This is a genomic window from Vreelandella halophytica (assembly GCF_968193635.1).
In genome coordinates this window covers 1,938,652-2,400,024 of the sequence record NZ_OZ309107.1, presented here as the reverse complement: position 1 = coordinate 2,400,024, position 461,373 = coordinate 1,938,652, and the positions used below count along the sequence as shown (strand labels likewise).

Here is a 461,373-nt window from a genome sequence, read left to right as displayed (position 1 = left end):
GCCAGGTCGCGCTGGTGCATGATGGCGCTTAGTCAGCCCCAAAACGCCTTTCGCGACGCCTTTGAGGCCACCCGCTGGTACCAGGCCTACGCGCAGGGTTTTCATGCGCTTTGCGACCAGCATCGAACGGCGCTGGTGGGCGGCGATGTCACCGCCGGTGCGCTGAGCATTAGTGTGACCGTCATGGGGGAGGTGCCCGATAACGAAGCACTCACCCGCGCCGGTGCCAGCCCCGGCGACCTCATCGCCGTGACCGGGGTGCTGGGTGGCGGCGCCGGCGGGCTTTATATGTGGCAGCAGGGTGAGCGCGACATGGCGCATCCGCTTTTGCAGCGCTATCTTCTGCCGACACCGCAGTTGGAAGCGGGTATCGCGCTGCGCGGGCTTGCCAGCAGCGCGCTGGATATTTCGGATGGCCTGCTGGCCGACCTGGGTCATCTTCGCCGGGCCTCCGGCGTCGGAGCCGAGCTTTACCCCGAGGCGCTGCCCAAAGCCTGCGGGCTGGAAGAGGCCCTGGGAGACGGCGCGCTGCAGGCCATGCTAAGTGGCGGCGATGACTACGAACTGTTGGTGACGCTGGCGCCGGGCAATGTAGCGAAAGCCGAGCAGGCGCTGGCGCAGATTGGCGTAGCGCTCACCGTCATTGGGCGCTGTAGCGATACGCCCGGGGTGCGTGGCGTCGATGCACAAAGCGCCCAAGGGTGGCAGCATTTCAACGAGGAAGCGCCATGAACCAGGCACCTTCGAGCGTTTGGCGCCGCCCGACCCACTTTTTTGCCTTTGGCCTGGGCAGCGGCATGGTGCCCTGGGCGCCAGGCACCTTTGGCACCCTCGCCGCCATTCCGTTTTACTGGATCATGGCGGATCTGCCGCTGGGCTGGTACTTGAGCCTGGTGTTCGTGGCCTTTGTGGTCGGTGTCTGGCTTTGCGATAAAACTTCCCACGATCTGGGCGTTCATGACCACTCCGGCATCGTCTGGGACGAGTTCGTCGGCTACTGGATCACCATGGCCGCCGTGCCGTTCTCCTGGGAGGCCGCGCTTTGGGGGTTCATCGTCTTTCGCATCTTCGATGTCTTCAAACCCTGGCCGATTCGCTGGGCCGACCGGCGCGTGGCAGGCGGCTTTGGCATCATGATCGACGACGTCATGGCCGGGATCTACGCCTGGAGCACCATGCACCTGTGGTTCTGGCTGCACTGAAACGCCCGCTACGCTATAGCGGCGGCGGGTGGTCGCGTTCAAGGATGTTATCGCGGCGGTATTTGCTTTAGCGTAGTGGGCAATGCGCCTTGAGCCGGGCGTCAATCTTGGGCTATCCAGGGAGATGGCATGCGTAAGGAACGTCTTATTGTGCCGGTCATCGTGGTGGCGGCGCTTGTTTGGGCCGTCGCTCAGCTGGTTTCGAGTATTCTTTTCGAGCGCAGTTTGAGCCAGGCGCTGGAAGACCTGGAGGCCCGCGGCGAGTGGCGGGTAAGTCGCAGCGAAAGCCGCCAGGGCTGGCTGACCTCCCGGGGGCGGGTGCTGCTCTCACCGCTTCTGGGCAGGCCCTGGCAGCTTGCGCTGACCTACGATGCCCGTCACGGGCTTTTGAGCACCGATGTCGAAGGTACCCTGGTGCCTAGACTGGACAGCGCGCTGCAAAAGGCGGTCGGTGAGGTATCCGCGCTTTCGCTGCCGCGTTGGGAAGGGCGCTACCATACCTTGAGTGGTAAAAGTGAGCTACGCCTGGCGCTAGCGCCTTTCGTCATTCAGCAAAATGGCCGAGAGCTCGACGTACGCGGCGCCCGCCTGCGCCTGGAAGGCGTGTTTGGCGACTGGCGACTGCGCGCGCTGTTCGACCAGCTTACGCTAAGTGACGGTCAGGCTTACCTTTCGTTTGGTCCCACCACCCTCGAAAGCCGCTACACCTATATCGAAGACGCCTACCATTTCGCCCAGCGCGACCACCTGCACATCGACACCACCACGCTCTACTACCCGGGCTACGAGGTCCAGGCTGCGCCCATCGACCTGCAAAGCTACATGGTGCTCGATGAAAGCGAGCTGCGCTTGCAAGGCAGTCTTTCCGTGGGCGATGTACGCGTGCCCAGCGAAGCCCCGGATACCCCGCTACTGAGCGGTGAAATCGAAGCGGAGCTTTCGCGGCTCAATGCCGACGCCGTGCGCCAAATCATTCGCCGCATCCGTCAGGAGGCGGCCTGGGGCGATACGGACCGGCCCATGGCCGAAGGCTTCATGACCCGCCTGGAGCCCGAAGTGCTTCATCTTCTAAGCGACTCGCCCCGGCTCGATGTTACCCGCATTGCCCTCGATAGCCCGCTGTTGGGCATTACCGTCGACGCGGACGGGGCGCTGTTTTTCGATGGACGCCGGCTCGAGCCGCTCAGCCTGGCCGGGCTTGGCGACGCCCAGGCGCGTAGCCGCTGGAAGGAGCGAATCGACGGCGACTTCGTCTGGTACGATGCGCCGACGGTCGCCGCGCTGTGGCTGGGGCTTCCGCTCGGCACCCGGGAGCTTCAGTTCGACGTGATTCGCGGCAATTGGCGGGTGAACGGCCGCCCCATTCCCGAGCTTTGGCCCCAGTAGGCACCTGCCCGCCGGCTTGGCTTGTAAAGCGAACCGAAAGGCAGTAAGGCAAAAGGGTTCTAGGGTCCAAGGGTTGAAGTTTCCTCGCTCTGCCCACATTCCATGGGTAATACCAGGCGGCGCTACCGCCCGTCCCACCTATGGAGGCCGCATGAGCGACCAGGATCATCAACACGATAGCGATTCACCGGTTTGGTTGACCGACGACGAACCCGGCGGCAACGACGGTGTGAAAGACGACGAACAGCGCTCGGATGGCGAAAAGGCCCATTCGCTGGTATCGGCCAGTGAAATGCTGCCGGAGCGGATCTACATTCTGCCTATCCATAACCGGCCTTTCTTTCCCGCTCAAGTCCAGCCGCTGGTGATCAACAAGGAGCGCTGGGAAGAAACCATGCGCCGGGTGGGCAATACCCCGCATCATACGCTCGGTGTCGCCTTCGTCGGTGAGCAGGGCGTGGATGAACTCGACGAGTCGAGCTTCCCGGAAATGGGCACCGCCGTTCGGGTTCACAAGCTCAAAAGCGAAGACCAGCAGATTCAGTTCATCGCCCAGGGCGTGCGTCGCTTCAAGATCCAACGCTGGCTCTCGAAAGAGCCACCGTATCTGGTCGAGGTGAGCTACCCCAAAGAGCCCGTGGATGCCGAGGATGAAGAGACCCGTGCCTACGCCATGGCGATCATCAACGGCATCAAGGAGCTTCTGCCGATCAACCCGCTCTACGGGGAGGAGCTCAAGCACTACCTCAACCGGTTTAGCCCCAACCAGCCGGGTCCGCTCACCGACTTCGCGGCGGCCATTACCTCGGCCAAGGGCCCTGAGCTCCAGGATGTCTTATCGACCCTGCCGGTGGCGGATCGTATGCACAAGGTGCTGCCGCTGCTGCGCAAGGAGATCGACGTTGCCAAGCTGCAAAGCGAGATCAGCGAGCAGGTCAACGCCCAGATGCAGGACCGCCAGCGCGAGTTTTTCCTGCGCGAGCAGCTCAAGGTCATTCAGCGCGAGCTGGGCATCTCCAAGGACGACCGCGAAAACGATGTCGACACTTTCCGCGACCGCCTGAAAGAGCTAAAAGTGCCGGAGCGCGTGCAACCGCGCATCGACGAAGAGCTCAACAAGCTCAGCGTGCTGGAGACGGGCTCGCCAGAGTACGGCACCACCCGCAACTATCTCGACTGGCTCACCTCGCTGCCTTGGGGGATCACCAGTCAGGACAAGCTGGATTTGACCCACGCCCGGCAAGTACTGGACCGGGATCACGACGGCCTGGGCGACGTCAAAGAGCGTATCGTCGAGTTTCTCGCCGAAGGCACCTTCAAGGGCGACGTGGGTGGCTCGATCGTACTGCTCGTTGGCCCGCCCGGGGTGGGTAAAACCTCCGTGGGCCGCTCCATCGCCGAGGCGCTAGGCCGCGAATTTTACCGCTTCTCGGTCGGCGGTATGCGCGACGAGGCCGAAATCAAGGGCCATCGGCGCACCTACGTGGGCGCCATGCCGGGTAAGCTGGTGCAGGCGTTCAAGGAGGTCAAGGTCGAAAACCCGGTCATCATGCTCGATGAGATCGACAAGCTCGGCCAGTCCTTCCAGGGCGACCCGGCCTCGGCGCTTTTGGAAGTGCTCGACCCGGAGCAAAACGTCGACTTCCTTGATCACTACCTCGATGTGCGCATGGACCTTTCCAAGGTGCTGTTCGTGTGCACGGCCAACACCCTGGACTCTATCCCCGGGCCGCTTCTGGACCGCATGGAGCAGATTCGCCTCTCCGGCTATATCGCCGAAGAGAAAATGGAGATCGCCAAGCACCACCTCTGGCCGAAACTGCTCAAGCGCAACAACCTGCCCAAAAAGCGTATCAACCTGACCGATGCCGCCCTCAAGCAGGTCATCGAAGGCTACGCCCGGGAAGCCGGTGTGCGTCAGCTCGAAAAGCAGCTTCACCGCATCGTGCGTAAATCCACGGTCAAGCTACTCGAAGAGCCAGAAGAGGTCGTCAAGATCTCGGTCAAGAACCTCGAGGAGTTTCTCGGCGCACCGCTGTTTAGAAAAGAGAAAGTACTCAAGGGCGAAGGCGTGGTCACCGGTCTTGCCTGGACCTCCATGGGCGGGGCAACGCTACCCATCGAGGCGGGTAAGGTGCATTCGCTGGACCGCGGCTTCAAGCTCACCGGTAAGCTGGGTGACGTCATGCAGGAGTCGGCCAATATCGCCTACAGCTATACGTTGGGGCATTTGAAAGAGTATGGCGCCGACCCGACCTTTTTCGATCAGGCGTTCGTGCATCTTCATGTGCCGGAAGGCGCCACGCCCAAGGATGGCCCTTCCGCCGGCGTCACCATGACCACTGCACTTTTATCGCTGGCCACGAAAAAGGCGATCGACCGGCCGCTGGCCATGACCGGTGAATTAACGCTGACCGGCCAAGTGCTACCGGTAGGCGGTATTCGCGAAAAAGTGATCGCCGCCCGGCGCAGCGATATTTTCGAGGTGATTCTGCCCGAGCCCAACCGCCGCGACTACGACGAGTTACCCGATTACTTGAAAGAGGGAATGACCGTACACTTCGCTAATCGTTATAAAGATGTCGCGAATATCGTATTCAAGTAATCACCAGCAGCCAGGTTGAGCTTCAATGCGCCACTCTATGAAAAGAGTGGCGTTTTTTTTGCCTATTCTTCGAATTAAAACTTGGGGGGTGCTGGATAATGACAATATTCGATTCTTTTTAACAATTGTTGACGGGACCTCAAGGTGCGAAACAACCAACCTGTGACTCAAAAAGAGTACGTGCTCGATGACGAAACCGTACTGATATCCCGTTCCGATTTAGAAGGAAACGTTACCTACGCAAGCGCGGCCTTTGTCAAAGTCAGCGGCTATTCACGGGACGAATTGATGGGCTCGCCCCACAACATGATCCGTCATCCGGATATGCCCGAAGCGGCGTTTCGCGATTTCTGGCACACCATCAAGGCCGGTAACACCTGGCAAGGCCTCGTTAAAAACCGGCGTAAAAACGGCGATCACTATTGGGTGAACGCCACGGTAGCCGCGCTTCGCGATGGAGACCGTATCGTGGGCTACACCTCGGTGCGCCGCAAGGCCGCCCCGACTGATATCGCGTTGGCCCAAAAAGTGTACGCCGAGATGCGCGACAAGGGTAAGTCCCGCGGCTATCAGGTCAAAAGAGGGACGATACAGCGTAAAGGCGCACTGGGGCTGATCAGCCGTTTTCAGTTGGGTAGCTTGAAAGCCAAGCTCACCGGGATGGTGCTGATAGCGCTGGTGCTACTGGGGTTGGCAGGGGGCCTGGGCGCCATGGGCCTGGTCAAGGCAGGCGAGCGGCTGGATTTGCTCAACCATTCAGGGCTTCAATCCATCGCAAGCCTGCAAAATATCGAGCGACGCATCGGCCAGGCGGTCGAGCTCGTAGAGCCCGCCGTGCGTAACCCTCGCCGCGCGGATCTGGAGGCGCTCGCGTCCACTGTTGATGCGTATTTGCAGGAGATCCAGTCCCAGTGGTCGGCATATCTCGACTATGACGACATGCAGCACCCGAGTGTGCAGGCATTCGATGAGGCCCTTGCGCAGTGGACCCTGGGGCTCACCCAAACGATGGACGCCCTGAGCGAGGCTAGCGGGTTTGCCGCCTTTGAAGCGTTCAACGATATCGTGGCGCCCACCACCGAGTCGATTCGCACGCTCAGCACTCAGCTGGTCGATGACAAGCGCATCGAGGCCACCGCCATGGTGGAAGAAGCCCGCCAGGAGCGTGAGCAAAGGCTGCTCGCCCAGCTGCTGCTGATGGTGGTGGGGCTTGTGGTGATGGTGGGGCTGAGCATTCTTATTTTGCGGTCGATATTCAAAGGGCTGGAAGGCGCGCGCTACATGACCTTTCAGGTAGCCGCCGGTAATTTGGCGGCACGTAACCAACTGCGCAGCGGTGATGAGCTGGGCGATCTTGCCTACTCGCTGGATACCATGCGCTTTAGCCTGGCCGCCTTGGTCGGCGAGGTCGAAAACCGGGTGTCCGTGGTAACCCCGGCCGTCGAGCAGATCGCCCAGGATAACGACAATCTCTCTCAGCGAACCGGGCAACAGGCCTCGGCGCTTGCCCAGACGGCGTCCAGCATGGTGGAGATGACCACCACCGTTGCGCAGAATACCGAAAACGCCCGCCAGGCAAGCCAGTTGGCCGGGCAGAACGCCAGCAGCACGCGGGATACCCGCCACCAGATGGAGGAGTTGGTCGAGCGCATGCAGCGCATCGCGCAAAGCGCGGAGAAAATGACCGAGATGATCGGCGTGATCGACGGCATCGCGTTCCAGACCAATATCCTCGCGCTGAACGCCTCGGTCGAGGCGGCGCGGGCCGGCGAGCACGGCCGCGGCTTCGCCGTGGTGGCCAGCGAAGTGCGCAACCTGGCCGGGCGCAGTGCCAACGCCGCTCAGGAAATTCGCCTCATGATCGCCAGCGCCACCCAGGAAGTAGACGGCGGCCGCACTGCGGTTCAGCAAGCGGAAAGCTCGATCGAGAACGTCATGCAGCAGGTCAGCCAGGTCAGCGAGCTAATGGCCTCGATCACCAGCGCCTCGGACGAGCAGAGTAGCGGCATCGGCCAGATCAACGGCGCCATCGCCGAAATGGACAGCACCACCCAGCAAAACGCACACAAGGTCCAAATGATCGCCGAGTCCGCTGATAATCTGGCCATAGAGGTGTTCGAGCTGGCCAACGTCGTGGATGCCTTCCGGCTCAAGGGCGCCCAAGAAGAGAACATCCAGGCCTCCATCGAAAAGCTCGCCCGGGTCAACCAGGCACTACAAAAGTCAGCGCCCGCGCTCACTACCTATTAACCCCTGCGGATGACGGCTGCCACGATCCCTTGTGGGAGCCCGATTCATTGGTGGTCCGACACATCGGCGATGGCGGCGTTAGCCGCCCCAGGGCGATGAAGGCATTACAGGTTGCCATAATCACCAACCCCGGCAGCGCGTTGCGCTGCATCGCTGGCTAAAGCCTGCTCCTACAAATGACGGTTGCCACGCTCCCTTGTTGGAGCCCAATTTTATTGGGCGATGGCGGCGTTAGCCGCCCTAGGGCGATGAAGGCATTGCAGGTTGCCATCACCACCAACCCCGGCAGCGCGTAGCGCTGCATCGCTGGCTGAAGCCTGCTCCTACAAATGACGGTTGCTACTGTCTATTGTAGGAGCCCAATTCATTGGGCGATGGCGGCGTTAGCCGCCCTTGGGTGATGAAGGCATTGCAGTTTGCCATCACCACCAACCCCGGCAGCGCGTTGCGCTGCATCGCTGGCTAAAGCCTGCTCCTACAAAGGGCGGGTGCCACGCTCCCTTGTAGGAGCCCAATTCCATTGGGCGATGGAAGGCGACAGCCTTCCTTGACTGGCGGCGCCCGCTAAAGCAAATCCATGGCATCTTCACGCTTCTCGTCACGAAGCTTGTCGCGGGCGATATAAAGCGCGGCAATCGCACGGGCTTCGTGGAAATCCTCGCGCATCAAAAGTGCCGGTAAGTCCTCGAGGGCGTGAGTCTCGACGACCAGGGGCTCGGGTTCGTCGCCGGGGAGTCGCTGCTCATAAAGGTCGGTGGCCATGACCACCTGTATGCGGTGGTGCATGTAGTTCGGCGCCAGCGACAGCTCAATGAGCGGCTCCAGGCGGTGAGCCCCGACGCCGCACTCTTCCATCAACTCGCGGTTGGCCGCGCCGATCACGTCTTCGCCCGGGTCCACCAACCCCTTGGGCAGGGTCAGCGCGTACTCTTCGAAACCGGCGGCGTACTCGCGTATCAACAATACGTGGTCCGGGTCCGGCATGGCTACGATCATCACCGCCGCGTGGTCGGTGCCGGTCAAGCGCTCGAACCGGCGCTCTTCGCCGTTGGAGAAGCGTAAATCCAGCGCTTCGATATGGAAAAGGCGGCTTTTCGCCACGCTTTCCCGCGCCAGAATATGTGGCTTGACCGGGTAGCCCGAAAGCGTCGTTTCCTGCGCGTTGGTATCCGGTTGAGTCGGGTCGGGGCGAGGGGAGTCGGATCTGGACATAAGGGCCTCCATGGCTCGAAAAAACGCCTTGGGCTACAATAGCACGCTTACCGTTTCAACACCGGAGTGGCCATGATTGATTGGCGCGAGATCGATACCGTCTTACTGGACATGGACGGCACGCTGCTGGATTTGCACTTTGATAGCCACTTCTGGCTCGAGCACCTGCCCAGGCGCTACGGCGAGCTACACAAGCTCGACGAGGCCACCCAGAACGAGCTGCGCGAACGCATCATCGGCGAGCAGGGTACGCTCAACTGGTATAGCCTGGCCTACTGGAGTCGCGAGCTCGATGTAGACGTGGTCGAGTTGAAGCGAGAAGTCCAGCATTTGATCGGCCTGCGCAGCGACGCGCTGGATTTTCTCACCTGGCTCAAAAACGCCCACCCTCGAGTGGTGCTGGCCACCAACGCCGACCGAGCCAGCCTGGCGCTAAAACTGCCGCTCACGGGGTTGGAAAAGTATCTCGACGCCATCATCTCCTCCGAAGATGTGGGGGCTGCGAAAGAGGAGCAGGCGTTCTGGTTTGCGCTGCAAGAGCGCGAGCCCTTCGATCCGGCCCGCACCCTGTTCATCGACGACAACCCGCGCGTGCTCGAAAGCGCCCGGGAGTTCGGTATCAAATACCTGATGGGCATCAAGCAGCCCGATAGTCAGCGTCCCGAAAAAGAGCTGCAGGAATTCATCGCCCTGGACCGATTTGCCCAACTGCTGCCAGGCGATACCCCCACGCAGTAAGGAGAGCCTCAATGAGCGACAGCGTTCGGCTGGATAAATGGCTGTGGGCCGCACGGTTTTTCAAGACCCGGGCACTGGCCAAAAAAGCCATCGAAGGTGGCAAGGTGCACTACAACGGTGACCGCGTTAAGACCAGCAAGAATGTCGAGGTCGGCGCGCTGATCCGTGTACCCCAGGGGTGGGATATCTACGAGGTCGAAGTGCTCACCCTGTCGGGCCAGCGCCGCGGCGCCCCGGAGGCGCGTACGCTCTACAGCGAAACTCAGGAGAGCGCAGAGCGCCGCGCCAAGGAAACCGAGGCCCGCCGCCTCAATAACGAAGTGATGCAGCATCCGTTAAAGCGCCCGGATAAAAAACAGCGCCGCGAGATTCAGCGCTTTCAGCGTAATCAGGGCGAGTAAATCTCCCCCTCAATATCCCCCAATTTTTTTCGATGGTCCCCTATGTCTGATCAAATCCAACGCTTTATGTTCGACCACACCAACGTGCGCGGGGAGATCGTAAGCCTCGAGTCGGCCTATCACGAGGTGCTCAGCCGCCACGCCTACCCGGAGGCGGTCAACACGCTGCTGGGCGAGCTGCTGGCCGCCGTGGCGCTGTTGACCGATACGGTCAAGCTCGACGGCACGCTGAGTATCGAAGTACGCGGCCAGGGCGATCTTTCGCTACTCATGGCCGAATCCAACCCCGGTGGCGAGCTGCGCGCCATTGCCAGGCTCAACGAAGAGGGCGCGCTTCCCAGCGAGGGCGCCGGTTTTCGCGACCTGGTCGGTGAGGGCCAAATTATCATTACCCTCGACCCCAAAGAGGGCAAGCGCTACCAGGGGATCGTCGGTCTCGAGCACGAAACCCTCGGCACCTGCCTGGAGGCGTATTTCAGCCAGTCCGAGCAGCTGCCCACCCGGCTTTGGCTAGCCGCCGATAGCAAAACCGCCGGCGGGCTTTTACTCCAGCGCCTGCCGGACGCCTCGCACAATCAGGACGTGGACGCCTGGGAGCGCAGCGTACACCTGGCCGAAACGATCAAAACCGAGGAAATCCTCGGGCTCGAGCAGCGCGAAGTGCTCTACCGGCTTTACCACGAAGAGACCGTGCGCGTGTTCGAACCCAAGGCGCTGCGCTTTGGCTGCACTTGCTCGCGCGAGCGTATGAGCTCTTCACTTCACTCGCTGGGCGAAGCCGAGCTCAAGGATATTCTGGCCGAGCAGGGCGAAATAGAGACCCAATGCCACTTCTGCCACACGAAATATCACTACACTGCGGCACAAATCGAAGCGCTCATCGACGATCCGGAAGGTCCCGCGCCGGTCATCCACTAATTATGTAGTCGCCAAGGCGTTGCCGGTATTTAAAGGCCATACAGGCTTAACCCATGCAGGCCCTGGGCTATAGCACTAAAGGCAAACAAGTGTTTGAAAAATTACCGCAGCGCAGCACGAAAAAGCCCGTCATTGTAGTAGTTTAACTACAAAATGATTGTCCCAAGCCCCCGTTTCACGGGGGCTTTCTTTTTGCCATAATGCGCCGGTCTTCAGCGCCCGGCCCGCTTGTGTAGCGGCTGGGAGAACCTTTCCAGCGCAAAAAGAGGCCCACGTCTTTTGCGCTTGTAACGAGAAACGGCTTCAAGCCCAGGAACTGACATGACCACGACTCAAGCCGCTCCCCAAGCCCACGTCAACCTCAGCAGCGCCGAACTGGTCGAGCGCGCCGTGGCCCGTGGTGAAGGCCGCCTTTCCGCAGACGGCGCCTTGGTAGTGAATACCGGCGAGCGCACCGGGCGCTCCCCCAAGGACCGCTTCATCGTCGATGAGTCCTCCACGCGAGACAGCATCGATTGGGGCAGCGTCAACCGCCCCTTCGACGCCGAGAAGTTCTCCGCACTGTGGGCGCGGGTGGAAGCGTATTTGGGCCGTGAAGAGCACTTCGTCGCCGAGCTGCACGTGGGCAGCGACGCGACCCATTACCTGCCGGTGCGGGTCACAACCGAAACCGCCTGGCAGAACCTGTTCGGGCGCACCATGTTCGTGCGCCCGGAGACCTACAACCCGGCGAGTAAAGAGGCCTGGACGATTCTCAACGCCGCGGGTTTCGAGTGCGAACCCGGCCGTGACGGTACTAACTCCGAAGCCGCCGTGATCATCGACTTCGCCGAGAAAAAAGTGCTGATCGCCGGTATGCGCTACGCCGGCGAGATGAAAAAAGCGATGTTCTCGGTACAGAACTTCCTGCTGCCCGACGCCGATGTGCTCCCCATGCACTGCTCCGCCAACGTGGGTGAGGACGGCGAAACTTGCTTGTTCTTCGGTCTTTCCGGTACCGGTAAAACCACGCTCTCCGCTGACCAGGGCCGCTACCTGATTGGTGACGACGAGCACGCCTGGGGCGACGATATCGTCTTCAACATGGAAGGCGGCTGCTATGCCAAGTGCATCGATCTTTCCGAGAAGAACGAGCCGGTCATCTGGAACGCCATTCGTTTCGGCACCGTGCTTGAAAACGTGGTGCTCGACGATCGCCGCGTACCCAACTACGCCGACGATAGCCTGACCCAGAACTCGCGCGCCGCCTACCCGCTGGAACACGTCGAAAAGCGCGTGGCCAAAAACCTGGCCGGCGAGCCCAACGCCATCGTCTTTTTGACCTGCGACATGTCCGGGGTGCTGCCGCCGGTATCGATCCTTTCCAAGGAAGCGGCGGCGTACCACTTTCTTTCCGGCTACACCGCCAAGGTGGGCTCCACGGAAATGGGGTCATCTGAGGGCCTGGCCGCGACGTTCTCGACCTGCTTCGGCGCGCCGTTCTTCCCGCGCCCGGCGCGCGAGTACGCCGACCTTCTGATCAAGCGTGTCGATAAAAAGGACGCCCAGGTGTACCTGGTCAACACCGGCTGGACCGGCGGCGCCTATGGGGAAGGCGGCGCGCGTTTCTCGATTCCGACCACCCGCGCGATCATCAGCGCCATCCAGTCCGGCGTACTGCGCGATATCGAAACCCAACACATCGAGGGCCTGAACCTCGACGTACCCACCGCGGTGCCGGGCGTGGACTCGAGCCTTCTAAACCCCCGCGACACCTGGCAGGATCAAGGCGCGTTCGATCATCACCAGCGCGAACTCGCCACCAAATTCGTCGAGAACTTCAAAAAGTTCGAAGGCGTCAGTGATGCCATCATCAAGGCAGGCCCGCAGTTGAGCTGAACGGTTTGATCACTACCTCAAAGGCAGCGCGAAAGCGCTGCTTTTTTTATGGGCGGCCGGGTAAGGTGCCAGGGCCCGCTGGATGGGCGGTATTGGCTGAACCGCGCCGCTCGTGCCACCGACAATTCATGCCAGCCTAAAACGTTTGTGGTACCTTGTCGGCATTTGAAATGGCATGAGTTAGTGGCACGTATGGATGTGAATCAACGTATTATTTCGCGTTTAGCGGACGAGCTGAGTGTCAAGGCGCAGCAGGTCAGCGCCACGGTAGCGCTGCTGGACGAAGGCGCGACCGTGCCCTTTATCGCCCGCTACCGTAAAGAGGTCACCGGGGCGCTGGACGACAGCCAACTGCGCCAACTCGACGAGCGCCTTCGCTACCTGCGCGAGCTCGAAGAGCGCCGCGGTGCGGTGCTTGCCGCCATCGACGAGCAGGGCAAGCTCGATGATGCCTTGAAGGCAAGCATCGACGCCGCCGAAACCAAGCAGCGCCTCGAAGATTTATACCTGCCCTACAAGAAAAAACGCCGCACCAAGGCCCAGATCGCCCGCGAAGCCGGGCTCGAGCCGCTGGCCGACGCGCTGTTGGCCGACCCCACGCTAAACCCTGAAAGCGAAGCGCAAGGGTATCTTCGCGCCGCGGACGGCGACATCGCCGCCATCGAAGACGCCAAGGCCGCGCTTGACGGCGCCAAGCAGATTCTCATGGAGCGCTTCGCCGAAGACCCGGAGCTGATCGGCCGACTGCGTGAGCGGCTTTGGGACGAAGGCCAACTCAGCGCCCGCATGCTCGATGGCAAAGCGCAGGAAGGTGCCAAGTTCTCCGATTACTTCGAGCACGACGAAAAGCTCGCTAAAGTGCCGTCCCACCGGGCGCTTGCCATGTTCCGTGGGCGTAACGAAGGCGTGCTGAGTTTGGCCATCCGCCTGCCCGGCGAAGACGAGGCCCCGATTCACCCGGCCCAGGTCGCCATCGCCAAGCAGGTGGGCGTTCAAGATCAGGGTCGCCCGGCCGATAAATGGCTGGGCGAGGTGGTGCGCTGGACCTGGCGCGTCAAGCTTTACACCGCGCTCGAGACCGAGCTGCTGGGCCGGCTTCGCGAGCAGGCCGAGCAGACCGCCATCGATGTCTTCGCGGCCAATTTGAAGGATCTGCTGCTGGCCGCGCCGGCGGGGCAGAAGGTCACGCTGGCGCTGGACCCGGGCCTGCGTACCGGCTGCAAGGTCGCCGTGGTCGATGCCACCGGGCAGTTCGTGGACCAGGCGACGATTTACCCTCACGCGCCGCAAAATCGCTGGACCGATTCGCTCGCAGAGCTCACCAGGCTCATCAAACGCCATAATGTGGAGCTGATCGCGGTAGGGAACGGCACCGCCAGCCGCGAAACCGACAAGCTGGCCGGCGAGCTGGTCAAGGCGCTGGGCACCGAGCAGCGCCTGAGCAAGGTCATGGTGTCCGAGGCGGGCGCGTCGGTTTATTCGGCTTCCGAGTACGCTTCCAAAGAGCTGCCGGATCTGGACGTTACGGTGCGCGGCGCGGTGTCGATTGCCCGGCGCCTGCAGGACCCGCTCGCCGAGCTGGTCAAGATCGAGCCGAAATCGATCGGCGTGGGCCAGTACCAGCACGATGTCTCCCAGGTGCAGCTCTCCAAAAGCCTGGAAGCAGTGATAGAAGACTGCGTGAACGCCGTGGGCGTGGATCTCAATACCGCCTCGAGCGCGCTTCTCTCGCGGGTGGCCGGGCTTAGCGCGGTGATTGCGGAGAACATCGTCGCCCAGCGTAACCAGCTCGGCGCGTTCAAAAGCCGTAAGGCGCTGCTGGACGTCAGCCGCCTGGGGCCGAAAACGTTTGAGCAGTGCGCCGGCTTTTTGCGTATCAGCAACGCCGAGAACCCGTTGGATGCCAGCGGCGTACACCCGGAGGCCTACACCCTGGTCGAGCGCATCGCCAAACAGAGCGGGCGCGACGTGAAGGGCCTGATTGGCGACAGCCAAACCCTCAAGGCGCTGAAACCGGCGGAATTCGCCGACGAGCGCTTTGGTGTGCCCACGGTCAGCGATATTTTCAAGGAGCTGGACAAGCCCGGCCGCGACCCACGCCCGGAGTTCAAGGCCGCGGAATTTCGCGAAGGGGTCGAGAAATTAAGCGACTTGACCCTTGGGATGGTGCTGGAAGGCACGGTCACCAACGTGACCCACTTTGGCGCGTTCGTGGATATCGGCGTTCACCAGGACGGTCTGGTGCATATCTCGGCGCTGGCCGAAAAGTTCGTCGAGGACCCGCGATCGATCGTCAAGGCGGGGGATATCGTCACGGTGAAGGTGATGAGCGTGGATATTCCCCGCAAGCGGGTCGGGCTCTCCATGCGGCTAAGCGATGAAGTCGAAAGCGAAGGCGCTAGCCAGGAGCAGGGCGAGAAAAAAGCGCCTCGGGCGCAAAAGAGCGCCCGCGGTCAGCGTGAAAAGCCCGCCGCCGAGTCCTCCATGGGGGCGCTGGGCGCGGCACTATTGAAAGCGAAGCAGGGCAAATAGTCGCGCGCCTTGAATGTTTCGTAGTTTGCGCCATATTCTTGGCTTTATTAAAGGCTAGCCTTAGGGCTACCCGCCGATTTTACCAGGGCCCGCACGGCGGGCCTGATTGACAAGGAGTGTTCGTTTTGGCTGAGCCACTCACTGTGCCAACGTCGTTAACCGCTCAAATCGAGCGCTTGCTGCCAAGCGCGCGCCTGGGGCGGCTAGGGCGGCTGCGGCGTGGACTAGAAAAAGAGGGGTTACGGGTGGATGCCAACGGCCATATCGCCCAGACGTCTCACCCCAAAGCGCTGGGCTCGAAACTGACCCACCCGCATATCACCACCGACTACTCGGAATCGCTTTTGGAGTACATCACCCCGGTGTACACCGAGCCGCGCGAGGCGTTGGCGTTTTTGTCCGACCTGCACACCTTTACCTACCAGCACCTGGAGAACGAATGGGTCTGGCCGGGCAGCATGCCGTCGCGGCTTTCCGGTAACGATAGCGTGCCGATCGCCGATTACGGGCATTCGAATGTGGGCACCATGAAGCACGTCTACCGCAAAGGGTTGGACGTACGCTACGGGCGCATCATGCAGGCGATTGCCGGGGTGCATTACAACGTGTCGCTGCCCGAGGACATGTGGCACGCCCTGCGCGAGCTCGAAAAAGCCACCAACATCCCGTTCAACGACTACCGTTCGACGCGCTACTTCGGCATGATCCGCCACTTTCGCCGTCATAGCTGGTTGCTGTTGTATCTTTTCGGCGCCTCGCCTGCGATCGACAAAAGCTTTTTGCCGGACGGCAAAATACCCGAAAAGCTCGAGCCGTTGGGCGACGATACCTATTACGCACCCTACGCCACGACGCTGCGCATGTCGGATCTTGGCTATCAGAACAAGGTGCAGGAGCAGCTCAAGATCTGCTTCAACTCGCTTTCCAACTACGTCAATACGCTGCGCCACGCGATCTCCTCGCCCTGGCCGGACTACGAAAAGCTGGGCGTGAACGTCAACGGCGACTGGCGCCAGCTCAACGCCAATATCCTGCAGATCGAAAACGAGTACTACAGCGATATTCGCCCCAAGCGCGTGGCCAAGCACAACGAAACGCCGAGCCAGGCACTCGAGGCGCGGGGTGTCGAGTACATCGAAGTGCGCTGTCTGGACCTGAATCCCTTCGACCCCCTGGGCATCACCGAAGACCAGATGCGCTTTGTGGATGTCTTCCTGCTGTGGTGCTTGCTAAGCGATAGCCCCTGGATTTCGGATGAAGAGTGCGACCGGCTGGACGACAACCGCCGCCTGGTGGTCGAGCGCGGCCGCGACCCGGCTCTGGAGCTGTTGAGAAACGGCGAAGCGATCTCGTTACCCGCCTGGGGCGAGCAGATCTTTGCCGAAATGGGCGAAGTAGCGCGCCTGCTGGACGCCGTCGAAGATGATACTCCCCATCAGGCAGCGCTGGATGCCCTCGCGCCACGGCTTCAAGACCCGGCGCTTACGCCCTCCGGCCAGATGCTCGAGCGTCTCAAAAAAGGCAGCGGCTCGCTCAGCGATACGCTGCTGGCGCTGGCCCAGGAGCAGCGCGAGGCGCTGGAATCGACCCCCATGCTGCGCTCCCGCGAGGCGCTTTTGGACCAGTTGATCGATACGTCTCATCAGCAGCAGCGCGATATCGAAGCCGCCGACCAGGAATCGTTTAGCGAGTTTATCGAGCACTACTTCATCAAGGCCCGCGAAATGCGCACCTTTTCGTCCATTACCTCCGAGGAATTGGAATGATCCCATCATTCACCCGGTCCACGGCCTGGGCCGGGGTAGCCTTTTGCGCCTTGATGATGAGCGTGGCGCTAATGCTCGAACACGTCGTCGGGCTCGAGCCGTGCCCGCTGTGCATTTTTCAGCGGGTGGCGGTCATTACCGCCGGTATCGTTTTGCTGCTGGCCGCGCTGCATAACCCCAAGAGCACCGCCGGTAAAACGGTTTACGGGGTGTTGGGGTTTGCAAGTGTGGCCACCGGCGCCTTCATTGCCGGGCGCCACGTATGGCTGCAGCATCTGCCGCCCAGCGAAGTGCCTTCCTGCGGGCCTGGGCTCGATTATATGATGGACATCCTGCCCATGCAGGAGGTCGTCGCCATGGTGCTGACCGGCTCCGGTGAATGCGCCGAAATCGACTTCACCTTTTTGGGCCTGTCACTGCCCGCCTGGACGTTGATCGGCTTTTTGATCCTGGCGCTGGTACCCCTGCGTATCCTGTGGCTTGCCTATAAGCGCTAACGGCCGATTTCCGGCATCGGTTTCATACCGGCGCCGGAAAATCGAAATCCTGTGCTCGCATTGACACGCTCAAAAGGAAAAGCGAGTCTAAGCGAGGACAAGTGGCTACCGGTTAGGAGAACGCCATGTTGGAGAACTGCACAAACGCCCAGGAACGATGGGGCGGGGTACACAGCTTGATCGACCGCTGGCTGGAGCAACGCCGCTCTTTTCTGATCAGCTTCATCGAGCTAAAAGAAGCCTGCGACTCGGAACTCGACGCCGTCAACAAGCCGCGCATCGACACTTTCAGCGAGCTTCTGATGGACTATATCAGCGCCGGGCATTTCGAGGTCTACCCAGAGCTCGCACGGGAAGCCAAGGCCTTCGAGGACGAAAGCGCCCTGGAAATCGCCGGTAAGCTGCTGGAGCGTTTGGAGATGTCGACGGCCATGGTACTGGCGTTCGACGAAGATTACGCAAGCGTTGAGCATTGCCAAACGAATATCACGCGCCTTCCTGCCTGGCTCGACCGCCTCGCCAAAGCCCTGACCGAACGCTTCGCGCTGGAAGACCAGCTCATCGCCCGCCTGCACGCCGCCCACAGCCCGCAGACTGCCTCTTAAACAGCGCCCTTTGCATAGGTGCAGGTTTTTGGTGGCCCGCGACGTTGGTGGTGATGGCACCTGTAATGCCTTCATCACCCAAGGGCGGCTAACGCCGCCATCGCCGATGTGTCGGACCACCAATAAAACTGGGCTCCTACAATAAAACCGTGCCCCCATCTCTTGTAGGAGCAGGCTTTAGCCAGCGATGCAGCGAAGGGCGCTGTCGTTATTTATCGCGCCTTAACGTTCCCCCGATTACCAGCATGCACGGCGTGAGCAAAAGCGTGAGGGCGGTGGCGAAGGTGAGGCCTCCCGCAATGGCGCTGGACATTTGGGTCCACCACTGAGCGGAGGGGGCGTTGAAGCCTAGCGCCGGGGCGAAAAGGTTGACGTTGATGCCCAGCACCATTGGCATCAGGCCCAGCACCGTGGTGATCGCGGTGAGCAGTACCGGGCGTAGGCGAAGGGCACCCGCTTCCAGGGCGGCCTCGCCGGGCGCAAGCCCTTGGCCGCGCAGTTCGTTATAGGTGTCGATGAGTACGATATTATTGTTCACCACGATCCCCGCCAGGGCGATCACGCCCATGCCGACCATGACGATGCCGAACGCCTGGCCGGTCATCAAAAGCCCCATCAGTACGCCGGCGGTTGAAAACACGATCGCCGAGAGCACCAGCGCCGCCTGGTAGTAGCTGTTGAACTGAGTGACCAGAATCAACGTCATTAGGCCAACGGCCACCAAAAACGCGGTGATCAGAAACTGCATCGACTCCTGCTGATCCTCCTGCTCGCCGGCCACGTTGACCATGAGGGCGTCGGGCAACTGCCCCTGGCCTGCCTCGAACAGCGCGCGCAGGCGCTCGTCGGCCAGGTACCCGGGCGCCAGATCGGCTTCCAGCGTAATCGCCCGGCGACCGTCGATACGGTTCAGCGTGCCGACCTTGGGCGCGGGCGTGAGGGTGACGAAGTGGGAAATGGGCACCTGGCCGCGCTCGGTATTGAGGGTCAAGCGCTCGAGCTGATCCAGGGTGCGAAAGCGCTCGGGTAGGCGAATCCGAATATCCACCTCGTCGCTCACCGTGGGCGGGCGGTAGCTCGCTACCTGCAGGCCGGTGGTCAGAAGCTGCACGGCACTGCCGATGGTGGTGATATCGGTGCCCATGCGCGAGGCGGCTTCGCGGTCCACATTGATCTGCCACTCCACGCCGGGCAGGCTGCGGTTATCCTGAATATCGGTAAAGCCGCCCAGGGTGCGCATTAATTCGCTCAACTGATCCACCCCCGCATCGGCTAGCGCCGGGTCGTTGGCGCTGATTTCCAGCACGATGGGCTTGCCGCCGCCAGGGCCTTGCTCCTGCTCCTGAAACTCCAGCGTAATACCGGGGATGTCCGCGGTGCGCTCGGCCATGTCGGCAAGAATTGTGCGGGCCGGGCGGCGCTGATACCAGTCGATGAACTGAAACTGCAGCGTGCCGACCACATCGTCGCCGGCCTGTTCGTTGGCCACGAACGAGCGCGCGTAGAGGGCTTCCACCTCGCTCATGGTGCCCAGACGCGTCTCCACGCGCTTTAAAATGGCGTCGGCTTCGTCCACCGAAAAGTCGCCCCGGGCGCGCACCAGCACCTGGGCGCTGTCCGGCTCCACGTTGGGAAAGAAGTCGATGCCGTGATTGAAGCGCGCGTAGCCGGTATATAAAAGCGCGATGACCAGCAGCGAAAACGCCAGCACCCAGCCCGGGCGCTGTAGAAGGCGTGACAGCAGCCGCCGGTAGCCGCGGCCAAGGGCGGTGCTTTGGCCAAGCGTGGCGGTTTGCTCCTCCGGGTTAGGGACTTGACGGGTGATCAGCCGCCCAAGCGTGGGCAGAAACACCAGCGCCATGGCCAGGGAGGCCAGAAGGCAAAGGATCACCGTGGCCGGCAGGTACTTCATGAACTGACCGACCACGCCGGGCCAGAAGAGCAGCGGAACGAAAACGGCCAGGGTCGTCGCGGTCGAGGCAATGACCGGCCAGCTCATACGCGAGGCAGCGTTGAGCCAGGCATCGAATGGGGTTTGGCCCTCTTTGAGGTAGCGATCCGCCAGCTCGCTCACCACGATAGCGCCATCTACCAGCATGCCGGCCACCAGAATCAGCGCGAACAGCACGACGATGTTGAGCGTGAAGCCGAAGGCCCATACCAGCAAAATACCGGTCAAAAAGGCGCCGGGAATCGTCAGGCCCACCAGCAGCGCCATACGCAGCCCCATGACCGCGACCACCACAATCAGCACCAGCACCACCGCGGTCAATACGTTGTTCAAAAGCTCGGACAGCATATTGGCGACGGTGGTCGACTCATCGAGAATCGGGGTCACGCGAAGGGAGTCGGGTAACAGCTCGCCCGCCTGATCGAAGCGCTCCCACACCGCGTCGATGGTTTCGATGATGTTCGCCCCGGCGCGCTTGGAAACCTCGAGTACCACCGCCGGCTCGCCGTTGATGCGCGCAAAGCCTTCCGGGTCCTTGAAGGTGGGGTGAATCCAGGCGACGTCGCCAAACGTTACCACCCGGTCGCCGTCGATCTTCACCGGCATGTTCATGACGTCTTCGAGCGAGGTAATGACGCCGGGCACTTTCAGCGCCAAACGCCCGGCGCCGGTATTCAAGCTGCCCGCCGCGACCAGGCGGTTATTACGCGATACCTGGTTGAACAGCGCATCGAAGTCGATGCCGTAGCTCTCCAGCACCAGGGGGTCGACCACGATCTCGAGAAGATCCTCCTGCTCGCCAGCAATCTCGACCTCGAGCACGTTGGCGATGCCTTCGATCTCCTCTTTTAACCGCCTGGCGATGGCGATGCGCTCCCGGGTATCCAGCTGGCCGGAAAGACCGATACTCAGCACGGGAAACTCCGAGACGTTGACTTCCATCACTCGGGGCTCGTCCGCCTCATCGGGAAGCTCGGCCCTGGCAATGTCCACCCGCTCGCGCACGTCCGAAAGCGCCGTATTGGGGTCGAAGCCTGGGTCGAACTCCAGCGTGACCGAGGCGTGGCCTTCGCTGGACTGGGCGGTGAACTTACGCAGCCCCTCGATGCCGCGAAGCTCCTGCTCCATGGGGCGCACCAAAAGCCGCTCCCCGTCTTCGGGGCTGACGCCTTCAAGGGTCAGCGACACGTAGATCAGCGGGATCGTAACGTCCGGGTTCGCCTCCTTGGGGATGACCTGCCAGGCGGTGACCCCGGCCAGCAAAAGGCCCACCAGCAACAGCAGCGTAGTGCGCGTATGGGAAAGCGCGGCCTGAATGAGTGAACGCATTTAAGGCCTCGCTGCCGCCGCGGCGCTACCGGGCGTGGGCGTCACGTCGTCTACGTACACCGGGGTGACCGTATCGCCCACGCCAACGAGCCCGGCGCCCAGGCTGATCAGCTCCAGCGAATCCGGCAGGCCCGCCACAAAGGCGCTTTCCAGCGTTGCACTTATCAGCGTCACCGGCGTTTGTTTGACCTCATCGTTTTCGCCCAGGTGTTTGACGGCAAGCTCGCCTTCGTCGTTCAGGCTCAAAAGCGCGGGGGAGAGCGCGTGGGCCTGGCGTGGGGGCAGGGTGATGGTGAACTCGGCGCTGCCGCCAGCCAGGCGCTGCCGCGTTGGGTTGTCGAGGGTGACCTCGATATAAAACGAGCGGGTTTGCTCCTCGGCGCGGCTGCTTATGTGAGAGACCTGGCCCTCCAGCGTATTACCGCTTAAAAGCCGCGCGGTGACCGGTAGGCCCACGCTCAGGTCGTTGATTTGCTGCTGCGAGACCCAGGCCGTACCGGTCAACGTTTGGTCATCGATCAAGCGCCCCCACTCCTCGCCGGGCTGGAGCAAGTCGCCAAGCTCGACCTGAACCCGGTCGACCACGCCCGCGAAGGGTGCACTCGGGCGGGTGTCCGCCAACTGGCGCTCCAGCTGTGCCACTTGGGCCGCACTGGCGCTAAGCGCGCTTTGCAGGCGAAGAAGATCCGGCTCGGAGATGAATTCGCGACGACGCAGGTCCTGAGCGCCGGCGTATTCGGCCTGGGCCACCGCCAGCTCGTCCCGGGCCTGCTGTAGGCGCTCGGGCAGGGCGTCGTTATCCAGTACCAAAAGCGTTTGCCCTTGGCGCACCTGCTCGCCCTGGGTCACGGGCTTTTCGGTAACGTAGCCGGCGGCGTTGGCACGCAAGAGCGTTTCCTGGTGGGCCTCGAGCTGGCCTTGAATCACCTGCTCGGGAATATACGGCGTGCTTTGCAGGCGCGTGACCTCGACGCGGGGCGCTTCATCGCTTTGCTCGGTCTCTACATTGGGCGGCGTGCTTTGAAAGCGCTGAAAGTCGCCCAACGCCAGCCATATGATCAACGCCAGCACGAACACGCTCGCCAGGGCGTAGGAAAGGGAAATTCGTCGCATGGGGTGGTCGGTCTCAATATCAAACGGACGTTAGAATCGGGGTCCACCATAGCGCACTCGGGGCGGCGCGGCGAGCCTTTGAATCGCGGCAAAATCGCCTGTGGCCTTTGTCTGATTGAGTTTTTTTTAAAGTGGGCATACCATCTTTGCGTCTTGTGTTTTGTCGACCACCCCAAGGCGAACCAACCAAGGAGCGATGATGAAAGATCCAGTACGTATTGCGATTACCGGCGGTGCCGGCCAAATCAGCTACTCTCTAATTTTCCGCATTGCCGCCGGCGACATGCTGGGGCCGGATCAGCCCGTCATTCTCCAGCTTTTGGAAATTCCTCAGGCGATGGACGCGCTAAACGGCGTGGTGATGGAAGTCAACGACTGTGCCTTCCCGCTGGTCCAGGACATCGTTGCCTCGGACGACCCGAATGTGGCGTTCAAGGATGCGGACTTCGCCCTGCTCGTCGGCGCCCGCCCGCGTGGCCCGGGTATGGAGCGTAAAGACCTGCTCGAAGCCAACGCCGCGATCTTCTCCGTACAGGGCAAGGCACTGAACGACCACGCCAGCCGCGACGTGAAAGTGCTGGTCGTCGGCAACCCGGCCAACACCAACGCGCTGATCGCATCCTGCAACGCGCCGGATCTCGACAAGGGCCAGTTCACCGCGATGACCCGCCTGGATCACAACCGCGCGCTGACCCAGCTGGCACAGAAAACCGGCAAGCACGTCACCGATATCGACAACATGGTCATCTGGGGCAACCACAGCGCGACCCAGTACCCGGATATCGCCCAGTGCAAGGTCGACGGCAAGGCCGCCACCGATCTGGTCGAGCGCGACTGGTACGAAAACGACTTCATCCCCACCGTGCAGCAGCGCGGCGCGGCCATCATCAAGGCGCGCGGTGCTTCTTCCGCCGCGTCTGCTGCGTCTTCCGCCATCGACCACATGCACGACTGGGCGCTGGGTTGTGACGGCATCGTCAGCATGGCCATCCCCTCGGATGGCAGCTACGGCATCGAAGAAGGCATCATTTTCTCCTACCCGGTTCGCTGCCAAGGCGGCAAGTACGAAATCGTACAGGGTTTCGAGCTGGACGCGTTCAGCAAAGAGAAAGTGCAGGCCACCGAGAAAGAGCTACGCGAAGAACGCGCCGCCGTCGAGCACCTGCTCGGCTAAGCCACGCGTGACGCAACGCCAAAACCCCGCAAGCATGCTTGCGGGGTTTTTTGTTATCTCAAAACTGCTCCTGCAAGAGAATTGGGGCACGGTTCCATTGTAGGAGCCCAATTCATTGGTGGTCCGACACATCGGCGATGGCGGCGCTAGCCGCCCTTCGGTGACGAAGGCATTACAGGTTGCCATAACCACCAACCCCGGCAGCGCGTTGCGCTGCATCGCTGGCTGAAGCCTGCTCCTACAATGGATGGGGGCAAGGCTCTATTGTAGGAGCCCAATTTTATTGGTGGTCCGACACATCGGCGATGGCGGCGTTAGCCGCCCTTGGCTGGCAAAGGCATTACAGGTTGCCATCACCACCAACCCCGGCAGCGCGTTGCGCTGCATCGCTGGCTGAAGCCTGCTCCTACCATTCACCATTCACCCTTCACCCTTCACCCTTCACCCTTCACCCATTAATCATCCCGCAAACTCATGATCCGCCATTGGCGCTCTTCGGCGATTTGGCGCAGGGTGTCGTCGGGGTCGACGGCGACCGGGTGTTCGACTTGTTCCAAAAGCGCTAGGTCATTATGCGAGTCGCTGTAGAACCATGTGCCATCCAGGGTGTGATCCTGGGTTTCGAGCCACGCCTGTAAACGGGTGACCTTACCCTCGCGGTAGCTCGGTACGCCGGTGACCTTGCCGGTGTAGCGTCCGTTGACCATTTCCGGCTCGACGGCGATCAGATCATCCACGCCCAGGCGCTCGGCAATCGGCCCGGTAATGAAGCGGTTGGTCGCGGTGATGATCAACAGCGTATCGCCTTGGGTGCGGTGGCGGGCCAAAAGATCTTCGCCCTTGGCGAGAATGTGTGGTTCGATCTTGCTGGCCATGAACTGCTGGTGCCAGGCGGCCAGCTGCTCCGGGGAGTTTTCGGCCAGCGGTTTCAAGGCCACTTCCAAAAACGCCGCCATATCCAGCGTGCCCGCTTCGTATTCGGCCATGAAACGGTCGTTGGCTTCGCGATACGCCACCGGGTCCACGGCGCCTTGTTCCAGCAAAAACTCGCCCCAGGCGTGGTCGCTATCAATCGAGAGTAGCGTGTTGTCCAAATCGAAAATGGCCAGGCTCACCGTGTTCCCCTTGTAGGTTTATAGGTCTTTGATTCAAGCCGCTGAACGTTAAGCGCACAGAATTATCTCAGAGACCCTGGCCGCTGCCCACCGTGAACGCACCGTTTCTCCCCGTTATTGCCCCCGAGCGTTATATTGTATTGATACGCTTGTCTGCCTTGTGGAAAAATGGGGACAACTGAAAATTCAAGAAGGTGAAGTCCGTGATCGACGCTGACGGCTTTCGCCCCAATGTTGGCATTATCATTGTCAATAGCCAGGGGCAGCTGCTTTGGGCGCGTCGCGTAGGACAAAACGCGTGGCAGTTCCCCCAGGGAGGCATTAAAGCAAGCGAAACGCCACAGCAAGCGCTGTATCGTGAACTGTTTGAGGAGATCGGCCTGACCGCCGACGATGTTGATATTGTCGCCTGCACCCGGGGGTGGCTGCGCTACCGTCTGCCACGACGCATGATTCGTACCCACTCACGGCCGGTTTGTATCGGTCAGAAGCAGAAGTGGTTTTTACTCAGGATTCGGTGTCAGGAGAACCGGATCAGCATGACGGCAACCCCCAAGCCCGAATTCGACGGCTGGCGCTGGGTCAGCTACTGGTATCCCTTGGGCCAGGTCGTGCCGTTCAAGCGGGAAGTCTACCGGCGGGCCTTGCGCGAGCTTTCCCCTCGCGTGCAGCGCTTGGCACTGGGAGATGAATAGCGTGAAAAACAAGGCGGGCCGACGTAGGGCCAGTAGCGCAATTAAAAAGCGCTACTGGCCAAGGCGCTGCCCGCCGTGCCGCCTACCCCTCAGCGAGGACAACAAAAGTGAAGTCTAAAACATCCATGCTGGAGGTATTGAGGCGCGTCATACAAGAAGTGAACGGCGCGCGAACGCTAGAAGCCGCGCTGTCTACCATGGTGCGCCGTATCCGCAAGGCAATGCAGACCGATGTCTGCTCGTTCTATCTTTACGATAGCGATCTCGAGTCGCTGGTGCTGATGGAAACCATCGGCCTGCGCACCCAGGCCGTGGGCCGCGTAGTGCTACCGCTGGGCGAAGGCCTGGTGGGGCTGGTGGCCAAGCGCAGCGAGCCGCTGAACCTGGAAGACGCCCGGGCCCATGCCCAGTTTCGCTACTTCGAGGCCACCGGCGAGGAGCGCTACTCGAGCTTTCTGGGCGTGCCCATCATTCACCAGCGCCAAATGCTGGGCGTGCTGGTCGTACAGCAAGCCGAAAAGCGCCGCTACGACGACGAAGACGAAGCGTTCCTGGTGACCATGGCCGCCCAACTTGCCGGGGTGCTGGCCCACGCGCTAGCCACCGGGAATCTTTCGCGCCCGGCGCTGCCCGGCGGCCAGGCGATGTTCAAGGGGGTGGCGGCCTCGCCAGGGGTCTCGATCGGCGAAGCCGTCGTGATCAGCCCGCCGGCGGATTTGAACAGCGTGCCGGATCTGGTTCCAAGCGACCAGGATTTCGAAGTCGCCCGCTTGAAAGAGGCCATTGCACAAACCCGCCGCGAAATTCGCGCCGCTGCCGAGCGCCTGGCCAGCCGTATCTCCGCCCAGGAGCTGGCGCTTTTTGATGTTTACCAGCAGATGCTGGGCGAGGCGGCGCTTTCCGAAGAGGTCGAAAAGCGCATTCGCGAAGGGCAGTGGGCGCCGGGGGCGCTGGCGGATGTGGTACGCCGCCACGTTCAGTATCTCGAACGTGTGGACGACAACTACCTGCGCGAGCGCGCCGCCGACATTCGCGATTTGGGCCGCCGGGTGCTGGCGCATCTTCAGCAAGACACCCCCTCGACCCCGGAAACCTACCCGGATAACGCGATTCTAGTGGGCGACGAGATCAGCGTGGCCATGCTGGGCGAAGTGCCCCGGGGGAAGCTAAAAGGGCTGGTATCCGTGCGCGGCTCGAGCACCTCCCACGTGGCGATCGTGGCCCGGGCGATGGGCATTCCCACGGTGCTGGGCATGGTCGATCTCCCGCTGCCGCGCTTGAACGGCGCCCCGGTCGTGCTGGATGGCCACCGCGGGCGCATGTTCGTGCGGCCCTCGCCAGAGCTCGAGGCGCGCTATGCAAGCTTGATTGCCGAAGAGCAGGCGCTGAGCGACATGCTCGAGCACGAGCAGGACCTGCCCAGCGAAACGCCGGATGGCTACCACCTGCCGCTCATGGTGAACACGGGGCTCGCGGTCGACGCAAGCGCGCTGCTCAAAAGCCGTATCGGCGGGGTGGGGCTTTACCGGACAGAAGTGCCGTTCATGATCGCCGAGCGCTTTCCCGGCGAGAAAGAACAAATGCGCATGTATCGCGAGCAGCTGGAAGGTTTCGCGCCGCTGCCGGTCGTGATGCGTACGCTGGATATCGGCGGCGACAAGGACCTGCCGTACTTTCCCATCGAGGAAGCCAACCCGTTTTTGGGCTGGCGGGGCATGCGGGTGACGTTGGATCACCCGGAAGTGCTGATGGTGCAACTGCGCGCCATGCTCAAGGCCTCCCACGGGATCGACAACCTTTACATCCTCTTCCCCATGATTACCAACGTGGAAGAGGTCGACGAAGCCTTGCGCCTGCTGGACCGCGCCATTCTCGAGCTGGGCGAGGAGGGGATCGTCGTCGGGCGCCCCCAGGTAGGCGTCATGATCGAAGTGCCCGCCACCATTTACCAAATGGATGCGCTGGCCAAGCGGGTCGATTTCTTCTCGGTGGGCAGTAACGACCTGACCCAGTATCTGCTGGCGGTGGATCGCAACAACCCGCGGGTCTCGAGCCTTTACGATGCGCTGCACCCGGCGCTTCTCGGCGCACTCCAGGAACTCTCCCAGGATGCCTTGCGCCTAAAAAAGCCGATTTCGCTTTGCGGCGAACTGGCCGGCGACCCGGCTGGCGCGCTGCTACTCATGGCGATGGGCTTTTCGAGCCTCTCGATGAATGCGCCTAGCCTGCCGAAAGTGCGCGCCGCGATTCGCCGGGTGCCGCTCACCGATGCCCAAACGCTTTTGGATGAGATCATGGCGCTGGATACCCCGGCCCTGGTGCGCCAGCACTTGAACAAGCGTATGGACGAGTGGCAGCTAACCCACTTGCTGCCGCCCCGCGACTAACCGCGTCTTTAAAGCGGCGCGCGGGGTTGGGCCAGGGTGGTTTCTCCCTCGCGCCGCCCCATGGGGCCAAACCGTTGCTCGGTCATGCGGGTGCGGCCCTGGGCATCCAGGCTCAGCCAGGTGGTCGCGCGGGTACCGTACTCCTCCCCGACGATGAACGCCGCCGAAAGGCGACGCTCCAGGCCCGCTTCTACGCCGGTATGGGGAAGTGCTTCGTCCGGGGCGGTGTTGGGATCATGCAGCGCCCGGGCGGTGGCTGCTTGCCAGTCGCTTCCCGCCCCTTCGAGCGCCTGGCGGGCGGCGGTCAGCTTGGGCCAGGGCGTATCGAGGCGCGCATTGGAAAGCCCGTGCACACCCGGCGGCACGCGCTCGATAAAAACGCCCGCGACCCCGCGATGCACGTGCCAAAGCGTCGCGTTGTGGGCCACCAGCAGGTTGAAACCGCCAAAGTGCGTGGCCTCGTCTTTGACCAACTGGTGAAGCCATGTGGTCGGGTCATCGGCACGTAATGCACGAAAGACGAGCTCGCCCCGGCTAGGGGCGTTGGCGGGTAGCGCCGCGCCGGGCTCGCGTACGTTGGTCAGTGCCGCCACCACGCCTCGTTGGTTGGCCGCCAACCAACTGCCGCCGGCCTGTAAATCGCGCCCGCCCAGAATGTCCGGGTGGTCTTGCCAGTGGTGTAGCGGCGCCGTTTGGCGGGCGTGAAACTCGTCGCGGTTACCGGCGAGCTTCAAGGGCGTGGCACTGCCCGGGTTCCAGGCAAAGGTAAGTAGACACATGGCGTCGATCGCCTTTCAAAAGTGGACCATGGCGCCCCATCGAAAGGGGCTAAATGTTATCATCTGCTCATATTGCCCGCCGCCTTCCAGCGGGGGCAAGCGCAAAACACCCTCTCTCAATCAGTAAGAGCGCTGCATCATGAGCATTGCGATCACACTACTGGGCTATCTCCTTTTGGGCGCGGCGGCTGGCACCATGGCCGGGCTGTTTGGTGTTGGCGGCGGGCTGATCATCGTTCCCGCCCTGGTGTTTGCGTTCAATCTGCAAAACGTTGCGCCGGAAATCACCATGCACCTGGCCGTGGGTACCTCGCTTGCCACCATCGTGGTCACCGGTGCGTCGTCGACCCTGGGGCACTACCGTAAAGGCAGCATTCACCGCCCCTGGTTCATGGCGCTTTTACCGGGCCTGATGCTGGGCGCCATTGGCGGCGTCTTCATTGCAGGGAATCTCTCCGGCACGGTGCTGGGCACGCTTTTCGGCGTGTTCGTGCTTTTGCTGGCGGGTAAAATGGTTCTCGGGCTCAAGCCAAAGCCGGGCTCGATAGCGCCGGGAAAAATCGCCATGACGATCGCCGGCGGCGTCGTCGGGGGCATCTCGGCGCTATTCGGTATCGGCGGCGGCGCCATGACTGTGCCCTGGCTTTCGCGCTGTGGCGCCACTATGACCCAAGCGGTGGGTACCTCGGCGGCGTGCGGGCTGCCTATTGCGCTGGTCGGCGCGCTCACCTTTATCGTAGTGGGGTGGAACAACGCATTGCTGCCCGCCTGGTCCACCGGCTTTATCATGTGGCCGGCGTTTTTCGGCATCGTGTTGGCCAGTGTCCCTTTTGCCCGTGTAGGCGTTAAGCTGGCCCACGTGTTGTCGGCTCGCGTATTGCGGTTATCCTTTGCGCTGCTGCTGGCCGTCGTGGGGCTTCGCTTTATACTGGCTTGACGGTACTGAGCTAAAAAACGAAAAGGCAGCGCGGTATAAGCCCGCGATGACCTGAACTGGTTTGTTTGTATTGATTTACCTAGAGGCGGTTGATGATCAATTACCCAGCGATTGACCCGGTAGCGATTTCTCTCGGGCCCCTGCAGGTTCACTGGTATGGCCTGATGTACGTCGTCGGCTTCGTGGCGGCCTGGTGGCTTGGCTGTAAACGCGCGGCGCGCATTGGTCTGACTAACGACGACATCAGCGACTTGCTGTTTTACTGCGCCGTGGGCGTGGTGGCCGGTGGGCGTTTGGGCTACGCCCTTTTCTACGGTTTGGGGCAGTGGGCGGCGGACCCGCTTTGGGTCTTCCGTGTTTGGGACGGCGGCATGAGCTTTCACGGCGGTCTAATCGGCGTTCTGCTCGCCGCCTGGCTCTTCGCCCGGCGCAAGCGCTTGGCCTTTTTTACCCTGACCGATTTTATCGCGCCGCTGGTGCCCATCGGCCTGGGGGCCGGGCGCATTGGTAACTTCATCAATCATGAGCTGCCCGGGCGGGTTACTTCGCTGCCCTGGGGAATGCCGTTTCCCGGTATGGGGCCAGAGCCACGTCATCCTTCCGCGCTTTATGAGGCGTTGCTGGAAGGCCTGGTGCTCTTCGTGATTCTTTGGTGGGTATCGGCCAAGCCGCGCGCCCGCGGGTTCGTTTCGGGCCTTTTCCTGCTGGGGTACGGTGTCTTCCGTTTTATGGTGGAGTTCGTGCGCCTGCCGGATGCCCACATCGGGTTTATCGCCTTTGGCTGGGTCACCATGGGAATGCTGTTGACCTTGCCGATGATCGCGCTGGGCGTGGCGTTCATGATGTGGTCGCGCACCAACCCGGTCGATGCGAAAGCGGTTTAACGTACCCAACACCTTTTAGCGCCCTGTCAGGGCCTTGTTCAACGAACGGATACCTGGGGCGGGCGGCGTTGTATTTCTCATCGCCCCCTGCCTAGAATAAAGCCTTTAATGATCTGCAACTCTGGAAACCCTGTGACTGCCTCAACGCCTGCAACTGCCGCACCTCAAGCGACCTCCGCCGCGCTGGAACAGCCTTATCTGGACCTGATGCATACCGTGCTGGAGCAGGGCACCGACCGGGGTGACCGTACCGGCGTCGGTACGCGGTCTCTTTTTGGCCACCAGATGCGCTTCGACCTGGCCCGCGGGTTCCCGCTTTTAACCACCAAAAAGCTGCACCTGCGCTCCATCATTCATGAGCTTTTATGGTTTTTACAAGGCGACACCAACATTGGCTACCTGAAAGAGCATGGGGTGCGCATTTGGGACGAGTGGGCGGACGAAAACGGCGACCTGGGGCCGGTGTACGGCTACCAGTGGCGCAGTTGGCCCGACCCGAAAGGCGGCGAAGGGGTCGACCAAATAACCAACGTGCTCGAGCAGATCCGCACCGCGCCGCAGTCCCGCCGGCTGGTGGTGTCGGCCTGGAACCCGGCCCAGGTCGATGAAATGAAACTGCCGCCGTGCCACTGCCTGTTCCAGTTCTACGTGGCCAATGGCCGGCTCTCTTGCCAGCTCTACCAGCGCAGTGCGGATATTTTCCTGGGCGTACCGTTCAATATCGCAAGCTATGCGCTGCTTACGTGCATGGTGGCCCAGGTGACCGGTCTAAAGCCCGGGGAGTTCATCCATACCCTGGGCGATGCCCACCTTTACAGTAACCATTTCGAGCAAGCGAAAGAGCAGTTGGCCCGCGCGCCCTACAGCCCGCCCAAGCTCTGGTTGAATCCGGATGTCACGGACCTGTTCGATTTCACCTTCGACGATATCCGCATCGACGACTACACCTTTCATCCCCACATCAAAGCGAAGGTGGCCGTATGAACCCGCAACTCGACCATGAGCCCCTGGTGCCGGTGGCAATGATCGTCGCCATGGCCAAAAACCGCGTGATTGGCGTTGAAGGTAATTTGCCCTGGTACTTGCCAGAAGACCTGAAGTTCTTTAAACGTAAGACTCAGGCAAAGCCACTGGTGATGGGGCGCAAGACGTACGCTTCCATTGGCAAGCCGCTGCCCAACCGCTTGAACATCGTGGTGACCCGAGACCCGCAATTCGACGCCGAAGGGGTGCGTGTCTGTCATGATCTTGAAAGTGCGCTGACCCTTGCCGACCAGCAAGCGACGATAGAAGCAGCGGAAGAGATCATGGTCATGGGGGGCGGCGAAATTTATCGCCAGGCGTTGCCGTATGCCCAGCGCCTCTACGTCACCGAGGTGGATGTCGAGGTAGACGGCGACACCACTTTTCCGGCAATACCGCCGCAAACGTTTCGAGAAATAGAGCGCGTGGCGGGTACGCCCAGCGAAGGGCAGCCGCATTATGACTTTGTCGTTTACGAGCGTATTGACGACTGACCAGTTCCAGGGAGGGCGCCATGGCCGCCAGCGTAAATAGTTTGATCGAATCACTGGAGACGCACCTCCAGCGCACTCAACAAGAACTCGAGCTACTGCGCCGGGAAAATACCGCGCTTCGCGAGCAGCTTGCTCGGGAGGCGGGGGCTTCTGCATCGCCTTCCCCTGTGGCGGGTGAAAGCCAAATCGCACAGCCGCCAACGCCTGAAGCGGTGCAGAAAGTGGCGCAGGCGCAAGTAACGCCTTCGGCCCGGAGCCCGGTTCAGGCCCGTTCTGGGCAAGCGGACAGTGCATTCGAGTCTTTGGCATCGAAGCCGCAGGTAGAAGAGCCGCCAGCGCAGAAAGCTCGACAAGTCGACCCATCGAACGCCCATGAATCTTCCGATACGCAGCAGCCCTCGCCCCACGCGCTTTTGAAACAGTGGTACGAGCGCTATCCCCATGCCTTTTTCAAAGGGCACACCAAACCGCTCAAGGTGGGTATTCATCATGACCTGGCCGAGCGCGAGCCATGGTCTGGCAAGTTGATACGCCGGGCGCTCGCCAACTATGTCAATTTGCCACGCTACGTGAAATCCATGCGCGAAGGCGCAGAGCGGGTCGACCTGGATGGCTTGCCCGCGGGGAAAGTAGATAAAGAGGCTTCGCTTCACGCCAACGAGCGGCGCAAGGACCAGGCGGGGGAGAAACCCGTTCGTCAAGCTTCGAGCCAGGTGCACGACAAAGCGTCTAAAAAACCGAACCCACAAGGCCATAAGGCCGATAATGCTTCTGCTGGCGCCACTGAACCGCGCGCTTCGCAAAACAAGGCGCCGGAAAAAAGCGATGAAGCAAAACCGCTTAGCATGGAAGAGAAAATAAAAGGGTTAATGCAGAAATTCGAAGGGCGCTGAGACTCATCAACAGGCCGTGGGTTCCATAAAAAAGCGCAAATCGTAAAAGAACACTGTTTTTTTCTATTGCGTTCCCTCGAATCCCGGTATAGAGTTTGACTTGCGAGCATTGGACTATAACAAGGCTTTAGTGAGGACATGCCACATATCGCTGGCTAAACCGGCGGATGGCAGAAGAGCATGACCCATAGGCCAACCTGCAGGCTTATAAAAGTCTGGCAGACACGATCGAAACAGTAAGCTAGTTAAGGAACCTACATCATGAAAAAGACACTTTTAGCGACTGCTGTCATCGCCGCTCTGGGCGCTTCTGCTGCCGCTCAAGCAGCCACTGTTTACGACGAAGACGGCACCAAAGTTGACCTGTACGGCCGTATCGGCCTTGGCGTTGCAGGCGGCGGCCCGGAAGAAGAAAACGGTGTAAAAATCGACAACGATCCGGAATTCGTTGACGTATTTTCCCGCCTTGGCTTCCGTCTGAGCCAAGAAGTTACCAGCGACCTGACCGCTTTCGGTCGTGTCGAGTGGCGTTTCCGTGCCGACGAATCCGGCACGCGTAACGGCAACAACTTCGACGCGTTCTCCGAAACTCGTCAGTCCTACCTTGGTATGACCAGCCAGCAATACGGTACGTTCCAAGCGGGTAACTTTGACAGCTTCTACAACCAGTTCGTTTCTCTGCCGTTCGACGTCTACGTCGACCAGGGTTTCCAGTTCGCTGGTCATCCGAAGCAGTCTCGCGGCGACTCGATCGGTTACTACACGCCTGACCTGGAAGGCTTTACTGTATTCGTACAGGCTAAGCACTACAGCGAGCGCGGCCTGATCGACGAAAGTATCCCGCAGGCCGGCATCACGCGTCAGACTTCCGAAGAAGGTAGCGTTACTTCCGCACAAGGTGGTGTTCGCTACGCTGAAGGCCCGGTTACCGTTGGTCTTGGTTTCGTAGACGACGTTGCCCGTGGCGACGGCGGTAACGGCGAAATGATGTACGGTTTGGTCGGTTCTTACGACTTTACCGATCAGTTCTCTGCTCGTCTGGGTTACGAAGGTCGTGAAAACAGCAACGACGCAGTACGCACTGGCCCGCTGGGCGTAGAAGATACTCGCGGCGGCGGCTACGACTCCGTAGGCGTTGGTGGTACCTTCACTACTGGCCCGTGGGCATTCAACGTCGATTACTACAACATCGAGCGTGACGATGCCGAAACCAGCCGCTCCTGGGCGACTGGCGCGTACTACAACGTTTCCAGCAACTTCGACGTGTTCCTGGAAGTGGCTGACGCTGACGCACCGCGCGTTAACCGTAACGACGACTTCTTCGGCAGCGACGGCACGCTTAGCAGCCTGACTGACGACGTATACTGGCTGACAGGCGCGCGTTACTTCTTCTAAGCCCGGCTTAATTGACCCGAGCGCTTAAGAAGTAACCCTGCAGCAAATAGAACCGGCCCCTTCGAGGGCCGGTTTTTTATTGCGCATAAAAATGTTTCGAGTAGTGAAGTTGGAGTCGCCGAAGCCGAGTCACCAGCCATTCGTGCCTCCTCTGACGACGTTTACTGGATCACAGGAGGGCGCTATCTCTTTTAACGCGAGTACTTAAGCCAAGTTCGCTTCAAAGCCGGCCCGATGAAGGGTCGGCTTTTTTTATTTCAATAAAACAACATATAGTGAATAAACGTTTTAAACGTGGAATTTGTAAAAGATTTGTTAAGGTGGAGCGCTAAAGAGGAATCACATACAATGGCCGTCTATTTTACGGCGCTGCGATAGCGCACCCCACGTTTTTACATAGTAAAGTGTAGGGCAAGGGAAAGCGCCCGGTTTAATCCCCGGGCGGTAGCGTGCCTTTTTTCTGGGAATCCAAATGATCTATACCCCACGTATTCAAACGGTATCCGTGCGCTTGCTGCTCACCGCCGTTAGCCTGGCGTTGTTGAGCGGGTGTGCCACCCGTTACCCCTCGGGTAGCGAATCGCAGCTTCAGTACGCGCTGGACAACGACAGCGCCCAAACCATCAACAATGACACCATCAACGGCTTTTTGGAGCAGTCGCCCGCCGGAGGCGTCGTTAGCGCGGCCAGCAGCCCTTGGGGTAACAACGTTGAAATCGTCGCCGACCAGCCGTACCTGGCGGCAAGCGGGCGCGAATGCCGACGCCTGCAAATTATAGCCACGCAAGGTGAAAACAGCCGGGCGCTGGTATGTAAAACGCCCCAAGGGTGGGTCAATCAGCGTGTCGTCACACAAACGGTAGAAGGGCGGTTGCAATGAACGTGTTTACCTTTCATAAACGCCTGAGCGTTACCAAAGCGCTCGCTGCCGTTTCGTTGAGCTGTTTGATGGCCCTCGGACCGGCCGCTCAGGCCCAGGTGTTGAGCCTGCCGGACGATACGCTCTCCAACCAGCGCAGCAGTCAGTCCACAAGCCAAAGTCAGCGCCAAGGTCAGGGGCAAGGCCAGGGTCAAGGGGGGCAAGCGGCCCAGGGCCAGCAGCAAGTAGAAGACGCGCCCCGTGCCGACTGGCGAAGCGGCACTTACGGCCCGTTGCCCAGTAATCAGCCCAGAAACCCGGACCTACTCCCGCCGTTTGGCTTCAACCTGTTTACCGGCGGCTTTCGCGGCGCGATAGGCGACGGCATGAATGCCGATTACCGCATCAAGCCCGGTGACCAGGTCACCGTACGTGCCTGGGGGGCGATCGAGTTGGACCGTTCTCTGCCCGTGGACGCCCAAGGCAATATCTTCATCCCCGGTTCTGGCCCTATCAATGTGGAAGGCCTGAGCAGCCAGCAGGTGGATAACACCGTACGCCAGGCGATTACCTCGGTGTACCCGGACAACGTCGAAGTCTATACCAACCTGCAAGGCGTACAGCCTGTGGCGGTGTACGTCACCGGCTACGTGGAAAACCCCGGCCGCTATGCCGGTACGCCGGATGATTCGCTTTTGTACTTTCTGGACCAGGCCGGCGGTATCGACCAGGACCTGGGCAGCTACCGTCAGCTTCGCGTGATGCGTGATGGTAGCCAGATCGCCACCGTCGACCTTTACGACTTTCTCATCAACGGCACGATTCCCCGCCCGCAGTTCCAGGACGGCGACACGATCGTGGTTGAAGAGCGTGGCCCGGCGATTGCCGTAGTGGGAGACGTACACCGCGAACTGCGCTACGAACTGACCGGCAACACCCTAAGCGGTGCGGAACTTGTCAACCTGGCGCGACTAAGAAGCGGGGTTTCTCATGTGCTGCTTCGTGGCGACCGCCCCAGCGGCCCTATTGCCCAGTACTTTCCGCTGGGGCTGTTCTCGGGCCAAACCGTACGCAGTGGCGATGAAGTCACCTTCAGCGCCGACCAGCGCAGCGAGACGATCGTGGTCGAAGTGGAAGGCAGCTACTACGGGCCTTCACGCTACGCGCTGCCGCGTAACGCGCGCCTGAGCGAGCTGCTCGATGCCATTTCCGTGCCGCAGAATCTTACCGCGGTCGACAGCGTATCGCTTCGCCGCGAAAGCGTGCGTCAGCAGCAGGAGCAGTCGCTAGAAGACAGCTTGCGCCGGTTGGAAACCACCTACCTGGGCGCCACCTCGCGCACCGATGAAGAAGCACAAATCCGCCTGCGCGAAGCCGAGCTCATCGAGCGCTTTATCGAACGCGCCCGCGATCTCGAGCCCAGCGGCCGTTTGGTCGTTGCGCAAAACGGCCAAATTTCGGATATCCGCCTGCAGGATGGTGATGTCGTCACTATTCCCGAAATCAGCGACTCCGTACTCCTGAGCGGCGAGATCGTCGTACCGCAAGCCGTGGTGTATCGCCCGGGCATGAGCGTGATCGACTACGTACAAAACGCCGGCGGCTTTACCGAACGTGCGGATGAAGACCAGATTCTGCTGGTTCGCCAAAACGGCGCCGTGGAGCACGCCAGCAACTCGCCGCTACGCCCGGGTGATGAAATCCTCGTGATGCCTAAAGTGCCGGCACACAACCTGCAGCTGGTTTCCACGCTGACCCAAATGCTCTTCCAGATCGCGGTCACCACCCGTGTGGCGCTGGACCTGTAACCATGGCCGATAACCTAACGGCACGCCGCGGCGCCCGCACGCCGTGGCAGGTAACCCGCAGTGTGTGGTACGCCATGTTCATGCGCGAGGCCATCTCGCGCACCATGTCCGACCGCATGGGCTGGTTCTGGATGGTATTTGAACCAGTGGCTATGGTCGGCATTATGGTTGGGATCCGCAGTTTTATTCGTGGTGATCAACTTATTATGAACGCTGAGTTTATACCTTGGATGATAGCTGGGTTAATGGGATTTTACCTAGTGCGGGAAGGTATGATGCGCGGTATGGGGGCAGTTGATTCAAATAAGGCACTATTTGCTTATCGACAGGTGCAACCGATCGACGCGGTGTTAGTTCGTAACTTTTTAGAAGGGACTTTGCGGTCTTTTGTTTTTTTAATATTTGTCGTTGGTGGGCTTATGCTTGGGCTGGATATATATCCAGACAACGCGCTTAGAACGTTAAGTGCATGGTTTTCACTTTGGTGTTTGGGTTTAGGGGCGGGCTTGATACTTTCTGTTTCGGCAGCCTTAATCCCTGAGATTGCCCGTGTAGTGCGTATGGTATCGATTCCTTTGCTAATTGTATCTGGAGTGATTTTTCCTTTAAACAGTTTACCTCACTGGCTACTGGAATATTTGATGCTGAACCCCATTCCTCACGGTTTAGAAACTCTGCGACTGGGCTTTTTCGAAAATTACAAGGTAGTGCACGGCACCAGCATGCTCTACTTCTGGCTCTTTACGCTTTCGCTCATTACGGTAGGGCTCATCATGCACCTGCGCTTTGTTGACCGGTTAAAGGCAAGCTAATCCATGCAAGGTTCTCTTTCTCGTTTCGTTAAAACATCGCCGCACTGGGCGCTGGCCTTTATCGCCATCATTTTGGTCACGTTCTACTGGTTCGTGTGGGCGCAGGAGCGCTACGTTTCCCGCGCCACGGTGGTACTCGAAAGCCCCCAAGTGGCCACACCGGAAATCAGCTTCGCGTCGCTCATGGGCGGCGGTGCGGGCAATACCCAGGACCTTCTGCTGCTGCGCGAACACCTGTTATCGGTGGATATGCTGCGCCACTTGGACCAGGAACTTGGCTTTCGCGAACACTACAGCACCCACGGCGATATTTTCGCAAAGCTTTGGCATGCCGATGCACCCATCGAAGACCTGCACGCCTACTACCAACGCCGGGTCGAGATCGAGATGGATGAGTACGCCGGTGTACTCAATATCGAGGTCGAAGGCTATACGCCCGAGTTCGCCCAGCAGATGACCGCCATGCTGCTGGAAGCCGGTGAGGATCACATGAACGCCATGGGCCACCGCCTGGCTCAAGAGCAGGTGCGCTTTCTAGAGCAGCAAATGGTGCGTCTTGAAGAGCGTTTTCGTGAAACCCGTGCCGAACTTCTCGAGTTTCAAAACGAGTACGGCTTGGTGTCTCCCACGGCCACGGTGGAGAGTCTGAATCAGGTCGTCTCCACCCTGGAAGGGGACCTGGCACGCCTGCAAGCCCAGCGCGATGCCATGGCCAGCTTCCAGAGCTCGCAATCCTCCGAGCTCCGGCAGGTCGAGCGCAACATTACCGCACTACGCGACCAGATCAGCGAGCAAAGCGAACGCCTGGCCCAAGCCGCCGGCGGCGCGCTCAACCGCGTCTCCGCCGAGTACCAAACCCTGGAACTACAAGCCCAGTTCGCCCAGGAAACCTACTCCAGCGCCTTGGCTGCCCTCGAAAACACCCGCCTGGAAGCCGCCCGCCAGCTCAAGCAGGTCAGCGTGCTGCAAAGCCCGCTATTACCGGAATACCCGGTATCGCCCAACCGGCTCTACAACAGCACGGTATTCGCCATCATCACCATCTTCCTCGCGTTCATCCTCAGCATGATCATCATGATCGTGAAGGACCACCGCGATTAACCTGTGATTACCCTTGTAGTAGCCCGATTCATCGGTGGTCCCACACATCGGCTATGGAAGGCAAAGCCTTCCTGGGCTAGGCACCACATACCCCCAACCGCTTGCTAAAACTCGCTCCTACGGTTAAGCAGTGCTCCAGCCCCCCGTAGGAGCCCGATTCATCGGTCGATGGAAGGCAAAGCCTTCCCAAGCTAGCGGCGCCACATACACCCAATCGCTGGCTAAAATCTGCTCCTACGGCCAAGCAGTGGCCCACCCACCCCCGTAGGAGCTGGATTCATCTGGCGATGGAAGGCGCCTGCCTTCCCTTGCTAACGGCGCCCCGTTCAACAAATCACTGGCTAAAGCCTGCTTGCTTCGAAACCACACGGTCTATAATAGATCTAAGGTTTCATAGTCTTTGCTGAGATGGAAAAATCATGAGTATAAAATCGAACCCCGAAAAGCTAGTGGTTGTGCGCAAGGTGAAGAGGAAAGATCCAATGCAAGACACCCGTTCACTCATGCGGTTTGCGAGCGAATCCTCTAGTGCGGCTATTCGAAAAAACCTGGCAGCAGGCGTCTCTGTTGTATATGAACGTGATGGCTTTTTAGTTGAAGAGACGCCCGACCATCAGATCAAACAGCTTAAAAAATTAAAAGAAACACAGCCTTTCAACCTTAGGGAGTATTTGTGCCAAGGTTGAGGCTAATTGCTGGCCCGAATGGCTCGGGTAAAACTACCTTGACTCAATTTTTGCTTAGTAAAAAATACCATTGGGGCAGTATTTAAATCCTGATGACATTGCTAAGCACATTCAGCTAAATAGCGTGTTAGAAAGAACATCAACCGCAATTTCTCATGGTGATGCCTCCTCAAATCAGTTTGCCAAGGATTTTGAAGCTTATTTTGCTGCGATATCTGCCCAAGCGATTGCCATAGGCCTAAGAGAAGACTGGTTGGAATCTGGCCTCTCTCTTACCTACGAATCCGTTATGAGTCATAGTAGCCACCTAAACTTCGTAGAAAAGGCACTTGATTTAGGATTCGAACCCTATCTTTATTATATTTGCACCTCTAGCCCTGAAATTAATCAAGCGCGTGTTGCACAAAGAGTTTCTAGCGGAGGGCACGATGTCCCTTCAGATAAAATAACAAGTCGTTATCAAGCAAGTTTGTCACTTTTGTATGAAATGGTTGTGAAATGTCGAAGAGCCTACTTTTTTGATAATTCAAGTGAAAGGCATCTTCATTTTGCAGAAGCGACACCTGATGGTTTTCTGGATATCTACGAAAGCGAATTTGAAAAAATTGATTCAAGCTGGTTTGTGGAGTCAGTGCTTAAAAAATGGGACCGGTCTAAAGTGAGGTTTGCGCGTCCCTCATAATAAGGTGTAACAATAGATCGAAGCCATTACCCGGCGGTGCGGCATAAAGAAAGAGCGAGCAACAAGCAAATGAGACACCTGCAAAGGGCGGCGAGAGCCGCTTTGATATCGCTATCATACGCCCACACGTTACAACGCTGAAAGAAAGCACGAAAAGGGCCTCAATGCTCGACATCACACACCACGGCGGCGCCAAAGGCGTCACCGGCAGTTGCCACCAGCTAATAGTGAACAGCGAAAACTCGTTGTTAATAGACTGCGGCCTGTTTCAGGGCGAGGATGCCCGTGAAGATTCGTTCGAGCAGCTACAAATCGAGTTCGATATATCCACGGTACGAGCACTCATCGTTACCCACGTACATATCGACCACGTAGGGCGGCTGCCGTACCTGCTGGCGGCGGGCTTCAAAGGCCCCATTATTTGCTCGAAGCCCACTGCTAAACTGCTACCACTGGTGATCGAAGACGCACTGAAAATAGGCTTCACCCGAGACCCCCAACTGATCGAGCGCTTCCAGGCACAGCTGGAAACCCAAATCGTAAGCGTGGCCTACGGCAAGTGGCACACGGTAGTGGCAGATGAAAACGCCAATACCCGCATAAAGCTAAAGCGGGCAGGGCATATACTGGGCTCGAGCTACGTAGAAGTAAGCCATCAAGATTTCTCCAATCAGCAGAAAGAGCGGGTCGTGTTCTCCGGCGACTTTGGCGCCCCCCACGCACCGCTGCTGCCGGCACCCAAATCGCCTCATGGCTGTAACCAACTGGTGCTGGAAAGCACCTACGGCAACCGCACCCACCCCAATCGCGAAAATCGGCGTGCGGTGCTCAAAAGTGCGATTACTCAAGCGCTACAAAACGATGGCACGGTCATGGTGCCCGCGTTCAGCATTGGCCGTACCCAAGAGCTTCTGTACGAGCTCGAAAGCATCATTTTCGAGGCGAAAAAAGTTCAGTGGAAAGACCTGGAAATCATCGTCGATTCCCCACTTGCCGCCCGTTTCACGAAGGTATATCGCGAGCTCAAGCCCTACTGGGACGATGAAGCCCAAAAGCGCCTAAAAAGCGGGCGCCACCCGCTAAACTTCGCCAACCTCTACACGGTCGATTCACACGAAGAACACCTGCAAACCGTAGAGTACCTGGCAAAAAGCGGCAGGCCTTCTGTGGTCATCGCCGCCAGCGGCATGTGCGCGGGTGGGCGCATCATGAATTACCTAAAAGCGATGCTGGGCGATGCCCGCCACCAGATACTGTTCGTAGGCTATCAAGGCGCCGGCACCCCTGGCCGTGCCATTCAGGAGTACGGCCCCAAAGGCGGCTGGGTGGAAATAGATGGCCAGCGTATCGACATAAACGCAGGCGTTACCACCATTAGCGGCTACTCCGCCCACGCGGACCAAAAGAACCTGCTCGATTTCGTAAAACGCATGCACCACTGGCCCCACACCATTCACCTGGTACACGGCGAGCGTGACGCCAAAGAAGCGTTGAAGAAAGAGCTGCAAGCTATTTATAAGCGTAAAGGTAAAAATGCGAGAATCAACTACTAGAAAGTTAACCGGATATAGCTTTTGAGTTATGCATCAACTACAAGCATGAAATTAAATTAAAGTTAGCATTGGGTTTGGAATATAATGAAAGATTGGGAAGTGAAGTTCAAGGATGATGTTGCTAATGGTAACCATGTTTCAGTAGTAGAATTAGCCGAAAGTACCCCCAGAGAAAACACCTTTTCCCCGCTACATTACACCCAATTTATATCGTCTTTATTCTCCTTGGGTTTGAAGGAAAGAGGGGCAGAGGTAGTCGAAGAAGCATTAAGGGTTTTTCCAAACAACCTTTCGCTAAGAATTTTTTATGCAGAACGTTCGATGTCTTCCTCTGAGTGGGATAACGCTATTCGTGGGTGGAAGTACATTATCGATAACTTTGATAAACACCCGGAAGGCGTACTTTGGCGACTAGCCAAGTCATATATTTATGATTATCAGTTTTATGAAGCCAGATGCACAGTCGAAAAAATAAGAACAGGGTATGGTGATAGCCAAAAGCTTGAGGACCTCGTTTCTTTAATTGACTCTACGGAGGCTCAAAAGTACATAGTTAATATATATAGAAAATCTCAAAATCTCTTGTACTATATTGATGAAGTTCAAGGGAATAAAGAAATTGGAAAGATTCACAATTTTTTAAAATACCATTTATACGGATGGGTGCAGGTCCCTCAAAACGAACATTGCTTTTTAATAATTAGAAATAGTAGCGATCAGGTGAGTTATCATGAACTGAACGTAGAACGGCCTGACGTTAAAAAATATTTCGAAAGCAAGAGCTGCTACGATACAGAATTACAGTGCGGCTTTGATTATTATATAGATGTTACGAGTGGAGTTCACGTTGGGGTCCAAATAGGCGAAAATCAGGAGTGGCTTTTTCAAATAGAGTTGCAAGATCTTTCAAACGTACTGGAAGGTAAAGAAGGTTGGTTTTTTCTCGATAATGATATTAATAAAAGTGTCGATCAATTCTTAGGTAAGTCATTGCTCACTGAAGAAATGTCATCAGCGTGGATGAGCTATGCAGATCGTCTTCTTGAGTATCAGCGTAAATTTAATTTAGTATATCTCATTGCCAGTGCGAAAGAAGCCGTGGTTCCTCAGTATTATCCTTATGAAAAAGCCAGTATTACTCCTTTCGACCAAGCTACTAGTATTCTCAAAGATAAAAAAGTCAATAGCTTTAGCCCTACAGAGGTATTATCCAAGAAAGAAGGAACCTACTATAAAACGGATACCCATTGGAGTGACTATGGGGCATATCTGACTTATTTAAAGGTTATGAAAGAAAGTGGCTTTGAAAAAGGGATAGTGGAAGTAGACTTTGAGGAGCTAGAGGCAATAGGTGATTTAGGCTCGAAGTTTTATCCTGTAAAAAAATCCTTGAAAAAGGTACATACCTATAGCGGGCCTAAAGCAGAGTTGGTTTTTGGCAATGAAGTGCCGGGTTCTGGCGCTATAAAAATTTGGGAAAATCCCGACGCATATTATTCCAAAACCGCTTTGCTTTTTGGTGACAGCTTTATGAGGTCTGGCTGCCTGGTAAACTATTTTACGTATTCATTCGGTCGTGTCGTGTTTATAAATCTGCCTGGCTCTTTGATAGAAAATGTAGTAAGCCATGAGTCACCGGCTCTTTTAGTTGTTGAAACCAACGACCGTTACCTTTTAAAGCCCGGGGCCGTCTATAAAAAAATAAGCGCATACGAATCCCCCGTTTTTACTAAAACGGCGTCTCTGTCAATGGCAAAGAAAAAGGATGTCGAGCAAGAATCATTAAGATATCCCAAGGAAACGTTTTACAGCGATGAAATGTCCAGAATTTTCGACAATATCTATTACAGGTAATTAAACTCCCTTACCCTCTACCGAAAAACCAATGATCGAAATTAAAAACCTCTATAAGCGCTACCACAACCACCACGGAAGCGACTGGGTACTCAAAGATATTAACATTACGATCCCTACTGGGGTGAGTGTAGGGTTGATCGGCGCCAACGGCGCGGGTAAATCCACACTGCTGCGGCTGATTGCCGGTATGGATAAGCCCGAACGAGGCGAGGTGATACGCTATAGCCGAGTTTCCTGGCCGGTCGGGCTTTCCGGTGGTATGCAAAGCAGCATGACCGGGCGCCAAAACGTCAAATTCGTGGCGCGGGTACAGGGCAGCACGGGTACCGAAGTACAGCGCATTATCGACTTCGTCGAAGACTTCGCCGAATTAGGGGGCGCATTTGACGAGCCCATTCGTACCTACTCATCCGGTATGCGCTCGCGTATCTCCTTCGGGCTCTCCTTCGCGTTCGATTTCGATGTGTACATATCCGATGAGGCCACCGCAGTGGGCGACCGCGCCTTCAAGGATAAAGCCAAAAAACTGTTTCAATCCAAAGTGGGTGAAGCTTCGCTCATCATGGTGTCTCACTCGGAAGGCATATTGAAAGACCTGTGCAAGGCCGGGTTGTACCTCAAGGGCGGTAACGCCTACTGGTACGACGACATCGACGAGGCGATTGCCGCCTACCATGCGGATGTTGACGCAAAAAAAGCTGCAGGCGAAAGCGAATTACCCAAAGACGTAATAGGCGCCCGCCACTACCTGGCCGAGCGCCACTTGATATTAAAAGGTGCCCAGGAAACCCTGACCGAGCTGGAAGAGCAGGGCGCGCTACCCGAGCAAATCGCAGCGGCCAAACAGGAAGTCAACACGGCGGGTCAAGCCGCTCGAGAAATACGCCTACACCTTGAAGCGCTGGAAGAGAACGAGCGCCAATCCAGGAAGAAAAAACGAGCTTGATACCCAAAGCCAAAGATTATGGCTGGCTGATTTTATTCAATACCGCAAATAAATGGTAATCGTATTGAACTAATCCCAAGTACAATAGTCATAAATTCTTGCTGAATGTTACTGCCTTTGAAGGATTATACGTAATTATGAGTTAATTGAGAAAGCTTTATAAAGCAGATCAGAAGTTAAAGGTTTATATGTTTTTATGAGTGAACAATACTCAAATTAAAAATTAGGAACAAGTCGGAGGTAAGTGATGTCAGTGTAGAGCGTCAAGCCAAGCTAAAGGAATAGTTAAATAGCAACCCATTTTAAACGCTTTGAGTGAACGAAATGAAAGATACGAAAATCGCAGTTATTGGCTTGGGTTATGTAGGGCTTCCGCTGGCAATCGAGTTCGGAAAGCAGTACTCCACAATCGGTTTTGATATTAAATCGCATCGTATAAAGGAACTGAAAGAAGGAACTGATAGTACGCGCGAAGTAACGACCGACGACCTGAAATTAGCACCGCAACTAACCTTTACAAGCGTAGAAGACGACATACGCGATGCCAATGTCTATATCGTGACGGTACCTACTCCCATTGATGATCACCGCCAGCCGGATTTAACCCCGCTAGTGAAAGCTTCCGAGCTTCTGGGCCGGGTGATCAGTAAAGGCGATGTGGTTATCTATGAATCCACCGTTTACCCCGGCGCAACAGAAGAAGACTGCATTCCCGTGGTAGAGCAGGTATCCGGGCTTGTATTCAACCAGGATTTTTACGCAGGCTATAGCCCCGAACGTATTAATCCGGGCGATAAGGAACGGCCGGTTTCAAAAATAATGAAAGTAACCTCGGGCTCAACACCGGAAATTGCCGAGTTCGTCGATCAGCTCTATAAGAGCATCATTACGGCAGGCACTTTCAAAGCCAGTAGCATCAAGGTTGCTGAAGCATCCAAGATTATCGAGAACACTCAGCGTGATGTAAACATTGCTTTAATCAATGAACTCTCGATGATTTTCAGCCACTTGGGCATCGATACCAATGATGTTATAGAAGCGGCTGCGACCAAGTGGAATTTCATCAAACTCAATCCCGGGTTGGTAGGCGGCCACTGTATTGGTGTAGACCCTTACTACCTGGTGCATAAATCAATGTCGGTAGGTCATATTCCCGACATCATCCGTAAAGCGCGTGAAATCAATGATGGCATGGCACGTTTTGTCGCATCCAAATTAATCAAAGCCATGATCCAAAAAGGCCAGTTGATTAAAGGTGCAAAAGTACTAGTTATGGGCATGACTTTTAAAGAGAATTGCCCGGATATTCGTAACACCAAGGTAATTGACTTAGTTAACGAACTTAAAGCTTACAGCATGGATGTCGATATCTATGATCCTTGGGTGGACTCGTTGGAAGCCGCACACGAATACGGAGTCGATATGGTGCCAGAGCTTAAAAAAGGCGAGTATGATGCTGTGATAGTTGCAGTAGCCCATCGAGAATTTAAAGAACTAGGGGATGATATTTATAAGCTGGGTAAAAAAATTACTACATACCTTGATATGAAAAATGTGCTGGGCAATGAAGGCAAGGGTGAAGTGAGGCTCTAATATGAACAATGGAATGTTCAATAACTTAGAAAGTAAGTATGTTGAAATGGTTAACAATTCAGAACTCTTCGATCCGGATTGGTATGTCGCTAAGTATCCAGATGTCAATATGTCCGGATTAGAGCCCCTTTACCATTTTTTAAAGTATGGTACAGTCCTAAGTCGAGATCCAGGCCCCAACTTTTCTTCATCTTTTTATTATGACGTAAAAGGGTGGGTTCAGCGGCAGGGGATGAATCCTCTTTTACATTTTCTAACGCGTAACAAACCTAATCTGCCTAAACCAGATAATGTACTCTGGGCTGCAAATAAAGTTGCTGAAAAGGGGAACTTTGACTTAGCTGTTAACACTGCGAAGCAGAATTTACCTGAAGATTTATATTATACAATTAATTTAGTTGAAGCGAACAGAAGTATAATTGAAGGCAATGAAGAAGCGTGGTTGAGTGCTTTCAATACTTATCTTAGTCACTTCGATATTGCACCTTTGAGATTTAAAAATAAATCTAACGAAAATATTTTAGCAAAATTCTATTGCGATGAATTTGATAGTATAAATGATGGCCCTACTATAACTATAATTATGCCTGCATGGAACTCAGAAGATACAATTTTATATGCAGCTAATTCTATTTTGAATCAGTCTTGGAAAAATATAGAATTAATTATTGTGGATGATTGTAGTACGGATAACACATGGTCCATTCTGGAATCAATAAGATCTAGTGATAGCCGAGTTAAAATATTAAAAAACAAAGTAAATGTTGGTCCTTATGTATCTAAAAATATAGGTCTAACTCATGCTAAAGGTGCTTATGTTACAGGACATGACGCTGATGATTGGGCTCATCCGCAAAGGTTAGAAAAGCATTATCAGTTAATAAATGAAAATAATTTTCCGAGAGCAAGTCTTACTTATATGGTGAGAATAAAACCTAACGGTTACTTTGGCCATATAGGTAAAATTTCTGGTTTTTCTTTTGATGGTGCAGCACGTAAAGCATCAATTTCTTGCATGTTTGAAATAGACTTTATTAAAAATACTTTAGGATATTGGGACTCAATTAGGTTCGGAGCTGACAGTGAAATGATTGCTCGTGCTGAAAATCTACTTGGTAGTGAGTTTAAAAGCTTTAAACAAATTGGAATGATTTGCCTGGATTTAGAAACAAGTTTAACTAATCATCCTTCACACGGCATTCGATCTAATAACGGTGGCTTGTCTGATTCAAGAAAAGCTTATCGTAATTCATGGTTAGATTGGCATGCAACTCAGTTGTCTATTGATAATGCTTATTTGGATTTTCCCTTAAATGATAGTAGGCGTTATGTAACGCATGATGAAATGCATGTCCCGTACGCTGATGCTATTAAAAATATAAATTGATTATTATTAGAGATTGACATGGAAAGAAATATTTTTTTTATTACACGGTTTTCGGTTATAACTAGCACTAAGAGTGGAAGTAGGTCTGCTTTGTCTTCTGATACAATTCAGGAGTATAGAGATAGGTTGATGGACGTTTCTTTATTAAAAGATAGACTAAAAGTTTTTGAAGAGCTGACGCTTAAATCCTTATTGGCACAAGTAAAGGTCAATGCTAAAGTTTCATTGATTATTTTAACATCCGATCAACTTCCAGAGCTTATAAGAGAGTCATTATCAAAAATCCTTATTGCTTTCTCCACTCGTAGTGGATGGAGTTATGAATTATGTTTTATCAAGTCTGGTTTACTACCTGTAAATAACTCTTTGGTAGTAGAAAAAAATATAGACTCAGCTATAACTAGGGTAGTCAAAGAAAAAGTAAAAAATGAAAGTTCTTTCGTTACTGTTCGTTTAGACGATGATGATGTTTTGTCTTCAAACTATTTGCCTTTGATTTATGAGAAAGTTAAACCAGATTTTGCTGGTTATATAGTGACTTTTCCAAGTGGGTTTCAAGCAATTTATGATAAGAAAGAAAAGGCTTATAAGAGTTTAAAATATCTTAATTATCCAAAAATTGCTCTTGGTCTTGCCCATGTAAATTTTAGAAAAAGCACATCTGACTTCTATGATAAAAGAAATCATGTATATGCTTTAGGAAATCATACATCTTTAGATGTTGAAAACGTACTGATATCTGATTCAAGAGAGAAAGTTTATATTCGTACTATAACTGGTGTGAATGATTCTGGAAATGTTCCATTTCATACATATTTACCAGATGTTTTCCTTGACGATCCCTGCATTAAAAACTTCCCCGACTTTATTAATGATAAAATGCTCAATAACGAAGGGTTTAATGAAATGACTGTTTCTGATAGGCATAAGCATATGATAAAAAGCTCAAAGGATTATGCTGTTGTTCGCCTGAATAAAAGCCAAAAAAGATAAAAAGAGTAACCTTTTATGAAAGTAGATTCTAATCTTTTGGAATTAGTGTTAGATAAAATTTTTTCCTCTGGTGTTCATGGCTTTGGTAGTGATGATGCATTAAAAATTCTTACAGATTATAAAGACTCTGAGTATATATTAATTTCTTTTTCTGGTGCAGTCACAGATAGGGCTAATAAATCTCCACCTTTTTTCTCTTTTGAAAATTTAGCAAAGCAATTAGGAGTTTCTTTAATTGCCTTTTCAGATCCTACAGTCGATCGCGACATTAATTGTTCGCTAGCTTGGTATATAGGTAATGATGAATTCCCTGGGTTACATTTCTTGATTGCAAAAATCTGCGATTCCATTATTGAGAGGACTGGTAAAAAGTTGATTTTAACCGGTGGTAGTGGTGGGGGGTTTGCCGCACTAAGTATTCATCAGCTAATGCATGATAAAGATAATTCGACTGCTTTTGTTTGGAATCCTCAAAGTGATATAATTAATTATAGTCTAGGCCATGTGGGGCGTTTTTTAAATCAAGCATATACAACTGTTAATGAAAAGTGGGGTAGAGATAAAGAACGTTTAGTGAATTTTTTAAAAGAAAAAGAAATTAGATATAAGTTTTTAAGAGAGAATGAAAAAAGAACTGTTATTTATATGGACGGTTATGATAGCCCTCATTTAAGGCTTCATTTAAAAGAGTATTTGCATGGTGAAGGAATTGATAAAAAAATCAATAATGGTTTGCTGTTTAATAATATTTTTATTTTTTTCGGAAGCTGGGGAGTTGGTCATACACCTCCAAGAAAAGAGTTAATTTTGCAAGCGTTAGAAAATATAATAAATAATAAACCTCTTGATGCTTTCGATATACTATATGATGAGGCATCAAATAGAATCCCATTGCTTGATTTGAAAGCCCATAAAGTGACTTTGTCTGAAAGTATGAAGGTATATTTCAAGCTAGTTGAAAATATGCTGTACTGCCACATTAACTTAGCTAGCATGTTTGTTGGTTATAGCTTATCTTTACATTTTTTCTTAAATGAAGACGGTATAGAAAAGAAAATAGGTAATTCGGGTTTTGTTTCTAAAACTGTAAGTGAAGATTTTTTTATTCGGATTGAAAATTTTGATGCTGAGAAAATCAAAAATATGTACATAAGAGTTCATGTTTTTGATTTCTTTGATAGCAAGTTTTCTATTAAGATACCGTTATTAGGTCGTGTTGAAAAAGCCAGTTTGATAAATATAAACTTAAATTGAAATAAAGGTGTTATATGAGCGCCAATGATGCTGAGAACCTATCTGATCTTTTTGATACTAATATCGAAAAAATAATTAAAGCAAACGCTGATAAATTAGATAAGGTCTATAGTCAAATTGAAAGCCTTTTTTGGCTCCAAAAAAAAATGAAAATTCAAGGCTCGCTTCCCCCGCTAAGAGGGTGGGCAGCATCTCCAGACGTTCTGTTAAAGCTGCATACATATATCATTAAAAGTAAGCCTAAACTAATAGTTGAATTTGGTAGTGGAGCATCTACTATAGTTATAGCAGATGCTTTACGTCAAAATGGCTTTGGCCTTTTGGTATCTATTGAGCATTCAGTTGATTTTGGTAAGGATACATTAAGTTTGTTGAATTATGAGTTTCTAGATCCCTGGGTCGATTTTCGTATTGGTGAACTTGAATCTTGGAATAGTTACCATATGAATGTTCGGGAAAAGGAGAAGCCTTCAAAATGGTATCCTGAAAGTGTTCTTAGTAATATTGAAGGTGTGGATCTAATCTTGGTAGATGGCCCCCCGGCATCTACATGTCAGTTCGCTCGTTACCCTGCTTTGCCAACTCTATTTGAAAAACTATCTGATAATGCACAAATCTGGATGGACGATACTGCGCGTCGCGATGAGAAAGCTGTTTGCCAACGTTGGGCTGATGATTATGAGTTTGATCTAAAGTTTTTTTCATTAGAGAAGGGTCTTGGTATTCTAAGTTAATGCTGATTATAAATATTTATAGCTATTTACTAGAGAATGTTGATTTTCTAATGTTTTAGTTGTTATTAATTTAATTTTCACGAAGGAGTGCTTATGTGCGGAATTGTAGGCGCGGTTAGCGCAAGGGAATGTACTAAATTCTTGCTCTCAGGGTTATCGACCCTGGAGTATCGCGGTTATGATTCGGCAGGTTTGGCCTTATTGCCTGTTAGTGGCGCCAATGGCTTGCAGCGTGCCCGTGCTAAAGGGCGCGTGGCAGAGTTATCGGCCAAGGTAGCTGATGAAGGTATACAGGGTAACGTAGGTATCGCCCATACCCGCTGGGCTACCCACGGCGTACCGGCTGAACGCAATGCCCACCCGCATATCTCCGAAGGGCTAGCGGTAGTTCATAACGGCATTATCGAAAACTACGAAGCCTTACGTGAGCAGCTTCAGAGTCTGGGGTACGAATTTACCTCCGATACGGACACGGAAACTATTGCCCACCTGATACAGGCCTGCTTCAAGGGTGAAATTGGCGAGCCAGCGGAAAACCTGCTTTCTGCCGTACAGTGCGCCGTGGCGCACCTAGAAGGCGCGTTTGCCTTGGCTGTCATTAGTGAAGAGGAACCGGATTGCCTGGTAGTGGCCCGTGAAGGCTCGCCCTTGATGCTGGGCATTGCTGAAGATGGCCACTACGCTGCATCGGATGCTTCGGCTTTGCTTTCGGTTACCCAGCGCATGATGTACCTGGAAAATGGCGATGTGGCGCGGTTGAGCCGTGACGCCGTAGTCGTCACGAATGCAGAAGGTCAAGTCGTCGAACGCGAGGTGATTACTTCGCAGCTTAGTGCCAATGCCGTGGAGCTGGGTGAGTTCGAACATTTCATGCAAAAAGAGATCTTCGAGCAGCCCCAAGCACTCGGCAATACTCTGGAAATGATCAGCGGGGCCGGGCAGCTCCAGCCCGGTATCTTCGGGGCCGAGGCCGCGAAGGTGTTCGAGCAGGTTGACGCCGTACTTATTCTGGCCTGCGGTACGTCCAGCTACGCGGGTATGGCGGCCAAGTACTGGATCGAGCAGGTGGCGGGCCTACCCTGCAATGTAGAGATTGCCAGTGAGTACCGCTACCGCGTAAGCGTTGCCAACCCGAACCAACTGGTCGTGGTCATTTCACAATCCGGTGAAACAGCGGATACCCTGGCGGCCTTACAGTACGCGAAGTCATTGGGCCATACGCATACGTTGGCCATTTGCAATGTACCCGAGTCGGCTATCGTGCGCGAGACGGCACTTCGCTTCATCACCCGCGCGGGTCCGGAAATCGGGGTCGCCTCCACGAAGGCGTTTACTACTCAGTTGAGTGCTCTTTTTCTGCTAACGCTTTTGTTGGCCAAAGCTAATCAACGCTTGGATGAAGGCAGCGAAAAGAGCTACCTGGATGAGTTGCGCCACCTCCCCATCGCGGTCGATAAAGTACTTTCGCTCGAACCCGCTATTAAAGATTGGGCTCGGCACTTTGCCGATAAACACCATGCGCTTTTTTTAGGCCGGGGCCGCCATTATCCCATCGCCCTGGAAGGTGCGCTCAAGCTCAAGGAAATTTCCTATATCCATGCCGAAGCGTACCCCGCGGGTGAACTCAAGCACGGGCCGCTGGCACTGGTCGATGCAGATATGCCGGTAGTGGTGGTAGCACCCAATGATGAACTTTTGGAAAAATTAAAGGCCAATATGCAGGAAGTCAGCGCTCGCGGTGGGCAGCTATATGTATTTGCGGATGGCGATAGCGCAGTGACGTCTTCCGAAGGCGTGAACGTACTGCAAATGCCAGAGCATTATGGTCTGCTTTCTCCTGTACTGCATGTGGTAGCACTTCAGTTGCTTTCCTATCACGTGGCCTTGGTGAAGGGGACCGATGTAGACAAACCGCGCAATCTCGCCAAGAGCGTAACGGTGGAGTAGTAAGGCGCGTAAAGCGAGCTGATATTGAAAAGCATACATGTTTTCAGCGCGCTTTATTGGCGCGCTTTTTGTTTGAAAAATGCTGTTTAAAGAACGACTTATTGCGTACATGGGAAAGGTATAAAGGAATGCGAAAGTTTTTTGGCACGGATGGCGTGCGCGGCCGAGTAGGCGAATTCCCGATGACACCGGCCTTTGCAATGAAGCTGGGGTGGGCGGCAGGGCAGGTTTTAGGGGCCGAAGGCACAAGGGAAGTACTCATTGGTAAGGACACCCGAGCCAGCGGTTATATGTTGGAGTCCGCCCTGGAAGCCGGGTTTTCCGCCGCCGGAGTCAATGTAGCGCTGGTCGGGCCGCTGCCCACGCCTGGCGTAGCTTATTTAACTTCTACCTTTCGTATGGATGCAGGTGTAGTAATCAGCGCCTCACATAACCCTTTTTACGATAACGGCATCAAAATATTTGCCCAGGGCGGCCGCAAATTGACCGACGCTCAAGAGCAGGAAATCGAGCGTTGGCTACAGGTCGCTATTGAAGGCGGCATGACGTGCGTGGAATCCGATAAACTGGGCAAGGCGCGCCGTATCGATGATGCAGCGGGCCGCTATACTGAATACTGTAAAGCCAACTTGCCCGGGGCCTTGAGCCTGAATGGTTTGAAAATCGTGGTGGATTGCGCTAATGGGGCTGCCTACAAAGTAGCCCCCGCTGTGTACCGTGAGCTGGGCGCAGAGCTGATCAGCATTCACGATAAGCCCAACGGCGTGAACATCAATGCCAACTGTGGTGCTACTTCGATGCAAAGTCTTCGAGCCGCGGTGTTGGAAAACGAAGCGGACATGGGCATTGCGCTGGACGGTGATGCTGACCGACTGATGATGGTGGACCACACCGGCACGGTGGTAGATGGCGACGAGCTTTTATACCTGTTAGCGAAAGACGCTAAAGCGACAGGTTACACTGGCGGCGTAGTAGGTACCCAGATGAGCAACCTGGGGCTCGAGCACGCACTGAATGCTTTGGGCATACCCTTTAAGCGTGCCAAAGTAGGCGACCGCTACGTGATGGAGCAGCTAAAGGAAACTGGCTGGCGGCTAGGGGGTGAAGGCTCCGGGCATCTTTTAAGCCTGGACCACGCTTCTACCGGCGACGCGGTAATCGCTTCGCTACGTGTGCTTACCTGTCTGTTGCAACAGCAAACGAACCTGTTCGAAGCCAAGCAAGGTATGCACAAGCTGCCACAAACGCTTATTAACGTGCGCTTCAAACCGGGTGGCGAGGTGAGCCCGCTCGAGTCGCAAAAGGTCAAGCAGGTAGTGGCAGAGGTCGAAAGCAAGCTGGGCGTTAATGGCCGCGTATTGCTGCGCAAATCTGGCACCGAGCCGCTTATTCGTGTGATGGTGGAGGCAACGAACGCCCACACCGCTGAAACGGCCGCAATGGATATCGCGAATGTGATTCGCGAGTCGGTAGGCTAGCCTGTTCTGATCCGTTACTATTCAAACGCTTAAATTTAATGGATGTATCGAAAGAGCGCTTATCAGGATGTCCAATTTGAAAATTGCGGTTGCAGGTACTGGCTATGTAGGCCTCTCTAATGCGGTGCTTTTAGCCCAGCATCAAGAAGTGGTGGCGGTCGATTTAGTGGCCGAAAAGGTCGAGTTGATCAACGCTCGGCAATCGCCGATCGAAGATGCTGAAATCGAAGCGTTCTTCCGTGATAAAACGCTGAACCTCAAGGCGACGCTGGACAAGGAGTCGGCCTATGCCAACGCTGATTATGTCATCATTGCCACGCCAACCAACTACGACGCCGTTACCAACTATTTCGATACCTCTAGCGTTGAATCGGTCATTCAGGATGTCATGCGTATCAATCCTAATGCGGTCATGGTCATCAAGTCCACCGTGCCGGTGGGGTATACCACCGAGGCCAAAGAGCGCTTCGGTACTCACAATCTTATTTTCTCCCCAGAGTTTTTGCGCGAAGGTAAGGCGCTTTACGACAACCTGCACCCATCGCGTATCGTGGTAGGCGAGCGCTCTGAACGCGCCGAACGCTTCGCGGGGCTGTTGAAGGCGGGCGCAGTCAAGCAGGCTATTCCCACGCTGTTTGTCGATAGCACCGAAGCCGAGGCAATCAAGCTATTCGCCAATACCTACCTTGCGATGCGCGTAGCCTTCTTCAACGAGCTCGATACCTACGCTGAAACCCACGGGCTGGATACCAGGCAAATTATCGAAGGTGTAGGGCTCGACCCGCGCATCGGCGCACACTACCGCAACCCCAGTTTTGGCTATGGGGGGTACTGCCTACCCAAGGATACCAAGCAGCTCTTGGCCAACTATGAAAATGTGCCCAATAACCTGATCGGTGCTATCGTTGAAGCCAATCGTACGCGCAAGGATTTCATCGCGCAGTCGGTGCTCAAACGTAACCCTCGTGTGGTGGGTGTTTACCGGCTCATCATGAAATCCGGTTCGGACAACTTCCGTACTAGTGCCATGCAGGGGGTGATGAAGCGCATCAAGGCGAAAGGGGTTGAAGTAGTAGTGTATGAGCCTGTGCTGGAAGAAGACCACTTCTTTAATTCTGAAGTCATCAGGGACCTGGGCGTCTTCAAGCAGCGTTGCGATGTCATCATCGCCAACCGGTTGGTCGACGAGATCAGTGATGTTCGCGAGAAGGTATATACTCGAGATCTGTTTGGCTCTGATTGAGTGGCTTACGAATAAGCTAAATAACAAACTTTTAAAATAAAACGATTTGGGAAGTAGCTGAGTCAAAGAGCTTAATGTATGAGCACGGTAAGAGGTATTATGATGAAGTGCCACGTTAAGTTAACTGGGGAAGCTGTTAAACGATAAAGGCCTTGAATGGGTTATAGAGTTTGGATAGACCGTTTGCAGGGTAATAAGCTAAGCGGCTGGGCTATCAATAGCGAAGATTCGAAAGAAGTCGTTGCGTTAAATTTGCTTGTCAATGGAAAACCTGCGGGGGAATTTAAAGCGGCGATCTTTAGGCGCGACCTGCTACGGAAAGGGCTTTCAGATGGCTTTAGCGGCTTTTCTATTACCGTGCCTGCATGTTACCTGAACGGTAAAGAGACTCGTTTCGAGGTCATAGCAGAAGGTGCTACGCAGCCCTTGGAAGGCTGCTCTACTCTTACGGACGTTACACCCCTATTTCCCTTTGACGAACAAAATAAAAAGCCTTGGTTCGTCAGCGATGAATCCTCTGAAAGCCATTTAAAACGCCTGATTCACGAGCTAACCCTCGAAAATTATGCCCAGCATATAAACCGGGTCAAGCAAATCGTTATACAAGAGCCCGACCTGCTTACTCAAAACCTGGGGTTGTTGGATAAGGCCAATGCGCTCTTCGGCGTCAAAACCTTTGAAAAAGCAATGACCGAACGTCACGATATTTGGTTTAGGAGACAGGCCTGCACCCGGAGCGACTGTTGCAAAAAATCCGGCGGCAAGTGTGCGATTTGGCAAAAAAGCCTTGCTCTGAAAAAGAACATGCATCGTTTCGCTGTTGATTTAGGCCTTACTACTCCCAACGTGTTGGCGACCTTCGATGATCTGGAGGAGTTGCTGACCCTGGATTTACCCCCTCGGTTCGTGGCAAAGCCTGATGGTTATGGCGCTTCCATCGGGGTGTTCGTCATTTCTCACGGCTATAATCTTCTGACCGGGATGAAAGCAACGGTCAAAGATATTTATGATGAGTGGCTCAAGCTTAAACTAAAAAACCCGCGGTGCTCATTCATCATCGAAGAGTTTATAGAAGATGAGTTCTCCACGAGTGAGATCGAGTACGATTACATACCACTGGATTACAAAGTATACGTATTTGGTGGTATGCCAGTACTAATACTGGTGGTGGACAGAAATTATCCTTATTACGGGGTGGCCCAGTACTCGGTTAGCTGGAATAAGGTAAACCTGCCTATCGAAAAAAACTACCCGTTTATTAGTGGTATAAAAAAGCCTAAACACCTTGAGGCGATTATCGAGGCGGCTGGAAAGGTCGGCACTAAGCTTGGTGCCTTTTGCCGGGTCGATTTTTTCTCCTCCCATGCTGGGCCGGTATTTGGCGAGATTACCTTGCTGCCTGCCAATGGCAAGAATTTTACCGAGTTCGGTAATGCTTTGCTCATGCAGTCCGCTATTCTTTTTGAGCCAGAGTATTTTTGGAAAAATGATTAGGCCTATTTTTAAACTATTAATGAAGACTTTATAAGTAATTTTATGAATACAATAGCGCTGGTCGAGCAAAGCCCCTGGTTCGATGCCGATTGGTATCAGGCCCAATACCCGGATGTAAATGTCTCGGGGCTTACCCCTGCTGAACATTATGTAACCTTGGGTGAGAAGTGGGGCCGCTGGCCAGGGCCGTTTTTTCATTCAGGTTTTTATCGCAGCCAATATGCGGATATCGCCAAAGCGGGTGTAAGCCCACTATTACATTTTACCAAGCACGGGGAAGGTGAGGGGCGATGGCCTTTTGAGCTTAGCGCCCAGCGGCTGGAAGTAGCGCTGTGGCAAGAAGATGATAAAAGTATACATCTGCGTTTGAACGAGTTGATTCGCACTGGGGGCGAGTGGGAGGCAAGCTACGCCCATTGGGCTTTGGCGAGATGGTACGCTTGGCAGGGGGAATGGCAAACCTGTACACAGCACCTGGGCGAGCGTTACACATTAGGAAAGCAGTTGCCCACCACGCCGGCACCTTACCTGCTGGAGATCGAGGCTTTTACCCAGCAAGGGGATTTGGCCCAGGCGCTTGCTCGTATATCGGCGCTCGCCAAACGCTGCCCCGAATATTCTGATACCCATTTGGCAATGGCCAATCTGCTTTATTTTCAACAGCAGTTGATCAGTAGCGCTATGCCCATCCCCGTTGTTCCGGTAATAACCCAAGCGCAGGCCTTGAATGAGGATCTGCGTCTTTATCATATCAATGCCATCTACCGCTCCGCCGCACTCGCACCACTCGCCCTGCTGGATGCTAACCAGCCGTTGACTCTGGAGAACCTGGCCGCTATAGGTGCCGCTTCAAGCGCTTACGATGACAACGACTCCAAAGCACCGCTGGTGTCCATCATCATGCCGTTGTTCAACGCAGAAGCGTACCTGCTTACTGCCCTGGAAAGCCTGGCCAACCAAACGCATGAAAACCTTGAAGTGTTGATTGTTGATGATGCCTCGACCGATACTTCCCCGGCACTTGCTAAAGCGTTTTGCGATAAGGACAGCCGCTTTCGCTTGATTCACCAGCCCTACAACCAGGGCGCCTACGCTGCGCGTAATCGGGGGCTAGAACTGGCCCGCGGCGAGCTCATCACCGTTCACGATAGTGATGACTGGTCGCACCCGCAAAAGCTCGAGTGCCAGGTAAATGGTATGAATCAGCACCCGGAATGGAAGGCCTGTTTTAGTGATTTTGTACGTGCGACAACCGAATTACGGTTTAGTCGCTGGCGTATCGAAAATATGGACGGGTGGATATATCGCAATACATCGTCGTTTATGTTTCGCCGAGAAGTACTCGAGACCTTGGGGTTTTGGGATGTCGTAAATGTAGGGGCTGACGGCGAGTATGTTCTGAGGTTGGTGGCTGCGTGGGGTGTCAAGGCTTACGGGACAGTGAAAAGGGGAGTGCCGCTTTCTTTTGGGCGGACCCTGCCCCAGTCGTTGAGCCAGGCAGGTCCTACGCATCTTGTAACACAGTTCAAAGGGCTGCGGTATGATTACCAACAAGCGGCCGCTCAGTGGCATTTAATTGCTGGAAAACCAGGTGACCTTTACGTGCCTCAGTACCCCAAAGCCCGACCATTCCCGGCCCCCAAGGGTAATTTACGCCAATAAGATGCTACGCTTGGCGCCTATCACGTCAGTATCAGGAATTTATTGTGAGTTCAGATTCTCAGTCTTTAGCTAACAACGCTACCCAAGAGCTAGCCACCAAGCCCTCCATTAGCACGCTGGCTCAGGGTTCCATGTTTTGGCAGCCCGAGTACCGGGAGCCTTCCCCCTGGCTCGAGCATTTGCCCTTTTTATTTTGGCTGGTCGAGGCGCTTCGCCCTACCCAGGCTGTGGGGCTGGGCGTTGATTTGGTACCGCACTTTGCACTTTGCCAAGCGGTGACTCGCCTACGCTTGGGCGCGCACTGTTATGCGATTGGCGAGGCAAACAGCGAACAGCAAGTTCGCATGGAAGAGTACGGGGCAGAGCACTTTGGTGGCACCAGCCAGTGGGTGTCAGTCAACCCTACGCGTGCCATCCAGCAATTCGACGAAGCCTCGCTCGACCTGCTCCTTCTTAATGTAGCGTCAGACGATGACAGCATCGATTATCTTTTGGATCGTTGGGCTTCGCGTTTGAGTAGCAAAGGCGTGGTGCTGCTACCCGGTATTGCCAAGCGAGAGCCTGGCGCTCAGGCGTTTCGAGTTTTTAACGAACTCAAGTCGCAGTATCCGCATTTTGCTTTTACTCATGCGGGTGGGTTGGGCGTATTGATGGTGGGGGATACACCTCCTGCGTTAGTCAAAAACCTGTTGGGATCGCTTGAATCCAAAGCGTCCAGCCAAGTGGTACAGGATATATTCGGCCGATTAGGGCGCAGCTGTCAGGATAAAGTCATCGCTCAGCAGCAGCAAACGCTTGCCAATCGACTACAGGGGCAAGTAGAAGAGACGCAACAAAAACTAGCAGGTGCTCAAGCCATTGTTGAAGAGCAGCAAGAGCACTCCCATAAGCAGGATAAGCAGACACTCGAGCTACAAAACCGCATTACCCGTCAGGAGGAGCGTTTTGCCCACGAGCGCGGCCGCTTGGCAGAGCGCGTAAGCACGTTGGAAGAAGTGAACGCTGAGCTCAAACAAGAGCTCGCGCGTAGCCGCCACCAAGCGGAAGAGCGCGAACGCTTGGCACAGCAGAATGCGGAAACGATGGCTCAGACCGAAAAAGAACGCGATCAAGCACATCAGAAGAACGAAAAGTTACAAAGTGAGTACGAGCAGCAGCAAGCTGAACTGAGCGAAGCGCTTAAAACGCTTGAAGACAACGACCAGGCCATTGCCCAGAAAGACCGGCAAATAGCCAATCAAATACAGCGTTTGGAAGAGCAGGAAACATCGCTCAGGGAGCGTTTTGAAGAGCTTGGCCAGTTAACGCGCCAGCTAAACGAAGCCGAAACCAGTAAGCAAGAAGAGCTTGCCGAGGCAAAACGCCAGAATGATACGCTAAGCCAGCAGGTGGCTGAGCTGAGCCAAAGCGAGAAGCAGGCTAAAGAACAGGTTAATGAGCGTTTTGAAGAGCTCGCCGTACTTACCAATATGTTGGAAGAGCGCGAAGCCAAGCAGCATCAACAGGTGAGCGAACACCAGGCCGAATTGGAAAGAGCGGCGGCAACACATAAGGCTGCGCAGAAACAGGCGAATGAGCAAAAAGCTCAGTTAGAGCACAAATTGCAGGAAGCGCAGAAACAAGCCGAGGCAAGCAAAGTCGAGCAGAAAGCTCATTTAGAAAATAAGTTGTTAGACGCACAAAAAATCAGGCAGCAAAACGAGGCGAAAATAGACGAGCTGACGAACGCATTGGACGAGGCAAACCAGGAGCATCAGCGTCAAAGCAATGAATTGGTTGCGTTGACCAAGCGCCTGGAATTTTATCGCCAGTCGACGCTGGGCAGTGAATCGCTACAAGAGGAAGGCCCAGCCTCTCACTCTCGGCCCGTGCGTAAGACGTCACCGCTTACCAAGCGTGCCATGAAACGCCAAGTGGCGATGATCGAAAATAGCCGCTGGTTCGACGCTACGTGGTACCTAAACCAGTACCCGGATATTGCGAGCGACCCTAAAATGGCTAAACAGCCTGCGCGGCATTATCTGGTAATGGGCGGTTTTGAAGGGCGCAACCCCGGCCCCGAGTTCGATTCCGCCTATTACCTGGCTACTCACCCGGATGTCGACGAAGGCGGCACCAACCCGCTGATTCATTACCTTAAATTTGGTCAAGCCGAACAGCGTAGTTTTAAGGCATCAGAATGAACGTAACGCTTAAAAAAAAGCTGCTGGAATCTGGCTTATTTGATGAGCAGTGGTACCAAGAGCGCTATCCGGATGCTCGCCAAAGCGAGTTAGCGCCTTTAGAGCACTTTATGCACTATGGCTGGCCGCTAGGGCGCAGCCCCGGGCCCAGGTTCGACCCCGATTTTTATCGTAAGCACTACGCGGATGTAGAGCTTGGCGGGTTCGACCCCCTGGAGCACTACCTTGCTCACGGCTTGAATGAAGGCCGCCAGCCAAAAGCGTTGCCGAGCAGCCCGCGTCCTACACCGCGTATAGCCGTCGTACTGCACGCCTACCATTTGGATCTGATAGCGGCCTTGGGTGAGCGGCTTGCGCGCCTAACGGAGCCCTTCGATCTTTATATCACTACGCCGCACGCGCCGGATACCCCCGAAATAGCTGCTTTGAAAAACCGCTTCCCTTGGGCAGAGGTAGTGCTAAGCCCCAACCTGGGACGCGATATCGCGCCTTTTTTTACTTTGCTTCCAAGGCTTACCCATTACGAACTGTGCTTGAAGCTTCACACCAAGCAGGGCGTAACCAAAGTAGCCAGGCAGTGGCGCGAAGAATTACTGGGAAGCGTGTTACCCAAAGGCCCGGTGCTTCGTCAAGTCGTCAGTACGCTACGCAGCGATGAGCGCCTGAAACTGGCTGGCCCCAAACGGCTATTCATGAGCCAGCAGGCCATGCGGTTTGAGAACGACAGGTGGCTAACCCTGTTGGCAGAGCGGCTCGACATATCGCTTGAAAACGACTGGGGTTTTTTAGCAGGCTCCATGTTTTGGTGTCGCCCTCAGGCATTAATGCCACTTGCAGAAGAAGTGGCCAAACACCAGTTTGAAACCGAAACCGGCCAGCAGGATGGAGAGCTGGCCCATGCCCTTGAAAGGCTGGTGGCGGGGACTATTCACCCCCAGGCTGGGCAGATTTTACTGTTGGGGCCTAGCGTGGATGGCAAGTTCGCACTCACGGTTTGCCAAGAGCCCATGCCGCTCGAGTATGCTATGCCTTCGGAGCTTTTGGCGGACCCGATAGTGGACTCTCCGGACGAGGTGAGCAGTCAGCGTATAGCGGGCGATCTCAATATAGGCAAAGGCATGTCGATTCGTGGCTGGCTAGCCGACCTTGAAAACCCGGCGCCCCGCGAGGCCATTATCCGGATCGATGGTACTCGGGAGATCAATACCTCCGCCAACCTTTTCCGAGGTGATTTACGCGATAACCAACTCCACCAGGGCCATCACGCCTTTGAAATTTACCCCCCGATCGATTTGCTGGACGGCCAGCAGCACGAGCTCGAACTGATCGATACCCAAACACGCAAGTGCGTGGCCACAAGCCAGGCACGCTGGGCTTTTGAGCGCAGCTTTAGTAATTTTGCAGGTTATCTCGCGCACGGGTTAGTGGATCCTTTTATCTCCCAGCCGTTTCGTGAGGATGATAAGCGCTGCTTCGCTGCCATGGAAAACGTGGCACGCGTTTTGGTAGAACGCGCTCAAGCGCTGACTTCACCACCGTTGGTCTCTATCATCATGCCGTGTTTCAACCGTATGGAAACCGTGGGTGAGGCGGTCGACTCGGTAATGGCGCAGTCCTATTCCAATATAGAGCTCATCCTGGTAGATGATGGCAGTAAGGACGGTACGGATAAGTGGTGCGAGCGTGCCGCCAACGAACACGCCCGTATCAACGCGGTACTGCTCGGCCAAAACGGCGGGGTATCCGCCGCGCGTAATAAAGGGTTGGAAGTGGCTCGGGGCGAGTACATCATGTACCTTGATTCGGACAACCGCTGGGATACGCGCTTCGTTGCCGCCATGGTCGGCGCGTTCCAGCAATTACCGGATGCCGAAGCGCTTTACTCCGGTTTATACCGTTACCATGGTGATAGTCAAACGCCTGCAGGGGTAATGTTTGGCCCCCTGAATCGATCGCTTCTGTTTAACCGCAACTACATAGACTTGAACACGTTCGTGCATACCCGCAAGGCATGGCAGCGCTTGGGCGGCTTTGACGAAAGTTTACCGCGCTACGTGGATTGGGATCTGGTACGCCGTTATGCGTTGGATGCAGCACTTTACTCAGTGCCCGTCTTGCTCACCCACTATTATTTGGATAGGGCAACGAACTCATTGACGGGTGAGAAGAGCTATTCGTCCTTTCTTGAAAAAGTACGTGAAAAAACGGGGCTTACCTATATCCCTAAACCGCCTGAAATACAGCTTGAAAGCAGTACTGCTCAAAACAGCAGTAGCCTACAGGCCAAAAGCGCTGACTTGAAAAAGGGCGTATCGGTCATTATTCCCAGCTACGAATCTAGGGTCGATTTACAAGAGTGCCTGCAAAGCCTTTATGAGCTTGGCTTGGGAACCTCGCTCGAGATCGTGGTGGTGGATAATGCCTCTTCGCAACCCGTATGCGATTTTATCCGCCAGGAAAGCAGTGCCGGGCGTATCAAAGCCGTTTTTAACGATGCCAACTTCGGGTTTACTCATGCGGTCAACCGAGGCATTCATGCCGCCAGCGCTGCTAACGATATCGTGCTGCTCAATAACGACTCTTTGGTCACCTCTGGCGCCTTCGAAGCGATGCAGAAAGCTGCTTATACGCTACCGGAATGCGGTCTAGTAGTACCTCAGCAGGTGCTACCGGGGGGGACCAAAACGCTGAACGATCATGTACCCTACGCCAATGCGGCGTTCCCGTGCGACGTCAATATTTCAAAGCATCACGCCAACGTTCAGCATGTGCCGCTTTTTCACGATGGCAGGGCTTTGGAAATCTCCTTTGCGCCGTTTTTCTGCGTATACATTCCGCGCCATGTTTATCAAAAAGCGGGGGAGCTGGACGCTCAGCACGGCCGTCACTATCGGTCAGACCGTATCTATTGTGACGTGGTGCGCCATATTTTGGGCCTCAAAATCTATCACGTCAGCGATGCGCTTATTTATCACAAGTTGCAAAAATCCACCCATGAGCTGGCGGGCAAGAAAGAAACGGATTTCGATATCATGTTCAAGCAAAACCGCTGGGATGCCACCAATAAAGAGCGTTTGGGCTTTATTGATGCGCCATGGGACGTTTAGGTTCTGATTCGAGGCTATAAAAAGCGCACGCTTGTGCGCTTTTTTTGTCTTATCTGGATTGCTCATATTTCAGACCAGTGACGGTAGTAGTGAAAGGTCCCTATGGATTTCGATAATCTTAAGCGTACTCAGGCAGCACCGGGTGGCTGGCTGCACCAGTTGAAAGAGGCCGTGTCCGGCCATAAGCGCAAAGACCCTAACGATGCGGGTTTGCGTTGGCACCTGGATTACCCAATAAGTGACGGGCCTTCGAAAATGGAAGCGGGCGGTACCGTCGTTCAGGGCTGGGTGTTGTTACCTGCTTGTTGCTCGCACGACTTGGAACGTGTACGGGTGATCGCCTACTGGGGGGAGGCGTTTGAATTGATACACCCCTTGGGTATTCAGCGCCCGGATGTCATTACGCGCGTTCTTCAGGCGGATGCCAATATTCATCCGCAGCTTGCCTGCGGTTTTCGTTTTACCGTTCCCAGAACGGTGAAAGAATTTGGTTTGGCGCTTCTTGTCGGCGAGGAGCGTTTTAACCTCGAGTATCTACGCATGGAAGAGGATGGTCCTGCAACGGAGATCGACACTGCGCCTTTGAAGGTGCTTGAAGGAAAAGAGGGTTGGTTGTTTCTCGACAACGATACCAACGGTAGCGTCGATCAATACCGTGGCTATATGCGCTTGACCGAAGAGGGGCTTGCTCATTGGCAAGCTTACCTTAAGAGCTTTAATGAGCTTGCTAAAAAGCATGAAACAAAAAATGCGCTATTGGTTGCGCCCTCCAAAGAGAGCGTGATGGGGCCGCGCTACCACCCTTTTCCCGAAGGCGAGGGAGGGCCGGTACATCAACTACTGGCATTGCCCGAAGCAGCCAAGGCCGTTTACCCCGTTGCTGCTTTAACCGAGCTTGGCGACAAAGCCTTCATTCAGACCGATACGCATTGGGCTCAACGCGGCGCCATGAGCGCGACAGTCGAGCTAGCGAAAGCGTTAGAGCTCGATATGCAAGCGGTGGCGGCACTCTTCGAAGCCGATAGTTATAAGACCCGGCGGTTAGCAGGTGATTTGGGTAGCAAATTTTCCCCTGAAAAAGAGTGTGAAATCGAAGGGCTTACGACGTTTAGCTACCACAAGCACCGTTACTTTGATAATGGTTTGCCCAACTTCGGACGCTTGTTGCTCATAAACTACGCCGAGGCCTTGAACCCGGCTACCTGCTTGGTGTTTGGCTCCTCTTCCAGTTACTCCATGCTGAACTACTTAAGCCGCCTTTTTGAACGCGTCATCTTCGTACATACAGCGGGTAATCTGGACCCGGAGCTCGTTGCGGCAGTGAAACCGGCGTATCTGGTAGCACAAACCAATGCACGGTTTGTCGTGCAGGTGCCCAAGGCCAACCAGGCATTGAAAACGCTTATTGAAGACAAGCGTGCGCGACTGACCACCAGCGAACAGGAGTTGCTCGCTAAGCGCCAAGTCGTTGCGGGGGCGGAAGACGGGTTGGTCAAGTCCCTCGGGCTTTCATCGTGGGTGATGCTTTAATGTGGCGGGCAGGGTGTCGGGGCTTCTCCGGGCTGGTAGTATGCCCTTTTTTCATTAGTGGGGCGGCAGCAGGCACTATGACAAAGCGCTATGAAGAAGAGTCAAATGGCAACAAGTAACATGCGGTATCTGCACCATCGCTCACCTCTGCGCTTTGTACCTCAGCAGCAGCTCGTTCCAACCGAACGCCCCGGCGAGTGGCAGGCTACGGGCGCAGAAGCGCAGTTCAAACTCGAAGGCCAGCTCCCCTGGGCTGGCTGGAACATGCTCGAGATCGCCTGTGACCGGGATATCAGCGGCATCGTCGCCACACTGACTATCGAAACCGTTCGGCGCTCGATCACGGTCGATTTTCCGCTACGGATGGGTAAAACCACCAAGCGGCTGGTATTCGTCCCCTGGGGCGTAAAGAAGATCACGCTTAGGCCATCCCATGTGGCGTGTACCTTCTCCTACAGCCATTTTCGGTTTGTTTGGCTGACCCCCACGTTTGCTTATAACCGGCTTTTGCAGCGTCTGGTCAACACGCACCAGCACTACCGCGACCTTACGGTTGATGAAGTGCTGGTTAGTCTAAAGCAGCAGGGGCGTAAACATAGCCGTAAATGGCAGTCGATCGCGCGAGAGGATTACGACAGCACTTTCATTAGCATGTCGACCCGGCGCCACTATCAGCAGTGGATCCAACAGATCGAACAGCGCCGCGCTCCAGATAAACACGAAGTGGCGTCCCATAAGGGGTTTGCCTGTAGCGTGGTCGTACTCGGCGTTAGTGAGCAAAAGCGCTCGCTCAAGCAGCTCAAGCAGTGGCTATATCCCACGCTTGCAAGCGTTGCCGAACAGTCGCTTTCGCCCCGCCAAGCGCTTTTACTGCTTTCGCCGGGTCAGCATCAACGCCTGGCGGCCTGGTTGAGCGAATGGCAGCAAGAGCTTGCGTTTTTAGAGGTCGTTGAAACGCCGTCGTTCTCGATTGCCGAGCAGCGAAGCGAAGCCCTGGCGCATACAGCAGGCGACTGGGTGTATTTTCTCCGCCCGGGCGACCGCTTGGCGGACAACGCGCTTTACCACGCCGCGCGCATTGCGGCGGATAACCCCGCCGCCCAGGTGCTGGTCGCCGATGAAGACAGCCTGGACGAGCAGGGCGTGCGCAACTCGCCGCAGTTCAAGCCGGAATACAACGCCGATTTTCTATACGCCATGCCCTATATGGGCCGCGGGGTGTGTTATCAGCGCGGGATATTGAACCCCTTGGGTTTAGAGACTGGCATCGAGCACGCCCAAAATCCGGACTGGCTCGATTATGCCCAGCTTTTGAGCATTACCCGGCAACCAGCGTTTACGCCGGCGTGGTTTGCCCACGTGCCTCACATTGCTTACCACGGCGCGCAAAGTGGTGCTGAAACCAGTTTTGTATCCCTGCTGCAGCACCATTTTAAAGCGCTGGGGGCTAATACCCGCATAAGTGAAGGTTTACTACCCGGCACCCAGCGCGTACAGTGGCCCATGCCAGAGCCCCAACCGCTGGTGACGCTGCTGGTGCCCACGCGCGACGGGGTGCATATCCTGCGCCCCTGTGTGGATGCTCTTCTGGAGCGCACCGACTACACCCATTTCGAGCTGCTGATTCTGGATAACCAGAGTAGCTGTAAGGAAACGCTTGCGTATCTAAAGGATGTAGAAGCGCGCGACTCACGGGTGAGGGTGATCCACTACAACCACCCGTTCAACTACTCCTCGATCAACAACTTCGGTGCCGCTCAGGCCAAGGGCAGCATTATCGGTTTGATCAATAACGACGTCGAGCCGACCGAGGGCACATGGCTGACCGAAATGGTCGAGCAGGTTTCGCGCCCGGACATCGGCTGTGTGGGTGCCAAGCTCTATTATCCCAATAACACTGTGCAGCATGGCGGTGTCATTTTGGGTCTGGGCGGTATGGCCGGCCACTCGCACCGGTTTTTCCAGCGCGATGATGACGGTTTCATGGGTCGCTTGAAGGTCACACAAAACCTTTCCGCCGTGACCGCTGCCTGCTTACTGTTACGTAAATCGGTCTTCGAGGAGGTGAACGGCTTGAACGAAGCGGACTTGGCCGTGGCCTATAACGATGTGGATCTCTGCATTAAGGTCCGCGAAGCGGGGTATCGCAACCTCTGGACCCCGTACGCGGCACTTTACCACCACGAATCGATCTCCCGTGGGGCGGATGACACCCCCGAGAAGCGCGCCCGCTGGCTCAGCGAATTCGCCTATATGCGTAAAGCTTGGGGCGAGTTGCTGGACAGCGACCCCGCCTATAACCCCAACCTGACCCTGGTGCACGAGGATTTCTCGCTGCGTTGATGGGGGGGAATGGTGAGTTGTGAAGGGTGAGTGGTGAATTGTACCTGCGAGAGGCAGTGCAGTGCTTTGCGGGGTGGGGCATTGCCACTTGGCGCCGTGCCGCGCAACGTACGTAATGGCAGCGTTGTTCATCCGCAACACCTTCATTTAAAGGAGCCTTTGTGAGCGGCCAGCATTGGACGGTATTGAGCGATGGAGCGCGGCCGACGGAGGATATTTATTTACTCGCCTCGGCGGCGCTACTGCTTGAAGCGCAGGGGCATCGCGTTCAGCGGGTGCTCGCTTCGCGTACCGCGGTATCGGCCTGGTGGCGGCAATGGCGCTTTCGTGAGCATTTGCGTGACCACCACCTGGTGATTTGCCGCTCAATGTCACCAAGCTGGCTTGCGTGGCTGCAGCGCCACCGGGATCGGTTCGGTTCGATCATTTACCTCATCGACGACGACCTGCCAGCTGCTGCACGCGACACGGCGTTGCCCAGCGCATACCGCGAACGCATGGCGCGCATTGCCGCGCTTCAGCCTCGCCTGTTTGCACTGTCCGATACCGTTGTGGCCTGCAGCGAACAGCTGGCCCAGCGGCTACGCGCTTTTCACGCAAACGTTCGGGTACTCACACCGGCTTTGCTGGCGCCGCTGCCTTCTCGCCATCATTTCGAGGCCGGCCCGAGTAGTGAAAGCCCGTGGCAATTGGGCTTTCACGGCACCCGCGCCCACCTGCCGGATCTTGAACATATCGCCCCGGCACTCAGCGCTTTGCAAACCCATCGCGATGACACCCGCCTGGAAATCATGCTGGGCGAATACACGCCCCCCGCACTGGCAACGCTTCCCCGGGTAGACACACCCACACCGCTTGGCTGGCAGGCATTTCAGGCCTACCAGCGCCGCCAGCGCATACACATCGGGCTGGCGCCGCTATGGGATACTCCTTTCAACGCGGGTAAATCCTTCATCAAGTTTCTGGATATCGCCGCCATGGGCGCAGTAGGCGTGTACTCCAACCGCTACCCCTACACCGAGGTCGTACGCCACGGCGAAAACGGCCTGTTGGCAAACGACGACCCCAAGCAATGGCAAGCCGCCATCACCCAATTGCTGGAAAATCCCCAAGCCACCGCCCAAATGGCCACCCAGGCCGCCCAGGACGCCCAACGCATCGGCAACCCTGAACATACCGCCGATTTTTGGATGAATTTATAGCCAACCCGGATTGCCGCCGCCTTTTGTAGGAGCCCGATTCATCGGTGGTCCGACACCTCTGCGATGGAAGGCGCCAGCCTTCCTTGGGCCACGGTGCACCCATAAACAGATCGCCGACGAGGACCTACGCGTAAGCGCTTAGAGTTTTGCGGGAGGTTTGTAGTAGTATCTTCTCCATCGGATCGTCACTATTTTTTGCAAAGGAGGTGCATGTGGAAGCCCTTTTAAACGCGTTTTATGAACAAACCCCCAACGCCGAGACAGCCGCCGAGCGCGTGGCGTTTGGTACCTCGGGCCACCGTGGCCGCGCCACGGATCGCACCTTCAACGCTGCGCATATTTGGGCGATTACCCAGGCCGTCGTGGACTACCGGGTGGACGCGGGCTACCAGGGGCCGCTGTTTTTAGGGCTGGATACCCACGCGCTTTCGCGCCCGGCCTGGGAGTGCGTGCTTCAGGTGTTGGCGGCGAATAACGTGACGGTGAATATCGAAAAGGACCGCGGCTATACCGCCACGCCCCTGGTCAGTCACGCCATTCTGCAACACAACGCCAACAAAAACGCGCTCCGGGCAGATGGGCTGATCATCACGCCGTCCCACAACCCGCCGGAAGATGGCGGCATCAAGTACAACCCCTACCACGGCGGCCCGGCGGATACCGAGGCGACCGGCTGGATCGAAGCGCGCGCCAACGACTACCTCACCCGTATCGATGATGTCCCCAGGGTGGCGCTCGAGCAGGCGCTGGAACATGCCACCGAGTTCGACTTCACTAGCCTTTATGTCGAAAACCTGCCCCAGGTCGTGGATATCGAGGCGATCGAAAAGGCGGGGCTGACCCTGGGCGCCGACCCCATGGGCGGTACCGCCTTGCCGGTATGGCAGGCCATTTTGATGCGCTACGCGGTCAATGTCGAAGTGGTCAACACCACCGTCGACCCTGCTTTTGGCTTCATGCCGCCGGACCACGACGGCAAAACCCGCATGGACTGCTCAAGCCCCGCGGCCATGGCCAACCTGCTGGCAATCAAAGACCGCTTTGATATCGCCTTCGGCAACGACCCGGACGCCGACCGTCACGGCATCGTGGATGCGGGCGGGTTGATGAACCCCAACCACTTTTTAGCGGTGTGCGTGGATTATCTGCTGAGCTACCGCCCCCAGTGGCCAAGCAGCGGGGCGGGTGCACTCAAGATCGGCAAGACCCTGGTCTCGTCCTCGATGATCGACCGCGTCGTGGCCTCCCACGGGCGTGAGCTTTATGAAGTGCCGGTGGGCTTTAAGTGGTTCGTAGAAGGGCTGCACGAAGGGTATTTGGGCTTTGGCGGTGAAGAAAGCGCCGGGGCAAGCCTGCTCACCCGCGATGGCAACGCCTGGTCCACGGACAAGGACGGCATCGCGCTATGCCTGCTGGCGGCCGAAATCATGGCGGTCACCGGCAAAACCCCCAGCGCGTACTACCAGGAACTCACCGAGCGTTTGGGCACGCCCAGCTACAAGCGGGTCGATACCGCCTGTCGCCCGGAGGAAAAAGCCGCGTTTAAGAAGCTGAGCGCCGACAGCGTTACCGTGGATACCCTGGCCGGTGATGCCATTACGGCGGTACTCGTTAACGCGCCGGGCAACGGTGCCAGTATTGGCGGGATCAAGGTCGTGACCGAAAACGGCTGGTTCGCCGCCCGGCCCAGCGGTACCGAGTCGCTTTACAAAGTCTACGCCGAAAGCTTCAAGGGCCCCGAGCACCTAGATGAGCTGATTTGCAGCGCCCAGCAGCTTCTGGCCGGGGTGCTGGCGCAATGAGCCGTTAGCGGTCAGCCCAGGCGGTAAATAGCCTCTCCAACGTTGTAAAATTGCCAATATGGCTTACGCTGTTGGCAACTTACACGCTGTATCATTCACTGTGGCGTTGTGTGCCAGAATGGCGCTTATCAAGCGCGTTTAGGGGTTTATCGACACATAACGCGTTTTAACGTGGGCGGGTACGGAAAAATTTCGAGCTGCCTCGGCCCTCTAGTACGCTTAGGGCTTTGTAATATATAGCGCTGGCAGCTCGATCAAACAAAGTGGCTTGAAAGTTGCTGGTAACAAGATGAATGAATCATCTTCGAAAGACTCAAGGACGACACAATGAATGTATCCACGCTCTCGACGGCTCCGCGTGTCTACACGCCGCTCAATGCCTTGAAAACGCATGCCGAGCAGATTCAGACGAAATCCCTCACCGATTTACTCGCCGGCGACAGCGATGTTGCCCTGCGTCGTAGCAAAGCCCTGCAGTTTTCGCTGGGGTCGCTCCATGTCGATTTCAGCAAGCAGCGTGTTAGCGAACAAACGCTAGCCCTGTTGATGGACTGGGTGCGCAGCTGCCGGCTGGAAGAAAAGCGCCAGGCCCTGTTTGCGGGCAGTCATGTCAACGTTTCCGAGGGGCGCCCGGCGCTGCACATGGCGGCGCGCTGGCCAGGTAATGAGGACGCCCCGGAGGGCATGGAGGAGGCGGTCGCGTTTTGCCAGGCTCAGCGGCAAAAACTCTCGGATATGGTCGAGCGGTTGCACGCGCGCCAATGGTTTGGCGCCACGGGGCAGTCGGTGACCGATGTGGTGCATATCGGTGTGGGGGGCTCCGATTTGGGGCCAAAGCTCATTAGCGAGACCCTGGGGGCCTGCCCCAGCGAACAGCACATCGGTGTACACTACGTTTCCAGCATGGATGGTAGCCAGCTTCTGCCGTTAATGGAGCGCCTCAACCCGGAAACCACGCTGCTGGTGCTGGCTTCCAAATCCTTCACCACCGCCGATACCCGCTTCAATGTGAATACCGCTTTGAGCTGGCTTAGCGAGGCGCTCGAGATCGACGTGGCAACGCTTTGCCGCTTTCAGCTGGTGGGTGTGTCGACCCGCGCGGATAAAATGAGCGAGTTTGGTATTCCCGAGGCGCACCAGCTTCACTTCAAGGAGTGGATCGGCGGGCGTTTTTCGCTTTGGTCGCCTATTGGGGTTAGCGTGGCCATGCAGCTGGGAATGGCGTCTTTCGACCGGTTGCTGGAAGGGGCCCACGCGGTGGATCAGCATTTCCTCGCCACGCCATTGGAGGAGAACGTGCCGGTTGTAATGGCCGCGATAGGCGCCTGGAACTCGCAGTTTCTCGATATTCCGACCCACGCCGTGCTGCCCTACGATGCCCGTATGGCCAGCGTGCCCGCTTACCTGCAGCAGCTGGAGATGGAATCCAACGGCAAAAGCGTCGGGCTTGACCGAAAGCTGGTGGCGCACCCCACGTGCCCCATCATTTGGGGCGATGTAGGGCCCAATGCGCAGCACGCGTTTTACCAGTTGCTGCACCAGGGAAGCCATACGGTGAGCGCCGATTTTATCGCTGTCGCGACCCGCGAATGTAATGCCACGGGGGCACTGGCCGATTCCCTGCGTGCTCAGGAACATCTGACGCTCGCCAACTGTTTGGCGCAGTCTCAACTGTTTGCGCTGGGGGATGACGCCATTCCGGTGGTTTCTCGCGGGCAAATGGCCATGGGATATCGCGGTAATCAGCCCAATAGCGTTATTTTGATGCAGTCTTTGAATGCCTGGAGCATCGGCGCCTTGATCGCGCTTTACGAACATAAGGTATATGTCCAGTCGGTACTGTGGAACGTCAACCCGTTCGACCAGCCCGGTGTGGAGCTTGGCAAAAAGCTGGCCGAAAGCTTTTATCAGGCCCTTGAAGAGCAGCCGGTCGATACGCCCACCGTGTTTGACCCCAGTACGCGGGCATTACTTGAAAAAATACAGGCGTGGCGGCAGTGATCGCGCTTGAACCTACGAAACGCTGTAACGAAAAGGATGATTAGATGACTCAGGTCCGTAAAGCCATTATTCCTGTCGCGGGATTTGGGACGCGCCTTCTGCCGATCAGCAAGGCGATTCCCAAGGAGATGGTGCCGGTGGTCGACCGCCCGTTGATCCAGCACGTGGTCGAAGAGGCGCTGGCCGCGGGCATCAATGAAATTATCCTGGTCACCCGTACGGGGAAATCCGCCATTGAAGACCACTTCGATGCGCACTACGAGCTCGAGGATTCGCTGGCCAAAAAAGGCAAGGATGCGCTGCTGGAAACGCTTTCGGCGATCGCTCCGCCCAAATTGAAAGTCACCAGCGTGCGCCAGGCCAATGCCAAGGGCTTGGGTCACGCCATTCACTGCGCCGCCCACTTGCTGGACGACAACGAGCCCTTCGCCGTCATCCTGCCGGACGTACTGGTCAAGCCCCAGGTCGGTAGTGATACCTGCGACCTGGGCCGCATGGTAGAGCGTTGGGATGCCCACCAGGCCTCGCAAATCATGGTGGAAGCGGTACCTCAGGAAGAAGTGTACCGCTACGGTATCGTCGACTGCGACGAGCCAAACGCCGGGGAAAGCGCCGATATGCGCGGCGTAGTCGAAAAGCCCAAGCCGGAAGAGGCCCCGTCGCGGCTTTCGGTCATTGGCCGGTATGTGCTGCCGTATCGCATCATGGAGCTTCTCGAAGACCAGGCACCGGGCGCCGGCGACGAAATCCAGCTTACCGATGCCATCGACCGTCTCATGAAGGAAGGCCAAACCGTACAGGCGTTCCGCATGCACGGGCGCACCTTCGACTGCGGCCACATCGAAGGCTGGCTACAAGCCAACAACACCCTGGCCCGCGAAGCCGGATTCGATATTTAATCGCCGCTGGCCAGTGTTCGCTCATAAAAAAGGCTCCCCAGGGAGCCTTTTTTGTCTGGTTTAGCGTTGTCAGAAAGATGAAAGGTTTTCCAGACAGTCGTGGCGCCCCAAACAGATCGCTGGCTAAAGCCTGCTCCTACAAGGGCACTGACCTGACTCGATTCGCCTATCTCGATTCGGGCTCGTTCCTACTGTAGGAGCCCAATTCATTGGGCGATGGAAGGCGTCAGCCTTCCTTGGGGTGCCACCTTAAAGAGATCGCTGGCTAAAGCCTGCTCCTACGGTGCATGGGTTTAACTGTAGGAGCCCGATTTGTTGGTGGTCCGGCATACCGGCGATGGCGCCGATAGGCGCCTCGGCAAAGTCTTCTCTTTCGCCTGAGGCGCCTTTCTTTAAACCTACCTTAACCATCGACATTAAACCGGCAATACCGCCCCATCCGCGCGGGGTTCGGTGCCGCCTTGCAGCACGCCAGTTTCCGCGTCACGCACAATCACCTGGCCGCGGCCGAAGGTGATGCCGCTGGTGCTCTTGACGATGTGGTGGCCGCGACGCTCCAGGGCTTGAATGAGGTGGTCCGGAAAGCCGGGTTCGACCTCGACGGTTTTGCCTTCTACCCATTTCCAGCGGGGCAGGTCCAGCGCGGCCTGGGGGTTCAGGTGATCTTCCAGCAGGCTGGTAACGACCTGAACGTGGCCCTGGGGCTGCATGTAGCCGCCCATTACCCCAAAGGGCCCCACGGCCTGGTCATCCTTGGTAATGAACCCCGGGATGATGGTGTGGTAGGTACGTTTGCCTGGGCGCAGAACGTTGGCGTGGTCTTCCTCCAACGAGAACTGCCAGCCGCGGTTTTGCAGGCTAATGCCGGTGCCCGGCACCACGATGCCCGAGCCAAAGCCCTCGAAGTTGCTTTGAATGAACGACACCATGTTGCCTTCGTCATCCGCCGTGGACAGATAAACGGTGCCGCCCAGCAGTGGGTTGCCGTGGGTGGGGTCCAATGCCTCGGTGCCGATCAGCGACCCGCGCTGCTCGAGATACGCCGGCGAGAGCATTTGTTCGACGCTGGGCGTCATGTCGGCGGGCTCGGTGATGTAGCGAAGCCCGTCCACGTAGCCAAGCTTGGTGGCCTCGATGCGCCGGTGAATGGATGCGACCAGATCACGCGGCTCGTCGCCCAGCGCTTCGAGAATACCCAGCGCCTGTAGGGCGATCAGGCCACTGCCGTTGGGCGGAATCTCCCAAATATCGTGGCCGCGATAGCGCACGCTAATGGGGTCGACCCACTCGGGTGTGAACGCGGCCAGGTCTTCTTTGCGCAAGAAGCCGCCGTGCTGGCGCGAGAAAGCATCCATGGCCTCGGCCAACTCGCCTTTGTAGAATGCCTCGGCCCGGGTCTCGCCGATGGCGCGCAGGGTTTTGGCCATCTCCGGTGAGCGCCATACCTCGCCTGGGCGTGGGGCGCGGCCCTTGGGGGCGAAGTGATCGAACCAGGGGGCGAATTCCTGGCCTTCGTACTGGCGATAGCGCTTGAACGCTTGCTCCCAGAGCTGGCTGGCGGTAGGCAGCACCGCGTAGCCGTTCTCGGCAAGCTCGATGGCCGGCGCGATGAGCGCGGCGAAATCGAGCTTACCAAAACGCTCGGAAAGCGCCGCCCAGGCACCGGGCGCGCCGGGTACGGTGACCGGCACCAGCCCATGGGCGGGCATGGTGTCATGGCCCAGCGCCTTGACGGCTTCACACGAAATGCCCTCCGGGGCGCGGCCGCTGGCGTTCAAACCGTGCAGCTCGCCATCGACCCACACCAGCGCAAAGGCGTCGCTCCCGATACCGTTGGAGGTCGGCTCGACCACGGTGAGTGCGGCGGCGGTGGCGATGGCGGCGTCGATCGCGTTACCGCCGTCGCGCAGAATATTAGCGCCCACCTGCGCGGCCAGGGTTTGCGAGGTGGCCACCATGCCGCGTTTGCCAAAGGTGACCGTTCGACGTGAGGCGGCGGGGTAGTAGTGAGGGTCGAGCTTCATGGGAATTCCTTGCGCTTGGGAAAGGTGCGGGCTCAATGATCGTTTGTGAGATAAAAAATCGATTATTTTTAAAGCATTTGACTATAGGCGAAGCGCAAAAGCGGCGTCAATAGCCGTCAGGCCCCGCCGAGGTTTACCCCTGGCCGCGGGGTGTGTCTTAATACCGGCTCTGAAAGCGTGCAGAGGAAGCGGCGATGAAAGCATTAGGGCGATATCTGGTATGGGGTGGTGAGGTCTTCACCGGGGCCAAGTCCTTCAAGGCCAACCCGTTACTGGGTAGCCATCGGCTCAACCGTTGGGGGCTCCACAAGAGCCGTGTTCGGCTAGCCTATTGGATCTCGCGGCTGCGCATGGCCATGTTCGCCCCCGGGGTGCCCAAGGCGGACCGCGAGCAGTTCAACGAGTACGGCTACGTGCTCAAGGAGAACTATCTTTCGGATGCGCACTTCCAGGCGCTGGTAGCGGCCATTGCCCGCTTCGACGGCGAAATTCGCGAATGCTGCCAGGGCGATGCGCGCACCCACCGTATCCTGCTCACGCCGGAAGTACTCGACGCGGTACCGGAAGTGAAAGCGGTGCTGGACGACGCGTCGCTCAAGCGGTTGTTTCGCTACTGCAGCGGCCACGCCCGCCTGCCGATCTGCCACATCGAGAACGTGCTCAACGACCCGGCGGAGGCCGGGGTGAGCCGTGATCCGCAGAAAAACCTGCATATCGATACCTTCCAGCCGACCATGAAGTTCTGGCTTTATCTGGAAGAGGTCAGCGAGGCGAACGGCCCCTTCATCTACGTACCTGGCTCCAACCGCCCGCACCGTGACCGCTTGCAGTGGGAGCACGACATGAGCTTGAAGGCCAGCCGCCACGCGGATCACTACACCGCCAGCGGCTCGTTTCGGGTCAGCGCCGAAGATGCCGCTCGCCTGGGCAAGGAGGGGCCCCGGGCTTTCTGCGTGAAAGCCAATACGCTGCTGATCGCCAACACCTTCGGCATCCACGCCCGGGGTGACGCCGCGCCGGGCAGCTCGCGCCTGGCGCTTTGGGGCATGAGCCGTACCAACCCTTTTGTACCGCTACCCGGCATCGGCATCGGCGCGATCAACCGTTTGCAGTACCGCGTGTTGCAGCGTATGCGAGTGCGCGACGACGAGAAAGCCGCCGCCCGCGGCGTTCCTTCCTCCTGGCACCGCATCGAGCAGACCCGCATCATCGAGGAGCGCCCGAAGGCGCCGTAAAATTCGGCCAGGCGTCGCCGCCATAGCATCCAACCGAAAATGCCCGCTCGAGAGCGGGCATTTTTGATGGGCTTATTCGATGGACTTTTTCGAGGCCCTTTTTCGATAGGCTTTGCAACAAAGCGAGGGGGGCCAGAGGCTACTACCGAGAGGCGCTTTCCTCGCGTTGGCTGCGCTGCTCGGCCAGCCGGCGCTGGCGCAGGTAGCCGTAGATACTGTAGATCACCGACACCACCGCCAACGCCAGCAACAGCGCCGAGATGGGCCGGGTGAAGAACAGGGTCCAGTCGCCGCTGGTTTGAAAAGCCCGGCGCAGGTTGGTTTCCGCAATCGGCCCCAGCACCACGCCCAGCACCAGCGGCGCCAGCGGGTAGTGAAGCTTTTTCAGCAGGTAACCGATCGAGCCGATCGCGGCCAGCAGGTAAAGATCCGACAGCCGGTTGTTTAGCGTGTAAGTACCGATTGCGCAGCAGGCCAGTACCACCGGCACCACGATGTACTTGGGCACGTTGAGAAGGCGCATGAAGGCGCGCATCATCACCACGCCGATCACCAGCATAAAAACGGAGGCCACCGCCATGGCCAAAAACATGCTGTAGACCAAATCCGGGTGATCGAGAATCAGGCGCGGGCCCACGCTGATGCCGTGCACCATGATCGCCGCCATCAGCACCGCATCCGCGGGGGAGCCGGGAATGCCCAGCGAGATCAGCGGAATGAGGCTGCCGCCCACCGTGGAGGAGTTGCCGGATTCCGACGCCACCACGCCTTCGGGTTCGCCCTGGCCGAAGCGCTCCGGGTGTTTGGAGGCGCGCTTGGCCTGGTCGTAGGCGACCAGGTTGGAGATCGAGCTGCCGGCCCCGGGCACCGCGCCGATGAACACGCCCAGAAGCGACGAGCGAATGACGTTGACCGGCTTTTTCAGCGTCGAGGTCATCACCTCCCAGAGGTGGGGGCGCATGTCGCCGCCGATCAGCGAGGCCGAGGCGCCTTCCTGGTGTGAGGGCGAGGGCTCGAGCTCGGAAAGCAGTTGGCTCATGGCGTACATGCCGATCAGGACCACCAAAAACGGAATGCCCGCGGTGAGCAGCTCGTAGCCGAAGGTAAAGCGCTCCCGCGACATGATCGGGTCCGGGCCGGCGGTGGCGATGGCAATACCGATCAGCCCCGCGATGAGCCCGCGCAGAAGCGACTCGCCCACCAGGCTTGCGATGATCGTCAGCGCGAAGACGATCAACGCGAAGTACTCCCAGGGGCCGAGTTTGACGGCCAGCAGCGCCAGGGGCGGGGCGGCCACCATGAGCACTGCGATCGAAATCAACGAGCCGATGAACGAGGCGAACAGCCCCAGCGAAAGCGCTCGGCCTGGCTGGCCGCGCCGGGCCATGGGGAAAGCATCGAAGGTGGTAGCCACCGCCGAAGGCGTGCCGGGAATGCCCAGCAGCGCCGCGCTAAAAAGCCCGCCACTCAGTCCGCCCACGTACACCGAGAGCATCACCGCGATACCCTGCATGGGCGGCATGGCAAAGGTCAGCGGCAATGTGAGGACGATCGCCATGGTGATGGTAAAGCCCGGTATCGCGGCGGCGATGATGCCCGCAAAGGTGGCCACCGCCATCAGCATCAACGTATAGGGCTCGGTGACGCCGCCCAAGGCAATGAGAAACGCATCTGTCATGAAGTCACCTGTTTACCAGCGCGCACGTGGGAGGTAGATGCTGAATACGTCAGCGAAAAGGTAATAAGGCCCCAGCGAAAACAGCAGCGCCACGCCCACTACGATCACCAAAGTGCGCGGACGTTTGGGCGCCAGGTAAAGCTGGGCGGCCAGCAGGTAGCCAAACGTGGCCAGCATAAAGCCCGCGAACGGCATGGCGATCATGTAGGCGATGAATAGCGCCAGATTGACCAGCACGCGCTTGAGCGCTACCAGATGCTGCCAGGCCACGTTGAACGTGGTCCGTGGAACGCCGCGTTTGATGATCTCGACCAGGAAGGCGACGGTGCAAAGCGCGGCGATCGAGGCGAAAATGAGCTGCGGAAAGGTGCCGGCACTCATGGGCTCCCAACGAGAGGCCGGCAGCGAGCCGGCCTTCAGGGCCATGAGAAGTGCGGCCACCGCGAGCACTACGTAGGACACCAACTGCAGCGTGGGCAGCAGCGCGGCGTCCGGGTTCTTACGCTCCATGATGGCTTCCTATCAAATGGGGCGGCGCTTAATCGAGCAGCGACGCATTCTCTTCGATGAACTGGTCGTTGCGCTCGAGGTAGTCGATATAGTCGGCGCGGTTCATGAAACGCACGCTGCCACCGGCGTTGGCAAGCTCCGAGGCGAAGTCTTCGTTTTCGGCAACGGCTTCGAGGGCGTTTTCGAGCGTTTCGATGATCGACTCGGGCGTGCCCTTGGGCACGACCACGCCCCGGGTGACCAAAAATTCCAGATCATGGCCGAGCTCTTTGAGCGTGGGCGTGTCGGGAAGCTCGTCCAGGCGCTCCTCGGTGGCCGCGGCCAGCGCGTTCATATCGCCGTTCTCGATGAAGGCCTCTGCCGACTGATAATCCTCGATCGCCATGGTGATATGGCCACCCGCTAGCGCGCGCAGGCGCTCACCGGTGCCTTCGTAGCCCACATAGCCAAACTGGGTATCCGTGGCGTTTTCGAACTGCACCGCCCACAGATGTGGAATACCCCCCAGCGTCACGCCCATGCGGTACTCGCCGGGGTTGGGCTGTACGTCTTCGAGCATGTCGTCCAGGGTTTCCCAGCCGGTGTCCGCATTGACCAAAATGACCGAGTTATCCGCGGTCATCATGGCCACGGGCTCGAAAGAGTCCCAGTTCTGGTCGGTCACGCCGGAGTGGTGAGCGATCAATAGCCCTTCGTGGATCTGGCTGATGGTGTAGCCGTCCGGGTCGCGGCGCGATGCTTCGCGCAGGCCCACGGTACCGCTGGCGCCGGGCATGTTGATGATGGGCACCGGCGTTTCGAGTTCCTGCTCCAGGTAGCGGCCGACCAGGCGCATCAGCATGTCGCTGGCGCCCCCCGGGCCCCAGGGCACGATGAATTCGACAGGGCGGTCGGGGTAGTCATCCGCGGCCATGGCCGCGCTTGGAAGCACCATCGCGGCGGAAAGAGCCGACATGGTGAGCAGCGTTTTAAACGTCATGTTGATCGTCCTTCAAAAAAGCGGTTGGAGCTTTGAAAGGCGCTACGCACATACCCCTTGCGCTCGGTGGCCGAACGGGGTGTCTAAATGCCTAGCTTCGCCTGTCGAAAACGAATCGTACCGGCCCAAACCCCATCGACGGGGCGCAAAAAAACCCACCGCGAAAGGGGTGTAGCGCCGGTGCGTCAAACAGCCGAGAACGAGCGCTTTACGCCAGATCGTAACGGTGAAAGGTCCGGTTGCGCTGTAAGCCGCTCGATAGTTATTGATCGTTTATCAATGGAAAAATCGATTTTCCATTGGTTTTGACTATAGGCGAATCCATTGACGAGCGTCAATAGTGGCGCTAGTCGAGATGGCTAGGGGGTTAGAGGATTTGGCTATAACGGCTGCCAGGCGCGTGGGGCGCGCTGGCAGGTGGTTAGCGAGACTTCTCGAGGCTGGCGACATCGAGCTCGAGATGCTGGGGGCGGTGAAGCACGTTGAGCAGCACGATGGCGCGTTCTTCGCCCTTGGCGTGTTCGAAGACCGCCTCCAGGTGTTTGAACGGGCCGTCGCAGATAGTGACTTTCTCACCCGCCGTAAAGGTCACGTGGCTGCCTTCTACGCGATGGGGCTGCGCAAAAAGGCTTTGCACCAGGGCGTCCGGCACGGCCACCGGCGTATTGCCGAAGGTCAAGAGTTTGAGCACGCCGCGGGTCGAGCGGATCGGCCGCCAGTTGCTGGCGATCTGATCCAGGCGGATGAACAGGTAGTAGGGGAAGAGCGGCTCGGTCACCGTGACGAGCTTGCCCTGGCGCTTGCGCTTGATTTCCAAAACCGGGTGAAACACCTCGAACGCCTGGTTGGCCAGGTGCTCGGCGGCGCGAAACGACTCGCCGCCCTTGCACTGAATCACGTACCACTGGGCGCTCTCGGCGCTTCTGGATTCGCTTTGCATGGTGTCGTTCAAACGTTTTGCGCAAGCAGCGCAGCTAACGCATCGAGGGTTTGGTCGATCTGCGCTTGGGTGTGCTCGCAGGAGAGGAAAAACCGCAGTCGGGCGCTTTTTTCCGGTACCGCCGGGTAGAGAATCGGCTGAACGTTGATCGCCTGCTCGAACAGCGCGTGGGAAAGCATGGCCGCCTTGGGCGAGCTTCCCACGATGATCGGCACGACTGCCGAGCCGATACTGTGGCCGGTATCCATACCCAGCGCCTGGGCGCGGGTCAGGAAGTAGCGGGCGTTTTCCTGAAGCCTGGCGACGCGCGCCGGCTCCTGGGCCATTAGCTCGAGTACCTTGATCGACGGCGCGGCCACCTGGGCGGGCATGCCCACGCTGTAAAGAAAGCCCGGCGCGAAGTAGCGCAGCATTTCGACCAGTGCTTTGGAGCCTGCGATATAGCCGCCGCACCCGGAAAGGGTCTTGCTCATGGTGCCCATCCAGATGTCGACCTCGGTGGGGTCGATCGCGAAGTGCTCGCGGAGTCCAAGGCCGGTGTCGCCCATCACGCCGAACGAGTGGGCTTCGTCCACCATCAGCCAGACCTGATAACGCTTTTTCAGCTCGATAAAGCGCGGCAGGTCCGGGATGTCGCCATCCATGCTGTAGAGACCTTCGATCACCACGATCACGCGCTCGAACTGCCCGCGTTGGCGTTCGAGCAGCGCTTCCAGAGCCTCCGGGTCGTTGTGGTTGAACCACATCCGCTTGGCGCCGGAGAGCTGGGCGCCCACCAGCGAGCTATTGTGGATGTACTCGTCGTGGAGCACTAAATCCTTGGGCCCCAGCAGGTAGCCCAGGGTGGAGACGTTGGTGGCGTGGCCGCTGACGAAGGCGACCGCGTCTTCCACGGCGTAGGTGCGCGCAATGGCGGCTTCGAGCTCGCCATGAATGGGCCGCTCGCCGGACACCACGCGGCTGGCCGACACCGAGGTGCCGTAATGAGCGGCGGCATCCGCGGCGGCTTGAATCACCCGCGCATCGCCGGAGTAGCCCAGGTAGTTATAGCTTGCGAAGTTGATGCACTCGCGCCCGTCGATCACGCTGGTGGCACCGGCCTGGCCTTCGTGCACCTTGAAGAACGGGTCCACCAGGCCCAGCTGCCTGGCGGCGTCGCGCATCATGGTGAGCTGCTGGGCGCCCGGGTGGTCCTCGAAGCGCGTAAAGCGCTCGGGCACGGGTTGGCCTTTCGTTTGCGCCGCGGGCTCGCTGCTGGCAGCCGGCTCGCGGGTGCTGGGGCGGCTGCGCGCCTTTTCCAGCAGCTGTCGTTTTAAATCGGAACGCTTGGCGGTCATGGTGTCTCGGTAGCAGAGGGTGTCGCGGGTGCCTTGAGATCGTCGGCGCCGTGGCGAGCGGCCAGAGAGGCTATCGCATCCTGTGGCGACTCTTCAACATCCTCATCCCCGTGGTGGAGCTTTTTGATCAGCACCCCCGCGAGCTTGTTGAGCGTCGAGGCTTCACTAAGCACCATCACCGGCACCTGCACGCCCAGGCGGTTCTCGATGGCGGTCATCAGCTCCACGCCCATCAGTGAGTCGAAGCCCATGTCGTACACCGAGCGGTCGACGTCGATCTTCTCCTCCTCGATCAGCAAAATACTGGCAAGTTCCGCGCGTAAAAGCTCGGTGACCGTTTGCTGAAGCTCTTCCGGGGAAAGGTCCGCCAGTAGCGCACTGATATCGTCGTCGCTGTCCGCGCTGGTGTCGTCGTCGCTTTGGCGGGCAAGCTCGTCAAAGCGCGGCGCGGCGGCGGTGGGCAGAAAGCGCGCCAGCGCCCCCCACTCGAGCTCCAGCACGCCCAGGCTTGCGCCGGGGGTGATCAGCATCTGCTCCAGCACGTTGAGCGCATCCGCCGAGCGCAGGGCCGAACCGCCCAGGCGCTCTTGCAGGGCGTCGCGGGTGCGGGTATTGCGGGCAAGGAAGCCGACGTCTTCGATGGCGCCCCAACGTACGCAGGTCGCCGCCAGGCCTTTTTGGCGGCGGTGTTCAGCGAACGCCTCCATCCAGTGGTTGGCCGCCACGTAGTTGGCCTGGCCGGGGTTGCCGAACAGGGTCGTGGCCGACGAATAGAGGATGAAGAAATCCAGCGTGTCGTTTTGAGTGAGCGCGTCCAGGTGACGGGCGCCCTCGATCTTGGGTGCCAGCACGCTCTGGATGCGCGCGGCGTCCAGGTTGCGGATCAGGCCGTCGTCGATCACCGTGGCGGCGTGAACGATACCGCGCAGCGGGTGAAGCTCGCCTCGGGCGCGTTCGAGCACGTTTTCGAGCGCCGCGCGGTCGGTAATATCGCAGGCCGCGGCCAGCACCTTGACGCCTTGCGCCTCGAGTTCCTCGACCGCCTGTCGAGCGGCCTCGGTACGGGTGCCGCTGCGGTTTAATAGAATCAACTGGCGCGCGCCCTTGCTCACCAGCCACTGGGCGGTTTTAAGGCCAAAGCCGCCAAGCCCACCGGTCACCAGGTAGCTGGCATCGGCGGGCAGGCTGAGCGTGTCCTGACCCAGTGTGTTGCGCTCGGGGGCGGCGATCGGCGCGTCATAGGTGACGACCACTTTGCCGATCTGGCGGGCCTGCTGCATGTAGCGGAAGGCGTCGACCACCTGGCTGTGGGTGAAGGCGGTAAACGGCAGCGGGCTCAGGGTGCCATCGTTGAATAGCGCCATCATCTCGGTGAACAAGCGCTGGGTCAGGGCGGGCTGCACCTTCATGAGCTGGTCCGAGTCGATGCCGAAGTAGCTCAGGTTGTTACGAAACGGACGCAGGCCGATCTGGGTGTTTTCGTAGAAGTCGCGCTTGCCCAGTTCCAAAAAGCGGCCGAACGGGCGCAGCGCGCGCAGGTTCTGGTTGATCGCTTCGCCGGCCAGCGAGTTCAGCACGATATCCACGCCTTCCCCCTGGGTGTCGCGCAGAATCTCTTCGGCGAAGGTGAGCGAGCGCGAATCGTAAAGGTGTTCGACGTTCATCAGACGCAGGAAGTCGCGCTTCTCTTCCGAGCCGACGGTGGCGTAGATCTCTGCCCCCATCCACTGGGCGATTTGCAGCGCGGCGATGCCCACACCGCCCGCGGCGCCGTGAATCAGCACTTTTTCACCGGGTTCCAGCCGCGCCAGATGCTTGAGCGCGTAATACACGGTAAAGAAGGTGGTGGGGATCGTCGCCGCCGCGGCGAAGCTTACCCCCTCGGGCAGCGGGGCGATGGCGTGCTGGCCCGCAATCAGCTTGTCGCTGAAGCTTGCCGGGCCAAAGCCGACCACGGCCTGGCCGGGGGCGACGTTTTGCACGTTGTCGCCCACCGCGATGACCTCGCCGGAGAACTCGAGGCCAAGCGTTGGCCCGGCAAAGCCGTTCTCGATCGCTTCATCGGATAAAAGGCCCAGGGTATACATCACATCGCGGAAGTTGAGCCCGGTGGCCTTGACGCGTACTTCGACGTCATCGGCGCCGAGCGCCGGTAGCGCCCGGGGGCGCCACTGAAGCTGGCGCAACTGGCCGGGCAGCGCAAAGCCAAGCGTCATTGCCTGGTGCGGCGCGCCGGTAGCCGGCCCCGGTGCGTGGGGTGCGGGCTGGGTGCGCAGGCGCGTTGCGAAGCGCGCGCCGTCGGCGTGCAGCACCAGCTCGTTTTCGCCGTCCGGCGTGGCAAGCGTCTGGGCAAGCGTGGCCAGGGCTGCGTCGCTTGGCGGGTCGGGTAGTTCGACCAGCGTGACCCCATGGCCCACGGCTTCGTTGGCAAGCGAGCGGCCAAAGCCCCAAAGCGCGGCGTCGAAAGAGCCCGCCGGCCCTTGGGCGTTGAAATCGTGGGTTGCAAGCCACAGCGTGGGTGGGCAGCCCTGGCTTTCCAGGCCGCTGCCTTCCAGCGCCAGCGACCACTGCTGCGCGCGGGTGCAGCGCGCGGTTTGGCCGGGCGTGGTGGTGGCGCCCAAGCCGTGAAGGTCGACGATATTGACCGGGCCCGGGGCACTCGTGGCGTGTTCGAGCAAGCCTTCGCCTGCGCTTTGCAAAATGCGCGCAGGTTCGTCGCCGCTTTCGACCAGCCAGGTTTGGCCCGGCGGTAGCGTTTCCTGCAGGCGCTCGCCCAAGGGGCGAGTGGCGGCGTCCGTCACGATGATATGACGCGTGACCACGCTGCTTGCCGCCGCCGGCGTGCCGGTCGCCCGGCCGTGAAGCATATAGGCGCCGCCGTCGTCCTCTTCCAGCGCAATGGCCGGCGATAGCTCGAAGCCCTGGGCGCTCAGCCACTCGACCAGGTGCGCTTGCTCGACCGGCGCGGCGTTCAAACCAGGCGTTGCCAGCACGTCATCCAGCCAGCGGCTGGGGTTGACGCCAACGACCAACAGCTGGGCGTCGGGGGCGAGCCGCTCGGGCAGCGCTTCGATCAGCGCGCGGGTGCGCTCGGCGCTGGTCACATCCACGCTGATGAAAGCGAACTGGGCTTTCTTGGCCGGCGCAAGGGCGGCGTCGTTGTCGCTGAGCGCCTCGACGTCGATCAGCGGGAAACGTTCCTGAAGCTGCAGCGCCTGGTGTTTGGCGGTGTCCGTGGTGGTCAGCGCGCGGTAGGCGTAGCGGCCGTTGTCCGCCGTGTTCAACAGCAGCGGCTCGAGTAGGCGCTGGCCCAGTGCCGGCGCGCAGGGGCCCGCTTCCAGCAGGTTCAGGCGCTGGCCATTGGGCAGATTCGTCAGCGCTTCGCTCACCAGTGCCTCGAGGCTCTCGGCCAGAACGTTCCAGCCGCTTTCGCCGATCAGCACGCGGTTGAGCTCGCTAAGCTGTTCCTGGGTGATATTGAGCGAGGCCGCATCTTCCCGGCCGCTGGCCAGTGCTTCGCGGTGAAGGCCTCGCCGGCCGACCAGATGAATCGGGGCGAAGTAATCCGGGTAGTCCTGAACCAATAGCTGCCAAATCGCCTCGGGGGGCGGGGTGTCGCTGCTCTCTTCTGGCGTTTGGGCAAACGCCTCGCTCAGGCTGTCCAACAGCGGGGCGATCTCGGCGGCGTAGCGTTGGCCGGTGGCCTCAGCGTAACGCTCGCCAAGCGCGGCCAGGGTGGCCAGCGCCTGCTCGGGAAGCGCCTGCGCCGAGGCGTTCAGCGGGGCGGGAGTGAGCGCGACATCGATATAGCTTAGCTCGTGATGGCGGGCGCGGTTCAGGCGGATCGCCTTGAAGCGGGTTTCGCTGAGTACGGCGACCGCGCGGCCGCGGGCATCGTACAGCTCGAAATCCGCCGTGAACGAGTGGGGCGCACGCTTGCCCATGACCGCCCGGGCGAGCACCGGCGCACCGGCTTCCAGGTCGACCTGAATACGGCCGACCCGCACCGGTACGAAGGCGAGCCCTTCGGCAAAGCCTTGATGGCTTGCCAGCAGCGGGATGAACATCTGGAAGGCGCTGTCCAGAATGCCCGGGTGCAGGTGTAGCGACGCGCGCTGGGCGTCGGTGTCGGCGTCCAGCTCGATCTCGCCGATGACTGTATCGTCATCCAGCCAGCCGCGCTTGATGGCCTGAAACGCCTCGCCGTAGTGCAGCCCGATGGCGTCGGCCAGTGCGAGGTGTTCGTCTAGCGTGTAGTCCGGCGCGCGCTTGGGAAGCGCGGGGGCGGTGCGGTCCAGCAAAAAGCCGCGGCTTTCGCGCATGGTGCGCGCCACGGCGTTGAGCTGCCATTCGCTCTCGGCGGCGGGTTCGCGGGAGTGAATGGCGATCTGGCCGCTGTCCGGGTCCAAATGCAGGCGCGCGGTGCGCCCGTTAGCGCCATCCAGCAGCAGCGGCGCGCGGATCTCGAGCTCTTCGACATCCAGCAGGGCGGTCTCTTTTTGCGAGGCGTTGGCCGCCAGCGCCAGTTCGATAAAGCCCGCGCCCGGGAAAACCGCGCCTTCGCCGACCACGTGGCCGGCAAGCCAGGGCGTGCGCTGGGTATCCAGCTGGCTCTCCCAGGTGTTGGCCTGTTGGGCCAGCCGGTAGCCCAGCAGCGGGTGTTCGTAGTAACGCGCCAGCAACCCCTGGCCGTCGCCGGTGCCGGGCACCCAGTAGCGGGTGCGCTGCCAGGCGTAGCGGGGCAGGTCGACGCGCTGGCCTTCGACCGGGAAAAAGCCCTGGGTATCGAAGGCGAGGCCGCTCAGCAGTAGCTGGCCCAGGCTTTTGGTAAGAACCTCGAAGCCATTTTTGTGGCGCTCGATAGTACCGGCCACCAGCCCCTGGGTGTCGAGATTGCGAAGCGTCTCGCTTAGGTAGCGGCGCAGGATAGGGTGTGCCCCGACCTCGACGAAGACGTTGTAGCCTTGTTCGATAAGCGTCGCTGCGGCGCGCTCGAAAAGCACCGGCTCGCGAATGTTGAGCCACCAGTAGCGGGCGTCGAGGGCGCTTCCTTCGCTGAGGGCGCCAGTCACGGTCGAGTAGTAGGGGATCGACGTTTCGCTCGGGGTGATGTCGCTGAGCGCATCGATCACCCCCGCCTGGATGCTGTCCATGGCGGGGCTGTGGAAGGCGTAGTCGAGCGGCAGGCGCTTGGCGAAGATATCCAGGCCCGCCAACTGCGCTTCGAGCGCTTGCAGCTGGTCGGCATTGCCGGCCAGGGTGATCCCCTTGGGGCTATTTACCCCGGCCAGGCTAACGCGGTCGAACGCCGGCATTTCAAGCCAGGCGGCAATGTCCTCTGCGCTGGTCGCCACGGCGGTCATTTCGCCCAGGCCCCGGGTCATGCCCTGGTAGTGGCTGCGGTAGTAGATCACCTTGACCGCGTCTTCAAGACTCAAGGCGCCCGCCGCCCAGGCCGCGGCGACTTCGCCCACGCTGTGGCCAAACACCGCCGCCGGCGTCACACCCTGGGCCTTGAGCCACTGGGTGAGCGCCACCTGCAGCGCGAACAGCGCAGGCTGAGCGATTTCCGTGCGATCCAGGCGGTTTTCCCCGGCGTTGTCGCTCTCACCGTTAAGACCTGCCAGCTCATCGCGTAGCGAGAAGCCGCCCAGCTTTACGAACAGCGCATCGACCTCGTCAATGGCTGCACTGAATGTGGGTTCGTCCAGCAGGTTCTTGCCCATGGTTTCCCATTGGCAGCCGTTACCGTCATACACGAACACCGGGCCCTGGGGGGCGTCGAGTTTATCGAGTTTGACGACGTGTTTGGTGTCGCCGCCTGCCAGCTCCTTGAGCGCGCTGATGGCTTCAGCCGTGGTTTGGGCAAAGCATAGCGCGCCCACGCGGTGGTGCTCGCGGTGGTGGAAAAGCGTATGGGCAATATCGTAAAAGCCTTGCTCGCTTTGCTCCAAATGGGTGACGAGATTCGCGGCGTTGGCGGCCAGGGCGTCTTCGCTGCGCCCGCTAACGCGAAGGGGCAGGGCCACGTTTGCGGTATGGGCGGGCGGCGCCTGCTTTTCCGGCGCGCTCTCCAAAATCACGTGGGCGTTGGCGCCCCCAAAGCCGAAGGAGTTGATGCCGATCACCAGGCGGCCTTCGGCCTTGAGCGGCTGCGCCTTGGTGACGACGCTGATATTCCACTCGTCGAATTTGATATTGGGGTTGAGTTTGCGAATGCCGATCGTCGCGGGCACTTCCCGGTATTTGAGGCTATAAAGCGCTTTGGCAAGCCCGGCCACACCCGAGGCGGTTTCCAGGTGGCCCAGGTTGCTTTTTACCGAGCCGATGGGCAGCGGCGTTTGGCGGTGCTGGCCCAACGCCTCGCCAATGGCGCGGGTTTCGATGGGGTCGCCCACCGAGGTGCCGGTGCCGTGAGCTTCGAGGTAGTCGATTTCGTCGGGCGTGATGCCTGCCTGTTCGTAGGCGCGGCGCATGAGCGCAACTTGTGCGTCCGGATTGGGGACCGTAATGCCCGATTTATAGCCATCGGTATTGACCGCCGAGCCCGCGACCACGGCCAAAATATTGTCGCCATCGGCGACGGCCAAATCGTAATCTTTTAGGAAGAACAGCCCGGCGCCTTCCGAGCGCACGTAGCCGTTGCCGGCTTCGTCGAACACCTGGCAGCGGCCGGTTGGCGAGAGCATGCTCGCCTTGGAGAAAATGATGAACCCATAGGGGTGCAAGTGCAGGCTAATACCGCCGGCCAGCGCCATGGTGGTCTCGCCGCTTCTAATCGACTGGCAGGCCTGGTGAAAGGCCACCATGGACGATGAGCAGGCGGTGTCCAGAGACATGCTCGGGCCGTGGAAATCGAACACGTAGGAGAGCCGGTTCGAGGCGATGCTCGAGGTGTTACCGGTCGCCGTGGAGGCGTCGATCGCCGCCATGTCGTCGGCCAAGCGGTAGGAGTAGTCGAGACTCGCCACGCCCAGAAACACGCCGCATTCGCTGCCGCGCAGATCAGCCGGCTTCATGCCGGCGTTTTCGATGGTCTCCCAGGCAAGCTCTAACAGCATGCGCTGTTGCGGGTCCATATTGGCGGCTTCCCGCGGGGAAATGCCAAAAAACTCTGCGTCGAAGCCGCTGATGTCGCCAAGGCTACCGGCGGCAAAAGACACGCTGGTGCCGGGGTGGCGTTTGTCCGGATGCCAGAAAGCATCGTGGCTCCACCGGTCCGGTGCCACTTGGGTGACGAGGTCTTTCTCGGCTTGCAGATTTTGCCAGAACGTTTCAGGGGTGGTGCCGGGGAAACGATGGGCGGCGCCGATAATGGCAACGCGTTTAGTCATTCTTGCTCCTGCGGTTCTGGATCTGCCTTGATCTGTTCGCTATGTCTATCGTGCCCAAACGCCCGCTCATACAAGGCGACACCCAATTCGTGCGCCTTCAAGTGGGTGGTGTCGGTGGCCACGTGGTCCTGACGTTTCGTTGACCATATCATGTAAGGCGTCTCTCCCGTAGGGGCGCCGTAGTGTGCGTAGGCCTCGGGCAAAATGGGCACGTGGTCGCCGTAAAAACCCAAAAGCCCTGGGCGCTGGGTCACGCTCAGCGCTGCTTTTATCTGCTCGAGCATTGCGTCTGCCTCACCCAAATGCTTGAGGTAGACGCCCAGGTCTCTCAAGTGCCTGGCAGGGGGCCAGCTGGCACCCGGCAGCACCGTGCTCATCCGTGTTTGCTCCGGCGCTTCCAAATGCAACGGGCCATGATTTTCCATGGTAATGACGAATACAAAGAGCGGCCTATTATCGTCATCTTCAAGCAGACGTCCAACCTTTCGTGCAACGGCGCGGTCGCTCATGTACTGGCCGAATTTATCTTCAGCGGCAAAATCGTTGATATCGATGAACGAGTCGAAGCCAAATTTGGGAAAAACCTGGTCGCGCTTATAGAAAGAGCCAAGATAAGGATGAACACACACCGTGCGGTAGCCCCTGGCCTTGAACGCCGACGCAAGGCTTGGAAGCCCCTGGCGGGCCAGCGTATGGTAGGGGTTGAACTGGCGCGCGCCCCAGGCGCTGGCTGGCAAGCCGGTCAGCACGCCGCACTCGGTGCGCACGGTATTGGCCCCCCAGGCGGGCACGCTTAGCGATCCTTTTTGTAGCGCTTGGGCCCAGGTGGCATCGAAGCGACTTAGCGCCTGGGGGGCGACATCGGCGCACCAGGGCCGAGGGTCGAAAAACGATTCGCTTTGCACCAGCACTACGTGAGGGTGTGGCTCGTCCGGCTTTGCCGTTGGCGCGGCTTTATACGCATTGGCATTGAAAGGGGCGTCGTCAGCGGTCGGCGCTTTCGAGCGAAAAAGCGCCACGCCGTATGCCCAAAGGCTTGCGAAAAGCCCTAAGCGACACATATCCGCGGCGGGCTGAAACGTGACCGGCGGGCACATTCTCAAACCCGTTACGACCAGCGCGGCCCCGGCCAGCAAAAATGCCGCTAACTGAACGAGTACCGGGCCGGCGCTCCAGCGGCTTAAAAGCGTTGGCTCGAAATACAAAAAGGCGCCGATGGCCAGCGCCCCGGCCGTGCTTGCTGCAATGGCCAGCCCAATGCCGAAAAACGGCACGTAGAGGCGCGGGTGTAAAATTGCATCCCAGAAGTACTCGAAATCGTGGCAGATGAACGGCTCTTTCAGGGTGTGCGATTTGGTGTTGCTGGACTGCACCACGACCAGCGTTAGCGAAAGCGCCAGCACCACCGCAAACCAGGGGCGCTGAAGCACCAGGCTGAAAAGCCCAAAAAGCACGCACCAGCTACCGATATGCACGGCGTTAACGCCAAGGCCACGCCGGGTAAACGGCGCGGGGCGCGGGCGCAGGCAGGCCTCCATCACGTAGCTGGCGACCAGGCCCAGTAAGAAGGGCACCCAGAGTGCCTGGCTAAGGCTTTGCATCATGGCGCCTCCAGGTGGTCGAACCCCAGGCGCTTGATGAGCCACTGGGAAACACTGGCGGGCAGCACGGCCAGCCACCAGGTGCCGAAATTGAGCGGAAACGGAAAGCTGACCCGGGCGCGGTTGGCGTCGATGCCGCGCTTGATGACCCGCGCGGCGCGCTCCGGCGGCCACTCGAAGGGCTTGGGCCCCGGCATGGCGTTGCACATGGGCGAGGTAACGTAGCCTGGCATGACCACGGTAACCCCGATATTGAACGGCGCGAGCAGCCCCCGAAGCCCCTCGCCGTAGGCCTTGATACCCGCTTTGCTGGCACTGTAACTGGGCGTTGACGGCAGGCCGTGCCAGCCGGCCAAAGAGCTGATCAGTACCAGCTGGCCCTTGCGGCGCGCCTTCATGGCGGGCACCAGGTGCTGGGTCATGTTGATCGGCGTTTTCAGGTTCACATCCAAAAGCGCCTGAACGTCTTGCCAGGCCTCGAGCTCACCCGGCCCCTGGGGGTGGGTGTTTTTACCCGCGCAGGCGATCATGACATCGGGCACCTGCTCGGCGCACACGCCGTGTAGCCACTCGGCCAGGGCGCTTTCGTCGGTGATATCGGCGCTCGAGCACGTCACCCGAGCCCCAGCCGCCTCACATTCCCGGGCCAGGGAGTCGAGCGCCTGGGTATTGCGGCCGTGAATCACTAGGTGCCAGCCCGCACGGGCGTAAAGCCTGGCCAGTGCGCCGCCAATGGCGCCGGTGGCGCCGGTAATCAGTACGCACTGCGTGGCTGGCGCGGCGCTTTGGTCATCGCCGGGGGTGGTGGGCGGTAGCGTGTCGCTCAAAGCAGCTTCTCCAAAGGCGAGGGGCTGGCCTCTAGTATACGGGCGGTATTGCCGACCGCTAAATCGATCCCGGTGGGACAGTAAAAGCCGCCGTTGACCTGAGTAGTGTGCATCACGGTGGCACGAAAATAGCCGAACAGCGCGCTATTGGGTGCCGCCGGTGCCTGCCAGAACTCATCCAACGGCCCGCCGCTGGTAAGCCCCGTCAGGTTGTAGATCGGGTCGCTCAGTGCGAAGGTGGGGCAGGCGTTTTCAAGCGCCACGATCCCCACGGTGCTGTTGACCGTGACCGTACCCGCGGCGTGCTGGAGTAGCGCCTCCAGGTCGCCGGACTCCAGGTAGACGATGCGCCCCTGCAAACCGTAAAACCGCGCCAGGCGCTCGACGGTTTTGGCGTGGCTAATCAGGCGCATATCCAGTGGGTGATTTTTGATGCATAAACGCGCGTTGGCCGGGGCGTGCTGGGCAAACGAGCCCAGCACGTGATCCATTACCTCGGCCATGTTGGCGTAGGGGGAGTGATCGCGGATCTGGGCGTCGGTGTCGAGCTGTAGCGGCAGCAAAAAGAACGGCTCGCTGCCTTCGATCAGCGCTTTGATGCGTTCGTTGTCTTGTTTTTTCCACTGCTTTAGAAGCGTAAATCGCTTGATATAGCCGGCGTACTCTTTCGGCGCAGTAATGCTCGCGTGGTTACGGTAGTGCGGGGCCACCACAGGGTTGGCAAGGCCGGCCAGGTGGTAGGCGACATCGTGGCGGGCGCGCATATTGAACGAGGACTTGAAACGCACCGGCTTTGGCGGCGTTGGCAGCGCCTTGCCGGTTTCAAAGAACCAGTTCGGGTCCCTGGGCAGCAGCGAGTGGCCGTTGACGCCTTCGCGCTCCAGGGTGATCCAGAAAGGGCGAAAGTAACCCTCTTCCAGCACGTGGGTGCGAATACCCGCGGCCGGGGCGTTATCAATGGCGGCGCGGTGAACGGGGCGGCGGTCGCCGAACAACAGCTGGTCGGTGATCGCGTAGCGCTGCCAAAGCATTTGCAGAAAGCCTGGCAGTTCGTCGAGCTTGCCGCGGAAAAGGTGGGTTTCGCCCAGCGACCGGCTCCAGTAGGCGATATCGCCGGCGTTGAAGTGTACCTTCACCACCCGGTGCCCATCGCGGATTAGCTGGCTTGCCAAGCGCTGATAAAAGGGCGAGCAAACGCCTTGCAGAAATAAGAATGCGCGCTTTTGTATCAACTCAATGGCTTCCAATAAAGAAATGACGGTAGTAGCGGTAAAGGCGCTGCCGGGTACTCAGTGCGGGGGCTTTGGCGCGGGCCTGTTCCAACAGCGTAACGGCGGTTTCCGCGTTACACAGCTGGCGCGTGCGTGGGTCGACGTAGGTGGGGTAGCGTATCAGCGTACCGGCCACGAGCTCATCCAGGCTCAAGTGGCGGGTGCGCCGGGTACACTGCATGGCATCCAACGTTAACCCCCAGCCCGCATAGAAAGGCAGCCCGTAGGTGCTGACCTGACAGCCGCGCAGCAGCGCCTCGAAACCAGTGAGCGAACTCATGGTGTGAACCGCCTCTACCTGCTCCAGCAGCGCCGAGATGTCCAGATGGCTGGCGTCGAGATCATACAGGGTTGCGGCCTGGTTATCGAGTTTCCCCACCCGGGCGCCGCTCAACACATCCGGGTGCGCTTTGTAGATGATGAACGCGTCCGGGTGCGCGCTGCGGACGGCCTTTAAAAGCGCGCTGTTGGTGCTCACCTGGGGCGAACCCGTGGCGATCGAGGCATCGCTTTCCACCTGGCCCGGTACCAAAATCGTGGGCAGGTTACCGGGTAGCGCGAGCGCCGTTTGCCCCTGAACGTTGTATTTCGAGAGCTTGAGCGTGACCAGCCGGGTGCGAAGCGCGGCCGCGCGTTCGAGCTCATCGTCAGAAAATACGCTGTCGTTGAGCAGCGTTTCCAGATCGCTTGGCTGGCTGGGGTCGTAATAGATGCCCTGGCGGTCGATGACCAGCGAAAGCGGCCGGGCCAGATCCACCCCCAGCCCCACCGAGCGTATGAAGCCGTCTTCTATTCGCCATAGCCGCTCAAGCTTTGCCGGGTGGCGCGCCTTGAACGCTGCATCGATACGGCTCGACCATACCAGCAGGTGTGGGGTTTTCTCGCTACCCTCTGGGGCTTGAGTGGCTGGCGCCGGCGCTGTTTGCCCTGGTGTTTGGGCCGGTGGGTCATCGGGCAGCGTTTTTTGAAAATCGACCGTGGCGGCGGGGCCCAAAAAGTCACCGATAAAGCCGCGCTTCCAAACCGAGAAGCCAAAGGCCTGCCAGTGCCCTTGCAGGCGCTCCTTTTGGCGTTTTTGATCCTGGATTAGCGCCATGGTGGCTTCCAGGCTGCTGGGCTCGCCGGTGTAGGGGTTGGCGTACCGGCTATAGCGCAGGTAGGCGGCGGCGAACACTTCGGCAAGCGTGCGCCTGGCTACCCGGCGCGGGCAGGTGAGCTGGTCCTGGGTGAGCCCCCAGCCGGCATAGAAGGGCAGGCCGAAGCAGTGGACGGTTTTGCCGGCGATCAACGCTTCGAAACCAAGCTGGCTGGTGACGACATACACGGTGTCGACCTGGTCAAAAAGCGCCCAGGGGTTGAGGTCCTGGCTGATTACCCGGCAGCGGGGGTGGTCGGCGGCGTCCAGCAGGTGGCCCTGTTTGGTGCCGGCGACGACATCCGGATGAATCTTGACCCAGATAGTGCTTTGCGGATGCGCCTCTAGCGCGTGCTCCAGCATCCGGTTAAAGCTTGCCGACGAGGCCTGGCCGTAATGAATGGAGGCATCGTTGGCGGTTTGGTCCACCACCAGCACGTTGGCTCCAGCCGTGCTGTTAACAGACGTGCTTACCAACGCGCCTTCAAGCGGCGTATCCGGGGCGTGGTTGTACTTCGATAGCCGCCCGCGCTCGAGCAAGGCCATACAGCGTTTGGCGCGTGCCAGCTCAGCGTGTTCGAAGACGGCGTCATTTAGCTGGTTTTCGAGATCGCTTGGGCGCGTGGCGTCGTAATAGATGCCGGTATAGTCGGCTACCAGGCTTTGCGGCTGGTAGCCATGCGCCCCCAGCCCCAGGGACCGGATAAAGCCATCTTCCAGTGACACGTAGGGAAGCGCGTGGCGGGCAGCAAAACGCCTAGCGCGCAGGCTGGTGGGTTTGAGCCCCCAGCCGATGACGGCGCTGGGCGGGCGGGAAAGCGGCCCAAGGCGTCGCAGCGCATCAAATTCAGGCAGCAGTGCGTGAAGATGTGGGATTTTACCAATCCCTTGCGAGGTGTAGCCTGCCGTGTGTTTTGCCATGTAACGCCATAGGTTCTGGGGTGAAAGCCGTCATCGGGTCGGAATGTTACGCAGTTCGACCTTTCAAATGCCATAAAGTGTACGAAAATAATCCTCTTCACTCGCGTGAATAAGGGCGTATTTTGAATGACTTGTTAGCAAGAATTAATTAAGGTGGAAATGGCGGCTAGAGTATGTGAGCCTTTACCTATTAATTAAAACTAGCCTTGCCGCCTGGCTTGGCAATAAAGGCCAACCCATTTGCAAAATCACCTGCATCCGGCTGCTGATCGAAACTCTTCGGTACCCGGCGGCTTCGTGGCGGCTAGCATTCTACTGCCAACTGTCGTTCAAAGAAAAATTGACGAATAGGTATAATCGGTGCTGCCAGCCCACCTACATAAAAGACTGACCCAATTTCGCTCTCTCAAAAGCCGGCTGCTGCTGGGGCTCTCCGTTACGCTACTGATAGTGGCCGCGATCATGCTGGGGCTAACGTGGCAGGTGGGTAAAAACATGTTGCAAAACGCCAACGTAACGCACCTGCGTTACGAGGCCAACATGCTATCCGATGAGCTCACCCAGCAGGTCGAAAACCGCATCGACGCCTTGCAGCGTTTGAGCGAGGCGATCGGCACCGCCAACGACCCGGAATGGGTGCAGTACGAGCTCAGTAAAAACGACTCGCTTCTCGCCTGGTTCGAAGGTGTCGTCGTCAGTAACGCCTCCGGCACCCTGATTGCGGACCGGCCCAGTATCGTGGGGCGAGTGGGGCTGGAAACCGCCGAGCAGGAGCATTTTCGGATGCTGCGCGGCACGCGAAGCCCCTACGTCAGTGAGCCCTTCGTGGGGCGCGCCAGCAACACGCCGCTGGTGCTGATCGGGGTGCCTCGAATAGACCGCGATGGCCAGTTTCAAGGCTTCATTGGCGGCGTGGTGAGTCTGGACGCCGGTGGGCTGTTTGGCCGCCTGGCGAAAATCCGCCTTGGGGATGATGGCTTCTCGGCCATTTTTACGGCGTCCGGCAAGGTTCTTTACCACCCCGACGCGCAGCGGGTGAATACCGCTATCGATACACCCAAGGCCTACCCCTGGCTCGATATGGCGCTGGATGGTTGGTGGGGCGAGGGGACCGGCGCGCTTTTCAGCGGGCGCAACCTTTACCAGGCCTACTCCCAGGTGTGGCCGGCCAATTGGGTCGTGGCGCTTTATCTGCCGGTCGACCAGGCGCAAACCCCCTTGTCGGATTTCATCTACCGGCTATGGTGGATTTGGGTGGCGCTGGCGCTGTTGCTGCTTCCCCTTCTTTGGTGGCTGCTGGCGCGTATACTCTCGCCGCTCAACCAGCTCGAGTCGCAAATCGACGAAGTCGGCCAGGGTGGGCGCTCCCACGTGACGCTTGCCACCAGCATGCAGGAGCTTCAACAGGTCGCGCAGACCTTCAATCGCGTAGAAGACGAGCGCCAGCAGTTGATGACCAATCTTCACGAGCGCGAAGCGTTTTTGGATTCGGTACTGAACTCGAGCCCCCAGGGCATGTTCGTGGCCAACTTCGATGGGCGTATCACCTACATGAACCCCGCGCTTTTGACGATGCTGGGAATACCGCCGGATATGCTCATGGAGACCTGGCTCGAGCAGATTCACCAGGACGACCGCCAGGGCGCGATCGATCTATGGCAGCACAGCTTAAAAACCGGCCAGGATTACATGCGCCAACTGCGCTTTACCAAAAGCGATGATGAAATGCTCTGGCTGGATGTTCACGCCCGGGTGGTCATGCTTTCCCAGGGCGGGCACTCGCTGGGGCTCGTTGGGGTGGTCAAGGACATTACCGAGCGCCGCCAGCAGGAAGCCCTGCAGCGCTGGGAAGCCGAACACGACCCGCTCACGGGCCTGCTCAACCGGCGCGGTTTCCTACGCCGCCTGGAAGAGGCGTTCGCCGATTTCCAAAAAACCAGCACGCCCTCGGCGCTGCTCTTGTTCGATCTCGATCACTTCAAACCGATCAACGACGAAGGCGGCCACGCCCTGGGCGATGAAATGCTGCGCCGGGTCGCCCAGGTGATCGCCTGGGAAGTGCGCCGCAGCGACCACGTGGCGCGCCAGGGCGGCGACGAGTTCGCCGTGCTACTACCCAGCTGTACCTTGACCCAGGCGCGGCGCATTGCCGAGGCGTTGCGTCAGGCGGTCAGCGAGGTCTCGGTAACCCACGGGGGCAAAATATATAACGTCACGCTCAGCATGGGCGTGACCCAATTCGACGAGGACGACGAGTCGGTCGAGGGCTCGCTCGAGCGCTCGGACGCCGCAAGCTACGAGGCAAAGGGCCGGGGGCGTAACGCCGTGGTCGTCAAACTGCCTAACCAGTTCGACCCCATGGCGCTATTCGACTGACACCGGTACGCCGGTGTCCGTTGGCGGGGCGTTGCGGTACTATTCTCACTCTTTCTGTCACTCTTTATTCATGACCCGTTACCCAGACCCATGAGACATCCTTTACTCATTAGAGCAGCCCTGTGGACCTTTTAGAGCTCTTCGCGCGTACGTTAGACATTACCCTGCCGGTCTTCGCCATGGTGTTTATTGGCATCGTTTTGAAGCGGCTCAAGTTGATCGACCGGGCGTTCGTTTCGACCGCCTCGGCGCTGGTTTTTCGTGCGACCCTGCCAACGCTGATTTTTCTTAGCCTGATCCAGGCGGACCTAAGCGTAGCGCTGGATATCCGCCTGCTGGTGTTTTTTGCACTCGCCACGGTGGGCCAGTTCTTCGTGAGCTGGCTGTGGGCGCGCTACCGGGTGGCCCATGCCGAGCGTGGCATTTACGTGCAGGGCGCCTTTCGCGGCAACGGCGGGGTCGTGGGGCTGGCCCTGGCCGCTGGCATGTACGGCAATTACGGCCTTTCGGCGGGGAGTCTGCTGCTGGGGCTGGTCATCGTGCTGTATAACGTGCTCTCGGTGTGGGTGCTTTCGGTGTATCAGCCCGGCGCGACCACCAACTGGCGGGCCATGCTCAAAAACATCGCCACCAACCCGCTGATTCTGAGCGTCGTGCTGGCCATTCCTTTTACCGCGCTTTCAATCGAGCTGCCCAACTGGGTGATGACCTCGGGCAACTACTTTGCTTCGCTGACGCTGCCGCTGGCGCTGATTTGCATTGGCGCCACGCTTTCTGCGGCCAGCCTGCGCGATGGCCGCCAGGTGGCGCTTAGCTCCAGCGTGATGAAAATGGTGGTGCTGCCCGCGGCCTCCACCGTCATCGCCTGGCTTTGCGGGTTCACCGGCGAGCAGTTGGGCCTTTTGTTCCTGTTTTTCGCAAGCCCCACGGCGGCGGCCAGCTTCGTCATGGCCAAAGCCATGAACGGCAACGTGACCCTGGCCGCCAACATCATCGCCCTGACCACGTTAATGGCCAGCCTGACGATTACCCTGGGCATTTTCGCCCTGCGCCTGCTGGGCTGGATTTAATGCCACCGGTTGGCCTATACGGCCGGCCGCGCTATACTACGCGCCCCGCAATACCTTAAAGTCCCTGTAGCTCAGTAGGATAGAGCAGCCGCCTCCTAAGCGGCAGGTCGCAGGTTCGACTCCTGCCAGGGACGCCATTTCGCTTCAACACCTGAGTCATACGCCTGAATAGGCAGCCACCCTGAGGGTAGGGGTCAGGCAAATGCCGGGCCGTGGTCTGCTACCACCTTAATGGGATGCGCCCTTCGAATTCGCTCTTGGCTTTTCTTGCTGTGGTACGCCTTCCAAAGGTCGTTTTTTTGCTGCAAATTGAGCCAGAAGTCAGGCGTATTGCCGAAGACCGTCGCTAGCATAATGGCGGTTTCAGCGGTCAACGCTCGCTTGTTATTGCAAAGTTCGTTGACCAGGCGCGGCGTAGTGCCCATCTGCCGAGCAAGCGCCGATTGAGTAAGCTCCAGCGGCTCAAGAAATTCAAGTGTCAGCATCTCACCAACCGTGGTGGGCTTACGCTCTGTCATCATCATGGCGTCACCTATAGGTGTGCGGGTCTAAATAGATATCACTAGCTTGACCGTTAGACCACTGGAAAATCAGGCGATATTGCTTGCTTACTCGGATCGAGCATAAATGGGACAGTCTCCCGCTCAAGTGTTCGAAACGATTACCGGGCGGCACCCTCAAGTCAGCCTCCGACACCGATGCATCGATCAAATCCAGCTTACGTTTCAAAGCACTAGCGATTGTTGATGGAATCGATCCGGTTATTTCTTCAGTTTTGTAAAACTCTTCCAGCCATTGGTCTCTGAACGATTTGATCATATGCAGCCTCTCGTCATTCCATTATACCGCCTAGTGGCATAGATTCAACTTTTTGCTGAATATGCGGGAGTTGCGATAGCACCATTCTTACCTTTAAAGCTAAGATTGGTTAGAGTGATCGCAGAGGCGTAACCACAATTGTTTTAGGGGATCTGGATGGAATTTTCGAATATTTTTTTAGTCGCTCTCGGCTGCTTGGTGCTCTCTGGATGGATTGCCACCCTGGTAATCGGGATAAAGAAAAAAAACCTAAAGAAACAAGTAACTGATGTAAGTTCAGCACTTGAAGAAAAAAGTCATAAGATAAGCGAGCTAAACGCCGCTCTTGAGCGCTTGTCGAAGTATCAAGTGATTGAGGATGCAGAGCTAGAAGCGGAGCGTATAGTCTTCGATGCAAAGAAAGAAGCCGGTCAGCTATGGCAAAACGCTGAACGTGAAAGCAAAAGCCATTTAACAGCTGCTTTCAGCAGGAAAGAAAACGCTGAATTCGAAGCTGTCAGTATCAAGCGAAATGCGGATGAAAAGCGGTCTCAAATAATCGCAGAAGCGCGGCGTGAGGCATCTGAAATTCGTGACAAAGTCAGGCTTTCGGAATCTAAATCACAAAGCCTCGTCCAAGAGGCTCATGCCAGAGCCGAAAAGATCATCTCCCATGCCCGCATTCAGGCTGAGGAGACTGCTGGAAATGCATTGAAAGCGGTGGAAAACGCCAAACTCTATGAGCAAACAGCGAAGGCCATGAAGAATATCATCGAAGGTTATCACGATGATTACATTATTCCGAACGCCAGCCTGCTGGACGACTTGGCCGACGATTTTTCACATAAGGATGCCGGACAAAAGCTCAAGCAATCACGTAAGCACAGTGCAGATATGGCAAAAAATGGCCGGGCGGGCGACTGCGATTATGTCGAGAAAGTAAGAAGAGAATACGCCATCCACTTTGCAGTTGATGCTTTCAATGGCAAGGTCGATTCCATCCTGTCCAAAGTTAAGCATGATAATTACGGCAAACTGAAACAAGGGGTTCTCGATGCGTTTGCGTTGGTAAACCATAATGGACAACCCTTTAAAAACGCTCGAATCACCGACCTGTATTTGCAAGCACGGCTAGATGAGCTGAAGTGGGCCGTAGCGACAATGGAGCTAAAGCGCATTGAGCAGGAGGAACAGAGAGAAATTCGTGAGCAAATGCGGGAAGAAGAGAAGGCCCGTAGAGATATCGAGAAAGCTTTAAAGCAGGCTGAAAAAGAAGAGAAAATGCTCGCTAAAGCGATGGCTGAGGCTCGAAAGCAACTTGAGAGTGCCAACGACGCTGAGCGCGAGGGCTATGAGGCCCGCTTGGCAGAACTTGAGCTTCAACTGCAAGAATCAGCGTCTCGAGGCCAGCGTGCAATTTCGATGGCCCAACAGACAAGGCGTGGTCACGTTTACGTCATTTCGAACATTGGCTCATTCGGCGAAAATATTTTCAAGATAGGCATGACCCGTCGGCTTGAACCCCTGGATCGCGTCAAGGAGCTTGGTGATGCCAGCGTGCCATTCTCATTTGATGTGCATGCAATGATTTATTCCGACGATGCTCCCTCTTTAGAACGCGAGCTTCACCGGAGATTCGCTAACCGCCAAGTGAACCGGCTTAATGCACGTAAGGAGTTTTTCCAAGTTCCTATCTCTGAAGTTCGAGAGGTGGTGGATAGCCAACAAGCCGAAGTCCACTGGACGATGGCGGCCGAGGCGTGGGAGTACAGAGAGTCCCTTGCTTTAGCTGGAAAGCAGTTGCAAGCTGTATCGTAGTGTTGATGGCTTGAACGCAAGCAGTGCCAGAAAGAGAAGCATAGATGAGGCTATTTATAGTGGCAGTACCGGCGCTATATGTATGAAGCGCAAATGGAGTATGTGCCCAACCTGAACGATCTCGACGCCGCATAGGCAAAGATGCTGGTATGTGACCTACGCCCCGCCCATGTGCGGGGCGTTCGTCTGTTAGGGCTTAGCGAGAGAAGGGCACCTACTGAGCGCGCCCACAGATCGTCTGGCAAGGACGTTGCCAACCTCATACCCGCTTACCGGCCGCGTCCCACGGCGCGCTATCGACACCCCGCCCCGCCCGCGCGCTAAATGTGTGGGTTTTTATGCACTCCTGCACCTGCCGCCAAGCCGCGCCACTGTTGGACTGGCGGGTGAAAAATGGGTGCATGGAAATCATGCGGATTCATGCGGGATTATGCACTTTCAACAGACAAGTGGCAGAGAAATATTCTAAAGCCAGGCCACCGGCTGGCCGATAGCTTAGAAAGACATTCCTGATAAGGCCCTGTAGAGCCGAAGCCTTCCGGCGCAGGATGGCCTAAAGTCGCAGCTGTACGGGTTGCACGGGCGTAAAGGAATAGGCAATATTGCTAACAATAATTAAAGTTAAAATTGGGGTTGTAAGTATCAATTTGTTTGCGGCCGGGAATTGAAAATCACTAACAATAGTGAGTGGTGCCGATGTTATCGTCTGATTTCGGAAGCTAGTAGTTTCTTTTTCAGTGGCCTGTACATCCCAACTAGCAGCTATAGACCCAAAGCGGAAGTTGTTAACAGGTGAGATAAGTATGAAACTACAGACGATTCGGCTTTCAAATTTCCAAAGCTTCGGTGCTGTACCAACAGAACTTACACTGGAAGATATAACTTATCTGATTGGCCCCAACGGTTCAGGTAAGACTGCTGCACTTCAGGCTTTGTGCCGATTGTTTGCATTTGATCCATCATTGCGCCGTATTCAGCGCTCAGACTTCCATGTCCCGCACGATGAACAGGAAGCCCCCGAAGAAAGGCTGCTATGGATCGAAGCGGATTTCCTATTTTCCGAGTCAGAGAGTGAAGCAGATAACTCGACAGTTGCTCCCCATTTCAGTCACATGCGTCTTGATGACCCTGACGGAATTCCTAGGGTGCGATATCGCCTAAGTGCCACGGTAGGCCTAGATGGGGATATTGATGAGACTTTTGTGTATGTGCTTGAAGCTGGCCCGGATGGTTCACCTCTAAATCCTCAAACGGTTCCCAGGTCTGAACGAAATCACATACAAGTCCACTATCTGCCCGCAAGAAGAGATCCCACTGACCACATTGCGTATGGAACGAGTGCGCTTCTTGGCCGCCTGCTAAGGTCAGTGAACTGGGAAAATGAACGAGAGAAGGTCAAAGGGTTCACCGACCAGATTAGTGAGAGTTTGGCTGCTAATCCATCAGTCAATGCTTTTAGTTCCCACCTGAAGAAAACATGGAGTACCCTTCATAAAGGCAGCTACTTTACAGATCCCAAGGTTACCTTTGTGGCATCTGAGATCGAGGCATTGCTTCGACATTTGTCTGTATCATTCTCGCCTGGACATGATGAAAATCTTGTCGATTTTTCCCGACTCAGTGACGGCCAGAAGTCGATGCTTTATCTGTCATTGGTTCTTTCATCTCAAGCAATCGGGCGTGCTGTCCTTGCTGGCGATGACGAGTCCTTTGACCCAGAAAAATTGCGCCCGCCTGTCTTTACTTTGATTGCCCTCGAGGAACCAGAGAACAGCCTCTCGCCTCACTATTTGGGACGGGTTGTGAGTGCTCTGAGCCCTATGACGAGCAACGAGGATGCCCAGGCCCTAATTGCTACGCATGCTCCGTCAATGTTGCGACGTGTCGGCCCGGAACATATTCGATATCTTCGACTTACCGAAACCCGGCAATCTAAAATTACGAAAATCCAGTTACCCGCTAAAGCCGATGAAGCGCACAAGTTTGTACGCGAGGCTGTCCAGGCATTCCCCGAGATCTACTTCTCACGTTTGGTTGTATTGGGTGAAGGGGATAGCGAAGAAATTGTACTACCTCGCCTTTTCCGGGCAAAGGGTGCACCAGTTGATGAATCAGCGGTCACGATTGCACCGCTTGGAGGTAGACATGTCAACCATTTCTGGCGCCTGCTATCAGCATTGAAAATCCCATATTTGACCCTTCTCGATTTAGATGTGGGCAGATACCAAGCGGGTTGGGGAAGACTAAAGTATATAAATAACCAACTTGGCTTATATGAGCCTAAAAAAGCCCTCCCAGATACTTTTTATTTATCAGATTGGAATGATGACAAAGTACCTGTTCGTACTCATTATTTCTTCGAAAACTGCACTAAGAGTGTATTTGCAGAGCTGGAAATGCGAGGTGTATTTTTCTCATTTCCAATGGATTTAGATTTTTCAATGCTCTTGGCTTTCCCAGATGCTTACGGTGTTCAGCAGGAAGCTCCAGATGACTCAACGGTTAAAGCCGTCTTAGGAAAGAGCCATCATATCTCATCCCAATACAGCGGAGACGAGTTAAGTCTCTTCTCCACATATCACAAGCTTTTTAAACTGGGTAGTAAGCCCGCCGCCCATATAGATGCTCTTGCTCAACTTAGCGACGAGGAACTGCTTGCGAACATGCCAGAAGCATTTGGTGGACTTGCAGATGCCGTGCTCGCCAAGCTTGCGGAGCTGCCCGAGTGATTGCTGTAGATGCATGGCTGCCTTCGGATGGGCTAACGCTTGAACCCAATGCACTGCGGGCCGCGAAGGAACATGCGCGCTGTCTTGCTCTGACGGCGGGGCCGGGAGCGGGCAAGACAGAAATGCTTGCACAGAGAGCTGACTTCCTCCTACGAACCGGAACCTGCCGTTATCCGAAGAGAATACTCGCTATCTCTTTTAAAGTTGACGCCAGCAAAAATTTAAAGGAGCGAATCCAGCGACGCTGTGGAAAAGAATTGGCTTCCCGCTTTGATAGCTATACATTTCATGCTTTTGCAAAGCGTATTATTGATCGTTTTCGAATAGTTCTTACAGGTAATGATGCCCTTGATCTGGATTATTCAATTGGCGAAAGAAAAATCATAAGAAGGCAAATTACATTTCATGATCTTGTACCGCTAGCAATCCAAATTCTTAAGGCCTCTACTGTTGCAAGAAATGCCATACGCCAAACTTACAGCGATATTTTCTTAGATGAATTCCAAGACTGTACGGATCAGCAGTATGAACTTGTGAAAGTAGCCTTCCAAGGTACGAGCATTCGTCTCACTGCTGTGGGTGATACCAAGCAGAAAATTATGGGATGGGCAGGTGCTTTAGACGGAATTTTTCAAACGTTCGCTGAGGATTTTTCAGCGGTTCCATTAAATATGTATCGAAACTTTCGTTCAAAACCACGCTTACTTAGGATGCAGAACGAGATAATTCGTGTTCTCGATCCGGCTTCCGTCATGCCAGATAATCAACTTGCTGGTGAGGAGGGAGAGGTCTTTGCGTGGAAATTCGAGAATGCCCAGGAAGAAGCTGAGCACTTAGCCGGTTTGATTGCTAGGTGGATAAGACATGAACAGGTTCCGTTATCCGAAATCGCAGTATTAGTGTCCAAACAACTGGATCTTTACGCCAATCACCTGATGGCGGCATTGGAAGTCAGGGGAGTACCATACCGGAACGAGCAGGAGATGCAGGATATTACTGTCGAACCTGCCGCAAGGCTCGTTGTTGACTATTTGTCCTGCCTATATGGCCAGCGAGAGCCCAAAGCTTGGATTCGGCTCATGAATCAACTGATTCCCTTTGCCGATGATGAAGTGCAGTCTAGCGTCCGACAAAATTTCCAAAGCTTCTTCAAGGATCAGCGAAGAATCCTCGTCATGACCGAGTTGTTGGATGAGCCGTTTTCGGGATGGTGGGATTCTGTTTGTAGATTTTTGGATAAAATAGGAATGGAGACTCTTGTTGCTCTCTCACCTGACTATGAGTCACAAGCCAGGTTAGTTGAAGTTGTGGGAGATACCAAAGCGCGCATTGAAGAGTTGCTTGAACTTACCCACGATTTGCCCCAAGCCTTGACCCGTTTCTCTGATGATCAGGCTGTGCGTATTCTAACTATTCATAAGAGCAAAGGATTGGAGTTTGACTCAACGATAATTATGGCCGTTGAGAACGAAATATTCTTTGGTGATCAAGATGCTAACCGGTGTGCTTTCTTTGTTGGTGTATCACGAGCTAAACGTCGCTTAGTGCTTACACATGCTATAGAAAGAGAAAGGCCACAAAATCATGGTGGCCGGTGGAAAGTACGTCGAACTCGCCAGCAAGAATACTTTAACTTTGCTCTTCCTTATTTAAATGACGTTGACTAGGGATTGAGGGGCTAGAAAATTATTAATTAATAAAGTCCGCTGCTAGCCGAGTGTGGAGGTAGCGATGATGATGCAGATTACGCATAACAAATCAATTCATGGTACGTCGCCGCTTCGCAGCGCCGCCCATGATTGAGGCGTTTAAAGAAAAAAGGACAGAGAAATGATTTCCGAAGAATGGCTTGCGAACCTAAACAATGAGTTCCGCTCAGCAAGAATAGATCAGCGGCGTAGGCCTTGGGAAGCTATTAGCCGTTATTCAGAGGAGTTTAAAACTTCAGTCAATATATCTTCGGATGTAGCAAAAACAATTTTTAATTGGTTTGAATTACATTCAAAGCCAGGTGTCCATCAAGTTGGTAGCCTGTATGAAGCCGTTTATTTCTATGATTCCGAATTCTGGGTTGTTTCTATTCCAATCACCTTTGGCACGGTCCAGCTAAATGCTCTCGACTGCCTCCATGAGATGCCTGGTGGTATTAAACAGGAGATGATGACGGATCATAGACAAGTTTGGGACTACGTCATCTATTGGGCGGACTGTTTAGACTATGGGATGGGCATAGATGACCTTCGCAAAACACAAGGCTTGAATGAATTTGGCTATCAACTACTCATGTCTGCGGATCAAGAGCTAAGGGCTGCCACATCTATACTTTCCCAACATCGCCCAGATACACGTGCAATTCTTAATTGCAGAATGGCGCTTGAAATATTTTTCAAGGCTTATGTCGCTTTAAAACATGGTCTTACACAAAGTGAGGCAAAAACCATCGGTCACAACTTGAATAAAGGACTAGACAAATTCATCGAAGTGTCAGGATTAAATGACTGGGAAAAGACAAGAAAATTTTTATCGCTTTTTCCTGACGTACATGAGCGCTACCAAGAGCAACACATCACCTTTCAAAGGCTATGGGAGAGTTATACACTAGTCCACTCTTTAGGCGCGGAGATTATCAGAGAGTTCACTGATAGAAATATGATTCAACAAGTAATGGCTTCTAACAATTCAGATTAATCCGGATCGAAAAAAACCGCGTCGCGCTTTGCGCGCCAGGTTATTTGCGGGATTATATTAGTCAAAGCTAAATGTCCGCTCCTGGCCGTAAGCAGTCCATCTGTGCCGCAAACTGAATCGCGAGTGGTGTTATCCAACGATAAGCCGTTAGCGGGTTGCAGATGGAGGAAGCTGGTATACGGTGTGGTATATTGGTTTTTTAGATTTCATGTTAAGGCCATATAATTCAATCGCTTAATGTGTTTTTTAGACTCCTGCCAGGAAATAAAAGCGAGCTTTTTACAAAGCCCTGCATCTTCAGCAGTACTCAAATACCCATGCTCCATAAAATTCCCATCCAACTCTCAAACATCAGTTAACCTTCACACCTTAACTTAACCAGCCCCTATAGAGCCCAAATGAACAAAAACCGTTTAACCATCATAGCCGCAGCATTATTTTTTATACCGTTATCTATTGCGATCCAAGCTAACGACGAAAATCCCTACACCAACCAATACAGCACCTGCATGGAAGCCTCCGGCGGCGTCACGCAATCCATGGTCGAGTGCATGAGCGACGAACTCGAGATTCAAGACCAACGGTTAAACGATGCCTACCGCGCTATTCGTAGCGAGTTACCCGAGAAGCGGCAAATAGCCCTGCGGGATGCCCAGCGGCTTTGGATCTCGTACCGGGATGCCAACTGCTACTTCTACGCGACCGGGGAAGGCACGATGGCTCGTTTGATCAGCAACGACTGCTTTTTAAGCGCCACCGCCGAACGGGCCACGGAGCTTGAGAATATGCAGCAGCCCTGAGCCGGGTATTTCGCCACCGGGGCGGGGAGTGGCTATAGTGAGTCAACGGGTTTTATAAAAGGAGACCAATATGATTCGTTATAGCGTAGGTGCGGTGTTGCTTGTGGCCTTGGCAGGGTGCGCGGCATCAGGTTCCAACGGGGCAGAACAAGCGCAAGAAATGGCCGTGAATTACTGCGAGCGGGAAGGCGGCGAGGTGAGAACCCGCGACGGCAGCGATGATGGCCGCCAGTACTGTCATTTGATGGAGGGCCGCGTCATCGAGGTGAACCAGCTGTACCGTTCGGAAGGGTTAAGCTTACACGAGTGAAATTGGCCCACGGCGCCGGGCAAGCCGGCGCCGTGGGGTAGGTCGGTATTATACGATCAGTGGCCGAACTTCTCGTTCTCGCCCATATCCGGGGTTTCGTCTTTTTTGATGTTGGCCTTGGCGATTTCGTAGAGCTGGTAGACTTTGCTCTCGTTGGCTTTCCAGTGCTCACCCATCTCGATCTTGATTTCGAGCAGGGCGATGTCCGGGTCGTCCTTGCCTTCCGGGAACCAGGCGGCGATGAAGGGGTTCCAGTACTTGTGGATCAGGTCGCGGTTGTCGGTCAGGTTGGCCTTGCCGGACATGGAGACGTAGATACCGTGCTCCTGATCCGAGAAGCTCAGGCAAACGTCGTGATCTTTTTCCGCCTCGAACACTTTTTCGGCGCTGCGGCGGGTGTAGAACCAAAGCGTGCCGTCGTACTCTTCCTGCACCAGGTGCATGGGACGGGCGCGGGGCATGTCGTGGTCATTGGTGACCAACATGCCTACTTTGATATCCTTGATCATCGACCAGATTTTTTGCTTATGCTCGGGGCTCGACATCGTTCACTCTCCTTATGAATCGGCTTTCTATGCTAACGCGCACAGCGGCCTGTGCTTCGTTACCCGTTTCAGTGTAGAAGAGAGCGCGCCGGCTTGCCTTTAAATTAGCCGGCGCCTGGGCCGGTTTTAAAACACTCTAGCCATCGGGGGCGACATTGCGCCTGCACTATGTTGGGCCGTTACCGGAGCGTATCGGGTTTCTCCTCCTGCCGCGTTTTTCGATGATGGCGTTTTTCTCCGCCGTGGAGCCGCTGCGTATCGCCAACCGCATCAGCGGCAAGGCGCTTTTCGAGTGGGTGCTGTTGAGCGAAAACGGCGAGCCGGTCACCGCCAGCAACGAAATGACGCTGATGGTGGACCAACCCATCGGCACCCTCGATGTATCGTCGTTGGCGCTTTGTAGCGGCTTCGAGCCCGAGGCCCACCTGAACCGGGCGCTTACGGGGTGGCTGCACCGGCTGGACCAGGCCGGGTGCGCGCTTGGCGGGCTGGATACCGGCGGGTTCCTGCTGGCAAAAGCCGAGCTTTTAAAGGGCGAGCGGGTCACGCTTCACTGGGAGAGCCTGCCGGTGTTTCGCGAGCGCTTTCCCGGCATCGAAACCTCGGATGAGCTGTTCGAACTGGGCGAGCGGCGTTTCTCCTGCGCCGGCGGGGCGGCGGCGATGGATATGGCGCTGGAGGTCATTGCCCGGCGCCACGGGGCGGCGCTGGCGGTGGCGGTCTCGGAGCAGCTGATTCACGAGCGCCTGCGCAGCCACCACGACCAGCAGCGCATGTCCCTGGCGCGGCGCCTGGGCAGCCACAACCGCCGCCTGGTCGAGGCGGTCGCGCTGATGGAGCGCCACTTGGAAGAACCGCTCACACTGGGCGAGATCGCCCGGCAAAGCGGCGTCTCGGCGCGCCAATTACAGCGCCTGTTCGAGGACCAGTTAGGGGCCTCGCCGCGCCAGTGGTACCAGAACCTGCGCCTGGCGCGCGCCGAGCGGCTTTTGATCGAAACCGACATGGGCGTGCTCGCCATCGCCATTGCCTGCGGGTTCGGCTCCAGCTCCAGCTTCGCCCGGGCGTTTCGTGCCCGGTTCGGGCATTCGCCCATTCAGGCGCGCCGCCACGCCCGGCTTTGAAACGCCATGTCGTAAAGTGTGGCTTTAGGGTCGCCTGGTGTCGTTTGCGTTGGGGGGAAGCGGTCAAACTGGTGGCCTACCGTCAACAAAGGAGACGCGAATGAGCACGGCCCTGAAAACACTGCCTGCAAGCGTTCTGCACGATACCCGTTCAAACAATATTCGCTCAAACCAGGCCCGTTCAACCAGCGCCCGCCTGCCCAGGGCGTTGCTGATCGGTGCGCTGAGCCTGAGCGGCCTGGCCTGCGCCACCGCCGCCCAGGCCGCGCTCGATGAAGTGCGCTTTGGCGTGCCGCCCTGGCCGGGCGTGACGGTGAAGTCCGAAGTGGCCGCGCAGTTGATGGAAGCCATGGGTTACGAAACCCGCCAGAGCGACCTGGCCGTCAGCGTGATTCTCGAAGGCCTGACCCGCGGCGATATCGACGTTTACCTGGGCGGCTGGTATCCGGTGCAAACGGATATGGTCGAGCCCCTAGTGGATAACGGCCAGGTCGAGAAGCTCGTCTCCAATATCGAAGGGGCGAATTCGGGGCTGGTGGTGCCGCGCTACGTGTATGACGCGGGGGTGACCACGGTGGCCGACCTGAACGAGCACCGTGAGCGTTTCGAGGGCGAGATTCAGGGCATCGAGGCGGGTACTGGTATCAACACCGCCGTGCTGAACGCCATCGACAACGACCTGGCCGGTTTGGGCGGTTGGCGCCTACGGGAAAGCTCCACCTCGGCCATGCTGGCCCAGGCCGAGCAGCGCATGCGCGACGAAGAGTGGGTAACCTTCGTGGGCTGGGAACCCCACTGGATGAACGTAAGCTTCGACCTGGCGTATCTGGAAGACTCGGATGACGCGGGCGTGGCCGAAATCGAAAGTACCGTGTGGACCGTGGTACCGGCGAGCCTGGCCGAGGACGACCCGGCGCTGCACCGCTTTCTTTCCCAGTTCGTGGTGGATATCGAAGATCAAAACGAGTGGGTCCACGGCTACAGCTTCGACGACCGCCCGGCGGATGAAGTCGCCTCCGAGTGGATCGCCGCCAACCTGGAGACCGTCGAGGTCTGGCTGGACGGCGTCGACGATAAGGACGGCGAACCCGCCATCGAAGCGGTCAGAGCCGCCTACGAATAACCCTTGCCTTGCTTCTTTTCTAACTGACCTGCGTTGCTAAACGGCCTTCGCTGCTAAGCGGCCTTTGAGGCTAAACGACGTTCGAGCGCCTGGCAGAAATCCTGCCAGGCGTTTTGCATATCTGGAAGGTGTGCCTGGGCGTGAAGGGCGCCGTGCACCATGTTGGGCGCGCACCGATAACCTACCTCTGCGCCTTGATGGCGCCACTGCTCGACCACCCGCTCGAGCGGTGCGGTCAGCGGGTCGTTCTCCACCGCGAGAACTTCGACGACGCCCTTGGGAAGCGGCGTCGGCGCGCTCGAAGCAAGCGCCGGGCAAAGCGGTGAGATGAAAAGCACGTCCTGGCGGCTCAATAGTGGGGCGTCCGGCCCCAGCGTTTCATGGCTCAAACCGTTTACCGGTGGGTAGATAAGCCCTAGTACCGCTTTTGAATTAAGCCGTGTCGCGGCGTCCATCGCCAGCCGCGCGCCGGCGCTGTCACCCACCAGGCAAGCAGGTTTAGCGGTGTCGATCACCTCGCAACAGCGTTTGAGCATGCTGGAGTAATTCGCTTCATAAGCGAGGGGGTAGTCGACGCTGATCACCTCACGCTTGAGCTGCTCGGCCAGGCTTGCCGCAACGCCGTGATGGCTCACCACCGACCCGATGGTGAAACCGCCGCCGTGTAGAAAGATCACCGCCCCGGGGCCAGCGTGGGCGGGCTTGAAGCGCCGTATCGGTACGTGGGCCAGCACGTCGTCGGTTACCTCCATGCCCGCCGGGTCCGAAGGCGTGAACGACTGGCACAGCGCATCGTAGTGCTTTCGCGCTTGGGGTAGCGGCAGTGCTTCAAGCGTCTCCAGGCCTTTTTCAAAGCGGCGGATGAAGGTTGTGATATCCATGTCAGGGAATCCCGATGGTACGCCCGGCAAGCGCGGGCCAAGCGTGTTGGTCGCAGGCGGGGAGCAAGGCGATGGCCTCGTTCACCGGCGCGGGAAAGGGCGCCGGGCGCCCGCTTTGCTCGTCGATGCCCATCAGCATCTGCTCGCTGGTGGCAAGCAGCGCGCCTTCTTTATCCTGCATTTCGAAAAACACGTGTAGGCGCTTGGCGTCCCGGTTCAATACCAGGGCGGTCACGGCCAGGGCTTGGCCTTCATGGGCTTCTTGCCGGTAGCAAAGGTGCGTCTCCAGGGTGTAGAGCGTGTAGTGATGCTGTGCTCGGCCTGCGACGTCCAAGCCGATGTGATCCATTAACGCATCGACCGCCATCGAGAAGACCCGGGCGTACTCGGCGTCGTTCATGTGGCCGTTGTAGTCGACCCAGCCGCTTGCCACTTCCGTGGTGAGTATCTGCATCAGAGCCGTCCTTTCAAGCCTTCGGCTTCGGGCCAGTATTTTTGCACCAGGCCGAGGAGTTCGACCAGGAAGTCGTCGCGGCGGCGGTCGAGCTCGGCCACGCTGCGCCCGGCGGCCTGATGCTCGCAGCCTTCGACCACGCGGTCGATCAGCTCGTCGGTGAGCTCCGGGGCTTCGAGTTTGGTCCAGGGCTGTTTCAAGGCCGGGCCGAACTGCTCGAGCATATGGCGCATGCCCTGGTCGCCACCGGCCAGGTGGAAGGTCAGGAAGGTGCCCATCAACGACCAGCGCAGCCCGCAGCCGTAGACCACCGCGGCGTCTACTTCTTCGGTGGTGGCCACGCCGTCGTTGACCAGGTGCAGCGCCTCGCGCCAGAGCGCCTCCATCAGGCGGTCGGCCAGGTGGCCCTCGATCTCCTTGCGCACCACCAGCGGGCGCATGGCCAGGTCTTCATAAAGGCGCTGCGCGCGTTCGATGTGCGCCGGCGTAGTGGCTTCACCCCCCACCAGCTCGACAAGCGGCAGCAAGTACACCGGGTTGAACGGGTGGGCGACGATCACCCGCCCCGGCGCCTTGAAGCAGCCAGCCTGCAGCTCACTGGGCTTGTAGCCCGAGGTCGAGGAGCCGATCAGCACGGTTTCATCGGCGGCCTGGTCGATTCTGGCCAGCACGTCGCGCTTGAGTTCCAGGCGCTCGGGCACGTTCTCCTGAATGAGGTCCGCGCCTTCGACCGCCGCGTCGATGGTCTCGGCAAAACGCAGCCGCTCTTTGCTGGCCCCCGGCGCCAGGCCCAGGCCTTCAAGCGAGGCCCAGGCATTGTCGATGAACGCACGGGTACGCTCGGCGGCGGCCGGGTCCGGGTCGAACGCGACCACGTCGAAGCCCTGGGCCAGCGCTCGGGCGATCCAGCCGTTGCCGATCACGCCGGTGCCGATGACGGACAACTTTTGAGATCGTTGTTGAGACCGTTGCTGAGACGGTTGTTGAGATCGCTGTTGAGACGGCTGTTGGCTCATGCGTTGGCTCCTTTATTAGAGGCTTTCGCGCCGTTGAGCGAGAGATGCGTGCGGGTTTCGGCCGGGGTCATCACTTGGCCGCCCAGGTTCTCGAGCAGGGTGGCGGCTTTTTCGACCAGTTGGGCATTGGTCGCCATTACGCCCTTTTTCAAGTAAAGGTTATCCTCCAGCCCCACCCGGGCGTGGCCACCGAGCAGCGCGGACTGCGCGACCATCGGCATCTGCGCGCGGCCGATACCGAAGGCCGCCCACTGGGCGTTGGCGGGCAACTTGTTGCGCATGGCCACCATGGTTTCGGTGTCGGCTTCGGCGCCCCAAGGAATACCCAGGCAGAGCTGGTAGAGCGGGTCGCCGTCGATCAAGCCTTCTTGCTGGAGCTGGCGGGCGAACCAGACGTGGCCCAGGTCGAAACACTCCAGCTCGGGCTTGACGCCGGCGGCCTGCACCAGGCGGGCGTGCTCGCGCAGCCAGTCCGCCGGGTTGACGTAGACCATGTCGCCGAAGTTGAGGCTGCCGCAGTCCAGCGTGCAGAGCTCGGGCAAGAGTTCCCCCACCGGGGCGTGGCGCTCGGCGGGCGTTTGAATATCGGTACCTGGCCCGCCCCGGGTGGGGTCCTGGGCGTCGGGAATCCAGTCGCCGCCGCCGCCGGCGGTAATGTTCATCACGATGTCCTGGCCGGAATCGCGCACCCGGGCCATCACTTCGCGAAAATGCGCCGGGTCGTGGCTGACGCCGCCGGTGTTCGGGTCGCGTACGTGAATATGGGCCACGCTGGCGCCGGCCTTGGCGGCGGCGATGCAGTCGTTGGCGATCTGTTCCGGGGTGACCGGCACGTTGGGGTTCTTACCGGTGGTGTCACCCGCGCCGGTCACGGCGCAGGTCAGGATGACATGGCGATTCATGGGCTACTTCCTTTCTCGTGGTTTACGTGGCTACGAGTATGAAGTGGCTTGTGTTTGAAAGTTGACCCAAAGCGACGCTCACTATGCCTTATCGGTCACAGCTGGCGCCGAGCCGTAGGGTTACCCCGGGCGCTGCCACCACTGCCAGTGGGCGGGCGCGTTCAGATACTGGCGCCAGGTCTCAAGGGAAAATCCCTGCTCCCAGGCGGCCAGGCGATAAAGCGGCACCTGGGTGGCGTTCAAGTGCGAACGCCACTGAGCAACCAGCGCGGCCCCGGGCGTTTCGGGAATATCCAGGCCCAGAAACTCGCCGGGCAGCGGCGCTTCATTGGCAAGCTCCGCCAGTAGCGCCTCCCAAAGGGCTTCGATCTCGGCCTGAATCAGCGCCTTGACCCGCGCCACCTCACCGGCGGCGCACTGCACGATATAGGCCAGCTGGGCCGGGTCGCCGTCGACGAAACGTACCGCGGCGATGTAGCCCAGCCGGTGGGTCTGGCGCACGGCGCGAAAGAAGGGCGCGCCGTGGCGCCGGGCGGCAAGGCTCAACACGCGCCGGTGGGTGTCGCTGCCGGCAAGCGCGAGAGTGCGCATCAGCGTGACCGAATCCGAAGGCGGCGGGGCGGTCTCCTGTTTGAAAGCCTCGCTGGGTGCATCAGCATCGAGGGTGGCCAGTAGCGGCGAGAGCGTGGCCGCCGACTCGGCGCTGTCGCTCCAGGTCAACGGCGCGGTGGGGCTTTGGGCGAGCTCGGCAAGCAGCCGGTGGGCTTGCAAGCCGGTGGGGGCGGGCGGCGGCGCAAGCCACGCACCCGCCAGGGCCTTGCAAAGCGCCGGGGTGAGCGGGCGATGCGCGTGGGCGCAAAGCCAACTGCCCTGGGGTGAGGCGTGCTGCAAAAGCGTAACCCCCTCGACCGCCAGGTGCTGCCTGGCCAAGGCCGGCAGCCTGATCGCTTTGCCGGGGTAGAAACCGGCGAACCAGTGGGCGGGCAGATCAAAGCTTCCGCTGGCGCCCACGCGGCTGATCACACTGGTTGGTAAGGTATGAGCCGCGCGCTTGCGGGGCTGCGCTGCGGTTTTTTGTGAGCCGGACAACAGCGCGTGGGGAGCGGCGGCGAGCAGCCTGGCCTCATTGTGGGTATCTTGCTTTGCAAAACGCTGCGAAAGCGCCTGGCGCCGCGTTCGGCTGGCGAGCCGAGCGGCCAGTGAAGGCTCGTCGTCGACGCCGGGGGCGTAGGCAGAGGCGGTCGGCAGGGCCGCCTCGATGGCCCGCGTTATGCTTTCGGCTCGGCTCAAGAGCTCGCGCTGGCGGTGGGGCGGCAGGTGAACCCTCAACGCCAGGGTATCGGTGGCGCCGCTCGGGCAAAGCGTCACCCGGTAGTCGTCGGCCAGGCCCGCTAGCGGGGCAAGCAATGCCCCGGCGTTGAGGGAGCGCTCGACCGCCTCGAGCCTTGGCATCTGCCCGGCCAGGGCGGCGCTTTCAAGCGGCCAAAGCAGTTCCAGCCTCGAGCCTGCGCCTTCCACCACCGCCTGGTGCGATGTTCGCGCCCAGCGAGGCGGCGGCGGTGGCGTTGGTTCGCCGGGGCGGCTAGCCGCTAACAGCGCTTCGGCGAGGGCTCGCTGGTGCGCCAGTGAAAGCGGGGCGGTCAGCCCGAGGGACAGGCGCGGCCGGGCGTAGTAGCGGGCGTGAAAGCGCTCCAGCGCCTGCTTGAGTTCGGCAGGCGTACCGCCCAGGCTTTGTTTCGAGCCGTGGTGGCCCACCGCGCCGGGGTGGCCCGGCTCGGCCAGCCGTTGAATACCGTGCAAGCGGTGAAGTTCCGACGTGCCCTGGCGGGCCTGGTATTCGCCGTCGATTGCCGCGCATTCCTGGGCCACGGTGGCCTGAGCGAACACCGGTGTGAAAACCGTTTCGCCAAGGTATTCCAGAAAGCGCGGCAGGGCGGCCACGGGCAGGGTCGCGTGGATGTCGGTGATCAGGTCGTCGGTGCGCGCGTTCAACTTGCCGCCCAGCGCTTCGGTGAAGGCGAGCAGCGATGCACCCTCCGGGCCTGGCTGGGTCAGCAGTACGTGTTCCAGCAGGTGGGCCAGGCCCGGAATGTCTTCGGGTTCGTCCAGGTAGCCCACGCCCACGGCGAGCACCACGTGGGCCAGCGGCGTGTGGTGGCTCGTGTGAAAAAGCCCCCGGCTTGCGCCTGCCAGCGCAATTGAAGTGTAGGGGGCATCCGGTGGCTTGGCGGTGTCCATCGCGTCAGTGGGCCAGGCGCTGGTAGAGCGCGAGCTCTTGGCCAATCATGGCCATCCGGTTGGCCGGGTTCTGCATGCCGTGGCTTTCGTTATCAAAAATCAGCACCTCGGCATGGCCGCCCGCTTTTTCCAGCTGGCGGGCCATCTGGTGGGTTTGTTCCGGCACCACGACCTTATCGAGCGCGCCTTGCACCAGCAGCACGTTGACCTGATGGCCGCAGTGGGCCAGCGTCTCGCGCGGGCTGCGCTGGCGCTTTTGTTCGTCGTCGCCCAGCAGCCAGTCCAGGTAGCCGGACTCGAAGCGGTGGGTTTGCAGGGCAAGACTCGGTGCGTCGGACACGCCATAAAGGCTGGTGCCCGCCCGAAACCGCTGGGAGCTGGCCAGCGCGTTGAGTACCGTGAAGCCCCCGGCGCTTTGCCCGCGAATGAAGCAGCGCTGGGGGCAGACCCGGTTCTGGGCGATCAGCGCATCGGTCATGTGCTCGACGTCCTGGGTATCGAGCACGCCCCACTGCCCGTGAAGCGCCTGGCGGTAAGCGCGGCCGAAGTTGCCGCTGCCCCGGGGGTTGATATCCATCACGTTGAAGCCTTGGGCCACCCAGTAGTGAATCAGCGGGTCGTACACCGGGTAGCAGGCCGAGGTGGGCCCGCCGTGTACGCGCAGAATCATCGGCCCCGGCGTGTCGTCTGAGGAGTCGGCGGCGTAGAAAAAGCCCTGGACGCTGGCGCCGTCACCCAGCGCCACGCTGATGCTTTCCGGGCGAGGCGGCTGCGCGGTGGGCGGCGCGCCTCGCAGCACGCGACCGGGCTGGCCGGGCTTGTCGAGCTCGATGAGCTGGGTGGTGGTGGCCGCGCTCTGGGCCAGCGCGTAGCGGCCGTGGTGGGTCAGCGCCAGGCTGACGACCCGGCCGGGGTCGAGGGCTAAAGGCTCGGCCCCGGTGGGCGTTATCCAGTAAAGGCGCGCCGCGCCGTGTTCGACGCGCAGGCAAAGCCCGCCGTCCAGGCCCCAGGCGTGCTGGCCCTCGCCAAGCTGCCAAGGCGTGGTGATGTGATCGAACGGCGCATCGCTCCAGCAGCGCGCGCCGCTGGCCGTGATATGCCAGGGCTGCCACCAGCCCGCGTGGTCGCTCATCACGATGAGCTCGTCCTTCGGGGTGAAGGTGGGCTGGCTGACCGCTGCGCCGAAATCGAAGGTGCTGACCGCGCCAAGCGTGCCATCCCTTTCCAGCGCGGCGAACTTGAGCTGGCTTTGCTGCCAGGCCATGTAGGGCAGCGACCACTCGACCCAGGCTATCCATTCGCCGCTTGGCGAGATCGCCGGGGCGCCGTAGAAGTCGGCGCCTTCGGCGAGTACCGTCTGCGAACCCAACCCCAGGGCGATCAAGCGTTGGTGGGCCAGCTCGCCAGTGTGCTCTTCCACCGCCACCACGCGCCGGCGGTGCGGGTCGGCGCAGAGCCCGCCCAGGGCGTTGCCGGGCTCGGGGGTGTACCAGGTCGCGCGCTCGTTATCGCTTGCCTTGGCCGGGCCGGGGCTATAACGAAGCGACTGGTCGCGCTGGCAGACCCAGACCACGCCTTCTTCAAACGGCACGTGGCTGCCGCCGCCGTATTGATTGACCCGGCTGCCTACAAGCGCGTCGCCACTCAAGCACCGCGCCTTGTTCATCTCGCCGGCCGGGCAGCCCCACAGATGGACGCTTCCGCGCTCCGGGTGGCGCTCGAGCCAGTAAAGCGCGGTATCACTGCACCGAAGCTCGGCCAGGCGTTCCGGCGGGGTGGCGGCTTCTTCGAGTGAGGGCGTGGGCATGGGCGCTCCTGGAGGGGCTGGTTCAGGTTTGGCGGCAGATGATCTGCGACTGGCGATGCTGGCGCGGGATCAGCGCTTGCTCGTCGGTTCGGGTGCCGGTGAGGCTGGCGATCAGCTCTGCGTGGCGCGCCGAGTACTGGCAGACCGGGTCGGTGGCGGTGGCGTCGCCGGTGAGCAGGTACGCTTGGCAGCGACAGCCGCCGTGGTCGGTATGGCGCTCGTCGCAGGATTGGCACAGCGGCGCCATCCAGTCCTCGCCGCGAAACGCGTTGAACGCGTCGCTGCCGCGCCAGATGTTGGAAAGCGGCGTATCGCGAACGTTGGGGAACTGAAGCGGCAGCTCCCGGGCGCTATGGCAGGGCAGCGCCGTGCCGTCCGGCGCCACCGCCATGAAGATGCTGCCCCAGCCGCCCATGCAGGGCTTGGGCTTGTTCTCGAAGTAATCGGGCACGACGAACAACAGCGACATCTGCCGGCCTCGTTCGGCAAGCTTCTCGCGCCAGCGCTGGGTGACCGCCTCGGCGTGGTGGAGCTGCTCGCGGGTGGGCAGCAGCGCGTGGCGGTTGAGAAAGGCCCAGCCATAGTACTGGCAGTTGGCAAGCTCCACCGCATCGGCGCCGAGTTCATCACACAGCGCAATGAGCTCGTCGATCTGGTCGATGTTGTGGCGGTGCAGCACCACGTTGAGGACCATCGGGTAGCCAGCCGCCTTTACCGCGCGGGCCATGGCGAGCTTGTTGGCGTGGGCCTTTTTCGAGCCCGCCAGAATCGCCGAAAGCTCCGGGTCGGCGGCCTGCAGGCTGATCTGGATATGATCGAGCCCAGCCTCGGCCAGGGTGTTGACGCGCTTTTCGGTCAACCCTACCCCAGAGGTGAGCAGGTTGGTGTAAAAGCCCAATTCCCGGGCGTGGCCCACCAGGGTTTCCAGGTCGCGGCGTACCAGCGGCTCGCCGCCGGAAAAGCCGAGCTGCGCCGCCCCCATTTCCCGGGCCTGGCGCAGCACGCTCAGCCACTCGTCGGTATTCAGCTCGTTCTGGTACTGGCTGAAATCCAGCGGGTTGGAGCAGTAAGCGCACTGCAGCGGGCAGCGGTAGGTGAGCTCCGCGAGGAGCCACAGGGGGCCGTGATCGGGAAATTTAGCCGTGGGCATGGGTCACTCCTTGGCTAGCCAGCCGTTTTGCTGCGCCTCGGTGAGAAATTCGCGCACATCGCCTTCTAGCGCCCCCGCATCCGGGTAGAGCGCTTCGAGGTTGTCGATGATGGCCGCCACCGTGCGCTCGCCATCGATTTGATTCAAGATCGCCCCGGCGGTTTCGTTGAGCTTGACCATGCCTTCCGGGTAAAGCAGCACATGAGCGTTCTGGGCAGGCTCCCATTGAAACCGCCAGCCGCGCCGCCACTTGGGGACGGTATCAGGATTCATCCCACTCTCCTCGCAGTGAGCCGTTGGCCAGACCGCGGTGATACACGCGCTTTCGGGTCACGGTGTGGTAGGGCGGGCGGTCGAGCTGATACGCAAGCGTCATGGCATCCAGCATACTCCATAGCACATCGAGCTTGAACTGCAGGATCTCCAGCGCCCGGGCCTGGCGCTTTGCGCTCGTGCATACGCCGAGCGCTATCTCCAGGCCGTGGTCCACGTCCCGGCGCGCCTCGCTCAGGCGCTTGCGAAAGTAGCGATACCCTTGCTCGTCGATCCAGGGGTAATGGGTCGGCCAGGTGTCCAGGCGGCTTTGGTGCGCCGCCGGGGCGAACAGCTCAGTCAGTGAGGAGATCGCCGCCTCCTGCCAGCTTGCCTGACGCACGAAGTTGAGATACGCATCGACGGCGAAGCGCACGCCGGGCAGCACGTGCTCTTGCGAGAACAGCTCATCGCGGGTCAGGCCCACCGCCTCGCCCAGGGCCACCCAGGCCTCGATACCGCCTTCGTCGTCCTGGTCGCCGTCGTGGTCGAGCAAGCGCTGTACCCATTGGCGGCGCACCGCGGCGTCCGGGCAGTTGGCCAGCAGGGCCGCATCCTTTTGCGGGATGATCAACTGGTAGTAAAAGCGGTTGGCCACCCAGCCCTGCAGCTGCTCTTTGGAGAGCTCGCCGTTTGCCATGGCCTGCTGAAAAGGGTGATGCAGGTGATAGAACTGCCCCTTGGCCATCAACGCCTCGCGAAACGCCTGGGGGTCGAGCGCTTGCGCTGTCGAGGGCTCGGAGTGGGTCGTACTGGGCGCCATGGGTAAGCTCCTGGCTGGTGATGCTGTAAAGCGTAAGAGGGTTAGGTCAGCGGCTCTAAAGCGCTTTTAATAAAGGCCTGGTGAGCGCGGGCATCAAAGCGTCAGGTGCATGCCGTCGAACGCGACTTCGATGTGATCGCGAGTCAGTTGCGCACGCTCGTCGCTGTTCTCATCGAGAATCGGGTTGGTGTTGTTGATGTGAATCAGGATCTTGCGGGTGGCAGCGGGGAGCGTGGCGAGATACTCGCGCATGCCGCCGGGGCCGTTGAGCGCCAAATGGCCCATCTGCTGGCCGGTCGAGGTGCCCACGCCGGTGCGCTGCAGCTCGTCGTCGTCCCACACCGTACCGTCCACCAGGATCACATCGGCTCTTTCCAGATACCCCATCACCTCGTCGGAAGGTTTAACGAGCCCCGGCGCGTAGCAAAGCGACTGCTGGGTCGCGTGGTCGGTAATGAACAGGCCGAGGTTGTCGCCGTTGGAGGGGCTGCCGCGCCGCGGCGAGTAGGGCGGGGCGTTGCTGTCCAGCGCAAAGGCCTCGAAGCTAAGCCCCGGGCAGCTGGGCACCTCGAACTGTGCCGTGGGGTTGGCCTCGTCCAGGCCGATGGCGCGCCAGTTGAGCCCGCCGTTCCAGTGCTCGAGCATCTCGAACAGCGGAAAGCCGCTGCTCAAATCGCTTTTCACGTTGGGCGTACACCAGACATCCAGCGGGCAGCCTTCGCGAAGCGAAAGGAGGCCGGTGGCGTGATCCACCTGGGCGTCCACCAGCAGCACTTCGGCGATGCCGCTGCCGCGAAGCGTGTCGGGCCAGAGCTCGGGGTTGGCGTTGAGCTGACTGCGAATATCCGGCGAGGCGTTACATAAAAGCCAGCGCTTGCCGTCGCTGCTGATCGCGATCGACGACTGCGTACGGGCCGTGTAGCCCGCTTCGTTGCGCCGGACGTTTTTACAGTTGGGGCAGTTGCAGTTCCATTGGGGAAAGCCGCCCCCGGCCGCCGAACCAAGAACCAATACGTGCATAGCGGGAAGCTCCTTGCGATTCAGCCCACGACTATCCGTGACGTGGCCTTACCAATGCAGGAAAAAAAGAAATGCCTGCCAGGGCGGCAGGCACTCGAAACGCTATTAACGGTTCGAAATGTAAAGCGTTACTTCAAAACCCAAGCGGATGTCTTGATAAGCCGGTTTTTTCCACATGATTCGTTCCTCGCTAGAAAGAAAAAGGAAGCCGCTCACTGGGAGCGAACTCCACACTCTACATCCTAGACCCTAACGCAAAGTTTTGTCGCCTTTTACAGCGCTGGGGAGGGCGAAATCGATGAGGTGTCACGCTGGCCTTGCTTGGCAGCGCGAGGGTTTCTGTAGTGTGCTTCGCCCAGGCGCTGACCGCCTGACTAAGCTACGCTTGAGTCGATGCGCGACAGGCCGGGTCCGCTGTGACCCGCGGCTATAGGCGTAATAACGATTCCCAATGGAGACCTCATGGAGCCATCTACCCCCCTGCGCTATACCCCGGATGTCGAGAAACCCCTTGAGGACGAGCAGGACGTCATCGATTCGCTCAACGATACCTTCGATACCATTTTAGAGCGCACTTCTGAGGATTACGGCCACGCCGTGCGCGCCGTGCATGCCAAGGCCCACGGTATTTTGAGCGGTACGTTGAGCGTGGAGCAGGGGCTGCCCGATGAGTTGGCCCAGGGGCTTTTTGCCAGGCCCGGCGAGTTCGATGTGTTCTTGCGCCTTTCGACCAACGCCGGCGACATTCTTCCCGACGCCGTTTCGCTGCCCCGGGGGCTTGCGCTAAAAGTAGTGGATGTCGAAGGCGAGCGGCTGCCGGGCTCGGAAGGGCATAATCAGGATTTCATTTTGCTCAATGCGCCGGTCTTTCAAGCGCCCACGGCGAGCAAGTTTCTGACCAATCTCAAGATGCTGGCCAGTACCACGGACCGTTTGGAGGGCACCAAGGTGGTCGCCTCCAAAACCCTGCAGGGCGTGAACAAGGCGCTCGAGGCCGTGAGTAGTAGCAGCACCACGCTGGACGCGTTGGGCGGAGCGCCCAATATCGACCCGCTGGGGGAAACCTATTACAGCGCGACGGCCTTTCGCTATGGCGATTACATGGCCAAGTTCATGCTCAGACCGGTCAGCGACTCGCTCAAGGCGCTTACCGGGCGCACGGTCGATATCGACGGGCGCGACGATGCGATCCGTGAAGATGTACGCGGTGAGATGCACCACCGCGCGGGCGAGTGGGAGTTTTGCGTTCAGCTTTGCCGCGATCTCGAAAAGCAGCCCATCGAAGATGCAACGGTCGAGTGGGAAGAGGCGCGCACGCCGTTTCAGCGCGTGGCCACCCTGCGCGTTCCTGCCCAGGACAGCTGGCAAGAAGAAAAGGTCAAGCGGGTCGAGGATGAAATGCGCTTTAGCGTCTGGACCGGTATTATCGACCACCAGCCGCTGGGTAATATCAACCGTGTACGCAAGGAGACCTACCGCCACTCCGCGGATTTCCGTGCACGCTTCAACGGCTGCCCGTACCATGAGCCGTCAGCCGGCTCTCATTGAGTCGAAGCGGTATCGATTTTTCTCCCTCGTTCAGGACCTCACACCGATGGCCAAGCCCTTGTTTCGTTTGAATCACGCCGTGGTTGGATCACTGGCCGTGGCGGCGGCCCTGATGCCGGCCGCGCTGCTGGCCCAGGACGCTCATATCGGTAGCGTACGCACCGAGTTCAGGATGCTCGGGCCGAACAACACTATCGAGGTGGAGCGCTTCGACGACCCGAAGGTGCAGGGCATTTCGTGCTATATCTCCTACTCTCAGATTGGCGGTATTTCCGGCGCGATAGGACTGGCCGAGGAGGCGAGCGAAGCGAGCGTGGCGTGTCGCCAAACCGGGCCGATCATCTTTGACCCGGATGAGCTCACCGAGCAGGAGGTCATTTTCACTCAGCGCCGCTCGGTGCTATTCAAAAACATGCGGGTCGTACGCATGCACGACGCCGAAACCCAAACCTTCGTCTACCTGACCTACAGCACCAAGCTGGTCGACGGCTCGCCGAAAAATGCGATTACCGCGGTGCACTACGGTGATTTAACCCCGGCCGCCCAGTAAGGCTTTACCCGGCTCTGAGCGCCTAGCGCGGGTCGGCGAAGGTCTGCGTCCAGTAAGTCGAATAGCGGGTGTCGTCGTTGTCGGCCCTCGCCATCCCCATTTCGCTGAACTGCTCGCTCATCAGGTTGCGACAATGGCCGGGGCTTTCGATCCAGCCTTCAATCGCCGCTTCGACGGACCGGTGGCCCGCGGCGATATTTTCACCGACCGCTCGCCAGGCGTAGTCCTGTTCATTCACCCGTTCTTCGATGCTGGAACCTTCGGAGCCGGTATGGCTAAAGAAGGCGTTCTCGGCCATGTCTTGTGAGTGCCGCCTGGCGGCGGCTTCGAGCTGGCAGCTCCAGCCAAGCGGCTCTACCGCCGGAAAAGACTCCCCACCGCACTCCCGGGCGCTGCTCCGAGCCTCGTTGACCCGCGAAAGCATTTCCTGCTGGCGCTCGGTCATCTCGCACTCGCTGGATGAAGCCGTCTCCTGCGCTTTGGCGCTTAACGAGGCGGCCAGCAGGCAAGCGCCCACCACCGCTATGCCGGAAGTCCGCTTGAGTTGCTGGCGTGAAGATGGATTTTTCATGAATGCCCTACCTAAAAGTATGCCGTGCTCGAATGCTTTACCCATCGCGCAAGCCTGGCCCGGCAGCGAGGGGCAGGCAAGCCGTTACCGCTATGACCCGTGAGCCCGCAACGTGCTTTCCAGCGCCTCGATACTGCGCTGATAGCTCGCGTGTTCCCCCGCGCTGATAAACCCTTGCTCGCGGGCGAGCGCGCTCACGCTATTTTCAAGCGCTTGAAGTTCATCGAGGTAGGCCTGGCGCTCGGCGGCGTTTAGCGTTTCGAGCGCTTCTAACCGGGCGCGTAGGGTTTGGGTGTGTCGCTTGACCCATGTTTGCCAGTGCCGGTTGACCGCCAAGCCTTCATCGGTGCGATACCCCTCCCAGCCCGACCCTTTCAAAATCGCCCAAAGCGCCTCTTCCGGGCGGTAGGTGCCGCTTACGGCCGGTACCTGGGTGTCGCCCATAGCGGCGGGGGGCGTGTGAATAAAGCAGCCCGTGCGGTGGGCTAATTGCTGCAGCGCTTCGTCCATCCGCTGGGCGGGAAAATCAAAACTGACGGGGTCACGCTGGCAGGCCGCCTGGGCGGACGATGCCAGAAAAAACGAGAGCAGAAGGGCGGTATAACAACGGGGCATGGGCATTCTCGCAGTAGAGGGTGGCCTGGAGCACACCCAGTATCTGACGTTGCTGGGCGTTGGGCAAACAAATACTTGGCGCCCGAAGGCGCTTGCACGATGGTTAAGCCGGGCGTCGCAGGCAGTGCGTATCCAGCTCATTCAAGCGGTTATATCCCAAAAGGCCAAGTGTCGACGCCATCTCTTTTTCGAGTAGCCCAAGCGCATGGGTGGCGCCCGCTTGCCCGCCGGCCGCAAGGCCATACAGCGTGGCTCTGCCAAGCCAAACGGCGTCTGCGCCGAGGGCCAGCGCTTTGATGATATCGGTGCCGCGGCGAAAGCCGCTATCGACGAACACCTGGCAGCGCTCGCCCACCCGAGCCTTGACCTCCTCCAGGGTATCCATGGGTGAAAGCGAGTGATTGAGCTGGCGGCCCCCATGATTGGAGAGCACGACGGCGTCCACGCCCAGGTCCGCGGCGTGCTGGGCTTCCTGGGGCGCGAGTATGCCTTTCAGGATGAGTTTGCCGGGCCAGAACGCGCGCAGCCAGGCAATATCGTCCCAGTTTAGGGAAGGGTCCAACTGCGGGCCGATGATCTGCGAGGCGCCTTGGGCGTTGCGCTTACCCGGCGGCAGCAGCTCATCCAGGTTCTTGAACGTGGGCAGCCCGTCGGGCCAAAGAACATCGCTCATCCAGCCGGGCTTGCCAAGCAGGTGAAGCAAATTGGGCAGCGAGGGCTTCATGGGCCGACGAAAATTGCGCACATCCCACTCGCGGTTGCCGTAAATGGCGCTGTCGGTGGTCACCACGATGGCCTCGAACCCCGCCGCCTGGCAGCGTTTGACCATCGATTCGACGAAGTCGCGGTCGCGATAGAAGTAGATCTGCATCCAGGCGGTGAGGCCTTCGATCGCGGCGATCTCTTCCAGACGCGTGGTCGAGACGCTGCTGAGTACGAAGGGGATACCAGCGTTCCGAGCGGCGTGGGCAAGTTTTAGATCCCCGTCGCGGGTGAGCATGCCGTTGAACCCGGTAGGGCCAATCGCTAGAGGCATGCGGTAAGCGCCCCCCAATAGGGTGGTACTCAAATCCCGCGGGCCGACGTTGGTCATCGTTTTGGGTTCGAACAGGTACCGATCGAATACCCAGCGGTTGCGGCGCAAGGTGTGCTCGTCGTCGCTTCCTCCGTAAACGTATTCGAATACGAAGTTGGGCAGTCTTTTCTTCGAAATGCGCTCCAAGTCTTCGATATTCAAGGCTTTTTTATAATCCGAGCCCTTGTAAAACTGGCGTTTCATGATTGTTCACCTTCAACCAAAGTATAGCGTGAAAGGTCTTTTGTTTGTATCGCCATACTACCATACTAGTTCTATCAGTTAAGGGCTTCACGCCTTGCAAAGACAGCTCGCTTTCCCGCGTTCAGCCATCATAGGATAAAGGGCTGTGGCTAATCTTCACCATATAACAAAGCGATTTTCCGAGATGTTCGATACTCGGGAAACGGTATCCCTCTTTGAGGAGGCAACTTCATGAAAATCGAACACGCTTACACCATTGTCACCTCGCCGGGGCGTAACTTCGTTACCCTGAAAATCGTTACCGATGAAGGGACCTACGGTATCGGGGACGCCACGCTCAACGGGCGCGAAATGGCGGTGGTTGCTTACCTTGACGAGCACGTGATACCGGCACTGATTGGCCGTGATCCGCAGCGCATCGAGGATATCTGGCACTACCTGTATCGCGGCGCCTACTGGCGGCGTGGGCCGGTCACCATGAGCGCGATCGGCGCGGTGGATATGGCGCTTTGGGATATCAAATCAAAGCTTGCCGGTATGCCGCTTTATCAGATGCTGGGCGGTAAAAGCCGCGAGCGGGTGATGGTCTACGGCCATGCGACCGGCCGCGATATCGACGCGTGTTTAAAAGAGGTCGCCCGCCACGTGGACCAGGGCTACAAGGCGGTGCGCGTTCAGGCCGGCGTGCCGGGCATTGCGAGCATCTACGGCGTGGCGAAAAAGGATGGCGAGCCCTACGAGCCCGCCGACGCCGACCTGCCGGCGGAGCACGTTTGGAATACCTCCAAATATTTGAACCACGTGCCCAAGCTGTTTGCCGCCGTGCGCGAGCGCTTTGGTGATGACCTGCATATCCTGCACGATGTTCACCACCGCCTGACGCCCATCGAAGCAGCCCGGCTTGGCAAGGAAGTGGAGCCTTATCATTTGTTCTGGCTCGAGGACTGCGTACCGGCGGAAAATCAGGAGAGTTTCGGTCTGGTTCGTCAACACACCACCACACCGCTTGCCGTGGGGGAGGTGTTCAATAGCCTGTTCGATGCCAAGGCGCTGATCGAGAACCAGTGGATCGACTACATTCGCGCCACGCTTACCCACGCCGGCGGTATCACCCACATGCGCCGGCTGGCGGACCTGGCGGGGCTTTACCACGTGCGTACCGGGTTCCACGGGCCGACGGATCTCTCGCCGGTGTGCTTGGGCGCGGCGATCCACTTCGATACCTGGGTGCCCAATTTCGGTATTCAGGAGTACATGCCGCACACCCAGACCACCGACGAGGTCTTCCCCCACGATTATCGCTTCGAGGATGGCCATTTCATCGTGGGTGAAAAACCGGGGCACGGCGTCGATATCGACGAGGAACTTGCCAAACAGTATCCCTACAAGCGGGCGAGCCTTCCGGTCAACCGCCTTGAAGACGGCACCCTTTGGCATTGGTAAGGAGTCTGCACTCATGAAAGCATTTCAGGTAAGCGCCCCTCACGACTTTAAAGTGGCCGAGGTAGACGTGCCCACCGCTGGCCCGGGCGAGGTGCTGGTGCGCGTCGCGTTCGCCGGTATTTGCGGCTCGGACATGCATATCATCCACGGCGATAACGCCTTCGTGCGCTTTCCGCGCATTACCGGTCACGAGTTTGCCGGGGTGGTGGAGAGCACCGGTGAGGGCGTTGCGGATGTCGTCGCCGGCGAACGCGTCTGCGTCGACCCGGTGATTAGCTGCGGCACCTGCTATCCGTGCCGTATCAACCGCCCCAACGTATGCAGCGCGCTGGAAGTGATCGGCGTGCACCGCAATGGCGGCTTCGAGGAATTCGTGGCCGTGCCGGCCGCCAATGTACACAAGGTACCCGAGCATATCGGCCTGGACGCCGCCGCGCTGGTCGAGCCCTATACCATTGCCGCCAACGTGCTGGACCGCATGCAGCCGCACCAGGGCGACCAGCTTCTGATTCTGGGTGCGGGCATGATCGGCATGACCATCTTGCAGATGGCGCGGGCCATGGGCATCGACGAAATCATTGTGACCGATGTGATCGACGAGCGCCTGGCCGCAGCCAAGGAGCTTGGCGCGACCCACGTGCTTAATAGCCATACCCAGGATGTCGAAAAAGAGATTCTGGCGCTGACCCAGGGCGAAGGCGTACCGCTGATTGCCGATGCCGCTTGCGTACCGGCGCTATTGCCTCAAATGCTGCGTTTGGCATCGCCCGCCGGGCGTATCGGCTTGCTCGGCTTTAGTGTTCAGCCAAGCGATTTGGTCCAGCTCGAGGTCATCAAAAAAGAGCTGACTTTAGTGGGCTCGCGGCTCAATAATCGCAAGTTCCCGGAGGTGCTTGCGCTCATGGTAAGCGGCAAGCTCGACCCGCTAGCGCTGGTAAGCCATCGACTGCCGCTGGGCGAGATGCCCGATGCCATCGACATGCTCGATCACCGCCCGGAAGAAGCTCGCAAGGTGCTGATTCGAATCGGGGGCTGAAGGGAATGCAAGCTTTTATCGTTGCCAACGATCTACATTAACGATCTACGCCAACTCGCCACGCCGTTTCATAATAATTAGGCGCTAACAATTTACAACGCAGAAGTGCAGGAGTGATAAAAATGATCAAAAAACTACTAACCAGCGCGGTACTCGGAACGGTTCTGCTCAGCGCGCAGTCGGCGCTGGCGGCGGATTACACGCTACGCTTTGGTCACCTGGCCAACGAACAGAACATCTGGCACCAGGCCGCGGAGAAATTCAAGGAAGAGGTCGAAGCCAACTCCGATGGCCGTATCGAAGTGCGCCTTTATCCCAGCGAGCAGTTGGGTAATGAAATGGATGTCATCAATAGCATCCAGCTAGGCACCGCGGATATGACCATTACCGGTGAGAGCCTGCAGAACTGGGCCCCGAAAGCCGCCATGATGGCCGTGCCCTACGCTTTCCGCGACTCCGAGCACCTGCACGCGGCGGTGAGCGGCGATATCGGCAGCGAGATCGAAGAGCAGATCACCGAACGTACCAACCTGGTGCCGCTTGCCTGGTTCGAGCGTGGCGCGCGGGAGCTGACCTCCAACCGGCCGATCCGCACGCCGGAGGACCTGGACGGCCTACGTTTACGTGTCCCCAACGTGCCGCTTTTCGTCGACACCTGGGAGGCGCTGGGTGCACGTCCCACGCCCATGGCATTCAGCGAGGTATTCACCGCGCTTCAGCAGAACACCCTGGAAGGCCAGGAAAACCCGCTTAGCCTGATCGAGAGCGCTAGCTTCAACGAAGTTCAGGACTACGTGAACATGACCGGCCACGTGCGGAGCTGGATCTACGTGGTAATTGGCCGTAACCAGCTGGAAAACATGCCCGATGACCTGCAGCAGGTCGTTCGCGATGCCGCCAGCACCATGCAGTCCTTCGAGTCCGAGCTCTTCGATGAGGACCAGACGCGTCTGGAGCAGGCGCTTCAAGAGCGGGGCATGGAGTTCATCGAAGTGGACGTGGACGCCTTTGCCGAAAAAGCGCGCCCGGCGGTCATCGATGCCTTGACGGATGAGCAGCGTGAGCTTTTCGACGCTATTCAAGACCTGTAAGGCGGTTTGGTAACGAGAATGGGCTGGCGGCTACGCCAGCCCGTTTTCTATCTGCAAGAGTGGTTTGCCCCTCGAGGATACGATTATGAGCTCGGATCAAAATGCGCTCGAGCAAGAGGCGCTAGAGAGTCTGGATTCGATGTCGACGGTACCCAAGTTCAAGGGGCCTATCGGGCGCCTGATGGGCTGGGTAGATACGTGTTTTCTCACGCTTGCCGTGCTGGCGCTTATCGCCATTGCCGCCACGGTCCTGCTTCAAGTGGCTTCGCGGCTGTTTCTGCCGATCTCTATATCCTGGACCGAAGAGCTTTCGCGTTACTTGTTCATCTACATGGTGGCGCTCTCGGCGGGCGTGGTGCTGCGCCAAAACCGCAATATCAGCGTCGAGCTGTTCCATCATATGCTCGGGCTACGCGCTCGAGCCGCGTGTCAGGCGCTGATCTGTTTGATCATCGGCGTATTTGCTTTCATGGTGCTGCCCTACGCTTGGCAGTATGCCCAAAACGGTACCTGGCAAACATCCCCCACGCTTCGCATCCCCATGCTGTATATCTTCTTCTCGACGGTAGTGACTTTTGCGCTGGTGCTGCTTTATAGCGCGCTGGGCTGCGTCGAGGGAGTGATGGCGGTGTGTCGTCCCTCTGCCGCTCGCGAACGGGAGTCGTAAGCATGGAAGTCATCATTTTATTTAGCGTTTTTCTGATACTGCTGGTGGTGGGCATGCCCATCGCCTTTGCGCTGGGTATCGCCTCGATGTCCTACCTGCTGATGGAAGGTATTTCGCTGACCATCGTGCCCCAGCGTATGTTCGCAGGTATCGATACCTTCGTGCTGCTGTGTATTCCGGGCTTCGTGTTGGCCGGTAACCTGATGAACGTGGGCAACATCACCGAACACATCGTGCGTTTCTCGAACGCGCTGCTTGGCCATATTCGTGGTGGGTTGGGTCTTGCCAACGTGGGCGGCTCGATGATCTTTGGCGGCATCTCCGGCACCGCCGTGGCGGACTCGGCGAGTATCGGCTCGGTGATGATTCCCGGTATGGCGCGCTCGGGCTACGACAAACCTTTCGCCGCCGCCGTCACCGCGGCGTCCTCCACGGTCGGGCCGATCATTCCGCCGAGTGTGCCCATGATCATCGCCGGCTCGTTGAGCGGGATTTCCGTGGGTCGAATGTTTCTAGCCGGCGCCATTCCGGGGCTTTTGATGGGCCTTGCCATGATGGTGACGGTGTACATCCTGGCCGTTCGGCGGGGCTACCCGAAGGAGAAGCGCGTTCCGGTCATGCAGCTTCTGCGCGAAGCCAGAACCGCCTTCTGGGCGCTGCTGATGACCGTGATCATTCTCTACGGCATCATCGGTGGCTTCTTCACCCCGACCGAGGCCTCGATCGTGGCCTGCGTCTACGCCCTGGTGGTCGGCATGTATGTCTACAAGGGGCTGACCTGGCGTAAGCTACCGTCGATTCTGGTCGATACCGTGTTGACCTCCTCGGCGCTTTTGCTAATGGTGGGGCTTGCTAACCTGTTCGGCTGGATCCTGACCAGCGAGCAAATTCCCCAGATGGTCGCCACGCTGATTCTCTCCATCAGCGAGAACCCGCTGATCGTGCTGCTGATTCTCAACCTGATCCTGCTGTTCGTCGGCGCCTTCATGGAAACCATTGCTGCACTGATCATTTTGTTCCCGGCGCTGGTCGGGGTGGCCACCGGTGTCGGCGTCGACCCGGTCCACTTTGCCGTGATCGCGGTGCTCAACCTGATGATTGGCCTGACCACGCCGCCGGTCGGGGTGTGCCTGTTCGTAGTGGCGGGTATCGGCAAGATACCCATGCTGTCCGTGGCCCGCGCCATCGTGCCTTTCTTGCTGTGTAATCTGGCGGTGCTGCTGCTGGTGACCTACGTGCCAGCCATTTCGCTCTGGCTGCCCAATTTGCTGATGGGGAGTAACTAGTCTCAGCTGCAGTCGACTCAGGCCCGGGTGCGATTGGTCGCGCCCGGGCCGATGATTTCAATAAACCGTTAAAGCTATAAATAGCCTATTGATTCAATATCTTGGCGATTATACTGATGACTTCTTTTTAGAAGCGCTACCAAAGTATAGAAGGCAGGAAGGCCGTTTTTTGCCATCCTACCATACTAGTTATATCAGTTAAGCGCTTCACTACTTCCATCAGGCAGCTTTCAATGAGCGATATGAGTACCACGCTACAAACCTTGTGGCGGGACACATCGGAGACCGAATCGGTCCGCCAGCGCCTTTACCATGTTTTGCGCCACTCCATCATTCAAATGGTGCTGGCGCCGGGTAAGGCGCTATCGGAGAAAGAGGTCGCCGACGCTTTTTCGGTTAGTCGCCAGCCGGTGCGCGAGGCGTTTATCCGCCTTTCGGAAGCGGGGCTGGTCGAGGTTCGCCCGCAGCGGGGCACCTTCGTCGTCAGGATTTCCCGGCGCGCGGTGCTGGAGGCGCGCTTCATTCGCGAAGCGGTAGAGGTGGCCGTTGCTGTCGAAGCGGCCCAAAAAGGGCTCTCTTCGGCCAGTTTGATGGAGCTCAATGAGCTGATCGCGCGGCAAAAAAGCTGTATCGAAAGGCAAGATCACGACCGCTTTTTTATTTTGGATGAGGTGTTTCATCGCACGCTGGCGCTTGCCACCGGACAGGCCATGGCCTGGAACGTCATCGAAAACGCGAAAGCGCAGTTGGATCGCGTGCGGTATCTGAGCATTGCGGACACCACGCCGATCGAAAAGCTCGCCGAGCAGCATCAAGCCATCGTGGATGCCATCGCGGACGCCGATGAGTCGAGCGCGGTCGAAGCCATGGGGCGTCATCAGCGTGAAATACTCCAGTCGTTACCCGAACTCGAATACCGCTTTCCTGAAATGTTCGAAGAGGCAATTACTCCGGTGACGCGAAGTTTGGCCTGAACCCTTGCGTGACGGAGCCAGCAGAGCCTTAGAGCTCATCTCTACGGCTAAATAATACAACATCAACAACAAGTAACGTGTTAAGGAGCTAATAATGAAACTGAAAAACGTACTTCCTGTCGCGCTGGTATTAGCCAGTAGCTCGGCCTATGCCGATTACCAACTCAATCTCTCGATTGCGCTAAGCCCGCAAGACCCCATCGCCCAAGCGCTGGATGAAGCGAAAGAAGCCATCGAAGAGCGCTCCGATGGGGAGCTTACGATCCAGATTTTCCCCAACAGCCAGCTTGGCTCGGACGAAGACGTCGTCGAGCAGATTCGCAGCGGTGCCAATATCGCGATTTTGATCGATGCCGGACGCTTGTCTGAATACCAGCCCGAGCTTGGAATCTTGAGCGCTCCCTACCTGGTCGAGAACCCGGAGGATTACGCCCAAATCACGTCGTCGCCACTTTATAACGACTGGGTAGAAGGGCTTGCCGAGCAGAGCGGTCTTCGTCTTCTCAACTACAACTGGTTTCAAGGCTCGCGCCAAATGTTGACGCAAAACGAGGTCAACACGCCGGAAGACTTGAGCGGGGTGCGTGTACGCACGATCAACTCGCCGGTCTGGGTCAAGACGATGGAGGCAATGGGGGCGACGGCGACGCCGCTTCCCTGGTCGGAGGTCTATTCCGCTTTGCAACTAGGGTCGATCGACGGTGCCGAGGCGCAGCTTACTGCGGCGGAAGGGCAAAACCTGCACGAAGTCATCACCCATATCGCGATGACCAACCATATCCATTTGATGACCGGTATCGCTACGTCCGACCAGTGGTATCAATCCCTGCCCGAAGAGCTGCGCACGATCCTCGATGAAGAGCTTTTGAAAGCGGGCGATGAGGCCAGTACCGCCATTGCCGAAGCGCAGGCTGCGGTACAAGAGCGTATGGAGGCCGAAGGCGTCACGTTCACCGAAATCGACCGAGAACTGTTTCGTGAAAGGGTGAGCAGTGTTTACGAGGAGTTGGGCTACGACGAGTATCGCGACCAGCTACTCGGTCAATAACCGCCCCGGGCCCTTGTCGCGTTAAGGCAAGGGCGCCTTGTTTTGTCGAATGCTGGATCGGGTTTTTCTGCATGCCCCGGGTGGGAAGGATACTGTATGTGGCACTGGTACGATAAGAGCGAAGAGTGGCTGGCGATGGCGCTGCTTGGCGGCACGTCGCTTACGATGCTGGTGAGTTCGAGCGCCCGAGCGATCGGCCAGCCCTTCGCCGGTGGGGCCGAGCTCGCCCAGTTTCTGTTCATTTGGACCGCGGTACTCGGTGCGGATATCACGCTGCGCCACGGAGGCCAGGTACGCATAGATGCTCTGATCGTTCGCCTGCCCGCCAAACTCCAGCTTCTCATTACCAGCTTATGTCTGGCCATGATGCTGGGTTTTCTCATGCTGCTTGCCTGGTACGGCTTCTTTTTGGCTGCTTCGAACTGGCAACGGCCCATGGGCGTTGCCGGGCTTAGCTATGGCTATATCACCCTGGCCTTGCCCGTTGGCGCTGTATTGATGGTGATAACGCTGCTTCGACGTATAAAGACGACGGGGGTCATTCAAAGCCTAATGCCCGACGACGAAGACGCGGTGGAGGAGACACTATGACGGCCGGTCTACTGTTGGGCCTTGGGCTACTGCTCATGGCGATTGGCATGCCGGTCGCCTTTGCGATTGGTATCGCCGGCTTTTCGTATTTTTTGTTGCCGGATACGTTCTTGCCGACCAGCATCGCCGTTCAGCGGATCGTCTCATCGACCCAGTCGTTTCCGCTGCTGGCGGTTCCGCTGTTCATCTTTATCGGCCATTTGATGAATGCCAGCGGTATTACGCCTCGGCTGGTTCATCTTTCGACGCTTTTGGCAGGGTGGATGAGCGGCGGTTTGGCACAGGCCAGTATCGTGCTGAGTACCCTGATGGGCGGTGTTTCGGGCTCCGCCGTGGCGGATGCCGCCATGCAGTCGCGGGTTCTGGGTAAAAGCATGATCAAAAACGGGTACTCCCCCGGCTTTTCCGGCGCGGTGCTCTCGATAGGTGGCCTCATTACCGCGACGATCCCGCCCAGCATCGGCCTGATCCTTTATGGCTATCTGGGCGAGGTCTCCATCGGGCGGCTGTTCATCGCCGGTCTGGTGCCGGGTTTCCTATTGATGGTGGCCTTCATGGTGACCACTTACATCATGGCCAAGCACCGCGGCTACCAGCCGGTGAGAGATAGCCTGCCGACAGGCAGAGAAGTGCTGAAAGCGATCCGCGAGAGTATCTGGGCCATTTTGTTTCCAGTTTGGCTATTGGTGGGCATTCGCTATGGGTTGTTCACGCCTTCCGAGGCGGGCGCTTTCGCCGTCGCCTATGCGCTGTTCATCGGCTTCGTGATTCATCGGCAAATGGGCGTCAAGGAACTGATCGCTGCCATGCGCGCAAGCGTTAGAGACATCGGTATGGTCATGCTGATCATCATGTTCGCCGGCATTATTGGCTACGTGGTTTCCTTCGAGCGCGTTCCTCAGACGATCGCGGAACTGACGCTGGGCGTGTTCACAAGCCAAACGGCGTTGCTGTTCGTGCTGGCACTGCTGTTGGTGTTCATGGGGATGCTGCTGGAAGCCACCGTCGTCGTGATGCTGCTGACGCCTATTCTGGTGCCCGTGATCAAGGCGGCGGGGGTAGACCCGGTTCATTTCGGGCTTTTGATGATGACGCTGGTGACCTTTGGGGGTATGACGCCGCCGGTCGGCATCTCGATGTATACCGTTTGCGGTATTTTGCGGTGCTCTTTTTACGACTATAGCCGAGAGCTACTGCCCTATGTGCTGGCCGTGTTCGCGGTCGTGACGGGGATCATATTCTTCCCGGACATCGTGCTGTTCTTGCCCGATATGTTGCTCGACTAGCAGCGCGCCATTCAAGCGGGCCGTGGTCATTAAAAAGGGGAGGAAACGAACCTGACGGGGAAGCACCCGGTCTTCTGGGCGCTACCCCTTGAGCGTCAGCTTGCCGGCAAACAGGTAGTAGTCGAGTTCGTCCTCTTCTTCCAGCGTGCTGGCCTTGAAAAGCATCTCCTTGGTGTTTTCGAGATGCTGCCACATGGCCTGGTGCGCGGCGTCCGCATCCCGGCGAATAAGCGCTTTCAAGATGACATCGTGGTCATCGCACCAGCTATCCAACGACTGCCGGTTATCGATTCTGTCGTGAAGCTTTTGCCACAGCAGGTTTTTATCGCGCTGATACCAAAGCTTTTCGACCAGATAGACCAACACGGCATTCTGGGTCGATTCGGCAATTTGCAGGTGGAAGCGCTTGTCCCATTCGGAATCCTGATAGCGGTCCTCGCCCCGCGCTTGCTTGCTGATCTCCATCAGCTTTTGGGTATCGCTTTTGGTGATGAGCGTGGCCGCAAACGCCGCAATCTGGCTTTCGATGAGTTGGCGGGCCTGGAGCATTTCGAAGGGGCCGGCGCTCAGCGCATCCTCTTCGTCATCGGCGCCATTGGGCACGGGCTCTTTGGGCGGGTCGAGCACGTAGATACCCGAGCCCTTACGCACTTCCACCAGCGCTTGAAGTTCGAGCATGATCAGTGCTTCGCGCACGACCGTGCGGCTAACGCCCAGTTCCTCGGCGAGGTCGCGCTCGGCGGGGAGGCGCTCGCCTGCAACGTAGCGGCCGGAGAAAATGCGCTCTTTTAGCTGTAAGCCCGTTTTCTGATAGAGGCGTTGTGCAGTAGGCAGTTGCATTTTAGCGTTCCAGAGCGAAACAGGCGTTTCGGGTTAGGGGGCCTTGGGCGGTTCGTCGTGCTCGTCTCTACGCGCTCAGGCGCAAACGCGAGAAGAGAAGCGAGGGCAGCTTCCTCGCCTCTCTTTCCAAGCGAGCGTTACGCCTTAAAGCGAAACGGTCACCTTTTGCCCGGCGGGCTGCTCGTCGCCGTTGATATAAAGCGTGCGGCTATCCTCCGTGGCCATTATGAAGGTCGCCGTCTCATAGGGCAGGGTATAGCCGTTTGAGATGACCTTCGTGGTCACGTAAATGGCGTCTTCGCTGGTCGTCATTTGAAGATCGACCAGGGCATGAGCGGTGCGCCATTGGCCCGTTTCACCGTCATCCTCGAATAGGGTGTAGCGCGACGAGGTATCGGCTTGTTGCGCCGGGAAGAGTAAAAACCCGCGCTGATCTTCGTCCTTGTTGGCAAAGGTGCGAGGCGCTTCGTTGGTGGGGATGATTGCCCCCGCTTTAACGAGCAGCGGCGTTTGATGGTAAGGCGCATCGAGGGTGGCGTGGGCGCCGCCAGCAACCGGCTTGCCGGTATAAAAATCGAACCAGCCGCCCGGATGCTGCGGGGCGTAGACATCACGAGTAGAAACGCCGGGCTCGACGACGCTCGCCACGAGCAGCGACTCACCCACTAAGAAGTCGTCGTTCTCCTGCCAGGTGCGCGTGTCCGCTTCGAAATCGAAAAAGGTCGGCTTGAGAATGGGCTCATGATGCACGTGGGCTTTATAAAACGCGCTGTACCAGTAAGGCGTCAGGCGCGAACGCAGCTTGATGAGCTCACGAATCGGGGCGATGGCCTCTTCATACATCCACGGTTCGTTGACGGTAGCGTCTTCGTTCCAGGAGTGAATGGTAAAGCGGGGGTGGAAAATGCCGTTTTGCACCCAGCGGATAAACAGTTCCTGATCCGGTTTGGGGCCGGCGAAGCCGCCGACATCGTGGCCGAAATTATAAACGCCGGAAAGGCTCAAACCGATACCGGTTTTATTATTGAACTTGATGGTCTTCCACTCGGTACGGTTGTCGCCGGTCCAGGTCTGCACGTAACGGTGCATACCCGGCGCACCGGAGCGCGAGATCAAAAAAGGGCGTTTTTGAGGGGCGTAATCCGCCTGCGCCTCGAAGGACGCCTTCATCATCAATAGCGGGAAAAGGGCACGAATACTCGTAAAAGCCAACCCGGCACCGAAACCATCGGCCCGAGCGGTGCTGTTCCAGATCTCGTACTCGTTGTTATCGTTCCAGGTCGTCTCGATACCGTACTCGAGTAACTGCCGGGTCACTTCATCCTTCCACCAGCCAAAGGCGCCCTCATGGGTGAAATCGATGTGCGCGCCGCCGCCGTCCCAAAACTGGGCAAGCTCGGTTTTGTCGTGATCATTTTTTAGAAAATAACCCAGCGATTCGAGTTTTTCGTACTGCGGGTGGTCTGTGAGGAGCGCCGGTTTGATATTGGCGGCCAGACGAATGCCTTTGCGCTTGAAGTCGGCGGAAAGCTTTTTGGCATCCGGGAATTTCTGCGTGTTCCAGTTGAAAACGTAGCGCTTGCTATCGATCGACGTATAGCCCGACGAGAGCTGGAACGAGTCGCAAAGAATATCGTGTCGTTCACACTGCTCGATGAACTCCCACACCCGCTCCTGGGCGTTGGGGGCATCGGTGTAGCTCATGGTCGAGCCCGAATAGCCGATGCTCCATTTGGGCGGCAGGGCCGTATTGCCGGTCATCCAGGTGTAGGCGGTCACGACGTCGCGCACCTGGGGGCCGGCAATCATGTAGTAATCCAGGTCGCCGGCGTCGGCCTCGAAGTAGCGGTACAGGCCGTGATAGTTATCCAGCTCCCGGCCCATGTCGAAATAACCCGGCGCCAGGTTGTCGTAAAAGAGCCCGTAGGCGAAGCCTTGATCCGGCTGGCGCGTGATGTAAAACGGGATGTGTTTGTATAGCGGGTCGGAGTGCTCGGCATCGTAACCCATCGCGTCGATGGTGATATTACGATAGCGACGATGATGGTGGTCGAGCTGGCCGGTGCGCTCGCCCAGGCCGAAATACTGCTCCTGAATGTCGCGTTTCAGGTAGTGCTTGATTTGCGTGCCAAGCTCCCCGGCGAAGTTATACGCCTGGGTTTGCCGGTCCTGGGCAAAGAGTGACCACTGCCCTTGGCCGCCATGGTGCCAGTCGATCCGAAAACCTTCCTTTTGAATGACCGCTTTGAGCTGGCCAGTCTGGACGGTAAAACATTGCGCGTCTTCGGAAAAATCAAAATCGGGCAGGCTAAAGTGCTCGGTGCTGAAGCGGTCTCGCCCCTGGTGAGGAAGGTCATCCTGACCGGGCGCGATGCTCCAGGTCTTATCGACCTGGAGCCCTTCGCGTTTTTCAAAGAGCACGCGAAAGATGCCCTCCTCGAGAACGAAGAGGTGAGCTTTCACGTCTTCGTCCTTGGATGCAAACGTGAGGTGGTTTTGCTCGGTCTTCGCCAGGTGAAAACGATAGCGCTCTTGAATATTCATCCAGGTCAATCCTTGAAAATTACATTAGGCCGGCCAGGCGCGGAAGCCATTCGCTGATGAACGGCAGGAACGTGATCAGCATGAGAACCGCGATGACCGCCGCATAGAAAGGCAGAAGCGGCTTGATGACTTCTTCCATTTTGACTTTGGCTACCGTACTACCCACGTATAGCGCACTTCCGCCGGGCGGGGTGATATTACCGATACACAGGTTGACGATGAGCACGACACCAAAGTGTACGGGGCTCATGCCGAACTCCGACACCACCGGCAAGAAGATGGGTGTGAAGATCAAAACGGCCGGCGTGACGTCCATGAAGGTACCGATCAACAGCAAAATGATGTTGATCAGGATGAGAATCAGAATGGGGTTGTCGGTAAGCGCCAGGATGCCGGCGCTGATGGCTGCGGGTATACCGGTAAACGCCATGACCAGAGCCAGCATGGCAGACGTGCCGATCAAAAACATGATGACGACGGTAAGCTCGGCCGTCTCTTTGAAAATGCCAGGCAGTTGCTTGATCGATAAGCTGCGATAGGCAAACGAGAGCAGCAACGCATACAGTACGGCCACCGCCGAGGCCTCGGTCGCGGTAAATATGCCGCCGATGATACCGCCAATGATGATGACGATTAAAAAGAGGCTCGGAATCGCATCCCACACCACTTTTATCGCCGCGCTAAAAGGCACGTTGGAGGGCGAGGTGTAGCCTTTTTGCCGGGCGATGATAAACGCCACCGCCATGGTCGCCAGTCCCCAGAGGATGCCCGGAATATAGCCCGCCAAAAACAGCGCGGCGACCGAGGTCCCGCCGCTGACCAGCGAGTAAATGATGAAAAGTCCCGTGGGCGGAATGATCAACCCGGTCGGTGCCGAGGCGATATTCACGGCGGCAGAGAACTTACGGTCGTAGCCTTCCTTTTCCTGCAGCGGATGCATGACCTTGCCGATCGCCGCGGCCGACGCCACCGAAGAGCCGGCGAGCGAGCCAAACAGCATGTTACCCACGATGTTGGTGTGCGCAAGCGAACCCGGTAGACGTCCGGTAAAGAGTTTCGCCACGTTGACCAGGCGCAGCGCAATACCGCCCTGGTTCATGATGATGCCCGTCAGCAAAAAGAACGGGACCGCCAGCAGCGTGAAGCTGTCGATACCGGTCACCATCTTCTGCGCCGAGGTGAACACGGCGACATCGAACGGGGCGATCAGTAGCATCGTCACGATAGAGGCACCGGCCATGCTGATGGCAATCGGCACGCCGATGAATAGAAAAACGAAGAAAGATATAAGTAGACTAAAACCTGCGATGATCGTCATGGCGCGAATGCCTTATTGTTTATTAAACGTCCAGGGTTTGATCGAAATCGGCGGGGGTACCGGGGCTTCCATTGATGAGTTCTACAATGCAAAACCACAGGATCAGCACACCCGAAATAGGTAGCGAAAGGTAGATATAGCCCATCGGTATACCCAGCGAGACGGTCTGCTGAGACATGGTCAAGGAAACGAGCCAGATACCGCCATAAATCATGACGAGGGTAGAGAACAGGATCAGCAGTACGAGTACGAGGTAACGAATCATTTTCTGGCGCTGCGCAGAGAAGCGGTTGACCACCATCTCCACCGCGATGTGCTTTTTGGTATGAAAGGCGAGCGCGCCGCCGATCATGGTGATCCAGATGAGCGAGTAGCGCAGAAATTCCTGGGAGAACGTGCTGGGGTCGTTGAGCAAATAGCGGCTCACTACCTGCCATAATGCCACCAGCACCATGACCGCTAGCATGACCGACGTAAGCACCGTGATGAGCTTACAAAGCCCGCGATTGATCGTGTTTATCATGGCCTCAAGACTCCGTTAGTTCTTGTATGCGCTCGTAAAGTGGCGCCAGCACGGGGTTTTCCAGCACTCTTTCGTGCATGGGCGCTACCGACTCGCGAAACGCCTCTACATCCACGTCGTGGTGGAAGTTCACGCCCATCTCCTGCGCCTTTGTGACGGCCTGCTCGATCTCTCTGGCCCAAAGCTCTTTATGAAAAGCGGTGGATTCGATCGCGGCGTCTCTCAGCCACTCTTGTTGCTGCGGTGTAAAGCTCTGCCAGCGGTGCTGGCTGAAAATCAGCAGATCCGGAACGATGGCGTGGGCGGTGTACGAGTACTCCTTGGCCACCTCACCGTGATTGGAAGAGGTCAGCGCCGTTTCGTTGTTCTCGGTGCCATCGATCACGCCTTGCTGGAGGGCGGTATACACTTCCCCGTAGGCCATGGGCGTGGGCGCGCCGCCCATTAGTCGGGTCATTTCCAGCGCGGTTTGGCTGGGTTGAACCCGCAGTTTCAAACCACGCATGTCCGCCGGGGTACGCACTGGCGTGTCGATGGTATAGACGTTGCGCACGCCGGAGTCGTAATAGGTCAGGCCGAAGAAGCCGTTGTCCGAGGTTTGCTGGTAGATATCGGTGGCGATCTCGCTATCCATGGTGCGGTAGTAATGATCCGGATCGGCGAAGAGGTAGGGCACGCTAAACAGCGAATAGACGTCAGAGAAGCTTTCGAGCGCGGTGGCGCTCACTTTCGTAACATCGACGGCGCCGGTTTGTACCAGCTCGATGACCTCGCGCTCGGAGCCCAGCTGACCATTGGGATAGAGCTGGAATACAAGCTCTCCGCCGCTTTTCTCACGCACTCGCTCGGCAAAATAGGCAAGCGACTGGTGAACAGGGTGGGTCTCGCTCATGTTGTGGGCGAGCCTCAGTTGGGTAACGTCCGACGAAACCTCTGAGGGCATCGAGCAGCCCGACAGCGCGATCAGCGCGCTCGACAAGACTGTAAAAACGCCTTTGTGCATGTTGCCCTATCTCCTGAAAAGCCGGCTTGAAAGAGTGCTTGTAGGTGTTGGTCATTGGGCCAATAAAAGCAGGTTGCTAAATTGGACTAACCAATAGTTTTGTTAAATAAGCCTTTGGTCGCAGTTGGTGGGGCAAAGGTTGACATTCCAAGCGCTCGCGCCGACTCTTTGGCCTAACCAATTTTTATGGGTGGCCCGTTTCGTGGTTTTTCTACCCCCGGGCGCAACGATTGCAACGGAGGCCTTCATGGCAGCATTTCTCGGTGAGGATTTTCTTCTCGATAGTGAGATGGCAAAGCGTCTGTATCACGGCTACGCAAGCGCACAACCCATATTCGATTACCACTGCCATCTTTCCCCCCAGGATATCGCTCAGGACCGCCGCTTCGAGAACCTGACCGAGATCTGGCTGAAAGGGGACCACTATAAGTGGCGCGCCATGCGCTGGAACGGCGTGGATGAGCGTTTTTGCACAGGCGATGCCAGCGATTACGAGAAATTCCAGGCCTGGGCCGACACGGTTCCCTATACCCTGGGCAATCCGCTTTTCCACTGGACGCATCTGGAACTCAAGCGCCCCTTTGGCATCACCGATAAGCTCTTGTCCCCGTCGACTGCCGATGCGATCTGGAACGAGAGCAATGCGCTTTTGGCCAAGCCCGAATTTTCCGCCCGCGGTATCCTCGAACAGATGAACGTGCGGATGGTCGGCACCACCGACGACCCGGCCGATGACCTGAGCCATCACGCGCAAATTGCCGCCGATTCGAGCTTTGGCATCAAGGTATTGCCAAGCTTTAGGCCCGACCGGGCGTTCAAGCCCGCCGCCGACGACTACCCGGCGTACCTGGAAAAACTGGGTCGCGCCGCGGACATCGAGATACGCGATATGGCCTCGCTCTACGGCGCGCTCGAAAAGCGTATGGACCATTTCGCCGAGCATGGCTGCAAGATTTCCGACCACGGCCTGGAGCGCGTGGCGTATGCCACCGCCACGGAGGCCGAGCTAAACGCCATCCTCAAGCGCCGCCTGGAAGGCACGCTTCCCGATGAGCAGGAGCAGGCGCAGTTCATGACCGCCGTGCTGATCTTTTTGGGGCGCGAATATCACCGCCGGGGCTGGGCGCAGCAGTATCATATGGGGCCACTGCGCAACAACAGCAGCCGCGGTTGGCGTGAAGTAGGCGCCGATGCCGGCTTCGACTCCATGGACGACCGGCCCATTGCCGCGCCGCTCAATCAGCTCTTGAACGCGCTGGATAGCGACGACCGGCTGCCGCGTACCATCCTTTACTGCGTCAACCCCATCTTCAACGAAGTGCTGGCCACGACCGCCGGTAATTTCCAGGGCAACGGCATTGTCGGCAAGGTGCAGTTCGGCTCCGGCTGGTGGTTCAACGACCAGCTCGATGGTATGGAGCGGCAGATGACCCAGCTCTCCCAGCTCGGGCTGTTGAGCCGTTTCGTGGGGATGCTGACCGATTCGCGCAGCTTTCTTTCCTACACGCGCCACGAATACTTCCGGCGCCTTCTGTGCCGTATGCTGGGGCGCTGGGCCGAAGAGGGGCAGCTACCCAATGACGAAGCCTGGCTTGGCCAGCTCGTGACCAACATCTGCTTCAACAACGCACGTGACTATTTCGGTATCGATGTATAAGCACTCGCCAGAGAGGGGACGGCATTGAGCATGCAAACCATTAAAGCGGTTCAGGCCGCGGGCCAAATCGGCATCGTCCATCTCGGCTTGGGTGCGTTTCATCGCGCCCATCAGGCCGTTTATCTCGAGCGCTATCGACACCGCACCGGTGACACCCAGTGGGGCGTAAGTGCAGCGAACCTGCGCAAAAGCGTCGATCTGGTCGATGCGCTGCGCAAGGCGGATTTTCGCTACCACGTGGCCGAGTACCAGGACAGCGACAGCGTAACGCTGCGTGAAGTGGGGGTTATCGAAGAGGCGCTATTCACAGGCCAGGCCAAAGAGGGCGAGTGGGGGCGCGACCTGGAGGCGCTGCTCGAGCGCTTGAGCCAAGTGGATACGCGCATCGTCACACTCACCGTGACCGAGAAGGGTTACTTTCTCAACCCGGCAAGCGGCGAGCTTTTGACAGACGACCCGATGATCCAGGCGGATATCGCCACGCCCGGAGCGCCACGCACCGCGCCGGGTATTTTGGTCGAGGCGCTAAAGCGCCGTCGGGCGGCGGGGGTTGCACCGTTTACCGTGCTCTCCTGCGACAACATGCCGGACAACGGCCAGCGCACCCGTCAGGCCGTGGCGCAGCTTGCCCGGACAAACGACACTGCCTTGGCCGAGTGGGTTCTGGATAGCGTGGCGTTTCCCTGCAGCATGGTCGACCGTATCGTGCCGGCCATGACCGAGCAGGACTTCACCGCGCTCAAGGCACTGGATGTTGACGATGGCAACGCCGTGGTGTGCGAGGCGTTCTCCCAGTGGGTCGTCGAGGATCACTTCCCCGCTGGCCGCCCGAGCTGGGAAGAGGAGGGCGTGACCATGGTGTCGGACGTCGCGCCGTTCGAAACCATGAAGCTGCGCATGCTCAACGGAAGCCACTCGCTTTTAGCGTATCTGGGCGCTCTGGGCGATATCGAAACCGTGTTCGATGCCGTGCAAATCGAGGCCTTCAAGGCGCTTTTGAGCCGCTATATGCGCGAGGAGGCCGCCCCGACGCTGGATATGCCCGATGAGATCGACCTGAACGCCTACGCGGACTCGCTACTGGCGCGCTTTGCCAACGACAGCCTGCGCCACCGCCTGCAGCAGATCGCCATGGACGGCAGCCAGAAACTGCCCCAGCGCTGGCTGCAGGTGGTCGAGGCCAACCTGGCCGCCGGTCGCAGCACCGCGTGCGTCGCACTGGGCTTGGCCGCCTGGATTCGCTATACCCAGGGCACTACGCTCTCTGGTCAAGCATTCAGTGTCGAAGACCCGATGGCCGAGAAGCTGGCATCGCTTCATGAACGCAATACGGACGCCGCCACGCTGGTCGACGCCTTCTTCGCACTGGAGGCGGTGATGCCCAAGGCCCTCGCGCACCATGAGGCGTTCAAGCGCCAGGTCGTCGAGGCCTACCGTACATTGACCGAACACGGCGTCGAACACGCGCTTGCACATCTTGAGCACTAACTAGCGCTCGCTATAAGGACACAGCATGGAACATACCTGGCGCTGGTTCGGACCAAACGACCCGATCCAACTCAGCGAGATTCGTCAGACCGGCGCGAGTGGCATCGTCACCGCCCTGCACGGCATTCCCAACGACCAGGTCTGGTCGGTCGAGGCGATCAGCGAACGCAAGGCGATGATCGAGGCGGAGGGGCTTTCCTGGTCGGTGGTCGAAAGCGTGCCGGTCCCCGAGGCCGTGAAGAAGGGCCTGCCCGCACGTGATGAACTCATCGAGACCTACTGCCAAACGCTCAAAAACCTGGCCGCCTGCGGGATCGATGTCGTCTGCTATAACTTCATGCCGATTCTCGACTGGACGCGCACCGATTTGACCTACGCGCTGGCCGATGGAGCACGGGCGCTACGTTTCGATCAAACCGCGTTTGCGGCGTTCGACCTTTACCTGCTCGAGCGCCCCGGTGCCGAGAGCGAGTACAGAGAGCAAGAGCAACGTGAGGCCCAGGCGTATCTGGAATCGCTGGACCAGGCGGGCCGCGACAAGCTGATCGATACGCTAATTGCGGGGCTTCCCGGCGCCGAGGAGCACTATACCCTGGCGCAGTTTCGCGAGGCCCTGGCGGGCTACGCGGCTATTGACGCAGAAACACTGCGCGAGAACCTGGGCTACTTTCTGCGCGCGGTGATTCCGGTCGCCGAAGAGGTCGGCATTCGCATGGCGATTCACCCGGACGACCCGCCCCGGCCGCTTTTGGGCCTTCCCCGGGTGGTATCGACCCAGGACGACGCCCAGTGGGTGGTGAACTGCGTACCCAGCCCCGCCAACGGCATTACCTTCTGCACCGGCTCTTACGGGGTGCGCGAGGATAACGCCCTGGTGGCGATGGCGCGCCACTTTGGCCCGCACATTCACTTTGCCCACCTGCGCGCGACGAAACGCGAAGCCCAGGATGCGCGAAGCTTCCATGAGGCGCCGCACCTGGCAGGCGACGTGGATATGGTCGGGGTGATCCAAGCGCTGATAGAGGAGGAGCGCCGGCGCGAACGCGAAGGCGGGGGACGTCTTCCCCTTCGCCCGGACCACGGCCACCATATTCTGGATGACCAGGCGCGCGCCACCGCCCCGGGGTACCCGCTTTACGGGCGCCTACGCGGCCTTTCCGAGCTACGTGGGGTCGAGGTCGCCGTGCGGCAGTTGACTGCCAGGTAGCCGCGCTACCCGCCAAAAAAAACCCCGTCTGAATGTACGTCAGGCGGGGCTTTTTTGTCGCTAGCGAAACGCCAGCGATTTTACGTCAAGCGGGAGACATCCCTTTCAACCCGGCAATGATACCGGGCAGCTCGCTTGCGTGTTGAATCTCGATGGCGCCTTCGGGGGCGCGCTCTTCGTCGGGGAAATGGTTCAGGTGAATCACCTGCATCCCCGCCGCCAGGCCCGCTTCCACGCCTACCGCCGCATCATCGATCACCACGCATTCGCTGGGCGGGTAGCCCATGGCGGCAGCGGCCTTTAAATAAAGCGCTGGATCCGGCTTCCAGACGTTCAAGGTATAGGCGCTAAAGAGCTTGCCTGCAAAGTAATGCTCGAGCCCGGTGCTCTCCAGGGCGCAGCGAATCTTGCGCTCGGGCCCGTTAGAGACCACCGCCTTGGGATGCTCGCTTAACGCCTCAAGCGCCTGCGGCATACCGGCTACCGGTTGAAGTTCGGCGCGCATACGGGCCTCCATACGCGAGCGCATACCCGCTTCGAGCGTGGTGAACGCTTCTGGCGTCAACGGCTGAAAGCGGCCTTCCAGCGCCTCGACGATGCTCTGAAAACGCACACCGCGAAACTCTTCCATGTACTGGCGGGCCGAAAAGGGGAGGCCGCACTCAGGCAGAATCTCGCCCATCACCTCGGCCAGCAGTATTTCGCTATCCACCAGCGTGCCGTCGGAGTCGAAGAGTAAACACAGGGGAGCGTTCATGGCGGCCTCGGTCAGATGAGCAAATATTCTATCCTAGCAGGAAGCGTTACTCGCTGCCCCACCGATGTCCGCCGAGAGGGCCGCGGCGAGCTCCCCGAGCAGTGCCCGGCAGCGCTCGATGTCCGGGACGTCGCGGTGCATGGCCTCGGGAATCAGGGTCAGGTAGGGAATGGTGATGACCGCTTCGATGGACTCGTGCACGCCGAATATCGGGAAGCTAATGTTGGTCAGGCCTTGCACCTGGGGGCTCGGGCCGACGAAGTAGCCCTGGTGGCGAATAGTGGAGAAAAGCGCGCGGGTGCGCTCGGCTTCCTCATCCGTGGCCCCGCTGGCCTCGAGCATGCGTTCGCGTCGCGCTTCGTCGAGAAAGCTGAGCATCACCGCGCCAGAGCCCGATCCCCAAATGTCGATCTGGGCGCCCAGGCGCAGGCTGAACCCCATCTTGTCCGGGTTCTCGTACTGGGCGACGACCAACAGGTGCCCGGGGCGTAGCACGCTCAGGTGGCAGGATTGCGAGATTTCGTAGCAAAGCGCCTCCATGCGCGGTATGGCCGCTTGTACCAGGCGCTTGGTCGGCGGGAAGCGGTGCGCCATCTCGAACATCTTGAGCGATAGCTGGTAGCGGCTGCCGCTTTCATCCATGGCCACGTAGCCGCGATCGCGCAGCACCATCAGCATACGATACATCTCGTTGGTCTTGCGCCCGATCTGCTCGGCAATCACCTGGGTACTCAACGGTTGGGACGACTGGGCGAGCAGCTCCAGAATATCCAGCCCCTTCTCCAGTGCAGGCGCGTGATAATGGGTCTCCGCCTTGTCCTTCATACCGCTTCCTTTCATCGTCGTTTTATCGGCGGGGGCCTTTGGGTGTTCGTCTTAGCGGGCAAGCCAGCCACCGTCCACCGCCAGGGTATGGCCGTGTACGTAGCGCGCCGCGTCGGAGCACAAGAATACCACAGCGCCGGCCAGGTCTTCCGGCGTGCCCCAGCGCCCGGCGGGAATACGACCGAGAATTTCGTCATGGCGTTTCGGGTCGTCGCGCAGCGCCTGGGTGTTGTCCGTTGCCATGTAGCCCGGGGCGATCGCGTTGACGTTGATATCGTGGGCGGCCCACTCGTTGGCCAGCAGACGAGTGAGCCCCATGAGGCCGCTTTTGCTGGCCGTATAGGAAGGCACGCGCACGCCGCCCTGAAACGACAGCAACGAGGCGATATTGACGATCTTACCGCCGCTTTCGCGCTCGCGCAGATGCCGGGCGATGCACTGGCTCAAAAAGAACACTGACTTCAGGTTGACGTCGATTACCTCGTCCCAGTCCTGCTCGGTGAAGTCCAACGCGTTCGCCCGGCGGATCATCCCGGCGTTGTTGACCAGGATATCGACTTGGCTTGCCTGCTCGAGCGCCTGGCCGACGATGTCTTCGGGGCGGGACCGGCCAAGCTCCGCCTCGACGCCATGAAAGCGCCGGCCCAGTGCCGTGACGCGCTGGGCGGTCTCGGTGGCGGGGCTACGGTTGACGCCGACGATGTCGGCCCCCGCCTGGGCCAGGGCAATGGCGATCCCTTGTCCCAGACCCTTGTTGCAGCCGGTCACCATGGCGGTACGGCCTTCGAGAGAAAAAAGCTCCATGTCGTCTCCTTGGTGGATAAGCGGCCTGGCTTAACGCAGGTCGCGAGTGGCAACGAAGTCCATGTCGTCGTAGGTAAGGTTCTCGCCGCACATACCCCAGATGAACGTGTAGCGACGCGTGCCGAAACCGCAGTGAATCGACCAGCTGGGGTGAATCACCGCCTGCTCGTTGGCAACCACGATGTGGCGACTTTCCTCGGGTTTGCCGCATAGGTGAAAAACCACGTCCTCCTCGGCCAGGTTGAAATAGAAATAAACCTCCATGCGGCGCTCGTGGGTGTGGCAGGGCATGGTATTCCACATGCTGCCCGCGTCGAGTTCGGTCAGCCCCATGGAGAGCTGGCAGGTCTCGAGCACGTCGGCGTGCAGGTACTTGTTGATGGTGCGCACGTTGCCCGTGGCCGGGTCGCCCAGGGTCATGGGCGAGGCATCCTCGGGGCGGATGTGGCGAAGGGCCAAGCGCACGTGGGCCGGAGCCGAGTTGATGTAAAAGCGCGCCGGATCGGCTGGGTCATCGCTTTCGAAACGCACGTCCCGGCTCTCCTTGGGAATGTAGAGGCCGTGATGGCGCCCGAGCGCGACGCTTTCGCCATCGACCACGATACGCCCCGGGGCGCCGATGTTGATGACGCCCATTTCACGGCGCTCGAGGAAGTAAGCAACGCCGAGTTCCTTGCCATCGCCAAGGGTGAGCGAGCCTTGTGTGGGGACCGCGCCACCGATGATGATCCGATCGACGTGGCTGTAGGTCAGCTTGAGCTCCCCCGGGCACATGATCTGCGTCACCAGCATTTTGTCGCGCAGGCCCTGGGTATCCAGGGTCTTGAAGTGGTCTTCGTGAACGGCTTGAAGAATGTCCATGTAAGCTCCTTTTGCCTCGATGGGCGGGTATCGATAAAAAACGGCTAAACAAACGCCTCAAGAGAAGAACATGAGGGGCCACAGGGTAAGCGCGGGTATGCTCATGACGAGTAGCATGACCAGCACGTTGGCCAGCAGAAACGGAAGGGCGCCCCGGAAAATACGGCCGATGGAGAGCCCGGTGATCGATGAGCAAACGTTTAGGCACATGCCGACGGGCGGCGTCACGAGTCCTATGGCCAAACCGCTGATCAAGAGCACCCCGAACTGCACCGGCGAGATGCCGGCGGCGACCAGAATCGGCAGCACCACCGGCGTGATGAGCAGGATGGCCGGGGTCACGTCGACGAAGGTACCGATGAACAGCACCGCCAGGGCCACGACCAGCAACAGCATGAAGGGCGAAAGTTCGAGCCCGCCCAGGTAACCCGCGAGCAGTTGCGGAACCTGCTCCATGGTCAGGATCCAGACGTAGAGCTGGCTCATGGCGATGATGATCATGACCGTCGCGCTGGTCATGACCGCCGAGCGCAAAAGCGCCGGTAGCTCGCGAAGCGTCAGACTGCGAAAGACCACCAGCCCCAGAAACAAAGCGTAGCCAACGCCGATGGCCGCGGACTCCGTGGCCGTTGCCACGCCGCCGACCACCGCGCCCACCACGAAGACCGGAATCAGCAGCGCGAGTACCGAACGCTGGATGACCAGGCGCTTCTCGGTGGCGCTCAAGCCTGCGTGGGCGCGCGGATAGCCGTGACGACCCGCCATCAGCGCGATCACGCCCATCATGAAAAGTCCGATCATGAGTCCCGGCAGCAGGCTTGCCAAAAACATCGTGCCGATGGACTGCTGGGCGGTGACCGCATAGATGACCATGGGCACGCTCGGCGGAATGATCATGCCCATGGTGGAGGAGGCCACGGTGATGCCGCTCGCCGTCTCGGTCGAATAGCCCTTGCGCGTCATCTCGGGAATCATGGCCGAGCCCACCGAGGCGGTATCCGACACCGACGAGCCCGAAATACCCCCGAAGATCATCGAGGTCGAGATGTTGACGTGGCCAAGCCCGCCAGGGAAGCGGCCCACGAGCATCAAACAGAAGTCGATCAACCGCGTCGTGATCCCCGAGGCGTTCATGATCAGCCCCATGAGGATGAAAAGCGGCAGGGCGATCATGGTGTAGGTATCCATACCCGACAGCACCCGCTGGGGCAGTACGCCGATCAGGTTGGGCTGTAGCACGATGAAGTAGAGCAGCCCCGATAGCCCCAGGGAGTAGGCGATGGGAACGCCGATTAGCAAGAGCGCGAAGAGCGCGATCAGTAGCAGCGTCATGCCTGGGTCTCCTGAGCGCCGTCGCGACGGGTAGCGGGGCGTTCTCCACCGACCAGTACGGCCAGCGAGAACAAAATGACCAGAACCGCCCCGATGGGGACGCTGATCTGCACGACCCAGTTGGGCACGTCGAGCACTGCGGAGCGAAAACGGCCCACCTGGCCGATCCAGCCAAGGCTAAGCCAGGCAAGGTACCCATTGAAGAGCACGACCAGCAGGTGGCGTAGGCTATCGACCGCTTTCAGATAGACCGGCGGTAGGCGCTCGACGAAGACACTGATGCGAATGTGTTCGCCGCGCAATATGGCGACAGAGGCGCCCAGCGCAGTGGAGTAGACGAACAGAAAACGCATCAACTCCTCGGCACCGGCAAAGCCGATACCGAACAGATAGCGAAGCACCACCAACGTGAAGCAAAGCAGAAAGATCGCCGCCACCAGCGCGGCGATCAGATTCTCGAGCAGGGCAGCGGCGCGTCTAACGATACGCATGCCAGGCGTATCGCTTGCCACGTCTTGAAGCGACGACGGCTGGCTCATTACTCCTGCCCTTCGCCATGACCGGTTTGGGCCAGCACCGCATCGAGCTGTTCACGGCTGAAATCACCCCGTTCGACGAAGAACTCCCAAACCGGTACCACTGCCTCGACGAAGCTCTGGCGCGAGGTATCGCTGAGTTCGTTGATCTCCATGGACTCACCCAGGGTCTCGAGGTAGTTCGCCTCGGAGGCGAGCCAGAGTTCGTTGGAGCGCGTCATGGTTTCCACCGCCACTTCGTCGACCAGCGTCTGCATCTCTTCGGGGAGCTGGTCGTACCACTGAGCGCTGATGAAAAACGGGTCGGGATGGATCTGCCAGTTCAGCAGTGTCAGGTACTCCTGCGCCTCGTTGAACTTCATATCGGCGATGTTCGATGGCGGATTTTCCTGGCCGTCGACCACGCCCGTACGCAGCGCCATATAGGTTTCGGTATAGGGCACCTGCTGGGGCGATGCGCCCAGCGCCTCGAAAGCCCGCAGGGTAGGCGCCAGCGGCGGCGTACGGATCTTCATGCCCCGCAGGTCGGCGACCTCGTTGACGGCGCGCACGTTATTGGTGAGCTGACGCATGCCCCCGGCCACGCCGGTCACCGGAATATGCAGCTGGCTGGCGCGCGCATCGGCATCGATGGCCTGGCCCAGCTCGCTTTGCATCACCTCGATGGCTTCTTCCGGCGTTTCGAAGAGAAACGGCATGGCGTAGATCAGGTAGGCCGGGTTGGCCTGGGCGAAGAGCCCGCCGCGATAGCCCTGGATGAGGCCCATCTGCACCTGCTGGAGAACGTCTTCTTCCTTGCCAAGGGTGCCGTTGAAGTAGAGTTCCACCGCGATGCGTTCGTCACTGCGCTCTTCGAGGGTCTCCTTGAAGAAGCGCATGGACTCCGAGCGCGGCGCATCGTCGGTTTGTGAGTGCGCGTACTTGAAGGTGTAGTCCGCGGCGAGAAGAGGGAAGCTGGCTCCCAGGGCAAGGGTGGCAATGACTGACAGGTAAGGGCGCATAACGAACTCTCCAATAGCGTTATTGTGATGTTGTTGTGAAGCGCTGTTCAAATATAAAAGTTATTTTTATATTTGATTGTTGGTTAGCTTAGCGGGATTGATCGCCAGGTCAATTGAGACATTGGTCGAGGGTTGGCCCTTGGAGTGGGCATAAAAAAAGCGCCCGAAGGCGCTTGTCTGGTGGTGAGTACCAGGGTGAGGGCTGATGATGAGTACAGACCGGCTACGCCGTTTTCCACGCCTCTTCGTTGACCAGGCTAATCGGCCGCTCGCCGGTGAGCGCCAGGCGCACGTTGTCCACCGCGCGCTGGGCCATGGCCGCCCGGGTTTCCAGCGTCGCCGAACCGATGTGGGGGAGGGCGACCAAGTTGGCCATGCCGGGCAGCGGTGAGGTGTCGGAAAGCGGCTCCTGCTCGAACACGTCCAGCCCCGCGGCGTGGATCACGCCGCTTTCCAGCGCCTGGATCAACGCCCCTTCGTCGACCACCTTGCCGCGGGCGATGTTGATCAGAATGCCGGTGCGCTTCATTTGCGAAAGCTCTTTCTCGCCGATGAGCTTTTCGGTTTGTTCGGTCAAGGGTACGGTCAGGCAGACGAAATCCGACTCGGCGAGCAACTGTTCGAGTTCGCGCCGCTCGGCGCCTAATTCACTTTCTACATCGGGCTTGGGGGAGGCGTTGGAGTAGAGCACCTTCATGCCAAAGCCAAGCGCCCCGCGTCGGCCAATCGCCTGGCCGATGCGGCCAAACCCTACCATGCCCAGGGTCTTGCCGTGCACGTCGCTGCCGTAAAGGTCCGGGCCGATGCTCACCTCCCAGGCGCCCGCTTTCACCCAGGTGGCCAGTTCCACCACGCGCCGGGCGGTGGCCATCAGAAGCGTAAAGCCGGTATCCGCGGTGGTTTCCGTCAGCACGTCCGGCGTGTTGCAAAGCAGGATGTTGCGCCTTGTGAGCTCGTCCACCGGGATGTTGTCGTAGCCCACGGAAATGGTCGCGACCACCTCGAGCTTCGGTGCGGCGTCGAGTAGCTCGGTGGTGATGGGCAGGCCCGAGCCGATCAGGGCGTGGGCGCGGGAGAGGACATCAAGGGTTTTGGGCGCCTGGAAATCCAGCGGCTTGGCCAGTTCGATCAACTCGAAGTGCTGTTCGAGTTCGGCCCATTGGCTGTCGCTCAGCGTACCCATCACGATAACGGTTTTACTCATGCGGTTTCCTTGCGTGCGTTGTTGTCGGTTCAGCGCTCCAGCGCCTGAAGTTGTTCACGGGTGGGCAGGCCTTCCATATCGCCGACGACCTGCACCGCCTGGGCCCCAACCAAATTACCACGGGCAAGCGCCTGTTGGGGCGATAAGCCATCGAGCAGTGCGCTGATCGTACCCACCGCGAAACCATCCCCCGCGCCGACGGTGTCCACCACGTTGGCCACCGGTTGCCCCGCCACGTGCAGGCTTTCAAGCTGGCCGCCCAAATGGCCCCGGTAGTAGCTGCCCTCGGGGCCGAGCTTGATGATGACCGCTTTGGCGCCGCGCTCGAGATAGAAATCGGCTATTGCCGCGGGCTCCTGCTCGCCGGTCAGCCGCTGGCCTTCCGAGAGCCCCGGCAGTACCCAGTCTGCATGGCGAGCGAGTTCATTCAAGGTGTCTCGCATGACGTCTTCGCTTTGCCAAAGCGAGGGGCGCAGGTTCGGGTCGAACGAAACGCTCGCCCCGGCGGCGCGGGCCTTTTGCATCAGGTGGCGCGTCAAGTCTTGGGCGCTTTGCGAAAGCGCCGGGGTAATACCGGTGGCGTGCAGGTGAGTGAGTGCGGCGAAGTCGATGCTTTGCGCATCTTCTACTGCCAGGTGGCTGGCGGCGCTGCCCCGGCGAAAATACTCCACCCGCGGGTCGGCGCCGCCTTCGGCGCGCTCCTTGAACATGAGGCCAGTCGGGTGTTGGGTGTCGGTATGAATGTAGCGTGCGTCGATGCCTTCGGCTTTAAGCGTTTGGCGAATGAAGTCACCGAAGCTGTCCTGGCCGACCCGGCTTAGCCAGCCCACCGAGTAGCCCAGCCGTGAAAGACCGATGGCGACGTTGTTGTCCGCGCCGGCCAGGCGGCGGTGAAAGTGCTCGATGGACGAAAGCGGCCCCGGTGTGTCGGCGACCAGCATGCCCATGGCTTCGCCAAAGGTCAGTACGCTCAGCGATGAATCGGTTGAGGCGGTGTTAGCCATGTAGTGCTCCAGCGGTCGGTAAAGGGTGGGTTAAAACGGTGCTGCCGCGGGGGATCAAACGCGGCGGATGACGATAGTCGATGGGGGCATCGGGCGTTAACAGCCGGGCCACCGCGGCGCGGCTGATCGCATCGCACGGTTGGGCAAGGGTGGTGATGCTCGGGGTCATCAGCGCGCACCAGTCGAGCTCGTCGATGCCTATCAGCCCCAGCGGCCCGAGGGTTAAACGCAACCGCTGAACGGTTTCGACCACGGCAAGCGTGGCGGTCCCGTTGGCACAGAGCACCGCGCAAGGCGTGTGAGCGGTCGCGGTCAGCTCGGTCAGCGCTTGGGAGATCGCATCAGGCTCGAGATGGGTAAGGGTGCGCGAATTGATGCCAAGCGCCGCGCACCGGGTTTGAAAGCGGGTCAGGCGCTGTTGGCGAGCGCTGGCGCTCTCCGGGGCGTTGCTTGCGTATAAAAGCGAGCGATACCCTTGGGCGATGAGGTGCTCCAGCGCCATATCGATGGCCAGCGCGTTATCCAGACCGATCGCCTGCTCCCCCAGCTCGGGAATCTCGCGATCGAGCAGCACCACCGGCACGCCGCGACGCTCGAGCGTTAGAAGCTGCGCCTGGGGCTGGCCGGTGGCGTTGATGATGATGCCCTCGGCCTGGTAGCCGGCCAACAGTTCGAGGTGGCGCTGCTCCTGAACCGGGTCGTTATCGGTGTTGCAGACGAGCAGCGAGTAGCCTTGCGCCCGCGCGGCCTGCTCGACGCCGTGGGCAATCGCCACCGAAAACGGGTTGCGGATATCCGCCACCAGCAGGCCCAAAAGCTTCGAGCCGCCGCCCTTTAAGCCCCGCGCCATCTGATTGGGCTGGTAGCCAAGCGAGCCCGCCGCGGCCTCGATACGCGCGCAAAGCTCGGCCGAGAGCTTGCCGCGCTCCGGGCCGAAATAGCGCGACACGCTGGTTTTCGAGGTGTGGGCGCGCTTGGCCACTTCGATCAGGGTGGCGCGCGGTGGCGTTTGGGACATGCGCTGGCTCTATTCATGACTGAATTCATGACTGCGATGGGAACGTTCCCATTGACGTTTCAAACTAGTGGTTTTGAGAGGCGAAGACAAGATCGCCTAAAGTGGTAGAGTGAGCATTAGAGCCTTTCGAAAGCCGGCATTACCGAACAAAAAAGGGAGACCGCATGCGCCTGGATGAGTATCAGCGTTTTGATGCACTGGGGCTGGCCGAGCTGGTTCGCCGTCGCGAAGTAAGCCGTGAAGAGCTGTTGGATAGCGCACTACGCGCCATCGAACAGTTGAACCCGGCGCTGCACGCCGTGGTGCGAACCCGCGCCGACCAGGCTCGGCGCGAAAGTGCCTCGCTAAACGATGACGGTGTGTTTGCCGGGGTGCCCACGTTGAGCAAGGATCTCTTGATGGGCATGGCCGGCGAGCCGCTGGCCAGTGGCAGTGCGGCGCTTATGGATTGGCGCGCGACGCAGGACGCGCCGATCATCACCCGGGCGCGCCAGGCGGGGCTGGTGATTGCTGGCCAAACCGCCACCCCGGAGCTTGGCCTGATGGGCATTACCGAGCCCAGGGCGTTTGCGCACCCGGAAAACCCCTGGCGCGCGGGCTATTCGCCGGGGGGCTCGAGCGGGGGCGCCGCCGCGGCGGTGGCGGGCGGTATGGTGCCGCTGGCGCTGGGGGGCGACGGCGGCGGCTCGTTGCGTATCCCGGCAAGCTACTGCGGGCTGTTCGGCTTCAAACCCTCCCGCGGGCGGGTGCCGCTCGCGCAAGGCCAGGGTGAAGTGTGGCAGGGCGCGGTGATCGAACACGCGCTGACCCGCAGCGTGCGCGACAGCGCCGCGCTTTTAGAACACATCAACGGCATGCTGCCGGGCAGCCCCTACCCGGTAGCCCGTGAAACCGGTTACCTGGCAGCGCTTTCTGCGCCCTGCAAGCCGCTGCGTATTGCGCTCTCGTTGGGCGAACCGTTCTCGAAAGGCCTTGAAACGACGCTCTCGCCAGAGGTCAAAACCGCCATCGAGAAGGCGGGCAAGGCCCTAGCGGATATGGGCCACGAGGTGGAGTGGGCGGACCCGCCGGTCGACGGCGAGGCGCTGGCCAACAGCTACCTGACGCTTTATTTGGGCCATCTGGCGGCGGATCTTGTCTGGCTGGGCCGGGCGACGAACACGCCGCTTGGTCGGCTGGCCATCGAGCCCGCGACCCGCGCTATTGGCCGCCTGGGGGCAAAGCTGGGCGCACGGGAGTACGAACTGGCCAAGCGCGAGTGGTACGCCGCGGCGGCGCAAATGAGCGCGTTTCACGAACGCTTTGATGTGATGGTGATGCCGGTAACGGCGGACACCGCGCCCAGGCGCGGCGAACTTTACCCAAGCCGAGCGCGGGAGCAGCTCATGAAGCTATTGGCGCTTCCTGGCCTTCCAACGATTGCCTTGAAGGCGGGGATGCTGAAGCGTTTGGCCGTCGATGCGTTAAGCCGTACACCCTATACGCAGCTGGCCAATTTGACCGGCCAGCCGGCAATGTCGGTGCCGCTGCACGTGGCGGCCAATGGTCTGCCGGTGGGCGTGCAGGTGGTGGGGCGCATGGGCGAGGATAAAACGCTCATGCGGCTTGCCGGGGCGCTCGAGCAGTTCGCCCCCTGGCCGCAGCGGCCACCATCACAAGCGTTCGCGATTGATGCAAGGTAAACTGCCCGTTTTGAGAGCCATCTGGCGAAAGGCATGCACTCCATCTATGAACTGACCCCGGCGGGGGATCGCTACTTCGACGGTATGGTCGACAAGTTCTCCCGCTCGCTCTACTACGCTCCGCGCGGCGAGCTGCGCCTGGCCATGTTGGACTACCTGCTGCCGCAGATGCTGACCCTCGACGGCCAGGCCACCCTGGACATCGGCGGCGGTCTTGGCCAGCAGGCGGCCTGGTTCGCCGAGCGCGGCCACGGCGTGACGCTGGCCGAGCCATCCGGCGATATGCTCGACTACGCCCGCCAGTGGCATCAGGCGCGGGAAACGGTGCCCGAGCAGGCCATTCGTTACCTGCAGGCGCCGCTTCAAGCGCTACCCGGCGAGGCCCCTGGCCCCTGGCCTTTGATCACCTGCCACGCGGTGCTCGAGTGGCTGGGCCAGCCCCGCGAGGCACTGAGCGTGCTGGCCGCTTTGCTGGCCCCCGGCGGCCAACTGAGTCTGATGGTCTTCAACCGCGATGCGCTGCGCTTCTCCAACGCCGTGAAGGGTAATCTAAAAAAGGCCTTGAGCGACGAGCTGGAAGGCAAGGGCAAGCGCCAGCGGCTGACGCCGATCTCCCCGGTGACCCACGCCGATATCAGCCAGTGGGCCGAGGAGTGCGGGCTCGCGGTGCAGGCGGTGGCCGGCATTCGCATCTTTCAGGACTATCTACGCACGCCCCCGGTGGATGAAACCGAACAAGCCACGCTGCTGGCGCTGGAAAAACAGTACTGCCGCCAGGACCCGCATTGGCGACTGGGGCGCTATTTGCTTTATACATTAACCAAACCCGAGGCCGATTCATGAGTGCCCAACTTCCCGCCTGCCAACTTCTCGAGCGCTACTATGGTGACGCGGCCGCGCTTTGCCCGGTCGCCCCACCCGAGGACGCCTGGCTGATCTACCGTTCGGCGGCCATGGTCAGTGATAACGTCGCGCTGCGCACTGCCTGGCAGGCCCAGCAAAAAAGCGCCAAAAGCCCTTTTGACGCCGAGATCGATCTGGCCGCCGGCCAGGTGGTGCTTTTCTGGCCCAAGGCGCACCAGCTGGGGCTTTGGTGGCTACAGTGGCTTTGCCACACGCTGCCGGAAGGCACGGCGGTGGCTATCGTCGGCGAGCACCAGGGCGGCATCAAGCGCGTGCCCCAATTCCTGGACGAGCAGGGCATGGCCTGCGACAAGCTGGACAACGCCCGGCGCTGTACGCTGTTCACCACGCGCACCCGGGGGGCAAGCGACCCGGAAAATGCCTGGACCACGTTCGAAGCGCAGGATCTGGCGCTTGTCAGCCACCCCGGCGTGTTCGGCCACGGCAAGGTCGACGACGGCACCCGGCTATTGCTGGAACAGCTTGAAATGCACCTGCCGCAAAAACCGCTTCGCGTGCTCGATATGGGCTGCGGCGACGGCATCATCACCGCCTGGCTCGCCAAGCGCGGTTTTGATGTGACCGCCGTGGACGTGAGCGCCTTCGCGGTGAAGGCGTGTCAGCGAACGCTCGCGGCCAACGAATTGAGCGCCCGGGTGCTCGAAAGCGATGTGTTCGAGGCGCTCGAGGACGAGCAGTTCGACGTCATCGTCAGCAACCCGCCGTTTCACCAGGAGCGCGATATTAGCTACGGGCCCAGCGCCCGGCTGATCGAGCAGGCCCGCGAGCATTTGAGCCCCCAGGGGCAGCTCATGTTGGTCGCCAATGCGTTTTTACCCTATCCGCCGCTTTTACAGCGCGCCCTGAGTGATGTCGAAACCCTGGCGGATAACCGGCGCTTCAAGGTATACCGCGCCGGTTTGGCAAGGCGCTAAACCCCGGCGGGGTTTCTCGGCGCGATGGTTTTATGGCACGTAGTGAATCGCCGAGACGAGGTAGAACGTCTCGCCACTGGGCGTTTGCACCGTGATCTCGTCATCGACTTCCTTGCCAAGCAACGCCTTGGCCATGGGCGAGTCCACGCTGATCCAGCGTTTCTGGGTATCGATCTCATCGTGGCCGACGATGCGAATGTCCAGCGGCTCACCGTCATCGTCTTCCAGGCTGACAAACGCGCCGAAAAAGACCTTGTCGGTGTTGGCCGGCAAGCGGTCGACCACCTGCAGCTCGTCCAGGCGCTTGGTGAGATAGCGAATCCGCGCGATCACCCGGTGAAGTTCTTTCTTGTTGTAGGTGTAGTCGGCATTTTCCGAGCGGTCGCCCTGGGCGGCGGCTTCGCCTACCTTGGCGGAGATGGCGGGGCGCTTCACCCTTGAAAGGTGATCGAGAATGCCGCGCAGGCGCTCGGCGCCCTGGGCGGTGATCAGGTTGCTTTTGGGCTCCTGGCGCGGGTCCTTGGCCGGGTCGCGCCAGCGGGTCATGTTGCGGCCTTTCATGACGGTTCTCTCCTTGCGTTTGTGCGCCAAAGCTTAAGCGAAAGCGTGGGTCTGGCTCAAAGCGCTGTTATGAGCTGATAGAAGTTCTGGCGAGTCATTCAAACGTTCGTTACATTATTTGGCAGGGCGGTCGTATCTCAACCGCTCATCGACGATGTCGATTACGCGACAAAAATAACCAAGGAGCTTTTCATGCGCACACACTCTTCTCGCTGGCTGTTGGCTTTGACCCTGGGCGGGGCACTGGCCCTTTCGCCGTTGGCCGTTAGCGCCTACCAGGATGAGCTTTTCTCGTTAACCAAGCGCTGGGAACATACCATTACGGAGCTTCCGGCCAACCAGCGCCAGAGCACGTTACAGGCGCTGAGCGGCGAGGCCGAAGCGTTGGCCGAGCAAAACCCCAATGAAGCCGACGTGCTGATATGGGAGGGCATCATACTCGCTTCCTACGCCCGCGAGCGCAGTGGCCTGGGGGCGCTTGGCACCGCCAAGGACGCACGTAGCGTGCTCGAGCGCGCCATCGAACTCGACCCCCAAGGCGGCAATGGCTCGGCCTACGTCACCCTTGGCGCGCTTTATGACCGGGCGCCGGGCCGGCCGCTCGGCTTTGGCAACAGCGACACCGCTGAGCGCATGTTCCAGCGCGCCCTGGAGATCCGCCCGGATGGCATCGACGTGAACTATTACTACGCCACTTTTCTGAGTGAAGAGGGCAACACCCAGGCGGCGCGAGAGCACGCCCAACGCGCGGTGAACGGCACGGCGCGGGAAAACCGCCAGCTTTCCGACGAAGCGCTTCGCCGCGAAGCGCAGACCTTCCTGCAGTCGCTTTAATAGCGCGCAAATTGGCATTCCCGGCATCTAGCATTGATAATGGATCGATTGTGCTAACCGGGAGTGCCCCATGGCGTCCAGCCTCACTACATCGCTTGCCCCCGCGCTTGCCACACCCGAGCTAACCCGTTCGGATGTGACGCTCGACAAGCGCGAGACGCTTTATCAGGGCTTTTTCCGTCTGGAGGAGCTCACCCTTCGCCATCGTCTCTTCGAAGGCGGCGAAAGCCATAGCATGCGCCGCGAAATTCATAGCCGCTTCGACGCGGTGGGTGTGCTGCTATATGACCCTCATCGCGACGCGCTGGTGCTGGTCGAGCAGTTTCGCGCCGGTGCGATCGACGATCCGCGCTCGCCCTGGAAGCTCGAACTGGTGGCCGGATTGGTCGAGAAAGGCGAATCCCTCGAAGACGTGGCCCGGCGCGAGTCGCAGGAAGAGGCGGGCTGCGAGGTCGGCGCGTTGACCAAACTACACACCTACTACCCAAGCCCCGGGGCGTGCAACGAGCGGGTCACGCTATTTTGTGGGTTGGTCGATACCACCGGCATGGGCGGCATTCACGGCCTTGCCGAAGAGCACGAGGACATTCGTGTTCACGTGGTCAGCTTTAGCGCCGCCTGGGAGCTTTTGGGTCAGGGCCGGCTCGACAACGCCATGTGTTTGATCGCGCTTTACTGGCTGGATGGCCAGCGCGCGTCGCTGCGTGCCGCGCCATCCCAAACCCCTGCCCCTGGCGAATTCGAAAGGAGCGAAGATGGCTAGAGCCGCCTACGTCACCGACTTAAAATCCCTGCAAGGGGAGTGCAGCGCCAACTATGCGCGTCTGCTGCGCCTGGTGGGCACCATGGAGGCCGGCCAGCAGCGCGATATCAACCTGCACACCAGAGACCAGCATCTGGGGGTTCTGCATCTTGCGGTGCTGGAGCAGGCCCCTTACACCACGATGGTCGAAGTGACCCAGAGCGGGCCTTTGGACAGCGTCCTGGAAGGCCCCAAAATGCGCGTGCATCTGTATCACGATGTGCGCATGGCCGAGGTTACCGACTTTCAGCGCGAGCGCCACTTCAACGGGCGTTACCGCTACCCCAACGCCAAAATGCACCAGCCCGATGAGAAGCTGCAGCTCAACCGCTTTCTGGGGGAGTGGCTGGCCCACGGGCTGGCTCACGGTCACGCCTACGATATTCCCGAGCTCCCCTGATGCGCTTGATTCAGATTACCGATGCCCACCTTCATGCCGATAAAAACGCCCGCTCTCGCACGGGTATCCCTTGGCGGCAGTTCGAGCGCGTCGTCGAACAGGTGATCCGCGAGCGCCCGGATATCGTGCTGTTCAGCGGCGATATAAGCCAGGACGAGACGCTGGCCTCCTACACTCATGCTTGTCAGGTGCTCGAGCAGTTGCCGTGTCCCTGGTTCTGGATCCCTGGTAACCATGACCAGCCGGCGCTGATGGCCGAGTGCCACCCGCTGCTCGACGAAGTAGAGCTCGATGATTGGCGTTTGCTGCTGCTCGATACCCACGTCGAAGGCCAGCCTCATGGGGAGCTGGGCGCCGAGCAGCTAAGCGCCTTCGTCGAGCGCCTGGAGCAGAGCGACACGCCGACGATCATTGGCCTACACCACCCGCCAGTGGACGTGGGGGCTGCGTGGATGGACGCGATCGGCCTCAAGGACCGCGACGCTTTCTGGCAGGCGCTGAGTGCCTACCCCCAAGTCAAAATCGTGCTGTTTGGCCACGCTCACCAGGCGTTTGCCCAGCAGCCTACGCTGGGCGAAACCCGAATGGGGGTCTACGGCTGCCCGGCCATGGCGGATCAGTTCATGCCCGGGGCGCTGGAGTTCGCGGTCGATCAAGCCTCGCGCCCGGGCTATCGGGTGTTGGAGCTTCGCCGCGGTGGTGAATGGCAAACCTGGATCGAGCGGGTCAAAATTTAACGGTTTGGTTCGTTAGATAGTTTTTAAAAGCATAAAAAGATAGTTATTAATTCTTTCAGGTTATTACCTTTGGGCGTTACCCTACTCACAGTGACGATAATGAGGCAAACACCGTTTGCAGGCACCGTTAGTCAGCACCCCGGTGCTTTTAGAGGGAGTAGGCAATGACCCAGTTTAAAGCTCCGCCGAGCGGGCAGCGGCGCGAGTCCTCCATCGCGATTGACGGCGCGCGCCAGACGCACCTCAAGCAGCTCGAAGCCGAATCGATTCATATCATTCGTGAAGTCGCCGCCGAATTCAGCAATCCGGTGATGATGTACTCCATCGGTAAAGACTCTTCGGTCATGCTGCACCTGGCGCGCAAGGCGTTTTACCCCGCGCCGCCGCCGTTCCCGCTGCTGCACGTGGACACCACCTGGAAGTTTCGCGAGATGATCGAGTTTCGTAATCGCATGGCGGTCGATGCGGGTATGGAGCTTCTGGTGCATACCAACGAAGAGGGGCGGGCGGCGAACATCAACCCCTTCGATCACGGCAGCGCCAAGTACACCGATATCATGAAAACCCAGGCGCTCAAGCAGGCGCTCAGCAAGTACGGTTTCGATGCGGCGTTTGGCGGCGCGCGTCGCGATGAAGAGGCATCGCGGGCCAAAGAGCGGGTCTACTCGTTTCGCGACAAATACCACCGCTGGGATCCGAAAAGCCAGCGCCCGGAGCTTTGGAACATTTATAACGCCAAGGTCAACAAGGGCGAATCGATCCGGGTTTTTCCGCTCTCCAACTGGACCGAGCTCGATATCTGGCAGTACATCTATCTCGAGTCGATTCCGATCGTGCCGCTTTACTACTCCGCCCCGCGCCCGGTCGTCGAGCGCGACGGCATGCAGGTCATGGTCGACGACGATCGCCTGCCGCTGGAACCGGGTGAGGTACCCGAGCAGAAATCCGTGCGCTTTAGAACGCTTGGCTGCTACCCGCTGACGGGTGCTGTGGAGTCCACGGCGGCCACGCTGCCGGAAATCATTCAGGAGATGCTGCTGACCCGCACCAGCGAGCGTAGCGGGCGAGCCATCGACCGCGACCAGGTCGGGTCGATGGAGAAGAAAAAGCGTGAGGGGTACTTCTAATGTCACACCAGTCGAACCTGATTGCCGATAACATCGAGCAGTACCTGCACGAGCATGAAAACAAGGACCTTTTACGGTTCATCACCTGCGGCAGCGTCGACGACGGTAAGTCCACGCTGATCGGGCGGATGCTCCACGACTCGCAAATGATCTTCGAGGACCAGCTCGCCGCGATCACGCTGGCCTCCAAAACCAGCGGCACGACCGGCGACGCCGTCGACCTGGCGCTGCTGGTCGACGGCCTGCAGTCCGAGCGCGAGCAGGGCATCACCATCGACGTGGCCTACCGGTTTTTCTCTACCGATAAGCGCAAGTTCATCATCGCCGATACGCCGGGCCACGAGCAGTACACCCGTAATATGGCCACCGGTGCCTCCACGGCGAGCCTGGCGGTGATCTTGATCGATGCGCGCTATGGGGTGCAGACCCAAACCAAGCGCCACAGCTTCATCGCGGATCTGCTCGGCATCCAGCATTTGGTGATCGCGGTCAACAAGATGGACCTGGTCGAGTTCTCGGAAGAGCGCTTCAACGAGATCAAGCGCGAGTACCAGCAGTTTGCGACCAACCTGAATGCCCCGGATATTCGCTTCGTGCCGCTGTCGGCGCTGACCGGCGATAACGTGGTCAACAAAAGCGACCATACCCCCTGGTATTTTGGCCCGGGTTACGAGAGCCGCACGCTGATCGAGCTGCTGGAAAGCGTCGAGCTCAGCCATGATCAGAACCTGACGGATTTGCGCCTGCCGGTACAGTACGTCAACCGGCCCAACCTGGACTTTCGCGGCTACTGCGGCACCCTGGCCGCGGGTATTTTGCGCCCGGGGCAGGGCGTCAAGGTGCTGCCGTCGGGTAAAACGTCGAAGGTCGCGCGCATCGTCACCCAGGACGGCGACTTAAGCGCGGCCTACCCGGGCCAGGCGATCACCGTGACCCTCGATGACGAGATCGATATCTCGCGCGGCGATTGGCTGGTCGAGGCGAACGCCGAGGTGCCGCTTTCCAACGCGTTTATAGCCGACATCGTATGGATGCATGAAGACGCGCTGACGCCGGGCAAGCTTTATGATTTCAAACTGGCCACCCGAGATCTTTCCGGCGAGGTTCGGGCCATCGAGTATCAGGTCGATGTGAATACCCTGGAAACCTACCCGGCCGAGCGGCTGGAACTCAATACCATCGCCCGCTGCGAGATAGAGCTCACCGCGGCCATTCCGCTTGACGACTACCGCGCAAGCCCGGGTACCGGTAGCTTTATCGTCATCGACCGGCTAACCAACGTGACCGTTGGCGCGGGGATGATTCGTGGCCTGGCCGCGCAAGGTGAGCAGACGCAAACCACCGATTGGGTCGCTTTCGAGCGCGACTTGAACGCCCTGGTACGCAAGCACTTCCCGCATTGGGATGCGAAAGATATAAGTAAGCTTTTTTAAGCTGTACGTCAGTTTGTGTTTTGAACGTTGGTCGGCCCTGTCACCCCGGGGTCGGCTTTTTTTATGCAAGTCATTTCACGTCGGCGTATCGAGCGGGATGCTACTTTGTAGCGGGGGATGTGGGGCTGTACAAGTTTTAGGTGGCCTGACAAGCGGATTCGTTAACGAATAGCGCTTGACGATTGTACAAGATAAGCCACACTTGTAAGGCGTTGTACGGCATGGCCGAACGCATGTCATCACGAAAAGGAGAGCACGATGAGTCAAGCACTAAATGGTAAACGCGTTGCAATTCTAGCCGCCGACGGCTTTGAAGAGTCCGAACTCAGCGTCCCGCGTGCTTCGCTTCAGAAAAACGGTGTCGAAGTCCATATCGTCACGCCGGATGGCAAAGGCATTCGCGCTTGGGCGGAAACCGACTGGGGCGATACCTACGAAGCTGATAAAGCGCTTAGCGACGTGTCCGAATCCGACTATCACGCGTTGGTCTTGCCGGGTGGCTTGTTCAACCCGGACGAACTGCGCACCAACGAAGACGCGTTGAGCTTCGTTAAAGCCTTCTTCCAGGCCGGCAAGCCGGTTGGCGCTATCTGCCACGCCCCCTGGATTTTGATCAACGCCGGTGTGGTCGACGGTCGTAAAATGACCTCGGTACACAGCATTGCCCAGGATTTGAAAAACGCCGGTGTGAACTGGGTCGACGAAGCCGTGGTCTGCGATGAAGCACTGGTATCCAGCCGCACGCCGAAAGACCTGGACGCCTTTTGCTCCAAACTGCTTGAAGAAATTCAAGAAGGGAAGCACTCGGGCCAGCACGCTTAATGGCGTGGTACCACCAGTGGGCGAGCTTTGCCAAGCGGCTCGTCCACGTTGTCGCCAAGCCCATGAAGCGCGACAGTGGCCGCGGTGGGATGGTGGTTCATCCCTACCGTGGCTACGGGTCCCAAAAGGAAATATTCATCATGGGCCGCGTCTTTCGACAGGCGGCACTAGGCCGCGCCATTCCCCGGCGCGGCTTTTTACGTGATACCGCCGACGTTGCCCGGCGCATTTTTCGGCGTGGTTTGAAAGAGGCGCAGGTCGATGTTTGCGTGGGTGAGAACGAGCTTTCGCTGGTTACCGACCGTGACGGCTACTTCGATGCCCACTTGCCGATCGAGCACGCACTCCCTATCGATGTATCCTGGCATCGGGCAGATATTCTCGTTCGCGCCGAAGGGCAAAACCCTATTCGTACCAGCGCGGAGGTTTACGTACCGCCGCCGGAGGCGGACCTGCTGGTGATCAGCGATATCGACGATACCGTGATGTTTACCGGGGTCGCCGAAAAGCTGAAAATGCTTTACCGTCTTTTCGTGCGCAAACCCCACCGGCGTACCGCCTTTCCCGGCGTGGCCTCCCTTTATCAGTCGCTTTATCGTGGTAAAAGCGAGAAGGCCGAGCGGCCTATTCTGTACGTCTCCCGGGGGCCCTGGGCGATTTATGAAATGCTCGAAGCTTTTTTCCAGCTCAACCGTATCCCCGTCGGGCCCATTCTGTTTCTGCGTGAATGGGGTATTTCCTGGCGCAAACCCTGGCCACGCAAGGCCGAAGACCACAAGCGTGACCTGATCGACCGGATGCTAGGGCTTTATGACGATATGCCCTGCGTGCTGATCGGTGACAGCGGCCAACACGACCCGGAAGTCTATACCGAGGTCGTAAAAGCCTACCCCGGCCGCATCAAGGCGATTTACATTCGCCGGGTGGATAAAGACCCGAAACGCCAGCAAGCGATCGAACGGCTTCGCGAAGAGCTGGCCGGCACCGACTGCGATCTGATACTCGCCGCTGACAGCGTGTTGATGGCCGAACACGCCTATGAGCAGGGCCGTATCTCCGCGCGTGGTTTGGAGGCGGTCAAGCGTGATGTCGAAGAGCATCGTAAAGAGGAGGCCGAAGAGGCCGGCGTTTAGGGGTGTCGGATGCTCAGTGCACGCGGTTCGGCGACGTGGTACAACATGGGGTTTGATCCGCTGGGGAAGAGACCATGATCGTACTTCTCATCGTGCTGGCACTGGCCATCTTTCTACTCCCCAACCTCTGGGCGCAGTGGGTGCTCAAGCGCCATACCCGCGGGCGCGACGACTACCCCGGTACCGGCGCCGAGCTTGCCAGCCACCTTCTGCGCCGCTTCGATCTAAAAGATGTCACCGTCGAGCGAACCGAGCAGGGCGACCACTACGACCCGCTCGAGCGCGCGGTGCGCCTGACCCCGGAGCACTTCGACGGCCGCTCGCTCACCGCCGTTACCGTCGCCGCCCATGAAGTAGGCCACGCCCTGCAACACTTTGATGGCTATGCGCCGCTCATCGCCCGCAGCCGCATGGTCGGCGTTGCCCAAAAAGCCGAGAAGCTCGGCGCGCTGTTGATGATGGCCGCACCGTTTCTATTTATTTTAACGCGCCTGCCCGGCGGTCTCGCCTTGGTCATCGGCGTTGCCGTCATCAGCTTCGGTACCGCCGCCGTGGTGCACCTGGTGACATTACCGGTCGAGTTCGACGCCAGCTTCAACCGAGCGCTTCCGCTTTTGAAAGAGTACGTACCCCCCTACGATATGAACGGCGCCCGCCACGTACTGACCGCCTGCGCGTTCACCTACGTGGCGGCCTCGCTTGCCAGTATTTTGAACCTGGGACGCTGGTTGGTGATTCTGCGCCGTTAGCGTTTGCGGGTTAAATGCCAGGTTTATCGGCAATGACCACCGCGCGCCGCGGCGCGGGGTAGCCTTCAATAGTGCGACTACGATCATCGGGGTCGAGGAAATCCCCAAGCGACTGGTAGGTCATCCACGCCGTGCTACGCTGCTCTTCCAGCGTCGTGACCGCTTCGTCGACCACGCGCACGTTGGTGAAGCCACAGCGTTCCAGCCAGTGGCAGAGCGCTTTGGAGGAGGGCAGGAAGTAGACGTTGGGCATCGCGGCGTAGCGCTCGCCGGGTACGAACACCGTTTGCTCGTCGCCTTCGACCACCAGGGTTTCCAGTACCAGCTCGCCGCCCGGGGCCAGGGCTGCTTTCAACTGATTCAGGTGCTCGAAAGGGGAAACCCGGTGGTAGAGCACGCCCATGGAGAAGACGGTATCGAAGAAGGCCAGGTTCTCCGGCACGTCCTCAATGCCCACTGGTAGAAAGTGGGTGCGCTGATGATCGGCGTCGCCGACGAAATGGCGCACCGCCTGAAACTGCCAATAAAACCGCGGCGAGGGGTCGATCACCAGCACGAATGCCGCGCCAAGACCGGCCATCCGCCAAGCGTGATAGCCGCTGCCGCCGCCTACATCGAGCACCTTGCGATACTTCAAGGGGGCCAGGTGGGGCGCCACGCGCTGCCACTTCCAGTCCGAGCGCCATTCGGTGTCGATCTCGATGCCGCCCAGATTGAACGGCCCCTTGCGCCAGGGCGCGAGCTTTTTGAGCAGGTTGAAGCACTGGCGCCTCTGGCTCTCGTCCAGCGCCATGTCCACGGTTACCGTGTCGCTCGTCAGCGATACCTCGCGCGGCTCGGGCAACTGCGGCAGCTTCTTGACTGCTTTTTCCCAGGCGGAAAGGTCGCCGTGGCGCTTTTTATCGAGCCCCTGGGCGAGCTGTTCGGGCAGGCGGGCAAGCCAGGGAAGCAGCGCGTCGTCCAGCGCCGCCTGATCCAGAAACGCCTGGTAGAGTGCTCGGTGATCCTCGGGTAATGGCACCTCAAGCCTCCTTGAACGCGATCAATGAGGCGAAGTTCAGATACTGAAACCAGGTCATCGACCTGGGGAAGCCGGCGGTTTGCAGGCGCTGATGGAGCACGTCCAGGGAGTCCGGAATCAGCACGTTCTCGAGGGCGGTGCGCTTTTGGCTGATTTCCATATCACTGTAGCCGTTGGCGCGCTTGAAGTCGTGGTAGCGCTCGACCCGCCAGGCGTTGTCACGCTCGTCCGGGTCGACGGTTTTTTCCGAGAGAATCAAAACGCCGCCGGGCTCCAGTGCGGCATAAAGGCGGGCGAGCAGCGCATCGCGGTCCGCCGGGGGTAAAAACTGTAGCGTGAAGTTCAAAATGATCATGCCCGACGGTGCATACTCCAGCGTTCGAATATCGTCTTCGATCACCGTCATGGCGTGGTCGGGGCATTCGTCCAGAAACGTCTGGCGGGCTTTCTCGGCCATGGCCGGGGAGACATCGACCCCGGTATAGCGAAACGCATCCGCGGGGAGTGCGCCGGCCAGCGCCAGACCCGAGGCGCCCAGCGAGCAGCCCAGGTCATAGACGTGGGCGCCGTGACGCAGGTGGCGCTGTGCAATCAGGCTCAGCATGCCCAAAATCTGGCCGTACCCCGGCACTGATCGGCGGATCATGTCGGGGAAGCACGCGACTACCTGCTCGTCGAAAGAGAAGCGCGCTACGCGGTCAAGGGGTGTCGAAAAGATAGCGTCACGGTAAGATGCGTTACTCATGGGCAAGCCAGGCTAAAAAGTGGAGGGGGCGTAGTTTACGCGGCCCCGGCACAACACAACAGTCCCAGGCTTTAGGATACCCGCCAAAAAGAGGGAAACGGCTTTGGCAAAACACGACACTCCCGACACGCTACCCGCGTGGCAAGCGCTGACCCGCCATGCTCGAGCGCTCGAAAACGTGCACTTGAAGGATCTTTTTGGCGAGGCGAGCCGCTCTCGAACGTTCACCCGTGAGGTCAACGGGCTAACGCTGGATCTCTCCAAGCAGCGTTGGGACGACGACACCCTGGAGCACCTTTTGGCGCTGGCGGACGAGGCGGGCGTGCCCGGCGCGATCGACGCGCTTTTAAGCGGCAAACGGGTCAATACCAGCGAAAACCGCCCGGCGCTGCACACCGCGCTGCGTTTGCCCGCGGATGCCACGCTTGAGGTCGAGGGCGACAACGTCGTTACCGCCGTGCACGAAAGCCTTGATGCGATGGAGCGACTGGTGGCAAGGCTACACGCGGGCCAGTGGCGGGGCGCGACCGGCAAACCGATTCGTCACGTGGTCAATTTGGGAGTAGGCGGCTCGGATTTGGGCCCGCTGATGGTCACCCACGCGCTAGCCGACTACAGGCCCGACGACATTCACCCGGTCGAGGTTCACTTTGCCTCGACCATGGATGGCTCGCAGTTGGCGGATTATCTCGCCCGCTTCAACCCGGAAACCACGCTGTTCATTTTGTCGTCGAAGTCGTTCACCACCATCGATACGCTTTCCAATGCCAACACCGCCAGGGACTGGCTGCTGGGCCGTTTGGCCGAACACGACGAAATGATCGGCGCCAAGCCCTTGAGCGCTGAGCTGATCGTTCGCCAACACTTCATCGGCGTCTCGGCAAGCCCGGAGAAGATGTGCGAGTGGGGAATCGCGGCGGATCACCAGTTGATGTTCTGGGAGTGGGTCGGCGGGCGCTATTCGCTCTGGGGCACGATTGGGCTTCCCATCGCGTTGATCGTCGGGATGGAAAACTTTCGCGCGCTGCTGGCCGGCGCCCACGAGATGGACCGTCATTTTCGCGACGCGCCGCTCGAGCAAAACCTGCCGGTCATGCTGGGGCTGGCCGGCATCTGGAACGTCAACTTTCTGGATATTCGCGCCCACTCGATTCTGCCTTATGACGGGCGTCTGGAGTATTTCGCCGCCTATCTCGAGCAGCTCGAGATGGAATCCAACGGCAAGTCCGTCACGCGCCAGGGCGAAAGCGTGAACTACTCCACCTGCCCGGTCCTTTGGGGCCAGCTTGGGCCGAACGCCCAGCACGCGTTTTACCAGCTCTTGCACCAGGGCACCCAGCCGGTGGTATGCGACTTTATCGCCCCGCTCAAGCGCTACGACGAGGTCGAAGACCCGGACACGAAGCGCCTGCTCAAGGCGCAGCACCGCCTTTCTTTGGCCAACTGCTTCGCGCAGTCGCGGGTGTTGATGCTGGGTGACGACGCCGTCGACGAAGACGGCACCCCCCCGGCGCACAAGCGTTACCGGGGTAATCAGCCCTCTACCACGGTGCTGATGGACGAGCTGACGCCCAAAACCCTGGGCGCGCTGATCGCGCTTTACGAGCACAAGGTGTTCGTTCAAGCGGTGATTTGGGACATCAACCCGTTCGACCAGTGGGGGGTAGAGCTTGGCAAGGAGATCGCCAAGGACACCCTGGCGACCATGGAAGGCAAGGGCGATGTTAGCCGCCTGGACGCCTCGAGCCAGGGGCTCATCAAGGCCTTCTGGGCGGCAGAGCAGGGCGGGGAGTAAACGCCCACGGGTGTGCGATTACTCGCCGCCGGCTCTAACGCCGCGCTAGATATGGCTGGATATACAGTAGTTTGCTTTTACGCTATGCTGTGCCTTTTTTCGCCGCGCCCGTTCACCTGGGCGCGGCCTTAGCACTGTTTCTCAGGAATCGACGTTACATGACCCAGTTTGATGCCTCCCAGTACGGCGCGAGTTCTATCGAGGTCCTGTCCGGGCTCGAGCCGGTGCGTAAGCGTCCCGGTATGTACACCGACACCTCCCGGCCCAATCATCTGGTCCAGGAGGTCATCGATAACAGCGTCGACGAGGCGCTGGCCGGCCACGCCACGGCCATCAATGTCGTTTTGTTCGATGACGGCGCGATCGAAGTCATGGATAACGGCCGTGGCATGCCGATCGATATTCACCCGGAACACGGCGTGTCCGGCGTCGAGCTGATTCTGACCAAACTGCACGCCGGCGGTAAGTTCTCGGCGTCGAGCTACCGCTTCTCCGGCGGGTTGCACGGGGTCGGGGTGTCGGTGGTCAACGCGCTCTCACGTCGTTTGGAGGTCGAAGTCACCCGCGACGGCTTGCGTCACGCCATCGCTTTCGAACACGGCGAAAAGGCCGACGAGCTTCACGAGATCGGCAAGGCGGCCAAGCGCGCCACCGGTACGCTGGTGCGCTTCTGGCCGGATGAGAGCTACTTCGATAGCCCGAAACTCGCGGTGGGCCGGCTAAAACACCTTTTGCGCGCCAAAGCGGTGCTCTGCCCGGGGCTCAAGGTTAACCTGGTCGAGCCCGACGGTACCCAAACCGAGTGGGCCTACGCGGACGGCCTGCGCGACTACCTTGCCCAGGCCACCGACGGCTACGAGGTACTACCCGCCGAGCCTTTCATCGGCCACTTCAGTGACGACGAGCACGGTGTCGACTGGGCGATTCAGTGGCTGCCGGAGGGCGGCGAGGCGCTTTTGGAAAGCTACGTCAATTTGATTCCCACGCCCCAGGGCGGCACCCACGTCAACGGCTTTCGCTCCGGGCTTTTGGACGCGCTGCGCGAGTTTTGCGAATACCGAAGCCTTTTGCCCCGGGGCATCAAGCTCACCGCTGATGATCTTTGGGAGCGCGCCTCCTTCGTGCTCTCGGTGAAAATGCTCGACCCGCAGTTCGCTGGGCAAACCAAGGAGCGCCTCTCCTCGCGCACCATCGCGGCGTTCGTCTCCAATGTCGTTAAAGACGCCTTCTCGTTATGGCTGAACCACCATGTGGATCAGGCCGAGCAGCTTGCGGAGCTGGTGATCAGCGCCGCGCAAAGCCGCCAGAAAAAGGCCAAGAAGGTCGCGCGCAAGAAGGTCACTTCTGGGCCGGCGCTACCGGGCAAGCTTGCCGACTGCTCCGGCCAGGACCCCTCGCAAAGCGAGCTTTTCCTGGTCGAGGGGGATTCCGCCGGCGGCAGCGCCAAGCAGGCGCGTAACCGCGAAACCCAGGCAATCTTGCCCTTACGCGGTAAGATTCTGAACACCTGGGAGGTGGAAACCCACGATATTTACGGCTCCCAGGAGGTGCACGATATCGCCGTGGCGATCGGCGCCGACCCGGGAAGCGCCGATCTCGAGAAGCTTCGTTATCACAAGATTTGTATTCTCGCCGACGCCGACTCGGACGGCCTGCACATCGCCACGCTCTTGTGTGCGCTGTTCGTGCGCCATTTCCCGTCACTGGTAGACGCCGGTCACGTGTTCGTGGCCATGCCGCCGCTTTATCGCATCGACCTGGGCAAGGAAGTGCACTACGCCCTGGATGAAAGCGAGAAGGCGGCGATTCTCAAGCAGCTCGCCAAAAAGCGCGGCACACCGAACGTTCAGCGCTTCAAGGGCCTGGGTGAGATGAGCCCGCTGCAGCTTCGAGAGACTACCATGGCGGTCGAAACCCGCCGGCTGGTCCAACTCACTCTCAGTGAAGGCGACGGCACCATGGAAATGATGGACATGCTGTTGGCCAAGAAGCGCGCCGGCGACCGCAAGCAGTGGCTGGAAAATTACGGCAACCTCGCAGACATTGAGGTATAACCCCCGATGACCATGGATATTCAAGTGGCGGAGGGCGACGTCGAGCGCCTGTCCCTTCGCGACTACACCGAAAAAGCGTACCTCGACTACTCGATGTACGTGATTCTGGACCGCGCGCTGCCCAACATCGGCGACGGCATGAAGCCCGTGCAGCGGCGCATCATCTACGCCATGCGCGAACTGGCGTTGAACGCCAACGCCAAGTACAAGAAGTCCGCGCGTACCGTGGGCGATGTACTGGGTAAATTCCACCCGCATGGCGACAGCGCCTGTTACGAAGCCATGGTGCTCATGGCGCAGCCCTTTAGCTACCGCTACCCGCTGGTGGACGGCCAGGGCAACTGGGGAAGCCCGGACGACCCCAAATCCTTTGCGGCCATGCGCTACACCGAGGCCAAGCTTTCCAAATTCGCCGAGATGTTGCTGGGCGAGCTTGGCCAGGGCACCGTCGAGTGGGCGCCCAATTTCGATGGCACCATGCAAGAGCCCGTCGTGCTGCCGGCGCGCCTGCCCCACGTGCTGCTCAACGGCGGTACGGGCATTGCCGTGGGCATGGCCACCGACATTCCGCCGCACAACGTGAGCGAAGTCGTCGAGGCCACCTGCCATCTGCTGCGTAACCCCGGTGCCACCACCACGGACCTGATGGAATTCATCCCGGCGCCGGATTTCCCGACGGATGCCGAGATCATCACCCCGGCGGCGGATCTGCGTAAGCTCTACGAGTCCGGGCGCGGCTCGGTCAAACTTCGCGCCCGGTACGTGCGCGAAGAGGCGAATATCGTCATCACCGCGGTGCCGTATCAAGTGAGCGGTGCCAAGGTGCTCGAGCAGATTGCCGCCCAAATGCAGGCCAAAAAACTGCCCATGGTGGCGGACCTGCGCGACGAGTCGACCCACGAAGAGCCGACGCGCCTGGTGATCGAGCCGCGCTCGAGCCGTGTGGACGTCGAATCCCTGATGGCGCACCTGTTCGCCACCACGGATCTCGAAAAGAACGTGCGCGTGAACATGAACGTGATCGGCCTGGACGGCCGCCCGCGGGTCATGGCGCTACCGGACATGCTGGCCGAGTGGCTTACTTTCCGCCGCGCCACGGTGCGCCGGCGCCTGGAACACCGGCTGGGCAAGGTGGAAGACCGCCTGCACATTCTCGAAGGCCTGCTGACGGCGTATCTCAATCTCGACGAAGTGATTCGCATCATCCGCGAAGAGGACGAGCCAAAGGCCGCCCTGATCGAGGCCTTTGCGCTTTCCGAGCGCCAGGCCGAGGCGATTCTGGAGCTTCGCCTGCGCCACCTGGCCAAGCTCGAAGAGATGAAGATTCGCGGCGAGCAGGAAGAGCTCGAAAAAGAGCGCAAGACGCTGCAAGGCCTTCTGGGCAGCGAAGCCAAGCTGACCACGCTGATCGAGAAAGAGATTCGCGCCGCCGGCAAGGAGCACGGCGACGCCCGCCGCTCGCCGCTGGTCGAGCGAAGCGAGGCCAAAGCGCTTTCGGAAGTCGAGCTGCTCGGCGCCGACCCGATTACCGTGGTGGTCTCCGAGAAGGGCTGGATTCGCGCGGCCAAGGGCCACGACATCGACCCCGCCGGGCTCTCGTTCAAGGCCGGCGACCGCTACCAGCTGGCAAGCCGGGGCAAGACCAACCAGCCGCTGGTACTGATCGACGACACCGGGCGCGCCTATACCCTGAGCGCCCACAATCTGCCAAGCGCTAGAGGCCAAGGCGAACCGATTACCGGGCGGGCGAACGTGGCCGCCGGCGCCCAGATGGCCGGCATGATGCTTGCCCCGCCTACCCAGCGCTACCTGATGGCAAGCGACGGCGGCTACGGTTTCATGGCTAAACTGGGCGATTTGACCGGCAAGAACAAGGCTGGCAAGGCGGTGCTCAGCCTGCCCAAGGGGTGCAACGTCATGGCGCCCATCGCCGTGCCGGAAGGCGAGGCGCTTTGGGTGGCGCTGGTTTCCAACGAAGGGCGGCTTTTGCTCTTCCCGCTCGAACAACTGCCGGAAATGAGTAAGGGCAAGGGCAACAAGATGCTCGATATCCCCGGCGCCCGGGCCGCGCGGCGCGAGGAGTTCGTGCGCGACATCACCGTGGTGGGCGAAAACGCCGAGCTGGTCATCCACGCCGGCAAGCGCAAGCTCACGTTGAAAGCGAGCGATTTGGCGTACTACCGCGGCGAGCGCGGACGGCGAGGCAGCAAGCTTCCCCGTGGGTTTCAAAAGGTAGACCGTTTAGAGGCAGGGGAGTGAGTCGTGGCATCGAGTGAGAAGCTTTTGACCGTATTGGCGCCGCGTTTGACGCCGGCCATCGAATCCGCAGTGGCCGAGCTCAAGGAGCGGTTCGGTCTGCATGAGCAGAGCGCCAGGCGCCTGGCGGATACCGCCAATGGCGATAGCCAGGACGCGCTCGAGTACCTGGTCGAGGGCGACAGCGCCCAGTGGGAGGCGTTTCGCGAGGCGGCGCTGGCGGTGAGTGAAGCCCACCCGGTGGATATCGTCGTTCACACCCAACCCGAGGCGCCGTTCAAGCTCGTCTGCTTCGATATGGACTCTACCCTGATTCAGGCCGAGGTGATCGACGAGCTGGCCAAGCGCCACGGCGTGGGCGAGGCCGTGGCGGAAGTGACCGAGCGCGCCATGCGGGGCGAGCTCGATTTCAAGGCGAGCTTTCGCGCGCGCATGAGCAAGCTCGAAGGTCTTGACGAGTCGGTGCTGCAAGGCATCGCCGATGAGCTTGTGCTGATGCAGGGTGTCGAGCGGCTGATAACCAACCTCAAGCGACTAGGCTACCGCACGGCGATTCTCTCCGGCGGCTTCACCTACTTTGCCGACTACCTGCAGCGCGCCTTGGGCTTTGACGAGGTGCATGCCAATGCGCTGGTGGTCGAAGCGGGCAAGGTGACCGGCGCGACGCAGGAACCGATCGTGGACGCCGAGCGCAAGGCCGCGCTGTTGACCGAGATCGCCAGCCGCCAGGGGTGGCCGCTTGCTCGAACCGTGGCGGTGGGCGACGGGGCCAACGATCTTAAGATGTTGGCCCAGGCCGGCATGGGCGTAGCGTTTCGTGCCAAGCCCGTGGTGCGTGCCCAGGCCCGCCAGGCGCTGACCACCGCCGGGCTCGATGGCCTGCTTTATCTTCTGGGTCACTCGGAAGAAGAGCTGGTGGGTTAAAACGCCTTATAAAAAAAGCGGCGCCGAGCGCCGCTTTTTTTGTACCTGCATCAGGCTTAGCCGTGGCCCTTGTCCGGATGCGGCACCGGCTTTTTGCCGACTTCCTCGTCGCGAAGCTCGAAGGGCACGCCGCCGGTTTTCTGTGCGTGCCTGACGCGCAGGTGCAGGCCCGTTTTGGCGAGCAGGTGGGCGCTGACCGGCGCGGTGATGAACAAAAACAGCGTGATCAGCATTTCCTGAATATCGATGTGGCCATCGGTCCCCCAAAAATAGCCCATCGAGGCGACCAGCATGCAGCCGATCCCCAGGGTAGAGGCCTTGGTAGGCCCGTGCAGGCGCATATAAAAGTCGCGCAGGTGGGCCATGCCTAATGAGCCGATAAACACGAAAATGCCGCCGGTAAGCAGTAGAACAGAGACGAACGCCTCGGCTAAAAACGACATGCAAGCGCTCCTTTGTGAGTCGTTGACAGGCTCATTCGATGATATCCCCGCGCAGAATGTATTTGCATACCGCCACCGTGCTGATAAAACCGAGCATGGCGATCAAAAGCGCCGACTCGAAGTAGGTCTTGGTGCCCAGCCAAAGCCCCAGTAGCACGATCAGCGCGATCGAATTGACGTACATGGTGTCCAGCGCCAGCACCCGATCGGGCAGGTCCGGCCCGATGATCAGCCGGAACAGGTTCAGCAAAAGCGCGATGACCACCAGGGTCGAGGTGAGGTATAAAGCCACGCTCAACATTCGTAAATCTCCTTGAGAGGGCGCTCGTAACGCTCGCGAATCTGGTCGATCAGCGCCTGCTCGTCCTCGACATCCAGCGCATGGATCAAAAGCGATTGGCCGTCCAGGCGCAGGTTGGCGGACACTGTACCCGGGGTCAGGCTGATAGTACTGGCCAGCAAGGTGATGGTGAAGCGCTCCTCCAGCATCAGCGGGTACTCGATGAAGTGCGGATTGAGCCGCTTCCAGGGGTTGACGACCAGGCGCGCCACTTCGAAGTTGGCCACCACGATATCCTTGAGCACGCGAAGGATGAAGCGCACCAGCATCCAGGGTTTTTTGATGCGAAGCTGCGTATCCCAAAAGCGGTAGGTCACCAGCGGAATGATGATCGCCAGTATGCCACCCAGCAGTATCTGCCCGGGGGCGTAGCTACGCGCCATCAAAAGCCACACGAACAGCAGCAAAAGTGATAAGACCGGCGTGGGTAGCCATCTACGCGGCGGTATCATAAGCGGCCTCGTGATTCAGAAATAAGCGTGTCGGTCAAACGTTCGGGGTTGGCGAGCTGCTCGGCGGTGGCTTGAGTGTAAACGCTCACCGGATGGGCGAATACCACTAAAAGCGGCGCCGCACTCAATAGCCACACCACGCCAAACCACTGAAACCCGGAAAGCTTAGCGCCACTCGGGCTTCCCTGGGCGCTGCGCCAGAAAAGCGTCGAGCCCGCGCGGGAAAGCGCGATCAGCGATGCCAGGCTCGCGATCAGCAACGTCGGCCAGAGCCACAGGCGCTGGGCGCCTTCGGCGGCGTTAAGTACCAGCGCCTTGCCAATAGCACCGGAAAGCGGCGGCACGCCGACCACGGCCACCGCGCCGATAAGAAACAAAAGCCCCAGCGCTTTGCCCTGTACCAGTGGGCGTGCCTTCACCAGCCGTGTGCCAGCCTTGCCCCGCTGCATGCCAATCATCTCGGCCAGCAAAAAGAGCCCGCCGGTGATCAGGGTGGTATGAATCAGGTAGTAAAGTAGCGCCGAGACCCCCGCTTCGCTGCGCATTCCTGCGCTGACCAGCAGCGTACCCACCGACAGCAGCACAAGATACGAAACGAGCAGGCGAAGATCCTGGGCGGCCATAATGCCCACCAGCGATGCGACGAGGGTGGCAAGGCCGAGCCACCACACCCAGGCCTGCTCCAGGGCGGCAAGCGCGCCGGCACTTTCACCGAATACCAAGAGATAAACGCGCAGAATGGCGTAGATACCCACCTTGGTCATGATGGCGAACAGCGCCGCCACCGGCGCCGGCGCTACGGAGTAGGCGCGGGGCAGCCAGAAGTAGAGCGGCAAGATCGCGGCTTTCAGGCCAAACACCACCAGCAGCATCAGCGCCCCTGCGGTCACGATACCCTGGCGCTCGGCGGGAAGCTCGGCGACGCGAATCGCCATGTCGGCCATGTTCAGCGTGCCGGTGGCGCCATAAAGGATGCCCGCGGCAATCAAAAAAAGCGACGACCCCGCCAGGTTCAGCACGACGTAATACACCCCGGACTGAATACGCGCCTTGCCGCCGCCGTGCAGTAGCAGCGCGTAGGAGGCCAGCAGCAGCACCTCGAAAAACACGAACAGGTTGAACAGATCGCCGGTCAAAAAGGCGCCGTTGATACCCAAAAGCTGCCACTGAAACAGGCCGTGGAAGTTGCTGCCTTTTTCATCGTCGCCGGCGCAGGCGAACACCACCGCGCCCAGGGCAAGCACGGAGGTCAGCAGCAGCATCAGCGCAGAGAGGCGGTCCAGCACCAGCACGATACCAAACGGCGGCTGCCAATCGCCCAGCGCGTAGTAGAGGATCTCGCCGCTGGAGACACGCCCGACCAGGGCGGCGGCCACTACCACCAAAAGCGCAGTGGCGCCTACGCTGACCACGCGTTTGAAGCGCACCAGCCCCTGGCGCTGATAAAGCATCAAAATGCCCGCGATCAACGGCACCACGATGGGAAAAACTACAAGGTGTTGCATCATTCGCGGTCTTCCTTCTTGCCGTCTACCTGGTCGTTACCCAGCTCGCTGCGCGCGCGCATCGCCAAAATCACCACGAACGCGGTCATCGCAAAGCCGATCACGATAGCGGTGAGAACCAGTGCCTGGGGCAGCGGGTCGGCATAGGTGCCTTCACCGTGAACGATGGTGGCTCCATCGGAGGTCAGCCCGCCCATCGAGAACAAAAACAGGTTCACCGCGTAGGATAAAAGGGTCAGGCCGACCACTACGGGAAAGGTACGCCCTCTAAGCGTTAGATAGAGCCCGCTGGCGCTGAGAACGCCAGTGGTGATTGCGTAGAGCGTTTCCATATCAGGGCGTCTCCTTGTTGATTGCCGCCGCGGTGTTGTCGTCTTTCGTGGCGTTGACCACCGGGCGGTGCGCGGTGGTCACCTTGCCCAGGTTCGCCAGAATCATCAGCGTTGCCCCGACCACGGCCAGGTACACCCCTAGATCGAATAAAAGCGCCGTGGCCAGCTCGAACTTGCCCACTAATGGCAGGCTGAAATAGCTAAAGGCAGAGGTTAAGAACGGGTGACCGAACAGCCAGCTCCCCAGGCCGGTCAGGGTGGCAACGGCCACGCCCACCACCGCGACGGGCTGGAAGGGGAAGTCCAGGCGCTCTTGCGCCCACTCAACGCCACGGGCCATATAAAGCAGAATGAGCGCGACCGCGGTAATCAAACCGGCAATAAAGCCGCCGCCGGGCTCGTTGTGCCCGCGAATGAAGATGAACGCCGACACCAGCAGGGCCAGCGGTAAAAGCGCCAGTGAAATCGAGGTAAGAATCGCCGGGTAGCGGTCCGGCGACCAGAGGCGACCTTCGCTGTCGCTGTGTGGAATGAACAGCCTAAGCCGATTCAACAGTTTGAAAATGGCAAGACCGGCCAGCGCCAGCACGGTGATTTCACCCAGGGTATCGAAGCCGCGGAAATCGACCAGAATGACGTTGACCACGTTATGGCCGCCACCGCCGGGTACGCTGTTCTCCATGAAAAACTGCGAAATCGAGAGCGTTTCGCGGGTCATCACCGCGTAGTTGAGGCTCGCCACCACGCCGCCGACCGCGCCGGCCAGCAGGATATCGCGCAGGTTACGCTTGGGGCTGGATTCCGGCGGCGTTTTTTGCGGCAGGAAAAACAGCGCCAACATCAAAAGGATCATGGTCACGACCTCGACCGAGAGCTGGGTCAGTGCCAGGTCCGGCGCCGAAAAACGCGCGAAGGTCAGTGCCACGAAAAGCCCGACCACCGAGAGCATCAAAAGCGATATCAGCCGGTAGCGGTGGGTCACGGCGGTGGCCAGGCCGCCAAAAATCAGCATCAAGGCGCCGAACAGCACGATGCCGTCCACTGGCTGGTTGCCAAGCTCGCCGGTCAGCTCGGTGATTTGCGAAAGCCCCACCGCGCCCATGACCAGGGTCGCCAGCAGCAGCCAGCCCATATAGCGCTGAAGCGACTGGCCGTCCCAGGCGGTGATCAAAAGCTCGCAGCGGTGCGCAAGGCTGACCACGGTGCGCTCGAAAATACGGCTGGCATCCATGGGCGCGAAGCCGCTGGTAAAGCGGCGTAGATCGTGATGCCGCCAGTAAAGCGCCGCGCCGACTATAAAGGCGATCACACTCATCAATAGCGGCAGGTTAAAGCCGTGCCAGAGCGATAGATGAAAATCGAGCGGCGCTTGCAACACTGCTTGCGTGGCCAGATCCAGCAGCCCGGTGGCCATGAAGGCGGGCAGGATACCCACCAGCAGGCAGATGCCCACGAGGATTTCCACTGGCAGGCGCATCAAGTAGGGCGGCTCGTGCGGCGTCCTGGGCGACGCCTGACGCGGCTCTTTATGGCATACCGCCACCACCAAACGCACCGAGTATCCGACCGATAGAATACCGCCAAGCGTCGCCAGCGCCGGTATTAGCCAGCTAAGCCCACCCAAAAGCGGGCTCTCCAGGGTCTCGGTAAAGAACATTTCCTTGGAGATGAAGCCGTTGAACAGCGGCACGCCGGCCATGGCGGCGGCGGCCAGCGTCAGAAGCAGGGCGGTGACCGGCATACTTTTTCTTAGCCGCCCAAGCTGCTTGAGCTCGCGGGTACCCGCTTCGTGGTCGATGATACCGGCAATCATGAAAAGCGCCGCCTTGAAGGCCGCGTGGTTGATGATATGGAAAAGCGCCGCCAGCACCGCCATGGGGCTGCCGATACCCAAAAGCACCGTGATCAGCCCCAAATGACTGATCGTCGAGTAGGCGAGTATGCCCTTCAAGTCGGTTTTGAAAAACGCGAACCAGGCGCCGTAAATCAGCGTGATCATCCCCACCACCGGGACCACGAGTTGCCACAGGGCGCTATCCGCGAGCGCCGGGTGCAGGCGCGCCATCAAAAATATACCCGCCTTGACCATGGTGGCCGAGTGCAGATACGCCGAGACCGGCGTGGGCGCGGCCATGGCGTTGGGTAGCCAGAAATGAAACGGAAACTGCGCGGACTTGGTAAACGCGCCGAGCAGAATCAGCCCGAGCATGACCGGATAACGCGGGTCCTCGACGATCATCGCGCCACTTGCCAGTACCGTGTCCATGTCGAAACTGCCGGCGATACTGCCCAGCAGCAAAAGCCCGGCGAGCAGGGCAAGCCCGCCGGCGCCGGTCACGGTCAGCGCCATGCGCGCGCCTTTACGGGCATCGTTGCGGTGGGACCAAAAGCCGATCAAAAGAAACGACGATAGGCTCGTAAGCTCCCAAAAGAGCCACAGCAGCAATAAGTTATTGGAGAGCGAAATTCCCACCATCGATGCCATGAACAGCATCAAGAAGCTGTAAAAACGCCCCACCGGCTCCTCTTTCGAAAGATAGAAGTGAGCGTAGAGCAGAATCAGCAGTCCAATGCCCAAAATCAAGAGATTGAAGAGCAGCGACAACCCGTCCAGGCGAAAGGCCAGTGCAAGGCCAAGCTCGGGCAGCCACTCGGCGAAAAACCGCAACGGCTGGCCTTCACCGAGTGCCGGGATCTGCCAAAGCGTCAGGCCCAGCGCAATGGCCGGCGCGATGGCGGTGGCAAGCGAGCACGTCAAACGCGAGCGTTTACCAGCGATGACCGGCATCAGCACGCCCAGTAAGGGGAGTAAAACAATCCAAAGCAGTGTCATTGGGGCATCCAGCACAAGGTATAGAACGTGGCATTGCGCGCTAGGCGCTTTCCAGCTGAAACAGTGTAAACAGACCGCGGGAGAATACCATTTGTCGAGGGGGTTTGCGGCTTTAGTCGTAGTGGGTTAATTAAAAAGGGAAGCCCTCATTCTATCACTTCCATGGCGGCCCGCGTTTAAATGCGCGCCAGGGTTTGCGTTGCCGGCACCTCCAAAGGAATAATGCCCAGGCTTTACCCCCGGATTCACGCTATCGCGTACGAGAGACCCTTTGAGTCATGAGCACTTCGTTTAGCACCTGGCAGGCCCGTTTCGAGCAGCTGCGTAGTAACAAGATTTTCGAGACCGTCGTGATCGCGATCATCGTCATCTCGGCGCTGGTGATCGGCGCGCGCACCTACGATGAGGTGAGCCGGTTCGAGCAGTGGCTGGGGTATCTGGATGTAGCAGTGACGGTCTTCTTTTTGGTCGAAGTGCTCATTCGTATGGCCGCCGAGCCCCGGCTTAGAGACTTCTTCAAGAAGGGCTGGAACATATTCGACTTTTTGATCGTCACCGCCAGTCTCATCCCCATGGATGAGTCCGAGATGGTGCTGCTGGCCAGGCTTCTGCGTATCTTCCGCGTGCTGCGCCTGGTGTCGATGATCCCGGAGCTTCAAATGCTGCTCTCGGCGCTTTTGAAATCGATCCCGCGCATGGGCTATGTGGCGCTTTTGATGTTCATCATCTTTTATATTTACGCGGCGATCGGTAGTTTCTTGTTCCACACCGTCGACGAACAGCTCTGGGGCAACATTGCGCTGGCCATGCTGACGCTCTTTCAGGTCGCCACCTTCGAGAGCTGGGCCACGGCGGTGTTGTACCCGACCATGGAGCAGTTTCCCTACGCCTGGATCTACTTCCTCACGTTCATCTTTTTGAACGCCTTCGTTTTTTTGAACATGATGATCGGCATCGTGCTGGACGTGATGCAAAAGGAGAGCGCCCAGATGGCGCTGGATAACGGCGAAGGCGAAGAGGCGGAGCTGAGCGCGCTGCGCGGCGACGTACGCAACCTGCAAGCGCAGCTCGATCGTATGGAAGCCGCGCTGACCAGGCAGGGCGAGGCGGCCGAGACTTCAAGGCGTCGTTGACCCCGCGCCCGGGCAACAGGCGCGAGGTCCGGCTTTTTACTCCTGGGAGAACGCGTAGGTGAGCTTGCCGCGCTCGCTTGAAAGTTTATCGAGCGCGCTTTGGTCGAAGGCGTCGAGCTGGCCCATCGCCCTGGCGGTTAGCGGCCCCTGAGCCGTCTCGGCGATCACCGTTTCGCTTGAGGTGTCGACCATGAGCCGCGCCGCCTGGGCCACGGCCTCGGCGTAACCTTCTTGAGTGGTCAAATCGAGCGCATCCATCGATAGTCGCTCGGCAAGCCACTGCCCCCAGTAAAACTCCAGAAAGGGCGGTGGCGTGGCGGGCTTGACGTAGCCCACGCCGCGAGTGAAGTAGACCAGTGAACGCCAGGCGTCGTCCATCTGATGCTCCCGGCCCAATGCGGTGGGTAGCTCGTCCGGCGTGATGGTGCCATTCGGGGCGTCGAGCCACACCTGGCGCTCGTCTTGCAGGGTGTCCCAAAAGCGCTGCATATCCGCCAGCTCGCTGTAGTCATCGGTGATCAGCACCGGCATTTCAAACGCCGGCCCTTGCTGGGTAATGAAATTGCTGAAGGTGTGATGACCGTCGGTCAGGTAGCGCTCGCCGTTGGGCGCAATCACCGCCGTTTTCATATCGCCGGTATGCGTGCCGACCTCGTCCTGGCAGCGAAAGCTTTCGATATCCTCGAGCATCGAGGCGTCATCGAAGGTGGCGATTTCGCCTTGCCCGGCGGTTTCGCAGTATTCGTCGAACAGTTTTTCCCGATCGAGGGCAAAACGCCCCTGCTTGTAATCCATCTGACGATACCCCAGTGCCGGCTGGGTCGGGCGCAGTTCGCCCAGCGTCAGGTGTTCAATCACCGGCCGCGAGGCCTCTTCGCCGGCCAGGGCCAGCACCGGCGCGAACAGCAAAACCAGTGTCGTTACTTTTTTCATTTAACTCCCCAAACGTTATCGGCATCGGTAACCGGGGAGTGAGCCTACTCGTCGAAGATGACACTGCGTTGACGCTAAGCGCTACTCTCAAATGCTATTCCCAAGTTCTATTCCCAAGTGCTACTCACTAAAAAGGCGGCCTTTGAGGCCGCCTCGATAGCGCTGCATCTGCAGTTACTCGGGGAGCGCGTACACGACGACCTGGTCGCCCACGTGGTCTTTCAGGATGGTATTCCCCCCGGCGACGAAGGCCACGTACTGGCGGCCCTGGTACTCATACACCGACGGGTTGGAAACCACCGGCGCCTGGGCCTGGTCCGACCAGAGCTGCTCGCCGGTTTCCAGCGAATAGGCGCGTACCTTGGCATCCATGGAGGCGCCGATGAAGATCAGGCCCCCGGCGGTGACCGCCGGGCCGCCGATGGTCGGCGAGCCCCAGCGCTCCGGCATGAAGAAGCCGAACTGCTGCGAGGCGCCCACCGGACGGCGCCATTTGACCTCGCCGCTGGTCATGTCCAGCGCAACGAGCTCGCCAAAGGGCGGCTCCCAACAGGGCATACCCAGCCAGTTCAGCGCCACTTCCAAACGCATCCCGTAGGGCGCGCCTTCCTGGGGCGCAAAGCCGCTCTCGTTGCCCGAGCCGCTATCCGCTTCGATATACGTATCGCGATCGAAAAGCTTGATGTACTGCACGATATGCGAGGTGTTCACCACCGCGGTTTGGCTTTGCGGGTCGAACGCCACGCCGCCCCATTGCACGCCGCCGGCGCTGTCCGGGTAGGCCAGCGTCCCTTCGCCTTCGGTGGTGGGCGGGGTGTACATACCCTCGTACCAAAGATCGTCCCAAAGCGCCGAACACTGGCCGAAGCTGACCGCATCAGCCAGGGCCCATACCTTGGGTTTCTCGGACTGGTCCAGAAGCGGCGCGGGCAGGGTGGGAAAAGGCTGGGTGGGCGCATACACCTCACCCTCTACATTGCCATCGCCACCGGGCACTTCGCGCTCCTCGATCGGCCAGACGTCCTCGCCGGTTTCGCGGTTGACCACGAACAGAAAGCCCATTTTGGTGGCCTGCATCAAGGCGGGAATCTCTTCACCATCGACGGTGATGTCCATCAGCGTCGGCGCGGCGTTGATGTCGTAATCCCAGATGTCGTGATGCACCCACTGACGCGACCAGACCACCTCGCCGGTTTCGATATCCAGTGCGGTGGTTGAAGTCGCCAGCGGCACTTCTTCGGTACGGTTGCCGCCCCAGAAGTTGGGCGAGGGCGAGGCCACGGGCAGGTAAACGAGCCCTAGCTCCTCGTCGGCGCTCATGTGGGTCCAGACGTTGGCGGTGCCGCTTCGTTCGCGCATCTCTTGCGTCAGCGCCTCGAAGGTCCACTCGCGCTCGCCGGTGCGCGCGTTGAGACCGAACACCGTGCCTGCCGGCGCTTCGCTCTCTTCCCAATCCTTGCCCGCCCAGCCCAGAATCAGCCGGTCGCCCACCACGGTGGGCGGCTGCAGAAGCGACAGCGGCCAGTTTTCGGGCATGTTGTTCCACTCGTCGACGTTCAATACGCCGCCGTCAGCAAACTCTTCGCAGAGCTCGCCGCTATCGGCGTCCAGCGCAAAGAGCTGGGCATCCATGGTGCCGAAGTAGACGATCTTCTGGCAGGCTTCCCCCTCGACGGGGTCGTCGGCCTCCCAGTAGGCCACGCCGCGGCTTTTGAGCGCCGGCTGGGTTAGCGCCTCCTGACTCGAGGCGGTATCGAAGCGCCAGCGCTCTTCGCCGGTGGCCGGGTCGAGGGCGAACACCCGATAAAACGGCGTGCCGATATAAACCGTGTCGTTGGCAAACACCGGCGTGGCCGACCAGACCGTGGGCGCGATGTCGCCGGAGCCATCGGAGACGTCCCCGGTATGAAATTCCCAGGCTTTTTCGAGCTCGCCGACATTGTCGACGTTGATCTGGTCAAGCGGGCTATATTTTTGCGCGTTGAGCTGGCCATGAAAGCCGTCCCACACGCCGCCTTCGGGCACCAGGGGGATGGGTGCGGCGCTGTTCTCGGGACGCGCTTGCGCATCCGGCGCCTCGTCAGGCGCTTGCGTTGGTTGAGCCAGTAGCGGCAGCGGCGCCAGGAGCAGCGTCGAGAGCGCAAGCGGCGTCAAACCGGGGAAAAGGCGCAGGGCAGGGCGCGAGGAAAAACCGTGATCGTTTGACATGATGCGCCTCAAGGATGGCCGGGTGTACGAGAAGAAGCGCGGGCGACGTCGATGACCAGCCCCACAAGGCCGATCACCAGTACCGCGGCCAGCAGCCACTGATGAAGTAGCAGGGCGGCAAAAAATGTACCCGCCAACCCCAGTAAAATAAGCACGCGAAGTACGACAAGCCCGGCGCCCTGGTGCAGCTTGAAAAGCCCTGCCGCCGCCGCTGCCAGTATCGCGCACCCCAGTATGGCTACCAGCGCGCCAAGGGTTCCGGTAACGCCGGTCAACGGTGTCAAATAAGCGTAAAGCGCTAACGCTCCCCCGATAAGTGCGGCGATCAGCAGTAACCAAACGCCCGGTCGGCTCCCGTGTAACGTAGCCATGGCAATGATTGCTCCCTAATTGGATTTTATAGATAGCGGTTCGATGGATTAGCCGTGTGCCGTTTAAGCCTAGCAGACGCCGCGCTTGTGCGGTGAAATGTCGCGGTGGGCGCGTTGTGAATCCCTGCGCTGGCTGCGGTAATCGCTGGGCGCTACACCAAATTCGCGTTTGAAGGCCGTGGCGAAGTTGGTGGCGCTGGTGTAGCCCGCCAGCATCGCCGCTTGTTCGATGCTAATCGCCTCCTGCTCCAGCGCCTTTCGCGCCCTATCCAAATGGTGGCGGCGTAAAAACTGGCCCAGCGGCTCACCGCGTTCGCTGGAAAAGCTTCTTTGCAGCGCACTTAGGCTCATGCCTAGCCGCCGGGCCAGCGCTTTTTGGCTGAGCCCGCGCGCTTCTCCCCGGTCGATGAGCGCCATGAGCCTTGCCAGGCGTACCCGGCCTGGGGCCAAAACGGGGGGCTTTTGCGGCGCGTGCTTTAGCGCCTCGCCGGCCAAAAGGGTGGCAAAGCCGTCGATGATCAAACGCGTAGCCGGCGTGGGTTCTTCGCTACCGGTCTCGAAGAGGCTCTTGGCCAGGGCCAAAAGGCCGGACGAGGGGGTAAAGGGGTGAACCGCAGGCGAAGGGGGCTCGGCCAGGGCCTGGTAGCCGTGGCGCGCTAGCCAGCGCGGGGAGAGCGAGAGCGTCAGCGTACGCTCGCAAGTGCCCGGCCGACCGGTGCGCACGAAGGGCGTTTTATCGGGAAGAGTGGCGATCAGCGCAGAGTGCGGCTCTTCCGGGCCCAGCAGCGTTTCATGATGGCCGTAGCGCACCTGGGCGCTGCCCTGGACGACCAGCGCGATTTTGACCCCCGCAGGGAGCAGCGCCTGGCTTTTGAGCCCGAAGCGGTCCTCGATGTCCGCCAGGCGCAGCTGCATGCCCGGTTCCCGCTCGCTCACCCACATTTTTCCCGAAAGCGGCGCCGAGCGTTTGTCCCAGGCTGGCGCCTCCAGGCGCTGCTGTTTTACCAGATGTGCCGACAACCGTTGCAGGTCGGTCGTGCTAATGACGTGCTTGTCGCGTGAACCGTCCACGTGCGGCTCCTGTAAATAAGCCTGCTTATCGTATTTGCAGCGTTTGCATAGCAAAGCGACGCCTTGGCAAAGGTGGCGCGCCCCGCAAGATGCCATAATCCGCTGCCTTGAATTTTATTGTAATGGATTCTCATTCGCAAAGCAGGCGCGAAACAGATATCAAAAGGGGAGGGAGCGATGTTGGTTAAACGGCGTACTTATCAAAACGCGGCCGCGGTGGGGAGTGCGGCGCTGCTGCTCGGCTTTACGCCGAACGTACTGGCGCAGGCCACCGGCGAGGCCATGCGACTCGAGACCGTGACCGTGGAAGGCAACCGCCTGTACGAAATGCTGCCTTCCGAGGTGACCGGTGGCTACGGGGTGGACGCGGCGACCGTGGGAACCAAAACCCCGGCCTCCCTGCGCGATATTCCCCAGTCGGTCAGCGTGGTGACGCGTGAGGCGATCGAGGATCAAAACTTCACCACCCTGGACGAGCTTGGCCGCCGCACGCCGGGTATGCGCGTGCTCTCCAACGACAACGGCCGCTCCTCGATTTACGCCCGCGGTTTCGAGTACGACGAGTACAGTATCGACGGCTTGCCCGCGCCCATGACCAGCATCACGGGCTCGGTGCCGACGCTTTCGGCGTTCGACCGCGTCGAGATCATGCGCGGCCCCTCCGGGCTTTTCGATAGCACCAGCGAAATGGGCGGCATCGTCAACCTGGTGCGTAAGCGGCCTACCTACGACCCCCAGGGGCGCATCAGCGTAGGCGCGGGAACGGATCAGCAGCGCTCGGCCCAGGTCGATGTTTCCGGCCCGCTCGATGGCGATGATGGCCGGGTGCGCGGGCGGTTGGTGCTCGACCGCGCCCATCACGGTGAGTTCGTCGATCGCAACACCAACCAGCAAAACGATATTTACGCCGCCATCGACGTCGACCTCGACGATTCGACCACCTTCGGACTTGGCTACATCCATAACAGCAAGGACATCCGCGTCAACAACGGCCATCCGGTAGGCCCCGACAACGAGCTTCTGTATGGGTCGCGTTCGGATTTCTTCGGCGCCGGTTGGAATGACTTCGACAGCTATTCGAACGACTGGATCGCCGAGCTGACCCACCGCTTCGATACCGGCGGTTTCGGGCGGGTCGCGGCGCGCTATTCGGACCGTAATGCCAACTACAACTACGCCTTCGGCGGCAGCGCTTTGGATGCGGATGACCGCTTGACGGTGGCGGCGATCGGCAGCCGGATCGATCAGCAAGCGCTGGCGCTGGATGCAAGCTACAGTCAACCCTTCGCCGCCTTCGATAGCGTCAGCGAATTCGTGGTGGGCGGCGACTACAAACGCTTCGACACCGAGACCGAGTCCGGGCGTTCGCGCAGCCTGGCCGGGCGCCGGGTCACCCGGGACGAATTGAACGAGCTGGCTTTTGTGGACGTGCTGGGGGCTTCCCGGGCGACCGGTTCGGGCTACGCCCATACCGATACCCGGCTGGAAGAATCCGGGCTTTATGGCAAGTTGACCCTACGCCCGATCGACCCGCTGGCGCTGATCGCCGGTACCCGGGTGAGCCGTTACGATATCGATTTCGAGGACAAGGCCGCCGATACCTATCAGGATCGAAGCGATACCAAAGTGACCCCCTACGCCGGCGTGGTGTTCGACCTGGACGAGAACCACTCGCTCTACGCAAGCTACTCCCAGGTCTTCAAGCCGCAGACCGCCGAGGGCCCGGACGCCAACCTGATCGAGCCGCGCGAGGGCGACCAGTACGAGGTAGGCGTGAAGGGTAGCTACATGAACGGTGACTTGAACGCCCGCCTTAGCGCCTTCCGCCTGTACGACGATAACCGCGCGGGTACCTCGCCGGATACCGGGGCCAGCTACTCGGTGCCGATCGGCAAGATGCGCATTCAGGGTGCCGAGTTCGAGGTGACCGGCAGCGTCACCGATCAGTGGGACGTGATCGCCGGCTATACGTATCTGGACACCGAGGTGCAGCAAAGCGGCGATGCCCGCGAGGACGCCATCTTCCTGCTGATGCCGAAGAACATCGTCAACCTCTGGACCCAGTACGACTTCGCCGGTGAGGCGCTGGGTGGCCTGCGGGTAGGCGCCGGCATGACGGCGATGAGCGACTTTGGCTCCAGCAGCGGCGTCGATGCGCCGGGTTACGCGGTGTTCGACGCGATGGTCGGTTACGACTTCAACGAAAGCGTCAGCGGCCAGCTCAACTTCAACAACGTCTTCGACCGGGAGTACTACAACCGGGTGGGCGGGGCGAACACCTTCAACATGCCAGGCGCTCCCGCCAACGTGATGGCCACCCTAAGCTACGATTTCTAACCGGTACGGTGCCGAGTGCCTGACAACGCCCGCAAACCTTGAGTTTTGCGGGCGTTGCGCTTTAATGAACTCCTTTGTCATCGCTCAAGGAGGCCGTATGCGCGTTGTACCGGTGATTATCGCGTTAGCCGTCGTCACGGCCGGGCTGCTGGCAACGCTTGCCTCCAGCGACGCCTTCGAGCCGCGCCTGGTACGCCTGGAGGCCCAGCGGGCGCTGCCTTCTCTCCAGGCGTCGTTGGATGAAGAGAGCGCTGCGGTCAACGCCGTCTTTCTTCACTACGCCGATGATCCCGCCCTTTGGATGAACGCGCACCTGGCGCTGGCGCGCTACGGGGACATCGCCCGCGAGACACTGTCGACCTACGCTTTTCTTCCCGCCTTTCAGGAAGTGCTCGCACGTTACGGGCCGGATGCCGTGCTGCCCATCGCCTACTACCGCGAACACGATATCGCCACGCTCAAAGCCCGGCACTGGCTGGGGGAGCGCTACCAGGCGGCCAGCCGCTGGTGGAACGACGCCGACGACGAACAGAGCGAGGCGGCCGAGTGGGGGCCGGACACCCGCGGACAGATGGGCATCGCGCTGCTACTCGATGAAGGGCACGCGCTTTTGAATCAGTTCGTGCAAGACGCACAAGGCGACATTCACTGGCTGCAGGGCGAGCGAGTGGTGACGGGTGTGGGCGATTTCTTCACCAGCGGCGTACGCAACCTGGAGAACCAGTGGCGCCGGGACGAGGCGATCGGTGCGGCGGACGTAGGTTGGGCCGGGGTCGATCTTCTGTTGATGGCGAGTACGGTGAAGGTGCTGCGCGCCGGTCGCGCCGCCCGTGGGGCCCGGGTCGCCGGAGTAGAAGCCCGGGGCGCCCAGACCGGTGTACGCTCCGCCGCCCTCGGTGGCACCGCGCGCTTCGCCACGCTCCCCCGGATCGCCAAAATCGCCGCGCTCACCACCACCGCCTACGTAGTGATTCGCCACCCCTCGCTGATCAGCGCGCTGGGGGCGAACGTGGCCCAGTGGCTCGGGTTACCCGCCTGGCTTGGCCAGTTTTTGCTCTGGTTGATCGTGTTGCTGCCGGTGTTGATTTTGACGCGGTTCATCTGGCGCTGGGTGATGACGCCGCTTTTGTGGCTGTTGCTGCCGCTCGCGCGGGCCGGGGTGAACGCCTTGGCTAAAACGCGCCCGTCCAAAGCCGCTCGCGAGCCCGCCACGCGAGATAGGCCCCGTGGCGGGGCTCAAGAGTTTTAATAGCGCAAAATCTCCAGGATGTGGCGCGTGTTGGTAATCTCTTCGGTAGGGTCGTCCTCAAGCACCAGAAACTGTGCCCGGGCGCCTTTTTCGATACGCCCGAGATCCTCGATCTCCAGCATGTCGGCACCGGCGGAGGTGGCGGTGATCAACACGTCGAGCGGCTCCATGCCGGCCTCGACCATCAGCTCGAGTTCGCGGTGCTCGGCGATGCCGGGTACGCGCAGGGCCGTGGCACCCGAATCAGTGCCCATCACGATGCGGATACCGCCGTGCTCATACAGGCGCGCCAGGTTGGCCATGTTGGTGGCCACGGCGTCCCGCGCCTGTTGGGTGTCGCTATCGTCGAGCGTCTGCTCGCGCCACTGCTCGTCCTCGATTCGTTCGCGCAGTTCGTCGCTGATCCCTTGGGCGAAGAAGTCATCTTCCAGCCATTCCGGGTGCTCGGCGTAAATATACGCGGCTTCGTCGATGTTGATGGTGGGGATGTACCAAACGCGCTGCTGGGCCATGCGCTCGACCAGCGCGTCGTCGATTTCTGCGTCGCGAATGCCGTGGGCGAGAATGTCGATGTCGGCCTCGAGCGCGGCTTCGGCGTCCTCGGCGTCGTGGATGTGCGCGGCGATCTTGAGCCCCTGCGCGTGGGCCTCTTCTGCGGCGGCGGTGTAGACCTCCGGGGCCATTTTGGGAGCACTGCCGCCCATGTCATCGATCCACACCTTGATCACATCGACGCCGGCCTCGGCCATTTCCCTCACGGCCTCCCGGGCCTGCTCGGCGGTGCTCGGGCGTAGTACCTGGCCGTCGACCACGCTCATCTCCTCTGCCGGCGGAGCGCCGTCGGGCACGCCGATGCCCGGGCCCGCGCCGTACAGGTCCGCGCCTTCGTGATCCCGCCCGCGCAGCTCACTACGCAGCTCGTAAAAAAGCGGCGGGCTCATGCCCAGGGCGTTGACCGCGGCAATACCGAAATCCGCGAACTGGTTAAGGTCGCGCTCGACCGTCTCGCGGGCGTAGTGCTCCCCTCCGTGCTCCATGCCCTGTACGGTACCTGCGTGGCTATGCCCGGCGATCAGCTCGGGCATGATGAAATGCGCGGCGTGGTCGACCCGGGTGGCGCCTTCGGGGCTTGCGATCTCGGATTGCGGGCCGATGGCCATCACGCGGCCATCTTCCACCAAAATACGAGCGTTCTCGATGATCTGCTGGCCGTCGAACACCTTGCCGGCGTCGATCACGACCTCCTGAGCCAGGGCGGGAAGGGCGGCCAGCGAACAGGCCAGGCTGGCGGTCAGGGGCAAACGGAAATCACTCATGCTCTTCTCCCGAATCGAGGGTGTCATGGAAACGAATCGTTTGTGTCAGTGTAGATAAATCGACACATTCAGCGAGAAGGCTCTGGCAACGGCGGCGGCCCATAAAAAAGCTCCGCCGTGGCGGAGCTTGTAAGGGCCGGATACATCGAGCGGGAAAACCGGGCGTAGGCTAAGCGCTTACCGGCACCAGGCGCGGGCGCAGGGTGAAACACCAAAGCAGCAGCGCCACGGCGCCCGCCACGCTGATACTCCAGACCGACGAGAGCGTCGGTGACAAAATCAACGCCAGGCTGATCGCCAGGAAGATCCCCCGTTCAATCCAGGAGAGCTTGCCGTTCATCCAGCCCATCAGGAACACCGCCCAGCAGAACGTAGCTAGCAGCATGCCTACGGCACCGACGAAAATCTCCAGCCCCGTGCCTTGCCACAGCACGTGCGGGTCATTGATGAAGCCGAAGGGCACCAGGAAGATCACCAACGAATAGGCGAAGGCGAGAAGCCCTGTCTTGTTGGCATCGGAGCGGGCGATACCGGCAGCGGCGTAGGAGCAAAGCGCCACCGGCGGCGTGACCATCGAGAGCACGCAGTAGTAAAGCACGAACAGATTCGCCGCTAGACGATCCACGCCCAGGTCCATCAGCGCGGGCACGAAGACCAGCGAGCCGATGATGTAGGCCGCCACCGTGGGCAAGCCCATGCCCATGATGATACAGCCCAGAATGACCAGCAGCAGCGAAAGATAGAGCTGCCCCGTGCCAGCATCCGACAAAAGGCTCACGAAATTGAGCGCCAGGTTCGACTGGGTGGCCACCACCATGACGATACCCACCGCCGCTAGCGGCGCCGATATCCACGCCATCTGCTTGGCCGCGTCCAGCACGGCGTCGAAGAGCTTGCGCGGGTCATAGTGGGTCGACTTACGTAGAAACGGCACCACCAGCGCCGTGACCGTGCCCACCAGCGCCGCATAAGGCGCGGAGTAGCCGATGATCAGGCAGGTGATCATGGCGACGGGCGAGGCCAGTAGATGCGCGCGGGGCATGACAGGGTCGATATCGAGAAGCTCCGAGGGCACGTTGCCGATGCCGTAGCGCCGGGCGCGCAGGTCGACGATGACGTAGAGCGCGAAATAGAACGCCGCCGAGGGGATCAGCGCCGCCGCCGCGATGGTGCCGTAGGGAATACCGAGAAGATCCGCCATGACGAAGGCGGCCACCCCCATGATGGGCGGCATGAGCTGGCCGCCGGTGGAGGCGATGGCTTCCGTCGCGGCGGCCTGGTCCTTCGAGTAGCCGGCGCGGCCCATTATCGGGATGGTCAGTGCCCCGGTCGAGGTGGTATTGGCGATGGCCGAGCCCGAGACCATGCCGAACAGTGCCGAGCCTACCAGCGACATCTTGGCCGCGCCGCCTTTCAGTCGGGCGGTCATACGCATGGCCAGGTCGATGAACAGCGCACCGCCGCCGGTCAGGGTAAAGACCGTGCCGAACAACACGAAGTAGAACACGAAGTTGATTGCCGCCGTCGCGGTGACGCCGAAGATACCGTCGGTCTTCATGCTGATCAGTTCGGTCATCGTCGACAGCGAGAAGCCGGGGAACGCCATCCACCCCGGAAAGTAGGGGCCCAGGTAGGCGTAGGCGAGAAAGCCCAGCACCACGACGAGAAGCGACCAGCCCACGGCGCGCCGGACTGCTTCGAAGATCAGGATCAAGCCCGCAACATGCAGGAAGATATCGAGGGTGAGGACCGGATCGATCATTTCGAGGTGGCGCTCGAGACGTCTCATTTCACTTTGATAGACCCACACGAAGGCGATCGACATCGCAATGCCGCCAAGATCGATCACGCGGCCCAGCCAGCGCATCAGCCCCGACTGCCAGTTCAGCGGATTGAAGGCAAAGACCAGCGCCACGGCCATGTAGACGTGAAACGACACCGCCGCGAGCGGCGATGCCGGGTCGAAGAAGTGCCGCAATAGATAGGCGACGTAGGTAAAGGAGAGCCCTATCTGGATGACGCGCAGTAGCATCGAAAAGGAGAGCAGGTCGGACGGTTTCAAGACACGTACCCCGAAATTGATGGCCGTATTGATGACCGCGCGCCGCCGCAAGTCTTTGCGGCGGCGCCACGAAGTTTAAAAGTGATGGCTCCCGGGTCGGCGCTTACTCGATCCAGCCGCGCTCGCGGTAGTAGCGGGCGGCACCCGGGTGCAGGTCGAGCACCGCCTGGTCGGCTTGAGCGCCGGCTTCCGGATCCCAGCCGGCCAGCGGCGGGAAAGAATCGGCGAGCCGATCACGTGCTTCCACCATGGCCTTGGTAACCTGGTAGGCGACGTCGTCATCCATTTCGGCGCTGACGATCAGGATGGTCGGCGTGTTGGAGGTGGCGTAGTCGCCCTCCATGCCCTCGTAACTGCCTTCAGGAAGGGTAATACGCGGCACGCCTACCTCGGTCATATGATCGAGCACGTCGTCGGACATGGGCGCGAAGAAGAGGTCGGTGGTCAGCGCCAGCTCCTGCATGGTGGCCTGGCCAAGCGGGGCGTTCTCGATATAAACGTCCGCGGTGCCGTCGCGCATCATTTGCGCAATCTGGGCGGTGCTGATCTGGTTGATAGCGCCCCGGTCGCGCATCTCGTCGAGGCTGGTGCCGAGGGCTTCGAACATGTGGTCGGCAAGGATCGGCACCTGCGACCCTGTGGGCTTGAGCACGAAGCTCGGCGGGTTGTCGGCGTTGACCATTTCTTCGAAGGTCTGCTGGCCGGTGCGCTCTACATAGGCACGGCGGGCGACCACGGTGGTGTAGGCCGCCTGCAGGCCGCCGACCAGCGTGCGCAGGTTTTCCGCGGCGCGACCTTCGAACTCTTCGCCGATGCCATCGCGGGCCCAGAGGGCGGCGTTGGCGGTAGCGAAGCCCAGGTCGGCGGAGCCTTGACCCACGGCCAGTGGGTTCATCATGCCGCCGCCGCGGGGCAAAACGTCGGCATTTAGATCAAGCTCGCCTTCGGACTGATTGATGATCTTGCCCACCTCCGAGCCGTAGGCGTACCAGCCGGTACCCGGGTCCTGGGAGATGATGCGCACCGTGGCGTCCTGGGCCCACGCGGTCATGGGAAGGAGTAGCGAGGAGGCGAAAAGTGCTCCGAGTGATTTACGTACCGTCATAGTGATCTCCGGTTTTTTTATTGTGATGTGCATTAAAGAATGAGAGCGGTATTGAAGGCCAGATAGCGGACACAGCCTGACCTTTAATGACTATAAAATGATCGTAACGATCAATTTATGCATTTACACTTTTGTCTTATATACCAAAGTTTGCTTTTAATTAAATATATTAAAATCAAATTTTTATATGTTTTTAGAACGAAATAGCTAATGATTTTGAGTATAGAAACTTGCAGTTTTTTATCGAATCGATCATTTTTGTGATCGTTTTGATCGAAATGCGTGTTCATATTCGTTAAGGAAGCCAGCCCCATGACGCTATTTAAAGGCATCATCCCCGCGCTCATTACTCCCATGAACGACCAGCAGGCCGTTGATGAACCCGCGCTGCGTAGCCTGGTAGATATTCTGATCGAAAAGGGCGTTCACGGGCTCTTCGCGCTGGGCACGAACGGGGAGTTTTTTGCTTTAACGGATGATGAAAAGCTCAAGGTGGCCCAAATAGTCGTCGACCAGGCGGCAGGCCGCGTGCCGGTCATCGCAGGCACCGGTGGATTTACGACACGGGGTGTCATCGAGCTGAACGCGCGTATGGCGCAGGTAGGTATCGATGCCTGTTCGATTATCACCCCGTATTTCAATGCCGTTTCACAGCGTGAGTTGATCGCCCACTACACGGCGATCGACAAAGAAGCCGCCTTGCCCTTCATGCTCTACAACATTCCGGCCAAGACCGGCGGCACGATCGCCATCGATACCGTGGCGGAGCTTTCGCACCTGCCGATGGTGCAGGGCATTAAGGATAGTGGAGGCGATTTCGACCGGTTAACGCAGTTGATCGGTTTGAAGCGTGATGATTTTGCGGTCTTTACGGGCACGGATTCGCTCATCCTTTGGGGGCTTTTGGCCGGAGCGGACGGCGCGGTAGCCGCTACGACCAATGCCGTGCCGGACGTCGTCATGACGATCTATAACGCTTATCAGGCAGGAGACATGGACACCGCCCGGCAGGCCCAGGAAAAACTGCGCGTGCTGCGCAACGCCTTCGGTATGGCGACCATGCCGGTGGTGCTAAAGGCAGCCGCCGAGCTTTTAGGCATGCCCGCGGGGCCAACACGCGCGCCGGCGCTGCCATTGACTCATCAGGAGCGTCAGCGTCTCGACGAACTGCTACAGGTGTACCGTTAATGGCGGGACAGGTTTCGTCAGCGCAGCCACATGAGATCCGGCTGGCCATTTTAGCGGACGATCTATCCGGTGCGGCGGACTGTGCGGTGAGCTACGCCAGGAGGAATCTACCCACCTCGATCGAGCTTGCCCAAACCGATCGGCCCCAGAGCCAAGTCCTGGTGGTGGATACCGACTCGCGCCATTTGCCGTCCGCTCAGGCAGCTTCTGTATGTCTCGAGGCCTGGCGACGAGTCGCTGCACCGCAGCTCAAGCTTTACAAAAAGATCGACTCCACCCTTCGCGGTAACTGGGTCGAAGAGGTCGCCGCACTCATACCCGATGTCGGCATGGCAATCGTCGCGCCTGCAATGCCCGCCATGCAACGCGTAACACGTGACGGCCGGCAGTACATCGATCAGACGCCGGTCGAAAAGAGCGAGGTATGGCGCAACGAACAGCGTGCTGGCAAGGCTGACATCGTTTGGATGCTCGCCCAGCAAAAGATTAAAACCGCCCACCTGACGCTCGCCGCCCTGCGCGATTGCTCGCTGAACGTACTGATCGATTGGCTCGTTGCGCAGCAGGAAAACGGTGTAGAGGCGCTCGTGTGCGATGCGCAAACCAGTGGCGACCTTGACCGCATCGCCCAGGCAAGCCAGTCCCTTGAAAGGGTGTTTTGGGTCGGCTCGGCGGGCCTTTCCCAAGCCTTGAGCGCATATGTGACCAGCGAAGCGCCCGTCACCGTGCCAGTGCGCGTTAACGGACCAGTACTCACGGTCGTGGGGAGCATGTCGCCCATCTCCCATCGCCAGATCGATCATCTGGCCGAGCAGGCCAACGGCGCGCTTGCCGTATTTAGAGTGGATATCCATGCGTTACTGAATTCCCCAACGCCGCCCGAGGCGATACTCATGGCGCAAATGGCGCTCGGTCGGGGCGAGGACGTGCTGGTAACGCTTGCTCAGCAAACACCGGATCCCTCCATCAACGGCTACGCGCTATCGAGTCGTTTGGCGCACTATCTGGGACCCCAGCTCGATGGTTTGGGCGGGCTGGTCGCCACGGGAGGCGAGACGGCGAAAGCGCTTTTAAGCGCCGCTGGCATCGATCGGTTGCGCCTCGTAGATGAGCTCGAACCCGGCGTGGTGCTATCGCTGGGCCCGAGTGGCTTGCCCGTGGTGACCAAAGCTGGCGGTTTTGGTGAGACTTCCTCGCTCTACCAGGCTTGGCGCTATTTGGTGCAGCAGCGTGATGGCGATTCTTTCGTCGACGAATCACGCACCCTCGATTGACGCACAGAACTACTTACTTCGGAGTCCAACAACGATGAGCTACCTTCCAGTTGTAGGTATCACCATGGGGGATGCCGCAGGCATTGGCCCCGAGGTCATCATGAAAGCGCTTGCCCACGACAGTGTCTACCAAAGCTGCCGTCCGCTGGTGATTGGCGATGCAGGGCGGTTGAAAAAGGCGGGTAATATCGTCGGCAGCCAGCTTGAACTTAACGTTATCGAGCGTGTAGAAGAGGCCAGGTTTAGTACGGGGACGCTCGATTGTATCGATCTGGCGTTGATCCCCGAGGAATTACCTTACGGTGAAGTATCACCGGTGGCCGGTAACGCCGCCTACCAATTCATTGCGCGAACCGTCGAACTCACCCACGGCGGTATGCTCGACGCCATCTGCACCGCGCCGCTCAATAAAGAAGCGCTGCATGCCGGCGGCCATATCTTTCCGGGTCATACCGAAATGCTGGCACACCTGACCGGTATCGACGAAGTCTCGATGATGCTGGTGACGCCCAATCTGCGCGTTATTCACGTAACGACCCATATGGGGCTCATCGATGCGATCAATCGAATCGAGCCGGGGCTTGTGACCCGCACTATCGAACGCGCCCACGAAACACTGGTGCGTGCCGGTATCGATAACCCGCGTATCGGCGTCTGTGGAATCAATCCTCACGCAGGTGAGAATGGCCTGTTCGGTTATGGCGAAGAGGAAGAGAAAATCGTGCCGGCTATCGAAACGCTTGCCGCGCGGGGTTGGGACGTTCAAGGGCCTCTCCCTGCCGATACGCTGTTTTTCCGAGCCGGGCGAGGTGATTTCGACGTGGTCGTTGCGATGTATCACGACCAGGGCCATGGCCCGGTAAAAGTGATGGGGCTCGAAGCCGGGGTCAACGTGACGGTGGGCTTGCCGGTGATCCGCACCTCGGTGGATCACGGTACGGCCTTCGATATTGCCGGCCAAGGCATCGCCGACGAGCGAAGCCTGCTCGAAGCGTTGAAACAAGCAATCGATCTTGCCAATCGCCGTGAGAAGTCGGGCCAGCCGACCATAAAGGAGAATGTCTAATGAAACGTATCGGTTTTATCGGTTTAGGGCTCATGGGGGCCAATATCGCTCGTAATATCCTGCAGGGCGGCTACGCCATGACACTCTTTGACCCAAACCATGACAACATGGCGCCGCTTTTGGAGCAGGGGGGCGAAGCGGCCGATTCTCCCAAGGCAGTCGCCGAGCGCTCGGATATCGTCTTTATCTGCGTACCCGGTGCGCCTCAGGTCGAGGCGACGGTCGAGGGTGAGCAGGGGCTGGCGCAGGGTGCTCACGAAGGCTTGATCATCGTGGACTGCTCTACTTCGGCACCCACGCTGACCCAGCGGTTAAACGAAAGCTTGGCGGCCAAGGGTGTTACGTTTATCGATGCGGCACTGGGCGGCACGCCCACTCAGGCCGAAACCGGTGAGCTGCAGGCGATTGTGGGTGCCGATGATGCCACACTCGAAGCCGTGCGCCCGGTGCTCGCCTGCTGGGCAAGCAAAATCCTTCACGTTGGCCCAGCGGGTGCCGGCCATACCATGAAGCTTTTGAACCAGTTTTTGGCCATGGGCTATGGCGCTATCTATTCGGAGGCACTGACCATTGGCGCGAAGGCCGGTGTGACCCCTGAAGTGTTCGATAGCGTCATTCGTGGTAGCCGGATGGATAGCGGCTTCTACCAGACGTTTTTTCAATACGTGCTGGAGCGCGACCGCAATGCTCATCGGTTCTCGCTTGCCAACGCGGGCAAGGACATCCGCTATGTGGCGAACCTGGCTGACGATTTGAATGTACAGGCGGGGGTCGCCCACGCGATCGAAGCGCTTTATGCAAGCGCCCTTGACGAAGGAGCCGGCGATAGTTTTGTGCCCGAGCTTTCCGATATCGTCGCCAAGCGCCACGGCGTCTCTTTTTCATCGTAATAGCCAACCCCGCGTTTTCCCGGTTCTGGCAGGAGTGGTCATGAAAGTTACTAATCGCCGCAACGCCATGCTGGAGGCCGTGCATAACGGTATGACCGATGTCGAAACGCTTTGTGAGCGTTTCAATATTTCCGAGGCCACGGTGCGGCGAGATCTTTCCGCTTTGGCCGACGACGGACATATCGTACGTACCTACGGCGGGGCTGCGGCGGTGGTAGGCAGACGCGAGCCAGAGCTATCGTTGACTCAGCGCCAGCACGAGCGTGGCGATGTGAAAGCACGTTTGGCGGCGGCCGCGTTGGCGCATATCGAAGACGGCGACTCGGTGCTGCTCGACGGTGGCTCCACTACCGCCGAGCTCGCCACACTACTGAGCAAGCGCCGGGGGTTGCACGTTTTTACCAATAACCTGGCCGCGTTGCCGGCGCTTGCAACTATCAAGGATTGCCGCGTCACGCTGCTCGGCGGAGATTTACGTCCAGCCAGTATGACGACGTATGGCGTTGCTGCTCAGGCCGCTCTTGAAAGGCTTTCAGTCGATAAGCTCTTCATGAGTGCCGATGGCGTGGTGGCGGATCTAGGGCTTTGTGAGGCGAGCGCCGAGCAGGCTTATCTGAAAGAAATGATGATGCGCCGCGCCTTGAAAGTGGTCGTAATCGCCGATTCCAGTAAGCTTGGCAACCCGAGCCAGCAGCACTGGACGCCCATGCTAAGCCACTGGACTCTAATCACCGATAATCAAGCGAGTGACGATCGCTTGGAGGCGTTCAAGCGGCGCCGTGGGGTCACGCTCGAGGCGATTGAAGTCTAAAGAGGCGGCAGGAAAATCGCATCAGGCGCGTTCGAGCGAGCCTGATGCGGCGCTTGCGTTGATTTAAAGCGGAAATCGACCGCTGGCCTGGACAGGTTTCGCTTTAAATATCAATCTCTCAAAGCGGCGTCTTGCTCGCCTCGCCGGGGATTTCGCGCACCAGCCGCGGCATCAAAAAGCCAGGCAGGTGGTGGCGCAGTTCCTCGACCAGCTCTCGCGCTTCGTGATCCGGTACGTCGAAGTGCGCCGCGCCCTGTACCGGGTCCAGTACGTGCAGGTAGTAGGGCAGGATACCGGCCTCGAATAGCCGTTCGGAAAGCGTGGCGAGGGCTTCGACGCTGTCGTTCACACTGCGCAGTAGCACGCTCTGATTCAAAAGCGTCACCCCGGCCTGTTTTAAACGCCCACAGGCATCGATGACGGCCTGGTCGATTTCGTTGGCGTGGTTGATGTGCAGCACCACGACCTTTTGAAGGCGCGTTTGGCCTAGCCAGTCGAGCAGCGCGTCATCCACGCGGTCGGGGATCACTACGGGTAGGCGGGTGTGGATGCGCAGGCGCTTGAGGTGCGGTATGGCGTCGAGCTCGGCCGCAAGCCAGGCCAACTGGCGGTCGCTTGCCGCCAGCGGGTCACCGCCGGATAAAATCGCCTCCTGGATGCTCGTATCGCGGCGTAAATAGTCGAGCGTGTCCTGCCACTGCGCGCGCGACGGCGAGTTGTCGCTGTAGGGGAAGTGGCGGCGAAAGCAGTAGCGGCAGTTCACCGCGCAGGTCGGGCTTGCGATCAAGAGCACGCGCCCGGCGTACTTGTGAATCAGCCCCTTGACGGGACGGTGCTCGGCCTCCTTGAGCGGGTCGAACACGAACCCCTGGGGCGTGAGCGCTTCGTCACCCAGCGGCAATACCTGCTTGAGCAGTGGGTCATCTAGCGTATGCGGGGCGATGCGCGACAGATACGCCTCGGGCACGCGCACTTCGAACAGCGCATGGCCGGCGCGGGCGCCGCCGAGCAACGCAGGCTCCAGGCCAAGGCGTGTCAACAACGTTTGGGGGTCGCGAATAGCCCCGGAAAGCTGACGCTGCCAGCTCGGCGGGGCGCTTGCCGGCGCGTCGCCTTCGTTAACGGCGGCAATCATCATGTTCTCCTGCAAAAAAGCCCTCCTTCGGGTTATCATGCGCGCACTCGATAAAAGCGCTATTCATAAAGGCGCTTCATCACAGCGTTTATCACCTGCTTTATTCAGCAACTGATTAGTGAGAGGCATTATGGCGAACTATTCTACCAACGAATTCAAGGGCGGTTTGAAAGTAATGCTCGACGGCGACCCGTGTTCGATCGTCGATAACGAGCTGGTCAAGCCAGGCAAGGGGCAGGCCTTCAACCGCGTGAAGCTGCGTAACCTGATGACCGGCCGTGTCTGGGAGCGTACGTTCAAGTCCGGCGAGTCGTTGGAAGGCGCCGATGTCATGGAACTCGAGATGGAGTATCTCTATACCGACGGTGACATGTGGCACTTCATGAAAACCGACGGCTCTTTCGAGCAGTACGCGGTCGAGAAGAAAGCCCTGGGTGACACCGCCAAGTGGCTAAAAGAGCAGGTAGCTTATACCGTTACCTTGTGGAACGACAAAGCTATTGCTGTCTCGGCCCCGAATTTCATCGAGCTGGAAGTGGTAGAAACCGACCCGGGCCTTAAGGGCGACACCGCCCAGGGTGGCTCCAAGCCGGCGACGCTTTCATCCGGTGCGGTGGTACGCGTGCCGCTGTTCATCAACCAGGGGGAAGTGTTAAAAGTAGATACCCGCTCTGGTGAGTACGTCTCCCGCGCGTGATTCCTGGGCAGCCGCTTGGCTGTCGCGTCCCGAATGGTTCAAGCCACGCTCACGCGTGGCTTTTTAGATCGAGGAAGGCAATGTCGCCCACCTGGCGCCCCAATGCCGATATGGCAACCCTGATCGAGCGTGCCCGCCTGCTGGCCCGGGTGCGCGCCTTTTTTGCCGCCCGCCAGGTGCTGGAAGTAGAAACGCCGGTGCTGGGCCAGGGCGGCAGTACCGATGTGCACCTGGCATCCCTTGCCACCAAAGCGCGTACCGACAAGGGGCAGCGAACGCTTTGGCTACAAACCTCACCGGAATTTCACATGAAGCGGCTGCTGGCCGCGGGCAGCGGGCCGATTTTTCAGCTTGCGAAGAGCTTTCGCGACAACGAGGTGGGTCGACGCCACAACATCGAGTTCACCATGCTCGAGTGGTACCGCCCCGGCTTTTCCCTCGACGCGCTGATCGACGAAACCGCGGAACTCGTGGACGCGATAATGCCCGGGGCGGGCCAAAAGGTCGTGCGCTACCGCTACCGGGAGCTTTTTCACACCCATCTCACCGTGGACCCGCTCACGACCTCGCTCGAGGTGCTCAAACGCCTGGCCGGGCAGCGTGCCCACATGCCGCTGGAAAGCCTTGCTCGCGAAAGCCGCGAGACCTGTCTCGATCTATTGATGAGTACGGTCATCGAGCCCGCGCTTGGCAAAGGGGAGCTCAGCCTGGTGGTGGACTACCCGGCAAGCCAGGCCGCCCTTGCCAAGCGCCACCAGGACGATGACGGCCAGTGGCTGGCCTCGCGCTTCGAGCTTTATCTTGATGGCATCGAGCTTGCCAACGGCTACGACGAGCTGACCGATGCCAGCGAGCAGCGCGCACGCTTCGAGGCGGATAACACCGAGCGCGCGCGGCTGAACCTGCCCCTGGTGGCGATCGACGAGCGTTTGCTGGCGGCGCTGGAGCACGGCATGCCGGAAGGCGCCGGGGTGGCGCTGGGGGTCGACCGGTTGATTCAGCTGGCGCTTGGCAAGTCGCGCCTTGAAGACGTGCTGACCTTCGCGACGCCCAACTGCTGATGCCTTGTCAGGCCTTGATACGCTTGAGCAAAAACACCAGCGGCACCGTGGCAATGTAGATAAGCCCAAGCCAGGTGAAAATGTCGTTGAAGGCGAGCACCTGGGCCTGCTGGGCCACCCGCTGGGCGATGAGCCCGACGGCGGCCTGGTGGGCGTCGGCCACCGAGCCACTCAGCATCGCCTCGTATTTAGCGATCTCCGCCACCACCACCTCGCGGCCGGTGTCGATCGCCGGAATCAGCTGGTTCCAGTGAAAATCCTCGCGAATATCGCGCACCGTATCGAGCAGCGCCAGGCCCATGGCGCCGCCCAGGTTGCGCATCACGTTGAAAAGCCCGCTGGCATTACCCACCTCTCTGGGCGCAAGCGTGCCCAGGGCGATGCGCGAGGCCGGGATGATGCACATGATCAGCCCCATGCCACGCACGATCTGAGGAACGCAGAACTGCCAGAAGCCGGACTCCACGGTGAGGTTGGCGTTCATCATCGTGCCCACGCCCACCAGCAAGAACCCCACAAACAGCATGACTCTCAGGTCGAGATGGTTGGTCGCCTTGCCCACCAGCGGGGCGCAGAAGAACATGGTCAGCCCCGTGACGAACATCACCTGGCCGATCTGCAGGCTCGAGTAGCCGCGCACATAGCCGAAAAACAGCGGCATGATGTAGACCAGCCCGTAAAGCGCGATGCCGATGATGAACCCCATGCCCGCGCCGATGGCGAAGTTGCGGTTGGCGAAGGCGCGCAGGTCGACGATCGGGTGGGCGCTTTTCAGCGTGCGAACGAAAAACCCCACCCCGGTAGTCAAACACAGCAGGCTGAAAAGGGTGATTTCCTGGCTTGCGAACCAGTCCTCGCCCGGGCCTTCTTCCAGCACGAACTCCAGCGAGCCCAGAAATAGCGCCATGAGCGTCAGGCCGATGATATCCAGCCGGCGTGCTAGCGCGTGATTGGGTTTATCGATATCCAGAAAGCTCCACGCCGCCCAGCACACCAAAATGCCGGGAATCACGTTGGCCAGAAACAGCCAGTGCCAGCTTTGGGTTTCGGTGATATAGCCGCCCACCGTAGGACCGATCGACGGCGCCATGGTGACCACCATGCCAATCACCGCCTGCACGCTGCCCATCACCCGCCGGGGGAAGATCGAGAAGCTGATCGCCTGGGTAACGGGAATCATCGCCCCACCCATAAAGCCCTGAAGGGCGCGCAGCACGATCAACTGCTCGATGGAGTTGGCCATGGCGCAGCCCAGACTCGCCAGGGTAAAGCCCGCGCAGGAGAGGGTGAAAACGACCCGGGTGGAGAGAATGCGCATCAGCATACCCGAGAGTGGAATCATCACGATCTCGGCCACCAGATAGGCGGTCTGCACCCAGGAGATTTGGTCCTGACTTGCCGAAAGCCCGGATTGGATCTCGTTGAGTGAGCTGGCCACGATCTGGATATCCAGAATGGCCATGAACATGCCGAACACCGCCGCGATAAAGCCGATGCGCTGGGGCCAGGGCGGCATGTCGCTCACGCCCGCCGTAGGGCTTGGGGGCTGGCTCATAGCGGCGCGGGATCAGCGTCAGCAGTATTGGCCAGCCCTTCGTACGGCGGGTCGAGTTCGCGAGTGTCGATATCCGGAACCGCGGACAGGCCCGCGCGCAGAAGCCTCATGGACTCATTAGGGCCGGTAACGCGAATTCTGACCGGCACCCGCTGGACGATCTTGTTGAAGTTGCCAGTGGCGTTGTCCTGGGGCAGCAGGCTGAACTCGGTGCCGGTAGCGGGGGAGAGGCTTTCGACCACGCCGCTGAACGTCGTGTTGGGGTAAGCGTCGAGATGGACAGCAACCGGCTGCCCCAGGCGAATGCGCTCGAGCTGGGTTTCCTTGTAGTTGGCGGTGATGTAGGCCGAGTCGAGGGGGACGAGCTGCATTAGCGTCAGCGACGGCTGCGCGAGTGTACCGGCCTCGACGCGTAAATTACCAATGACGCCGTCCCGCGGCGCGGTCACCCGCGTTTTATCCAGCTGGTGCTGGGCGTAGGCTAAATCCGCCGCCGCCGCTTGCTGGTTGGCCTCGGCGCGGGTTACGTCGCTTTCGGCCACCGCCAGCTGGCGCTGGGCGGACACCACGGCGGCGCGCTGAGTGGCCAGGTGGGCCTCGGCTACGCGCAGCGCGCTTTGGTCATCTTCGCTTTGCTGGCGCGAGCCGTAGTTGTTGGCGGCAAGTGATTGCGAGCGCTGCACGTGCTGGCGGGTGCGGTCGACATCGGCCTGGGCCGCGTCGACCTGGCTGGTGGCCTGGTCGATGCCCGCCTGCTGAAGCGCCACTTGGCGCTGGGCCTGAGTGAAGGAGGCCGCCGCGACCGCTTGCTGCGCCCGAGCTTGTTCGAGCTGGTCGCGGTAGCTGGCGTCGTCGAGCTGAATGAGCAGGTCGCCGCGTTTGACGGCCTGGTTCTCATCCACGGCGACATCGATCACCCGCGCCGCAAGCTCAGCGCGGACGGCGACGCTATCGGTGCGCACATAGGCATTGTCCGTGGATTCGATGAACCGGCCCACCTGCCACCAGCCCAACGCCCACCAGGCGAGTAGCGCCAACAGGATAACGGCGATTACCGCCAAAAGTAGCTTACGGCCCGTCTTTTTGGCCGGTGCCGGCTCATCGAGGGCGTTGACTGAAGGTTCAAGAGGCGCGTTTTGCTGTTCACCGCTGGCCATGGGGATTCCTCGCCGGGTCGCATCCGGCATTGAGCTGGTCACAAAATCTGCCTATAGTGTAATGAAGGTTACACTACATAGCTATCCCGGCGTTGACGAAAGGTACGAAACGCCGATGAGCCCTGGAGGGGCAATGGTTAAAAAATCCACAGCGCAGAGCAGCACGGTTGAAACGCCGCTTACTTCCCGGGGCGTGGCGCGCCGGGAGCGGCTTTTGGATGCCGCCCGGGACGTTTTTTTGGAGCAGGGCTATGCCGGGGCCAGCGTCAACGACGTCGTGGCCCGCGCCGGCGGCTCATTGGCCACGCTTTATAAGCAGTTCGGCAATAAAGAGGGGCTCTTTACCGCGGCGATGGAGCGCCATATCGAAACCGCCTGGGCGGTGCTGGAAGAGGGGCGCCGGGACCGTCAGGCGCCGGCGCAGGTACTGTTCGAGCTGGGCCGGCGCATGCTGATGCTGGTGTTCGACCCCGGCGTTATTCGTCTGGTGCGCGGTCTGGCCTTCGAGGCCGAGCGCGCCCCGGAGCTTGGCGAGCTTTTCTTGACCCGCGGCCCGGACCAGACCCGCCAGGCACTCGCCCGTTACTTGAGCGACCAGGTGGCCAGCGAAACCCTCGAGCTTGAAACCCCCCGGGAAGCGGCGGGGATCTTCATGGGCATGTTGATGGGGGAGTGGCACGTGGATGCATTACTGGGCCGAGACCTGGCGCTGGATGAGGCCCAGTGCAGCGCCCGAGCCCGGCGCTGCGTCACGATCTTTTTGGCCGGCGTTACGCGGGCCCCGGCGTCGTGACGGGCGAAGGTTCATAGCGGCCAAGCGGCTGGCCCATCTGCACCTTGGTTTCCGGCGGGTAGTCGCCGAAGGCGACCGGGTTTTCAAAGCACATCACCACCGTCGAGCCCAGCTTGAAAAGCCCCATTTCTTCCCCGCGCGCAAGCGTGACGGGGCGCTCGAAGCGGGTGCGCTGAGGCGTGCCCGCCAGCGGCGTAACCTGGCCGGACCACACGGTTTCGATGGCGGCGACCACCATGGCGCCAACCAGCACCATGGCAAACGCGCCCTCGGGGCTATCGAAAATGCACACCAGCCGCTCGTTGCGGGCGAACAGGTTCGGCACGTAGCGGGCGGTGGCCTGGTTGACCGAAAAGATACGCCCCGGCACGTAGATCATTTCGCGCAGCGTGCCGGTAGCGGGCATGTGCACCCGGTGATAGTCACTCGGTGAGAGATACACCGTGGCGAAGCTGCCGCCGGCGAACTCGGCGGCCAGCGCCGCGTCGCCCCCCAGCAGCGTCTGCGCCGAGTAGCGGTGGCCCTTGGCCTGAATCAGCTGGCCCTCTTCGATCACACCGTGGCGCGAAAGCGCGCCGTCCGCCGGGCTCAAAAGGCCCTCGCCCAGCGGCCGGGCATCCGCCTTCAAGGCGCGGGTGAAGAACGCGTTGAAGTGTTTGTAAGCGGTAGGGTCTGGCTCCAGCGCCTCGCGCATATCCACGCCGAAGCGTTTGATGAACGCCTTGATCAGCATGTTTTTGAGCCACGGCACGTCGCTTTGCGCAAACCAGCCGGTCAAGCGCGAAATGCCGTGATGGGGCAGCGGGTACTGAATCAGTGAAAAAGCTTTTTGAAATAGCGACACGTTGGTTACTTTTGGTCAAGGAAAGCCCGCAGGGGCGTTATTTTTCGATCGGCGTATCGTCGCGATTGCCCCACTCACCCCAGGAGCCCGCGTAGCCGCGAATGTTGAAACCAAGCGCTTTGCCCACAAGCCAGGTAAAGCTACTGCGATGGTGGCTTTGGCAGTGGGTGGCGACTTCCATGTCCGGGGTCAGGCCCATGGCCTGGAGCTCGGTGACAAGCTCCGCGTAGTCGCGAATGCGCAGCGCCCGCTCATGGTCCATGGCATTGACCCAGTCCATGTTCACCGCGCCCGGAATGTGGCCCAGGTGCTTGTTGTTACCTTTTTCGCCGGCATACTCCGCCGGCGAGCGGGCATCCCACACGGCAAACCCGCGGTCGTCGAGCTTCTCCTTGATCTCATCCGCCGTAATCAGCGCCTGGGGGTTGAGCACCTCGGCGTGGTAGTCGCTAGGGGTCGGCAGGGTCTGCTCGGTGTTCTCGGCAAGGCCCGCTTCGCGCCAGGCGTGAATGCCGCCGTTCAAGTAGGAGTAGCGGGTGTGGCCAAGATAATCCAGCGTCCATAAAAGCCTGGCCGCCCAGCCGCCGCCTTCGTCATCATAGGCCACGACGTGGGTGTTGCGGGTAAGCCCCAGGGCGCTTAAAAGCTTCGACAGAAAGTCGATGTCCGGCACGTCGTTGGGCACCGGGCCCTCGCCGCGTAACAGGTAGCGAAAATCCAGATACACCGCGCCGGGCACATGGCCCTGGCGGTAGCTGTCCGGGTTGGTCGGCACGTCGATGATCAAAAGCTCGGGGTGGCCTAGCTGGGCCTCCAGATCGGCGGGCTCGACGATCAGCGGTAACAGGTTGGCTTCGCTGGACGGGTGATCAGCACTCATGAACTGCTCCTTTCAATCAGGCGTTTAGGCGTTTTTTAAACGCTCAAACTATCGAGTATTCGCCGGTAGCTGGCAAAACGCTCGGAATGAATCTTGCCTTCCTCGACCGCGCCAAGTAAAGCGCAGCCCGGCTCCTGGCGATGGCGGCAATCGCGAAAGCGGCAGTAGCCGATGAACGGCCGGAACTCGATAAAGCCATCGGTCACTTCCTGCTCGGTCAGGTGCACCAGGCCAAACTCGCGGATGCCCGGGGAGTCGATCAGCTCGCCGTTTGCGACCTCGTCGCGGTCCATGGCGTAAAGCCTTGCGGTGGTGGTGGTATGGGTACCCTTGCGCGAATCCTCGGAGAGCGCCCCGATGCGAAGCGACTCATCCGGCAGCAGCAGGTCGATCAAGGAGGATTTGCCCACGCCGCTCTGACCCACGAACACCGAGGTGCGTCCTTCGAGCTGCTCACGAAGCGCTTCAAGGCCCGCTTCATTATCCGTGGTGGTGCGCACCACCGGGTAACCCAGGCGTTGGTAACGCTCTAGTAGCGCGCCCAGCTCGCCGCCATCGTCAGGCAGTAGATCGATCTTGTTGAGCACCAGCACCGGGGCGATGCCCGTGGCCTCAGCGGCGACCAGGTAGCGGTCGATCAGGTTGGGGCGCGGCGCGGGCTCGACCGCAAACACGATCAGAATCTGGTCGATGTTGGCGGCCACGGGTTTGAGCTGGCCGCGGGCGTCCGGGCGCTTCAAAACGCTATCGCGCTCCTCCCGCGCCACGACCACGCCGGAGCCCTCCTGGCCTGCCCGCCATATCACCCGGTCGCCGGTCACCAGGCCGTCCATATTGGCGCGCAGGTGGCAGCGCACCGGGGCGTTGTCGCTGTCGCGCACTTCCAGGGTGCGGCCAAAGTGGGCCATCACGCGCCCGGGCTGCTCCGCGCCGTATTCGCCGGCGGCCAGCTTCTGAGTGTCCTGAACTTCGCGCTTTTCGGCGCGCTCGGTACGCTCGGCCTGGATCTTCTCGACGCGCCAGCGCTGCTGGCGGCTTAATTTACGTTTGCTCATGACCACCTGATGCTCGGTACAATAGTCGTAGTGTACCTGTTAACGTTGCCCGGGTAACACAATCTTAAGTCACGCTATCTTAAGCCACCTTGCCCCGGCCCATTTGGAGAAATGCATGAGCGACACCACCGCCCCGAGAAGCGATCTGCTGGTTTGGATCGACCTGGAAATGACCGGTCTGGACCCGGAGAAAGAGCGCATCATCGAAGTCGCGACGCTGGTGACCGATGCGGACTTGAACGTCGTCGCGGAAGGCCCGGTGATCGCGGTCAGCCAGCCCGAAAGCCTGCTGGCGCAGATGGATGCCTGGAATCAGAAAACCCATGGCGAGTCCGGACTTGTGAACCGGGTTAAAAATAGCCCGGTCGATACCGCCAAGGCCGAGCGCGAAACCCTGGATTTTCTGAGCCGCTATGTCGAGCCCGGCACCTCGCCCATGTGCGGCAACAGCATCCACCAGGACCGGCGCTTTTTGGAGCGCGAAATGCCAGAACTGTGGGCGTTCTTCCATTACCGTAACCTGGATGTCTCGACGGTGAAGGAACTCGCCAAGCGCTGGAATCCGAAAGCCCTCGAGGGCTTTGGCAAGCAAAACGTGCACCTGGCGATGGACGATATCAAGGAGTCGATCGCCGAGCTTGCCCACTACCGTAAAACCTTCCTGCGCGGGCAAGACGACCCGGCTTAAACGGCGGTGGCGATACGCGCGCTGCGTTTACGGCGCTGCTCGTCGAGCGCCCAGGCCACGTGTTCGCGCACGAGCGCACTGGGGTAGGCGCGGCGCGCGTTGAGCGCGGCTTCTACCTCAGGGCTGTAGGGGGCATTACCCAGGCCCACGGCCAGGTTTCGCAGCCAGCGCTCGTAACCGATACGCCGGATCGCGCTACCCGCGGTCTTTTGCAGAAACTCCTCTTCGCCCCAGGCGAAAAGGCTCAAAAGCGAGGCGCGGTCCAGATCGTGGCGCGGCGCGAAGTCTTCCTCGGCGCTTGCCCGGGTAAAGCGCGTGAACGGGCATACCAGCTGGCAGTCGTCGCAGCCGTAGATGCGGTTGCCCATCGCCCGGCGGTATTCGACCGGGATCGCGCCGTGCAGTTCGATGGTGAGATACGAGATGCACTTGTTGGAATCGATGATCTTGTCATCGACGATAGCGCCGGTCGGGCAGGCGGTTTGGCAGGCGTTGCAGCGCCCGCAGTGCTCGGACTCGAACGGCGCATCGACGGGTAAAGGTAAATCGGTATAGAGCTCGCCAAGAAAGAATAGCGACCCGGCCTTGGGGTTCAATATCATGGCGTTTTTGCCGAACCAGCCAAGGCCTGCCTTTTGCGCCAGCGCCCGCTCCATCACCGGGGCGGAGTCCACGAACGCGCGGTAGCCGAAGGCGCCCACTTCCTGCTCGATCTTTTTGGCAAGGCTTGCCAGGCGCTTACGAATCAGCTTGTGGTAATCCCGCCCCAGGGCGTAGCGCGAGATATAGCCCAGGTGGCGCTTACTCAGCACTTTGGTGGTTTCGACTTCCGGGGGGAGGTAGTCCATGCGCGCGCTGATCACCCGCCGTGTGCCGGGCTCGAGCTCGGCCGGGCGGGTGCGCTTGGTGCCGTGTTTGGCCATGTAGCTCATCTCGCCCTGGTAGCCCTTGGCAAGCCACGCGTCGAGGTGCGCTTCGTGCTCGCCAAGCTCGGTATCGGTAATGCCGATCTGTTGAAAGCCGAGCTCACGCCCCCAGGTTTTGATCAACGCCGCCAGGCGTTCGAGCTCGTCATCAGAAAGTGAAAAAGCGGTGGAAGTCGCCATGGTTCGTCAACGTTGGTGCATAGGCGCGCTATGCTAACCCATTAGGCGGTATCACTACACGCACCCGGCGCTTACGAAGCGTCCTGGCATTTACTACCCAAGACCAAGGAGTTTTTGTGTCGACGCAACGCCCAACGCATCACCCGGCGCTGACCACTCAGGCGCTACGCCCGCTCTATAAAGCCGCCATGGTACGCGAGCTCGAGCGGCGCACCATGGCCGCGGGTATCGAGAGCTTTGCCTTGATGCAGCGCGCGGCTTCCAGTGCCTGGCACAGCTTCCGTTCGCGCTGGCCCCAGGCCAAAAGCGTGACCGTGATTTGTGGTAGCGGCAATAACGGCGGCGATGGGCACGTGCTGGCCGCCTTGGCCATGCAGTCCGGGCTCAAGGTGCAGCGTATTTCGACCCGCGCGCTCGAGTCCCTCGAACACGATGTTGGCCGGGCCGCCGAGCTTGCCAGCGCCGCGGGGGTCGGCTGCGAGCGCTACCGCGCCGGCATTCGTTTCGAGGGCGAGGTGATCGTCGACGCGTTGCTGGGCACCGGGCTTTCGCGGGAGGTAGAAGGCGAGGCGCTCTCGGTCATCAACGATATCAATCGCGCCGAGCAGCCGGTGCTGGCGCTGGACGTGCCGTCCGGGATCGCCGCCGATACCGGCGCCGCCCAGGGGGCAGCGGTGCAGGCGCACTGCACGGTCACCTTCATTGGCGATAAAATCGGTCTGCACACCGGCGACGCCCCGGCCTATACCGGCGAGATCGACTTTCGCCCACTGGGCGTCAAGGCTCAGGCGTTTTTCGATATCGTCCCCGCCGCCTGGCGGTTGGAAGAGAGCTGGCTGGCGCCGGCGTTCGCCCCGAGGCCCCGCGCCGGGCACAAGGGCCGCTTTGGCCACGTACTGGTAATGGGCGGCGCCCCGGGCTTTGGCGGCGCCGCGCTTTTGAGCTCCCAAACCGCCGCGCGGCTGGGGGCGGGCAAGGTGAGCCTGGCCACCGCCGCCGAACACGTTAGCGCAAGTCTGACGCGCTGCCCGGAAGTAATGGCTCGCGGCGTCTCCGGTGGCGCCGACGCTTGCGAGCTTGCCGAAGCGGCGGATGTCATCGTGATCGGGCCCGGCATGGGCGAGGGCGCCTGGGGTCAGGCCATGCTGCAAAGCGCGCTGCACACAGACAAGCCCCTGGTGGTCGACGCCGATGCGCTCAACCTGCTCGCCAAGCGCTGGCCAACGCTTGTCCGGGATAACTGGGTGCTCACGCCCCACCCGGGCGAGGCGGCCAGGCTTTTGAACTGCTCGGTGGCCGATGTTCAGTCCGATCGTCCGGAAGCCGCCCGGGCGCTGCAGCGTGCCCGGGGCGGCGGCGTCGTGCTCAAGGGCGCGGGGAGTCTGGTGGTCGGGCCCGGCGGCATGGTGGTATGCCCCTTTGGTAACCCGGGCATGGCCAGCGGCGGCATGGGCGATGCGCTCAGCGGCATGCTCGGTACGCTGGCCGCGCAGTTCGATGATCTCGAGCTTGCCACGCGTTTGGGCGTGATGGTGCACGCGCTCGCCGGTGACGCCGCTGCAAAAGAGCACGGTGAGCGTGGCTTGCTGGCCAGTGATCTGGCATCCTATGCACGCATTTTGATCAACCCGTGAAGGCATTCCATGCAAGTGCAGTTGAGTGATGAAGCCGCCCAGGTTGCGTTTGGTGAAGCGCTAGGGCGCGCGCTCGAAGGGCGCGGACGGGTCTATCTCGAAGGCGAGCTGGGCGCGGGCAAAACCACGCTCACCCGCGGTATTTTGCGCGCCTACGGCCATGAAGGGGCGGTTAAAAGCCCCACCTACACGCTGGTCGAGCCCTACGAGCTCGATAACCAGCGTGTCTATCATCTGGACCTTTACCGCCTTGGTGATCCGGAAGAGCTCGAGTTCATGGGCGGGCGCGATATTTTGAGCGACGAGGCGCTTTGCCTCATCGAGTGGCCCAGCCGGGGAGCCGGCTGGCTGCCCGCCGCCGATATCCGAGTCGAACTAAGCGTTGCCCGCCAGGGAAGAGCAGCAACGCTAACGCCGCAAAGCGAGTGGGGCCAGCAGGTGCTGGCGGCTTTGCAGGCTGTAACGTGATAAACCCTAGGGGAGTGGTGTGATTCAATGGATATGAGGGGCACATTTAAACGCCTGCTCGGCGCGGCCACGCTGAGCGTTTTGGCGCTGTCGGCCTCCGCCCAGGCGGCGGTGGTCGAAAGCATGCGCCTGTGGGCGGCGCCGGATCACGCCCGGCTGGTGTTCGATCTTTCCGGTGCAGCGACGGCGGACGTTTTTTCGCTGAGTAACCCGGACCGTCTGGTCATCGACCTGGACGACACCGAACTCGATACCGATGCCTCGACCCTGCCGCTTAGCGACAGCGCCATCGACGCCGTACGCACCGGCAGTCTCGAAGGCGGTGGGCTTAGAGTGGTGCTCGAACTCAATCGTGCGATTACCCCGCGCCACTTCACGCTTGCACCCAACGACCAGTACGGTCACCGCCTGGTAGTAGACTTGGAGTACCCTGGCGAAAGTGCGGTCGAAAACCCCATCGACCCGATCGAGGCGATGATTCGCGAGCAGGAGATCCAGGCCCAGCGCGTGACCGCCCAGGCCCAGGCGGCCGCACCGGAAGAGGCGCCGGTGGCCGAGCGTGCCCCCGCCGCCGTTCAGCCTGCCCAGCCACACCCCCAGCGCGATATCATTATCGCGGTGGACCCCGGTCACGGCGGCGAAGACCCCGGGGCGATCGGCCCTTCCGGGACGCGAGAGAAGGACATCGTGCTGGATATCGCCCGGCGGCTAGCCTCGGATATCAACGGCACGCGGGGCTTCAAGGCGGTGCTGACCCGGGACGGCGACTACTACCTGGGACTTCGCCAGCGCACCCAGCTCGCCCGGGAACAGAAGGCCGACTTCTTCGTCTCCATCCACGCCGACGCCTTCTCCAGCCCGCGGCCTCAGGGCAGCTCGGTATTTGCGCTCTCCCAGCGCGGCGCCACGTCGGAAACCGCCCAGTGGCTCGCCGATAGCGAAAATCGCTCGGACCTGATCGGTGGCGTGGATGGTTCGCTGTCGCTGCGGGACAAGGATCAGGTGCTGCGCGGCGTGCTTCTGGATTTGACCATGACCGCCACGCTCAACGATTCGCTATCCATCGGCGGTGAGGTGCTCGACCGGCTCGGCGGCATCAACCGGCTGCACAAGTCCCAGGTAGAGCAGGCGGGGTTCATGGTGCTCAAGTCACCGGACATTCCCTCGCTGCTCATCGAGACCGGCTTCGTCTCCAACCCGGACGAAGAGCGCCGCCTGCGCGACCCGTCCCATCAGCAGGCGCTGGCCCAGGCGATCTTCAGCGGGCTGCGTTCGCACTTCGAGCGCAACCCGCCTCCGGCAAGCCTTTTGGCCTGGCAGCGCGACAACCGCCGGGCGCCGTCGGGCAACGAGTACCGGATCCAGTCCGGCGACACGCTGTCCACGATCGCCGTTCGCCACGGCGTGCCGGTCAATCAGTTGAAACAGGCCAACGAGCTGAACGGCGACGTTATCCGTGTCGGCCAGGTGCTGCGCATTCCAAGCTCTTAAGCTCGGGCGAGCGGCGTAATTAACGAGAGGTAGTGAGTGTCTGATGTGAGCGAAACGACACGTATCCATGTGCTCGACCCCCGCCTGGCCAACCAGATTGCCGCCGGCGAGGTGGTCGAGCGGCCTTCGTCGGTCACCAAGGAGCTAATGGAGAACGCCATCGATGCGGGCAGCCGGCGTATCGAGGTAGAGGTCGAGCAGGGCGGCACCCGGCTAGTGCGGGTGCGTGATGACGGCGTGGGAATCAGCGAAGAGGATTTACCCTTGGCGCTGGCCCGCCACGCCACCAGCAAGATCGGAAGTCTCGAGGACCTGGAAGGCGTCAGCTCGCTGGGTTTTCGCGGCGAGGCGCTCGCCTCGATCAGCTCGGTGTCGCGGCTGGAGCTCGTTTCCAACGCAAGCGAAGACCCGACCCATGGGTTTCGCGTGGTCGCCGAAGGCCGCGGCATGGAGGCCCGCGTTGCACCGGCGCCGCACCCCAGGGGCACCAGCGTGGCGGTGCGCGACCTGTTCTTCAATACCCCGGCCCGGCGCAAGTTTCTGCGCACCGAGAAGACCGAGTTCGCCCATATCGAAGAGGCGTTTCGCCGCCAGGCGCTGTCGCGCTACGACGTGACCTGGGTGCTGCGCCACAATCAAAAGACCGTTCACCAATTGCCCGCCGGGGACGCCGCCGCGGCTCGGGAGCGGCGTATCGCCTCGCTGCTGGGCAAGAATTTCATCGAGCACGCCCGCTATATCGAACGCGAAGCCGGCGGTTTGCGGCTCAGCGGCTGGGTAGGCTTGCCGACCCACTCGCGCTCCCAGGCGGACCAGCAGTACTTTTTCGTCAACGGGCGCGTGGTGCGCGACCGGCTGGTCGCCCACGCGGTGCGCCAGGCCTACCGCGATGTGCTCTACAACGGCCGCCATCCGGTGTTCGTGCTCTATCTCGAGCTCGACCCGGACGTGGTCGATGTCAACGTTCACCCGACCAAGTACGAAGTGCGCTTTCGCGACGGGCGCATGGTCCACGACTTTCTCTACTCGAGCCTGCACCACTGCCTGGCGACCTCCAGGCCTACCGAAGAAGCCGAAGCGCCGGCGGGTGACGAAGCGGCGCCTTCCGAGGCGCCGGCCGCCAACGCCGAGCGCCAGCACGCGGCGGAGACAAACGACCCGTCGTCGGCACCGCGCTGGCAGCAGCAGGGCATGGCGCTGGGGGAAGGGCCGGCGCGTCATCCGGGCGCCGAGCGGGTGCGCCGCTTCATGCAGGGCTACCAGGCGCTTCACCCGGACCATGAAGAGAGCCTTTTGACCCCGCAAACCGCCTCCGGCGCGGCCGAGTCGAGCCGAGAAGTGCGCGAAGCGCCAGTGGCCATGCCCGAAGCGGACCCGACCAGCGCGCCGCCGCTCGGTTTTGCGCTGGGCCAGCTGCACGGTATCTATATTCTGGCGCAAAACGCCCAGGGGCTGGTGCTGGTCGATATGCACGCCGCCCATGAGCGTATCGTCTACGAGCGAATGAAAAATCAGCTGGCCGTGCAGGGCGTGGATACCCAGCCGCTTTTGGTGCCGGTGTCGCTGGCGGCCAGCCGCCAGGAGGCCGCCACCGCGGAAAGCGAGCAGGAGGCGATTGCCGCGCTGGGCCTGGAGCTCGACGTGGCAGGCCCGGAGACGCTTTTGGTGCGCCGGCTGCCGGCGCTTTTAGCCGGCGCCGATCCGGAAGGCCTGATTCGCGAAGTACTCGAAGAGCTTGCCAATTTTGGCCAGAGCTATCAGGTAGAGGCGCGGCTTCACGCGCTTTTATCGACCATGGCCTGCCATGGCAGCGTGCGCGCCAACCGTAAGCTGACCCTGGACGAAATGAACGCGCTCTTGCGCGACATGGAGCGTACCGAGCGAAGCGATCAGTGCAATCACGGCCGGCCCACCTGGACACAGATGAGCATGAAGGCCCTCGATAAGCTTTTCCTGCGCGGTCAATAGCCGCCCCCTCACGACGGAGCTTTGCGGCCATGGCCGACACACGCCCTTTGGCGATTTTTTTGATGGGCCCGACGGCGGCCGGCAAAACCGATACGGCGATCGCGCTGCACGAGCGCCTGGGCTGCGAGCTAATCAGTGTCGACTCCGCCATGGTGTACCGCGGCATGGACATCGGCAGCGCCAAGCCTTCCCCGCAGGAGCTTGCCCGAGCGCCACACCGCTTGATCGATATTCGGGATCCGGCGGACCCTTATTCGGCGGGCGATTTCCGCGAAGACGCGCTCCTGCAGATGCGGCAAATCAGCGCGGCGGGCAAGGTGCCGCTGCTGGTCGGCGGCACCATGCTCTATTACAAACGCCTGCTCGAAGGCGTGGCGGATCTACCCGCCGCAGATGAAACGGTACGCCAGGCGCTTGCCGAAAAGCGCGAGCAGGTAGGTCTTGCCGGTTTGCACGCCATGCTTGGCGAAGTCGACCCGGTGTCCGCGGCGCGTATTCACCCCAACGACCCCCAAAGGCTTTTACGCGCCTTGGAAGTGTACCGGGTCAGCGGGCGGCCGATGAGCGAGCTTTGGGCTGAGCAGCGCCCGGAAAACTTTCCTTACCGCACGTTGTCGATAGGACTTGCCCCTGCCGAGCGGCACGTATTGCACGAGCGAATCGCCCAGCGTTTCAAAACAATGTTGGCCGAGGGCTTGATAGATGAGGTCGCCGCCCTCAGAAAGCGGGGTGACTTGCACAAGGATCTCCCGTCAATGAAGAGCGTTGGCTATCGGCAAGTGTGGGAGTATCTGGACGGCGAGCTGGATGAAGCAGCACTTTGCGAGCGCGGTATCATTGCGACTCGCCAGCTCGCCAAACGCCAGCTAACGTGGTTACGTAGTTGGCCGGCGCTGAACTGGATCGATTCGACCACGCCAGCCCTCGACGATAAGGTGCTGAAATTCGTGCGCGAAAGCGGGGCTTAGCGTAAGATAGTGTTTTAGTAAGCATGTTTTTCGAGTGGCCCAGACGTTTTATAACACCAGGCCTTTCGGGCAATAAGATTGCGGTAGCGCCAAGCGCGCACCATTAAAAAACCACCCCTCAGACAGTTTAGGGAGAAGCAGCATGTCCAAAGGGCAGTCCCTTCAAGATCCGTACTTGAACATTTTGCGCAAGGAGCGCATTCCGGTTTCTATTTTCCTGGTCAACGGCATCAAGCTCCAGGGACAAATCGAGTCTTTCGACCAGTTTGTCATCCTGCTGCGCAATACCGTAAGCCAAATGGTCTATAAACACGCTATCTCCACCGTGGTGCCCTCGCGCAACGTGCGCCTGCCGGCCCAAGACCCGGCCGCCCCCGAAGCGGACCTCTAACATCGGTGGTTAGCCTGGAAAGCAAGAGGTATTGATTGTTTTTTGAACGCCCAGATGCCGGTGAAACGGCCGTCCTTGTTCACGTAGATTTCTTCGATGAGCAGGCACGTGAAGACCCGGGTGAGTTCCTGGAGCTCGTGCGCTCTGCAGGTGCAGAGCCTGCGACATTGCTCACGGCCAGCCGACAACGCCCTGACCCGCGCACCTTTATCGGTTCAGGCAAGTTGGAAGAGCTAAGAGCAATGCTCGCCGCGCACCAAGCCGAACTCGTGATCTTCAACCATGGTCTTGGCCCTTCCCAGGAGCGTAATCTCGAGAAAGAACTCAAGTGCCGCGTACTCGACCGTACCGGTCTGATTCTCGATATCTTCGCTCAGCGGGCCAGAACCCATGAGGGTAAGCTGCAGGTAGAGCTTGCCCAGCTCGAATACATGTCCACGCGCCTTGTACGCGGGTGGACCCACCTCGAACGTCAAAAAGGCGGTATCGGTCTTCGCGGCCCGGGTGAAACCCAGCTGGAAACCGACCGCCGCTTGCTGCGCGGGCGCATCAAGTCGATTCATAAGCGCCTGGATAAAGTGCGTAGCCAGCGGGACCAGAATCGCCGGGCCCGCTCCCGCGCCGAGATCCACAGTGTCTCGCTGGTCGGCTACACCAACGCCGGTAAGTCAACGCTCTTCAACGTGTTGACCGATGCTAAGGTGTACGCCGCCGATCAGCTTTTCGCAACGCTCGACCCCACGCTTCGCCGCGTCGAGGTAAACGATGTCGGGCCGATCGTGATGGCCGATACCGTGGGCTTCATTCGTCACCTGCCGCACAAACTCGTCGAGGCTTTTAGAGCAACGCTTCAGGAAGCCGCCGAGGCATCGCTTCTGATCCACGTAATCGATGCCGCCGACCCGGACCGCGAGCTCAATGTCGAGCAGGTGGACCGGGTGCTCAAGGAAATCGGCGCCGACGATGTCCCGGTGCTCAAGGTGATGAATAAAATCGACCGGCTCGACAGCGCCCCGCGCATCGAGCGTGACGGCCAGGGCCGCCCAGAGGTGGTCTGGCTCTCCGCTCAGCAGGGCCAAGGGCTTGATTTGCTGCACGAAGCACTCTCCGAGCGTCTTGCCAAAGACGTCATCGGCTTTTCGCTGACCCTTGCGCCAGAGCAGGGCAAGTTGAGAGCCGGGCTTCACGAGTTGAATGCCGTGCAAGAAGAAGCGTTTGATGAAAACGGCCACTCGGTGTTAGATGTTCGTTTGCCCCGGCGGGATTTCAATCAGTTGATGGCGCAGCTTGGTGAGCGCGCCAACACCTATTTACCGGAGTCGCTACAAGAGGGCGACGAGTGGTAGTGTATTGAAACCAACGCCACGCAAACGGCACAAGGACTACACAGCAATAATATTATAAGCACGGCGGCCTCGCTCTTACGCGGGGCCGCGTGCAGGTTAACCCCTTAGTGGAGACGAAGTATGGCCTGGAATGAGCCTGGTGGTGGCAACCAGCATGACCCCTGGAGCAGTGGTGGCCGGCGCGGCAACAATAGCGGCGGCGATCGCGGCAACGGTGATCGTGGTAATAACGGGGGCGGGGGAAACAACGGGGGCAATAACGGTGGCAACAATCAGGGCCCACCGGATCTCGACGAAGCACTCAAGAAGTTTCAAAACAAGCTTAACAACATGTTGGGCGGAAGCGGCAAAAAAAGCGGCGGCAACGGCGGTGGAAGCGGAAGCGGTAAGCCGCGTAACTCCTTTGCGCTGCCCGGCTTGCTGATCGTTTTGGCGCTGGCGATTTGGGCGGCCATGGGGTTTTACCTGGTGGATCAGTCCGAGCGCGGCGTCGTACTGCGCTTTGGCGAGTACCAGGGCATCGTCGACCCGGGCCTTCAATGGAATCCGCCGCTGATCGACGACGTGCGCATGGTCAACGTGACCCGCGTTCGTTCGGTCTCGCAGACCCAGTCGATGCTGACCCGGGATGAAAACATCGTCGAGGTCGAAATTTCCGCACAGTACCAGGTCTCCAACCCGCGGGATTTCGTGCTCAACGTGCGTAACCCGTCACTTTCGATCGAAAACGCGTTGGATTCGTCGCTGCGTCACGTAGTCGGCGGTACCGACATGATCGATATTCTGACCTCGGGCCGTGAGATTCTCGGCAGCTCCGTGGCCAGCCGTTTGCAGAGCTACCTCGACGCCTACGGCGCCGGTATTCGCCTGCAGACCATCAACATCGAATCCACCACTGCGCCGGCGCCCGTCATCGACGCCTTTGACGACGTGATTCGTGCCCGCGAGGATCGTCAGCGTACGATCAACGAAGGTATGGCCTACGCCAACGCGATCATTCCGGCAGCCCAAGGTCAGGCTCAACGTATCGTCGAACAGGGCCAAGGGTATCGCGAGTCCGTCGTGGCCGAAGCCCAGGGTCAGGCCAACCGCTTCAGTGCGCTGGTCGGCGAGTACCAAAACTCTCCCGAGATTATGCGTGAGCGTATGTACCTGGATGCAATCGAAGAGGTCTTCGGCAATACGCCCAAGGTCTTGCTGGATGTTAGCGAAAACGCACCTTTGATGTATCTGCCGCTGGATCAGCTGCGTGGTGGAAGCGGTACCAATCGCTCCGCCGGTAGCTCGAGCAGTAACGACGAGCAGCTCGACCCCTCCGTGGTCGAAACGCTGCGCAATACGCAAGGTGACAGCACGTCATCGTCGTCGAACAATGGCGCTATTCGCAGGGAGGGCCGCTAAATGATTAACAACCGATCCCTGCTGATCGTTGGCGGCCTGGCCGCCATCGCCTGGCTTGCCAGCAACACCCTTTACGTGGTGGACGAAACCGAGCGCGCGGTCAAGCTGCGCTTTGGTGAAGTGGTCGAGGAAAACATCCAGCCAGGCCTGCACGCGAAAATGCCGATCGCCCAGACGATTCGCAAGTTCGATACCCGCCTTTTGACGCTGGATACCGATACCAGCCGCTACCTGACCCTCGAGCAGAAAGCGGTGATCGTCGACTCCTACGTCAAGTGGCAGGTGGTCAACCCGACGCGCTACTACGAGGCGACCGCTGGCGACGAGATGATGGCGATTCGCCTGATCCAGCCGCGGGTAGACGAAAGCCTGCGTAACGAGTTCGGTCGCTTGAACCTGCAGGAAATCATCGCCGAGCGGCGTGACGACCTGATGATCGGCCCGACCGAAGAGCTCGATAGCCTCATGCGCGACGAACTCGGCGTGGCGGTGCGCGATATTCGTATCAAGCGCATCGACCTGCCCGAGGACGTCTCGGCAGCGGTCTTCCAGCGGATGCGCTCCGAGCGTGAACGCGAAGCCCGCGAGTGGCGCGCCCAGGGGCAGGAAGAGGCCGAGCGGATTCGCGCCAACGCCGACCGCCGCCGTCAGGTACTGCTGGCCCAGGCCAACGAGCGCTCGGAAACGCTGCGCGGTGAAGGCGACGCGGAAGCCGCGGCGATCTTCTCTAACGCCTACGGCCAGGATCAGGAGTTCTTCTCCTTCTGGCGCAGCCTGAACGCCTACCGCACAAGCTTTGCCGATGACGGCAACATGCTGGTGCTGGAGCCGGACAGCGATTTCTTCCGCTATATGCGCAGCCCCAACCCGGACTCCGGCAGCGGCGGCGAGGAAGACGACGGCGAATAAGCGCCGGATTTCGAGCTCCGCCGTTTGCTAAAGCGGCGGGGTTTCGCCGGCGGTTAAACGTGGTAGACTTAATTGAACCGGGCGTTCGCCCGGTTTTTTTGTGGCCCCCATTTGGCCCGGGTGCGTTGTGGGCGAAGGTTGTCAACAACGGCGTCATCGCGGCCTGGGCCTTCATCGTCTTGCAGGATTGTTCACATGACCATCGCTGACCGCTGGCTGCTGCCCGACGGCATGGATGAGGTGCTCCCGCCTCAGGCAAGCCGTATGGAAGAGCTGCGCCGTGCGCTGCTGGATCTCTATTACGTTTGGGGGTACGACCAAGTCATGCCGCCCCCCGTCGAGTTTCTGGACTCGCTTTTAACCGGTACCGGTACCGAGCTCGATCTGCAAACCTTCAAGCTGACCGATCAGCTGACGGGCCGCATGATGGGGGCCTCTGCCGACGTTACCCCTCAGGTGGCGCGCATGGACGCCCACTCGCTCAAACGCCAGGGGCCGGTTCGCCTTTGTTACTGCACCAACGTTTTGCGCGCCAAGGCCGACCAGCACCAGGGCGGGCGAAGCCCGGTTCAGGTCGGCGTCGAGCTCTTCGGCCACGCCGGCCTCGAAGCCGACAGCGAAATCATCCGCCTTGCGCTGGCCAGTCTCAGCGCCGCCGGTGCCCAGGAGCTTCACCTGGCGCTGGGTCATATCGGGATCTTTCGTAGCCTGGTCGAAGCGGCCGAGCTCAGCGCCGACCAGGAAGCGGCGGTGTTCGACGCGCTTGCGCTCAAATCGCCCGGCGAGCTCCAGGCCCGGGTGAGCGAGTGCGTCAGCGACCCGGTGCTTGGCGATATGCTATTGGCACTTGGCGAGCTGCACGGCGGCGCGGACATTTTGCGCCAGGCCCGCGAGCGCTTTGCCGGTGCTCCCGCCTCGGTGATCGCCGCGCTCGACCAATTAGAGGCGCTGAACAAAACGGTATTGGCGCAGTTCGATGTCTCGCTCTATTTCGATTTGGCGGAGCTTCGCGGCTATCAGTACCATACCGGTGTCATGTTTGCCGCCTACGTGCCCGGCTACGGCCACGCTCTGGCCAAGGGCGGGCGTTACGACGATACCGGCCGCGCTTTTGGCCGGGCGCGCCCGGCCACCGGCTTCTCCATGGATTTAAAGCAGTTGGCCTCGCTTGCTGCGGCGACCCCCGCCGCGGGTGCTATTTGGGCGCCGGCCCAGGAAAGCGCCACCCTGGATGCGGCCATCGACGCGCTACGCCAAAATGGCGAGCGCGTGATTCAAGCGCTGCCCGGCCAGCGTACTGAACCGGCGGAGCACGATTGTGATCGCCGCCTCGAGTTTATCGACGGCCGTTGGCAGACAACGGCCCTGACACAAGAGACGAGTGCATAATGGGTAAGAATGTCGTAGTCCTGGGTACCCAATGGGGTGACGAAGGCAAGGGTAAGATCGTTGACTTGCTCACCGAGTCGGCGGCGGCGGTCGTGCGCTTTCAAGGCGGCCATAACGCGGGCCACACCCTGGTGATCGACGGCGAAAAAACCGTTCTCCACCTGATTCCCTCCGGCGTTTTGCGCCCGGGCAAGACCTGCATTATCGGTAACGGCGTGGTGCTTTCTCCGGAAGCGCTGATCAAGGAGATCCGCGAGCTCGAAGACAGGGGCGTGCCGGTGCGCGAGCGTCTGCGCCTGTCGCCGGCTTGCCCGCTGATTCTGCCCTACCACGTGCGTCTGGACCAGGCGCGGGAAAAAGCCCGCGGGGTCGCCAAGATCGGCACCACCGGCCGTGGCATCGGTCCAGCTTACGAGGACAAGGTCGCGCGTCGGGGCCTGCGTCTGGGCGATATGCTCCATCGCGAGCGTTTCGCCTCCAAACTGGGTGAAGTGCTCGACTATCATAACTTCGTGCTGGTCAACTACCACGGCGAGCCCGCGGTAGATTTCCAGGAAGTGCTGGATAGCGCCATGCAGATGGCGGAAGAGCTGCGGCCCATGGTCGGCGACACCGTAAGCCAGGTGCACGATCTGCGTAAGGCCAACGAGAACATTCTGTTCGAAGGTGCTCAAGGCTCGCTTCTGGATATCGACCACGGCACCTATCCTTATGTGACCAGCTCCAACACCACCGCCGGCGGCACGGCCACCGGTTCCGGCGTTGGCCCGCTGTACCTGGACTATGTGCTGGGTATCACCAAGGCCTACACCACTCGCGTGGGCTCCGGGCCGTTTCCCACCGAGCTTTTCGATGATCACGGCCGCCACCTGGCGGAGAAAGGTCACGAGTTCGGCGCAACCACGGGCCGGGCGCGCCGCTGTGGCTGGTTCGACGCCGTCGCGCTGCGTCACGCGGTGCAAATCAACTCGGTGACCGGCATCTGTCTGACCAAGCTCGACGTGCTCGACGGGCTCGAGAACATTCGTGTCTGCGTGGGCTATCGTAGCAAGGATGGCGAAATGCTCGATAACCCGGTCGACTCGGAAGGCTACGAAGCCGTCGAGCCGGTCTACTTCGATCTGCCGGGCTGGAAAGAGTCGACCCTGGGCGCCAAGAGGGTCGAGGATCTTCCCACCAACGCCCGCGCTTACATCAGCTATCTGGAAGAGCAGGTCGGCACCAGCATCGATATCATCTCGACCGGCCCGGACCGCAACGAGACCATCGTACTGCGTAACCCCTTCGACGAATAAGCCGTTGGGCAATACCAGGCGCCTGGCGCTTAAAACGCCGCCGGTTTACCGGCGGCGTTTTACGTTCAAAAATCGATGCCGCGGCGGGCTTTCAGGCCGTTATTGAAGGCGTGGCGCGTCTCCTGCATTTCAGTGACGGTATCGGCCATCTCGACCAGCTCGCGGTGGGCATTGCGCCCGGTAATGATCACCGTCTGCTCTTGCGGGCGATTCTCGAGCGCCGTTTTTACCCGCTCGATCTCCAGATAGCCGAATTTCAGCATGTAGGTGATCTCGTCGAGCACGACCAGATACGTCTCGGGGTCGGCGAGCATGCGCTCGGCGTCTTCCCACACGGCCAGACACGCCTGGGTGTCGCTTTCGCGGTTTTGGGTGTCCCAGGTGAAACCGGTGGCCATGATGGCAACCTCGAGGTTCGTGTCATCTTCGAGCCGGTTGCGCTCGCCGCACTCCCAAAGTCCCTTGATGAACTGCACCACGCCCACCTTGTAGCCGTAGCCCAGCGCGCGGGTCACCGTGCCCCAGGCCGCGGTCGTCTTGCCTTTGCCGTTGCCAGTATTGACCAGAATCAGGCCGCGCTCTTCGTCGGCGTTGGCTACTTTCTCATCCACGCGGCTTTTGAGTTTCTCCATCGACGCCTTGTGGCGCTTCTCGCGATCGCTCATGCTTTTTCCTTACGTTGGGGGAGGCGCTGCATCAGGGTAATGGATTGCCTCGGGGTTGTGTATCGGGGTTGTATGTCGCAACCCGGGCCTGGCTGCTCTAGAATGGCAGGCTATGTCTCGTTAAGGAAAGCGTCATGCCCTCATTTGATATCGTCTCCGAATTCGACCGCCACGAAGCGACCAACGCGGTAGATCAAGCCAATCGGGAAATCACCTCGCGCTTTGACTTCAAGGGCGTCGATGCAAGCTTCACTCTCGAAGGCGAGGCCGTTGCCCTCGAAGCGGACGTGGATTTTCAGCTCAATCAGATGCTCGACGTGCTGCGCGCCCGCTTGATCGCCCGCGGCATCGACGCGCGCTGCATGGAGATCAAGGACCCGGTGCTTTCCGGCGTGAAAGCGCGCCAGGAAGTCGCGCTGAAGCAGGGCCTCGACGCGGCCCAAACCAAGGATATCGTCAAGCGCATCAAGGCAAGCAAGCTGAAGGTGCAGGCGCAGATCCAGGGGGAGAAAGTGCGCGTGACCGGTAAAAAACGCGACGATTTGCAGGGCGTCATGGCGCTTTTGCGAAGCGAAGAGGGGCCGGATCTGCCTCTGCAGTTCGATAACTTTCGCGACTGATGGATAGCGTTTCGTGGGGGCGCTTTGCGGTGCCCCGACAAGCGCCCCTCGTCTATACTGAGTGTTGATAAACCCGATATTTGATAAGCAAGTGTTTGATAAAAAGGAGCCTCGCACAATGTCCGACCCGCAGCCGGTTTATTTAAGCGACTACCAGCCGCCCGATTACAACGTTACCCATACCGAGCTGACGTTTGATCTTGACCCCGCTGCCACCCGTGTCAAAGCCCGCCTTTTTATCGAGCGCAACGAAAATGCCTCAAGCGATGCGCCGCTGGTGCTCGACGGCGAACAGCTAAAGCTCATCGCGCTTTCCATCGACGCCAACGCCCTGGCCGAGAGCGACTACGTGCTGACTGATAAGACGCTTTCGATCGCGAACGTGCCGGCGCGTTTTTGTCTGGAAAGCGAGGTCGAAATCGCCCCGCAGAGCAATACCGCCCTGGAAGGGCTTTACCAGTCCAGCGGTATGTACTGCACCCAGTGCGAGGCCGAGGGCTTTCGCCGTATTACCTTCTACCCGGACCGTCCGGACGTCATGGCCACCTTCAAGGTCACCGTCATTGGCGATAAAACCAGCGAGCCGGTGCTGCTCGCCAACGGCAACCCGGTCGACAAGGGCGACATCGATGGGCGCCACTTCGCTACCTGGGAAGACCCGCACCCCAAACCCTGCTACCTGTTCGCGCTGGTAGCGGGGGACCTGCAAAAGGTGACGGATCACTTTACGACCCTAAGCGGGCGTGAGGTAACGCTCGAAATCTGGGTAGAGCAGGCGAATCTGGACAAGACCGACCACGCCATGGCCTCGCTCAAGCGGTCGATGGCCTGGGACGAAGCCACCTACGGGCGCGAGTACGATCTGGATCTTTTCATGATCGTGGCGGTGAGCGATTTCAACATGGGTGCCATGGAGAACAAGGGGCTCAACATCTTCAACGCCGCTGCGGTACTGACCCACCCGGATACCGCGACGGACGCTACCTTCCAAAACGTCGAGGGTATCGTCGCCCACGAGTACTTCCATAACTGGTCGGGTAACCGCGTCACTTGTCGCGACTGGTTTCAGCTCTCGCTGAAAGAGGGCTTCACCGTCTTTCGCGACCAGTGCTTCTCGGCGGACACCAACTCGGCGCCGGTCAAGCGTATCCAGGACGTGTCGTTTTTCCGTACCGCGCAGTTTGCCGAGGACGCCGGACCCACCGCGCACCCGGTTCGCCCGGATCATTACATCGAGATCACCAACTTCTACACCCTGACCATTTACGAGAAGGGCGCGGAAGTCGTGCGGATGCTTTATAACCTGATCGGCGAGGAGGCCTTTCGCCAGGGGGCGGACCTTTACTTCGAGCGCTTCGACGGCCAGGCGGTCACCATCGAAGACTTCGTTGGCTGCATGGCCGAGGTGTCCGGGGCGAATCTCGACCAGTTCATGCGCTGGTACGGCCAAGCGGGTACCCCGGAGATCGATGCGTTTGGCGAGTACGACTACGTTCACGGCGAGTACCGTTTGACCCTTCGCCAACGTACCCCGGCAACGCCGGGCCAAACCGACAAGCAGCCGCTGCACATTCCGGTGTTGATGGGGCTGGTGGGCACCAAGTCCGGCCAGGATTTGACCCTGACCCTCGATGGCGAGTCGCTCGGCAAGGAAGGGGTCGTCCACCTGACCGAGAACGAGCAGACGTTTGTGTTCAGCAACGTGGCCGAGGCCCCGGTGCCGTCGCTTTTGCGCAACTTCTCGGCCCCGGTCACGCTTCACTACCCGTACTCCCGCGAGGATCTCGCTTTCTTGTTGACCCACGACAGCGATGGCTTCAACCGCTGGGATGCAGGCCAGCGCCTGTCGATGCTGGCGCTGGACGATTTGATCGCCGCGCACCGCAACGGAGTCGAAAAGGTCATGGACAGCCGAGTCATCGAGGCCTTTAGAGCGCTGGTGGCCGGTGAAATGGACGACAAGGCGGTGCTCGCCGAGATGCTGACGCTGCCGACCGAGGCCTATATCGCCGAGCAGCAGCGCATCGTCGATGTCGATGCCATTCATTCGGCCCGCGAGTTCATGCGCCAGTCGCTGGCAGTGGCGCTGCGCGATGAGTTCATCGCCACTTATGAAGCGAACGTGCTCGATGAGCCCTACGCGCCAAGCCCCGATCAGATCGCCACGCGCAGCCTCAAAAACGTCGCGCTTGCGTATCTGATGTCGATCGAAGACGAGCAGGGCATCGCGCTTTGCCAGGCGCAGTTCGAGGCGGGCCTCAACATGACCGACGTGCGCCAGGCGCTGACGCTTCTGGTACACAGCGACCGCGACGATTTGGCGGCGCCGGCGCTCAAGGCCTTTGGTGAAAAGTGGGCCCATGACGCGCTGGTCATGGATCAGTGGTTCACGGTGCAGGTCACGCGCCCGCAGCCCGATGTGCTCGAGCGGGTGCGGTATTTGATGGACCACCCGGCGTTTTCGATGAAAAATCCCAACAAGGTGCGCGCGCTGATCGGCGCGTTTACCCAAAACCGGGTCAACTTCCACCGCCTGGATGGCCAGGGCTATAGGCTTCTGGCCGATGCGGTGATCGAGCTCAACCGCTTGAACCCGGAAATTGCCGCACGACTGGTCACGCCGCTGACGCGCTGGCAGCGTTTCGACGAAACCCGCCAAGCGCTGATGCGTGACGAGCTAACAAGAATCAGCAAAGAGCCGCTCTCTTCCAACGTGTTCGAGGTCGTCGACAAAGCGCTGGCTTGAGGGTGCGGAACAACCATGGAAAGGAAAACGCCGGTGACAGATTCGGATAAGCGTTACTTACTGATTATTAACGGTAAATCTGCTGGAGATCCGGTGTTGCGCGAGGCGGTCATGGCCGCCCGTGAAGCAGGGAAGCAGATCGAGGTTCGCGCCACCTGGGAAGGGGGCGATGCCGCCACGTTCGCCTTTGAAGCCGCCGGCAACGGGATTACCCACGTGATTGCCTGCGGCGGCGACGGCACGGTCAACGAAGTGGTCAACGGCCTGATGCGCGCCGCCCACGACCAGCGACCGGCGTTGGGTATCGTGCCCATGGGCAGTGCCAACGACTTCGCGGTCTCCGTGGGGCTTCCGCTGGAGCCCCAGCCCGCCCTGGAGGCGGCGCTTGGCTACAGCGCTTACCCGATCGACGTGGTGCGCATGAGTGCCGAGACTGAAGGCGAGGAGTCGATCAGCTACTACGTCAACATGACCACCGGCGGTTTCGGTGCCGAGATCACCTCGACCACGCCCAAGATGCTCAAACGCATGCTGGGGGGCGGCGCATACTCGCTGATGGGGGCCTTGAAGGCGTGGCGGCATCAAAGCTACAAAGGGACGCTGCATTGGCAGGAGCAAGAGCGCAGCGAAGCGCTCTTGTTGCTGGCGCTGGGTAATGGGCGCCAGTCCGGCGGCGGCCAGGTGCTCGCCCCCCGGGCCAAGCTCGACGATGGCCGTCTCGACGTACTGCTGGTCAAGGATTTCTCCTCGGTGTGGGAGCTACCCACTTTGATCAGCGAGCTGCAGAACTTTCCCGCCGAGGGCCGTTTCGTGCGCTACTTTACCGCGCCCCGATTCATGGTGACCACTCGGGGGGAGGACGAGCCCTGGCCTTTGACTCTGGACGGGGAGGCGCGCCGACACGAGCGCTTTACCGCCGAAGTCGTGCCGCTTGCGCTGAGTGTACTGCTGCCGGAAGGTTGTACGCTGCTGTCCGCCAACGACCCACACTGATTTATACTGCCGTCATCAATGAATAACGCCATGGTCAACGTAGTGCCATGGCGAATGGCCACCAAAGGAGAGTAACCCGATGGGAAATCGTTTATGGATACCGCTACTGGCAAGCCTGGCGCTTTTATTGAGCGCCTGCGGCGAGTCTCAGGAAGAGCCCACTGTCGAGCCGGATGACTCCGCAAGCTCGGTGTCCGACGATGAGGTGGTACAAAACGAAGAGGCGCCCCAGGCGGCGGAAAATGCCGCCAATATGCCGGACCCGGAAGAGATGGAGGATGAAGTCGAGTCGCGCCAGGCCGCTGAAGAGCTCGAGCGCGCCGAGGCGCTGGACGCCCAGGGCGAAGAGTCGACGGCCACGGTAGGCGAAGAGGTTCAGGCCGGCGAAGAGACACTGGCCGCCGACCCGGATGACGCCCTCGATGAAGAGAGCGCCATGCCCGGCGAGACGACGCGCTCCGACGTCGACGACGTCATTGCCGAAACCGAGCGCCGCTTCGAGGAGGCGCAGCGCCAGCTCGAGCAACAGTTCCAGGAAGTGGAGAACCAATCTCCTGAACTCGAGCCCATGGAGAGCGAAAGCTTCTCCGATGAGTGGGAAGTCGAGAGCAGCATTCCGGAGCGAGAGCGTCTCGAGGACGACCTGGAAGCGACGGATGTCGATGCGCTGATCGAGGATACCGAGCGGCGTTTCGAAGAGGCGCAGCAGCGCTTGAACGAGCAGTTCGAAGAGATCGAGCGCGAGCGTAGCGCAACGGCCACTGAAAGTAATTTTACCCGGCGCGACGAGCAGAGCGCTAGCGGTGAAGATACCGGCGCTCGCCAAAACGACGGCGAGCAGCCGACGGATAGCGACAGCGCCAATGCGTCGGAAAACGCCGCCTCCACCAACGGTTCAAACCGCGATGAGGCGAGCGGCGACGATGAACGCGCCCCCGGCGATGATCAGACCGGCAATGAGCAGGAAGACGCCGAGCAGGACGAAGAGGAGCGCGATCTGGATAGCCTCAACGCGGCGCAGTAACGTTTGAACAATAAAAAGGCCCGCAGAAGCGGGCCTTTTGTTTCGCGCGGTGCTCGGTGTTAAGAGCAGTACTTTGTTAGTACTTAGGAGGCGCGAATATTTGAAGCCTGAAGGCCTTTTTTACCTTGGGTGACATCGAAGGTCACTTTCTGTCCATCCTGCAGGGACTTGAAGCCTTCAGCCTGAATTTCGGAGAAATGCGCAAAAAGGTCATCGCCGCCGTCATCCGGTGAGATGAAGCCAAAACCTTTTGTGTCGTTGAACCACTTAACGGTACCAGTTGCCATCTTTCGTTTCCTTAGCGTTCTTAAGTTATACGTGGGTGCCGCCTTGCGGGCCCACAAAATTCACTGTAGAAGTAAAAAAAGTGATCGTCCAGTGGCGGTTTCAGGTTTCTTTTCAATGCGACGAGCGCTGCCCCATGAGCTACCTCACTCTGTTTGACGCCCAGTTCATTCCCTTCGTGGTGGCGATTACGCTACTGACCGTAAGCCCAGGCGTGGACACCCTGCTGGTCATTCGCAACACCGCCCGGGGCGGGGTGCGCGATGGCGTCGTCACCAGTATCGCGATCTGCTGCGGGCTGTTCGTGCATGCGACGGTCTCGGCGCTGGGCATCTCCTTGATTCTTCTGCAGTCCGCCTTCGCCTTCACGCTTTTAAAGTTTGCCGGTGCGGGGTACCTGGTGTGGCTCGGCATCAGCAGTCTGCTGGCCGCCAAACGCGGTGCGGCGCTACCGGTGGGCGGGCTCGACCAGGCCCGCTCGCCGGTCGGTCTTTATCAGCCGGCCAAGGAGGGGCTTTTATCCAACGTGTTGAACCCCAAAACGGTAGTGTTTTATATGGCGTTTTTGCCGCAGTTTATTGCGCCCACGGACCCGGCGCTTTTGAAGTCGCTGTGGCTTGCCGGGGTGCATTTTGCGATCGCCAACGTATGGCAGATAGGCGTGGTTTTGATGGTGGGGGGCGCAAGCCGGTTTTTGGCAAGCGCGCGTTTTGCGCGGGTGTTGAACGCCACCACCGGGGCAGTACTGGTGGTGTTCGGCGTGCGTCTGGCCCTCGAGCAGCGCCCGGTCTGACCGGGCGCTGCCATGTTTAACTAAGCGCCAACGTTTAACGAAGCGCCAGCAGCGCGCGGTCGTAGCGTACCTGCTGTTCGTTGTCGGTCAGCAGCGTCACGCCCTGGCTGTCACCGCCCTGGTCCAGGCTTTCGAAAATGACCCGGTAGCTCAATACCGCTTGCACGTAGTCGCGGGTTTCGCGAAACGGAATACTCTCCACGAATAGATCGAAGGACTCTACGCCGCTGCCGTTACCTAGCCACTGATCGACCCGGCCGGGGCCCGCGTTGTAGGCCGCGGTGGCCGCCAGCCGGTTGCCCTGGTAACGGTTGAGCTTGTCGCGCAGATACGTGCTGCCCAAGCGGATGTTGGTTTCCGGGTCCAGCACGCCATACGGGCCGGGGTCGCTCAGACCGAGCTGGCGACTAACCAGGGCGGCGGTGCCCGGCATTAGCTGCATCAGGCCCCGCGCACCGGCGGGCGAAAGTGCGACCGGGTTATAGGCGCTTTCGCGGCGGGTAATCGCCATCAACAGATACGGGTCGACCCCGGTTTGATTGCCCCAGCGCATGAAGCTTTCCCGGAAGGCGGGCGGAAAGCGCCAGTCCAGCGCGTCCCACATTTCGGCGGCAATGGTGGTTTGTACCAACAGCGCGTGCCACTGATGCTGGGCGGCATAATCGGCCAGGGCGCGGGCCTGCTCGGGTGGGGCGTTACGCGCCGCGTGCAGCCACTCGCTGTTGGCCAGGCCGTCTTCACCAATGCGCATCAGCGCCTCGGTGCGCTGCACCACCGGCAGGCTCGCGGTACGCTCGCGGGAGATATCGTCGAAATGGCTCCGCTCGTTGTTCAACCGGTAGGGCACGCCCAGTTTCTCCGCGGCGGCGAAGCCGTAGAAACTGCGATCCATTGCCGCCTCACGATAGCGCGCCTCGGCGGCGTCGTGATTGCCGAGTTGCTCGTTGGCGCGGGCCAGCCAGTACTGCCAGCGGCTGTTTTCCTGCTGGCTCGGCGGCATCTGGGCGATCCAGTGCATCACGTCCTGCCACTGGCGCTCCTCCAAACCCCGGCGTACGCGTAGCTCCAGCACCCGCTCGCTTTCAAGTCCCGGTAGCACGCTATCCACCCAGGTGAGCGAACCCGGCACGCTGCGCACCAGCGCGTAAAAGGCGAGTTCCTCTTCGATGACGCGGCGCTCATCCAAGGTGAGCGAAAGTCGGGGGGCAAGGCCTTGCCAGGCGTTCAGCGCTGCCGCGGTGTTGTCTCGGGTATAGCGCTGCATCGCCGCTTGATAAAAGGGCGCGCTCGCCGCGCACTCGGGCCCCAGGCAGGCAGGGGCCTGGGTAATCATCTGCGGGTTGCGGTCGACCGAGTCGACGGTGTCCATGGCGGTCTGCCATTGGCCGCTCAAAAGCCCATCCAGGTAGCTATCGAGGCCGGTTTCGCCGGCCTGCCAGGCAAGCATCTTGCGCTGCCATACGGCGCGGTCGTCGATGGTGTTATCGGCGCGCAGCCGGTTAAACAGGTTATCGCAGGCGTTGGGCTGGGAGCTTCCGGTCAGCCATAGATCCAACCCCGCAGCGCGCGCCTCGCCCGGCGCGCGCTCCATCAGGGCGCTATAGTAATAGCACTGGCGGGCGGCGCCGGTAGGTTCGCCGTCGGCGACGCTCAATAGATCCGCGTAGCGCCCGGCGTAGCCGTAGTTGGCAATCGCCTGGCCACGCATCCACTCCGAAAGCGGCGAATCGGCGTTGCGCTGAATGAACGCCTGCACTTCATGGGCGGGTACGTTGGGTAGCCTACCGCGTAGGCGGTGATACTCGACGTAACCGCTCAAGACATGACCGGCAAGGGCGCGTTCGTCGATGCGCTGCCACTGCTGGTCGCGGGCAGCTTCCAGCGCCTCGCGCATTTGGGTGTCCGTGGCCGCCGTGGCGCTCGTGGCTAGGCCGATGAGCGCCGCGGCGCATAGCGCTTTGAGGCGAAAACGAGATCGCGTAACCGGCATGGCTTCCTCTCTTTAACGTATGACGCTGACTGCTAGGGGGTTGACCGTCTATAGTGGACTATAACGGCAAACGGTGCTCATTCAATCCCTTTGCCCGATGCATTGAACGAGAATCTCAACCAGGGTTGGTCCTAATGGCGCGATGGATGAAATGGTGGTGGCTGTCACGTTTGAAAGGCCGCGTGTGGGCGTTCAAACGGATCCTGCGCGCGTTGAAACTCTTTTTTCCAATGACCCGGGATGTGATCAGCGGGCGATTTCGTCCGGTGCCCTGGTCCGCCTTTGGCATGATGGCGCTGGCCCTTGGCTATCTGATCATGCCCTTCGATCTGATCCCCGATTTTATCTTCATTCTCGGCCTCGTCGATGATGCGCTGATCATCGGTTGGTTGCTGGACCGTATCGACCGGCGCCTGGCCGGCTACCGGGTCTGGAAGTACGGTGAGCTCGAAACACCGGATTCGCCGCCTTCAGCTTCTTGAAATTACTCGCACTAGCCCCATATTGACCTTCACACGACGCTTCGCGCGAACTAACGCGCATTGGTAATGCAGTGATAGGCAATTGAGGGCTACGCATGAGTACGGCAACCCACGAAGAAACACTTGGTTTTCAAACGGAAGTCAAACAGCTTCTTAACCTGATGATCAACTCCCTGTATTCGAACCGGGAGATCTTTCTCCGCGAGCTGATTTCCAACGCCGCGGATGCCTGTGACAAGCTGCGCTACGCCGCACTCGACAACGACGCGCTGTATGAAAACGACAGCGACCTGCGTATCGAGATCGAGCACGACGCCGCGGCCAACACCGTGACGCTACGCGACAACGGTATTGGCATGAATCGCGAAGACGTGATTTCGAACCTGGGCACCATCGCCCGCTCCGGCACCTCCGAGTTTTTGCAGCAGCTCTCCGGCGAGCAGCAAAAAGACGCCAAGCTGATCGGTCAGTTCGGTGTCGGTTTTTACTCCGGCTTTATCGTGGCCGACGAAGTCGTCGTGCGCACCCGTAAGGCGGGCGCGGACGCCGGTGAAGGCGTCGAGTGGCGCTCGAAAGGCGAGGGCGAGTTCAGCGTCGCCGATATCGAGCTCGACAAGCACGGCACCGAAATCACCCTGCATCTGAAAGACGATGCCAAGGAGTACGCCGACGATCATCGCTTGCAGGGCCTGGTGCGCAAATACTCGGATCACATCGAAGTGCCGGTGCGCATGCCCAAGACCGAGACCGCCAAGGATGACGAAGGCAACGAGATCGAAGGCAGCGAAGTCACTACCTGGGAAACCATCAACGAAGCCACCGCGCTTTGGGTGCGCCCGAAAAGCGAGGTGAGTGACGACGAGTACAAGGCGTTCTACAAGCACGTCGCCCACGACTTCAGCGACCCCTTGACCTGGAGCCACAACAAGGTCGAAGGCAAGCTCGAGTACACCAGCCTTCTATACGTGCCCGGCCGTGCGCCGTTTGATATGTTCGAGCGCGACGGTGCCCGCGGCGTGAAGCTTTACGTTCAGCGCGTGTTCATCATGGACGACGCCGAGCAGTTCTTGCCGCTTTACCTGCGCTTCATCAAGGGCGTGCTGGATACCCGCGACTTGTCGCTCAACGTGTCGCGGGAAATTCTTCAGCAGGACCCCAAGGTCGAGAAGATCAAAGGGGCGCTGACCAAGCGCGCGCTGGACATGCTCAAAAAGCTCGCCAAGGACGACGAACAGTATCAGACGTTCTGGAACACCTTCGGCAGCGTGTTGAAAGAAGGCCCGGGCGAGGACGCCGCCAACCGCGAAAAGATTGCCGAACTGCTGCGCTTCGCCTCGACCCACACCGATACCGCCGCTCAGGAAAACGCGCTGGCCGGCTACATCGAGCGGATGAAAGAGGGCCAGAAGAAGATCTACTACGTGGTAGCGGATAGCTTCAACGCGGCGAAAAACAGCCCGCACCTGGAGATCTTCCGTAAGAAAGGCATCGAAGTACTGCTGCTTTCTGATCGTATCGACGAGTGGCTGATGAGCCATCTGACCGAGTTCAACGGCTACTCCTTCGCCGACGTGGCCAAGGGGGAGCTTGACCTGGGCGAGGTCGAAGACGAAGAGGAAAAGAAAGCTCAGGAAGAGACGGCCAAGTCCAAGGAAGAGCTGGTCAAGCGCGTGAAAGAGGCGCTGAGCGAAGGCGTGCAGGAGGTGAAGATCACGCACCGCCTGACCGATTCGCCGGCCTGCGTGGTGCTGCCCGAACACGAAATGGGCTACCAGATGCGCCGCATCATGGAAGCCGCGGGCCAGCCGATGCCCGAGGTCAAACCGATTCTCGAGCTCAACCCGGACCACGCCCTGGTGGCGCGCCTTGAAGGCGCCGATGGCGAGCAGTTCAGCCAACTGGCGCACATCCTGCTGGATCAGGCGATCATCGCCGAAGGCGGCCATCTCGATGACCCGGCGGCCTACGTCAAACGTTTGAACAGCGTACTGACCGCGTAAATCAGACGCGTAGACCTTCGGCCCGCCTTTTTGGCGGGCCGATTTGTTTGTGGTTTGAACAGGCATCGAGGGCGCTCAAGCGCCGCGCTATTAGTGATAAAGTAGGCGTATCGTTTAGGGAGTAGGACAACGTCATGGCTTTGGAGCAGATCAAGGTGGCGGTGCTGGGCGGCGGAAGCTTCGGCACGGCCCTTGCCAGTATCGCCGCCGACAACGGCGCCCAGGTGTGCCAATGGATGCGCGACGAGGCGCTGGTTGCGCAAATCAATCAGGAGCACCGCAACGGGCGCTACCTGCCCGATTACGCGATCAACGCAGCGGTCGAGGCCTCCACGGATATTCGCGCGGTGGTCGAAGGTGCGGCGCTGGTGCTGGTCGCCATTCCCTCCAAGGCGTTTCGCCAGGTGGTGCGTCAGGCCAGGCCCTGGCTCAGCCCGGAGCAGATACTCGTCAGCACCACCAAGGGCATCGAGCAAGAGGGCTTTTTGCTAATGAGCCAGGTGCTCGAGCAGGAGACCGGCTTTGAGCATATCGGCGTGATCGCCGGGCCCAATCTGGCCTCGGAAATCGCCGATAAGCAGCTCACCGCCACGGTGATCGCAAGCGCGGACCCGCTGACTCGCACCCGGGTGCAGCAGGCGTTGGGGTGCGGCTATTTTCGCGTCTATGCCAGCAACGACCGCCACGGCGTGGAGCTTGGCGGGGTGCTTAAAAACATCTACGCCATCATCGCCGGGATGGCGGCGGCGCTGGGCATGGGCGAAAACACCCGCAGTATGCTGATGACCCGGGCGCTGGCGGAAATGGGCCGCTTCGCCGTGGCCCAGGGCGCCAACCCGATGACCTTTCTGGGCCTGGCCGGGGTGGGGGATCTGATCGTCACCTGCTCATCGAAGCTTTCGCGCAACTACCGCGTGGGGTTTGCCATGGGTGAGGGGCGCACCCTTGACGAGGCCGTCGATGCGTTGGGCCAGGTGGCGGAAGGCGTCAACACCGTTCCCATCGTGTGTGACCGGGCGCGGGAGATGGGGGTCTACATGCCGCTGGCCGAGGGGCTCTATCGGGTGCTGTTCGAAGGCGTGGCCGCCAAGGAAATGGCGAGCACGCTGATGATGGGCGAACACAGCAGCGACGTAGAGTTCGTGCTCCCCAGGGAGACCGTCCAGCAAGCGCACAATGAGACAGGGGATTTGAATGACCGCGAGTAGCCCACTTTTGATCATGCGCCACGGCGAGGCGGGCCCCGGGCGGGTCGACTGCGAGCGCAGGCTGACCCAAAACGGCGAAGCCGAGGCCGCGCGCATGGCGCGTTTTCTCGAAACCCGTAAGCTCGGGCCGGTCGTGCTTTACGCAAGCCCCTTCGTTCGCGCCCAGCAAACCGCCCGCGCAGTGGGTGAGGCACTCGGTGTGTCGGTGACGACGCTTGAAGGCATTACCCCGGACGACTCGCCGGCGAAGGTCAACGATTGGCTGCTGGCCCGGCCGGAGGGCGAGACGCTCATGTTGGTTAGCCACATGCCGCTGGTCGGCGCGCTGTGCGGGCGGCTCGTCGAAGGCCCGCAAAGTCAGGGGCTTGGCTTTCCTACCGCGGCCATTGCCGAGCTCGAGGCCGATGTCTGGGCGGCGGGCTGCGCAAGGCTCGTTCGCTTTACCGAACCCCGCCAGCTCTAGCTTTTTTGCAAACGCTATAAAAAGAAACGGCGGCCAGGGGCCGCCGTTTTTGAATGCGCGAGCGCCAGGTTTAAAGCAGCGCGTCGAGCTTTTCCTTGAGCAAGCCGTTGACCTGCTGCGGATTGGCAGTGCCGCGGGAGGCTTTCATCACCTGACCCACGAAGTAGCCGATCATCTTGCCGCGCTTTTCCGGTTCGGCGTCACGGTACTGGGCAACCTGAGCCGGGTTTTCTGCGATCACCTGGTCGATCATCGCCTCGATGGCGCCGGTGTCGGTGACCTGCTTCAAACCCTTGGCCTCGATCACCTCGTCGGCATCGCGGCCCTGGCCGTTCCAAAGCGCCTGGAAGACCTCCTTGGCGGCCTTGCCGTTGATCGTGCCATCGACCACGCGGCCGATCAGCTGCCCGAGCTGCTGGGCGGAGACCGGGCTTTGGTGAACGCTCAGGTTCTCGCGGTTCAAGGCGCCGGAGAGCTCGCCCTGCACCCAGTTGGCGGCCTGCTTGGCGTCCCCACAAACGCGATGGACTTCCTCGAAGAACTCCGCCATTTCGCGGCTCGCCGATAGCACGTGGGCATCATAAGCCGAAAGCCCCAGCTCGGTTTGAAAACGCGCGCGCTTGTCGGCGGGAAGCTCCGGCAGCTGGCTTTTCAGGTGGTCCAGGTAGGCCTGGTCGAGCACCACCGGCAACAAATCCGGGCAGGGGAAGTAGCGGTAGTCGTTGGCCTCTTCCTTGGTGCGCATGCTGCGCGTCTCGTCGCGCTCCGGGTCGAACAGGCGGGTTTCCTGCACCACCGTGCCGCCGTCTTCGATCAGCTCGATCTGGCGCTCGACCTCGAAGGCGATCGCACGCTCGACGAAGCGAAAGGAGTTGACGTTCTTGATCTCGGCGCGGGTGCCAAACGCCTCCTGGCCCTTGGGGCGCACGGAGACGTTGACGTCGCAGCGCATCGAGCCTTCCGCCATGTTGCCGTCGGAAATCCCCAGATACGTGACGATCGAGTGGATCGCCTTCAGGTAAGCGGCGGCCTCTTTGGCGCTGCGCATGTCCGGCTCGGAGACGATCTCCAGAAGCGGCGTGCCCGCGCGGTTGAGATCGATGCCGGTCATCCCCTGGAAGTCTTCGTGCAGCGACTTACCGGCGTCCTCTTCCAGGTGCGCGTGGTGGATGCGGATGCGTTTGGTTAGATCCTCGTCCAGGGTGACTTCGACCTCGCCCGGGCCCACGATGGGGTGATACATCTGGCTGGTCTGGTAACCCTTGGGCAGATCCGGGTAGAAGTAGTTCTTGCGATCGAACACCGAGACTTCGGGGATCTCGGCGTGGACCGCCAGGCCAAACTGAACCGCCATGGCCACGGCCTGTTCGTTGAGCACCGGAAGGCTTCCCGGTAGGCCAAGATCCACCGCGCTTGCCTGGGTGTTGGGTTCACTGCCAAACGAGGTCGAAGCACCCGAAAAGATCTTGGAGCGCGTGGCGAGCTGAACGTGAACCTCGAGCCCAATTACCGTTTCCCATTGCATTAGGCGTTCTCCTCGGCGAGTGCGGGAAGGTGAAGATGCCAGTCGGTGGCCTGCTGGAACTTGTGCGCCACGTTGAGAAGCTGCGCCTCGGCAAAGTGGGTGCCCAGAATCTGCAGGCCCACCGGGCGGCCGTTCACGAAGCCCGCGGGCACGCTCATGCCCGGAATGCCAGCAAGATTCACAGCGATGGTGTAGATATCCTGCAGATACATCGACACCGGGTCCTTCTTGGCGCCAATGTCGAAGGCGGTGGTGGGCGCGGCCGGGCCCATCAGCACGTCGACGTCCTCGAAGGCGTCCAGAAAGTCCTGGCGGATCAGGCGGCGTACTTTTTGTGCCTTGATGTAGTAGGCGTCGAAAAAGCCCTCAGACAGGGTGTGTGTGCCGATCAGAATGCGCCGCTTCACCTCTTCGCCGAAACCTTCCTCGCGGGTACGCGTGTAGAGATCGATCAAATCTTTCGGGTCTTTACAGCGGTGGCCGAAGCGCACGCCGTCAAAGCGGGAAAGGTTCGACGAGGCTTCCGCCGGGGCGATGACGTAGTAGGCCGGAATGGCGTAGTGGGTATGCGGCAGGCTCACTTCGCGCACGGTCGCTCCCAGCGACTCGTATACCTTGACCGCCTCGCGTACCGCCTGTTCGACGTCGCTGTCCAGGCCGTCGCCGAAGTACTCCTTCGGCAGGCCGATCTTGAGCCCGGAGAGCGGGGCGTCCAGCTGCTCGAGATAGTCGGGCACGCCGCGGGTGGCGCTGGTGGAGTCGCGTACGTCGTGGCCGGCGATCACGTTCATTAGATGCGCGCAATCAGAAGCCGAGCGGGCCATGGGGCCCGCCTGGTCGAGACTCGAGGCGTAGGCGATCATCCCGTAGCGCGAAACCCGCCCGTAGGTCGGCTTCAAGCCCGTAATGCCGCAAAATGCGGCGGGCTGGCGGATCGAGCCGCCGGTGTCGGTACCTAGCGCGGCGGGCACCAGGCCCGCGGCGACTGCGGCGGCACTTCCACCGGAGCTACCGCCGGGTACCGCGTTCAAATCCCAGGGGTTTTTGACCGGGCCATAGTGGCTGTTTTCATTGGAGGAGCCCATGGCGAACTCGTCCATATTGGTCTTGCCAAGACTTACGCTGCCCGCGGCGTTGAGCTTCTCTACCACGGTGGCATCATAAGGGGCGACGAAGTTGTCCAGCATTTTGGAGCCGCAGCTGGTCTTCACGCCCTTGGTGCAGAAAATATCTTTTAGGGCCAGCGGTACGCCGGTCAGCGCGTGGCCGCCGCCGTCGGCGCGGGTCTTGTCGGCGGCTTCGGCGTTATTGAGTGCCTGCTCACCGGTCACGCTGATAAAGCTATTGAGCTTGCCGTCGATTTTCTCGATCCGCTGTAGATAGTGGGCGGTGAGTTCACGACTCGAGAGCTCGCCACTTTTCAAGGCAGCGGCCAGCTGGGTTACGGTTTGATTATGCATGACCCAAAAGCTCCGTTCGGGGCGAATAGAAGGAAGTCAAAAAGCGGGGCGCCAGGCGCACTCACTCCACCACGCGCGGTACCAGGTACAGGCCGTTTTCCACCGCCGGCGCGCAGCGCTGATACTCGTCGCGCATGTTGGCGTCGGTGACTTCGTCGGCGCGCAGGCGCTGGGTCGCGTCCAGCGGGTGGGCGAGCGGCGCGACGCCTTCGGTATCGACGCGCTGTAGCTGGTCGACCATGTCTAAAATCTGGCTGAGATCGTCCACAAAGCGGCTGGCCTGGTCGTCACTGATGGCGAGTCGGGCCAGGTGTGCGGCCCGGCGCACGTGAGATTCTTCAAGCGCCATGATCGGGGTTTCCTCGCAAACGTAATGGAACATATTCCGCATCGAGCGGTATACATACGGTCGTCTTGAATTCGTCTTGCTTGAAGACACAAATTTAAGACATGGAAAATAGCCGCAAAAGGTACCACATAATCAATGCAACGGGCAGGGGAGCGACTCGTGCTTGCTGCCAAGGGGTTGCGGTGATACCGTTTGCATCCGCACAGGGTTCCCGGTCTGCACTAGGTAACAACATCCATGTTCAAACGCTTGAGGGGGCTGTTTTCCAGCGATCTATCGATCGACCTGGGTACGGCCAACACACTGATTTATGTACGCGGTCGCGGTATCGTCCTTGATGAGCCGTCCGTTGTCGCTATTCGCCAGTCGGGCAATATGCGAAGCGTCGCCTCGGTCGGCGCCGATGCCAAGCGCATGCTTGGTCGCACCCCCGGCAATATTACGGCGATTCGGCCCATGAAAGACGGGGTCATTGCCGACTTTACCGTGACCGAGCAAATGCTCCAGCACTTCATTCGCAAAGTGCATCAAAGCACCTTTTTGACGCCAAGCCCCAGGGTACTGGTTTGTGTACCGTGCATGTCGACCCAGGTCGAGCGCCGCGCGATTCGTGAATCCGCCGAGGGCGCAGGGGCGCGGGAAGTCTTTTTGATCGAAGAACCCATGGCCGCCGCTATCGGCGCCGGGCTTCCGGTCGAAGAAGCCCAGGGCTCGATGGTCGTGGATATCGGCGGCGGTACCACCGAAATCGCGATCATTTCGCTCAACGGCGTGGTGTACTCCGAATCCATCCGCGTAGGCGGTGACCGTTTCGACGAGGCGATCACCGCGTACGTGCGCCGCCACTACGGCAGCCTGATCGGCGAGGCTACCGCCGAGCGTATCAAGGAAGAGATCGGCTGCGCCTACCCCGGCGGCGAGCTGCGCGAGATCGACGTGCGCGGACGCAACCTGGCCGAGGGTATTCCGCGAAGCTTCACGCTCAACTCCCACGAGATCCTCGAGGCGCTCCAGGAAACCCTGGGCTCGATCGTGGCCGCGGTGAAAAGCGCGCTGGAGCAGTCACCCCCGGAGCTTGCCTCGGACATCGCCGAGCGTGGCCTGGTGTTGACCGGCGGCGGAGCGCTTTTGCGTGATCTGGACAAGCTGATTGCCGAAGAGACGGGGCTTCCCGTGATCGTGGCCGAAGATCCGCTGACCTGCGTTGCGCGTGGCGGTGGCAAGGCGCTGGAAATGATCGATCAACACACTTTTGAGCTACTCTCAAGCGACTGATTTTAGCGGTTTACTGCGGAGGGTTGCCTATTAAACCGCTATTTTCGCACGGCCCCATACCGGGCTACCGGTTCTTCTTTTGCGTGCTGGCGGCAAGCGCTTTGATGTTTGTCGACCAGCGCTTTACGCGTATGGAAGACGTGCGTGCCCACATGACCATGGTGGTCGCGCCGATTCAGTGGGTCGTTAGTCTGCCAAGCGATCTCCTTAACTGGGGGTCGCTGGTGCTTTCCGATCAGCAGGCGCTGGTGGATGAAAACCGCCGCTTGCGCGAGCAGATTCTGACCCTCTCGCACCGTGGCCAGCGACTGGCCAATCTCACCGCCGAGAACGCTCAGCTGCGCGAGCTGCTCGACGCCGCCGAGCGTACCGAATTCCCCTATATGTCGGCGGAACTCCTCTCTTTGGATAATGACCCGTTCAGCCATCAGATGGTGGTGGACCGCGGGCATCGTAACGGTGCCTACGTGGGCCAGCCGGTGATCGATGCCTTTGGACTGGTCGGCCAGGTCACGGCGGTCTCCGCCTACTCGAGCCGGGTACTGCTGCTGGCGGATGCAAGCCACGCCTTGCCTGTGCAGGTCAATCGCAACGGCCTGCGCTTTATCGTTCAGGGTACCGGGCGCTACCAAAGTGTTAACGTATTGCACGTACCGGATACCGCCGACATTCGCGAAGGCGACTTGTTGACGACCTCCGGGCTTGCCGGGCGCTTCCCGCCGGGTTATCCGGTCGCCCGGGTGAGCGAGGTGTATCACGACCCGGGTCAGCCGTTCGCCCAGGTGAGCGCGACGCCTTCGGCACAGCTCACCCGCTCGCGCCACTTCCTGCTGCTCTTTCCGCCGCCCCTCGAAGAGGACGACACCACGCTTTGGAATAGCGACATGTCGCTTTCCGCTCAGGCGATTCACGCCTCCGAGCGCCTTGGTGAAGTAGGCCCGGCGCCACTGCCGGAGGTGCCCAATGGCTAGAGTTCCGGTGATCCCTCTCATCGTGGTATGGCTAAGCCTGGTGCTGGCGCTTTGCCTGCAGGTGATGCCGCTGGCCGACGGCTGGCAGGTCTACCGGCCCGACTGGATCGGCCTGATGCTGGTCTACTGGTGTATGCGGGTGCCGGACCGGGTAGGCGTATTCCATGGCTTCGTGATCGGTTTGATGGTGGATCTGATCGAAGGCAGCGTGTTGGGCCAGCATGCGCTGGTGTTTTCGTCGCTGGCGTTTCTGGCGGCGCTGGTCTATCCGCGCTTTCGCGCCTACTCGCTGGTTCAGCAGGCGGTACTGGTGCTGGTGCTTTTGGGCCTTGCCCAATTGGTCGAGCAGTGGGTACGCGTGCTGACCGGCGAGTTCACCATTCACTTGTCGTTTTTGATTTCGTCGCTGATCAGTGGGCTTTTATGGCCCTGGCTTGCCACCATGCTCAAGGCGCTCGAGCGCCGAGCGGCAGGGGGCTAGCGCATGTCGTCGGGTAATGCTCCGTCGCGTGCTTCCAGCGCCCAAAAGCGCGCGGCCGTGCTCTGCCTGGCCTCCGCATCCCCTCGGCGCCGGGCGCTTTTGGAATCCATCGGCGTCGCGGTCGAGGTGTGTCCAGGCGATATCGACGAAACCCCTAACCCCGGCGAGCAAGCGCCAGCCTACGTCGAGCGGCTGGCGATTGCCAAGGCCGAAGCGAGTAAAGCGCGTACCCATCTTCCGGTGCTGGGCTCGGATACCGCCGTGGTGCTCGACGGGCGCATTCTGGGCAAGCCGCGCGACGCGCGAGACGCCCGAGCAATGCTCGCCGCGCTTTCCAACCGGACCCACCAGGTGATGACCGGCGTGGCCGTGATCGGCCCCGCGGGTACCCAGTCGTGCTGTGTCACGACCACGGTGCGGTTGCGCAGAATCGATGACGCTGAAATCGAGCGCTACTGGCAAACCGGTGAACCCCGGGACAAGGCGGGTGGCTACGCCATTCAGGGCCTGGCCGCGGTCTTCGTCGAGGAGATACGCGGCAGCCATTCGGCCGTGGTGGGGCTTCCGCTTTTCGAGACTTCACGACTACTTTCAAACCAGGGTGTGTCCGTTTGGTCGGCCCGCCTGTAAAGTAGCTTCAAACGGATACCTTGAAGCAGCCGAGCCCCATAAGGAAGAGTGCATGAGCGGTGAAGTCCTTATCAATTTAACCCCCATGGAAACCCGCGTGGCGCTGGTCGAAAACGGGGTGTTGCAAGAGGCGTTGATCGAGCGCTCACGCAGGCGCGGCATCGTAGGCAATATCTACAAAGGCAAGGTGGTCAGGGTTTTGCCTGGTATGCAGGCTGCCTTTGTCGATATTGGTCTGGAACGCGCCGCCTTCATTCATGCCCACGAGGTAATGGCCTCGGGGGCGCTCACGGACACGCCGCCGACGATCAATCACCTGCTTCACGAAGGCCAGGCGCTGGTGGTTCAGGTCACCAAGGACCCGATCGGCACCAAGGGCGCCCGGCTGACCACGCATCTCTCGATTCCTTCACGGTATCTCGTCTATATGCCGGATTCGTCCAACCACGGCGTATCTCAGCGCATCGAGGACGAAGCCGAGCGCGAACGCTTGAAAGCGCTGCTCGATAAAAGCGTGAATGCCCAAACACTGGAAATCACCGGCGGCTTTATCGTACGTACCGCCGCCGAAGGCGTGGGCGATGAAGAGCTCGAAAGCGATATGTACTTTCTGCTACGCATCTGGCGCAAGGTGAGCGAGCGCAAGATCAGCGCCGCCCCTCCGAGCGTGATCTACGACGATCTGCCGCTTTTCATGCGCACCCTGCGCGATGTGATGCGCGACGATATCGAGAAGGTGCGTATTGACTCCCGGGAGAACTTCGTCAAGCTCAAGGCGTTCGCCGAAGAGTTCATGCCCTACGCAGTGGATCGCATCGAGTACTACCCCGGCGAGCGGCCGATTTTCGATCTCTATAGCGTCGAAGACGAGATTCAAAAGGCGTTGGCGCGTAAGGTGCAGCTCAAATCCGGCGGGTACCTGGTGATCGACCCCACCGAGGCGATGACCACCATCGACGTCAACACCGGCGGCTACGTCGGCCACCGTAACCTCGAAGAAACCATTTTCAAGACCAATCTGGAAGCGGCCACCGCCATTGCCCGCCAGCTCAGGCTGCGTAACCTGGGTGGTATCATCATCATCGATTTCATCGACATGACCGATGTCGAACATCAGCGCCAGGTGCTGCGCGTGCTGGAAAAGGCGCTGGAGCGCGACCACGCCAAGACCAAGTGCACCGGCGTGACCGAGCTTGGCCTGGTACAGCTGACCCGCAAGCGCACCCGGGAGAGCCTGGAGCAGACGCTTTGTGAAGCCTGCACCACCTGCGGCGGACGCGGTACGCTGAAAACCCCGGAAACCGTGTGCTATGAGATCTTTCGCGAAATACTGCGCGAAGAGCGGGCCTACAGCGCCGACACTTACCGCGTGCTGGCCTCTCAGCCCGTGGTGGATCGTCTCCTCGATGAGGAGTCGGCGGCGGTGGCCGATCTCGAGGCGTTTATCGAAAAAACCATACGGTTCCAGGTCGAGCAGCACTACTCCCAGGAACAGTACGATATCGTGCTGATGTAATGACACTACCTGCTTCACTTCCTGGCAAAGTACTGGCCACCCTCGCCGGGCTTTTGGCGCTGGTCGCGGTCGTGCTTTTGTCGGTCCGGCTGGTGTTCAGCCAGGCCGAGCACCTGATCCCCTCGATCGAGTCGCTGCTCGAATCCAGAATCGGCGCGCCGGTCACCATCGAACACCTGGCGCTGTCCCTCGAGCGCAACGATATCGTGCTGCGCCTGGAGGGGCTCAATGCCGAGACCGATGACGCGCCGCTGGTGTCGCTTAAAAGCGCCTACCTGCGCCTGGACACCTGGGCGTCGATCAAAGCATTCGCGCCGATTTTCAGCGACGCGCGGCTTTCCGAACTCGATTTTCACCTCTATCAAACCGGCGACACCCAGTGGGGCTGGCCCGAGCCCGCCACGCTCCCTTTGCTTTTTGCCGAGGAACCCGAGGTCGATCTCGACAAGATCGACCGCTGGACCGGGATCATTTTGAAGCAGCGCCTCTGGATGCGCGATAGCCTGCTCACTCTGCATGGACGCGACGATTCCCTGACGCTCAGCGCCCCCCGGCTGCTGTTGGGAGGCAACGAGGAGCTGGCGCGCTTCGAAGGCGCGGTCAATATCCTGGAGGCGAGCACGCTCGACGAGGTCGACGCGCTACCAGCGCTGATTGTGCAGGCGGAAATGCAGCCAGGCCCCGACGGGCCCAGCGATTTCTCTGCCGCGATGCAGCTCGAGCTGCAGTTGGACCACCTGGTGGCGCTTGGCGATGTATTTCGCGCCGAGCATATGCCGCATATCGAGCAGGCCGGTGGGTCGGTGCGGCTTTGGGGTGATTGGTTTGGCGGCGAGCTTAAAGAAGTACGCGTCGGAATGGGAATTCCCCAGCTGACGCTGCGCCAGCAAGCACAGTTTGCGGTGTTGCGTGATATTCAGGCAGACGGGCAGTGGGCCCGCGACGACGAGGGCGGCGAGGCGTGGCTTAGCGCCAATGCCGAGAGCGTCGAGTGGGCGCAGCCGGATAACGTCAGCGAAGGGCCGGCGCTGCCGCGCCACTGGTATCTGGCGCACCAGCCCGGTCAATGGGAGCTGCGCACCAGCCCTTTCGAGCTTGCCTCGCTCACGGCCTGGCGCGAGTATGCCTTTTTGCCCGAGTCGGTGACGCGGGTACTGCAAACGCTTTCACCCAGCGGCCAGGTGCAGGGGCTGCGCCTTGGCCAGCAGGACGGGCGCTGGGGCATAGATGCAGCGGTCACTAATCTCAGCGTTCAGCCCTGGCAGCAGGCGCCTGGCGGTGGCCCGCTGGATGCCTGGGTGCAGGCGCGGGATTTGCGCGGGCGTGTCACCTTTAATAGCGCCGGTGAAAGCGAGCTCTACTTCCCCCGGCTGTTCGAGGCGCCGATGCAGCTTCGCCACGCAAGCGGGCGCGTGGAGTGGGTCTACGACGGCCCACGCAGCATGGTCAGTGGCCGCGATCTGGACGTTAACTGGGACGGCGCCGAAATAAGCGGCGGCTTTGGTCTGATGACCGGGGAGGGCCGAGGCCAGTTCGGTCTGAATATCGATTTTGCCAACGTCGACGCCATCAACTACCCGCTTTCCCAGTGGCTGCCGGTCAAAACCTTCGGCGAGGGCATTCGCGATTTTTTGCTGGATGATGTCGGTGGCTTCGTGCCCAGCGGCTCGCTGCGCCTGGGGCTGCCCATTGGCGGTAATCGCGAGGAGAATCCGCTCACCGCTACGCTCGCGCTCGATATCGAACGTGGCTACCTGCCGATTGCCGACGACTGGCCGATGCTCGAAGACGTAACAGGGCGTTTGACCTGGCAAAACCAGGTGCTCGAGGCCCAGGTCGACCGGGCGCAAAGTCTGGGCGTCGAGGCCTTCGATGGCGAAGTGCGCATGGAGGATGAGTACCTCAACATCGGCGGGCGGCTTTCCAGCAGCGGCGCATCGCTGGTCGATTTCATCCAGGCGATCCCCGATATCGATACTGCGCTGCTGGACGATCTGGAAGCCAGCGGCCAGGTGGAGGGCGAGCTACTCGTTGGGTTGGATTTGGACGACCCTGAGGCGCTCGAAGTCGAAGTGAACGCCAGGCCCTGGTTTTCACGAATAAGCTACGCGCCCCTGGACCAGGCACCGCTGACCGATGTCGGCGGAGACATTACCTGGCAACAGCGCGGTTCACAGTTTGCGCTACTGGGCAGTGCCGAGGGGCGGCTACTGAACGGGCCCATCACGGCGGATTTCGACGTACCCGCCGAGGGGATCACGCTAGGCGGCGAGCTCGATACCGGGGCGCTCTTTACCTTGGCTGGTATCGAATCCGAACACGCCCGGTCGCTTTTGAACGGCCGCGCGGATTGGGCCAGCTTCGTGCGCCTCGAACCGAGCCCCTACGTGAGCTTTCAAAGCGATTTTACCGGCGTGGAGAGCACGCTACCGGCACCCTTCGATAAACGCCGCGGCGTGGCGTGGCCTTTCGCCTTCGAGGCCGATATCGAAAGCGGCGCCGTGGAGGCCCGGCTGGCCGACGTGCTTCACGCGCGGCTCATTGTCGATGATGCCATCGAAGGCGCGGTGGCGGTGGGGCGCGCCGCGCCGCTGACCGAGCTTTCACCGGCGCCGGGCCTGCGAATCGAGGCGGATCTCGAGCGCCTCGACATTGGCGACTGGCAGCGCGCGCTAGCCCCGCTGAGCGGCGGCGCCTCCGGCGCCTCCGACGGGTCCCCGGATGAGCTTTTGCGCTTCGACGCGCCGGTGTCGCTGATGTTCGATACGCCGTGTCTGAGCTTTGACGACGCGTGCCTGGGGGAGCTGAGTCTCTCGGCGCGTTTGGTCGACCAGGCGTTGAACGCCCAGGTCGGCGGCGATATCGTGTCCGGACGCGTGGCGTATCAGCCCGGGGGCGAGCGACCGCTGGATATCACGATCGCCACCCTCGACGCCGACAAACTGATGGACCTCTCCTTTGGCGATGACGAGGCACCCGCCCCTGACTCCTGGATGGACGCGATCGAGACCTCGCACGTCGAACCGGTGGGCGCGCCGGACTGGCTCGACAAGATGCCCAACGGGCGTTTGCGTCTTGCCGAGGTCAATATCCAGGAGAACCAGGTCGGCCCGCTGACCGCCTACTGGCAGACCGGGCCGCGGCGCTTTACGCTGTCACCGGTGGGCCTCACGCTTGGCCAACTTTCGCTGACCGGCGAGCTTTTATGGCAGGGCCAGCAGAGTCGCGCCGATATCGCCGTACGCGGTGGCGATATCGGCTCGGCGCTCGAACATCTTGGCCAACCGGTGCCGATTCGCAGCCGCACCACGCGCGCTAACGCAAGTCTTGACTGGCCCGGCGCCCCCTGGCAGCTCGACCTGGCCCGCGCTACCGGGCGACTGGATACGGATATCCGCGATGGGCGCTTCGTCTCGATGAGCTCGACGTCGGCGCGGCTCGTCGGGCTTTTGAACTTCGACAATATTCTTCGGCGCCTGCGCCTGGACTTTAGCGATGTCACCGGCGAAGGCACCGCCTTCGACCGGGTTTACGGCAGCGCCACCGCCGCCGGCGGGCAACTCACCCTTCGCGAGCCCTTGCAAATCGAGGCGCCGGCCGCCACGTTAAGGCTCACAGGACGTGTTAATCTTTTACAGCGTGAACTCGATCAGCGCTTGGGCGTCACACTCCCCGTCAGCCAAACGCTGCCCTTGGCCGCGGTGGCGGTGGGGGCGCCGGCCGTCGGCGCCGCGCTGTTCGTCGCCGATCAATTGTTTGGCGAGCCGCTGAATCGAGCAACAACTTTACATTTTCGCGTGCAAGGCCCCTGGACCTCGCCGCGGGTTACTTTGGAAGGCCCTTAATGACCGCACACACGAGCGATTTGGATTTTGCCGCCTCTATTTTACTGGCACCCAGCGGCCTGGATGTGAAGGCGCTGGATACCGGACTCGACTACGCGCTGGGGGCCGGTATCGACTACGCGGATCTTTACTTTCAGCGCAGCTGGCAAGAGGGCTGGGTGCTGGAAGATGGCCGCGTCAAGGAGGCCAGCTACAACATCGACGGTGGCGTTGGCGTGCGCTCGCTAGCGGGTGAGAAAACCGGCTTTGCCTACTCCAACCAGATCAACGCCAACGCCCTGATGGATACCGGGCGCACCGCCGCGGGCATCGTGCGTAGCGGCAAGCGCCTGCCGGGCCAGGCGGTCAATATCGTTACCGCCGAGCATTATTACGCCGGCATCGATCCGTTGGCCGGGCTTAGCGCCGAAGAGAAAGTCGCCATGCTCATGGAGGCGGATAAAGTGGCGCGCGCCGCCGACCCAAGCGTTAGCCAGGTCAGCGCCTCGCTCTCCGGCACGTATGAAGTGGTGCTGGTGCGGGGCAGCGATGGAACGCTTGCCGCCGATATCCGCCCGCTGGTGCGTTTCAACGTCAGCGTCATCGCCGCGAAAAACGGCCGCCGCGAGCGCGGTGGGGCCGGGGGTGGCGGGCGCTACTCCATGGCCACGCTCAAGGAGCAGGGCGCTGCGAGTATTTACGCTAAAGAAGCGGTGCGCCAGGCGTTGGTCAACCTCGACGCCGTGGACGCCCCGGCCGGGCAAATGCCGGTGGTGCTGGGGGCAGGCTGGCCGGGTATTTTGCTCCACGAAGCGGTGGGCCATGGCCTGGAAGGCGACTTTAACCGTAAGGGCAGCTCGGCGTTTTCCGGACGTATGGGCCAGCGCGTTGCCGCCAAGGGCGTGACCGTCGTGGACGATGCGACGATCATGGATGGCCGGGGCTCGCTAAGTATCGATGACGAAGGCACCCCGGGCCAGAACACGCCGCTGATCGAGGACGGTATCCTGACCGGCTACATGCAGGACAAGCTCAATGCCAGGCTAATGAACATGGCGCCTACCGGCAACGCCCGGCGCGAGTCCTTCGCGCACTTGCCCATGCCGCGCATGACCAACACCGTCATGCTGGCCGGCCAGGACAGCCCCGAGGACATCATCAAAAGCGTCAAGCGCGGTATCTACGCGGTGAGCTTTGGCGGTGGCCAGGTGGATATCACCTCGGGTAAGTTCGTCTTCTCGGCAAGCGAGGCGTACCTGATCGAGGATGGCAAGCTGACCGCACCGGTCAAGGGGGCCACTTTGATTGGCAACGGGCCGGAGGCGATGGGCCGGGTGTCCATGATTGGCCACGACATGGAGATGGATACCGGTGTCGGCGTGTGCGGTAAAGAAGGTCAAGGCGTGCCGGTGGGCGTGGGTCAGCCCACGCTGAAGCTCGATGAGCTGACCGTTGGCGGCACGCAGTCCTGATGGATTCAGGTGCCCCTAAAATAGGGGCCCTAATGAAGGGTTCTAAAGAACGAGGGTCTCGCGCAGATGCTTGAAAAGCTTGCGGGCGCTGACCGGCGGCTTTTCCTGGTCGCGCTCTTTGCGGGCGTTGCGTACCAGTTGGCGAATGGCCTGGCGGTCGGCGTCCGGATGCTCCGCCAGAAAGCGGTCCACGGCGGGGTCGCCTTCGTCGATCAAGCGGTCGCGCCACTTTTCGAGGCGGTGAAACGCATGATCGCGCTGGTTTTTCTCCGCTTCGATGGCGTCGAACACGGCGTGGATCGCCTCGAGGTCCTCCTTGCGCACCAGCTTGCCGACGTACTGCATATGGCGGCGGCGCCCTTCATGGGAGCGAATGCGCGTGGTTTCCTCGATGGCGGCGAGCAGGTCGTCGGATAACGGAAAGCGCGCGCGTTCGGCGGGCTTCATGGCAATGAGCGTCTCGCCCAGCGCCTGGAGTTCGTGCATTTCGCGCTTGAGCTGGGACTTGCTGGGCCGCTCGAGCGGTTCGTCGAACTGATCGTCAGGGCCGCTAGCGGGGCGTTTTTTAGGCATACAGGCACTCACTTAATAGATTTGTCGCCGGCTAGTATACCAGCTGCGACCACGACATTTGATCCGCCAGCCACGATAGGCGATGAGGAGAGAGTTATGGCACAGGCATTCGATGCAGCCGCTCAGGAAAAGGAGCTGGTCGCGCGCGCTCAGGAAGCCCTGGCGCTTGCCAAAGAGCTTGGCGCTGATGAAGCCGAGGTAGGCGCAAGCGTCGACCAGGGGCTTGGCGTGAGCGTACGCCTGGGCGAGGTCGAAACCGTCGAGCTTTCCCGGGACCAGGGAATTGCGGTCACGCTTTACGTAGGCAAACGCAAGGGCAGTGCCTCGTCGAGTGACGCAAGCTCGGCGTCGATCAAAGCGGCGGTCGAGAAGGCGCTGGCGATCGCTCAATACACCGGCGAAGACCCGGCGGCAGGGCTCGCGGACGCCTCGCTAATGGCCACCGAGTTTCCGGATCTCGACGTTCACCACCCTTGGGCGCTGGATACCGAGCGCGCCACCGAACTGGCGCTTGCCTGCGAACAGGCCGGGCGCGACGTGGCGGGTATTCATCAGTCCGAAGGCGCGTCGCTTTCAAGCGGCGAGGGCGTGCGGGTCTATGCCAACAGCCACGGCTTCATGGGAACCCAAAAAGGCAGCAGCCATTCGCTTTCCTGCATGCTGATCGCCCAGGACGAGCAGGGCATGCAGCGCGACTACGACTACACCAGCGCCCGGGACCCACGCGCGCTTCGAGACCCGGAAAGCGTGGGCCGCGAGGCGGCCAGGCGCACCCTGCGCCGGCTCGGCGCCAAACGTCCGCCGACCGGCACCTTTCCGGTCCTTTTCGACCCCTCCCTGGCAAGCGGGCTGGTGGGCCACCTGATGGGGGCACTGGCCGGCGGCGCGCTTTATCGCGAAGCCTCGTTTCTATGCGACCAGCTTGGTGAGCCGCTTTTCCCCGAGTGGTTCAGCCTCGAGGAGCGCCCGCTGGAAGTGGGCGCCATGGCGAGCTCGCCCTTCGACGGCGAGGGCGTGCAGACTCGCCACAACCGGTTCATCGAAAACGGGCGCATCGCAAGCTACATGCTCTCCTCCTACAGCGCGCGGCGCCTTGGCATGAGCACCACGGGTAACGCGGGCGGGGCGCGTAATATTCGTCTCGAAGCGCCGTTGGAAAGCCTGGACGCGCTTCTTGAACGCATGGGCCGGGGCGTGCTGGTCACCGAGTTGATGGGCCAGGGCGTGAATAGCGTTACCGGCGACTACTCCCGCGGCGCGGCCGGGTTCTGGGTAGAAAACGGCGAGATCCAGTACCCGGTCGAGGAGTTCACCATCGCGGGCAACCTCAAGACCATGTTTAGCGGGCTGAGTGGGCTGGGCGACGACCTGGACACCCGGGGCAGTATCCATACGGGCAGCTGGCTGGTGGATGCCATGACCGTGGCCGGTAGCTGATCCCGACACGCGCCACTTGCCAAAACAAAAGCCCGCCGTTCAAAACGGCGGGCTTTTTAGTGGACAGGCTTTTTGAACGCTAAAAAGCAGGCGTTAAACAGAGCGCTCAGCGTATCCGGCGGTAGTTCGCGTCCAGCCCCAACCGCTCGAGCAGACGGGTGAACAAGAAAGCTTCGTCGCCGGTAAGCGAACGGCTCAGGCAGTCCAGGTACTCGCGGCGCGAGTAGCGCCACCAGCGCGGCGCCTTGTAGGAATCGAGGTCGATGGCGACCAGGCGTCCGTCGCGTACCAAAAAGTTGCCGGTGTGTAGGCCGCGGCAATGAATGCCGTTTTGATCGAACGCCACCAGGGCATCCAAGTACTGTGCCTGCAGGTCTGGCGAGTCCAGGATCAGCTCCTTTAGCGCCACACCGTGGATATTTTGGGTGGCCACCCGGTAGGGGCGGGCCTCGGTGATCGTTGGCGTGGCAATGCCCAGCGCGTTCAGGCGCGAGGCAATCAGCGCGAAGTTGAACCCGGGATAGGGGCGGATGCGCAGTAGATAGCGCAGCCGGTCGAAGGTTTTGGGTTGGAAGGTCTTGATGAACTGGTCGTGCTCGGGGTCAAAGTGGACCAGAGAGTATTTGCCGGTTTGGATTAGCTGCATTATTTTGCTCGACAGGTGGATGATTAGGCCGCCTCTCAAGGTCCGCCGTCAGATCTCTTCGTCGAAGCGGGCATCGAATAGTGCTTGAATTGCCTCCAGGGTCTGTTCGGCGTCCTGGCCCACGGCCTCGACGGTCAGCGCCGTACCGCAGGGGGCGGCCAGCATTAAAAGCGACATGATGTTGGCGGCGTCGGCCTTCTGGGTCTGCTTATAGACGTATACCCGAGACTCGAACCGCTGCGCGCAGGTGACAAGCTTGGTGGCGGCGCGGGCGTGAAGGCCGCGCTGGTTGGTCAATGTAAGAATTCTTTCGGGCACCCTGGTTCCTTTTTGCCTAGCGGTGTCTTGGTCGAGTGTGCGTGGTTCATAAGGGATGACACGGCAAGCTCGCGCCGCCCAGGCATTACGATGCGGTGGCGTCGTCAACGCTGTAATGAATGCCCAGCTCGCGGTGGCGAAGCTGTACGCTGGAGCGCTTATCGAGCATCTTTTTGGCCAGCTGTTCGACCATGTACACCGAGCGGTGCTGGCCGCCGGTACAGCCGATAGCGATGGTCATGTAGCTGCGCTGGCTGCTCTGGTAGGCCGGAAGCCACTTCTCCAGCCAGTTGAGAATATCCATGCCCATCTCATCGACGACCGGGTAGGCTTGTAAAAAAGCGGCGATCTCGGGGTCGCGCCCGGTGAAGTGTCTAAGCGTCGGGTCCCAGTAAGGGTTGGGCAGACAGCGGATATCGAACACGATATCCGCGTCCAGCGGCACTCCCCGCTTGTAGCCAAACGACTCCAGCGTCAGGGTGAGCTGGCTCTGGCGCTGATGGCAAAGCTGCTCGGTGATCCGTCCGCGCAAATCGTGCACCGTCAACCGCGAGGTGTCGATCATCAGATCCGCCAGCTCGCGGATGCCAAAAAGCGTCTCTTCCTCCTTGGCGATCGCTTCTTCCAGGGTCATTCCGCTGTCTCGGGTCAACGGGTGGCGCCGGCGTGTGGCCGAATAGCGCTCGAGCAAAATCCGGGCGTCGGTGGTCAGATAAATCACCTGCACCCGGGTACTGCCGGATTTGATGTCCTGAAGCAGCGCCGGAAAGCGCTCCAGGGCTGTGGGCAGGTTGCGCGCATCGATACTCACCGCCAAATGCGTGCGCTCGCCTTGCTGTCCTAGCTCATCGACCAATGAACCCAGCAGCATGGCCGGCAGGTTGTCGATGGCGTAGTAGCCCAGGTCCTCCAGCGCCTGAAGCGCAATGGACTTTCCCGACCCGGAGCGGCCGCTGATAATCACCAGTTGCATAGTGTTTCTCTTCGGTCTGTAGGGCTGGGTGGGTAGGGCCTGGTTCTAGCTGCCCGTTTGCTCGCGAATTTTGGCGGTGACGATCTCCAAAAGCTCGCGCTGGCTCTCGCATTTGCGAAACTGTGCGCGGGTGGCGACGTCATTCATGATGGTGGCGACCTGACCCAACAGCGCAAGGTGGGTGTCGTCGGCCTCTTCCGGCACCAGCAGTACAAACACTAGGTCCACCGGGTCACCGTCGATAGCGTCGAAATCCACCGGTTCGGCAAGCTTTAAAAAGCCAGCGATAGGAGCGCTGCAGTGAGGGCTACGGGCGTGGGGAATCGCGACCCCATTCCCAATGCCGGTACTGCCTAATCGCTCGCGGCCGATCAAACGGCTGAACACTTCCTGGCTATCCAGGCTGGGCGTATTTTGGGCGATGAAGGTGCTGAAGAACTCTAGCACGCGCTTTTTGCTGCCCCCGGGGACGTCGAACAGCACGCGCTCCGGGGGGAGTATGGTTTCCAGGGTCATCGATTTAACGCACGCCAGCGCCCTGGGCGCGAGCTTGTGCTTTTTCCTTGTGTTTTACGAGTTGGCGGTCGACCTTGTCGGCCAGCGCGTCAATGGCGGCGTACATGTCATTGTCCTGGGCTTCGGCGTGCAAATCGGCGCCGGCTGCGTGTAGGGTGCAGGCAGCCTGCTGGCGCTCTTTCTCGATGGAAAGCGTGACATGAACGGTGGTGATGTTGTCGTAGTGACGCTCGATACGTTCGAGTTTTTCGTTAACGTAATCGCGCAGAGCGTCGGTCAGTTCCAGGTGATGGCCCGTAATGTTGACTTGCATCGACGTACTCCTAATCCAGGACTGTCCTTTGATTGTAACTCTTTTTCTACCATTGCAAAGCCCCGGCGGCCAGTTTCACTTTTTAACGCAAACGCCGCCGTTCGCTGGAGGAGGGAATCCCCATGGCTTCGCGGTATTTTGCCACTGTGCGCCGCGCTACGCTAATGCCGCCATCTTCCAATAGTGACACCAGGCGGCTGTCCGAGAGCGGCTTGCCCGGCGTCTCTTCTTGAATCAGTTTTTTCAACCGGGCGCGGATCGCCGTGCTCGAGTGGCTGTCGTTGCCGTCATGACCGCTCACCTGGCTCGAGAAGAAGTACTTGAGCTCGAATACACCGCGGGGGGTGTGAATGTATTTTTGCGTCGTCACCCGTGAAATCGTCGATTCGTGCATCTCCACGGCCTCGGCGATATCGGCGAGTATCAAGGGTTTCATGGCCTCTTCGCCGCGCTCCAAAAAGCCCAGCTGGCGGGCGATGATCTCGCGACCAACGCGCAACAGGGTATCGTTGCGACTCGACAGGCTTTTGATCAGCCAGCGCGCCTCTTGCAGGTGCTCTTTTAAAAACTGGTTGTCCTGGCTCTTGTCCGCTCGCTTGATCAGGCTTGCGTAGTCCGGCTGGACGCGCAGCCGCGGAAGCGCTTCGGGGTTGAGCTCGAGGTGCCAGCCTTCGTTATCGTGGCGCACCACCAGATCCGGGGTGATGTAGCTTTCGTTGGTGACGCCATATGCGCTGCCCGGGCGCGGGTCGAGGCTTCTGATCAGCCCGATGACGTCATCGAGCTGCTCGTCGTCAAGCCCCAGACGGCGCTTCAAAAGGCGCAGGTCGTCCTTGCCGAGCGCTTCGAGAAACTGGCGCACCAGGCGTTTGGCGGGCACCAGAAGCGGCGTGTCGTCGGCCAGGGTGGCGAGCTGGAGCATCAGGCATTCGCGCAGGTCGCGGGCGAAAACGCCGGTGGGTTCGAACTGCTGCATACGCATCAGCGTGTTTTCCACCTCGCGCTGACTCAAACCTTCGAGCCCCTGGGCCTTGAGCCCTTCGCGAATATCGTTGAGAGGCTGGGTGAGGTAGCCGTTGGGGTCCAGCGCGTCGATCAGGCTTTCGGCAATGGCGTATTCGCGCTCACTGGCGTCGGTCATGGCCAGCTGCCAAAGCAGGTGGCCATGCAGGCTTTGACCCGCCGCCTGGCGCTCGAAATCCGGCCCCTCGCTGCCGGCGCTGGCCGCCATGTCCTGATAGGTGTCGGACCACTCGCTATCGATGGAGAGTTCGCTGGGGATGCTCTCTTCCCATTCGGCTTCGGCGGTCTCGGTCACGCTCTCTTCGCCAAACTCGTCCTCTTGTTCCAGCAGCGGGTTGGCGTCGAGCGCCTGCTGAATTTCCTGGCGAAGATCGAGGGTGGAGAGCTGCAGCAGGGCAATGGCCTGCTGCAGTTGAGGCGTCATGGTCAGCTGCGTGCCGACCCGCAGCTGTAAAGAGGCTTTCATGACCATTGAAGAACCACTCGTTACTCGTAAAGCTCCACCCTAGTGCGAGTTGGGGTCTGGCGCAAGTGCAATAAATATGCCACTACACGGAACTTTAGGATTGGCGATGGTTTAGAGGCGGAAATCGGCGCCCAGGTAGACCTCACGAACCTTCTGGTTATTCAAAATGGCGGTTGAGTCGCCGCTTGCGATGATGTGGCCGTCACCTACGATATAGGCGATATCGCAGATATCCAGCGTCTCGCGCACGTTGTGGTCGGTGATGAGTACCCCGATGTGGCGTGCCTTGAGGGCCAGGATGATCGACTTGATCTCGCCGACCGAGATCGGGTCGACCCCGGCGAAGGGCTCGTCGAGCAAAATGAACGCGGGGTCGGTGGCAAGCGAGCGGGCAATCTCCACGCGGCGGCGCTCGCCGCCGGAAAGGCTCATGCCCAGGTTGTCGCGGATATGGGTAATGTGGAAATCGTCGAGCAATTGCTCCAGGCGCGCTTCCCGTGCGCGGCGGTCCAGCTCCTTGCGCGTTTCCAGAATCGCCAAGATGTTATCGGCCACCGACAGCTTGCGAAAAATCGATGCCTCCTGGGGGAGGTAACCGATGCCGGCGGTGGCGCGTTCGTGCATCGGTGCCCGAGTCAGGTCGCGCTCGTCGATCCCCACCGTACCGGCGTCGGCCTTGACCAGGCCCACGATCATGTAAAACGAGGTGGTCTTGCCCGCCCCGTTGGGCCCGAGTAGGCCCACCACGCTGCCTTGGGTGATCTCCAGGTTGATGTCTTTTACCACCCGGCGACGCTTGTAGCTTTTGGCGAGGTGGCGGGCGTGAAGCGTTTTGACCGCCCCAGGTTGCGTGCTCGACACGGTCATTCTCCTATTGCGCGGGCTGTAGCGTCATGCGGATGCGCTGGTTGTCGCTACCGCTAACGTCTGAGCGCGCCTGAACCACTTCGCGGTCGATGAAGTACTCGAGACGCCCGCCCTGAAAGCGGTCGGCCCGCTGGTGGAGTTCGGCCTGGTCGATAAGCTCGATGCGCCGTTCGCTGACGTGGTAGACGATGCGCCGCGCCCATCCCTCCATCGGGCCTTCGTCGTTTTCGAGCTGGTTGCGAAGGTAGGCGCGCTCGCCGGTGGCCACAGCCTGGGAAAGCTCGCCGGCGTCGTTGCGCGAGATTTCGACACGGTCACCGCGAATCTGCATTTCCCCCTGGCGGATATCCACATTACCGGAGTAGACGGCGGTACCCGCGCGCTGATCAAGGTCAAGCCGGTCGGCTTCGACTTCGACGGGGGCCTGGCTTGTCTGGGCGGCGGCGCTCAAAGGCAGGGCCAGTACCAGTAGCGCGGTACGTAAAAACGGGTGCATAACGACTCCTAAGGCGTTGAGCGGGCGGGCGGGTGAGTGCCGCGTACGTTATCGGTGAGCCGGACCTGGCTCGTGTCGAGCCAGACATCCATGCGGTTGGCGCTCATCTGCTGAGGAGGCTGCTGTAAAAGGGCCGGTGCCTCGGTGTAGGCGTGGCGGTCGATGCCATCGTAGTGTAGCCGCTCGGTATCGAGCTGCCAGCCCTCGTCCGGGGCGAGTAGCTTGGCCGAGCCCTCCATGATCAGGGACTGGTGCTCGTTTTGCAGTATGCCGTGGTCGGCGCTGGCGAGCCACTGGCGCTGGTCGGAATCGAATAGCGTCGCCCGCGGCGCGTCGGCCTCGGTCAGCGCTTGCTGAGGCGTATGGACCAGGTGCGGCGTTTGAAGGCGTTGAGTGACGCTGCCTGTTTCGCCAAACAGCGTAAGCTCGGCGTTTTCGAGCACGTGGCCGGGCTCCTCGCGCTGTACGTCCGGGTCGACCTCGACGACCTCTGGCCCGCGCGGGTCGAGCCAGACGAGCCAGGCCCCCAGCGCAATGACCAGCGCCGGTATCCAAAGGCGTTTTCTGATCCGCGTTATCGTCAAACCCGCCATCGCGTTGCCTCTAGAGGTAGGTGTCCATCACCGCGTCCCAGTGGCCCTGGGTCATCAGCAGCGTATCGCAAATTTCGCGCACCGCGCCGTGGCCGCCAAGTGAGTCGGTGATCCAGTCGGCGTGGGTATGCATGTAGTCCGGCGCGTTGGGTACGGTAATGCCGACCCCGGCCCGTTTGATGCAGCCAAGATCGGGCAGGTCGTCGCCGCAGTAGGCCACCTGCTCGAGGGTGATGTCCAAACGCTTACAGAGCGCTTTGAGGGTCTCGAGCTTGTGCTCGACGCCTTGGTAGACGTGGGTGATCCCTAACGACTTGGCGCGTTGGCTGACCATGGGCGAATCCCGGCCGGTGATCAGCGCGACGTGAAAGCCGGCGCGCTTCAAAAGCTTGAGGCCGTGGCCGTCCTGGGTGTGAAAAGCCTTGATCTCGACACCGTCGGCCTGAAAGTAGAGGCGGCCGTCGGTGAGTACGCCGTCCACGTCGATCGCGAGCAGGCGAACGTGGCGGATGCGGTCGTTTAAAGCATCGGGTACGGCCATGGAGTCTCCTTTATAGCGGTATTGGGACTGAGTACGGGTTAAATCACGCCGCTCGAAAGCAGGTCGTGCATGTGTAAGGCACCAATCGGGCGCTCGTGTTCATCAACCACCGCAAGCGCGGTAATGCGGCTATCCTCCATCAGGCGCACGGCCTCGGCGGCGAGCATGTCCGGGCGGATGCGCTTGCCCGGACGGGTCATGACCGTATCGACGCTGATGACACGTAGATCGTGGTGTTCGTCGAGGGTGCGGCGCAGGTCACCGTCGGTGTAAACGCCGGCCAGCCGGCCCTGGGCGTCGACCACGCAGGTAAAGCCAAGCCCCTGGCGGGTGATTTCCAATAGCGCATCGCGAAGCGGGCTGCCTAGCGGCACCGTCGGCAGACGCTCGCCGCTGTGCATCAGGTCCTTCACGCGCAGCAGCAAACGCTTGCCAAGGCTGCCGCCTGGGTGGGAAAGCGCGAAGTCCTCCGCGGTAAAGCCCCGCGCCTCCAAGAGCGCGACCGCCAGCGCGTCCCCCAGCGCCAGGGCCGCGGTGGTCGAGCTGGTCGGCGCCAGGTCGAGCGGGCACGCCTCCCGGGCCACGCCGCTATTCAGATGGGCGTCGGCGTGGGTGCCTAGCGTGGACTCGGGGCGGCCGGTCATGCTGATCAAAGGCACGCCCAAACGCTTCAAAAGCGGCAGCAGGGCGGTGACCTCGGCGGTTTCGCCGGAATTCGAGAGCGCGATGACCACGTCCGAGCGGGTGATCATCCCCAGGTCGCCGTGGCTCGCTTCACCCGGGTGGACGAAAAAGGCCGGCGTGCCGGTGCTGGCAAGCGTGGCCGCCAGCTTGCCGGCGATATGACCGGATTTACCCATGCCGGTCACGACCACCCGCCCTTGGCAGGCCAGAATCAAGGCGCAGGCGTGATCGAAATGTTCGTCCAGTTTTTCCTGAAGCTCGCCTATGGCGGCCTGCTCGATTTGTAGCGTGCGCAGGGCGCTTTCACGTAACGCGCTGGGGGAGGCGAGAGGCGCTGACATTATGGGCTCACTAAGCTTGCGGTATTAAGGCCTTAGAATAGCATTTTGGATCAATGGATAGGTATCGCCGTTTTGACAATTCCTTGTAGAGCAACGTTTTAAAAACATCCTTTTGGGTGGCTTCGCGCTTAACGGGTAGCGTTGAGGTACAATGTTCGCTAATATTTCGGAAACACTGTTTTTAAATTGCCGGTCTTGATGAGCCCGTGCCCAAGCGTTAGCCATGACTTTGGTGGTCGCGATATTTTAGCGTTAATGGTGTCCCGGCCCTGGCGTCGACGATATCGACGTTGAATCTCGATACGCAAAGTCAGTCAGCTATCCGCCCTGTGAGGAGGGTTTATCCACTCATGACGCAAATACCCTTCATTGAAATCGAAGACCTTCACTTTTCCCGAGGCGAGCACGAAATCTTTCGCGGCGTGAACATGCGTATCCCGCGGGGGCAGGTCACCGCCATTATGGGCCCCAGCGGTACGGGTAAAACCACGCTGTTGAAACTGATCGGCGGCCAACTGGAGCCGGACCGCGGCCGTGTGCTGATCGACGGGCAGGACGTTCATAAGCTTTCGCGCAAGGCGCTTTTTGCCCTGCGCAAACGTATGGGCATGCTGTTTCAAAGCGGCGCGCTTTTCTCGGATCTAAACGTTTTCGAAAACGTGGCGTTTCCGCTTAGAGTGCATACCGACCTGCCCGAGGCGATGATTCGCGATCTGGTGCTTTTGAAGCTTCAGGCGGTGGGGCTTCGAGGTGCACGCGAACTCACCCCCGCCGAGCTTTCCGGCGGCATGGCGCGGCGGGTGGCGCTGGCGCGCGCCATCGCCCTGGACCCGGAGCTGGTGCTTTACGATGAGCCCTTCGTCGGTCAGGATCCGATCTCCATGGGCGTGCTGGTGCAACTGATCAAGCGCCTGAACGAGGCGCTCAGGCTAACCTCGGTTGTGGTCTCCCACGATATCAAGGAGACGCTGAGCATTGCCGACTACCTGTATCTGATCGCCGATGGTCAGGTCGTGGCCGAGGGCACGCCGGACACCTTCGATACCAACGACGACCCTCGGGTGAGCCAGTTCGTGCACGGCGAGCCCGACGGGCCGGTGCCGTTTCACTACCCGGCGGCAAGCTTCTATAGCGATATGCTGGGCCAGGCGCTGCCCAAAAGGACAGAGTAATGCAGGCACTATTCAAGCAAGTCGCAAGGCTTGGTCGTAAAGGATGCGACACGGTAGAGGCGCTGGGCCGCGCCGGGGCATTTCTTGCCCAGTCGAGTGTCGGCATTCCCTCCAAAGAGGGGTTTTCGCTTTGGCTGCGTCAAATGCACTTTATCGGCGTACTGTCGATCGCCATCGTGCTGGTATCGGGGCTATTTATCGGCATGGTGCTGGCGCTACAGGGCTATACTATTCTGGTCGACTTCGGCGCCGAGCAGGCGCTTGGTCAGATGGTGGCGTTGTCGCTTTTGCGAGAGCTTGCCCCGGTGGTCGCCGCGCTGCTTTTTGCCGGCCGTGCAGGGTCGGCACTGACCGCCGAGATCGGCTTGATGAAAGCCACCGAGCAGCTGACCAGCATGGAAATGATTGGCGTGGACCCGCTCAAACGCGTGGTGGCCCCCAGGCTCTGGGCCGGGTTCGTGGCGCTGCCCATTCTGACCGTTGGCTTTAGCGTCGTCGGTATCTGGGGAGGCTACCTGGTCGGTGTCGAGTGGCTGGGCGTGTTCGAAGGCTCCTACTGGAGCAACATGCAGGCAAGCGTTGCCTTCGTGAGCGACGTGGGCAACGGCATGATCAAAAGCCTGGTGTTCGCCCTGGTCGTCACGTGGATCGCAGTTTTTCAGGGTTACGATTTGGTACCTACTTCCGAAGGGATTTCCCGGGCGACGACGCGTACCGTCGTCTACTCGTCCCTGGCCGTGTTGGGCCTTGATTTTGTACTTACCGCCGTCATGTTCGGCGGCCTTTGATAGCGGGAGCACGTTCATGAAACGCAGTAAAGCCATGGAGTTCGGCGTCGGTCTGTTTATGCTGGCGGGCATCGTCGGGCTCGTTTTCCTGGGCCTTCGGGTTAGCGGGCTTTCGCTTTCGGCGCCAACGCAAACGTTTCAGCTGGAAGCCAATTTTTCCAACATTGGTGGCCTCAAACCCCGCGCGCGGGTCACGATGGCCGGTGTCACCGTGGGCCGGGTCGAGTCCATCGACCTGGATACCGACTGGTACGATGCCCGCGTCGTGCTGCGCCTGGACAACGACCTGGAGGGGCAGCTCTCCCAGGATACGACGGCGGCGATTCTCACGGCGGGCCTTTTGGGCGAACAGTACGTGGGGCTGACCGTCGGCGGGGCGCCGGACACGCTCGAAGACGGTGGCGTTATCCGCGACACCCAGTCGGCGCTGGTACTGGAAGAACTAATTCAGCAATTTGTATCCAACATGGTTAGCAGCTAAACCTGTACCGGATTCGTTATAAAACACTCAGTCGAGAGGTAGATGTCATGAAAGCCTTCAATAACCCGCTAAGCTACTGGTTGACGGTGCTACTGGCGGCCCTGGTTTTTGCCCTGCCGGCGACCGCCAGCGCCCAGAGCCAGTCGCCTGAGGCGATGATTCGTGAAAACGTGGCCGGCTTCATGGCACGTATCGACGGCCGCGAAAGCTACTATGCCAATAACATCAACGAGCTCAAGTCGATCGTCGATGAAACCCTGGACGAGGTCGCGGACTTTCGTTATATCGGCGCAAGCGTGATGGGAAGCTATTTCCAGAACGCATCGCCGGAACAGCGCAGCCGCTTTGCCAACGTCTTCCGCCAGACCCTGATCGATACCTACGCCCGTGGCCTTGTGACCTACGACTACGAAGACCTGCGCGTGCTCGATAACCAGCGCGGCCAGCGCTACGAAGATCAGGCAACGGTCGATATGCAGGTCGTGGCCAGTGGCGGCCAGGTCTATCCGGTCAGCTATAGCCTGCGCCAGACCAACGGTGAATGGCGCGTCGTCAACGTGATCGTTAACGGCATCAACCTGGGGCTAACTTTCCGCAACCAGTTCGACCAGGCCATGCGTCAGCAAAATCGCGACTACGACGCGGTCATCCAGAGCTGGTCGCCGGAAGTAGGCGTGGAAGAGCTCGAACAGGGGGGCGATGCGTGACCCAACTGGTAACCCAGGACGGCGTAACGCTCGATCAGCAGGGCGCGACGCTGTTTCTCCAGGGCGGTTTGACCATGAACGCAGCGGCCCGGGTGGCCGCTGCGGGCACGTTGTGGCTCGAGCAAAGTGCGTCCTCGCCGGTGACGCTTGATTTCACCGGCGTCGAAACCGCTAGCAGCGTGGCTTTGAGCGTGCTTTTCGAGTGGCTGAGAACCTGTGGTCAGCGCGCCATTGCCGTGGAGCGCATCGCGCTTTCACCCCCCTTGATGCGTCTGGCTTCGCTCGCCGAACTCGACGATATGATCGACGCGCCCCACCTCGCCTTGACCTCTTGAGACCGGCATCGCCAAGCGCGATGCTTTTCTTTATCATGTCGCCTTATTTTTTTAATTAATCGTCCCCAGAGGAGTTTTCTGTCTCATGCAACCCAACGAGGTAAAAGCGCTGCTTGAATCCCGCATCGACGGATGTGACTTTCATATTCAGGGGGAAGGTTGTAATTTTCAGGTCGTCGCGGTGGGTGAGGCCTTCGAAGGGCTCTCGCCGGTCAAACGCCAGCAGTTGGTGTACCAGGCGCTAAGTGACGAGATTGCCTCCGGCGCCCTTCACGCGATCAGCATCAAAACCTATACGCCGGCGCAGTGGCAAAACGCGCCGGAAAACGCCCAATAAGGCGCCTTCATGGATAAACTCCTGATTACCGGCAACGGTCGTGCCGACGGCGAAGTGTGGGCGAGCGGTGCCAAAAATGCGGCCCTGCCGATTCTTTGCGCCAGTCTGCTTTCGAAAGGCCCGGTGGTGATCGGCAATTTGCCGCATTTGCAGGACATCACCACGACCCTAGAGCTTCTAGGGCGTATGGGGGTCGAGCCCGTGATGGGCGAGCGGCTGAGTATCCAGCTCGATGGCTCCCAGGTCACGCACTGCCACGCGCCCTACGAGCTGGTCAAGAAGATGCGCGCCTCGATTCTGGTGCTGGGTCCGCTTCTGGCCCACTTCGGTAAGGCGGATGTTTCGCTACCCGGCGGCTGCGCGATTGGCTCGCGCCCGGTGGATCTGCATATTCGCGGGCTGGAAGCGATGGGCGCCCACATTCGCGTCGAGGCCGGCTACATTCGCGCCAGTGTGGAAGGGCGCTTGAAGGGCGCGACCATCTATTTCGATACCGTCACCGTGACCGGCACCGAGAATCTTTTGATGGCGGCCACGCTGGCCGAAGGTAAGACGGTGCTGGAAAACGCCGCCCGGGAGCCCGAAGTGGTCGACCTGGCCGAGTGTTTGATCAAGATGGGCGCGAACATTCGCGGCCACGGCACCGACACCATCGTCATCGAAGGCGTGGAGTCGCTTCACGGCTGTGAGCACGACGTCATGCCGGACCGCATCGAAACCGGGACGTTTTTGGTCGCCGCGGCGATGACCGGCGGCCGGGTGAAGGTCACGCGTACCCGGGCGGACATTCTCGAGGCGGTACTCGCCAAGCTCGAAGAAGCCGGTGCGGACATCACCTGCGGGGATGACTGGATCGAGCTCGATATGCACGGCAAGCGCCCGAAAGCGGTCAATATTCGCACCGCGCCGTACCCGGCGTTTCCCACCGACATGCAGGCGCAGTTCGTGGCCATGAACGCCGTGGCCGAAGGCCACTCCCGGGTGGTGGAAACCATCTTCGAAAACCGCTTCATGCATGTTCAGGAGCTCAATCGCATGGGCGCTGACATTGCGCTCGAAGGCAACGCCGCGCTGATCACCGGTGTCGATAAGCTTTCCGGGGCACCGGTGATGGCGACCGACTTGCGCGCCTCGGCGTCGCTGGTGATTGCGGCGATGATGGCCGAGGGCGAGACCCTGGTCGATCGTATCTACCATATCGACCGCGGCTACGAATGTATCGAAGAGAAAATGCAGTTGCTGGGGGCGAAGATTCGCCGCATTCCCGGCTAGCCACGCGACCAACTACTGGCCAACACCATGAGTAAGCAACTGATTTTAGCGCTCTCCAAGGGGCGCATATTAGAGGAAACGCTGCCGCTTCTAGCCGACGCCGGTATCACACCGGCGGAGGATTTGAGCAAAAGCCGCAAGCTCTTGTTCGATACCAATCTGCCCGATGTGAAGTTCGTGGTCATTCGCGCAACGGATGTGCCCACCTACGTGCAGCTGGGCGCGGCGGATTTGGGGATTGCGGGTAAGGATGTGTTGCTCGAGCACGGCGCCGAAGGGCTTTACGAGCCCGTCGATTTGGATATCGCGCGCTGCCGGCTGATGACCGCGGGCGTGACCGGTCAGGCGCCTTCCAAGGCACGCCGCCGGGTCGCGACCAAGTTCGTTAACATCGCGCGGCGCTACTACGCCGAGCAGGGCATCCAGGCCGAGGTGATCAAGCTTTACGGGGCGATGGAGCTGGCGCCGCTGATGAATCTGGCCGATGAAATCGTCGATATCGTGGACACTGGCAATACGCTGCGCGCCAACGGCATGGAGCCGCGAGAGCTGATCGCGGATATCAGCACCCGGCTGGTCGTCAATAAAGCGGCCATGACCATGAAGCACGATCGTATCAAGCCGCTGCTTGCGCGGCTTTCCAGCGCGGTCGAAAAACGCCGGGCAGACGCTGTCCAGTCATAAGGGATTTTCGATGAGTAACAAAGCGGCCACCATCAATCGGCTCTCCACCGCCGAGAGCGCCTTCGGGCAACGCCTGGACGCACTGCTCGACTGGGAAGGTGTCTCCAATAGCGATGTGCAGGCGCGGGTTCATGAGCTGTTAGAGGATGTCAAAACCCGCGGCGACCAGGCCGTCATCGAGGCAACCAACCGCTTCGACCGGGTCGATGTTCGTCAAATGAGCGAGCTTTGCCTGACACCGGCGCGGTTGAAGGCCGCTTTCGACGGCCTGCCCGTTGACCAGCGCGAGGCGCTCAACGTTGCCGCCGAGCGTATCAAGCGCTACCACGAGCACCAAAAGCCCGTGTCCTGGCAGTATGAAGAGCCGGACGGCACGGTACTCGGCCAGAAGGTCTCGCCGCTGGATCGCGCGGGTATCTACGTGCCCGGCGGCAAGGCCGCGTACCCCTCGTCGGTATTGATGAACGCCATTCCTGCCCACGTGGCAGGGGTTGGCGAAATCGTCATGGTGGTGCCCGCGCCGGATGGCGTGTTGAACGAGCTGGTGCTGGCCGCCGCGCACCTGGCCGGGGTCGACTACGTCTTTACCATTGGCGGCGCCCAGGCGGTGGCCGCGCTTGCCTATGGCACCGAAAGCGTACCGCGGGTCGACAAGATCGTGGGGCCTGGCAATATCTACGTGGCGACCGCCAAGCGAGCGGTATTTGGCCAGGTAGGTATCGATATGATCGCCGGGCCTTCGGAAATTCTGGTGGTATCCGATGGCCAGACCGACCCGGAGTGGCTGGCGATGGATCTGTTCTCCCAGGCCGAGCACGACGAGGATGCCCAGGCGATTCTGATCAGTTGGGACGCCGAGCACCTCGAGGCGGTCGAGGCGGCCATCGAGCGGCTGCTGCCGACCCTGGAGCGTGAGGCGATCGTGCGCGCCTCATTGAGTAAGCGCGGCGCGCTGATTCACTGCGCAAGCGAACACGAGGCCATTGACCTGATCAATCGGGTTGCGCCGGAGCACCTGGAGCTTTCGGTGGCCAACCCGGAGCAGTTGGCCGAGCAGGTACGCCACGCCGGGGCGATCTTCATGGGGCGCTACACAGCCGAGGCACTGGGCGACTACTGCGCCGGGCCCAACCACGTGCTGCCCACCTCGGGTACCGCGCGCTTTTCATCCCCCCTGGGTGTTTACGATTTTCAAAAGCGTTCGTCGATCATCCACTGCACTGCCGAGGGCGCCTCGGCGCTTGGCAAAACCGCCTCCGTGCTTGCCCGGGGCGAGTCACTCACCGCCCACGCCCGCTCCGCCGAATACCGCATTCGCGACTAGGTGGCTTCGCGCCAGCGTTTGCTGGCGCGCTTTCCGTGCGGCTACGAGCCGCCCTCAGGCCCTAGAGTGGCGCGGACCGGCGTAGGGCGCTCTCCGACTTCCACGGTCGTCTCGATACGCTCGCCGTTACGTACCACGGTGAGTGGCAGCGACGTGCCTGGTGGGATCGACGCGATATCGCTCATGGTCGCCCGAGCGTCCAGAATCGCCTGATTGTCGATGGAGAGCAGCACGTCGCCGGGTTGAAGCCCCGCCTGGGCGGCCGGGCCTTCGCTCACCACGCCCGCCACGATTACCCCCTGGGGCGTACGCAGCCCGAAAGAGGCCGCAAGCTCGCGGGACAGCGCCTGAGCTTCGATCCCCAGCCAGCCGCGAATCACCCGGCCGCGTGTGACCAGTTCGTTGAGGATGCTGTGGGCCAGATTGGCCGGGATGGCGAAGCCGATACCCTGGGAGCCGCCGGAGCGCGAGAAGATCGCCGTATTGATGCCCACCAACGCGCCTTCAGCGTTGACCAGCGCGCCGCCGGAGTTGCCGGGGTTGATCGCCGCGTCGGTCTGAATGAAATCCTCGTAGGCGTTGAGGCCCAAGTGGCTTCGGCCGGTGGCGCTGATGATGCCCATGGTGACGGTCTGGCCGACCCCAAAGGGGTTGCCGATCGCCAGCGCCACGTCCCCCACGGCGACTTCCTGGGAGTCGGTGAGCTCGATCACCGGCAAATCTTCCAGGTCGATGCGCAGCACGGCCAAATCGCTTTCCGGGTCGGTGCCGATCACCTCCGCCAGGGTTTCGCGGCCGTCGCGAAGCGCTACCTGAATCTGATCGGCGTCGTTGATGACGTGATGGTTGGTCAGCACGTAGCCGTCCTGGCTGATGATTACCCCGGAGCCCAGGCTCGACAGCATACGCTGGTGGGCAGTGGGGTCGTCGCCGCTGAAAAACTGCTGAAAAAACGGGTCCGACATCAGCGGATGCTGGTCGCGCTCGACGATCCGCGAGGAATAAATATTCACCACCGCCGGGGCAGCTTGATTGACCGCATCCGAGTAGCTGGCCGGCCCCTGATTGCGATCCAGCGGCGCCGCCTGGCGGATTTCCGGGCGCGGGCGGTTAACGTCCTGAGGGTTCGTTTCGCCGGCGGGAACCAGGGCGCCAGGGGTTTGCGCCGGCGGGGTGGCTCGAAACGGGTTGGGCAACAGGTCGGGAAAAGCAAATAGCAGCAGCGCAGCCAGAAGAACTCCGGTAACGATTGGCCATACATAGGGCAGCACATAGCGGTGCATGCGAGACATCCTCAGCCGTTGACGGTCTTTTGGGCACGAAAGGGGCGCGGTGGTAGGCGTTTCGTACAAGCATTGAGTTCGCGACGTCTTGTTCGCAAGGCCTTGTTCGCGATAACAAGACGCGAGCTTTACAATAGTGAATAGGGTAACACTTTTTGAACGCGATCCTCAGTAGCCAAACCCCATAAGGAGACGACGTGGTTAACCGCGACCAGCTTGTCAAAGCGTGCGATCACCAGCTTCGCGCGTCCCGTTTCAAGGATTACACCGTCAACGGTCTACAGGTAGAAGGGCGCGAAAGCGTCACCCGGGTGATGACCGGCGTGACGGCCAATCAGGCGCTGCTCGAGGAGGCCGTCGCTTGGCAGGCGGACATGGTGCTGGTCCATCATGGCTATTTCTGGAAAAACGAACCGGTGGCGATTACCGGCATGAAGCAAAAGCGTATCAAGACGCTTTTGAATCACGATATCAACCTGCTCGCCTACCACCTGCCGTTGGATGCCCACGCCGAGCTTGGTAACAATGCCGAGCTTGCCAGGCGTTTGGGCTGGAAAGTGGAAGGCTGCATCGACGGCGAGCTCGGTGAGGGGCTTTTATGGTCGGGGCGGCTGGGTCAGGCCCAGTCTCTTCAGGGCCTGGCCGAGCAAGTAAGTGCGGTGCTGGAGCGTGTGCCGACGGTGATCGAGGCGCCCGGCCTTGCCCGTATCGAACGTGTCGCCTGGTGTACCGGTGGCGCCCAGGACATGATTACCGCCGCTTATGAGGCGGGGGCCCAGGTGTTCGTCTCCGGTGAAATCTCTGAGCGCACCACCCACCTGGCCCGGGAAATGGGGATTCACTACATCGCGGCCGGCCACCACGCGACCGAACGTTTCGGCGTTCAGGCGCTGGGCGAGTGGTTGGCCAGCGAGTACGGTGTCACCCACCGCTTTGTCGATATCGACAACCCGGCCTGAACGTAAAAAAGCGAGGGAGAACCCTCGCTTTTTTGATTGGCGTGCCGTGTTTCGGCGATGGCTTTAGTAACGCGGCGGCTGGTCGACGGCAGGTTCTTTCGCCTTCGTGTCTTTCAAGCCGTACTCCTCGGAGAGGGTGCCGCCCTTGCCGTCGGCGTAGTCGCGGGGGGTGGCGGGCGTCTCGGCCTCGGGGGCTGCGGGCGTTGCCGAAGAGCCCGTTGCCGGTGCTTTTCGCGGCTGCGTGAAAGCGGTGTCCGGGCTGGTGGCCAGTTCCCACTGCTCGGCGCCGGCGTCCAGCTTGTCCTCGATGTCGTCGGCCTGGCTGCGGATGGCCTCGAGGCACTGGCGAACGTCGCTTACGTGGCTGCCCATCGCTTTTTTGAGTTCGGCGATCTGGTGTTCGCGCTCCAAAAGCGTTTGCTTAAGCGATGCCCGATGGCGCTCACCCTTGCTCGCCAGCCGATAACACAAAAGGCCGATCAAGAATCCAACGGCCAGGCCGATCAGCGCATAGATGATTGGTGAGTTTGCTTCCACAGTTTTCTCCCTAAAACCAGGTTGGATCAGTTCAGGCGCATCGCCAAGCGCTAATGCACGTTTGGCCTCATTATAGGCGTCAGTTGGCGGGTTGGGTCAATGCGCCGATGCGTTCAGGGTTTATCCAGCGTATAATTTGGCTGCTTTACAGCGCTTTGCCCCTCGCGCAGGCGCTTAAAACCGCTACTTTGCGACCGTATTTTGCGCCGCCTCAGGTGGCCACTGCGCTTCCCGCGCCACCCTTTGGAGAGTGTTTGAATGTCATCGAAAACCGCCTCGGCCAAGGCAAGTTCCACGCACCCGCCAACGCCTCTGGCGCGTTATAAAAGCGATATTCAGCGCGACGATTTTCAATTCGACCAGGCCCAGCAAAAGGCCGTCGAGCACCTGCAGCGTCTCTACGACGAGTTGCTGGCAACCCCTTCTACGACGCCGAAAACCGTAGTAGCCAACAAGGGGTTCAAGGCGCGCATGGCCGGGCTCATGGGCAAGAAAACGTCAAAAGATGAGCCCGCCATGCCGCGGGTGAACGGTCTTTACTTTTGGGGCGGCGTGGGGCGGGGTAAAACCTATCTGGTAGATACCTTTTTCGAGGCGCTGCCGTTTCCCGATAAGATGCGCACCCATTTCCACCGTTTCATGCAGCGGGTGCATAACGAGCTCAACCACTACAAGGGCGAGAAAAACCCGCTCGAGCTGATTGCGGGTAAGTTTGCCTCTGAAGCGCGCGTCATTTGCTTTGATGAGTTCTTCGTCAAGGACATCACCGATGCCATGATTTTGGCCAATCTTTTGGAAGCGCTTTTCGAGCGCGGCGTGGTGCTGGTGGCGACCTCCAATATCGTGCCCGACGATCTCTACAAGGATGGGCTTCAGCGGGCGCGCTTCGAGCCTGCGATCGCGCTTTTGAACCGCCACTGCGAGGTGGTCAATGTGGACTCCGGCGTGGATTACCGGCTGCGCGCGCTGGAGCGTGCCGAAATTTTCCACTCGCCCTGCGATGACGAGGCCGAGCGTGAGCTTGCGCGTAGCTTCAAGGAGATTGCCGGCCAGGCCGGCGAGCAGGATGCGCCGCTGGAGGTCAATCACCGCGTGCTGAAAACGCGCCGCCTGCACGAAAACGTGGCCTGGTTCGAATTTCGCGAGCTTTGCGACGGCCCGCGCAGCCAAAACGACTATATCGAGATCGCCCGCGAGTTTCACACCGTGCTGGTTTCCAACGTCATCCAGATGAGTGCCAAGCAGGAAGACCAGGCACGGCGCTTCATCAATATGGTCGACGAGTTCTATGATCGGGGCGTTAAGCTTTTAATGTCGGCGGAGGTCGAGGTCGAGTCGCTCTATACGGACGGCAAACTCTCCTTCGAGTTCGAGCGCACGCTCTCAAGGCTTCAGGAAATGCAGTCCCGGGAGTATCTTGCGCTGGCCCACAAGCCGTGAGGCCGTGGTAGAAAGCCGGGCCGGCAGGGTAATAAAAATGCCCGTGGCGCTTAACGTGGCGCGTTTTGTCGTGTAGAATGCCGCCTCGCTGTACGTTACGGGCGTTTTCCTTGCCCGTAACCAAAAAAAATAGGGATGGTGCTTATCCGCTTGGCGGCTAGGTCACCCAATACATTTAATCTGGTGAATTTCATCCATGAAGACGTTCAGTGCTAAGCCGCAGTCCGTCCAGCGCGACTGGTATGTTGTCGATGCCACGGACAAAACGCTCGGTCGTCTGGCTACCGAAATCGCTCGCCGCCTGCGTGGCAAGCATAAGCCCGAATTTACACCTCACGTTGACACCGGCGACTACATCGTCGTCATCAACGCCGAGAAAGTCCAGGTCACAGGTAAAAAGGCCACGGACAAGAACTACTACCGTCACACCGGTTACCCGGGCGGTTTGCGCTCCATGACGTTCAACCAGCTGCGTGACCATGCGCCTGAGCGTATCATCGAGTTTGCCGTTAAAGGCATGCTGCCGAAGGGTCCGCTGGGTCGCGCCATGCACGCCAAGCTGAAAGTTTACGCTGGCGCCGAGCATCCTCACGCCGCCCAACAGCCGCTTGAACTGAACATTTAAGGAAATCTTCGCCATGTCACAGCAATATTACGGTACCGGGCGCCGCAAGACTTCCACCGCTCGCGTGTTCCTTAAGCCGGGTTCCGGCAACATCACCGTCAACAACCGTGCGCTGGACGACTTCTTCGGTCGCGTAACCGGTCGTATGGTGGTTCGCCAGCCGCTCGAGCTGACCGAAACGCTCAGCCAGTTCGACGTCTACGTGACCGTTGAAGGCGGCGGTGGCTCGGCACAGGCCGGCGCCATTCGTCACGGCATCACGCGTGCCCTGATGGAATACAACGAAGACTTCCGTCCTGCGCTACGTGCCGCTGGTTACGTTACCCGCGACGCGCGTCAGGTCGAGCGTAAGAAAGTCGGTCTGCGTAAAGCACGCCGTCGTCCGCAGTTCTCCAAGCGTTAATTTTTACGCGCGTTCTGCACAAAACGCCCAGGCCATCGGCCTGGGCGTTTTTTATGCCGGATGGCTGCGTTGAGAGCGCGCATCTCGAGTTAGCGTAAGCGGTGTTAAGGTGCGCGGCAGGGCGCAGGAAGATGGCGCGGGTCTGCCTCCCCCAGGGAGGCCTTGGCATGTTATTATTGTCTATTGTTTTAATGCGAGGATGCTTTCATGGGTGTTGTGGCCAAGCGGTCTTCTATGATCTTCTATTCAGGTAATGACGATCATTTTAGCCATCGAGTACGCATTGTTCTGGCTGAAAAAGGGGTCGCCGTTGATATCGTCGACGTAAACGACGAGCAGCCGCCGCAGGAGTTAGCCGATCTCAACCCCTATAACAGCGTGCCTACGCTGCTGGACCGCGATCTGGTGCTTTACGAGTCCAAGGTGATGATGGAGTATCTGGACGAGCGCTTCCCGCATCCGCCGCTGCTGCCGGTTTACCCGGTTGCGCGTGCTCAAAGCCGGCTCTGGATGCACCGTATCGAGCGCGAGTGGTGCCCCATGCTCGACCAGATTCGTACCGGCGGTAAAAAAGAGGCCGAGAAGGCGCGCAAGGAGCTTCGCGAAAGCCTGATCGGTATTTCGCCGATCTTCGAAGACATGCCGTACTTCATGAGCGACGAGTTTACTCTGGTCGACTGCTGTCTGGCGCCGATCTTGTGGCGTCTGCCGGAGCTCAATATCGAGCTTCCTGAAAAGCAGGTCAAACCGCTTCTAAACTACATGTCGCGGGTGTTCGAGCGTGAGACCTTCAAGGCTGCTTTGAACGAGCGTGAAAAAGAGATGCGCGCGTAAAAAACCCTTAAAGCCCCGCGGCGATAGCCGGCGGGGCCTTGATGAACATCAAGGGAGTCTTATGAAATCGAGCCGTCCCTATATTGCCCGGGCGCTTTATCAGTGGCTTTTGGACAACGAGCTAACGCCGCATCTGGTGGTCGATGCCACCCAGCCCGGCGTCGAAGTGCCGCGCCAGTTCGTCCAAAACGGCCAGATCGTTCTCAACGTCGCGCCGACTGCGGTGCGCGATCTATTCATGGAGAACGAGGCGGTCGGCTTTAGCGCCCGCTTTGGCGGCCAGCCGATGCAGGTCATGATCCCCATTCAGGCATTGATCGCCATCTACGCGCGGGAAAACGGCGTGGGTATGGTGTTTGGTCACGAGCCCGAGCTCGAAGAGGGTGAAGACGAGGCCGGGGAAGTCGATGGCGCCGCCCAAAGTGACGAAAGTGAAAAGAGCGGGCCTATGCTGAGCGTGACCGAGCCCACCGAGGAAGGCTCGGGCGAAACGCCCGACGCGCCCTCGGATGCGCCCGGCAAGCCGAAAAAGAAGCCGACGCTTCGCGTGGTCAAATAGCGCCAAAAGCAAAGCGTAAAGCAGCCCCATAAAAAAGCCTCGCACATTCTGCGAGGCTTTTTTTTACGCCGACTTTGGGGTTAGTCGATGTAGTCGAAGACCTTGACGATACGCTGGATGCCACCGACACTGGACGCCGCGTTGACGATGCGCTCGGCTTCCTCGCGGGTCACCATGCCCATCAGATAAACGCTGGCGTTTTCGGTGGTGATTTTGAGCTTGGAAGAGTCGATATGCTCGTTGGTGGCCAAATGGCTGATCACGTTGGTGGTAAGCCAGGTGTCGCTTAGGCGCTGGGTGGCCGGAAGGTTCGCGGCAATGGCCAGCTCGTTGTGCACCTGGTTGACGCCACGCACGCTGGAGGCGACTTCGCTTGCCGTGTCGCGAAGCTCTTCGCTCGGCACCTGGCCGACCAGCAGCACCGTACCGTTGTAGCTGTGGGCGCGAATACGCGCATCGGCCAGGCGCGCATCCGCGCGGTCGAGGGTGCGCTCGACCTGACGCTCGACCGTGGCGTCTACCGCCTCGACATCATTGCTGCGCTGGGCGTAGTTGGAGGGATTGGAGGCCGAGTTGTTGGCGCAGCCCGCCAACAGCACCGCGCTACAGGCGGTGATGAGGCAAAAAGAACGAAATGCGTTGCGAAGGGCCATGGCCGACTCCTTAAAACACGAAAATAGTCAATCAAACGGCGACGCTTCAAGCGGCGCCGCCAAAGAGCTGCTCGTCGATTAGATCGCACAGGCAGTGGATCGCCAGCAGATGCACTTCCTGAATGCGCGCGGTAGACGTGGCCGGGACGCGAATCTCGCAGTCATCCTGGCCCAAAAGCGAGGCCATGTCACCACCGTCGCGGCCGGTGAGTGCGACCACCACCATATCCCGGTCGTGGGCGGCCTGAATCGCCTGGACGATGTTGGCCGAATTACCGCTGGTCGAGATGGCCAACAGTATATCGCCTGGCTGGCCCAGGGCTCTAATCTGTTTTGAAAATACCTCGTTGTAGCTGTAGTCGTTGGCGATCGACGTCAGTGTGGAAGTGTCGGTGGTGAGCGCCAATGCCGGAAGGCTCGGCCGTTCACGCTCGAAGCGGTTCAAAAGCTCGGCGGAGAAGTGCTGGCTGTCCCCGGCGCTGCCGCCATTGCCGCAGGCAAGGATCTTGCCTTCGTTGACCAGGCACTGAACCATCATTTGACTGGCCACCTCGATAAACGGGGGCAGCACTTCGCTGGCGTAGGTTTGGGTATCAATGCTTGCATTGAAGTGGCTAAGAATGCGGGATTGAAAGTCCATTAGGGCTTCCTGGTGTCGTGTTAGTAAGCGTCGAAAGCCGCCTTCTCCCAATGATACTCGAGAGCAGGGGGTTGGCCGGTCATCGCTAGAATATCAAAGCGGCAGGGTGTTGAGACAGCGTGACGGGCCAGGTAAAGCGAGGCGGCGCGAATTAGGCGGCGCTGCTTGAGGGGGGTTACGGTCTCGAGCGGGTGGCCGTTACGTAGGGAGGTGCGGTACTTGACCTCCACGAAGACCAGGGTGTCCTGGTCCATCATGACAAGGTCGAGCTCGCCTCCTTTGACGTGGTGGTTGGCGGTGACCAGCGTTAAACCCTGACGCTGCAACCATTGAGCAGCAAGCTGCTCAATGGCGGCGCCGCGCTTGCGCGCGGTTTGCGGCTTACTGGTCACCCAGCAGGCCCGGCGAAAGGATCGGTGCCGGGCGGCCGTTTTGGAAGCGCGCCCAGGGCAGCTCGCGGTGAATGCGGCCATCGCCGGAAAGCGACAGCGTCCCGGTGCTACCGTTAAAGCCCTGAATGGAGGAGAGATCCGACAGCCGGGTCGCCAACTCGTACGCATCGACGCCCATGGCCTGCAGGCGGAAGAGCGACGCGTCTCCTTCACCGTGCAGCGCTTGGTAACTTGCATTGAACGGCAGCGCTTCTTCGCCGCCGACGGCTGCATCGGGAATCTGCCAGGGGATATCGACGAACATCACGTCGTCGAGGTCCTGGTTCAAGCGCCGTTCACGGCTGCCCTCGTTGAGGTGCGAGGTGGCGTAGATGGGCAGGTCCTGGGCGTAGTAGAAGTCCAGCATGGGCGGTACCTGGCGGGCGTAGTCCGGCAGGGCGAGCAAAAAGAGCGCGTCGATACTGCCAAGCTGAGCGCGATCGCCGCTCACGTTCAGCGCGGTTTGTACGGCGCTGGAAACCTCGTTGTTCGGGTTGTAGCGAACGGCGTTGGTGACTTCGCCCCCCTGGCCCTGGAACTCGTTCCAGAAGGCTTCGCCCACACGGCGGCCCCAGTCGTTATCCGGCACCATGACCGACACTTGGCGGCGACCGTCCTGGTAGGCGCGCCGCGCGGCCTGACGGGCTTCATCTTCGGCGGAAAGGCCGTACTGGAAAAGCCCGGCGGCCTGATTTTGTGAGCCGCTGCCGTAGTTCAGCGCAAGCGTCGGTAGCGGAACGCTGGACTGCTGTTCGAGGCGGCTGACCTGCTCCTTGTCCAGCGGGCCGACGATCAGCTGGGCGTTCATTTGCTCGGCGCGGCTATAGAGTTCGTCCATGGAATACTGCGCCGCGTCGACGAAGCTCAGCTCGACGCCCTGACCGCGAATCTCGCTGTGTTCGCGCATGGCATTGCTGATCGTATCGGCAATGTTGCTCAGCGGGCCCGACTGGGGGAGGGCGACCATGATGCGGCGAATGTCGGCGCCTTCGAGCGCCGGAAGCGAGGCTTGAACCCGGCCCGGCTCGTCCATTGCTTCCCGGGCCCACTGGGCGCGTTCGCGCAGCGTTTGCTGCTCGTTGTCGCGCATCGAGAGCTCGTCATCCAGTACCTGGGTGGCGCGCAGCACCGCGCGGGGGTCGTCAAGGGCGCGGCCAAGCTCCGAGAAGAGCAGCGCCCAGCGTACGCGGTCCTGCTCGGAAAGCGCGGCTTCGTCTACGGCGGCGGCGGCGTCGAACGCCTCTTCGCGCTGGCCCTGCTGCGCCAGGATGTTAGCGGCTTCCAGGCGGCTTAACGAGGCCTGCTCCGGCCCTTGCTGCTCGGCCTGGTTCAAAAGGCGCCCGGCATCCTCGGCGGGGGCGCGATCCACCACGCCTGGCTGCTGAATGGCGCACCCGGTCAACACCAGGGCAGTAAAGGCGCTGGCGAGCAGGCCACGGAGTGAACGTTTCATGTATGCTTCCTTGGTTTTTTCATTTGCGCTGTTTAAAGCCGAGGATAGATCCCTCAATCCTTGCAAAAGCATAGCGCACCATTAGCTAGCGTCAGCTATTAAAATCGGGAGACATTATGACTCATCAGCCTCCGGGCACATTGTACGTGGTCGCCACGCCAATTGGGAATTTGGAGGACTTAACGCCACGCGCCGCCCGGATTCTTGAAAGCGTCTCGCGCATCGCCGCCGAGGATACCCGGCATAGCGGCAGGCTTTTGAGCCATCTTGGCATCAACAAGCCGCTCATATCGCTTCACGAGCACAACGAAAGCCACCGGGTGGAGGCATTGGACGGCTACCTCGAAGCCGGCGAGAGCATCGCGCTGATCAGCGATGCGGGTACCCCCTTGATCAGCGATCCCGGTTTCATTCTGGTAAGAGAACTTCGTTCGCGCAACCGCCACATCGTGCCCATCCCCGGTGCCTGTGCGCTGGTCGCCGCGCTTAGCGGGGCGGGCCTGCCCACGGATCGATTCAGTTTTCGCGGTTTTTTGCCCGCCAAGGCCGGCGCCCGCCGTCAGGTGCTGGAGGTCTGCAGTGAGCGCGAGGAGACGCTGGTGTTCTACGAATCCCCCCACCGTATCGTGCAGACCCTGGAGGCGCTGAACGAGCAGATGCCCAACCGGGCCATCGTGCTGGCCCGCGAGCTGACCAAAACCTTCGAAACCTTTCTACAGGGCGTGGCAAGCGAGCTGCTCGATAGGCTAACCGCCGACCCCAATCAGGCCCGCGGTGAGTTCGTGGTGATGGTGGCCGGGGCGCCGGCAGCTAAAAAGCAGGACGCGCAGACCATCAACGATGAAAAGCTTTTGAAAACGCTGTTGGACGAGGGGGTCGGCGTGAAGCAAGGCGCGGCGATTGCCGCGAATCTGCTGGGCGGGCGTAAGCAAGAGTGGTACGCCAGATTGCAGGCAATGAAAACAGAGCATTGAGGCGCGGGCGGGGCGCTGGTATGCTTGCCGCCGGAGTTGGCCAGACAGTCGCCGCTGCGCGTGCGCAGGGGAGGAAAGTCCGGGCTCCATAGGGCAGAGTGCCAGGTAACGCCTGGGCGGCGTAAGCCGACGGAAAGTGCAGCAGAGAGTAGACCGCCTAAGCCCCGGAAATAAACCTTCGGGGCCGGTAAGGGTGAAAGGGTGCGGTAAGAGCGCACCGCGCGCCTGGCAACAGTGCGTGGCAAGGTAAACCCCACTCGGAGCAAGACCAAATAGGGATCCATTGGCGTGGCCCGCGCTGGATCCGGGTAGGTTGCTTGAGCGCTTTGGCGACAAAGCGCCTAGAGGAATGACTGTCCACGACAGAACCCGGCTTATCGGCCGACTCCCCATTTCCATGCAAGGCCCCTCTCGGGGCCTTCCAACACAGTGTGCGTATCATGTCCTCTGCCAGCCAGACCGTTTCCGACTTTCGCCATACCAGCGTTTTGCTAGACGGAGCGGTCGACGCCCTCGTGCATTCGGCAAACGGCGTCTACCTTGACGGCACCTTTGGCCGCGGCGGACATTCGCGCCTGATTCTTTCGCGTCTTGACGAAACCGGCCGCCTGTTGGCCATGGACCGGGACCCCCAGGCCATCGAGGCCTCCAGCGCCATCGACGATTCGCGCTTCTCGATTACCCGGCGCGAATTTGCCCGCCTTGGCGAATACGCCAAAGAGCAGGGCCTTTTCGGCAAGCTCTCCGGAATACTGCTCGACGTTGGCGTGTCGTCCCCCCAGCTCGATGATCCGGAGCGCGGCTTTAGCTTCATGCGCAACGGCCCGCTGGATATGCGCATGGACCCCACCCAGGGCGAAAGCGCGGCGGACTTTTTGGCGCACGCCAAGGAAGCGGAGATCGCCGACGTTTTCAAAACCCTGGGCGAGGAGCGTTTCGGTAAACGCCTGGCGCGCGCGGTGGTGACTCGGCGCGCCGAAAAGCCGTTCACCCACACCCTGGACCTGGCCGAGGTGCTCAAACAGGCGCACCCCGCCTGGGAGAAGGGCCGCCACCCGGCCACCAAGGCGTTTCAGGGGCTGCGTATCTACTTAAACGGCGAGCTCGATCAGCTCGACGCTGCCCTCGAGGCCGCCCTCGAAGCCCTGGCGCCGGGCGGGCATCTGGTCGTGATCAGCTTTCATTCGCTGGAAGACCGCCGAGTGAAGCGCTTCATTCGCCACCACGTGCGCGGCGATACCCACCTGCCCAAGGGCGTGCCGGTGCGGGATGATCAGATCAATCGCCGCCTCGAGGCGCTCAACAAGGGCGTACGGCCTACGCCGTTCGAGGTCGATCAAAACCCGCGCGCGCGAAGCGCGGTCATGCGGGCGGCCAAAAAGCGAGGCTGACCATGCTTGAGCGAATCGACTACTGGTGGTCCGTGTTGCGCAGCGAGTGGCCCTTCAAGCTACGTTTACGCCTCTGGCCCCTCATCATTCTGGCGCTTTTTCTCGGCTGTATGCTGACAGCACTCGCCGTGGTGGCCACGACCCACATGACGCGTACCCAGTACGCTCAGCTTCAGCGCCTCGAGCAGGAAAAGAACCAGCTGCAGACCGAGTGGGGCCAGCTTTTGCTCGAAGAGGGCGCCTGGTCGACGCCGGCACGTATCGAGCAGATCGCCACCGAGCGCCTTGAAATGCGCATTCCCGATGTAGACGATGTCGAGGTTATTCGACCATGAACCAACGCCGCCGCGGGGGCACCTCCCGGCAGACGCCCATTGCGCCGCCTTTGGGTGGCGGGCGCTTTCTGTTCATTCTCGTTTTAGTCGCCATGGCCGCCTGCGTGCTGGTCGGGCGTATTACACTCTTGCAGGTGATCGACCGGCCGTTTCTGCAAAGCCAGGGCGACGCGCGAACCCTGCGCCACGAAGTGATTCCCTCCCACCGCGGCATGATTACCGACCGCAACGGTGAGCCACTGGCCATTTCGACGCCGGTGGTGACGCTTTGGGCCAACCCCCAGGAACTCCCTACCGATGCGATCCAGCGCGTCATGCTTGCCCAGGCGCTGGGCATGAGCCTGGGGGATTTCGAGGCGCGCATCGAACGCTACGCAAGCCGCGAATTCATGTATCTTCGCCGTCAGATGACCCCCGAGGCCGCCCAGCGCATTCTCGATTTGCGCACCCCCGGGGTTTATCAGCAGCGCGAGTACAAGCGCTACTACCCGGCGGGCGAAGTCGCCGCCCAGATTCTCGGGGTGACCAACGTCGACGATATCGGCCAGGAAGGCCTCGAGCTTGCCTATCAGCCCTTTTTGGCCGGCCACCCGGGCCAGCGCCGGGTGATCAACGACCGGCGTGGGCGGTTGGTGCGCGAGCTGGGGATCATCAGCGATGCCCAGCCCGGCGGCGAGCTGACCCTGTCCATCGATCAGCGTATTCAATACATGGCGTACCGTGAGCTGCGCGCGGCGGTGGCCGAAAACGAAGCCGATGGCGGCGTGCTGGTCACCATGGATGCGCGCACCGGCGAGGTGTTGGCCATGGCCAACCTGCCGTCCTACAACCCGAATAACCGCGCCGGCCTCGACCCCCGGGGGTTGCGTAACCAGGCGCTGGTCGACGTGTTCGAGCCCGGCTCGGTGATGAAACCGCTGGCCATGGCGGCGATTCTCGAAAGCGGCGTGGTCGACCGCGACGTAATCGTGGACACCTCGCCTGGCTGGATGCGCATCGACCAGTTCACCATTCGCGATATTCGCAACTACGGCGAGCTCGACCTGCCCGGCATTCTGGAAAAATCCTCCAATATCGGTATGTCCAAGCTCACCCTGCGACTCGACGATACGACGGTCTGGGAGAAGTACAACCAGTTGGGCCTTGGGCAAAGCCCCGGTACCGGCTTCCCCGGCGAGTCCACCGGTAGCCTGCCCGCACCGGTTCGCTGGTCGCGTAGTGAGCGCGCCGCGCTCTCCTACGGCTACGGGCTCTCGGTCTCGGCGGTTCAGCTGGCCAGCGCCTATACCGCGCTTGCCAATGACGGCGTGCGCATGTCGCCCTCGCTTTTGCGCCTTTCCGAAACCCCGCAGGGGAGTCAGGCGATCGACCCGAGTGTCGCCAACGATCTGCTCGATATCCTCGAAACCTCGGTCGGGCCTACCTCCGGTGGGCGCCGTGCCCGAGTAGAGGGTTACCGGGTGGGCGGCAAAACCGGAACGGTGCGCAAAACCGGCCAGCAGGGCTACGCCGTCGACGCCTACCGCAGCGTGTTTGCGGGTATCGCACCGATTTCGGATCCGCGTATCGTGACGGTGGTGATGATCGACCACCCGCGGGCCGGCCAGTTTTACGGCGGCGCGGTCGCCGCCCCGGTTTTTTCCAGCGTGACGGGCAATGCGTTACGGCTTTTGGATGTACCGCCCGACTACGAAGTGGAATAGCGTGAAGGAGACAAAATGACGTCCAGCCCCCGCCGTTTGTGGGATGCGTTAAAGAAAGGGTGGCCGGCCAATGAGCTGCCTGAAAAGCTACCCGCCTTACCCGATGCGTTCCGTTTGACCAGCGACTCCCGAGCGGTTGCCCCGGGGGACGTGTTCATTGCCGTGCCTGGTAGCCAACGCGATGGCCGCGATTACATCGAGGCCGCCCTCGAGCAGGGAGCCGCGCTGGTGCTGGCGCACTCGAAGGAGCCGCGGGTTACCCTGGCGGGCTGCGTGCTTCATTTGCCCCACCTGGCGCTTCGCCTGGGCGAGCTGGGGCGTGCGCTGTTCGCCGTGCCCGATGACCTCGACCTGATTGGGGTGACCGGCACCAACGGTAAAAGCTCGGTCACCCACTATATCGCCGAGCTGAGCGAGCTTTTGAATACCCCGGCCGGGGTGATCGGTACTTTGGGCACGGGGCGGCTGGGCCAGCTGGCCGATAGCGGGCTGACCACACCAGGGCCGCTTTTTTTACAGCGCTCTTTGGCCGAACTTGCCCAAAGTGGTGCCCGGCGCGTGGCTATCGAAGCCTCCTCCCACGCGCTGGATCAGCAGCGCCTAACCGCCTGTAATATCCGCGCTGGCGTGTTTACCAACCTGAGTCGGGATCACCTCGATTATCATGGCAGCATGGCCGCCTACGCGGCGGCCAAGGCGAAACTCTTTCGCCGCCGGGAGCTAGAGCTTGCCGTGGTCAACGCCCAGGACCCGCTGGCAAGGCTCATGCTGGCAGGCCTGGAAAAAGGCGTGCGCGTTTTGGCCATCGGCGATGACCAGGCTTGCACGCTGCGCGTGGTGGGCTGGCACCCCCATGCGCTAGGCCAGCACGCGCTTATCGCGACCCCGGAGGGGGAAAAGACCCTCGAGATGAACCTGATGGGGCGCTTCAACCTGGATAACGTGCTGCTCGCCATCGCCACGCTTTACGGGCTTGGCGAGCCGCTCGACGCGCTTTTCGAGGCCGCGTCGAAGCTCAATCCGGTCCCCGGGCGCATGGCGCTTTATAAAGCGGCCCATTCGCCAAGCGTGGTGATCGACTATGCCCATACCCCGAATGCGCTCGACTCGGCCCTGGGCGCGCTGCGCGATCATCTAAGTGAGTCCGGCAAGCTTTGGTGCGTGTTTGGCTGTGGTGGCGAGCGCGACACCGGCAAGCGTGCGGAAATGGCGCAAGTGGCCGAAAAGCAGGCCGATCACAGCGTGATCACCGATGACAACCCCCGGGGCGAACCCGCCGACGCCATTCGCCGCATGATTGCCGAAGGCTTTAGCGAAGCCGGCGCGTTTAGCGAAATCGGCGATCGGCGGGCGGCCATCGGGCAGGTAATTGGCCAGGCCGGCGTCGACGACGTCGTGTTGATCGCGGGCAAAGGTCACGAGGCTTATCAAGAGATCGACGGCGTGCGTCATGACTACCGCGACGCAGCCGAAGTGCTAAAGGCGTTCGAGCAGTGGAGCGGCGGCTAATGCGTTGGCACGTAGCGGACATTGCCGAGTCCCTGAATCTGACCCTGCCCGCCGGCTTCCCGGCGCTTGCGTTCACACACGTGGTGACCGATACCCGGCGTATCACGCCGGGCTGTTTGTTCGTTGCCCTCAAGGGGGTGCGCTTCGACGCCCACGACTTTATCGAGCAGGCACGCACCCTGGGGGCGGCGGCCGCGCTGGTACAAACGCCGGTCGATTCGGCGCTGCCCCAGCTGGTGTGCGCCGATACCCGCTTGGCGCTCGGGCTTTTGGCCAGGGCCTGGCGCACGCGCTTCGACGCCCCGCTGGTGGCGGTTACCGGCAACAGCGGCAAGACCACCGTCAAAGAGATGACCGCGGCGCTGCTCGCGCCCCTGGGGCCGGTGCTGGCCACCGAGGCCAATCTCAATAACGACTTCGGCGCGCCGCTGACGCTTTTGCGCCTGACCCCCGAGCACCGGGCGGCGGTGGTGGAGCTAGGCGCCAATCACCTGGGGGAGATCGCCTGGACCAGCCGCCTGGCGGCCCCCGATGTGGCCATCATCACCAACGTGACCGGGGCCCACGTCGGCGAATTCGGGGGTATGGGCCACATCGCCCAGGCCAAAAGCGAATTGCTGCTGGGACTCAAGCCCGACGGCGTGGCGGTACTCAATCGTGAAGACCGCTATTTCGACACCTGGGCGGCGCTTGCCCCGGGCCAGGTACAGAGCTACGCCGTTGATAGCGAAGCGGATGTCTGCGCAAAGGCACTTTCCTGCGACAGCCAAGGGCGGTATGCTTTCACGCTTGTTCGAAAGGGGTGCGCGCTTGGCGAGGTGCGCCTGGCGCTGCCCGGCAAGCACAACGTGAGCAACGCCCTGGCCGCCGCCGCCGCCGCGCTTGCCGCTGGTGTGTCAGCGGATCGCGTGGTGGCGGGGTTGTCGGCGCTTGCGCCGCTTGCCGGTCGGCTTAGCGTGATCGAAGGGCCCAACGGCAGTACGCTTTTGGACGACACCTATAACGCCAATCCCGGTGCGATGAAGGTGGCGCTCGATACGCTTAAAAGCTTCCCCGGGCCGCACTGGTGTGCGCTGGGGGCCATGGGCGAGCTTGGCGAAAACGCCGAGGCGCTGCACGGCGAAGTAGGGCGCTACGCACGTGAAATCGGTGTCGATACGCTGCTCACCTGCGGCGACGCCGCGCGCGCCGTCAGCGATGCCTTCGGTCGCGGGTACCACTTTGACGACCACGAGACGCTTGCGCGTCATATTATTAATACGTTGCCGCCTAACGCCACGCTATTGGTGAAAGGGTCACGCAGCGCCGGCATGGAAAACGTCCTTGCCGCGCTGCTCGGTTGAAACAGGGTAAACGCCGTTCATGTTACTTCACCTGGCGAATTTGCTAGCTCAATACCAAAGCGCTTTTCAGGTTTTTAACTACCTCACGCTTCGCATCATCCTGGCGGCCATCACCGCACTCATGCTTTGCCTGTGGCTTGGGCCATGGGTCATTCGGCGGTTGGTCGACGGCCAAATCGGTCAGTCGGTACGCGACGACGGGCCCCAGTCTCACCTCTCCAAGGCCGGCACGCCCACCATGGGTGGCGTCATGATCCTCATGTCCATCGCCATCAGTACGTTCGTCTGGGGCGACCTGGCCAACCACTACGTATGGGTGGTGCTGGCCGTTACCCTGGGCTTCGGCGCGATCGGCTGGGTCGACGACTACCGCAAGGTGGTCGAGAAAAACCCCCGCGGCCTGCCGGCCAGGTGGAAATACTTCTGGCAATCCGTGGTCGGTCTCGGCGCGGCGCTGATTCTCTATTTCAGCGCGACCACCCCCGCCGAAACGAGCCTTTTGCTGCCGCTATTCAAGGATTTCGCGCTGCCGCTGGGCGTTTTCTACATCGTGCTGAGCTACTTCGTGATCGTCGGAAGCTCCAACGCGGTCAATCTGACCGATGGCCTGGACGGGCTTGCTATTATGCCCACCGTTTTGGTGGCCATGGGGCTTGCGGTATTCGCCTACGCCAGCGGTAACGCGGTGTTCGCCAACTACCTGCATATTCCGTTCATTCATGGTACCGGCGAAATCGCGGTGTTCTGCGCAACGATCGCCGGCGCTGGCCTGGGCTTTTTGTGGTTCAACACTTACCCGGCGCAGGTCTTCATGGGTGATGTCGGTGCACTAGCCCTCGGTGCGGCGCTGGGCGTCGTAGCGGTGGTCGTTCGCCAGGAGATCGTGCTGTTTATCATGGGCGGTATCTTCGTGGTCGAGACGTTGTCGGTGATCCTGCAGGTGGGGTCGTTCAAACTGACCGGGCGGCGTATCTTTCGCATGGCGCCGCTTCACCACCACTACGAGCTCAAGGGTTGGCCTGAACCCCGGGTAATCGTGCGCTTTTGGATCATTACCGTGGTGCTGGTGCTACTGGGGCTTGCCACCCTAAAAGTGCGCTAGGACGACGCGATTCTCGCAAGGCCAGCGGCTGGCTGCCAGAGCACTGGCCGCCGGATCGCCGGCCGTACGTAAGGAGCCAAGCAATGCAGATACCTGAGGGCGTGACCGCCGTTATCGGCCTGGGGGTTTCCGGCCGGGCGATCTGCCGCCATCTGGCTCGCCTGGGCGCTCCCTTTGCGCTTTTGGACACGCGTACCGCGCCGCCAGGCCTCGAAGCGTTTCAGGCGCTTTACCCCAGGGTCGCTACCTACTGTGGCCCGCTGACCGCGGTCGATTTCAGTCGCGCTCGGGAAGTCGTGATCAGCCCGGGCGTCGACCCTTGTACGCCAGGCCTTGAAGGTCTACTCGAACAGGTCGACGATATCACCGGCGAGCCGAGGCTCGTGGGGGAAATCGCGCTTTTTCGGCGCGCAGTGAAAGCGCCGGTGGCGGCGATTACCGGCTCCAACGCCAAATCCACCGTGACGACGCTGCTAGGCGAGATGGCCCGTGCCTGCGGTGTCGACGCCGCGGTCGGGGGGAATCTGGGCACGGCGGCGCTGGAGCTTCTGGAGACCCACCCCGAGGCAGCGCTTTATATTCTTGAGCTATCGAGTTTTCAGCTGGAGACGACCCCGCGCCTCGACGCGACGGCCGCGGCATTTTTGAATCTAAGCGAAGACCACCTCGACCGACACGAAAACCTTGCGCGCTACCGCGAGGCGAAGGCGCGTATTTTTATCGGCGCCGAACACGCGGTGGTCAACGCCGACGACCCGCTGACCTGGCCTCGCGGCGCCGCGCAGGTTTCGCGCTTTGGCAGCCGCGCCCACGAGGCAGGGGAGTGGGGGCTGAAAACCGTGGAAGGCCAGACGTGGCTCGCCCAGGGGGAAACCCTACAGCTACGCACGGATTCGCTGAGCATGGCCGGCCAGCACAACTACATGAACGCCCTGGCCGCCCTTGCCCTGGGCGACCGCCTGGGGTTCTCGCTATCCGGCATGTGCCGGGCGCTGGTGGATTTCAAGGGCCTGGCCCACCGCAGCGAAGTCATCGCCACGCTTAACGGGGTGCGCTGGGTCAACGACTCCAAGGGCACCAACGTGGGGGCGACCCTGGCCGCTATCGACGGCATCGGTGCCACCCTCGAAGGGCGGCTCGTTTTGCTGGCCGGGGGTGTCGGCAAGGGCGCGGACTTTACGCCGCTGGCGGCGCCGCTCGCCCGTTACGCCCGGGAAGTCGTGGTGTTTGGCGCGGATGCCCCGCGCCTGAAGGCCGCCCTGGGTGAAGCGGTCCCGGTGCGCGAGGTGGCCGACCTCGCCCAGGCCATGGCGCTTGCCTTCGAGACAGCGCGCCCGGGGGACTGCGTGTTGCTTTCCCCGGCCTGCGCCAGTCTCGATCAATTTGCCAACTTCGAAGCGCGCGGCGAGGCGTTTCGTGAGTGGGTCAACCGTCAACGCAGTGAGGTGGGTGCATGAGCCGACGCCAACGCTTTATGAATGCCGTGACCACTAAGCATCTGCCCTGCGATGTCTGGCTGATCGTGGCGGTGGTAACGCTTGCCGGGCTTGGCTGGATCATGGTGAGTTCGGCCTCGGTCGGCCTTTTGGAAAACAGCTACTACTACTCTCGCCAGCACGCGGTCTTTTTGCTGGTGGCCGGCATTGCGTGCCTTTTCATGCTGTGTGTGCCGCTGGAGGCCTGGCGCCAGAACGCCTCGCTGATTCTGCTCGCCAGTATTTTCATGCTGGTCATGGTATTGATGGTCGGTCAGGAAGTAAACGGCAGTAAGCGCTGGATCTCGCTGCCCGGCCCGCTCCCCAGCCTGCAGATTTCCGAGCTTGGCAAGGTGGGGCTGATTTTCTATATGGCGGCGTTCATGTCGCGCTTTACCTATGACCTGCGCAATCAGGCGTTCAGCATGTGGCGGCCAATTGCGGTGCTCGCCGTGCCCGCCGGGCTACTCTTTTTGGCGCCGGATTTCGGCGGCATGGTGGTGTATACCGTGTGCGTCATCGGCATGCTGATGATGAGCGGCGCTTCGCTCGTGCTATTGCTCGGCAGCGGCAGCGTTCTCGCCTTCGGCGCGGTGATGATGGTGGTGATGGAGCCCTACCGGCTGGCCCGCTGGACCAGTTTCCTGGACCCCTGGGCGGATCAGTTCGCGACCGGCTATCAGTTGACCCAGGCGCTGATCGCTTTCGGGCGCGGCCATGTCGCCGGCACCGGGCTTGGCAATAGCGTGCAAAAACTCCACTACCTGCCCGAGGCGCATACCGACTTCATCTTCGCGGTGATCGCCGAAGAGCTCGGTATGATCGGCGCGATCAGCGTGGTGGCGCTCTTTACCCTGTTCGTTACCCGCGCCATGCTGATTGGCCGGCGCGCGGAGCTTGCCGGGCATCTGTTCGGCGCTTATGTAAGCTACGGTATCGGGTTCATCGTCTCCGCCCAGGCGTTTATCAATATGGCGGTAAGCTCCGGGCTTCTGCCCACCAAGGGGCTGACACTTCCCCTGATTAGCTACGGCGGCTCGAGTCTTCTGGTGACCGGTATGATGATTGGCCTGCTGCTGCGCGTAGACGCCGAAACCCGCCACCGGCCCCGGCGCGCCTCCACCCCGTATAAGTCTCGCTTCGAGCCGCGTTTATCTTGAGTAAGGAGTTATTTGTGACGACGAATGCACGTCGACGCATTTTGATCATGGCCGGGGGTACCGGCGGTCACGTGATTCCTGCGCTGTCGCTCGCCCGGGCGCTGCAGGCGCAGAACGTCGCGGTGGAGTGGCTGGGAAGCCCGCGCGGCATCGAAAACCGCCTGGTGCCCGAGGCCGGCATTACCCTTCACACCGTGGCCATTGCCGGGCTGCGCGGCAAGGGCATGGCGGGCTGGCTTAAGGCGCCGTTCAATTTGAGCCGCGCGGTGTGTGATGCCCGTCGCGTCATCAAACGCTTCCAGCCCGACGTCGTCGTCGGCCTTGGCGGCTTTGCCAGCGGCCCTGGCGGGCTCGCTGCCAAACTTTCGGGTATACCGCTGGTGATTCACGAACAAAACGCCGTGGCAGGGCTGACCAACCGGGTGCTTTCACGGCTGGCCAACAAGACCTACGCCGCTTTCGAGAACGCCTTTGGTCCTCGCGCCGAGGTGATCGGCAACCCCGTACGCGGCGAGATCGCCGTGCTGGGTGAGACGCCGCGCACAAACGCCGAGCTCGCCGCGCGCCGGCTCAGGTTGCTGGTGGTCGGCGGCTCGCTGGGTGCCGTGGCGCTCAACGAGCGCCTGCCGGTGGCGCTAGCGGCGCTGGATGAAGCCAGCCGCCCCGAGGTGTGGCACCAGGCAGGTAAGGATCGCGATGAAGCGACACGCCAGGCGTATCACTCCCTCGATATCGAGGTCCAGGTGAGCGCGTTCATCGATGACATGGCCGCCGCCTACGACTGGGCGGATCTAGTGGTCTGCCGCGCGGGCGCTTTGACCGTGGCCGAACTTGCCGCGGCGGCGAAACCGGCCCTGTTGGTGCCGTTTCCTTTCGCGGTGGACGATCATCAGCGCGTCAATGCCGATGTGCTGGTCCAGGCCGGGGCGGCGCGCTGCGTAGTGCAAAAGGAGCTGACCCCGGAGCGGCTGACTGCGCTTTTGGGTGAGCTATTGACCCACGATACCTTGGCCAGCATGGCTTCGAGCGCGCGCCAGGCGGCGCACCTGGACGCCACTGAGCGTTTAGCGGCAGGATGCCTTTCGTTAGTGAAGCAAGGAGATTCGGTGTGACCGATTTAACGACCGACAAGCCAGGCCCATCCGTGACCCCCACCGGGCCTGGCATGCGGCGAATCAAACGCCTGCATTTCGTGGGTATCGGCGGGGCGGGCATGTGCGGCATTGCCGAGGTGCTGGCCAACCAGGGCTACGCGGTTAGCGGTAGCGACATGAAAGTTTCGACGGTGACCGAACGCCTGCGCGGCTGCGGCGTCAAGGTCTTCATGGGCCACGCGCCGGAAAACGTCGAGGGCGCCGACGTGGTGGTGGTATCCAGCGCGATCGATGAAACCAATCCGGAAATTCGCTGGGCGCAGGAGCACCGCGTGCCGGTGGTGCGCCGCGCGGAGATGCTGGCCGAGCTGATGCGCTTTCGCCACGGTATCGCCGTCGCCGGCACCCACGGTAAAACCACCACCACCAGTTTGACTGCCACGCTGCTGGCCGAAGGCGGGCTCGATCCGACCTTCGTGATCGGCGGTAAGCTGACCAGCGCCGGTGCCAATGCGCGGCTAGGCGAGGGCGACTACCTGGTGGCCGAGGCCGACGAGTCCGACGCCTCGTTTCTGCACCTTCAGCCCATGGTGTCGATCGTCACCAACATCGACGCCGACCATATGGCGACCTACGGCGGCGACTTCGAGCGGCTCAAGACCACCTTCATCGAGTTTCTACACAATTTGCCGTTTTACGGTTTGGCGGTACTGTGCACCGACGACCCGCACGTCAATGGGCTCTGTGAGCAGGTCAAGCGCCAGTTCGTTACCTACGGCTTCAACGAAGAGGCCGACTACCGCATCACGAATTTCACCCAGCGCGAAGGCGAGGTGACGTTTACCGCGCTGCGCCCGGACGGCGCCGCGCCGCTCGAGGTGCGTCTGGCGATGCCTGGCCGTCACAACGCGCAAAACGCCATGGCGGCGATCGTAGTGGCGACCGACGCCGGGGTGAGTGACGAGGCGATTCTGGCCGGGCTCGCCGGGTTTGCCGGCGTCGGGCGGCGCTTTCAGGTGCATGGCCACTTCCCGGCGCCGGGCCAAGACGGCGAGATCATGCTGGTCGACGACTACGGCCACCACCCTCGTGAAGTCGATATGGTGATCAAGGCGGTCCGCGCCGGTTGGCCCAAGCGGCGCCTGGTGATGCTCTACCAGCCTCACCGCTACAGCCGCACCCGGGATCTGTTCGAGGATTTCGTGCGCGTACTCTCCCAGGTCGACACCCTGGTGCTGCTGGACGTTTACAGCGCCGGCGAGGCGGTGATTCCCGGCGCGGAAGGGCGAACGCTTGCCGGCTCGATTCGTCAGCGCGGCGAAGTCGACCCTCTGTTCGTCGAGGAAAAGCAGGAGCTTTCGACGATTTTGAAAAAGGTGCTGCGCCCGGACGACATTCTAATCACCCAGGGCGCCGGCGATATCGGCGGTATTTCGCTGGCCCTGGCAAAGGCAAGGCTTGTGCTGGACGAGGTTGAGCTATGAGTACACGAGCAATGAATACGCCGCTGGATAACGTCGTGGTCGTGTTGGGGGGCGTCTCCGGCGAGCGCGAGGTGTCGTTGAAAAGCGGAGCAGCCATACTCGAAGCGCTGAAGCGCCAGGGCGTGAACGCCACGGGCTATGACCCACGCGATGGCGGCCTTGCCGGGCTCGAGGCGCTGGCACCTTCACAGGTGTTCATCGCCCTGCACGGGCGCGGCGGCGAAGACGGTACGCTCCAGGGCGCGCTCGAGCTTTTGAACATTCCCTACACCGGCAGCGGCGTGCTCGCATCGGCTTTGGGTATGGATAAAGAGCGCACCAAGCAGGTGTGGCGCGCTCAGGGGCTGCCGACCCCTGAAAGCATCACGCTGGACGACGATGCGAATTGGAGCGCGGTCATCGACGCACTCGGCCTGCCCATGATCGTCAAGCCCGTTCACGAAGGCTCGACGCTTGGGATCAGTATCGTCAAAAGCGAAGCGCAGCTGAAAGCCGCTTATACCGAGGCCGCTCGGTTCGACGCTCAGGTCATGGCCGAGCGGTTCATCGAAGGCGAAGAGTACACCGTGGCGCTCTTGGGGGATGAAGCACTCCCCGCTATTCGCGTCGAAGTGCCCGGCGGCTTTTACGACTACGAAGCGAAGTACCTCTCCGATACGACGCTTTACCATTTGCCCTGTGGGCTGGACGCGAGTGAGGAGCAGGCGCTGGCCGCGCTTTGCCAAAAGGCGTTTCGCGCCATGGGCGGGCAGGGCTGGGGGCGGATCGATGTGATGCGCGACGCCGACGGCACGTTCTGGCTGATCGAAGTGAATACCGTGCCCGGTATGACCGATCATAGCCTGGTTCCCCAGGCCGCGGCGCACGCTGGCGTCGGCTTCGACGAGCTGGTCATGAAGATATTAGCGACCGCCGGCCCCGCATGAGCTTCTACTGTGAAGATAGTGCTATGAAGACAGCTTTATGAAAAAGCGTAACGCATGGGTGGGCGTGATTTTGCTTGCGCTGCTGCTCGGTGCGGGCGGTCGTGCGCTATGGCTTTGGCTGGACCGGCCCATCGAGCGGGTGTCGATTCGCGGCGAGTGGGACTACGTCAGCGCCGACTACCTGCGCACCCAGCTTGCACCACTGGTGCAAAACGCGACCTGGCTTTCGGCGGATCTGGGCGAGCTGCGCGAACGGGCGCTTGGAATCGGCTGGCTTTTCGAGGTGCGTATCTCTCGGGAGTGGCCCAATGCGCTGGTCTTCGAGCTGGTCGAGCAGGACCCGGTCGCGCGCTGGAACGACGACTTCTTGCTCAACCCGCAAGGGGAGCCGTTTCCGTTCGCACCGCTCGAGGTGCCGCCGGACCTGCCCGACCTGGCCGGGCCCGCGGGCAGTAGCGAAGAGGTGCTCGACTACTATCAGCGCCTGACCCCTCACTTTGCCACGCTGTCGCTAACGCTTTCTCAACTGCGCCTGGAACCCCGCGGCGCCTGGCGCCTACAGCTCGATAACGGCGCCTGGGTCATGCTGGGTCGACGCCAGCACGATATTCGCCTGGCCAGGCTCACGGCCTCCTGGCAGCGCGAGCTTGCAAGCCAGGGCGACCAGATTCGCTATATCGATCTTCGCTACCCCAACGGGGTGTCGGTCGCCTGGCACGGGCAGAGCGATTTCGACGATAGCGAGGAGTAAAAAGCCGCTTTAATGAATAAAGCGGCGCTTGAAAGGTAAAAGTGAGCGTTTGCCAACAAGGAAAACCCGATAATGGGGTTTAAATTATCCGCCAAGCCCATTATCGTGGTGCATGACTGGTCGTATAATGGCCATCGTTTCTATATGATAGGTTTGCTTGCTGATATTTATTTGTGTTGATTTAGTGTTACGTGATCTGATCAGCGCATAACATTCACGGATCGGCAGTGCCTCATGGAGGCCAGCACGGCTTGAGTGCCCGTTGTTTATCTGGATATTTTTAAACGGGCTTTTACTACGCTCGTGTATAAATATACAGGTTTTAAGCGCCATGTACAGACCTGTCACCAGGCATGATTTGGCAAAAGGCGCTGAGTCAATAATGTCACTTTAAAGCGCCGATTCGAAGATGATTCGTTGTGAGAATGAAGTACGCCGAGAAATAAAGTGTGCTGGGAAATAAAGTACGTTGCAGATAGTTCGTCGCAGATAGTTCGTCGCAGATAGTTCGTTGCGGATAGTTCGTGCAAATAGTTCGTCGAGAATAGTCGGCTAACGGCTATCAATGACAGGCAAATGTGTGGATAGGCGGTTGTCGACCATCAACCGCCTATCGTTTACAGGATCACTATAAGGAGATCACCCGACTCATGGCAGGCTCACCCAATGCATCCAATATGGTTGTCGGGCTGGACATCGGAACGTCCAAGGTCGTCGCGATAGTCGGTCAACCCACCGATGACGGTGGAATCGAGATTGCGGGTATAGGCTCTCATCCTTCAAGAGGGATGAAGCGTGGCGTTGTGATCAATATCGAATCGACGGTCCAGTCGATTCAACGCGCGGTCGAAGAGGCGGAGCTCATGGCCGGCTGCGACATCCATTCGGTGTACGTAGGCGTTGCCGGCAGTCACATTAGCTCGATGAATTCAGACGGTGTGGTGGCGATTAAAGAGCGTGAAGTCACCCCGTCTGATATTGATCGTGTTATCGACTCCGCCCGCGCCCGGGCCGTTTCCGAAGGCCAGCGCGTGCTGCACGTGCTGCCTCAGGAATTCTCCATCGACGCCCAGGGCGGCATTCGCGAACCCCTGGGAATGTCGGGCGTGCGTCTGGAGGCTCAGGTGCACCTGGTCACCGCGGCCTTGAACGCGGTACAAAATATCGAAAAGTGTGTCCGCCGCTGCGGGCTTGACGTGGATGCCATCATCCTGGAGCAGCTGGCATCCAGTATGGCGGTGCTCACCGAAGACGAGCGCGAACTTGGGGTGTGCATGGTCGATATCGGTGGGGGCACGACCGATATGGCCATATTCAGCGAAGGCGCGATACGCCACACGGCGGTCATTCCCATCGCCGGTGACCAGGTGACCAACGATATTGCGATGGCGCTGCGTACACCGACCCAGCATGCTGAAGAGATCAAGGTGAAGTACGCTTGCGCGCTGACCCAGCTGGCCGCAAGCGATGAAATGATCAAGGTACCAAGCGTTGGGGACCGCGCATCGCGCGACCTATCCCGCCAGGCGTTGGCGGAAGTGGTCGAGCCGCGCTACGAAGAGCTCTTTACGCTGGTACGCGATGAATTACGCCGCAGTGGCTATGAAGACATGGTGGCCGCCGGAGTGGTACTCACCGGCGGCACTTCGCGTATGGAAGGGGTGAGCGAGCTGGCGGAAGAAATCTTCCACATGCCGGTACGCATCGCCTGTCCGCAAAACGTGCGCGGGCTGGCGGATGTGGTGCGCAACCCCATCTATGCGACAGGCGTTGGCCTTTTGCATTACGCACTACAAGAGGCACGTCACGGACAAGGTCTGGAGAGCCATGGGCGAGTCAGCACGGCGCACAAAGCGCGCGGTGAGCTCGTTCAGCGTGATAGCAGGGATGGTCATTCGGCGCTAGCGAAAATCAAAGGCTGGTTCAAAGGAAATTTCTGACAGGGCCGCAAGCGCGGTTCAGGAGACGGGGCTTATGTTCGAATTGGTAGATAACGCACCCTCGAGCAGTGCGGTCATTAAAGTAGTCGGTGTTGGCGGCGGCGGCGGTAACGCGGTCAACCACATGGTGGAAAGCAACATCGAAGGTGTTGAATTCATCTGTGCCAATACCGACGCTCAGGCGCTCAAGCGCGTATCGGCTAAAACGGTGTTACAGCTGGGTGGCGAGATCACCAAAGGCCTGGGCGCCGGTGCGAACCCCGAGGTGGGGCGCCAGGCGGCCATGGAAGATCGCGAGCGTATCGCTGAGCTTCTGGACGGCGCCGATATGGTGTTCATTACCGCTGGTATGGGCGGTGGCACCGGTACTGGCGGTGCGCCGGTAGTGGCTCAGGTCGCCAAGGAGTTGGGTATTCTAACGGTGGCCGTGGTCACGCGCCCGTTCCCGTTCGAAGGGCCCAAGCGCATGCGCGCGGCGGAAGAGGGCATGAAAGAGCTCTCCGAGCACGTCGACTCACTGATCACCATTCCCAACGAGAAGCTTTTATCCGTACTGGGTAAAAACGCTACGCTGCTGACCGCTTTCAGCGCCGCCAACGACGTGCTGCTCGGCGCGGTTCAGGGTATTGCGGAGCTGATCACAAGCCCTGGTATCATCAACGTCGACTTTGCCGACGTGCGCACCGTGATGTCCGAAATGGGCATGGCGATGATGGGCACCGGTGGCGCCACCGGCGAAAACCGTGCTCGCGAAGCCGCGGAAAAAGCGATACGCAGCCCGCTGCTGGAAGATATCGACCTGCACGGCGCTCGCGGCATTCTGGTCAACATCACCGCCGGCCCGGATCTCTCCATCGGCGAGTTCAACGACGTGGGTGCCACGGTTCAAGAGTTTGCTTCTCAGGAAGCGACGATCGTGGTCGGCACCTCGATCGACATGGAGATGTCCGACGAGCTGCGCGTGACCGTGGTGGCTGCGGGCCTCGATGGCAACAAGCCCAAGCAGGCCGTTCGCGAGCCGGCCACGCGCCGCGCCGCAGCGGAGCCGGCGGACTATCGTAAAATGCAGCAGCCCACCGTGACGCGTCAGCAGTCGGCGGCGCGCGCTGAAGCTCAGGAATCGTCGCCCAAGCCGCGCCCGGAAAAGCGCCGTTCGGCCGAATCCGACGACTACCTGGATATTCCCGCGTTTCTACGTCGCCAGGCGGATTGATTCACGACAGTGCCCTGAGAGCGAGCGTTTTAACCACGACCTATTGGTTAAAGCGCTCGTTTACTGTTAAAGTAAACACTGTTCGATAACCTTTCTTTCCCTCGGCGCGCCGGTCATTTGCCGCGCGGCGCCGTTTTTAGAGTTCTACCACGCCCATGATCAGACAACGCACATTACAAAATGTCATTCGCGCTACCGGAGTGGGTCTGCACTCGGGTAAAAAAGTCCATTTGGCTTTGCGACCGGCACCCGCAAACACAGGGATAGTGTTTGTCAGAACCGATCTGGACCCCGTGGTACACGTTCCTGCTCGCGCCGAGCTCGTGGAAGACACGCGGCTTTGCACCGCGCTCTCCTTCGAGGGTGTCAAAGTGGCGACGGTCGAGCATCTGATGTCTGCGTTTGCAGGCCTTGGAATCGACAACGCCTACGTGGATATCAGCGCCGCGGAAGTACCCATCATGGATGGCAGCGCCAGCCCCTTTGTCTTTCTGATTCAGTCGGCGGGGATTCTGGAGCAGGATGCGCCCAAGAAATTCATTCGTATCAAGCAGCGCATCGCGGTGAGTGACGGCGACAAGGAAGCGGTTTTTCTGCCCTATCAGGGCTTTAAAGTGTCGTTTTCGATCGATTTCGATCACCCGGTGTTCGAGCAGCAAAACCAGCACGCTTTAATCGACTTCTCGACGACCTCCTTCGTAAAGGAAGTCTCCCGGGCGCGCACCTTCGGTTTCATGCGCGATCTGGAGTTTTTGCGCTCCAATAATCTGGCGCTGGGCGGAAGCCTCGACAACGCTATCGTGGTCGATGATTACCGCATCGTGAACGAGGGCGGGCTGCGCTACGAAGATGAGTTCGTCAAGCACAAGGTGCTCGACGCCATCGGTGATCTTTACCAGCTTGGCTTTAGTTTGATTGGCGAGTTCCGTGGCATCAAGTCGGGTCACGCGCTCAACAATCAGCTTTGTCGCGAGCTGCTGGCGCAGCCCGAATCGTTCGAGATCGTGACGTTCGAAGACGAGAAAGATGTCGCACCGATCTCCTACGCCGCACCGGCCATGGCCTGAGGTGTCGGGCAGAAGCACGGGCCCAAAGTAATCCGGGGTGGGCGGTTGAAAAAAACCTACCTTACCCCATTTATAAAGCACCGCTTGCGGTGCTTTATGCGTTTATTCGGGGTTATTTTTACCCTGGGCGTGGGAGGCCAGGCGCTCCAGCGCGCCTTTGAGGCGTGCATCGCGAGTGTCCTCGGCGCACTGGGCAAGCGTTTCACCGGCGCTTTGGGAAAGCGCGCGGGTGTTACGGGTCGGTGCGGTAATCGGGCGTACCGGGCGCACCTTGAAATGAAAGCCGGTGACGGCCTCGAAGCCCGGCAGCTGATGGAGCAGTTCGAGTAGCCGACTTTGCTCGAATCGAAGCCAGGCAAGCCAGCTGGCCTGGCCGCTGATCAGCGTGAGCCGCGCATTGCTGAAGCCGCCGACAAAGATATGCTCGCGCATCTCCTCGGGTAGATGGGCGCGAAGATGACGCTGGGCCTGGTCGATCATGCGCGATTGTCGCAGCAGGTTGCTCACCTCGGACGAGCTTGCAAGTACCTGGTTGATGGGCTGTGCGCGAGAACGCTTAACCTTTATACTCATACGCTTAATTCCATAGAACCGATTCGATACGCCCGCGGCTTCAGCCCGGCGTAAGACAAAGAGCCTACCACGCTCAGGAGCCGACACCCAGCATGCCGCTTAACGCCGCGCCAGCCACTTTGACCGCCCCAGGGCGCGCTCGCCGCTGTGGGCTGGCGCGCTGGTGGCTGGCCGGGCTTTTGGTAAGCTGCCTGCTCCCGGTGGGTCTTTCGCCCGCAAGCGCCGCCAGCCGTGGCGAGCGCGCGGTTTTGGTATGCCTCTGGGTACCCGCCATCTTGCGTGCTCAGTCCCGGCGTATCGCGATCAAGCGCCGCGTCCGACACCTGGTTTGTCGCGTCAAAACCCCCGCCGTACGGTTTTGTAAACGGCTTTGGGATACCTCGTTTATCACGCTTTATAAGGTCGCCGCTCAAGACGTCCTGACCCAGCGCGGACCGCCCCACCAGTAGCTGTCACTCTTTTTTTCGCCGTTTTATTTAACAGGGTGCCCCGCGGGTGCGCTTGAAATGATTTTGGAAGGTTCATGATTAATACACTACTGCGCAAGGCCATTGGTTCGAAAAACGACCGCGACGTAAAGCGCATGAAAAAAAGCGTCCTGGACGTCAACAAGCTGGAAGCCGAAATCGAGGCGCTTGACGACGCCGGGCTTCAGGCAAAGACCGGCGAGCTACGCACCCGTCTCGAGTCCGGCGAGTCGCTGGACAAGCTTCTACCCCAGGCGTTTTCCGTCGTGCGTGAGGCGAGCAAGCGCGTCATGGGTATGCGCCACTTCGATGTGCAGATGGTCGGTGGTATGACGCTGCACAGCGGGCGCATCGCCGAAATGAAAACCGGCGAGGGTAAAACCCTGGTCGCGACGCTGGCGGTTTACCTGAACGCGCTACCCGCCAAGGGCGTGCACGTGGTCACGGTCAACGACTACCTGGCCCGCCGCGACGCCGAGTGGATGCGGCCGCTTTATGAATTCCTGGGGCTCACCGTGGGCGTCATTTTCTCCGGGCAAACCGGCGACGAGAAGCGCCACGCCTACGGCTGCGATATCACCTACGGTACCAACAACGAGTTCGGCTTCGATTACCTGCGCGACAACATGGCGTTCTCCCTCGACGAGAAGGTGCAGCGCGATCTGCACTTCGCCATCGTCGACGAGGTCGACTCGATTTTGATCGACGAGGCGCGCACGCCGCTGATCATCTCCGGCGCGGTGGACGAAAACACCGAGCTTTATAATGTGGTCAATGGTCTGGCCCAGCAGCTCGAGCGTGGCGAAGTGAGCGAAGACGACGAGACGCCGGTGAGCGGCGATTTCGTGCTCGACGAGAAGCAAAAGCAGGTCGAGCTCACCGAGCAGGGTCACAACAAGGTCGAAGAGATGATGCGCGCCCAGGAGCTTTTGGGCGAAAACGACTCGCTCTACGCCGCGCAGAACCTGAACCTTTTGCAGCACGTGCACTCGGCGCTTCGCGCGCGCTACCTGTATCAGCGCGATGTGGACTATATCGTCGTCGAAGGGCAAGTGGTGATCGTCGACGAACACACCGGGCGCAGCATGCCCGGGCGGCGCTGGTCAGAAGGCTTGCACCAGGCGGTGGAAGCCAAAGAAGGGGTGACGGTCCAGCGCGAAAGCCAGACGCTTGCCTCCACGACCTTCCAGAACTACTTCCGCTTGTACGATAAGCTGGCGGGGATGACCGGCACCGCCGATACCGAAGCCTTCGAATTCCGTCAGATCTATGGCCTCGATGTGGTGGTGATTCCCACCAACCGGCCGCTGGCGCGTAAGGATCTCAACGACCTTGTCTACCTAAGCGGTGAAGAGAAGTTCGAAGCGATCATCAAGGACGTTCAGGCCGTGACCGAAGCCGGACGCCCGGTGCTGGTGGGTACCGCCTCGATCGAAACCTCGGAGTATCTTGCCAAGCTGATGCTCGAGGCGGGCGTCGAGTTTAGCGTGCTCAACGCCAAACAGCACCAGAGCGAAGCCGAAATCATCGCCCAGGCGGGTCGTCCAGGGGCGGTCACGATCGCCACCAACATGGCGGGCCGCGGTACCGATATCGTGCTCGGCGGTAACTGGGAAGCCGACGCCGCCAAGCTCGACAACCCAAGCGATGCGCAGCTTGCCGAGCTCAAGGCCGAGTGGCAAAAGCGCCACGACGCGGTGCTCGAGGCCGGCGGCCTTCACGTGATCGGTTCCGAGCGCCACGAGTCCCGGCGTATCGATAACCAGCTGCGCGGCCGGGCCGGTCGTCAGGGCGACCCGGGCTCCACGCGCTTCTTCCTGTCTTTGGAAGACAGCCTGATGCGCCTGTTCGGCTCGGACCGGGTCAAACGTTTGATGCAGGCGTTGGGACTCGAGCGCGGCGAGGCGATCGAGCACAAGATGGTCTCGAACGCCGTCGAGCGCGCCCAGAAGAAGGTCGAAGGGCGTAACTTCGATATTCGTAAGCAGCTTCTCGAGTATGACGACGTGGCCAACGACCAGCGCCGCGTGATCTACGAGCAGCGTAACGACGTATTGGGTTCCAACGACGTTTCCGAAGCCGTGATCGGTATTCGCGAAGAGGTCATGGAAAGCACCATCAGCGACTTCGTGCCGCCCCAGAGCCTGGCGGAGCAGTGGGACCTGGCCGGACTCGAAGCGCACTTGAAAACCGAGTTCAACCTCGATGCGCCGGTCACCCAGTGGGCAGAAGAGGACGAGCGCTTCAGCGAAGAGAAGCTCAGAGAGCGCCTGCAAACCATGCACCGCGAAGCGTATGACGCCAAAATCGCCGCCGCCGGCCAGACCCTCATTCAGCGCTTTGAGAAGCAGGTCATGCTGCAGGTACTCGATACCCGCTGGAAAGAGCACCTTCAGTCGATGGATCACCTGCGCCGGGGTATTCACCTGCGCGGCTACGCCCAGAAAAACCCCAAGCAGGAGTACAAGCGCGAAGCATTCGAGCTTTTCCAGCATCTGCTGACCAACATCAAGGCGGACGTCACGCGGATTTTGAGCCACGTTCAGGTGCGCCAGCCCGAAGAGGTGGATGCCCTCGAGCAGAAGCGCCGCGAAGACGCCGCCCGGGAAAAGGCCGCCGCTTCCGAGGCCCAGCAAGTACCGGAGCAAGCCAGCGAAGCGGTCGCACCTGCTACCGCCGGCGCCGAAGCCCAGCCCCAGCGCCGCGAAGGGCCGAAGGTCGGTCGCAACGATCCGTGTATCTGCGGGTCGGGTAAAAAATACAAGCAGTGCTGCGGCAAGCTTCAATAGCCCGCTCTCGGTTTAAGGCGAGAATCGGTTTACGTTAAAGGAGAAGAGCATGGCGGTGGGTCACTATCCGTTTCCACAAATGCCGCCCCTCAAGGGGGTGCGGCTTGGGTCTGCCATGGCGGGGATAAAAAAGCCTCAGCGCCGTGATCTCGTCGTCATCGAGCTGCCCGGCACCGCCACCACGGCGGGGGTGTTTACCCAAAATGCATTTTGCGCCGCGCCGGTGATGGCGGCAAAGGCGCATTTGCAGGATGAAAGCGCGACGCCACGCTACTGGGTCATCAATACCGGCAACGCCAATGCGGGCACCGGTGAAGCGGGTATCAAAGACGCGTACCAGACCTGCCAGGCGCTGGCGGATCAGGCCGGCGTTTTTAAACACCAGGTACTGCCGTTTTCGACCGGCGTGATTGGCGAGCCGCTGCCCATGGAGCGCCTGTTGGCCGGTCTTCCCGCCGCCTTCCAGGCGCTGGACGATGGCCCTGAGGCCTGGGCATTGGCCGGGGAGGGGATTTTAACCACCGACACCCGCGCCAAGGGTGCCACGGTGACCGCAGAGATCGACGGCCAAGCCTTTAACATCAATGGGATCACCAAGGGCTCGGGCATGATCAAGCCCAACATGGCGACCATGCTGGGCTTCGTGGTCACCGATGCGAGCATCGAGCAGCCCCTGCTGGCCCGGCTTCTGCGCGAAACCGTGGAGGAATCCTTCAACGCGATTACCGTGGATAGCGACACCTCGACCAACGATGCCTGTATGCTGGCCGCCACCAACACCGGCGTACGGGTGGAAACCGATGAGCAGATCGCGGTATTCAAGCAAGCGCTTGGCCAGGTAATGACCCGGCTTGCCCAGTCGATCATCCGCGACGGTGAAGGCGCCACCAAGTTCGTCACCCTCGAGGTGGACGGCGCTGAGAGCGTCAAGGAGGCGCGAGACGTCGCCTTTACCGTGGCCCATTCGCCGCTGGTGAAAACCGCGCTGTATGCCTGCGACGCCAACTGGGGGCGTATTCTGGCCGCCGTTGGCCGCGCGCCGGTCGAGGCCTTCGATGTCAGCCGGGTGGTGATCGACCTGGGCGATGTCCGGCTGGTCGAACACGGCGGCCGAGCGGCGAGCTACTCGGAAGCCGCGGGTAGCCGCGTGATGGCCGAAGAAGAGATCACGATCCGTATCCAGCTCGGGCGGGGCGATGCCCGCGCCACGGTGTGGACCTCGGATCTTTCCCACGATTACGTATCGATCAACGCCGACTATCGAAGCTAGCCGGCGCCTGGTCGAGTAGCGTTTATAGTAAAGTTTAGTCCTGTGCAGTTAAGCGCTACGCGATGTCATAGCGCTCCAATGTGGAAAACACGTAATGAATGTAATGGTAAAACGACGGGTTCACGTCGCCGCGGCCGCCATCGTTAGCGCGGACAAGAAGCATGTGTTGATCGCCCGCCGGCCTTCCAACGTGGATCACGGCGGTCTATGGGAGTTTCCCGGGGGCAAGCTGGCACCTTACGAAACCGGTCTTGAAGGGCTCAAGCGCGAGCTTCACGAGGAGCTTGGCGTCGAGATCCGCCGTGCCCAGCCGCTCATTCGCGTTCATCACGAGTACAGCGACAAACATATCCTGCTCGATGTTTGGCTGGTGCATGAGTTTGCCGGCGAGCCTTTCGGGCGTGAAGGCCAGGCGGTGCGCTGGGTCGCGATGGAAGACCTGGCCGGCTACCCCTTCCCGGCGGCTAACCTGCCGATCTTGCGCGCGGTCATGCTGCCCAAGGAGTATCTGATCACCGGGGAGGAGCCCGACGATGAGCGCTTCGAGGCGCTGTTGCGCCGCGCCCTCGACGAAGACGGCGTGCGCCTGGTCCAACTGCGGGCCAAGGGGCTCGAACGCGATGCTTATCTCAAGCGCGCCGAGAAGGCACTGGCGCTTTGCCGCGAATTCGGCGCCAGGCTGTTGCTCAACGGCGAGCCGGATTTTTTGGAGCAGGTGGAGGCCGATGGTATTCATCTGACCAGCCAGCGCCTGATGGAGCTGGAGCGCCGTCCCATTGCCGAGGGCAAGTGGCTGTCGGCATCGACCCACGACGAGGAGCAGCTCGACAAGGCGCGAGGCCTGGGATGCGACTTCGTTACCCTTTCGCCGCTTCGCACGACGCCTTCGCATCCGGATGTCGCGCCCATGGGTTGGCACGACTTTCAGCAGTTGGTCGAGCATGCCGGCATGCCGGTTTTCGCCCTCGGTGGCATGACCCGCTTTGACGCCAACCACGCGCGCGCGGTTGGCGCCCAGGGCATCGCGTCGATTCGCGATTTCTGGAAGTAACCTGGCCTTTCGAGCGCCCCGGTTAGGGGCTGCTCGAAAGCGCTAGCATAAGGCATCGAAAAGCACCGGCGTCCTTGAGGGCGTCGGTGCTTTTGTTTAATCGCGGTAGCGGCGGGTCAAGTCAGCGTAGGCATCGACCCGGCGGTCGCGAAGAAACGGCCAGATACGCCGGGTATCCTCGCTTTTAATCATATCGAGGGTGGCCACGAGCTGCTCGGTGCGCGTCGAGGCGTGGGCCAGAAACTCGCCCTGGGGGCCGCAGATGAAACTGCCGCCCCAGAAGTCGACCCCGGCGCCGACCCCGGAGTGGTCTGGCTCGAAACCGACCCGGTTGGCGGCCAGTACCGGCAGGCCGTTGGCGACGCCGTGGGCGCGCTGCACCAGCGTCCAGGCGTCCTTCTGGCGCGCCTTCTCTGCATCATCGTCATTCGGGTCCCAGCCGATGGCGGTGGGGTAGAGCAGTAGCTCTGCGCCGGCCAGCGCCATCAGGCGTGCCGCTTCCGGGTACCACTGATCCCAGCACACCAAAACGCCAAGCCTTCCCACCGAGGTGTCGATGGGGGTAAAGCCTTCACCCCGGGCGGCGTCGACATCGCCCGGGGTGAAGTAGAATTTCTCATAAAAGCCCGGGTCGTCGGGGATATGCATCTTGCGGTACTGGCCCACTCGCCCCTTGGCGCCGTCATACACCACCGCGGTATTGTGGTAGAGCCCGGCGGCGCGCTTTTCGAAAATCGAGCCGACCAGCACGATATCGAGCTCCCGGGCCAGGGCCGCCAGGCGCTGGCCCGTGGGGCCATCCAAAGGCTCGGCCAGGTCGAAAAGCGCCGGGTCTTCGTACTGGCAGAAGTAGTGCGTAGCGTGAAGCTCCTGCAAAAGCACCAGTTTCGCCCCTTGGGCTGCGGCGTCGCGCACGCCTTTTTCACTCTCGGCCAGGCTCTGGGCCTTATCCGGCCAGGCCGCTTGCTGGATCACTGCCACGCTCAAAGTGTTGCTCATGGTGCCTCCTCGAAAAGGGCCTGGTTAAGCGTGCCCTTGGGTAGCTGCATGGTTAGACAATGCAGGCTACCGTGTTGGCGAATCACGCTTTGACACTCGATGGGAATGATGGCGTGTTCGGGGAACGCGCTGGCCAAAGCGTTCAATGCCGCCAGGTCGTTGGCGTCGGCGTAGGTAGGCACCAGTACGGCGCCGTTGATGATGGTGAAGTTGGCGTAGGTGGCCGGCAGGCGGTGGCCATCCTCGGGGTCGAACGCCGCCGCGGGCCAGGGCAGGGCGATCAAACGGTAGGGCTCACCGTTTGGCTGACGAAACCCCTCTAGTTCGGCTTCCATCGCTTTGAGCGCCGGATAGTGTGGGTCTGTCTCGTCGTCGCAGCGCACGTAAGCAATGGTCGTGGGGCTGCAAAACCGGGCCAGGGTGTCGATGTGGCTGTCGGTATCGTCGCCGGCCAGGTAGCCGTTTTCGAGCCACAGTACCCGGTCGACGCCCAGATCCGCTTTTAGCGCGCGCTCGAGCGCCTCGAGGGAGTAGTCCGGGTTGCGGTTCGGGTTTAAAAGGCATGCTTTAGTGGTTAAAAGCGTCCCCTGACCATCGGTTTCGATACCGCCACCTTCCAGCACCAGCGACTTGCTCACCACCTTGCAGGCCCAAACTCCTTTGCTATCGAGGGCTTTCGTCAAGGCATCGTCGCGGCGAGCGGGGAACTTGCCGCCCCAGCCGGTAAAGGTGTAGTCGAGAAGTGCCATTTCACCGTCCGCGCGGATCACCCCAAGCGGGCCGTGATCCCGCGCCCAGGTATCGTCGGTGGCGGCTTCGATGAGCAGCAGCCGCGCGCGGGAAACGCCCAGGGTGGCAAAACGTTCGCCAAGACGCGTCTTTGTGGCGGTATCCGGTACGCTGACGACAACGCGCTGATAGCGCACAGCGGCCAGCACGATGCGCTCGAGCGTCGCCTCGATACGCTCTAAAAGGGGCTGCCAGTCGCCGTCCGGGCGCGGCCAGGTGAGCTGCAGGCCATCCTGGGGGTGCCATTCCGGCAGTAAACGGTCAGTAGGGTGTGCCAAGATTGCATGCTCTCGTTGCCAAAGAAGAGACCGGGCTTGGGTACCGGCCAAAGGGCGCAATGTAGGGGCTCGCCCGCCAAGTTGCAAGTCATCCCCCGCGCCACCGCGCCGGGTAAAAGATTACTTCTGTCATGCGTGTTTACCCATGCAGGGCGTATAAAAAAACCGTACCATGGGCGCCATATAACCAAGGAATGATGCCATGCTTGATCGTTTGCCTTTTTTGGTGGGGCTGCGCTACGTGCGCGCTAAACGCCGAAACCACTTTATTTCGTTTATCTCGTTGATTTCGATGCTGGGTTTGACGCTGGGCGTCACGGTGTTGATTCTCGTGCTGTCGGTGATGAACGGCTTCGACTACGAGCTGCGCACGCGCATTCTGGGCATGGTGCCGCACACCAAGATCGAGTATCAGCCCGGGCTCGTCGAGTGGGAGGCGCTCGCCGACCGGCTGATCGAGCGCGACCGCGTCATCGGCGTGGCCCCCTACGTGGAGCAGCAGGGCATGTTCTCGGCCAGCGGGCGCAACGAAGGCGCCATGGTGACCGGTATCGACCCGGCCTGGGAGGATCAGGTATCGATCATCGGCGATCACATGCGCCGGGGCGAGCTTGAAGATCTAGCGCCGAACGAGTGGAACGTGGTGCTGGGCTCGATACTGGCCAGCCGCCTGGGCGTCGGCGTCGGCGACCGGGTGACGCTGCTGGTCCCCGAGGCCTCGATTACTCCGGCGGGCGTCTTTCCGCGCCTCAAGCGCTTTACGGTCAGCGGTATCTTCAGCGTCGGGGCCGATCTCGACGGCAGCCTGGCCTACGCCAACATCGAAGACATGCAGACCCTGGCGCGCCTTGGCGACGCCATCGGCGGCCTGCGCCTCGAGCTCAACGACCTGTTCGTGGCCGGTAGCGAAACCCAGGCGATCGTCAACGACCTGGGCCCGGGCTATGTGGGCCGCGACTGGACCTTTACCCAGGGCAGTCTGTTCCAGGCGATTCAGATGGAAAAACGCATGATCGGGCTGTTGCTGACGGTGATCGTGGCGGTCGCTGCGTTCAACATCGTCTCGACGTTGGTCATGGTGGTCACCGATAAGCGCGCGGATATCGCTATTTTGCGCACCCTCGGCGCGACGCCGCGCTCTATCATGGGGATCTTTATCGTTCAGGGGTTGACCATTGGCATCATCGGCATCGCCCTGGGGGTGTTGGCCGGGGTGGTGCTGGCGCTGACGATCTCGGATGTCATCGGCTGGTTCGAAGGCATCACGGGTATTCAGTTCCTCGACTCCGGCGTCTATTTCGTCAGCCACCTGCCGTCGCGGCTGCTGTTCGACGATATTCGTAACATCGTGCTGGCCGCTTTCGGTCTTACTTTCCTGTCGACGCTTTATCCCGCCTGGCGGGCCGCGCGCGTACAGCCGGCGGACGTACTGCGCTATGAATAAGGACGCGCCCATGAACTCAACGATTTCCCAGGCTCCGGTCATGCTTTCCTGCCAGAACCTGACCCGCGTATATAGCGTCGGCCCCCAGGAGTTGACGGTGCTGGATCAGCTCAATCTCGAGGTGCGCGCCGGCGAGCGCGTCGCCGTGGTGGGTAGCTCCGGTTCCGGTAAAACCACGTTGCTGAATATGCTGGGCGGGCTGGACCGGCCAAGCGAGGGCAGCGTAATGATCGCCGACGAATCCCTGGCCGGGCTCAATGAAACGCAGCTGGGCCGCTTTCGTAATCGCTATATCGGCTTTGTATACCAGTTTCACCATTTGCTGGCCGAGTTCAGCGCCGTCGAGAACGCGGCGCTTCCCTTGATCATTCGGGGCCAGCGTAAAAAAGCCGCCGAAGAGCGGGCGATGACGATTCTGGAGCGGGTCGGGATGAAGTCACGGGCAGAGCACAAGCCCGGCGAGCTTTCCGGCGGCGAGCGCCAGCGCGTGGCGATCGCTCGGGCGCTCGTGACCGACCCAAGCCTGGTGCTGATGGACGAACCCACCGGCAATTTGGATCAAACCACCGCCAGCACCATTTTGAGTTTGATGGACGAGCTTGCCCGAGAGAGCGCCTGCGCGTTCGTGATCGTGACCCACGACGTGGCCCTGGCGGCTCACCAGGACCGGGTCCTGCGTCTTAATGCGGGAAGGCTGCAAGAGGAAGTGACAGCGCCCGTTTAGGGCGCTTCGTCTTGCTCGTCCAGTTCCGCTTCCATGGTCGCCCGGCGCTGCTGGCGTTTGAGCCGGCGGCGCTTCCAGCTTTGCGAGACGTGCCAGCGCCAGATCAGCCGAATGATCACGTTGGCCGTGACGGCGAGAATCAACGCCGTCACGATAGAGCCTAGAAAAAGAGGCGGAAGCAGGTCGTGCATCTGCTCGGCCAGCCAGCGGGTCGAAATACGTGACGGTGCCTCGCGCACCGGCGCGCCCATCAAAAACGTTCCCACCCGATAGTTGAAATAAAAGATCACCGGCATGGTCAGCGGATTGGTAATCCAGACCAGACTCACCGAAAGCGCCAGGTTGCAGCGCCCGATGCGCGCACCCAGTGCCGCGACCATCATCTGTAGCGGGATGGGCAGCATGGCGCAGAAAAGCCCGACGCTAAAGGCGTTGGCGACACTTCTGCGGGTCAAGAGCCACAATCCGGGGTCGGCAATCAAGGGCGCCATGAAGCGAAGCGAACGCTGGCGCCTTAACGTATCGGGCTTGGGCATGTAGCGCTGCAGGAAACGGCGCGGCATGTCGGTTACTCTTTGAAATAGTGCGCTCTATTATCCACATCGCACGGCGTTTAGGCTACGCCGAGCGTTGAACGCCGGCCACGGAGGGGACGATGCGGGCAGGGGGAGTCATACCGGCGGCGCTGGCAGCGCTTGGCGGGGCGCTTTTGGCATGGCTAAGCGGCCCCGGCGGGCATTTGGGCGTGGCCATCGGCGCGATCCTGCTGGCCGCGCTTTTGATGATCAACCGGGCGCCGCGCACGTTTGCCCTGCTTTTGATCGGTGCCTGGGTGTTCGTCGGGATTCAAGTTGAGTGGCAGCGCGCGCTCCCCGCAGGGCTTGGTGGCGAGGATCTCCTGGTCGAGGCGCGCGTCGATAGCGTTAAGCCCCTGGCGGGCGCGACGCGGCTGACGCTGCGCGTTGACCGGTGCGCAAGCCCGCCCCATCGCTTGAGCTGCGAGTCGCTCAAACGCGTGCGCGTCACGGCCTACAGCGATACATCGTATCGAGCCGGCGAGCAGTGGCGGCTGACGCTTAGATTGCGCCCACCGCGCGGTTTTACCAACCCCCATACCTTCGACTACGCCCAATGGCTTTGGCGCGAGGGCATCCACGCGACGGGCTACGTACGTGAAAGCCCCGCACCGCTTCGCTTGAAAGACGCACGCTCTACGCTTAAAAAGCGCGCACTTGCGAAAATCGCGGACACCGACCTTGCCGATCGAACCAGGCGCTGGCTGGCCGCACTTACGCTGGGTGAGAGCTCTCAACTGACCCAGGACGACTGGGCGCTATTGAACGCCACCGGCACGACGCACCTGGTGGTGATCTCCGGGCTGCACGTCGGGCTGATCGCTTCGTTGGTTTTACTGATCGCCCGGTTTGCGGCACGCATGTTCACCCCGCTCGACTGGCGGCTGCGTGCCTGGCCCTGGTGGGCGGCGGGCGCCGCCTGCGTGGGCTACGCCTTACTGGCCGGTATGGGGCCGCCTGCCATGCGCGCCATGGTGATGACGCTGCTCGGGCTCTGGGTGCTGAGCGGGCGCCACGCGCCCGGGCCCTGGCAGGCCTGGTGGCTGGCGCTTTTATTGATCGTGCTGCTCGACCCGCTAGCCCTTTGGCGCCCCGGGCTTTGGCTCTCCTTTGTCGCGGTCGGGTGGCTGATCGTTATTTGGCAGGGCCGCGCCCGGCCTTCGGGGGTGAAAGGCTGGTGCTGGGCGCTGGTGCGCACCCAGCTATTGCTGGCGCCGCTCATGGCGGCGGCGGTCCTGGTCGCCTTTGGGCGGGTAGCCCCGGGCGCGCCGCTGGTGAATCTGCTGGCCGTGCCCTGGGTCAGCTCGCTCATGGTGCCGCTGGCGCTACTTGGTTGGCTGTTGGCGCCGCTTCCCTACGTTGGCGTGTTCGTGTGGTGGGGTTTTGAGCAGGCGCTCGGCGTTTTTCATGGACTGTTGAGCCTGACCCTCGGCGCGGCGCCGCTTTGGGAGCCCTCGGCGTCGCTCAAGCTGCCGCTGGCGGCGGCCCTGTTGCTCGTGGCGCTTTGCTTTGGGCTTGCCTTCGTGCCGCGTTGGCTGCGCGCGGCGGCGCTGCTGGTGAGCGCCGCGCTTGTCCTGGCGCATCAGCCGAGCGCTTTGGCGCCGGGCGTTTTACGCGTCACCGTATTCGATGTGGGCCAGGGGCAACTGGTCGAGCTCGAGAGCGCGTCCTGGCGCATGCTTTACGATACCGGTCCGCGCTTTCAAAGCGGCTTCATGCCGCTGGAGACGCTTTGGGCGCCGGGTCAGCGCTTCGATCGGGTGATGGTCAGCCACAGCGATATCGACCACGCCGGCGGGGTGGCGGCCCTGTTGCGCGAACATCGCGCCGCACAGTGGCGGGCGCCCCAGGGCGAGGCCTTGCCCGTTTCGTTCGAGCACTGCGTAAGGGGCCAGCACGAAGAGCACGACGGCGTCAGCTATCGCGTGCTTTGGCCGCCGGCGGGGGAGAATCAGCTAACCCCCAACGAGCGCTCCTGTGTGCTGGAGGTCAGCATTGGCGAGCACCGGCTTTGGATCACCGGTGACGTGGGCCGTGACACCGAGCGCCGCCTGGTGGGTGACATCGAATCCCCCATAAGCGTGCTGATCGCCGGGCATCACGGTAGCCGCACAAGCTCCGGCGTTCAGTTCGTCCGCGCCAGCCGCCCGCAGCACGTGGTGTTCAGCGCCGGGCGGGATAACGCTTTCGGCCATCCGGCGGATGACGTCGTGCGCCGTTTTCGACGAAACGGCAGCTGTCTTTGGAGCACCGCCCAGCACGGGGCGCTGACGTTTTACCTAAAAGCGGGCCGTGAGGTCGAAGTGTCGCCGCAGCGCGGCATCGATGGAGGGCGTAAGCGGTGTTGATACGCGGCGCCTTAAGGTAGAATCCTGCGCACTGCACATCACGCCAGGAGCCCGTGTGACCGATTCGAGTTGGGTGTTGTATAAACGCTTACTGAGCTACGTAAAGCCGCACTGGAAAATGTTCGCGCTGGCGATCATCGGCTTTTTGATTTACGCCGCCTCCAGTACGGCGCTGGCCGAGATGATGAAGCGCCTGATCGACGGAATTCAAAATCCGGACGCGGCGTTTCGCTTCTTTTTGCCGCTGTTCGTCGTGCTGATGTTCGCCTCCCGCGGGATCGGCACGTTTTTGAGCACCTATTACATGGCCTACGTGGGGCGCTATGTGATCCATACCCTGCGCTGCGATGTGTTCGATCATATGCTGCATCTGCCCGGGCGTTTTTTCGACCAGCACTCGAGCGGGCATCTGGTGTCGCGAGTGACCTACCACGTCGAGCAGGTGGCGGGGGCGGCGACCAATGCGGTCACCGTGATTCTGCGCGAAGGGCTGTTCGTCATTGGGCTGGTGCTTTATCTGCTCTGGACCAACTGGATGCTCACGCTGCTGTTTCTGGGCGTGACGCCGGTGATCGCGGTCGTGGTGAGCTTCGTGAGCAAGCGCTTTCGCAAGATTTCCAAACGCATCCAGAACTCCGTGGGCGACGTGACCCACGTGGCGTCCGAAGCGCTGTCCGGCTACCGCGTGGTGCGTACCCATGGCGCCGAAGCCTTCGAAAAGCAGCGCTTCGAGAAGGCCAGTGAAGAGAATCGCCGCCAAAGCATGAAGCAGGCGATGACCCGGGCGGTCAGCTCGCCGGTGATTTTGATGCTGGTGGCGGTCTCCATGGCGCTATTGGTGTGGCTGGCCATGGCGCCCGCCTTCATGGCGAATATGACGCCGGGCGAGTTCGTCGCCTTCATCACCGCCGCCGCGCTGATGATCAAGCCGGTGCGCCAGCTCACCGAAATCAACGGCGACATTCAAAAGGGCTTGGCCGCTGCCGCCGAGCTTTTCGGGGTGATGGACCTTAACGTCGAGCCGGATAACGGCACGCGGGAAGCGAAGGGCTTGAAAGGCGACGTGCGCATCGAAGGGGTGAACTTTCGCTACGACACCGACCAGCCCGACGTGCTCCACGATATCAACCTGCATATACCGCCGGGGGAAATGGTCGCGATCGTTGGCCGCTCCGGTGGCGGTAAATCGACGCTGGTGGGGCTTCTGCCGCGCTTTTACCGGCCCACCGAAGGACGCATTTTAATCGATGGCGTGAGCGCCGATGAGTACGCACTAAGCGGGCTGCGTCAGCAGATCGCCATCGTTTCGCAACAGGTGACGCTGTTCAACGCAAGTATCGCGGCCAACATTGCCTACGGCGTGGACGATCCGGATCTTGAAAAAGTGAAACAGGCCGCCGAGGCCGCCTACGCCAGCGAGTTCATAGAAAAACTGCCCCAGGGCTATGACACCGTGGTGGGCGAGAACGGCCTGATGCTCTCCGGCGGACAGCGCCAGCGCCTGGCCATTGCGCGGGCGATCTTCAAGGATTCACCGATTCTGGTCTTCGACGAGGCGACCTCGGCGCTCGACTCCGAGTCCGAACGCTACATTCAAAAGGCGCTGGAGCACGTTTGCCAGGGCCGCACGACGCTGGTGATCGCCCACCGCTTGTCGACCATCGAGCGCGCGGACCGAATACTCGTCATGGACCAGGGGCGCGTGATCGAAGAGGGCACCCATCAGGCGCTGCTGGAAAAGCGCGGGGCCTACGCCGGCCTTCATCAAATGCAATTTCAGGAGCACGTGTGAGCTTTGCAAGCCGCTGGCTGGAGGGCGTTTATAAAAAAACCGCCCGACAGGCGCCGTGGCTTGTACCGCTGTACCCGCTGGGCGCGCTCTACGCCGCGGTGATGGCGCGGCGCTTCCACGCTTATGCGTCGGGTAAAAAGCCCGTTTGGCGGGCACCGGTGCCGGTCATCGTGGTGGGCAATATCACCCTGGGCGGGACCGGCAAATCGCCGCTGGTGGCCTGGCTTGCCAATCTGCTCCAGCATCACGGATGGCGACCCGGTGTAGTGACCCGTGGCTACGGTGGCCGCGCACCGCGCTACCCGCTGGTGGTGAGTGATACCACCAGCCCCGCCCATAGTGGTGACGAGCCCCTGATGCTTTTCAAACAAACCGGTGTGCCGGTGGTGGCGGACCCCAGACGAACCCGCGGGGCTAAAAAGCTGATCGAGCTGGGTTGCGATATCGTGATCAGCGACGACGGCCTGCAGCACCTGGCGCTGGCTCGGGATATCGAGCTATTAGTCGTCGACGGCGCCCGGGGGCTTGGCAACCAGCGCTGCCTGCCCGCCGGGCCGCTTCGCGAGCCGGCCCAGCGCCTTTCAAGCGTGGATGCGGTAATCGTCAACGGCGATTTGGCCGAGGCGCTGCCGGTCGAGGCGGTCGCGATGACGCTTGCCCCGGCGCGGTGGCGGCGGGTAAGCACCGGTGAGCACGCAGCACTGACACCGCTGCCGTTCAAGTTGCCGGTTCACGCCGTGGCGGGTATCGGCAACCCTGCGCGCTTTTTTAAAACCCTCGAAACACTTAACGTAACGGGTGAGATGCACCCGCTTGCAGACCACCAGACGTTTACGGCGCGTACCTTTGACTTTACGTCCAGGCGTGCGCTCGTGATGACGGCCAAGGACGCGGTAAAGTGTCAGTCGCTCGTTCCTTTTGACAGCTGGGCACTGGAAGTCGACGCCGAGCTGCCCGGGGAATTCGAAGCCTGGCTGCTCGAAAAGCTGGTAACGCGGCCTACGAATAGATCACTATCGACGAACACAGACGAGGAAGGCGCTCATGGATAAGGAACTCTTGGCAATGCTGGTTTGCCCACTTTGCACCGGTAAACTCGACTACGACCGCGAGGCGCAGGAGCTTACCTGCCACTACGACGGTCTGGCCTATCCGATTAAACAAGACATTCCGGTGATGTTGCCGGAAGAGGCGCGGGTGCTTAGCGCCGACGAGAAGCTCAACCGCTCACCGGGGCGTACAGGGCAGGCGTGATGACGGTACCAACGACCGACGACTTCATCGTCGTCATTCCCGCGCGGTTTAACTCCTCGCGGCTGCCCGGTAAACCGCTCATGGAGATCGCCGGTGAGCCCATGGTGGCCCACGTATGGCGGCGCGCCTGCCAAAGCCTTGCCCGCCGTGTCGTGGTGGCGACCGACGATGCGCGCATCGAGGCGGCACTTTTGCCCTATGGGGCCGAGGTGGTCATGACCCGGGACGATCATCTCTCCGGCACGGACCGGCTGGCCGAGGTGGCGGATATTTTAGGGCTTGCAGGCGATACGCTGCTGGTCAACGTACAGGGCGATGAGCCGCTGATTCCCCCGGCGCTGATCGATCAGGTGGCCGAGCGTTTGGCGTGCGATGCCGACGCCGCCATGGCCACCCTGGCCGAGCCTATTCACGATATCGAGACGCTTTTCAATCCCAACGCGGTAAAGCTCGTTCGCAACCACGCCGGGCGGGCGCTCTACTTCTCCCGCGCGCCGATTCCTTGGGACCGGGAGCAGTTCGCGCAAAAGCCGAGCCTTTTGAATACCGATGCCTGGCTCAGGCACATCGGCATTTACGCCTACCGGGCAAGCTTTTTGAGCGCTTACCAGAGCATGGCGCCTTCGCAGCTCGAACAACTCGAGCAGCTCGAGCAGCTACGCGCGCTCCAGCATGGCCACATCATCCAGGTAGCGCTTGCCTGCGAGCCCAACCCTGCCGGGGTGGATACCTTCGAGGATCTTGCCAAGGTGCGCTTACTCATCGACCAAGCGGAGTCTCAATGACGCGGGTACTGTTCGTCTGTTTAGGAAACATTTGCCGCTCGCCCAGCGCCGAAGGCTTTTTTCAAAAGGCGCTGGTCGAGGCGGGTTTGCAAGGTGAAATAGAAGTGGACTCTTGCGGCGTGGGCGATTGGCACCTGGGCAAGGCCCCGGATGCGCGCGCCCGGCAAGCGGCCAGCCGCCGTGGCGTGGATATCAGCCATCTGCGTGCTCGAAAGCTAAGCGTCGAGGACTTCAGCCACTTCGACTACGTATTGGGGATGGACCACGCCAACATGGACGCCATTCGCGCGCTGGCGCCCCGGGATAGCCGCGCCCGCACGGCGCTTTTTCTGTCCTACGCCGACAGCGTCGAGGCCGAGGTGCCGGACCCTTACTACGGTGGCGAGGAGGGCTTCGAGCACGTGCTGGATCTGATTGAGTCGGCCTGTCAGGGCCTTCTCGACGCTATCAGGAAGGGGTGAGGGTGGCCTATCTAACCCCCCGGGTGGACCTGACCCTTGCCAATACGCTGAAGCTTCCCTGCCAGGCGGCCTTTGGCGCTCGTCCGGCCACGCTCAACGAACTACGCGGCGTGCTCGAACAGTGCTGCGCAAACAACCTGGCGATCACGCTACTGGGCGGGGGCAGCAACGTGTTGCTGCCCGAACGTTTCGAGGGCGCGGCGGTGACGCTGGCCTTCGACCAGTGGTGGATAGAGACTCGCGGGCGCGAAGCCACCGTGTTCGCCGGCGCCGGCGTCAATTGGCACGAGCTGGTCATGGCGCTTGCCGCGCGGGGCTGGTGGGGGATCGAGAACCTGGCGCTGATCCCCGGTACCTGCGGCGCTGCACCGGTACAAAATATCGGCGCTTATGGGGTCGAGCTCAAGGACGTGATCGAAGGCGTCCAGGTCATGGAGCTTGCCAGCCAGCGGGCTTACTGGCTAACGGCCCAGGCGTGCGGCTTTGGCTATCGCGATAGCGTATTCAAAAACGCGCTGAGTGGGAAAGTGGCCATTACTCGCTTGGCGCTGAAGCTTACCCGCGATGGCGCCCCCCGGCTTGGCTACGGCGACCTGGCCCGCCGCGTACCCGCCAACGCCGGCCCGCTGGAGGTGGCGCAAGCGGTGGGCAGTGTGCGTCGGGAAAAGCTTCCGGACCCGGCAACGCTTGCCAATGCCGGCAGCTTTTTCAAAAATCCGGTGGTCGAGGCCGAGGCGGCGAAGGCGCTAGCCGAGCGCTACCCGGACATGCCGAGCTTCCCCCAGCCGGACGGGCGCTGCAAGCTGGCGGCCGGTTGGTTGATCGACCAGTGCGGGCTCAAGGGTAGCCGCGAAGGCGCATTTGGCGTACACGCGCGTCAGGCGCTGGTGCTGGTTCACTTTGGCGGTGGTACCCGCGAGGAGCTTTTAAGCTTTGCCCGGCGCATCATGGAAACGGTGCGCCAGCGCTTTGGCGTTACCCTGGAGCCGGAGCCGCGGGTGGTCTAGCGCCGTTGGTGACCCCTGCGCTTTTGTAAGACATAAAAAAACCCCGCGCCAGGCGGGGTTTTTTTGCGCACGCGGTTTACTCCTGGCCGGTGCTGCCTTGCTTGCGCTTTTCACGCGGGTCGTTATGCGCCCGCCTGCGGCGCTTGGGCGCCGTTGTGGGGCTGGCGTCCTCTTCCTGAGGCTGGCTTACCTGCTCGGAAGCCTCGACCTTGTCGGCCATGTCGTCAGAGCGCTTTTGGGCTTCGTCCGTGTCAGTGGCCGCGGTGGGCTCTGACTCGTCCGAGGCTTGCTCCAGCGGTGCGGCCTCGGCCAGCGTAGACGGGCTGGCTTGCTCGGTTTCCGCCGAAAGGTCGCTTTCCGCGGAGGTCAGGGGTGCATCCGTCGCCTGGTCGGCTTCGCGCTTTTGCGGCGCTGCCTCGGCTTCGACGTGCACTTCACGCGTCTCCTCGACAGGCGCCTGCTCCTCGACGGGCGCGGCGTTTTCACGCTGCTCGTCAGCCGCAACGGAGCTGGCGGGCTCGGTCTCGAGCGCTTGTGGAGCGGCGTTTTGCTCGAGGGTTTCAGCCTGAGGGGTTTGTTCGGCTAGCGTGGCCTCTACAGGCTGGGGCACTTCGCGGGTCACCTCATCCTGAGCGCTTGTCGGCGCACCGTCTTGCTCGAGCCCGTGTTCGGCTTCGGCTTCCACGGCGGGGGCGGTGGTTGCCTTAACCTCTTCGGCCTGCTCGACCGCGTCGGGCTTGGCGTCGTCGACGGGCTTGTCGGCCTCGGCTACCGGCGCCTCGGATTCTACCGGCGCCGCTTTGGCCGCGGGCGACTCGAGCGTTTCGCTCGGGGTCGCCTGGCCAGAGGTGTCCGCAGCGGCGTTCTCGGCAGGCGCTTCAACGGCTGCTTCGGTCGTCGGAGCGACGCTTTCCGGCGTTTTCTCCTCGGCTACCTGGGCGGCGACTGGCTCGCTAACCGGGCCTGGGGCGTCGCTGGCCGTATCCTCCGGCGCTGGCGCCTTGGCGGCTTCGGCTTGAAGCGCTAGCTGCTCGGCTTCGGCTTTTGGATTGACGGCCTGCTTGCGCGAGCGGTTGCGCGGGTTGTTGCGCGTACGCTTGGGCTTGCCGTCGTCCTTGGGGGCGTCCTGCTGGGCCTCGGGTTTCGTCTCGGCTTTGGCTTCCTGCTTGGGCTCAGACTCCTTGGCACCACGGTTCGATTCGCTTTTAGGCTTGTTGGCTCGGCCATTTTCCTGAGGCGTCTCTTTGGCGCTGTCCTTGCCAGCGTCCCGGGGCTTGTCGCGGCGGCTATCCGAGCGCTTGTTTTGCGGCGCCGGGGTGCTGGCTTCGCTCTGATCGGCCTGGCGCTCGCTTTGGCGTGCGGGTTTGGCGGCGTTTTCGCCCTGTTTCTGCTCGCTGCCCGGGGCGTTACGGCGACGATTGCGCGAGCGGCTCGGGCCGCTACGCTTATCGCTGGCGTCGTCCTGGCTCTTGGCGGGGGCGGTGCTGCGTGCATCGGAGGCGCTCGGCTCGCTTCGCGGTGTGGCGCTTTCCGGGCGTCTCTCGCGGGCGGGCTTGTTGGCGCGCTCGCCGCCGCGCTCGCTGCTTTGCGTCTTACGGGCAGCGGGTTCGGCAGCCGGCTTGCTCTCGGGGCTTGCGGTGTCGTCGCTGCCGAGGAGCTTGGCAAAGCCGCGGATCAAGCGGCCCAGTACGCCGGACTCGGCGCTATCGGCGCTTTCGACTCTGGCGCTACTGGCCGGGGTTTCTTCGTTTTGCAGCGACGCCGGCGCCGGGGCGTTATGGGTCACGGTCTTGACCGCGGCTTCGGCGCGCTGGGCCGGCGGGGCGAAGCTTGCGTCGGGCTCTTTACCGACCTCGGTATCCAGGGACAGCTCGTAGCTTGAAAGCGTATGGCTTTCGTCTTCGTCGAGGTGGTCGTTACGCAGGCGCTGCACGTCGTAGTGCGGCGTGTCCATGTCCGGGTTGGGCAGCAGTACCACGCGAACGTCTTGCCGCGCTTCGATATCGGCGAGCACGCTGCGCTTTTCGTTCAGCAGGTAGGTGGCGACCGGCACCGGCAAAATGGCGCGGATCTGGGCGCTACGCTCTTTCATGGCTTCTTCTTCGATCAAGCGCATGATCGAGAGCGACAGCGAACGCACATCGCGAATGGTGCCCTGGCCGTTACAGCGCGGGCAAACCACGCCGCTGGTTTCGCCAAGCGAGGGGCGCAGGCGCTGGCGCGACATTTCCATCAGGCCGAAGCGGGAAATTCGCCCGACCTGTACCCGCGCACGGTCGAGCTTGAGCGCGTCGCGCATGCGGTTTTCCACTTCGCGCTGATTGCGCGCCGGGCCCATGTCGATGAAGTCGATGACCACCAGGCCCCCGATATCGCGCAGGCGCAGCTGCCGGGCGATCTCGTCGGCGGCCTCGGAGTTGGTCTGCAGGGCGGTCTCTTCGATGTCGCTGCCCCGGGTGGCCCGCGCCGAGTTGATATCGATGGAGACCAGCGCTTCGGTGTGGTCGATCACGATCGAGCCGCCGGAGGGCAGCTTCACTTCGCGCTGATAGGCGGTTTCGATCTGCGATTCGATCTGAAAGCGCGAGAACAGCGGTACTTCGTCGGTATAAAGCTTGATCTTCTGCTGGTAGGAGGGCATCACCTGACGGATGAAGCTCAGCGCCTCGGCGTGGATCTCGGGGCTGTCGATCAATACCTCGCCGATGTCCTGGCGCAGGTAGTCGCGCATGGCGCGAATGATCACATTGGATTCACGGTAGACCAGAAACGGCGCCGGGCGTTTGGAGGCTTCCGCGGTTACCGATTCCCACACCTGGGCGAGGTAGTCCAGGTCCCACTGAAGTTCTTCGGCGCTTCGGCCGATACCAGCGGTGCGCACGATCAGGCCCATCTTGTCCGGCACGGTCATCTGCGACATGGCGTCTTTTAGCTGACTGCGGTCGTCACCCTCGATGCGCCGCGAAATGCCGCCGGCCCGGGGGTTGTTGGGCATCAGCACCAAAAAGCGCCCGGCCAGGCTGATAAAGGTGGTCAGCGCCGCCCCTTTGTTGCCGCGCTCCTCTTTATCGACCTGAACGATGACTTCCTGACCCTCTTTCAGGACTTCCTTGATGCTGGGTCGGCCGGAAACGTCCTTGAGGAAATATTCCCGGGAAATCTCTTTTAGCGGCAAAAAGCCGTGGCGCTCGGCGCCGAAATCGACGAACGCCGCTTCGAGCGAGGGCTCGACGCGGGTGATTTTGCCGCGATAGATGTTGGCTTTTTTCTGTTCGCGCGCGCCGGATTCGATATCCAGATCGTACAGGCGTTGGCCGTCGACGAGCGCAACCCGCAGCTCTTCTGGCTGGGTTGCGTTGATGAGCATTCTTTTCATGGTGTCTCGCAAAGCGTGTGCACCGATGCGCCGTCAAGGCGGTAGCGTCGACGAATCGCTTTTGCTGCGTGCTTGTGCTCGGCGCATGGCTATGCTGACGCATTGAACCGGGGGCGTGGTGGCCCGCCGGTTGGTGGGCGTTGAGTACGTGGCGGAGGCAGGACGTGTTTCGGTGGCTTGTGCGTCCATCCGGCCCTGCTGACACCGCCAACACCTGGCATTCATCGATTCGTCAACGCCGGTATCGGCACAGCGTTGATCCTGACGCCCAAGGTCGAGAAGGTGCAGCAAAGCGGCTCGGCCTTGGACGTTACGTGTATTCAAATCACTCATGGCGGCCAATCAGGTAGCGCCATGGACTCTATCGTTTGAAAAACGGTAGAGGTCTTTCATTTCTAACCTTCGGTCATGGGTAATGCGTACACTAATCCATAAAACCTTTGCTCGGGCCTGCGTGTTAGTCGGGCAGGCGCTTGCGTATGGCGTAAGACGAGAGGCGGGCGCTTAAAACGCGATGACCGCAGCGTTCGTCGGGCTGACCTTACGGTGGGTCACGCCATACCAATGAGCCGCCTCGAATATAACAGTAAAGCCAACCGCCAGCAATTGACGCAATGGCTCGAGCACTACGTTAGAATGGCGCTTTAGCCTGATATTGTAAAAACCGACCAGGAGCATGCGGCGATGGCCGAAGGGCGTGAAGTACAGTGGGTGGAGATCGCCCCGGAACAGGCGGGTCAGCGTATCGATAATTTTTTGATGACCCGTTTAAAAGGGGCGCCCCGCGCCTTGATCTATCGCATCGTGCGTAAAGGCGAGGTGCGCGTTAACAAAAAGCGCGTCAAGGTCGACTACCGGCTAACCTCCGGCGATCTGGTCCGGGTGCCGCCGCTGCGTTTGGCGCCCCGGGAGGCGCAAAAAGAGGTGAGCGACAACCTGCGTGACTTGCTGGTCGGCAGTGTGATCATGGAAGGCCCGGACTGGATGGTGCTCAACAAGCCTTCGGGGCTGGCGGTCCATGGCGGTAGCGGGGTGAAGATCGGTTTGATCGAGGCGCTTAGGCAGGTGCGCGATGACCTGAGCTTTTTGGAGCTTGTCCACCGGCTCGACCGCGACACGTCTGGCTGCCTTCTTCTGGCCAAATCCCGCGAGGCGCTGGTCACGTTAAACGAGTCGCTTAAAAAGCACGGCATGGACAAACGCTACGTGGCGCTGGTCAGCGGGCGCTGGCCGGCGCGTAAGACCTACGTCAGTGCCCGGCTGGATCGTTATGATGCCGGTAACGGCGAGCGTCGTGTGCGGGTCGACCCGAACGGCAAGGTCTCGCGCACCCACTTCCAGGTGCTCGAAACCTTCGAGAAGGCCACGCTGATCGAGGCCGAGCCCGTGACCGGGCGCACCCACCAGATTCGCGTACACGCCACTCACGCAGGCCACGCGCTTTTGGGCGATGACAAGTACGCCACTAAAGAGAGTAATTACATGACCCGCCAGCTCAAGGTCGAACGGCTTTTTCTTCACGCCCGCGCGTTGACCTTTCCCGAGCCGGGTAACGGGCGCCCGGTCACGGTGAAGGCGCCGCTGCCCGAGGCGCTGGAATCCGCGCTTGCTCGCGCGCGCCGTTAAGGAGCAATCCATGCGTTTTGAGCTCATCATTTTCGACTGGGACGGCACGCTGATGAACTCGGTGCCGAAAATCGTCGCCTGTATGCAGGCCGCCGCTCTGGAAGCCGAGTGGGGCGAGCTCGCGGTGAGCGATATCGAAAACATCATCGGCTTGGGCCTTCCCGAAGCGATTGCGACTCTCTGCCCGGGCATTCGACCCGCCCAGGCCGAGACCCTCAGGCAGCGCTACTCGCACCACTTCGTACATCTGAACACCACGCCCATGCCGTTTTTCGACGGGGTCGAAGAAGGGCTCGAGCGCCTGCGCTCAACGCCCGGTCAGCGGCTGGCGGTGGCAACGGGTAAAAGCCGCCGCGGGTTGGACCGTATTTTTGAACAAACGCATAGCGGCGGTTTTTTTCACGCAAGCCGCACCGCCGACGAAACCCGCTCCAAGCCCCACCCGCAAATGCTCAACGAGCTTTTAACAGAGCTCGATGTCGACGTGTCGCGGGCAGTGATGGTGGGGGATACCGAGTATGATCTGGAAATGGCCCGCGCGATCGGTATGGATCGGGTCGGGGTGACCTACGGTGTGCATACACCGGCCCGTTTGAAAGCGAGCGAACCCAAGTGGGTGGCACACAGCGTGGATGATCTCTTCAACTGGCTTGACGGCACCAGGCCGGCAACCTTGTAACCGACTGCGTACAGGAAACATGACGATGGCAACCGATAAAGAACAGCAGGACGCCCGGCCGCGGCGGCGCCTGGATGAGCAAGGCGCGGCGGATCGCTGGACCCAAGGCCCGGAAGTCAGCGCCGCCAAAGGCCAGGAGAGCACGGCCGGGGCAGCAAACGATACCAGCGAAACGCTTCGCGAGCGCCAGCGTCTGGCCCAGATCGAGATGATGGATCGCTGGATCGGCGGTGTGCTCACCGAACAGCGCCGCAGTCGGCGCTGGAAGCTCTTCTTTCGCCTATTGATCCTCTTGGTGGTGCTGTCGGTCATCTCCTTTACGGTGTATCGCGCCTTCTTTGCGGAATCCGGCAGCGCCGCCCCCGCTCAGGAGCACCTGGCGCTTGTCGAGGTACGTGGCGTTATAGCGGGCGACTCGCCGGCGAACGCCGAGCGCATCATCAAAGGGCTCAACCGGGCCTGGGAGGCCGACAGTGCCACCGCCGTGGTGCTGCATATCGACAGCCCCGGTGGAAGCCCGGTGCAGTCCCAGCGGGTCTACGCCGAAATCATGCGCCTTCGCGAGCAGGGCGATAAGCCGATCATTGCGGTCATCGAGGATATCGGCGCCAGTGGCGCCTACTACATTGCCTCCGCCGCCGATGTCATCGTCGCCTCGCCGGCGAGTCTGGTCGGCTCGATCGGCGTGATCTACGCAGGTTTCGGTTTTCAAGGGGCGATCGATCAGCTGGGTGTCGAGCGCCGCGTGATGACCGCCGGTGAGAACAAGGCGTTTTTGGATCCCTTTCAGCCAGTGGATGAAGACATTGCCGCGTTCTGGCAGGGCGTGTTGACCCAAACCCACCAGCAGTTCATCGACGACGTCATTGCCGGACGAGACGGCCGCTTGGTCGAAAGCGACGAGCTTTTCTCGGGGCTCATTTGGAGCGGCGAGCAGGCCATGGAGCTTGGGCTGATCGACGAGCTGGCAAGCCTGGAACAGGTCGCCCGGGATCAGGTGGGCGAGGCGGTGTGGGAAGATTACACGCCTCGCCTCGATCCGTTCGAGCGTCTTACCCGTCGCTTTACTGGTGCTGCGGCCGAGATTCTGGGCATTGAAAGCACTCAGTCGCCGCTGCGCTTTCAGGCGCGCTAACGCTAGCGCTCGCCGAGCGGGTCCATGCCCGCTTGGCGGAGAAGCCCGCAAAGCGCGATCAGCGGCAGGCCGATCAGCGCGTTGGGGTCGCGCCCGTTGAGTGATTCGAAAAGCGTGACCCCAAGCCCTTCCATACGAAAGCTGCCGGCGCTATCCAGCGGCTGCTCGAGCGCGACGTAGCGGGCGATTTCCGCTTCGTCGAGCGTGCGAAAGATTACTTCGAAAGGCTCGACATGCACCTCGCTTTGACCGGTTCGCGTATCCAGCAGCGCAAGGCCGGTAAGAAAGGTGACTTTATTGCCGGAAAAACGGGCCAGGTTGGCGCAGGCGCGCTCGGCGGTGTGCGGCTTGCCGAGAATCTCGCCGTCGAACAGCGCGATCTGGTCCGAACCGATGATCAAATGGTGGGGAAAGTGCTGGGCAACGGCGCTGGCTTTACCCAGCGCCAGCCGGCGCACCAGTGCCTCGGGTGCTTCATCGGCCTGGGGCGTTTCGTCGATATCCGGCGATAAGCACTGGTAAGGCAGCGCCAGGCGGTCGAGAAGCGCCTTGCGAAAGCGTGAGCTCGAGGCGAGTACCAGGGGGGCGTTAGCGGTTTCGGGCACTGCATTCTCCATTGGGTAAGTGGTGCGTTTAAATGATGCGCTCCCGCGCCTGGGAAGCGGTGGGATACGTGGTGGCTAAACGCGTGCGCGTATAAATATTTTAATTAAAAAGTGCCGGCGCGGCGGTATTTTACTGGTTTGCGCACAAAACAGCGAAGAAAAGGCGGCACGGCTTTGACAGCGCCGCGGCGAGTGCCTATCATTGCGCGCCTATGTCGACCTCACAACTCCCCAGTCGGGTTGAGCCTTACAAGCTTGCAGCCCGCCACGAACGACTCGAAGGCCAAGTGGCGCTTGATAAGTTGCCACGTCTTGCCGAAGAGGCAGGCGAACAAACCGGCGAGTGCTTTGCATCGCTCGAGTTTGGTATCGATGCCCAGGGTCGCCGTGAAATTCGTGGCCAGTTGCGCGCAACGCTTTCGCTTGCGTGCCGGCGCTGCCTGGTGCCGCTGAGCCAGGATGTCTCCAGCGACTTTCTTCTGGGCATGGTGTCCGACGAGGCGCTGGCGTCCGAGCTGCCCGCCAGTCACGAGCCCGTGCTGGTGGAGCGCGAACAGCTGGACCTGCTCACCGTGATCGAAGACGAGCTGATCCTTAGCTTGCCTCAGGTGGTCTACCACGCCGAGGAAGAGTGCTTTGTCTCGGCAGAGCAACTGGTCAGTAAAACCGACGGCGCGGACGAAGAGCCCGCGCCTCGATCGAATCCTTTTGCGGTGCTTGGCGCCTTGAAGGATAAAGATTCATCCGACGGTAAGAAATAAGCAGCACTTACCCATCCACTTTTGGAGTAACTACTCATGGCAGTTCAAAAGAACCGTAAAACTCGTTCCAAGCGCGGCATGCGTCGTAGCCACGATGCCCTGACAGGCCCGACGCTGTCTCAGGACAAAGAAACCGGTACGACACACCTGCGCCACCACGTCGCGCCGGATGGTTTCTACCGCGGTCGTAAGGTGGTCGAGGTATAAGCCTCGAGCCTCTTTCAAGCGGCAAAGCAGAGCCAGAATCTCGTGCGCCTGGCGATTGATGTCATGGGGGGCGACCAGGGCCCCCGCGCCATCATCGAAGGCTGTGCCAGAGCGGTGATTGAACGCCCTGACCTCGAGCTGGTTCTGTTTGGTCCGTCTCAGCACCTGGCGGCTGAGTTAGCACGTTTGCCGCGGCCCCTGGCTGCGGCAACGTCACGTTTGGCGGTCAGTAATGCACCAGAGCAGGTGTTGCCGGACGCCACGGCTGCCTGGGCGCTGCGTCATGGCCAGGCCACCAGTATGGCCGCCATGTTGCGCTGCGTGGCAACAGGCGATGCCGTGGCGGGGCTAAGCGCGGGCAATACCGCCGCCCTGGTCGCCCTTGCCCGGCGCGAAGTCGGGTTGTTCGATGGCCTTTCGCGTCCGGCAATTAGCGCGTCCATTCCCAGCGGGCAGCAAAAGCGCTGCTATCTGCTCGATTTGGGCGCTAACGTGGATTCGCCGCCGGCCAGGCTCGTCGATTTCGCCATCATGGGTGCGGCGATGGCGCAGTGCCTGGACGGGGTCGAGCGGCCCAAAGTGGCGCTTTTGAACGTGGGAAGCGAAGCCATGAAAGGCAGTGCCTGCGTGCGCGAAGCCGACCAGGTGTTAAAGCAGCATAGCGCAGCGCTGGGTTTCGACTACCGTGGCTACGCTGAGGGTGATGCCATTTACCAGGGGAGCCTGGACGTTGTCGTCTGCGATGGCTTCGTCGGTAATGTGGCCCTCAAGGCCAGCGAGGGCTTGACCCGGATGCTGGCCGAGCGTACCCGGGTGGCGTTCGAGTCGCGCTTTCGCGCTCGCCTGGCGAGCCTGTTGATTCGGCCTTTATTGCGCCAGCTCAAACAGGAGTTGAATCCAGTGCGCTATAACGGGGCGAGTCTGTTAGGGCTTAAAAAAAGTGTCCTCAAAAGCCATGGTAGTACCCAGGCCGATGGTTTCTACTACGCTATTGAGCGCGCGCTGCACGAAGTAGCGCAAAATTTGCCCGCGCGGATCGAGCGCCTGCTAAACGAGCGGGGCGCACGCGTCTCGGGTATCACAACAACGCATTGATGGTTTATTGAATAGTTTATTGGCAGGTCCAGGCGTCGCGTCGGCGCCGGTAATGCTGCCCATACGCTCGGATGAGCAAATGCCTACTAGAGCAAAGGTGAACGACATGTCTCAACCCCTTGCCCTCGTTTTTCCCGGCCAGGGTTCGCAGCAGCTTGGCATGCTACGCGAACTGGCCGAGCGCTATAGCGTGGTGGGAACGACATTTGAGGAAGCGTCAGATGCTTTAGGTTTCGATCTATGGAAAATCGTCCAGGATGGCCCGGAAGAGGCGCTCAACAAAACGGCATGCACTCAGCCGGCGCTTTTGACCTCGAGCGTGGCGATCTGGCGCGTGTGGCAAGAGCTCGAAGGCCCGCGCCCTGGCATCATGGCCGGCCATAGCCTGGGCGAGTACAGCGCCATGGTGTGCGCCGGGGTGATGGGATTTGCCGAAGGCGTGCGCCTGGTGCGCATGCGCGGCGAAGCCATGCAGGACGCCGTGCCCGAAGGGGAAGGCGGCATGGCGGCCATTTTGGGCCTCGATGACAGCGCCGTCGAGGCGGCGTGTGAGAGCGTGGCTCATAACGAGGTCGTCTCCGCGGTGAACTACAATTCGCCCGGTCAGGTGGTGATCGCCGGCAACAAGGGAGCCGTTGAACGCGCCATCGTGGCCTGTCAGGAAGCCGGTGCCAAGCGGGCGATGGCATTACCCGTGTCGGTGCCTTCGCACTGTGCGCTGATGCGCCCGGCTGCCGAGCGGCTGAGCGACTACATGAAAGACATCGAATTTCGCACGCCGCGCTACACCGTGGTTCAGAACGTCGACGGTCTGGCGCACTCCGATGTCGAAACGCTGCGCACCCGGTTGATCGAGCAGCTCTATCAGCCGGTGCGTTGGTCCACCTGCGTAGAGGCGATGGCCAAGCAGGGCGCGAACGTATTCATCGAGTGCGGGCCAGGCAAGGTGCTAACCGGGCTCAATAAGCGTATCGTGCGCGCAAGCAAAGGGCTTGCAGTAAACGACCCGGACTCGCTGGACCAGGCGCTCGAGCTTGCTCGCGAAGCATTGGCCGACAGCAGCGCCTAAGCGCTACACTGCACAAACTCTTAAATGGTTAAAGGCAAAGCGTTATGACCCAGGAACGTCAGGAACGTAAAGTTGCGCTGGTCACCGGCGCCAGCCGGGGCATCGGTCGTGCCATCGCCCACGAGCTCGGCCGTCAGGGTCGAATCGTGATCGGCACCGCCACCAGCGAAGCTGGCGCCCAAAAAATCGACGACGATTTGAAAGAACAGGGTATCGAAGGCGCTGGCCTGTGTCTGGATGTCACCGATCAGGCCAGCATCGACCAGGTATTGAAAGCGATCAACGAGCGCTTCGAGGCGCCTACCATTTTGGTCAACAATGCCGGTATCACCCGTGATAACCTCTTGATGCGTATGAAAGAGGACGAGTGGGACGCGGTCATGGATGCCAACCTGAAATCCGTTTATCGTGTAAGTAAAGCTTGCCTTCGCGGTATGACAAAGGCACGCTTTGGGCGTATCGTGTCGATCAGCTCGGTGGTGGCCACTATGGGCAATCTTGGCCAGACCAACTATGCTGCTGCCAAGGCAGGCATGGAAGGCTTTAGCCGGGCGCTGGCACGCGAAGTCGCCTCCCGGGCGATTACCGTGAACAGCGTTGCTCCGGGCTTTATCGCCACCGATATGACCGAGTCGCTGCCCGAAGCGCAGCACGAGGCGCTGTTGAAGCAGATACCCCTGGCACGTTTGGGCGGGCCCGAGGAAATTGCCGCCGCCGTCGGCTTTTTGACAAGTGATGCCGCCGGCTACATTACCGGCGAGACACTGCATGTTAACGGCGGCATGAATATGCGTTGATGGCCTGGGGTTGGCGGTTGCGTCGGCCCCGGGGCGTCTATAAACTACCCCGCAGCTTTTTGCTTGCGGTTTCCTATCTAGCTGGTTATCAATACGGCTAACTGTGAATGACTGGAGTACGTTGATGAGTACTATTGAAGAGCGCGTTAAAAAAGTTGTGGCTGAGCGCCTGAACGTGAAAGAAGAGGACATCCAGAACAGCTCTTCTTTTACTGAAGACCTGGGTGCTGACTCGCTTGACACCGTTGAGCTGGTAATGGCGCTGGAAGAGGAATTCGACACCGAAATCCCTGACGAAGAAGCCGAAAAGATCACGACGGTTCAAGAGGCCATCGACTACGTCAACGCCCATCAGTAAGGGTTTGGTCGACGCAGGAGCTTCGGGTAGTCGGTGACTACCCGGCGTGAAAAAAGCCGCCCTGGCTCAGGGCGGCTTTTTTTGTATCGGAGGTTGAGTGAATTCACCCCGCAATCTCCGTTATACTAGACAGAATTTTTCAGCAATGGCCGTTAAGGGTCTTGTACCAAGGATGCCGGGAGGAGAGCTGATGGCGCGAAGAAGGGTAGTAGTCACCGGGTTGGGCCTGGTGACACCGGTCGGCAATACGGTCGAACAGTCATGGGCCAACATCGTTGCGGGTAAAAGCGGCATAGCGCCGATCGAGCATTTTGATGCCAGCAGCTTCAATACGCGCTTTGGAGGGTCGGTCAAGGATTTCGATATCAGCGGGTATCTCAATCCCAAGGACGCCCGCAAGATGGACCTGTTCATCCAGTACGGCATGGCCGCGGGTAGTCAGGCCATCACCGATGCCGGTATCGAGTGCACCGACGAGAACGCCGCGCGCATCGGCGTGGCGATCGGCTCGGGTATCGGCGGCTTGCCAATGATCGAACAGAACCACAATGCGCTCAACAAGGGCGGGGCGCGGCGTGTTTCGCCGTTTTTCGTACCGGGCTCCATCATCAACATGATTTCGGGCAACATGGCGATCCAGCACGGCTTCAAGGGGCCGAACATTGCGATCACCACGGCGTGTACCAGCGGTACCCACAACATTGGTTACAGCGCGCGGACCATCGCCTACGGGGATGCCGACGTCATGGTGTGCGGTGGCGCCGAGATGGCCACGACGCCGCTGGGGCTTGGCGGTTTCTCCGCGGCGCGGGCGCTTTCCACGCGCAATGACGACCCTCAGGCGGCCAGCCGCCCCTGGGATGCGGATCGCGACGGTTTCGTGCTCTCCGACGGCGCCGGTGTGCTGGTGCTCGAAGAGTACGAGCACGCCAAGGCGCGCGGGGCGAATATCTACGCCGAACTCTCGGGTTTTGGCATGAGCGATGACGCCTATCACATGACCGCTCCGCCGGAAGACGGCCGTGGCGCGGCGCTTGCCATGAGCAACGCCATCAAGGATGCCGCCATCGACCCGGAGAAAGTGGACTATATCAACGCCCACGGTACCTCGACCGCGGCCGGCGACCTGGCCGAGAGCCGGGCCATCGAGCGCGTGATCGGAAGCGCTGCGAAAAACGTGGCGGTCAGCTCGACCAAGTCGATGATTGGCCACTTGCTGGGGGCGGCCGGCGCGGTAGAAGCGGTGTTCTGCATTTTGGCGATTCGTGACCAGGTCGCACCGCCCACCATCAACCTGGATAACCCCCAGCCAGGCTGCAATCTCGACTACGTGCCCCATACGGCGCGCGAGATGCGCATCGACACCACGCTCTCCAACTCCTTCGGGTTTGGCGGCACCAACGGCTCGCTGCTGTTTACGCGGGTGTAAGCGTTCATGTCCGCCACCCAGGTGCCCGTTGACGACCGTGGGCTCGCTTATGGTGATGGGCTGTTCGAAACGGTGCTAATGCGCGCGGGCCAGCCGCTTTTGTGGTCTTACCACGTAAAGCGGCTGGCCCGCGGCTGTGAGCGCCTGCAAATTCCCATGCCAGCGCTTTCGGCTCTAGAGGCAAGCTTTACCCGCGCCCCGGATAGCGAGCTTGAAGTGCTCAAACTCGTGCTGACCCGGGGCAGCGGTGGCCAAGGATACAAAGCGCCGCTTCCACCCGAACCGAGGCTCCTGCTAAGCCGTCGACCGTTTACGGCCCCGGTAGAGCGCTGGCGCGAGGGCGTATGCGTGCGCCTTTGCGATCTCCGTTTGGGGCATCAGCCCCGCCTGGCGGGGATCAAACACTTGAATCGTCTCGAGAACGTGCTCGCACGCCAGGAGTGGGAGACCCCGGATATTCATGAGGGTATTCTGGCCGACACGGGCGGGCGCGTGATCGAGGCGATCAGCATGAACGTTTTTTGGTCCGACCAGGGGCGCTTTTACACCCCCGGGCTCGAGCGGTGCGGGGTGGCCGGTACGCTGCGGGAAGCGCTCGTCGAACGAGGCACGGTGCTCGAGGGCGAGCTCGATGTCGGCGCGCTTGCAAGCGTCAAAGGGCTTTGGGTGGGCAACTCCGTTCAGGGCGTTTGGCCGGTACGCACCCTGCTCGATAGCAGGGGCGAGGTGCTCGCTACTTGGCGGGGAGGCGATGCTTCGCTTCAACGCCAGGCGCACCGCTTGCTGGGCTACCCTGAATCATTTTGATACGAGGCTTTGAGTAACATGGTGAAACGGTTACTGACCGCAGGTTTGGTTCTGGTGGTGCTGGCCGCTGCCGTGTTGGCCGGTGGCTACGTGTACTGGCAAAGCCGCCTCAATGCGCCGGTGGCACTCGATGAGCCTACGCTCTACTACGTACCGCCGGGGGCAGGGTTCAACCAGGCCCTTCGCGAGCTCGACGAGCAAGGCATCGTCGATGACACCTGGGCATTCCGGCTACTGGCCCGGGTAGCGCCGGAGCGCATTCCCCGGCTGCGGGTGGGCGAGTATCGCATCACGCCGGAGATGAGCGCGATGGAGGTCATGGAGCTTTTGGGAAGCAGCAACGTGGTCACCTATCGGCTCACCGTTCCCGAGGGGTGGACGTTTGCTCAGATGCGCGCGCGCCTCGATAGTGCCGAAAAGCTCGCCCACGAAACCAGCGGGCTGAGCGATGCGGAGGTCATGGCGGTTTTGGAGCGGGAAGGTACCTACCCCGAGGGCTGGTTTTTTCCGGATACCTACCGCTACCACCTGGGCATGAGCGACGTGGACATTCTGCGCCAGTCGATCGAGCGTATGGAGCGAATGCTCGATGAGGCCTGGCAAAACCGCGACGACGATCTGACGATCGATACGCCCTATGAGGCCTTGATCATGGCCTCGCTCATCGAGCGCGAAACCGGCGCGCCGGAAGAGCGGCGCGAAATCGCCGGGGTGTTCAAGCGGCGCATGGAGCAGGGGATGCGCCTGCAAACCGATCCGACGGTGATTTATGGCATGGGCGAGCGCTACGAAGGGCGCATTACCCGGGCGGATTTGCGCGAAGCCACGCCCTACAACACTTACGTGATCGACGGCATGCCCCCCACACCGATTGCCATGCCCGGTGCGGCTTCTTTGGAGGCGGCGGTGAACCCGTTGCCCGGCGAAACGCTCTATTTCGTATCGAAAGGCGACGGCACGCACCATTTCTCGCGCACGCTCAGAGAGCACAACAACGCCGTCAACCGCTATATTCGCAACCAGTAACGAGAGGGCGCCGGGCAAGCCCCGGCGCTGTAAAGCTATTTTATGAGGTTTCAATGACCGAGCGCGGGCGCTTTATTACCCTGGAAGGGGGCGAGGGAGTGGGCAAGTCCACCAACGTCGCGTTTGTGGCCGCCTGGCTCGAGGCGCAGGGGCTCGAAGTGGTCTGTACGCGTGAGCCCGGTGGCACACCGGTTGCCGAATCGATCCGCGCGCTACTGCTGGCCACCACGTTCGACGAGCCGCTGCATACCGACGCCGAGCTTTTGCTCATGTTCGCCGCTCGGGCCCAGCACCTGGCCGAAAAAATACTCCCGGCGCTCGAGCGCGGGGCCTGGGTGGTCTGCGACCGGTTCACCGATGCCACCTTTGCCTACCAGGGGGGGGGGCGCGGTATCGATGTCCAGCGTATCGAGATCCTCGAGCAGTTCGTCCAAAAGGGGCTGGCGCCGGATTTGACCCTGCTGCTGGACATGTCTCCCCAGGCCGCCAGGGATCGCCTCGAGGGGCGGCTGCGCGCGGAAAACACCCAGCGCGACCGCTTCGAACAGGAGCAGGCGGACTTTTTCAGCGCGGTACGAAGTGCCTACCGGGCCCGCGCCGATGCCAGCCCCGAACGCTTTGCGGTGATCGATGCGGAACAGCCCCTCGAAAAGGTCCAGGCCGCGCTTGAAAACGCGCTGACCGAGCGGGTGCTGCCATGGCGCTAGCGGATCTGCTTCCCTGGCATGGCGAAGTATGGCAGCAGTTCACTCGGCTGGCCGAAGAGGGGCGCATGCCCCATGCGCTGCTTTTAAGCGGTGCTCACGGGGTCGGCAAGCAGCAGCTGGCCGAGGTCCTGGTCGCGCGCACGCTCTGCGCGCACCCCGAAAACGGCCAGGCGTGTGGGCACTGCCACAGCTGCAGTATGCTGGCCTCGGGCTATCATCCGGATTTGATGCGTATTGCGCTCGACGAAGGCAAGCGCCAGATCCGCATCGACCCGATTCGCGAGGTCAACCGCTTCGTCCACCAGACCGCTCAGCAGGGCGGCTATCGGGTGATCGTGATCAGCCCGGCGGAGGCGATGAACAGCGCCGCCGCCAACGCGCTGCTCAAAAGCCTCGAAGAGCCCGGCGAAAGAACGCTGTTCATTTTGCTGTCGGACGTGCCGTCGCGGATGCTGCCGACGATCCGTTCGCGCTGCCAGCAGTGGTCGCTACCCAATGTGGCCTTCGAGCGCTGCCAAGGCTGGCTGACCGAGCAGCTGGGCAGTGAAGAAGCACTTTTTTGGTGGCAGGTCTCCGGCGGTCTGCCGCTTTTGGCCGTAGAGCTTGCCGCTCCACAAGAGCGCGCGCTGCGCCATCAGATCCACGACAGCTTCGAGCAGCTGGTGCGCGGCGCCGAGCCGGTTTCCGAAGCGGCCAGGCTCGATCGTCAGGCGATCGACGCCATTCTATGGTACGGTATCGCCTGGCTCGAGGACCTGATTCGGCTGGGGCTGACCGGGCAAACCACGGCGCTCCATAACCCGGATTTGGAGCCTCTTTATCGTCAGGCGGTGAAAAACGCTCGTGTTCAGGACTGGTTTAGGCTTCTGGACTACGCGCGGGAACAGCGTCGGCTCCTTTTTGCCGGCGCCAACCCCAACCCGCAGCTGGTGCTCGAAGCCTGGCTGGTACGTTGGTCGGCGCTTTTACGCTCCTGACCGGCAGCCGAGCCACTACCCGTCTCTACCGCCGCCCACTGTCCAGGAGGTATCGATGACCGCTCAAAAAGCGCTTTCGCTAACGGTGCCGGATATTCCCACGCTGCTATCGGCCTACATGCCTTATTTGGAGCGAGGCGGCATATTCGTGCCCGTCGAGACGTTCTATAGCCTTGGGCAGGTGGTGCATCTGCTGATTACCCTGCCCGGTGAAAGCGAACGGCTCAGCGTGACCGGAAACGTCGTATGGGTCTCGCCGGCTGGCATTAGCGGGCGGCGCATGGCGGGTATCGGGGTCCACTTTAGCCATCAGGACTACCCGGTGCGCGACAAGATCGAGACGTTATTGGCCGGCCAGCTGGATAGCGCGCCGGCTTCGTTTACCCTCTAGTCACGCCTGTCTATCGCTTTTATCTGCTCCACTGTTTATCGAGGCCCGAATGTTTGTTGATTCGCACTGCCACCTGGACCGTCTCTCGGAAAGTACCCACGGCGGCGACGTCGATGCCGCACTCGAGGCGGCGCGTGCGGCACGCGTCAATCAGTTTTTGGCCATTGCGGTGACCCTCGACGATATGCCCGGCCTGGCGGCGCTTTCGCGCAAACACCAGGACGTGGCGATCTCCGCGGGACTTCACCCGCTGGCAAGCGTCGTGGCCGAGCCGAGCGTCGAGGATATCAAGGAAGCCGCCGAGCAGTACGGCGTCGTGGCCATTGGCGAAACCGGGCTCGATTACCACTACCGCGACAGTGTCGGTGTCGAGGTTCAGCACGAGCGCTTCAAGCGCCACCTGATCGCCGCTACCGAGCTCGAACTTCCCGTGGTGGTGCATACCCGCGAGGCCAAAGAGGACACGCTGGCGCTGCTGCGTGCTCACACCGACCCAAGTGTGGCCGGCGTGCTGCACTGCTTTACCGAAGATATCGACATGGCGCGTGAAGCGATACGGCTCGGGTTTTATATTTCGCTGTCAGGCATCATTACCTTTGCAAGCGCTGCCTCGCTCAAAGAGCTTGCCCGGGCGCTGCCGCTGGACCGGCTGTTGATCGAAACCGACAGCCCCTATTTGGCCCCTGTGCCTCATCGCGGTAAGGCCAACGAGCCCGCCTGGGTGGTGGAAGTCGCCGAGTGCATCGCCGCAGAGCGCGGCATCAGCGTCGACGAGGTCGCCATGCAAACCACGGCCAACTTTTACCGGCTCTTTCGCGGCACCGTGCCCGACGCCCCGGCCCATGTCCAACAGGCGCTAGCGCAATCCGGCCTGGTTTGAACCATACTCGAGTCACGCTTACACCATGCGGTTGAGGACGCCATGAATATTGATCGACTGCTCAAACATCAGCCCGCTTCTGCGAATATTCCGCCGGTGGATCAGTGGCAGCCCGCGCTTTCCGGCGATATCGATATCGTCATTCAAGCCGACGGCAGCTGGCGCCACGAAGGCACCGGCTTTGCCCGCCCGGAAATCCCGCACCTGCTGGCGCGCCTGCTGCGCCGGGACGAGGCCGGCGTTTGCCTGGTGACCCCGGCCGAGCGCTGGCGGGTCACCGTTGAAGACTGCCCCTTCGTCATCGTCGAGGCGGATTTCAAAGAGGGCGCCTGGTGGTTCACCACTCAGTTCGACGACGTTGTCCGCCTGGACGACGTGCACCCCATGACCTTGAGTGCCGCGCCGAATGGCGACTGGATGCCGGAAGTCGCCATCCGCTTTGGCCTGGCCGCGCGGCTTCATCGCAACGTGTTCTACCGGTTGATCGACCAGGCCCTCCTCGAGGAGAGCGCAGCGGGGCAGCGGCTTTGCCTGGAGAGCGCCGGCCAGTACTACCCCTTGGGCGAGCTGGACAGCGCTTCAAGTAGCGATAGCGAGACGCCGTGAAGTTAACCCCGGAACAGCACGCGGTCGTTGGCCACGTAAACGGGCACGCGCGCGTCGCCGCGGTGGCCGGTGCGGGTAAGACCACCACCATGGCGGCGCGGGTGCTGCAGCTACTCGAAAACGGGGTGGCGCCCAAACGGATACTGGTGCTGATGTTCAACCGCTCCGCCCGGGAGGACTTTCAGCGCCGGCTGGTGAGCATGGCCCCCAAAGGGCAGCCGCTGCCCGATGTGCGCACCTTTCACTCGCTGGGCCACCGGCTGACCCAAAGCCTTTGCCGCTGGGGGGCGCTTGCCTCGCGACAGCTGCTCTCTGCGGACTGGCAGCTAGAGCGGCTGCTGCGCCAGGCGAGCTTGAACGTACTGGCCGACCAGGCCGAGCGCCGCGATACGGCCCTGGACGCGGACCGCCTGGAAACCCTGGCCCACTTCTGCGGGCTGGTTAAAGCCGATATGTGCACGCCGGAGGCGCTCTTCGAGCGGCTGAATCTCGACGACGAGAGCGACTACTTTCCCGACGCTTTTCACGAGGCAGAGCGGCTTTTGGAAAGTCACGCCCTGATGACCTACGCCGATCTGCTCTACCGGCCGCTTCGCGAGCTGGAGGCGGACGCCTCGCTTAGAGGCCGCGTCGAAGGGTTTCTCGATCACGTCATCATCGACGAGTACCAGGATATCAATACCGCTCAGCAGCGCCTTTTGAAGGTGCTGGCCGGGCCGTCGGCGAGCGTGATGGCGGTGGGCGATGCCAACCAGTGTATCTACGAGTGGCGCGGGGCGCGGCCGGACACCATGCTCGAAAACTTCACCGCCACCTTCGGCCGCGCCGCCGACTATCCACTATCGACCACCTTTCGCCATGGCCACGCGCTGGCGCTGGCCGCCAATCACGCCATCATGAACAACGTTCGCCGGCCCGATCAGCTCTGTCTGGCCGCCCCGGCAAGCGCGGCGACCCATATTCACGCAGGCCAGGGCACGCGGCTTTTACTCGACGCGCTGAGCGACTGGCAGGCGAAGGGGCGGCGTTTCGACGAGGCGAGCCTGCTGGTGCGCAGTTGGGCGCTGTCGGTGCCGTTTCAGCTGGCGCTTTTGCAGGCAGGTATTCCTTTCCGGCTGCTGCGCGAGGACCGTTTCGTGTTTCGCCTGCCCCTGGTGCAGGCGCTGGCGGGCTATCTGAAACTCGCGCGCCGTCCGGCGCTTTTGCACGACCCGGCCCAGCTGCTCTTGCTGCTGGCCCAGCCTACGCCTTTCGTGGCCCGCGAGCGGCTAAGCCAACTGGCGCACCAGCTAGCGGCCACCCAAACCTTTCCCGAGCGCAGCGACCCGATCATCGCATCGCTCAAGCCGATTCAGCGGCGCACGCTCAAAAAGCGCTGGGAGCTTCTTTGTGAGCTGCCGCGCCTCAGTGCCTGGCCGCCGGCGAAGCTTTTACAACACGTGGTGACCACCATCGAGGCGGAAAAGACGCTCAAGCGGGCCGCCGCGCGTCGTGACAAGGGCGAGGAGGACGTGCGTTTGCTCGACGTGCTGATCGAACAGGCGGAGAGTGTCAATGATCCGGACGCTTTTATCGAGCTGCTCGAGCGCCCGGTGGAGAACCAGGCGGGCGGGGTTTTGATCAGCACCGTACACGGCGCCAAGGGGCTCGAATGGCCGCTGGTGGCCGTGGCCGGGGTCAACGAAGAGGATTTTCCGCACTATAGCCGCGATAATCCGCTAAGCGACGAGCGCCTCGAGGAGGAGCGGCGGCTTTTCTACGTGGCGATCACCCGGGCTCAGCAGCAGCTTTTGATCCTTCATGATGGCGGCGCCCACCGCCCGAGCCGCTTCATTGGGGAGAGTAGCTGGTCGGACAGCGTGCGCATCGCCCAGGCGCTCGATCATGGAAACGCCCCGGAAATGCCGCTTCAGGTAAGCGCCAAAGCGCTCATCGAGCGCTACTTGAAGCGCCTGGGGCGTGAGGATATTACGTTGGCCTGCGCCGAGGTCAACGAGGCGAAAGGCGCTTATCAAGCCCTGGCCGAGTTCTACCCCGGACAGAAGCTGCGCCACGAGGTGTTCGGTGAAGGTGAGGTCGCCGCCGTGGAGGGGAGTCCAAGCGATCCGGTGATCGATGTGCGCTTCGTTCAGGCCGGGCGGCGCCGCTTGATTGCCCGGCGCGCGCCGATTACCTCCCTCGACCCCGTTGGGCCGGCCTGACCAGGCCGGCCGCATCGCGCTTACATATTGGGGTAGTTGGGCCCGCCGCCGCCTTCCGGTGCCACCCAGGTGATGTTCTGAGCCGGGTCCTTGATATCGCAGGTCTTGCAGTGCACGCAGTTTTGGAAGTTGATCTGAAACCGCGGCTGGCCCGCCTCGTCTTCCACTACTTCGTATACCCCCGCCGGGCAGTAGCGCTGCGCGGGCTCGGCGTATTTGGGCAGGTTGTGTTCGATGGGAATCGAAGGGTCGGTAAGTTTCAGGTGGCAGGGCTGATCCTCTTCGTGGTTGGTGTTGGATAAAAACACCGACGAAGATTTATCGAAGGAGAGCTTGCCATCGGGTTTGGGGTAGTCGATCTTTTCGAACTCCGCCGCCGGCTTGAGCGCGCCGTGGTCGGTCACCGTGTCGCGCAGGGTCGGCAGCTTGTTGCCGACCAGTTGGTTAACGAAGTTGAACGCGCCGCCACCGACGTTACCGTATTTGTGCATCGCCGGGCCAAAGCTTGCGTTCGCCTTGAGCTCTTCATACGCCCAGCTCGCTTCCCACCGGTCGTTGAAGCCGGTCAGCTCATTGGCGCCTTCGTCGCCCGCCTTGATCGCCTCGAAAACGCTTTCAGCGGCCACCAGCCCTGACTTCATGGCGGTGTGGATGCCCTTGATCTTGGCGAAGTTGAGCGTGCCCGCATCGCAGCCGATCAAAAGCCCGCCGGGGAAGGTCATGCGGGGCAGGCAGTTGAAGCCGCCCTTGGTGATCGCCCGAGCGCCGTAGGCCACGCGCTTGCCGTCTTTCAGGTACTGGGAAAGCGTGGGGTGGTGCTTCATGCGCTGGAATTCATCGAAGGGCGAAAGCCAGGGGTTCTGGTAGGCCAGGTCCATGATCAGCCCAACGACCACCTGCTGGTTCTCGGCGTGGTAAAGAAACCAGCCGCCCTGGGTCGAATTGTCCAGCGGCCAACCGGAGCCGTGCAGGACAAGGCCTGGCTCGTGCTGTTCGGCGGGTACGTCCCAAAGCTCCTTCAAGCCGATACCGTAGTGCTGCGGGTCGCGCCCTTCGTCCAGCGAGAACTCCTCGATCAGGCGTTTGCCCAAATGCCCGCGGGAGCCCTCGGCGAAGAGGGTGTATTTGGCGCGAAGCTCCATGCCCGGCATGTGGCCATCCTTGGGCGTGCCGTCGGCGGCCACCCCCATGTCGCCGACCACGATGCCGCGCACGGCGCCGTCTTCGATGATCACTTCCTGGGCGGCGAAGCCCGGGAATATCTCAACACCCAGTGCCTCGGCCTGTTCGGCCAGCCAACGGCACAGGTTGCCTGCACTGATCACGTAGCGGGTCTGGTCGCCGCCGGTGTTATGCATGCTTTTGGGCACCAGCGCATGGGGTAGCTTCCAGCCTTTCTCGCTATCCTTCAAAAGGTAGACATCGTCCCGGGTCGCCGGGGTGTTGAGGGGCGCACCGCGTTCTTGCCAGTCGGGGAAAAGCTCGTTAAGCGCGCGGGGTTCGAATACGGCGCCGGATAGAATGTGGGCGCCTACTTCCGAGCCTTTTTCCACCACGCATACGCTTAGTTCTTGTTCGGCCTCGTTGGCTTGCTGCATCAGTCGGCAGGCGGCTGCCAACCCTGATGGCCCCGCGCCAACGATGACAATGTCCATTTCCATGACATCGCGCTCTGCGTTTTCCACCTGGTCTCTCCTTATTCTCATAAGGCCCGTATCTTATGAAAACACGGCCTTAATTCTAAACGGTCGTTTGCTTCTGGTTATACCCAATGATAGGCATAATACCCGCCTCGGGTCACCTCTACGATGGTCCGCCCCGTATTTATCGGTGTTGTGGGCGCTTTGGGCGCAAAGCCTGGCGCCCTGGTGAATAGAAGACGACAGGCCGTTTTTGTTCAAAAATGCTGATCAACGGGTATTGTGACGCGTTGACTGGCTGTGGCACATTGACCTGAAGCCGATCTATCAAACGCTTGAATGAATTTCGCCGAACGCCCGCATCATGGCGCCTCGGTGCTGCTGTTAGCCTACGCGTGCCGATAGCGCGCAATGCCAACGCCGGGCCATGCCCGTCCAGGTCGAGGCTTTTACCCCAAGCCAAGCGAGGAAACTATGAAAGTATTGGTCGCGGTGAAACGCGTCATCGATTACAACGTGAAAATCCGCGTGAAGGCGGACCATTCTGACGTGGATCTCACTAACGTCAAAATGGCCATGAATCCCTTTTGCGAAATCGCCGTGGAAGAAGCGGTGCGCTTGAAAGAGAAAGGCGTGGCCACCGAAGTCGTGGCCGTTACCATCGGCCCCAAGGCCGCTCAGGAGCAGCTGCGCACGGCGCTGGCGCTGGGCGCCGACCGCGCGATCCAGATCGAAACCGACGAGCGCGCCGAGTCGCTAGCCGTTGCCAAACTGCTGGCCAAAGTGGTCGAGGAAGAACAGCCCGGCCTTGTGATTCTTGGCAAGCAGGCAATCGACACCGATAACAACCAGACCGGCCAGATGCTGGCCGCGCTCACCAACATGGCCCAGGGCACCTTCGCCTCCGAGGTGGCCGTTGACGGTGACAAGGTCAACGTGACCCGCGAAATCGACGGCGGCCTGCAGGTCGTTGCGCTGAAACTTCCGGCAATCGTGACCACTGACCTGCGCCTGAACGAGCCGCGCTACGCCAAGCTCCCCGACATCATGAAAGCCAAGAAGAAGCCGCTGGATGTAAAAACGCCGGCGGACTACGGCGTCGAGATGGCATCAAAAGTGAGCCTCGTCAAGGTCGAAACACCGGCAGAGCGCAAGGGCGGGGTGAAAGTGGCCTCGGTGGACGAGCTGATCGATAAGCTCAAAAACGAAGCCAAGGTCCTTTAACCGTCGCGTTCATCCGTTTTTAAGGAGTCATCCATGAGTATTCTGGTACTTGCCGAGCTGCACGAAGGCCAGCTCGCCAGCGCAACTGCCCACGTCGTGGCCGCTGCCCGCGAGATCGGCGGTGATATCGACGTACTGGTCGCTGGTGAAAGCGTACAGGCCGCAGCCGACGCCGCGGCCAAGCTCGACGGCGTCAGCCGCGTGCGCCTGGCCGACCACAGCGTTTATGCCCACCAGCTCGCCGAGCCGCTGGGCGCGCTTTTAGTCGCCCTCGCCGACGACTATACCCACATTCTAGCCAGCGCCTCGACCACGGGTAAAAACGTGCTGCCGCGCGTCGCCGCGCTCAAGGACGTCAGCCAGCTCTCCGAGATACTGGCGGTCGATAGCGCGGATACCTTCAAGCGTCCGATCTACGCCGGCAACGCCATCGCCACGGTAAAAAGCGACGACGCGCTGAAAGTCATGACCGTGCGTACCACCGCGTTCGACGCGGTGAGCGAGGGCGGCAGCGCCGCGATCGAGGCAGTGGATACTGTCGTCGAGAATACCCAGTCGCAGTTCGTCAGCGAAGAGTTGGCCCAATCCGACCGCCCCGAGCTTGGCGGCGCTAAGGTGGTGATCTCCGGCGGGCGCGGTATGGGTAACGGCGAAAACTTCAAACTGCTCGACGGCATCGCCGACAAACTGGGTGCTGCGGTCGGCGCCTCCCGCGCCGCGGTGGATGCAGGTTATGTACCCAACGACATGCAGGTGGGTCAGACCGGCAAGATCGTCGCCCCGGATCTGTACATCGCGGTGGGTATCTCCGGGGCGATTCAGCACCTGGCCGGTATGAAAGATTCAAAAGTGATTGTTGCGATCAACAAGGACGAAGAAGCGCCGATCTTCCAGGTCGCCGATTACGGCCTGGTGGGCGATCTGTTCGAACTCTTGCCGGCGCTCGAAAGCAAGCTTTAGGCCGGCGTCTTACCGCCCGGTTTAGCCGACTGCTTTGCAGTCGGCTTTTTATTGCGTCACTATTAGATAAAGCCCTGTTTGTTAGCTAAAGTGCTAGGGGCACGCAGCGGCGGACGGCGTTTGCATTTTGAGTAAAGAATCCGCTTGAATGGTTGAAAAGAGTAGGGCGTGACCGCACCTACTGATGTGAAGATCGAAAGTCACTCAAGGAGATGATGACATGGCACATACACTACCCGAACTCCCGTATGCCTACGACGCGCTCGAGCCGCACATCGATGCGATGACAATGGAAATTCACCATTCGCGTCACCACAACACCTACGTGACCAATCTGAACAGCGCCCTTGAAGGCACCGGTCTTGAAGACGTCGCGATCGAAGAGCTGGTGGCCAACCTGGACCGTGTTCCGGAAGCCAAGCGCCAGGCCGTGATCAACAACGGTGGCGGTCACGTCAACCACTCCATGTTTTGGCAAATGATGTCGCCCAATGGCGGCGGTCAGCCCCAGGGCGACGTTGCCAAGGCGATCGAAAGTGAGCTGGGTGGTTTCGACACTTTTAAAGAAGAGTTCAAGAAAGCCGCCGTTGGCCGTTTCGGTAGCGGCTGGGCGTGGCTCTCTGTGACGCCGCAGAAAAAGCTGGTGGTCGAGAACACGCTCAACCAGAACAGCCCGCTGATGGACGGTAATACGCCGCTGCTGGGCCTCGATGTTTGGGAGCACGCTTACTATCTGAAGTATCAGAACAAGCGCCCTGACTACATCGCTGCCTTCTTCGACGTCGTCAATTGGGAAGAAGTCGAGCGCCGCTATCAGGCCGCTATTGCCTAAAAAGCGTTCGTCCTGGTGCACGCATAACGCGTCACCCAAAAAAGCCCGGCTTATAGCCGGGCTTTTTTTTGCTGTGGACAAGACGTTTTTTGGTCAATCGGCCAGCGCTCGATCAGTCGGACCGCGTTTCGAGACAAAGCGCGAACGGGGCATTTTTTAGCCGATAAAACGTATTTTATTCGGCCGATCCGGCGCTAATAATTCGCTTTTTTAACGCCACCCCGCGCGGGGGCCGCATCGCTATGCTGGGCATAGTTTGTCAATAACCTGTGGATTAAAAAATACTAGATATGCTTGAATTGATTTTGCTGTGATCTATATATAGTATTCGTAGTGTCTTTCGAAGGGGGCGGGTACTACATGTGCTCTACCCCAAAAATGCCGCTATGAAAAGGGAAAAATAGCCATGGCGATCCAGATTTATAGCAAGCCTGCCTGCGTTCAGTGCACCGCCACCTACCGCGCGATGGACAAGCAGGGAATCGAGTACACCGTGATCGATATCACCGCTGAAGACGGCGCGCAAAAAGAAGTCGAAGCGCTGGGCTATCGTCAGTTGCCCGTGGTTGTAGCGGGCGACGATCACTGGTCGGGTTTCCGCCCGGACCGTATTCAGGCACTCGCTTAATCTGCGGCTGTGTCAACAAAGCCTCACACCCCGTTGCCTGGTACGCTGGTGTACTTTTCCACCAAATCAGGCAACACCCATCGTTTCATTGAGAAGCTGGGGCTTTCGGCGCACCGGCTGCCGATCAACCGCAACGACCCGGCGCTACATATCGAAACCCCCTACGTGCTCATCACGCCCACCTATGGCGGTGGCGAGAGCGAAGGGGCGGTGCCGGGTCCGGTGATCCGCTTTTTGAACGATGAGCATAACCGGCGCCTCATACGAGGCGTCATTGCTGCTGGCAATACCAATTTTGGCGAGGCGTACGGGCTGGCGGGGCGCATCATCGCGCACAAGTGCCAGGTGCCGCTGCTTTATCGATTTGAGCTTTTTGGCACTGACGATGACGTCGCCAGGGTTCGCAAAGGAGTAGAAGAGTTTTGGAAACGACAAACGTAGCCACTACCAACGTGTCTGAAACGAAGAAACCTGCCGCAGAGACGGCCCAGGCGCGCACGCTGGATTATCATGCGTTGAACGCCATGCTGAACCTTTACGGGGCCAACGGCGAGCTTCAGCTCGACAAGGACCGCGAAGCGGCGCGCCAGTACTTTCTGCAGCACGTCAACCAGAACACGGTGTTCTTCCATTCGCTGGAAGAGAAGCTCGACTATCTGGTCGAAGAACAGTACTACGAAGCCAGCGTACTCGATCAGTACGCGCCGGCTTTCGTCAAGGCGCTTTTCGAGCAGGCCTACGCTTATAAGTTTCGTTTTCCGAGCTTTTTGGGCGCGTTCAAGTACTACACCAGCTACACGCTGAAGACCTTCGATGGTAAGCGCTACCTGGAACGCTACGAAGACCGCGTATGCATGGTGGCGCTCACGCTTGCGCGCGGCGAAGAGGCGCTTGCCAAGTCGCTGGTGGACGAGATCATCAGCGGCCGTTTTCAGCCGGCCACGCCGACCTTTTTGAACTGCGGTAAGCAGCAGCGCGGCGAGCTGGTATCGTGCTTTTTGCTGCGTATCGAAGACAACATGGAGTCGATCGGCCGCTCGATCAACTCGGCGCTGCAGCTCTCCAAGCGCGGCGGCGGCGTGGCGTTTTTGCTGAGCAACATTCGCGAAGCCGGCGCGCCGATCAAGCGCATCGAGAACCAGTCCTCGGGCATCATCCCGATCATGAAGCTTTTGGAAGACGCTTTCTCCTACGCCAACCAGCTAGGGGCGCGCCAGGGGGCCGGTGCGGTGTATCTCAACGCTCACCACCCGGATATCCTGCGTTTTCTGGATACCAAGCGCGAAAACGCGGATGAAAAAATTCGCATCAAAACGCTCTCCCTTGGCGTGACGATCCCGGATATCACCTTCGAGCTCGCCAAGCGCAACGACGACATGTATCTGTTCTCGCCCTACGACGTGGAGCGGGTCTACGGCAAGCCGTTTGGCGATGTCAGTGTGACCGAGAACTACCACGACATGGTCGCTGACGTGCGTATTCGCAAGCAAAAGATCAACGCCCGGGCGTTTTTCCAGGTGCTGGCCGAGCTGCAGTTCGAGTCCGGCTACCCCTACATCATGTTCGAAGATACGGTGAATCGCGCTAACCCGATCGCCGGGCGTATCAACATGAGTAACCTCTGCTCGGAGATTCTTCAGGTCAATACACCGACCGAGTACGACGAGGATCTCAACTACAGCAAAATCGGCCAGGATATCTCCTGCAACCTGGGCTCGATGAACATCGCCAAGGTGATGGATTCCGGCGATATCGGTACCAGCGTGGATATCGCGATTCGCGGTTTGACCGCGGTTTCCGAGATGAGCAACCTCAAAAGCGTTCCCTCTATCGCCGAAGGCAATGCCCAGTCCCGCGCCATCGGCCTTGGTCAGATGAACCTGCACGGCTTTTTGGCCCGCGAGCACATCTACTACGGCTCCGAAGAGGGGTTGGACTTTACCAACCTGTACTTCTACTGCGTCGCGTTTTACGCCATTCGCGCCTCGAATCAGTTGGCCATCGAGCACGGCGATACCTTTGCCGGTTTTGCGGATTCGACCTACGCCTCGGGCACGTTCTTCGACAAGTACGTCAATGAAGCGTGGCTGCCGAAAACCGAAAAAGTGCGTGGACTTTTCGAGCGCAGCGGCATTGCGCTGCCCACCCAGAGCGACTGGGAAGAGCTCAAGGCCTCGGTCATGGCGCACGGGCTTTATAACCGTAACCTGCAGGCCGTGCCGCCTACCGGCTCGATCTCCTATATCAATCACTCCACCTCCAGTATTCATCCGGTGGCAGCGAAGATCGAGATCCGTAAAGAGGGCAAGCTTGGCCGCGTTTACTACCCGGCGCCGTTTTTGAACGAAGCGAATTTCGACTACTTCCAGGACGCCTACGAAATCGGCCCCGAGAAGATCATCGATACCTACGCCGAGGCGTCCAAGCACGTGGATCAGGGGCTTTCGCTGACGCTCTTCTTCCCGGATACCGCAACGACCCGGGATATCAACAAGGCGCAGATTCACGCCTGGCGTAAAGGCATCAAGACGCTTTACTACATCCGCCTGCGCCAAAGTGCGCTGGAAGGTACCGAAGTCGAAGGCTGCGTTTCCTGCACGCTGTAACCACGTAACGAAAGAGATCATTTGATGACCACCATGCAACGCTTATCACGGGTCGATGCCGTTAACTGGAACCGTCTGCAGGACGACAAGGACCTGGAGGTCTGGAACCGCCTAACCAGCAACTTCTGGCTGCCGGAGAAGGTGCCGCTGTCCAACGACATTCAGTCCTGGAATACGCTGACCCAGCAGGAAAAACAGCTGACCATCCGCGTATTCACCGGCCTTACGCTGCTGGATACCATTCAAAGCAGTATCGGCGCGCCGGTATTGATGGAAGATGCGCGTACGCCCCACGAAGAGGCGGTCTATACCAATATCGCCTTCATGGAGTCGGTACACGCGCGCTCCTACAGCTCGATCTTCTCGACGCTTTGTACGACCCGCGATGTCGACGACGCCTTTCGTTGGAGCGAAGAGAACGCGACGCTGCAGGCAAAATCCGAGCTGATTCTCGAGCGCTACCGCTCGGACGACCCTTTGATGCGCAAGGTGGCCAGCGTCTTCCTCGAGTCGTTTTTGTTCTACTCGGGCTTTTATCTGCCCATGTACTGGTCCAGCCATGCCAAGCTGACCAATACCGCGGATTTGATTCGTCTGATCATTCGTGACGAAGCGGTGCACGGCTACTACATCGGCTACAAGTTCCAGCAGGCGCTCGCCGAGGCGAGCCCGGAGCGTCAGCAGGCGGTGAAAGACTACGCCTATGAGCTTCTTTTGGAGCTTTACGATAATGAAGTGCGCTATACCGAATCGCTTTACGACGCGGTCGGTCTCTCGGAAGACGTGAAGAAATTCCTTCACTACAACGCCAACAAGGCGCTGATGAACCTGGGCTACGAGCCGCTCTTCCCGAGCAGCGTGACCGACGTCGACCCGACCATCATGGCGGCACTTTCGCCCAACGCCGATGAGAACCACGACTTCTTCTCCGGGTCGGGTTCTTCGTATGTGATCGGCAAGGCCGTTGCCACCGAAGACGACGACTGGGCGTTTTAAGGACCGTCATGACGGAATTGACCGCTGAGGGCGAAGTAGCGCCGGTGGGCGAGGCGTGCCAGGTGCTGCGCATCGCCGCCGCCATGATGGTCGACGAGGCGGGCAGGCTGTTGCTGGTGCGTAAGCAGGGCAGCCGCTATTTCATGCAGCCCGGTGGCAAGGTCGAGCCGAACGAAGCTTGTGATGTGGCGCTTTGCCGCGAGCTCCAGGAAGAGCTTGGGCTCTGCGTCGAGCCGTCACGGCTTACGCATTTCAAGCGCGTTCGGGCGGTCGCGGCCAATGAGGCGCAGACGTTGATCGACGCCGAGCTTTACAGCCTGAACGTCGAGGGTCACGTCGAGGCGGCGGCGGAAATCGCCGAGGCGCGCTGGGTAAGCCCGGCGCAGGCGAAAACGCTTTTGCTGGCGCCGCTCACCCGCGACTGCGTCGTCCCTTGGGCGAACGCACGTTTGAGTGGATGAAGACGCCCGACAGAGTCGCTTTCGACGTCGAAGTGCTTAATTCGGTATACAAAACGGGAGCCTGGCTCCCGTTTTGTATTGCGCTATCGAAAAATCTGCTAGGCTACGCGACTGCTCGGCCAGACGGCCGGGGCCTTGCCTGCGCGCAGGATTTCACCCCCAAAGCCATTGATAGCGAAACGTGATCCCTGGTATGGATCACCACTGCGCTCAAGGAACACTTGAATGCCCATTGTGACACTGCCTGACGGCAGCCAACGACCCTTTGATGAACCGCTTTCCATTATGCAGCTCGCCGCGTCGATAGGCCCTGGTTTGGCCAAGGCGTGCGTCGCGGGAAAGATCGACGGTGTACTGGTCGACGCGGCCGATATGATCGAACGCGATGCCGAGGTGGCGATCATCACTGCCAAGGATCAGGAGGGGCTCGAAATCATTCGCCACTCCGCCGCGCATTTGATTGGGCATGCGGTCAAGCAGCTCTACCCCGAGGCCAAGATGGCGATTGGCCCGGTAATCGAAAACGGCTTCTATTACGATATCGATTTTGGCCACTCCGTCTCCTCGGAAGATCTCGAAACGATCGAAAAGCGTATGCAGACGCTGATCGAACAGGAGTACGACGTGGTGCGCGAGTACGTGGACCGCGACAAGGCGATGCTCACCTTCCTGCACCGCGATGAGCCCTACAAGCAGGAGATCATTCGCGATATTCCCGAAGGCGCCGAGATCAGGCTCTACCATCACGAAGAGTACACGGACATGTGCCGTGGGCCCCACGTGCCCAATACGCGCCATCTAAAGGCCTTCAAGCTGACCAAGCTGGCCGGTGCCTACTGGCGCGCGGACGCCTCCAACGCCATGCTGACGCGTATCTACGGCACGGCCTGGGGTGACAAGAAGCAGCTCAAGGCGTATCTCAAGCGGCTCGAGGAAGCGGAGAAGCGCGACCACCGTAAGCTTGCGCGCCGTCTCGATCTCTTCCATATGCAGGAAGAGGCCCCCGGTATGGTGTTCTGGCACCCCAACGGCTGGGCGCTTTGGCAGCAGGTCGAGCAGTACATGCGCCGGGTTTATCAAGAAGGTGGCTACCAGGAAATTCGCTGCCCCCAGATCATGGACGTCTCGCTCTGGAAAAAATCCGGGCATTGGGACAACTACGCCGACGGCATGTTCTTCACCGAGTCCGAGAAGCGCGAATACGCCTTGAAACCGATGAACTGCCCGGGCCACGTGCAGGTATTCAACTCCGGGCTTAGAAGCTACCGTGAGCTTCCGGTACGCTTTGGCGAGTTCGGCGGCTGTCACCGGAACGAGCCCTCCGGTGCGCTGCATGGCATCATGCGTGTACGCGCCTTTACCCAGGACGACGGCCACGTCTTTTGTACCGAAGCCCAGGTCGAGCCGGAGGTGACCAGCTTCCACCGCCAGGCGCTCAAGGTGTACCAGGACTTCGGTTTCGAGGATATCGCGATCAAGATCGCGCTGCGTCCGGAAAAGCGTATCGGCAGCGACGAGGTCTGGGATCGCGCGGAAGACGCCCTACGCGGTGCCTTGAAGGCCTGCGATGTCGAGTGGCAGGAGCTCCCCGGCGAAGGCGCCTTCTACGGCCCCAAGATCGAATACCACATGAAGGATTGCCTGGGCCGCGAGTGGCAGGTTGGTACCATGCAGGTCGATTTCATGATGCCCGAGCGCCTGGGCGCGCAGTACGTGACCGAAGAGGGCGAGCGCAAGCCGCCGGTCATGTTGCACCGGGCCATCGTGGGCTCCATGGAGCGCTTCATCGGCATCCTGATTGAACATTATGCCGGGGCTATGCCATTATGGCTGGCACCCGAGCAGGTAGTCGTGATGAATATCACCGATTCACAGCGTGATTATTCGCTCGAATTGGAGAAACGCCTGCAAAAAATCGGTCTTCGCGTCAAGGCGGACTTGAGGAACGAGAAGATCGGCTTTAAAATCCGTGAACACACGTTACAGAAAATTCCCTATCTTCTAGTGGTTGGAGATAAGGAAGTCGAAGCTGACTCAGTGGCCGTGCGTACTCGCAGCGGCGAAAACCTCGGAACGATGACGGTCGATGAGTTCATCGAGCGTGTGACAGCCGAGCGAGCAGCCCTGGCGACATCGTCAATTGCCTAAGGAGACAGAGCAATCAAGCGAAGCAACCAGCGCGGGCGTCCAGCAGATAAACGCCCCCCAATGAACGAGCGAATTACCGAAGAAGAAGTCCGTTTGATCGATGCCGAAGGTGAGCAGTTGGGCGTTGTGCCCACCACCGAAGCATTGGAGCGGGCGGAAGCTGCCGGTTTGGATCTCGTGCAAATTTCGAATGCCGACCCCATCGTCTGTAAGATTATGGATTACGGCAAATTTGTTTTCGAGACGAAAAAGCAAAAAGCTGTTCAGAAGAAAAAGCAAAAGCAAATCCAGGTCAAGGAAGTTAAATTCCGGCCCGGCACCGACGAAGGCGATTATCAGGTCAAGCTTAAAAACCTGACGCGCTTTCTGGAAAGTGGTGACAAAGGCAAGGTCACTTTGCGTTTTCGGGGTCGCGAAATGGCGCACCAGGACATCGGTCGCAAGCTGATGGAACGGGTCGCAGCTGACCTCGAAGAGATCGGAACGGTGGAGTCTTTCCCGAAAATGGAAGGCCGCCAGATGATCATGATTCTTGCCCCCAAGAAGAAGTGATCCATAGGCGTTGTTAACGGGTCGGCGCCTGGCGCCGACCGGCCTTGGGTTTTCTAAAAAACATCGAGCGGAGTTTTTCTCATGCCGAAAATCAAAAGCAACAGCGGCGCTGCCAAGCGCTTTAAAAAGACCGCTAACGGCTTCAAGCACAAGCAGTCTTTCCGTAGCCACATTCTGACCAAAAAATCGACCAAGCGTAAGCGTCAGCTGCGCGGCATGAAGCAGATTCACTCTGCTGACAAGCCGTTGATCCAGCGTATGCTGCCGAATCTGTAAGTCGTTTTTTTAGAATTTTTTAAAGTCAGGAGTGTGTTATGACCCGAGTTAAGCGTGGCGTAGTGGCCCGTCGTCGCCATAAGAAAGTACTGAAGCAAGCGAAAGGTTATTACGGAGCGCGTTCGCGTGTTTTCCGTGTTGCCAAGCAGGCCGTTATCAAGGCCGGTCAGTACGCGTACCGCGACCGCCGTAACCGTAAGCGTCAGTTCCGTGCCCTGTGGATCCAGCGTATCAACGCCGGTGCCCGCATCAACGGTATGTCTTACAGCCGCTTCGTAGGTGGCCTCAAGAAAGCCGGTATCGAAATCGACCGTAAAGTATTGGCCGATCTGGCGGTTCACGAAAAAGCGGCATTTGCTGCCATCGTGGAAAAAGCCAAGGCTGCCCAATAAGGTTTTAAGCCAGTATATGGTTTGAAATCACGAGGTCACAGCGTGACCCATACAGGGGAAGAGCAGCCGCTCTTCCCCTGTTTTTTTGCCATCGACATTTTGTCATCGACAATGTATGGCTTGTAAGGCCCCGTTCTGGCGACGCCTTATTGGATGAAAACCGCTTAATTCGGAGTACAACGGATGGATCACCTGCCTACGCTGGTATCAGAGGCTCGCGACGCCATTCAGGCCGCGCAGAGCGTGTCTGAACTGGATGAGCTACGAGTTCGCTATCTGGGCAAGAAGGGCGAGGTCACCGCTCTGCTGAAAGGGCTGGGTAAGCTCGCCGCCGAGGAGCGTCCGGCCGCGGGCGAGCGTATCAACCAGGCCAAACAAACCCTGGCCGGTGAGATCGACACCCGGCGCGAGGCGCTCGAAAGCGAAGCGCTGAACGCGCGCTTGGCCGCGGAAAAAATCGACGTGACGCTGCCCGGGCGTGGCCAACAGAGCGGTGGTTTGCATCCGGTCACGCGCACGCTCGAACGTATCGAGGCGCTGTTTACCCGCATTGGCTATGACGTTGCCGTGGGCCCGGAAATCGAAGACGACTACCACAACTTCGAGGCGCTCAATATTCCGGCGCACCATCCGGCGCGCGGCATGGCGGATACCTTTTACTTCGACGCCACAAGGCTTTTACGTACCCATACCTCGCCGGTACAGGTACGCACCATGAAAGAGAGTGCGCCGCCGATTCGTATCGTCTGCCCGGGGCGGGTGTATCGCAGCGACTCGGATTTGACCCATACGCCGATGTTTCATCAGGTCGAAGGCCTGCTGGTCGACGAAGGCGTAAGCTTTGCCGACCTGAAGGGCACCATCGAGGATTTTCTGCAGGCGTTTTTCGAGCGCGATGATCTCTCTGTGCGCTTTCGCCCCTCCTACTTCCCGTTCACCGAGCCCTCCGCCGAGGTCGACATCCAGTGCGTGATGTGCAGCGGAAACGGCTGTAGGGTGTGCTCGCAAAGCGGCTGGCTCGAGGTGATGGGCTGCGGCATGGTGCACCCGGAAGTGTTTCGCCACTCGGGTATCGACACCGAGCGCTATACCGGCTTTGCCTTCGGCATGGGCGCCGAGCGCCTGGCGATGCTGCGCTATGGCGTCAACGACCTGCGGCTGTTCTTCGAAAACGATCTGCGCTTTTTGCGCCAGTTTGCCTAACCACGCCGCCAGACTACAGGAACGAGCATGAAATTTTCAGAACAGTGGCTGCGTGAATGGGTATCACCGCAGCTTGCGACCCAGGCGCTTGCCGACCAGATCACCATGGCAGGGCTCGAAGTCGACGCCGTCGAACCCGTCGCGCCCGCTTTCGAAGGCGTGGTGGTGGCCGAGGTGACGGCCAAGGCGCCCCATCCGGACGCTGACAAGCTCAACGTTTGCCAGGTCATTGATGGCACCGGCGCGCCGGTGCAAGTGGTCTGTGGTGCGCACAATGTCGACGTAGGCCAGCGGGTGCCGTTTGCCCAGGTCGGCGGGCTGTTACCCGGTGACTTCAAAATCAAAAAGGCCAAGCTGCGCGGCGTCGAGTCCTTCGGCATGATCTGCTCCGCCTCGGAACTTGGCCTGGAGGAAGAGGCCTCCGATGGTATCTTCGTGCTACCGGCCAGCGCCCCGGTCGGGGTTAGTATCCGTGAGTACCTGGGGCTAGACGACGCCACCATCGAAGTAGACTTGACGCCGAATCGCGGCGACTGCCTGAGCGTTAAAGGGCTTGCGCGGGAGGTCGGGGTGCTCAACCGGCTACCGGTCCAGGCGCCGGAGATCTCCCCGGTCGCGCCAAGCATCGAGACCCGTTTCCCGGTGCGCGTAGAGGCTGGCGAACAGTGCCCGCGCTACGTGTCCCGGGTTATCGAAGGCGTCGACCTGTCCGTCGAGACGCCGCTTTGGATGGTCGAGCGGCTGCGCCGCAGCGGCGTGCGCTCTATCGACGCCGCCGTCGACGTGACCAACTACGTGATGCTCGAACTCGGTCAGCCGCTTCACGCCTTCGACCAGGCGAATCTGAAAGAGGGGATCGAAGTGCGCCTGGCCGCCGAAGGCGAGCGCCTCACCTTGCTCGATGGGCAGGATATCGCGCTGCGTCCGGACACGCTGGTGATCGCCGATGCCTCTGGGCCGCTGGCCATGGCCGGCGTCATGGGCGGCGAGTCCTCCGGCGTGAGCGCCAACACGCGCACCATTTTTCTGGAAGGCGCCTACTTCACCCAGTTGGCGGTGGCCGGTCAAGCGCGCTCCTACGGGCTTCATACCGATGCCTCTCACCGTTTCGAGCGCGGTGTCGACCCGCAGCTCACCATCGAGGCGGTCGAGCGCGCCACCAAACTGTTGATCGACATCTGCGGCGGCCAGCCCGGGCCCGTGTGCGAAGAGAAAAGCGAAGCACATCTGCCTGCCCCGCGCACCATTGAGCTTCGCCGCGCGCGCTTGGCTCAGGCGCTCTCCAAGGAGCTGCCCGACGATGACGTCACCGACATCCTCGACCGGTTGGGGCTTGCGACGACGCGGTCGAGCAACGGCTGGCAGGTGGCGGTGCCTGGCTGGCGCTTCGATGTCGCCATCGAAGAGGATCTGATCGAGGAGATCGCAAGGATCCACGGCTATAACAACCTGCCGGTGCGCCGCCCGTCGGCGCGGCTTGCCCTGCGTCCGGCCAACGAGGCCAAAATCACTCAGGCGAGGCTTCGTAACCAGCTGGTGGCCCGGGGTTACCAGGAGGCGATTACTTACAGTTTCGTTGCACCCGAGCTTCAGGCGGCTATCTTCCCAGATGCAGTGTCGCCGGTGCTCGCCAACCCCATTTCAGCGGACCTTTCCGCCATGCGGGTCAGTCTCTTTCCAGGCTTGATTCGCGCGTTGGAGCACAACCTCAACCGTCAGCAAAGCCGGGTGAGGCTCTTCGAGACCGGGCTTGTGTTCAACGGCGAGCTGGATTCGTTGACCCAAACGCCGATGATTGGCGCGTTGGCCAGCGGCCCGCGCGAAGTGGAAGGGTGGAGCAGTGCTAAAACGCCGATCGACTTTTTCGACTTGAAAGGCGATCTGGAGAGCCTTCTGGCCATGGGCGGCAATGAAGGCGCCTGGCGCTTCGAGCCCGCCGCGCACCCGGCGCTACACCCGGGGCAGAGCGCACAGCTTTTCCATAACGACCAGCCCGCCGGCTGGATCGGTACGCTCCACCCCAAAGTGCGCGCCAATCTCGGGCTGAAAGCCGAGGCGGTGCTCTTTGAAGTGCGCCTGGACGCGCTGAGTGAAGGCGTGATTCCTGCGTTCGCACCCTTGTCACGTTTTCCCGAGGTGCGCCGCGACCTGGCCTTTAGCCTGGACGAGCAAACCCCGGTGCAGGCTCTGCTGGATTGTGTCAGCCGCGAGGCCGGTGATTACCTCGAAGACCTCAAGCTTTTCGACGTCTACACGGGTAAAGGCGTGGAGCCGGGGCAGAAGAGTATTGCCTTGGGCTTGACCTGGCAGCATCCATCGCGCACGCTGAATGATGATGAAATCAATCAGCGGGTGGATTCGATCGTGGCGCAGGCCAAGGCCATGCTGAATGCACAGCTTCGTGGCTAAGTAAAAACGGCCGCGACCGACATTGTTGGCAATGGGTTTGCGACAAGGAGAAGCGTTATGGGCGCGTTGACCAAAGCGGAGCTTGCGGAACATCTACATACCGAGCTTGCGCTGTCCAAGCGGGAAGCAAAAGCGATGGTAGAGACGTTTTTCGAAGAGATTCGAGCCTGCCTGCGTGAAAACGAGCAGGTAAAGCTCTCGGGCTTTGGCAATTTCGACCTGCGCGACAAGCGCGAGCGCCCGGGGCGAAATCCCAAGACCGGCGAGGAGATCCCGATATCCGCTCGCCGGGTGGTGACGTTCCGGCCTGGCCAGAAACTCAAGCAGCAGGTCGAGCACTTCACCAGCTCTTAAGCGCCTAACACCCAAACGGGGTTAAAGCCGGCCAGGCGTAAAAGCGCCCCTTCCCAGGGGCGCTTTTTTATGCGCGGTGCGCCGCTACGCCATACGCGTTCAGGGCGCGGGGTAGGGCGTATGCGCAAAGCGCGCAAGTCGTGTTAATATCTGAGCAAATTCATCAAGTATTGGTCGGGAGTTCGATGATGCCTCAGCTCAATATTTTAGTGGGCACCATGTACGGTGGCGCCCTCGACGTGGCCGAGCAGGTCAAGCCGCTGTTCGAAGCGGCGGGCTACACGGTTGCCATCAAGGAAGAACCCTCGGTCGAGGATGTCGCCAATGGGGAGAGCCTGGCGCTTTTCTGTGTCTCAACGACCGGCAGCGGTGACTACCCGGGTAACTTCGTGCCTTTCGTGCGGGCGTTGAAAGATCAGTCGCCGGCGCTCACCTCGCTGCGCTATGGCCTCATCGCCTTGGGCGATAGCTCGTATGGCGACACCTTTTGCGGCGCCGGGCGCGCGCTGGATGCGACGCTCGAAGATCTGGGGGCCACGCGGTTGGGCGAGCGCCTCGAAGTGGACGCCATGGAAACCTTCATGGCCGACGACGCTGCGCTACCCTGGGTGGAAGAGTGGATCGATGACCAAGCGCTAAAGGTCGCCTGAATGGAGCGCGGATCTCCAGAGCGGGTAAGCGTGGCGGTTGGTCTTTGTATCGTCATGCTTTCGGTCATTCCACGCTATATGGCCGGTGGTTTCGAGACGCGCCAGACCCTTTTACTTATCGCCCTGGCGCTGGTGGCCGGGGCGGCGGTGGTCAACTGGCGGCTGCTGAGCGCCCAGGCCCGGGCGCAGCTGCCCGCGCTGCTCAAACGCCTTGGCGTCATGTTGGTGGCCGGCGCGGTCGTGATGGGTGTTTGGCACGCGCTGATGACCGACTGGCTCAGTTGGCAAGAGTTTATCTCCCACGCCGCGACCTGCGGGCTTTTGCTTTACGCGATAAGCCTTGGATGGCGACGAACGACAACCGAATGAGAAGGGCGCGGGTAATTTAACGGAAACTCCCTTGTAATTACGCGCCGCGCCCCCATCTTGCGAGCATGGTGCTTGCCACTATGCGCCGGGGTTTCTAGAATTGCCCCTTTGAACATGTATACGCACTCAACATAATGCCCAGCCGCTAGAGGACAATTCATGCAAGTTTCTGTCGAGACGACCTCCCCCATCGAACGCCGCATTACCATCCAGGTGCCGGCGGCCGACATCGACGAGGCTGTCAGCGCTCGCTTGAAAGACACCGCGAAAAACGTTCGCTTGAACGGTTTCCGCCAGGGCCGGGTTCCCATGGACGTCGTACGTCAGCGCTACGGCGACAGCGTGCGTAGTGAAATCGTTGGCGAAGTCATGCGCGAGCGTTACGTGCGCGCGATCACCGACGAAGGGCTGAACCCGGCGGGCTACCCGCAGATCGAGCCAAAGGTCAACGAAGCGGGCAAGGATTTCGAATTCGTCGCGGTCATGGAAGTTTACCCCCAGGTCGAGCTGAACTCGATCGAAGGCACCGCGGTCGAGCGCCCGGTCGTTGACGTCAGCGAAGCCGACGTCGATGAAATGATCGAAACCCTGCGCAAGCAAAACGCCGAATTCCAGGAAGCCGACAAGGCGGCCGAAGATGGCGACCAGGTCACCATCGACTTCCAAGGCTACCTGGGCGATGAGCCGTTCGAAGGCGGCAGCGCCGAAAACCACACGCTGGTGATTGGCTCCAATAGCTTCATCCCGGGTTTTGAAGAGCAGTTGATCGGCGCCAAGGCCGGCGACGACAAGACGCTGACGGTCACCTTCCCGGAAGATTACCAGGCCGAACATCTGGCCGGTAAAGACGCCACGTTCAAGGTCAAGGTTCACAAGGTCAGCAGCCAGGAGCTGCCGCCGGTCGATTCTGCATTCTTCGAGCGCTTCGGCGTCGAAGACGGCGACGAGAGCAAGTTCCGCGCCGAAATCAAAAAGAACATGACCCGTGAAGCCGCCCAGGCGGTCGACAACCGCGTCAAGCAACAGGTGCTGGATGCGTTGAAAAACGCCAACGACATCTCCGTGCCGAGCGCGCTGGTTCAGCAGGAAACCGACGGCATGAAGCGCCAGGCCGCGCAGCAGTTCGGTCTTGGCGAAGACTTCGACGTCAGCCAGCTGCCCAACGAGCTCTTCGAAGAGCAGGCCAAGGGCCGTGTACAGGTGGGTCTGCTGCTGGCCGAAGTCATCAAGGCCCACGAGCTGGACGCCGACGATGAGGCCATCAAGGCTAAAGTGGAAGAGCTTGCCGAGCAGTACCAGGACCCGTCCGAAGTGGTCGAGTACTACATGGGTAACGACGAGCTCAAGACCCAGGTCAAATCCGCTATCCTTGAAGAGAAAGCGGTCGATAAGCTTCTGGAACAGGCCAACGTCACCGACGTTGAAATGACCTACCAGCAGGCGCTGGCCGCGGCACAGCAGCAGGGCGAGGGTGGCGAAGAAGAGGAAAACGCCAGCGCTTAAACCGTTTGGGGCGCGCGTGTTGCGCGCGCCTTTCCCTTACCGGACGCAAGGAATCACCCAATGAGTGAGTTTGATATTCAAAACGCCGGTGGTCTCGTACCCATGGTGGTTGAGCAAAGCGCCAAAGGGGAAAGATCCTACGATATCTATTCGCGTCTTCTAAAAGAGCGCGTCATCTTTCTGGTCGGGCCCGTCGAGGATTACTCGGCCAACCTGATCGTGGCGCAAATGCTCTTTCTGGAGTCCGAAAATCCCGATAAAGATATCCATCTTTACATCAACTCACCCGGTGGGTCGGTAACCGCAGGCATGTCGATCTATGACACCATGCAGTTCATCAAGCCCGACGTTTCCACCGTGTGCGTGGGCCAGGCGGCCAGCATGGGTGCGCTGCTTCTAACGGCCGGTGCGCCGGAGAAGCGGTTTTGTCTGCCCAATTCGCGGGTCATGATTCACCAGCCGCTGGGTGGCTACCAGGGTCAGGCGTCGGATATCGAAATCCACACGCGTGAAATTCTGGGCATTCGCGAGAAACTCAATCAGATTCTGGCTCACCACACCGGGCAGGATTTAGAGAAAGTGGCGCGCGATACCGACCGCGACAACTTCATGAGCGCCGATCAGGCCAAAGAGTACGGGCTGATTGACGCAGTGCTGGATAAGCGGCCTACATCCTGATAGCGTAAACGGATACCCGCTTTTCCAACGAGCTTTTCCGGCGGCGAGAGCCGCCGCAGTGATAGAGGTACGCCAATGGCCGACGGCAAAGGCAAGGACGAAGGTGGCAAACTGCTTTACTGCTCGTTTTGTGGCAAAAACCAAAACGAAGTACGTAAGCTGATTGCCGGCCCGTCCGTATATATTTGCGATGAGTGTGTCGATCTGTGTAACGACATCATTCGCGAGGAAGTTCTCGAAGCCGATGCCGAGAGCGATGAGGAGCGTCTGCCTACGCCTCGCGAAATACGCTACACCCTCGATGACTACGTTATCGGGCAAGACCGCGCCAAGATGGTGCTATCTGTCGCGGTGTACAATCACTACAAGCGTCTCAAGACCGAAGTACGTGAAAGCGATGTGGAGCTGGGTAAATCCAATATCCTGCTGATTGGTCCGACCGGTAGCGGTAAGACGCTGCTGGCCGAAACCATGGCACGGCTGTTGAACGTACCGTTCACTATCGCTGACGCCACCACGCTCACCGAAGCGGGCTACGTGGGTGAAGATGTCGAAAACATCATCCAGAAGCTGCTGCAAAAGTGTGATTACGACGTCGAGAAAGCCGAGCGCGGTATCGTCTACATCGACGAAATCGACAAGATCTCGCGTAAGTCGGACAACCCGTCGATCACGCGCGATGTCTCCGGCGAGGGTGTTCAGCAGGCGCTTTTGAAGCTGATCGAAGGCACCACGGCCTCCGTGCCGCCCCAGGGCGGTCGTAAGCATCCGCAGCAGGAGTTCGTGCAGGTCAACACGGCCAACATGCTCTTCATCGTGGGTGGTGCTTTCGCAGGGCTTGAAAAGGTCATTCGCGACCGCTCCGAGAAGGGCGGTATCGGCTTCAACGCCAGCGTGAAGACCAAGGAAAGCGCTAAAGGCGTGGGTGAGCTTCTCTCTGAGGTCGAGCCTGAAGATCTGGTCAAATTTGGCCTAATCCCCGAGTTCGTAGGGCGCCTGCCGGTAATCGCGACGCTGACTGAGCTTACCGAAGACGCGCTGATTCAGATTTTGACCGAGCCCAAGAACTCGCTGATCAAGCAGTACGCCAAACTCTTCGAAATGGAAGGCGTGACGCTTGAATTCCGCGAGGAGGCACTACGCGCCGTTGCCGCCAAGGCGATGGAGCGTAAAACCGGTGCCCGTGGTCTTCGCTCGATTCTTGAATCGGTACTGCTGGACACCATGTATGAGATTCCCTCGCTCGAGGATGTCAGCAAGGTGGTGATCGATAAGTCGGTGATCGAAGGCGAAAGCCAGCCGCTATTGATCTACTCCAACCAGCAAGAGACGCGCGTTGACGGGACCGACGGCTAACAAGGCCGCGCTCGATCCAGGTACTGCTTGCGCCAATACAAGGGGTCGCCTAGGCGACCCCTTGTTGTTGTCCAGGCACTGCTGGCCCGCGCCGCGCCGTGGGCCGATGACCGGGTCCTTGCCATCCAGCGGCTGACGTTACCAGGCCGCGTCTTCCATCTTGTTAAGCGCTTATAAGTGGTAACGCTTTATCGAGCGCTTATCCGATTTTGAGGAACGTCTGCGATGCAGCAGAACGCCGATCAGACACAGTGTTTACCCATGTTGCCGCTGCGCGACGTGGTAGTTTACCCGCAAATGGTGATTCCGCTGTTTGTGGGCCGGGAAAAATCCATCCATGCCCTCGAAGCGGCCATGGAAGCCGATAAGCGCGTCCTGTTGGTGGCTCAGCGTGAAGCCTCTCAGGACGAGCCGGATAACGACGACCTTTACGCCATGGGTACCGTTGCCGACATCATGCAGCTTTTGAAGCTTCCCGATGGCACGGTCAAGGTATTGATCGAAGGTAACTTCCGTGCCGATGTCGTGAGCATCGAAGAGAACGAGGCCGGCTACACCCAGGCGCACCTGGTGGCGCGGGATAGCGAACCGCTGACCAGCCGTGAGCAGGAAGCGCTGGTTCGCGTGCTGCTGAATCAGTTCGAGCAGTACGTCAAGCTCTCCAAAAAGGTGCCCAACGAGGTCTTGAACTCGCTGTCCGGCATCGAGGACCCGAGCCGGCTCGTGGATACCATCTGCGCGCATTTGTCGCTCAAGATCGGCGACAAGCAGGAGCTTCTCGAGATGGATCGCGTGCGCGATCGTATCGAGCACCTGATGGCGCTGATCGAGTCCGAAATCGACCTGCTGCAGGTAGAAAAGCGTATCCGCTCGCGGGTCAAAGAGCAGATGGAGAAGACCCAGCGCGAGTACTACCTCAATGAGCAGATGAAGGCCATCCAGAAAGAGATGGGTGAGCTCGATGATGTGCCCAACGAGACCGAGAAGTACGAGCAGGCGATCAAGGACTCGGGCATGCCCAAGGAGGCCTTTGAGAAAGCCACTCAGGAGCTCAACAAGCTCAAGATGATGGCGGCCAACTCCGCCGAGGCCACCGTGGTACGCTCCTACCTCGACTGGCTGATCGCCGTGCCCTGGAAAAAGCGCACCCGGGTCAAGCACGACCTGGTCAAGGCGCAAGAGGTGCTCGACGAGGACCATTACGGCCTGGAAGAAGTCAAGGCGCGTATTCTCGAGTACCTGGCGGTACAAAAGCGGGTCAAGAAGATGAAAGGACCGGTGCTTTGCCTGGTAGGCCCACCAGGGGTGGGTAAAACCTCGCTTGGCCAGTCCATCGCGCGGGCAACCAACCGTAAGTACGTGCGCCTGGCGCTTGGTGGCGTGCGCGACGAGTCCGAAATTCGTGGCCATCGGCGCACCTATATCGGCTCGCTACCGGGTAAGCTGATGCAGCGCATGACCCGCGCGGAAGTGAAAAACCCGCTGTTTTTGCTCGACGAAGTCGACAAACTCGGTATGGATCACCGGGGGGATCCATCCTCGGCGCTTCTGGAAGTGCTCGACCCGGAGCAGAACAACAGCTTCAGCGACCACTACCTCGAGCTCGACTACGATCTCTCCGAGACGCTGTTCATTTGTACGGCGAACTCGATGAATATCCCCGGTCCGCTGCTGGATCGTATGGAGATCATTCGGCTACCCGGTTACACCGAGGACGAGAAGCTGGCGATTGCCAAGCGCTACCTGCTCCCCAAGCAGCTAAAAGCCAACGGCTTGAAGCCGGAGGAACTGGCGCTGGAAGAGGAAGCGCTTCTGGAGCTTGTGCGCTACTACACCCGCGAAGCGGGCGTGCGCGAGCTCGAGCGTCAGATCGCCAAGGTGTGCCGCAAGGTGCTGCGCGAGCGGGTTGAAGCCGAGGTGAGCAAGAAAAAAGACGCCAAGGAGCCGCCGCAAACGCTCAAGGCCGAGCATATCGAGACCTACGCCGGTGTTCGCCGCTACAGCTACGGTTTGGCCGAAAAGGAAGACCAGGTAGGACGCGTCACCGGGCTTGCCTGGACCTCCGTCGGGGGTGAGATTCTCAACATCGAATCGGTGGTGACGCCGGGTAAAGGCCGTGTCAACAAGACCGGCTCGCTTGGCGATGTCATGAAAGAGTCGGTCAGCGCTGCCCATACCGTCGTCAAAGCGCGGGCGGCGTCGTTCGGTATCGACCCACAGCGGTTCGAGAACGAGGACCTGCACATTCACGTGCCGGAAGGCGCGACCCCGAAGGACGGCCCGAGTGCCGGGGTGGCTATGGTGACGGCCATGATCTCCGCCTACACCAATCGCCCGGTGCGCTGCGATGTCGCCATGACCGGCGAGGTCAATCTGCGTGGGGAAGTCATGCCCATTGGCGGATTGAAGGAGAAATTGCTGGCGGCGCGCCGGGGTGGTATAAAGACCGTCCTGATTCCTGAGGAAAACCGCCGCGATCTCAAGGAAGTACCGGATAACATCAAGGGCGCACTTGATATTCGTCCGGTACAGTGGATAGATGATGTGCTGGCAGTGGCGCTAGCCGATGAGCCGGACAGCGGGGCGGCAACGCTCAAAAATGCCGACCCGTCGTTTAACGGCAGTACTGTCGCCAGCACACACTAAGCGTCAAAGCCCGAAGAGGCTTTTAGTGATAAGGGGCGTCCGGGCCCGGTGGCCCGGCGCTCGAAAGTTGGTCGCTTGACAGGTATTTCAAGGCATTGCTATAAAACGCAGCTATGCTTTGAGCTTGTACCTGCCGGTGACCGCGCCGTTCAGAGCCATTTTTTCGAAACATTTAAGGGGTGAAGTGTGAATAAGTCCGAGCTGATTGAAGCTATTGCCGCGTCTGCAGATATTCCGAAAGCAGCGGCAACCCGCGCATTGGATGCCATGGTCGAGTCTGTCACCGATAGCCTCAAAAAAGGCGATAGCGTTTCACTGGTAGGCTTTGGTACGTTTGCCATTAAAGAGCGCGCTGCGCGCACCGGTCGTAACCCGCAAACGGGCCAGCCGATTCAGATTAGCGCTGCCAAAGTACCCAATTTCAAAGCGGGTAAAGCGTTGAAAGACGCCGTCAACTGATTGGCTCGCGTTTGCTGTAACGTAATGGGCGCATCGCTACGGCGATGCGCCCATGTTATTTTAAGGCCCCTTTTTTGGGCGCGATCAATGGCCGTAACGATCTGAGGCAAGCATGCTGCAAAGTATTCGCAATGGCTCCCGTAGCTGGGGCGCTAAAATCATTATTGGGCTCATGGTGGCCGCCATGGCGCTTTTTGGCGTGGAGTCGCTATTCAGCGCCTTCGGCCGCGACCCAAACCAGGTGGCAAGCGTCAACGGCGAGCCCATCATGCGCCAGCAGGTAGAGCTTGAAGTGCAGCGTGCGCTACGCTCGGGTCAGGTGCCACCAGAGCAGGAGCGTGCCCTTAGAAACGACGTGATCGACCAGTTGATCACGCAAAAACTGCTGGGTCAGTATGCCGATGAGGGTGGCTTTTACCTCTCCGACGACCAGTTGGATCAGATCATTATCACCCTGCCTGAGTTTCAGGACGGGCAGGGCCGTTTCAATGCGGATATCTTCCGTAACCAGCTTGGCCGGGCCGGCTACACGCCGGTGGCGTTTCGCGAAGAGCTGAAGGGCGATCTCAAGCGCCGCTACCTCCAGCAGGGCCTCGCCCAGAGTGACTTCGTGCTGCCCAACGAGCGCGAACGCCTTTTGGCGCTGCAAAATCAGCAGCGCAGCTTCCGCTACGTGATGCTCGACCAAAGCGATATCGACTTCGCGCCTACCGTCACCGACGACGATGTCCAGGCGTACTACGACGCCAACCCGGAGCGTTTCGAGCGCCCGGAACAGGTGCAAGTCGAGTACGTACTCATCGACCGCCAGGAGATGGCCGACGATGTCGAGGTGGACGACGAAGCGCTGCGCGAGGCCTATCGCGCGCAGAGTCAGTCCAGCGACCGTCGCGTGTCGCACATCATGATTACCTACGGTGACGAGCGCAGCCGCGATGAAGCCCAAACGCGCGCCGAGCAGGCGCTGGCGGCGATCGAGGCGGGCGACTCCTTCGAGGACGTGGCGCTGGAATACTCCGACGACACCGCCAGCGCCGAACAGGGTGGCGACCTTGGCGTCATCGCCCCCGGCATCATGGGCGAAGCCTTCGACGACGCCGCGTTCAACCTGGCCGAAGGCGAAACCTCCGAGCCGGTCGAAATGAGCGACGCTTTCCACGTTTTACAGGTGACCGAGATCGAGGGGCCGTCTTTCGAAGAGCAGCGCGAAACCCTCATGCACACGGCGGCGATCAACGAGGTCAGCGATGACTTCAACCGCCAGGTGCAGCGCCTGATCGACGAAAGCTTTGCGGCGGATGACCTGCAAAGCGTGGCAGAAGATCTGAGCCTGACGCTCTTTCAGACCGACTGGATTACCCGAGACGGCGGCACCGGCGTGCTCTCCGAGCCCGGCGTCATGAGCGAAGCGTTCACCGACGATGTGCTGCAAGACGGCTACAACAGCCAGGTCATCGAGCTCGACGACGACCGCCGCATGGTCCTGCGCGTGGCGGAGCACCGCGAGGCGACGCTGCTGCCGGTCGAAGAGGTGCGCGACGACATCGAAGGGTTCGTGGCCGCCTCCCAGCGCCAGCAGGCGCTTCAGGAAGAGGCCGATCGCCTGATTGCCGCGCTCGAAGCCGGCGAAGAAGTCGATATTGACTGGCAGCAGGCAGAGGGTGTCTCCCGCCAGGGGCCCACGGCATTACCGGCAACGCTGGTGGATGGCGTATTCCGCATGGCGCGCCCGGCAGAGGGCGAAAGCCGCTACGCTAGCGTTTCGATGCCCTCGAACGTCAGCGTCGTGGCGCTCGACGACGTCATCGCCGGCAGCGAAGAGCGGGATGAGGCCAGTGATTTCGTCGCGCGTATCTCCGAGCAGCTGCGCGCCCAGGCCGCCGTCGAAGGTCTGATCGCCTCGCTCAGAGACGACGCCGATATCGATCGCTAAGCGCCGATTAAAAGCGCGTTACGCAAAAGCCGACCCCTTGGGGTCGGCTTTTTTTATACCTTTTTTATACCTTAATCACTCGCCAGGCGGGGGTGATGCGAGCGGAAACTGGCGAAGTTCGGGAACGGCGAGCGCGCCTTCGGTGGGTTCGATGACGATGTCCCAGCCGTGCTCGGTGCTCCAGTCCCCCAGCACGAAGCGCTTGGCGGGTACCTCTTCCACGGTGAGCTCGTGCACCATCGGGCGGTGGGTGTGGCCATGAATCATGGTGCATACCCCGTAACGGCTCATCAGTGCCGTCACCTCGGCCGGGGTGACATCCATGATGGCTTCATGCTTGCCGGCGTTGGCACTGCCCGACTCGAGGCGCAGCTTTTTGGCAAGCGCCAGGCGCTCCTGCAACGGCATGGCGAGAATTTGCGCCTGCCACTGCGGGTTTCGCGACTGGGCGCGAAACGCCATATAGCTCTCGTCCTGGGTGCAAAGGCTATCGCCATGCAGCAACACCAGCGGTAAGCCCTGCAGCTCGGTCTCCAGTGCCTCGGGCAAGAGCGTGGCCCCGCAAGCGTTGACAAAACGCTCGCCGAGCAGAAAGTCGCGGTTGCCGTGCTGAAAATAGACCTCGGTACCCGCATCGCTCAGCGCGCGCAGGCGCTTGATGACCTCAATAGCGACCTCGGCGGTCGGGTGGGGCGTATCCAACACATCGTCGCCAATCCAGGCATCGAACAGATCGCCCAGTATATAGAGCGCCTGCGCGCCCCTGGCAGTGTGTTCGAGGTAACGGTAAAACCCTTGATTGATCTCGGGGGTATCGCCGCTTAGGTGCGTGTCGGCTACCAGCAGAGTGCGCATAAGACTCCCGGGCTCAATCTTCTTTAACGTAGGCGCGCTCGATGATCACGTCTTCCGCGGGCACGTCGGCGTGCATACCGCGGCGTGTGGTGCTGACGCCCTTGATGGTGTTGACCACGTCCATACCATCGGTCACTTCGCCAAATACCGCATAGCCCCAGCCTTGCAGGTTCTTGCCGCTGTGGTTCAGGAAGCTGTTGTTACCCACGTTGATGAAAAACTGTGCGGTAGCCGAGTGTGGGTCCTGGGTGCGCGCCATGGCCAGGGTTCCGATTTTGTTTTCCAGACCGTTATCGGCCTCGTTCTCGATCGTATCCCGGGTCGGTTTCTGCTCGAAATCCTGATCGAAGCCACCACCCTGGACCATGAAGCCGTCGATCACGCGGTGAAACAGCGTGCCGTCATAAAAGCCGTCGCGCACGTACTGCTCGAAGTTGGCGGCGGTTTTGGGCGCTTTCTCGAAATCGAGCGTGACGGTGATGTCACCAAAGTTCGTCTGTAATACGATCATGAATAAATTCCCATTGAATAAAAGCGTTCGCCTTGGCGCTGTGCATCGGCGTCGCGTTATAATAGCGGTTTTGCCCGGCGCCGCGAAGCGCTAAGGCTTTTAGCTTGGATTCTAGATGCTTAGGGTCTAGTCATCCGGGTTTTAGAAGCTTAGGCGTCAGCCGGCCGGCACGCCATCCACTGTGAGGTTATCAACACCGCCATGAGCAACGAGACCACCAAAGCGCCGAACTTCATTCGCAACCAGGTAAGCGACGAGATCGACAGCGGGCAGGTCAGCAAGATCGTGACCCGTTTCCCGCCGGAGCCCAACGGTTTCCTGCACATTGGCCATGCAAAATCGATTTGTCTGAACTTCGGGCTGGCCCAGGACCTGGGGGGCGACTGCCATTTACGTTTCGACGACACCAACCCGGCCAAGGAAGAGCAGGCCTATATCGACGCCATCAAGGAAGACGTCGAATGGCTGGGGTTCGAATGGGCCGGCGAGGTGCGCTATGCATCCGACTATTTCGACCAGCTCTACGCCTGGGCGCAGCACCTGATTCGTGAAGGCAAGGCCTACGTGGATGACCTGAACCCGGACGAGATTCGCGAGTACCGCGGCACGTTGACCGAACCGGGAAGGCCGAGCCCTTACCGTGAACGCAGCGCCGAAGAGAATCTGGATCTTCTCGAGCGCATGCGCCTGGGCGAGTTCGGCGAAAGCGAGAAGGTGCTGCGCGCCAAAATCGATATGGCCTCGCCGAACATCAACCTGCGCGACCCGATTCTCTACCGCATTCGCCATGCAAGCCACCACCAAACCGGCGATGCCTGGAAGATCTACCCGTCCTATGATTTCACCCACGGTCAGTCGGATGCCCTGGAGGGCGTGACCCACTCGATCTGCACGCTGGAGTTCGAGGATCACCGCCCGCTTTACGAGTGGTTCTTGAACAACCTGCCGGTGCCCAACAAGCCGCGCCAGATCGAGTTCGCCAGGCTCAACCTCAACTACACCTTGACCTCCAAGCGTAAGTTGAAGCTGCTGGTCGACGAACAAATCGTCGATGGCTGGGACGACCCGCGTATGCCGACCATTTCGGGTATGCGCCGCCGCGGCTATACGCCGGCATCGATCCGCAAGTTCTGCGAGATGATCGGCGTGACCCGCGCCGACGGTGGTCTGGTCGATATCGCCATGCTGACCCACGCGATCCGCTCGGACCTGGAAGACAACGCACCGCGGGCCATGTGCGTACTGAAACCGCTGAAGGTCGTGCTGACCAACGTCGAGGAAGGCTTCGAAGAGACCTATGACGTGCCGGGCCACCCCGCCCGCGACGACATGGCCGTGCGTAAAGTGCCGCTGACCCGCGAGCTTTATATCGACCAGGACGACTTCATGGAGGATGCGCCCAAGAAGTTCTTCCGCCTGGCGCCGGGTAAAGAGGTTCGCCTGCGCAACAGCTACGTCATCCGCTGTGACGAGGTGATCAAGGACGCCGCCGGTGAAGTGATCGAGCTGCGCTGCTCGGTGGATTTCGACACCCTGGGCAAGAACCCGGAAGATCGCAAAGTGAAGGGCGTGATCCACTGGGTCAGCGCTGTCCACGGCGTGAACATGGAAGTGCGTTTGTACGACAACCTCTTCATGGTCGAGCAGCCCGACCGGGACAAGGACGCCGATTTCCTCGACCACCTGAACCCGGCGTCGCTAATCGTTTGCCAGGCGATCGGCGAGCCGAGCCTGGCAAACGCCTCCCCGGAGTCGCGCTTTCAGTTCGAGCGGGTAGGTTATTTCTGCGCCGACCGTCACCTCTCTACGCCGGACAAGCTCGTCTTCAACCGCACCGTGGGTCTGAAAGATACCTGGGCGAAAATTCAGAAGAAAGGCTAAGGGGCGTTTATGTATATCTACAATACGCTGACGCGCCAAAAGGAAGCGTTCACGCCCCTCAAGGCCGGGCGGGTCAGCATGTACGTCTGTGGTATGACGGTTTACGACTACTGCCACCTGGGCCACGCCCGGGTGATGGTGGCGTTCGATGTCATCAGCCGCTACCTGCGCGCGCGCGGGTATGACGTCAACTACGTGCGCAACGTCACCGACATCGACGATAAGATTTTAAAGCGCGCCGATGAAAACGGTGAATCCATCAGCGCGCTCACCGAGCGCATGATCGACGCCATGCACGAGGACGAGGCGCGCCTGGGGGTACTCCCGCCGAGCCGCGAGCCGCGGGCTACCGGCCACATCGATGACATCATCGCGATGATCGAGACGCTGATCGACAAGGGCTTTGCCTACCGGGCGGATAACGGTGATGTCTATTACCGGGTACGCAAATTCGAAAGCTACGGCAAGCTCAATAACCGCCAGCTCGACGACATGCGCGCGGGCAGCCGGGTCGAGGTCGATACCCACAAGGAAGACCCGCTCGATTTCGTACTCTGGAAAGCCGCCAAACCCAGCGAGGCCCATTGGGCGTCGCCCTGGGGTAACGGCCGCCCGGGCTGGCACATCGAGTGCTCGGCGATGTCCACGTGCTGTTTGGGCAACACCTTCGACATTCACGGTGGCGGGCCGGATTTGACCTTTCCCCATCACGAAAACGAGATCGCCCAAAGTGAGGCGGCCACCGGCCAGACCTACGTCAACACCTGGATGCACGCGGGTGCCGTCCGGGTCGACCAGGAGAAGATGTCCAAGTCATTGGGCAACTTCTTCACCATTCGTGACGTGCTGACCGAGCACGACCCGGAGGTGGTGCGCTATCTGCTGGTCGCCAGCCACTACCGCAGCGCAATCAACTACTCGGTGGGTTCCCTGATCGAGGCGCGCAAATCGCTGATCCGTTTTTATACCGCGCTCGACGGCGTCGAGCTCGAAAAGGGGGCAAGCGAAGAGGCGGATGCAAGCGAGTTCGACGCCCGCTTCAAAAGCGTCATGGACGACGACTTCAATACGCCCGAGGCGCTGGCGGTGCTGTTCGATCTGGCCCGCGAGCTCAACCGCGCGAAAGCCGAAACGCCTGCGATGGCCCCGCGCTTGGCCTCTGAGCTCGTGCGTTTGGGCGGGGTGCTGGGGCTTTTGCAGCAGCCCCCCCAGGCCTTTCTCAAGGGCACCGCTCAGGCCGCGATCAGCGAAGCCGAGATCGAAGAGAAGATCGCCGCGCGCCAGGCGGCCAAGGCCAACAAGAACTTCGCCCAGGCCGACGCTATTCGCGATGAGCTCGCCGCCAGCGGTATCGTGCTCAAGGACTCCCGTGAAGGCACCACCTGGATGGTCGAGGCCCTTTGATCCGCAAGTGTCAGGGTGTGGCGCTTGACGGCACGCCACCTATACTTAACGCTTTGATGAGCCACTTGAATAAAGGATGATGACAATGCGCTCCATGGTAAAACCCGCACTGGCCGGCTTGGCCCTTACCTTCGCTGCAAGCCATAGCCACGCCGCCGACCCCGTTATCGTGTCGTCTAAAATCGATACCGAAGGCGCGGTGCTGGGCGAGCTGATCATCCAGACCCTGGAGCGCGAAGGCATCCCCACCCAGAGCCGTCTACAGTTGGGCGCTACCAGCGTGGTGCGCAACGCCCTTCTCGCCGGCGAGATCGACCTCTACCCGGAATATACCGGTAACGGTGCGTTCTTTTTCGATATGACCGATAGCCCCGTTTGGAACGACGCCGACAAGGCCTATGAGGCCGTGCGGGAGCGCGACGCCGAGCAGGGGCTTGTCTGGCTACGCCCTGCCAGCGCCAACAATACCTGGGCGATCAGCGTGCGCGGCGATGTCGCCGAGGAAAACGAGCTGGTCACCCTCGACGACCTGGCCGAATACCTGGAGCAGGGCGGCGATTTCAAGTTTGCCGGAAGCGCCGAGTTCGTCGAGTCCGAGCAGGCGCTGCCCGCGTTCCAGCAGGCGTATGGTTTCGAGCTGGGAGCCGATCAACTGCTGGTGCTTTCCGGCGGTAACACCGCGGCGACCATGCGCGCCGCCGCCCAGCAAACCAGCGGCGTTAACGCGGCCATGACCTACGGCACCGACGGCGGTCTCAACGCCCTGGGGCTGGTCGTGCTCGAGGACACCAAGGGTGTGCAGCCGATCTATCAGCCCGCGCCGGTGGTGCGTGAAAGCGTGCTGGCTACGTACCCGGCCATGGAAGAGCACCTGGACGCGGTGTTCGAGACGCTGGACCTCGAGACGTTACAGCGTCTCAACGCCGACGTAGCGGTCAACGGCTTGTCGCCGGACCAGGTCGCCAGTGACTACCTCGATAGCCTGGGCGATTAATCGATGCCGAGGAGGATGGCGGCTTTTCTCGACATTCGTGGTAGCCAGTTAGCGCCCAACATCGTTCTGGTGGCCCTGGTCGGTGCCATGCTCGCCGCGGTGTGGCTACTGGGCGTGGTAAGCGTCGCTCCCAACCGTATCGTGCCCGGCACCTCGTTTGGGCTGATTGAAGCGCTGGGGAGGACCGGGGCAGTACTCATTACCCTGCTGCTGGTAGCGCTGGGGGCCCTGGCGCTCAAGCCTAACCGCGTCAATTATCAGGCGATGCTGCTGCTGGTCGTTTTGATGCTGTTGCTGCTGCCCTTCGGGTTGATGGTCGCGGGCCATTTTCTGATCGACCCGGACATCGCCCAGGCCCGCCTGGGGATCGGTGCGGCGTACTGGACGCTTCTGTTCGTCTTGTTGCTCTGCCTGGTGGAGCTTCGTCTGCGCCTGGGTATCAAGCGCCTTGCCACCACCGCGCTGCTGGTGGGCGTGGCGGTGGTCTGGTGGCTCTGCGCGCGGTATTGGCTGGGCGAGCTTGCCTTGGTGCAGGAGTTTCGCTCGCGCCAGGGGGCGTTTTTCAGTGCGCTTACCCAGCATGTCGTGCTGGTGGCAAGCGCGGTCGGCGTGAGTATCGTGCTGGGGTTGGCGCTTGCGCTATTGATGCGCCGCTTCGCCCGGGCGCAAAAAGTCGGCTTCGCGCTGCTCAATTTTTTTCAAACCGTACCGAGTCTGGCGCTTTTTGGTCTGCTGCTGGCCCCGCTTGCCTGGCTGGGGGCCAATGTGGCCTTTTTGGGCAACCTGGGGGTGAGCGGTATTGGCAACACGCCGGCGCTGATCGCGCTGATCGCCTATAGCCTGCTGCCGATCGTGCGCAACACCTACATCGCTCTGGGCGCGGTGCGCCCGGATACGCTGGAGGCCGCTACGGCCATGGGCATGCGCTCGAGCCAGCGGTTTTGGCAGGTGCGCTTTCCGCTGGCGCTGCCGGTGCTGCTGGAAGGCGTACGCATCACTACCGTGCAGGCGGTGGGGCTAACGGCGGTGGCCGCGCTGATCGGCGCCGGGGGGCTTGGTACGTTCATCTTTCAGGGCCTGGGGCAGGCGGCCATGGATATGGTCCTGCTCGGGGCGCTGCCGATCGTCGTCATGGCATTGATCGCCGACGCCGGGCTTGGCGCGCTCGCCGACATAACCCGTCACGGAGGACAGCCATGATCGAGCTTAAAAACGTCTCCAAGCGCTTTGGCGATACGACCGCGGTCGACGCTATCTCCTTGAGCATTCCCACGGGTAAGTTGTGCGCGCTGGTGGGCACCTCCGGGTGCGGTAAATCGACCACCCTTCGTATGATCAACCGGTTGATCCCTCACAGCGACGGCGAGATTCTGCTGGACGGCCAAGCCGTCGAGAGTTTCGACGCGGTCAAGCTGAGGCGGCGCATCGGCTACGTAATTCAAAGCACCGGGCTTTTTCCCCACTGGAGCGTGGCGCGCAATATCGGCCTGGTACCGCGGCTGCTCAAGTGGCCGGCGGACCAGGTGAGCGCTCGGGTCGAGGAGTTGATGGGTATCCTGGGTTTGCCCACGGGCGAGTTCGCGGACAAATACCCCCATCAGCTCTCCGGCGGGCAGGCCCAGCGGGTGGGCGTTGCCCGGGCGCTTGCCGCCGACCCGGATATTTTGCTGATGGACGAGCCCTTCGGGGCGCTGGATCCACTCACTCGGGAAAAGCTCCAGGACGAGCTGGCAAGACTGCAAGCCAAGCTGCACAAGACCGTCGTATTCGTCACCCACGACATGGACGAAGCGCTCAAGCTCGCCGACCACCTGGTGGTCATGCGCGACGGCCATATCGTGCAGCAGGGAAGCCCGCTGGCGCTTTTACAACACCCCAATGACCCGTTCGTGGAGTCACTTTTAGGCGGCATCGAGCGCGGGCTCAAGCAGGCCGCTTTGAGTCGGGTACGGGATCACATGACCTCGCTGGGCTCGTCGATTCCCGCCCACTCGCGCATTCCGGCGGACTTTACGCTGCGCCAGGGCCTTTCGATGATGCTGCGCGATCACAGTGACCGGCTCACCGTGGTGGACGCAAACGACATGCCCATCGGCGAACTCTCGCTGCGCCGGTTGATCAAAGAGGCCCGCGCCGACGGGGGAGGCTATCGTGCAGGTCAATAGCGCCGCGTCTGCCGCTCATCGCACGGCGTTGTCGAAACGCTGGCTTATCCCGCTAGGCTGGGCACTGCTGCTCGCGCTTGGCGTGTTTGGCATGGCCTATTTCGAGGCTCTTTTCCGTTGGGTCGAGCCCGGCGCCCGTCAAGTGATCTACTCGCGGGCGAGCTTCGTGGATCTGCTCGGGCGCCATCTGTTGGTGGTCGGCGTAGCGGGCGTGGTGACCGTGTGCATCGGTATTCTCGCCGGTATCGGCGTGACCCGTGCGCGCGGGCGCGATTTTCTTCCCCTGGCCGGGCAGCTGGCTTCCCTGGGCCAGACCTTTCCGCCGGTCGCTGTGCTCGCGCTTGCCGTACCGGTGCTGGGCTTTGGTACACCGGCGATCATCGTCGCGCTGATGCTTTACGGGCTGCTGCCGATTGTGCGCAATACCCTGGCCGGGCTTCAAAGTGTCGATGCCAACACCAAAGAGGCGGCGTACGCCATGGGCATGACGCCGCGCCAGATCCTTTGGCGCGTGGAGCTGCCGCTGGCCGCTCCGGTGATTTTGGCCGGGGTGCGCACCTCCATCACCATCAATATCGCCACGGCGGCGCTGGGCGCCACGGTGGGCGCGAGCAACCTGGGCGACCCGATCATCTCCGGTATCGTCAATAACAATATGGCCTACGTGCTGCAGGGCGCTCTTTTGATTGCGTTGCTGGCGCTGACCGTCGATAGCCTTTTCGATCTTTTCCAACAGACGCTGAGCCGGCGCTTGCCAGGCTAAGGCGTCTGCGTTTGATTCGGCGTCTGCCAGGGCGCCGGACCCCCGCCTTAAGTTGTATCCCTAAAGTTGCTTTGCTGAGTTACTGTCCTTGTGTTGCGTCGAGCGCTGCCAGATAAATCCACTGGCAGAAACGTCCGGTACCGACAACACTACCCTCAAAAGGGGTCAATAAGGACAATAATCATGACACGCTTTGATCATCAGCCGACCTTCATGACCGGCGACGAATTTTCCATCCCGACCTTTAGCCTGCTAAGCCCGGAAGGCGAGCTCTACCCGGGCGCGAGCGCTCCGGCGCTCGGCCGCGAGCACGCCAGGCGCTTATATAAAGCCATGCTGGGCACAAGGCTTCTGGACGAGCGCATGATGGCCGCCCAGCGCCAGGGGCGGCTAAGCTTTTACATGCAGAGTACCGGCGAGGAGGCCGCTATCGTCGGCGCCACCGCGGCGCTGGATGATACCGACATGATCATGGCGCAGTACCGCGAGCAGGGCGCGCTTTTGTATCGTGGCTTCACCATCGACGAGTTCATGAATCAGCTTTTTGGCAACGAGCTGGATTACGGCAAGGGTCGCCAGATGCCGGTGCACTACGGCTCGCGCAAGCTTCATTACATGACGATCTCCTCGCCGCTTGCGACCCAAATTCCCCAGGCCACGGGCTACGCCTACGGCCAAAAGCTCGCCGGTGAGGGCCTTTGCACGCTGACATTTTTCGGTGAAGGCGCGGCCTCGGAAGGGGACTTTCACGCCGCGCTCAACATGGCCTCGGTGCATCAGGTGCCGGTCATCTTTTTTTGTCGTAACAACGGCTACGCGATTTCTACCCCAGCGGTCGAGCAGTTCGCCGCCGACGGCATCGCGCCTCGGGCGATGGGCTATCGCATGCACGTCATTCGGGTCGATGGCAACGACGCGCTGGCTGTTTTCGAGGCTACTCGCCAGGCGCGCTGCATTGCGGTGGAGCAGAACAAGCCAGTACTGATCGAAGCCATGTCCTATCGCCTAGCGGCGCATTCCTCCTCGGACGACCCGTCGGGTTATCGCGGTAAAAACGAGGAGGAGACCTGGCGGCTCAAGGACCCGGTACTGCGGCTTAAAAAGTGGTTGATTCAAAACCAGTGGTGGAGCGACGAGGAGCAGTCCCGTGAAGAGGAGCGCCTGCGCCGGGAGGTCCTGGAGACCATGAAACGCGCCGAAAAGCGCGGCTCCCAGCCGCTCGATTCGCTGATTACCGATGTCTACGCCGATGTCACCCCAGAGCTTCAACGCCAGCTCGACGAGCTCAAGCGCCACATTCGCCGCTACCCCGAGGCCTACCCCAGGGGCGCCAAATCGCTGGATCTGGAGATCGAACCCTCGGCGGCCGCTCAAGAGCAGGAGCAGAAACATGGCTAAAATGAACCTGCTACAGGCGATCAATAACGCCCTCGATACCGCCATGGCCGAGGACGACAAGGTTCTCTGCTTTGGCGAGGACGTCGGCGTGTTCGGTGGCGTATTCCGCGCCACCAGCCATCTCCAGGAGAAGTACGGCAAGGCGCGCTGCTTCAATACGCCGCTGGTCGAACAAGGCATTATCGGGTTCGCCAACGGCCTGGCCGCGCAGGGCTCGGTGCCGGTGGCCGAGATCCAATTCGCCGACTACATCTTCCCGGCCTTCGATCAAATCGTCAACGAAACCGCCAAGTTTCGCTACCGCTCTGGCGATCTTTTCAACGTGGGTGGGCTGACCATTCGCACCCCCTACGGCGGTGGCATCAGCGGTGGACTCTACCACTCCCAGTCGCCGGAAGCCTACTTCACCCACACGCCGGGCCTCAAGGTGGTGGTGCCGCGTAATCCCTACCAGGCCAAAGGGCTTTTGCTGGCCGCGATTCGCGACCCGGACCCGGTGCTGTTTTTGGAACCCAAGCGCCTTTACCGCGCCTCGACCGGCGAGGTGCCCGAGGAGGATTACCAGCTTCCCATTGGCGTGGCCGAGATCATCCGCGAGGGCAACGATATCACCCTGGTGGGCTGGGGCGCGCAAATGGAAGTGATCAGCAAGGCCGCCGAGCTTGCCGAAGAACAAGGTATCGCTTGCGAGGTCATCGACCTGCGCACGCTCTCCCCCTGGGACATCGACACCGTGGTGGAGTCGGTGCTCAAGACCGGGCGGCTGGTGGTTAGCCACGAGGCGCCGCTGACCGGTGGCTTTGCCGGCGAGATTGCCGCCACCATCGCCGAGCGCTGCTTTTTGTACCTCGAATCGCCGATCCGTCGGGTGACCGGGCTTGATACACCGTTCCCCTTGGTGCTCGAAAAAGAGTATCTGCCGGATCATTTGAAAATTTTTGAAGCGATTCGCGAAAGCGTCAACTTCTAGCGCCGGGGGAATAACAATGAGCGATTTTGTACTGCCGGATATCGGCGAAGGCATCGTTGAGTGTGAAGTGGTCGAGTGGCGCGTCGAAGAGGGCGAGCGTATCGAGGAAGACCAACCGATCGTCGAGGTGATGACCGACAAGGCGCTGGTCGAAATCACCGCGGCGGAAGCGGGGGTAGTCACCAGACTTCATGTAAAAAAAGGCGAAATCGCCCGGGTTCACGCGCCGCTTTACGCCTACCAGGCCGACGACGAGACGGCTTCTCAACCCGGCGAGGATGAGTCCGAAACGCCGGTGCGGGAAGACAAAGCGCCCGAGGGCGAAACCGATATTAAAGCTGGCACCGAGGCGCCGCTTCCACGCTCGGCCGCCCAGGCGGGCAACGCCTCGAGCGCTCAGGCAAAAACGCCGGCAAGCCCCGCGGTGCGCCGGCTGGTGCGCGAGCACGATCTTCAACTTGCGGCGATCACGGGTAGCGGCAAGGCGGGGCGGGTGTTGAAAGAGGACGTGCTGGCGCACCTTGAAGGGGGGAGCGTAGAGGCCCCGGCAAGCGCACCTGCTACGCCCGGCGCCAGCCGAACCGAGCCGCTTCGCGGTATGCGCGCGGCGATGGCCAAGCGGATGGTGCACGCGGCCAGCACGATTCCGCACTTTCACTACGGCGAGGAGATCGATGTCACCGCGCTGCTGGCGCTGCGCGAGCGTTTGAAGCCCGTGGTAGACGCGAGCGGCGGGCGTCTGACGTTGATGCCATTTTTCATGAAAGCGATGGCGCTGGCCCTGGCGCAGACGCCGATCGTCAACGCCCAGTTGAACGAGGCCGGCGACACGCTTCACTATTTCGATGCGTGCAACATCGGCATGGCGGTAGACGGCAAGGCGGGGCTGATGGTGCCCAACGTCAAGGGGGTCGAAGGCTTGACCCTCGTAGCGCTTGCCGAGGAAGTCGCCCGGTTGACCGAAGCGGCCCGGGAGGGGCGCGTCGACCAGGCCGATCTAAAGGGCGGCACGATCACGATCTCGAATATCGGCGCGCTGGGGGGCACCTACGCCGCGCCGATCATCAACGCCCCGGAAGCGGCGATCGTGGCCATCGGCAAGACCCAGTGGCTGCCGCGCTTCGACCCCCAGGGGGAGCTCGAGCGCCGGGCGCTCATGACGGTGACCTGGGCCGGCGATCATCGCTTTATCGACGGCGGCACCATTGCGCGGTTTTGCAACGCCTGGAAGGGCTTTCTCGAGGCGCCGGAGACGATGCTCTTGCATCTGCGCTAACCCTTGAACGTGTCGTTATACGGATAACGCGATGCCCCAGGCGCTACAGCAGTTCTATATTCCTGAGGAGCAGTCGGTTTATCTGCTCAACCATCAGGATGCGCGCAAGCTCAAGGACTGGGTAGCGCTATGCCAGGCGCAGCTAGGCCAGCTCGGCTTCGAGGCCATCGAGCTGATCGGCAAGGGCGCCTACGGCTTCGTTTTCGCCGGGCGCACCGACACCCTTGATGGCCCGGCCTACTACGTATTCAAGTTCTCGCGTATTACGCTGCCCGCCCACCTGCAGGAGCGCCTCGAGGAGGAGGCGTTCATGCTCGACCAGATCACCCATCCGCGCATTCCTCGGCTGATCTCCTACCAGCGTATTCGCGGCCAGTCGATTCTGGTGATGGAGCGCGCGCCAGGGCTGAATCTCGAAGCGGTATCGCTTGGCCAGGGGCGTCTTTCGCCGCGGCTGATCGTACGACTCGCCGCGCAGCTGGCCGATATACTCCTCGCCCTGCGCAAGGAAACCGGCCCTCACGGCCGCCCGCTGGTGCACGGCGATATCAAGCCGTCGAATCTGGTGTTCGATCGCGACAGTGAAACCGTGGCGCTGATCGACTGGGGCTCGTCGGTGTTCGCCCAGCTAGGCGCCGACCTTCAGCCGGTAGGCAGCAACGTCATGGAGCTGATGTCCAATCATCTGCAGCATACCAACGCAAGACTGGGTGATGTCTACTTCATTGGCGAGGAGCAGCTAAATGGGGCGCTTTCGTCGCCGCGCTTCGACGAGCAGGGCGTGGCGGGCACGCTCTACGCGCTTGCCTCGGCGCAGTCGTGTCGCTTTGGTCACCGCGCCATTCCGGCAAGCTCGCTCGGGCTTCCCGTGGAATTCGCCCGCACCCTGGACGCCATGCTGGACCCGGACCCGGTAACGCGACGCCAGGCCGGGGATTACTTTCTCAAGGCGATGCCCACCATGGCCCGGGCGGTGATGGTCGATTTGCCCGAGGACGTCGCGGCGCCGCTGGTGCCGATTTGGGTGCGCCCGGCCAACGCCGAGATCGACACCGTGGTGTACAGCTCGCGCAAGGCGTTTTTGCGCGAGGTGAACGCCGAAGAAACGCTCAATGATGTCAACGACGTGCAGCTCGACCGCTACTATAAGCAGTTCATGCAGGGGATGGGGGAAACGGAAAAGGCGTTTCTGGCCTCGGTCAGCCGGTTGGGCAAGTACCCGGTGGTCGGGGGCTTGGCGATTCGTTGGGAAGCCCAGGGCATCTACATCGACTCCTCGCTCAATTTACACGACCCGGCGCAAAAACCCGCCTTCACCCAGGCAGTCAACAACATGGTGCACCTGGCCCGGGCCATTCACCGCCAGGGGGTCTTCAAAAGCTGCCTGTTCAATGCCCGCCAAACGCTGCACCTGGAACGCGCCCGGGAAAGCGATGCGTTCGTGCGCCAGCCCTATACCCGCATCCGGTTCGAGCTAAGTGCCATGCCGGAGGAGGCCCGCACCCGCCAGCATAGCTACTTCGAGGACGGCCCGGACCCGGAAGAGCTTTTGAGCCTGCCCGCGACCATCATGGCGCTACTCAAAAGGCTCAACGAAATCCACCACACCGGGATGATCATCTTCGAAGCCCACCCGCATCATCTCAAGATTCACAGCTACTACCGGCTGCTGGACCCGAGTCAGGAGCGCGCCTTTGGCGCACTGCTCGATCGGATTCTCGACGCGGTCAGCCTGATCGAGGGGCTGGGGGTATCGGGTTTCATGAAGATGCCCTACAAGGATACGCGGTTTTTCTCCCACCTCGAGCGCCAGCCCGAGCGCTTCTACCCCAAAAACCCCCGGGCGCTTTAGAGCCCGCCGAGCGCTTCGCCGCTTGTTATCAATTGCCCTCGTCAGCGTTCAGGGTGCGGGCGGAAAGCCCGCCCAGCCACTCGACGAGCTCGGCGGTGAGCGTATCGCTTGCCGATCCGAAGGCGTCCACGACGTCGGGAATGTCGACGCTTGCCGCCCGCGCCTGGGCGGTAAAACTTTGATTGGCGAGCGGGCGGCGCTGGCGATCGGCTAGCTGCACATCGAGCTGAATGCGCGCCGTCGGCGGGGTCTGATCGTATTCGCTTTGAAAGTGGCGAATCTCGCTTAGCAGTAGCAGATCCGAAGGCAGCCGGTCGACACCGACGCTTTCGAAGAGCGTGCTCTGCTGTAGCGCGCCGATCAGGCGCGTTTGCACGAGCTCAGGAGCGTTTTCGTGCCAACGCGCGCCTTCGTAAACATTGACGATATTGTGGTCCGGATAAACCACGATGCGGTTGCTGCTAAACAGATGATTGGCTTCCGGCGAGGCGACGCCGAGGCGCAGGCCTGCAAGCGTCGGGTTGCTCGCCGGGGCCTGGCTTGCCGGGGTGGGCAGGCGGTAGAGCGTGGCCGGGTCGGCATCGGGCAGTACTGAACAGCCGGTCAACAGGGCAAGCGTCAGCAAAGCGGTAATCGGGGCCTTCATGGGCGAAACTCCTCTACGCGGTCGCGGCCTAGAATGAAGTCGGTGGGGTTCTCTTCCAGGTCGCGGGTGATACGGTCGAGCGTGGTGAGCGTGGAGCGAAGCGCCGAGAGCGCCGGGGCAACGTCCTGAGTGCTGCGCAGCGTACTTTCGAGTGCCGCGGCGTTATCGTCGACCAATTGCTCGATGCGCTGGGCGGCCCGGGCGACATCGTCGCTTGCGCTGGCTGCTCTGTCGAAGACGCGTTGGCCATCCTGGCGTACAAGCTGGGTGGTTTCCTGGCTGAGCACTTCGATGTTCTCGAGGGTGGCCGTTGCCTGGCGCGTCGCATCGCCGAACAGCGCCATATTCTCGTCCAGCGCCTCGCGCTGGGAGGCGATCATTTGAGTAATTTCGGCAATATCGGTCAGAATGTTGCCCGCCTGTTCGCGGTTATCGTCGTTGAACAGCCGGTTTACGTTCTCGAGGATCGCATTGACGTTGTCGATCATCTCTTCACCTTCTTCCATGAGCGTGGCGATGGGCGAAGGATCGGCCTGGATGAACGGGGCGGCGTCGTCGGATTCGGCGTCGAGGCGCGGGCTATTGGGCCCGCCGCCGTGTAGCTGAACCGACATGCTGCCGGTAATGCTGGCAAAGGAAAGCTTGGCCCGGGTGTCGGTTTTTACCGGCGTATCTTCATACACGCGAATGTCGGCAATCACCTGGCGCGGGTCGGTCGGGTCAAGGGAGAGCTCCGTGACGTCGCCCACTTCGATGCCGTTGTACTGCACGACACTGCCTACCGACAGGCCGCTGACGCTGCGCTCGAACAAAATGCGATAGGGGCGATAATCCTGCTCGCCGGCCACCTGGCTCATCCAGAGCGCGAAAATGAGCGCCCCGGCCCCGGTAAGCAGCGTAAAAAGACCGATTAGAACGTGATGCGCGCGGGTTTCCATGAGCGTTACTCTTGATCCAATGAAGCGGCGGCGGCGCGGCCACGAGGGCCGTTGAAGTACTCCTGCACCCAGTCGTCGTCGGTTTTGGCGACGTTTTCCAGGGTGTCTGCCACCAGCACGCGTTTTTGCGACAGCACCGCGACCCGGTCGCAGGCGGCGTAGAGCGTGTCCAGGTCGTGGGTGACGAGAAAGACGCTAAAGCCGAGCGCGTCGCGAAGGGTCACGATCAACTGATCGAAGGCGGCGGCGCCGATAGGGTCCAGGCCGGCGGTGGGTTCGTCCAGAAACAGAATGTCCGGGTCCATCGCCAGCGCCCGGGCCAGGGCAGCGCGTTTGATCATGCCGCCGGAAAGCGATTCCGGCGACTGCATCGCCGCCTCCGGCGAAAGGCCCACCAGCGAGAGCTTGATGCGCGCCAGATACTCGGCGTCTTCCCGGGCAAGCCCGACGTGCTCGATCAGCGGCAGGGCGATATTCTCCTGCAGGTTGAGCGAGCTAAACAGCGCCCCTTGTTGAAACAGCACGCCGAAGCGGCGCTCGACCTGGCTGCGTTCGGCGCTGCTGAGCGTGTCCAGATCGGTACCCAGCACTTCGATGGTGCCTTCGTCCGGGCGTTTGAGACCCACGATGCTACGTAGCAGCACCGATTTTCCGGTGCCCGAGCCGCCGACCACACCCAGAATTTCGCCTTTTTTCAGGGTCAGGTCGAGATCCTCATGGACGGCGTGCTCGCCAAAGCGGTTCACCAGCCCGCGTACATGGATGACCGGCTCGTCGCTGTTTTCGGCTCGATCGTACTGGCTCACCAGCCCATCTCCATGAAAAAGAGCGCCGCCAGCGCGTCGATCAAAATCACCATAAATATAGATTGCACGACGCTCGAGGTCGTATGCGCGCCCACGGACTGCGCGCTACCGGCCACCTTGAAACCCTCCAAGCAGCCAATCACCGCAATCACGAAGGCGAACACCGGCGCCTTGGCAAGCCCCACCAGGAAGTGGTTGACCGAGACATCCTTTTGCAAGGTCGTCAGGAACTGCGAAAGCGGGATATCAAGCGACAAGGTGGCGACCATTGCCCCGCCCAGCAAGCCGCTGAGCATGCCGATAAACGCCAGAATCGGCATGCTGACCAACATCGCCATGACCCGTGGCAGCACCAGGAGCTCGACTGGGTCGAGGCCCAGCGCCTTGAGCGCGTCGATCTCCTCGTTGGACTTCATCGCCCCCAGTTGGGCGGTAAAGGCGCTCGCGGTTCGCCCGGCCAGCAAAATGGCGGCCAGCAATACGCCGAATTCGCGTAGAAAGGAGAAGGCGACCAGGTCGATGGTATAAACGGTGGCCCCAAAGTCCTGCAGCACCGTGGCCCCCAAAAAAGCCACCACCGCGCCGACCATGAAGGTCAGCAGAATCACGATGGGCACGGCGTTCAGGCCGCTTTGTTGAATATGGGCCACTGTGGCGGTCACCCGCCAGCGTTTGGGGTTGATGAGCACGGGAAGCAGGGTCGCCAGCACCAGGCCGACAAACCCGAGCAGGGCGCGCTGCTGCTGCCAAAGGCCCTCGACCTGCTCGCCAATGCTTTCAAGCGCGCGAGTGAACCGGTTGGGGGTATCGATAGCCGGGTCGAGCGATACGTCCATGGCCTCGGCGATACGCTGGATGAGCGCCTGCTGCGAGGCGGGAAGCCCGCTTGCCCACTCATCGATGGATTGGGCGCGCTCGACCCCGACCAGGTTGATCAAAAGCGCCGCCCCGGCGGTGTCCAGCCGCTCGAAACCGCCAAGCGTTACCTCGGTCCCACTTTCGACCGAGTAAGAGGCAAGACGCGCTTTAAGCGCGCTATAGTGCTCGAGGGTCCATTCACCCTGTAGCGTCAGCGTCCCTCCTTCGCGTGTAATCCACTCCGTTGGCATTCCTGCTCCCGTACGCCTTCGATATCCTGCCGTTTATGATGCATTCAAACGGGCGTTAGTGAAAGACCAATAAGAGAAGTCAGCCTAGCGTATTATGCGAGGTTTGGGGGCGAGTTCCTGTTTAATATGAGCGGCCACTTCCTTTAGCCGGGGGCCAAGATTATTAATCAAGCGGTCATGATCCAGGCGCACGCTGGCACCGCCACAGTTGATGGCCATGACTTCTGCACCTTCTTCCAAAATCAAGGGCATAGCCACCGCGCTGATATCGCGTTGCCAATCCTGCTCGGAAAAGCAGAACCCATGCTTGGCATGATCTTCCATGCTTTGCTGAATGCCGGCTTTTAGGGCGGGCCAATCGTCTGCATGGTGTTCGGCGAGTTCTAAAAACACCTGCTCTCGCTTGGCCGCCGTTAGACCGCATATCCAGGCTCGGCCAATAGCCGAGGTTGCTATAGGCAGACGTGAGCCCGTATCTAAACGAATGATCAGGGGACCGCTACCGTGGCAGGTTTCCAGATACACCATGTCTTGGCGGTCGGCGACCCCCAGGCTTACGTTGCAGTCGGTTGCATCGGCGAACTGCTGTAGGTGGGGCCTGGCGATCTCACGGATACCCATATTGGATAGAAAGCGGTAGCCGAGCGCCAGCACCCCCGGCCCAAGCCGATACTTTTCCAGGTGAGTGTTGTGCTGCAGATAGCCCAACTGAGTCAATGTGTAGGTGAGCCTTGAGACCGTCGGCCGAGGAATGCTCGTCCGACTCGAGAGTTCGGCATTGCCCAGATATTCTTCACCGTTTCCAAAAGCGCGAAGTAGCTCCAAACCGCGGGCCAAGGCGGTCACGAAGTTTCGATCCTTGTCGGATGCCGTCGAGGCGTCAGTCTCGGTGGGGTGCATTCAGTCTTCCAGTTAGATGGCAAAAGAGCCATTATCACATATCTATAAAGGCCCGGCGTTGCCCCTCTTCAACGAACAGGTATCAGCGCTCCAGCCGCTCGATGATCGTTGCAATGCCTTGACCCACACCGATACACATGGTGACCAGCGCATACCGGCCTTTTATAGCTTCGAGCTGACGTAGCGCGGTGAGTGCCAGCCGCGCACCGGAGGCGCCGAGCGGGTGACCGATAGCGATGGCACCACCGTTCATGTTCAGTCGTGAATCATTACTCGAAAGCCCGAGCTGTTGCACGCAACCCAATACCTGTACGGCAAAGGCTTCGTTGATCTCGATGACGTCCATCTGATCTAAAGTCAGCCCTGCGCGCTCCAGCGCCTTTTTCGACGCCGGCACAGGCCCCAAACCCATCACGCGGGGAGGCACACCGGCCACCGCATTGGCGACGATGCGCGCGCGCGGGGCAATGCCTGCTTTTTCACCCGCCGCTCTCGAGCCGACGATCAGCGCTGCGGCGCCATCATTGAGGCCCGAGGCGTTGCCGGCGGTGACCACGCCGCCTTCGAAAAGGCTGCCCAGTTTGGCAAGCTTGTCTTCGGTGCTTTGCGGGCGCGGATGTTCGTCCTTGTCCACCAGCAGGGGCGGCTGTTTACGCCCCTGAGGGACCTCGATACCCACGATTTCATCATCATAGAAGCCGTTGGCCAGGGCCTGGGCGTAACGAGCCTGAGAGCGCGCGGCGAAGGCATCACCCTGCTCGCGGCTGATATTCAGGTCGTGCGCAACGTTATCGGCGGTTTCGGGCATGCTGTGGTTGCCGTACTCCCGGCCGATCCACGGGTTGGGGAAGCGCGAACCGATGACCGTATCAAACATCGGCTGGTTGCGCGCGTACGGGGATTCCGCCTTGCCCAGCACGTAGGGCGCGCGCGACATCGACTCCACACCGCCGGCTAGAAACAGCTCGCCTTCGCCCAGTCGAGCGGCGCGAGCAGCATCCATCATCGCCGCCAGGCCGCTGCCGCAGAGGCGGTTGACGGTCTGTCCCGCCACCTCGATCGGCAGGCCCGCATAAAGCGCCGCGTGGCGCGCGACGTTGCGCGAGTCTTCGCCGGCCTGGTTCGTGCAGCCCGCCAGCACGTCCTCGTAGCTTTCCGGCTTGAAGGGGTTGCGCTCGACGAGCGTCTTGAGCGTTAGACCCAGCAGATCATCCGGGCGAATGGCCGCGAGGCTGCCGCCATGTCGGCCGAAAGGGGAGCGAATGCCGTCGTAGATATAAGCGTCTTGCATGGTGTTCTCCTTGTTGTTGAAAAGCGCGCTATCAAAAGCCCGTCATGAAAGAATCGTTGTCATCAGACCTGAGTTAGCGGCATGTCGAGTTCGGCGCGGCGACGCAGCCAAGGGCTAGGGCGATAGCGGGGGTCGCCGGTGGCTGCGAGTAGGCGATCGAGAATGAGCAGAATTCGCCGCGCACCGTAATGATCGCCCATCTTCAGCGGCCCAAAGGGGTAACCCAGGCCAAGCTCCACCGCGCGGTCGATGGTGGTCGGGTCCGCCACCCCTTGCTGGGCGATCTCGGCCCCCACGTTGACGATGCAGGCGGTGATGCGCTGAAGAACGAAGCCATTGCTGTCCGCCACGGTGCTGACCGGCGTACCGTCATGATGTAGAAGACTGCAGGCCGCCTCGACATAGTCGGTGTGGGTGATGGGCGTGGCCATCAGGGTGCGACGCTTCGCAAGCCCCGCCAGCATGTCCACGGCTACGCAGCGCCGGGCATCGAGCCCCTGGCGCAACGCACAGGTGGTGGCATCTTCACCGAGCGGCGTGAGCAGACACAGGGCTTGCGGAGAAGGCGACTCGGTGCTCTCCAGCGTCCAGCCGGCCTCTTGTACTAGCTTCTCGAGCAGCGCAGCGCTTTGCTGATCATCCTGGCTGATCCATACCGGGCGCGGCTGAGCCGCCGGGATCTCGGGCTCTACGTGTATTTGCTGCTGCCCCTCTACATAGCGGTAGAAGCCTTCGCCGGTCTTGCGGCCCAAAAGGCCCGCATCGAGGCGCTGACGTGTCAGCGGAGAAGGGCGAAAGCGCGGCTCTTCGTAGAACTGATGGTAGATGGATTCCATGACCGCGTGGGAGACGTCAAGACCGGTGAGATCCAATAGAGTGAATGGCCCCATGCGAAAGCCCCCCTGGTCGACCATGATGCGGTCGATGGTCGCCGGGTCCGTCACGCTTTCGTTGAGGATACGCAGGGCTTCGGTACCGAAGGCGCGCCCGGCGTGATTGACCAGAAACCCCGGTGTATCCGTCGCGTGAGCGGCAAAGTGGCCCATGGCCTTTCCCAGGGCGCTCACGCGCTGCGTGGTTTCATCGGCGGTACGCAAGCCCGGGATGACCTCGACGATTTTCATCAAGGGAACGGGGTTGAAGAAGTGAAACCCGATGACCCTTTCAGGCTTCTTGCAGCCGGCGGCAATGGCGGTGACCGAAAGCGAGGAGGTGTTGGTGGCCAGTACGGCCTTGGCGTCGACGATGCCTTCGAGTTCACTGAACAGTGACTGTTTGGCTTCGAGTTTTTCGACGATTGCTTCGACGACGATATCGCAAGCGGCCAGTGCCTGCAGGTCCTTGGCTTCGAGCAGCCGATCACCGTATTGCTTGGCCTGCTCGGCGGTGATGCGCTGCTTGTCCACGCTGCGTTGCCAAAGTCCTTCGATGAACGTCCTGGCTTGTTGTACGGCGTCCTCTTTAAGGTCAAAGAGCTTGACGTTAAGGCCTGCCTGAGCCGCCAGCTGAGCGATCCCGCGGCCCATGGCCCCCGTTCCGACGATTCCTAGTGTGGTGAAGGGTTGGGGTGTCGTTGTCGTCGCCATTCGCCAAATCCTCTATGCCAATCAAGGGTAGAACATGGTGTTATTTTGCATTGCAAAACCATGTTTCAATTATTGACTGCCATCCTAGGCTATGCAAAAGTGCTTGACAAGAAGTGCGGACTTTAATTTCGCTATGCAAAATAGTTGGTCGTGACATCTCTCTTTTGCGGCCAAGGCGTGTTCGAAACACGCATCAATAACAATACCCCTGTGTTTTCGACGATCACAAAAACGCCACTCTCTATCTCCCAGGAGCCGTCATGATTCGCGATCCCGAATTGATCAACCAGCTTGTCGATACCATTTCCCGTTTTGTCCGTGAGCGCTTGATACCCAACGAAGCACGTTTGGCCGAGGACGATGCGGTCCCTGCCGAACTGCTGGCGGAAATGAAGGAAATGGGGCTTTTCGGCCTTTCCATTCCCGAAGAATACGGTGGCCTGGGGCTGACCATGGAGGAAGAGGCGCTGGTCGCCATGGAAATCGGCAAGACATCGCCGGCTTTTCGCTCGGTTTTCGGAACCAATAACGGAATTGGCGCCCAGGGTATTCTGATCGACGGCACCGAAGAGCAGAAAGCCCGATACGTGCCGCGCCTGGCGACCGGCGAAATCTTGAGTTCCTTTTGCCTGACCGAGCCCGATTCAGGTTCTGACGCCGCGAGCCTGCGTACCACCGCGGTGCGCGACGGCGACCATTACATTCTCAACGGTACCAAGCGCTATATCACCAACGGCCCGGAGGCGGATCTGTTCACCGTGATGGCGCGAACCGATCCGAGCAACAAGGGCGCCGGTGGTATCTCGGCGTTCATCGTCGAAGGCGATACGCCGGGACTTCACCGCGGCCCGTCGGACAGCAAGATGGGCCAAAAGGGCGCACATACCTGCGATATCATTTTCGATAACTGCCGGGTGCCCGCCGAGAACATCATCGGCGGCAAGGAAGGGCAAGGCTTCAAGACGGCCATGAAGGTACTCGACCGTGGCAGGCTACATATTTCGGCGGTCTGCGTGGGCGTTGCTGACCGGCTGGTGGAGGAGTCGCTCAACTACACCATGGAGCGCAAGCAGTTCGGCGCGGCACTTGCCGAGCATCAACTGGTGCAGGCGATGCTTGCCGATAGCAAGACCGAAGCCTACGCCGGCAAGACCATGGTGATGGATGCCGCGCGGCGCAAGGATGACGGCGAGAACGTCTCGACCCTGGCTTCCTGCTGCAAGCTCTTCTGTGCTGAAATGGTGGGGCGCGTCGCGGATCGCGCGGTACAGGTTCACGGCGGTGCGGGCTACATGTCCGAGTATCCCGTCGAGCGCTTCTACCGGGACGTGCGTCTATTTCGTATCTACGAAGGCACCACGCAGATCCAACAGTTGGTCATCGCCCGAAACATGGTGCGGGAGGCCTCCTGATGACGCTATCGGTTCCCTATCAGGCGCCGGATGAGGATATCTTCGGCTCGCTTGCAAGCGATTTGGTAGCTCGGCTGCCCGAGCGCCTCAGTACCCGGGTTCTGGAAAACGCCGAACGCCTCGCCGACCATCCGGCCATTGTCGATGGCAGCGTGCGCTGGAGCTACGCCGAACTTGGCCAGGAAATACGCGCGGCCTGCGAATGGCTTGCGCAGCAGGGGCTGCGCCCTGGCGACCGACTGATGACGGTAAGCGAAAACTGCCGGGCGCTGGTGGTGCTTTTACTGGCCGCCAGCGAAATGGACGTCTGGGTTGCAATCGTCAACTCCAGGCTTTCGGCCCAGGAAATCGATTTGATCCAGGCTAACTGCCTGCCCCGGCGCGTCATCTATACCTGCGAAGCCTCGGTGGATGCAACGCACCATGCCGAGCGCCACGGAGCCGACCGCTACCAGCATCCCAGGCTTGGAGGGCTGGCCATTTCGGCCCTTTTCGATAGCGACCCGGAACCGGTGAGCGCAAGCGGTGCCGATCAAGTGGCCGCGATGATCTATACCTCGGGCACCACGGGCGTGCCCAAGGGCGTGATGCTGACTCACCGCGGCATCCTCTACATCGCCTCCATTTCCGGCGGGATGCGCCATTTGAGCGAAGGCCAACGGGTCTACGGAGTTCTTCCGCTTTCTCACGTCTTTGGCCTCTCCTCGGTATGCATGGGCTCGCTATATAACGGAGCCTGCCTTTACACGGTGCCACGCTTCGACGCCGAGCATCTAATAAAGACCCTCGAGGAAGAGCGTATCAGCGTGCTTCAGGGTGTGCCCGCGATGTACGCCCGGGCGCTGGAGTACTTGAAGCGTGAGCAGTGCGAGTTGAAAGCGCCGGCGCTTATTTATATCTCGGCGGGTGGTTCGCCCCTGGACAGCGATACCAAAAGCCGGGTCGAGTCGGTCTTCGACCTGACGTTGCATAATGGCTACGGTTTGACCGAAGCCAGCCCGACCATCAGCCAGACGCGTATCGACGATCGTCATACCAACAATACGGTGGGGCGGGTGCTGCCGCTTCTCGAGTACCGTCTCGAGCCTCTTGGCAGCAGTACGACCGGTGACAACCCCGGTGAGGAAGTGGGGGAGCTTTGGGTGCGGGGCCCCAATATCATGAAGGGTTACTTCCGCCAGCCCGAGGCGACGCGCCGGACGCTGACCGAGGATGGCTGGCTCAATACCGGTGATATCGCCAAAGTCGACCACGACGACCAGCTTTATATCGTCGGGCGCAGCAAGGAGCTCATCATTCGTTCGGGCTTCAATATTTATCCGCCGGACGTCGAGGCGGTCATCAACGAGCACCCGGCCATTACGCTTTCCGCCGTAGTGGGGCGTCAGGTGGCGGGTAATGAAGAGGTGGTGGCGTTCGTGCAGTGCGAGCAAGGCGTCGAACCCGACCTGGCCGAACTCAAGGCGTTTATCGCCCAGCGTCTGGCGCCCTATAAACGTCCCACGCAAATCGTGTTGATGGAAGCGCTACCTTCGACCGCGACCGGCAAGATTCTTAAAGGGCGCCTGCGCGACATGGCACAGCAGGAGGGCAACTGATGCGTCGAGCCGACGATACTCAGACCGAAGCCTTGGTGGATGAGCCCGGCGGCTTCAACGACCTGCTGGGGCTTTGTGTCACCGAGTGGAGCGATGCACGCGCCGTGGTCGAGTTGACCCTCGCGGAAAAACACGTCAATCGAAGCGGCAACGTGCACGGCGGAGTGCTCTCCTCGCTGTTGGACAACGCTTTGAGTCTGGCCGGGCTCTACTGCCCCGTGGCGGGTAATGCTCGGCGCGCCGTGACGCTTTCGCTCAGTACCACTTTCGTGGGGCCGGCGAAGAAGGGCGTACTGCGCGCCACCGGCGTGCTGCGCGGCGGCGGGCGCAAGATCTACATGGCCAGCGCCGAGGTCGTCGATGAACGGGGCAATCTGATCGCCATGGGGGAAGGGTCGTTCAAACGTCTTCGCGGCAGCGAATCTCCCGAGGGGGTCCCCATCGAGACGCTCAAAGAGCGCTTGAGAGAGCATCGCGAGTGACGCTTGCCCGCTTGCGGGTGTCACTGCTGCTGCTGGTCACTGCCCCGACGCTGATTTACCTGGTGGTCGACGGGGCGGTGGCAAGCGGCGCCCAGGCAGTCGCTATCGCGGCGTTGATCGGTTATCTCGCCACCCTGGCCGGGCAGTTGAACCGTATGGCCAAGGGACTCCTTATCGTCGCGGGCCTGGTGACGGTGATAGCGCTAGGGTACTCGTCATCACCGGGTCAATTGCTCTTCGAGGCCGGTGGACGTTTCGCTTTCTTCGCCACTTTCGTGGTGGCGCTTGGCATGATGCGTCTTCCCGCTTATCGCTCGCCTCTGGTACGCCGCTGCGGCCAGGCCATGCTGTTACAGCCGCCCGGTCGGCGCTACCCGATCCTTTCGTTTGGCTCGATGCTGTTTGGCATCATCCTGAATATCGGGGTGTTGAACCTGTTCGCCGCCATGATCGAGAAGAGCAATACGCTCGAAGCGGCGCAGGGGCGCGTATGGGTTCGTCAGGCACGCCAGCGACGCATGATGCTGGCGCTTTTGCGCGGCTTTGCGCTGGCGCCGCTGATTTCTCCCATGGGAATGGGGGTCGCCGTGGTGCTTTCGAGCATCCCTCAGATCACCTGGCTGGAACTCGCCCCCTATATTCTCTTCGCCGCGGGCCTGACCTTTCTGGTCGGCTGGGTGGTGGATTATCTAACCGGCCCCCACCCGCCGGCCAACCAGACGCTGGCGACCCCCTCCCTTGAACCGCTTGTGTGGTTCAGCGTGCTGTTGACGGCCGTGGTCGCGCTGGTCGTATCGATTGCCTGGCTGCTCGAGGTACGTCTGCCCATCGCTGCCCTGTTGGGGGCGCCTGGCAGCGCGTTGATATGGCTTGCCTGGCAGCGCCGCCGCCTTGGCTACGCAGGTTTGCCCGCCGCCCTTGAAACCGCGCATCGCAAGCTTCCCTGGCTGCTGTCGCCCAGTGCCAACGAGATCGTGGTGCTCGGGGCGGCGGGGTACCTGGGGCATCTATGTATCGGCCTGGTGGACACTCAGGCGCTGGCGCCGCTTTTAACGGTACTCGACCCTTTGGGCACCTGGAACACCGTGTTGGTCATGCTCACGGTGCTGGGGCTGGCTCAGGTGGGGGTGAATCCTATCGTCACGGTGACTTTGCTGGCGGGGCTATTGCCGACCTTGAATATCGACGGCCTGCCCCCCGTTCTCATTGCCGCGTCGCTGATGGTGGGTTGGGCATTGGCGCTGATGTCGTCACCGATGACGGCCTCCATGCTGATCCTGTCGCGCTTTACCGGTATTTCCACCGCGCAGATCGGGTATCAGTGGAACGGGCGTTTCATGCTGGTGGCCGTGCCGCTGCTCGCGTTCTGGTTTGGCTGGTCCCCGTTTTAGGGCACAACGCTTGTATGGAAACTTGCACGGGGCGGGTTTACCCAGTGAAGCGCTTGACCTTTGCGCAGGGTTTTTTTACTGTTTATTGTATAAATTGAAATAACGTTTTGCTTTGCGGAATTAGTGGCCGGGCGATTCTCTCGCCGTTTACCCGCAAAACGATAAACCAGGCAGGAGCCCCCCTATGAAAATCCTCGTCGCGGTAAAACGCGTCATCGACTACAACGTCAAGATCCGCGTCAAGGCGGATCATTCGGACGTGGATCTGACCAACGTCAAGATGGCCATGAACCCTTTTTGCGAAATCGCCGTGGAAGAAGCGGTACGCCTAAAGGAGCAGGGCGTGGCCACCGAAGTGGTCGCCGTGAGCATTGGCCCGAAGGCGGCCCAGGAGCAGCTGCGCACTGCGCTTGCGCTCGGCGCCGACCGCGCGATCCAGATCGAGACCGACGAGCGCGTCGAGTCGCTGGCGGTCGCGAAGCTGCTGGCCAAAGTGGTCGACGAAGAAAAGCCGAATCTCGTCATTCTCGGCAAGCAGGCGATCGACACCGACAACAACCAGACCGGACAAATGCTGGCCGCACTTTCGAACTTGCCCCAGGCCACCTTCGCCTCGAAAGTCGCCATCGACGGCGACCAGGTCACGGTCACCCGCGAGATCGATGGCGGCCTGCAGACGCTGTCGCTCACGCTTCCGGCGATCGTCACCACCGACCTTCGCCTGAACGAGCCGCGCTACGCGAAGCTTCCGGACATCATGAAGGCCAAGAAAAAACCCCTCGATGTGAAAACCCCGGCGGATTACGGCGTCGAGGTGGGATCAAAAGTAAGCCTTGTGAAGGTCGAGACCCCGGCTGAGCGCAAGGGTGGCGTGAAAGTGGCCTCGGTGGATGAGCTGGTCGACAAGCTCAAAAACGAAGCGAAGGTTCTTTAAAAGCAGGGTGCTTTAACCGCCTCTTCCCCGTTTACAAGGAGTTCCCTATGAGTATTTTGGTTCTGGCCGACGTCCACGAAGGCCATCTGCTTGACGCCACCGCCCACGTGGTGGCCGCTGCCCGCGCGATCGGCGGCGACATCGACGTGCTGGTGGCCGGCGAGGGCGTGCAGTCCGCCGCCGACAACGCCGCGAAGCTCGACGGCGTCACCCGGGTTCGCTTGGCGGACAACGCCGTGTACGCTCACCAGCTCGCCGAGCCGTTGGGGGCGCTGCTCGTGGAGCTCGCCGACGATTACACCCATATTCTCACCAGCGCCTCGACCACGGGCAAGAACGTGCTACCGCGCGTCGCCGCGCTCAAGGACGTCAGCCAGCTCTCCGAGATCGTCGCGGTCGACGGCCCGGATACCTTCAAGCGTCCGATCTACGCCGGTAACGCCATCGCCACGGTGAAAAGCGACGACGCGCTCAAGGTGATGACCGTGCGCACCACGGCGTTTGATGCCGTGGGCAGCGACAACGCCGCCGCGGTCGAAGCGGTGGACACCGTGATCGAGAACGCTCAGTCGCAGTTCGTCGGGGAAGAGCTCGCGCAGTCCGACCGCCCGGAGCTTGGCGGCGCGAAGGTGGTGATCTCCGGCGGGCGCGGCATGGGCAACGGCGAGAACTTCAAACTGCTCGACGGCATTGCCGACAAGCTGGGCGCAGCGGTGGGCGCCTCACGGGCCGCGGTGGACGCGGGGTTCGTGCCCAACGACATGCAGGTGGGCCAGACCGGCAAGATCGTCGCGCCGGATCTGTACATCGCGGTGGGCATCAGTGGCGCCATTCAGCACCTAGCGGGGATGAAGGACTCGAAGGTGATCGTGGCGATCAACAAGGACGACGAGGCGCCGATCTTCCAGGTCGCGGACTACGCTCTGGTGGGGGATCTATTCGAGCTTCTGCCGGAGCTCGAGAGCAAGTTGTAAACGGCTTTGCTTTCAAAGGCCCCGAATGGGGCCTTTTACATTTATCGCGTTCATTCGTTTCGACACTAATAGAGCAGGTCCCCTCATGCTCAACTCTCTCACCGATTCATTGAACCTGCCGATCATCGGCTCTCCCATGTTCATCGTCTCCGGGCCCGAGCTTGTCATTGCCCAGTGCCAGGCAGGCATCATCGGTGCATTCCCCGCGCTCAATGCCCGTCCGGCCGAGACGCTTCGCGTCTGGCTTAAGGAGATTACCGGGCGTCTGGCGCAGTACGATCAAGACCATCCCGACGCACCGGCGGCGCCATTTGCGGTCAACCAGATCGTGCATCCCACCAATGACCGCCTCGATCACGATATCGCGCTGTGCGCCGAGTTCGAGGTGCCGCTGGTGATTACCAGCCTGCACGCGCCGAACCAGGTGGTCGAACAGGTGCATGCCTACGGTGGGCGCGTCTTTCACGATGTGACCACGTTGCGCCACGCCCGAAAAGCCGTGGACGCTGGGGTCGATGGCCTGATCCTGGTATGCCAGGGCGCCGGCGGCCACGCCGGTCGACTGAATCCGTTCGCCTTCGTAGCCGAGGTGCGGGCGTTTTTCGACGGCCCCTTGGTGTTGGCCGGGGCGATCACCAAGGGTGAACAGATCGTCGCGGCCCAGGCGATGGGCGCCGATATGGTGTACATGGGAACCCGTTTTATCGCTACCCGGGAAGCCAACGCCGAGCCGGCCTACAAGCAGATGGTGCTGGACGCAGCGGCGGGGGATATCGTCTATACCAACCTGTTTACCGGCGTGCACGGCAACTATCTGCGCCAGAGCATCGAGGAGGCGGGGCTGAATCCGAACGCGCTGCCCGAAGGCGACAAGAGCGCGATGCGCTACGGCTCCGGGGGCAGCAGCAAATCAAAGGCGTGGCGGGATATCTGGGGGGCCGGGCAGGGGGTTGGAGCCATTCACTCGCTTGAAAGCGTGGCCGATGAAGTGGCCACGCTGCACAAGGATTATCAGACGGCGCTGAATTACTTGCGCCGACTTTGACGAAAGGCGGCAAGACGCTCCTTGAACTCGTCGGAGGTCTTGCACTCATCCTGCAGTTTGCCCTCGAGTTGCATGGTTTCATCCAGCGAAAGCCCGGCGCCATCGCGCAGCGCGCGTTTGGTCGCTGCCAGCGCATGAGCCGGTTGTCCGACCAGCTGGTCGGCAAGCGAGCGGGCTTTTGCTACCACCTCGTCGTCTTCCACGACACGGTTGGCAAGGCCTAGCGCCTGACAGCGCTCGGCATCGATGGGGGTCGCGAGTGCGGCCATCTCGAAGGCTTGTGCATGGCCCAGTTTACGTACCAGGTGCCAGCTGGCACCGCCATCAGGAATCAGGCCGATATTGATGAAGGCAAGCTTCAGGTAAGCCGAACGGCCCATGATCACCATATCGCTCGAAAGCACGTAGGAAACCCCGATACCGGCGGCCGCCCCGCTGACCGCGGCAATGACCGGCTTTTCCATACCCATCAGGCTTTTGAGGGCAGGCAAAAAGAGCTTGGCCAGGCGCTCGCTCGCCGGTTGGGCGTTGGATTTCTCGAACTCGCCAAGATCGGCGCCCGCACAAAAGGCGCTCCCTTCACCGTGCAGGATAACGCAGCGCACCTGCGGGTTCTTCGCAACGTTCATCAGCGCATCGTTGAGCGCCAGGGCGGTCTCCTCACTCAAAGCATTACGTACGTTCGGCCGATTGATGACCACCTCGACAACACCGCCTTCCACGGCGCTGATGGTAACGGCGTTGGTGGTGGGTGACGCTGAAGGGGACTGTGAAGATTCGTAATTGCTTAATGACATAAAAAGGGGCTCCTCAGGCGGCGCTCAGGTGCTCGCTGACGGTTTCAAGATGATGATCGCTATCCCCCAGATAATGATCGAACATCACTAGATGTCTGGCGTAGGCGGTTACATAGCACTCTTCGGTCATCCCCATTGCGCCGTGAAGCTGAATGGCCTGTTCGGCGATAAAGCGTGCTGACTCGCCGCAATAGGCTTTGGCCGCGGCGATCTTGACGTCGCGATCCAGCGGTGACAGTGAAAGGCTGGTCGCCGCCAGAATCGCCATGGAGCGGGACTGTTCCAGATGCAGGTGCATATCCACCATGCGGTGCTGCAGCGCCTGAAACGTCGCCAGAGGCATACCGAACTGTTTGCGTTCCTTGAGGTAGGCAAGCGTCTGGTCGCAGGCGGTCTCCATGGCACCGATCGCCTGGGCGCAGAGCCCGGCACGGCCGATTGCGAGCGTCTCATCAAGCACGCTCTCGGCGTCTTCGCTCAGGCAGTACGCTGGGGCCAGCATGACGTTATCCAGGGTCAGGTCCCCGGCGCTCTGCTCGTCCATGGTCTGATAGGTAAAGGTGTGGGCACCGGCGGTATCCGCGGGCACCAGGAACAGCCCCAACTTGCCGCTTTCAAGTTTTGCGGTAACCAGTGTCGCGGCGGCGGCGTCCAGGTTCATGACCAGGTCCTTTCGGCCGTCAAGACACCACTGGCCATCTATCTGGCGAGCGTGGGTGGTGATTGCCCGCGCGTCGTAACGGGCGGCGACCTCCTGCCAACCGAGCGCCAACTGGTGCTCGCCTTCGAGCAGCGGCGCAAGCCAGCGGTTTTGCTGCTCGCCGTTGGCAGTCAGTGCCAGCAGCTGGCCAGGCAGCACCAAGGCGAACAAGTAGGGTTCTGGCACAAGCCCCCGGCCCAGCGCCTGAAGGATGATCATCAGGTCAGTCCCGTCACCGCCAAGCCCGCCCGCCTCTTCGCTGAAGGGCATATGCAGAAGGCCGAGCTCGGCGAAAGTCTGCCAGAGGGTGGTACGCGCGCCCTCGGAGGGCTTGGCCAGCATGGCGCGCCGCTGCTCCGGAGAGACGCGATCGGCCACCAAGCGGGTCAATGTCTCTTCGAGCATGCGTTGTTCGTCGGTCAAAGCAAAATCCATGGGACCCCCTTACATGCCGAGAATGGTTTTGGCGACGATGCCTTTTTGTATTTCATTGGCGCCGCCGTAGATGGAAAGCTTGCGCCGGTTGAAATATTGACCGCTTGCCGCCGCACTCTGGGCATACGCCTCGTCCAGCGGTTCGTCGCGATAGAGAAAGTCGGGGAAGAACGCCACCGCCGCCGGGCCGAGCGCCCGCCGGGTCAGCTCGCTGAGTTCCTGGCGAAGTTCCGAGCCACGCACCTTCAGAAGCGAGCTTTCCGCGCCCGGGGCGCCGCCATCGCGGGCGGCGGCGATCACGCGCAGGTTGGTCACTTCCAGCGCCATGAGTTCGAGTTCGGCCTTGACCACGCGTTGGCGAAAGCTCGGCAGCTCCAACAAGGGCTTGCCGCGGTGCTCGACGCGGCTCGCCAGTGATTTCAGGTGGCGAAGCGCCTGTTTGGCGTGGCCAAGCCCTGCGATGCCGGTGCGCTCATGAGTGAGCAGGAACTTGGCGCAGGTCCAGCCTTGACCCTCTTCGCCCACACGGTTCTCGACCGGTACGCGAACGTTATCCAGAAAGACTTCGTTCACTTCATGGGCACCGTCCAGCGTTACGATCGGGCGCACCGTGATGCCCGGGGTCTGCATGTCGATCAGCAGAAAAGTGATGCCGGCCTGCTTTTTGGCAGCTGGGTCGGTGCGTACCAGGCAGAACAGCATGTTGGCGTGCTGGCCGAGGGTGGTCCAGGTCTTCTGACCGTTGACGATGTAGTGATCGCCCTCACGGACGGCGCGGGCATTAAGGCTCGCCAGATCCGAGCCGGCGCCGGGCTCCGAGTAGCCCTGGCACCACCAGTCTCGGTTGTCGAGAATGCGCGGCAGGTAGCGTTCTTGCTGTTCGGGGGTGCCGAACTTCATGATGACCGGCGCCACCATGTTGACGCCGAAGGGCACGACGGTCGGCGCATGAGCGGCGGCGCACTCCTCGTCGAAGATATGGCGCTGTACCGGCCCCCAGCCCGGACCGCCGTGCTCGACGGGCCAGTTGGAAGCAAGCCAGCCCTGTTGACTGAGAATGTTCTGCCAGCGCAGGTGATCGTCGGCGCGCAGCTGGCGCCCCAGGCGCACGCGCTCGCGAATATCGTTGGGTAAGGCGTCGGCGAGGAACGCGCGCACCTCGCTGCGAAAGCCCTGTTCTTCGGGGCTGAAAGTGAGATTCATGGTCAGGATTCCTTTGTGCCAAGCGTGGCCTGGCGATGCGGCCCGCCTAGATGGCGCGGGTAGTTCAGCGCCTCCACGGCCAGCAGGTCGATATCGCTTTCCCGGTAGCATTCGCCGCGCTCGACGATCTCAAGGCTTGCGGCTTCGAGCGCCGACTGGGCGTCGTCTGCGTGTTGCGCGGCGGCGCTGAGCGTGTCCAGAAGGCTTCGTTTCCGGGTGGCCACCACGTTCTGGCGCAGCGCTTTCAGCGTGAGCGCGACGCGTTGTTGAGTCAGGGCGTCGACGCCGCGGTTGACCAGCTCGTTGAAGGGGCCGTTTTCGGTAAGCACCAGGCTCAGCGTAGCGCTGTCATCGCCGTGACCGAGGGTCTGTAGCGTCAGGCAGTGGGCACCTGCCGGGCAGTCGGCAGCCGGGGTGTCGGGGGCGAGGATGCAAAGCTCGGTGTCCGCGTTCGGGGTGTCGGCAATCTCGAGCCCGGCCCGCGGCGCGGCCGCCTGAAGCTTCTCGAACAGCGGGTGCTCGCCGATCAAGGCGAGGCGCTTGAACGATTCGGCGTTTTCGACATCTGGCACCTGGTGCGGGCTGCGCGCGGCGAAGAACAAGTGAATCAGCCCGGCTCGCTGAGGCGATTCCATGCACTCCATGAAAAGCGCTCGCTCGCGGTCGAGACCCTCTCGAATCGATACTGACGTTATGCATGCCTCGATGGCCTCGACGATACGAAACGGTGAAAAAAGCCCGGGTACCTCCTGCTCAAGGCGCGTCCGGGTCGCCGTAATGGCCTCGGGGTCGGGTGGCGGGGCGGGCAGCTCGCCGGTGATGCGCGCCTTGGCGTGGCCGGCCAGGATCTCTTGAGCGGCCGTCAGTCCAGCTTCCAGCGGCGTTTTGGCATCGCTTACGGCATCGATGATGCCCGCTTCAAGGGCCTCTTCGTCGCTTATGAAGCGTCCGCTGGTGATGATGTCCAGCGCCCGCGCCACGCCGGTCAAACGCGGCAGGCGCTGGGTCCCGCCGGCGCCGGGTAGAAGGCCAAGCTTGACCTCCGGCAGGCCGACGCGCGTGCCTTTCAGGGCGACCCGGTAATGACAGCAAAGCGCCACTTCCAGCCCGCCGCCAAGTGCGGTGCCGTGCAAGGCGGCGATGAGTGGCTTCGGGCTTGCCTCGAGTTCGTTTACCACCTCGGGAAGTATCGGGGGCTGAGAGGGCTTGCCGAATTCGCGAATATCCGCCCCCGCGATAAAGGTGCGTCCGCTTGCCAGCAGCACCAGAGCCTGGGTCTGCGGATCGGCGATGCCTTCCTCGAGCGCGTCGACCAGGCCACTTCGCACGGCGTGACCCAAGGCGTTGACGGGCGGGTTGGAAATTTCGATAACGCCGATATCACCCTGGCGCTGGTACGAGACGGTCATGGCTTACTCACTTTTGAGCATGGGAAAGTTTAGATTCACTAATGATTTCCCCGATCATGTCTAAAGAGGGGAACTTAGTCAATAAAACGAAATGTGATTTCGCTTTGCGGAATTTGCGTCGATTCGGCTCTCATGCGGTTCAGAAGACCGGATCCAACCCGGCATCTTCCAGGGCCGTGCGCCGCTCGGCCATCCAGCCGTCGATGAATGCTTGCTCCTGGGTCGGGGCATCCGCCTTGTAGTTCTCCCAGGTTTCCAGCAACAGCGTCTGGCGCTCGACCAGGGCGTTCTGGTGCGCCTGCATCGCGTCGGTCCAGAGGCCGCGCTCGCGATAGTAGTCGACCACGGCGTCGTGAAACGGGATCACCCAGGTCATGTTCTGGTTTTCAAGCGCGTAGCCGCTGGCGCCGGGCGCATTATTTTTGTAGTCGTCGAAGGACGCCACCATCGTCGTGATCAGCCCCTGAACGGTCGTGTCCTCGAGATCCGCATTACTCACCACGATCGGGTAGGGGTAGCTGGCGCTTGCAAGCGGCGAGTCCGGATCGATACCGGCGCCGGAGGTGATCTGGTGGGGCTGAAAGTAGGGCGCGACCGCGAGCATTCTTGACCAGCCCGCCTCATCTTCTACGGGAAGGGCGGGCCACTGAAGCCCCCTCGGGCTTGCGGCCAGACGCTGTGAGGCGGGGGTGACGGTGGTGGTGATGGCTGCATCGGCACGGCCGCTGATGATGCCGTCGAAGGCGGCGTTGTAGCCGGGAAAGTCCACTCGTTCGACGTCGTCCCAGGTCAGGCCGGCGAACGCCAGATAAGCCTCGGCGGCCTTGTTCAAGGCGTCATCGCCGCGCAGGTAGGCCAGTCGCTTGCCTTCCAGGTCGGCCAGGGTGTCGACCTGCACATCCCCGGCCACCGCCATACCGAGCCCAAAGCCCGCCATCGAGGTAGTAATCACGCGAATCGGCTGCGGTCCCCAGTCGGGTCGGGCGAACATCATCACGCCTTCGGCGCCGTAGTAGCTGGCGATGCCGCAGGCACAAAGATCCACCCGGCCGGTCTTGAGCGGGGTCATGCGCATGGTGTCGTTTTCGCCAGGAATAACCCGGGACTGGGTACCATATTCGTTTTGCAAAAGCTGGCTGATGGCCATGATCTGCGCGTTGGCGCTGGTCCCCGTACCGTAGGAGGTCCAGTTCAGGGTCGCCGGCATGGCCGAAGCGGAGCCGGCGAGCAGAAAACCGGCGGCCACGGCGCCGATAGCGAGGGAAAGAGTTGTTGTTTTACGCATTGTATTCTCGTTGTCCGTTTTGTGGGTCAAGCGGCGTGGGTGGCGGACCCATGGCGTCGCTTACAAAAGCGCGCCAACAGTACACCGGGTATCAGCGCGGCCAGCGCTAGACCCATCAGCTCGAGCTGGCTAAGCGGCACCAAGCCACCGCCGGGCAGTGCCAGTAAAAGCCCTGCCACCAGCACCAGCGTACGAATGACGCTCTCCTGCACGATACCGTAGCCGAGTCTTCCCACGCCCATGAGATAGCCCTGCATCGCCGAGGCAAACAAGATGATGCCCACGACCGCCTGGACGAACACGGCCACGATCAGAAGCGGCGCGCCCTGCATGATCAGCGCCGGATTGAGCACGAACAGGAAAGGAATGAAGTAGATCACGCTGCCCAGGCGCATGGCCTGAAGGCCAGTGGCCATGGGGCGGGCACCGGCCACCGTGGCCGCGGCAAAGGCACCGAGGGCCACCGGCGGGGTGATGAAGCTCAGCATGCCCCAGTACAGAATGAACATGTGCACCGCCATCGGATCCAGACCGCCGCCCTGGATCAACGCCGGCGCCAGGGCGACCGCCAGGAAGATGTAGGCCGCGGTGACGGTCATGCCGATACCCAGCACGAAGCTTGTGACCGCACCCATTATCAGTAGAAGCGGTACGCTGCCCCCGGCGATATTGATGAAGTCATTGGCGATGGTGCCGGAAAGGCCGGTCATGGAAAGCGCGCCCACCAGCATGCCGACGCCTGCCAGAATCGCGATCAGCTCGGCGAAAAGCTTGGCCGCCGATGAGAGCGTATCGGTGACGTCCGACCAGCCCCAGCGGTTGTGTTTGGAAAGCTGGTTGAGTACCAACAGCAGGGCCGTGGCGTAGAAGGGCGCAACGGCTTCGCGTTGCATCACCAGCAGCATCCAGACCAGCAGGCCGAATACGAAGATGAAGTACCAGCCCTCCTTGAGAGTCTGTTTCAGCGAAGGGAGCTCGACGGCGGGCAGCCCCTGAATGTCGTTGCGCGCTGCGTAAGCGTCGATCTGAATGAACAGACCCAGAAAATAGAGAATCGACGGAATGACGGCGGCCAGGGCCACGGCGGAGTAGGGAATATCCAGAAACATCGCCATGACGAAGGCGGTGGCGCCCATCACCGGTGGCATCAAGACCCCGCCGGTGGACGCACAGGCCTCGACGCCCCCGGCAAAGGAGCGGCTCATGCCGATGCGCCGCATGGCGGGAATCGACAGAACGCCGGTGGTCAGCACGTTACTGATTACGCTGCCGCTCATCGAGCCCATCAGCCCGCTCGAAAAGATCGACACCTTGGCCGGCCCGCCGCGGACATGTCCCAGTAGTGCAAACGCCAGGTTGATGAAAAACTTGCCACCGCCGCTTTTCTGCAGCACCACGCCGAAGACCAGAAAGCCGATGACCAGCCCGGCAAAGGCTTGAAGCGGAACGCCCATGATGCTTTCGGTGCTCATGGTGTGATACATGGCGGTCTGTTCAAGCGTAGAAGGAAAGGCCTGAATCGGGCCGGGAACGATGTCGGCCACCAGCGGATAAAGCGAAAAGAGGCCGGCGATGATGGCAATGGGCAGCCCGCCTGCCCGGCGGGCTGCTTCGATGATCAGTACCCAGTAGGCGTAGCTTGCGTAGATGGCCACGTCCGGGGCGGAAAAGGCCCAGCCGCGCTCGAGGATGGGCACGGCGTTATAGACGAAATAGCCCCCCACCGCGAGCGTGATGGCGCTCAGCAGGTAGTCGTACCATGGGATGGGCTTTTCCTGCTGGCGGCTACTCAAGGGCCAGAGCAGAAAGACCAGCGGCAGGAGTAGCGCCACCACGGCGTAATAGAATTGGGTCTCGAGCCCGGTCACGAAGGTCAAAAGTCCCGTATTGAACAGGTAGTCCAGCGTCATCAGCATCAGGATGACCGTCACCGTGGCGGGTATCCAGCGAAGGACGCCGGGAAGCTCGCGAATCTGGCTGATCTTCTCTTTTACCTGCTTGTTGTCGGCAGGCGGGATATCGGTGGTCATAGGAGATTCCATCAATCGACAGGGGCGGCGAAGACCGCCCCGGGGCATGTCACTCGAAGATCGGCTCGAAACCAGCGTCGTTCAACGCGCTTGCGCGGGCGCTCATCCACTCGGTCGTGAAGGCGTCATCGTCGCTGGGCGCGTCCTGCATGAACGTCTCCCAGGCTTGCAATAGCACGTCCTGGCGTTCTACCAGCCGGTCTTGATGGGCCTGCATCTCGTCGGTCCACACATCGATTTCCTTGTAGTACTCGATGACCGCATCGTGAAACGGTACTACCCACTCCAGATCCTGATACTCCAGTGCATAGCCGTTGGCACCGGGTGCGTTATCCTTGTAGTCGTCGTAGTTTTCCTGCAGCGCCCGGATCAGCCCATAAGCCACGTTGTCTTCCAGGTCCTGGTTGGCGACCACGATGGGGTAGGGATAGCTGGCGCTCGCCAGGGGATTGTCGGCGCTGATGTCGCCGGCCCCTGCGGTCACTTCGTGCGGTCGGAAGTAGGGTGCGACGGCGGCCATGCGCTCCCAGCCCGCTTCATCATCGGCATCCAGAACGGGCCAACTGATGCCCCGTGGGCTGCTGGCGAGCTGCTGGGCGGGGGGCGTAACGGTCGTCGTGAAGGAGGCGTCCACGTCCCCGGCGATGATGCCGTCGAAGGAGCGCGCGTAGCCCGGGTAGTCCACCCGTTCGACGTCGTCCCAGGTCAGCCCGCCAAAGGCCAGATACGCCTCGGTGCCCTTGTTGAGCGCATCGTCCCCGCGAATGTAGGCGATACGCTTACCTTTCAGGTCGGCGGGCGTTTCGACGTCCAGATCCCCAGCCACCGCCAGCGACAAACCAAAGGACGCAGTAGAGGTGGTGATCACTCGAATCGGCTGCGGACCCCAGTCGCGGTCGGCGAACATCAGCACGCCTTCGGCGCCGTAGTAGCTTGCGATTCCGCAGGCGCAAAGGTCGACCCGCCCCTGTTTCAGCGGCGTCATTCTCGAGACGTCGTTTTCGCCCGGCAGTACTCGCACCGATGATCCGTACTCGTTTTGCAGCATGTTGCCGATCGCCACGGCTTGGGCGTAGCCGCTCGAGTTGGTGCCATAAGCCGTCCAGGCCATAGTGCTGGGCAGGTCGATGTCGGGGGATTCGCTGTCACTGGCTTGGCTCAAGGACGCGACCAGCAGTGATAAGGGTAAGGCAGCGGTGAACAGGCGTTGATTGAGTAAGCGCATTGAGGGGCTCCGTTATTATGCTTGTAGGAATACAATTACATTTCGTTACTTTTTGTTTTGCTATGCGGTATTTAGTTTTGCAATTTTCAATTGATAGTAGATAGGCGGCGAGACAAATGTCAACGCCGTTGTATCAAGTGTCTTGGGTATGGGGTCACTAGAGACTTGAAAGCCAGGCAATGGCCTAATGCCGATCAGTTAAGCTTGGCTATCACCTGTGGGACGGAGCTTTAGCTCGCGACGGGTGGCTTGGCCAAGGCGCCTGACGGCGCCATTCGCCGAATTGTCGGGCCACCGCTGAAGCGGGCTCCCCAACAACGAAATCTTGCATCCATCCCTTGTAGGAGCAGGCTTCAGCCAGCGATGCAGCGCAACGCGCTGCTGGGGTTGGTGATGATGGCAACCAAAAGTGCCGTCGCCACCGAAGGGCGGCTATCGCCGCCATCGCCCAATGGAATTGGGCTCCTACAATGGAGTCGTGCCCCATCCCTCGTAAGAGCAGGCTTTAGCCAGCGACGCAGCGCAACGCGCTGCTACAATAGATTTACCGCTCGTTGTGGATAGGCAAAAGCCTTAACTGATCGGCATTAAGGCAATGGCCTGGCTTTCGAGGGGAGTAGATTTAAAGGTGGCTAGGAAAATTCACGCCACGCCGCATAGGTACTCAAAAAAACGCGACCGGTGAGCGCCTCGAGAAAATCGCTCTGTTTGAGCCGGTCCATGACCGGGCCCTTGACCTCGGATAGATGAAGTTTGACGTTGGAATCTTTCAGGCGCGCGTTGATGGCGTCCAGACTCTCCAGCGCCGAGGCGTCGATCAGGTTGACCGCCGAGCAGATCAGCACCACGTGTTCGATCTCCGGGCGGCTGGCCACTAAATTGTAGACGGTATCTTCGAGGTAGCGCGCGTTGGCGAAGTAGAGACTTTCATCGATACGTAGCAGGGCGGCATTCTGGGGGGCTTCGACATCGTGGCGCTCGATGTTACGAAAGTGCTCGGTGTCGGGTACCCGGCCCACCAGCGCGCTGTGCGGACGACTGGTGCGGTATAGAAACAGCGCAATGGAAAGCGTCACGCCGCCAATGATCCCGGCCTCGATACCTTCGGTCAGCGTTAGCAAGATCGTAAACGCCATGGCCGCGAAATCGCTTCGCGAATAGCGCCAGGTTTGGCGCAGCATGGGGATGTCGACCAGGGTCAGAATCGACACCGTGATGGTGGCCGAAAGCGTCGCAATGGGCAGATAGAAAAGCCAGCCGGTAAACGCCAGGGTGACGATAGCGATACCCAGCGCGGTAAAGGCCCCGGCAGCCGGTGTTTGCGCGCCGGCATCGAAATTGATCACCGTACGCGAAAGCCCGCCGGTGACCGGCATGCCGCTGGTGACCCCTGCGGCCAGGTTGGCCGCGCCCAGCCCGATCAATTCCTGATTCGGCGAAATCCGCTGGCGCCGCTTGGCGGCGAGCATCTGGCCCATGGAGACCGATTCGACGAAGCCCACCAGGCTGATCAGCAGCGCCGGTATCAAAAGCGCTTTCCAGAGCGCGCCGTCGCCAAGCGGCAGGCTCAGCGCGGGTAGCCCGCCAGGAATGGCGCCGACCACGGCCACGCCTTTTGCTGCCAGCTCCCAATGCCAGCATGCAAGAGTCGTGATGACGACGGCGAATACCGGCCCCGCCTTGGTCAGCAAATCCGCAAGCCCCAGCGGCAGGCCAAGCCGCGTGAAAGCGCTTTTACCGTAGCGGCGCATGGCCACTAAAAACACCAGTGTGCCGATGCCGATAGCCGCGGTATACGGGTTGATCGTTGGGAGGTGGGGGAACAGCGTTCTCACGCGCTCGACCAGCGTGAACCCGCTGCTTTCGATTCCCAGAAGGCTACCCAACTGGCTGGCGGCGATCAAAATGCCCGAGGCGGTCAAAAAGCCGGAGATGACCGGATGGCTCAGGAAGTTGCTGAAAAATCCCATGCGCAGTGCGCCCATGGCCACTAGTATCAACCCGGAGAGTAGCGAAAGCACCAGCGCCGCCTCCAGGTAGGTCTCTGACCCCGGCGCGGCGACGCTTGAGAGCGCCGCGCCGGTCATCAAGGCGATGATCGCCACCGGCCCGACCGCCAGGGTGCGGCTGGTGCCCATCAGGGCATAAAGAAGCTGGGGAAGGATGCTCGCATAGAGCCCGACGACGGCGGGGAGCCCGGCGAGCAGCGCGTAGGCGAGCGACTGTGGAATCACCATGATGGTGACGATCAACCCGGCCAGCAGGTCCGCGCTGAAAAGCCGTCGATGATAATGGGGTAGCCACGTCAAAATGGGGAAATAGCGCTTGAACATAAGCTCCGTGCCGTCAAAGTATCTTTTAAACCGTCGAGCGTTCAGGTCTATGGTTATATTAACGCGTTATAGCGATCATGGCGGCATGGCCTAAAAAAATAACCAATATGTTCCCCCAAAGTGTTACTCCTTTACTGCCAGCAAGGGGGTAAACTCATCGACTTGGCGCTCATCAAGGTTAGCCTGCTTAAAAGAAACAAAAAAATAACATCCACTAAAAAAGAGTACCGCTTATGTGGCTATGCCGGCTTCTCGCGCCTTTGCTGCTACTGGGGCTATCCATCCCGCTGGTGATTCGAGGCGAGCCTTGGGCGTACCTGGCGCTGGTTTGCGCACTGCTTGGCGGAGCGGGGCTGACCGCCGGGGCGCTTTATACGGTTTACCTGGCTGACCAGCAGCGCCTTGCCCGTACCCGGGGAATCAAACCGCTCAAGGATTACGCCTCGCTCAAGGCGATGGCGCATCGGCTAATGGGCCGGGCGAGCAGCACGGCAATCGCCTCGGCGGAAGTCTCCCACTACGCCGATCTGATGGATCAGCGCCTGGCCCAGCAAGAACGCATGGCGCGGGAGGCCTCCACCAGCACCAGCGCGATCAACGCCGCCATCGTTCAGGTCAGTACCAGCGCCGCTCAGGTCGCTTCACTAGCCGAAAGCGCGCGGGATGCGGGGCACCAAAACCGGGATGAGCTGACCGAGATCGTCACCGACATGAGCGATGTAGCGGCGCGCTCGGACGAGGCGCTCGAGATGCTAGCGGCGCTCAACGCGAAGATAGAACGGGTGCGTAGCGTGACCTCGATGATCGAAGAGATCGCCGAGCAGACCCATTTGCTCTCCCTCAACGCCTCGATCGAGGCTGCCCGGGCCGGAGAACACGGCCGCGGGTTTGCCGTCGTGGCCGGGGAAGTGCGCAGCCTGGCGCTCAAAACCTCCACAGCGACCCAAAGCGTCGAGACGCTCGTCAAGGATATGCACCAAAGCGGCCAACAGGTGGTGAGCACGATGCAGCACCTGATGGCCCGGGTTCGCCACCGCTCTGAAGGGATGACCCGGCTTGGCGAGAGCATGGCGTTGATTACCCGGCAGTTCGACCAGGTGCAGCAGGAAATCACCGGTGTCGCCCAATCGATGGCGAGTACCAAAGGACATAGCCAGACGGTCGCGGAGAGTTTGCGCCAGTTGGAAGCGGATGCGGACGAGGGGAACCGCAATATGCACGACCTGGCCGGTCAGGCGCGCGCCTTGATGGCCGCGGCGGAGGAGGTGGACGGCGAACTCGCCCAGCAGCGCTTGAAAGGGCGCCATCAGGACGTCTTCACGCTGGCCCGCCACACGGCGGATCAAATCGGCGCGCTGTTCGAAGGCGCTATCGCTCGAAATGAGCTCACCGCCGAGGCGCTCTTTCAAACCCGATACGAGGAGGTGGCGGGGAGCAATCCAGCGCTTTACCGCACCGGGTTCGATACCTTTACCGACCAACACTTGCCGGCGTTACAAGAGCCGCTACTGGCCTTGCACGGGGTAAGCTACGCGATTGCCTGCGACCGCCAGGGCTATGTGCCGACCCACAACGCGGCAGTGAGCCACGCGCCGACCGGCGACTACGCCTTCGATCTCAAGTACTGTCGCAGCAAACGCATCTTCGACGACCCGACCGGTAAACGCTGCGGCGCGCATACCCAGGCGCTGCTGCTGCAAACCTACAAGCGCGACACGGGCGAAATCATGCACGACCTTTCGGTGCCTATTTTCATCAACGGCAAGCACTGGGGCGGCTTTCGGGTGGGCTACCCGCCACAGCGCCCGGAGGCCAGCGGCACAAAGAGCGCCGCCACCCCGAGTAGCGAAGAACTGACTAGCTTGCCTCATGACGCGGGCGTGACTGCCACGAGGAGTATGAGTAGAGTGCCAGCCCCAGCCAAATGATGACGAAGGTAATGAGCTGAATCGTACCCAGTGGCTCGTTGAAGATGGTGAGCGCGATCAAAAACTGGATACTTGGGTTGATATACATCAAAAAGCCGAGCGTCGACAGACGCAGCCGCCGGGCGGCGCCGGCAAAGGCGAGCAGGGGCAGGGTGGTGGCTATACCGCAGGTCATGAGCAGTACGCTAAGCGGCGCATCGGCGAGAAAGTGCGATTCCCCCTGCAGGCTAAGCCAGGTCAGCGCCAACAGCGCCAGGGGCAAGAGCACCAATGTCTCGACGAAAAGCCCGGATAGGCCATCGAGCGGCACCTGCTTGCGAAAAAGCCCGTAGCTGCCAAAGCTTAGTGCCAGCATCAGGCTGATCCAGGGCAGCTCGCCGAGCATAAAGAACTGAATCAGAATGGCGATGCTGGCGAGCCCGACCGCCACCACCTGAAGCCGCGCCATCACTTCACGCAGCACCAGTACGCCAAGCGCCACGTTGACCAGCGGCGTCAAGAAATAGCCAAGGCTTGCCTGGAGCACCTGGCGGCTTTCGACCGCGTAGATATAGAGCCCCCAGTTGATCCCGATCAGCACCGCACAGACCAATACCCGCCCCAGCCGTCGCGGCGCTTTCAGAGCACTCACCACCGGCCCCCAGCGCTTGAGCAGCGTAATCACCCCGACCAGAAAAATGCAGGACCACAGAATGCGGTGAATCAAGACTTCCGGGGCAGGCACGCCCTCGAATAGCGCAAAGTAGAGCGGAAAGCAGCCCCACAGCACGTAGGCGGTGAGGCCGAAGGTAACGCCTTTCACAGCTTCAGGATCGCGAGCAGGCGGGGAAAGCATAGCAGCCTCATTATTGAAAAATGTTAATCTATCACACAATCTTCACATACACCGGACGATAAGGAGAAGCACCATGACCGAGCTAAGAACGAGCCTGGTTCAGTGCGATCTGCGCTGGGAGGACCCGGCGGCCAACCATGCCCATCTGGCAGAGCTGCTGGGCGAGCTCGATAGCCGCGACACTGACCTCATTGTCCTGCCGGAAATGTTCGCCACCGGCTTCACCATGAACTCCCGCGAAATGGCCCAGCCCATGGAGCAGAGCCAAAGTGTGGCCTGGCTAAAAGCACAGGCCAGCGCCCGGGGCTGTGTCGTGACGGGCAGCGTGGCGGTCGTCGATCAGGGTGAGTATTACAACCGCATGATTTGGGCGACCCCCGAGGGCGTGGTTCACCACTACGATAAGCGGCATCTTTTTCGCATGGCCGGTGAGCACGAGCGCTACGCCATGGGCCCGTCTCGTAAGATCGTCGAGCTCAAGGGTTTCAAAATCCTTTTGAGCGTTTGTTACGATTTGCGCTTTCCGGTGTGGTCACGCCAGCAGCCCGGCGAAGGCGAGCATTTCGAGTACGATGCGCTTTTATGCGTGGCCAATTGGCCCGCCCCGCGTCGGAATCCTTGGCGCACGCTGCTTCAGGCCCGCGCCGTCGAGAACCTGGCTTACGTAATTGGCGTGAACCGGGTGGGCGAAGACGCCAAGGGCATGGCCTACAGCGGCGACTCGATGCTGGTCGATTACAAGGGCGAGCCGCTTATCGACTGGCCCAGGGACGCGTCCTTCATCGAAACTGGAACCCTCGACAAAGCGGAGCTCGACGGGTTTCGTGAAAAATTTCCCGCCTGGCAGGACGCCGACCGTTTCGAACTTTTATCAGGAGTAGTAATGCGCCTTGATCGTTTTCTCAGCGAAACCAGCTCGCTTACCCGCAGTCTGGCCAAACGCGCGCTTAAAAACGGCGAGGTCACCTTGAACGGCTCGCCGGTCAAGCAGGCCTCGACCCAGCTCGACACCCGCGAAGACGAGGTGCTGTTAAACGGCGAAAAACTCGCTTTGGTGGGGCTTCGCTACGTAATGCTGCATAAGCCGACCGAGGTCGAGTGTACCGCCCGGCGTGGGCTCTACCCCCGCGCGGTCGATTTGATCGAGCTGCCCAAGGCCGAGCGCCTGCAGCCGGTCGGGCGCCTTGATGTAGACACCACCGGGCTTTTGCTGCTGACCGATGACGGCCAGTGGTCGCACCGGGTAACCTCGCCCAAGCACCGCTGCGCGAAGGTGTACATCGCCGAACTGGCCGACCCGCTTGAGGGCGCCGCCGCCGAGCGCGCCGTAGAGAAAATCGCCGAGGGCGTTCTGCTGGACGATGACGAAACGCCCACCGCGCCGGCCACGCTCGAGCTACTCAGCCCCACTCAAGCGAAGCTGACCATGACCGAAGGGCGCTACCATCAGGTAAAGCGCATGTTCGGCGCGCTCGGCAACCGGGTGGTGTCGCTTCACCGTCACGCCATTGGTCCTATCGAGCTTCCCGAGGACCTGGCCCCCGGTGAGTGGCGCGAACTCACCGCCGAAGAAGCCGCCAGGTTCTAGGCCGTTACGATGCCCCAGCAAGCGCCCTTGACGGGCGCTTTTTTTTATAGCCGGTTTTCATAAACGCGCGTACTTGCACCTCAAACTGTTCCAGAGGTAACTATTTTATACCGTTATCTTATTACAAGACTCAAGCTGCAAGGCTTGGTGCTTTTCGTTAAGCAGCGGCGAGGAGGTTCATTCAGTAAAATGGCTGAGTTTGGCGGCCTCGATCAGCGCTTGGGTGTAGGGGTGGCGTGGCGCGGCGAGCACCTCGAGGCAGGGGCCGCGTTCGACCACCTCGCCTTCCTTGAGCACCATAACGCGGTGGGCCATGGCACGTACCACGGCCAGGTCGTGGCTGATGAACAGATAGCTTAGCTGGCGCCTGGCCTGTAGCTCGCGCAGAAGAGTGATCAACTGCTTTTGCACCGTACGGTCGAGCGCCGAGGTGGGCTCGTCGAGCACTAAAAGCTCAGGCTCTAGGATGATGGCTCGGGCCACCGCGATACGCTGGCGCTGGCCACCGGAGAACTCGTGGGGGTAGCGGGCCGCGCAGCTCTCGGGCAGGCCCACCTCCTCGAGGGTTTGGTGAACGCGAGCGGTGACCTCTGCCGGGCTAAGCTCGGGGTGATGAAAGCGCAGCCCTTCGCTGACGATATCGAACACCGGCATGCGCGGTGACAGCGCCCCGTAAGGGTCCTGAAATACCATTTGCAACCGGCGGCGCTGGCGCCGCAAGGCGTTGCCGCTCAGGGTGTCGAGCCGGGTATCGCCCAGTGCGATCTCGCCCTGGCTTGGCACCAGGCGCAGGATGGCCGAGGCGAGCGTCGTCTTGCCCGAGCCCGACTCGCCCACGATGCCCAGCGTCTCGCCGGGGGCGATGCTCAGATCTGTCGCCTTTACCGCTTCAAAAGCGGGCCGTTTGCGCTGGAAAAGCCCGGTAGCGGGGCGGGCGAAGCTTACCTTGAGCTGGCGCGCGCTTAAAAGCGGCGTGGTATTGGCGATGGCCGCCGGCCGGCCAGCGGGTTCGGCGTCGATCAGTGCCCTGGTGTAATCGCTTTGCGGGCGCTCAAATACGTCGACCACCGTGCCGGTCTCCTGGATACGGCCATCCTTCATCACGCAAACCCGGTCGGCGAAGCGGCGTACCAGGTTCAGGTCGTGGCTGATGAACAGCATCCCCATACCGTATTCGTCGCGCAGCGCCTTTAGTAGGGCGAGTATCTCCTGCTGTACGGTGACATCCAGCGCGGTGGTCGGTTCGTCGGCGATCAATAGCGCCGGGTTGTTGGCGATCGCCATGGCGATCATCACCCGCTGGCGCTGCCCGCCGGAGAGCTGATGCGGCCATACGTCCAAAAGCTCTTCGGCCCGGGGCAGTTTGACCTGCTCGAGAAGCGCCTTCGCGCGGCGCCGGGCGGCCTGGCCCCGAAGGCCCTGATGCAGGCGCAGGGTTTCGCCAAGCTGTTTGCCGATGCGGTGCAGCGGGTTCAGTGAGGTCATGGGCTCCTGGAACACGAAGCCGATGCGGTTGCCGCGGATGGCGTTCCACTGGCGCGAGCCTTGCTTTGCCAAATCCGTCGTTTCCAGCCAGCGCCCGCCGCTCACCCTGGCGTTTGCGGGCAGCAGGCCAAGCGCGCCCAGCGCCGACACCGACTTACCCGAGCCGGATTCACCCACGACCGCCAGCGTCTCACCCCGGCCGACGCTAAGCGAGAGGCCGTCCACCACCGGCTGGCCATCGAAGGCCACGGTGAAGTTTTCGAGGCAAAAAAGCGGGTCAGACATGTTGGGCTCCCGATGCGGGCGTGGCGCTATGGCTTACGTGGCGGGGGTCGAAGGCGTCACGCAGCCCCTCGCCGATGAACACGAGCAGCGAGAGCATGACCGCCAGCGTCATGAACGCGGTGATGCCCAGCCAGGGAGCGTGCAGATTGTTCTTGCCCTGGGCGGCCAGTTCGCCAAGCGACGGTGCGCCCGGGGGCAGGCCAAAGCCGAGAAAATCGAGCGCGGTGAGCGTGCCGATGGCGCCGGTAAACAGAAACGGGATGAAGGTGAGGGTGGCGACCATGGCGTTGGGCAATACGTGGCGCCACATGATCAACCTGGAAGGCAGCCCCATGGCTTTTGCCGCGCGCACGTACTCCAAATTTCGCGCGCGCAGAAACTCGGCGCGTACGATATCGACCAGTCCCAACCAGGAGAAAAGCAGCATGATGCCCAACAGCCACCAAAAACCCGGCTGCACGAAACTGGCGAGAATGATCAGCAAGAACAGCACCGGAAGCCCGGACCATATCTCGGTGAGGCGCTGGCCAATCAAATCTATCTTGCCACCGAAGTAGCCCTGTACGCCGCCGGCCAGCACCCCCATGACGATCGAGCCGGTGGTCAGTACCAGCGCAAAGGCCACAGAGAGGCGAAAGCCGTAGATGACCCGCGCCAGTACGTCGCGTCCCTGGTCGTCGGTGCCCAGCCAATGGCGGCGATCCGGCGGCGCTGGAGACGGCCGGGTCATCTGCATATCCAGGGTTTGGTAAGAGAACGGGATCACGGGCCATAGCGCCCAGCCGTTCGCCTGGATTTGCCCTTGAATGAACGGGTCGAGGTAGTCCGTGCGCGTGGGCAGAAAGCCGCCGAATTCGGTTTCCGGGTAGTCCACCAAAAGCGGCGCATACCACTGGCCTTCATATTTCAGCACCAGCGGCTTATCGTTGGCGACCAGCTCGGCGGCCAGGCTCAAAATGAACAGCACGCCGAACACCCAAAGCGACAGCCGGGCGCGGCGGTTGGCTTTGAACGCCGCGAGGCGCCGCCGGGTAATGGGGGACAGGCGGGAAGAGCGCGGGGAAGAGGGCGTGGTCATCGTTACGCCTCCCGCGTGGCGAAGTCGATGCGGGGGTCGACCCACATGTAGGTTAAATCAGAGACCAGTTTGAGTATCAGCCCGATGACGGTGTACAGAAAAAGCGTGCCGAAAATCACCGGGTAGTCGCGCTGCATGACCGCTTCGAAACCCAAAAGGCCCAGCCCATCGAGGGAGAAAATCACCTCGATCAGCAGCGCGCCGGTAAAGAAGATACCGATCACCGCCGATGGCAGCCCGGCAATGATGATCAGCATGGCGTTGCGAAACACGTGGCCATAGAGAATACGGCGCTCGTCCGCGCCCTTGGCGCGGGCGGTGAGCACGTACTGCTTGTGAATCTCGTCCAAAAAACTGTTTTTGGTCAGCATGGTGAGCGTAGCGAAGCTGCCGATGGCCGCGGCGACGACGGGCAAGGTGATATGCCAGAAGTAATCTTTCACCTTGCCCCAGAGGGAGAGGTCATCGAAGTTGGGCGAGGTGAGACCCCTGAGCGGAAACCAGTCCAGGTAGCTGCCGCCGGCAAAGATCACGATCAGCACGATAGCGAACAGAAAGCCCGGGATCGCGTAGCCGACGATCACCAGCCCCGAGCTCCACACATCGAAGCGCGAGCCGTGATGCAACGCCTTGCGAATGCCCAGCGGAATCGACACCAGATAAACCAGCAGCGTCGCCCAAAGGCCCAGTGAAATCGAGACCGGCAGGCGCTCGACCATCAGGTCGATGACCGGGCGGTCGCGAAAAAAGCTGGTGCCGAAATCAAGACGAAGGTAGTCCGTCATCATGGTAAGAAAGCGCTCGTGAGCCGGCTTGTCGAAGCCGAACTGCTGCTCGAGTTGCTCGATGAAGCGCGGGTCGATACCGCGCGCCCCGCGCGAGTCGTCATTGACCTGGACGTCGGCGCCGCCCATGTCCAGGCGCGTGCTGGCCATGGCGTCGGCGCCTTCGAAGCGCGCGAGCATCTGGTCGATGGGCCCGCCGGGGGCGGCCTGAACGATCATGAAGTTGAGTAGCATGATCCCCAGCAGGGTAGGAATCATCAAAAGTAGTCGGCGTAGAGTGTAGCGGGCCACGGTGCGCTCCTGGGGTGATCGAAAAAGCCCTAACGGCGCCTTTCAAGGCTGGCTTCGCGGTCGGGGTCCACCCACCAGGCGTCGAGGTCCATGGCGTAAGCGGGGAACGGCTCCGGGTAGCCAAACTTGTCCCACACGGCGATGCGGGTTTCGCCAGAGTGGTAGTGGGGTATGGCGTAAAAGCCCCAGCGCAGCACACGGTCGAGCGCCCGGGTAGCCACATCGAGCTCTTCACGGTCCTCGGCGCTAATGATGTGCTCGACCAGATCGTCGACTGCCGGGTGGGCAAGCCCCATACGGTTACGACTTTGAGGCGCCTCGGCGGCGGCGCTGGTGAAGAAGTCGCGCTGCTCGTTGCCGGGGTTGTTCGACTGGGGGTAGTGGGTGGTCACGATATCGTAATCGAAGTTACGCACCCGGTTCAGGTACTGGTTGATATCGACGATACGCATGGACGTGTCGACGCCCAGACGCGCCATGTTTCTAAGCATTGGCTGTACCATGCGTTCGAGCGCCGCGTCGTACATCAATACTTCGAGGCGAAGCGGCTGGCCGGTTTCGCTGTGAACGAGCTCCCCGTCTTCGATTTCGTAACCGGCCTCTTGCAAGAGCCCAAGGGCGCGGCGCAGGCGCTCACGCAGCGCCGCGGGCTGTTCCATGGGCAGCGATTCGGTGAACAGCCGGTCGGAGCGATGCGAGGCGAGCAACTCTTCACGGTGGGGCTCCAAAAGCGCAAGCTCGGCCTCGGAAGGCGGGCCTACGGCTTCCATTTCCGAATTCTGGAAGTAGCTTTCGGTACGCTGGTAGTTATCGTAAAAAATGTTGGTATTGAGCCAGGCAAAGTCGAAGGTAAGGCTTAGCGCCTCGCGCACTCGCGGGTCCTGAAACTTCACTTTATTCAAGTTGAATACGAAGGCCTGCATGAGCGCCGGGTTGACGTCGGGCACGGTGATGCGCTCGATCAACCCCTCGCGGTAGGCGGGGAAGTCGTAGCCGATCGCCCAGGTAGCAGCGCGGGCGTCTTCGCGAAAATCGACGAGCCCCGCCTTGAATGCCTCCCAGGCGATATCCCGGTCGCGGTAGTAGTCGTAAACGATCCGGTCGATGTTGTAGCGCCCGATATTAACCGGCAAATCCTTGCCCCAGTAGTTTTCGTCGCGCTCGAAGACGATCCGCCGGCCCGGGTCCACCTCGCCGATGCGGTAGGGCCCGGAGCCCGGATGAGCGGTCAGTGTCGGCGCCGTAAAATCCCGCGGCTCCCAGTAGTGGCGGGGTAGAATCGGCAGTTGCGCTACGATCAACGGCAGTTCTCGCGAGGTGGTGTCGCTGAACTCGAAACGCACCTGGTGCTCGCTTTGGGCGATGACCTGGGAGACACCGGCGTAGTAGCTGGCGAAAAACGGGTTGCCCTCTTCGCGTAGCAGATCGAAGGAAAACACCACGTCGTAGGCGGTCACGGGTTCGCCGTCTTGAAAGCGCGCCTCTGGGCGAAGGTCGAACTCGATCCACGCCCGGTCCGGGTCCAGGCGTACGCCTTCGGCCAATAAGCCGTACAGGCTGAACGGCTCGTTGGGGTTGGTCGCCATCAGGGTGTCGTAAATCTTCGTACTCACCCCGGTGGCGGGGGTGCCGCGAATGATGAAGGGGTTGGTCGAATCGAAGCTCGAGCCCACGGCGGTATGAATGATACTGCCGCCCTTGGGCGCCTGAGGGTTCACATGGGGGAAGTAAGCAAAGCCTTCATCGAGCGCCGGGGTGTCGTAGAGCGACAGCCCGTGAACGGTTTCGACCGGCGCACTCGAAGGCGGCTCGGAAATCGCCATTGCGGCACTTTCGTCAGTGGCCAGCGCCGCCAAAGGGGCGGCGCTGGCCGCCGTTAGCAGTAGGGCGCAAAGAGCTTTGACACATCGCACACCGCTTCGCATCGAGGACGTCCTGTTGTCGCGTTGAACCGTGACCGAAAATCGACGCCCTCTACCGCGCAGAGAGCGCCAGTAGCTGGCCGGTCTCCAGAGCATTCGGCCGCTCGAGGGCATTCCAGCGTATCAGGTCGCTTTGGTCGACATTATAGCGCGCGGCGATAGCGGATAGGCTATCCCCCCTTTCAACGCGATGAACCGCTGGGGTCTGGGTCGTGGCGAGCATGCTCGAGCCATTTTGGGAAAGCTCGGCGATGAGCTCGCTGTCCGCCGATTCCGGCACCAGCAGCGTTTGCGCGCTTTGTGGCCCTGCCTGGGCGGCGAGCAGCCCCGGGTTGAGCTCGGCCAGGCGCTGCTGACTGACATCCAGAAGGGTCGAAGCCTGGGCCAAACTGAGCGGCTGTGCGAGCTGCACCTTGGCAAACGCGGGGGAGGCATGAATCTCGGGTAGCTCGACGCCGTAAAATTCCGGATCCTGAATGATCGCCGAAATGGCCTTGAGCTTGGGTACGTACTGCAGGGTTTCCGAGGGCAAGTTGAGATCCCAGTAGCTGCCTTCGAGCCCCTGGCCGTGGGCCCGGCGTACCGCCTTGTTGACCGTGCCGGCGCCGGCGTTATAGGCGGCCAGCGAAAGCATCATGTCGCCTGCGTACCACTGCTCTGCCTGGGACTCCAGGTAGTCGAGGGCGGCCTGGGTCGAGGTAAGAACGTCGAGCCGGCCATCGTAGCGGCTGTTGCGCACAAGCCCCAGCGCGTCGCCGGTACGCGGCATGAATTGCCAAAGCCCCGCCGCGCCCATATGGCTTTTGGCGCTAGGGTCGAAGGAGCTCTCCACGAAAGGGATCAGCGCGATTTCGCCGGGTAGATCGCGTGCGCTGACCTGTTCGGTGATCCAGGCAAGCCAGGGGGTAGCGCGGCGCGTGATTTCGGCGATGTTTTCCGGCCGGGCACGGTAGTACTCGATCCACTGATCGACGCGTGCCTGGGCATCGGGGGTAAGCGCTTTGTCCTGCCACTGAAACGCGTCGCGTAGTGTCTTCCATACGCTTTGAGGTTCGAGGGACAGGGAATCCCAGAAGTGGGCGTGGTAGGCGTCGAGCTTTGACGCTGGTGCTTGCTGACCCCCGGACGCTGGCAGTGTGTTGGGCGCGGGTGCAGAGGTAAAGACACCAGAACGATTGGCGGAGGCTTCGGAGTTGGCCGCCGTGGCCATTAAAAGGCCCATAATAACGGTGCTGCCAGCGCTTAGTAAAAAGCGCTGGCGAATGGTGCGATAAGTCATAGAGCGTCTTTTCTGGGTAAAGGCTTTAGAAACGGTTTTTCCACTCGCGCAACGTCGTAAACGTTGCGAGGTCGTCACCATTTGGGCCTTGGGCCCCTGCGGCCTGGCGCACGCTGTCGGTGGCCACGCGTAAGTAGGGGTTGATGGTTAACTCGCGCCCGATGTTGCTGGGAAGGGTGGGGCGATCCATCGCACGTGCTTTCTCGCACTCCTCCAGCGCCTGGGGGATCGCGTCATTATCCGGGTCGGCTTGCCGCGCAAACATCAGGTTGGCCCTGGTGTATTCGTGACCGGCAAACACCAGCGTATCTTCGGGAAGCTTTGCCAGTGCCTCGAGCGAGGCAAGCATCTGCTCCGGCTCGCCTTCGAAAAGCCGCCCGCAGCCGGCACAAAAGAGCGTATCACCGCAAAACAGCAATGCCGGGATACCCGCCGCGAAGTAGCTGATATGGTCCAGGGTGTGGCCGGGGGTCGCGATGACTTCGAAAAGCCGACCCATCACGCGCAGCTCGTCGCCGTGGCCTACCGTCTCATCGAGGCTTTCGATGGACGAGCCCGCCGGGCCGATCACGTGGCAGCCGTAGCGCCTTTTGAGCTCTTTCACCCCGCCGGTGTGGTCGTGATGATGATGCGTAATCAAAATGGTGGCCAGGCTAAGGCCTTCGCGCTCCAAAAGCTCGATGACCGGGGCTGCTTCACCGGGGTCCACCACGCAAACGTTTTGGCTAGTATCCTGGCGCAGCAACCAAATATAGTTATCGCTAAGGGCAGGAATCGGTGTCACGCTCATCATGGGCGAGATCCTTTAACGTTCAAATTACGCGACGGCGTGTGCAAGAATACGCGCACCGCGAAAAAAAGTCGCTACTGTGGAGGCAAGCGCGTTCCATGTCAAATTCCTCGATGGCCCCCGAGCTTGCCAAACGGCTGGCCCAAAGCCAAGTCTATTGGGAAACCCCGGCCGGGCGTTCGCTTTGGGATGTGCAGCGCGCCTGCCTGGGCCCCGTGGTAGAAAATCGCCACGGCCAGCACTGCCTGGAGATGAGCATGGGGCGCTCGCTGATGTCGCTATCCCGTATTCCCCATCGTATACGCTGGGCGCCTACCTTGGCCCTTGCCGAGTCCCCCGCGACCCTGGTCTGCCCGCCGGACAGCCTTTCGCTGCCCGACCGCTGCCTGGACACCGTGGTGATCCATCACTGGCTCGAACAGTTGCCGGACCCCCACTTTACCCTCAAGGAGGCGGCCCGGGTCACCAACGACCATGGCGTGCTGGTGCTATTTGGCTTCAATCCGCTCAGCCTGAGCGGGCTTTTAAAGCGCCGCCACGGCGGGCACTCGGCGTTTCCCTTCAGTGGTGACTGGCATAGTGTCAACCGCTTGCGCGATTGGCTGGCGTTTGTCGACTTCGAGGTGAAGCGCGTAGACTACTGCTGTTTTCGTGGTCGTATCAACGCCCCCTGCGGCGAGCGCTGGGAGGCCTGGGGGCGGCGCCACAACCTGCCACTCGGGCAAAGCTACATGATCCAGGCGTGCCGGCGCGAGCGCGGCGCCCCCATCGAGCGGGTCAAGTTCAAGCTGCCTGCCAAGGCGTCGTCTCTGCCGCTGGGGGCTTCGCGCAACCGGGCGTATTTAGAAGAACCGGCCAAATCGTCATCTCGTATTGCAAAGGAAAATCAGCGTGAGTGAGCAAGACAGTCAGCCCCGAGTCGTGGTCTACACCGACGGCGCCTGCCGAGGAAATCCAGGCCCCGGGGGCTGGGGGGCAGTGCTCGCAAGCGGGCCGCACGAGAAAACCCTCAAGGGGTTTGAAGCGCAAACCACCAACAACCGTATGGAGCTGATGGCCGCCATCATGGCGCTGCGCGCGCTGAACACCGCCTGTGCGGTCGAACTCTGGACCGACTCCCAATACGTGCGCCAGGGCATTACCCAGTGGATCCATAACTGGGTCAAGCGGGGTTGGAAAACCGCGGCCAAACAGCCGGTCAAAAACGCCGAACTTTGGAAAACCCTGCACGAGGAAACCAGGCGCCACACGGTCGAGTGGCACTGGGTCAAAGGGCACAGCGGCCACCCCGGCAACGAAAAAGCCGATGCCCTGGCCAACGAAGCCATCGATGATCACCAAAGGAGCACGCCATGCGCCAAATAATTCTCGATACGGAGACGACGGGCATCGAAACCCGGGATGGTCACCGCATGGTTGAAATCGGTGCCGTCGAGATGATCAACCGGCGCTTTACCGGGCGGACCTACCACCAGTACATCAACCCGGAACGGCATATCGATGCCGAGGTCGTCGCCGTTCACGGCATCGACAACGCGAAAGTCGCCAACGAGCCGGTCTTTGCCGATATCGCCGACGCGTTCTGGGACTTTATCGTGGGCGCGGAGCTGGTCATTCATAACGCGCCTTTCGATGTGGGCTTTATCGACCACGAGCTGAACCTGGCCAATAAGCGCCGTCAAAAACCGCTGGGCCCGGTGAGCGAGCACTGCCGTGTGCTGGATACGCTGACCATGGCGCGCCAGATGCACCCGGGCCAGCGCAACAGCCTGGATGCGCTTTGCAAGCGCTACGATATCGACAACGGCCACCGGGTGCTTCACGGCGCCTTGCTGGACGCCGAGATTCTGGCCGATGTCTACCTGGCGATGACCGGCGGCCAGACCGCGCTGACCCTCGATGCGGAGAGTTCCAGCGAGCGCGAGGAGAAAAGCGAGGCAAGCGAAGGTCTTTCGGTCCAGCGGCTGACCCTGACGCCGGGCCAGCTTCGGGTGATCCAGCCAAGCGACGACGAAGAAGCGGCGCACGCCGCCAAGTGCCAGGCGCATGATCTGCGCTGGTCGGAGGGCACCGCTCAAGATGCTTAAACGGGAAATTCCCAAAAACGAGGCGGCGGGGCGGGTCGTACGTATCGCCCGCGGGCAGCTGGCGCCGGGCGTGAACACCCCCGAGGGTGCGCCAACGCCGCTGCAGCCTTTTCAGCCCTGGACACCGGCCATGCAGCCGCTTTGCTATTGGCAGGACGAGCCGGTAGCGCTCTCGATCGAAGATGCGCCCGAGGCGCACTGGGTGGAAGGGCGTCACTGGCTCGAGCATTTGCCCGAGAGCTGGTTCAGCCTGCTTTCGACGGCGCTACAGGTCAGTGCCTGGCTTGAGAATCACCGCTTCTGTGGGCGCTGTGGCGCCGAGGCTACTCGACTGGGCGCCGAGTTCGCCATGCATTGCGATGCCTGTGGGCACCGCAACTATCCGCGCATCTCGCCCTGCATCATTACCCTGGTTACTCGGGGCGAGGCGATGCTGCTGGCGCGTAGCCCGCGCTTTCCTCCCGGGCGCTACTCGACGCTGGCCGGGTTTATCGAGCCGGGTGAGTCCGCCGAAGAAGCGGTGCACCGTGAGGTGTTCGAAGAGGTGGGCGTGCATATCGACAATCTTCGCTACCACAAGAGCCAGGCGTGGCCGTTCCCGCATTCGCTGATGCTTGGCTACTTTGCCGAGGCGACCACTCGGCGGATTCACATCGATGGCGTCGAAATCAGCGATGCGGCCTGGTTTTCACCGCGTAAACCGCCGGCGCTGCCGCCGGCCTACTCTATCTCTCGGGAGCTGATCGAGACGCACCTGGCCAAATTCCGCTAGAGGCCAAAGCGCGCTGGCTCATTGCGCTTATTTACCGGGGAACAGGCTGGTCAATTTGGTGGCCAGCATGACGTTACCGGTGGCCTTGAGCTTGCCGGTCATGAAGGCGGTCATACCGTTGACTTCGCCGTTCATGATGCCGCGCAGCGTATCGGTGCTGGTGGAAATCGTGACGGAGGGGTCGTCGTGCTCACCCTCGTGAACGCCCAGGGTGCCGTCTTGCACGTGCAGATAATGGCTCTGCTCGTCCGAGAAATGGAACTGAAAGACTTCATCCATACCTCGGGCCGCTTCCGGGTCGAAGCGGGACTCAAGCTTTTCAAAGGTGGTAGAGGACATCGAGTGTTTCCTATGACGAGTTTATTTAAAGGCAAACGCTACGTGAGCGCGATAAGATGCGAGTCAACCATAAGCTTGCGAAGAGCCTATTTAAAGCATTGGATTTTATCAAGCAAGCGATTCCCTGATCTTCACTCGGCGGTGGCCGGGTTCGGGGATTCAACATCGAAGGAGAGCGCAGTTGAGTGATTGGATGACTGAAATAGGCACTTTCCTCGTGCAGAGCGTTATTTTGACCCTGCTGCTACTGGTGGCCGGCTTTATACTTTTGCGTAGTAAACGCGGCGGCGAGCACCGTATGACGCTTCACGTGGAGTCATTGAACGAGCAGCGCCGCGCGCGCAACCGGCGTCTCAAGGTTAGTGCGACCGCCCAGGGCGCGCGTAAAAAACTCGTTAAACACCTTCGCCGTGAGGAGAAAGAGCGCCAGAAGTCCGCTAAAAAAGCCGAGGGGCAGGCCGCGCGGGTGTGGGTGCTCGACTTCAATGGCGATATCAAGGCGTCGCGTACGGAACAGTTCGCGCAAGAGGTTTCCGCGGTCATCGAGGTGGCAAGCGCCAACGACGAGGTGGTGGTACGCCTGGAGTCCGGTGGCGGGCTGGTGCACGCCTACGGGCTGGCCTCGGCACAGCTCGACCGGCTGCGCGAGGCTGGCCTTTTGACCACGGTATGTATCGACAAGGTCGCCGCCAGCGGGGGTTACATGATGGCGTGTACCGCGAATCACATCAAAGCCGCGCCTTTCGCGGTCATCGGCTCGATCGGGGTGGTCGCCCAGGTGCCCAATATCCACCGCCTTCTAAAACGTCACGATATCGATGTCGAGATGCTCACCGCCGGGCGCTACAAGCGTACATTGACCGTGCTGGGTGAAAACACCGAAGAGGGCCGGGCCAAGTTCATCGATGACCTGGAAAACACGCATAAGCTCTTCAAGGAGTACGTGGGTCGCCATCGCCCCGGTATGGATATCGAGCGTCTCGCCACTGGCGAAATCTGGTACGGCAGCCAAGCGCTTGAACAGCAACTAGTGGACAGCGTAGGCACCAGTGAAGCGTATCTGGTCGAGCGTATGGCCCTAGGGGACGTATTTAGCGTCAAACTCGAGCCGCCCAAAACCATCGGGCGGCGCGTGGGTGTGGCGGTATCGTCCGGGGTGGAGCAGGCAGTGACCAAAGCGCTGGGCGCTATCGAAGCGACTGGCTGGCACCGCCGCTGATCGATGCGCGAGGCGGCCTCAAGCCGCGTAATGAAGCGCCAGGGCGGACAGGACGGCCTTGGCGCTTTCGCTTTTAAGCGAGTAAAAAATAGTTTGCGACGACCGCCGGGTTTGCACCAGGCCATCCCGGCGTAAAATGGCCAGGTGTTGCGAAAGCGCGGATTGGCTCAGGGCCAGCTGGTGATTGATCTGGGTGACCGATAGCTCTTTCTCGGTTAGCAGACACAGTATTTGCAGGCGTTTCTCGTTAGCGAGCGCTTTGAGTAACAGCGTACCTGCTTCCAATGCCTGACCTTCATGTTCGAGTAAACGAGACGCGGCGCTTGGGGAAGTAGACATGGTTTTCTCCTTGCCGAAACGATAGGTAACATTTTTATAGTTGTTCGATCATTCAATCGCGGCAGTCTGGGTTTTTTAATGGCTGAAACGGTCTAACGTTGAAATATTGTTGATCAATATTGGTTAATTTAGCGAAGCTTGTCCAAGCGGTCGTTTAACGATGAGTCAATGGTAAGGGTGGCATCAGGCGCCGACCATAACGCTGGTTAAATGCGTAGCGGTTGGGCATTAGCCCATAGTGTAACGGTTCCCGCCGGTTTTTCTGGTTAAAGTGCCCGCATAGCCTCGTTCGTCGACATAATAATGAGAAGCCACCATGCGCCGTTACCCCACGATCTACGCGTCCTCCGTACAATCCCCCGAGACGTTCTGGGCCGAACAGGCCAGGCGCGTGCCCTGGCACCACTTCCCGGACACCATTCTCTCTTTCGATGAGCAGCGTCACGCCCGCTGGTTCGAGGATGGCACGCTCAATATCTGCCACGCTGCCCTCGATCATCACGTGGATGAAGGTCGCGGCGAGCAGCCTGCGCTTTACTGGGATTCGCCGGTGACCGGCAGCAAACAGACGCTGACCTACCGCACGCTTCGTGACCGCGTTGCGCACTTTGCCGGCGGGCTGGAACGTTTGGGAGTGGCCAAGGGCGATCGGGTGGTGATCTATATGCCCATGGTGCCCGAGGCGGTGATTGCGATGTTGGCCTGCGCGCGACTGGGCGCCATTCACTCGGTCGTTTTCGGTGGCTTCGCTTCCCACGAGCTGGCGCTTCGCATCGAGGACGCTGAGCCCAAAGTGGTGATCGCCGCCTCCTGCGGTATCGAGGTCGAAAGCGTACTGCCCTACAAGCCCATCGTTGACCGGGCCCTTGCCCAAAGCCACTTCAAGCCCGATGCGCTGGTCGTGTTTCAGCGCGAAGCGCTACGCGCCGAGTTGAGCCAAGGCGAGTACGACTGGCAGGCGATCGAGGAGGGCGGCGCCTTTACCCAGTGCGTGCCCGTCAGTGCGACGCATCCGCTCTATATCCTGTATACCTCGGGCACCACCGGTAAGCCCAAGGGCGTGGTACGCGACACCGGCGGCTACGCCGTGGCGCTTGCCTACTCCATGGACGCCATATACGACCTGGCCCCGGGGGAGGTGTGCTTTACCGCCTCGGACGTGGGCTGGGTAGTGGGCCACTCTTATATCGTGTACGCACCGCTTCTGCGCGGGTGTACCAGCGTGCTTTACGAGGGCAAACCGGTGAAAACACCGGATGCAGGCAGTTTTTGGCGTATAATCGACGAGTACCGCGTTAAAACCTTTTTCACCGCGCCCACCGCCTTTCGCGCCATCAAAAAAGAGGACCCGGAGGCGCTCGCGTTAAGCCGTTATACGCTCGAAAGCCTCGAGTACGTGTTCGTTGCCGGCGAGCGCCTCGACCCACCCACCTTTCACTGGCTCAGCGACATCCTCCAGGTGCCGGTCATCGACCACTGGTGGCAAACCGAAACCGGCTGGCCCATAGCCGCGAACCTGGCGGGAATCGAGCTGGCGCTTTGCAAGGCGGGGTCCGCCACGTTCCCGGTGCCCGGCTTTAATGTCGAGATCATCGACCGTGAAGGCGCTTCTGCTGCGCCGATGCAGGAGGGAAGCGTGGTCATCAAACAGCCGCTCCCGCCGGGCTGTTTGACCGGCATTTGGCAAGACCCGCAGCGCTTTCATAGCGCCTACATGGCAGCGTTTCCCGGCTACTACCTGACCGGCGACGGCGGCTACCAGGATGAAGACGGTTATCTTTTCATCATGGGGCGCACCGACGACGTCATCAACATAGCGGGCCACCGGCTTTCGACCGGTGAAATGGAAGGAGTGCTGGGCGGCCACCCGGCGGTCGCCGAGTGCGCGGTCATCGGTATACACGACGAGCTAAAAGGCCAGCTACCGATCGGCCTGGTCATTCCCAAGGATGGTTTCAACGGCGATGAAGCAGCGCTGGAGGCCGAACTCATTCAGCGAGTGCGTGACGCCATCGGCCCCGTGGCCTCGTTCAAACAGGTGCTCATCGTCAACCGGCTGCCCAAAACACGCTCGGGTAAAATCCTTCGCAAGCTCATGCGCACCATGGCCGACGGCAAACCCTTCACCGTTCCCTCGACTATCGATGATCCGACGAGCCTGGAGGATGTTCATACGGCCATGCTTGATAAACGCGTGGGTAGTGCTGAGCAGACCGGGCCGCTGGAGTAGGTTTTTGGTCGATTGATCGACGTGTAAAAAAACAAGCTGCGCTTTCGTCCACGCATCGGTGTAGCTGATGATCATGCGCGTCGCCATGGCGGAGCTTACGGCAGGCACAATATTCTTCAGCTTAAACGCCGATCCGCCGTCGGCGTCAAAACCGGATGACATGCGGCGAGACGAGCTATCAACGTCCTTCTCAGCTTTCAAAAGCCCTTGCATCCGGGCGTCGACCGTGTGGTAAAGCGCTCCGGCTTCGGTGGCCATCATTTTCTCCAAGCAATAACCCCCCCCCTCCCAAGGCGGGGTTAGTGATAAGCGAAACTTTGAGAAAGGAGGTTATCTAATAAACGTTATCTTTAACTTGGGAGATCTTGCCAGTATCAGCATTGAGGTAGTAGCGGTTACTTGAATGTATTGGTTCTGAGCAGTATATGAAATAAACTGGAGCGCGCTCTATCTCTGGAACGCGCCAGAAGCCGGCGTTATTTTTCTTTGACTGCGCATTGCATCAATTATTTCCTGAGATTTCATGGCCAGCTTGTCGAAACTTATTAGAGTAGACATCAGCGTCGTCCGAAGCATCCGCAATTCTGCCCAGCTCCGCCTCACTTGGAGCCGCCTTGCCACACCCCATCAGCACACAGGCCACAGCCAACACTGCCAATATCCTCATCCTTCACCCTCGTCACCTTCTAATGCCAATCCTTTCAAAAGCTGCTCATGATTTTCTAACATTCTGCTCATATTATCTTTAGAGAAGTTACGCCACAGATCATAATCGGCTCTGTTCCGGATTTTCTTCATTCGACGAAGCAGGTGTGCTTGTTGTGTAGAAAATTTCTTCGCCACTTTTTTCTCGACCAAAACATGAGAGCCCATGCTTGTCGAGCCCTCAATTTCTACATCTTCTGTATGTAGCCTTGCTTCATGGAGAGCAGAGTAGTAGCAACGACTAACAGCACTTCTTGTAAACGCCTCGCCTTCTTGCTCAAAAAGGGATGAGGAAACCTCAAATATATCTTTAGGCTGAATCATATGGATAACACTTGGCTTGTTTGAATATCTAGATCTATGGCCAAGCCAATGAATACATTTCCTTCGAGGCTTTCAGGCAGCCCGCTTGCATCTTGCTTTGAAAATTCCCAATCGATTTGCGCAGCAATCTTGCCATTAACCGTTGCAATTACGTTAAGCCAAAGCTCTTGTTCGCCTGTTTCATGGTCCTTGACTAACTCGATCTGAGTTCCGGTTCTAATATTAGGATTATTAGTTATAAATTTTTTGGCGATATCTATATACTTTTGAAGGGTATGACCCAAGTCAATGTCAGCAATACCCTTGCTTTTGACGTAGGAGAGTATTTCTGTAAGATCCTGAAGGCCTGTGTTATCCGTATCAAGCTCAAGATTTTTCATAATCTCCAATGCTTCTTTATGCTCAGCGAGCGCCGCACAAGCAGCTGTCGCGTGGCCATATATTTTTGCGAAGGTATGGTTTTGAGGTTCTAATCTCAGAGCTTCCTGAGCGCAGCGAAGATATTTTTCATAACACATAGCCAGCACATAGCAGGGCATTGCCCAATACAAGGCTTCAGGTGTGCGCCCCCATTTATTCAGCATGTTATCAATGGCTTTTTCGGCTCGACTAAATTTTTTCCAAGAGCTTAAGACAAAGCTGATAGTAGCATCGCGCTCTATATTAGCTTCAGGTATAGATTGAGCCTGCTTAAGGAAGCGTTGCATGTCAGTGTCGTAAAGGGGTTCGCCGTGAATACGCTTACCTTGGATGCCGGCAAATATCTCTTCTCTTGCTTTTAAAGGCTCTATGCCCACTTTTCGCTCCTCAGTGATAAATTCACTAGAGGCAGGGTATCGCGAACCGAATGTGATGGGTAGTGTGTGGCAGAACAAGCGACCTCTACATCACCCTCAGTCTGCCCATCCTCTAAGTATGCTGATACGCTCTAGGCACACCACAAGCGAAGGAGGTAGCAGCAATGTCTTATGATGCTCACTACGTTTTTAGAGGCGACGCTCAAGAGTTGGTTACAAAGGATGCGCCCAAGCTTGGGCTGCCGCCTGCAGAGGATGTTCACTTGGGCGACCAAGTGCGCGCCGAGGGCAAGTCGGGCAAAGAGTACAAGATGGTTTGTAGCAGCAGAACGTTCGACTATACCGATCAGTCGCCGCGCCTTTATGTAGAGCTCTCCCTGTCAGATTTCGATACGCACACGCTAGTGACGGACTTTACCTAGCACTTTGCCCTCTTTGGGGTCGTATACAGTAGAAAAATTTGATTCTCTAAGTGGGATAACCGCTCTTCGGTTTGCCGTTGAGCGGCCTCTAGCTGCTCGATGACGCCAGCAGGGCGCCTTGGGTATTCTTCTACCGACGTCACCGTCAAGAATGCTGAGCGCTTGCCCACCGTTATTTACTGGAAGCTTACGACCTACGAGGGCCTGTCAGAGCGCACCTTGGCAATGCGCGTTTCCAGCAAGACCAAGGGCTGGCCGTCGTTTGGGCTGCGCGCTATTGCGCTGGATGCTGCCCAGGAAGAGATTGCCGCCGAGTTCGCCAAGCTGGTGACGGATCGCTTGCCAGATAGCGAGTGCTTGCTGGGTACTTTCCAGCCCTAAAAGCAGCGCTCAACCACAAAGGGCCTTCGGGTCTTTTTTTAGAGGTCGCATGTCACAGGTTAACCACATAATGGTGACAAGCAGTGTTTAAAGCGGCCCTTCTTATTGAACTATTTTAATTTATTGTTTAGTGTTTCAGCTATCTTCTTAAGATGATCATTGCGCTCATTTTCAGGCTTACCACCAAGTCTATTAGTGTTCTCATGCTCAGCCATGTCAAAGATGAATTTATTCTCATAAGCTGTTCCGTATATGTCTTTAAAAGAAACTTTAATATTAATACAAGCCTCCATACCTCCTTTACCTATTTCAGGAAACATAAAAACATGACTATCAACCACTTGGCCTATGCCGAGATTCCTCATTCCTCTTTTTATAAAGCCATGATCTGAAATATTTTTTATTATTTTCTCTTCAGCTTCGGGTGAATTACCTTCGCCAGTTACCTCAAAACCCACATCAAAAGCGATACCTTTTCCCATATTTTTAATCAAGATGATTCTATCATTAATAACTCTCCCTTCTGATATTTCAACAACGACTAAAGGTCTGACGCTATTGATAACTTCTTTTTTAATTTGCTCATGTTGTTGATTTCTCATTCTCCAAGTTTCGATAGCTAAGACCATCGTTAATATTGCAATGGCAACTGTAGCTGCGGATGTTGCTACAGCGCTATAGAAAACAGCAGTTTCCTGCTCATTTTCAAAACCGCTGTAAATCAAAAATGCAACGACTCCAATGCCAAGCGCACATACAAAGAAATATAAGACACCCCTAATTTTATTCATTGCTCCTCCTCCTAATTAAATCAGCGAGAATTAAAAATTATTAGACATACGACTATACGACATTTTCATCTGTTTTGTGGGCTGGGCGGCGGCGCCAAAGGTTTCAACCGCGGCCAAGCGCGAGTTGGCAACATGGAGAACCAATTTCGCTGCATCGGAGGTGTCAAGGTGACGCCAACGCCATCGTCGACTTCCAACGCCTGGCCGGCGCTTCGGGCACCGTGCTCGATATGTTCGACCGCAACCAGTACCGCACCTTTCACGACGCATAACCGCCCGCTGACTGGCGAGAGGCCACGCCCGCCGACATTCAAGCCGCGGCCGGCGTCGAGTCGCCCAATATCGTTTTCCTGAGCGCCCCTTGTAAGGGGTTCAGTGGGCTGCTGTCGCAATCGCGCAGCGCCACCCCGAAGTACCAAGCATTGAACCGTCTGACCCTGCGCGGCATGTGGCTGACCCTAGAGGTCTTCGCCTATGACCCGCCCGAGCTAATCATCTTCGAGAACGTGCCACGCATTGCCAACCGTGGACGCCCGCTACTCGAGCACATCGTGGCCATGCTCGAGCACTATGGCTACCATGTTGCCGAGACCACGCACGACTGTGGCGAGCTTGGCGGCTTGTCCCAGTCCCGCAAGCGCTTCCTCTTGGTCGCACGCATGCAGAGAAAGTGCCGCCATCCCTCTATGAACCAGTGCGCCGCCCATTGCGCGCCGTTGACGATGTGCTAGGCGAAATGCCCTTACCAGGTAATGAATTGGCAGGGCCTATGCACCGGGTGCCACGCCTGCAGTGGAAAACCTAGGTACGCCTGGCGTTTGTCGAAACCGGTAGCGATTGGCGGTCGCTGAATAAGTTGGCGGTCGAGAATGGGCACCTGAGCGACTATCTCATCATCCCTGAGTATCGCAGTGGCTATATGGGTGTGAGCCAATGGGATGGGCCGATGGGTACCGTGGCAGGGAGAAGCACGCCCACCAATAGTGCGTTCAGTATCGCCGATCCCCGCTTTGAGCAATCATCCAAATGGCGCAATGGTCAAGCCTATGGTGTCAGAAAGTGGGAAGGGCCAACCGATAGCTCAGCATTCTGTCAGCAATGATCAACCACGCCATCACCGAAATGGAGTAGATATTTCCCACTCCAACCAAGGGGTGTTTTCTCAATGAGCCGCCCTGGCGTGTTCGTTGGATTATAAGCAGAGGCCGACCGACTGATAGAGGCAGCGCGCAGTAGTCGGGAGGGTGACCGGCTCGCTGACTTTATCGTGCTGGCACTGAACACCGGCGGCCGAAAAAACGAACTGCTCAAACTCGAATGGCGGCATGTGAACTGGAAGCACGCGTTGATCACTCTGGAGCCGGACGACACCAAGTCAGGTAAGCGGCAGACCATACCGCTGAACGAGGATGCGGTGCCGCTACCGGTACAGCCAAACGTATTGCGCGGGATCGACCTGGGTTTACTACAAGCGTGATGGCAGCCGTTAGGTGTGTACCCGAACCCGGTGTTCAAGAAGGCGTGTGATAAAGCGCGCATTGTTGATTTCCGCATTCACGACCTGCGACACACATGCGCAAGCTGGCTTGTGTCTCAGGGGGTGCCCGCTGGCGGGCTTAAAGGACGTGCTGGGCCGCTCGACGATCAATATGACGGAGAAGTGCGTCCACCTTGCGCCACACCGGGCAAGGGACGCCGTGGCCATTGGATCACGTTCTCGTCACGTTGGAATCACCGGTAGGGAATATCGAAGAGCTGATGGGGAGAAAAAGTGTAGGGCTGAAACGAAAAAAGCCCCGTAAAAACGGGGCTTTTAATCGATTTGGCGGAGGGACAGGGATTCGAACCCTGGATAGGCTATTAACCTATGCCGGTTTTCAAGACCGGTGCATTCAACCGCTCTGCCATCCCTCCGATGGGTGCGTATATTACCACCTTTCCCTTGGAAGTCAACGCCTTTGGTCAAATTAGTAGAGACGCAGGCCAACGCGGGTGATGTTGCCGCCCTGCATTTCGCTGACGACCCAGTGAATGCCGTGCCAGTCCACATCGTCACCGATCACCGGGTGGCCACCTACGCGCAGCGAGATGAACTCGGCCAGGCTCATCTCCTGCTCGCCGGGGCTCAGGGTGAGGCCGTAGGCCTGGGCGATGTCCTGCATGTAGGCGCCACCTTCCAAAATGAAGGTACCGAAGAACGCGCGCTCCTGCTTGAGTTTGGCGTCGCCGTTGAACAGCCGGTTCAGTGAGACGAGATCTTCCGAACGGCCGATGACGCAGATCACGTCGTTGAGTTTCAGGCGTGTGTTGCCCTTGGGATGAAGCATGACGTGATTACGAAACAACGCCGAGATCAGCGCACCGGAAGGGAAGCGTAGCAGACGGATCTGGACGTCTTCGAGGTCCTGGTTCTCGACCACGTAAACGAACATTTCGAAGTCGTTCTCCGGCAGAATACCCAGCGGCCCGCGCCGGTTGGGCGTGGTGCCGGCGGGGACCTCGATTTTGAGCCAACGGGCGACCAGGGTGAGCGAGCCCCCCTGAATCAGCAGCGACATCAGAACCACCGCGAAGGCGACGTTAAAGTACAGAGAGGCGTTCTCGACCCCGCCGATCACCGGGAAGATCGCCAGCACGATAGGTACGGCGCCGCGAAGGCCGACCCAGGCGATAAAGAAGACCTCGCGCCAGCGAAAGCGGAAGAACGGCTTGATGGTGATGAGCACCGCCAGCGGCCGGGCGATGAAGATAAGCGCCAGCGCTACCAGGCCGGCGGGTAGTATGACCTCCATCAGCTGGCTGGGGGTAACCAAAAGACCCAGCACCAGAAACAGCCCGATTTGGCTAAGCCAGGCCAGGCCGTCGTGGACGGGAAGAATGAAGTTAAGATGGCGCCCGGGCTGATTGCCGATCATCAACCCCGCCAGGTAGATCGCCAAAAAGCCGCTGCCGCCCAGCACGCTGGTCAGCCCGAATACGCTAAACCCGAGCGCCAACGCCAACATGGCGTAAAGCCCGGGGGCCAGGTCGAGCCAGCGCAGCAGCTTGGCGGCCAGCCAGCCGCCCCCCAGGCCCACGATCAAGCCGATACCGAATTGCGAGACGAAGAAGATAAGGGTGTCGGTGATGCCGCCCATGTCGCCGACCAAAAGCTCGACCAGCATTAGGGTCAGAAAGATCGCCATCGGGTCGTTGGTGCCGGACTCGATTTCCAGAGTAGCGCTGACCCGCTCGTTGAGGTTGACGCCACGCCCACTGAGCATCGAGAAAACCGCCGCCGCGTCGGTCGAACCGACGATCGCCCCGACCAATAACCCCTGAATCAGGGTAAGGTCGAACACCCACATGGCGATGACGCCGACGATAGCGCTGGTGATGAACACCCCGGCGGTGGCAAGCGAGAGCGCCGGTTTGAAGCCGACCCGAAAGGTCTTGAGCCGGGTGCGTAGCCCGCCATCGAGCAAAATCATCGCCAGCGCAAGATGGCCGATGGTAAATGCCATGGTGTAGTCGTCGAACACGACGCCAAGCACGCCTTCTTCGCCGGCCAGCATGCCCAGGCCTAGAAAGATCAACAGAAGCGGTACACCAAACATCGATGAAAGCCGGCTCGCCAAAATGCTCAGCGTCATGAGAATGCCGCCAATCAAAAAAAAGGTATAAAGTGCTTCCATGTCTCTCCGTCTCTACATCAATGCCGCTCTATTATTACACGCCGCCCGTTATTTTACTGCGCCGTTTAAGGGCCTTGTGGCGAGTAAGGGGCTGGTCATGGCGGATGGCCAACCGCTACACTCCGCCTTCACGACTAGGGAGTGTGAAGTGATGGCGCACCTGACTATCCGCCGGCGAAGGCGTTTCTTGCTGGCGAGTGCGATGTGTATAGTATTTTTAAATTCAGCGGTTTGCGCAAACGAAGAGGCGCGCGACGCCGCGCCGGAAGTAAAGACGCTGACCCTTGAGAGCGATGTGTTTCTACCGCCCGCCCTTTGGGTCGTCGACCCAGGCGAAGAAAGAGAAGAGAGCGAAGCGCCAGTACCCGAAGACGCCGCACCAAAGGACGAGACCCATGAGGCGGCCGCGCTAGAGCCGGTGCCCTCGGCGGCGCTTTCGCTGCCACCGCCGCTCGACCCGCCGCCGCTCAAAGAGGTGTCGGTCATTCTGGATTGGTACTTGAGCCCTCAGCACGCCGCGCTGTTGATCGCCGACGCGCGCGAGTATTTCAAGGAGCAGGGGCTGGCGGTCGAGCTGCAAAGCCCGGCGGATCCGGCGATTCCGCTCAAGCTGTTGGCCGCTGAAGAAGTCGACCTGGCCTTGACCCGCGAGCCGATTTTGCATCTTCGGGTGCACGCCGGTGAGCCGTTGATTCGCGTGGGCACGTTGATCGAGACGCCTCTTAACGCGGTGGTCGTGACGCGCTCCTGGGCCGATGACGACGATATCGCTTCGCTTGCCGGGCTCGACTATGGTTTCTCGACCCTGGAAGGCGAGGCTGTGGTGGCCGAGCGGTTGATTCCCGAGTCGCTTCGTCAAACCGATGGCTTTACCGCCCCGGAAAACGTCCATTTCGACGCCGCGGCTGCCGTGGTCAATGGCGATGCCGAGGTGATCGCTGACGGCTACTACTACGCGTTGCCGGAACAGCTGGCCCCGGAGGGCATCGAAAGCCGGGTCATTCGCTACGAGGAACTCGATATCCCCCGCCATGAAGGGGTGATCATCGTAGCCAATAGTCAGTCGCTTTCCAAGCAAGGCCCTACCTGGGCGCGCTTTATGACCGCCGTGGAGCAGGCGGCCCACTGGATGATCGAAAACCCCGAGGCGGCCTGGGGGCTTTTGGCCGCGCGACACCCCATCCTGGATAATACGGTGAACCAGGCAAGCTGGGAGGGGATTCTTCGTCGCCTCTCGCTCAGTCCTTCGGCGGTCAATACGCGCCGCTACCAGGCCTTTGAAGCGTACTTAAAGCAGCGTGGCCTTATCGAAGAGACGCTACCGGTCTCACGCCTGGCGGTGGACCCGCATACGCTGCAGGAGTAAGGCAAACCAACCACGGAGTGTCATGAGCGAGCCCGCCCTTACATTTATCGACGTCGAAACCACCGGCACCCGCGCTACCCGCGACCGCATCACCGAAATTGCCGCCTTGAAAGTGGCCGATGGCCAAGTGGTCGACCGCTGGGTGAGCCTTATCAATCCGGGTACCGGTATTCCCGCTTTTATTTCGCAGCTAACCGGCATCCACGACGCTATGGTGGCGGATGCCCCGCGTTTCGAGACGGTCGCCGAGGCGCTACGGGAGTGGCTGGGCGATAGCTGCCTGGTGGCGCACAACGCCCGCTTCGATTACAGCTTTCTACGCAATGCCTTCAAGCGTGCCGGACTCGATTATCGCCCCGATATCATGTGTACCCTGCGCATCTCGCGCCGCCTCGAACCCGAGGAGCGCCACCATAACCTGAAAGCGCTGCTGGCGCGTTTCGATATTCAGGTGAGCCGGGCGCACCGCGCCGAAGACGACGCCGAGGCGCTCTGGAAGCTGTGGCAAACCTGGCAGCAGCGCTTCGAAGTGGATCACTGGCAGGCCGCGACCGGCCTGGAAAAGCAGCACAAGAACCTGCCTGCCCACCTGGATAGCGAGGTGTTGGCCGGGCTGCCCGCAAGCCCTGGTGTGTATCTCTTTTATGGCCATAACCGGCTGCCGCTCTACGTGGGGAAAAGCATCAACCTTAAAAACCGGGTGAAAGGGCACTTTCAGCGCGACCATCAGGATGACAAGGCAATGCGCATGCTCCAGCAGATTCAGCATGTCGAGTGGGAGGAAACCGCCGGCGACCTGGGCGCCCAGCTGCGTGAAGCGCAACTGATCAAGGAGCTGATGCCGATCATGAACCGTCAGCTGCGCCGCCAGGGCGCCTTGAAAACCTGGTTCTGGCCCGAGGGCGAACACGCTCCGGTACTGGCCGGTAGCGCGGTACTCATCAATGCCCAGCCCGGGCAACGCTTCGGGCTTTTTCGCAATGCCCGCGAGGCCAAAGAGGCGCTGAGAGGCGTGGTGGAGGAGCAAAAGCTCTGCCCCCAGGTGCTGGGGCTCGAAAAGGGCAAGGGGCGCTGCTTTGGGCACCAGTTGGGCAAGTGCGCGGGAGCCTGCTGCGAAAAGGAAACGCTAGAAGCGCATACCCGGCGCGCCCAGCACGCGCTCGAGCGGTTCAAGGTGAGTGCCTGGCCTTGGCCGGATAAAATCGTGATTGCCGAGAAGAACGCGCAAACGAAGCGCTGCGCCTACCACGCGGTGGACCACTGGTGCTACCTGGGTAGCGCCGAGACCCCGGCCAAGGCCAAGCGACTGGGGCATCAGGCGGTTCAGTTCGACGTGGATACCTACCGTATTCTGAACCGCTTTCTGCGCAGCCCCGAGGAGCACGGCCTGGCCGTTACGCCGCTTTAAACCTCTTTAAACCTCGTCCTGGGCGCTGATGAAGGCGTTCACTGCCTCCTGAAACGCCTCCGGTTGGTCTGCATGCAGCCAGTGACCGGCCTCTTTTAGCGTGACCAGGCGCGCCTTGGGTAATATCGCCTTGAGCGCGGGGAGCATCTCATCGGCCACGTAGTGCGAATTCCCGCCGCGCAGCACGAGTGTGGGGCCATTAAAAGGCTCGCTGCCGGCGGGTGCTTCAATAATGGCAGCGTAGCCGCTACGGAGCTCATCGAGGCCGACGCGCAGGGCCATCTCTTTCGCGTCGTTGCGCACCAGGTTGGTCGCCAAAAATAGCCGGGTAGGGCGGGCGCTGACGTACTCCGCCATGACCGCATCGGCGCTGCGCCGGTCCGTTGGCTTGGCCTTGCGTACCGCCTCGAGGGCGCTGAACACGTCATCGTGGCCATGCGCGTAGCGTACCGGGGCAATGTCGCCCACGGTGAGCGAGGCCGTACGCTCGGGGGCCAGGCGCGCCAGGCTAATCGCCACCTTGCCGCCCATGGAGTGTCCCAGTATATGGGCCCGCTCGATGTGCTCCTTGTCGAGCAGCACGATCACGTCCCGGCTGAGCGTTTCGTAGTCCATCCCTTCGGCGTGGGGGGAGCGACCATGATTGCGAAGGTCCACCGCGATCACTCGGCGCGTCTTTTGCCACATCTTCAGGTGAGAGCGCCAATTGTCCGCGCTGCCCAGCAGGCCATGGAGCACGACCAGCGGCGTTTTGGTTGCATCGGCGCCTTCGTCGATGGCATCGATAAAATGAAGGTCAACCGTAGGGACGCGGCTCATGGGGGCTCCTTGGTAGTGGCGTAGTCAACGTTAGGTGGTGCGCGGGGCGGTGTCGGTTTGCCCGGTCCAGACCATTAGCTTGCGCGTGAGAGCTGCCAGTAGCAGGCCGTAAAGCGGCAGGAAAAACAGCAGGCTAATGGCGAGTTTGATGGCATAGTCCACCGCGGCGATTTCGACCCAGTGGGCGGCCATGAACGGATCCGGGCTATTGTAGAAAGCGGTGAAGAAAAACGCGAAGGTATCGGCCAGGTTGCCAAGCACCGTCGAGAAAACCGGCGCTACCCACCAGGCCAGCTTACGCAGCCGGTCGAACACCTGCACATCCAGTAGTTGACCGAGGAAATAAGCCATAAAGCTTGCCAGCGCGATCCGCGCAACGAACACGTTCCACTCGCCCAGCGCCTCGATGCCGGCAAAGCTGCCCTGGGGGAAGATGACCGACACCACGTAGGAGATCGCCAGCGCCGGGAACATGACCCGTAAAATGATCGAACGCGCCGGGCCCTTTCCGAACAGGCGAACGGTCAGGTCGGTGGCCAGAAAGATGAACGGAAAGCTGAAGGCGCCCCAGGTGGTATGAAAGCCGAACAGGGTGAAGGGGAGCTGAACCAGGTAGTTGCTGGCCGCAATAACGGCGATATGGAAAAGCACCATGAGCGTCAAGCAGCGGCGGTGTTGAGCGTCGGTCAATGCAAACATCAGAGAGAGGCCTTTTTAAGAGCACGAGGGGTTAGGGAACCCTCTGTTTCGGCGCAAGCGCCACAAGGGCGCGCATTATACGCCTTCCTGGCGGTAATTAAAGTGAAGTGCCGGCCAGGCCGGCTCTGCGGCTGTTTCAAATACTTCCATCGCTAAAAAATCGCTTGAGTCGCGCAAGCTCCTCGTCGCTCCACCCTGCTGGTTCGGTGAGTGCCACCCAAGCGTTGATATAGTGCTCGGCGGCAATTTCGTGGCCGTAGCCGGGTGGCGCGCCACCGGTGGCCAAATCGGCCAGTAGCTGCAGCATGGTGACCACCGGGTACCAGCGAAGCGCCGGGGAGACGTCCGGGCCGCGCGGCGGGCGCATCCAGTCGGGTTCGCGCCAGAAAGCCGCGGGGTCGAAAAAGACGATCGGGTCACTGGCGTACTGCAGATAAGCGATACGAAAATCGCCCCAGTCCCGGGAATAGCCTTCGAAGCCGGACTGCTGATTCATAAAGCGTACGACGCTGCCGCCGCGAAAAGTGGGCTGCCAAGCGGGAGAACCCGGGTCACGGTCAGCGGTCGTGATTCGCCAGGTATCGCTTCGAAAGGGCGGCCCCGCCCAGAGCGCGCCATCGAACGGGTCTTCGATAATATCGTAGAAATCGAAGGAGCGGTCCGAGTTGAGCGCGCCCAGGCTCAAACCGAACAGATACAGCGCCGGGCGCTCGTCGGCCGGCAGTGCACTCCAGTAGCGGTAGACTTCGACAAACAGCGCCCGGGCGCTTTCCACGCCGTATTCGCCCTCGGCAATCAGCGCCAGGTGGCTAGGAAGGTAAGAGTATTGCGCGGCCACCGTCGCCACATCACCGCGCATCAAGTACTCCAGGGTATTTTGAGCCCCCGGGTCTATCCACCCGCGCCCGGTGGGGGTGGCCAGCAGCAGGGTCGAGCGCTCGAAGGCCCCGGTGCGAATAAGCTCGGCCAGGGCGAGCTCGGCGCGTGCTTGCGGGGTATCCAGCGCATTCAGGCCCACATAGACGCGGATCGGGTCCTGGGCGTCGTCGCCTAAAAACGCGCCGATGTCATCACCGCTGGGCCCCTGGGTAACAAAGCGGCGCCCGCGACTGCCAAGCGCCTCCCAACTGATCAGCGATGCCGCGCTCCCCGAACGGTGAGCGCCGGTGGGGGCTGCCAGGTCGTCCTGAACCAGCTCGTCGATCTGAGCATAGAAACGATCCGCCGCGCGCAGCGCAAACGAGAGCACCACGCCCTCGATCAATAGCCAGAAAAGCGCGATCGAGGCTACGCTCCCCAGCACGACCGCCAGGCGTTTGGGTAAGAAGAAGAACACCTTGCGCGAGAGAAGCCGATACGTGCGTTTGAATACCTTTGAGATAAGATAGAAAAAAGCGAACAGCATTAGCGCGATGGCGGCGATACTAAGGCCTCGGGTGCCACTGGCCGGTGGCATACCCATGAGCTCGCGTATGCCGTTTTGCCAACTCGAGGCTTGCCAAAGAAAAAGCGCGGCGGTTAGCGTACAAGCAAGTGCGGCTAGGGTCTTGACCCAGTGCTCGGTGCGTGAGTCTGGCTCGGGCAGGCGCAGGTAGTGCCAAAGCCCTCGCAGCAGTACGCCGAAGGCATAGCCTGCGCTAAAGCAAAGCCCGGACACGACACCCTGGGCGAGCATGGGCCTAGGGAGCAGGCTCGGTGTGAGTGACAATGCGAATAATAGCGTTCCCAGAACGAGCCCGGTGCTCGAGAAGCGGCGCAGCAATATTCGTGGCTTTACAAGATAGCGCCTGCCATGGTTGGGCCACTGCATCCATTACCTATAGAAAATTGAATTTAAAAGATACTTTAATATACTCATCTATAAAGAGAGGTGAAACTCGAACAAAACGTAACCCAGCGACTACGAAGTGTTTATCCACCAGACGCGCTTTCCCAAAGGAGGCGTATGGCTTTGGAAATGCGAGTGGCGATGTGTTTTAAAAGGGAACCTATTGGCGCTTTTTATGGTCAATAGAACAGGTGGCTAGCCAAGGAGAAACAATATGAAGCATCTTGAAAAGTGTGATAAATGCGGCAAGGACTTTGACCCATCAGTCGCCAAAGGACCACGCGAAGAGCCAGAGTTCTGCGACGCTTGTGGTGCCGATGTCAATCCCCGGCATAAACATTCAGAATTTCTGGTAGAAGACGAGGATAATGAACACACCTCGTTGGAAAAGACCCTCAGGGGCGCCTCTCAAAAGGCAGACCAGGAGTAATAAAAAAACGGTTCAGCATAAGCTGAACCGTTTTTCATGGCGGGCGTGATTAAAAGCCCTGCTGCGTGCGAGTGCCGCGAAGGCAATCACCGTAGTGCATGGTATCGCCCATGGCTTCGGCCTGTTTACGGCAATCCGCAGAGCGCGATGAGCTGGCGCCGTTGGAGCTACACCCTGCGCTCATCAGCATCATCGCAACCAATCCTAAAGTAACCATGTATTTCATACTCTGACTCCTGAATATTCGACCAAAACAATGCAGCTCGATGATATCAGCCTTGAAAAGGCATACATACCGTAATCGCAGCCCTTCGGAGGTCATATGGATCCCATCTACGCCTGGGACGTAAAACGCGAGTGCATAGTGTACCGCATTCCCGGCCAAACTCTTGAGGATGGCCGAGTAGATAGCGACTTTGCTCCGGTATGGCTACCGGCGGATGCCGATGAGTTGCCCGACGGTGTCACCACCGACGATTTGCGTAAGGTCGAGAGCTAAAAGCCCGGTCTGCACGATGGCGCAGGCAGGGCTTTTGGATGAGTCCTGAATAAACGTTACGGTTTTTCGTGCTCGGCGTTCAGTTTTTTCACCACTTCATCGGCTTCGGGCTTGGTTGCCACGCGCTTGCGCACCAGCGGGCCGTCGCGTTCGGCTTCTTCTCGCGTATCGACGATCCACCACTCCGGCTGGGCGTCGATGGCAGCGTCCTCTTTTACCACCCGGTATACGATAAAAATGCTCATGTTTAATCCTCTCCATGGATGAACCCCCGTCAAGCGACGGGAGCTTTAAACAACGTAGTACATCTTGCGTCGATTAGCCCTGCACTCGACGCAAGCGACCAGGCATTAGAGCATTTCGTCAAGCCACGCCGTGAAGGCCGACCAGGAGCGCTCGTCGGCGCGCTCATCGTAGCGCTCGCTACCAAAGACGCTAAAGGCATGAGGGGCGCCTGAGTAGATGCCGACCTCGTAGGTTATACCCGCCTCTTCGAGTTCGCCGGCCAGGGTAGCGACATCTTCGAGACTCACCATCTCATCCGCGCCGCCGTGGGCAATATAGATGGGCGGCGTCTCTGCCTGATAGGACTGGCCTTCCGGGGTCTCCAGGCCGCCGTGGAAGCTGGTGTAGGCGGCGATATCGTCGGCCTCACCGGCGCGGGCCATCTCGAGCGCGACCATGCCGCCAAAGCAGTAGCCCATGATGACGGTAGTGCTGGCAGCGCCCTGTTCCCGCGCCTGGGTAAGTCCTGCAAGGGTCAGTTCGCGCATCCGCTCGCGGTCTTCGTACAGCGCATTGGTGGCAGCCTGTTTGGCTTCGGTTTGCTGAGGGCGGTTGCCTTCACCGAAAAGATCCACCGCGAAGGCATCAAAGCCTTGCTCGGAGAGCATATCAGCGCGCTCACGCTCGTAATCATCCACGCCATCCCAGTCGTGCACGATCAGCACGCTGCCTTTGGATTCGCCCTGGGCTTCGACGTAATAGCCTTCAAAGTTTTCATCGTTGACCTGATAGCTGATGTCTTCGCCGCGGGGTTCGAAGCCGAACGCTTGGCTGCTCATCAGCGTAGCGGCGGCCAAAGCGGTGAACGTTAGCGGGGTACGTGCTCTTGTCATCATGGTAATGCGTCCTGTTGGTTTGTTGGCGGTAAAAATAGGGGGAGCAAAGAGTAGATTTAACTCGCATTGTGAACGGCGAGTGTTATACCTGAAAGGGTAGCACAGGCCCTTCGCGTTGAATCATCGTCCAATGCGCGGATCTTTTTAAACCACAGGGGCTTGCGTCGGGAACTACGTAACGGCATGCTTGTCCGTTGTTAGTACGACCACTAGGGAGCTTAAAACCATGGCGTTCAACGATTCGCACACCGTACGGCCGCATAACGAACAAGCGGTCAGCAGCGCGAAAGCCAACAAGGTATTGCGTAATACCTACGCGCTTTTGGCCATGACGCTGCTGTTTTCAGCCGTTACCGCTGGCGCCTCCGTCGCGCTTGGCGTTCAGCAGCTCAACATTCTGGTTTTCTTCGTCGGCGCTTATGGGCTGATGTTTTTGGTTCATAAAACCGCCAATTCTGCTGCGGGCCTTTTGGCTACGTTTGCGTTCACCGGTTTCATGGGCTTCACCCTTGGGCCGATCATCTCCGCTTACTTGACACTGCCTAACGGCGGTGCGCTGATCATGAACGCTCTGGCCATGACCGGTTTGACCTTCATCGGTCTCTCTGCCGTCGCGCTTACCACCAAAAAGGATTTCAGCTTTCTGAGCAATTTCCTGATGGCGGGCGCCATCGTGCTGATCCTTGCCATGGTGGCAGGTTTCTTCTTCCAGATTCCGGCACTTTCTCTGATGGTGTCCGCGGGCTTCGTGCTGTTCTCATCCGCGGCGATTCTCTATCAAACCAGTGAAATAGTGCACCGTGCTGGCGAGACCAACTATATTCTGGCGACGGTTACGCTTTACGTCTCGATCTACAACCTGTTCGTAAGCCTTCTCTCTATTCTAGGCATCATGAGCAGCGACTGATTTAATCGTTAAGCTCTACCCAAACAGACCCTACTTCGGTAGGGTCTGTTTTTTTGTAAGCGTCTTTTATATAACTCAGGTGAGAGAGCGCCATGGAGTACGGTCTACTGGTTACCGGTGCCCCTTACACCAGCCCCGCGGCCCATTCGGCGCTGCGTTTTGCCAATGCGCTAATAAGCCAGGGGCATACCCTGGCCGGGGTGTTTTTCTACCAGGAGGGGGTGCTCAACGCGTCGACGCTGATGAGCCCACCCCAGGATGAACTAAACCTCAAGGATGCCTGGCGGGCGCTCAATAACGAGCACGGCACGGCCCTCGAGGTGTGCGTGGCGGCCGCGCTTCGCCGCGGTGTGTTGGACGAGGCCGAAGCCAAGCGCCACGGCTTGACCCAGCATAGCCTGGAGGCACCGTTCGAACTCACTGGGTTGGGGCAGTTGTTGGTGTTGCAAAAGCGCTGCGACCGTTTCATCACATTTGCCTGAGGAAAAGCGATGACCGAAGACGCCGTACGTTTGATCGCGCTGACCCAAGCGCCGTTTCAGTCCAATGCCTTGCGCGAAGGCCTCGATGTAGCGCTGGTCGCCGCGGCCTTTGGCCAAAGCGTCAAGCTGGTTTTCATGGGGCAGGGGGCGCTGGCGCTGGTGAAAAGCCAAAAGGCCGGCGCACCGGGGCAAAAGGCGGTGCTGCCGACCATCGATATGCTCGAGATGTACGATATCGAAGAGCTTTTGGTACCGGAGAGTAGCCTTGAGCAATTAGGGCTGGCGCCGAGCCAGCTAGTGCCGGCGGCGAGGGTGATCTCCGATGAGGCGCTCGCAGCGCTTTATCAAGACTCCTCGACGACTCTTCACTTCTAATGGGGCTTTACCATGCTACACATTTTAAATAAACGCCCCGAAAGCCTAAGCGCGGCCAATATGCTCCGGGTGGTGGGGGACCAGGATGAGGTGCTGCTCATCGAGCAGGCCGTGCAGGCAAGCCTGTTACCTCAGTGGGCCGGTTTCGAGCAGTGCAAAGGGCGGCTATACCTGTTGAGCGACGACCTGGAAGCCGCAGGGCTACTGGAATCGGCTGAGAACCTTGGCGCAGCGATCATCTCAATGACGGATTTTGTAACGCTGACCGAGCGTCACGAACAGTGTGTAAGTTGGTACTGATATGAAAAATGAAAATTTATACCGTTATCTTGATTCAAATGAAACCATTGAATTGGATCCTGAAGGATATCTGATTGATCAAGGTGATTGGAGCGTCGAGGTGGCCGAGCTTTTGGCCCATGACGAGGGGCTTTCGCTGAGTGAGGCTCATTGGGAAATCATCGACGTGGTGCGTGATTTTTACCAGCGCTTTGAGATGGCGCCGGCGATGCGTGCGCTCGTCAAGGCAACCAAACAGGCGCTGGGTGAAAAGAAGGGGACCTCGATTTATCTGATGTCGCTGTTCCCGGAAAGTCCGGCGCGGCGCACGGCGCGTATCGCCGGGCTCCCCAAACCGACCAACTGCTTGTAAACGCTTCGACTCAGTCCAGATCGCCCCGGGTGCACACCGAGAGCACCATGGCATCCAGTGGGCTGGTGGATACGAGCGCGTGGCCCATATCACTATCGAAATAGATGCTGTCGCCTTCGCCCAGCGCCACCGGGGCGTAAAACTCGCTATACAGCAGTATTTCACCCTCGAGAATCATCAAAAACTCTTCACCGTCGTGGCGCACCCACTGCTGGAATTCGTCGAAGCTGCGCGCCCGCACCATGGTTTTAAACGGAATCATGCGCTTTTGCGCCAGGTGGTGGCCTAAAAGTTCGTGTTCGTAGGTGGGCGTAGGGTGGTGCTGGCCTTGACCACTGCGGGTCAAATCCCGCCGCCCCAGGGTGTAATGCTCGCGTTTGGGCGGGGTAAAAAGTTGGGGAAGGTCGATGTTGAGCCCGGCCATGAGCTTTTGCACCGCGGTAAACGTGGGCGATAGCTGGTCGTTCTCTATCTTGGAGAGCGTCGAGCGGGCAAGACCGGTGCGCTGGCTGACATCCTCGAGGGTCCATTGATTGGCCAAGCGGATCTCTTTGAGCCGTGCGCCCAAGCGAAGCGGCTCTACGAAGGGTTTGCGCCCCGATGCAATACGAAGCGCCGCGTTCTCGTCATGAGTCGCCGTCATGGATCGTCATACCCGGTAAATGCATTTTAGGACCCGCTATGCTATCACAGCCCGCCCCAGGCTACCCGGTAGCCGGTGTGCTTTCAAAAGGCAGGCCGAGAAGTGCTTTGATGTGCGCTTCGCAGCCGCTGGCGAGCGACTTGGGGTTATAGCCACCTTCGAGTACGGAGACCAGCCGGTTTTCGGCGTAGAGGCCAGCGATTTCCATGGCCAGATGCGTGACCCAGTAGTAGTCCTCGTCGGTCAGGCATACCTCGCCCATGGGATCGTCCTGGTGGGCATCGAAGCCGGCGGATACCAGTACGATATCGGGCTTGAAGGCGTGTAGCGCGGGTAGCCAGCTACGCTCGACGGCGTCTCTAAACGCTGCGCTTTGCATTCCCGCTTCGAGGGGGGTATTCACCACGTTGTGCCATTCGCTTCGTAGGTAGCGCCAGGGGTAGAAAGGGTACTGATAGCTTGTGCAGATCAGCACGCCAGGGTCACCCTTGAAGATATCGATCGTGCCGTTGCACTGGTGAACATCGAAATCGAGTATGGCGACCCGTTGGGCGCCGTGTCGGGCTCTGGCGTGCGCCGCTCCCACGGCGATACTGTTGTAAAAGCAAAAGCCCATGGCTTCGGCCGCTTCGGCGTGGTGGCCCGGCGGGCGTACGGCGCAAAAGACGTTATCCGCTTGGCGCTTGAAAACCTGGTCGACCCCCTTGATGACCGCGCCTGCGGCCACCCGCGCCGCCTTGAGGGATTCCGGGTTCATCAGCGTGTCGCTATCCAGCGCGGTAATGCCCTCGCTTGGCAGGCATTTTTCGAGCGCATCTAGGTGGCGCGGTGAATGCACGCGCTCGAGCGCCTCCCGGGTGGCCTCTTTGGCCTCGGCCTGCATGGTTTGCTGCAATAGCCCGCTAAGCGCCAGGCGTGCCCGTATTGCCTCTAGCCGTGCGGGGTTCTCCGGATGTTCGGGCCCCATATAGTGCAAGATGCAGTCGGGATGGGTAAGGTAGGCGGTGATCATGCAGGCGCTCCGTTCTATGTAACGCTACCTTAATCGGTAGGCGTGCCCGCACGACAGTGATAATAAGTCGTACACCGAGGTGACAGGTCAGGGAGATACGCTTGTGAGTACCCGTTTTCTACACCATTTCTTCGAGCCAAAAACCCTGGCCGTCTTCGGCGCATCGGAAAAACCGGAGTCTCTGGGCGGTCTGGTGCTGGCCAACCTTCAGCAGGGCGAGTTCAAAGGTACGCTCTGGGCGGTGAATTTAAAAGGCTACAAGCAGGTGTTCGGCGCGCCGTGTTTCGCAAGCGTCAACAGTTTGCCCGCCGCACCGGATCTGGCGGTGATTTGCTCGCCAGTCGAGGGCGCGCCCAAGCTGATCAAGAAGCTGGGTCAAAAGGGTGTGAAGGCGGCGCTGGTGCTATCCGGCGGGGCGTATCTGGATCGTGAGCGAGGAAACGAGGGCTCGATTCGCGAGCAGATGCTACACGCCGCCCGCGCCTCGGGGATTCGCGTGCTCGGCCCGGAATGCATGGGGGTAATCGTACCGGGCAAAAAGCTCAATGCATCCTACGCGAGCCAGCCGGTCAAACCCGGGCGGGTCGCGTACCTGGGCCAATCCGGGATGCTTGCCAACGCCATGATCGACTGGGCGGCGGGGCGCGATGTGGGGTTTTCCCACCTGATTACCGTAGGCGACAGCGTGGACGTGCTTTTGCCGGATTTGATCGACTACGTGAACCAGTTTTCGCCGGCCCAAGCCATTTTGCTTCACCTGGAGCGCATCAAGGACGCTCAGCACTTCATGACCTCGGTGCGCGACGCCTCGCGTAACCGACTGGTGGTGGCGATCAAAAGCGGGCGCACGCCGGAATCGGACATCTCCGGTATGGCGCCCACGCCGGGGATTGCCAATCGCGATGTCGTCTTCGACGCTGCCTTCGCCCGGGCCGGTGTGGTCCGGGTAAACGACTCCGACGAGCTTTTCGATGCGCTCGAGACGCTTTCACGCATGCGTCCGCTGCGCGGGGACCGTCTGGCGGTCGTCTCCAACGGGCTGGGCCCGGCGATGCTCGCGATCGACAAGCTGGTGAGTGGCGGCGGCAAGCTTGCCGTCTTCAATGAGGCCACGCAGACCCAGCTTACCGAGCGCAAGGTGGATAGAAGCAAACCCGGCGAGAACCCGGTCGACCTGGGCGGCAACGCCACCCCCGCGCGCTTTGTCGAGGCGCTCGAGATCGTGACCGCCGACCCGGGGGTCGACGCGGTACTGGTGGTGCACGCGCCGACGCGCCTGGCGCCGTCGGTCGAAACGGCCCGCGCGCTGATCGATAACCGCAAGCGCTTTCGGCGTAACCTGTTGACCAGCTGGATGGGACTGAAAGAGGCCTTGAAAGCGCGCAGTGCGTGCAGTGCGGCGGGCATACCCACCTATATTTCGCCGGAAAAAGCCGTCAAGGCGTTCATGCATATGGTGGACTATCAGCGCGTGCAGGCGCTTTTGCACGAAATTCCGCCCAGTTTGACCTTCAATACCCGGCCCGCTGACCGCCTTGCGTGCCGCGAATTGATCAGCCGGGCAAAAGAGCAGCGCCGCCACACCTTGACCCACTCGGAAACGGCGCAGGTGCTCCAGGCTTACGGCATTCCCACCGCGCCGAGCGTTTATTTGCGCCACCCAAGCGAGGCGTATGAAGCCGATGGTCACTTCGAGGGCCCCAAGGCGCTCAAGGTGGTGCACGATGGCAACTGTCATCCGTACCGCTACCGGCGCCACCCGCATAAAATTTCCGCCGGCCTGTTGCAGGATCTGCAAACGCCGGAGCAGGTCGAGGAGGGTGTTCGCCGCTTGGGCGACAAGGTGCGCGAAAAATTTCCCGAGTACACCGTTCAGGAGTACTGCCTGCAGCCCATGCAGCGCGGCAAGCACTCCATGCAGGTTTGCGCCGGTATCACCCGCGACCCGGTGTTCGGCCCGCTGATCGTTTTCGGGATCGGCGGTTATAAGGTGAACGTACTCGCCGACCGCCAGGTCGCGCTGCCGCCGCTTAACATGAGTTTGGCCGCCGATATGGTCGGGCGCACCCACGTCGCTTCGCTGATCCGCGAGCACTCCTCTGAAGCCGAGCGCGATATCGAAAGACTTTGCCAGTTTTTAGTGAAGCTTTCGCAAATGGCGTCGGATTTGAATGAGCTGCGCGGTTTGGAGCTCAACCCATTGTTGCTCAACCGCGATGGTATCCTGGCGGTGGATTTCGCCATGGATCTGGGCCCACCGGCCCGCTTTGCGATCATGCCGTACCCGGAGGAGCTGCGCGAATGGGTGACGCTCAAAAACGGCTGGCAGGTCGAGGTACGCCCGATCCGCGCCGAAGACGCGCCGCTGATCACCAGTTTCCATACCCGGCTTTCCGAGGAGAGCATCCGCTTTCGCTATTTTCACAACAAGTCGAACCTGACCCAGCGCGATCTATCGATACTTTCGCACATCAACTATGACCGGCAGATGGCGTTCATCGCCGAGCACCAGCACGACGACGGGTCCAAGGAAATGCTGGGGGTAGTGAGGGTTTATAACGACGCCGACAATATTCGCACCGAGTTCTCGATCATCATCCGCGACGACCTGCAGGGTTTGGGAATCGGCCGGCTATTGATGCAGAAGATGATCGCTTACTGTCAGAGTATCGGCACGATCGAGATGATCGGCAAGATCATGATGGACAACCAGCCCATGCGCGCGTTGATCAAGCATCTGGGCTTCAAAAGCCGCTACAACATGGAGGAGCAGGTAGTGGATGCGGTGCTGCGGCTCAACGAGCCGGATAGCGAGTGGCAGCGTCACCGCCTGGAGAGTCTGCCGGATTAAGCGCCGGGCCGTTGCGCCTGGCTGGCAAGGGTAGTTCCCTGGAGACGAATGCGACGGCGAGCCCCCAAAAAAGCCGTCGCATTTCATGGCGTGTTTGCCTATATGAATAGGGAATAGGTGCTCACGGAAAAAGGGCTTCAAGGCGCGAGGCGGAAACGACTCCAGGGGCCCTCGTTTTGGCGCTCGAAACGGACCCGGTCGTGCAGGCGGCTGGGCTGGCCCTGCCAGAACTCGATCATCTCGGGTTGGATTCGATAGCCGCCCCAGTGAACCGGGCGCGAAATCGGCTGGCCGTCGTAGGCCTGCTCAAAACGCACCTGGCGCTCCTCGATCCACTTGCGGTTGGGGATCACCACGCTTTGGGTCGCAATCCAGGCGCCCAGCTGGCTGCCCCGGGGGCGGCTTTGAAAGTAGGCGTCGGACTCCTCGGCCGACACCTGCTCGACCGGCCCCTCTACGCGCACCTGACGCGAAAGGCCAGGCCACCAGAAGGTCGCCGCCGCAAACGGCACATTGCTTAGCTCGCTGCCTTTGTGGCTGTGGTAGTTGGTGTAGAACACCAGCCCTTCATCGACCCCCTTGAGCAGCACGATGCGGGCGTGAGGACGGCCCTGGCTATCTACCGTGGCCAGCGTCATGGCATTGGCGTCTTCGCCATCGCTTTCGAGGGCTTCGTTCAGCCACTGGTTGAAAAGCTCGAACGGGTTATCCGGCGTATTGGCCTCTTCCAGATGATTACCTTCGTAGTCACGCCGGACATCGGCAATATTACGGGTCATGGTGGCTGCTCCCTTAAGCGGTTATGAGTATCGTTTGGCCTGAAGTGCTTGACCTCAAGCCAGGTGCAAACCCTGAACTATTGGCGCTGCTGGCGGGCGCGGAACCGGGCGTAACCCAGCGAGCCCACGAAAAGCGCGAGTGCGGCGGCGACTTCCAAAACCCCGCGTAGGATCTGCCCGGTGGCGGCGGCGAACATCACCCCCTGGGCCACATAAAGCAAGCTGACGAAAGCGAGCCAGGCATGGCCGCGGGGGCGCTTGCCGATAATCGAGGGTAAAAAAAGCACCAGCGGCAGCACGAAGGCCAGCACTGGACGCCAATTATATTCGTCGCCCTGAACGAGAAAGCCGCGCAGCATGACCAGTCCCAGCAGCACGACAAAGCTAATCAGCACCAGCCGGCGCATTTTGTCGGTCAACGCCGTCAGGCCATGCTGGTTTTCAAGGTCGTCGAGCCACTGTCTCATGACGTCGCCTCGGCACGCATCGTGTTGAGCGCCAGCGCGAGCTTTGCCAAACGCTTGCCCTGGGCGATGCAGAGTGCGCGCTCGTGCTCGTCGACCCGACGTTCGCTGCGTGCGCCGGCGACGTGGCTGGCTCCGTAAGGCGTGCCGCCGGTTTGAGTACTGATCAGCTCGGTTTCATTGTAGGGGATACCCGCATACACCATGCCATGGTGTAAAAGGGGGATCAGCATGGTCAGCAGCGTGCTCTCCTGGCCACCGTGCATGCTCGATGATGCCGTAAAGCAGGTGGCGGGTTTATTGATCAACGCGCCGTTCATCCAAAGATTGCTCGTGGTATCCAGAAAATACTTGAGCGGTGCGGCGATGTTGCCAAACCGGGTAGGGCTGCCCAGCGCCAGGCCGCAGCAGTGGCGTAAATCGTCCAGATCCGCGTAAACCGCGCCCTCTTCGGGGACTTCGCTATCCACGGCCTCGCAGGTAGGCGAGACCGGCGCCACCGTGCGCAGTCGCGCTTTTATACCCGCCACGCTCTCGATACCTGCCGCGACCTGGCGCGCCATTTCGAGTGTGGCGCCCGAGCGGGAGTAGTAAAGAACCAGAATGTAGGGGGTTTCATCGCTCATAGCGTTTCCTTGAAGGGCAGGGTCTCGGCGGTGGTGTAAAAAGCGTCGTTCGCCGCCGGCTGGTTATATCTTAGCAGAGCCGTATTGTTCTCGTCGTCGGCCTGGGGCAGGCGACGGTACACCCAGGCGAGTTCGCCGCTGGCCAGGGCCAGCTCTTCACGGCGGTAGCGAACGCCCAGGCGCTCGTAGCGGTCGAGCCTTGAAAGCTCCTCCGGGGTGACGGTAAGCACCAGCCCCGGCACCTCGCTTTGCGAGCCGGGCGCTATATCGAGGCCTTCCCGGCTGAAGCCCTCCAGCGTATCGGGCACCGGGTCGCCGCCGGCGCGCATGACCACCCAGCGCACCGGCGCGTGCCGCAGCGTACCGTAGACGAACACTTGATGGCTGCGCTGCTCGATGGGGCCCAGCTGCTCCGGGCGCTCGTAAAACCATGGGCTTAGCATGGTCAGCCAGAGCCACAGCGCGGCGGCGAGTATCATAACCAGTACGCCGACGGCTATTCGTTTGATCCCGATCATGTTCTATCCTTATAGTGAACGCCGCCTGACGCGTTAGGGGCAAGCGACGCTAAACGCCCCGGTATCGGCCAGGATATCGACTGCACCCTATTGGAGGAGCCCGCCATGAGCCAGTCGCTTCGTGATGACGTCCGTGAAGATGCGCGTAATGATATGGATTTTCGCTCTTTTGTCGGCGATGTGAAACCTCTAGCGAAGGGGAAGCGGGCAGAAACGGGAGACAAGCGCTCGCGCCCCTCGGAGGCGCAGTTGGCACGGCGCGAGCGCGCCGAAGAGGCCATCGAGCACACTAACTTTCTTTCCGACGATTTCGTCGACTTGCTGCCCCCCATCGACCCGATCGAGTACCGCCGCGAGGGCATTCAGCAGGGCGTCGTCGATAAGCTGCGCCACGGCGGCTACGCCATGCAGGCCCAGCTTCACTTGTTAAGGCGCCCGTTGGCCGAATGCCGCCGAATGCTCTTTCCGTTCATTCAAGACGCCTACGCCAATGACCTGCGCTCGGTGATGATCATCCACGGGCGGGGGCGCGAGATCGACAGCCCCGCCAACGTGCTGCGCTCCTACCTTGCCAAGTGGCTTTGCCAGTTCGAGGAAGTGCAGGCCTACGTCTCGGCCCAACCTTCAGAGGGCGGGATGGGCGCCACCTGGGTGATGCTGCGCAAGAGCGACCGTGCCAAATCCAACAATCGCGAGCGCCAGCAGAAGCGCCGCGGCTAACGGAGGCCACGCAGGTTTTTCTGAGAGCAACATTTTTCTGAAACCAGGCTTTCTAAAGCTAAGTTTTCTGAAACTAAAAAGGGCAGCCATTAGGCTGCCCTTTTCACGGGAGATCAAAAGTGGCCGCTACTCGGCGGCGGCCAGGCGGCGCTCGAACAGCGCCGAGCGCACCTCGACATCGCTTTGGTAGCGCACGCTGAACGCTTTTAGCGCGCGCAGGGCCACGTCCGGCTCCTGGTCTTCGCGAAGCGCCATGGCGTCGAAGCCGCAGCGCTCCATATAGTTGAGCTGGTCGATCAGCACGTCGCCCACCGCGCGAAGTTCCCCCTCAAAACCGTAGCGTTCGCGCAAAAGCCGCGCCAGGCTATAGCCGCGGCCATCGGTAAAGGCGGGGAAGTCGATCGCGACCGCCGCGCTCTTTTTAAGCTCTTCACCCAGCGCCGGGGTTAGCTCGGTGTCGCTTGATAGCAACGGGGCGAGTTCCGCGTCTTCTGCGTGCTCGCGCCATAGCGCCAGCGGCACGAACGCCGGCAATTGGTCGGGCAGTGCCTCGGCGTCGTATGAGACGCACCAGGCGTTTTCCGATGCCAGCTCGCCCCCCACGATCAGGTGGTCGACGTGAACCAGGGCCGGGGCGGTTTCTTGTGCATCAGTGGGCATAAACGCGCTCCTTGAAGGGTTTCATACCAATGCGGCGATAGGTGTCCAGAAAGCGCTCGTCTTCGTGACGCTCGGCGACGTACACCTCGAGCACTTTTTCGACCACGTTCGGCACGTCCTCGCGGAAAAACGACGGCCCCAGAATCTTGCCAAGCGAGGCATCGTCGGTGGAGTTGCCGCCGATCGAAACCTGATAGTACTCCTCGCCCTTTTTATCGACGCCGAGAATGCCGATATGGCCCACGTGGTGGTGGCCGCAGGCATTCATGCAGCCCGATATGTTCAAGTCCAGCGGCCCGAGGTCGTAGAGAAAGTCGAGATCCTCGAAGCGCTCTTGCAAGGCCTGGGCGATAGGGATGGAGACCGCGTTGGCCAGACTGCAGTAATCGCCGCCAGGGCAGCAGATGATATCGTTGAGCGTGCCCACGGTGGGGTTGGCCATGCCCAGCGCCTCGAGCTCTTCCCAAAGCGCCTGCATATCGTCTACCGGCACGTCCGAAAGCACCAGGTTCTGTTCGTGGGTGACCCGCACTTCACCGAAGCCATAGCGGTCGGCGAGATCCGCCACCGCTTCCATCTGGTCCGCTGTTACGTCGCCCGGGGCGTGCTCGCGGCGCTTGAGCGAGAGCGTGACCGCCTTGTACCCCGGCACCTTGTGATCGCTTACGTTATTGGTCACAAAGCGCGCAAAGGCGCGGTTCTCTTCGCGCAGCGCGTTGTACGCGTCGGTGGCACCCTCGGCCACTTCGCGACGCTCGGGTTCGGGGAAGTGGCGCTTGGCCTCATCCACGGCTTTTTGGGTCAGGGTTTGCGGGCCGTCTTTCAGGTGTGCCCACTCTTCGTCCACGCGGCGGCGATACTCCTCGACTCCCAATGCCTTGACCAGAATCTTGATGCGCGCCTTGAACTTGTTGTCACGGCGGCCGAACTGGTTGTACACCCGTACGCAGGCCTCGAGATACGTCAAAAGGTGCTGCCAGGGCAGATCCTCGCGTACCACCTCGGCAATCATCGGCGTGCGGCCAAGGCCGCCGCCGGCGAGTACCTTGACGCGCAGCTCACCGGCGTCGTTGCGCCACAGGCGCAGGCCGATGTCGTGGACCTGGATCGCTGCGCGGTCCTGGCTTGCGCCGCTCACCGCAATCTTGAACTTGCGCGGAAGGTAGGCGAACTCCGGGTGCAGCGTCGACCACTGGCGAATCAGCTCGCACCAGGGGCGCGGGTCTTCGACTTCGTCATTGGCGATACCGGCGAACTGGTCGCTGGTGGTGTTACGGATACAGTTGCCGCTGGTTTGAATGGCGTGCATCTGCACCTTGGAAAGCTCGCCCAAAATATCCGGCACGTCTTCCATGGCCGGCCAATTGAGCTGCAGGTTCTGGCGCGTAGTGAAGTGGCCGTAGCCGCGGTCATAACGCCTGGTGATCTCGGCAAGCGCCCGCAATTGATTGCCAGCCAGCATGCCGTAGGGGATAGCGATGCGCAGCATCGGCGCATGACGCTGGATATAGAGACCGTTTTGCAGACGCAGCGGGCGAAACTCTTCTTCGCCCAAGCGGCCGGCCTGGTAACGCTCCATCTGATCGCGGAACTGAGCGACCCGCTCGTCGACGAGCGTTTGGTCGTGAATATCATAACGGTACATGTGCACGGTCCTGCATAGCGAAATGGTCACGTCGAGACGGACGGTAGGTTGCCGTCACCTTAACGCAGATCGGTATATTCTATGAAAGAATATATAATTATCTTTTTATCGTTAAAGGCTATTTAAAAGGGCGCCGGAATGCAAAACCGGCGCATTACTTTTAGCTCGCCTTTTGCTCTTCCTGGCCCGGCTCGTAGGAGAGCACCGGCGATAGCCAGCGCTCGAGCTCACCGAGGGTCATCGCTTTGCGTGCGGCGAGTGCCTCGACCTGGTCCCGGGTGATTTTTCCGGTCGAGAAGTACTTCGACTGCGGGTGGGCAAAGTACCAGCCCGAGACCGCCGCCGCCGGCCACATGGCGAAGTTTTCGGTCAGCGCCAGCCCGGTGTTTTCAGGTGCGTTCAAAAGCTTGAACAGCGTCGCCTTTTCGGTGTGGTCCGGGCAGGCGGGGTAGCCGGGAGCAGGGCGAATGCCGCGGTACTTCTCGGCAATCAAGGCGTCGTTGTCGAGCGCCTCATCCTTGTCGTAGCCCCAGAACTCCTTGCGTACCCGCTCATGGAGTCGCTCGGCGAACGCCTCGGCCAGCCGGTCGGTCAGCGCCTGCACCATGATCGCGTTGTAGTCGTCGCCGGCTTTCTCATACGCCTTGGAGAGTTCGTCGACGCCGTGGCCGGTGGTCACCGCAAAGCCGCCGATCCAGTCGTGCTTGCCGCTCTCCTTCGGGGCGATGAAGTCCGCCAGGCTATAGCAGAGGCCGTCGCGGCCCTTGGTGGTTTGCTGGCGAATATGGTGAAGGCGCTCGACCACTTCCTCGCGGCTCTCATCAGCGTAGACTTCGATCACGTCGTCGTCGACGCTGTTGGCAGGCCACAGGCCGATCACGCCGCGGGCGTGAATATGTCCCTCGGTGAGGAGCTTATCGAGCATCGCTCTGGCGTCCTCGAAGAGGCTGCGCGCCGCCTCGCCGACTACCTCGTCGTTGAGAATTTTCGGGTACTTGCCCGCCAGCTGCCAGCTCATGAAAAACGGCGTCCAGTCGATGCGCTCGACCAGCTCCGAAAGGTCGTAGTTCTCGAACACGGTAATGCCGGGCTTTAACGGCTCGACCGGCGTGGTCTCGTTCCAGTCGGTCTTGAAGCGGCGTTTGCGCGCCTGAGTGTAGTCGAGATCCGCCGCCTTGGGGCGGCGCTTGGCATTTCGCTCGCGCACCACCTCGTACTCATCGCGAATACTCTGAACGTAGTCGCCCTTGAGGCTCGGGGTCAAAAGCCGCCCGGCTACACCCACCGCCCGGGAGGCGTCGGTGACGTAGATCACCGGGTGCGCGTACTGCGGCTCGATCTTCACCGCGGTATGCGCTTTCGACGTAGTGGCCCCGCCGATCAAAAGCGGCAGATCCATACCGCGGCGCTGCATTTCTTTGGCCACATGCACCATTTCGTCGAGGGACGGCGTGATCAGCCCGGAAAGGCCAATGATGTCCGCGTTGTGCTCTTCGGCGGCCTTGAGGATCTTCTCGGCGGGGACCATCACGCCCAGATCGATCACCTCGTAGTTGTTGCACTGAAGTACCACGCCGACGATGTTCTTGCCGATATCGTGTACGTCGCCTTTTACCGTGGCCATGACGATCTTGCCCTTGGCCTGGGTGTCGCCGCTTTTTTCCGCCTCGATATACGGAATGAGATACGCCACCGCCTGTTTCATGACCCGGGCGGACTTCACCACCTGGGGCAGAAACATCTTGCCCGCGCCGAAGAGATCCCCCACCACGTTCATACCGTCCATCAGGGGGCCTTCGATCACCTCGATCGGGCGCTCGGCCTGGGCGCGGGCCTCTTCGGTGTCGTCCTCGATATGGGCGGTGATGCCCTTGACCAGGGCGTGCTCGATACGCTTGTTGACGGGGAGGCTGCGCCACTCGAGGTCTTCTTTCTTGGTGGCGCCGCTACCGTCGCCTTTGTAATTATCGGCGATATCTAGAAGGCGCTCTGTGCCGTCCTCGCGGCGGTTGAGCACCACGTCTTCGACCGCTTCGCGAAGCTCCGCGGGTAGGTCGTCGTAGACCGCGAGCTGGCCAGCGTTGACGATGCCCATGGAGAGGCCGTTCTTGATCGCGTGATAAAGAAATACCGAGTGGATCGCCTCGCGCACCGGGTTGTTACCCCGAAACGAGAACGACACGTTCGACACACCGCCGGAAATCATGGCGTGGGGTAGGTGGTCGCGAATGAAGCGGCACGCCTCGATGAAGTCCACCGCGTAGTTGTTGTGCTCCTCGATCCCCGTGGCGATGGCGAAGATGTTGGGGTCGAAAATGATGTCCTCGGCGGGAAAGCCGATATCGTCGACCAGCAGGCGGTAAGCCCGCTCGCAGATTTCGGTCTTGCGCGCGAAGGTGTCCGCCTGGCCCTCTTCATCAAAGGCCATGACGACGATCGCCGCGCCATAGCGCATGCACTTGGTGGCCTGCTCGCGAAAGATCGCTTCGCCTTCTTTCAGCGAGATCGAGTTGACCACCGCCTTGCCCTGCACGCACTTGAGCCCGGTTTCGATGATTTCCCACTTGGAGGAGTCGATCATGATCGGCACGCGGGCAATGTCCGGCTCGCCGGCGATCAGGTTCAAAAACCGCTCCATGGCCTCCTGGGATTCGAGCATCCCTTCGTCCATGTTGATGTCGATCACCTGAGCACCGTTTTCGACCTGCTCCAGCGCTACTTCCAGCGCGGTGGTGAAGTCCTCCTCGACGATCAAGCGCTTGAAGCGCGCGGAGCCTGTCACGTTGGTGCGCTCGCCGACGTTGACGAACAGCGAATCCGCCTGGATGTTGAACGGTTCGAGCCCGGAAAGCCGACACGCCCTGTCGCGGCTGGGCACCTGGCGCGGCGCCATGGGGCGTACCGCATCGGCAATGGCGCGGATGTGCTCCGGCGTCGAGCCGCAGCAACCGCCGATGATATTGACCAGCCCGCTTTTGGCGAATTCGCCGACAATGGCGGCCATCTCTTCCGGGGTTTGGTCGTACTCGCCGAACTCGTTGGGCAGGCCCGCATTGGGGTGAGCGGAGACGAAGGTATCCGCCTTGTTGGAGAGCTCCTCGACGTAGGGACGAAGCTCTTCCGCGCCGAGGGCGCAGTTGAGGCCCACGGAAAACGGGTTGGCGTGACGCACCGAGTTCCAAAAGGCTTCGGTGGTCTGGCCCGACAGCGTGCGGCCCGAGGCGTCGGTGATCGTGCCCGAGACCATCACCGGCAGGCGCCGTCCGAGATCCTCGAACAGCACCTCTAACGCGTAGATCGCTGCCTTGGCGTTGAGCGTATCGAAGATCGTCTCGATCATGATCAGATCGGCGCCGCCGTCGATCAGCGCGGCCGCGGCCTCATAGTAGTTTTCATACAGCGCATCGAAGGTGACGTTACGCTTGGCCGGGTCGTTGACGTCCGGCGAGAGCGAGGCGGTGCGCGAGGTCGGGCCAAGCACGCCGGCCACAAAACGGGGTACGCCGGTCTCATCGAAGACGTCGTCACAGACCTTACGCGCAAGCCGCGCGGATTCGCGGTTGAGCTCGACGACCAACTCTTCCATGCCGTAGTCGGCCTGGGAGAGGCGGGTGCTGTTGAAGGTGTTGGTCTCGAGAATGTCTGCGCCGGCCTCGAGATAGTCGCGGTGAATGCGCGCGACCAGCTCGGCTTGCGTCAGCGCCAGCAGGTCGTTATTGCCTTTCAGGTCCGACGGCCAGTCGCGAAAGCGCTCGCCGCGAAACTCCGCCTCGCTGAGCTCCGCGTTTTGCAACATGGTGCCCATCCCCCCGTCCAGCAGCAGGATGTGTTGGGAGAGGCGTTGGGTCAGCGACGCAGTCATATCACGTAAAGCCATGGCGAGGGGGAGTCTCCAGCAGGGCAATCAAGGGGATTGGCGCAAAGGGGCTTCATCATATCAAACGGTCAAGAGCGGGGCAGCACCGTGAACGTCAAGAGCGTAATCTTCCTCGCCGCCTGGCCGCATTTTTGAAGTGCTCACAGGCTTATAAGCCAAAACGAAATGCGTTCGACGGAATAGTTTACTAAAATAGTCGGGATTGTGTCGGCAGGCGGTTTTGCTTACCATGGACACAAATGACATGTGAAGCGGCCTCGCCGCTACCACAGGAGGAACAGATCGCTCATGACCACGACTATCGAAGCGCCCGGCATTGATATTACCGATAGCGCCCAAGGCTATCTCGCGGAACTGCTGGAAAAGCAAAACGTGGATGGCATTGCGGTGCGTATCTTCATTACCCAGCCCGGTACACCCTACGCGGAAACGTGCCTGGCCTATTGCCGTCCCGGCGAAGAAGAGCCCAGTGATGTTAAGCTGGAACTCGAGAAAATCAACGTGTTTCTCGACAAGAACAGCCTCGCGTTTCTGGAAGAAGCGGTGGTCGATTTCAACGCCGACCGCATGGGTGGCCAGCTCACCATCAAGGCGCCCAACGCCAAGATGCCCAAGGTGAATGCGGACAGCCCCCTGGAAGACCGTATCAACTACGTGCTCTACAGCGAAATCAACCCGGGGCTTGCCGCTCACGGTGGTGAGATCAAGCTAATCGAGCTCACCGAGCAAAAGGTAGCGGTACTTGCCTTCGGTGGCGGCTGCCAGGGCTGCGCGGCGGTGGATCTGACCCTGAAAGACGGGGTAGAAAAGACCCTGGTCGAGCGCATCCCCGAGCTTGCCGGCATCCGCGATGTGACCGATCATACGGATACGACCAACGCCTACTACTAACGAGCGCCCCAGGGCTTCTTAGCAAGCGTTAAACCCAAAGGCGCCCCGCATTCGCGGGGCGCTTTTTTTGTGGGGGCTTTTAAGCAAACGGCTGGTCTCAACAGCGCCTTTTAACCCTTGATCAACGCTTTTACAGCGTAAAAAATTTGTAAAACATCGGCTGATGACATATTTGAATAGGAGGGTACGACTTACGTCCCATCATCAATAACGATACTAGAACGTCCGGGGGACAGGATCATTAATAAGCCATCGATGTTATCCAATATTCACAAGCCGATCTTTTTCGGTTCTTTGGGGCTTTTGCTGTTGGTGACGCTTCCGCTCATTATCTTCCCGGAGATGGGCCGGGTCTGGGTAATGGCGGCCCAGGAGTTCGTCTCACGCACCTTCGGCATGCTCTATTTGACCATGGGGATCGCCTCGCTCGGGTTCATGCTCTATATCGTGTTCAGCGATATCGGCCAGATCAAGCTCGGCGATATCGATACCGAGCCAGAGTTTTCCTTGCTTTCCTGGGGTGCGATGCTGTTCGCCGCGGGTATCGGCGGGGCGGTGGTGTTCTGGGGCATGGTCGAATGGATGTACTACTTGCAGGATCCGCCCTTCGGACTCGAGCCATTTTCTGATGAGGCCACCGCCTGGGCGGCCACCTACGGCATGTTCCACTGGGGGCCGGTGGCCTGGTCGATCTATCTGGTGCCGGCGCTGCCCATGGCGTACTTCCTCCACGTGCGCAAGCACAAGGTACTGCGCATCAGCGAGGCGATTCGCCCGGTGCTGGGGGAAAAGCTCGCGCGTAGCTGGCTTGGCAATATCATCAATATACTGTTCATCTTCGGCATGCTGGGCGGCGGCGCGACCTCGCTGGGTATTCTGGTGCCGTTGATCAACGAAGGGCTGGGTAATCTTTTCAACTTTACACCCAACGCGGCCAGTCAGGTGCTGGTACTGATCGGTACCACGGCGCTTTTTGCCATCAGTGCCTGGCGCGGGCTCAAGGGCGGAATCGAGCTCTTGTCCGACATCAACATGTGGCTGGGCCTGGGCGTCTTGACGTTCATCCTGATCGTGGGGCCCACGGTGTTCATTCTGGATACCGGGCTCAACTCCATTGGTTTGATGCTGAGTAACCTGGTGCGTATGGCGACCTGGACCGAGCCCTTTGGCTCACTAGGTGGCTTCGAGGAAACCGGCTTCACCCGGACATGGACGGTGTTCTATTGGGCCTGGTGGCTCGTTTTTGCGCCGACGGTAGGCTTGTTCATCGCGCGAATCTCCAAGGGGCGGCGCATCAAGACCATGGTGGCAGGTTCCATGTTCTTCGGCTCACTTGGCTGCGCGCTGTTTTTCATCATCCTGGGCAATTACGGCCTCTACCTACAGCTAAGCGGTGCCCTGGACGTCATTCAGATCATGAACGACAGCTCCGCTAACGCGGCGTTCTACGCGGTGCTGGGTGAGCTTCCGCTGACCTGGCTGGTGACGCTGGCGGTGGTGATACTGCTTTCGATCTTCACGGCCACCACCTTCGACTCCATCGCCTACATTCTCTCCTCGGCGGCGGAGAAGAATCTCGAAGAAGAGCCGGGGCGTTTTCATCGCCTGTTCTGGGCGTTCACGCTGTCGTTTTTGCCCATGTCGCTGCTGTTTCTGGGCGGTCTCGAGACGCTGCAGACGGCGAGTATCGTCAGCGGGGTGCCGCTTTTGTTGATCGCGGTGCTGTTGATGGTCTCGATGGTGCGCGCCGCCAAGTACGATTTGCGCTATCAGCCGGATTACAACGACCCGGAGATCAATATCGAAGAGTTTCCGGAGAACGACCCCTGGACCGAAGAAGGCTCTTGGGAGCAGCCCGAGGAGTCAGAGGACGAAGCCCCCAAGCCCCAGACCTGAGCAAACGGGGCGCCGGGAGAAGTCGGCCTGCGCCGCGCTGACCTGATAAGAAAGCAGAGCCACCTCCTAGCGAGGTGGCTTTTTTGTATCACTCTCCTTTTGCGCCGCGGTGAGCGTTTGCGGCAGGGTGCTTAGCTGCTGATGAAGCGCCTGGATCTGTTCGTTGAGCGAGCGCTGCCATGCGTTGGCATCGCTTGCCTGGGCGCGGCTCTGCTCCAGCTGTTGCTGGCTCTGCTGCAGGCGTTGCTCGAGCTCGGCATTGTCCTCGCTCAAGGCGCGTTTATCCTTTTCAAGCTGCGCCAGGTGTTCTTTAGCGCTGCGCGCCTCCAGGCTCTGCTGCTGAAGAGCTTCCTGCTTGCGCGCAAGCTCCTCTTCGAGCGTAGTGCGCTTTTGCTCCTGCTGACCGAGCCGCTTCTGGTGCGCTTTCTCTTCCTGAGCGCGCTCTTGTCTGAGTGTATCCAGTAGGGCCATCAGTTTGCCCTCGGAGGCCTCGTTGCGCTCCTCTTCCTGAGCCAGGCGCTGCTCCCAGCTTTTTTGCATTGCCTGGCGCTCTTGTTGGGCGCTTTCCTGGTGCGCCTGATAACGCTGTTCGAGTTCTGCATTGGCGTGTTGGGCGCGCTCGGTCTGCTGTTCAGCGCGCGTTGCCTGCTCGATCAGCTGGGCCTGGCTCGACTCGAGCGTGGCGAGTTCGCGGCTCAGTGCTTCAAGTCGCGCCTCGGTATGACGCAGGTGCTCGGCCAGCGCTTTCTCGCGCTGCTGGGCATCCAGCGCGTTCTGCTCGGCGCGCTCCGCGGCTTCCTTGGCTTCGTCTACCTGCCGACTGGCGTCTTCGCGGTAGTGGACCAGCGCCTGGTTGGCGACGTCCTGGGCCTCGCGCCACAGCTCACTCGCCGTATTCACGACGACTTCCGGTACGCCCTTGGGCGGCGGTACGTCACGGTTTTGTTCGCGCTCACTGCGCCACTGGCGAAAGTGCTCGCTGATGGTCGTAAAGCTGCCCGTACCCAGCACCTCGCGAATGCGCTGAACACTGGGGTTGTCGCCCTGGCTCAGCAGCGTGTCGATTGCCTGCTGAACGTCGCTGTACTGAATGCCGCTACGCGCCATGGTGTCGATCCTGATGGTCGGTGAAGCGGCCATTTTGGCTTAGTGTGCTGGTTAATACAATAATTACGTAAAACGTAATATGTAATTTTATTTACGAATAGGCTGTAAAATTCAAGATTACACGTATTATCTTGAATTTTTATAGCTTACTCGTCAGAATTCGGGGTGAGGGGTAAACAAACAGGAGGGCGGCGTGAGCGATGACGGGCTGCTGGTTAGTCAAGATATTGAATTAGAAAAAGTTTTAGGAGGTGTCGAGCGCGTTGCTAGCGGCGCGCGCATCGAGGCCGCAAGCGACGCCGAGGCGGTGGGGCTTTGGCTTGCCGAATATCGCGAAAGCCCCCAGACCTTCAAGGCGTACCGGCGCGAAGCGCAGCGGCTGCTGCTCTGGCTCGACAGCATCGGTAGGCGCTTGAATGAGCTGGATCGCGAGGCGCTTCGCGCCTTCGAGGCGTTTCTGGAAAACCCGCAGCCTGCATCCTTTTGGGTCGGGCCCGGCGCGCCGCGCTCCAGCCCGGACTGGCGTCCGTTTCGCGCCGGGCTTTCACCGGCCAGCCGCCGCCAGAGCCTGGTCATTCTTCAAGGGCTTTATAGCTGGCTGGTCGAGGCGGGGTGGGTTGCGCATAACCCGTTTCGCTTGATGCGCGATAAATCACGGCGGCTCAATAATCAGACGACGTCGGTCGAGCGCTACCTGGAGCAGTCGCTTTGGCAGTGGCTTTGGGGCTGGATCGACCAAGCAGAGGAGGGCGCAAGCACAAGGGCGCGCTTCGAGCAGGCGCGGCGGCGGTTCATTTTCAGCTTTGCTTACTTATTGGCGCCGCGTATCAGCGAAATGAGCGAGGCCAAAATGGAGGACTTTCGCCTGATAGAAGGGCGCTGGTGGTGGGTGGTGACCGGCAAGGGGCAAAAAAGGGCGCGTATACCGCTGCCCAAGGACATGCTCGAAGCGCTAAAAGAGTGGCGCCTTGCGCTCGGCCTTTCACCGCTGCCCGGTTTCGATGAGCCGACGCCGCTTCTGCGTGCACTGGATAAAAAACGCAGTATCAGTGACAACCAGCTCTATCGGTTGATCAAGACGGCGTTTTTACAGGCATCCCAGGCGCTCGAGCAAGAGCAGGGCGAACCGGCCCATGTCGATACGTTGCGACGGGCCACGCCGCACTGGCTGAGACACACCTCGATTACCCATCAGGCGCAGTCGGGCATCAGCCTTCGCTACCTGGCCGAGAGTGCCCGCCACGCCCGCCTTGAAACCACCAGCCGCTACCTGCATACCGAGGCCGACGAATGGCACGATGAGCAGCAGCGCCACCGCATTCATTCGACGACCCCAAAAAGCGGTAGTGACGCGTTATAATGCTCGCCAGATTTATCTTTCAAGACGTCCAAGGAGGCATCATGAGCACGCCCGGCCCCGAGCTCGCCCAGCAAGAGCTGGTTGAAGAGTTTGAGATGTTCGATAACTGGATGGACCGGTATCAGTACATCATCGATATGGGAAAGCAGCTCCCTGAATTTCCTGGCGAATGGCAAACCGAGCAGTACAAGATCCAGGGGTGTCAGTCGAACGTATGGATGAACCACGAGGTCGATGGCGAAAAGCTGGTGTTCAAGGCGACCTCGGACGCTGCCATCGTCTCGGGTTTGATCGGCATGCTGCTGCGCATCTACAGCGAGCGTACGCCCGCAGAGATCACCGCGACCCAGCCGCACTTTCTTCAGGACCTGGGGCTGGATAAACACTTGTCACCCACGCGCAGCAACGGCCTGCACGCGATGCTCGAGCGTATCTATCAGGTTGCGCAAAGCGGCTAGGCTTTGTTCTTACCGTTCGGCTTCTTGTCGTGGCCGGCGCAGGCGTCTTTACCTTCGTTGCGCTGGTCCGCCTCGTGCAAGGCTTCGCTTCGCCCGCCAGGAACCGGGTCCATGCCACCCGGGTGGCCGGGGTGGCACTTGCTGATGCGTTTGATCGCCATCCAGCCGCCCTTGAACGGGCCATGAACCTTTATGGCTTCAACGGTATAGGAAGAGCAGCTTGGCCAAAAGCGGCAGCGCGGGCCGAGCAGGGGGCTCAACGTTACCTGATACACTTTGACCAAACCGATCAAGACCGCCCCCAGCGCCCTGGTCAGCGCGATTTTAAGGGCGCGTAAAGCGGGCACGTTATTGGGCGTAGAGGGTGGCCGGGTCAATCAGCGCTTCGCTGGTGATCGCGGCGTTTTGGGCGTCGATTGCGATATAAAAGCAGCTTTTACGCCCGGTGTGGCACGCAGGGCCGGTTTGATCGACCTGAAGAAGTAGCGTGTCGCCGTCGCAATCGAAGGCGGCGGACACCAGCGCTTGCTGCTGGCCGGAGCTTTCACCCTTGCGCCAGAGTTTTTTGCGCGAGCGCGAGTAGTAGCATACGCGCGTCGTTTTTAACGTCTCTTCCAACGCTTCACGGTTCATCCAGGCCATCATCAACACTTCTTTGGTGTCGTGCTGCTGGGCAATGGCCGGTATCAGCCCTTCGTCATTGAATTTGGCCGCGTCCAAAAGCGCTGGCGTCTCGGGCAGCGTGTCTTCGCCCGTAGCGGCTTCGATCGCTTTAAAGA

409 protein-coding genes, 2 tRNA genes, 1 other RNA gene and 1 pseudogene (2 of these 413 cut by a window edge) are annotated in these 461,373 nt (G+C 60.3%); 262 read left to right on the top strand and 151 right to left on the bottom strand.

The annotated features are described in order from the left end of the window. The 5 genes from thiL to ACWHXT_RS11135 form a co-directional block, all read left to right on the top strand. Positions 1–732, top strand: the 3' portion of a protein-coding gene (gene thiL, locus ACWHXT_RS11155) for a thiamine-phosphate kinase (protein ID WP_447958034.1). It extends 243 nt beyond the left edge of the window; 732 of the gene's 975 nt are visible here — the last part of the coding sequence; the start codon falls outside the window, past its left edge; it ends in the stop codon at positions 730–732. Next, positions 729–1,202: a phosphatidylglycerophosphatase A family protein gene (locus ACWHXT_RS11150; protein WP_447529235.1), complete on the top strand. Its 474-nt coding sequence runs from the start codon at positions 729–731 to the stop codon at positions 1,200–1,202. Before thiL ends, ACWHXT_RS11150 begins: the two co-directional genes overlap by 4 nt. A gap of 129 nt (positions 1,203–1,331) precedes the next feature. Next, the gene (locus ACWHXT_RS11145; RefSeq protein ID WP_447955883.1) at positions 1,332–2,588 is read left to right on the top strand and encodes a DUF945 family protein; all 1,257 of its coding nucleotides are present in this window, start codon (positions 1,332–1,334) and stop codon (positions 2,586–2,588) included. A 151-nt stretch (positions 2,589–2,739) separates the two neighbouring features. Beyond that, complete coding sequence (gene lon / locus ACWHXT_RS11140) at positions 2,740–5,193, top strand: endopeptidase La (RefSeq protein ID WP_447955882.1); 2,454 nt, start codon at positions 2,740–2,742, stop codon at positions 5,191–5,193. 144 nt (positions 5,194–5,337) lie between these two features. Continuing rightward, entirely contained in the window at positions 5,338–7,443 is a 2,106-nt protein-coding gene (locus tag ACWHXT_RS11135; RefSeq protein WP_447955881.1) for a methyl-accepting chemotaxis protein, read from the top strand. Positions 7,444–8,007: 564 nt separating this feature from the next. Here ACWHXT_RS11135 and nudE read toward each other — a convergent pair. Further along, entirely contained in the window at positions 8,008–8,655 is a 648-nt protein-coding gene (gene nudE / locus ACWHXT_RS11130) for an ADP compounds hydrolase NudE (RefSeq protein WP_447955880.1), read from the bottom strand. Positions 8,656–8,727: 72 nt separating this feature from the next. Between nudE and yrfG the strand changes: the two genes are divergently transcribed. The 8 genes from yrfG to rsd all read left to right on the top strand — a co-directional run bounded on the left by yrfG (position 8,728) and on the right by rsd (position 17,990). Further along, positions 8,728–9,393: a GMP/IMP nucleotidase gene (yrfG, locus tag ACWHXT_RS11125; RefSeq protein WP_447529230.1), complete on the top strand. Its 666-nt coding sequence runs from the start codon at positions 8,728–8,730 to the stop codon at positions 9,391–9,393. 11 nt (positions 9,394–9,404) lie between these two features. After that, positions 9,405–9,794: a ribosome-associated heat shock protein Hsp15 gene (hslR, locus tag ACWHXT_RS11120; protein ID WP_447529229.1), complete on the top strand. Its 390-nt coding sequence runs from the start codon at positions 9,405–9,407 to the stop codon at positions 9,792–9,794. A 42-nt stretch (positions 9,795–9,836) separates the two neighbouring features. Next, positions 9,837–10,712 carry an Hsp33 family molecular chaperone HslO gene (gene hslO / locus ACWHXT_RS11115; RefSeq protein WP_447955879.1) on the top strand — a complete coding sequence of 292 codons (876 nt, stop codon included), beginning with the start codon at positions 9,837–9,839 and terminating at the stop codon, positions 10,710–10,712. A gap of 321 nt (positions 10,713–11,033) precedes the next feature. Next, a complete protein-coding gene (locus ACWHXT_RS11110; RefSeq protein ID WP_447955878.1) occupies positions 11,034–12,590 on the top strand; it encodes a phosphoenolpyruvate carboxykinase in 1,557 nt (518 codons plus the stop codon). 192 nt (positions 12,591–12,782) lie between these two features. Continuing rightward, positions 12,783–15,122, top strand: coding sequence for a Tex family protein (locus ACWHXT_RS11105; protein WP_447955877.1), 2,340 nt, complete (start codon positions 12,783–12,785; stop codon positions 15,120–15,122). Positions 15,123–15,247: 125 nt separating this feature from the next. Continuing rightward, the gene (gshA, locus tag ACWHXT_RS11100; protein WP_447955876.1) at positions 15,248–16,888 is read left to right on the top strand and encodes a glutamate--cysteine ligase; all 1,641 of its coding nucleotides are present in this window, start codon (positions 15,248–15,250) and stop codon (positions 16,886–16,888) included. Further along, positions 16,885–17,385: a disulfide bond formation protein B gene (locus tag ACWHXT_RS11095; protein ID WP_447955875.1), complete on the top strand. Its 501-nt coding sequence runs from the start codon at positions 16,885–16,887 to the stop codon at positions 17,383–17,385. The genes gshA and ACWHXT_RS11095 overlap by 4 nt, the downstream gene beginning before the upstream one ends. Before the next feature lie 125 nt (positions 17,386–17,510). Next, the gene (gene rsd / locus ACWHXT_RS11090; RefSeq protein ID WP_447893742.1) at positions 17,511–17,990 is read left to right on the top strand and encodes a sigma D regulator; all 480 of its coding nucleotides are present in this window, start codon (positions 17,511–17,513) and stop codon (positions 17,988–17,990) included. 208 nt (positions 17,991–18,198) lie between these two features. On the opposite strand, the gene ACWHXT_RS11085 is transcribed toward rsd, so the two are convergent. Further along, positions 18,199–21,270, bottom strand: coding sequence for an efflux RND transporter permease subunit (locus ACWHXT_RS11085; protein WP_447955874.1), 3,072 nt, complete (start codon positions 21,268–21,270; stop codon positions 18,199–18,201). Beyond that, positions 21,271–22,383, bottom strand: a complete 1,113-nt coding sequence (locus tag ACWHXT_RS11080; protein WP_447955873.1) for an efflux RND transporter periplasmic adaptor subunit — start codon at positions 22,381–22,383, stop codon at positions 21,271–21,273. Positions 22,384–22,582: 199 nt separating this feature from the next. Here ACWHXT_RS11080 and ACWHXT_RS11075 point away from each other — a divergent pair, with 199 nt between their 5' ends. After that, positions 22,583–23,557: a malate dehydrogenase gene (locus ACWHXT_RS11075; protein WP_447955872.1), complete on the top strand. Its 975-nt coding sequence runs from the start codon at positions 22,583–22,585 to the stop codon at positions 23,555–23,557. A gap of 455 nt (positions 23,558–24,012) precedes the next feature. Here the strand turns inward: ACWHXT_RS11075 and ACWHXT_RS11070 are convergent, their stop codons facing one another. After that, a complete protein-coding gene (locus tag ACWHXT_RS11070; protein WP_447955871.1) occupies positions 24,013–24,672 on the bottom strand; it encodes a histidinol-phosphatase in 660 nt (219 codons plus the stop codon). Between the two features lie 203 nt (positions 24,673–24,875). On the opposite strand from ACWHXT_RS11070, the gene ACWHXT_RS11065 reads away from it, so the two are divergent. Both ACWHXT_RS11065 and ptsP read left to right on the top strand, forming a co-directional pair. Continuing rightward, positions 24,876–25,367, top strand: a complete 492-nt coding sequence (locus tag ACWHXT_RS11065) for an RNA pyrophosphohydrolase (RefSeq protein ID WP_447529217.1) — start codon at positions 24,876–24,878, stop codon at positions 25,365–25,367. Between the two features lie 125 nt (positions 25,368–25,492). Continuing rightward, positions 25,493–27,754: a phosphoenolpyruvate--protein phosphotransferase gene (gene ptsP, locus ACWHXT_RS11060; RefSeq protein WP_447958033.1), complete on the top strand. Its 2,262-nt coding sequence runs from the start codon at positions 25,493–25,495 to the stop codon at positions 27,752–27,754. A gap of 8 nt (positions 27,755–27,762) precedes the next feature. Here the strand turns inward: ptsP and ACWHXT_RS11055 are convergent, their stop codons facing one another. Beyond that, entirely contained in the window at positions 27,763–28,533 is a 771-nt protein-coding gene (locus ACWHXT_RS11055) for an NRDE family protein (RefSeq protein WP_447955870.1), read from the bottom strand. Positions 28,534–28,672: 139 nt separating this feature from the next. Between ACWHXT_RS11055 and ACWHXT_RS11050 the strand changes: the two genes are divergently transcribed. The 33 genes from ACWHXT_RS11050 to ACWHXT_RS10890 all read left to right on the top strand — a co-directional run bounded on the left by ACWHXT_RS11050 (position 28,673) and on the right by ACWHXT_RS10890 (position 73,315). Beyond that, a complete protein-coding gene (locus ACWHXT_RS11050) occupies positions 28,673–29,470 on the top strand; it encodes a sulfite exporter TauE/SafE family protein (RefSeq protein WP_447926382.1) in 798 nt (265 codons plus the stop codon). Positions 29,471–29,562: 92 nt separating this feature from the next. Next, complete coding sequence (lgt, locus tag ACWHXT_RS11045; RefSeq protein WP_447955869.1) at positions 29,563–30,354, top strand: prolipoprotein diacylglyceryl transferase; 792 nt, start codon at positions 29,563–29,565, stop codon at positions 30,352–30,354. A gap of 207 nt (positions 30,355–30,561) precedes the next feature. Then, entirely contained in the window at positions 30,562–31,338 is a 777-nt protein-coding gene (locus tag ACWHXT_RS11040; protein WP_447958032.1) for a thymidylate synthase, read from the top strand. Beyond that, a complete protein-coding gene (locus ACWHXT_RS11035; protein ID WP_447955868.1) occupies positions 31,335–31,871 on the top strand; it encodes a dihydrofolate reductase in 537 nt (178 codons plus the stop codon). The genes ACWHXT_RS11040 and ACWHXT_RS11035 overlap by 4 nt, the downstream gene beginning before the upstream one ends. 20 nt (positions 31,872–31,891) lie before the next feature. Then, on the top strand, positions 31,892–32,764 hold the full coding sequence (locus tag ACWHXT_RS11030) for a ProQ/FINO family protein (protein WP_447955867.1): 873 nt from the start codon (positions 31,892–31,894) through the stop codon (positions 32,762–32,764). Positions 32,765–33,025: 261 nt separating this feature from the next. Further along, a complete protein-coding gene (locus ACWHXT_RS11025; RefSeq protein ID WP_447955866.1) occupies positions 33,026–34,159 on the top strand; it encodes a porin in 1,134 nt (377 codons plus the stop codon). 472 nt (positions 34,160–34,631) lie between these two features. Further along, positions 34,632–35,039 (top strand): DVU3141 family protein, encoded by a 408-nt coding sequence (locus ACWHXT_RS11020; protein WP_447955865.1) that lies wholly within the window; start codon positions 34,632–34,634, stop codon positions 35,037–35,039. Further along, entirely contained in the window at positions 35,036–36,826 is a 1,791-nt protein-coding gene (locus ACWHXT_RS11015) for a polysaccharide biosynthesis/export family protein (RefSeq protein WP_447955864.1), read from the top strand. Before ACWHXT_RS11020 ends, ACWHXT_RS11015 begins: the two co-directional genes overlap by 4 nt. Before the next feature lie 2 nt (positions 36,827–36,828). Next, positions 36,829–37,638 carry an ABC transporter permease gene (locus tag ACWHXT_RS11010; protein ID WP_447955863.1) on the top strand — a complete coding sequence of 270 codons (810 nt, stop codon included), beginning with the start codon at positions 36,829–36,831 and terminating at the stop codon, positions 37,636–37,638. 3 nt (positions 37,639–37,641) lie between these two features. Next, positions 37,642–38,739 (top strand): chain-length determining protein, encoded by a 1,098-nt coding sequence (locus ACWHXT_RS11005; protein ID WP_447955862.1) that lies wholly within the window; start codon positions 37,642–37,644, stop codon positions 38,737–38,739. 419 nt (positions 38,740–39,158) lie between these two features. After that, a complete protein-coding gene (locus ACWHXT_RS11000) occupies positions 39,159–39,425 on the top strand; it encodes a hypothetical protein (RefSeq protein ID WP_447955861.1) in 267 nt (88 codons plus the stop codon). Between the two features lie 70 nt (positions 39,426–39,495). Further along, a complete protein-coding gene (locus ACWHXT_RS10995; protein ID WP_447955860.1) occupies positions 39,496–40,107 on the top strand; it encodes a hypothetical protein in 612 nt (203 codons plus the stop codon). Positions 40,108–40,271: 164 nt separating this feature from the next. Then, entirely contained in the window at positions 40,272–41,660 is a 1,389-nt protein-coding gene (locus tag ACWHXT_RS10990) for an MBL fold metallo-hydrolase RNA specificity domain-containing protein (RefSeq protein ID WP_447955859.1), read from the top strand. An 84-nt stretch (positions 41,661–41,744) separates the two neighbouring features. Continuing rightward, complete coding sequence (locus ACWHXT_RS10985; protein WP_447955858.1) at positions 41,745–43,514, top strand: alginate O-acetyltransferase AlgX-related protein; 1,770 nt, start codon at positions 41,745–41,747, stop codon at positions 43,512–43,514. A 31-nt stretch (positions 43,515–43,545) separates the two neighbouring features. Next, positions 43,546–44,463 carry an ABC transporter ATP-binding protein gene (locus tag ACWHXT_RS10980; RefSeq protein WP_447955857.1) on the top strand — a complete coding sequence of 306 codons (918 nt, stop codon included), beginning with the start codon at positions 43,546–43,548 and terminating at the stop codon, positions 44,461–44,463. Positions 44,464–44,787: 324 nt separating this feature from the next. Continuing rightward, positions 44,788–46,056 carry a nucleotide sugar dehydrogenase gene (locus tag ACWHXT_RS10975; protein ID WP_447955856.1) on the top strand — a complete coding sequence of 423 codons (1,269 nt, stop codon included), beginning with the start codon at positions 44,788–44,790 and terminating at the stop codon, positions 46,054–46,056. A 1-nt stretch (position 46,057) separates the two neighbouring features. Continuing rightward, a complete protein-coding gene (locus ACWHXT_RS10970; protein WP_447955855.1) occupies positions 46,058–47,443 on the top strand; it encodes a glycosyltransferase family 2 protein in 1,386 nt (461 codons plus the stop codon). A gap of 18 nt (positions 47,444–47,461) precedes the next feature. Continuing rightward, positions 47,462–48,436 (top strand): glycosyltransferase, encoded by a 975-nt coding sequence (locus tag ACWHXT_RS10965; RefSeq protein WP_447955854.1) that lies wholly within the window; start codon positions 47,462–47,464, stop codon positions 48,434–48,436. A 15-nt stretch (positions 48,437–48,451) separates the two neighbouring features. Continuing rightward, on the top strand, positions 48,452–49,690 hold the full coding sequence (locus ACWHXT_RS10960) for a hypothetical protein (protein ID WP_447955853.1): 1,239 nt from the start codon (positions 48,452–48,454) through the stop codon (positions 49,688–49,690). A gap of 14 nt (positions 49,691–49,704) precedes the next feature. Then, positions 49,705–50,424 carry a class I SAM-dependent methyltransferase gene (locus ACWHXT_RS10955; RefSeq protein WP_447955852.1) on the top strand — a complete coding sequence of 240 codons (720 nt, stop codon included), beginning with the start codon at positions 49,705–49,707 and terminating at the stop codon, positions 50,422–50,424. A gap of 93 nt (positions 50,425–50,517) precedes the next feature. Further along, entirely contained in the window at positions 50,518–52,371 is a 1,854-nt protein-coding gene (gene glmS / locus ACWHXT_RS10950) for a glutamine--fructose-6-phosphate transaminase (isomerizing) (RefSeq protein WP_447955851.1), read from the top strand. 128 nt (positions 52,372–52,499) lie between these two features. Continuing rightward, positions 52,500–53,849, top strand: a complete 1,350-nt coding sequence (gene glmM, locus ACWHXT_RS10945) for a phosphoglucosamine mutase (RefSeq protein ID WP_447958031.1) — start codon at positions 52,500–52,502, stop codon at positions 53,847–53,849. A 76-nt stretch (positions 53,850–53,925) separates the two neighbouring features. Further along, positions 53,926–55,092, top strand: a complete 1,167-nt coding sequence (locus ACWHXT_RS10940) for a nucleotide sugar dehydrogenase (RefSeq protein WP_447958030.1) — start codon at positions 53,926–53,928, stop codon at positions 55,090–55,092. Positions 55,093–55,275: 183 nt separating this feature from the next. Continuing rightward, on the top strand, positions 55,276–56,586 hold the full coding sequence (locus tag ACWHXT_RS10935; RefSeq protein WP_447955850.1) for an ATP-grasp fold amidoligase family protein: 1,311 nt from the start codon (positions 55,276–55,278) through the stop codon (positions 56,584–56,586). A gap of 42 nt (positions 56,587–56,628) precedes the next feature. Beyond that, positions 56,629–58,248, top strand: coding sequence for a glycosyltransferase (locus tag ACWHXT_RS10930; RefSeq protein ID WP_447955849.1), 1,620 nt, complete (start codon positions 56,629–56,631; stop codon positions 58,246–58,248). Between the two features lie 44 nt (positions 58,249–58,292). Continuing rightward, positions 58,293–60,431, top strand: a complete 2,139-nt coding sequence (locus ACWHXT_RS10925; RefSeq protein ID WP_447955848.1) for a hypothetical protein — start codon at positions 58,293–58,295, stop codon at positions 60,429–60,431. Further along, the gene (locus ACWHXT_RS10920) at positions 60,428–63,538 is read left to right on the top strand and encodes a glycosyltransferase (RefSeq protein ID WP_447955847.1); all 3,111 of its coding nucleotides are present in this window, start codon (positions 60,428–60,430) and stop codon (positions 63,536–63,538) included. Before ACWHXT_RS10925 ends, ACWHXT_RS10920 begins: the two co-directional genes overlap by 4 nt. A 102-nt stretch (positions 63,539–63,640) precedes the next feature. After that, positions 63,641–65,068 carry an alginate O-acetyltransferase AlgX-related protein gene (locus ACWHXT_RS10915; protein WP_447955846.1) on the top strand — a complete coding sequence of 476 codons (1,428 nt, stop codon included), beginning with the start codon at positions 63,641–63,643 and terminating at the stop codon, positions 65,066–65,068. A 105-nt stretch (positions 65,069–65,173) separates the two neighbouring features. Further along, positions 65,174–67,411, top strand: a complete 2,238-nt coding sequence (locus ACWHXT_RS10910; RefSeq protein ID WP_447955845.1) for a glycosyltransferase family 2 protein — start codon at positions 65,174–65,176, stop codon at positions 67,409–67,411. 161 nt (positions 67,412–67,572) lie between these two features. Continuing rightward, the gene (locus ACWHXT_RS10905; RefSeq protein ID WP_447955844.1) at positions 67,573–68,613 is read left to right on the top strand and encodes a glycosyltransferase family 1 protein; all 1,041 of its coding nucleotides are present in this window, start codon (positions 67,573–67,575) and stop codon (positions 68,611–68,613) included. A gap of 212 nt (positions 68,614–68,825) precedes the next feature. Further along, positions 68,826–70,415, top strand: coding sequence for a phosphoglucomutase (alpha-D-glucose-1,6-bisphosphate-dependent) (gene pgm / locus ACWHXT_RS10900; protein ID WP_447955843.1), 1,590 nt, complete (start codon positions 68,826–68,828; stop codon positions 70,413–70,415). 327 nt (positions 70,416–70,742) lie between these two features. Further along, positions 70,743–72,416, top strand: coding sequence for a glucose-6-phosphate isomerase (gene pgi / locus ACWHXT_RS10895; protein ID WP_447955842.1), 1,674 nt, complete (start codon positions 70,743–70,745; stop codon positions 72,414–72,416). 44 nt (positions 72,417–72,460) lie between these two features. Further along, on the top strand, positions 72,461–73,315 hold the full coding sequence (locus ACWHXT_RS10890) for a UTP--glucose-1-phosphate uridylyltransferase (RefSeq protein ID WP_447955841.1): 855 nt from the start codon (positions 72,461–72,463) through the stop codon (positions 73,313–73,315). Positions 73,316–73,731: 416 nt separating this feature from the next. Here ACWHXT_RS10890 and ACWHXT_RS10885 read toward each other — a convergent pair whose 3' ends face one another. Further along, positions 73,732–75,339, bottom strand: a complete 1,608-nt coding sequence (locus tag ACWHXT_RS10885) for a gamma-glutamyltransferase family protein (RefSeq protein ID WP_447955840.1) — start codon at positions 75,337–75,339, stop codon at positions 73,732–73,734. A gap of 194 nt (positions 75,340–75,533) precedes the next feature. Here ACWHXT_RS10885 and ACWHXT_RS10880 point away from each other — a divergent pair, with 194 nt between their 5' ends. Next, on the top strand, positions 75,534–76,574 hold the full coding sequence (locus tag ACWHXT_RS10880; RefSeq protein ID WP_447955839.1) for a phytanoyl-CoA dioxygenase family protein: 1,041 nt from the start codon (positions 75,534–75,536) through the stop codon (positions 76,572–76,574). A 142-nt stretch (positions 76,575–76,716) separates the two neighbouring features. Here ACWHXT_RS10880 and ACWHXT_RS10875 read toward each other — a convergent pair whose 3' ends face one another. The 10 genes from ACWHXT_RS10875 to ACWHXT_RS10830 form a co-directional block, all read right to left on the bottom strand. Then, positions 76,717–78,252, bottom strand: a complete 1,536-nt coding sequence (locus ACWHXT_RS10875) for a tripartite tricarboxylate transporter permease (RefSeq protein ID WP_447955838.1) — start codon at positions 78,250–78,252, stop codon at positions 76,717–76,719. A 12-nt stretch (positions 78,253–78,264) separates the two neighbouring features. Further along, positions 78,265–78,762, bottom strand: a complete 498-nt coding sequence (locus tag ACWHXT_RS10870) for a tripartite tricarboxylate transporter TctB family protein (protein WP_447926345.1) — start codon at positions 78,760–78,762, stop codon at positions 78,265–78,267. A 28-nt stretch (positions 78,763–78,790) separates the two neighbouring features. Beyond that, complete coding sequence (locus tag ACWHXT_RS10865) at positions 78,791–79,741, bottom strand: Bug family tripartite tricarboxylate transporter substrate binding protein (RefSeq protein WP_447955837.1); 951 nt, start codon at positions 79,739–79,741, stop codon at positions 78,791–78,793. Between the two features lie 421 nt (positions 79,742–80,162). Beyond that, the gene (gene rfaH, locus ACWHXT_RS10860) at positions 80,163–80,681 is read right to left on the bottom strand and encodes a transcription/translation regulatory transformer protein RfaH (protein ID WP_447955836.1); all 519 of its coding nucleotides are present in this window, start codon (positions 80,679–80,681) and stop codon (positions 80,163–80,165) included. 8 nt (positions 80,682–80,689) lie between these two features. Continuing rightward, positions 80,690–82,018 carry an aminotransferase class I/II-fold pyridoxal phosphate-dependent enzyme gene (locus tag ACWHXT_RS10855; RefSeq protein WP_447955835.1) on the bottom strand — a complete coding sequence of 443 codons (1,329 nt, stop codon included), beginning with the start codon at positions 82,016–82,018 and terminating at the stop codon, positions 80,690–80,692. Continuing rightward, positions 82,015–89,352 (bottom strand): type I polyketide synthase, encoded by a 7,338-nt coding sequence (locus ACWHXT_RS10850; RefSeq protein ID WP_447955834.1) that lies wholly within the window; start codon positions 89,350–89,352, stop codon positions 82,015–82,017. The genes ACWHXT_RS10855 and ACWHXT_RS10850 overlap by 4 nt, the downstream gene beginning before the upstream one ends. Further along, positions 89,349–90,956 (bottom strand): LTA synthase family protein, encoded by a 1,608-nt coding sequence (locus tag ACWHXT_RS10845; protein WP_447955833.1) that lies wholly within the window; start codon positions 90,954–90,956, stop codon positions 89,349–89,351. The genes ACWHXT_RS10850 and ACWHXT_RS10845 overlap by 4 nt, the downstream gene beginning before the upstream one ends. Continuing rightward, on the bottom strand, positions 90,953–91,780 hold the full coding sequence (locus tag ACWHXT_RS10840; protein ID WP_447955832.1) for an SDR family NAD(P)-dependent oxidoreductase: 828 nt from the start codon (positions 91,778–91,780) through the stop codon (positions 90,953–90,955). The genes ACWHXT_RS10845 and ACWHXT_RS10840 overlap by 4 nt, the downstream gene beginning before the upstream one ends. Next, positions 91,777–93,012 carry a capsule biosynthesis protein gene (locus tag ACWHXT_RS10835; protein ID WP_447955831.1) on the bottom strand — a complete coding sequence of 412 codons (1,236 nt, stop codon included), beginning with the start codon at positions 93,010–93,012 and terminating at the stop codon, positions 91,777–91,779. The genes ACWHXT_RS10840 and ACWHXT_RS10835 overlap by 4 nt, the downstream gene beginning before the upstream one ends. A 1-nt stretch (position 93,013) precedes the next feature. Next, positions 93,014–95,107 carry a capsular polysaccharide biosynthesis protein gene (locus ACWHXT_RS10830; protein WP_447955830.1) on the bottom strand — a complete coding sequence of 698 codons (2,094 nt, stop codon included), beginning with the start codon at positions 95,105–95,107 and terminating at the stop codon, positions 93,014–93,016. A gap of 462 nt (positions 95,108–95,569) precedes the next feature. Here ACWHXT_RS10830 and ACWHXT_RS10825 point away from each other — a divergent pair, with 462 nt between their 5' ends. From ACWHXT_RS10825 to ACWHXT_RS10815, 3 genes are all read left to right on the top strand, one after another. Continuing rightward, on the top strand, positions 95,570–97,483 hold the full coding sequence (locus ACWHXT_RS10825; protein WP_447958029.1) for a sensor domain-containing diguanylate cyclase: 1,914 nt from the start codon (positions 95,570–95,572) through the stop codon (positions 97,481–97,483). A gap of 122 nt (positions 97,484–97,605) precedes the next feature. Then, positions 97,606–98,553 (top strand): AEC family transporter, encoded by a 948-nt coding sequence (locus tag ACWHXT_RS10820; protein ID WP_447955829.1) that lies wholly within the window; start codon positions 97,606–97,608, stop codon positions 98,551–98,553. 60 nt (positions 98,554–98,613) lie between these two features. Next, positions 98,614–98,690: transfer RNA gene (locus tag ACWHXT_RS10815), tRNA-Arg, on the top strand. Between the two features lie 57 nt (positions 98,691–98,747). Here the strand turns inward: ACWHXT_RS10815 and ACWHXT_RS10810 are convergent. Continuing rightward, entirely contained in the window at positions 98,748–99,077 is a 330-nt protein-coding gene (locus ACWHXT_RS10810; protein ID WP_447955828.1) for a HigA family addiction module antitoxin, read from the bottom strand. A 4-nt stretch (positions 99,078–99,081) separates the two neighbouring features. Beyond that, positions 99,082–99,372, bottom strand: coding sequence for a type II toxin-antitoxin system RelE/ParE family toxin (locus tag ACWHXT_RS10805; protein ID WP_447955827.1), 291 nt, complete (start codon positions 99,370–99,372; stop codon positions 99,082–99,084). A gap of 156 nt (positions 99,373–99,528) precedes the next feature. Here ACWHXT_RS10805 and ACWHXT_RS10800 point away from each other — a divergent pair, with 156 nt between their 5' ends. From ACWHXT_RS10800 to ACWHXT_RS10775, 6 genes are all read left to right on the top strand, one after another. Beyond that, entirely contained in the window at positions 99,529–101,169 is a 1,641-nt protein-coding gene (locus tag ACWHXT_RS10800) for a DUF4041 domain-containing protein (RefSeq protein WP_447955826.1), read from the top strand. An 803-nt stretch (positions 101,170–101,972) separates the two neighbouring features. Then, positions 101,973–103,898 carry an ATP-dependent nuclease gene (locus ACWHXT_RS10795; RefSeq protein WP_447955825.1) on the top strand — a complete coding sequence of 642 codons (1,926 nt, stop codon included), beginning with the start codon at positions 101,973–101,975 and terminating at the stop codon, positions 103,896–103,898. Beyond that, positions 103,895–105,565, top strand: a complete 1,671-nt coding sequence (locus ACWHXT_RS10790; RefSeq protein WP_447955824.1) for a UvrD-helicase domain-containing protein — start codon at positions 103,895–103,897, stop codon at positions 105,563–105,565. The genes ACWHXT_RS10795 and ACWHXT_RS10790 overlap by 4 nt, the downstream gene beginning before the upstream one ends. 163 nt (positions 105,566–105,728) lie before the next feature. Further along, on the top strand, positions 105,729–106,586 hold the full coding sequence (locus ACWHXT_RS10785; protein ID WP_447955823.1) for a hypothetical protein: 858 nt from the start codon (positions 105,729–105,731) through the stop codon (positions 106,584–106,586). Positions 106,587–106,984: 398 nt separating this feature from the next. Then, a complete protein-coding gene (locus ACWHXT_RS10780) occupies positions 106,985–107,386 on the top strand; it encodes a lysozyme inhibitor LprI family protein (protein WP_447955822.1) in 402 nt (133 codons plus the stop codon). Between the two features lie 70 nt (positions 107,387–107,456). Then, positions 107,457–107,696 carry a DUF333 domain-containing protein gene (locus ACWHXT_RS10775; RefSeq protein WP_447955821.1) on the top strand — a complete coding sequence of 80 codons (240 nt, stop codon included), beginning with the start codon at positions 107,457–107,459 and terminating at the stop codon, positions 107,694–107,696. 56 nt (positions 107,697–107,752) lie between these two features. On the opposite strand, the gene ACWHXT_RS10770 is transcribed toward ACWHXT_RS10775, so the two are convergent. Further along, positions 107,753–108,241 carry a pyridoxamine 5'-phosphate oxidase family protein gene (locus ACWHXT_RS10770; RefSeq protein ID WP_447926330.1) on the bottom strand — a complete coding sequence of 163 codons (489 nt, stop codon included), beginning with the start codon at positions 108,239–108,241 and terminating at the stop codon, positions 107,753–107,755. Positions 108,242–108,396: 155 nt separating this feature from the next. On the opposite strand from ACWHXT_RS10770, the gene ACWHXT_RS10765 reads away from it, so the two are divergent. Both ACWHXT_RS10765 and ACWHXT_RS10760 read left to right on the top strand, forming a co-directional pair. Next, positions 108,397–109,365, top strand: a complete 969-nt coding sequence (locus tag ACWHXT_RS10765; RefSeq protein ID WP_447955820.1) for a GlxA family transcriptional regulator — start codon at positions 108,397–108,399, stop codon at positions 109,363–109,365. Between the two features lie 100 nt (positions 109,366–109,465). Beyond that, positions 109,466–110,488 (top strand): ABC transporter substrate-binding protein, encoded by a 1,023-nt coding sequence (locus ACWHXT_RS10760; protein WP_447955819.1) that lies wholly within the window; start codon positions 109,466–109,468, stop codon positions 110,486–110,488. 53 nt (positions 110,489–110,541) lie between these two features. Here ACWHXT_RS10760 and ACWHXT_RS10755 read toward each other — a convergent pair whose 3' ends face one another. The 11 genes from ACWHXT_RS10755 to pqqA all read right to left on the bottom strand — a co-directional run bounded on the left by ACWHXT_RS10755 (position 110,542) and on the right by pqqA (position 121,208). Next, positions 110,542–111,369, bottom strand: coding sequence for an alpha/beta hydrolase (locus ACWHXT_RS10755; protein WP_447955818.1), 828 nt, complete (start codon positions 111,367–111,369; stop codon positions 110,542–110,544). A gap of 1 nt (position 111,370) precedes the next feature. Beyond that, complete coding sequence (locus ACWHXT_RS10750; protein WP_447955817.1) at positions 111,371–111,823, bottom strand: thioesterase family protein; 453 nt, start codon at positions 111,821–111,823, stop codon at positions 111,371–111,373. Beyond that, positions 111,823–112,767, bottom strand: a complete 945-nt coding sequence (locus ACWHXT_RS10745; protein ID WP_447955816.1) for an L-carnitine dehydrogenase — start codon at positions 112,765–112,767, stop codon at positions 111,823–111,825. Before ACWHXT_RS10745 ends, ACWHXT_RS10750 begins: the two co-directional genes overlap by 1 nt. A gap of 68 nt (positions 112,768–112,835) precedes the next feature. Further along, on the bottom strand, positions 112,836–113,741 hold the full coding sequence (locus ACWHXT_RS10740) for a 3-keto-5-aminohexanoate cleavage protein (protein WP_447955815.1): 906 nt from the start codon (positions 113,739–113,741) through the stop codon (positions 112,836–112,838). A gap of 120 nt (positions 113,742–113,861) precedes the next feature. Continuing rightward, a complete protein-coding gene (locus ACWHXT_RS10735; protein WP_447955814.1) occupies positions 113,862–116,024 on the bottom strand; it encodes an insulinase family protein in 2,163 nt (720 codons plus the stop codon). After that, on the bottom strand, positions 115,984–117,786 hold the full coding sequence (locus tag ACWHXT_RS10730) for a prolyl oligopeptidase family serine peptidase (protein ID WP_447955813.1): 1,803 nt from the start codon (positions 117,784–117,786) through the stop codon (positions 115,984–115,986). The genes ACWHXT_RS10735 and ACWHXT_RS10730 overlap by 41 nt, the downstream gene beginning before the upstream one ends. 22 nt (positions 117,787–117,808) lie before the next feature. Next, positions 117,809–118,936, bottom strand: coding sequence for a pyrroloquinoline quinone biosynthesis protein PqqE (pqqE, locus tag ACWHXT_RS10725; RefSeq protein ID WP_447955812.1), 1,128 nt, complete (start codon positions 118,934–118,936; stop codon positions 117,809–117,811). A gap of 3 nt (positions 118,937–118,939) precedes the next feature. Then, positions 118,940–119,209 carry a pyrroloquinoline quinone biosynthesis peptide chaperone PqqD gene (gene pqqD / locus ACWHXT_RS10720; RefSeq protein WP_447955811.1) on the bottom strand — a complete coding sequence of 90 codons (270 nt, stop codon included), beginning with the start codon at positions 119,207–119,209 and terminating at the stop codon, positions 118,940–118,942. Then, a complete protein-coding gene (gene pqqC, locus ACWHXT_RS10715; protein WP_447955810.1) occupies positions 119,199–120,011 on the bottom strand; it encodes a pyrroloquinoline-quinone synthase PqqC in 813 nt (270 codons plus the stop codon). Before pqqC ends, pqqD begins: the two co-directional genes overlap by 11 nt. 93 nt (positions 120,012–120,104) lie before the next feature. Then, entirely contained in the window at positions 120,105–121,031 is a 927-nt protein-coding gene (pqqB, locus tag ACWHXT_RS10710) for a pyrroloquinoline quinone biosynthesis protein PqqB (protein WP_447955809.1), read from the bottom strand. Positions 121,032–121,136: 105 nt separating this feature from the next. Beyond that, positions 121,137–121,208: a pyrroloquinoline quinone precursor peptide PqqA gene (gene pqqA / locus ACWHXT_RS10705; RefSeq protein ID WP_113268409.1), complete on the bottom strand. Its 72-nt coding sequence runs from the start codon at positions 121,206–121,208 to the stop codon at positions 121,137–121,139. 285 nt (positions 121,209–121,493) lie between these two features. Between pqqA and ACWHXT_RS10700 the strand changes: the two genes are divergently transcribed. Both ACWHXT_RS10700 and ACWHXT_RS10695 read left to right on the top strand, forming a co-directional pair. After that, positions 121,494–122,579: a catalase family protein gene (locus ACWHXT_RS10700; protein ID WP_447955808.1), complete on the top strand. Its 1,086-nt coding sequence runs from the start codon at positions 121,494–121,496 to the stop codon at positions 122,577–122,579. Between the two features lie 46 nt (positions 122,580–122,625). Beyond that, entirely contained in the window at positions 122,626–123,129 is a 504-nt protein-coding gene (locus ACWHXT_RS10695) for a CreA family protein (RefSeq protein WP_447955807.1), read from the top strand. Between the two features lie 22 nt (positions 123,130–123,151). Here the strand turns inward: ACWHXT_RS10695 and ACWHXT_RS10690 are convergent, their stop codons facing one another. From ACWHXT_RS10690 to ACWHXT_RS10680, 3 genes are all read right to left on the bottom strand, one after another. Beyond that, the gene (locus ACWHXT_RS10690; RefSeq protein WP_447955806.1) at positions 123,152–123,700 is read right to left on the bottom strand and encodes a CAP domain-containing protein; all 549 of its coding nucleotides are present in this window, start codon (positions 123,698–123,700) and stop codon (positions 123,152–123,154) included. 90 nt (positions 123,701–123,790) lie between these two features. Further along, positions 123,791–124,315, bottom strand: a complete 525-nt coding sequence (locus tag ACWHXT_RS10685; RefSeq protein ID WP_447955805.1) for a hypothetical protein — start codon at positions 124,313–124,315, stop codon at positions 123,791–123,793. A 103-nt stretch (positions 124,316–124,418) separates the two neighbouring features. Beyond that, complete coding sequence (locus ACWHXT_RS10680) at positions 124,419–125,594, bottom strand: alpha-hydroxy acid oxidase (protein ID WP_447955804.1); 1,176 nt, start codon at positions 125,592–125,594, stop codon at positions 124,419–124,421. Positions 125,595–125,825: 231 nt separating this feature from the next. Here ACWHXT_RS10680 and manD point away from each other — a divergent pair, with 231 nt between their 5' ends. From manD to ACWHXT_RS10635, 9 genes are all read left to right on the top strand, one after another. Beyond that, positions 125,826–127,037 carry a D-mannonate dehydratase ManD gene (gene manD, locus ACWHXT_RS10675; RefSeq protein WP_447529153.1) on the top strand — a complete coding sequence of 404 codons (1,212 nt, stop codon included), beginning with the start codon at positions 125,826–125,828 and terminating at the stop codon, positions 127,035–127,037. A 13-nt stretch (positions 127,038–127,050) separates the two neighbouring features. Beyond that, entirely contained in the window at positions 127,051–128,073 is a 1,023-nt protein-coding gene (locus tag ACWHXT_RS10670) for a Zn-dependent oxidoreductase (RefSeq protein WP_447955803.1), read from the top strand. 122 nt (positions 128,074–128,195) lie between these two features. Beyond that, a complete protein-coding gene (locus ACWHXT_RS10665) occupies positions 128,196–129,164 on the top strand; it encodes a TRAP transporter substrate-binding protein (RefSeq protein ID WP_447955802.1) in 969 nt (322 codons plus the stop codon). Between the two features lie 85 nt (positions 129,165–129,249). Continuing rightward, a complete protein-coding gene (locus tag ACWHXT_RS10660) occupies positions 129,250–129,831 on the top strand; it encodes a TRAP transporter small permease (protein WP_447955801.1) in 582 nt (193 codons plus the stop codon). A 2-nt stretch (positions 129,832–129,833) separates the two neighbouring features. Continuing rightward, positions 129,834–131,117, top strand: a complete 1,284-nt coding sequence (locus ACWHXT_RS10655; RefSeq protein WP_447955800.1) for a TRAP transporter large permease — start codon at positions 129,834–129,836, stop codon at positions 131,115–131,117. A 233-nt stretch (positions 131,118–131,350) separates the two neighbouring features. Further along, positions 131,351–132,091 carry a GntR family transcriptional regulator gene (locus tag ACWHXT_RS10650; RefSeq protein ID WP_447926320.1) on the top strand — a complete coding sequence of 247 codons (741 nt, stop codon included), beginning with the start codon at positions 131,351–131,353 and terminating at the stop codon, positions 132,089–132,091. Between the two features lie 94 nt (positions 132,092–132,185). Further along, positions 132,186–133,139, top strand: coding sequence for a C4-dicarboxylate TRAP transporter substrate-binding protein (locus ACWHXT_RS10645; protein WP_447955799.1), 954 nt, complete (start codon positions 132,186–132,188; stop codon positions 133,137–133,139). A gap of 96 nt (positions 133,140–133,235) precedes the next feature. Beyond that, a complete protein-coding gene (locus ACWHXT_RS10640; RefSeq protein WP_447926318.1) occupies positions 133,236–133,730 on the top strand; it encodes a TRAP transporter small permease in 495 nt (164 codons plus the stop codon). Next, the gene (locus ACWHXT_RS10635; RefSeq protein ID WP_447926317.1) at positions 133,727–135,016 is read left to right on the top strand and encodes a TRAP transporter large permease; all 1,290 of its coding nucleotides are present in this window, start codon (positions 133,727–133,729) and stop codon (positions 135,014–135,016) included. Before ACWHXT_RS10640 ends, ACWHXT_RS10635 begins: the two co-directional genes overlap by 4 nt. Positions 135,017–135,097: 81 nt before the next feature. Here the strand turns inward: ACWHXT_RS10635 and ACWHXT_RS10630 are convergent, their stop codons facing one another. From ACWHXT_RS10630 to ACWHXT_RS10610, 5 genes are all read right to left on the bottom strand, one after another. Next, positions 135,098–135,856: a GntR family transcriptional regulator gene (locus ACWHXT_RS10630; RefSeq protein ID WP_447926316.1), complete on the bottom strand. Its 759-nt coding sequence runs from the start codon at positions 135,854–135,856 to the stop codon at positions 135,098–135,100. A 144-nt stretch (positions 135,857–136,000) separates the two neighbouring features. Continuing rightward, positions 136,001–138,400 (bottom strand): TIM-barrel domain-containing protein, encoded by a 2,400-nt coding sequence (locus tag ACWHXT_RS10625; protein WP_447955798.1) that lies wholly within the window; start codon positions 138,398–138,400, stop codon positions 136,001–136,003. A 19-nt stretch (positions 138,401–138,419) separates the two neighbouring features. Continuing rightward, positions 138,420–139,718 carry a TRAP transporter large permease gene (locus tag ACWHXT_RS10620; protein ID WP_447955797.1) on the bottom strand — a complete coding sequence of 433 codons (1,299 nt, stop codon included), beginning with the start codon at positions 139,716–139,718 and terminating at the stop codon, positions 138,420–138,422. A 22-nt stretch (positions 139,719–139,740) separates the two neighbouring features. Further along, entirely contained in the window at positions 139,741–140,241 is a 501-nt protein-coding gene (locus ACWHXT_RS10615; RefSeq protein WP_447893654.1) for a TRAP transporter small permease, read from the bottom strand. A gap of 4 nt (positions 140,242–140,245) precedes the next feature. Then, entirely contained in the window at positions 140,246–141,244 is a 999-nt protein-coding gene (locus ACWHXT_RS10610) for a TRAP transporter substrate-binding protein (RefSeq protein WP_447926313.1), read from the bottom strand. Positions 141,245–141,491: 247 nt separating this feature from the next. Here ACWHXT_RS10610 and uxaC point away from each other — a divergent pair, with 247 nt between their 5' ends. The 3 genes from uxaC to uxuA are packed head-to-tail and all read left to right on the top strand — an operon-like array spanning position 141,492 to position 145,596. After that, positions 141,492–142,901: a glucuronate isomerase gene (uxaC, locus tag ACWHXT_RS10605; RefSeq protein WP_447955796.1), complete on the top strand. Its 1,410-nt coding sequence runs from the start codon at positions 141,492–141,494 to the stop codon at positions 142,899–142,901. 30 nt (positions 142,902–142,931) lie between these two features. Continuing rightward, the gene (locus tag ACWHXT_RS10600) at positions 142,932–144,389 is read left to right on the top strand and encodes a mannitol dehydrogenase family protein (RefSeq protein ID WP_447955795.1); all 1,458 of its coding nucleotides are present in this window, start codon (positions 142,932–142,934) and stop codon (positions 144,387–144,389) included. A 25-nt stretch (positions 144,390–144,414) separates the two neighbouring features. After that, a complete protein-coding gene (gene uxuA, locus ACWHXT_RS10595) occupies positions 144,415–145,596 on the top strand; it encodes a mannonate dehydratase (protein WP_447955794.1) in 1,182 nt (393 codons plus the stop codon). 85 nt (positions 145,597–145,681) lie between these two features. On the opposite strand, the gene ACWHXT_RS10590 is transcribed toward uxuA, so the two are convergent. The 10 genes from ACWHXT_RS10590 to ACWHXT_RS10545 form a co-directional block, all read right to left on the bottom strand. Beyond that, positions 145,682–146,353, bottom strand: a complete 672-nt coding sequence (locus tag ACWHXT_RS10590; protein ID WP_447955793.1) for an HAD family hydrolase — start codon at positions 146,351–146,353, stop codon at positions 145,682–145,684. 33 nt (positions 146,354–146,386) lie between these two features. Beyond that, positions 146,387–147,178, bottom strand: coding sequence for an IclR family transcriptional regulator (locus ACWHXT_RS10585; protein WP_447893647.1), 792 nt, complete (start codon positions 147,176–147,178; stop codon positions 146,387–146,389). Positions 147,179–147,229: 51 nt separating this feature from the next. After that, positions 147,230–147,982, bottom strand: a complete 753-nt coding sequence (kduD, locus tag ACWHXT_RS10580; protein ID WP_447926308.1) for a 2-dehydro-3-deoxy-D-gluconate 5-dehydrogenase KduD — start codon at positions 147,980–147,982, stop codon at positions 147,230–147,232. 30 nt (positions 147,983–148,012) lie between these two features. Then, positions 148,013–148,843: a 5-dehydro-4-deoxy-D-glucuronate isomerase gene (gene kduI, locus ACWHXT_RS10575; RefSeq protein ID WP_447926307.1), complete on the bottom strand. Its 831-nt coding sequence runs from the start codon at positions 148,841–148,843 to the stop codon at positions 148,013–148,015. Positions 148,844–148,900: 57 nt separating this feature from the next. Further along, the gene (locus ACWHXT_RS10570; protein WP_447893644.1) at positions 148,901–150,175 is read right to left on the bottom strand and encodes a TRAP transporter large permease; all 1,275 of its coding nucleotides are present in this window, start codon (positions 150,173–150,175) and stop codon (positions 148,901–148,903) included. After that, the gene (locus tag ACWHXT_RS10565; protein WP_447926306.1) at positions 150,172–150,714 is read right to left on the bottom strand and encodes a TRAP transporter small permease; all 543 of its coding nucleotides are present in this window, start codon (positions 150,712–150,714) and stop codon (positions 150,172–150,174) included. Before ACWHXT_RS10565 ends, ACWHXT_RS10570 begins: the two co-directional genes overlap by 4 nt. Then, complete coding sequence (locus tag ACWHXT_RS10560; RefSeq protein ID WP_447955792.1) at positions 150,714–151,712, bottom strand: TRAP transporter substrate-binding protein; 999 nt, start codon at positions 151,710–151,712, stop codon at positions 150,714–150,716. The genes ACWHXT_RS10565 and ACWHXT_RS10560 overlap by 1 nt, the downstream gene beginning before the upstream one ends. A gap of 223 nt (positions 151,713–151,935) precedes the next feature. Then, a complete protein-coding gene (locus ACWHXT_RS10555) occupies positions 151,936–152,916 on the bottom strand; it encodes a 2-hydroxyacid dehydrogenase (protein ID WP_447955791.1) in 981 nt (326 codons plus the stop codon). Positions 152,917–152,945: 29 nt separating this feature from the next. Then, entirely contained in the window at positions 152,946–153,920 is a 975-nt protein-coding gene (locus tag ACWHXT_RS10550) for a sugar kinase (protein ID WP_447955790.1), read from the bottom strand. Further along, a complete protein-coding gene (locus ACWHXT_RS10545; protein ID WP_447955789.1) occupies positions 153,913–154,938 on the bottom strand; it encodes a substrate-binding domain-containing protein in 1,026 nt (341 codons plus the stop codon). The genes ACWHXT_RS10550 and ACWHXT_RS10545 overlap by 8 nt, the downstream gene beginning before the upstream one ends. A 164-nt stretch (positions 154,939–155,102) precedes the next feature. Between ACWHXT_RS10545 and ACWHXT_RS10540 the strand changes: the two genes are divergently transcribed. From ACWHXT_RS10540 to ACWHXT_RS10530, 3 genes are read left to right on the top strand one after another with little or no spacing between them, the layout of a single operon-like run. After that, positions 155,103–156,620: an amidase gene (locus tag ACWHXT_RS10540; RefSeq protein WP_447955788.1), complete on the top strand. Its 1,518-nt coding sequence runs from the start codon at positions 155,103–155,105 to the stop codon at positions 156,618–156,620. Positions 156,621–156,653: 33 nt separating this feature from the next. Beyond that, on the top strand, positions 156,654–157,463 hold the full coding sequence (locus ACWHXT_RS10535) for a methyltransferase domain-containing protein (protein ID WP_447955787.1): 810 nt from the start codon (positions 156,654–156,656) through the stop codon (positions 157,461–157,463). Then, positions 157,460–158,458, top strand: a complete 999-nt coding sequence (locus ACWHXT_RS10530; protein ID WP_447955786.1) for a methyltransferase — start codon at positions 157,460–157,462, stop codon at positions 158,456–158,458. The genes ACWHXT_RS10535 and ACWHXT_RS10530 overlap by 4 nt, the downstream gene beginning before the upstream one ends. A gap of 30 nt (positions 158,459–158,488) precedes the next feature. On the opposite strand, the gene greB is transcribed toward ACWHXT_RS10530, so the two are convergent. Further along, positions 158,489–159,019 (bottom strand): transcription elongation factor GreB, encoded by a 531-nt coding sequence (gene greB, locus ACWHXT_RS10525; protein WP_447893634.1) that lies wholly within the window; start codon positions 159,017–159,019, stop codon positions 158,489–158,491. Between the two features lie 192 nt (positions 159,020–159,211). On the opposite strand from greB, the gene ACWHXT_RS10520 reads away from it, so the two are divergent. From ACWHXT_RS10520 to ACWHXT_RS10480, 9 genes are all read left to right on the top strand, one after another. Next, positions 159,212–159,853, top strand: a complete 642-nt coding sequence (locus ACWHXT_RS10520) for a TRAP transporter TatT component family protein (protein ID WP_447955785.1) — start codon at positions 159,212–159,214, stop codon at positions 159,851–159,853. A gap of 70 nt (positions 159,854–159,923) precedes the next feature. Further along, the gene (locus tag ACWHXT_RS10515) at positions 159,924–160,616 is read left to right on the top strand and encodes an NUDIX domain-containing protein (protein ID WP_447955784.1); all 693 of its coding nucleotides are present in this window, start codon (positions 159,924–159,926) and stop codon (positions 160,614–160,616) included. Further along, a complete protein-coding gene (locus ACWHXT_RS10510; protein WP_447893632.1) occupies positions 160,609–161,055 on the top strand; it encodes a DUF1249 domain-containing protein in 447 nt (148 codons plus the stop codon). The genes ACWHXT_RS10515 and ACWHXT_RS10510 overlap by 8 nt, the downstream gene beginning before the upstream one ends. Then, positions 161,055–161,792: a metallophosphoesterase gene (locus tag ACWHXT_RS10505; protein ID WP_447955783.1), complete on the top strand. Its 738-nt coding sequence runs from the start codon at positions 161,055–161,057 to the stop codon at positions 161,790–161,792. The genes ACWHXT_RS10510 and ACWHXT_RS10505 overlap by 1 nt, the downstream gene beginning before the upstream one ends. Positions 161,793–161,956: 164 nt before the next feature. Then, positions 161,957–162,919: a sulfate adenylyltransferase subunit CysD gene (cysD, locus tag ACWHXT_RS10500; protein WP_447926294.1), complete on the top strand. Its 963-nt coding sequence runs from the start codon at positions 161,957–161,959 to the stop codon at positions 162,917–162,919. After that, positions 162,919–164,352 (top strand): sulfate adenylyltransferase subunit CysN, encoded by a 1,434-nt coding sequence (cysN, locus tag ACWHXT_RS10495; RefSeq protein ID WP_447926293.1) that lies wholly within the window; start codon positions 162,919–162,921, stop codon positions 164,350–164,352. Before cysD ends, cysN begins: the two co-directional genes overlap by 1 nt. A gap of 258 nt (positions 164,353–164,610) precedes the next feature. Further along, the gene (locus tag ACWHXT_RS10490) at positions 164,611–165,174 is read left to right on the top strand and encodes a type 1 glutamine amidotransferase domain-containing protein (protein ID WP_447893629.1); all 564 of its coding nucleotides are present in this window, start codon (positions 164,611–164,613) and stop codon (positions 165,172–165,174) included. Next, positions 165,174–166,307 carry an App1 family protein gene (locus ACWHXT_RS10485; protein WP_447926292.1) on the top strand — a complete coding sequence of 378 codons (1,134 nt, stop codon included), beginning with the start codon at positions 165,174–165,176 and terminating at the stop codon, positions 166,305–166,307. Before ACWHXT_RS10490 ends, ACWHXT_RS10485 begins: the two co-directional genes overlap by 1 nt. Before the next feature lie 74 nt (positions 166,308–166,381). Next, complete coding sequence (locus ACWHXT_RS10480) at positions 166,382–167,056, top strand: zinc metallopeptidase (protein ID WP_447529128.1); 675 nt, start codon at positions 166,382–166,384, stop codon at positions 167,054–167,056. A gap of 10 nt (positions 167,057–167,066) precedes the next feature. Here the strand turns inward: ACWHXT_RS10480 and cmoB are convergent, their stop codons facing one another. Together cmoB and cmoA are read right to left on the bottom strand one after the other, a co-directional pair. Beyond that, on the bottom strand, positions 167,067–168,077 hold the full coding sequence (gene cmoB / locus ACWHXT_RS10475; protein ID WP_447955782.1) for a tRNA 5-methoxyuridine(34)/uridine 5-oxyacetic acid(34) synthase CmoB: 1,011 nt from the start codon (positions 168,075–168,077) through the stop codon (positions 167,067–167,069). A 1-nt stretch (position 168,078) separates the two neighbouring features. After that, complete coding sequence (gene cmoA, locus ACWHXT_RS10470; protein WP_447893603.1) at positions 168,079–168,822, bottom strand: carboxy-S-adenosyl-L-methionine synthase CmoA; 744 nt, start codon at positions 168,820–168,822, stop codon at positions 168,079–168,081. 103 nt (positions 168,823–168,925) lie between these two features. Here cmoA and pgi (ACWHXT_RS10465) point away from each other — a divergent pair, with 103 nt between their 5' ends. The 4 genes from pgi (ACWHXT_RS10465) (at position 168,926) to serB (ending at position 175,851) form a co-directional block, all read left to right on the top strand. Next, the gene (gene pgi / locus ACWHXT_RS10465; protein ID WP_447955781.1) at positions 168,926–170,617 is read left to right on the top strand and encodes a glucose-6-phosphate isomerase; all 1,692 of its coding nucleotides are present in this window, start codon (positions 168,926–168,928) and stop codon (positions 170,615–170,617) included. Positions 170,618–170,775: 158 nt separating this feature from the next. Next, complete coding sequence (gene parE / locus ACWHXT_RS10460) at positions 170,776–172,671, top strand: DNA topoisomerase IV subunit B (RefSeq protein WP_447926280.1); 1,896 nt, start codon at positions 170,776–170,778, stop codon at positions 172,669–172,671. A 6-nt stretch (positions 172,672–172,677) separates the two neighbouring features. Further along, positions 172,678–174,930: a DNA topoisomerase IV subunit A gene (gene parC / locus ACWHXT_RS10455; protein WP_447955780.1), complete on the top strand. Its 2,253-nt coding sequence runs from the start codon at positions 172,678–172,680 to the stop codon at positions 174,928–174,930. Positions 174,931–174,933: 3 nt separating this feature from the next. Next, on the top strand, positions 174,934–175,851 hold the full coding sequence (gene serB, locus ACWHXT_RS10450) for a phosphoserine phosphatase SerB (protein WP_447955779.1): 918 nt from the start codon (positions 174,934–174,936) through the stop codon (positions 175,849–175,851). A 56-nt stretch (positions 175,852–175,907) separates the two neighbouring features. Here the strand turns inward: serB and ACWHXT_RS10445 are convergent, their stop codons facing one another. From ACWHXT_RS10445 to ACWHXT_RS10420, 6 genes are read right to left on the bottom strand one after another with little or no spacing between them, the layout of a single operon-like run. Then, positions 175,908–176,294, bottom strand: a complete 387-nt coding sequence (locus tag ACWHXT_RS10445; protein ID WP_447529120.1) for a Na+/H+ antiporter subunit G — start codon at positions 176,292–176,294, stop codon at positions 175,908–175,910. A gap of 31 nt (positions 176,295–176,325) precedes the next feature. Continuing rightward, entirely contained in the window at positions 176,326–176,595 is a 270-nt protein-coding gene (locus ACWHXT_RS10440) for a K+/H+ antiporter subunit F (RefSeq protein WP_447529119.1), read from the bottom strand. Then, on the bottom strand, positions 176,589–177,086 hold the full coding sequence (locus ACWHXT_RS10435; protein ID WP_447955778.1) for a Na+/H+ antiporter subunit E: 498 nt from the start codon (positions 177,084–177,086) through the stop codon (positions 176,589–176,591). Before ACWHXT_RS10435 ends, ACWHXT_RS10440 begins: the two co-directional genes overlap by 7 nt. After that, positions 177,083–178,594 (bottom strand): monovalent cation/H+ antiporter subunit D, encoded by a 1,512-nt coding sequence (locus tag ACWHXT_RS10430; protein ID WP_447926276.1) that lies wholly within the window; start codon positions 178,592–178,594, stop codon positions 177,083–177,085. The genes ACWHXT_RS10435 and ACWHXT_RS10430 overlap by 4 nt, the downstream gene beginning before the upstream one ends. Continuing rightward, positions 178,591–178,923 carry a Na+/H+ antiporter subunit C gene (locus tag ACWHXT_RS10425; RefSeq protein WP_447529116.1) on the bottom strand — a complete coding sequence of 111 codons (333 nt, stop codon included), beginning with the start codon at positions 178,921–178,923 and terminating at the stop codon, positions 178,591–178,593. The genes ACWHXT_RS10430 and ACWHXT_RS10425 overlap by 4 nt, the downstream gene beginning before the upstream one ends. A 1-nt stretch (position 178,924) precedes the next feature. Next, positions 178,925–181,756 carry a monovalent cation/H+ antiporter subunit A gene (locus ACWHXT_RS10420; RefSeq protein ID WP_447955777.1) on the bottom strand — a complete coding sequence of 944 codons (2,832 nt, stop codon included), beginning with the start codon at positions 181,754–181,756 and terminating at the stop codon, positions 178,925–178,927. Between the two features lie 278 nt (positions 181,757–182,034). Here ACWHXT_RS10420 and ACWHXT_RS10415 point away from each other — a divergent pair, with 278 nt between their 5' ends. After that, positions 182,035–182,889 (top strand): ion transporter, encoded by an 855-nt coding sequence (locus tag ACWHXT_RS10415; RefSeq protein ID WP_447926274.1) that lies wholly within the window; start codon positions 182,035–182,037, stop codon positions 182,887–182,889. A gap of 36 nt (positions 182,890–182,925) precedes the next feature. Here the strand turns inward: ACWHXT_RS10415 and ACWHXT_RS10410 are convergent, their stop codons facing one another. The 4 genes from ACWHXT_RS10410 to ACWHXT_RS10395 all read right to left on the bottom strand — a co-directional run bounded on the left by ACWHXT_RS10410 (position 182,926) and on the right by ACWHXT_RS10395 (position 187,472). After that, positions 182,926–183,822, bottom strand: a complete 897-nt coding sequence (locus tag ACWHXT_RS10410) for a ParB/Srx family N-terminal domain-containing protein (RefSeq protein ID WP_447955776.1) — start codon at positions 183,820–183,822, stop codon at positions 182,926–182,928. A gap of 174 nt (positions 183,823–183,996) precedes the next feature. Further along, on the bottom strand, positions 183,997–186,030 hold the full coding sequence (locus tag ACWHXT_RS10405; RefSeq protein ID WP_447955775.1) for a pyrroloquinoline quinone-dependent dehydrogenase: 2,034 nt from the start codon (positions 186,028–186,030) through the stop codon (positions 183,997–183,999). A gap of 8 nt (positions 186,031–186,038) precedes the next feature. Further along, the gene (locus ACWHXT_RS10400) at positions 186,039–186,401 is read right to left on the bottom strand and encodes a hypothetical protein (RefSeq protein WP_447955774.1); all 363 of its coding nucleotides are present in this window, start codon (positions 186,399–186,401) and stop codon (positions 186,039–186,041) included. A 69-nt stretch (positions 186,402–186,470) separates the two neighbouring features. Continuing rightward, on the bottom strand, positions 186,471–187,472 hold the full coding sequence (locus tag ACWHXT_RS10395; RefSeq protein WP_447955773.1) for a helix-turn-helix domain-containing protein: 1,002 nt from the start codon (positions 187,470–187,472) through the stop codon (positions 186,471–186,473). Between the two features lie 177 nt (positions 187,473–187,649). Between ACWHXT_RS10395 and ACWHXT_RS10390 the strand changes: the two genes are divergently transcribed. Both ACWHXT_RS10390 and ACWHXT_RS10385 read left to right on the top strand, forming a co-directional pair. Continuing rightward, the gene (locus tag ACWHXT_RS10390) at positions 187,650–189,809 is read left to right on the top strand and encodes a TonB-dependent siderophore receptor (protein ID WP_447955772.1); all 2,160 of its coding nucleotides are present in this window, start codon (positions 187,650–187,652) and stop codon (positions 189,807–189,809) included. 97 nt (positions 189,810–189,906) lie between these two features. Next, positions 189,907–191,058 carry a hypothetical protein gene (locus ACWHXT_RS10385; RefSeq protein ID WP_447955771.1) on the top strand — a complete coding sequence of 384 codons (1,152 nt, stop codon included), beginning with the start codon at positions 189,907–189,909 and terminating at the stop codon, positions 191,056–191,058. Here the strand turns inward: ACWHXT_RS10385 and ACWHXT_RS10380 are convergent. The 3 genes from ACWHXT_RS10380 to ACWHXT_RS10370 all read right to left on the bottom strand — a co-directional run bounded on the left by ACWHXT_RS10380 (position 191,055) and on the right by ACWHXT_RS10370 (position 195,541). Beyond that, positions 191,055–192,374, bottom strand: coding sequence for an amidohydrolase family protein (locus ACWHXT_RS10380; protein WP_447955770.1), 1,320 nt, complete (start codon positions 192,372–192,374; stop codon positions 191,055–191,057). The genes ACWHXT_RS10385 and ACWHXT_RS10380 overlap by 4 nt on opposite strands. Before the next feature lie 169 nt (positions 192,375–192,543). Further along, positions 192,544–194,436, bottom strand: a complete 1,893-nt coding sequence (locus tag ACWHXT_RS10375) for a TRAP transporter permease (protein ID WP_447955769.1) — start codon at positions 194,434–194,436, stop codon at positions 192,544–192,546. 103 nt (positions 194,437–194,539) lie between these two features. Continuing rightward, positions 194,540–195,541, bottom strand: a complete 1,002-nt coding sequence (locus ACWHXT_RS10370; RefSeq protein ID WP_447926265.1) for a TAXI family TRAP transporter solute-binding subunit — start codon at positions 195,539–195,541, stop codon at positions 194,540–194,542. A 312-nt stretch (positions 195,542–195,853) separates the two neighbouring features. Between ACWHXT_RS10370 and dapA the strand changes: the two genes are divergently transcribed. From dapA to ACWHXT_RS10345, 5 genes are read left to right on the top strand one after another with little or no spacing between them, the layout of a single operon-like run. After that, positions 195,854–196,729 (top strand): 4-hydroxy-tetrahydrodipicolinate synthase, encoded by an 876-nt coding sequence (dapA, locus tag ACWHXT_RS10365; protein ID WP_447926264.1) that lies wholly within the window; start codon positions 195,854–195,856, stop codon positions 196,727–196,729. Beyond that, positions 196,729–198,003: a four-carbon acid sugar kinase family protein gene (locus ACWHXT_RS10360; protein WP_447926263.1), complete on the top strand. Its 1,275-nt coding sequence runs from the start codon at positions 196,729–196,731 to the stop codon at positions 198,001–198,003. Before dapA ends, ACWHXT_RS10360 begins: the two co-directional genes overlap by 1 nt. Before the next feature lie 34 nt (positions 198,004–198,037). Then, positions 198,038–199,069, top strand: a complete 1,032-nt coding sequence (gene pdxA, locus ACWHXT_RS10355) for a 4-hydroxythreonine-4-phosphate dehydrogenase PdxA (RefSeq protein ID WP_447926262.1) — start codon at positions 198,038–198,040, stop codon at positions 199,067–199,069. Next, the gene (locus tag ACWHXT_RS10350; protein ID WP_447955768.1) at positions 199,069–199,959 is read left to right on the top strand and encodes an NAD(P)-dependent oxidoreductase; all 891 of its coding nucleotides are present in this window, start codon (positions 199,069–199,071) and stop codon (positions 199,957–199,959) included. Before pdxA ends, ACWHXT_RS10350 begins: the two co-directional genes overlap by 1 nt. Before the next feature lie 40 nt (positions 199,960–199,999). Continuing rightward, positions 200,000–200,770: a DeoR/GlpR family DNA-binding transcription regulator gene (locus tag ACWHXT_RS10345; protein WP_447955767.1), complete on the top strand. Its 771-nt coding sequence runs from the start codon at positions 200,000–200,002 to the stop codon at positions 200,768–200,770. A 118-nt stretch (positions 200,771–200,888) separates the two neighbouring features. Here ACWHXT_RS10345 and epmB read toward each other — a convergent pair whose 3' ends face one another. Further along, complete coding sequence (epmB, locus tag ACWHXT_RS10340) at positions 200,889–201,920, bottom strand: EF-P beta-lysylation protein EpmB (protein ID WP_447955766.1); 1,032 nt, start codon at positions 201,918–201,920, stop codon at positions 200,889–200,891. A gap of 115 nt (positions 201,921–202,035) precedes the next feature. On the opposite strand from epmB, the gene efp reads away from it, so the two are divergent. Then, positions 202,036–202,602, top strand: a complete 567-nt coding sequence (gene efp / locus ACWHXT_RS10335; protein WP_263584362.1) for an elongation factor P — start codon at positions 202,036–202,038, stop codon at positions 202,600–202,602. A gap of 80 nt (positions 202,603–202,682) precedes the next feature. Next, complete coding sequence (gene epmA, locus ACWHXT_RS10330; protein ID WP_447955765.1) at positions 202,683–203,663, top strand: EF-P lysine aminoacylase EpmA; 981 nt, start codon at positions 202,683–202,685, stop codon at positions 203,661–203,663. 7 nt (positions 203,664–203,670) lie between these two features. Here the strand turns inward: epmA and ACWHXT_RS10325 are convergent, their stop codons facing one another. Both ACWHXT_RS10325 and ACWHXT_RS10320 read right to left on the bottom strand, forming a co-directional pair. Next, positions 203,671–205,218 (bottom strand): DHA2 family efflux MFS transporter permease subunit, encoded by a 1,548-nt coding sequence (locus ACWHXT_RS10325; protein ID WP_447955764.1) that lies wholly within the window; start codon positions 205,216–205,218, stop codon positions 203,671–203,673. Then, the gene (locus ACWHXT_RS10320; RefSeq protein ID WP_447955763.1) at positions 205,215–206,375 is read right to left on the bottom strand and encodes an HlyD family secretion protein; all 1,161 of its coding nucleotides are present in this window, start codon (positions 206,373–206,375) and stop codon (positions 205,215–205,217) included. Before ACWHXT_RS10320 ends, ACWHXT_RS10325 begins: the two co-directional genes overlap by 4 nt. A gap of 133 nt (positions 206,376–206,508) precedes the next feature. On the opposite strand from ACWHXT_RS10320, the gene ACWHXT_RS10315 reads away from it, so the two are divergent. Then, the gene (locus ACWHXT_RS10315; protein ID WP_447955762.1) at positions 206,509–207,168 is read left to right on the top strand and encodes a TetR/AcrR family transcriptional regulator; all 660 of its coding nucleotides are present in this window, start codon (positions 206,509–206,511) and stop codon (positions 207,166–207,168) included. Here ACWHXT_RS10315 and asd read toward each other — a convergent pair. Genes asd through rsgA form a run of 3 tightly spaced genes read right to left on the bottom strand, consistent with a single transcriptional unit; the run spans position 207,146 to position 209,947 of the window. Then, the gene (asd, locus tag ACWHXT_RS10310) at positions 207,146–208,012 is read right to left on the bottom strand and encodes an archaetidylserine decarboxylase (protein ID WP_447955761.1); all 867 of its coding nucleotides are present in this window, start codon (positions 208,010–208,012) and stop codon (positions 207,146–207,148) included. The genes ACWHXT_RS10315 and asd overlap by 23 nt on opposite strands. 37 nt (positions 208,013–208,049) lie before the next feature. Continuing rightward, positions 208,050–208,892, bottom strand: coding sequence for a sulfurtransferase (locus tag ACWHXT_RS10305; RefSeq protein WP_447955760.1), 843 nt, complete (start codon positions 208,890–208,892; stop codon positions 208,050–208,052). A gap of 35 nt (positions 208,893–208,927) precedes the next feature. After that, complete coding sequence (gene rsgA / locus ACWHXT_RS10300) at positions 208,928–209,947, bottom strand: small ribosomal subunit biogenesis GTPase RsgA (RefSeq protein ID WP_447955759.1); 1,020 nt, start codon at positions 209,945–209,947, stop codon at positions 208,928–208,930. Between the two features lie 115 nt (positions 209,948–210,062). On the opposite strand from rsgA, the gene orn reads away from it, so the two are divergent. After that, complete coding sequence (gene orn, locus ACWHXT_RS10295; RefSeq protein ID WP_447529089.1) at positions 210,063–210,635, top strand: oligoribonuclease; 573 nt, start codon at positions 210,063–210,065, stop codon at positions 210,633–210,635. Here orn and queG read toward each other — a convergent pair. Next, a complete protein-coding gene (queG, locus tag ACWHXT_RS10290; RefSeq protein ID WP_447529088.1) occupies positions 210,632–211,741 on the bottom strand; it encodes a tRNA epoxyqueuosine(34) reductase QueG in 1,110 nt (369 codons plus the stop codon). The genes orn and queG overlap by 4 nt on opposite strands. 188 nt (positions 211,742–211,929) lie before the next feature. On the opposite strand from queG, the gene ACWHXT_RS10285 reads away from it, so the two are divergent. From ACWHXT_RS10285 to ACWHXT_RS10235, 11 genes are all read left to right on the top strand, one after another. Continuing rightward, on the top strand, positions 211,930–213,375 hold the full coding sequence (locus tag ACWHXT_RS10285) for an NAD(P)H-hydrate dehydratase (protein ID WP_447958028.1): 1,446 nt from the start codon (positions 211,930–211,932) through the stop codon (positions 213,373–213,375). A 9-nt stretch (positions 213,376–213,384) separates the two neighbouring features. Next, a complete protein-coding gene (gene tsaE / locus ACWHXT_RS10280) occupies positions 213,385–213,843 on the top strand; it encodes a tRNA (adenosine(37)-N6)-threonylcarbamoyltransferase complex ATPase subunit type 1 TsaE (RefSeq protein ID WP_447955758.1) in 459 nt (152 codons plus the stop codon). A 33-nt stretch (positions 213,844–213,876) separates the two neighbouring features. Beyond that, positions 213,877–215,334, top strand: a complete 1,458-nt coding sequence (locus ACWHXT_RS10275; RefSeq protein ID WP_447929139.1) for an N-acetylmuramoyl-L-alanine amidase — start codon at positions 213,877–213,879, stop codon at positions 215,332–215,334. A 45-nt stretch (positions 215,335–215,379) separates the two neighbouring features. After that, complete coding sequence (gene mutL, locus ACWHXT_RS10270) at positions 215,380–217,302, top strand: DNA mismatch repair endonuclease MutL (protein WP_447955757.1); 1,923 nt, start codon at positions 215,380–215,382, stop codon at positions 217,300–217,302. Positions 217,303–217,331: 29 nt separating this feature from the next. After that, entirely contained in the window at positions 217,332–218,270 is a 939-nt protein-coding gene (gene miaA, locus ACWHXT_RS10265) for a tRNA (adenosine(37)-N6)-dimethylallyltransferase MiaA (protein ID WP_447955756.1), read from the top strand. A 142-nt stretch (positions 218,271–218,412) separates the two neighbouring features. Next, entirely contained in the window at positions 218,413–218,661 is a 249-nt protein-coding gene (hfq, locus tag ACWHXT_RS10260) for an RNA chaperone Hfq (RefSeq protein ID WP_263584347.1), read from the top strand. A gap of 35 nt (positions 218,662–218,696) precedes the next feature. Beyond that, a complete protein-coding gene (hflX, locus tag ACWHXT_RS10255) occupies positions 218,697–220,007 on the top strand; it encodes a ribosome rescue GTPase HflX (protein ID WP_447926249.1) in 1,311 nt (436 codons plus the stop codon). 120 nt (positions 220,008–220,127) lie between these two features. After that, positions 220,128–221,408 carry an FtsH protease activity modulator HflK gene (hflK, locus tag ACWHXT_RS10250; RefSeq protein WP_447955755.1) on the top strand — a complete coding sequence of 427 codons (1,281 nt, stop codon included), beginning with the start codon at positions 220,128–220,130 and terminating at the stop codon, positions 221,406–221,408. Then, positions 221,409–222,317, top strand: coding sequence for a protease modulator HflC (gene hflC, locus ACWHXT_RS10245; protein ID WP_447926247.1), 909 nt, complete (start codon positions 221,409–221,411; stop codon positions 222,315–222,317). Between the two features lie 195 nt (positions 222,318–222,512). Further along, positions 222,513–223,706: an ATP phosphoribosyltransferase regulatory subunit gene (locus tag ACWHXT_RS10240; protein ID WP_447926246.1), complete on the top strand. Its 1,194-nt coding sequence runs from the start codon at positions 222,513–222,515 to the stop codon at positions 223,704–223,706. Further along, on the top strand, positions 223,706–225,001 hold the full coding sequence (locus tag ACWHXT_RS10235; RefSeq protein WP_447955754.1) for an adenylosuccinate synthase: 1,296 nt from the start codon (positions 223,706–223,708) through the stop codon (positions 224,999–225,001). The genes ACWHXT_RS10240 and ACWHXT_RS10235 overlap by 1 nt, the downstream gene beginning before the upstream one ends. A gap of 65 nt (positions 225,002–225,066) precedes the next feature. Here the strand turns inward: ACWHXT_RS10235 and cobO are convergent, their stop codons facing one another. Continuing rightward, positions 225,067–225,666 carry a cob(I)yrinic acid a,c-diamide adenosyltransferase gene (gene cobO, locus ACWHXT_RS10230; RefSeq protein ID WP_447955753.1) on the bottom strand — a complete coding sequence of 200 codons (600 nt, stop codon included), beginning with the start codon at positions 225,664–225,666 and terminating at the stop codon, positions 225,067–225,069. Positions 225,667–225,800: 134 nt separating this feature from the next. Between cobO and ACWHXT_RS10225 the strand changes: the two genes are divergently transcribed. The 4 genes from ACWHXT_RS10225 to ACWHXT_RS10210 all read left to right on the top strand — a co-directional run bounded on the left by ACWHXT_RS10225 (position 225,801) and on the right by ACWHXT_RS10210 (position 231,049). Beyond that, positions 225,801–226,286 carry a YajQ family cyclic di-GMP-binding protein gene (locus ACWHXT_RS10225; RefSeq protein WP_447955752.1) on the top strand — a complete coding sequence of 162 codons (486 nt, stop codon included), beginning with the start codon at positions 225,801–225,803 and terminating at the stop codon, positions 226,284–226,286. A 118-nt stretch (positions 226,287–226,404) separates the two neighbouring features. Continuing rightward, positions 226,405–229,032, top strand: coding sequence for an aminopeptidase N (pepN, locus tag ACWHXT_RS10220; protein ID WP_447955751.1), 2,628 nt, complete (start codon positions 226,405–226,407; stop codon positions 229,030–229,032). Between the two features lie 33 nt (positions 229,033–229,065). Continuing rightward, positions 229,066–230,025: a lipid kinase YegS gene (gene yegS, locus ACWHXT_RS10215; RefSeq protein ID WP_447955750.1), complete on the top strand. Its 960-nt coding sequence runs from the start codon at positions 229,066–229,068 to the stop codon at positions 230,023–230,025. A gap of 79 nt (positions 230,026–230,104) precedes the next feature. Further along, positions 230,105–231,049: a hypothetical protein gene (locus tag ACWHXT_RS10210; RefSeq protein WP_447955749.1), complete on the top strand. Its 945-nt coding sequence runs from the start codon at positions 230,105–230,107 to the stop codon at positions 231,047–231,049. Between the two features lie 83 nt (positions 231,050–231,132). On the opposite strand, the gene ACWHXT_RS10205 is transcribed toward ACWHXT_RS10210, so the two are convergent. Continuing rightward, on the bottom strand, positions 231,133–231,336 hold the full coding sequence (locus tag ACWHXT_RS10205) for a cold-shock protein (protein ID WP_447926240.1): 204 nt from the start codon (positions 231,334–231,336) through the stop codon (positions 231,133–231,135). A gap of 134 nt (positions 231,337–231,470) precedes the next feature. Here ACWHXT_RS10205 and ACWHXT_RS10200 point away from each other — a divergent pair, with 134 nt between their 5' ends. Then, positions 231,471–232,127: a LysE family translocator gene (locus ACWHXT_RS10200; protein ID WP_447955748.1), complete on the top strand. Its 657-nt coding sequence runs from the start codon at positions 231,471–231,473 to the stop codon at positions 232,125–232,127. A gap of 34 nt (positions 232,128–232,161) precedes the next feature. Here ACWHXT_RS10200 and ACWHXT_RS10195 read toward each other — a convergent pair whose 3' ends face one another. Beyond that, positions 232,162–234,117, bottom strand: a complete 1,956-nt coding sequence (locus tag ACWHXT_RS10195; protein ID WP_447955747.1) for a transglycosylase SLT domain-containing protein — start codon at positions 234,115–234,117, stop codon at positions 232,162–232,164. Positions 234,118–234,263: 146 nt separating this feature from the next. Between ACWHXT_RS10195 and ACWHXT_RS10190 the strand changes: the two genes are divergently transcribed. The 4 genes from ACWHXT_RS10190 (at position 234,264) to sixA (ending at position 238,270) form a co-directional block, all read left to right on the top strand. Next, positions 234,264–234,599, top strand: coding sequence for a YkvA family protein (locus ACWHXT_RS10190; protein WP_447955746.1), 336 nt, complete (start codon positions 234,264–234,266; stop codon positions 234,597–234,599). 95 nt (positions 234,600–234,694) lie between these two features. Continuing rightward, complete coding sequence (gene htpG, locus ACWHXT_RS10185) at positions 234,695–236,599, top strand: molecular chaperone HtpG (protein WP_447955745.1); 1,905 nt, start codon at positions 234,695–234,697, stop codon at positions 236,597–236,599. Between the two features lie 134 nt (positions 236,600–236,733). Further along, positions 236,734–237,807, top strand: a complete 1,074-nt coding sequence (locus tag ACWHXT_RS10180) for an NAD(P)H-dependent glycerol-3-phosphate dehydrogenase (protein ID WP_447955744.1) — start codon at positions 236,734–236,736, stop codon at positions 237,805–237,807. Then, positions 237,794–238,270: a phosphohistidine phosphatase SixA gene (sixA, locus tag ACWHXT_RS10175; RefSeq protein ID WP_447955743.1), complete on the top strand. Its 477-nt coding sequence runs from the start codon at positions 237,794–237,796 to the stop codon at positions 238,268–238,270. Before ACWHXT_RS10180 ends, sixA begins: the two co-directional genes overlap by 14 nt. A 70-nt stretch (positions 238,271–238,340) precedes the next feature. On the opposite strand, the gene gatB is transcribed toward sixA, so the two are convergent. The 3 genes from gatB to gatC form a co-directional block, all read right to left on the bottom strand. Next, entirely contained in the window at positions 238,341–239,795 is a 1,455-nt protein-coding gene (gatB, locus tag ACWHXT_RS10170) for an Asp-tRNA(Asn)/Glu-tRNA(Gln) amidotransferase subunit GatB (RefSeq protein ID WP_447529066.1), read from the bottom strand. After that, positions 239,795–241,255, bottom strand: coding sequence for an Asp-tRNA(Asn)/Glu-tRNA(Gln) amidotransferase subunit GatA (gene gatA / locus ACWHXT_RS10165; protein WP_447955742.1), 1,461 nt, complete (start codon positions 241,253–241,255; stop codon positions 239,795–239,797). Before gatA ends, gatB begins: the two co-directional genes overlap by 1 nt. Before the next feature lie 61 nt (positions 241,256–241,316). Further along, a complete protein-coding gene (gatC, locus tag ACWHXT_RS10160; protein ID WP_447893559.1) occupies positions 241,317–241,604 on the bottom strand; it encodes an Asp-tRNA(Asn)/Glu-tRNA(Gln) amidotransferase subunit GatC in 288 nt (95 codons plus the stop codon). A gap of 237 nt (positions 241,605–241,841) precedes the next feature. On the opposite strand from gatC, the gene ACWHXT_RS10155 reads away from it, so the two are divergent. The 7 genes from ACWHXT_RS10155 to tldD are packed head-to-tail and all read left to right on the top strand — an operon-like array spanning position 241,842 to position 251,773. Beyond that, on the top strand, positions 241,842–242,879 hold the full coding sequence (locus ACWHXT_RS10155) for a rod shape-determining protein (RefSeq protein ID WP_018915723.1): 1,038 nt from the start codon (positions 241,842–241,844) through the stop codon (positions 242,877–242,879). Positions 242,880–242,902: 23 nt separating this feature from the next. Further along, positions 242,903–243,850: a rod shape-determining protein MreC gene (gene mreC, locus ACWHXT_RS10150; RefSeq protein ID WP_447955741.1), complete on the top strand. Its 948-nt coding sequence runs from the start codon at positions 242,903–242,905 to the stop codon at positions 243,848–243,850. Then, positions 243,843–244,331, top strand: a complete 489-nt coding sequence (mreD, locus tag ACWHXT_RS10145) for a rod shape-determining protein MreD (protein WP_447955740.1) — start codon at positions 243,843–243,845, stop codon at positions 244,329–244,331. Before mreC ends, mreD begins: the two co-directional genes overlap by 8 nt. A 3-nt stretch (positions 244,332–244,334) precedes the next feature. Continuing rightward, complete coding sequence (locus ACWHXT_RS10140) at positions 244,335–244,961, top strand: Maf family protein (protein ID WP_447955739.1); 627 nt, start codon at positions 244,335–244,337, stop codon at positions 244,959–244,961. A 52-nt stretch (positions 244,962–245,013) separates the two neighbouring features. Continuing rightward, positions 245,014–246,477 carry a ribonuclease G gene (rng, locus tag ACWHXT_RS10135; protein ID WP_447955738.1) on the top strand — a complete coding sequence of 488 codons (1,464 nt, stop codon included), beginning with the start codon at positions 245,014–245,016 and terminating at the stop codon, positions 246,475–246,477. Further along, complete coding sequence (locus ACWHXT_RS10130) at positions 246,477–250,322, top strand: YhdP family phospholipid transporter (RefSeq protein WP_447955737.1); 3,846 nt, start codon at positions 246,477–246,479, stop codon at positions 250,320–250,322. Before rng ends, ACWHXT_RS10130 begins: the two co-directional genes overlap by 1 nt. Next, complete coding sequence (tldD, locus tag ACWHXT_RS10125; protein ID WP_447955736.1) at positions 250,322–251,773, top strand: metalloprotease TldD; 1,452 nt, start codon at positions 250,322–250,324, stop codon at positions 251,771–251,773. The genes ACWHXT_RS10130 and tldD overlap by 1 nt, the downstream gene beginning before the upstream one ends. A 42-nt stretch (positions 251,774–251,815) precedes the next feature. Here the strand turns inward: tldD and yjgA are convergent, their stop codons facing one another. Further along, positions 251,816–252,346 (bottom strand): ribosome biogenesis factor YjgA, encoded by a 531-nt coding sequence (gene yjgA / locus ACWHXT_RS10120; RefSeq protein ID WP_447955735.1) that lies wholly within the window; start codon positions 252,344–252,346, stop codon positions 251,816–251,818. A 96-nt stretch (positions 252,347–252,442) separates the two neighbouring features. Here yjgA and pmbA point away from each other — a divergent pair, with 96 nt between their 5' ends. Beyond that, complete coding sequence (gene pmbA / locus ACWHXT_RS10115; protein WP_447955734.1) at positions 252,443–253,783, top strand: metalloprotease PmbA; 1,341 nt, start codon at positions 252,443–252,445, stop codon at positions 253,781–253,783. Between the two features lie 106 nt (positions 253,784–253,889). Here pmbA and ACWHXT_RS10110 read toward each other — a convergent pair whose 3' ends face one another. From ACWHXT_RS10110 to ACWHXT_RS10060, 11 genes are all read right to left on the bottom strand, one after another. Continuing rightward, entirely contained in the window at positions 253,890–254,429 is a 540-nt protein-coding gene (locus ACWHXT_RS10110; RefSeq protein WP_447955733.1) for a hypothetical protein, read from the bottom strand. A 48-nt stretch (positions 254,430–254,477) separates the two neighbouring features. Next, complete coding sequence (locus tag ACWHXT_RS10105; RefSeq protein ID WP_447955732.1) at positions 254,478–254,747, bottom strand: HPr family phosphocarrier protein; 270 nt, start codon at positions 254,745–254,747, stop codon at positions 254,478–254,480. An 85-nt stretch (positions 254,748–254,832) separates the two neighbouring features. After that, entirely contained in the window at positions 254,833–255,720 is an 888-nt protein-coding gene (gene rapZ / locus ACWHXT_RS10100; protein WP_447955731.1) for an RNase adapter RapZ, read from the bottom strand. Positions 255,721–255,765: 45 nt separating this feature from the next. After that, positions 255,766–256,236, bottom strand: a complete 471-nt coding sequence (locus ACWHXT_RS10095; RefSeq protein ID WP_447926221.1) for a PTS sugar transporter subunit IIA — start codon at positions 256,234–256,236, stop codon at positions 255,766–255,768. A gap of 4 nt (positions 256,237–256,240) precedes the next feature. Beyond that, complete coding sequence (gene hpf, locus ACWHXT_RS10090) at positions 256,241–256,549, bottom strand: ribosome hibernation-promoting factor, HPF/YfiA family (protein WP_447926220.1); 309 nt, start codon at positions 256,547–256,549, stop codon at positions 256,241–256,243. A gap of 82 nt (positions 256,550–256,631) precedes the next feature. Further along, entirely contained in the window at positions 256,632–258,044 is a 1,413-nt protein-coding gene (locus ACWHXT_RS10085; RefSeq protein ID WP_447926219.1) for an RNA polymerase factor sigma-54, read from the bottom strand. A gap of 105 nt (positions 258,045–258,149) precedes the next feature. Further along, complete coding sequence (gene lptB / locus ACWHXT_RS10080; protein ID WP_447955730.1) at positions 258,150–258,899, bottom strand: LPS export ABC transporter ATP-binding protein; 750 nt, start codon at positions 258,897–258,899, stop codon at positions 258,150–258,152. A 10-nt stretch (positions 258,900–258,909) separates the two neighbouring features. Then, positions 258,910–259,401 carry a lipopolysaccharide transport periplasmic protein LptA gene (lptA, locus tag ACWHXT_RS10075; protein WP_447893553.1) on the bottom strand — a complete coding sequence of 164 codons (492 nt, stop codon included), beginning with the start codon at positions 259,399–259,401 and terminating at the stop codon, positions 258,910–258,912. A gap of 8 nt (positions 259,402–259,409) precedes the next feature. Continuing rightward, complete coding sequence (gene lptC, locus ACWHXT_RS10070) at positions 259,410–259,994, bottom strand: LPS export ABC transporter periplasmic protein LptC (RefSeq protein WP_447955729.1); 585 nt, start codon at positions 259,992–259,994, stop codon at positions 259,410–259,412. Positions 259,995–260,004: 10 nt separating this feature from the next. Then, on the bottom strand, positions 260,005–260,535 hold the full coding sequence (locus ACWHXT_RS10065; protein WP_447955728.1) for a KdsC family phosphatase: 531 nt from the start codon (positions 260,533–260,535) through the stop codon (positions 260,005–260,007). A 38-nt stretch (positions 260,536–260,573) separates the two neighbouring features. Then, positions 260,574–261,560, bottom strand: coding sequence for a KpsF/GutQ family sugar-phosphate isomerase (locus ACWHXT_RS10060; RefSeq protein ID WP_447529045.1), 987 nt, complete (start codon positions 261,558–261,560; stop codon positions 260,574–260,576). 350 nt (positions 261,561–261,910) lie between these two features. Between ACWHXT_RS10060 and ACWHXT_RS10055 the strand changes: the two genes are divergently transcribed. From ACWHXT_RS10055 to hisD, 9 genes are all read left to right on the top strand, one after another. Beyond that, a complete protein-coding gene (locus ACWHXT_RS10055) occupies positions 261,911–262,732 on the top strand; it encodes an ABC transporter ATP-binding protein (RefSeq protein WP_447529044.1) in 822 nt (273 codons plus the stop codon). Continuing rightward, complete coding sequence (gene mlaE / locus ACWHXT_RS10050) at positions 262,732–263,520, top strand: lipid asymmetry maintenance ABC transporter permease subunit MlaE (RefSeq protein ID WP_447926212.1); 789 nt, start codon at positions 262,732–262,734, stop codon at positions 263,518–263,520. Before ACWHXT_RS10055 ends, mlaE begins: the two co-directional genes overlap by 1 nt. Positions 263,521–263,536: 16 nt before the next feature. Beyond that, positions 263,537–264,001: an outer membrane lipid asymmetry maintenance protein MlaD gene (gene mlaD, locus ACWHXT_RS10045; protein WP_447893551.1), complete on the top strand. Its 465-nt coding sequence runs from the start codon at positions 263,537–263,539 to the stop codon at positions 263,999–264,001. Positions 264,002–264,048: 47 nt separating this feature from the next. Beyond that, on the top strand, positions 264,049–264,708 hold the full coding sequence (locus ACWHXT_RS10040) for an MlaC/ttg2D family ABC transporter substrate-binding protein (protein WP_447926211.1): 660 nt from the start codon (positions 264,049–264,051) through the stop codon (positions 264,706–264,708). Continuing rightward, positions 264,705–265,043, top strand: coding sequence for an STAS domain-containing protein (locus tag ACWHXT_RS10035; protein ID WP_447955727.1), 339 nt, complete (start codon positions 264,705–264,707; stop codon positions 265,041–265,043). Before ACWHXT_RS10040 ends, ACWHXT_RS10035 begins: the two co-directional genes overlap by 4 nt. An 85-nt stretch (positions 265,044–265,128) precedes the next feature. After that, positions 265,129–265,380, top strand: coding sequence for a BolA family protein (locus tag ACWHXT_RS10030; protein ID WP_447529039.1), 252 nt, complete (start codon positions 265,129–265,131; stop codon positions 265,378–265,380). 9 nt (positions 265,381–265,389) lie between these two features. Then, positions 265,390–266,652 (top strand): UDP-N-acetylglucosamine 1-carboxyvinyltransferase, encoded by a 1,263-nt coding sequence (murA, locus tag ACWHXT_RS10025; RefSeq protein WP_447955726.1) that lies wholly within the window; start codon positions 265,390–265,392, stop codon positions 266,650–266,652. Between the two features lie 27 nt (positions 266,653–266,679). Beyond that, complete coding sequence (hisG, locus tag ACWHXT_RS10020) at positions 266,680–267,336, top strand: ATP phosphoribosyltransferase (RefSeq protein ID WP_447529037.1); 657 nt, start codon at positions 266,680–266,682, stop codon at positions 267,334–267,336. Positions 267,337–267,346: 10 nt separating this feature from the next. Continuing rightward, positions 267,347–268,660 carry a histidinol dehydrogenase gene (hisD, locus tag ACWHXT_RS10015; RefSeq protein ID WP_447955725.1) on the top strand — a complete coding sequence of 438 codons (1,314 nt, stop codon included), beginning with the start codon at positions 267,347–267,349 and terminating at the stop codon, positions 268,658–268,660. Positions 268,661–268,701: 41 nt separating this feature from the next. Here the strand turns inward: hisD and ACWHXT_RS10010 are convergent, their stop codons facing one another. After that, positions 268,702–269,943, bottom strand: a complete 1,242-nt coding sequence (locus tag ACWHXT_RS10010) for a S1C family serine protease (protein WP_447955724.1) — start codon at positions 269,941–269,943, stop codon at positions 268,702–268,704. 197 nt (positions 269,944–270,140) lie between these two features. Between ACWHXT_RS10010 and ACWHXT_RS10005 the strand changes: the two genes are divergently transcribed. After that, positions 270,141–270,902 (top strand): Nif3-like dinuclear metal center hexameric protein, encoded by a 762-nt coding sequence (locus tag ACWHXT_RS10005; RefSeq protein WP_447955723.1) that lies wholly within the window; start codon positions 270,141–270,143, stop codon positions 270,900–270,902. 63 nt (positions 270,903–270,965) lie between these two features. On the opposite strand, the gene ACWHXT_RS10000 is transcribed toward ACWHXT_RS10005, so the two are convergent. Further along, positions 270,966–271,439: a YhcB family protein gene (locus tag ACWHXT_RS10000; RefSeq protein ID WP_447955722.1), complete on the bottom strand. Its 474-nt coding sequence runs from the start codon at positions 271,437–271,439 to the stop codon at positions 270,966–270,968. A 258-nt stretch (positions 271,440–271,697) separates the two neighbouring features. Between ACWHXT_RS10000 and zapE the strand changes: the two genes are divergently transcribed. The 5 genes from zapE (at position 271,698) to ACWHXT_RS09975 (ending at position 275,300) form a co-directional block, all read left to right on the top strand. Beyond that, on the top strand, positions 271,698–272,879 hold the full coding sequence (zapE, locus tag ACWHXT_RS09995; RefSeq protein ID WP_447955721.1) for a cell division protein ZapE: 1,182 nt from the start codon (positions 271,698–271,700) through the stop codon (positions 272,877–272,879). 196 nt (positions 272,880–273,075) lie between these two features. Then, a complete protein-coding gene (gene rplM / locus ACWHXT_RS09990; protein ID WP_447529031.1) occupies positions 273,076–273,504 on the top strand; it encodes a 50S ribosomal protein L13 in 429 nt (142 codons plus the stop codon). 13 nt (positions 273,505–273,517) lie between these two features. After that, entirely contained in the window at positions 273,518–273,907 is a 390-nt protein-coding gene (rpsI, locus tag ACWHXT_RS09985) for a 30S ribosomal protein S9 (RefSeq protein ID WP_447529030.1), read from the top strand. Positions 273,908–274,114: 207 nt separating this feature from the next. Continuing rightward, positions 274,115–274,741 (top strand): stringent starvation protein SspA, encoded by a 627-nt coding sequence (sspA, locus tag ACWHXT_RS09980; protein ID WP_447529029.1) that lies wholly within the window; start codon positions 274,115–274,117, stop codon positions 274,739–274,741. 61 nt (positions 274,742–274,802) lie between these two features. Beyond that, positions 274,803–275,300: a ClpXP protease specificity-enhancing factor gene (locus ACWHXT_RS09975; protein WP_447955720.1), complete on the top strand. Its 498-nt coding sequence runs from the start codon at positions 274,803–274,805 to the stop codon at positions 275,298–275,300. Positions 275,301–275,380: 80 nt separating this feature from the next. Here ACWHXT_RS09975 and ACWHXT_RS09970 read toward each other — a convergent pair whose 3' ends face one another. From ACWHXT_RS09970 to ACWHXT_RS09955, 4 genes are read right to left on the bottom strand one after another with little or no spacing between them, the layout of a single operon-like run. Next, a complete protein-coding gene (locus ACWHXT_RS09970) occupies positions 275,381–275,953 on the bottom strand; it encodes a BON domain-containing protein (protein ID WP_447926202.1) in 573 nt (190 codons plus the stop codon). 46 nt (positions 275,954–275,999) lie between these two features. After that, positions 276,000–276,593: a phosphoheptose isomerase gene (locus tag ACWHXT_RS09965; protein ID WP_447926201.1), complete on the bottom strand. Its 594-nt coding sequence runs from the start codon at positions 276,591–276,593 to the stop codon at positions 276,000–276,002. 20 nt (positions 276,594–276,613) lie between these two features. After that, positions 276,614–276,985 (bottom strand): YraN family protein, encoded by a 372-nt coding sequence (locus ACWHXT_RS09960; protein WP_447955719.1) that lies wholly within the window; start codon positions 276,983–276,985, stop codon positions 276,614–276,616. Further along, the gene (locus tag ACWHXT_RS09955) at positions 276,975–278,477 is read right to left on the bottom strand and encodes a penicillin-binding protein activator (protein ID WP_447955718.1); all 1,503 of its coding nucleotides are present in this window, start codon (positions 278,475–278,477) and stop codon (positions 276,975–276,977) included. The genes ACWHXT_RS09960 and ACWHXT_RS09955 overlap by 11 nt, the downstream gene beginning before the upstream one ends. Before the next feature lie 116 nt (positions 278,478–278,593). Between ACWHXT_RS09955 and rsmI the strand changes: the two genes are divergently transcribed. From rsmI to lpxC, 17 genes are all read left to right on the top strand, one after another. Continuing rightward, positions 278,594–279,451, top strand: coding sequence for a 16S rRNA (cytidine(1402)-2'-O)-methyltransferase (rsmI, locus tag ACWHXT_RS09950; protein ID WP_447955717.1), 858 nt, complete (start codon positions 278,594–278,596; stop codon positions 279,449–279,451). Between the two features lie 32 nt (positions 279,452–279,483). After that, an RNA gene (gene rnpB, locus ACWHXT_RS09945) (RNase P RNA component class A) lies at positions 279,484–279,844 on the top strand. Positions 279,845–279,891: 47 nt separating this feature from the next. Next, positions 279,892–280,842, top strand: coding sequence for a 16S rRNA (cytosine(1402)-N(4))-methyltransferase RsmH (rsmH, locus tag ACWHXT_RS09940; RefSeq protein WP_447955716.1), 951 nt, complete (start codon positions 279,892–279,894; stop codon positions 280,840–280,842). Between the two features lie 2 nt (positions 280,843–280,844). Then, on the top strand, positions 280,845–281,177 hold the full coding sequence (ftsL, locus tag ACWHXT_RS09935; RefSeq protein WP_447529021.1) for a cell division protein FtsL: 333 nt from the start codon (positions 280,845–280,847) through the stop codon (positions 281,175–281,177). Continuing rightward, positions 281,174–282,880, top strand: a complete 1,707-nt coding sequence (locus ACWHXT_RS09930) for a peptidoglycan D,D-transpeptidase FtsI family protein (RefSeq protein WP_447926196.1) — start codon at positions 281,174–281,176, stop codon at positions 282,878–282,880. The genes ftsL and ACWHXT_RS09930 overlap by 4 nt, the downstream gene beginning before the upstream one ends. Before the next feature lie 15 nt (positions 282,881–282,895). Continuing rightward, positions 282,896–284,389 (top strand): UDP-N-acetylmuramoyl-L-alanyl-D-glutamate--2,6-diaminopimelate ligase, encoded by a 1,494-nt coding sequence (locus ACWHXT_RS09925; protein WP_447955715.1) that lies wholly within the window; start codon positions 282,896–282,898, stop codon positions 284,387–284,389. Continuing rightward, a complete protein-coding gene (locus ACWHXT_RS09920) occupies positions 284,389–285,732 on the top strand; it encodes a UDP-N-acetylmuramoyl-tripeptide--D-alanyl-D-alanine ligase (protein ID WP_447955714.1) in 1,344 nt (447 codons plus the stop codon). Before ACWHXT_RS09925 ends, ACWHXT_RS09920 begins: the two co-directional genes overlap by 1 nt. A 19-nt stretch (positions 285,733–285,751) precedes the next feature. Continuing rightward, positions 285,752–286,834: a phospho-N-acetylmuramoyl-pentapeptide-transferase gene (gene mraY, locus ACWHXT_RS09915; RefSeq protein ID WP_447529017.1), complete on the top strand. Its 1,083-nt coding sequence runs from the start codon at positions 285,752–285,754 to the stop codon at positions 286,832–286,834. An 83-nt stretch (positions 286,835–286,917) separates the two neighbouring features. After that, the gene (gene murD, locus ACWHXT_RS09910; protein WP_447955713.1) at positions 286,918–288,291 is read left to right on the top strand and encodes a UDP-N-acetylmuramoyl-L-alanine--D-glutamate ligase; all 1,374 of its coding nucleotides are present in this window, start codon (positions 286,918–286,920) and stop codon (positions 288,289–288,291) included. Further along, positions 288,288–289,469: a putative lipid II flippase FtsW gene (ftsW, locus tag ACWHXT_RS09905; RefSeq protein WP_447955712.1), complete on the top strand. Its 1,182-nt coding sequence runs from the start codon at positions 288,288–288,290 to the stop codon at positions 289,467–289,469. The genes murD and ftsW overlap by 4 nt, the downstream gene beginning before the upstream one ends. Before the next feature lie 14 nt (positions 289,470–289,483). Beyond that, positions 289,484–290,581 carry an undecaprenyldiphospho-muramoylpentapeptide beta-N-acetylglucosaminyltransferase gene (gene murG, locus ACWHXT_RS09900; RefSeq protein ID WP_447955711.1) on the top strand — a complete coding sequence of 366 codons (1,098 nt, stop codon included), beginning with the start codon at positions 289,484–289,486 and terminating at the stop codon, positions 290,579–290,581. A gap of 53 nt (positions 290,582–290,634) precedes the next feature. After that, entirely contained in the window at positions 290,635–292,047 is a 1,413-nt protein-coding gene (murC, locus tag ACWHXT_RS09895; protein WP_447958027.1) for a UDP-N-acetylmuramate--L-alanine ligase, read from the top strand. After that, the gene (locus ACWHXT_RS09890) at positions 292,044–292,973 is read left to right on the top strand and encodes a D-alanine--D-alanine ligase (protein WP_447955710.1); all 930 of its coding nucleotides are present in this window, start codon (positions 292,044–292,046) and stop codon (positions 292,971–292,973) included. Before murC ends, ACWHXT_RS09890 begins: the two co-directional genes overlap by 4 nt. Before the next feature lie 37 nt (positions 292,974–293,010). Continuing rightward, a complete protein-coding gene (locus tag ACWHXT_RS09885) occupies positions 293,011–293,724 on the top strand; it encodes a cell division protein FtsQ/DivIB (protein WP_447926190.1) in 714 nt (237 codons plus the stop codon). A 650-nt stretch (positions 293,725–294,374) separates the two neighbouring features. After that, a complete protein-coding gene (gene ftsA / locus ACWHXT_RS09880; RefSeq protein ID WP_447529011.1) occupies positions 294,375–295,664 on the top strand; it encodes a cell division protein FtsA in 1,290 nt (429 codons plus the stop codon). Between the two features lie 34 nt (positions 295,665–295,698). Then, positions 295,699–296,877 (top strand): cell division protein FtsZ, encoded by a 1,179-nt coding sequence (gene ftsZ, locus ACWHXT_RS09875; RefSeq protein WP_447529010.1) that lies wholly within the window; start codon positions 295,699–295,701, stop codon positions 296,875–296,877. A 155-nt stretch (positions 296,878–297,032) separates the two neighbouring features. Further along, a complete protein-coding gene (gene lpxC / locus ACWHXT_RS09870; RefSeq protein WP_447529009.1) occupies positions 297,033–297,944 on the top strand; it encodes a UDP-3-O-acyl-N-acetylglucosamine deacetylase in 912 nt (303 codons plus the stop codon). A 102-nt stretch (positions 297,945–298,046) separates the two neighbouring features. Here the strand turns inward: lpxC and ACWHXT_RS09865 are convergent, their stop codons facing one another. Then, positions 298,047–298,517: a DUF721 domain-containing protein gene (locus tag ACWHXT_RS09865; protein WP_447955709.1), complete on the bottom strand. Its 471-nt coding sequence runs from the start codon at positions 298,515–298,517 to the stop codon at positions 298,047–298,049. Between the two features lie 92 nt (positions 298,518–298,609). Between ACWHXT_RS09865 and ACWHXT_RS09860 the strand changes: the two genes are divergently transcribed. The 4 genes from ACWHXT_RS09860 to ACWHXT_RS09845 all read left to right on the top strand — a co-directional run bounded on the left by ACWHXT_RS09860 (position 298,610) and on the right by ACWHXT_RS09845 (position 304,094). Continuing rightward, positions 298,610–298,966 (top strand): hypothetical protein, encoded by a 357-nt coding sequence (locus ACWHXT_RS09860; protein WP_447955708.1) that lies wholly within the window; start codon positions 298,610–298,612, stop codon positions 298,964–298,966. 74 nt (positions 298,967–299,040) lie between these two features. Next, the gene (gene secA / locus ACWHXT_RS09855; protein WP_447955707.1) at positions 299,041–301,773 is read left to right on the top strand and encodes a preprotein translocase subunit SecA; all 2,733 of its coding nucleotides are present in this window, start codon (positions 299,041–299,043) and stop codon (positions 301,771–301,773) included. Between the two features lie 49 nt (positions 301,774–301,822). Then, on the top strand, positions 301,823–303,043 hold the full coding sequence (gene argJ, locus ACWHXT_RS09850; protein ID WP_447955706.1) for a bifunctional glutamate N-acetyltransferase/amino-acid acetyltransferase ArgJ: 1,221 nt from the start codon (positions 301,823–301,825) through the stop codon (positions 303,041–303,043). Between the two features lie 103 nt (positions 303,044–303,146). Then, entirely contained in the window at positions 303,147–304,094 is a 948-nt protein-coding gene (locus ACWHXT_RS09845) for a Nudix family hydrolase (RefSeq protein WP_447958026.1), read from the top strand. 96 nt (positions 304,095–304,190) lie between these two features. Here the strand turns inward: ACWHXT_RS09845 and ACWHXT_RS09840 are convergent, their stop codons facing one another. Further along, positions 304,191–305,093, bottom strand: coding sequence for a carbon-nitrogen hydrolase (locus ACWHXT_RS09840; protein ID WP_447926185.1), 903 nt, complete (start codon positions 305,091–305,093; stop codon positions 304,191–304,193). Continuing rightward, positions 305,090–306,160, bottom strand: a complete 1,071-nt coding sequence (locus ACWHXT_RS09835) for an agmatine deiminase family protein (RefSeq protein WP_447955705.1) — start codon at positions 306,158–306,160, stop codon at positions 305,090–305,092. The genes ACWHXT_RS09840 and ACWHXT_RS09835 overlap by 4 nt, the downstream gene beginning before the upstream one ends. A 202-nt stretch (positions 306,161–306,362) precedes the next feature. Here ACWHXT_RS09835 and ACWHXT_RS09830 point away from each other — a divergent pair, with 202 nt between their 5' ends. Next, entirely contained in the window at positions 306,363–307,604 is a 1,242-nt protein-coding gene (locus ACWHXT_RS09830; RefSeq protein WP_447926183.1) for a lipoprotein-releasing ABC transporter permease subunit, read from the top strand. Between the two features lie 10 nt (positions 307,605–307,614). Then, complete coding sequence (locus ACWHXT_RS09825; RefSeq protein ID WP_447529001.1) at positions 307,615–308,328, top strand: ABC transporter ATP-binding protein; 714 nt, start codon at positions 307,615–307,617, stop codon at positions 308,326–308,328. Here the strand turns inward: ACWHXT_RS09825 and ACWHXT_RS09820 are convergent. Continuing rightward, positions 308,325–308,891: a DUF2062 domain-containing protein gene (locus tag ACWHXT_RS09820; protein ID WP_447955704.1), complete on the bottom strand. Its 567-nt coding sequence runs from the start codon at positions 308,889–308,891 to the stop codon at positions 308,325–308,327. The two genes, ACWHXT_RS09825 and ACWHXT_RS09820, sit on opposite strands and share 4 nt — an antisense overlap. 92 nt (positions 308,892–308,983) lie before the next feature. On the opposite strand from ACWHXT_RS09820, the gene ACWHXT_RS09815 reads away from it, so the two are divergent. The 7 genes from ACWHXT_RS09815 to murB are packed head-to-tail and all read left to right on the top strand — an operon-like array spanning position 308,984 to position 316,550. Further along, a complete protein-coding gene (locus tag ACWHXT_RS09815) occupies positions 308,984–311,251 on the top strand; it encodes a DNA internalization-related competence protein ComEC/Rec2 (RefSeq protein WP_447955703.1) in 2,268 nt (755 codons plus the stop codon). 55 nt (positions 311,252–311,306) lie between these two features. Beyond that, positions 311,307–313,043, top strand: coding sequence for a lipid A export permease/ATP-binding protein MsbA (gene msbA / locus ACWHXT_RS09810; RefSeq protein WP_447955702.1), 1,737 nt, complete (start codon positions 311,307–311,309; stop codon positions 313,041–313,043). Further along, positions 313,040–314,095, top strand: coding sequence for a tetraacyldisaccharide 4'-kinase (gene lpxK, locus ACWHXT_RS09805; protein ID WP_447955701.1), 1,056 nt, complete (start codon positions 313,040–313,042; stop codon positions 314,093–314,095). Before msbA ends, lpxK begins: the two co-directional genes overlap by 4 nt. Next, positions 314,088–314,297, top strand: a complete 210-nt coding sequence (locus ACWHXT_RS09800; protein WP_447955700.1) for a Trm112 family protein — start codon at positions 314,088–314,090, stop codon at positions 314,295–314,297. Before lpxK ends, ACWHXT_RS09800 begins: the two co-directional genes overlap by 8 nt. Further along, a complete protein-coding gene (gene kdsB, locus ACWHXT_RS09795; RefSeq protein ID WP_447955699.1) occupies positions 314,297–315,082 on the top strand; it encodes a 3-deoxy-manno-octulosonate cytidylyltransferase in 786 nt (261 codons plus the stop codon). The genes ACWHXT_RS09800 and kdsB overlap by 1 nt, the downstream gene beginning before the upstream one ends. Then, on the top strand, positions 315,079–315,543 hold the full coding sequence (locus ACWHXT_RS09790; protein ID WP_447955698.1) for a low molecular weight protein-tyrosine-phosphatase: 465 nt from the start codon (positions 315,079–315,081) through the stop codon (positions 315,541–315,543). Before kdsB ends, ACWHXT_RS09790 begins: the two co-directional genes overlap by 4 nt. 2 nt (positions 315,544–315,545) lie before the next feature. Then, complete coding sequence (murB, locus tag ACWHXT_RS09785) at positions 315,546–316,550, top strand: UDP-N-acetylmuramate dehydrogenase (protein WP_447955697.1); 1,005 nt, start codon at positions 315,546–315,548, stop codon at positions 316,548–316,550. A 76-nt stretch (positions 316,551–316,626) separates the two neighbouring features. On the opposite strand, the gene rne is transcribed toward murB, so the two are convergent. Then, on the bottom strand, positions 316,627–319,926 hold the full coding sequence (gene rne, locus ACWHXT_RS09780; RefSeq protein ID WP_447955696.1) for a ribonuclease E: 3,300 nt from the start codon (positions 319,924–319,926) through the stop codon (positions 316,627–316,629). 684 nt (positions 319,927–320,610) lie between these two features. On the opposite strand from rne, the gene ACWHXT_RS09775 reads away from it, so the two are divergent. Genes ACWHXT_RS09775 through sppA form a run of 3 tightly spaced genes read left to right on the top strand, consistent with a single transcriptional unit; the run spans position 320,611 to position 323,366 of the window. Beyond that, positions 320,611–321,552 (top strand): RluA family pseudouridine synthase, encoded by a 942-nt coding sequence (locus ACWHXT_RS09775; protein ID WP_447955695.1) that lies wholly within the window; start codon positions 320,611–320,613, stop codon positions 321,550–321,552. A gap of 10 nt (positions 321,553–321,562) precedes the next feature. Next, positions 321,563–322,231 (top strand): HAD-IA family hydrolase, encoded by a 669-nt coding sequence (locus tag ACWHXT_RS09770; protein WP_447955694.1) that lies wholly within the window; start codon positions 321,563–321,565, stop codon positions 322,229–322,231. Positions 322,232–322,256: 25 nt separating this feature from the next. Beyond that, the gene (gene sppA, locus ACWHXT_RS09765; RefSeq protein WP_447955693.1) at positions 322,257–323,366 is read left to right on the top strand and encodes a signal peptide peptidase SppA; all 1,110 of its coding nucleotides are present in this window, start codon (positions 322,257–322,259) and stop codon (positions 323,364–323,366) included. A 2-nt stretch (positions 323,367–323,368) separates the two neighbouring features. On the opposite strand, the gene ACWHXT_RS09760 is transcribed toward sppA, so the two are convergent. Next, complete coding sequence (locus ACWHXT_RS09760; RefSeq protein WP_447955692.1) at positions 323,369–323,971, bottom strand: Maf family protein; 603 nt, start codon at positions 323,969–323,971, stop codon at positions 323,369–323,371. A gap of 212 nt (positions 323,972–324,183) precedes the next feature. On the opposite strand from ACWHXT_RS09760, the gene ACWHXT_RS09755 reads away from it, so the two are divergent. From ACWHXT_RS09755 to ACWHXT_RS09685, 15 genes are all read left to right on the top strand, one after another. Then, positions 324,184–324,732, top strand: a complete 549-nt coding sequence (locus ACWHXT_RS09755; protein WP_447926168.1) for a YceD family protein — start codon at positions 324,184–324,186, stop codon at positions 324,730–324,732. Between the two features lie 36 nt (positions 324,733–324,768). Continuing rightward, the gene (rpmF, locus tag ACWHXT_RS09750) at positions 324,769–324,939 is read left to right on the top strand and encodes a 50S ribosomal protein L32 (protein WP_447528985.1); all 171 of its coding nucleotides are present in this window, start codon (positions 324,769–324,771) and stop codon (positions 324,937–324,939) included. 42 nt (positions 324,940–324,981) lie between these two features. Next, positions 324,982–326,034: a phosphate acyltransferase PlsX gene (gene plsX, locus ACWHXT_RS09745; RefSeq protein ID WP_447955691.1), complete on the top strand. Its 1,053-nt coding sequence runs from the start codon at positions 324,982–324,984 to the stop codon at positions 326,032–326,034. Positions 326,035–326,140: 106 nt separating this feature from the next. Continuing rightward, positions 326,141–327,103, top strand: coding sequence for an ACP S-malonyltransferase (fabD, locus tag ACWHXT_RS09740; RefSeq protein ID WP_447955690.1), 963 nt, complete (start codon positions 326,141–326,143; stop codon positions 327,101–327,103). Positions 327,104–327,147: 44 nt separating this feature from the next. Continuing rightward, entirely contained in the window at positions 327,148–327,900 is a 753-nt protein-coding gene (fabG, locus tag ACWHXT_RS09735; RefSeq protein ID WP_447926165.1) for a 3-oxoacyl-ACP reductase FabG, read from the top strand. A 124-nt stretch (positions 327,901–328,024) separates the two neighbouring features. Next, complete coding sequence (acpP, locus tag ACWHXT_RS09730) at positions 328,025–328,258, top strand: acyl carrier protein (RefSeq protein WP_008956801.1); 234 nt, start codon at positions 328,025–328,027, stop codon at positions 328,256–328,258. A 190-nt stretch (positions 328,259–328,448) separates the two neighbouring features. Next, positions 328,449–329,687 (top strand): beta-ketoacyl-ACP synthase II, encoded by a 1,239-nt coding sequence (gene fabF, locus ACWHXT_RS09725; RefSeq protein ID WP_447955689.1) that lies wholly within the window; start codon positions 328,449–328,451, stop codon positions 329,685–329,687. A 6-nt stretch (positions 329,688–329,693) separates the two neighbouring features. Continuing rightward, on the top strand, positions 329,694–330,494 hold the full coding sequence (gene pabC / locus ACWHXT_RS09720) for an aminodeoxychorismate lyase (protein ID WP_447955688.1): 801 nt from the start codon (positions 329,694–329,696) through the stop codon (positions 330,492–330,494). Between the two features lie 18 nt (positions 330,495–330,512). After that, a complete protein-coding gene (mltG, locus tag ACWHXT_RS09715; protein ID WP_447926162.1) occupies positions 330,513–331,520 on the top strand; it encodes an endolytic transglycosylase MltG in 1,008 nt (335 codons plus the stop codon). 53 nt (positions 331,521–331,573) lie between these two features. After that, a complete protein-coding gene (gene tmk, locus ACWHXT_RS09710) occupies positions 331,574–332,227 on the top strand; it encodes a dTMP kinase (RefSeq protein WP_447955687.1) in 654 nt (217 codons plus the stop codon). Then, entirely contained in the window at positions 332,218–333,204 is a 987-nt protein-coding gene (locus ACWHXT_RS09705) for a DNA polymerase III subunit delta' (RefSeq protein WP_447955686.1), read from the top strand. The genes tmk and ACWHXT_RS09705 overlap by 10 nt, the downstream gene beginning before the upstream one ends. Positions 333,205–333,259: 55 nt before the next feature. Continuing rightward, entirely contained in the window at positions 333,260–333,595 is a 336-nt protein-coding gene (locus ACWHXT_RS09700; protein WP_447528976.1) for a PilZ domain-containing protein, read from the top strand. Between the two features lie 49 nt (positions 333,596–333,644). Continuing rightward, complete coding sequence (locus ACWHXT_RS09695; protein WP_447955685.1) at positions 333,645–334,475, top strand: TatD family hydrolase; 831 nt, start codon at positions 333,645–333,647, stop codon at positions 334,473–334,475. A gap of 42 nt (positions 334,476–334,517) precedes the next feature. Then, positions 334,518–335,081 carry a DUF1285 domain-containing protein gene (locus tag ACWHXT_RS09690; protein ID WP_447955684.1) on the top strand — a complete coding sequence of 188 codons (564 nt, stop codon included), beginning with the start codon at positions 334,518–334,520 and terminating at the stop codon, positions 335,079–335,081. Further along, positions 335,078–337,282 (top strand): ATP-dependent helicase, encoded by a 2,205-nt coding sequence (locus ACWHXT_RS09685; RefSeq protein WP_447955683.1) that lies wholly within the window; start codon positions 335,078–335,080, stop codon positions 337,280–337,282. The genes ACWHXT_RS09690 and ACWHXT_RS09685 overlap by 4 nt, the downstream gene beginning before the upstream one ends. A gap of 20 nt (positions 337,283–337,302) precedes the next feature. Here the strand turns inward: ACWHXT_RS09685 and ACWHXT_RS09680 are convergent, their stop codons facing one another. Then, complete coding sequence (locus tag ACWHXT_RS09680; protein WP_447926155.1) at positions 337,303–338,967, bottom strand: electron transfer flavoprotein-ubiquinone oxidoreductase; 1,665 nt, start codon at positions 338,965–338,967, stop codon at positions 337,303–337,305. A gap of 429 nt (positions 338,968–339,396) precedes the next feature. Between ACWHXT_RS09680 and ACWHXT_RS09675 the strand changes: the two genes are divergently transcribed. The 23 genes from ACWHXT_RS09675 to ACWHXT_RS09565 all read left to right on the top strand — a co-directional run bounded on the left by ACWHXT_RS09675 (position 339,397) and on the right by ACWHXT_RS09565 (position 363,557). After that, positions 339,397–340,146: an electron transfer flavoprotein subunit beta/FixA family protein gene (locus tag ACWHXT_RS09675; RefSeq protein ID WP_447528971.1), complete on the top strand. Its 750-nt coding sequence runs from the start codon at positions 339,397–339,399 to the stop codon at positions 340,144–340,146. A gap of 33 nt (positions 340,147–340,179) precedes the next feature. Beyond that, positions 340,180–341,106 carry an electron transfer flavoprotein subunit alpha/FixB family protein gene (locus ACWHXT_RS09670; RefSeq protein ID WP_447955682.1) on the top strand — a complete coding sequence of 309 codons (927 nt, stop codon included), beginning with the start codon at positions 340,180–340,182 and terminating at the stop codon, positions 341,104–341,106. A 220-nt stretch (positions 341,107–341,326) separates the two neighbouring features. Beyond that, positions 341,327–341,938 carry a superoxide dismutase gene (locus ACWHXT_RS09665; protein ID WP_447926153.1) on the top strand — a complete coding sequence of 204 codons (612 nt, stop codon included), beginning with the start codon at positions 341,327–341,329 and terminating at the stop codon, positions 341,936–341,938. Between the two features lie 406 nt (positions 341,939–342,344). After that, on the top strand, positions 342,345–342,566 hold the full coding sequence (gene nrdH / locus ACWHXT_RS09660) for a glutaredoxin-like protein NrdH (protein WP_447528968.1): 222 nt from the start codon (positions 342,345–342,347) through the stop codon (positions 342,564–342,566). Between the two features lie 48 nt (positions 342,567–342,614). After that, positions 342,615–343,007, top strand: coding sequence for a class Ib ribonucleoside-diphosphate reductase assembly flavoprotein NrdI (gene nrdI, locus ACWHXT_RS09655; protein ID WP_447528967.1), 393 nt, complete (start codon positions 342,615–342,617; stop codon positions 343,005–343,007). Next, positions 342,989–345,172, top strand: coding sequence for a class 1b ribonucleoside-diphosphate reductase subunit alpha (nrdE, locus tag ACWHXT_RS09650; RefSeq protein WP_447926152.1), 2,184 nt, complete (start codon positions 342,989–342,991; stop codon positions 345,170–345,172). The genes nrdI and nrdE overlap by 19 nt, the downstream gene beginning before the upstream one ends. Positions 345,173–345,196: 24 nt before the next feature. Further along, positions 345,197–346,168 carry a class 1b ribonucleoside-diphosphate reductase subunit beta gene (nrdF, locus tag ACWHXT_RS09645; RefSeq protein ID WP_447893501.1) on the top strand — a complete coding sequence of 324 codons (972 nt, stop codon included), beginning with the start codon at positions 345,197–345,199 and terminating at the stop codon, positions 346,166–346,168. A gap of 8 nt (positions 346,169–346,176) precedes the next feature. Then, positions 346,177–346,629, top strand: coding sequence for an NUDIX hydrolase (locus tag ACWHXT_RS09640; protein ID WP_447955681.1), 453 nt, complete (start codon positions 346,177–346,179; stop codon positions 346,627–346,629). A gap of 225 nt (positions 346,630–346,854) precedes the next feature. Continuing rightward, the gene (gene thrS, locus ACWHXT_RS09635) at positions 346,855–348,777 is read left to right on the top strand and encodes a threonine--tRNA ligase (RefSeq protein WP_447926150.1); all 1,923 of its coding nucleotides are present in this window, start codon (positions 346,855–346,857) and stop codon (positions 348,775–348,777) included. Between the two features lie 60 nt (positions 348,778–348,837). After that, on the top strand, positions 348,838–349,329 hold the full coding sequence (gene infC, locus ACWHXT_RS09630; protein ID WP_447926149.1) for a translation initiation factor IF-3: 492 nt from the start codon (positions 348,838–348,840) through the stop codon (positions 349,327–349,329). 81 nt (positions 349,330–349,410) lie between these two features. After that, entirely contained in the window at positions 349,411–349,605 is a 195-nt protein-coding gene (gene rpmI / locus ACWHXT_RS09625; RefSeq protein WP_252109805.1) for a 50S ribosomal protein L35, read from the top strand. Positions 349,606–349,643: 38 nt separating this feature from the next. Beyond that, positions 349,644–349,997: a 50S ribosomal protein L20 gene (gene rplT / locus ACWHXT_RS09620; protein ID WP_009097607.1), complete on the top strand. Its 354-nt coding sequence runs from the start codon at positions 349,644–349,646 to the stop codon at positions 349,995–349,997. A 183-nt stretch (positions 349,998–350,180) separates the two neighbouring features. Then, positions 350,181–351,200, top strand: coding sequence for a phenylalanine--tRNA ligase subunit alpha (gene pheS, locus ACWHXT_RS09615; RefSeq protein ID WP_447893499.1), 1,020 nt, complete (start codon positions 350,181–350,183; stop codon positions 351,198–351,200). Between the two features lie 27 nt (positions 351,201–351,227). Beyond that, a complete protein-coding gene (gene pheT, locus ACWHXT_RS09610; RefSeq protein ID WP_447955680.1) occupies positions 351,228–353,609 on the top strand; it encodes a phenylalanine--tRNA ligase subunit beta in 2,382 nt (793 codons plus the stop codon). 57 nt (positions 353,610–353,666) lie between these two features. Then, positions 353,667–353,963, top strand: a complete 297-nt coding sequence (gene ihfA, locus ACWHXT_RS09605; protein ID WP_447528959.1) for an integration host factor subunit alpha — start codon at positions 353,667–353,669, stop codon at positions 353,961–353,963. Positions 353,964–354,151: 188 nt separating this feature from the next. Continuing rightward, on the top strand, positions 354,152–354,613 hold the full coding sequence (locus ACWHXT_RS09600; RefSeq protein ID WP_447926147.1) for a flavodoxin domain-containing protein: 462 nt from the start codon (positions 354,152–354,154) through the stop codon (positions 354,611–354,613). Beyond that, the gene (locus tag ACWHXT_RS09595; protein ID WP_447955679.1) at positions 354,614–354,982 is read left to right on the top strand and encodes a hypothetical protein; all 369 of its coding nucleotides are present in this window, start codon (positions 354,614–354,616) and stop codon (positions 354,980–354,982) included. A 159-nt stretch (positions 354,983–355,141) separates the two neighbouring features. After that, positions 355,142–356,485, top strand: coding sequence for a trigger factor (tig, locus tag ACWHXT_RS09590; protein ID WP_447926145.1), 1,344 nt, complete (start codon positions 355,142–355,144; stop codon positions 356,483–356,485). Between the two features lie 60 nt (positions 356,486–356,545). Beyond that, positions 356,546–357,163 carry an ATP-dependent Clp endopeptidase proteolytic subunit ClpP gene (gene clpP / locus ACWHXT_RS09585; protein ID WP_447893495.1) on the top strand — a complete coding sequence of 206 codons (618 nt, stop codon included), beginning with the start codon at positions 356,546–356,548 and terminating at the stop codon, positions 357,161–357,163. Positions 357,164–357,238: 75 nt separating this feature from the next. Beyond that, a complete protein-coding gene (gene clpX / locus ACWHXT_RS09580; protein ID WP_447955678.1) occupies positions 357,239–358,519 on the top strand; it encodes an ATP-dependent Clp protease ATP-binding subunit ClpX in 1,281 nt (426 codons plus the stop codon). 225 nt (positions 358,520–358,744) lie between these two features. After that, positions 358,745–361,165, top strand: a complete 2,421-nt coding sequence (gene lon, locus ACWHXT_RS09575; protein ID WP_447528953.1) for an endopeptidase La — start codon at positions 358,745–358,747, stop codon at positions 361,163–361,165. A gap of 186 nt (positions 361,166–361,351) precedes the next feature. Then, the gene (locus ACWHXT_RS09570) at positions 361,352–361,624 is read left to right on the top strand and encodes an HU family DNA-binding protein (protein ID WP_447528952.1); all 273 of its coding nucleotides are present in this window, start codon (positions 361,352–361,354) and stop codon (positions 361,622–361,624) included. Between the two features lie 112 nt (positions 361,625–361,736). Beyond that, entirely contained in the window at positions 361,737–363,557 is a 1,821-nt protein-coding gene (locus ACWHXT_RS09565) for a SurA N-terminal domain-containing protein (protein WP_447955677.1), read from the top strand. A gap of 75 nt (positions 363,558–363,632) precedes the next feature. Here ACWHXT_RS09565 and ACWHXT_RS09560 read toward each other — a convergent pair whose 3' ends face one another. After that, positions 363,633–364,412, bottom strand: coding sequence for a UDP-2,3-diacylglucosamine diphosphatase (locus ACWHXT_RS09560; RefSeq protein ID WP_447926142.1), 780 nt, complete (start codon positions 364,410–364,412; stop codon positions 363,633–363,635). 13 nt (positions 364,413–364,425) lie between these two features. Further along, the gene (locus ACWHXT_RS09555; protein ID WP_447926141.1) at positions 364,426–364,923 is read right to left on the bottom strand and encodes a peptidylprolyl isomerase; all 498 of its coding nucleotides are present in this window, start codon (positions 364,921–364,923) and stop codon (positions 364,426–364,428) included. A 201-nt stretch (positions 364,924–365,124) separates the two neighbouring features. On the opposite strand from ACWHXT_RS09555, the gene ACWHXT_RS09550 reads away from it, so the two are divergent. From ACWHXT_RS09550 to ACWHXT_RS09505, 10 genes are all read left to right on the top strand, one after another. Continuing rightward, positions 365,125–366,804: a glutamine--tRNA ligase/YqeY domain fusion protein gene (locus tag ACWHXT_RS09550; protein ID WP_447955676.1), complete on the top strand. Its 1,680-nt coding sequence runs from the start codon at positions 365,125–365,127 to the stop codon at positions 366,802–366,804. 9 nt (positions 366,805–366,813) lie between these two features. Then, entirely contained in the window at positions 366,814–368,208 is a 1,395-nt protein-coding gene (gene cysS, locus ACWHXT_RS09545) for a cysteine--tRNA ligase (RefSeq protein ID WP_447955675.1), read from the top strand. A gap of 85 nt (positions 368,209–368,293) precedes the next feature. After that, the gene (gene osmF, locus ACWHXT_RS09540) at positions 368,294–369,202 is read left to right on the top strand and encodes a glycine betaine ABC transporter substrate-binding protein OsmF (RefSeq protein ID WP_447955674.1); all 909 of its coding nucleotides are present in this window, start codon (positions 368,294–368,296) and stop codon (positions 369,200–369,202) included. A 15-nt stretch (positions 369,203–369,217) separates the two neighbouring features. Continuing rightward, the gene (locus tag ACWHXT_RS09535; protein WP_447955673.1) at positions 369,218–370,402 is read left to right on the top strand and encodes an ABC transporter permease; all 1,185 of its coding nucleotides are present in this window, start codon (positions 369,218–369,220) and stop codon (positions 370,400–370,402) included. After that, positions 370,399–371,367, top strand: coding sequence for an ABC transporter ATP-binding protein (locus ACWHXT_RS09530; RefSeq protein ID WP_447955672.1), 969 nt, complete (start codon positions 370,399–370,401; stop codon positions 371,365–371,367). Before ACWHXT_RS09535 ends, ACWHXT_RS09530 begins: the two co-directional genes overlap by 4 nt. Further along, the gene (locus tag ACWHXT_RS09525; RefSeq protein WP_447955671.1) at positions 371,354–372,130 is read left to right on the top strand and encodes an ABC transporter permease; all 777 of its coding nucleotides are present in this window, start codon (positions 371,354–371,356) and stop codon (positions 372,128–372,130) included. Before ACWHXT_RS09530 ends, ACWHXT_RS09525 begins: the two co-directional genes overlap by 14 nt. A gap of 183 nt (positions 372,131–372,313) precedes the next feature. Continuing rightward, positions 372,314–373,528 carry a thiamine pyrophosphate-dependent dehydrogenase E1 component subunit alpha gene (locus ACWHXT_RS09520; RefSeq protein ID WP_447955670.1) on the top strand — a complete coding sequence of 405 codons (1,215 nt, stop codon included), beginning with the start codon at positions 372,314–372,316 and terminating at the stop codon, positions 373,526–373,528. Then, entirely contained in the window at positions 373,521–374,498 is a 978-nt protein-coding gene (locus tag ACWHXT_RS09515; protein WP_447955669.1) for an alpha-ketoacid dehydrogenase subunit beta, read from the top strand. Before ACWHXT_RS09520 ends, ACWHXT_RS09515 begins: the two co-directional genes overlap by 8 nt. Before the next feature lie 16 nt (positions 374,499–374,514). Next, the gene (locus ACWHXT_RS09510; RefSeq protein ID WP_447955668.1) at positions 374,515–375,774 is read left to right on the top strand and encodes a 2-oxo acid dehydrogenase subunit E2; all 1,260 of its coding nucleotides are present in this window, start codon (positions 374,515–374,517) and stop codon (positions 375,772–375,774) included. 31 nt (positions 375,775–375,805) lie between these two features. After that, positions 375,806–377,626, top strand: a complete 1,821-nt coding sequence (locus tag ACWHXT_RS09505; protein WP_447955667.1) for a protein kinase domain-containing protein — start codon at positions 375,806–375,808, stop codon at positions 377,624–377,626. 28 nt (positions 377,627–377,654) lie between these two features. Here the strand turns inward: ACWHXT_RS09505 and ACWHXT_RS09500 are convergent, their stop codons facing one another. From ACWHXT_RS09500 to ACWHXT_RS09470, 7 genes are all read right to left on the bottom strand, one after another. After that, a complete protein-coding gene (locus ACWHXT_RS09500; protein ID WP_447955666.1) occupies positions 377,655–378,272 on the bottom strand; it encodes an ABC-type transport auxiliary lipoprotein family protein in 618 nt (205 codons plus the stop codon). Further along, a complete protein-coding gene (locus ACWHXT_RS09495; RefSeq protein WP_447926129.1) occupies positions 378,269–379,210 on the bottom strand; it encodes an MlaD family protein in 942 nt (313 codons plus the stop codon). The genes ACWHXT_RS09500 and ACWHXT_RS09495 overlap by 4 nt, the downstream gene beginning before the upstream one ends. Positions 379,211–379,215: 5 nt before the next feature. Further along, positions 379,216–380,016, bottom strand: a complete 801-nt coding sequence (locus ACWHXT_RS09490) for an ABC transporter ATP-binding protein (protein WP_447955665.1) — start codon at positions 380,014–380,016, stop codon at positions 379,216–379,218. Continuing rightward, positions 380,013–381,125 (bottom strand): MlaE family lipid ABC transporter permease subunit, encoded by a 1,113-nt coding sequence (locus tag ACWHXT_RS09485; RefSeq protein ID WP_447955664.1) that lies wholly within the window; start codon positions 381,123–381,125, stop codon positions 380,013–380,015. The genes ACWHXT_RS09490 and ACWHXT_RS09485 overlap by 4 nt, the downstream gene beginning before the upstream one ends. Before the next feature lie 84 nt (positions 381,126–381,209). After that, positions 381,210–382,025, bottom strand: coding sequence for an IclR family transcriptional regulator (locus ACWHXT_RS09480; RefSeq protein ID WP_447955663.1), 816 nt, complete (start codon positions 382,023–382,025; stop codon positions 381,210–381,212). Between the two features lie 82 nt (positions 382,026–382,107). Continuing rightward, positions 382,108–383,316: a 3-oxoadipyl-CoA thiolase gene (locus tag ACWHXT_RS09475; RefSeq protein ID WP_447955662.1), complete on the bottom strand. Its 1,209-nt coding sequence runs from the start codon at positions 383,314–383,316 to the stop codon at positions 382,108–382,110. A 62-nt stretch (positions 383,317–383,378) separates the two neighbouring features. Further along, positions 383,379–384,902: a 3-hydroxyacyl-CoA dehydrogenase gene (locus ACWHXT_RS09470; RefSeq protein WP_447955661.1), complete on the bottom strand. Its 1,524-nt coding sequence runs from the start codon at positions 384,900–384,902 to the stop codon at positions 383,379–383,381. A 260-nt stretch (positions 384,903–385,162) separates the two neighbouring features. Here ACWHXT_RS09470 and ACWHXT_RS09465 point away from each other — a divergent pair, with 260 nt between their 5' ends. The 7 genes from ACWHXT_RS09465 (at position 385,163) to ACWHXT_RS09435 (ending at position 392,738) form a co-directional block, all read left to right on the top strand. After that, the gene (locus tag ACWHXT_RS09465) at positions 385,163–386,314 is read left to right on the top strand and encodes an acyl-CoA dehydrogenase family protein (RefSeq protein WP_447955660.1); all 1,152 of its coding nucleotides are present in this window, start codon (positions 385,163–385,165) and stop codon (positions 386,312–386,314) included. Then, positions 386,314–387,912, top strand: a complete 1,599-nt coding sequence (locus tag ACWHXT_RS09460; RefSeq protein WP_447955659.1) for a class I adenylate-forming enzyme family protein — start codon at positions 386,314–386,316, stop codon at positions 387,910–387,912. Before ACWHXT_RS09465 ends, ACWHXT_RS09460 begins: the two co-directional genes overlap by 1 nt. After that, the gene (locus ACWHXT_RS09455) at positions 387,912–388,394 is read left to right on the top strand and encodes a PaaI family thioesterase (protein ID WP_447955658.1); all 483 of its coding nucleotides are present in this window, start codon (positions 387,912–387,914) and stop codon (positions 388,392–388,394) included. The genes ACWHXT_RS09460 and ACWHXT_RS09455 overlap by 1 nt, the downstream gene beginning before the upstream one ends. Next, positions 388,391–389,785 carry a hypothetical protein gene (locus ACWHXT_RS09450; RefSeq protein ID WP_447955657.1) on the top strand — a complete coding sequence of 465 codons (1,395 nt, stop codon included), beginning with the start codon at positions 388,391–388,393 and terminating at the stop codon, positions 389,783–389,785. The genes ACWHXT_RS09455 and ACWHXT_RS09450 overlap by 4 nt, the downstream gene beginning before the upstream one ends. A 184-nt stretch (positions 389,786–389,969) precedes the next feature. Further along, positions 389,970–390,719: an electron transfer flavoprotein subunit beta/FixA family protein gene (locus ACWHXT_RS09445; RefSeq protein ID WP_447955656.1), complete on the top strand. Its 750-nt coding sequence runs from the start codon at positions 389,970–389,972 to the stop codon at positions 390,717–390,719. Positions 390,720–390,766: 47 nt separating this feature from the next. Beyond that, entirely contained in the window at positions 390,767–391,693 is a 927-nt protein-coding gene (locus tag ACWHXT_RS09440) for an electron transfer flavoprotein subunit alpha/FixB family protein (protein ID WP_447955655.1), read from the top strand. An 85-nt stretch (positions 391,694–391,778) separates the two neighbouring features. After that, positions 391,779–392,738: an NAD(P)H-dependent flavin oxidoreductase gene (locus ACWHXT_RS09435; RefSeq protein ID WP_447955654.1), complete on the top strand. Its 960-nt coding sequence runs from the start codon at positions 391,779–391,781 to the stop codon at positions 392,736–392,738. Here the strand turns inward: ACWHXT_RS09435 and ACWHXT_RS09430 are convergent. The 8 genes from ACWHXT_RS09430 to ACWHXT_RS09395 form a co-directional block, all read right to left on the bottom strand. Next, entirely contained in the window at positions 392,720–393,535 is an 816-nt protein-coding gene (locus ACWHXT_RS09430; protein ID WP_447955653.1) for an enoyl-CoA hydratase/isomerase family protein, read from the bottom strand. The genes ACWHXT_RS09435 and ACWHXT_RS09430 overlap by 19 nt on opposite strands. 13 nt (positions 393,536–393,548) lie before the next feature. Beyond that, positions 393,549–394,670, bottom strand: a complete 1,122-nt coding sequence (locus ACWHXT_RS09425; protein WP_447955652.1) for an acyl-CoA dehydrogenase family protein — start codon at positions 394,668–394,670, stop codon at positions 393,549–393,551. A 9-nt stretch (positions 394,671–394,679) separates the two neighbouring features. Beyond that, positions 394,680–395,873, bottom strand: a complete 1,194-nt coding sequence (locus ACWHXT_RS09420) for an acyl-CoA dehydrogenase family protein (protein WP_447955651.1) — start codon at positions 395,871–395,873, stop codon at positions 394,680–394,682. Between the two features lie 2 nt (positions 395,874–395,875). After that, positions 395,876–397,282, bottom strand: a complete 1,407-nt coding sequence (locus ACWHXT_RS09415; protein ID WP_447955650.1) for an enoyl-CoA hydratase/isomerase family protein — start codon at positions 397,280–397,282, stop codon at positions 395,876–395,878. A 139-nt stretch (positions 397,283–397,421) separates the two neighbouring features. Then, positions 397,422–398,567: a TAXI family TRAP transporter solute-binding subunit gene (locus ACWHXT_RS09410; protein ID WP_447955649.1), complete on the bottom strand. Its 1,146-nt coding sequence runs from the start codon at positions 398,565–398,567 to the stop codon at positions 397,422–397,424. Between the two features lie 26 nt (positions 398,568–398,593). Beyond that, positions 398,594–400,597 (bottom strand): TRAP transporter permease, encoded by a 2,004-nt coding sequence (locus ACWHXT_RS09405; protein ID WP_447955648.1) that lies wholly within the window; start codon positions 400,595–400,597, stop codon positions 398,594–398,596. Positions 400,598–400,646: 49 nt separating this feature from the next. Next, on the bottom strand, positions 400,647–401,822 hold the full coding sequence (locus ACWHXT_RS09400; RefSeq protein ID WP_447955647.1) for a TAXI family TRAP transporter solute-binding subunit: 1,176 nt from the start codon (positions 401,820–401,822) through the stop codon (positions 400,647–400,649). A 632-nt stretch (positions 401,823–402,454) separates the two neighbouring features. Next, the gene (locus ACWHXT_RS09395; RefSeq protein ID WP_447955646.1) at positions 402,455–404,155 is read right to left on the bottom strand and encodes a SulP family inorganic anion transporter; all 1,701 of its coding nucleotides are present in this window, start codon (positions 404,153–404,155) and stop codon (positions 402,455–402,457) included. Positions 404,156–404,388: 233 nt separating this feature from the next. Here ACWHXT_RS09395 and ACWHXT_RS09390 point away from each other — a divergent pair, with 233 nt between their 5' ends. Further along, positions 404,389–406,083: a methyl-accepting chemotaxis protein gene (locus ACWHXT_RS09390; protein WP_447926125.1), complete on the top strand. Its 1,695-nt coding sequence runs from the start codon at positions 404,389–404,391 to the stop codon at positions 406,081–406,083. Here the strand turns inward: ACWHXT_RS09390 and rarD are convergent. Then, positions 406,013–406,918, bottom strand: a complete 906-nt coding sequence (gene rarD, locus ACWHXT_RS09385; RefSeq protein ID WP_447955645.1) for an EamA family transporter RarD — start codon at positions 406,916–406,918, stop codon at positions 406,013–406,015. The two genes, ACWHXT_RS09390 and rarD, sit on opposite strands and share 71 nt — an antisense overlap. Positions 406,919–406,991: 73 nt before the next feature. Here rarD and ACWHXT_RS09380 point away from each other — a divergent pair. Together ACWHXT_RS09380 and ACWHXT_RS09375 are read left to right on the top strand one after the other, a co-directional pair. Continuing rightward, positions 406,992–407,798, top strand: a pseudogene (locus ACWHXT_RS09380) (amidohydrolase); the annotation flags it as partial. 3 nt (positions 407,799–407,801) lie between these two features. Further along, positions 407,802–408,506, top strand: coding sequence for a pseudouridine synthase (locus ACWHXT_RS09375; protein ID WP_447958025.1), 705 nt, complete (start codon positions 407,802–407,804; stop codon positions 408,504–408,506). A 177-nt stretch (positions 408,507–408,683) separates the two neighbouring features. On the opposite strand, the gene ACWHXT_RS09370 is transcribed toward ACWHXT_RS09375, so the two are convergent. From ACWHXT_RS09370 to gloB, 6 genes are all read right to left on the bottom strand, one after another. Further along, on the bottom strand, positions 408,684–410,276 hold the full coding sequence (locus tag ACWHXT_RS09370) for an ABC transporter ATP-binding protein (protein WP_447955644.1): 1,593 nt from the start codon (positions 410,274–410,276) through the stop codon (positions 408,684–408,686). Beyond that, positions 410,269–411,354 (bottom strand): ABC transporter permease, encoded by a 1,086-nt coding sequence (locus tag ACWHXT_RS09365; protein WP_447955643.1) that lies wholly within the window; start codon positions 411,352–411,354, stop codon positions 410,269–410,271. The genes ACWHXT_RS09370 and ACWHXT_RS09365 overlap by 8 nt, the downstream gene beginning before the upstream one ends. A 2-nt stretch (positions 411,355–411,356) precedes the next feature. After that, entirely contained in the window at positions 411,357–412,430 is a 1,074-nt protein-coding gene (locus tag ACWHXT_RS09360; RefSeq protein ID WP_447955642.1) for a microcin C ABC transporter permease YejB, read from the bottom strand. 29 nt (positions 412,431–412,459) lie between these two features. Then, positions 412,460–414,253: an extracellular solute-binding protein gene (locus ACWHXT_RS09355; RefSeq protein ID WP_447955641.1), complete on the bottom strand. Its 1,794-nt coding sequence runs from the start codon at positions 414,251–414,253 to the stop codon at positions 412,460–412,462. A 151-nt stretch (positions 414,254–414,404) separates the two neighbouring features. Beyond that, positions 414,405–415,631 (bottom strand): transglycosylase SLT domain-containing protein, encoded by a 1,227-nt coding sequence (locus tag ACWHXT_RS09350; RefSeq protein WP_447955640.1) that lies wholly within the window; start codon positions 415,629–415,631, stop codon positions 414,405–414,407. A gap of 25 nt (positions 415,632–415,656) precedes the next feature. Next, entirely contained in the window at positions 415,657–416,424 is a 768-nt protein-coding gene (gene gloB / locus ACWHXT_RS09345; RefSeq protein ID WP_447955639.1) for a hydroxyacylglutathione hydrolase, read from the bottom strand. Between the two features lie 95 nt (positions 416,425–416,519). Here gloB and ACWHXT_RS09340 point away from each other — a divergent pair, with 95 nt between their 5' ends. The 4 genes from ACWHXT_RS09340 to nudC are packed head-to-tail and all read left to right on the top strand — an operon-like array spanning position 416,520 to position 419,280. After that, entirely contained in the window at positions 416,520–417,320 is an 801-nt protein-coding gene (locus ACWHXT_RS09340) for a class I SAM-dependent methyltransferase (protein ID WP_447926116.1), read from the top strand. Further along, positions 417,307–417,786 (top strand): ribonuclease HI, encoded by a 480-nt coding sequence (rnhA, locus tag ACWHXT_RS09335; protein WP_447896161.1) that lies wholly within the window; start codon positions 417,307–417,309, stop codon positions 417,784–417,786. Before ACWHXT_RS09340 ends, rnhA begins: the two co-directional genes overlap by 14 nt. Then, a complete protein-coding gene (gene dnaQ, locus ACWHXT_RS09330) occupies positions 417,774–418,508 on the top strand; it encodes a DNA polymerase III subunit epsilon (protein WP_447955638.1) in 735 nt (244 codons plus the stop codon). The genes rnhA and dnaQ overlap by 13 nt, the downstream gene beginning before the upstream one ends. After that, a complete protein-coding gene (gene nudC, locus ACWHXT_RS09325) occupies positions 418,501–419,280 on the top strand; it encodes an NAD(+) diphosphatase (RefSeq protein WP_447926114.1) in 780 nt (259 codons plus the stop codon). The genes dnaQ and nudC overlap by 8 nt, the downstream gene beginning before the upstream one ends. 27 nt (positions 419,281–419,307) lie before the next feature. On the opposite strand, the gene ACWHXT_RS09320 is transcribed toward nudC, so the two are convergent. After that, a complete protein-coding gene (locus tag ACWHXT_RS09320; RefSeq protein WP_447528905.1) occupies positions 419,308–419,619 on the bottom strand; it encodes an SCP2 sterol-binding domain-containing protein in 312 nt (103 codons plus the stop codon). A gap of 181 nt (positions 419,620–419,800) precedes the next feature. On the opposite strand from ACWHXT_RS09320, the gene sohB reads away from it, so the two are divergent. After that, complete coding sequence (gene sohB / locus ACWHXT_RS09315; RefSeq protein ID WP_447955637.1) at positions 419,801–420,838, top strand: protease SohB; 1,038 nt, start codon at positions 419,801–419,803, stop codon at positions 420,836–420,838. An 18-nt stretch (positions 420,839–420,856) separates the two neighbouring features. On the opposite strand, the gene ACWHXT_RS09310 is transcribed toward sohB, so the two are convergent. After that, the gene (locus tag ACWHXT_RS09310) at positions 420,857–421,177 is read right to left on the bottom strand and encodes an ArsR/SmtB family transcription factor (RefSeq protein ID WP_447955636.1); all 321 of its coding nucleotides are present in this window, start codon (positions 421,175–421,177) and stop codon (positions 420,857–420,859) included. A gap of 316 nt (positions 421,178–421,493) precedes the next feature. Between ACWHXT_RS09310 and ACWHXT_RS09305 the strand changes: the two genes are divergently transcribed. Next, positions 421,494–423,407, top strand: coding sequence for an AMP-binding protein (locus ACWHXT_RS09305; protein WP_447955635.1), 1,914 nt, complete (start codon positions 421,494–421,496; stop codon positions 423,405–423,407). 663 nt (positions 423,408–424,070) lie between these two features. On the opposite strand, the gene ACWHXT_RS09300 is transcribed toward ACWHXT_RS09305, so the two are convergent. Both ACWHXT_RS09300 and ACWHXT_RS09295 read right to left on the bottom strand, forming a co-directional pair. After that, a complete protein-coding gene (locus ACWHXT_RS09300) occupies positions 424,071–424,436 on the bottom strand; it encodes a hypothetical protein (protein ID WP_447955634.1) in 366 nt (121 codons plus the stop codon). Beyond that, complete coding sequence (locus ACWHXT_RS09295) at positions 424,433–425,233, bottom strand: hypothetical protein (protein ID WP_447955633.1); 801 nt, start codon at positions 425,231–425,233, stop codon at positions 424,433–424,435. The genes ACWHXT_RS09300 and ACWHXT_RS09295 overlap by 4 nt, the downstream gene beginning before the upstream one ends. A gap of 164 nt (positions 425,234–425,397) precedes the next feature. On the opposite strand from ACWHXT_RS09295, the gene ACWHXT_RS09290 reads away from it, so the two are divergent. Then, positions 425,398–425,655 (top strand): hypothetical protein, encoded by a 258-nt coding sequence (locus ACWHXT_RS09290; protein WP_447955632.1) that lies wholly within the window; start codon positions 425,398–425,400, stop codon positions 425,653–425,655. 99 nt (positions 425,656–425,754) lie between these two features. Beyond that, entirely contained in the window at positions 425,755–426,036 is a 282-nt protein-coding gene (locus tag ACWHXT_RS09285; RefSeq protein ID WP_447955631.1) for a DUF2303 family protein, read from the top strand. 110 nt (positions 426,037–426,146) lie between these two features. Here ACWHXT_RS09285 and ACWHXT_RS09280 read toward each other — a convergent pair whose 3' ends face one another. Continuing rightward, complete coding sequence (locus tag ACWHXT_RS09280) at positions 426,147–426,827, bottom strand: hypothetical protein (RefSeq protein ID WP_447955630.1); 681 nt, start codon at positions 426,825–426,827, stop codon at positions 426,147–426,149. A 308-nt stretch (positions 426,828–427,135) separates the two neighbouring features. On the opposite strand from ACWHXT_RS09280, the gene ACWHXT_RS09275 reads away from it, so the two are divergent. After that, positions 427,136–427,558 carry a DNA cytosine methyltransferase gene (locus ACWHXT_RS09275; RefSeq protein WP_447958024.1) on the top strand — a complete coding sequence of 141 codons (423 nt, stop codon included), beginning with the start codon at positions 427,136–427,138 and terminating at the stop codon, positions 427,556–427,558. Positions 427,559–428,040: 482 nt separating this feature from the next. Next, positions 428,041–428,304, top strand: coding sequence for a tyrosine-type recombinase/integrase (locus ACWHXT_RS09270; RefSeq protein WP_447958023.1), 264 nt, complete (start codon positions 428,041–428,043; stop codon positions 428,302–428,304). A 346-nt stretch (positions 428,305–428,650) separates the two neighbouring features. Here ACWHXT_RS09270 and ACWHXT_RS09265 read toward each other — a convergent pair. Further along, positions 428,651–428,741, bottom strand: a tRNA-Ser gene (locus ACWHXT_RS09265). Between the two features lie 53 nt (positions 428,742–428,794). Next, positions 428,795–430,501 (bottom strand): potassium/proton antiporter, encoded by a 1,707-nt coding sequence (locus ACWHXT_RS09260; protein ID WP_447955629.1) that lies wholly within the window; start codon positions 430,499–430,501, stop codon positions 428,795–428,797. Between the two features lie 97 nt (positions 430,502–430,598). On the opposite strand from ACWHXT_RS09260, the gene ACWHXT_RS09255 reads away from it, so the two are divergent. After that, positions 430,599–431,867, top strand: coding sequence for an ABC transporter substrate-binding protein (locus ACWHXT_RS09255; protein WP_447955628.1), 1,269 nt, complete (start codon positions 430,599–430,601; stop codon positions 431,865–431,867). Between the two features lie 22 nt (positions 431,868–431,889). Beyond that, positions 431,890–433,275: an exonuclease domain-containing protein gene (locus ACWHXT_RS09250; RefSeq protein ID WP_447955627.1), complete on the top strand. Its 1,386-nt coding sequence runs from the start codon at positions 431,890–431,892 to the stop codon at positions 433,273–433,275. 6 nt (positions 433,276–433,281) lie between these two features. Here the strand turns inward: ACWHXT_RS09250 and ACWHXT_RS09245 are convergent, their stop codons facing one another. From ACWHXT_RS09245 to ACWHXT_RS09235, 3 genes are all read right to left on the bottom strand, one after another. After that, positions 433,282–434,094: an alpha/beta fold hydrolase gene (locus ACWHXT_RS09245; RefSeq protein WP_447955626.1), complete on the bottom strand. Its 813-nt coding sequence runs from the start codon at positions 434,092–434,094 to the stop codon at positions 433,282–433,284. A gap of 30 nt (positions 434,095–434,124) precedes the next feature. Continuing rightward, entirely contained in the window at positions 434,125–434,793 is a 669-nt protein-coding gene (locus ACWHXT_RS09240) for a 7-cyano-7-deazaguanine/7-aminomethyl-7-deazaguanine transporter (protein WP_447893463.1), read from the bottom strand. 136 nt (positions 434,794–434,929) lie between these two features. Next, entirely contained in the window at positions 434,930–436,501 is a 1,572-nt protein-coding gene (locus ACWHXT_RS09235; RefSeq protein WP_447955625.1) for an alpha/beta hydrolase, read from the bottom strand. Positions 436,502–436,835: 334 nt separating this feature from the next. Between ACWHXT_RS09235 and ACWHXT_RS09230 the strand changes: the two genes are divergently transcribed. Further along, positions 436,836–437,051 (top strand): hypothetical protein, encoded by a 216-nt coding sequence (locus ACWHXT_RS09230; protein WP_447955624.1) that lies wholly within the window; start codon positions 436,836–436,838, stop codon positions 437,049–437,051. Positions 437,052–437,100: 49 nt separating this feature from the next. Here the strand turns inward: ACWHXT_RS09230 and ACWHXT_RS09225 are convergent, their stop codons facing one another. Further along, the gene (locus tag ACWHXT_RS09225; protein ID WP_447955623.1) at positions 437,101–437,277 is read right to left on the bottom strand and encodes a hypothetical protein; all 177 of its coding nucleotides are present in this window, start codon (positions 437,275–437,277) and stop codon (positions 437,101–437,103) included. Positions 437,278–437,373: 96 nt separating this feature from the next. On the opposite strand from ACWHXT_RS09225, the gene ACWHXT_RS09220 reads away from it, so the two are divergent. After that, positions 437,374–437,550 carry a hypothetical protein gene (locus ACWHXT_RS09220; protein WP_447955622.1) on the top strand — a complete coding sequence of 59 codons (177 nt, stop codon included), beginning with the start codon at positions 437,374–437,376 and terminating at the stop codon, positions 437,548–437,550. A gap of 56 nt (positions 437,551–437,606) precedes the next feature. Here ACWHXT_RS09220 and ACWHXT_RS09215 read toward each other — a convergent pair whose 3' ends face one another. Both ACWHXT_RS09215 and ACWHXT_RS09210 read right to left on the bottom strand, forming a co-directional pair. Next, on the bottom strand, positions 437,607–437,795 hold the full coding sequence (locus ACWHXT_RS09215) for a hypothetical protein (protein WP_447926099.1): 189 nt from the start codon (positions 437,793–437,795) through the stop codon (positions 437,607–437,609). A 105-nt stretch (positions 437,796–437,900) separates the two neighbouring features. Then, entirely contained in the window at positions 437,901–438,671 is a 771-nt protein-coding gene (locus ACWHXT_RS09210; protein ID WP_447955621.1) for a dienelactone hydrolase family protein, read from the bottom strand. Between the two features lie 226 nt (positions 438,672–438,897). Between ACWHXT_RS09210 and ACWHXT_RS09205 the strand changes: the two genes are divergently transcribed. From ACWHXT_RS09205 to ACWHXT_RS09185, 5 genes are all read left to right on the top strand, one after another. Next, positions 438,898–439,578: a Bax inhibitor-1/YccA family protein gene (locus ACWHXT_RS09205; RefSeq protein WP_447926097.1), complete on the top strand. Its 681-nt coding sequence runs from the start codon at positions 438,898–438,900 to the stop codon at positions 439,576–439,578. A 92-nt stretch (positions 439,579–439,670) separates the two neighbouring features. Continuing rightward, positions 439,671–440,060 carry a sulfurtransferase complex subunit TusD gene (tusD, locus tag ACWHXT_RS09200; protein WP_447955620.1) on the top strand — a complete coding sequence of 130 codons (390 nt, stop codon included), beginning with the start codon at positions 439,671–439,673 and terminating at the stop codon, positions 440,058–440,060. A gap of 9 nt (positions 440,061–440,069) precedes the next feature. Beyond that, entirely contained in the window at positions 440,070–440,435 is a 366-nt protein-coding gene (locus ACWHXT_RS09195; protein ID WP_447955619.1) for a DsrE family protein, read from the top strand. Positions 440,436–440,447: 12 nt separating this feature from the next. Further along, entirely contained in the window at positions 440,448–440,735 is a 288-nt protein-coding gene (gene tusB / locus ACWHXT_RS09190; RefSeq protein ID WP_447955618.1) for a sulfurtransferase complex subunit TusB, read from the top strand. A gap of 1 nt (position 440,736) precedes the next feature. Further along, positions 440,737–441,087 (top strand): TusE/DsrC/DsvC family sulfur relay protein, encoded by a 351-nt coding sequence (locus tag ACWHXT_RS09185; RefSeq protein WP_447955617.1) that lies wholly within the window; start codon positions 440,737–440,739, stop codon positions 441,085–441,087. 10 nt (positions 441,088–441,097) lie between these two features. Here the strand turns inward: ACWHXT_RS09185 and ACWHXT_RS09180 are convergent, their stop codons facing one another. Further along, positions 441,098–441,730, bottom strand: coding sequence for a helix-turn-helix domain-containing protein (locus ACWHXT_RS09180; RefSeq protein ID WP_447926092.1), 633 nt, complete (start codon positions 441,728–441,730; stop codon positions 441,098–441,100). A 61-nt stretch (positions 441,731–441,791) separates the two neighbouring features. Beyond that, positions 441,792–442,742, bottom strand: coding sequence for a histone deacetylase family protein (locus tag ACWHXT_RS09175; RefSeq protein WP_447955616.1), 951 nt, complete (start codon positions 442,740–442,742; stop codon positions 441,792–441,794). 103 nt (positions 442,743–442,845) lie between these two features. Between ACWHXT_RS09175 and ACWHXT_RS09170 the strand changes: the two genes are divergently transcribed. After that, the gene (locus ACWHXT_RS09170; protein ID WP_447955615.1) at positions 442,846–445,593 is read left to right on the top strand and encodes a bifunctional acetate--CoA ligase family protein/GNAT family N-acetyltransferase; all 2,748 of its coding nucleotides are present in this window, start codon (positions 442,846–442,848) and stop codon (positions 445,591–445,593) included. 137 nt (positions 445,594–445,730) lie between these two features. On the opposite strand, the gene pdxH is transcribed toward ACWHXT_RS09170, so the two are convergent. The 4 genes from pdxH to ACWHXT_RS09150 all read right to left on the bottom strand — a co-directional run bounded on the left by pdxH (position 445,731) and on the right by ACWHXT_RS09150 (position 447,980). Further along, on the bottom strand, positions 445,731–446,372 hold the full coding sequence (pdxH, locus tag ACWHXT_RS09165) for a pyridoxamine 5'-phosphate oxidase (RefSeq protein ID WP_447955614.1): 642 nt from the start codon (positions 446,370–446,372) through the stop codon (positions 445,731–445,733). 77 nt (positions 446,373–446,449) lie between these two features. Continuing rightward, the gene (locus tag ACWHXT_RS09160; protein ID WP_447955613.1) at positions 446,450–446,839 is read right to left on the bottom strand and encodes a DUF2069 domain-containing protein; all 390 of its coding nucleotides are present in this window, start codon (positions 446,837–446,839) and stop codon (positions 446,450–446,452) included. After that, a complete protein-coding gene (wrbA, locus tag ACWHXT_RS09155) occupies positions 446,836–447,462 on the bottom strand; it encodes an NAD(P)H:quinone oxidoreductase (RefSeq protein WP_447955612.1) in 627 nt (208 codons plus the stop codon). Before wrbA ends, ACWHXT_RS09160 begins: the two co-directional genes overlap by 4 nt. Then, positions 447,459–447,980, bottom strand: a complete 522-nt coding sequence (locus ACWHXT_RS09150; RefSeq protein WP_447955611.1) for a gamma-glutamylcyclotransferase family protein — start codon at positions 447,978–447,980, stop codon at positions 447,459–447,461. Before ACWHXT_RS09150 ends, wrbA begins: the two co-directional genes overlap by 4 nt. A 105-nt stretch (positions 447,981–448,085) precedes the next feature. Between ACWHXT_RS09150 and smrA the strand changes: the two genes are divergently transcribed. Next, positions 448,086–448,700, top strand: coding sequence for a DNA endonuclease SmrA (gene smrA / locus ACWHXT_RS09145; RefSeq protein WP_447955610.1), 615 nt, complete (start codon positions 448,086–448,088; stop codon positions 448,698–448,700). A 126-nt stretch (positions 448,701–448,826) separates the two neighbouring features. Here the strand turns inward: smrA and ACWHXT_RS09140 are convergent, their stop codons facing one another. The 3 genes from ACWHXT_RS09140 to metH form a co-directional block, all read right to left on the bottom strand. Further along, positions 448,827–449,360: a DUF934 domain-containing protein gene (locus ACWHXT_RS09140; protein ID WP_447955609.1), complete on the bottom strand. Its 534-nt coding sequence runs from the start codon at positions 449,358–449,360 to the stop codon at positions 448,827–448,829. Next, positions 449,350–451,005, bottom strand: a complete 1,656-nt coding sequence (locus ACWHXT_RS09135) for a nitrite/sulfite reductase (RefSeq protein ID WP_447955608.1) — start codon at positions 451,003–451,005, stop codon at positions 449,350–449,352. Before ACWHXT_RS09135 ends, ACWHXT_RS09140 begins: the two co-directional genes overlap by 11 nt. Positions 451,006–451,165: 160 nt before the next feature. Continuing rightward, positions 451,166–454,882, bottom strand: a complete 3,717-nt coding sequence (gene metH / locus ACWHXT_RS09130; RefSeq protein WP_447955607.1) for a methionine synthase — start codon at positions 454,880–454,882, stop codon at positions 451,166–451,168. A 288-nt stretch (positions 454,883–455,170) separates the two neighbouring features. Between metH and nfuA the strand changes: the two genes are divergently transcribed. Next, on the top strand, positions 455,171–455,773 hold the full coding sequence (gene nfuA, locus ACWHXT_RS09125; protein ID WP_447926083.1) for a Fe-S biogenesis protein NfuA: 603 nt from the start codon (positions 455,171–455,173) through the stop codon (positions 455,771–455,773). Between the two features lie 255 nt (positions 455,774–456,028). Further along, positions 456,029–457,669 carry a BCCT family transporter gene (locus ACWHXT_RS09120; RefSeq protein WP_447955606.1) on the top strand — a complete coding sequence of 547 codons (1,641 nt, stop codon included), beginning with the start codon at positions 456,029–456,031 and terminating at the stop codon, positions 457,667–457,669. Between the two features lie 66 nt (positions 457,670–457,735). Here the strand turns inward: ACWHXT_RS09120 and ACWHXT_RS09115 are convergent, their stop codons facing one another. Beyond that, entirely contained in the window at positions 457,736–458,776 is a 1,041-nt protein-coding gene (locus tag ACWHXT_RS09115) for a DNA-binding protein (RefSeq protein WP_447955605.1), read from the bottom strand. A gap of 226 nt (positions 458,777–459,002) precedes the next feature. On the opposite strand from ACWHXT_RS09115, the gene ACWHXT_RS09110 reads away from it, so the two are divergent. Then, positions 459,003–460,136: a tyrosine-type recombinase/integrase gene (locus ACWHXT_RS09110; RefSeq protein ID WP_447958022.1), complete on the top strand. Its 1,134-nt coding sequence runs from the start codon at positions 459,003–459,005 to the stop codon at positions 460,134–460,136. Between the two features lie 41 nt (positions 460,137–460,177). Further along, a complete protein-coding gene (locus ACWHXT_RS09105) occupies positions 460,178–460,594 on the top strand; it encodes a SufE family protein (RefSeq protein WP_447553027.1) in 417 nt (138 codons plus the stop codon). On the opposite strand, the gene yidD is transcribed toward ACWHXT_RS09105, so the two are convergent. After that, positions 460,591–460,941 (bottom strand): membrane protein insertion efficiency factor YidD, encoded by a 351-nt coding sequence (gene yidD, locus ACWHXT_RS09100; protein ID WP_447958021.1) that lies wholly within the window; start codon positions 460,939–460,941, stop codon positions 460,591–460,593. The two genes, ACWHXT_RS09105 and yidD, sit on opposite strands and share 4 nt — an antisense overlap. A gap of 1 nt (position 460,942) precedes the next feature. Further along, positions 460,943–461,373 carry the 3' portion of a phosphoribosyl-AMP cyclohydrolase gene (gene hisI, locus ACWHXT_RS09095; protein WP_447926075.1) on the bottom strand. The gene runs 34 nt beyond the window's last position, so the window shows 431 of its 465 coding nt (coding positions 35–465); its start codon lies beyond the right edge, outside the window; it ends in the stop codon at positions 460,943–460,945.

Excerpts from the sequence above, each read along its gene's own strand:
- tig (WP_447926145.1), top strand. The coding sequence starts at position 355,142 with ATGCAAGTTTCTGTCGAGACGACCTCCCCCATCGAACGCCGCATTACC.
- ACWHXT_RS10620 (WP_447955797.1), bottom strand. The coding sequence starts at position 139,718 with ATGACGATCATCGCAGGTTTTAGTCTACTTATATCTTTCTTCGTTTTT.
- manD (WP_447529153.1), top strand. The coding sequence starts at position 125,826 with ATGAAAATCGAACACGCTTACACCATTGTCACCTCGCCGGGGCGTAAC.
- ACWHXT_RS10385 (WP_447955771.1), top strand. The coding sequence starts at position 189,907 with ATGCGCGTTGTACCGGTGATTATCGCGTTAGCCGTCGTCACGGCCGGG.
- ACWHXT_RS09225 (WP_447955623.1), bottom strand. The coding sequence starts at position 437,277 with ATGAAATACATGGTTACTTTAGGATTGGTTGCGATGATGCTGATGAGC.
- miaA (WP_447955756.1), top strand. The coding sequence starts at position 217,332 with ATGGCCGACACACGCCCTTTGGCGATTTTTTTGATGGGCCCGACGGCG.
- ACWHXT_RS09595 (WP_447955679.1), top strand. The coding sequence starts at position 354,614 with ATGGAGCGCGGATCTCCAGAGCGGGTAAGCGTGGCGGTTGGTCTTTGT.
- ACWHXT_RS10955 (WP_447955852.1), top strand. The coding sequence starts at position 49,705 with ATGAGCGCCAATGATGCTGAGAACCTATCTGATCTTTTTGATACTAAT.
- ACWHXT_RS09600 (WP_447926147.1), top strand. The coding sequence starts at position 354,152 with ATGCCTCAGCTCAATATTTTAGTGGGCACCATGTACGGTGGCGCCCTC.
- ACWHXT_RS09430 (WP_447955653.1), bottom strand. The coding sequence starts at position 393,535 with ATGTCATTAAGCAATTACGAATCTTCACAGTCCCCTTCAGCGTCACCC.
- ACWHXT_RS10740 (WP_447955815.1), bottom strand. The coding sequence starts at position 113,741 with ATGAATCGCCATGTCATCCTGACCTGCGCCGTGACCGGCGCGGGTGAC.
- ACWHXT_RS10435 (WP_447955778.1), bottom strand. The coding sequence starts at position 177,086 with ATGATACCGCCGCGTAGATGGCTACCCACGCCGGTCTTATCACTTTTG.
- ACWHXT_RS09815 (WP_447955703.1), top strand. The coding sequence starts at position 308,984 with ATGCGGGCAGGGGGAGTCATACCGGCGGCGCTGGCAGCGCTTGGCGGG.
- ACWHXT_RS10650 (WP_447926320.1), top strand. The coding sequence starts at position 131,351 with ATGAGCGATATGAGTACCACGCTACAAACCTTGTGGCGGGACACATCG.
- thrS (WP_447926150.1), top strand. The coding sequence starts at position 346,855 with ATGCCCATTGTGACACTGCCTGACGGCAGCCAACGACCCTTTGATGAA.
- argJ (WP_447955706.1), top strand. The coding sequence starts at position 301,823 with ATGGCGGTGGGTCACTATCCGTTTCCACAAATGCCGCCCCTCAAGGGG.
- pepN (WP_447955751.1), top strand. The coding sequence starts at position 226,405 with ATGTCCGACCCGCAGCCGGTTTATTTAAGCGACTACCAGCCGCCCGAT.
- ACWHXT_RS11075 (WP_447955872.1), top strand. The coding sequence starts at position 22,583 with ATGAAAGATCCAGTACGTATTGCGATTACCGGCGGTGCCGGCCAAATC.
- ACWHXT_RS09890 (WP_447955710.1), top strand. The coding sequence starts at position 292,044 with ATGAGTACACGAGCAATGAATACGCCGCTGGATAACGTCGTGGTCGTG.
- ACWHXT_RS10825 (WP_447958029.1), top strand. The coding sequence starts at position 95,570 with ATGCTGGGGCTAACGTGGCAGGTGGGTAAAAACATGTTGCAAAACGCC.
- ACWHXT_RS10180 (WP_447955744.1), top strand. The coding sequence starts at position 236,734 with ATGGCTTTGGAGCAGATCAAGGTGGCGGTGCTGGGCGGCGGAAGCTTC.
- ACWHXT_RS10570 (WP_447893644.1), bottom strand. The coding sequence starts at position 150,175 with ATGACGCTGCTACTGATCGCGCTCTTCGCGCTCTTGCTAATCGGCGTT.
- ACWHXT_RS09800 (WP_447955700.1), top strand. The coding sequence starts at position 314,088 with ATGGATAAGGAACTCTTGGCAATGCTGGTTTGCCCACTTTGCACCGGT.
- rsgA (WP_447955759.1), bottom strand. The coding sequence starts at position 209,947 with ATGAGCAAACGTAAATTAAGCCGCCAGCAGCGCTGGCGCGTCGAGAAG.
- ACWHXT_RS10965 (WP_447955854.1), top strand. The coding sequence starts at position 47,462 with ATGGAAAGAAATATTTTTTTTATTACACGGTTTTCGGTTATAACTAGC.
- ACWHXT_RS09305 (WP_447955635.1), top strand. The coding sequence starts at position 421,494 with ATGCGCCGTTACCCCACGATCTACGCGTCCTCCGTACAATCCCCCGAG.
- ACWHXT_RS10535 (WP_447955787.1), top strand. The coding sequence starts at position 156,654 with ATGCACTCCATCTATGAACTGACCCCGGCGGGGGATCGCTACTTCGAC.
- ACWHXT_RS09290 (WP_447955632.1), top strand. The coding sequence starts at position 425,398 with ATGTCTTATGATGCTCACTACGTTTTTAGAGGCGACGCTCAAGAGTTG.
- ACWHXT_RS09485 (WP_447955664.1), bottom strand. The coding sequence starts at position 381,125 with ATGCCAACGGAGTGGATTACACGCGAAGGAGGGACGCTGACGCTACAG.
- ihfA (WP_447528959.1), top strand. The coding sequence starts at position 353,667 with ATGGGCGCGTTGACCAAAGCGGAGCTTGCGGAACATCTACATACCGAG.
- ACWHXT_RS11030 (WP_447955867.1), top strand. The coding sequence starts at position 31,892 with ATGGCCGCCAGCGTAAATAGTTTGATCGAATCACTGGAGACGCACCTC.
- yjgA (WP_447955735.1), bottom strand. The coding sequence starts at position 252,346 with ATGCCTAAAAAACGCCCCGCTAGCGGCCCTGACGATCAGTTCGACGAA.
- rfaH (WP_447955836.1), bottom strand. The coding sequence starts at position 80,681 with ATGCAAAGCGAATCCAGAAGCGCCGAGAGCGCCCAGTGGTACGTGATT.
- ACWHXT_RS10095 (WP_447926221.1), bottom strand. The coding sequence starts at position 256,236 with ATGACCCTGGAAACCATACTCCCCCCGGAGCGCGTGCTGTTCGACGTC.
- ACWHXT_RS09400 (WP_447955647.1), bottom strand. The coding sequence starts at position 401,822 with ATGCGCTTACTCAATCAACGCCTGTTCACCGCTGCCTTACCCTTATCA.
- ACWHXT_RS10915 (WP_447955846.1), top strand. The coding sequence starts at position 63,641 with ATGGATTTCGATAATCTTAAGCGTACTCAGGCAGCACCGGGTGGCTGG.
- ACWHXT_RS10210 (WP_447955749.1), top strand. The coding sequence starts at position 230,105 with ATGGGAAATCGTTTATGGATACCGCTACTGGCAAGCCTGGCGCTTTTA.
- ACWHXT_RS10490 (WP_447893629.1), top strand. The coding sequence starts at position 164,611 with ATGAGTCAAGCACTAAATGGTAAACGCGTTGCAATTCTAGCCGCCGAC.
- ACWHXT_RS09475 (WP_447955662.1), bottom strand. The coding sequence starts at position 383,316 with ATGCAAGACGCTTATATCTACGACGGCATTCGCTCCCCTTTCGGCCGA.
- rsmH (WP_447955716.1), top strand. The coding sequence starts at position 279,892 with ATGTCCTCTGCCAGCCAGACCGTTTCCGACTTTCGCCATACCAGCGTT.
- ACWHXT_RS09340 (WP_447926116.1), top strand. The coding sequence starts at position 416,520 with ATGTCAAATTCCTCGATGGCCCCCGAGCTTGCCAAACGGCTGGCCCAA.
- nudC (WP_447926114.1), top strand. The coding sequence starts at position 418,501 with ATGCTTAAACGGGAAATTCCCAAAAACGAGGCGGCGGGGCGGGTCGTA.
- ACWHXT_RS09160 (WP_447955613.1), bottom strand. The coding sequence starts at position 446,839 with ATGAGACAGTGGCTCGACGACCTTGAAAACCAGCATGGCCTGACGGCG.
- ACWHXT_RS10140 (WP_447955739.1), top strand. The coding sequence starts at position 244,335 with ATGTCGTCGGGTAATGCTCCGTCGCGTGCTTCCAGCGCCCAAAAGCGC.
- ACWHXT_RS10315 (WP_447955762.1), top strand. The coding sequence starts at position 206,509 with ATGGTTAAAAAATCCACAGCGCAGAGCAGCACGGTTGAAACGCCGCTT.
- ACWHXT_RS10685 (WP_447955805.1), bottom strand. The coding sequence starts at position 124,315 with ATGCCCCGTTGTTATACCGCCCTTCTGCTCTCGTTTTTTCTGGCATCG.
- queG (WP_447529088.1), bottom strand. The coding sequence starts at position 211,741 with ATGGCGACTTCCACCGCTTTTTCACTTTCTGATGACGAGCTCGAACGC.
- ACWHXT_RS10885 (WP_447955840.1), bottom strand. The coding sequence starts at position 75,339 with ATGAAGCTCGACCCTCACTACTACCCCGCCGCCTCACGTCGAACGGTC.
- ACWHXT_RS10865 (WP_447955837.1), bottom strand. The coding sequence starts at position 79,741 with ATGACGTTTAAAACGCTGCTCACCATGTCGGCTCTTTCCGCCGCGATG.
- ACWHXT_RS09535 (WP_447955673.1), top strand. The coding sequence starts at position 369,218 with ATGGCGGCTTTTCTCGACATTCGTGGTAGCCAGTTAGCGCCCAACATC.
- ACWHXT_RS10370 (WP_447926265.1), bottom strand. The coding sequence starts at position 195,541 with ATGACGGTACGTAAATCACTCGGAGCACTTTTCGCCTCCTCGCTACTC.
- ACWHXT_RS09555 (WP_447926141.1), bottom strand. The coding sequence starts at position 364,923 with ATGATCGTATTACAGACGAACTTTGGTGACATCACCGTCACGCTCGAT.
- ACWHXT_RS09690 (WP_447955684.1), top strand. The coding sequence starts at position 334,518 with ATGAATATTGATCGACTGCTCAAACATCAGCCCGCTTCTGCGAATATT.
- ACWHXT_RS09530 (WP_447955672.1), top strand. The coding sequence starts at position 370,399 with ATGATCGAGCTTAAAAACGTCTCCAAGCGCTTTGGCGATACGACCGCG.
- ACWHXT_RS09240 (WP_447893463.1), bottom strand. The coding sequence starts at position 434,793 with ATGTTTGCATTGACCGACGCTCAACACCGCCGCTGCTTGACGCTCATG.
- ACWHXT_RS09495 (WP_447926129.1), bottom strand. The coding sequence starts at position 379,210 with ATGGAAACCCGCGCGCATCACGTTCTAATCGGTCTTTTTACGCTGCTT.
- ftsW (WP_447955712.1), top strand. The coding sequence starts at position 288,288 with ATGAGCCGACGCCAACGCTTTATGAATGCCGTGACCACTAAGCATCTG.
- ACWHXT_RS09510 (WP_447955668.1), top strand. The coding sequence starts at position 374,515 with ATGAGCGATTTTGTACTGCCGGATATCGGCGAAGGCATCGTTGAGTGT.
- nudE (WP_447955880.1), bottom strand. The coding sequence starts at position 8,655 with ATGTCCAGATCCGACTCCCCTCGCCCCGACCCGACTCAACCGGATACC.
- ACWHXT_RS10275 (WP_447929139.1), top strand. The coding sequence starts at position 213,877 with ATGAGGGGCACATTTAAACGCCTGCTCGGCGCGGCCACGCTGAGCGTT.
- ACWHXT_RS09180 (WP_447926092.1), bottom strand. The coding sequence starts at position 441,730 with ATGACGGCGACTCATGACGAGAACGCGGCGCTTCGTATTGCATCGGGG.
- ACWHXT_RS09250 (WP_447955627.1), top strand. The coding sequence starts at position 431,890 with ATGAGCGAGCCCGCCCTTACATTTATCGACGTCGAAACCACCGGCACC.
- ACWHXT_RS10360 (WP_447926263.1), top strand. The coding sequence starts at position 196,729 with ATGGCGGGACAGGTTTCGTCAGCGCAGCCACATGAGATCCGGCTGGCC.
- ACWHXT_RS11025 (WP_447955866.1), top strand. The coding sequence starts at position 33,026 with ATGAAAAAGACACTTTTAGCGACTGCTGTCATCGCCGCTCTGGGCGCT.
- kduD (WP_447926308.1), bottom strand. The coding sequence starts at position 147,982 with ATGGAGCTTTTTTCTCTCGAAGGCCGTACCGCCATGGTGACCGGCTGC.
- glmM (WP_447958031.1), top strand. The coding sequence starts at position 52,500 with ATGCGAAAGTTTTTTGGCACGGATGGCGTGCGCGGCCGAGTAGGCGAA.
- wrbA (WP_447955612.1), bottom strand. The coding sequence starts at position 447,462 with ATGAGCGATGAAACCCCCTACATTCTGGTTCTTTACTACTCCCGCTCG.
- murA (WP_447955726.1), top strand. The coding sequence starts at position 265,390 with ATGGATAAACTCCTGATTACCGGCAACGGTCGTGCCGACGGCGAAGTG.
- greB (WP_447893634.1), bottom strand. The coding sequence starts at position 159,019 with ATGAAAGGCCGCAACATGACCCGCTGGCGCGACCCGGCCAAGGACCCG.
- clpP (WP_447893495.1), top strand. The coding sequence starts at position 356,546 with ATGAGTGAGTTTGATATTCAAAACGCCGGTGGTCTCGTACCCATGGTG.
- ACWHXT_RS09560 (WP_447926142.1), bottom strand. The coding sequence starts at position 364,412 with ATGCGCACTCTGCTGGTAGCCGACACGCACCTAAGCGGCGATACCCCC.
- pabC (WP_447955688.1), top strand. The coding sequence starts at position 329,694 with ATGTCCGCCACCCAGGTGCCCGTTGACGACCGTGGGCTCGCTTATGGT.
- ACWHXT_RS11000 (WP_447955861.1), top strand. The coding sequence starts at position 39,159 with ATGAGTATAAAATCGAACCCCGAAAAGCTAGTGGTTGTGCGCAAGGTG.
- ACWHXT_RS09445 (WP_447955656.1), top strand. The coding sequence starts at position 389,970 with ATGAAAATCCTCGTCGCGGTAAAACGCGTCATCGACTACAACGTCAAG.
- ACWHXT_RS10615 (WP_447893654.1), bottom strand. The coding sequence starts at position 140,241 with ATGATAAACACGATCAATCGCGGGCTTTGTAAGCTCATCACGGTGCTT.
- uxuA (WP_447955794.1), top strand. The coding sequence starts at position 144,415 with ATGGAACATACCTGGCGCTGGTTCGGACCAAACGACCCGATCCAACTC.
- ACWHXT_RS09245 (WP_447955626.1), bottom strand. The coding sequence starts at position 434,094 with ATGAGCCGCGTCCCTACGGTTGACCTTCATTTTATCGATGCCATCGAC.
- smrA (WP_447955610.1), top strand. The coding sequence starts at position 448,086 with ATGAGCCAGTCGCTTCGTGATGACGTCCGTGAAGATGCGCGTAATGAT.
- ACWHXT_RS09375 (WP_447958025.1), top strand. The coding sequence starts at position 407,802 with ATGCGCCTTGATCGTTTTCTCAGCGAAACCAGCTCGCTTACCCGCAGT.
- ACWHXT_RS10515 (WP_447955784.1), top strand. The coding sequence starts at position 159,924 with ATGGCGTCCAGCCTCACTACATCGCTTGCCCCCGCGCTTGCCACACCC.
- ACWHXT_RS09365 (WP_447955643.1), bottom strand. The coding sequence starts at position 411,354 with ATGACCACGCCCTCTTCCCCGCGCTCTTCCCGCCTGTCCCCCATTACC.
- ACWHXT_RS10730 (WP_447955813.1), bottom strand. The coding sequence starts at position 117,786 with ATGCCCACGCCCTCACTCGAAGAAGCCGCCACCCCGCCGGAACGCCTG.
- ACWHXT_RS09220 (WP_447955622.1), top strand. The coding sequence starts at position 437,374 with ATGGATCCCATCTACGCCTGGGACGTAAAACGCGAGTGCATAGTGTAC.
- ACWHXT_RS09320 (WP_447528905.1), bottom strand. The coding sequence starts at position 419,619 with ATGTCCTCTACCACCTTTGAAAAGCTTGAGTCCCGCTTCGACCCGGAA.
- ACWHXT_RS09390 (WP_447926125.1), top strand. The coding sequence starts at position 404,389 with ATGTGGCTATGCCGGCTTCTCGCGCCTTTGCTGCTACTGGGGCTATCC.
- hflC (WP_447926247.1), top strand. The coding sequence starts at position 221,409 with ATGATTAACAACCGATCCCTGCTGATCGTTGGCGGCCTGGCCGCCATC.
- htpG (WP_447955745.1), top strand. The coding sequence starts at position 234,695 with ATGAGTACGGCAACCCACGAAGAAACACTTGGTTTTCAAACGGAAGTC.
- rpsI (WP_447529030.1), top strand. The coding sequence starts at position 273,518 with ATGTCACAGCAATATTACGGTACCGGGCGCCGCAAGACTTCCACCGCT.
- lpxC (WP_447529009.1), top strand. The coding sequence starts at position 297,033 with ATGATCAGACAACGCACATTACAAAATGTCATTCGCGCTACCGGAGTG.
- secA (WP_447955707.1), top strand. The coding sequence starts at position 299,041 with ATGATTAATACACTACTGCGCAAGGCCATTGGTTCGAAAAACGACCGC.
- ACWHXT_RS10890 (WP_447955841.1), top strand. The coding sequence starts at position 72,461 with ATGACTCAGGTCCGTAAAGCCATTATTCCTGTCGCGGGATTTGGGACG.
- ACWHXT_RS09675 (WP_447528971.1), top strand. The coding sequence starts at position 339,397 with ATGAAAGTATTGGTCGCGGTGAAACGCGTCATCGATTACAACGTGAAA.
- pdxH (WP_447955614.1), bottom strand. The coding sequence starts at position 446,372 with ATGACCCGTAATATTGCCGATGTCCGGCGTGACTACGAAGGTAATCAT.
- ACWHXT_RS10190 (WP_447955746.1), top strand. The coding sequence starts at position 234,264 with ATGAAATGGTGGTGGCTGTCACGTTTGAAAGGCCGCGTGTGGGCGTTC.
- ptsP (WP_447958033.1), top strand. The coding sequence starts at position 25,493 with ATGCTGGAGGTATTGAGGCGCGTCATACAAGAAGTGAACGGCGCGCGA.
- hisD (WP_447955725.1), top strand. The coding sequence starts at position 267,347 with ATGAGTAACAAAGCGGCCACCATCAATCGGCTCTCCACCGCCGAGAGC.
- ACWHXT_RS09150 (WP_447955611.1), bottom strand. The coding sequence starts at position 447,980 with ATGATCGGGATCAAACGAATAGCCGTCGGCGTACTGGTTATGATACTC.
- rne (WP_447955696.1), bottom strand. The coding sequence starts at position 319,926 with ATGAAAAGAATGCTCATCAACGCAACCCAGCCAGAAGAGCTGCGGGTT.
- hslR (WP_447529229.1), top strand. The coding sequence starts at position 9,405 with ATGAGCGACAGCGTTCGGCTGGATAAATGGCTGTGGGCCGCACGGTTT.
- ACWHXT_RS10845 (WP_447955833.1), bottom strand. The coding sequence starts at position 90,956 with ATGATGCAAAGCCTTAGCCAGGCACTCTGGGTGCCCTTCTTACTGGGC.
- tsaE (WP_447955758.1), top strand. The coding sequence starts at position 213,385 with ATGCAAGTGCAGTTGAGTGATGAAGCCGCCCAGGTTGCGTTTGGTGAA.
- ACWHXT_RS10325 (WP_447955764.1), bottom strand. The coding sequence starts at position 205,218 with ATGAGCCAGCCCCCAAGCCCTACGGCGGGCGTGAGCGACATGCCGCCC.
- ACWHXT_RS10775 (WP_447955821.1), top strand. The coding sequence starts at position 107,457 with ATGATTCGTTATAGCGTAGGTGCGGTGTTGCTTGTGGCCTTGGCAGGG.
- ACWHXT_RS10010 (WP_447955724.1), bottom strand. The coding sequence starts at position 269,943 with ATGCACCGCTATGTGCTGCCCTATGTATGGCCAATCGTTACCGGAGTT.
- ACWHXT_RS10585 (WP_447893647.1), bottom strand. The coding sequence starts at position 147,178 with ATGAAGGACAAGGCGGAGACCCATTATCACGCGCCTGCACTGGAGAAG.
- ACWHXT_RS10240 (WP_447926246.1), top strand. The coding sequence starts at position 222,513 with ATGACCATCGCTGACCGCTGGCTGCTGCCCGACGGCATGGATGAGGTG.
- ACWHXT_RS09670 (WP_447955682.1), top strand. The coding sequence starts at position 340,180 with ATGAGTATTCTGGTACTTGCCGAGCTGCACGAAGGCCAGCTCGCCAGC.
- ACWHXT_RS09480 (WP_447955663.1), bottom strand. The coding sequence starts at position 382,025 with ATGCACCCCACCGAGACTGACGCCTCGACGGCATCCGACAAGGATCGA.
- ACWHXT_RS09420 (WP_447955651.1), bottom strand. The coding sequence starts at position 395,873 with ATGAATCTCACTTTCAGCCCCGAAGAACAGGGCTTTCGCAGCGAGGTG.
- ACWHXT_RS10410 (WP_447955776.1), bottom strand. The coding sequence starts at position 183,822 with ATGAAAAAAGTAACGACACTGGTTTTGCTGTTCGCGCCGGTGCTGGCC.
- ACWHXT_RS09860 (WP_447955708.1), top strand. The coding sequence starts at position 298,610 with ATGCCGCTTAACGCCGCGCCAGCCACTTTGACCGCCCCAGGGCGCGCT.
- ACWHXT_RS10390 (WP_447955772.1), top strand. The coding sequence starts at position 187,650 with ATGTTGGTTAAACGGCGTACTTATCAAAACGCGGCCGCGGTGGGGAGT.
- ACWHXT_RS10625 (WP_447955798.1), bottom strand. The coding sequence starts at position 138,400 with ATGAATATTCAAGAGCGCTATCGTTTTCACCTGGCGAAGACCGAGCAA.
- pqqB (WP_447955809.1), bottom strand. The coding sequence starts at position 121,031 with ATGCACGTATTGGTTCTTGGTTCGGCGGCCGGGGGCGGCTTTCCCCAA.
- ACWHXT_RS09820 (WP_447955704.1), bottom strand. The coding sequence starts at position 308,891 with ATGCCGCGCCGTTTCCTGCAGCGCTACATGCCCAAGCCCGATACGTTA.
- ACWHXT_RS10085 (WP_447926219.1), bottom strand. The coding sequence starts at position 258,044 with ATGGTCATGAAAGCCTCTTTACAGCTGCGGGTCGGCACGCAGCTGACC.
- ACWHXT_RS09410 (WP_447955649.1), bottom strand. The coding sequence starts at position 398,567 with ATGCGTAAAACAACAACTCTTTCCCTCGCTATCGGCGCCGTGGCCGCC.
- rsmI (WP_447955717.1), top strand. The coding sequence starts at position 278,594 with ATGACTCATCAGCCTCCGGGCACATTGTACGTGGTCGCCACGCCAATT.
- lptA (WP_447893553.1), bottom strand. The coding sequence starts at position 259,401 with ATGCACCCGTTTTTACGTACCGCGCTACTGGTACTGGCCCTGCCTTTG.
- ACWHXT_RS09640 (WP_447955681.1), top strand. The coding sequence starts at position 346,177 with ATGACGGAATTGACCGCTGAGGGCGAAGTAGCGCCGGTGGGCGAGGCG.
- ACWHXT_RS09695 (WP_447955685.1), top strand. The coding sequence starts at position 333,645 with ATGTTTGTTGATTCGCACTGCCACCTGGACCGTCTCTCGGAAAGTACC.
- ACWHXT_RS10875 (WP_447955838.1), bottom strand. The coding sequence starts at position 78,252 with ATGACAGATGCGTTTCTCATTGCCTTGGGCGGCGTCACCGAGCCCTAT.
- cysD (WP_447926294.1), top strand. The coding sequence starts at position 161,957 with ATGACCCAGTTTAAAGCTCCGCCGAGCGGGCAGCGGCGCGAGTCCTCC.
- pqqD (WP_447955811.1), bottom strand. The coding sequence starts at position 119,209 with ATGAATCCTGATACCGTCCCCAAGTGGCGGCGCGGCTGGCGGTTTCAA.
- ACWHXT_RS09455 (WP_447955658.1), top strand. The coding sequence starts at position 387,912 with ATGCGTCGAGCCGACGATACTCAGACCGAAGCCTTGGTGGATGAGCCC.
- ACWHXT_RS09775 (WP_447955695.1), top strand. The coding sequence starts at position 320,611 with ATGGCCGAAGGGCGTGAAGTACAGTGGGTGGAGATCGCCCCGGAACAG.
- gloB (WP_447955639.1), bottom strand. The coding sequence starts at position 416,424 with ATGATGAGCGTGACACCGATTCCTGCCCTTAGCGATAACTATATTTGG.
- ACWHXT_RS11010 (WP_447955863.1), top strand. The coding sequence starts at position 36,829 with ATGGCCGATAACCTAACGGCACGCCGCGGCGCCCGCACGCCGTGGCAG.
- pqqC (WP_447955810.1), bottom strand. The coding sequence starts at position 120,011 with ATGGCGCCCAGTACGACCCACTCCGAGCCCTCGACAGCGCAAGCGCTC.
- ACWHXT_RS10505 (WP_447955783.1), top strand. The coding sequence starts at position 161,055 with ATGCGCTTGATTCAGATTACCGATGCCCACCTTCATGCCGATAAAAAC.
- rplT (WP_009097607.1), top strand. The coding sequence starts at position 349,644 with ATGACCCGAGTTAAGCGTGGCGTAGTGGCCCGTCGTCGCCATAAGAAA.
- ACWHXT_RS11145 (WP_447955883.1), top strand. The coding sequence starts at position 1,332 with ATGCGTAAGGAACGTCTTATTGTGCCGGTCATCGTGGTGGCGGCGCTT.
- ACWHXT_RS09350 (WP_447955640.1), bottom strand. The coding sequence starts at position 415,631 with ATGACTTATCGCACCATTCGCCAGCGCTTTTTACTAAGCGCTGGCAGC.
- ACWHXT_RS10060 (WP_447529045.1), bottom strand. The coding sequence starts at position 261,560 with ATGTCAGCGCCTCTCGCCTCCCCCAGCGCGTTACGTGAAAGCGCCCTG.
- parC (WP_447955780.1), top strand. The coding sequence starts at position 172,678 with ATGACCATGGATATTCAAGTGGCGGAGGGCGACGTCGAGCGCCTGTCC.
- ACWHXT_RS10345 (WP_447955767.1), top strand. The coding sequence starts at position 200,000 with ATGAAAGTTACTAATCGCCGCAACGCCATGCTGGAGGCCGTGCATAAC.
- ACWHXT_RS09825 (WP_447529001.1), top strand. The coding sequence starts at position 307,615 with ATGAACTCAACGATTTCCCAGGCTCCGGTCATGCTTTCCTGCCAGAAC.
- ACWHXT_RS11020 (WP_447955865.1), top strand. The coding sequence starts at position 34,632 with ATGATCTATACCCCACGTATTCAAACGGTATCCGTGCGCTTGCTGCTC.
- ACWHXT_RS09665 (WP_447926153.1), top strand. The coding sequence starts at position 341,327 with ATGGCACATACACTACCCGAACTCCCGTATGCCTACGACGCGCTCGAG.
- pgi (WP_447955842.1), top strand. The coding sequence starts at position 70,743 with ATGAATGTATCCACGCTCTCGACGGCTCCGCGTGTCTACACGCCGCTC.
- cysS (WP_447955675.1), top strand. The coding sequence starts at position 366,814 with ATGTATATCTACAATACGCTGACGCGCCAAAAGGAAGCGTTCACGCCC.
- ACWHXT_RS10810 (WP_447955828.1), bottom strand. The coding sequence starts at position 99,077 with ATGATGATGACAGAGCGTAAGCCCACCACGGTTGGTGAGATGCTGACA.
- lon (WP_447528953.1), top strand. The coding sequence starts at position 358,745 with ATGCAGCAGAACGCCGATCAGACACAGTGTTTACCCATGTTGCCGCTG.
- ACWHXT_RS11050 (WP_447926382.1), top strand. The coding sequence starts at position 28,673 with ATGAGCATTGCGATCACACTACTGGGCTATCTCCTTTTGGGCGCGGCG.
- ACWHXT_RS10635 (WP_447926317.1), top strand. The coding sequence starts at position 133,727 with ATGACGGCCGGTCTACTGTTGGGCCTTGGGCTACTGCTCATGGCGATT.
- ACWHXT_RS11085 (WP_447955874.1), bottom strand. The coding sequence starts at position 21,270 with ATGCGTTCACTCATTCAGGCCGCGCTTTCCCATACGCGCACTACGCTG.
- ACWHXT_RS10200 (WP_447955748.1), top strand. The coding sequence starts at position 231,471 with ATGAGCTACCTCACTCTGTTTGACGCCCAGTTCATTCCCTTCGTGGTG.
- ACWHXT_RS10480 (WP_447529128.1), top strand. The coding sequence starts at position 166,382 with ATGATCGTACTTCTCATCGTGCTGGCACTGGCCATCTTTCTACTCCCC.
- ACWHXT_RS09195 (WP_447955619.1), top strand. The coding sequence starts at position 440,070 with ATGACCGAAGACGCCGTACGTTTGATCGCGCTGACCCAAGCGCCGTTT.
- ACWHXT_RS10830 (WP_447955830.1), bottom strand. The coding sequence starts at position 95,107 with ATGGCAAAACACACGGCAGGCTACACCTCGCAAGGGATTGGTAAAATC.
- ACWHXT_RS10655 (WP_447955800.1), top strand. The coding sequence starts at position 129,834 with ATGGAAGTCATCATTTTATTTAGCGTTTTTCTGATACTGCTGGTGGTG.
- ACWHXT_RS09700 (WP_447528976.1), top strand. The coding sequence starts at position 333,260 with ATGACCGCTCAAAAAGCGCTTTCGCTAACGGTGCCGGATATTCCCACG.
- ACWHXT_RS10920 (WP_447955847.1), top strand. The coding sequence starts at position 60,428 with ATGAACGTAACGCTTAAAAAAAAGCTGCTGGAATCTGGCTTATTTGAT.
- ACWHXT_RS10530 (WP_447955786.1), top strand. The coding sequence starts at position 157,460 with ATGAGTGCCCAACTTCCCGCCTGCCAACTTCTCGAGCGCTACTATGGT.
- murC (WP_447958027.1), top strand. The coding sequence starts at position 290,635 with ATGCGGCGAATCAAACGCCTGCATTTCGTGGGTATCGGCGGGGCGGGC.
- ACWHXT_RS09470 (WP_447955661.1), bottom strand. The coding sequence starts at position 384,902 with ATGGCGACGACAACGACACCCCAACCCTTCACCACACTAGGAATCGTC.
- rpmF (WP_447528985.1), top strand. The coding sequence starts at position 324,769 with ATGGCAGTTCAAAAGAACCGTAAAACTCGTTCCAAGCGCGGCATGCGT.
- ACWHXT_RS10695 (WP_447955807.1), top strand. The coding sequence starts at position 122,626 with ATGGCCAAGCCCTTGTTTCGTTTGAATCACGCCGTGGTTGGATCACTG.
- mltG (WP_447926162.1), top strand. The coding sequence starts at position 330,513 with ATGGTGAAACGGTTACTGACCGCAGGTTTGGTTCTGGTGGTGCTGGCC.
- ACWHXT_RS09285 (WP_447955631.1), top strand. The coding sequence starts at position 425,755 with ATGACGCCAGCAGGGCGCCTTGGGTATTCTTCTACCGACGTCACCGTC.
- ACWHXT_RS09415 (WP_447955650.1), bottom strand. The coding sequence starts at position 397,282 with ATGACCGTCTCGTACCAGCGCCAGGGTGATATCGGCGTTATCGAAATT.
- gatA (WP_447955742.1), bottom strand. The coding sequence starts at position 241,255 with ATGCATAATCAAACCGTAACCCAGCTGGCCGCTGCCTTGAAAAGTGGC.
- ACWHXT_RS10780 (WP_447955822.1), top strand. The coding sequence starts at position 106,985 with ATGAACAAAAACCGTTTAACCATCATAGCCGCAGCATTATTTTTTATA.
- ACWHXT_RS09830 (WP_447926183.1), top strand. The coding sequence starts at position 306,363 with ATGCTTGATCGTTTGCCTTTTTTGGTGGGGCTGCGCTACGTGCGCGCT.
- ACWHXT_RS09310 (WP_447955636.1), bottom strand. The coding sequence starts at position 421,177 with ATGTCTACTTCCCCAAGCGCCGCGTCTCGTTTACTCGAACATGAAGGT.
- ACWHXT_RS09840 (WP_447926185.1), bottom strand. The coding sequence starts at position 305,093 with ATGAGCAACACTTTGAGCGTGGCAGTGATCCAGCAAGCGGCCTGGCCG.
- efp (WP_263584362.1), top strand. The coding sequence starts at position 202,036 with ATGGCGAACTATTCTACCAACGAATTCAAGGGCGGTTTGAAAGTAATG.
- ACWHXT_RS10420 (WP_447955777.1), bottom strand. The coding sequence starts at position 181,756 with ATGACACTGCTTTGGATTGTTTTACTCCCCTTACTGGGCGTGCTGATG.
- lptC (WP_447955729.1), bottom strand. The coding sequence starts at position 259,994 with ATGGCGGGTTTGACGATAACGCGGATCAGAAAACGCCTTTGGATACCG.
- fabG (WP_447926165.1), top strand. The coding sequence starts at position 327,148 with ATGACCCAGGAACGTCAGGAACGTAAAGTTGCGCTGGTCACCGGCGCC.
- ACWHXT_RS09885 (WP_447926190.1), top strand. The coding sequence starts at position 293,011 with ATGAAAAAGCGTAACGCATGGGTGGGCGTGATTTTGCTTGCGCTGCTG.
- ACWHXT_RS10440 (WP_447529119.1), bottom strand. The coding sequence starts at position 176,595 with ATGTTGAGCGTGGCTTTATACCTCACCTCGACCCTGGTGGTCATCGCG.
- pheT (WP_447955680.1), top strand. The coding sequence starts at position 351,228 with ATGAAATTTTCAGAACAGTGGCTGCGTGAATGGGTATCACCGCAGCTT.
- ACWHXT_RS10425 (WP_447529116.1), bottom strand. The coding sequence starts at position 178,923 with ATGGAAACGCTCTACGCAATCACCACTGGCGTTCTCAGCGCCAGCGGG.
- mraY (WP_447529017.1), top strand. The coding sequence starts at position 285,752 with ATGTTACTTCACCTGGCGAATTTGCTAGCTCAATACCAAAGCGCTTTT.
- tmk (WP_447955687.1), top strand. The coding sequence starts at position 331,574 with ATGACCGAGCGCGGGCGCTTTATTACCCTGGAAGGGGGCGAGGGAGTG.
- ACWHXT_RS09770 (WP_447955694.1), top strand. The coding sequence starts at position 321,563 with ATGCGTTTTGAGCTCATCATTTTCGACTGGGACGGCACGCTGATGAAC.
- ACWHXT_RS10640 (WP_447926318.1), top strand. The coding sequence starts at position 133,236 with ATGTGGCACTGGTACGATAAGAGCGAAGAGTGGCTGGCGATGGCGCTG.
- ACWHXT_RS10540 (WP_447955788.1), top strand. The coding sequence starts at position 155,103 with ATGCGCCTGGATGAGTATCAGCGTTTTGATGCACTGGGGCTGGCCGAG.
- ACWHXT_RS09210 (WP_447955621.1), bottom strand. The coding sequence starts at position 438,671 with ATGATGACAAGAGCACGTACCCCGCTAACGTTCACCGCTTTGGCCGCC.
- ACWHXT_RS11110 (WP_447955878.1), top strand. The coding sequence starts at position 11,034 with ATGACCACGACTCAAGCCGCTCCCCAAGCCCACGTCAACCTCAGCAGC.
- ACWHXT_RS10755 (WP_447955818.1), bottom strand. The coding sequence starts at position 111,369 with ATGGATATCACAACCTTCATCCGCCGCTTTGAAAAAGGCCTGGAGACG.
- mlaD (WP_447893551.1), top strand. The coding sequence starts at position 263,537 with ATGAAACGCAGTAAAGCCATGGAGTTCGGCGTCGGTCTGTTTATGCTG.
- ACWHXT_RS09440 (WP_447955655.1), top strand. The coding sequence starts at position 390,767 with ATGAGTATTTTGGTTCTGGCCGACGTCCACGAAGGCCATCTGCTTGAC.
- zapE (WP_447955721.1), top strand. The coding sequence starts at position 271,698 with ATGTCATCGAAAACCGCCTCGGCCAAGGCAAGTTCCACGCACCCGCCA.
- ACWHXT_RS09135 (WP_447955608.1), bottom strand. The coding sequence starts at position 451,005 with ATGTACCGTTATGATATTCACGACCAAACGCTCGTCGACGAGCGGGTC.
- ACWHXT_RS10400 (WP_447955774.1), bottom strand. The coding sequence starts at position 186,401 with ATGGCTACGTTACACGGGAGCCGACCGGGCGTTTGGTTACTGCTGATC.
- ACWHXT_RS10380 (WP_447955770.1), bottom strand. The coding sequence starts at position 192,374 with ATGAGTGATTTCCGTTTGCCCCTGACCGCCAGCCTGGCCTGTTCGCTG.
- ACWHXT_RS11150 (WP_447529235.1), top strand. The coding sequence starts at position 729 with ATGAACCAGGCACCTTCGAGCGTTTGGCGCCGCCCGACCCACTTTTTT.
- ACWHXT_RS09405 (WP_447955648.1), bottom strand. The coding sequence starts at position 400,597 with ATGACCACCGATATCCCGCCTGCCGACAACAAGCAGGTAAAAGAGAAG.
- ACWHXT_RS09300 (WP_447955634.1), bottom strand. The coding sequence starts at position 424,436 with ATGATTCAGCCTAAAGATATATTTGAGGTTTCCTCATCCCTTTTTGAG.
- gatC (WP_447893559.1), bottom strand. The coding sequence starts at position 241,604 with ATGGCGCTTGAAGAATCTCACGTGCGCCGGGCCGCACACCTGGCCCGA.
- ACWHXT_RS09755 (WP_447926168.1), top strand. The coding sequence starts at position 324,184 with ATGTCGACCTCACAACTCCCCAGTCGGGTTGAGCCTTACAAGCTTGCA.
- ACWHXT_RS09105 (WP_447553027.1), top strand. The coding sequence starts at position 460,178 with ATGAGCACGCCCGGCCCCGAGCTCGCCCAGCAAGAGCTGGTTGAAGAG.
- ACWHXT_RS10285 (WP_447958028.1), top strand. The coding sequence starts at position 211,930 with ATGGTACGCGAGCTCGAGCGGCGCACCATGGCCGCGGGTATCGAGAGC.
- ACWHXT_RS09925 (WP_447955715.1), top strand. The coding sequence starts at position 282,896 with ATGACGTCCAGCCCCCGCCGTTTGTGGGATGCGTTAAAGAAAGGGTGG.
- ACWHXT_RS10700 (WP_447955808.1), top strand. The coding sequence starts at position 121,494 with ATGGAGCCATCTACCCCCCTGCGCTATACCCCGGATGTCGAGAAACCC.
- ACWHXT_RS09465 (WP_447955660.1), top strand. The coding sequence starts at position 385,163 with ATGATTCGCGATCCCGAATTGATCAACCAGCTTGTCGATACCATTTCC.
- ACWHXT_RS10445 (WP_447529120.1), bottom strand. The coding sequence starts at position 176,294 with ATGTCGTTTTTAGCCGAGGCGTTCGTCTCTGTTCTACTGCTTACCGGC.
- ACWHXT_RS10320 (WP_447955763.1), bottom strand. The coding sequence starts at position 206,375 with ATGGCCAGCGGTGAACAGCAAAACGCGCCTCTTGAACCTTCAGTCAAC.
- ACWHXT_RS10110 (WP_447955733.1), bottom strand. The coding sequence starts at position 254,429 with ATGCAGCTAATCCAAACCGGCAAATACTCTCTGGTCCACTTTGACCCC.
- ACWHXT_RS10485 (WP_447926292.1), top strand. The coding sequence starts at position 165,174 with ATGGCGTGGTACCACCAGTGGGCGAGCTTTGCCAAGCGGCTCGTCCAC.
- pmbA (WP_447955734.1), top strand. The coding sequence starts at position 252,443 with ATGGCACAGGCATTCGATGCAGCCGCTCAGGAAAAGGAGCTGGTCGCG.
- ACWHXT_RS09550 (WP_447955676.1), top strand. The coding sequence starts at position 365,125 with ATGAGCAACGAGACCACCAAAGCGCCGAACTTCATTCGCAACCAGGTA.
- ACWHXT_RS11095 (WP_447955875.1), top strand. The coding sequence starts at position 16,885 with ATGATCCCATCATTCACCCGGTCCACGGCCTGGGCCGGGGTAGCCTTT.
- ACWHXT_RS10350 (WP_447955768.1), top strand. The coding sequence starts at position 199,069 with ATGAAACGTATCGGTTTTATCGGTTTAGGGCTCATGGGGGCCAATATC.
- ACWHXT_RS09565 (WP_447955677.1), top strand. The coding sequence starts at position 361,737 with ATGCTGCAAAGTATTCGCAATGGCTCCCGTAGCTGGGGCGCTAAAATC.
- ACWHXT_RS10910 (WP_447955845.1), top strand. The coding sequence starts at position 65,174 with ATGGCAACAAGTAACATGCGGTATCTGCACCATCGCTCACCTCTGCGC.
- ACWHXT_RS10030 (WP_447529039.1), top strand. The coding sequence starts at position 265,129 with ATGCAACCCAACGAGGTAAAAGCGCTGCTTGAATCCCGCATCGACGGA.
- uxaC (WP_447955796.1), top strand. The coding sequence starts at position 141,492 with ATGGCAGCATTTCTCGGTGAGGATTTTCTTCTCGATAGTGAGATGGCA.
- ACWHXT_RS11105 (WP_447955877.1), top strand. The coding sequence starts at position 12,783 with ATGGATGTGAATCAACGTATTATTTCGCGTTTAGCGGACGAGCTGAGT.
- ACWHXT_RS10975 (WP_447955856.1), top strand. The coding sequence starts at position 44,788 with ATGAAAGATACGAAAATCGCAGTTATTGGCTTGGGTTATGTAGGGCTT.
- ACWHXT_RS09435 (WP_447955654.1), top strand. The coding sequence starts at position 391,779 with ATGCTCAACTCTCTCACCGATTCATTGAACCTGCCGATCATCGGCTCT.
- ACWHXT_RS10520 (WP_447955785.1), top strand. The coding sequence starts at position 159,212 with ATGCGCACACACTCTTCTCGCTGGCTGTTGGCTTTGACCCTGGGCGGG.
- ACWHXT_RS10980 (WP_447955857.1), top strand. The coding sequence starts at position 43,546 with ATGATCGAAATTAAAAACCTCTATAAGCGCTACCACAACCACCACGGA.
- ACWHXT_RS10195 (WP_447955747.1), bottom strand. The coding sequence starts at position 234,117 with ATGCCGGTTACGCGATCTCGTTTTCGCCTCAAAGCGCTATGCGCCGCG.
- ACWHXT_RS10305 (WP_447955760.1), bottom strand. The coding sequence starts at position 208,892 with ATGAGTGCTGATCACCCGTCCAGCGAAGCCAACCTGTTACCGCTGATC.
- tldD (WP_447955736.1), top strand. The coding sequence starts at position 250,322 with ATGACCGCACACACGAGCGATTTGGATTTTGCCGCCTCTATTTTACTG.
- ACWHXT_RS09515 (WP_447955669.1), top strand. The coding sequence starts at position 373,521 with ATGGCTAAAATGAACCTGCTACAGGCGATCAATAACGCCCTCGATACC.
- ACWHXT_RS10680 (WP_447955804.1), bottom strand. The coding sequence starts at position 125,594 with ATGAAACGCCAGTTTTACAAGGGCTCGGATTATAAAAAAGCCTTGAAT.
- ACWHXT_RS09790 (WP_447955698.1), top strand. The coding sequence starts at position 315,079 with ATGACGCGGGTACTGTTCGTCTGTTTAGGAAACATTTGCCGCTCGCCC.
- ACWHXT_RS09500 (WP_447955666.1), bottom strand. The coding sequence starts at position 378,272 with ATGAAGGCCCCGATTACCGCTTTGCTGACGCTTGCCCTGTTGACCGGC.
- ACWHXT_RS11015 (WP_447955864.1), top strand. The coding sequence starts at position 35,036 with ATGAACGTGTTTACCTTTCATAAACGCCTGAGCGTTACCAAAGCGCTC.
- lon (WP_447955882.1), top strand. The coding sequence starts at position 2,740 with ATGAGCGACCAGGATCATCAACACGATAGCGATTCACCGGTTTGGTTG.
- ftsL (WP_447529021.1), top strand. The coding sequence starts at position 280,845 with ATGCTTGAGCGAATCGACTACTGGTGGTCCGTGTTGCGCAGCGAGTGG.
- fabD (WP_447955690.1), top strand. The coding sequence starts at position 326,141 with ATGTCTCAACCCCTTGCCCTCGTTTTTCCCGGCCAGGGTTCGCAGCAG.
- ACWHXT_RS09520 (WP_447955670.1), top strand. The coding sequence starts at position 372,314 with ATGACACGCTTTGATCATCAGCCGACCTTCATGACCGGCGACGAATTT.
- ACWHXT_RS09845 (WP_447958026.1), top strand. The coding sequence starts at position 303,147 with ATGGTAAAACGACGGGTTCACGTCGCCGCGGCCGCCATCGTTAGCGCG.
- fabF (WP_447955689.1), top strand. The coding sequence starts at position 328,449 with ATGGCGCGAAGAAGGGTAGTAGTCACCGGGTTGGGCCTGGTGACACCG.
- ACWHXT_RS10430 (WP_447926276.1), bottom strand. The coding sequence starts at position 178,594 with ATGATGCAACACCTTGTAGTTTTTCCCATCGTGGTGCCGTTGATCGCG.
- ACWHXT_RS10055 (WP_447529044.1), top strand. The coding sequence starts at position 261,911 with ATGACGCAAATACCCTTCATTGAAATCGAAGACCTTCACTTTTCCCGA.
- ACWHXT_RS09705 (WP_447955686.1), top strand. The coding sequence starts at position 332,218 with ATGGCGCTAGCGGATCTGCTTCCCTGGCATGGCGAAGTATGGCAGCAG.
- nrdF (WP_447893501.1), top strand. The coding sequence starts at position 345,197 with ATGACCACCATGCAACGCTTATCACGGGTCGATGCCGTTAACTGGAAC.
- rplM (WP_447529031.1), top strand. The coding sequence starts at position 273,076 with ATGAAGACGTTCAGTGCTAAGCCGCAGTCCGTCCAGCGCGACTGGTAT.
- ACWHXT_RS09920 (WP_447955714.1), top strand. The coding sequence starts at position 284,389 with ATGCGTTGGCACGTAGCGGACATTGCCGAGTCCCTGAATCTGACCCTG.
- murD (WP_447955713.1), top strand. The coding sequence starts at position 286,918 with ATGCAGATACCTGAGGGCGTGACCGCCGTTATCGGCCTGGGGGTTTCC.
- ACWHXT_RS09425 (WP_447955652.1), bottom strand. The coding sequence starts at position 394,670 with ATGGATTTTGCTTTGACCGACGAACAACGCATGCTCGAAGAGACATTG.
- ACWHXT_RS11080 (WP_447955873.1), bottom strand. The coding sequence starts at position 22,383 with ATGCGACGAATTTCCCTTTCCTACGCCCTGGCGAGCGTGTTCGTGCTG.
- ACWHXT_RS10600 (WP_447955795.1), top strand. The coding sequence starts at position 142,932 with ATGCAAACCATTAAAGCGGTTCAGGCCGCGGGCCAAATCGGCATCGTC.
- ACWHXT_RS10630 (WP_447926316.1), bottom strand. The coding sequence starts at position 135,856 with ATGCAACTGCCTACTGCACAACGCCTCTATCAGAAAACGGGCTTACAG.
- osmF (WP_447955674.1), top strand. The coding sequence starts at position 368,294 with ATGCGCTCCATGGTAAAACCCGCACTGGCCGGCTTGGCCCTTACCTTC.
- ACWHXT_RS09205 (WP_447926097.1), top strand. The coding sequence starts at position 438,898 with ATGGCGTTCAACGATTCGCACACCGTACGGCCGCATAACGAACAAGCG.
- ACWHXT_RS10850 (WP_447955834.1), bottom strand. The coding sequence starts at position 89,352 with ATGACTAAACGCGTTGCCATTATCGGCGCCGCCCATCGTTTCCCCGGC.
- ACWHXT_RS10555 (WP_447955791.1), bottom strand. The coding sequence starts at position 152,916 with ATGAGTAAAACCGTTATCGTGATGGGTACGCTGAGCGACAGCCAATGG.
- ACWHXT_RS10510 (WP_447893632.1), top strand. The coding sequence starts at position 160,609 with ATGGCTAGAGCCGCCTACGTCACCGACTTAAAATCCCTGCAAGGGGAG.
- ACWHXT_RS09955 (WP_447955718.1), bottom strand. The coding sequence starts at position 278,477 with ATGAAACGTTCACTCCGTGGCCTGCTCGCCAGCGCCTTTACTGCCCTG.
- orn (WP_447529089.1), top strand. The coding sequence starts at position 210,063 with ATGAGCGACACCACCGCCCCGAGAAGCGATCTGCTGGTTTGGATCGAC.
- ACWHXT_RS10590 (WP_447955793.1), bottom strand. The coding sequence starts at position 146,353 with ATGAACGCTCCCCTGTGTTTACTCTTCGACTCCGACGGCACGCTGGTG.
- ACWHXT_RS10785 (WP_447955823.1), top strand. The coding sequence starts at position 105,729 with ATGATTTCCGAAGAATGGCTTGCGAACCTAAACAATGAGTTCCGCTCA.
- ACWHXT_RS10990 (WP_447955859.1), top strand. The coding sequence starts at position 40,272 with ATGCTCGACATCACACACCACGGCGGCGCCAAAGGCGTCACCGGCAGT.
- nfuA (WP_447926083.1), top strand. The coding sequence starts at position 455,171 with ATGACCACGACTATCGAAGCGCCCGGCATTGATATTACCGATAGCGCC.
- ACWHXT_RS10665 (WP_447955802.1), top strand. The coding sequence starts at position 128,196 with ATGATCAAAAAACTACTAACCAGCGCGGTACTCGGAACGGTTCTGCTC.
- ACWHXT_RS09395 (WP_447955646.1), bottom strand. The coding sequence starts at position 404,155 with ATGTTCAAGCGCTATTTCCCCATTTTGACGTGGCTACCCCATTATCAT.
- ACWHXT_RS09255 (WP_447955628.1), top strand. The coding sequence starts at position 430,599 with ATGGCGGATGGCCAACCGCTACACTCCGCCTTCACGACTAGGGAGTGT.
- ACWHXT_RS09140 (WP_447955609.1), bottom strand. The coding sequence starts at position 449,360 with ATGCCCACTGATGCACAAGAAACCGCCCCGGCCCTGGTTCACGTCGAC.
- ACWHXT_RS09230 (WP_447955624.1), top strand. The coding sequence starts at position 436,836 with ATGAAGCATCTTGAAAAGTGTGATAAATGCGGCAAGGACTTTGACCCA.
- ACWHXT_RS10205 (WP_447926240.1), bottom strand. The coding sequence starts at position 231,336 with ATGGCAACTGGTACCGTTAAGTGGTTCAACGACACAAAAGGTTTTGGC.
- ACWHXT_RS10235 (WP_447955754.1), top strand. The coding sequence starts at position 223,706 with ATGGGTAAGAATGTCGTAGTCCTGGGTACCCAATGGGGTGACGAAGGC.
- ACWHXT_RS10405 (WP_447955775.1), bottom strand. The coding sequence starts at position 186,030 with ATGTCAAACGATCACGGTTTTTCCTCGCGCCCTGCCCTGCGCCTTTTC.
- ACWHXT_RS10960 (WP_447955853.1), top strand. The coding sequence starts at position 48,452 with ATGAAAGTAGATTCTAATCTTTTGGAATTAGTGTTAGATAAAATTTTT.
- ACWHXT_RS10155 (WP_018915723.1), top strand. The coding sequence starts at position 241,842 with ATGTTCAAACGCTTGAGGGGGCTGTTTTCCAGCGATCTATCGATCGAC.
- clpX (WP_447955678.1), top strand. The coding sequence starts at position 357,239 with ATGGCCGACGGCAAAGGCAAGGACGAAGGTGGCAAACTGCTTTACTGC.
- ACWHXT_RS09965 (WP_447926201.1), bottom strand. The coding sequence starts at position 276,593 with ATGGACTTTCAATCCCGCATTCTTAGCCACTTCAATGCAAGCATTGAT.
- ACWHXT_RS09355 (WP_447955641.1), bottom strand. The coding sequence starts at position 414,253 with ATGGCGATTTCCGAGCCGCCTTCGAGTGCGCCGGTCGAAACCGTTCAC.
- rsd (WP_447893742.1), top strand. The coding sequence starts at position 17,511 with ATGTTGGAGAACTGCACAAACGCCCAGGAACGATGGGGCGGGGTACAC.
- ACWHXT_RS10805 (WP_447955827.1), bottom strand. The coding sequence starts at position 99,372 with ATGATCAAATCGTTCAGAGACCAATGGCTGGAAGAGTTTTACAAAACT.
- ACWHXT_RS10770 (WP_447926330.1), bottom strand. The coding sequence starts at position 108,241 with ATGTCGAGCCCCGAGCATAAGCAAAAAATCTGGTCGATGATCAAGGAT.
- sspA (WP_447529029.1), top strand. The coding sequence starts at position 274,115 with ATGGGTGTTGTGGCCAAGCGGTCTTCTATGATCTTCTATTCAGGTAAT.
- ACWHXT_RS10645 (WP_447955799.1), top strand. The coding sequence starts at position 132,186 with ATGAAACTGAAAAACGTACTTCCTGTCGCGCTGGTATTAGCCAGTAGC.
- ACWHXT_RS10225 (WP_447955752.1), top strand. The coding sequence starts at position 225,801 with ATGCCCTCATTTGATATCGTCTCCGAATTCGACCGCCACGAAGCGACC.
- ACWHXT_RS10565 (WP_447926306.1), bottom strand. The coding sequence starts at position 150,714 with ATGAGCCAGCCGTCGTCGCTTCAAGACGTGGCAAGCGATACGCCTGGC.
- mreD (WP_447955740.1), top strand. The coding sequence starts at position 243,843 with ATGGCTAGAGTTCCGGTGATCCCTCTCATCGTGGTATGGCTAAGCCTG.
- ACWHXT_RS10855 (WP_447955835.1), bottom strand. The coding sequence starts at position 82,018 with ATGACCGCCAAGCGTTCCGATTTAAAACGACAGCTGCTGGAAAAGGCG.
- ACWHXT_RS10690 (WP_447955806.1), bottom strand. The coding sequence starts at position 123,700 with ATGAAAAATCCATCTTCACGCCAGCAACTCAAGCGGACTTCCGGCATA.
- ACWHXT_RS10795 (WP_447955825.1), top strand. The coding sequence starts at position 101,973 with ATGAAACTACAGACGATTCGGCTTTCAAATTTCCAAAGCTTCGGTGCT.
- ftsZ (WP_447529010.1), top strand. The coding sequence starts at position 295,699 with ATGTTCGAATTGGTAGATAACGCACCCTCGAGCAGTGCGGTCATTAAA.
- ACWHXT_RS10880 (WP_447955839.1), top strand. The coding sequence starts at position 75,534 with ATGAAAGCATTAGGGCGATATCTGGTATGGGGTGGTGAGGTCTTCACC.
- kduI (WP_447926307.1), bottom strand. The coding sequence starts at position 148,843 with ATGGACATTCTTCAAGCCGTTCACGAAGACCACTTCAAGACCCTGGAT.
- ACWHXT_RS10760 (WP_447955819.1), top strand. The coding sequence starts at position 109,466 with ATGAGCACGGCCCTGAAAACACTGCCTGCAAGCGTTCTGCACGATACC.
- glmS (WP_447955851.1), top strand. The coding sequence starts at position 50,518 with ATGTGCGGAATTGTAGGCGCGGTTAGCGCAAGGGAATGTACTAAATTC.
- ACWHXT_RS11055 (WP_447955870.1), bottom strand. The coding sequence starts at position 28,533 with ATGTGTCTACTTACCTTTGCCTGGAACCCGGGCAGTGCCACGCCCTTG.
- metH (WP_447955607.1), bottom strand. The coding sequence starts at position 454,882 with ATGGCTTTACGTGATATGACTGCGTCGCTGACCCAACGCCTCTCCCAA.
- ACWHXT_RS09460 (WP_447955659.1), top strand. The coding sequence starts at position 386,314 with ATGACGCTATCGGTTCCCTATCAGGCGCCGGATGAGGATATCTTCGGC.
- ACWHXT_RS10985 (WP_447955858.1), top strand. The coding sequence starts at position 41,745 with ATGAAAGATTGGGAAGTGAAGTTCAAGGATGATGTTGCTAATGGTAAC.
- ACWHXT_RS10065 (WP_447955728.1), bottom strand. The coding sequence starts at position 260,535 with ATGGCCGTACCCGATGCTTTAAACGACCGCATCCGCCACGTTCGCCTG.
- cmoA (WP_447893603.1), bottom strand. The coding sequence starts at position 168,822 with ATGAGTAACGCATCTTACCGTGACGCTATCTTTTCGACACCCCTTGAC.
- tusD (WP_447955620.1), top strand. The coding sequence starts at position 439,671 with ATGGAGTACGGTCTACTGGTTACCGGTGCCCCTTACACCAGCCCCGCG.
- infC (WP_447926149.1), top strand. The coding sequence starts at position 348,838 with ATGAACGAGCGAATTACCGAAGAAGAAGTCCGTTTGATCGATGCCGAA.
- ACWHXT_RS11005 (WP_447955862.1), top strand. The coding sequence starts at position 37,642 with ATGCAAGGTTCTCTTTCTCGTTTCGTTAAAACATCGCCGCACTGGGCG.
- pheS (WP_447893499.1), top strand. The coding sequence starts at position 350,181 with ATGGATCACCTGCCTACGCTGGTATCAGAGGCTCGCGACGCCATTCAG.
- ACWHXT_RS11040 (WP_447958032.1), top strand. The coding sequence starts at position 30,562 with ATGCATACCGTGCTGGAGCAGGGCACCGACCGGGGTGACCGTACCGGC.
- ACWHXT_RS09260 (WP_447955629.1), bottom strand. The coding sequence starts at position 430,501 with ATGGAAGCACTTTATACCTTTTTTTTGATTGGCGGCATTCTCATGACG.
- rarD (WP_447955645.1), bottom strand. The coding sequence starts at position 406,918 with ATGCTTTCCCCGCCTGCTCGCGATCCTGAAGCTGTGAAAGGCGTTACC.
- ACWHXT_RS10870 (WP_447926345.1), bottom strand. The coding sequence starts at position 78,762 with ATGGAGCGTAAGAACCCGGACGCCGCGCTGCTGCCCACGCTGCAGTTG.
- ACWHXT_RS10800 (WP_447955826.1), top strand. The coding sequence starts at position 99,529 with ATGGAATTTTCGAATATTTTTTTAGTCGCTCTCGGCTGCTTGGTGCTC.
- ACWHXT_RS09975 (WP_447955720.1), top strand. The coding sequence starts at position 274,803 with ATGAAATCGAGCCGTCCCTATATTGCCCGGGCGCTTTATCAGTGGCTT.
- ACWHXT_RS09215 (WP_447926099.1), bottom strand. The coding sequence starts at position 437,795 with ATGAGCATTTTTATCGTATACCGGGTGGTAAAAGAGGACGCTGCCATC.
- rpmI (WP_252109805.1), top strand. The coding sequence starts at position 349,411 with ATGCCGAAAATCAAAAGCAACAGCGGCGCTGCCAAGCGCTTTAAAAAG.
- ACWHXT_RS10415 (WP_447926274.1), top strand. The coding sequence starts at position 182,035 with ATGAGCACTTCGTTTAGCACCTGGCAGGCCCGTTTCGAGCAGCTGCGT.
- lgt (WP_447955869.1), top strand. The coding sequence starts at position 29,563 with ATGATCAATTACCCAGCGATTGACCCGGTAGCGATTTCTCTCGGGCCC.
- mlaE (WP_447926212.1), top strand. The coding sequence starts at position 262,732 with ATGCAGGCACTATTCAAGCAAGTCGCAAGGCTTGGTCGTAAAGGATGC.
- dnaQ (WP_447955638.1), top strand. The coding sequence starts at position 417,774 with ATGCGCCAAATAATTCTCGATACGGAGACGACGGGCATCGAAACCCGG.
- ACWHXT_RS10610 (WP_447926313.1), bottom strand. The coding sequence starts at position 141,244 with ATGCACAAAGGCGTTTTTACAGTCTTGTCGAGCGCGCTGATCGCGCTG.
- hisG (WP_447529037.1), top strand. The coding sequence starts at position 266,680 with ATGAGTAAGCAACTGATTTTAGCGCTCTCCAAGGGGCGCATATTAGAG.
- sppA (WP_447955693.1), top strand. The coding sequence starts at position 322,257 with ATGGCAACCGATAAAGAACAGCAGGACGCCCGGCCGCGGCGGCGCCTG.
- gatB (WP_447529066.1), bottom strand. The coding sequence starts at position 239,795 with ATGCAATGGGAAACGGTAATTGGGCTCGAGGTTCACGTTCAGCTCGCC.
- ACWHXT_RS09280 (WP_447955630.1), bottom strand. The coding sequence starts at position 426,827 with ATGAATAAAATTAGGGGTGTCTTATATTTCTTTGTATGTGCGCTTGGC.
- ACWHXT_RS09930 (WP_447926196.1), top strand. The coding sequence starts at position 281,174 with ATGAACCAACGCCGCCGCGGGGGCACCTCCCGGCAGACGCCCATTGCG.
- ACWHXT_RS09505 (WP_447955667.1), top strand. The coding sequence starts at position 375,806 with ATGCCCCAGGCGCTACAGCAGTTCTATATTCCTGAGGAGCAGTCGGTT.
- kdsB (WP_447955699.1), top strand. The coding sequence starts at position 314,297 with ATGACGGTACCAACGACCGACGACTTCATCGTCGTCATTCCCGCGCGG.
- ACWHXT_RS10660 (WP_447955801.1), top strand. The coding sequence starts at position 129,250 with ATGAGCTCGGATCAAAATGCGCTCGAGCAAGAGGCGCTAGAGAGTCTG.
- cysN (WP_447926293.1), top strand. The coding sequence starts at position 162,919 with ATGTCACACCAGTCGAACCTGATTGCCGATAACATCGAGCAGTACCTG.
- ACWHXT_RS09175 (WP_447955616.1), bottom strand. The coding sequence starts at position 442,742 with ATGATCACCGCCTACCTTACCCATCCCGACTGCATCTTGCACTATATG.
- ACWHXT_RS10670 (WP_447955803.1), top strand. The coding sequence starts at position 127,051 with ATGAAAGCATTTCAGGTAAGCGCCCCTCACGACTTTAAAGTGGCCGAG.
- ACWHXT_RS10560 (WP_447955792.1), bottom strand. The coding sequence starts at position 151,712 with ATGCGCCCTTACCTGTCAGTCATTGCCACCCTTGCCCTGGGAGCCAGC.
- pdxA (WP_447926262.1), top strand. The coding sequence starts at position 198,038 with ATGAGCTACCTTCCAGTTGTAGGTATCACCATGGGGGATGCCGCAGGC.
- ACWHXT_RS09370 (WP_447955644.1), bottom strand. The coding sequence starts at position 410,276 with ATGTCTGACCCGCTTTTTTGCCTCGAAAACTTCACCGTGGCCTTCGAT.
- hpf (WP_447926220.1), bottom strand. The coding sequence starts at position 256,549 with ATGCAAGTCAACATTACGGGCCATCACCTGGAACTGACCGACGCTCTG.
- ACWHXT_RS10040 (WP_447926211.1), top strand. The coding sequence starts at position 264,049 with ATGAAAGCCTTCAATAACCCGCTAAGCTACTGGTTGACGGTGCTACTG.
- ACWHXT_RS11035 (WP_447955868.1), top strand. The coding sequence starts at position 31,335 with ATGAACCCGCAACTCGACCATGAGCCCCTGGTGCCGGTGGCAATGATC.
- hfq (WP_263584347.1), top strand. The coding sequence starts at position 218,413 with ATGTCCAAAGGGCAGTCCCTTCAAGATCCGTACTTGAACATTTTGCGC.
- ACWHXT_RS10545 (WP_447955789.1), bottom strand. The coding sequence starts at position 154,938 with ATGTCCCAAACGCCACCGCGCGCCACCCTGATCGAAGTGGCCAAGCGC.
- ftsA (WP_447529011.1), top strand. The coding sequence starts at position 294,375 with ATGGCAGGCTCACCCAATGCATCCAATATGGTTGTCGGGCTGGACATC.
- epmA (WP_447955765.1), top strand. The coding sequence starts at position 202,683 with ATGTCGCCCACCTGGCGCCCCAATGCCGATATGGCAACCCTGATCGAG.
- sixA (WP_447955743.1), top strand. The coding sequence starts at position 237,794 with ATGACCGCGAGTAGCCCACTTTTGATCATGCGCCACGGCGAGGCGGGC.
- ACWHXT_RS10930 (WP_447955849.1), top strand. The coding sequence starts at position 56,629 with ATGAATACAATAGCGCTGGTCGAGCAAAGCCCCTGGTTCGATGCCGAT.
- pqqE (WP_447955812.1), bottom strand. The coding sequence starts at position 118,936 with ATGCCCACGGCTAAATTTCCCGATCACGGCCCCCTGTGGCTCCTCGCG.
- hslO (WP_447955879.1), top strand. The coding sequence starts at position 9,837 with ATGTCTGATCAAATCCAACGCTTTATGTTCGACCACACCAACGTGCGC.
- cobO (WP_447955753.1), bottom strand. The coding sequence starts at position 225,666 with ATGAGCGATCGCGAGAAGCGCCACAAGGCGTCGATGGAGAAACTCAAA.
- yrfG (WP_447529230.1), top strand. The coding sequence starts at position 8,728 with ATGATTGATTGGCGCGAGATCGATACCGTCTTACTGGACATGGACGGC.
- rng (WP_447955738.1), top strand. The coding sequence starts at position 245,014 with ATGAGCGGTGAAGTCCTTATCAATTTAACCCCCATGGAAACCCGCGTG.
- ACWHXT_RS10130 (WP_447955737.1), top strand. The coding sequence starts at position 246,477 with ATGACACTACCTGCTTCACTTCCTGGCAAAGTACTGGCCACCCTCGCC.
- ACWHXT_RS10550 (WP_447955790.1), bottom strand. The coding sequence starts at position 153,920 with ATGGCTAACACCGCCTCAACCGATTCATCGCTGAGCGTACTGACCTTT.
- ACWHXT_RS09115 (WP_447955605.1), bottom strand. The coding sequence starts at position 458,776 with ATGGCGCGTAGCGGCATTCAGTACAGCGACGTTCAGCAGGCAATCGAC.
- rapZ (WP_447955731.1), bottom strand. The coding sequence starts at position 255,720 with ATGCAACTGGTGATTATCAGCGGCCGCTCCGGGTCGGGAAAGTCCATT.
- tusB (WP_447955618.1), top strand. The coding sequence starts at position 440,448 with ATGCTACACATTTTAAATAAACGCCCCGAAAGCCTAAGCGCGGCCAAT.
- acpP (WP_008956801.1), top strand. The coding sequence starts at position 328,025 with ATGAGTACTATTGAAGAGCGCGTTAAAAAAGTTGTGGCTGAGCGCCTG.
- ACWHXT_RS09865 (WP_447955709.1), bottom strand. The coding sequence starts at position 298,517 with ATGAGTATAAAGGTTAAGCGTTCTCGCGCACAGCCCATCAACCAGGTA.
- ACWHXT_RS10970 (WP_447955855.1), top strand. The coding sequence starts at position 46,058 with ATGAACAATGGAATGTTCAATAACTTAGAAAGTAAGTATGTTGAAATG.
- nrdH (WP_447528968.1), top strand. The coding sequence starts at position 342,345 with ATGGCGATCCAGATTTATAGCAAGCCTGCCTGCGTTCAGTGCACCGCC.
- ACWHXT_RS09970 (WP_447926202.1), bottom strand. The coding sequence starts at position 275,953 with ATGGCCCTTCGCAACGCATTTCGTTCTTTTTGCCTCATCACCGCCTGT.
- ACWHXT_RS10750 (WP_447955817.1), bottom strand. The coding sequence starts at position 111,823 with ATGCAGATACTCACCACGGAAGTGGCAAGCGGCTGGGTCGACTACAAC.
- parE (WP_447926280.1), top strand. The coding sequence starts at position 170,776 with ATGACCCAGTTTGATGCCTCCCAGTACGGCGCGAGTTCTATCGAGGTC.
- ACWHXT_RS09120 (WP_447955606.1), top strand. The coding sequence starts at position 456,029 with ATGTTATCCAATATTCACAAGCCGATCTTTTTCGGTTCTTTGGGGCTT.
- ACWHXT_RS09185 (WP_447955617.1), top strand. The coding sequence starts at position 440,737 with ATGAAAAATGAAAATTTATACCGTTATCTTGATTCAAATGAAACCATT.
- hflK (WP_447955755.1), top strand. The coding sequence starts at position 220,128 with ATGGCCTGGAATGAGCCTGGTGGTGGCAACCAGCATGACCCCTGGAGC.
- dapA (WP_447926264.1), top strand. The coding sequence starts at position 195,854 with ATGACGCTATTTAAAGGCATCATCCCCGCGCTCATTACTCCCATGAAC.